Source organism: Actinoallomurus sp. CA-150999, from assembly GCF_050942425.1.
Classification (GTDB): domain Bacteria; phylum Actinomycetota; class Actinomycetes; order Streptosporangiales; family Streptosporangiaceae; genus Actinoallomurus.
In genome coordinates, this window is the sequence record NZ_CP192063.1 from 3599353 (window position 1) to 4060725 (window position 461373).

Genomic DNA, 461373 nt, shown 5'->3' on the forward strand with positions numbered 1-461373 from the left:
TGCGGGACGGCCACCACTGGCTGGATCGGGCGCTGGCGCTCGACCGGGACCCGACGGCCGAGCGGGCCAAGGCGCTCTGGGTGGACGCCTGGCTCATGCTGCTGCGCGGTGAGCCGAAGGGGGCGGAGCCGCTACTGAATGAGTGCCGGGAGCTCGCCGAGCGGCTCGGCGACGTCGAACAGCTCGCCGGGGCCGTCCAGATCAGGGGGTTCGCCGCGCTGCTCGCCGGGGACTTCACCGAAGCCGCCGCCCTGCTGGAGAAGGCGCTGTCGTACCACCGCACCATCGGGAGCCGGGGCCGGTACTGGACCACGCTGTTCCAGCTGGCCATGGCGGCGGTCCTGGACGGCGATCCGCGGGCCGCCGAGCTCTGCGCCGAATGCCGAGCCATGTGCGAGCGGGAGAACGCCCGGTGGTCGATGTCGTTCGCGATCTGGGTCACGGGCCTCGAACGCTGGAGCAAGGGCGACACCCGGGCGGGGACCGACATGATCCGGGACGCGATCCGCATCAAGGTGCCCTTCGGCGATCACCTGGGGATGGCCCAGTGCATCGAGGTGCTCGCCTGGCTCGCCGCCGACGCGGAGGAGCACCGGCGCGCCGCAGAGCTCCTGGGCGCCGCCCAGGCGGTCTGGAGGTCGATCGGCACGTCGCTGTCCGGGCTCGGGCACCTGGCGGATCCGCACCGCCGGTACGAGGACCGCCTGCGAGCCGCCATCGGTGACCGGGAGTTCGCGGCGGCGTACGACCGCGGAGTGCAGCTCGACGTCGACGGCGCCGTCGCCCTGGCGGTCGCCGAACGCGAGGCCGACCTGGAGGCCCCGCAGGCCGAACGCGGTATCGCGGCGGTCCTCACCCGCCGCGAACGCGAGATCGCCGACCTCGTCGCGGAGGGCCTGAGTAACAAGGAGATCGCGGCCGCCCTGGTGATCTCTCAGCGGACCGCGGAGGGGCACGTCGAGCACATCCTGCGCAAACTGGGCTTCACATCGCGGGCCCAGATCGCCGCCGCCTGGACGCCTTCCAGCCGCGAAGATCAACCGGGTTGAACCGTGTTGGACGGCGCTCGCTTCGCGAGCGCGGTTCGCGGCACCCTCCCTCGTCCGGTCACCGCTCCCTGCGCTCCTCAGTCCAGACGACGCGCGCCGCTCTGTTCGATGGCGCTCGCTTCGCGAGCGCGGTTCGCGGCGCCCCACGCGCCGTCTTCCCTCGTCGCTCTGGTCGCTTCGCTCCCGGCGCTCCTCAGTCCAGACGACGCGCGCCGCTCACAGCACGGCGACGGGGGTGACGGGGGAGCCGGTCGCGCCGGGGACGTTCAGCGGGGAGACGACGAGCAGGAACTCGTATCGCCCCGCCGTACCGCACGCGCCGGACAGCCCCTCCAGGTCGAGGTTGTCCAGGAGCGGCACGCCCATCGCCGCGATGGCGAGGGCGTGGACGGGGGAGTGGACGCCCGCCACCGGAGAAGGCCGTACGTCACTGTCGCCGTCTCCGCCGAGGAGCGCGATGCCCCGCTCGGCCAGCAGGGGCACGGCGTCGACGTGGAACCCTGCGCTCGCCGCGGACGGGTCCCACGGCCCGACCGCTGCGCGGCGCCGCAGGTGACCCGAACGCAGCAGCACGGCGTCTCCCTCACCGATCCGGAGGCCGAACGCCGCTTCGGCGGCGAGGACGTCCGCGGCGTGCACGGCCTGCCCGGGTTCGAGCCAGTCGACGCCGCGGACCGCGGGCAGGTCGAGCAGCACTCCGCGGGTGACGAGCGGGCCGAGCCGGTCGACCGACCCGTACCGCGCCCCGGTGGCGTCGATCACCTCGCGGGCGGGCGGCCCGCCGAAGAGCCGCCCCTGGTAGGCGATGTGCGCGAGCGCGTCGAGGTGGCTGACCGACTTTCCGTGGTAGTCGACGCCGATGAAGTCCTTGTGACCGGTGGGTTCGGGCGCCTCGACGTCACCGAGCTCGGTCATGTGGTGCAGCGCGGGCCGGTGGTTGTCCGGTGCGGGAGCCGTGCTCCAGGGCCGGGCCAGCGGGACGACGACGCCCGAGCGTACGAGCGTGGCGGCGGCCAGCACGTCACGCGCGCCGACGAGGTTCCAGGCGCCTCGCTCCGGCTCCGGCCATCGGTCCCAGGCGCGCACCGCCGCGAAGAGACGATCGAATTCGGCGCGTGAGACCGCCGGTCCGTTGTCCGGCGGCCCGTCCGCCCCCGAGCCGTCGCCCATGAGCGTCACGGCGCGCGGACCCGGTCCGGCGACCGGCGACCGCCGCCGTCCTCCCTCCGGCCACTTTACGGCGGGTGGCTCGCCCCGCTGCGACCGATGGCGAGGACTTGACCAGCGCCTTTGTACGATGAAGACAACTGGGCGAGCGCGAGCGGGGGCCCGCCGGGACGGGAGTTCCGCGGAGAAGTCGGTGTACGACACTCCAGTCGATCGTTTCCCGGGTCCGACGGCTGAGGCGGCCGTGGACCCTCTCCTCCGGATCCGCGGGTTGCGCAAGAGGTTCGGAGGCACTGTCGCGCTGGCCGGGGTCGACCTCGACCTCCGCCGCGGCAGCATCCTCGCGCTGCTCGGGGAGAACGGCGCCGGCAAGTCCACGCTGATCAAGATCCTGGCCGGCGTCCACCACGCCGATGAGGGCCAGGTCACCGTCGGGGGGCATCCTCTCGGCACGGAGGCCGCCTCCCGCGCGATGTCCTTCATCCACCAGGACCTGGGCCTCGTCGAGTGGATGACCGTCGCCGAGAACATCGCCCTGGGCGCCGGCTACGCGCTCCGCCGCGGGATCATCTCCTGGCGCCGGACCCGTGATCGATCGGTCGCGGCCCTGCGGGTCGTCGCCGCCGACCTCGACCCCGACCGCCCCGTCACCGGCCTCACCCGCACCGAGCGGTCCCTCGTCGCCATCGCCCGCGCCCTGGCGACCGACGCCCAGGCGGTGATCCTCGACGAGCCGACGGCGAGCCTGCCGGCGACCGACTGCGCCCGCCTCTTCACGGTGCTGCGGACGCTGCGCGACCAGGGGCACGGGATCATGTACGTCACCCACCGGCTCGCCGAGGTCGCCGAGGTCGCCGACACCGTGGCGGTCCTCCGCGACGGGCACCTCGTCCGGTACGGGCCGGTCCCCGACGACACCGACGGCCTGGTGCGCGACGTCGTGGGACGGGACCCCGGGCGTCATCGCCGTCGCGCCTCCCGGACCGGCGAGGTCGTGCTGGCGCTCGCGGGCGTACGCACGGAGCGGGCCGGGCCGGTGAGCCTCGAGCTGCGCGCCGGGGAGGTGCTCGGACTGGTGGGCCTGACCGGCGCCGGCCACATCGATGTCGGCCGCGCGGCGGCCGGCCTGCGCCCGATCCTGAGCGGGGACGTCCTCCTCGACGGCCGGGCCGTCGCGATCAGGTCGGCGTACGCCGCCGTCACCGCGGGCATCGGCCTGGTGACCAGCGACAGAGCCGGGGCGGCCCCCCGCCTGAGCGTCGGGGAGAACCTCCTGGCCAACCCCCGCGCCCGGGGGCTGTCCCCGGTGAGCCTGGTCGGGACCGGCAGAGAGCGCACCGGCGCGAGCCATCTGCTGGCGCGGTTCGGCGTACGCCCGCCGGACCCCGAGGCGCCGTTCGCGGCCCTGTCGGGCGGCAACCAGCAGAAGACCCTGATCGGGCGGTGGCTCGGGGTGCGCCGGCGCGTCCTGGTGCTCGAGGAGCCGACCGCCGGCGTCGACGTGGCCGCCCGCGCGGAGATCTACCGGCTGCTGGACGACGCCCTGGAACGGGGCCTGGCCGTCCTCCTCGTCTCGAGCGACGTCGACGAGGTCGTACGCCTGTGCGACCGGGTCCTGGTGTTCACCCGCGGCGTGGTGAGCGCCGAGCTGTCCGGTGAGGCTCTCACGGCCGCCACGGTCGTCCGTGCCGCGTCCGGGCCCCTGTCGGGGAGGGCGGGGCGTTGACGGCCCCTCCGCGCCGTTCCCGTCGCCGGTCCGTCGCGCACGGGATCGGCAGCTACGGACTGCTCGCCCTGGGCGTCGTGCTGTTCGCCGTGTTCTCGGTGACCCTGCCGGAGACCTTCCCGACGATGGCCACGATCACCTCGGTGCTGTCCAGCCACGCGATCCCCGCGGTGCTCGCCCTGGGCGCGACGATCCCCATCGTCGCCGGGAGGTTCGACCTGTCCATCGGCTACGGCCTGGGGCTGTGGCACGTGCTCATCCTCCAGCTTATGATCGTCGACGGCTGGCCGTGGACGGCGGCGTGCGCCGCCGCGCTCGCCGGGGGCACGCTCATCGGCGCGATCAACGGGTTCCTCGTCGAGTTCGCGCAGATCGACTCGTTCATCGCCACCCTCGGCACCGGCAGCGTCATGTACGCCATCAGCGGGTGGACGACCCACGGGGGTCGGATCCTGCCCGGCTCGAGCGGCCTTCCCCCGGCGTTCACCGACCTGTACGACATGACGTTCCTCGGCGTGCCCCTGCCGGCCTTCTACGTGCTGCTGCTCGCCGCCGTGCTCTGGCTGGTCCTGGAGCGCCTTCCCCTCGGCCGGTACCTGTACGTCATCGGAGACAATCCGCAGGCGGCCGAACTCGTGGGCATCCCGACCCGCCGGTACATCGTCTACGCCTTCGCCGCGTCCGGGGTGATCACCGCGGCCGCCGGCGTCCTGCTCGCCGCGCAGCAGGAGATCGGCGATCCGAGCGTCGGGCTCGGGTACCTGGTGCCCGCCTTCGTCGCCGCTCTGCTGGGTTCCACCACGATCAGGCCGGGGCGGCCCAACGCCCTCGGCACTCTCGTGGCGGTCGCGGTCCTGGCGATCGGTCTGGCGGGGATCGGCCAGTTCGGCGCGGAGTTCTGGGTGACGCCGCTGTTCAACGGCGTGACGCTCCTGATCGCGGTGGGGCTGGCCGGCTACTCCGCGCGGCGCCGGGAGCGCGCGCACGTACGGCCGCGCGCGGCACCGGCGCGTCCCTCCAGGCGAAAGGGCGGATCGGCCGCGAGCGCACCGCCGGAGGGGAGGGCACCGCCTGAGGGGAGTGCGTCGCCGGAGGGGAAGGCGTCTCCGAAGGGGAAGGCATCGCCTGAGGGGAGTGCGTCGCCGGAGGGGAAGGCGTCTCCGAAGGGGAAGGCATCGCCTGAGGGGAGAGCGTCGCCGGAGGGGAAGACGTCGCCTGAGAGGGGAGCGTCGCCGGAGGGAAAGGCGTCTCCGAAGGGGAAGGCGTCGCCCGCGCCGCCGTCCGGGGAGGGGAGCGCACGTGAACCGCGTACCTGAGCGCGTTCGGCGCGCGCCGGCGGCGGTCTTCGTGCTGATCCTGCTCGTCCTGCTCGGCTGCGGATGCGTGCGGCGGCCGACCGGTCCGGGGAGCGGCTCATCGGCCGGGTGCCCCCGGGTGCTCCAGGTAGCGAGACAGGCCGTCGCGCGCGCCGAGGCGGCGGGGGCGGTGTGGGACGGTCCCACCACCGGTCCCCGGGCGGTCCCCGGCAAGCGCATCGTCGTGATCGCCGAGTCCATGACCAATCCGGGCGTGGCCGGGGTCGCCCAGGGCGCCCAGGGGGCCGGGCGCTCGATCGGCTGGGACGTCCGGATCCTCGACGGGCAGGGCGGCCCCGCGGGCATCAAGGCGGCGTTCGGGCAGGCGATCGCCCTTCGGCCGTCCGGGATCGTGATCGCCGGTTTCGACCCCGCCTCGGTGGCTCAGGAGGTCGGCCGGGCCAACGCGGCGCGCATCCCGCTCATCGGCTGGCACGCGCTCGCCGCGCCGGGTCCGAGCGCCGCGCCCCGGCTCTTCACCAACGTCACGACCCGGGTCGAGGACGTCGCCCGCATCAGCGCCGACTGGGTCATCGCCCACTCGAACGGCCGGGCCGGCGTCGTGATCTTCACCGACTCCTCGATCCCGTTCGCGGAGCGGAAGTCCCAGCTGATCAAGCAGCGGGTGCTGACCTGCGCCGACGTGAGGCTACTCGCCTACGAGAACATCCCGATCCCGGACGCCACCAGCCGTACCCCCCAGGAGGTGGCCTCGCTCCTGGCCCGCTTCGGCGACCGCTGGACCCATTCCATCGCGATCAACGACCTCTATCTCGCCGACGCGGCGCCGGCCCTGCGGGCGGGGGGCAGGAGGCGCGACGGCCCGCCGTACTCGGTCGGCGCGGGTGACGGCGATCCCTCGGCGTTCGCGCGGATCCGGAACCGGCACTTCCAGGCGGCGACCGTGCCGGAACCGCTCGATCAGCAGGGCACCCAGATCATCGACGAGTTCAACCGCGCGTTCGCCGGCCGGCCCCCGAGCGGCTACGTCGCGCCGGTGCACCTGGCCACCGTCCGCAACATCGACGAAAGAACCTCCTGGAACCCGAAGGGCTACCAGGAGGCGTACCGGCGGATCTGGGGCACGTGACCGCCGCGCGTACGGCCCGGTCGGCCCGATCTCCGGAATCGATACGCTGGTACCCCAATCGGGAGGTGAGACCCATCGGCGCACTTCGGCGGATCGTCGTCATCGGCACCGGACTGATCGGCACGTCCGTGGCCCTCGCGCTGCGCGAGCGCGGCGTCGAGGTGTCGCTCGCGGACCGCGACCCGGCGTCCGTGCGCCTGGCGGCCGGGCTCGGCGCGGGCACGCCGCTGCACGCCGGGGACGAGCCGGCCGACGTGGCGGTGGTCGCGGTTCCGCCGGCGGCGGTCGCGGCGACCCTGCTGGACGCGCAGAAGCGCGGCCTGGCCCGCGTCTACACCGACGTCGCGAGCGTGAAGGCCCGGCCCCTGCGGGAGGCCGCCGAGCTGGGCTGCGACCTGACCTGTTTCGTCGCCGGGCATCCGCTCGCCGGCAGTGAGCGGTCCGGGCCCGCCGCCGCCCGCGGCGACCTGTTCCTCGGCCGGCCCTGGGCGCTGTGCCCGACGGCCGACACCGACCCAGCCGCGCTCGAGACCGTGACGGCCCTGGCCCGCGAGTGCGGAGCCCAGACCGTCGTCGTGGACGCCGAGGAGCACGACCAGGCCGTCGCGCTGGTCTCCCACGCGCCGCACGTCGTCGCCGCAGCCGTCGCCGCCCGCCTGGAGCAGGCCCCGAAGGTCGCGCTGGGCCTCGCCGGCCAGGGCGTGCGCGACGTCACGCGCATCGCGGCCGGCGACCCGGAGCTGTGGATCGGCATCCTCGGCTCGAACGCCCTCCCGGTGGCCGAGGTGATCGAAGAGGTCGCCGCCGATCTGACCTCCACCGCCGCCGCGCTGCGCGAGGGCGCCGGACCGGGCGTCTCCGACCTCCTGACACGCGGTGGCACGGGCCGCCGCCGGCTGCCCGGCAAGCACGGCGGGCGGCCGGGGGCCTACACCGTCGTGTCCGTGCTCATCCCCGACCGGCCCGGCGAGCTCGCGCTGCTGTTCCAGGCGGCGGGCGTCGCCGGGGTCAACATCGAGGACGTCACGATCGAGCACTCGCCCGGCCGGCCGGTCGGTGTGGTCGAGCTCAGCGTCGATCCATCGGCAGCGGAGCGGCTGGCGGAGGAACTGCGGGCCCGGGGCTGGTCCGTCCCCGGCTGACCTGATCGCGCCCGCCGTCGGCGGGCCGGCGGCGCAGCAGCAGCGCGACCCGTACGGCGCCGATGACGACCATGGCGGTGATCGGGAGGAAGGCGACCTGGAAGGCGCCCGCGTTGTAGTGACCGCCGGTGGCGTCGAGGAGCATGCCGGCGCTGAGCGATCCGGTCACGGCGGCCGAGAAGCCTCCGACGTTGACGAGTCCCGAGGCGATTCCGCCGCGGTGCGGGGGGTTGGCGTCGCGGGCGAAGTCGAAGGCGAGCATGGACGCGGCGCTGCCGACGGCGCTGATCAGCACGAGTCCCCCTGCCAGCGGCCCGGGCAGGTGGCCGCCGGGCCAGGTGATCGCGATGAGCCAGGCGACGGCGAGGACGCCGGTGACGCCGATGATCAGCCGGCCGCGCAGGTCGGGGCGGCGGCCGCCCAGCCAGCCGATCAGGGGCGAGGCGACCATGGGCGTCGCCGCGCCTGCCGTCAGGACGAGCCGGGCCGTCCCGGGCGCCATCCCGAGCCCCTCGACCAGGTACGGGTAGCCCCACAGCGTGGCGAGCACCATGAAGGACGCCATCGTGGCGAAGTGCGTCCACAGCCCGGCGCGGGTGCCGCGTGCCGCGAACACGGCCCGGAGGTCGGTCAGGACGGAGGTACGGGCGATGGAACGTTCCATGGGTCCGCCCGGGTGGTCGCGCACCCACCACCACACGACGATCGACAGCAGGCCGCTCACCAGCCCCACCCCGAGGAAGGTCGGGGTCCAGCCGAACGCCCGCAGCGCGGCGGACAGCGGCGCGGTGCCGACGATCTGCCCCAGCGCGCCCGTCATCCCGGTCAGCGCGATGAGCAGCGCGAACCTCCGGCGGGGGAACCATGAGGCGATCAGGCGGATCACGTTGATGAACGTGAGGGCGTCACCCAGCCCGACCAGCGCCCGGCCGAGGACCGCCAGCGGCATCGTGGTCGCGAACGCGAAGAGCGCCTCGCCGAGCGCCATGATGAGGAGGGCGATACCGAGCATCCGCCGGGGCCCGAACCGGTCGGCCATGACCCCGCTCGGGATCTGCATGGCCATGTAGACGCCGAGCTGCAGGATCGCGAACGTCGACAGGGCGGTCGCGTCGATGCCGAAGCGCTGCTGGGCGGCGAGCGAGGCGACGCCCAGGCTGGTCCGGTGGAAGAAGGCCGTGAGGTAGACCGTCGCGGCGACGGCCCAGACGCTCCAGGCCCGGCGTCCGCCGAGCGGGTGTCCGGTGGCCTTCGGCGCGGAGGTGATCGTACGGGGGGCGGTGAGAACCGCGGGATTCAACGGGGGCCTTCCTGGGGTTTCGATGGTGGTGCGCGGTCAGGTGTGTCCGCGCAGGGCCGTCACCGCGGTCTGCAGGTGACGGTGGATCGCGCCGCGGATCCGCCGGCGGTCGCCCGACCGTACGGCCTCGAGGATCTCGCCGTGTTCGTGGATCGCGGCCGCTGTACGGTCCGGGTCGTCCGCGGTGAGCCGGGCCATGCGCAACTGGCGGTCGCGCAGGGCGTCGTACAGCTGGATGATGATCTCGTTGCCCGCCGCCGCGACGACCGCCCGGTGGAAGCAGCGGTCGGCGCGGGCGAACTCCTGGGCGTTCCCGGCCGCGGCGTGCTCGCGCATCGCCTCGAGGAGCTCCGTGAGCTCGGTGATCAGCGCCGGGTCGAGCGACGCCTTGCCGGCGGCGAAGGTCTCCACGAGCTCCCGCGTCTCGAGCACGTCGGAGATCTCCTTGGGGGAGACCGGCAGCACCAGCGCGCCCCGCTTGGGATAGAGGCGCACCAGCCCCTCGGCCTCCAGGCGGAGGAGGGCCTCGCGGACGGGGGTACGGGACACCCCGACGGCAGTGGCGATCTCACCCTCGCTGAGCAGCGCGCCGCCCGGGTAGGCGCGATCGAGGATGGCCTGCTTGACATGGTCGTACGCCCGGGAGGTGGCTGAGGTCATCTTGTATCTATGTTACATACAAGTCGTATGCGATCTCCTCCGGGGGCCGGACCGCCCCTCCGGTTGCTCGGCCACAGCGGGACCCCGGTACCGGTAGCCTCATTCGTTGGCCGGTCGGTATGTAGATAAGGAAGCGAACGTGACGCTCGTCATCGCCATGGACGGTCCATCCGGGTCGGGTAAGTCCAGCGTCTCCAAAGGCGTGGCGCGCGCCCTCGGGCTGCGCTATCTCGACACGGGTGCGATGTACCGCGCCATGACCTGGTGGATGCTCCGCGAGGACGTTCCGCTCGACGATCCGGCCGCGATCGCCGCCCGGGCGGGCGAGCCCGTCCTGGTCTCCGGCACCGACCCGGCCGCACCGACGATCATGGTCGACGACGTCGACGTGTCCGGCCCGATCCGCGGGCCGGAGGTCACCGGCGCGGTGAGCGCCGTCGCCGCCGTCCCGGCCGTCCGCGAGCGCCTGGTCGCCCTGCAGCGCGAGATCATCGGCACGGGCGGCATCGTCGTCGAGGGCCGCGACATCGGCACCGCCGTCGCGCCGGACGCCCAGGTCAAGATCTACCTCACGGCGAGCGCCGAGGCGCGTGCCCAGCGCCGCAACGCCGAGGTCACCGGGGCCACGATCGCCGCGACCCAGGCCGACCTGGCCCGCCGTGACCACCTCGACTCCACGCGCAAGACCGACCCGCTCGCGCGGGCGGCCGACGCGATCGAGCTCGACACGACCAGCCTCGGCCTCGGTGAGGTCATCGAGGAGGTCCTGCGCATCGCGCGCAAGCACACCGCCGACGCCGACGGCGATTCGGCACGACAGGCGCGCTCCCGGGCCGGCGAGCCGCCCACGAGGAGCGAGACCAGTGAGTGAATTCCAGCATGCCGAGGCGATCGACGTCGCGGTCGAGCACGACGTCGCGCCGCCACCGGTCGTGGCCGTCGTAGGGCGGCCGAACGTCGGCAAGTCCACGCTGGTCAACCGCATCCTCGGCCGCCGCGAAGCGGTCGTCGAGGACGTCCCCGGCGTGACCCGCGACCGGGTCGCCTACGACGCCACCTGGAGCGGACGGCGATTCACCGTCGTCGACACCGGCGGTTGGCTGCCGAACGCCGAGGGCCTCGCGGCCGCCGTCGCCGACCAGGCGCGGCTCGCCGTCGACGCCGCCGACGTCGTGCTGTTCGTGGTGGACGCCACCGTCGGCTCGACCGACACCGACGAGGCGGTCGCCGACATCCTGCGGCGCGCCAAGAAGCCGGTCGTGCTGGCCGCCAACAAGGTCGACGACCCCCGGACCGAGGCGGACGCGACCACACTGTGGTCGCTCGGCGTCGGCGAGCCGCTGGCCGTCTCGGCCCTGCACGGGCGGGGCAGCGGTGACCTGCTGGACGCCGTCCTGGAGGCCCTGCCCGAGGAGGCGCCGCCGGAGATGTTCGGCGCCGCGGGCGGCCCGCGCCGGATCGCGCTGCTCGGCCGGCCTAACGTCGGCAAGTCCAGCCTGCTCAACAAGCTGGCGGGGGAAAACCGGGTGGTCGTCGACGCGGTCGCCGGCACCACCCGCGACCCGGTCGACGAGCTGATCGAGCTGGGCGGCCAGACCTGGCGGTTCATCGACACCGCCGGCATCCGCAGGCGCGCCCGCGAGAACCAGGGCGCCGACTTCTACGCGACGCTGCGCACCCGCTCGGCCCTGGAGCGGTCCGAGGTCGCGGTCGTGCTCGTGGACGCCAGCGAGCCCCTCGCCGAGCAGGACCTGCGGATCATCTCCATGGTGATCGAGTCCGGCCGCGCGCTCGTCCTCGCGTTCAACAAGTGGGACCTCGTGGACGAGGAGCGCCGGCACTACCTCGACCGGGAGATCGACCGGCAGCTCCACCACGCCCGCTGGGCCCCGCGTGTCAACATCTCGGCCCGTACGGGACGGCACGTGGAGAAGCTCGTCCCGGCCATCGAGACGGCCCTGGCCGGCTGGGGGGAGCGGGTGCCGACGGCGCGGCTCAACTCCTTCATGAGCGACCTGGTCGCAGCCAAGCCGCACCCGGTGCGGGGCGGCAAGCAGCCGAAGGTCCTCTTCGCGACCCAGGCGGGCGTGCAGCCGCCGAAGTTCGTCCTGTTCACGTCGGGCTTCCTGGAGGCCGGATACCGCCGCTTCGTCGAGCGCCGCCTCCGCGAGGACTTCGGCTTCGAGGGCACCCCGATCGACATCGGCATGAAGATCAGGGAGAAGCGCCAGCGCAAGTGACCGGCGTCGGGATCATCCGGCAGCGGACACGGCGGTGATCCCGGCGTCACCGGACGCGGTGCGGGCGGATCACCGCCGTGGCTTGCGGCCGGGTCTTCGGGTGCCGGCGGTCGAGCAGGACAGCGACGGCGCCGGTGCGGCGGGCCGGGGGCCCGGCAGGCCGATGGTGGTCGGAACGAGCCGGGCCATCGCCGTGAGGTCGAAGACCCGGCGCACCGCGCCCTCGGCCGGGATTGCCGCCGACAGGGGGATCGACAGGGCGGTGCTGCGGCCATGGGCGCGCACGATGATGTGGAGGCCGGCCGAGTCGAGGAAGCGGGTGCCGGTCAGGTCGAGGATCATCTCCGAGACCCCGCTGTTCAGCAGGCGGAGCACCCGCTCCCGGATGGCCGGAGCGTTGACCACGTCGACCTCTTCCGGGAAGTGCACGATGGTGACGCCGGAGCTCTGCTCCACCTTCAGATCGACCGTGGACAGATGACGCATCGCAGATTCCACCTCACGGCTGGCCGGGATCGGGGGGCGATCACGTGACCGACTGGTTGACCAACAGTCAGGAACGCTGTGTCGCAATCGGAGCTGTACCCGTATAGCGCCGGGAGAATCCAAAAAAGTCCCTGACCTGAGCCTTTCGTCCGATGTGTCGTGCGAGGGCCCGGACGGCCCCGGGTACGCAGCCGCTGGCCGTGGCCGGGGTGGACATGCGTACGATCGGCGGACAGCCCCGAGCCGCCCGGCAAACGCCGCGGCCCGAGATCGGAAGGACGTCACGCATGGCGCAGGAAGTACGCGGAGTCATCGCCCGGGCCAAAGGCGCGCCAGTGGAGATGACCACCATCCTCGTCCCGGACCCCGGTCCCGGTGAGGCGGTCGTGAAGGTGCAGGCCTGCGGCGTCTGTCACACGGACCTGCACTACCGCGAGGGCGGCATCAACGACGAGTTCCCCTTCCTGCTCGGCCATGAGGCGGCGGGCGTCGTGGAGTCGGTCGGCGACGGCGTCACCGACGTCGCCCCGGGCGACTTCGTGATCCTCAACTGGCGGGCGGTCTGCGGCCGGTGCCGCGCCTGCCTGCGCGGCCGCCCCTGGTACTGCTTCGACACGCACAACGCCACGCAGAAGATGACCCTCACCGACGGGACCGAGCTGTCGCCCGCCCTGGGCATCGGCGCGTTCGCCGACAAGACCCTGGTGGCCGCGGGCCAGTGCACCAAGGTCGACCCGGCCGCCTCACCGGCCGCCGCGGGGCTGCTCGGCTGCGGCGTGATGGCGGGCCTCGGCGCCGCGATCAACACGGGCGGGGTCGGCCGCGGCGACTCGGTGGCCGTGATCGGCTGCGGCGGCGTCGGCAACGCGGCCATCGCCGGAGCGCGACTCGCCGGCGCAGCGAAGATCATCGCCGTCGACATCGACGACCGGAAGCTCGACCAGGCGAAGAAGCTGGGCGCCACCCACGCGGTCAACTCCGCCCACGAGGACGCCGGCGCCGCGATCCGCGACCTGACCGGCGGCTTCGGCGCGGACGTCGTGATCGACGCCGTCGGCCGCCCGCAGACGTACGAACAGGCCTTCTACGCGCGCGACCTCGCCGGTACGGTCGTCCTCGTCGGCGTCCCCACCCCGGACATGCGCCTCGAGCTGCCGCTGCTGGACGTCTTCGGGCGCGGTGGCGCGCTGAAGTCCTCCTGGTACGGCGACTGCCTGCCCTCGCGGGACTTCCCGATGCTGATCGACCTGTACCTCCAGGGCCGGCTCGACCTGGACGCCTTCGTCTCCGAGACGATCCCGCTCGACGACGTCGAGGGCGCCTTCGAGCGCATGGGACGGGGCGAGGTCCTGCGGTCGGTGGTGACCCTGTGACCGCCCGCCTCGACCACATCGTCACCTCCGGGACCTTCTCCCTCGACGGCGGCACCTGGGACGTCGACAACAACGTCTGGATCCTCGGCGACGACGCCGAGGCCCTGGTGATCGACGCGGCGCACGACGCCGACGCGATCGCCGAGGCGGTGGGCGACCGCCGGCTGGTCGCCATCGTCTGCACCCACGCCCACGACGACCACATCGACGCGGCCCCGGCTCTGGCCGCCCGCACGGGCGCGCCGATCCTGCTGCACCCGGCCGACCGGCCGCTGTGGGATCTCACCCACCCGGGCCGCGCCCCGGACGCGGAACTCGCCGACGGGCAGCCGCTCCGCGTCGCGGGTACCGAGCTGACGGTGCTCCACACGCCGGGCCACAGCCCCGGCGCCGTCTGCCTGCACGCACCAGAGCTGGGTGCGGTGTTCTCCGGCGACACCCTCTTCCAGGGCGGGCCCGGGGCCACCGGGCGGTCGTTCTCCGACTTCCCGACGATCATCGCCTCGATTCGCGACCGCCTCCTGACCCTGCCGCCGGACACGGTCGTCCACACCGGCCATGGCGACGACACGGCGATCGGCACGGAGGCCCCGCACCTCGACGAGTGGATCGCCCGCGGCCACTGAGCCGCCGCCGATCTCGACGAGAGTCGGAAAATCGATCGGACGACCTGCTCGCGTCACGCCCGAGTGGCGCGAGCAGGCCGTCGAGAGCTCCGATGACCACGCCGGCGGCCGTGAGGTCCGCCGGCGCTGAAGGACCCATCGGCGGTGGCCGTCCGGGCGGAGTCCTCGGGCACGGTGGACCGGCCCCGGAACCCCTCCGCGGAAGGCGGAGAGCCCGTCGGGCTTCCCGAGCCCGGTCCACCCCACGTCCGCCGTGATCGGCGGCGTCCGGACGACCATCGCCGGACATCACCCCTCCGAGGTCTGCCTTCCCCAGCGCCGCCCGGAGCGGACGGGCGACCGAGTCCCGGACCGGCGGCCGCATCCTGTCGCCGAATCCCCGGCGGGTGAGCGCATCCCGTCGTCGATCCACGTCTTCGCTGCTGACAGTCGTTTGTCACAGATCCATAACGTCGCCACCGGCCCATTGACGGCGCACGGTCGGAGAAAAGAGACTCTGCCCTCAACTGAGAAAACATTCCATATTGAGGACGGAATCTTGATGCCTCCAATCGATCGCGACCACATCCGCGCCATTCCGGACCTACCGCGCGCGTCGGCGGATCGGATCGCGGGCTTCGCCGGCGTTCCGGTCGCGGTCATCGGGGACGCGATGGAGCGACTCGGCATGTGCGACGCCGGGATCGGGACGATCACTCCCGGCCGGACGGCGGTCGGCTCGGTGCTCCCCGTCCTGGTGCGCGGCGGCGACAACGCGGGCGTCCACGCCTGCCTGGAGTACGTACGCCCCGGGGACGTCATCGTCATCAGCGGGCAGGCCGACATGTCGCGCGCGCTCGTCGGCGCGCTGCTGGCCCGTAAGTTCGCCGCCGCCGGGGCCGCCGGGGTGGTGATCGACGGATGCGTACGCGACCAGGCGGAACTTCGTGAGCTGGGCTTCCCGGTATGGGCTCGGGGGGTCACGCCCGCCGGGCCGTACAAGCACGGGCCCGCGATCATCGGCGAACCCGTCGCCGTCGGGGGTGTCGTGGCGGCCGCCGGTGACCTGGTGGCCGCCGACGACGACGGCGTGATCGTCGTTCCCGCCGCGCGGGCGGCGGAGGTCCGCGCGGCCGTCGACCTCGTCCTGGAGAAGGAGGCGGCGATGCTCGCCGCCATCAACGATCAGGCCTCCGACCATTAGCGGCTCCGGCCTCCCGTTTCCGAAAGGCACCCCCATGCGTCTGCGCATCGTCACGGCGGCCACCGCGCTGGCCGCCACCGCGTCCACGGCCCTCGTCGCCGGCTGCTCGTCCGACACCGGTGTGGCCCCTGGCGCGGCATCGGCCGGGTCGGGCGGTCACCAGGGCCTCGCGGCGTCCTCGGCCGTCGGCGACCTGAAGGTCGACACGGCGGCACGGAACCTCCTCCCCGCGGAGACCCGCAAGTCGAACGTCGTGAAGGTGGGCGGCTCGACGGACATCGCGCCGTACCTGAGCGTCAACGGCAAGAACCTCGTCGGCGTCGAGGCCGACTTCATGACCGCGCTGGGCCGCACCCTGGGCGTGAAGTTCGAGGTCACCAACACGAAGTTCGCCGCGATGGTGCCCGGCCTGCAGTCGCGGCGGATCGACGTCGCGATGGCCGACTTCAGCGACACGCCGGAACGGCAGAAGCAGGTGACGTTCGTCGACTACACGCGCGCCGGGCAGATCCTGGTCGTGCCGAAGGGCAACCCGCTGAAGCTCAAGTCGCTCGCGGACCTGTGCGGGCATTCCGCCGGCGGGCCCACCGGGAGCCTCTCCGTGGACCTCGCGATGGCGCAGTCGAAGAGTTGCACGAGTTCCGGAAAGGCCGCCGTGAAGGTGCAGCGGTACCCGACCGCCGCGGAGTCCTCGCTGGCGCTGCAGAGCGGGCGGATCGACACGCTGGCCATCGACTACGGCATCGGGACGTCGCTGGTCAAGCAGTCGCAGGGGAAGCTGCAACTGGTCGGCGAACTGTTCGGTAAGGGCCTGCACGGCGCGGCGTTCCGCAAGGACGACCAGGACCTCCAGAAGGCGTTCGCCGCGGCGTTCACCGCCATCATGAAGAACGGCACGTACGCGAAGATCCTCAACCAGTGGACGCTGCCGCAGATGTCGCTGGACAAGGTCCTCACGAACGGCTCGGCCGCATGACCGCGCTCCCGACCCGCGCCTCCGGACGGCCGAGGATCGAGCGGCGCAAGCACTACGGGCAGTACGTCGCGGCGGCCGTGCTCATCGGCGCGGCGCTGTTCCTCGCGAAGTCGCTGGCCGTCAACCCCCGGATGCAGTGGCCGGTCATCTGGCACTACCTGTGGAACACGCACGTCCTGTCGGGCCTGGTCGTCACGCTCGTCCTGACGGTCGTGTGCCAGACGGTCGGCACCGCGCTCGGCTGCCAGCTCGCGGTGATGAGACTGTCGCGCAACCGGGTGCTCCGGTCGGCGGCGGGCGTGTACATCTCGTTCTTCCGCGGCACGCCGCTGCTGGTCCAGCTGATCTTCTGGTACAACCTCGCCGCGCTCTTCCCGACGCTCGGCGTGGGAATCCCGTTCACCGGAATCGGCGTCAGCGTCGCCACGAACACGCTCATCAGCGGGCTGGTCGCCGGATTCCTCGGGTTCACGCTCAACGAGGCCGCGTACATGGCGGAGATCGTGCGAAGCGGCATCCTGGCGGTCGACCCCGGCCAGCGCGAGGCGGCGCTGTCGGCGGGCATGACCGAGGCGCAGTGCATGCGGCGGATCGTGCTGCCGCAGGCCATGCGAGTGATCGTGCCGCCGACGGCCAACCAGGCGATCAACCTGCTCAAGGCGACGAGCCTGGTGGCCTTCATCTCCGGCGGCGACCTGCTCACCAACGTCCAGGACATCTACGCGAACAACTTCGCGGTCATCCCGCTGCTCGTCACCGCGAGCCTCTGGTACCTGGTCGTCGTCGGCGTCGCGTCGATCGGCCAGCGGTACCTGGAACGGCACGTCGGGCGCGGGTTCACCACGTTCAACGACGCCCCCGAACCGGGGCCGGACGTCCGGGAGGTCGCCGCATGACGCCCATCGTCGAGATCCGTCACGTGTCGAAGTCGTTCGGCCGCCTTCAGGTGCTGCGCGACGTGAGCCTGTCCGTGCCGTCCGGGTCGGTGACCGCCGTGCTCGGGCCGTCCGGGTCGGGCAAGTCCACCCTGCTGCGCTGCGTCAACCACCTGGAGACGGTCGACGACGGCGAGATCGTCGTCGACGGCGAGCACATCGGGTACGCGCGCCACGGCGACGTCCTGAAGGAGCTGTCCGGCCGCGCGCTGGCCCGGCAGCGGGCGTCGATCGGCATGGTCTTCCAGCGGTTCAACCTCTACGCGCACAAGACGGCGCTGGAGAACGTGATGGAGGCGCCCGTCCACGTGCTCCGTACCCCGGCGGCCGAGGCGCGGGAACGCGCGATCGCGCTGCTCGACCGGGTCGGCCTGGCCGACAAGGCGCACGCCCACCCCGCGCAACTGTCCGGCGGGCAGCAGCAGCGGGTGGCGATCGCCCGCGCGCTGGCCATGCGCCCGAAGGTCATGCTCTTCGACGAGCCCACATCGGCGCTGGACCCCGAGCTGGTCGGCGACGTGCTGGCCGTGATGCGCGAGGTCGCCGAGACCGGGATGACGATGATCGTGGTCACCCACGAGATCGGCTTCGCCCGCGAAGTCTCCGACCAGGCCGTCTTCATGGCCGACGGCGTCGTCGTGGAGGCCGGCACCCCCGACGAGGTGCTCCGCAACCCCCGGCAGGCCCGCACCCGCGACTTCCTGAACCGCGTCCTCTGACGGCACACCGTACGGAAAGAAGCCCCGTGGCAGCACAGAACGACCTGGTGGCGCGCATCCGCGCGACCAGCCTGCGAACCCCCATGTCACCCGCGACCGGTGACGTGGTCTCCCTGGCGATCGGCGAACCCGACTTCGCCACCCCGCCCGGCATCGTCGCCGCCATGAAGCGGGCGCTGGACGCCGGGCACACCCACTACACCAGCCCGCTCGGCCTGCCCGAGCTGCGATCGGCGATCAGCGGACGTGTCGGACGCGGCTACGACCCGGACGGCGTCACCATCACGCACGGCGGGTCGGCGGGGCTCGCGGCCGTCATCATGTCGGCCGTGAACCCCGGCGACACCGTGGTGATCGACGACCCGACGTACTCCCTGTACGCGGACATCGTCGCCGCCGCCGGGGGCACCACCGTACGGGTGGCGCGGCGGGCGGACGGGCGGATCGACCAGGAACGGCTGCGTGCGGTACTGGCCGGCGCCGCCCTGCTGATCGTCTGCCAGCCGGGCAACCCCACCGGCCGGATCCTGACCGCGGAGGAGTGGCGGTCGATCGCCGAGGCCACCCGCGGCACCGGCACGCTCGTGCTGTCCGACGAGGCGTACGGCGGCATCCTGTACGGCGACGGTTTCGTCTCCGTCCTCGACGTCGCGGACCTGCGCGACCGGGCGGTGCTGTGCCAGACGTTCTCCAAGACGTACGCCATGACCGGCTGGCGGCTCGGCTACCTGGTCGGTCCCGCGTCCGTCATCGCGGACGCGGCGCTGGTCCACCGCACGGTCAACGGCGCGATCAACACGGCCGCGCAGCACGCCGCGCTCGCCGCCTTCGACGCCGCGGTCGAACGCGATCTGAAAGCGATGGTCGACCAGTATCGTGAACGCCGTGACGTCATGGGCGCGGAACTCCTGGCCATCCCCCGGCTCACCTTCGAGCCGCCCGACGGGGGGTTCTACTTCTTCTGCGCGTACGACGACCCGCGCACGTCACTGGAGATCCGCGACGCGGCGCGGCGATGCGGCGTGCTGATCCGGCCCGGCCGGGAGTTCGGCCCCGCCGGGGAGGGGCACATCCGGCTGTCCTTCGCCACCTCGGTCGCCGACATCGTGTGCGGGGTGCGGCGGCTGGCCGAGGTCTTCGACCGCCCGGAGCCGCCTGGTGCGTAGCGACACCGAGCGCAACTACCGCACGCTGCTGAGGGTGGCGGAGGAGATGTTCGCGGATGCCGACGAGACGGTCACGCTCACGCAGATCGCCAAGAAGGCGAACATCGCCCCCGCCACGGCGTACCGCTATTTCGGCTCGCTCGACGGGCTGGTGACCGCGTTCCGCGTGGAGGTCAACCGGGATCTGGTGGCGTTCAGCGAGGACTGCGACGCGGAGGGCCTGGACCTGCTGGCGGCGGTGTGCCGCCGGTGGGTCGACCTGGTCGACCGGCACGGCCACGCGATGGCTCAGGTCCGCTCCCGCGAGGGCTACCTCTCCCGGCTTCGCGCCGCCGCGCCCGACATCGTCTCCCATGCCGCCGCCATGCGCCGCCCCCTCACGGAGGCGTGCCGCGCCCTCGGCATCCCCGACTCCGGCGACGAGGCCCTCCACCTCTGGAACGCCCTGTACGACCCTCGCGACATCCTCGACCTTCGCGCCACCCTCGAGCTGTCGGTCGACGACCTCGCGGCGCGCCTGTTCGCCGCCCTCTGCGCGGCCCTCACCGCCTGGAGCACGCACCGTACGTAGCCGGGGCGATGGTCCCCCCGGCTGCCCAAGATCGGCATATTCCCAGGTCAGAGGGGTTATCGCGATGGCATACCTCACACGTGCACAAGTTGAACTTTAAACTTATGCACGAGTAACGTCTTCCATGTCCCACCACCCAGGGACGCGCTCCCGGCGCCCTTCACCCATGAGGGCGCCGGGCCGACACAAGGAGATGACCATGAATCGGACCTTGGGACGGCATGTCGCCACCGCGGCCGCCACACTCGCCGTGGCCGGCGGCGCCGCACTCGCACTCGGCGGGACCGCCTCCGCGGCGCCCGTCCAGGACGCGCACCGCACGACCGTCACCGCCCACGTCGCCGTACACGGCGACAACCGCGACGACGACCGTTACCGCGACCATGGCGACGGCCGTCGCCGGGACGGTGGCCGCGCCTGGGAGGGCCACGGCCGGTACTGGTACGGCAGTGAGAGCCGGCGGTACCGCGTCATCGACCACCGGCTCTACTACTGGAGCCACGGCGCGTGGAGGCTCGTGACCTGGCACACGCACGGTCACGACTTCCGCTGATCCCCGACCAGACGGGAGCCCGCTCCGGACGACGCGCGACGCGCCGCCCGGAGCGGTAGGCGGGGAGTAGAGGAAGTCCAGTCAGACCCGGCACGGGAATCGCTCGGCGGTGGCGCCAAGGGGGGCGCCACCGCCGAGCGGGACGTGCCGCACATCGCCGCTTCGACCCGCGGTGCCGGGGAGACGGAGCCGAGCCGGGCCCTCCATAGGGGAGAGGGCCTGAGGGTGCGGTCATCGACCGGCCGCCGGCTCCGGGAATCACCGCTCAGGGCCGCGGCGGCCGCCGCCGGTCCGGGACCGGTCACGGCATGGGGGTGCCGGACCGGAACCGGGCCGGCGTTGCACTCTGCTCGCGCTCGGGCGTCCGTGCCCGCGGGGATCGGTCAGCGCCAGACGACGGAGAGGGCGGGGGAGGCCGTGGCGGTCTCGATGGCGGCGCGGACCTCCTGGAGAGCGGCGATGACGTCGCTCTCCAGTTCCGGCGTGAGGCGTGACTTGGGGATCGAGCAGCTGAGCGCGTCGGTGACGGCGGCGTCGTAGCGCAGGGCGATGCCGATGCAGTACAGGCCGACGGTGTTCTCGCCGTCGTCGACGGCGTAGCCGCGCCGCCGGGTCTCGGCGAGGTCGGCGTGCAGGGCGTCTCGGTCGCAGAGGGTGCGCGGGGTCAGCCGCTCCGGCGCGGCCGGGATCAGGGTGTCGATCTCATCGTCGGTGCGCTCGGCGAGGACCGCCTTGCCCAGGGACGTGGTGTGCACCGGCAGCCGCCGGCCGACGCGGCTGAACCGGCGGCGGTAGTGGTGGGACTCGCGAGTGGCGAGATAGACCATGTCCGTGCCGTCGAGCCGGGCGAAGTGCAGCGTCTCGCCGAGTTCGGTCGCGAGCGCGTCCAGGTGCGGCTTGAGCATGGCGAGCCGGGGGTCGTCGTCGAGGTAGGCGGTGCCGACGAGCAGCGCGCGGATGCCGATGGAGTACAGCGACCCCGTGGCGTCGGTGCGCACCCAGCCGCGGCCCACGAGGGTCTGCAGCAGGGCGTAGAGGCTGCTGCGGGGGATGTCGATCCGCTCGGCGAGGTCCCGGAGCGTCACCGCCCTGCCCTGGAGCGCGGCGAGAGTCTCGAGAACCTCGACCGTCCGCCCGGCCGACTTCACATCGCGAACACCCCGCGGTTGCTCTGTGCTCACTGATCGCCTCCCCGCCCGTTCTGCCCGTCATCCTGCCACGCCCATGTCGCGGGTGGATTGCGGCTTCTTGACGGACTTGCACGTTTACGTGCATAGTCTCCCATTATAGATGCTGTCTACATATGGAGATGACGTGCACGATACGGACTCGGCCGTCGCAGCGCGCACGGCTGCGCTCCGCGCGGGGATGGACCGCGCGGTGCTGTCCTTTCCGCTGACGGCGTTCTCCGCGAGCGGCGATCTGGACCTCGGCGCGTACCGGGCTCTCCTGGAGCACCAGCTCGCCGCGTCGCCCGGCGCGCTGTTCGTCTGCTGTGGCACGGGCGAGTACTTCAGCCTCGATCTGGAGGAGTACGCCGCCTGTGTGCGCGCCGCGGTCGAGCTGGCCCCGCCGGAGGTTCCCGTCGTCGCGGGGGCCGGACACGGCGTCGCGCTGGCGACCCGGTACGTCAGGGCCGCCGAAGAGGCCGGGGCCGGCGCGGTCCTCCTCCTGCCGCACTACCTGACCGAGGCCCCGCAGGCGGGCCTCGCCGAGCACGTACGGCGGGTCGCCGCCGCGACCACCCTGCCGGTGATCATCTATCACCGGGGACAGGCCCGGTACGCTGTGGACACCGTGACCGCCCTGGTGGCGGAGGTCCCGAACCTCGCCGGGCTCAAGGACGGCACGGGCGACATCGAGCACTTCCAGGCGCTGCGGCTGGCGACCCCGCCGGAGTTCCTGTTCTTCAACGGTGTGCCGACCGCCGAGCTACAGGCCCGCGCCTACGCGGCGATCGGGATCCCCGCGTACTCCTCGGCCGTGCACGCCTTCGCGCCGGAGATCGCCGGGGCGTTCCACGCCGCGCTGCGCAGCGGGGACGAGGCGACCGCCGACCGGCTGCTCTCCGGCTTCTACCTGCCGCTGGCCCGGATCCGCGACCGGACGGCAGGGTACGCGGTGTCGCTCGTCAAGGCCGGGGCGCGGCTGCGCGGCCTGCCGGCCGGCCCCGTACGCCCGCCGCTCGCCGACCCCGGCCCCGAAGATCTGGCCGACCTCGAGCGCGTCCTCGCCGCCGGCCTCGAGCTGATCTGAGTCAGGAGCACTCATGAGCGACCTGCGCATCGCCGACGTGCGCGTCACCCCCGTCCTCGTCGAGGACCCGCCGCTGCTGAACCTGCAGGGCGTCCACCAGCCGTACACCCCGCGGGTGATCGTCGAGGTGGAGACCGAGGACGGTGTCGTGGGCCTGGGGGAGACCTACGGCGACGACGAGTACCTCGAACCCCTGCGGACGGTGGCCGCGCTGCTGCCCGGCCGTTCGGCCGCGTCCTCCGAGAGCCTGTGGGAGATCGTGGCCGGCGCGCTCGACGCGAGCGCGGTGACCGGTTCGCTCACCGACGACCTGCAGGCCCGGCGGCTGTTCGGCCGGCAGAACCTCACCAAGCTGCACGCGATCGTCGTGTCGGCGTTCGAGGTCGCCTTCCTGGACGCCATGGGCCGGTCCCTCGGGCTGCCCGTGCACCAGCTGCTCGGCGGCAAGGTGCGCGACCGCGTCGACTTCGCCGGCTACCTCTTCTACAAGTGGGAGAAGCACCCGGTCGCCGGCGCGCCCGTCGACGACTGGGGCCTGGCCCTCGACCCGGAGGGCGTCGTCGCCCAGGCCCAGCGGATGATCGACCGGTACGGCTTCGGCTCGCTGAAACTCAAGGGCGGGGTCTTCCCGCCCGACGAGGAGATCGCCGCGACCCGGGCGCTGCACGACGCGTTCCCCGGTGTTCCGGTGCGTCTCGACCCGAACGGCGCCTGGTCCGTGGACACCGGTACCCGCGTCGCCGAGGCCCTCCGCGACACCGTCGAGTACCTCGAGGACCCCTGCACGGGCGTCGAGGCCATGGCCGAGGTCCACCGCCGCACCGAAGTGCCGCTCGCCACCAACATGTGCGTCACCTCGATGCGGGAGATCCCCGAGGCGTTCCGCGCCGACGCGGTGCAGGTCGTCCTGTGCGACCACCACTTCTGGGGCGGTCTGCGCGCCACCCAGGCCCTCGCACGGATCTGCGAGACGTTCGGCGTCGGCCTGTCCATGCACTCCAACACCCACCTGGGCATCAGCCTGGCCGCGATGACGCAGGCGGCCGCCTGCGCGCCCGGCCACCTCCACGCCTGCGACACGCACCGGCCGTGGCAGACCGACGACGTCATCACCGAGCCGCACGTGTTCCGCGACGGCGCGCTGACCGTCTCGGACGCGCCCGGCCTGGGCGTCGAGCTCGACCGCGCCGCGCTCGCCCGCTACCACGAGCGCTGGCGTACCAGCGACGTGCGATCCCGCGACGACGTCGCCGCGATGCGCGTCGTCGACCCCGGCTGGAACGCCCCGTCGATCCCGCGCTGGTAGCACCCACCGTCTCCCGGCCGGCGGCATCCGCCGGCCGGGTGGGCCCGTCCCGGGCCGCTCGTTCCCTTTCCCTTCTCACCTCCTCCTGGCGTTAACGGGCGTGCCGATCGACGGCATGCCCGCTCTCCCTACCCCCCGGGAGTGCCGATGCACATCACCACCCACCTGCCGGACTGGGGCCTCGCCCTGCTCGCCCTGGCCGGCATCGCCGCCCTACTTCTCCTCGTCATCAAGATCCGTCTACACGCGGTCCTCGCCCTGCTCATCGTCAGCGTCGGTGTGGCGATCGCGGCGGGGCTGCCGGTCAAGGACATCCCCGACGTCCTCGCCGGCGGCTTCGGCGACACGCTCGGCTCCGTCGCCATCATCATCACCCTCGGCGCGATGCTCGGCCGGATGCTGGAGATGGCCAACGGCGCAGAAGTGCTGTCCCGCGCCATGATCCGCCGCTTCGGCGAGGACCGCGCGCCGCTCGCCATGGGCGTGACCGCCCTCATCTTCGGCATCCCGATGTTCGTCGACGCGGCATGGATCGTGCTGCTGCCGCTGATGTTCGCCGTCACCCGTACCTCGCGCAAACCGCTGATCGCCATCGCGCTGCCCGCCGTCGGCGCCCTGGCGATGACCAACGCGGTACTGCCTCCGCACCCCGGCCCGGTGACCGCCGCCGGCCTGCTGCACGTGAGCCTCGGCTGGGTGACCGTCTTCGGCATCATCTGCGGCCTGCCCGCCTGGCTGCTGGGCAGCTACGCGTACGGCGTGTGGATCGGCCCGCGCATGAGCGAGGTGAAGGTCCCCGAGGACCTGTCCGTCGCCGGTGAGGGCGGTACCACCTCGGACGAGAAGAACGACGGACCCGGCTCCGGGGACGGCGAAGCCGCCGACGGCGGGGTCGCCGTGGCCGACCGGCAGACGACGGCGGTGGCCTCACGGGCCGTCGAGAACCCGCCGTCGCTGGGCAGCGTGCTCGCGGTCATCCTGCTGCCGATGGTGTTGATCATGCTCAACACCTTCTCCACCGTGCTCCTGAAAGAGGGGTCCACGGCGCAGAACATCCTGGAGTTCGTCGGGGACCCGATCATCGCACTGGCGATCACGGTGCTCGGCGCGCTCTACATCTTCGGCGTACGGCGCGGGCTGAGCGGAAAGCACCTCGAACAGGCAGCGAACGCCTGCCTCGGGCCGATCGCCTCGGTGACGCTCGTCATCGGCGCGGGCGGGATGTTCGCGGCGGTGCTGAAGAAGACCGGCGTGGGCAGTGCCCTGGCGCACCTGCTGGGCAACGCCGGAGTGCCGACGCTCGTCCTGGCGTTCGTGCTCGCCACCGCGCTGCGGGTGGCTCTCGGGTCCAAGACGGTCGCGATCGTCACCACCGCGCCCATCGTCGCGCCGCTCGCCGCCCAGTCGCACTTCGGTCAGGCGCAGCTGGCCCTCGTCGTCATCGCGATCGCCGCCGGGGGAACGGTGCTGTCGCACGTCAACGACGCCGGGTTCTGGCTGATGAACCGCTACTTCCGGCTGACCATCCCGCAGACGCTGAAGTCGTGGACGGTGATGGAGACGCTGATGGGCGTGACCGCCTTCCTGATCGCCCTGGTCATCAGCCTGTTCCTGTGACGGCACGCGCGGGGGCCGTTCGCCGGCCCCCGCGCGTCCACCGCACGAGCCGTCGTGGTCCGCCGACCTGCGGACCACGACGGCTCGTGCGGTGTGACGTCAGTCGAGCTGGATGTAGTCCAGTTCCGCGTAGCCCGTACCGCCGGTGAAGTACGGAGCGCCCTTCGCCAGCCGGATGGTGTTGTATCCGGCGTGCAGGTCGACCGTGGTGGCGACGGTGGAGCCGAACTGGCCCCATCCCGCGGTCGGCGGATAACTGACGGTGTGCCAGGCGCCGCCGTCGTAGGCCAGCCCCTGCGTCGACGTCGCGCCGGTGCCGTTGGCGTACCCGATCGTCATCGTGTACGTACGGGCGGTCGGCACGTTGACGACGAAGTCCACGTAACTGTCGGTGCGCGGGTCGCCCATGTTGTCGATCCGGCCGACGTAGCCGCCGGCCGAGGCGGTGCCGGCGGTGAGCCGCTGCGCCCGGAAGACCGAGGCGTTCTCGGCCTCGTAACGGTGCTGGTAGGCGGGCACCCCGCTGGTGGGCTCGACGACCAGGTGGTAGGCGCTGCCCGCGTCCATGTTCGGCACCGGCACGGTGATGGCGCCATTGGTGACCGTGTACGTCGCCGTCGAGATGTCGGTGGGCGCGGACACGGCGGTGAACCGCCCGGAGGCCGGTGTGGACTCCAGATGCACCCGGACGGTCTGGCCGAGCGAGGACAGGCCCGAGACGCGCACGTCATTGGTGCCCGACGCGTTGCCGAAGGCCACATTGACGATCTTGCGGGTGGGATCGAAGGCGGCGAATCCGTCCAGGCCGGTCTGGTCGGCCGGGGTGGTGGTGACCATGGTGCCGGCCATGTCGCCGTACCACTTGTACAGCCACCAGCTGCCGGTCGGCTGGTTGTTCGTCACGAGGCCGTTGACGGTGCCGTACTCGTACCAGAAGGCGCGGTCGGCCGACTCGACGCCGGCCCGCTCGAACTTCGCGATGTAGCTGGACACGCGGCCGGCCACGTCGACCTCGTTCGTCCACGCGTATTCGTTGATGGAGATGCGCCGCGGGCTGACGCCGAGCGACGATTCCAGCGCGCGGTAGGCCGTGACCTCCGACGCGATGTTCGCGGCGTTCCATTCGTGCCAGGAGACGACGTCGGGAAGGGCGTTGTGGTCCTTGGCATAACTGAGGAAGGACTGCATGGAGGAGGCCTTCCAGGAGGACAGGCTCGGGCCGACGATCGGGGTCAGCGAGTCGAGCGAGCGCACCTCCTGGTAAGTGCGCACCCAGCCGGCGTTGAAGTCTCCGGCGCTCGCGGTGTTCCACGTCCCGTCGGGCTCGTTCCAGAGCTCCCACCCGGCGATGTTGCTGACCGAGGTGGCCGCCAGCCGTTTCTTGACCATGGTGTCTACTTTGGACAGCCAGTCCGACCAGCTCACCCACTTGTACGGGAAGTCGGGGTAGATGTCGGGCATCCGGATGAACTCGGCGGTGCCGACCCGGTCGGCCTGCGGCGCGACGAGCAGCGAGTCGCCGCCCGGTGGCTGACCGTTGGGCTTCTGGCCGACGCCGGGAGCGGGCTGGGTGAGGGTGTTCATCGCGATGGGCAGCAGCGTCGAGTCGGCCGGCCGGTTGTTCTCGGCGAGAGCGTAGAGGCCGCCCGACGCGACATGCGTGACGGGCCGGTACGGTGCCGCGGCGTTCACCACCAAGGTCGCTCCCGCCGCGTGCGCGGGCGTGACCGGGCCGGCCACCGCCAGGGCGGCGGCCACCAGCGCCGCCGTCACGGCGGCGCGGAGTGTTCGCTGGTACATCGGATCCTCGCTTACTTCGGATGGCGGCGTGGCGATTCCGGCCGTCGCGTCCGCCGCGGAGCCGGAACGTCCCCGCCGCCTGACGGGGGAGAGGAGGAAGGATGGAGGAAACCTCGGAAATCGATTGCCCCAGAGGCTAAAACGCTGGGTATTAGGCGTCAAGGGTGCGTTTCCGCCTGACTCCGCGTCCTTCGTCGGCCCACCTGTCACGTACTGAGAGAGCGCCAGAAAGGAAAAATCAGCGAGGAAAATTTCGGAAAACAGGAAAATCGGTGCTACCGGCGGCGGTCAGGCCGTGATGGGCGCGGCCAGATTCTGCTTGACGCCCCGGCTGAGATCGTCGGCGATGATCTCAGCGGTGTCCGTAGCGAGTCCGTCGAGCGCGATCTTGGCGATCACCGCCGGATCGGACTTGTCGGCCGTGATGCCGGACGTCATGTCGGTCTCCATGTAGCCGACGTGCAGTCCGGCGACCTGGATCCCCTTCGGGGCGAGTTCCTGGCGTACGGCGTTGGTCATCGCCCATTCGGCGGCCTTGGCCGCGGAGTACGCGCCGGAGGCCGGAATGTGCACCCAGGAGAGCACGGACAGGACGTTCAGGACGGCGCCGCCGCCGTTGGCCTCGATGACCGGCGCGAACGTGCGGATCACGTCCAGCGTGCCGAGGTAGTGCGTGTCCATCTCACGCCTGATGTCCGCGAGATCGCCGTCGATCAGGGACGACCTGGTGGAGATGCCGGCGTTGTTGATCAGGAGCGTCGTGTCCGTGGCCACCCCGGCCGCCTCGCGTACCGACGCCGGATCGGTGAGGTCCAGCCGCAGCGGTACGGCACCGGGCACGTCCACCGTCTCGGGCCGTCGGGCGGCGGCGTACACCTTGGCTCCACGGTCGAGGAGCTGGGCGACGAGATGCCGGCCGAACCCCCGGTTGCCACCGGTCACGACCGCCACCGAATTTTCGATCTTCATGACTTCCCTCTTCCGTATGCGGCGGCTCAGGCCGCCGCGCTCGCTTAAATATGACCGGTCGTCTTAGACGATGTCAAGCGGCCCCACCTCGGTTGACAGCGGTGAGACGACCGGCCATATTGGGTGCGGAGGTGGGTCGTCATGGGCAGGCGTGGCGTACGCGAGGAGATCGTCGAAGCGGCACTGGAGCAGTTCCACGTCCAGGGGTACAACGCGGCCGGCGTGAAAGTGATCACCGATGCGGCGGGCGTGCCGAAGGGGTCGTTCTACAACCACTTCGACAGCAAAGAGGCGCTCGCCGTCGTGGCCCTGGAGCGGTACGGCGCCGGGCGGCCCCTGCGCGAGCTGGCCGAGGGAGAGGGTCAGCCGCTGGCCCGGCTACGCGCGCATTTCGAGGCGCTCCGCGAAGCCGTCGTGCGCTACGACTTCACGCGTGGGTGCCTCATCGGCAACTTCGGCACGGAGATCGCCGATCACAGCGACGTCATCCGTGAGGCCGTCCGTCAGGGCCTCGCCGAGTGGACGGCTGCGATCGCCGCGGTGCTCACCGAGGCCCGAGACGCCGGCGCCCTCCGTGCCGGACTGGATCCGCGGGCCACGGCCGGCTTCCTCGTCAACGCCTGGGAGGGCTCCCTCATCAGGGCCCGCGCCGACCGCTCCACCGACGCCCTCGAGTCCTTCTTCGTCCTGATCTTCGACACCCTCCTGAGCCGAGAGGTCAGCGCTCGACGAGGGTGAGGGCGAAGGTGTAGCGGCTGGCGCGGTAGACGTGGGTGCCGTACTCCACCGGGCGGCCCTTGTCGTCGTACGCGATGCGGGTCATGGTCAGCAGGGGGACGCCGCGGCGTTCGTCCAGCAGTCGCGCCTCGGGGGCGGTGGCCCCACGCGCGCCGATCGTCTGGTTGGCGATGCGGAGGTTGACCCCTGCCGCGCGCAGCAACTCGTACAGCCCGCGGGCGCCCAGGTCCTCCGCCGTCAGCGTGACGAGGCCGACGGGGAGGTAGTTGGTGAGCAGGGCGAGCGGCTCGTCGCCGGTGAGCCGGAGCCGGCTCAGGCGCAGGACCTCCGTACCGGGGGCGATGTCGAGCTTCCCGGCCACCTCGTCGTCGGCGGGCAGGGTGCCGAGCTCCAGCACGCGGGTCGAGGGGCTGCGGCCGGAGGCGAGAAGGTCGTCGTAGAGGCTGGTCAGCTCGATCGAGCGCCGCACCTGGGCCTGCACGACCTGGGTGCCGACGCCGCGCTTGCGGACGAGCAGGCCCTTGTCGACGAGGTGCTGGATCGCCTGCCGGATCGTCGGCCGGGACAGCCCGTACCGGTCGGCGAGCAGGATCTCGTTCTCCAGGCGGCTTCCGGGGGGAAGGCGACCGTCGCGGATGGCCGCCTCGAGCTGCTGCGCCACCTGGAAGTACAGGGGGACGGGGCTGCTGCGGTCGACCGAGACCGCCGGCCGGTGCACGGCCATTCTGTCCATGTGCGCCTCCGGAATCCCCTGGAAAGCCCGCTCACCGGCAGCGCCGCAAGCTGTGACATCACGATGTCCGGACAAGGTAGCCGTCACGCGGGCTCCGTCGCACATCGCCCCGCCTGGCGGCCATCCTCTGGTAAAAGCTATTACCTCCTAATGTCAGGACAAACTCTTGACATGGGATGAATTCCTGCGGAGGCTGGATGCCACGACGGTGAACGAACGGCAACGTCGTCGTCACGCCGGGGTCACCCGGCGCGGTTCCCGAGGAACCGATGTCCCGGAGGTGCATCCGCTCGGTGAGTCCGCACGATCTGATCACCATGGGACGGGTCAGCGTGGACGTTTACCCGCTCCAGGTGGGCGTACACCTGGAGGACGTCGAGACGTTCGGCAAGTACCTCGGTGGCAGTCCGACGAACGTCGCGGTCGCGGCCGCGCGGCACGGTCACCGTACGGCGGTGATCACCCGGACCGGGGAGGACCCGTTCGGCCGGTACATCCACAGCGCGCTGCGGGGGTACGGCGTCGACGACCGCTTCGTCACCGCCGTCCCCGGGCTGCCGACGCCGTTGGCGTTCTGTGAGATCTTCCCGCCGGACGACTTCCCGCTGTACTTCTACCGCTACCCGAAGGCCCCCGACCTGGAGATCCACCCCGAGGAGCTGGACCTGCCGGCCATTCGCGCGGCGCGCGTGTTCTGGGCCACCGTCACCGGCCTGTGCGAGGAACCGAGCCGTACGGCGACGCTCGCGGCGCTGGCCGCCCGGTCCCGGCAGCGGGACACCGTGCTCGACCTGGACTACCGGCCCATGTTCTGGTCGTCGCCGGAGGAGGCGAGCGGCTGGGTCGGCCAGGCTCTGGAGCACGTCACGGTCGCCGTCGGCAACGTCGAGGAGTGCGAGGTCGCCGTGGGGGAGCGCGAGCCGTACGCGGCGGCGGAGGCGCTGCTGGACCGCGGCGTCCGCCTGGCCATCGTCAAGCGCGGCCCCAAGGGCGTGCTGGCCGCGAGCCGCACGGGCTCCGGCGGAACGGACGTGGTCGAGGTGCCGCCGGTCGAGGTGGAGGTCGTGAACGGGCTGGGCGCCGGCGACGCGTTCGGCGGGGCGCTGTGCCACGGTCTGCTCGCGGACTGGGACGTCGAACGGACCGTACGGTTCGCGAACGCCGCGGGCGCGATCGTCGCCTCCCGCCTCGCCTGCTCCCCGGCGATGCCCACCACCCCCGAGGTCGACCAACTCGTCGCCGGCGGCCCTGTGCCGAGCGCCTCGGAACCGGGCGGACCGGTGGCGCGCGTTTCGGAGACCGGTGGCCCTGTGCCGAGTGCCTCGGAACCGGGCGGGTCGGTGGCGCGCGTTTCGGAGACCGGTGACCCCCTGCCGAGCGCCCCGGAGCCCGGCGGACCCGCAGGGCGCGTCTCGGAAACCGGTGGCCCGGTGCCGCCGCAGGCCCCGGAAGGGGCGGCGGATGATCATTGAAGCGTTCGCCGACCGGGTCGCGGCGCTGGCCGAGGTTCGGGCCTCTCGGCCGGAGGCGGTCGCCGAGGCAGCCGCGCGGCGGGTACGGTGCGGGTCGCTCCTCGGCCCGAACGGCCGCCTCATGATCCTGGCCGCCGACCATCCGGCGCGTGGGTCCCTCGGCGCGGGTGACCGCCCGCTGGCCATGGCCGACCGGCGGGACCTCCTCGAACGGCTCTGCCTCGCCCTCAGCCGTCCCGGGGTCGACGGCGTGCTCGGTACCCCGGACGTCGTCGAGGACCTGCTGCTGCTCGGCGCGCTCGACGAGAAGGTCGTGATCGGCTCGATGAACCGCGGCGGCCTGGCCGGGTCGGCGTTCGAGATCGACGACCGGTTCACCGCCTACGACGCGCCGGCCATCGCCGGTCAGCGACTCGACGGCGGCAAGATGCTGCTGCGCATCGACGACGCCGACCCCGCGACCGCCCGCACGCTGGAGTCCTGCGCCCGCGCCGTCTCGGAGCTGGCCGCCGGCCGGCTGATGGCCATGGTCGAGCCGTTCATCTCCCGCCGCGCCGACGGCCGGGTGCGCAACGTCCTCACCCCCGAAGCCATGACGCGCGCCCTCGCGATCGCCTCCGGACTCGGGGCGACCTCGGCGTACACCTGGCTGAAGGTCCCGGTCGTCGAGGACATGGAACGCGTGATGGCCGCCTCGACGCTGCCGGCCCTGCTGCTCGGCGGCGAGGTGCCCGCCGACCCCGACGCCGCGTTGGCCGGCTGGCAGCGCGCACTGCGGCTGCCGACCGTCAAGGGCCTGGTCGTCGGCCGCAGCCTTCTCTATCCACCGGACGACGACGTCGCCCGCGCCGTCGACGCCGCCGTGGAGGTCCTGGGATGAAGCACTACCTGCCCGCGGGCAGCACCGGTACGCGGCCGTACACGCTGGAGGTCACCCCGGAGACCGCCGGCTGGACGTACTCGGCGCTGCGGGTCCTCGAGCTCGACGGCTCGCACACGTTCGACACCGGCCCGTACGAGACGCTGGTGCTGCCGCTGTCCGGGTCGTGCCGGGTGGCCTGCGACGGCGAGACGTTCGAGCTGCGCGGGCGCCGCGGTGTCTTCTCCCGCGTCACCGACTTCGCCTATGTTCCGCGCGACGCGTCGGTCACGGTCACCGGCCGCGGGCGGTTCACGCTGCCCGCCGCCCGGTGCGAGAACCGGCTCCGTGCCCGGTACGGCCCGGCCGAGGACGTCCCCGTCGAGCTGCGCGGGGCGGGCCAGGCGTCGCGGCAGGTCAACAACTTCTGCACGCCGGAGGCGTTCGAGGCCGACAAGCTGATCGCCTGCGAGGTCATCACGCCCGGCGGCAACTGGTCGTCCTACCCGCCGCACAAGCACGACGAGGACCGCCCCGGCGAGAGCGTCCTGGAGGAGATCTACTACTTCGAGGTCGGCAGCGGAGCGGAGGCCATGGCGTACCAGCGGGTGTACGGCACCGCGGACCGGCCCATCGACGTGCTGGAGGAGGTGCGCAGCGGCGACACCGTGCTGATCCCGCACGGCTGGCACGGCCCGTCGATGGCGGTGCCCGGGTACGACCTGTACTACCTCAACGTGATGGCCGGGCCCTCGCCGGAGCGCGCGTGGCTGATCTGCGACGACCCGGCGCACGCCTGGGTGCGCGGCACCTGGGAAGGACAGGAGACCGACCCCCGGCTGCCCCTCACCTCGACCACCGAGAGGGAGACATGAGGCTGACCGTAGGACAGGCGATCGTCCGGTTCCTCGCCGCGCAGTGGTCGGAGCGGGACGGCGTGGAGCAGCGGTTCTTCGCGGGCTGCTTCGGGATCTTCGGGCACGGCAACGTCGCCGGCGTCGGGCAGGCCCTGCTGGAGGCACAGCGGACGGGCGGTCCCGAGCTGCCGTACTACATGGCCCGCAACGAGCAGGCCATGGTGCACGCCTCGGTCGGCTTCGCGCGGATGAAGGACCGGCTCCAGACCTTCGCGTGCACGTCCTCCATCGGCCCGGGCGCGACCAACATGGTGACCGGCGCCGCGCTGGCCACCATCAACCGGATCCCCGTCCTGCTGCTGCCCGGCGACATCTTCGCCACCCGCGCCGCCGACCCGGTGCTGCAGCAACTGGAGGATCCCCGGTCCTCGGACGTGTCGGTCAACGACGCGTTCAAGCCGGTGTCCCGGTACTGGGACCGGATCAACCGGCCCGAGCAGCTCCCGTCCGCGCTGCTCGCCGCGATGCGGGTGCTCACCGACCCCGCCGAGACCGGCGCGGTCACGCTCGCCCTGCCTCAGGACGTCCAGGCCGAGGCGTACGACTGGCCGGAGGAGCTGTTCGCCCGGCGGGTGTGGCACGTCCCGAGGCCGGTCCCCGAGCCCGCCGAGTTGGAGCGCGCGGTGGCGGCGCTGCGCGCGGCCGAGCGGCCGCTGATCGTCGCGGGCGGCGGCGTCACCTACTCCGACGCGGCGGATGACCTGCTGGCCTTCGCCGACGCCACCGGCATCCCGGTCGCCGAGACGCAGGCGGGCAAGGGCTCCGTGCCGTGGGACCACCCCTGCGCGGTGGGCGGCGTCGGGGCCACGGGCACGCCGGCCGCGAACGCCCTCGCCCGGGAGGCCGACGTCGTCCTGGGCGTCGGCACCCGCTACAGCGACTTCACGACCGCGTCCCGTACCGTCTTCGCCCACCCGGACGTACGGTTCGTCAACCTCAACGTCGCGCGGTTCGACGCCGTGAAGCACTCCGCCGTCCCCCTGGTCGCCGACGCGCGGGCGGGGCTGCGCGCGCTCACCGAGGCCCTCGCCGGCCACCGCGTCGACGCGGCGTACGCCGAGCGCGTGCGGCGGCTCGCCGAGGACTGGGCGCGGGTCGTTGACCGGGCCTACCACCGCGGGCACCGGCCGCTGCCCGCGCAGACCGAGATCCTCGGTGCCCTGGGCGAGATCGCCGGTCCCCGCGACGTCGTCGTGAACGCCGCCGGCAGCATGCCCGGCGACCTGCAGATGCTCTGGCGGGCGCGCGACCCGCGCCAGTACCACGTCGAGTACGGCTACTCCTGCATGGGCTACGAGATCGCCGGCGGCCTGGGGATCAAGATGGCCGACCCCGACCGGGAGGTGTTCGTCCTCGTCGGCGACGGGTCGTACCTGATGATGGCCCAGGAGATCGTGACAGCGGTCTCCGAAGGGATCAAGCTGACGATCGTGCTCGTGCAGAACCACGGTTTCGCGTCGATCGGCGCGCTGTCGGAGTCGCTGGGATCCCAGCGGTTCGGCACGAGCTACCGCTACCGCAACCCGGAGACGGGCCTGCTCGACGGCGAACTGCTCCCGGTGGACCTGGCGGCGAACGCCGCGAGCCTCGGCGCGGACGTGCTGCGTGCCACGACCGTCGAGGAGTTCCGTACCGCACTCGAACGCGCGAAGGAGGCGAAGGTCACGACCGTGGTGCACGTCGAGACCGATCCACTGGCGCCGGCGCCCGACTCGGACGCCTGGTGGGACGTCCCGGTGGCGGAGGTCTCGGCCCTGGAGAGCACCCGGAAGGCGCGGGCCGACTACGAGGCGGCCAAGGCCGCGCAGCGTCACCATCTCGGAGACAACGCCGCCCCGACTGAGTGAAGACGGAGAGACGCGATGTTCAGACCAGACAGGCGGGCGGGCATTCTCGTCGCGGGGCTCGTCCTCGCCTTGAGCGCGTGCAGCAGCCACGGCGGCAAGAAGGCCCAGGATACGGCGGAGAACCCCGCCGCCGGTCACGCGAGCACCCCCCGGATGAAGATCGCCCTCGTCACGCACCAGGCGCCCGGTGACACGTTCTGGGACATCGTCCGCAAGGGCGCGCTGGCCGCCGCCGCCAAGGACAACGTGCAGCTCATCTACTCGAACGACCCGGACGGCGACAAGCAGGCCACCCTGGTGCAGAACGCCATCGACAGCAAGGTCGACGGCATCGCCGTCACCCTCGCGCACCCGGACCCGATGGCCGGTGTCGTCAAGAAGGCCGTCGCCGGCGGGATCCCGACCGTCGCGATCAACGCGGGCCTGGACCAGTGGCAGAAGATGGGGATCCTCCAGTACTTCGGCTCCGACGAGAGCATCGCCGGGGAGAGCGCGGGCAAGCGGCTGAGCGGCGAAGGGGCCAAACACGTCCTGTGCGTCCTGCACGAGCAGGGCCAGGTGTCCCTGGAGGCGCGCTGCGGCGGCCTGACCAAGGGTTTCTCCGGCAAGACCGACAAGGTGTACGTCACGGGGACGAACATGCCGTCCGTGCGGTCCACCATCGCCGCCAAGCTCAAGCAGGACAAGAGCATCGACCGGGTCGTGGCCCTCAGCGCCCCGATCGCGCTGACCACGCTGCAGTCGGTCAAGGACGCCGGGAGCTCGGCCAAGGTCGCCACGTTCGACATGAACCCGGCCATGGTCAAGTCCGTCCAGGACGGCCAGATCGAGTGGGCCGTCGACCAGCAGCCCTACCTCCAGGGCTACCTGGCGGTCGACTCGCTGTGGCTCTACAAGACGAACGGCAACGTCATCGGCGGCGGTAAGGCGACGCTGACCGGGCCGTACTTCGTCGACAAGACCAACGTCGCCGCGGTCGCCAAGTTCGCCTCGCGCGGTACGCGGTAGCGACGGCGCCGGGGACCGGCCGTCGCCGGTCCCCAGCGCCTCCGAGCCCTGGAGGTTCTCATGAGTCACGCAGTGCACGCCGGCGAGGCCCCGCCGTCCGTGCCGGACGAGCGGCTCGCCCGGCAGTCGCCGCTCGCCCGCCTGCTGGCGCGGCCTGAGACCGGTTCGCTGGCGGGTGCGGTCGTCATCTACGTGTTCTTCTACGTCGTCGCCGAGCCGTTCCGCGGGCTCGACTCCCTCGCGACGATCCTCTACGCGAGCTCCACGCTCGGCATCCCGGCGGTCGGGGTCGCCCTGCTGATGATCGGCGGTGAGTTCGACCTGTCGGCGGGCGTCGCCGTGACGACCTCGTCGCTGGTCGCCTCGATGCTGAGCTTCCAGCTGACGCTGAACGTCTGGGTCGGGATCGCCGTGGCGCTGCTGCTGGCGCTGGGCGTCGGCGCGCTCAACGGCTACCTCGTCATGAAGACCGGGATCCCCAGCTTCCTCGTGACGCTGGCGACGTTCCTGATGCTGCAGGGCCTGAACCTCGCCATCACGAAGCTGATCACCGGCAACGTCGCCAGCCCGGACATCTCGAACATGGACGGCTTCGGGTCCGCCCAGAAGATCTTCGCCGAGGAGTGGAACGTCGGCGGGCTGTCTCTGCGGATCAGCGTCCTGTGGTGGCTGCTGTTCGCCGCGATCGCCACGTGGGTGCTCCTGCGGACGCGCGTCGGCAACTGGATCTTCGCCGTCGGGGGAGCGCAGTCGAGCGCGCGGGCCGTCGGCGTCCCGGTGCGGGGGGTCAAGATCGGCCTGTTCATGACGGTCGGCTTCCTGTGCTGGTTCACCGGCATGAACCTGCTGTTCTCGTTCAACACTGTGCAGTCGGGCGAGGGCGTCGGCAACGAGTTCCTGTACATCATCGCGGCCGTCATCGGCGGCTGCCTGCTGACCGGCGGGTACGGCTCCGCCGTCGGCGCCGCGACCGGCGCGTTCATCTTCGGGATGACGACCCAGGGCATCGTGTACGCGGGCTGGAACCCCGACTGGTTCAAGTTCTTCCTCGGCGCGATGCTGCTCGGCGCCACCCTCCTCAATCTCTGGGTCCGCCGGCGAACGGAGGCCTCGCGATGACCGACACCATGACCGAGACGCCCTTGGTGCGTCTCACGGACTGCGAGAAGCGCTACGGCAACATCATCGCCCTGACCGGCGTGTCGCTGGAGGTCCACGCCGGTGAGGTGACCTGCGTGCTCGGCGACAACGGCGCGGGCAAGTCCACCCTGATCAAGATCATCGCCGGGATGCACCAGAACGACGCCGGCACGTACGAGGTCGAGGGCGAGCGGGTGCGCTTCGCCTCCCCGCGCGAGGCGCTCGAACGCGGCATCGCGACGGTGTACCAGGATCTGGCGGTCGTGTCGCTGATGCCGGTCTGGCGCAACTTCTTCCTCGGTTCGGAGGTGCGTAAGGGCGCGGGCCCGCTCAGCCGGCTCGACATCGGCTTCATGCGGCGCACCACCAAGACCGAGCTGGCCAACATGGGCATCGACCTGCGCGACGTCGACCAGCCGATCGGGACGCTGTCCGGCGGCGAGCGTCAGTGCGTGGCGATCGCGCGGGCGGTCTACTTCGGCGCGAAGGTCCTGATCCTTGACGAGCCCACCGCCGCACTCGGCGTGAAACAGGCCGGCGTCGTACTCCGCTACATCGTGCGCGCCAAGGAACGCGGACTCGGCGTCATCTTCATCACCCACAACCCGCACCACGCCTACCCGGTCGGCGACAGCTTCCTCATCCTGAACCGCGGCCGTCCGCTCGGCGACTACACCAAGGACGAGATCACCCGCGAGCAGCTCACCGCGCTCATGGCCGGCGGCGAGGAGCTCGAGCAGCTCAGCCACGAACTCGAAGGCGCCGCCGCCACGGACGCCGAGCTCGGCAAGGTCGCGCAGGAACTCGAGCACGAGATCGCCGAACTGTCGGGCCGTCCGACGCCACCCGAGCGGGACAGGCCCTAGACCCCGCTGGGAGCGTCGCCGTTTCCGTCCGCCCGGAAACGGCGATCTTCCCGCGATCAACGGAGGAGGAACAGTGGAGGCCGGTCCACGGGAACGGGTGCTCGGTGTCGGGGTGATCGGCGCCGGCTGGATGGGGCACGCGCACGCCCGCGCGTACGCCCGGCTGCCCCACCACTATCCCGAGCTGCCCGTACGGCCGCGCCTGGTGGCGGTGGCCGAGACCGTGCCCGCCCAGCTGGCGGACTTCGCGTCCCGGTACGGCCCCGACCGCCGCTACACCGACTGGCGGGACCTCCTCGCGGATCCCGAGGTCGAGGCGGTCAGCGTCACCGCCCCGAACGCCCTGCACCGCGAGATCGGCGTGGCGGTCGCCGAGACGGGCCGTCACCTGTGGATCGAGAAGCCGGTCGGCCTCACCGCCGGGGACGCCCGTGCGGTGGCCGAGGCCGTGGCCAAGGCGGGGGTCCGGTCGGCCGTCGGATTCAACTACCGCAACGTCCCCGCCGTCGCCCGCGCCCGCCGCCTCATCGCCGAGGGCGCCATCGGCACGCCCACCCACGCCCGCGTCCACCTGCTCACCGACTACGCCGCGCATCCCGCCGGCGCGCTGACCTGGCGGTTCCTGCGGGAACACGGCGGCTCGGGCGTGCTCGGCGACCTGGCCTCCCACGGCGTCGACCTCGTCCGCTTCCTCCTCGGCGACCTCGAGCGGCTGGTCGCCGACACCGCCGTCTTCGTGCCCGAGCGGCCGCTCGCCGCCCCCGGCGGCAGCCACTACGCGATCGCCGACGCGGGCGGGCCCGTCGGCGTGGTGGAGAACGAGGACTACGTCTGCGCCCTGCTGCGGACCCGCGACGGGGTCCGGGTGACCTTCGAGGCGGGCCGCACCGAGGTGGGGGAGCAGAACACCTACGGCTTCGTCGTCCACGGCACCACGGGGCTGGTCGGCTGGGACTTCCGGCGCGCGGGTGAGCTGGTGGTCTCCGCCGGCGGGGACTACCAGAACGAGCCGGCGACCACGGTGTTCGCGGGCCCGGGCGACGGCGAGTACGCGCGGTTCCAGCCCGGAGCCGGGATCGCGATGAGCTACGACGACACGAAGGTGGTCGAGGCCGCCGGCTTCCTGCGCAGCGTGGCCGAGGGCGTCCCGCACGGCGCGACGATCGAGGACGCCGTCCGCAGCGCCGAGGCCCTGGAGGCCATGGAGCGCTCGGCCGCCACCGCCGCGTGGATCACCCTGTTATCGCCGGAGGCCGACCGGCGGGTGATGCCACCGATCACACGTGCCCCCGGGAACGCCGACGTCCTGGGAGCCGACACTGTCGGTGGGCGTGGCTACCATGCCCGTCATGATCTTGGTGACGGGAGCAAGCGGCACCGTGGGCTCGGCGCTTCTGGAGACACTGCGCGCCGCCGGGCATCCGGTCCGGGCCGCGTACCACGCGCAGCGCGACGTCGACCGTGCGATCACCGCCGGTCGCGACGCCGTCCGGATCGACCTGGGCGAGCCCGCGACGCTCCCGCCGGCGCTGCACGACGTCGAGGCGGTGTTCCTGGTCGGCGCGATGGGCCGTGACCAGACCCGCCAGGAGCTCAACCTGGTCGAGGCCGCGACCGTCGCGGGCACTCCCCGCGTCGTCAAGCTGTCGGTCTGGCGGGCCGACGAGGAGCTGACGCCGATCGCCCGCCTCCACCGGCCCGCGGAGCTGGCGCTCCAGGCCTCCGGCCTGGGCTGCACGTTCCTGCGGCCGAACTTCTACATGCAGAATTTCACCCGGCAGTTCGCCGCTTCGATCCGGACGACCGGCGCGTTCGCCCAGCCCCGCGCCGATGCCCCCATCAGCTTCGTCGATGCCCGCGATATCGCCCGGGTCGCCGCGCGCCTGCTCACCACCGACGGCCACGAGGGCCGCGTCTACGCCGTCACGGGCCCCGAGGCGCTGACCTATGACACCGCCGCCGAGGTGCTCTCACAGGTCCTGGACCGGCCGATCCACTTCGCCGGGCTTTCCGATGCCGACGCCCGAGCCGCCATGCTCGAGCGTGGCCTGCCCGCGGACTACGCCGACGCCTTGATCGAGGTGAGCCGCGCGTACCGGGACGGCGGCGCGGAGACCGTCACCACGACGGTCCGCGATCTCACCGGCCGCGAGCCGACGACCTTCGAGCAGTTCGTCCGCGACCATCGCCCCGCATTCACCTGAGCCGCGGACCCATGGTGCGTGCGGCATTTCGCGCCAGCCTGAAACGTCCAGGACCGGTCATTTCACCGTCATCACTTGCGCCGGCGAGCCGAAGGTGCCGAATGGCCGTTATGTCGCAAACGCACTGCGTAATTGCCGCTGATAGGCCGCGACGGTTTCGACGCGGACGACGAAGACGGCGCCGGCGGTGTGGTCGGATCGCCGAATGCCCGGTAGCAACAAAACGGGCGACAGCTCCGCGGAAAGTCTTTACTCTCTCTAGGCAACCTAGCCGGGCCTCGCAATAGAGCCCGATTTCTGCGGAGCGTGTATGGACTTTCGCAAGAAGGCATCGGCCGTCGCGGCGGCCGGTGCACTGGCCACCATCACCACTCTCGCCGCGGGCGGTCCGCCCGCCGTGGCCCAGGCCGCGCCGGGGTCGACGGCATCCGACACCCCGATCACCCACGAGCAGAATCCACGGGTTCCCGAGGGCGCGGCGTGGACGCAGGCGTACTTCCCGTCCTCCGACGGCAGCGGTGTCGTGCTGCACGCCGACGTGCTCCGCCCGGCGAACCTGCCGGCCGGGGCGAAGACGCCGGTGATCCTCTCGGTGGGCCCCTACTTCGCGCACGCGGGGCAGACCGGTCCTGAAGGGTGGGACCGGGCCGGACCGTCGGCGCGCTTTCAGGACTTCATCAACGGCGCCGGCCTGATGGCACGCGGCTACACCTTCGTAATGGTCGACCTGCGCGGCTTCGGCGGGAGCACCGGGTGCCTGGACTGGGTCGGCCCGGGGGAGCAGGCCGACGTCCGGGCCGCCATCACGTGGTCGGCGAGCCAGGCCTGGTCGACCGGCAAGGTGGGCATGTACGGCAAGTCCTACGACGCCGTCACCGGATTGGTGGGCAACGACCTCAAGCTGCGAAGCCTGAAGGCGGTCGTCGCGCAAGAGCCGGTCTGGAACATGTACAACTACTTGTTCAGCAACAAGGTGCCGCGCCCGAACGTCACCGGCACGCCGATGGCGTACAACTCGATCGCGACGATGCCGCCGATGGCCGACGACAGCGACCGGTACAAGGCGAACGCGGAGTACGAGAAGAGCCATCCGCAGTGCCTGAGCGACAACATCACCAACAACAACAATCCCGATCCGCATTCGGCGTACTGGAACGCCCGCGACCTGGCCGCTCACGCGGTCGGCACCAGCACGCCGTTGTTCGTGACCCAGGGCTTCATCGAGCCCAACACCAAGCCCGAGGACATCGCGGAGTACCTGGGTAACCACCGGGGCCGGGAACGCGGTTGGCTCGGCCAGTGGGAGCACGTCCGGGGTAACGACACCGACGCGAGCGGCCGACTGTCGCAGGGGCGTGCCGGCTGGTTCAACGAGGTGATGCGGTTCTACGACCAGTACCTCCGCGGCACCAAGCCGCCGGTGACCGACCCGGCGTACGCCATCGAGGACAGCCGCGGCCACTGGCGCGCCCAGCCGACCTGGCCCGTGACCACGACGTCCTACCAGGCGCAGCTCTCCTCCGGCCGGTACGTCGACAGCGGCGGCGGTGCCTCGGCGGCCGCCGGCACGGCGGACCGTGGCCGCTGGGACATGGAACGGGCGCCGCGGATCCAGGCGCTGTCTCCCGCCGAGAAGAACGCCGCCCGGCGAAGCGCCGCCGCCGACTCCAGCTACTGGACCTGGTCCACGCCCGCCTCCGAACCGCTCCGGCTCACCGCCACACCGCGGATCACCCTCAACGCGGGCGCGAGCGGGAACGTGATGGTGCGCCTGTGGGACGTCGCTCCGGACGGCACGGCGACGATGTTCGACGAGAACGTCGCCCTGCTGCAACGCAGCGGACGGATCTCATTCGACCTGAAGGCGACCGACTGGACCTTCGAACGAGGACATCGGCTGGGAGTCCAGATCGGCACCATCGGCTCGACCGACTGGCTGGACGTACCCTCGGGTCACACGATCGCGGTGTCCGGCGCGCGGCTCGCCATGGCCATGCAGAACCCGCGGTCGGACGCACCGACCCAGGGTGACCGCTCGCCGTACCTGGACCAGTACCTCACGGCGAACACCACCACACTCGGCAACGTCGGCGAGGGCACCTTCCCGCTGAAGCTCGCGTGGGGCCGCTGACCACCCGGCCACCGGCACACACCGGCCGCCCGGCACGCCTCAGCGCGTGCCGGGCGGCCGGCCGTCGATCTGTACGAACTCCTCGGCGCCGGCCGTGACTACTAATTGCAATGCAAAACCCCCCGACCCCGTAGGTTCGGAGGGTTTGAGATCACGTGGTCGGGACGGCGGTGTCCAGGCTCAGGACATCGGAATGGGATGGCGACACGATTGCCTGGCACCTGCAACACCACCACCAGATCCGGCTCTCACGGGCGACGATCAGCCGCTACCTGATGCGCCATGGTCTGGTCACATCCGCGCCGAAGAAGCGCACCAGCGGGGTTGTCGTTGCCGGGCGATAATCAAGAGAACCGCTGCCCTTTGGAGAGTGCATGGGACGTCCGACGACGGAGGGGGCCGAGGCCTCTTCCCGCTTGGCATCCATCCTCGTGGTGGACATGGTGGCGTTCAGCCGGTTGAGCACGGTCGAGCAGTTGGCCCTCCGGTCTGGAATGTTCGAGGCCCTTCGCGAGGCGCTGGATTCCACAGGGATCCCCTTTGACGAGTGCTACAGGGAAGACCGCGGGGACGGCGTACTGGTGATCGCACCGGCACGGTTCAGGGGCGAGGTGCTTCTCGGACGACTGCCCGAAGAGCTTCAAGCCAGCATCAAGGGCTACAACTTTCGCGCTTCCTCACGGGCAAACCTGCAGCTGCGGGCGGCCGTGGGCAGAGGACAAGTGATACACGACCAGCACGGCGTGGTCGGAACACTCGTGAACTCGGTCTTCCGGATGGTGGACGCCGCGCCGGTCAAAACTGCGGCACGGAACCGCGGGGCAGATCTGGTGTTGGTCGCTTCCGATGCTCTTTTCCGCGAGGCGAAGGAGAGTATCGACGCTGGCGGCTTCGAGGAAGTCGCGGTCCGGGTGAAGGAGACCAACAGCACCGCGTGGATGCGCGTCTACGGAGGGCGGTCCGACGAAGTCGCCAGCAATGTGGTGACGGCTGGTGTCGTTCACGGTGACATCCATTTCTACACGCCAACGGTCAGTCCCCAGTTGCCCGTGCCGTTCCAACTGCCAGCCCCGACGCCTGACTTCGTGGGACGCGAGCGCGCTCTGGCCGACCTGGACGCGGCGCTCGCACGGGTGAAGGACGGGCAGCCGGTGACCGTGATGGTCGAGGGAATGGCCGGAGTCGGTAAGACGGCGCTGGCACTTCGGTGGGCCTACCAGGTGCGGGACCGGTTCCCTGATGGCCAGCTGTGGGCTGACCTTGGCGGTGCTGCGTCGGACTCTGAGGCCGTGGACTCCGCTGAGATCCTTGCAGACTTTCTGATGGCCTTGGGCGCCCCGAGAGAGAGGATCCCCGAGGGTCTCGACGCACGGGCTCGGCTGTATCGCACGATGTTGCATCGCAAGCGCGTGCTGGTCATTCTCGATAACGCCCACAGCGACGCGCAGGTCCGTGCACTGATTCCGGGAGAATCGTCGTCGGTCACCATCGTGACCACCCGAAACCGACTGCGCGGGTTGGTCGTGTGGAGCGGGGCCCAGGTGATGCGGCTGGGCCAACTCAGCCTCGATGAGGGTGTGGCGTTGCTGGAGTCGATCCTGGGGCGGCGTCGGGTGGAGGCCGATCCCGATGCCGCAGCGGCGCTCGTACACCAGTGCGGACATCTGCCGCTGGCGCTCCGCATTGCCGCCGCCAACCTGCAGCTCTATCCGGGCGACCGGATCTCCGACGCCGTTCGCGAGCTTGTAGAGGCCGGGGAGGCCGGCGACCGTGGTGACACGGTACGAGCCGCCTTCGGAGTCTCGTACCGCAGTCTTGACGACGATGTTCGCCGGGCCTTCCGATTGCTCAGCCTTGTCGAGGGACTCGACTTCACACGTGAAGCCACCGCCGCGTTGCTGGGAACCGGAGTCGAGGAGTCGGAGCGGCTGCTGGACGACCTGGTCAAATCCAACCTCATCGAGTCGGTCAACCCTGGGCACTTTCGGATGCACCCGCTCCTGTTGGACTACGCCAAAGACCAGGTGCAAAGCGAGGAGGACGAGGCGACGCGGCGTGCGGCCGTCAACCGGTATGTGGAGTCCGTCCGCCGGGAGGCCATGCCGGAGGCGTTCGTCACCCGGGACTTCTGGACCACGGACGACCGGCTCGCTTACCGCCCGTACGCGGATGCGATCACCGCCTTCATCCGGCACGCCGACACCCACCCGCCGCTGACGATCGGTGTCAAGGCCCCGTGGGGCGCGGGCAAGACCTCGCTGATGAGGATGGTCCAACAGAGCCTTGATCCTGGGGCCGATACAAATCCGATCAAGATCCGGCTCACCCCAGAGTCGCAGCGCATGGTCGGGATCTTCCGGCGGGGCAGGCGAAAGGGAGCCGCAGAGGCGTCCGAGACGCGGGTGACCAACCGCGAAGTGCTCGAGCAGGCGGCTACCACGGCCGATGACGAGCCATCATCCGAAAAACGGCGGCCGGCAACGCGGCGGGCCGAAGCGGACGGGCGGGTCTCGACCGCTCTGCGGGCCGAGCCGGCACCAAACGAACGGATCTTCGAGCGGCAATGGCGGCCCACCGTCTGGTTCAACCCGTGGATCTACCAGAACGGCGAGCAGGTCTGGGCCGGCCTGGCGCACGAGATCATCACGCAGGTCAGCTCCCGAATGGCCATCGGCGATCGAGAGCGATTCTGGCTGCGGCTCAATCTCCGCCGCGTGGATCGTGAGGCCGTGCGCCGCAGGTGCCACCGCGTGCTGTTCGAGCGGCTTCGCCCTCTGCTTGTCGCGTGGGCGATCGGTGTGGCGGTCGCGGTGTGCGGGCTGCTTCTGGCGCCGATCCTGCCGACCGGCGAGGATGTGATGCGGTTCGTGTCCGGGAGCGTGCTCGGCGGGGGCACTCTCGTGATCGTCGGCATGGTCGCCAGTCGCGTGATCGGATTCCTGCGGGGCGCGGTGGCGGGGCCGACGGCCAAGCTCGTTAAGGAGCCCGATCTACTGGGCGGTGGCCACCGGCTGCTGTCGGCTCAGCTCAACGGTTCGTTCGACAAGCTCGTCCCCGATCCCGGTTATGCGTCCAAGCTAGGTTTCCTGCATTTGGTCCAGACGGACATGAAGCGGGTGCTCGACCTGGTAGCCAGTCCGCAGCGCCCGCTGGTCGTCTTCGTCGACGACCTGGATCGCTGCTCTCCGGGCACGGTCGCCCAGGTCATCGAGGCCATCAACCTCTTCCTTGCGGGCGAGTTCCCCAACTGCGTCTTCGTGCTCGGGATGGAGCCCGGAGCCGTGGCCGCCCATGTCGAGGTCGCCTACAAGGACCTGTCCAGCGCGCATCAGCAAGGTCGGCTTCCCGGCGACTGGTCCACGCTCGGCTGGCGGTTCCTGGAGAAGATCGTCCAACTGTCAGTCAGCCTCCCGCCTCCCCGCGAGGACGTGGAGCTTCCGCACTTTGTACGTACGCTGCTGAAACTCGGCGCCAAGGGCTCTTCGCCACCCAGGATCGCCGCAGGGTCAGGCTTCGCACCGTCCGGGACGGTCAACAACCCGCCAGCCACGGATATACGTTCCGGCGCGGGACGGACGGCCGACGAGCCGGCCAGCACCGAGCCGACCGGAACCGGTGTCGAGCACATGGCGACATCGGACACGGACGTTGACAATCGCGGAGCCCGCCCCCGAACACCGTCGCGTTCAGAGGACGGGCCAACTCTGACGAGCGCGGACCGCGCGCGGCTGGGCCAGGCGATACGCGATCGGGCACCGACTCCCAGTACGTTGCGGGAAGCCGCCATCGAGGCGCAACGTCAGGTCATCGGTGTGGGTGAGCCGCTGCTGCCAGCCACACTCTCCACCGCCGAGGAGATCTTCGCCGAGCTCTACAGCGATGCGGCCGCGCACGAGGCGATCACTTCTGCACTATCGGTCCTCGCCACACGGAACCCCCGTGAGATCAAGCGATTCATCAACCTCTTCCGCTTCTACACCTTCATCAACCAGCTTCGCCGCCTGCACGGAGAACCGGCGGCCTCCGGCGAGCAGGTGGCGAAGCTTGCCGCGTTCGCGATCCGCTGGCCTCACCTAATCGCCCTGCTGGGCAACGCTGACCCGGCGCATCGTCCGCACCCGTTGGCCGAGTTGGAAAGCAGCGCTCGCAAACAGGACCAGATGGACTGGACCGCGACATTGCGCCGCCTGCTGCCGACCATCGTCCCTACCAACCCCGCCCCCTCCTGGTGCCATGACCTCCAGGCCTTCCTCGTCACCGGCCCCGAAATCGGTGAGGTGGCCGCCCCACTGCTGTGACCGTCGGGTACGGCCCGACGGGGCGTGAGCGCCTACCGGCTAACACGAAGCTCGGCCGTAGCTATCGCGTCTCGACCGCCGACCTGCATCATGCTCTGAACATCGATAGCGATGACGCTCACTGCGTCAGCGCTCCTCAAGATCTTTTGCGGCCGGATCGTGCCCCATAGAGACGTTCAATCCCACGGACAAATAATCAAGGGCCGGTCTCCGCTGAGCGGAAACTGGCCCTCGACCTTGCTTTTTATGTCGGGACGGCGGGATTTGAACCCACGACCCCTTGACCCCCAGCCACGAATAGCGTTCAAATTCGTTCCAGCTCGTGGCGATTCTCCACGGTATATTCCCAGGTAGATGACGTGATCGCCGTGTTCGCTGGTGCTTCTCTGTATCCCTCTAGAGCGTCTCGTCCGCGGACAAATCACGGACGGATCGCACTGGGGAGATCATCGCTGTGGGGTACGCGAAGAAGCGCAAGAGCAAGGACGGCAAGTTCCGCTACACGGCCTGCTACTTGGACGCGAGCGGCCGGCTGCGATCCGCGGGCACCTTCTCGAACAAGAAGGATGCCGACAAGGCGTGGCAGCGGGCCGAGGTGAAGCTGTCCGAGGGGCGGGTCGGTGACCCGGCGCGAGGCCGTCAGCGGTTCAAGCGGTACGTCGAGGAGACGTGGCTGCCCAACCACGAGATGGAGGCCAGCACCCGGGAGAGCTACACCTACTGCATCGACAAGCGCATCGTTCCCGAGTTCGGCGCCATGCGGATGATGGACATCCTTCCCGAGCATGTACGCGCCTGGATCGCCAAACTCAAAGGGCAGGGCGTCACGCCGGTGACGATCCGCTACTACAAGATCATCCTGAGCGCGATCTTCACGACCGCCTTCGACGATCAGGTGACGTTTCTCAATCCGTGCCGGGGCGTCCGGACGCCGCCGGTGGCGCGTAAACCGTTGCAGATCGTCACGCCTGAGCAGTTCGACGAGATCTATCACGCGCTCCCGAGCGACGCTTTCCGGCTGCTGGCCGAGACCGAGATCGAAAGCGGCCTGCGCTGGGGCGAGCTGACCGAGCTACGCGTCAAGGATCTGAACACTCGCACGAGGCTCCTTACGGTCAGCCGCGCCGTCGTGGAGCTCAACCCCAAATTCCATCCTGAGGGCAAGCGTTTCCTGGTCAAGGACTACCCGAAGAACAGGAAGTAGCGGCGGTTCAAGCTCAGCGCCCAGATCACCGACAAGCTCGCCGAACACATCAGGACCCACCGCCTCGGGCTTGATGACCTGCTGTTCGGCATGGGGCCGCAGGACACGCCGAACACACGGCTGCGTGTGGTGCCCGACCCGGAAGCTCTCGGCTGGACCGATCCGAACAGAAAAGGCGGCCGATACAAGCACGGCACCCTGTCCGCGTACACCGCGGGGAAGTGCCGGTGCGAGTACTGCCGCGCCGCGTTCGCGATTTACCGTGCTGAGCGGCGCGGTGCCGGCAAGGACAACCCCCGAACACCGCGCGTACGCGACAGTGATGGGCACATCTCTCGCGACTGGTTTCGTCGCCAGATCTGGAAGCGCGCGGTCAAGGCGGCCCGCCTGGACTTCATGCCCACCATGCGGGACCTACGCCACGCGCACGCCTCGTGGCTGCTGGCTGGCGGCGCCGACCTGCAGGTGGTGAAAGAACGACTCGGGCACGGCTCCATCGCCACCACCGAGCGGTACCTGCACACCCTTCCCGACGCGGATGAGACCGCGCTGGACGCTCTCGCCAAGACGCGCCGCCGCGCCACTTCGTAGCCGCACCACGAGCATCCGGGACACCTCGGGATGAGTGAAGCCACCGACAACAACGAACCGTCCACCAGCCTCGGATACAGCCCGGGGCACCGCATCGACGGCGCCGACCGTGCGATCCGGGTCTCCACGGTGGCCGTCGTGGTCGGCGTAGCCGGGGTCGCTGCGTTCGTGTCATGTCGCCACGCTTACGAACTCGTCACCACACACGGAGAAGACGGCACGACCGCAGCCGTGATGCCGCTGACCGTCGACGGCCTCATCTTCGCGGCCAGTATGACCATGCTGGATGCGGCCCGACGTGGGCACCGCTCACCAGCCCTTGCCCGGTGGACGCTCGGGCTCGGCATCACCGCCAGCGTCCTCGCCAACGTTGCACATGGGCTTACCCATGGCGTCGTCGGCGCGGTCATCGTCGGGTGGCCCGCCCTCGCGCTCGTGCTTGTCTATGAGTTGTTGATGACAATCGTGCGTGGCGAACGCGGAACACGGACCGAAGCGGCGGAAAGCGCTGCACCTGAAACCGAGCAAGCCGTACCCGCCGTATCCGAGGTACCGGATCCGCTCAAGGTACAAGCCCGCCAGGTCTTCGCCGCAGACCTCGGGCTGGCCGCTGCCCCAGCATCCGTGCTATCCGCTCTGAATTGAAAATCGGTCAGCCTCGCGCCCAGCAGGTGCAGGCGTATCTGACCGCTGGTCGAGAGTAGGACTCCCACCTCCGAGCAAGGCGACGACAGGCTCTCCCCGGATCGGCGTATCGGCCGTCGGGTGACTGCACCGGGCGTCCGTGAGCTCTGGCTCCTGATCGGTCGGTACCGCGTTCTCTCGGGAGGTCTGGTCTGTGGTGTGACGTTGCGCTGATTCTGGAGAGCGCCCGTCTCGCCTGGGGGCCAGTTTTCACGTGTCGCCGACGCACCCGCGCGACCGGGCATTGAGCGACAGAAGATCAGCCCAAACTATGACAAACCGCAAGTTTTCAAAGATGCGGTATGGACCGCCAGGTAACACACCCCCAGAATCAGAAGTCATGGATTCGAGCCTCCTTGCAGCGTTGATCGCTGCGATGGCCACTGCTGCCGGATGGATCGTCAATAGTGCACTGGGAAGCCGGGCCGAGCTGCGGCGGAGACGGGCCGAGGCACGGCTCACACATGTAGAACAGCAGCTGGAGCAACTCTACGGACCGCTTCTGTTCTTGGTGAAGGAGGGGCGGTCAGCGTGGGAGGATTTCTGCGACACACTCGGGCGCAACGTCGTGCTCCTGAATGGCAAGCCGCTCAGCGAGGAGGAGAAGGCTCTCTGGCTGTTCTGGGTCGACCATGAGTTCATGCCACGTAATGAGGCGATCCAGAGTCTCTTGTCGTCGAAGACGCATCTCATTGCGGGCGACCAGATGCCAGACTCATTCATGGAATTCATCGAGCACCACAACGCCTGGCGCGTGACGCATCTGCGATGGAAGGAGGATGGGGTGCCATATTCATGGCACTCCAAGGTGAACTGGCCGATGAAGTTCGAGACGGACGTGATCGAATCCTATGAACGGCTCAAGAATTTGCAAATCCAGATGGCGGGCTTGGTGAGAGGCATGGAGACCTGACTGCTACGACACCGTCCTGGTCTCATCGGTCGGCCCGTACTTCGCGCAGGCCCGTGCCCCGGATGGCGTCGGCGGTCATAAGTCCCGACAGGCGACATCCGGCCAGCGTATATTTAGCCGTCAATCGCCACATGAAGCTATTTCGTCAAGGATCGGCTCGACCTAGCACTGAGTGTTGCCCGATCTGCTCACGGTCCTGCCGTGCCTGCTCTGTCGCTAGCAATTGCGTTATTGTACTAGTCATCTGCCCTCCGGTCACGTTCACGCTTTTACGGGCAGCTTCGTAGAAATGGTCCCGTGCTTCGTTGGCATTCCTCACGGCGGCTATCCAGTCATCTGACCCGGCATCATTGGGTCGACTTCTAACGAACTCTGCTTCAATCTTTACCACGTCATGCCAGCGCAGAGCAGCGTATGCAGTCGGTTGGTCTGCTAGAAGTAGCATCGTCTCCCATGCTTCGGCCCGATGGGCTTCCGCCTGCGCGATCATTTCGAGTCCAGCTTCGCGATTGATCGGCTCGGCCAGGTTGTGGACGAGAGAGGGCTCGACCATCGCCAAGACGGTCATGTGGATCTTCTTGATTGCCTTGGCATACTCAACGTAGGCGTCAATACGTCGCTCATCCCACCGAATTGCTTGGCTGCGTCTCCAGTGGGTTCTTTCGACCCACCCAGTGGCAATAACGCCGATCACTACACCGATGAGCGCTGGTATCGCACTGAGGAAGCTGCTCATGGCTCTAGGCTCTCAGGTGCGCGCTAGATGTTTCAAGGGTCAGTTTCGGACCGTCAACGATACAGGTGCGAACAGTCAGGAATTTGTGAAGGGCAGAATGCATGGTGGCTGCATCCGTATTAAGCGTCGGTGCCCAGGTGGCAGTCCGGCTTCGGCGCCCTGGTGACGGTGTTTGCCAGGGAGACAGAGTAGGGTGGGGTGGGGTGGATGTTATGCGGCAGGCGGCTTGCTCGACAGTGAGCCCTCCGCGTGCTCCCACGTTGAGCGCGACAAATCGACCGCCACACGATAGAACAGCATCCGAAGCCCTTGGTCCGGTCGGTGATCTTTGGCTAGAAGTTGATCTACCAGAGGCTTCGCCATGTCCAGGCGTAGACGGCCAACTCGCGATCAAGTGATCAAGACGCCTCCGATCGAGGCTGAAAAAGCTCACTGTCGATCCGATTGCGCCTTTCAACGGAGCAGGATCCGAACTATTTCTTCTCTGTCTTCCTTTGGAAGCGCTGCAAATGTGGAGATGATGTGGCGGGTGGCCATGGCTGGCGGGATCGCTTTGGCGTAGGTGTCGCGAAGGAGAACTGCGCAGGCAGGCAAGGGGTCCGGGCCTGGTGGCAGGTCTGAGTCGCCTATCTCGACCAGCGCGTCGCGGGTAACGGTCACGAGGTCTGCAGCGGATTGCGCTTGTGCCTTGGCGGCGTGGATGGCGAACGCGAGGAGTCGAGCGGCGATGTCGACGGCGCCTGCAGGTCCACCCGGGTTGGCTGCGGCGGCGCCTCTCACAGCGAGATACAGCCAGGACGGAACGGCCATCGGCTGGTGGGATCGAACCTGAACGATCAGCTTGCCGAATAGGCTTGCAGCGCGGGGTGCGTTGGCCCAAGCGGCGGGGCGGCTAAGGGCAACAGCAACGCTGCGAGGGGCCCAGCCTTCGTCTTCGGCGAGTTCAAGCAGTCGCTGCTCGTTGAAGGGCATGTCACTGACACGCGTCTTGATCAGTGTTCGGATGGCGTTCTCGTATTGTTCGGCTGTGATGGTGCGGTGGTGGGCCAGGTGGTCGAGGACTGCGGGCGTCGAGGTCGCTCGTAGGCCGCTCTCACGGACGATTGCTCGCAGAATCGGATCGTCGCTCCATACTGCGATCTTTCGGTCGATGGCGAGATCGACAATGGAGGCCCAGGCGATCAGAGCTGGAGCATCGAGGTCGTCGAACAATCGGGTAGCAGGTCGGGGGTAGCGGGCAAGCGCTTCGATGGCTGTGAGCAGGGACTCCGCCTCTTCGGCAAGGCGGTCGGCTTCAGCTTGGGGTATTGCGTCGAATCGTCCAACGTCGCGTCCTTCGTCATAGGCCCAGGTGTCGGTGCTACGCAGGGCCAAGCTGTCCTTACCAGCCAAGGCGTCGCGCAGGGCGTCGTCAGTGGTAACCACCCGAGCGAAGATGCCTATAGCGGTCTGTCGTACATCGAGGGGGAGGGTGAGCAGGACGGCGACTGCAGCGGTGTCAATTACGACGTCTTCATCCGCATCCGTGCGCGCAGTTTCCGCGCAGGCGGCAATCTCAGCAGGATCGGAGTAGCGGGCTGGAATGACAGCACCACTGCGGCGAATCAGGATCTCGGCGTAACTTCGTCCGGTGGCTGCGGCGAGCAGGCTCAGCGGCAGTTTACCGAGGATGAGCCCGCGGGCCAGGTGGTGGCGGTGGAGTTGTTCCTCGTGGCTGGGGCGCACCATGTCGCTCATCTCGACGAGGAGTTGCGCCATGTCCGCTGTTCGCAGCCGTCGCAGGTGGGGGCTAGCGGGCCAGCGATCGAAGAACCGTTCCATCTCTAGGCGGGCATCGGCTCGCAGGTCGTCGGGAAGTTCGCCACGCGCGGTGTTGGGGATCATTAGGTTAGTGACGACGAATGCGCTGAACTGCTCCGAGTCGCCAAACCGGCGTAGCAGCCGTAGGCAGCCAGCCACGGTCTCCTCCAGCCGGCCATATCGGCGGTAGAGCTGGATCCAGCGTTGTGCGTCGGCAACGTCGGGTGGTTCGAGCGGTTGAGGCGCAGTTGATAGCACGCGCCATGCGGTGCCGAGGTCACCGCGATGGATTAGGACACGGATCAGCGCCCAACGTGTGCCGGTGTGGTCGGGTTCGATCCGCATTGCCGTTTGCAGCAGTTCACACGCACGTTCGTAACGGCGATCGTTGTACGCCAGTTGTGCGGCCAGCCGCAGCGCATCCGAGCGTCCATTCCAGTCCGGAGCGGTCGAGGCGAGCAGCGCCTCCAGTTCGCGCTCGGCGTCGCTAGCGCGGCCGGCTCGGGTCAGCGCTTCGGCTGCGCCGTAACGCAGCGACGGGTCGTGGAAATCCTCGGCAGCGTCGCGGAGCGTACGGACCTGATCATCAACGTTCCCGACCGCCTGGTATGCCTGCGCGAGGTGGAGCGCGGCGGTCACCGAAGCGCGCCGTAGTGCCCGTAGGCGGGTAATCGCCGCTCCGGGTTTGCCTGCTGCCAGTTCGGACAAGGCACGGATCTCGACCGCCGCCTCGGGGTGGCGCGCCTGGAATTCCTCGAACCGAGGGAGCTCCTCAGCCCCTGATCCGGCCAGGCCAACCAACGCCTGCGCCAGGTGTTCGTCGTTGTCGCCGGCCAACTCGATTGCTCGCTGCCAATGGGGTCCCGGGTCTAGGCCATCGGCTTCGGCCAGGAGGGCCTCCAAACGCGCCCGTGCCGCCTGATCTGTGACGTGACGGGCGCGATCACGGGCCAGATCCAGATTGCCCAGTTGCATGGCTGCCATGGCGACGTACTCATGCACCAGAGGCGAGGCGGCCTCGTCCGCGGTCGCGCCGTCATCGCTAACGGTTCCCAATGTGATGGCGTCGCCCGGGTCCATCGTCAAGACCGCTACTTGGCAGGCCAGCTCCGCTGCTTCTGCGCTATTGCCCCGAAAAGCTCGTTGTTCATTGCGGGCTCGCAGGGCCAAGTCGCCGGCCTCCCTCAAATCGGCATCCCAGTTCGGCGATTCACCACGTCGGGCGCGGATGACCAAAAGCCGGGCGCGGATGATCGCAAAGCCAGCAGACCAATGCTGGCGCAGCACCTCAGCCAACACTTGGAGGCTGCGGTCGAGCGTGGGGCGGGTAAGGATCTCGCCGCCCTCGGTGATCGCTAGCCGTAGTCGTAGCCCACCGCTTAGGAGGTGGTTCAGCATGTCGTCAGGCGACCATCCGGCAAGTTCGCGGGACGCAGTTTCAGTATCCGCTGCCAGCAGAGCAGCGACGGCGCGGGCGTACGGTTCGGTGTCCGTGGCGGCCCGCCCAAGAGCGTCGAGTGCCTCTGACCGGCCTACTGTGTAATCATTTTCGTCGTAGAGAATCGCGGCACGGGCCAACCAGAAACCGCGCCGAGACGCGCCCTGCGCCGCTGCAGCCATAAACAGGTCCGCTGCCAAGCGGACTGCGCCGTACCCAGCGGCAAGTTCTGCCGCAGCCACCTGGACCTGCCATGCCGCCTGGACCAGCCACGTAGGCCAATGCTGTTCCCACTCCGCCACGACAGCGGTCGGACGGACATCCATGCTGGTTAGCGCCGTGACCAATCGCCACGTCTGGGTTGGCTCGTCGCGCCACGCAGCGAGGATCCGCGGGGCACAAACAGGTGGGAGCTGTGCGAGCCGTTCATGCAACGCCTGTTCATTAGCAGGGTCAGTCGCCGACGATACCGACTGCTCCTGTGGCCACAGTTTAGCGACGGCGCGGTCGATATCGGCCAACCGAAGATTCCTGTGCCCGTCCCGCACCTGACGGGCAACCCAATCCGCCCCGGCTGCGATGGCCTCCTCGTCGTTGCGTAGGCCGATATCACGCATCTGAGAAGCCACCGCTTCGTGAAGACGCAGAGGAGTAAGAGCGGTATCAAACCGGAGCACGGAGAGCATGTCCAGCAGTTCGGCCTCGGTCAGGTTGACTGCGGCGGCCCAACGAGCCCTGGCTTTGCCTCGCGCGGAGCGAGGTCCCCCCCAACGCGGCATGGGGCATGAGAAAAGACGTCCGCGTGTCACACTTCGATGTCAGAGGATCTTCTGGATCTAGCGCACGAGTGGTAACAAGCGCCAAGTCGGCCGTCGCGCCGTCTGCTGTCAGTCTTCGCCACTCCGCTGCGATCTTGGCCAAAATCGAGGGACCGCCAGCACGACTCGGAGCAAGCAAATAATCCGTACCCACCAATGTCGTGGCGTCAACCGCATATTTTACCTGCGAGTAGCTGTGGGGGGGCTCCGTCCTGTACAGCACGACGTCGTCAAGGTTCCCGGCGTCATCAACCTCCACCCCCACTCCGATTACAGGATTTGGCTCCTGCTGGGCACGGTCCTGTAGAGCACCGACACAACCCCTCCATGCCACGAGCCACTGATACATATCACCGGCCACGCGAACGCCGGTCCTGCTCGGTGCTGGTAGCGGATCCATGCACATATTCTCCGACACAATGACCGGCTCAGCGGGGTGTTGTCCCATCCGGGCCAACATCCCGCAGCCCTGCCCGGATTTTGCTCACCCCGTGCTCGTGATCGTGCGGAATTGCTCACCCATGCTCGGAACTCGCTGCCTGCCAGCTGCTGCGCTGAAGGATCCGCAGGATCATGAGCACTCGCAGGCTCATGACCTGCGGCGTTGTTGGGCGTGGCAACGCTGTCTCGCCAGTTTCGGGTGATCATGAGCAGTTCGTCTGCTGGCCCCGCGGCTTGTTCCTGTCGGAAGGTCATCTTGCCGCTCGATCCTGCCGCCGGTGGGTAAGAATGATCAACATGGCGGCCCCGGCGGTGTCCCAGATAGCGCGGTGAGGCTGGCTGTTGGGAGCCAGCCCGGTTACTTGTTCCGTTAGCTGGTAGTGGCCGAGGCGAAGTGGACGTCACCGGCACTCCTCACCCCCAAGGCACTACCGCAACTTCGCGAGGACGTGCCTCTGGTCGGGTCCACCCGGGCCCTTGACGCTCTTCCCGCTATGAGCCAGGGTCATGTGGTGATGCGCACATGCGTGCACAGTCCCCACACCGGAGGCCCTCCATGCGGCTAAGTTTCGTGGGTATCACCCCGAGCACTCCTGACAACAACTGTCCGGCCGTGTTCGTGGACGAGGACACCGGAGACATCTGGTTCCAGGGCGAGCAGGTCCGAGACGCGGCGGCGCTGGAAGAGGTGAACGGGCATAGCCCCGTCGGCGCGAACGAGGCGGTAGTGAAGCTCCCGCCGATCATGAAGGCGATCATCCTGGAGGCGGTCAATGGCACCTACGAGCACGGCAGGAGAGGGCCCGGACAGCACCCGGCGCGTACCTGACGAGCGCGTCCCGTTCGAGGACGTGCTGAAGGGCTGCCAGCACTCGGCCGTCCACCTGGAGATGCGCGACGCCTACACCCCGGTCGACCCGTGGTACCAGGCGTGGCTGACCGGCGATACGGAGGAGTTCGAGCGCCGGCTGACGCGGCCGTGGCTGGACCTCATCCGAGAGGTGACGGCTAAGGGCGTCCAGGTTCGCCGTGCCCGGATCGTTTCCGAACCGGTCAGTGACTACATCCGGTTCGAGCATGCGACCACCGCGTCGAACGTGGCGGCAGGCGAACAGGTGCGCTGGCTGCCTCGCCGGAACGCGTCGGAGCTGTGCCTGCCGGGCAACGACTTCTGGGTATTCGATGGTGAGTGGGTGCAGTTCAACCACTTCACCGGCGATGGCGCGGTGGCCGGCCCGGAGAACCGTGGCGACACGGCCGTGGTTGAGTTGTGCGCTGCGGCGTTCGATGCCGTGTGGGAACGGGCCATCCCACACGAGGAGTATCGGCTCAAGTAGACCGCGCCAGTCGCTCATCCCGTGCCTACATCACCGTCGTCGTCAGCGCAGGCCGCTCGACAACTGCTCGCCGATCAGCTCCGCGAACTCCGCGTCGATGCGGGACTGACCGGTCCTGCGCTGGCGAAGGCGGCGGGGTGGCATCACGCCAAGGTCTACCGGATCGAGAACGCCCGTACGCCGCCCTCGGCTGACGACATCCGCACGTGGTGCCGCATCACCGACGCCAACGGTCGCGCCGACGATCTCATCGCCTCGCTGCGGGCCGCCGAAGGCATGTGGGTCGAGTGGCGCCGGATGGAGCGCTCTGGCCTCAAACGTGCTCAGCAGGCACGGCTGCCGCTGTATGAGCGGACTCGGCAGTTTCGTGCCTACTCGTGCTGGACAGTGCCCGGCCTCATCCAGTCGGAGGGCTACACCCGTGCCGTGCTGCGCGCTGTGCAACAGCAGCGAGAGCTGCACGACGATGTGGAGGAAGCCGTCGCCGTGCGCATGGAGCGGCAACGCGTCCTCAGCCGAGGCGGACGGATGTTCGCTTTCTTGGTGGAAGAGTCGGTGCTCCGTAATGGGATGGGTGGACGCGAGGTCATGGCGGCCCAGCTTGCGCACTTGGCCGAGGTCTCCTCCATGCCATCGGTGTCGCTCGGCGTCGTGCCGGCCGGTCCGTATCGTGAGGTGGCCCGCCCGGTCGAAGACTTCTGGATCTTCGACTCTGCCCAGGTCAACGTCGAACTGGTCTCTGGCTACCTGACCGTTACCGGACCGAGCGAAATCGCGATGTACGCCCGGACCTTTGCTCGACTTGCCGAGATCGCCGTCTACGGCCGGACGGCTCGCGACCTCATCTCCAAAGCTCACGACGAGCTCTAGCCACGACAGTGTGCACATCGGTGCACATTCATGGACCCGACAGCCTTCCGCTTCCTACCGTCCTGACCATGGACGTGACGAGCTTTCAAGGACAGCACGACACTCCCCAGCCGCGTTCGGATCCACCGGTCTTCTACGAGTGGGTCATCGAGGACGACAGTTGTTCGGGCATCTCACTCGACGCCGTCCGAGCCAAGGTGGCCCTGGCACAGACGCTGCTGGAGGCCGGTGCAGGCTGCGGCTACATGCGGCCGGTCGCGCTTCGGCGCGACGGTGACGACTGGGCATACGCGCGGTTCGAGATCGCCTGCTGGGCCACCTGTTCGAACGGCGCGGTGACATGGCAGCCCTCGTAGACCGGCCAGCGCTGGCAACGCCGGCCCAGCACGCGCCCGTGATTCATGAGTGGCTGGTAGAAGACGTCAGGCAATCCGGCACCTGTCAGACGGGGCATGCGGCCATGTACGCCTTGTCGCAGGCACTCTTCCACCTCGGCGGCGGGTTCGGCGTGGTACGTCCGCTCGAATGGCTCCACCTCGGTCAGCTCGGCGAGCGCTACCTCCTCTGTAATCCGCTGTACCGGGCGAAGTGCGAGCACGGGGTGATCTGGTGGTGCTGAAGGTGCCCCACGTCCCGCTTGACGATCGGCCAGTTGCGAAACCACCAACCTCATCCAAAGGCGTCCGCATCATGAGTGATGGCATCGTTTCTCTGGCAACCGAGATCGACGTCACCCAGCCATCGGTCGCCCGGGTCTATGACTACTGGCTCGGGGGTAAAGACAACTTCGCCGGCGACCGGATGCTGGCCGAAGAAGTCATCCGCCGGTTCCCCCAGATCCGCGCCGTCGTACGGGAAAACCGCGCCTTTCTCCAGCGGGTGGTGCGCTACTTGGTCGACGACTGTGGCATCCGGCAGTTCATCGACATCGGCACCGGCCTGCCGACGCAGGAAAACGTCCACCAGGTGGCGCAGCGATGCAATCCGGCCGTGCGGGTGGTGTATGTCGACAACGACCCGATCGTGCTGACTCACGCCGAGGCGCTGCTGGCGACCAACGGCCACACCACAGTGATCGAGGGCGACGTACGCGAGCCGGCCATCATCCTTGATCGGGCGATGGGCAGCGGCCTAATCGACCTCGCCGAACCCGCCGCGGTGCTCATGATCGCGCTACTGCACTTCGTGACTGACGAAGACGACCCGCAGGGCATCGTCAACACCTTCGCCGATGCCGTGGCGCCTGGGAGCTATCTGGCGATTTCGCACGCGCAGTGGCGGGCGGACGCCGCCGATGCTGCCCAACTGTACGACCGCGCCAGCGCACCCATGGTCTTGCGGCACGCCGCAGCGATCGAGCGACTGTTCGGCCGCTTTGACGTCGTTTCGCCCGGCGTGGTGAACATCCCGGCCTGGCGGCCCTGCCGGGCAAGCACGACCGGCGACCAGACCGCCTTGCCGGCCGTGGGCGGCGTCGGACGCCTGGGCTGAACTCCCTGCCGCTACGAAGAATGAACCTGGTAATGCACCGGAACGCTGACGGCATCACGCCCACGCGTTGGGATTGGATCGCGGTGGCTTGTGGGCTGGCGAGCGGCGAGTGGCTGCGCCCCGGCGAGGCCGCGCACCTGGCCCGTACGGACACTGCCACGTTGCGGCATTGGGCCGAACGCGGCCTGATCAGCGCCACCCAGGACGCCGCACACGGCCATCACCGGTACCTCAAGGCCGAAATCGAAGAGATCGCCGAGCGCACGGACTACGTATCGCGGCCGAGCATGAAGCTGCTCTGCCAACTGCTGAGCGACGCACTACCGACCTGATCAGGGGAACGACCCGTGATTCGCGAAATCGCACACGTCCGCCATATACGCATGCTGTACCTACAGCTCCTCTACCACTGCAACTTCGCCTGCCAGCACTGCTTTCACGGAGAACTACTCAAGGCCGAAGACAGCTACAGCGAGCAGGAAGTCGGCGCCATGCTCCGCTACTTCCGCACCAACTACGGGCTCGCCGCCGTCACCCTCCTTGGCGGCGAACCCCTGCTGCACCCAGGGATCGTCGAGGTCTGCCGTGAGGCCAAGGCGCTGGGTCTGGCGGTCGAGATTTGCACCAACGGCCACTTCGGCTTCCAGCACCAGGTCGAGAAGCTAGCCCCATACCTCGACAAGCTGCGGATCTCGCTGGAAGGACTCCAGCCGGCCAACGACCGCATCCGCCACCCCGGCAGCTTCGTCGCGGCGATGCGGACGATCGAGGCGGCACACCGACTCGACATCCCGCTCGGCGCGACGATGACCGTCACGGCCACCAATCTTCACGACGTCGTCCCACTCGCCCGGCTCCTGGAGCAACGAGGCGTCCAGGAACTCAAACTGCACTGCCTCCGACCGGTCGGCAACGCCACCCAACATCCAGAACTCTTCATCACGGATACCGCGCGCTACACCGCGTTGCATGAAGCGATCCGCCACGCCAACCTCGGTATCGAACTGCGCTACGACGCTGACCTCGCGCCGCATCCGCACTCTGACGCCTGCGCCACCAACGGCAATCGCGCCGGCCAGGACCTCGACCGTATTGAGGCCGACCCGCGCGGCGGCCTCACCATGTCCTGCAAAGCGGTCGGCCGCCACGCCCACGCCTTCCGCTGGGACAGCAGCCAGGAGACCGTCGTCTACGAACCGCACGCCCACGATGAACTGATCCAGCACATCCCCGACGTGGTGTACCGATCGACGTGACGAAGCCGTTGTTCATTGCCATCGAGGGCCTAAGCTGCACCGGCAAGAGCACCGCAGCGCACGGACTGAGTACGGCACTCGGCGCCGCCTTACTGCCGACCGTGCCAGAGGAGTACGGGCTGCTCCGGCAGCGTCTCCATCGGCCCGAAGAACTGGACGCCCGCTTCCTGCTCTTCATGTCCGCCATCAGCCTGGCCAGCCTCGACATCGGGCGTCACGTCCATGCCGGCCGGTCCGTCGTGGTCGAGAGCTATGTCGCCCGGACGGTGGCCTTCCACCGCGGCATGGGAGCCTCGGCACGAATCGTCTTGCCGGAGCTGCTACGGCCGGACGTCACCTTCGAGCTGACCTGCGAGGCGGCCGAGCGTTGCTGGCGATGGCAGCAGCGCGGTGGCCACCGCCACTCCTGGGATCTACAAGCGGAGAGATGCGAGGCGGCCATCCTGCGCGAATATCGACACTTTGCCATGCATCGTATCGACACCACGCATCTATCACCGCCCGAGGTAGTAGCGGCGATCTCGTGCCACCCACTGGATGGGAGTTGTAGCTGTGAAAACACGCAGCCTTTGGCAGGACACCAAAACCTTCTTCCCGCTCTTCTCCGCAGAGCTAGAGAGACGCCGAGTCAAAACCGTCTGCGTAGTCGGTGCCTCGGACGGTAAATTCGTCATACCACTGGCCGAACACGGCTACCGCGTGCTGGCAATCGAACGTGACCCCCAGGCCGTGCACGGCGGGCCGGTCACGCTGCCAGGACACGTACCTGGCGACATGCTGGGGCTTCGGCGGCGACTCGACATCGAGAGGGTGGCTGCGAACGTCGACATCATCGAAGCGGACCTGCTGGAACAGGACGTGTTGCCAACCTGCGACGCCGTATGGACAAGCTGCTCATGGCACTACTCGGTCAACCACCGCCGACCACTCGCAGACTTCATCGGACGCCTGCACGCCTTGTGCGCGCCAACCGGCATCCTCGGCGCCGAGTACATGATGCCGGTACGGACCCGCCATACCACGATCGAGCACTACCTGGAGAAGGGCGAAATCCGGCGTTATTTCGAGAGATGGCGTTTGCTCTGGGAGGCCTACACGCCAACCTTCGTAGAGGATCCTCATGTGGAAAAACTCAAGCCACATATACATCGCATGGGCTTCGTTGTCGCCGAGCGAGCATGAAGCTCGGGCTGCGACTAAGGCTTATGAGTGAGAGCTAGTAACTGCCCAAACGGAAGGCAGACAATGGAAACCTATCGATTCCTGGCGCGAGACCTCGAGGCTCTCAAGACCCGGATCGCGCGATACGAGGAGCAGTGGCGGGAAGCGCTGAGCGGTATCCACGACTCGACCACGCAATCCAGTGAAACCTGGCACGACAATCCGCAGTTCGACGAAGTGCAGCAACGCGCCAAGATGCTCAAAACCGAACGCGACAAGTTGGCCGCCATCCTGCACAACAGTGAACTCGTGACGCCAGCGGCGCCAAACGGCCGCGTGGACGTCGGCAGCGTGGTGCAAGTTCGCTACGCGAAGACCGGCCGTGAGGAGCAGTTCGTCATCGGCAGCTACATGGTGCTTGACGATGACGACGACAGCCGGATCTCCTATGCCGCGCCGTTGGCGAAGCTGCTCCTAGGACATCGGAAGGGAGATGCGGTCGCAGGGAAAATTGGTGCGAAGAAGATCGAGATGGAAGTTCTTGGGGTGGGGCAGTTAGAGGAGAGTAGGTAAGTAGGACGGTGACGCCGCGCAGCGGCGAATCGCCTGATGATACGCCGATGTCGCCCCCTCGCAGCAGGATCTTTCGATCCGTGAGGTCGGCGGCCATCTCTTGGGGGATCGCCGGCGGGGTGGTCGAATACGTGGGCCGCCACGCACCAGGAGGTTCAGGCGATGGCTACGGCGGAATCTCGTGCTGTTTCGCGTAATCCGTGAACGGCTGTGCGACGGTGAGCCGCTTCCACGCGACGTACGGCGCAGGACCGAGGTCTTCGAGCAACTCGCGGCAGAGTCGGACGCTGTGCTCGGCAAACTCCATCCGGACCACCGACACGTCGTCGAACAACCGCGGTGTCATCCACATCAGCTATCAACCTGGGTGTACGAGGCTGACTCCAAGAACAAGCACGTTTCGGTCATGACTGGACCGACCATGAAGTCGGCCAGGGGCCAAGCTGTGCCAGGCCAGATGTGGCCTTAGCCCGCGAAATCGCAGAAGGGGGCATTGTTGCCCGCCTTATCCTGTCAAGCTAGAGATATACGTTAGACCCGGCCTACAACGTCGCAACCTGGAGGTGGTGCGAGCATGGATGAATCGCCGTCGACGAATCGGACATGTGGACACGCGACAAAGTCCGGCAAGCCATGCAAGCAAGTCCTCTATGGTCACGACGTAGCCTGCAAGCTTCATGCCACTAAACACGACCATGCCTTGGCCGCTGCTCGTAAAGAAGGCTGGGAGGACGGGTTCGCCCGCGGTAGCGAGCTAGGTGCTGGGGCTGCACGAATCGAACGGCAGGAGCTGGAGCGACTTCGGGAGAAGGTCAAAGATCTAGAGCGACGGCTTGAAGACGCATCCCGCTACTACGAGATCGACGGAGATCAGGTCGTCGAGGTCGAGGGTTACGGCTATCGGTGGAGTGGGGCGGATCAGTTGAAGGTCGGCGACCGTGTACTACTACCCGAAAACTATGTCAGCGTTCTCAAGCGTGGACGGGGGCCGATCGAGGGTACGGTGACCAAGCTCGGTTCGACCTATCGAGGTGGCGACCTATCCCGCATCATCCGACGGATCCATTCGTAACCGCGACCCAAGAGCCGGCGGAATCTCCGCCTTCCTCATCTTGGCCTGTTAGGAGACAATAGAGTAGCCATAAGGACCGGCGTTTCCCATTCCTGATACCTTGTCTCCCGCGCGAGCTTCCCCCATCAGGCTGAGTTTACGATCACGTATTTGATCCGGCACAGAAGGTTGTCTCCAGGTCGTTAAGGACCGCACGGACGGGGCCCCAGCACAGCATTACGGTGTCTTGGTCTGGCGCGAGGTCCCGCTGTCGTTGTAGGCGTAGGTGCACAAAGTTGCGATAGTCGCGCACCTTGTCCATGAAGTCCTTGGCGTCCAGCTGAATCCAGCCTTTGGAGTGGGCAGTCTGAATGAGTAGGTCGAGTGAGGCGCGCTCAGCGCGGACTCGGTTGCCGTTACCTGCGACAAGGCCTTGAGCCGCGATTTGTGCGTCGTGTTCGGTCAGGACACACAGTAGGAGATGCTCCACGAAGCTACCGATTCCTACCAAGGCGAAGACGTAGGCTCCATTCTGCTCGCAGATCTGTGTCTCGGCAGCCCGAGCGACCAGCCAGGTGACAGCGTCGGCGTCACTGATCAGACGGCGAAGGCGAGCTTCAAGATCCGCGGGCGCGGAGAAGACGATCCTGTCCTCGTCGGCTATCAGCTCGCCGAGTATCGGATGGCTACGGTTAGACGTGATGACAAGGCCCTCTGGTTCAAGCACCTTGTTGACCTCTTCGCGTACGAGCTCGGCAGATTGCGCACCATCGTCGTATTCGATAGGGCTACAGATCCTACGAAGAAGACTCTCGATGAGTGATTGATCGGTGTCCTCGTCCTGAAGTGTTTCGAGTAGCCACTGGATACGAGGTGTTCCATCATATTCGGGAGGCTCACTCCAGCCGGCCCGATGGAGCAGTTGCTCCAACTCCCGACCAGTCCGCTCGTATGGGCCGCCCAAATCACAGATGATCTTCGTAAGGCGTTCGATAGTCTTTGGGTCCAGAGGGAACATCAGTGGCCGCGCCTTCCGATGTGTTGTTGCCGAGCCTCATCGAACGCTGCATTCAAGCGTTCGACAATTATCTTTCCGCGACGGGAGAAGCCGAGCTCCTGGATGGCTTCGCTGATTCTGTCTTCGCGAGGGAGGAGTAGGCCGTCACTCAATAGCCACGAGCAGATCTCCACGAGCTGGTCTTTGCTGTAGTCGATGATCTTCGGATGTCGGGCAATGAGTGGCCGGGGACCCCGACTCGGCGCCACCATTTCGGGTACTACCAGAGATGGTGGTTGGCTCTCAGACTGTTGAGTATCGTCCGCTCGGCCTTCTTGTGCAGAGACCTCGTGGCGCCATCGTTCAATGATCCGGGCGGTCTCGGTCGCGGGATCCTGGAACCATGCGATTGACCAAATCCGGTGGAATCGCCACCCGAGTCGCTCGAGGTGTTCCTGGCGTAGGCGGTCGCGATCGCGTGCACTCGGGGCTGAGTGGTAACGCTCACCGTCAGCCTCGACCGCCAGCACCATCTGGCCTGGCCGATCGGGATGAGCCAGCGCAAAGTCGAGCCGATAATCGCCGACGCCCCACTGGGGGTGGACGGGAACCCCTTCATGCTCGAGTGCCTCCAGGACACTTCGCTCGAAGCCGTTGAGGTTGGTTGCAGCATGCGGACTCCCCAGGACGGTACCTCCCGTACTGGCGAATTCGAGGAAGCGACGGATGAGTTCAGGACCCTGATTCCTGGCAGATTTGGTCTGGCGTGGGTCCATGTCGAGGTGAGAGAAAGAGCTGACGACTGTCATACGCTGGCGTGCACGGGTCACGGCCACGTTGAGGCGTCGCTCACCGCCGGCCTCGTTCACGGGACCGAAACGCAGCGGTACTCGGCCGTCCGGTCTTTTCGGATAGCCGATGCTGAGGATGATGGCGTCTCTCTCGTCGCCTTGGACGCTCTCGAGGTTCTTGATGAAGAACCTGCGGCCTGGACCGTGCTCCTGGGAGAAGAAGTCGTCTAGCTCGGGATGTGTAGCGCGTGCGTCGTTGAGTGCGATCTCGATCCGGTCGGCGTGTCGACGTCCCATAGTGATCACGCCGAGGGTCTCTTTTGGCCGCAGTCGTGCATGCTGCAGTGCCAGTGCAACGACACGCTGAACTTCCTGCGGCGATGATCCGTCCTGTCCTGGGGCCGCGACCGCGTCGACCAGGTCCAGCGTGAGTGGACTATCGCTGAGGGTCCCGGGAAATGTGACCAGGTCACGGTTGTAGATATGGAGGTTGGAGAAGGCGATGAGACGTTCATCGCTGCTGCGGTAGTGCCAGCGCAACCTGCAACGATGAGGTAGGAGGCTCGACAGACGGTCGAGAATTGACTCGTAGACGGCGAGGTCGTCGTCTGCGTCCTCGCCATTCTCGTCCCTGGTGTCGGCGGCTCCGCCCAAGAGCTGACGGAAGAATCGCGACGGCGGCAGCTGCTTTGGATCGCCAGCGACTACGAGCTGGTGGCCGCGCATGATCGAGGTGATCGCGTCCTGAGGTTCGACCTGACTAGCCTCATCGAAGATGACCACGTCGAAGAGCCGCTCGGCTGGAAGCATCCGGCTGACCACTACTGGAGACATTGCCCAGCACGGTCGCGCCGCCAGAAGTACGTCGGGCGCGCGGGAGATTAGTCGGCGGATAGCCATATGCCGGGTCTTGCGAGAAGCCTGCCCTCGGACCAGCGCACTCTGCTCCGGGTGGTTGTCGCGTGCCTGTCGGAGGTTCTCGGCGACGGCCCTTCGCACCCGATGCGCGTTGGTATCGCGATGTGCGAGGTCGGCCCGTTGGAACTCATCTATTTGGCGCTGATGGCCACTGAAAGTGAAGTCCCGCAAGTGGGGCACTCGGAGCCGGAACTCATCCAACACGGAGGAGAGCCACGCACAGTGGAACGCGTCGGCCGCCTGCTCAGCGGAAGCGTCATGGGCGGCGAGTTCGTCCAATAGGGCATCCAACCCGTATTGGCTGAACCGATCGGCGAGCCCGTTGAGTTTGGGCATGCGCAACAAGGTGTCGCGGTCACCGTTCAGCGCCTCGAGCGCGGCCTCGATCTCTTGCGCAGGTTTCTGTTCGAGTGGTTCGACGTCTGCGCTTAGCGAGATGGCGGCGAGTTGGTCACGCAGATGCTGGTAGCTCCGGGTGATCTCTTCGAGTCCTGAAACGGCGGAGGGTCCGCTGCCGTTAACGGCGAGTGAACGCCAGCGATCGCGTTGTGCGGCTGCGTTTGCCAGCACAGAATTCAGGTCGGCCCGGTTCCGCAGTCCATTCTTGGCTAGGGCGCGGGCCTGCTTGATCAGAACGCGGCGCCTCCAGAATCCGATCCGTTGGTGATGACGTCGCTGAGCACGGCTGGAGGTCGCGTGCAGCAGGACATCGAGGCTCTCGCCGAAGACTTGCTCGTTGAGAATAGCTAGGGTTTGTCCCACCCCACTCAACAGATCAAGCGTCTCTTGCCATCCAGCGAGCGTCACTGGTGCTCTAAGCCCGACTGTTGCGACCAGATGCTCCATCTCAGTACGGGTCGATCTCAGCGCCGAGCCGGCCACCTCATCAAGCTGGAGGATCACCTTCTCGAGGTCGCTTTCAGTGCGGATATTCGCGCGTGACCACGGAGACTCTTCTCGCCGCACGCGTAGCCCGCCCGTATCGATGTAGTCCTTGAGATCCGTCGTCACCACGGCGATGGCCTCTGCGTCGAGCTTGCGGAGCCGGGCGCCGCGGAAGCGGATGTGGGTTTGGCTTTCTTGCGGAAGCGCAGCCAGGCGAGCCTGCGCCTCGAAGTAGCTGATGTCCCACGGATCCCTGGTCCTATGTAGCTCGACCGCGTGAGCGACCGCGCGAGCGCGGCGTTCAGTGAGCGTCCGATGGAGATCTTCGAGCCGGTGTGGAAGCTCGCGACCGGCTCGCTCTAGGCTTTCAGCTAGCTGCTGGGCGACATGACGGCGGTTAGCCCTCTTGTCATGCAGATCAAAGACGAGGTGGTCTAGGTCTACCCGCGCGAGCCGATCGGTGACGGCCTCGATCGCGGCGCGCTTTTCCGTGACGAAAAGTACGCGCTTTCCCCGAGCAGCAAGTTCCGCGATGATGTTCGCGATCGTCTGGCTCTTCCCTGTGCCGGGAGGTCCTTCGATGAGTAGATGCCTGCCAGCGAGTACGTGCCCGATGGCCGTGTACTGCGACGAGTCGGCATCCAGTACCAGGTATTCGTTGCTCGGGGTGACCTCGTCACTGGGGACTATCTGGTGTGGGCCCCCCGCTTGCAGCAGCGCCTGCAGCGACGGCTGATGGCCTGCGAGGGCCGTGATGATCTCATGTTGTGCCAGCAGATCAGCTGAGGTTTGTAGATCTTTCACCATCGGCAGCTTCTCGTAGCTGAAGACACCTACAACGGCGCGATCTTCCAACTCAGCCGAAACGCGCGTCGATGCCAGAATCGCAGCTAGGTGCTGGAACGCCTGCTGAACCTGGTCGGCCGGGTCAGTTACCTCCGCAAACAACGCGTCGAGCTTGTCGTTGAAGGCATCGGCATCGATTTCGGCGCCGTACTGCCGCGAGAGGGCGTAAACAAGGACGGGATTCACCGCCGCCTCGTCTGTCACCTCGAGGGTGAAGTCGTTCTCCGTGGCTGTGCGGGACCGCAGGCTGACTGGTTGGAGCAACAGCGGAGCACGAAGAGGTAGGACGGGAGCAGCGCCACGAGTGCTCGGTGGATCTACTCGGAGCATGCCGCGGGCGAGGTGGCCGGCTTCAACGCCCTGCTCCTCGTCAAGCTCCAAGATCTTCTTGTGGAGATTCCGGGCTCGCGTACAGGCGGTCTTGTGCTCAGCAGGCTCGGTGATCAGCGCATTTAGCCGGACCTTGTTCCCTGCGAGGAGGGCCGCCAGCGCCTCTGGCCGTGCGGCGGTTAGGTCCAAAGTAGCGGTCTTGGTGTCCTTGTAATGCAGCAGCGTGTTGCGATGACCGAGATCAATTAGTTCGTCCGCCCACCTTCCAGCAGCCGTCCGGACGGCCACCAAACGATCACGTTCGACTCCGAACGACATTCTGCCTCCCCGTTTTCATGGCGAGCCGCGGGCTGGTGTAGGCGGCTGCGCATGTTGGCGAACAGAGAAACATCTCAATTCCGTCGTTGGATGTCCAGCGCTTCTAAAGATAGAATTGAGAAACCTCAAAATTGGACACCTGAAACTACCAAAAGTGCATGTCCGGATCTAAATGATCTAAGGTTCGAACGTTTGTCCGATCAGTGTCAGGTCGCCTATCCAGGGCCGCTCCGTGCGCTGATCCGAAAGCGTCGGACATGGCCATGCTTTCGTTCACTTTCTTGCTGATGGGGTACGTGCTGCGAAATCCGCGCAGATCTCACCTTTGCCTGCTGTGTCGTGGCCTCTGAGGGAACTTAAAACAACTTGGCGATTCATAGGCCCAACCTGCAGTCCGGTGGAAACTCGAGATAGCTAGATCGTCAGACGGCGAGCGATCACGCACTCCTGACGTTATCTACCAATCGATCAGACTAGGCTGGCTGCCCTTCGCCATGCGCCGTGAACGCTCGCCGCGCTAGCTCGCCGAGCTGTTGATCTCCTTGAATTTCGTCCTGGAACCGCCTCTCAATCAGCGCGAGCCAGTTGCGCGGCAATCGCTCAGCGTCCAGCGCAAGCTGTCGAAAGATCATCCTTAGGTAGAGAGGGGAGTCCGGGTCATCGATTGTGATGGCATCGAGGCATGCGTCGTAGTGCGCTGTGAGCGACTCGGGGGCCTCATCTTCGACGGTGACCCGGATGAGTTCCGTTAGCTCGTGGGCTGCCGACGCGTACGACCCATCCGGACGGCGGTGGAACACCTCCGTAAGATTCTCAAGCGGCTCGGATGCGTGAAGGAGGAGGTCAGTCAGCTCGTCGCAAAGGAGCGCGGTATCCGCGTAAGCGCCTACGTTGGCCATGCGGAACGTGTCGAGGGTCGGCAGGTCATCGTACGCCCACGTCGGGTCGATACGGGCGAACGGCTGTACCGGGCTGAGTATTAGGTCGCGTGAGGCTCCGCGCTTCACACGGCGTGGTATGAAACAGAGGGTGAGGCTACGGAATTCGTCGTCTGAGAGCTGCGAGCGCCACAGGAGGGTATGGCGGCGCCAGTCGTTGACTGGATCTGGTGAACCAGGGAACAGGTCGCTGGCTCGAAGCGGACCAAGGAGGGCAATGAGTAGCACGAGGTTGACTGAGTAGGCGGCGTATCGCGCTGGCATCGGGGACTGGGCCGGGGCATAGCTCCCATAAGCGCTCTCGCGTTGGGGTGCGAGGGCGGCGCCGAAGTGCTCCTGCAGCAGTTGACGGATGAGGCCTCGTTTGGGCAACTCATGACACAGCGCGGCGATGAAGTAGGTAATTGAGCTGCGGGCTGAGATTGGAACGAACGATAGCAACACACGCAGGAAGCCGTCGTCGGAGTTGGCTTGACGGGTGCGCCGTGCTGCGTGCTCCGCATCCCGGGCGAGTTCGGCTAGTTCACGGACGACCAGCCGCGCCACAAGGAACTCCCCGAACGTCGCGTGGAGGAACTCACAGGTAGTGAGCCTCGTTTCGGCACGCACAGCCTGGGATTGGTGAACGAAAAAGAACTTTCCTACCACTCGCTGCGCCGGGCTAAGCGGTGAGTGTATACCGGACACTGGGCCAGCTTCCTTCAGAAGTGACGCCAGGTCAGTGTTCAGCTCGTCTTCGGTGATCCATTGGCGGCGTCGGTTGAACATAGAGAACGCGGTGAGCGACAGGTGCAATAGATCCTCTTCGACCGCCCGAGCGAAATCTTGGCTGTCGAGATTCGCGCTGGACTTGGCGACTTCTCGCTCGGCGAACCGGTTCAGCAGCCGCTCATAGAGTTGGGCCTGGTCGAGGTTGTCATCATCTCGCTGAAGGGCGTTGTCGTCGGCGTCATAGAGCGCAAGCATCATCAAAAGCAAAGGCTGCTCGGCCAAAGTTGCATGCGCCAGAGCGCTCGTCACCGGCAACGGCAAAAGCCCACGAGTCTCGAAGAATGGTTCGTTAGCCTCGTTCCAGACCTTCAGCCAGCGCTCTACCTGGCCGGGGTGGAACGGTTCTAGATGTAGGACAACCACACCGTCGGGCGGCACGCGCACCCGGTCGGCGACCGTCGTTCGACTGGTTACCACAACGGCGACAGGCCGTCCCTGGTCGGCCTCTCGCTCTTGGAACTGCACGATCCGTTCCAGGTAGTCCGACTGACTGACGCCGGTGGCCTGAAGGAGCTCGTCGTATCCGTCCAGCAGCACGACGGGCAGGGCACCGTCGGCCGTCCGGGCCAAAGCAGGCCAGGACAGCGTCTCTCCAGTCGCGTCCCGGATGGCGTACTCGATTTGGCCCTGGAGATCGCTGTCGGCGGGCGTCTCGCGTAGCGACACGCGGACGACGAGGAAGTCGGAGGCCGGCAGCCGCGCGGCGAGGACCTTGGTGAGCACCGACTTACCCGAGCCCGGTTGGCCGAGCAACAGCAGCGGGCCTCTTACGGCCTTCAGAGAGGTCAGGTATCCGAGCAGATACCCGTACAGGTCGTCCCGGACCGGGATGTCTGCCCACCAGTCCTGGTGATCAGGTCGGCTGAATGGGCTCAGGTCGGCAGCGCGGAATTGGTGATCGATGTACGCGTCTTCGAGCGCCGGGATAATCAGCCCCGGAGGCACGTCGCCGGTGCGAAGCACGCCGCGACTGAGCTCAGCGCGGTACCGGCAAGCGAGTTCCTCCCGCCGCCCGTCAGGCGCCCGGTCCGAGGCGATTCTGGCGAGGACGTGCTCCAGCTCGGTCAGGCCCGATCGGAGCGTCGCCCGGGTTACCGAGTGCTCGCCCAGGTTGATCCAGAAAGCGACCTCCGGAAAGTCGGCCGCGAGGCGGCGGAGCATCTCATCGTGCCGCCGTATAGCGTGTGCCGGAACATCCTCGCGGAGGGCGCGAACGATACGAGCCTGGCGGGTTCCGTCGAGGTCATCCCATATCGCTAGGCCGGTCACAAACTGACCGAGGGACTCAGACAGTGCCAGGTAGTAAGCCTCCAACTCTCGCTCATCCGGCCGATGCGGTCCGACTGACGGAACCTGGGTGCGAAGCAGGTGTCGGGTGACGCTACTGAGCCGAGGATTGGATCCGGCGGATCCTCGGGTGGCGACCGCGAGCTGCTCGGCTCTGTCGAGGTCGAGATCGGGCAAGCCACACTCGGCGATAGCCTCGAAGTACGCAGTGAGGACGATGACCGCGTGGGCCGCCTCTAGCCGCTGGGTACGGTCAAACCGCCCGAGGCCGGAAATCTTCTCAGCCAGGCCAGCGACGAGTTCGCCGCCGACCTTAGCCATCTCGGCCTTGGCATCGAACAGGCTGAGCACGAACTGTGTGCCGCCGGCCGTTGCCGCCAGAAGGGCCCCTCCAGTGAGCGTATCGAGGGCCTTGACGGCCTTGCCTCGGCCGCCGAGCAGCTTGACAGCGTCGGAGTAAGAGAGCGACCGGGCCATGGGTCCTCCAAGCGGAAGCCAGGGTTACGGGTACAGCATCCCCGGGATACGGCGCGATTGTGGGGAGTTGACGGTAGGAGGCCACAACGCGTCGCTCGCTTGGACGGGCCGGAATTATGAGATTACCTGCCGGTCACGTCTCGCAGGCGTTAGAGGTTGCGCTGGGTACTCCGTTGGATTTCTTGGACGGGCGGCTGGTAGCGGATGCGACTGGGCCGTTGGTCGCGGCGCTGTGCGGTTTTGGCTTGTCTGTGAGCAGTGCGTTCGGTGGCTTCAAAGGTGAGCGCTTCAGGCTCGAGCCTGCTGCGGAGCCGTTGTCCAGCGTGCACGGCGGCGAGGTGATCGAGGTCGGTGCTGGTGTGGGCGTCATAGGGATGACGTTGGCAACGCGGCGGGCGGTGGGTACGGACCTCGTCGGCGATCGGTCGGGTTCGCGACTGAGCTCGGTGAGTATGAGGGTGTCGGCGCGCTTACCGCTGGCGGTGGCGGCGTAGGCGTCGATGGCGCGGTGGAGTTCTTCAGCCGGGTTGCGTGCCTGGCCGTGGCGTGCCCGATCGGTGTCGTCTTCAAGGAGATTGCGGGGGAGGTAGAGGCGGGCGGTGTGTCGGTCTCGGGACATGGCGGCGTACAGGGTGTTGGGGTCGAGGCCGAGCCCGTAGATGAGTGTGTGGTCGCAGGTGAGTCCTTGGGCTGCGGCGACCGTCAGCGCGGTTCCGTGGTCGAGGCCGCCGTGTGCGATGAAGGCCGGTGACAGCCACTCCCGCACGATGTGGGGGCCGTCCGGACCGTGGTGTTGCCATTCGACTTGGACGTTGCGGTGCGAGTCGATGGAGGTGATGAGACCGCGGTAGCCGTTGAGTACGTCGGTGTGGCGTGGATCGGTTCGGGACCGGTAGTCGTTGATACGGATCCTCACGTGGTCACCGACCGCTAGTCGCAGGGTGGTGCCGCCGTTGCGGCGGTAGGTGTGATCGGGGCCGGACAGTTCTTGGTTGACGCGGCGGATGGTGCGGGCGGCGTGGTTGAGGGCGTCGACGTCGTTGTTAGTGCCGGCAAGGATGAGTACTTGGGCGAGTTCGTCGTGGAGGTCGGTGGCTCCTCGCCGCACGGTCGTCCAGTCGGCGAGCAGGGCGGCCAGGGTGTCGTCACGGTCGGCGCCAGCATGCACCTTTCCACCTGCGCCCCATGTGCGGAGCGCGTGGCCTCGGCGGTTGTCGCGCCATAGTTGCAGGGCGCGGCGTTCGAGGCGGTCATGTTGGCGTCGGTTCTCGGTCAGGGTGGGTCCGTCGACTTGGCGGTGGATGGCTGCGAATGCGCCACCGACGCCCACGGCGCGCAGCTGCATCGGGTCTCCGATCAGCACGACCTTCGTGCCGGAGGCGGCGGCGGACTGCAGTATCTGGGCCAGGTCCCGGTCGTCGACCATGGCGGCTTCATCGACGACGAGGACATCGACGCCGGCCAAGCCGACATCCTTTCTGCCGCTGCGGATGCGGTTGAGCCAGGAGGCGATCGTCGCGGCGGGGATGTCCGTGCTTGCCTGCAGGTTCGCTGCCGCGACCGCAGCGGTGGCTGCGCCGGCGACAGTGAGCCCTTCGGCGTGCCAGGCGGCGCGGGCGGCGGACATGAGCGCGGTTTTGCCGGATCCGGGTACTCCGATCACCGCGTCGACGCCGTGCCCGTCGACGGTGAGTCGTTCGACCACGGCGCGCTGTTCGGCCGATAGTGGAAAGCTCTTGCTGGCCTCGTACGCCTCGATGGCCAGCTCGGTGGTTGGCGCCGGAACCTTGGCCAAGCCGGCACCGTACCCGGCACGGGCTGCCTCCAGCGCCGCGGTCTCGGCAGCAAGGATGTCGCGAGTCGTGTAGCGGCTGGGGTGTGTCAGATGGGCGATCCGGCCGGGCAGCGGAACGGCAGGTCCGCCCTCCAGCGACAGGACCGCTTCGGTGAGCGCTTCGGCCTCGGCCAGATCTGCTACCCCGGCTGGGAGCGCGTCGCACACGGCGGCGAAGACGGCTGCACGGCGGACCTTCTTGGTGTGTGCACACACCCCGGTCTCGGGATCGAAGACCTGCGCGGCGATCGCCTCCACGCTCGGTACCGCCTGGACAGAGCCGCCCGGCATTGCAGACAGCTTGAGATTGAGGCCGGACAGGTCGTCAGAGGCGAACCCTGCCTCGTTCGCCTGGCGGTCCCATGACGATCGGAGCGCCTCGCTGTCAGTGCCGCACGGTTTGTGCTCACGAGTCGTGGCTGCTGCGGTCCTGGCCTGCGCCGTCGAGGCGTACTCGGGATCGACGCCGGCCGCCAGCAGGAGGTCCCGGATCTGGCTATGGCGTTTGGAGAACACCGCCCGTAGGTGATCGGGAATCACTGCGATCTCCCAAACCCCCGTATGGGGATCCCGACGCCAGGTGAGGCCGTAACGGCGGGTCAGTTCGTGGCGCATGCGTGCTTGGGTGAACGCTCCGAGCGCGCCGACGTTGTGGTGGAACTCACTCCCACCCGCCCCCGGGCAGCTCCATACCCCGTCGGTTCGGCGGATCAGGTTGGCGATCACCACATGTGCGTACAGGTGCGGGTCGGGAGTAGCGCCTTCGACGGGCCGGGCCACCGAATGCCACATCACCCATCCCAACAGCCCGGTCGAGCTGACCCGCTCCGCGGTCTTGCTATCACCGTGGTGGCCCTTCATCCCGTACCCGCACCAGACCTCCAGTGCGGCCACGGCCTCGTCCACCACGTCGGCGAACATGTCCTCGATCTCGGCTGCGGTTCCCGTGTCGGTCAATCCGTACAGGACACTGATCGACTTCGGCAGGTCCAGGGTCACGTCATAGCCGCGGTTGCCGATGCGTACCCGGCGGTGCGCGTGCGCCTGTGCATGCTCCACCTCGGCGGCCGGATACACCTCATCGAGATCGATTCCGGCGGCTTCGGCCAGCCGGGAAAGATCGGCGTACGGGGCCCGGTGGGCTTCCCCGTGGCGGTTCACCATTCGCACCAGGCGCTGCAACCGCTTCGCCGCCCACCGGCCCGCCATGGACTCCTCCAGGTCGACGTCGCGTTCGGTGATCGCCGCCACCAGAGGCGCTGCGGACAGCGTCCCGGACGGGTCGGTTGCCATCTTCGGCTTCACCAGGACCTGTCCGGAACGTGGATCAAGCCCGGCCATCAACGCTCGCGCAGCGTCCTTCTGCGCCTCGGTCAGTGCGCTGCCCGGGGTGATGCCAACCTCTGCCAAGCCCCGCCCGATCCACGTCAGCGAGCGCTCGGCTGCCTTCATCCGGTACCGAAGTTGATGATCAGCTTGTCGCCCGACGAGTGCCTGCGCTTGGCCCTGGGCCGGGGGCGCGAGTCCGCAGCCGGCGCCTTCCGATAGGCGGTACTCCACCTGGGCTGGCGCTGGCCCAGCTTCGTCACCCACGCCACCGATCTCACCCCCTTGGCCCTGGCTCCTCGGCCGGGGCGACGGACCGTCCGCCGTATCGCGATACCTGGGTCCAACCCCGTTTGATGTTGCTTGTTGTAGATGATGAGTTGTATGTGGATTGATAGTCAATAAGTTTGTATGTTCTATTTTAGGATTTAGGTGTTGATGGTTCTATATGAGTTGTTCAGTTATTTGCAGTTGTATTTAGTGTTCGTTGTTCGGAGTGATCGGCGAGCGCAACAGCCCTGTACAGGCCGGAGATCCGGCCGAGCGCTGATGCCATGACCGACCGCCCATGGGCATGAGCCAAGACGGTTCCACGCTCTCGAACCAGATGCGATCAATCGACCCACAAAGACACGGCCGGCCGAGGGATGACTCCGCTGACCCTGCGCTAACGGCCCCCTGATTTCCGCCCTCTACTGTCTGGGCGCTATGAGAGGCCAGATGTATGACGCAGTTGTTTCTCGTCGCTTCTGCTCGGCGTGCGGCACGTGAGCAGGCAATGGTGGCGAGATCCGGACAGGACCGCTGCGTAGGCCATCGCACGGGCGGCTGAGCACGCGCGAATCCTCATCGAGTACCGCACCGAGATCGAGCTGATCGACGAGAGTGGTCACGCCGTCGACGTCCCCGTGGTCCTGGTAGACGTTCATGGCAGCCCGTGGATCATCCATCCGGACCCCGAAGGCATCCTCGGCTGGCTGACCGCGCAGATCGACCTCCACGAGGACGGCGACTTCGCCATCTTGACGGTCACCTACGGATGGCTCGGCGCCGGCGACCTGGAGCCCGACCGCCTCATCGCCAACCTGATCGAGGCCGACTGGCTCCCGACCAACATCTGGATGACCGAGCACGTATCCACCCGACGCCGCACGATCGGCGGACAGTCCGCGGACACCAACGGTCAGCGCGCCCAAGCGCCGTACCGCTCCCCAGACAACCCCACGCCGGGGCTCAACGAAGGAAGGAAGCACAGATGGAACCCATGAGTATCGAGGAAGTACGCCGCCTGCCCGCGACGGTCGACGTCCCGACCGCCGGGCGCGCGTTCGGCTTCGGGCGGGCCAAGGCGTACCGCCTCGCCCGCGAGGGCAACTTCCCCTGCAAGGTCACAAAGATCGGTCGCAGCTACCGCGTCTCGACCGCCGACCTTCGGCGCGCTTTGAACATCGACAGCGACGACCCCCACCGCGTCAGCGCTCCGCAAGATTCTTTGAGGCCGGATCGTGCCCCCTAGGGACGTTCAATCCCACGGACGAACCACGGACAAATAATCAAGGGCCGGTCTCCGCTGAGCGGAAACCGGCCCTCGACCTTGCTCTTTATGTCGGGACGGCGGGATTTGAACCCACGACCCCTTGACCCCCAGTCAAGTGCGCTACCAAACTGCGCCACGTCCCGTGAACATCGCCAAGGCTAGCACAGGCGCAGCCTGGTCGGCGCACGTCGGCCGACCCGTAGCGATCATGCTGCGGCCTCCGGGATCTCGCCGAACTGCTCGCCGCCGCCGCGCCCCGGAAGCCGTCATCTCCCGGCCATATGGACCATTGCCGTCAATAGTGCACTTGTGATGTCTCGGGGGCATTGGAATGACCCCGAACCCGATGCGGGTTCGGGGTCTGCCGCGTTTCCGGCCGGGCCGGAGGTCGGCCCGGTCGCCGGCTAAGTGACCTTGTGCGGGGAGCTGTACCGCCAGACCGGGGTCCAGTAGTTGGCCAGGAGGTCGGCCACGGCGGGGCCCTCGACGAGGTAGCCGAACTCGGCGAGGTCGTGCGGGTACAGGTTGTCGCTGCCGATGTAGAAGCAGGCGTCGTCGACGATGTAGACCTTGGCGTGGTTGCCGGGAGCCGGGTTGTACGTTCCCGACGGCTTCAGGGCGCCCTTCTCGAAGCGGCCGATGACGGCCGTGTCCGGTGGGTCGGGCCAGAGGTAGTCCTCACCCTCCTTGGCGAACTGCACCTGGGTGAAGCAGAACGGGGCCACCTGGAGGCGGGCGAGGATGCGCTGGAGGGCGGCCTCGTCGCGGAGCTTGGCAGGGAACTTGCTCTCGATGATGCTCTTGACGAGGGCGTAGGTGCCGGAGGCGCCGAAGCCCCAGGAGTACTGGGCGCCGTGGGTCGCGCCGCCGATCGGGGAGACGACGATGTCGACCTTGAGGAGCTGGTTCTGGATGAGCGCCTCGGCGATCCAGTGACAGACCTTGTGGTCTTTCTCGGCGGTGAAGCTGGTGAACACGAGGTCCTGCTGGCAGATCTTTAAAGTGCGCTGGGCGCCTTTGATGATCGCCTCTTTGGCGACGTCGCTGGCGTTGCAGCCGAGTAGGCCGCCTCGTCCGAGCGACAGCATCTTGCCCGTCGTCCAGCGCCGGCCCTCGCCCGGGACCGGCTGGTAGTGCTGGTCGCTGATGTCGATGACGCACATCTGGTTGCGCTGCAGTCCGGGGGCGATCGTGTCCGTGCCCCACTTGGCGTTGATCTTTCGGACGGTGAGGTTGTCGCCGCCGACGTTCCAGCACCAGTTCGCGAACTCCTGGGCGTGCATGGCCGCGGTGCCGATGACCTGGAGGGATATGTCGTGGACCGGCGGATAGGTCCCGTAGGACTCCGCCCACAGGTTGTGCCCGCCGACGAGTGCGACCGCGCCGTCCACCGCCACGATCTTGGCGTGGTTCCAGAAGAACGCCGTCAGCTTGTACAGCTCGCCGACGAGGATGGTCATCCGCGTGGTGTCGAGTTTGTTCTGCCGGCAGAAGTCCTTGAGGTCGCGGACGAATGCCTCGACCGTGCCCTCCACCGGGACGTACCCGTACAGGAACCGGACGGTCACCTGACGCCCGTTGAGTGCCAGGAGACCTCGCTGGATCGCGGTCAGGAACGACCCGCTGGGCGGGTTCAGCGACACGATGTCGATGACCTGCCGCCCCCCGATCAGCATCGACTCGACCGTGTCGGCCATGTCGCGAAGTGCCTCGATCGCGCAGGCCGTCGCGCTGCTCTGGTTCATCGGCTTCCCCCACATGCAGGGCGTGTCGATGATTCTGATCCGATTCTCCGTGCTGACCGCGTGGACCCGTAGATCCAGATCGCCGAGCTTCTGCTCGATCCGGTCGATCCAGCTGGGTGGGTAAGGTTCCATGCGCCTGCCCCCTTCGCGTGCGCTGCGAAACCGCAACGTAACTCTCCGGAGAATCGCGAACCACAGCCCTCGTCGCCACGGAACTCTGGCACGAGGTCACATGTGTCTATAGGTGGCAGAACGCGCTTTTGCCGCCGTACGGGTCTGAATTCAGCGGGCGCTGTCGGAGGGCGGTGCGGTGCTCTGGCGGACGACCAGCCGGGTGGGGACGAGCGTGGTGCCCGGAGCCGAATGCCGGCCACCGCGGATCTGGTCGAGAACGCCCTGGACGCAGCGGCGGCCGACCTCGGCGAAGTCCTGATGCACCGTGGTCAGCGGCGGGGCGAACCAGTCGGCGGTGCCCGGAACGTCGTCGAAGCCCACCACGCTGACGTCGGCGGGTACGCGCCGTCCCTTCTCGCCGAAGGCGCGCAGCAGGCCGAGGGCCATCTGGTCGTTGGCCGCGAACACCGCGGTGCAGGCCGGCTCCTCCGCGAGTTCCAGCCCGGCGCGGTATCCCGACTCCGTGGACCAGTCGCCGTGCCGTACCGGGGGCACCTCCCTCCCGGCGGCCTCCAGGGCCTTCCGCCAGGCCGCGGCGCGGCGCTCGGCGGCGAACGACTCCGCCGGGCCGGCGACGTGCCATACCGTACGGTGCCCGAGACTCAGCAGGTGCTCGACCGCCTGGCGGGCACCGTCGGCCTGGTCGGTGTCCACCACGCTGTACCTGTCGTCGGCGTCGGAGTCGACCATGACGACGTGGACGCCCGGGGGGAGGGTGAACGACACGCTGTCGAGCAGGTGCGCCTCCATGATGACGATCACCGCGTCGACGGCGAGCTCGCCCAGGCGGGTGAAGGCTCCCATGACGTGATCCTGGGTCCGGGCCGCGACCGGGATCAGCGTGATCGCGTATCCCTCCGCGGCCGCGTGCGCGGCGATGGCCTCCAGGGTCCGCGAGTTGCCGGTCGAGCTGAGGTCGAAGAGGATCACGCCGATCGTGCGGAACTCGCCGTACCGCAGCGCCCGCGCCGCGCTGTTGGGCCGGTAGCCCAGCTCGCGCATGGCCGCCAGGACCTGGTCCCGCGTCGACCCGACGACGCTCGGGTGGCCGTTGGAGACCCGGGAGACCGTCTGGGAGGAGACGCCCGCGAGGCGCGCCACGTCGGCCATGGACACGCGCTGCTTGCGTCGCCCGCCGACGGGCGCCACCGGAGGGGTCTCCTGCCGGTCGCCGGAAGCCGATGAAACCATCGTCGGCCGCTCCTTCTGGACCGCTTCGGCGCCGCCGAAGCCAAGGGTGCGGGAGTCGGGACGGCCCTCTCGGACCCTTGACGACCGCTGTGACGGCTGCCACGATACCGCGATAAGTTTACGTAAACATCGTATCTTCGTCGTTACCTCTCCCCACTACGATCGCTGCTCATAGTCGCAGGTGATCGCGGATGTTAACGCAAACATTCAACGGTTGGGCAGAGCCCGGCGCAGGAGGTTCACCATGGCGGAGGCGCGAGCGGTGGTGACGCCCCGGGTCCGGCGACCCGGCGGCCGTCGCTCCTGGCGCGGATGGCAGTTCGTCGGGCCGTTCATGGCCATGTTCACTCTGGTCTTCCTGGCTCCGATCGCTTACTCGATCTATCTGAGCCTCTTTCAGACGAAGCTGATCGGGGGGACGACGTTCGTCGGGATCGACAACTACCGGACCGCGCTGTCGGACCCGCAGTTCTGGTCCTCGTTCGGCCGGGTGGCGGTCTTCCTGGCCGTGCAGGTGCCGATCATGTTGTTCATCGCCCTGCTCCTCGCGCTGGCCGTCGACAGCGGACGCCTGTACGGCAAGGCGTTCTTCCGGGTCTCGGTGTTCCTGCCGTACGCCGTGCCCGCCGTGGTCGCCACGCTGATGTGGAGCTTCATGTACGGCTCCGAGTTCGGGTTGATCAACGACCTGAACGACGCCTTCGGCCTCTCCCTGCCGAACCCACTGTCCGCGCACCTGCTCCTGGCGTCGATCGGCAACATCGTCACCTGGGAGTTCGTGGGCTACAACATGCTGATCTTCTACTCGGCGCTCAAGGTCGTACCGGCCTCGCTCTATGAGGCGGCCGAGATCGACGGGGCGGGTCAGCTGCGGATCGTGTGGGCCATCAAGATCCCCGCACTGCGGGGCGCGCTGCTCATCGCCACGATCTTCTCGATCATCGGCAGCTTCCAGCTGTTCAACGAGCCGGCGATCCTCAAACACCTGGCGCCGAACGTGATCACGAGTTCCTACACCCCCAACTACTACGCCTACACGCTGTCGTTCGCGGGACAGCAGCAGAACTACTCGGCGACCGTGGCCATCGTGATGGGCGTGATCACCGTGATCATCGCCTATCTGGTGCAGGTGCGCGGCATGCGGAAGGCGGTCTGACCGATGGCCACCACCGGAACCACGACTCCACCGGCCCCGCGGACCCCCGGCCGGAACGGCGGTCGACGGCCGCTGATCGTCCGGCGCAGGACCTCGCTCCGCGACCGGCGCAGCCCTCTGCTGACCGCGCTGACCTCGATCGCGGCGATCTACAGCCTGGTCCCGCTCATCTGGCTGGTGATCAACGCCACCAAGAGCCAGGAGGGCCTGTTCCATTCGTTCGGCCTGTGGTTCTCCGGCGACTTCGCGCTGTGGAGCAACATCCGGGAGACCTTCACGTACGACGGAGGGATCTTCACCCGGTGGGTGCTCAACACCCTGCTGTACGTGGTGGTCGGCGCCGGAGGCTCGACCCTCCTGGCCACGCTGGGCGGCTACGGCCTGGCCAAGTTCACCTTCCCCGGCAAGCGGCTGGTGTTCGTCCTCGTGCTCGGCGCGGTCGCGGTGCCCAGCACCGCGCTGGCGGTGCCGACCTTCCTGATGTTCGCCAAGCTGGGCCTGACCGACACGCCGTGGTCGATCATCATCCCGTCGCTGGTCTCGCCGTTCGGCCTGTACCTGATGTGGACGTTCGCCACCGAGGCGATCCCGCGTGAGCTGCTGGAGTCGGCACGGGTGGACGGCGCCGGTGAGTTCCGCACGTTCTTCTCCGTCGGCCTGCCGCTGCTGCGCCCGGGGATCGTCACCGTCCTGCTGTTCACCGTGGTCGCGACCTGGAACAACTACTTCCTGCCGCTGGTCATGCTCAAGAACCCCCACTGGTATCCGCTCACCCTCGGCCTGGACCGGTGGAACGCGCAGGCCCACACCGCGGGCGCGCAAGCCGTCTTCAACCTCGTCATCACGGGGTCGCTGCTCATGATCCTGCCGCTGATCGCCGCATTCCTGCTGCTCCAGCGGTACTGGCAGTCCGGTCTCGCGGCGGGCAGCGTCAAGGGCTGACCGACCGCCATGCTCCCCCTCCTCGCCCTCATCGAAAGGTAGGACCCCTCCATGACATTCGGTCGCCGTCGTTTGCTCCTGTCCGGAATCGCGATGGCCGCCAGTCTGGCGCTCGGCGCGTCGGGCTGCGGCTCCTCCGGAAGTGATTCAAAGTCCGGTTCGTCCGGCAAGTCGGCCGCCGTCTCCGACGCCGACGTCCAGGCCGCGCTGACCGCCGGCGGTTCCATCACGGTGTGGGCGTGGGAGCCGACACTCAAGCAGGTCGTCACCGCGTTCCAGACCAAGTACCCCAAGGTAAAGGTCAACCTGGTCAACGCCGGCACCAGCAAGGACCAGTACACCGCGCTGCAGAACGCCATCAGCGCCGGGAAGGGTATTCCGGACGTCGCGCAGATCGAGTACTTCGCGGTGCCGCAGTTCGCGCTCGGCAAGTCGCTGGCGGACCTGACCGGCTTCGGCGCCGACAAGCTGAGCGGGACCTTCTCGCCCGGACCGTGGGGCTCCGTGCACCAGGGCAAGGGCATCTACGGCCTGCCGATGGACTCCGGGCCGATGGCGCTGTTCTACAACAAGGAGGTCTTCGACAAGTACAAGATCAACGTGCCGACGACGTGGGACGAGTACGCGCAGGCGGCCGAGAAACTGCACGCCGCCGACCCCAAGGCGTACATCACCAACGACGTCGGTGACGCCGGGTTCACCACCAGCATGATCTGGCAGGCGGGCGGCAAGCCGTACAAGGTCGACGGCACCAACGTCAGCGTCAACTTCTCCGACGCCGGCTCCCAGAAGTTCGCCACGACCTGGCAGCAGCTCGTCACCAAGAAGCTGGTCGCGCCGGTCGAGGGGTGGAGCGACGCCTGGTTCAAGGGCCTCGGTGACGGGACCATCGCCAGCCTGACCACCGGGGCCTGGATGCCGGCGAACTTCGAGACCGGCGTGAAGGCCGGGAAGGGCAAGTGGCGGGTCGCCCCCATGCCGCAGTGGCAGGCCGGCGGAACGGCCACCGCCGAGAACGGCGGCAGCTCGCTGGCCGTCACCACCGCCAGCAAGCAGCAGAAACTGGCCTACGGCTTCCTGAAGTTCGCGAACGTCGACGACGGGGTGAAGCTGCGGGTGGACGCCGGAGCCTTCCCCGCCACCACCGCCACGCTTCAGTCCCCGGAGTTCCTGAACGCGACCCCGCCCTACTTCGGCGGCCAGAAGATCAACGAGATTCTGGCGCAGTCCGCGAAGAACGTCGTCCCCGGCTGGTCCTACCTGCCGTTCCAGACCTACGCCAACAGCGTCTTCAACGACACCGTCGGCAAGGCCTACATCAGCGGCACCACCCTCCAGCAGGGCCTCCAGGCGTGGCAGGCCGCGTCGATCAAGTACGGGCAGCAGCAGGGCTTCACCATGAAATGAGGCACCGGCCGTGAGGCGCCCCGTACCCGCCGGCTCGTCGGCGGGTACGGGGGCCGGTCTCATCGGGGACGGCGCAGGACGCGGACGCCGTGGGGGCCCAGCACCCCATCGCCTGCTCCGCCGTACAGGACCTGCCCGTCGATCCCGCCGAGTTCGACGGGCTCTCCGGTGTGGTTGATCAGGAACCAGAACTCGGCGTCGCCGGTGGCGCGCACCGCCAGTTCGACTCGTCCCCGGGCCTGCTCGGGCAGTTCGCCGTCCACCCCGCTGACGCGCAGGAGCTCGGCGAGCACCGGCTGTAGGCCCTGGGGGCCGAGCCTGGTCGAGACGTACGCCGCCGAGCCCGCGCCCGTACGCCGGAGCGTGACGGCGGGCCGCCCCGCCTGCTCGCCGGACTTGTACGTGGCCAGGACCTGGACGGCGGGGTCGGTGAGGTCGATGCGGTCGGTCCAGAGTGTGCCGGCGGACCCGTTGTCGAGCTCGACGCTCTGGTCGGCCGGCAGCGGCCCGAACTCCTCGATCCGGATTCCCAGCAGATCGCGCAGCGCACCCGGATAGCCGCCCAGCCACACCCGGTCGTTCTCGTCCACGATGCCGGAGAAGTAGGTGGTCACCAGGTGCCCGCCGCCCGTGACGTACGCGCGCAGCCGCTCCGCCAGGGCCGTGGGCACCACGTGGAGGATCGGTGCCACCACGAGGTCGTAGCCGTCGAGTGCGTGCTCGACCGGGACGACGTCGGCGCGTACCCCTTCGGCCAGGAACGCGGAGTACCAGTCCAGCGCCTCCTGGTGGTAGCGCAGGAGCGATGACGGGTGGGAGTCCAGCTCGGCGGTCCACCAGGACTGCCAGTCGAACAGGATCGCCGCGCGCGCCGGCTTGCGCGGGGCGCCCGCCACCGGGGCGAGGTCCCGCAGCGCGGCGCCCAGGTCGCGGACCGCGCGGAACACCGCGCTGTCCTCCCCGGCGTGCGGCAGCATCGCCGAGTGGTACTTCTCCGCGCCACCTGCGGACTGCCGCCACTGGAAGAAGCAGACCGCGTCCGCGCCGTGGGCGACGTGCGTCAGGGAGTCGCGCGCCATCGCGCCGTCCGGCTTGGGTTGGTTGACCGGCTGCCAGTTCACCGCGCTGGTGGAGTGCTCCATCAGGTACCAGGGGCGGTCCGGCGTCAGGTTGCCGGTGAGATTCGCCGAGAACGACAGCTCGTCCTGCCCCTGCGGACCGGGTATCACGTAGTGGTCGTTGGACACGAAGTCGATCTCGGCGGCCCAGTCGGCGTAGTTCATGCCGGTGATGCCGCTCATGACCATGAAGTTCGTCGTCACCGGGACGTCGGGCGTGAGCTCGCGCAGGAGGTCCCGTTCCACCCGCAGGTACTCCTTCAGCGCGTCGGAGGAGAACCGCTTGAAATCCAGCTGCTGGGCCGGGTTGGGGAAGGACGAGGGAGCCGCCAGGCGGGGTGGGAGGAGCTCTTCCCAGTCGCCGTAGTGCTGCGACCAGAAGCTCGTCGACCAGGCGGCGTTCAGCGCGTCGACGGTCCTGTACCGCTGCCGCAGCCACGCGCGGAAGGCCCGCGCCGCGTCGTCGGAGTAGTCGTAGATGTTGTGGCAGCCCAGCTCGTTCGACACGTGCCAGGCGGCCAGGGCCGGGTGATCCTTGTACCGTTCGGCCATCGCGCGTACGAGCACGAGCGCGTGCTCGCGGAAGACCGGGGACGTCGGCCGCCAGTGCTGGCGCGCCCCCGGCCACCGGGTGCGTCCCTCCTGGTCGACCGGGAGGATCTCGGGGTGGGCCGTGGTCAGCCACGGCGGCGGTGAGGCCGTGGCGGTGGCCAGGTTCACCGCGATGCCGTGCTCGTGCAGCAGGTCCATGACCTCGTCGAGCCAGGCGAAGTCCCACCGATCCTCGGCGGGCTGGAGGCGGGCCCACGAGAAGATCGCCAGCGCGACGACGGTCACGCCGGCGGCGTTCATCGCCCGCACGTCCTCCCGCCAGATCTCCCGGGGCCACTGCTCGGGGTTGTAGTCGGCGCCGAACGCGAGCCCGGGACGGGCGCCGTCGACGGGCCACCGCAGCCACCGGGGCGATGGGTTGTTGACCACCTGCACTCCTCGAACCGGGAGCGGGTACCCGCTCGACCGGCGACAGAACGAATGTTTACGTAAACATCCGCATGTTCGCAGGTCGTCCGAACGCCGTCAAGATCTGGCGTTGTCGGCCGGCGGCGCCTCCCGAGGGACCCTGCGGAAACGCGGAGGTCGGCGACGCCGTCCCCGGCCGTCAGATCGTCGCGGTGGAGTCCTGGCTCGGCGGGCGGTGACCGAGCCGCAGCGAGAGCGTGGCTGCGCCACCGCGGACCAGGCCGCTCCACACCTCGCGCCGCCGGTCGTCCCAGCGGATGCTCGGCACCGAGATGCTCATCCCGGCGACCATGTCGCCCGTGTGGTCGTAGACGGGGGCGGCGACGCAGAACACCGCGTCGTTCGACTCGCACTCGTCGTAGGACAGCCCGTCCCGCCGGATCTCCTCCAGGTGCGTCCGCAGCCGTACGGGCGAGGTGATGCTGCGGACGGTCATCCCGGCCAGGTCCCCGTCGAGCGGGTAGGCGGCGTTCAGGCGCTCGGCCGGCAGCCCGGACAGCAGCATCTTGCCGACGCCGGTGCAGTGCGCGGGCAGGCGGCGCCCCACGGCGGAGACCATGCGGACGGGGTGGGTGCTGTCGACCTTGGCGATGTAGACGACGTCGGTGCCGTCGAGGACCGCGACGTGGACCGTCTCGGCGCACTCGGCGGCGACCCGCTGGGCGGCCTCCCGGGCCTCGTGGGCCAGATCCAGCTGGTCGGCGAAGACACTGCCGAGCTGGAACAGCCGCATGCCGAGCCGGTAGCGCGTCGGCTGGCCGGACACCGGGATGAGGTACGCGCGTTCGGCAAGCGTGGTGACCAGCTCGTGGACCGTCGTGCGGGGGAGCCCGAGGCGCTCGGTGATCTCCGGTGCGGACAGGGTGGGGCGTTCGAGGAACAGCTCCAGGATGTCCAGGGCGCGAGTCACCGCCGGCACCGCACGCCCCATCACCGCCGCCTTTCAGACCTCGTACGAAATTTCGAACAGCCTAGGAAGCGGTGCCATGTGGTGTCAACGACCCGCCTGCCGCCCGACGGACGTGACCGGACGATCTAACGACGGACGGTACCCGCGGGGAAGCTTTCGGTGAATCTGGCCTGATGAGGTCATTGTCGTGCCGAGTGGTGCTTCGCTTGATATTACGAAAAGTATCCAATCGAAAGCGGAGCGTCGCCATGGGACGAGATGACGGGATCAAACCGCACGACGAGATGCTCCATCTGGCGGCCGGGCTGGCCGATCTCGTCACGGAAGGGCTGCGAGGCGCGGCCCGCCGCCTCCCCGGCCTCGCGGAGGTGCGGGAAGAACTACGGGCGCGAGGCGAGCTGGCCCTCAAGCGCACCGGCCCCGGGTCGGAGGCGCATCTGGAGCTGCTGGCCCGGCGGGCCGCCGAGCGGGGCGGGAATGGGTGACCTTCGGGTCCGGGTCGACCGGGCACTGACGGAGTTCGTCGACGCGGAACTCGCCGAGCTGCTCTCGCTCGCCGGGGAGCTGGCCCCCGTCGCCGAGCAGACGCGCGTCTCGATCTCCGGAGGCAAGAGAATTCGGCCGGCGTTCTGCTACTGGGGATGGCGGGCGGCCGGGCAGCCCGACACCGACGCGGTGGTCCGTGCGGCGGCGGCGCTGGAGTTGGTGCACGCCGCGGCCATCGTCCACGATGACATCATCGACGGCAGTCCGCTGCGGCGGGGCCGGGCCACCGCGCATGAGCGCCTCGGGAAAGGCCTGGCCATCGTGATCGGCGACCTGCTGATGACCTGGGCGGGGCAGCTCTTCCACGCCTCGGGACTGCCGCGGACCTTCTTGGCCCGGGCACTGCCGGTGTGGGCGACGATGGGTCGCGAGCTGGTGGCCGGCGAATGCCTGGAGATCCTCCGCACCGGAGGTGACCCCGATCTGGCCCGATCCCTGGCGATCGTGCGGTTCAAGACCGGCTCGTACACCGTCGAGCGGCCCCTGCAGATCGGCGCGGTGCTCGGTGGCGCGGACCAGGGCACGCTGAGTGCACTGGCCGCGTACGGGCGCCCGCTCGGCGAGGCCTTCCAGTTGCGCGACGATCTGTGGGGCGTGTTCGGCGACCCGGCCCGGACCGGCAAGTCGGCACTGGACGACCTGGCGGGCCGCAAGCCGACCGCGCTGCTGGCCGTCACCCTAGCCGGGGCCGCCGGGCCCGAACGGCGGCGCCTGCACCATCTCCTCGACGGCCCGGTTACCCCGGACGACGCGGAGGAGATCCGGCAGATCATGCGGCGGTCGGGCGCGCCCAACGAGGTGCGCCACATGATCGATGATCGCGCCGAGGCCGCACGGGCGGCCCTGCGGGATACCCGCCTCGCCCCCGAGACCGCTGAGGCCCTGACCCGACTCATCTATGAGGCGACCGCTGATGCATGAGTACACCGACGAGCACATGGACGCTCTGCGGCTCAGGGGCGACGAGTTCGCCGACGCGACCGTCGAGGCCCTCTTCACCGGGGCGGAGGTGGCCAGATTCAACACGGTCATGCGCTGGTTCACCGTCTCCGGCCAGGCCCTGCCTGATGAGCTCCCGGACCCCGCCCGCGACTACCTGGAGGCGACGGCGACGCCACCGGACTGGGTCGACTGGGCGGTCATGGAGCGGGCCCGGCAGTTCTTCATCGACAACGACGTGCACATCTCCACTGCCCTGTCCTTCGCGGCGATGCCGGCCTGCTACGTCGTCCCGCACATCGCCCGGCTGCTGTCCGCGACGCACTCGCTGGCCTATCCCTCCCGCCGAATGGCCGAGACCGGCCAGTTCACGGTGTACCTCATGCGGCCCGACGCCTTCGAGGCCGGCGGTCGGTTCCTTCCGGCGGCGCAGAAGGTGCGGCTGCTGCACGCCTCCATCCGTCACCACCTGAAGCGGGAGGGCCGGTGGCCGGAGCCAGTCCCGATCTGTCAGGAGGACATGCTCGGCGGGCTGATGATGTTCAGCCTCCAGGTGCTGGACGCGCTGCATCGCATGGGCGTCCACATCACCTCCGACGGCGCCGAGGCGTACTACTACGCCTGGCGGGTCGTGGGCACGATCCTCGGCTGCGACCCGGCGACCATCCCCGCCGACCTCCAGGCGGCCCGCAGGTTCTCCGACCGGTACATGATCCGGCACATGGGGCCGTCCCCCGAAGGGGTGCACCTGACCCGGCAGCTGATCACGATGTACGAGGAGGTCGTGCCCGGCACGCTCCTCGATCCGGTCGTGCCCGCGCTCATCCGTTTCTTGATCGGCGACACCGCCGCGGACTGGCTGGAGGTCCCGCGATCACGCTGGGACTCCCTGATCAAGGTCGCCCCGGCGCTGCTGGGGGCGCTCGAGCGGTTCGAGGACCGCGGGCCATGGGCATCGCAGTTGTCCGATCGGCTCGGCCGTCTGACCACGGCACTCGAGCTGTCCTCCCTAACCCGGGGGCGCGTCATGCACTATGCCATTCCCCACGAGCTCAAGGCCGACTACGGCCTGCCCACGTCGGTGCCACGCTGGGCCCCGCCCCCGGCCGACCTGGGCTGATGCTCCCATCTCCGCCCCTGCCCGCACGGTCGCGGCAGGGGCGGTGCACGTCCGGGGGCATCCAACCGGGCGACTCGACGGCCGAGCGCGCGATCCGCGCTTTTCCCGTAAGCGTCCTTGACAGCACATCGCACCGGAATTTAGCGTCTGCCCGCAGGCCTCGAACGACGTTCGAAATGTCGAACAGGGTGGTACGGTCTGCGCGCGGGGCAGGCCGACGGCCTTCTCGCGGCCTCCGTGACAACAGCACATCGAAGACCGCCTGATCGGGGGCGGGCGGCGGATGCGCATTCCGGCCCCAGGGCCGAAGAAAGGAGCACTCGTGCCCCTCCGCCCAACGAAATCCCGCCTCATCGGCATGGCCGCGCTGGCCGCGCTGGTGACCGGCGTCCTCCCGGCGGCGAACGTCCAGGCGGCGTCGAAGCCGACGATCTCCAAGGACCTGTTCGGCACCCTTTCCGACGGCACGAAGGTCTGGCGCTACACCCTCAGCAGCAACGCCATCAGCGTCAAGATCATTACGTACGGCGGGATCGTCCAGCGGGTGGACGCCCCCGACCGGCACGGACACCGCACCAACGTCGTCCTCGGCTTCCCCAAGCTCGACGACTACGTCGCCAAGAACAACCCGGGACCGTACTTCGGGGCGCTCATCGGCCGGTACGCCAACCGCATCGCCAAGGGCACCTTCACGCTCGACGGCAAGACCTACCACCTGCCGATCAACAACGGCCAGAACAGCCTGCACGGCGGCCCGAAGGGCTTCGACACCAAGGTCTGGACCGCCACGCCGGGTACGGGCAAGGACTCCGTCTCGCTGCGGCTCGACTACACCAGCCCGGACGGCGAGATGAACTACCCGGGCACGCTCAAGGCCAGCGCGACGTACACCCTCAGCGGGCACAACCTGCGCATCGACTACCGGGCCACCACCGACAAGGCCACGATCGTCAACCTGACCAACCACTCGTACTTCAACCTGGCGGGTGAGGGGTCCGGCGGCATCTACGACCACCGGCTGATGCTCAACGCGAGCCGCTACACGCCGGTCGACTCGACGCTCATCCCCACCGGGAAGCTCGACCCGGTCGCCGGCACGCCGATGGACTTCACCAAGCCGACGCCCATCGGCGCGCGCATCCGCAACAACTTCCAGCAGCTCGCCTACGGCCAGGGCTACGACCACAACTGGGTGCTGGGCGGCTCGGGCTTCCGTCTCGCCGCGGAGGTCAGCGAGCCGACCAGCGGCCGGGTGCTGAAGTTGTACACCGACCAGCCCGGCATCCAGTTCTACTCGGGCAACTTCCTCGACGGCACGCTGTACGGCACGAGCGGCCGGCAGTACCGGCAGGGAGACGGCTTCGCGCTGGAGACCCAGCACTTCCCCGACTCGCCGAACCACGCGAACTTCCCCTCCGCGGTGCTGCGCCCCGGACAGACGTACCGGACGGCGACGGTCTGGTCGTTCTCGGCCAACTGACCCCGCTCGACACCGGGCCGCCCGCGTCGAGCGGCGGCCCGGTGCCGCCGTCCAGGGCCGGTCTCGACGTCGCCGCGCAGAAGGACGGCGGGGCTTTGAGACAGGCCCTAACCGAGGCTCCAGAGGCGTACGGTCGCGTCGTCGCCGCCGGTCGCGAGTGTCCTGCCGTCGGGGGAGAAGGCGACGGCGTCGACGACGCCCGCCTGCGGGGTCAGCGTGGTGATGGGCCTCCCGGTCAGGGCGTTCCACAGCAGGACGGCGTCGCCTCCGGCGCAGGCGAGGATCCGGCCGTCCGGGCTGAACGCCACGCCGTTGACGCGACCGGGGAGGCTGGGCAGGGACGCGACGAGCCGGTGGGTCACGACGTCCCACAGCCGGACGCGGCCGTCATAGCCGCCGGCCGCGAGGATCCGGCCGTCGGGGCTGAACGCCATCCCGACGACGAGTGACGTCAGCCGGGTCACGATGACGGGGTGGTCGGGCCGCGCGGTGTCCCACAGCCGGATGGCCCAGGTGCCGGCCGTGGCCAGGGTGTTCCCGTGCGGGGCGAAGGCTGCGGTGAACATGCTCTCGTCCCGGGTGGGCAGCGTGCCGGCCGAGCGGTGGTCCGGGACGTTCCAGAGACGGACGGCGTCGCCCGCGCTCGCGAGGAGCCCGCCGTCCGGGCTGAAGGTCAGCGCACCGACGCTGTTGCCGTGCGTGTCCATGGTCGCGACGCGCGTGCGCTCGGCGGTGTTCCACAGGAGCACCTTGCCGTCGTACCCCGCGGTGGCCAGCGTGCGCCCGTCCGGGCTGAACGCCGCGGCGAACACGTCGTACGCGTGGCCGGTGAGGGTCGCCACCTGGCGCCGGTCGGGCAGATTCCACAGCCGTACGGAGTGATCCGCGCCGCCGGTGGCGAGGGTGCGCCCGTCCGGGCTGAAGGCCACCGTGTAGATCTCGCCCGGGCCCGCGGTCAGCGCGGCGTCGAGACGCGGGACCGTGCTCGCGGGACGCGGCGGCCGGGAACGCCGCGCGACGTCGTGCGTCTGGCCGGGCACCGTCAGCAGGGTGAGCGCGAGGACGGCCACCGGGGCGGCCACCAGCAGCGTGAGGTGGCGTCCGTGCCACGTCCGCTGCCCGTGAAGTCGGCCATGAGGTCGGCCGGGAGGTCGGTCGGGGTCGGTTGGTCGGGGAGAATAGGGGTCGGTTGGTCGGGGAGAGTAGGGGTCGGTCCGCCGGGGAGACACGCGCACGCCGCGCTGCGGACGAGTCGTCTCGGGGAGGGCCGCCCAGGATCGGCGACGGCCCCGGCCTATATGCGAACGGCGACCCTCAGCCTCCCGGGTCGGCATCGGCAGGGCGCGCGGCCCATCGGCGTACGCCCCGCCGAGGAGGGGCCACGCGGGGTCGGCGATCGCGGCCAGGAGCTCCGCCGCCGCATCCGCGCCGATGCGGCCGACGATGTCCTTGCGGAGCAGGCCGTCCAGGACCGGGGCGAGCGGGCCCGCGTGCGGCGCGGGCGCCGGCTCCTCGGTGACGATCGAGTGCAGCACCGCGTTGGTGTTCGGCCCGGTGAACGGCCGGCACCCCTCCACGGCGTAGAAGAGCGTGGCGCCGAGCGACCACAGGTCCGACGCCGGGACGGCGGGCTCGCCGCGGGCCCGTTCGGGCGCCAGGTAGGCGGGGGCGCCCATGACGATGCCGGACTGGGTGAGTCCGGGGTCGCCCTCCACGGTCGCCAGCCCGAAGTCCCCGAGCACCACCCGGCGCCCGGCGACGAGGACGTTGCCGGGCTTGACGTCGCGGTGCAGGACGCCGGCCCGATGCGCGGCGCGCAGGGCGTCGACTAACTGAAGCCCGATTTCGGCGACCCGCTCCGGGGGGAGCGGGCCGTCCTCTCGGATGAGCTCCCCGAGCGACCGCCCCTCGACGAACTCCATGATGATCCACGGATCGTCCCCGTCCTCGACGACGTCGTGGACGGTGACGACGCCGGGGTGGTCGAGCCGGGCCGCCGAGCGGGCCTCCTGGAGTGTGCGCCGACGCTGCTCCGCACGCTGCTCTTCGGTGAAATACGAGGGGAGGAACAGCCGTTTGGCAGCGACGTCGCGGTCCAGGCGCTCGTCGCGCGCCCGCCACACCACCGCGAAGCCGCCACGGCCGACCTGCTCGATGAGACGGTACTGCCCGGCGATCAGCCGCCCTCGGCCTTCCGGCATGGAAGGACGATAACCGTCGTCGAGGCCCGGGAGATAGGGGCTTTGGGCCGGTCTTCTCCGGCGGGCCGCCGACCGCCGCAGCCGCGACGGCCGGCGGTCAGGCGTCACGGGGCGAGACTCGCGTACACGACCACGTCGCGCCGGTAGTGTCCCGACGCCGGGTCGAACGCACCGCCGCAGGTGATGAGGCGCAACTGCGGGTCGGGGGTCGCCCCGTAGACGTCCTCCGTCGGGAACTCCGTCTTCGGGTACGACCCCACACGGTCGACCGTGAAGGCCACGACCCGGCCCGTCGCGTCGGTGACCTGGATCCGGTCGCCCGGCCGCAGGGACCCCAGCCCGGTGAAGACGGCCGGGCCGGTGCGGGAGTCGACGTGTCCCGCGATCACGGCGGGCCCCGGGGCACCCGGACGGATGCCGTCACCGAACCATCCGGCCCGCGCGGGATCCCGAGGCGGTTGGAGGCGGCCGTCCCGGTCCGTCGGCAACCGCTCCAGGATGGTCCGCACACCGAGGGCGGGGATCCGCAACATGACCGGCTCGGCGTACGCGCCCGCCCGGCCACCCGGCTCACCGGCGGCCGTCCGTCCCCCGGCCGGAGGGGCGACGGGCGAGAGGGCCGCGGGCGGTTCCCCGGCGGCCGGCCGGACGGCGGCCGGCGGAGTCTCGGCCCGCGGCGCGGCGGGCGGCAGGACCCCGGGCAACGGAACCTGGGACGACGGGACTTGGGACGACGAGACTCCGGGTGACGGGACTCCGGGCGACGGGACTCGGGGCAACCGAACCCTGGGCGACGGGACTCCGGTCGGCGGGCCGTCGGGCGACGCGACTTCGGTCGGCGGGGCGGCGGCGGGCGCCGGAGCCTCGGCCGGTGGACCGCCGGGCAGCGGGATCAGCCGGGCGGAGGCCGCCCACGGCGGCGGTGCGACCGCGCCGGCGAGGCCGCCGAGGCCCGTTTCGACGCTGCCGCGCGGCGTCCGGCGCGGCGCCGTGGCGTCGCGCAGGTCGAGTAGCCGGGGCGCCGATGGCCCGTCGAGCACCACGAGCGTGTGGATGGAACCGGGGCGCAGCGACAGCCGTGCCGTCAGCGGATCCCCGGACGCGCTCGCGACGCGAACGGTCGTCGTGCCCGCCCGCATCGAGCGGTACGCGGTGACGGAGGGGAACCGGAGGCCGTCGGCGAGCGGCCGGTCATCGGCGGTGACGGTCACCGCCGGCCGTTTGAGCGAGGCCTCGATGACGCGCAGCGCCGAGCGTCCGGGCGGCACGGCGAGTGCGTCGTCCAGGACCTTGAGGCGGATTCCCTTGTACGGGCCGAGGCCGGCGACGGTGTAGGCCTCCCGCGCACGGACGCGGACGCGGGCCGACAGGACCGGCGGGCTGGACGCAGCCGCGTCGGCGGGCCGCATCGCGACGGTGTAGGCGCCGCCGCTGAGCCGCTGGTACGGCGAGAGGTCGCCGTAACCCACGTGTTTCAGGACCAGCCGCGGTGTGGTCCGTCCCGCGGCGTACAGGTAGACATCGACGGCGGGCGTGTCCGGCGACAGGTGCGCGAGCCGGAGGTAGCCGTCGCCCGGGGCGGCGAGAGCGGAGGACGACCCCGGCAGCACGACACCTAAGACGGTGACGGCGACGAGGACGGAGCCACGCCTGATGAGGCTCCGGCCGGACGGCTGCGGGGGGCGGGTGGTCATGGACGGTCTCCTGACAGGCTCGCGCCCACGACCGGCGCGGGCTGATGACATCGACGAGAGAGCGGACGCGACCGGGATGACGGGTCGGTTCGGCTCTGCGTGAAGTCTTCCTCACGGATTGCCGTCATGTCCCGTGATCGGGCTGATGCCCCCCTCCCGCGCTGGCCGCACCCGGCCGCGATCGGGCCGGTGTCCCCACCCCCCGGGTCGGCGACCGGTGGCGGGCATGCGCCGCGGCCGGTCGCCGGAGTCCTGCCGTCGTTCAGCCGCCGTTGATGAGCTTCATGGCGAGGTCCGGGCTGAACTGGCCGGCCGGGATGCCCTTGCCGACGCCGCAGGGTCCGTCGGAGTCGCCGGGGACCTTGACCCACAACAGCATCTCCGCGCCGCCGCCGGTGCGGGACGGCGTGCCGAGCTTGCGGCCCGCCGGGTTGCACCACTCGCCGTTCTTGGAGCCCTTGCCGTTCCGGCTGGTGTCGACGACGAAGTGGCGCGTGTAGCCGTACTTCGACTTGAGCGCCGCGTTGACGGCCTTCGCGTACGAGGCCGACTGGGCGGTCGTGTAGTAGTTGGAGACGTTGACGGCGAAGCCGCGGACGCTGCCGACACCCGCGGACCGCAGCCGCTGCGCCATTGTGGCGGCCGGGATCCACTTGGCGTTTCCGGCGTCGAGATAGGCCCAGGTATTGGGCGCCTTGGCCTTGAACTGGGCGGCCGCATAGCTCAGCAGCGACAGGCGTGTCTTGCGCTCGCCGTCGTTCGGCAGGCAGTCCACCTGGGCCACGGCGTCCGGTTCGATGACGACGACGGCGGGCCGGCTGCCGATTCCCGCGGCGAACTTCGCGATCCACGTCCGGTACGCCGCGGCGCTCCCGGCGCCGCCCGAGGACGCTCCGCCGCAGTCCCGGCCCGGGATGTTGTAGGCGACGAGGATCGGCAGCTTCTTCTTGGCCTTGGCCGCGGCCGTGTAGCCGGAGACGGCCTTGGTGATGTCGCCGCTCCAGTTGCCGAACCAGCGAGCCATCGGCTTGGTGGCGATGGAGGCGTTGATGCGCTTCGCCCGTGAGTCCCCGCGGTGGTTCTTGACCCAGGTGGCGGGGTTGGAACCCGGGTCGACGTAGAAGCCCCTGGTCGACGTGAGGGGGCTCCCGGCGGCCGTGACCCCTTCGGCCGGGTCGGCGGCCCGTTCGTGTCCGGCGGTCGCGCCGGCCGGATGACCGGACGAACAGGACGTCGCGAGTGCGGCCAGGGCCGCGAGCGCGACGATGCCGTCGCGGCGCAACGCGCGTGTCATGCGTTTCCTCCTCAGCGGATGCCCCCGAGACAGCGTTTTTGATCTTGAGGGACCCTAGCGGCCGTGTCGGCCGGATTCCGAGATATCGCCCAAAAGACCGCCCGCCCCTCGGGGCCGGGCGGTGACGGAGCGTGGCCGCCGGGCCGGGCGGCGACCTCGGCGGCCACGCTCCGCCCTTCCAGTCGCCTGGGGGCGTGAGAAGGTTGCCGCGAATTTTTCTTGCGTCACAGAAACGGTCATACGTCTCATTAATCACGCACCGTGACGAATGAGTGAGTACCGGGATGGCCCAGGGGGGCTATTGCCACGAACGCGGCATCTGTGGTGCCATTTGAGCCGGTTAGGGATCTTGAATCTGATTCATGTAATGCCCGCGGATACCGGTGAGGCCCTTCATGCGTTCCCCCAAGCGTTCCGGCAGGTGGTCCCTGCGGACGAGGCTGCTGGTGATGGTCCTCGTGCCCCTCGTCTGTCTGGCCGGGCTGTGGGCGTTCGCCGCGTTCCTCACGTCGCGTGACGCTCTGAACAAGTACGAGGCGTCGACCGCGTACAACAAGGTCGCGCTGCCCGGCGCCGCCCTGTCGGCGATGCTGCAGCGTGAGCGCGTGGCCTCCGCCGTCCTGCTGAGCACCCACGGCCGGCAGGGACGGGACGAGGTCAACGAGGGCCGGGCCGCCGCCGACGCCGCGCAGGCGGCCCTCCGCAAGTCGGTGCTCTCGGAGAGCGCCCGGCGCTCCATCAGCCCCACGACCGAACAGCGGCTGAGTGACCTGTGGACGCAGCTCGACGGGCTGTCCGGCCTGCGCGGTCAGGTCGACTCCGGGTCGCTGGACAGCCTGCGGATGATCGGTGACTACAACACGCTGATCGAGTCCGTGATCCGGGTGTTCAGCACCATGATCGTCATCAACGACTCCGAGATCTACCAGCAGGGCACGGCGCTGGTCTCCTCGACCATGGCGCGCGAGCTGGTGATGCGCGAGGACGCCATCGTGACCTCGGCGCTCGTGGGCAGGCACAAGCTCACCGCCCCCGCGTACGCGATGTTCACACAGAGCGCGTACAACGAGCGCTACCTCTTCGACGCGGCGCGCGCGGAACTGAAGCCCTCGCTGCGTACGCCGTGGGACGAGGTCGCCGACTCCGAGGCCTTCACGACGTTCCGCGCGCTGGAACAGGCGATCATCGACTCGCACGGCGGGCGGCTGCCGGCGCAGACGGCGGCCGGGTGGCAGCCCACGGTGACCCCGCTGATGACCTCGTGGGCGAAGGCGACCATCGACGCCGGTACCGCGCTGACCAACGAGGCCAAGCCGATCGGTGACCGGATCGTCCTGCTCCTCTACCTCGCCGCGGGCATCGGTCTCTTCGCCATGGCGATCTCGATCCTGGTGTCCGTGTTGTTCGGCCGTGCGCTCACGCGGGAGATGTCCGGCCTGCAGCGCGCGGCCCTGAACCTCGCCGAGGAACGGATGCCGAAGGTCATCAAGCGGCTGCGCGCCGGCGAGGAGGTGGACGTCGCCGCCGAGAGCCCGCCGGTGGAGGCCGGCAGCAGCAAGGAGGGCTCCCGGGTCGCGGACGCCCTGACCACCCTGCAGCGGACCGCCGTCGAGGCGGCCGTGGGCGAGGCGCGCCTGCGCAAGGGGATCAACCAGGTCTTCCTCAACCTCGCGTGGCGGAACCAGTCGCTGCTCCACCGCCAGCTCGCCATGCTCGACACGATGGAGAAGCAGGCGCGCGACCCGGACGTCCTCGACGACCTGTTCGCCCTCGACCACCTCACCACCCGGATGCGGCGCCACGCCGAAGGCCTGGCGATCCTGTCGGGAGCAGCGCCCGCCCGCGGCTGGCACAACCCCGTGGGGATCCGCGACATCCTGCGGGCGGCGGTCGCCGAGGTCGAGGACTACACGCGGGTGGACGTCGAGGCCGCCACGCCGGCCGCGCTCGACGGCGCCATCGTCGCCGACGTGACGCACCTGCTGGCCGAACTGCTGGAGAACGCCACGGCGTTCTCCCCGCCGACCACGCAGGTGCAGGTCCGGGGTGAGCTCGTCGCCCACGGCTACGCCGTCGAGATCGAGGACCGGGGCATCGGCCTGAACGACGAGGAGCTCGCCGAGGCCAACGGGCGCCTGTCGAACCCTCCGGAGTTCGACCTGCTCGACAGCGACCGGCTCGGCCTGTTCATCATCGGCCGGCTCGCCGAACGGCACGGGATCCGCGTCACCCTCGGCCGGTCCCCGTACGGGGGCGTCCGGGCGGTCGTGCTGATCCCGCCGGAGCTGGTGGCCGGTGACGACGACGGCGACTACGAGCAGACCTGGGCCGACGAGTCGCCCATCGACGCGGCCTGGCATTCCGTCGTGCAGGTCGAGCCGCCCGTCGAACCGCCGCCCTCGCTGACCGCGCCGCTTGAGCTCGCGGCCCCGGCGATCGACCACTGGGCCGACGGCCCCGTGTGGTCCGGCGGGGGTGCCTGGGGGGCCCCGGACTTCGCCGCGCCCGGCTGGGCGGGTGAGGACATCCAGACGCCGCACGAAGGCTGGACCGACGACGATGCGCCCGAACTGCCGAAGCGTGTCCGCCAGACCAATCTGGCGCCCCAGCTACGCGACGAGTCGACCTGGTCCGCGCCGCCGGCCGGCGGCGCCGCCACGACCCGTCCGCCGGAGGAGACCCGGTCGCTGATGTCATCCCTGCAGCAGGGGTGGCAGCGCGGCCGCGAGGCTCCGGACCTGGACGAATGACCGGCGAAGGGGGAGTGGGCGAATGCTGGATACGACCGGTGAGCTGAACTGGTTGCTCGACGATCTGGTGGGACGCGTCGCGCGTGTGCGGCAGGCGATGATCCTCACCGGGGACGGGCTGCCCATGGGCATGTCCCGCGGGCTGGACTCGGCGGAGGCCGAGCGGTTCGCCGCGCTGGCGGCCGGACTCCACGGGCTGGCGCGTACGGTCAGCGAGCGCGTCGAGGGCGGAGGCATCCGCCAGACGGTCATCGAGCTGGAGAAGGCGTTCCTGTTCGTGGTCACGGCGGGAGACGGCACGTGCCTGGCGGTCGTCAGTGAAGGCGACGCGAACATCGGGCTGATCGCGTACGAGATGGCGCGGCTGGTCAAACGGGTGCGGCGTCACCTGGCCACCACCGCGCGGTCGACGGCCGGCAGACCGGACGGAATGCCGGGGGGAGCGTGATCCCCGTTGACCGCGCCCAAGCGGCGGTGGTTCGACGACGCGGCGGGCCCGATCGTCCGACCCTACGCGGTGAGCCGGGGCCGGACCCGGGAGTACGGGGAGACGCTGGACCTGCTGGCCGTCATCGTCGGCCGGGCGCCGGCGCGGGAGGACCGGCGGTGGCTGGATCCGGAGCACCTGCGGCTGCTCGGCCTGTGCCGGCGGCCGGTGACGGTGGCCGATCTCTCCTCCGACCTCGGACTGCCCCTCGGCGTCGTCCGGGTCCTGCTGGGAGATCTTCACTACTGGGGCTTGATCAGCGTGCGGCCTCCGCAGGCGCACGTCTACGCGCACGACGAACGGATACTCAGGGCAGTGCTCAATGAGCTATACACACTTTGAACCGGCCGTCGCCACGCCGGAGTCGCCGGTGGCCATCAAGATCCTCGTCGCCGGAGGGTTCGGAGCGGGCAAGACGACACTGGTCGGCACGGTCAGCGAGATCCGGCCGCTGCGCACCGAAGAGGCCCTCACGAGCGCCGGGGTCGGCGTCGACGACACCTTCGGGGTCGCGGGCAAGGAGACCACGACGGTCGCCATGGACTTCGGGCGCATCACGTTCCGGAACAACGTGGCGCTCTACCTGTTCGGCACCCCCGGGCAGCAGCGCTTCTGGTTCATGTGGGACGAGCTCGCCAAGGGCGCGGTCGGCGCGGTGGTCGTCGCCGACACCCGGCGGCTCGCCGACAGCTTCGCGGCGATCGACTACTTCGAGCAGCGCGGGACGCCGTTCGTGGTGGCCGTCAACTGCTTCGACGCCGCTCCGCGGTACGACGTGCACCGGGTCCGCGCGGCCCTCGACGTCGACCCCAGCGTGCCGATCATCCTGTGCGACGTACGGCGCCGCGAGTCGGCCAAGCTGGTGCTGGTCTCGATCGTCGAGCACGCGCTGCGGCTCGCCGGCCGACGAGCCCCGGTGAGGTGACGGCGCGCCGACCGGCGCCGCGGGGACCAGACGGACGATTCACTATGTCGCCTTCTCGGCCGTGAGCGGCCGGGCCTTGGAGGCCCGGTGGTCACGCCTCGTCGCGCTCCCCGTCGCGGCTGGCTGTCGTGTCGGGGGCGCATCACCCCGGTCCCTGCTGGAAGGCTTGGGATCGGGGTCGGGCATGGTGACAAATGCCCACGCCGTGCGCGCCCGCTGGCGGACGTTCACGGCGGCGATGTCGTCGGCCAGGCCAGCGAGCCCGCACGCGACGCACAAGAATCGGCCCCGGGTGGGGCGGTTTTTGCGGGAGACGTGCCCGCACCACGAGTTAGGGCACGTCTGGGAGGTGTAATGCGGGTCCACCTCGAGGTACGGCACCCCGGCGCGGCGGGCCTTGTAGTGCAGGAAGGTGCCGAGCTGATGGAACGACCAGGACGAGAGCGTGGCCCGCTGGTGCCGCTTGAGCCGGACCCGGTCGCGGATCCCGTCCAGGTGCTCGACGGCGATACCGCGTCCGGTGCGTTGGGCATCGGCCACGATCTGCTTGCTGATCTTGTGGTTCTCGCCTGTGGCGTGCCGACTCTCCCGCTGCCGGCGTTTGGCCAGCCGCCGCGCGGCCGACCTGGATCCAGCCGCCTTCTTGGCCTGCAGCTCGGCCCGCCGCCGCGCTTGGGCCCGCCGGTACCGCTTCAGCGCCTGGCCCTGATGGTTGTCCCCATCACTGGTGGTGGCCAGGTTCTCGATCCCCCGGTCCACACCGATCCAATCGACCGGTTCGCACTGGGTGGCCTCTGCGATCTCACACGTGGCGTACAGGAACCACGTACCGTCCCGCAGCACCAGGTCGGTTTCGCCCTTGCGGTGCTCGGCCAGGGTCTTCAGATGGGACGGCTTACCGGTGAAGCCGATGCCCTGCAGCCGGCCCGCCGTGGTCCAGATCGACACCGTCCGGGCATCGTATTGCCAGCTGAGGCAGCGGTCATCGAACGGGTGGGCGGCGTCTGCGCGGAACGCGATCGGCTCGGAAGTGGCCTTGCGCCGCCGTTTGCACCCTTCCGGGCCGAGCCACCCGGCCTTGATCAGGGCGTGCAGCGCGGTGTAGGCGTCGGCGGTCTTACGGATCACATGCAACGCAGGCTGCGCAGACAGCCCGCATGCCTTCAGCTCGGCGTACAGGAGTTTTTGCAGCCCGGCCCGGGAGAACACCCTCTGCTCGAACGCCGTGACCGACACCCGATTCGCAGCCGCGTTGCAGGCGTGCAAGGTCGCCGCCAGCGCCGCCGCCTGCTCAGGCGTCGGCAGCAGCTTCACCTGCACCACCAACTTCACAGTCAGTGACAATACAAGTGCATACCGACGTCGGTGTGTGACTCCACGAATTCAACAGCGGGCGTCTCCACCCGTCGCCTCCGCCAGGAGTTCCCCGCCCACATCCGCAAGTACCTGTGGGGCGATCACTTCTGGTCCCGTCCTACTTCGCCGCCTCCTGCGGCGGCACCCACTACCGATCATCAAGGAGTGCATCGACCAGTAGAAACGCCCCGGCTAGCGCACGCCTAGCGCCGGCCCCGCCCGGCGTTGCTAACGCGCCGTGACACACCGGAAACGATTCCTCCGGGCCCTGAAGCCTGAAGGACCGGGATCCCTCGCTAGACGCCTGTTGAACATCGTCTCGGTAACGATCAGAAATTGTTTGATCGATTTCCATGGCCGAGCTGGATTCGGTACTGTTCTACCGTTTTATGGCCCGCATGCATGATCGCTTGCGCCCCCCGACAGCGACTCATGAAAGGACGCCACCCTTGGGTACCGCAGTGCTTCCCCTCGCATTGCCGCCCTGCCGCGTGATCGCTGCCTTGAGTGCCTCCGCGGATGTGGGAATGTGAACATCTTCCTATGGATCACCCTGCTCGCCCCTGTGTCCCTGGTACTCGCCGTCCGGGGCCGTCGCCGGTTCGTGGCGTCCGCCCCTGAGCCGGAGGACGGGTACCCCGAGTCGATGACCGCCGTCCTGCCCCCCGGCGACGAGGAATACCTCGCCTGGCTGGCTGATCATTCTTGGCCCGCCGACGAATACCTTGATCTTGAACGTGACTGGCGTTCCGAACTCGCGTCGATCGCCGTTCATGCCGATCAAGATGGCCCCGTTTGTCCCGGTTGTGAGCATCCGGGCGACGACGTGTGGCCGTGCCCGAATTGTGGTCTTCTGGTGCATTCGACGTGTGGCCACGGAATGCGCCGCAGAAAGATCGCCAAGCCCTACCGTACGCGTGACATGGACTCCGAGTCGGTCGTCGCCGAATGGGTCTGCTGCCGGTGCGCCTCGATCGTCGGGCTCGACGTGGACCGCGGCGACGAGGAGACCGGGCACGGCCTCCACCAGTGAGCCCGGCCTCTACCGGTGAGCCCGGCCTCCATCAGTGAGCACGGCCTCCACCGGTGAGCATGCCGCTCACGCCATGCGGCGCGACAGCGCGGCCAGGACGTGGGCCGCGCCGCGCGTCGCCGGGTAGAGGTCGCGGTACAGGCCGTACAACTCGTCGTACGTCTCCCCGGCCGCCGGGTCGGGGGTGACGACGCCGGCGGGTGGGTTCCACTCGCCGGCGGACAGGCCCGCGGCCCGCCCGGCCAGCAGGGCGTCGCCGTAACACGCGCCGATCGTCACGGACGGCAGGACCTGCGGCTGTCCGAGCACGTCCGAGACGATCTGCGTCCACAGTCCGCCCTGAGTGCCGCCGCCCACCGCCACCAGGCGCTTGGCCGCGCCGCCCGCGGAGCGCATCGTCTCCAGGTTGTGACGCACGCCGAAGGCCGTGGCCTCCAGGGCCGCGCGGTACAGGTGCCCGCGCCGGTGACGCAGGGTCAGGCCCAGGATGAGCCCGCGCGCGTCCGGGTCGAACAGCGGCGTCCGCTCGCCGGCGAAGTACGGCAGCATCAGCAGACCGCCCGCCCCGGTGCCGGCCGCGCGCGCCTCCTCCGTCAGCTCGGCGTACGACCCTCCGGTCAGGTCCCGCAGCCAGCCGGTGACCGCTCCGGACGTGGCCATCCCGGCCGCCAGGTCGTAGGTGCCCGGCGTGACGCCGACCGTTCCCCACAGCTCCGGCCAGGCGCGCCGCTGCGCCAGGACCTCGATGAGGAACATCGTCGTGCCGTACATCACCATGACGTCGCCGGGGTCGGTCACCCCGACGCTGACCGCTTCGGCCCAGGCGTCGATGGTCCCCGTGACGACCGGCGTGCCCGGCCGCAGGCCGGTCCGCTCCGCCGCCGACGCGGTGACCGTGCCCGCGATCTCCCCGGGCCAGCGGAGCGGCGGCAGCTCCAGGCCGGGCGCGATCTCCGCCGCCCAGCCGTCGATCCAGGCGTGCTCCCGGCCGTCGTACAGCGGTGTGCATTGGCTCGCGGAGTGGTGGTCGAGGACGTACGCGCCGGTGAGCTCGTGCACGAGAAAGGAGCTGGCCATGAAGAGCCGGCGCGTCCGCTCCCAGAGGCCGGGCTCGTGCCGCCGGAGCCAGGCCAGTTTCGGGCCGACGGCCTGGGTGGTCAGCGGGGATCCGCCGCGTTCGACGATCGCCTCGGCGCCGTACCGGCGGGTGAGCTCGTCGATCTCGGCGACGGCGCGCGTGTCGACGCCGTACAGGATCGCCGGCCGCAGCGGGTCGCCGGCGGCGGAGGCCGGCAGCGCGCACGGCCCGATCCCGCTGACGCCCACCGCCGCCACCCGCGCCGCGTCGTGCGAGGCGAGGAGTTCCCGAGTGACCTCCCGGAACCCGGACCACCACACGTCGCGGGCGTCGTGCTCGGCCCAGCCCGGCTGTGGGCTCGACACGGTGTGCTCACGGACCGCGGTCGCGACGACCGTCCCGTCGGGAGTGGCGAGCACCCCTTTGGTGCTCGACGTGCCGACGTCCACTCCGAGCAGAAGCTCCATCCCGTTCCCCTTCGCGTGAATCGGCGGGGCTCGCCGGTTCCCTGAACCGGCGAGCCCCGGTGCGGCCGGCCGTACGACCGGCCGCGTTGTCAGTGCTGTCCTCCGTCAGCCGTCAGCCGTCAGCCGTACGACCGGCCGCGCCGTCGGTGGCGCTCCGCGTCAGCCGCCGTCCGTACGACCGGACGCGTGGTCAGTGGCGCTCCGCGTCAGCCGCCGGCCTTCCCGGACATGTCGTACTGCTTGTACAGATCCGCCGCGTTGTCCTTCGTCACCTGCGTCGTGTGCAGGACCTGCTTCTTGGGGACCGGCCTGCCGTGGGCGATGGCGTCGGCGGTCTCGGCGGCCTCCTTCGCGGCGGTCGGGTAGACGAACGTGCTGGACAGCTCGCCCAGCTGGACGGCCCGGATTCCGCCGTCCGGGATCGCCAGGCCGTCGATGCCGATGAACTTGATCTGGCCCTCGCGGTGCTGGGCCTTGGCGGCGAGGTACGCGCCGAGCGCCATCGGGTCGTTGTGCCCGTACACCAGGTCGATCTTGGGGTACCTCGAGAGCCACTGCTGCATGACCGGCACGGCGTCGTCCTTGAGCCACTTGGCCTCGCGGTCCGCGATGATCTTGATCTTGGGGTTCGCCGCGATGGCGTCGCGGAAGCCCTTGTCGCGGTCGATCTGCGGCTGGTCGGACAGGATGCCGCGCAGCTCCACGACGTTGCCGCCGTTCGGCAGTTCTTTGGCCGCCTCCTCGCCGGCCTTCTTGCCGATCTCGTAGTTGTCGCCGCCGATGAAGGACGTGTAGCAGTCGGTGTTGACGCTGCGGTCGAGGATGATGACGGGGATCTTCGCCTGGCACGCCTGCTGCACGGCCGCGGTCAGCGGCGCGGGCTCGTTCGGCGAGACGATGAGCACGTCCACCTTCTGCTGGATGAAGCTCTGTACCTGGCTGACCTGCGTCGCGCTCGACTGGTGCGCGTCGGAGATCGGCAGCAGCTTCAGTCCGGGGTGCTGTTTCACGAAGTACTTCAGCTGCAGGTTCAGCTGGGCGCGGTACGGCTCGGCGTTGTTGGACTGCGCGTAGCCGATGACGAATTCCTTCTTCCCGCCGGAGGTGGTGCCGCCGCTCGACGGGGCCTTCGACGCGCAGCCCGCGCCGACCACCGCCAGCGCCGCGGCCGCGGCGGCGTACCGAAGAACTGATCTCACTGTTCGTCTCCTTCTCGGGATGAGGAACCTTGGGGTGAGGAACCTCGGGATGAGGAACCGACCAGGCGCCTGATCGGGGTGATGAGAGCGGTGAAGAAGCCGGGCCGCTGCAGCACGACCGCCACGACGACGATCAGGCCCTTGATCACGAGCTGCCAGTTGTCGCTGACCGCGTTGAGCCCCAGGACGTTGTCCAGCAGCGTGAGGATCAGGGCGCCCACGAACGTGCCGGCGATCGTGCCCCTGCCGCCCGCCAGGCTCGTGCCGCCGATGACGGCCGCCGCGATGGCGTCCAGCTCATAGGACTGGCCGGCCAGGGGGTCGGCCGAGGCGCTGTACGCGGCGTCGATCGGGCCCGCGAAGCCGGCCAGCATGCCGGACAGCACGAACACCGTGATCGTCACGGCCGTGACGTTGACGCCCGACAGGCGGGCGGCGGTCGCGTTGCCGCCCACCGCGTACACGTGACGCCCGAAGCGCGTCCTGGAGAGGATCAGCTGGAAGACGACGCACACGACGACCAGCGCGAGCACCGGATAGTAGATCCCCTGCCCGAGGACGCCGGTCAGCACGTTGTGCCCCGGTGTGCCGAGGCCCTGGAACGCCGCCGCGTGCGGGGTGAGATGGCCCTGGTCGTTCACCACCTGGGTGCCGACGCTGACGTTGTCGCTGTACTGGCGGTCGAGGCCACGGACGACCGACAGCATCGCGAGCGTCATCACGAACGACTGGATGCGGAACCACGTCGAGCCGATGCCGTTGCACAGCCCGAAGAACGCGCCGACCAGCATGCAGATCGGCACGATCTCCCACGGCGTCAGGTTGTGATGGACGAGCATCATCGCCGAGACCATCGAGCCCATGCCGAGGATCGAGCCCACCGACAGGTCGATGCCGCCGGTAAGGATCACGAGGGTCACCCCGACCGCGAGGATGCCTCGCGAGGCGAACGCCCCGACCGCGTTGGTGAGGTTCGTCTGGTTCCAGAAGACCTCGCCCTTCGTGGCGAGCCCGAGTGCGATCACCAGCACGAGCCCGATGTAGCCCTGCAGCGAGCCGAGTATCGGCAGGAGCCGGCCGAGTCGTGTCGTCAGGTCCGGCCGGGCTCCTCCGATCGCGGTCCCGGCCGCGCCGTCCTCGCTCATCGGGCGCGCCCCCTTGTCCGTCGTCTCAGTCATCGATCACTCCGGTGAGCACGGCCTGACGCGCCATGGCGGCGGCGAGGATGTCCTCCTGCGTCGCCTTCGGCCCGTCGGCCGGGTCGCGGTGGAATTCCCCGGTGATCCGTCCCTCGCAGAGCACGAGGATCCGGTCGCACATGGCGAGCAGTTCCGGGAGCTCGGAGGAGACCACCAGGAGCGCGGTCCCCGTTGCGGCGAGCCGGCTCATCAGGGCGTGGATCTCCGCCTTCGCCCCGACGTCGATGCCGCGTGTCGGCTCGTCCAGCAGCAGCATCTTCGGCTCGGTCAGGAGGCACTTGGCGAGCACCACCTTCTGCTGGTTGCCGCCGGAGAGGTTGTTCACGATCGTGTTCGGGCCCGGCGTCTTGACCCGGAGCTCGCGGATCTTCTCGGCCACGGCCGCGCGTTCGCGCCGCCGGTTCACGAACAGCCGGGTGAACCTGCCGAGCGCCGCGAGGCTCGTGTTGAACGCCACCGTGTTGGTCAGGACGAGGCTCTGCGCCTTGCGGTCCTCGGCGATCAGCGCCAGGCCACGCCGGATGGCGTACTGCGGCGAGCGCGGGCGGTAGGGCCGGCCGCCCAGCTCGATCCGTCCCCGGACCCTTCCGTACGCGCCGAACAGCGCCTCGAGGATCTCGCTGCGGCCCGCCCCCATCAGCCCCGCCAGCCCGACGATCTCTCCCGGGCGTACGGCCAGGTCGATGTCGTGCAGGGCCGTACGGCCACCGTCGGGGGAGAGGCCGAGCCCCGCGACCCTGAGCCGGACGCCGTCGTGGCGCCCGTCGGGACGGGGGTCGCCCGCCGAGGGTTCGGCGGGGTCGCGCGGGAACAGGTCGCCGAGCGGGCGGCCGACCATCATCTGGATCAGTTCGGGCCGGGTCGTCTCCGCCATGGCACGGCGCCCGATGTACGCGCCGTCGCGCAGCACGGTCACCGAATCGGCGATCTCCTCCAGCTCCTCGAGCCGGTGCGAGATGTAGATGACGCCGACGCCCCGGCCGGTGAGGTCGCGGATCACCTGGAACAGCCGGTGTACCTCGGCGTCCGCCAGCGCGGAGGTGGGTTCGTCCATGACGAGGATCCGCACGTTCAGGCTGAGCGCCTTGGCCACCTCGATGAGCTGCTGCTCGGCGATGCGGCACCGGCCGACCTGCCGTCGCGGGCTCAGCCGCAGGCCCAGTCCCTCGAGCAGCTCGGCGGTCCGGGCGTGCAGGGCCTTGCGATCACGGGTGCCCCAGGGCGTGCGGGGTTCGCGGCCGAGGAAGATGTTGTCCGCGATGGACAGCTCCGGGACCAGGTTCAGCTCCTGATGGATCATCCCGATGCCGTGCCGCTGCGCGTCTTTGGGGGAGTGGATCGTCACCGGCTCGCCGCCCACCTCGATGACGCCCTCGTAGTCGGCGTGCACTCCGGCGAGGACGTTCATCAGCGTCGACTTGCCGGCGCCGTTCTCGCCGAGCAGCGCCGCCACCTCGCCGGCGCGCACCGACAGCTCGACGCCGGACAGCGCTCGTACTCCGGGAAAGCTCTTGGCGATGCCGCGCATCCGCAGCACGACGTCGTCGCTCATCGGATGCTCCATGCGCCGTAGGAGGCCGCGGACCACGCCGAGCCGACCGGGGTGAGGGTCACCGTGATGACACGCCGTCCGGCGGTGACGCTCGCCGGCAGTTGGTAGGCGTCGTCGAGCCAGCGGTGCGTGGTGTTGCCGAGCGGCTGCAGCCAGTCCGGGAGCGGGTGGCCGTCGACGCTGACCCGGGCACGCTGGTACGCGGTGCTCTGATCACCGGTGCGCCGCAGGACGACGCCCTTGTTCGCCGGGTCGACCGCGAGCCGGAAGGTCACGGGTGCCGTGGTGGCCCGGGTGGCCGCGGTGAGCGCCGTACCGGTCCCCTCGAACGTCGAGCTCAGGTCCGCCACCGGGCCGGGGTCGGCGGAGGTGTAACCGTGCGCCTTCTCACTGGCCGGATCGCCCAGGGTGAGCGTGTCGGTGCTCCGGGTCGACGGCGTCGCGGCGCCGTACCAGAACGCGGTGGTGGAGTAGTTCGCCGCGACGTCGTCGACCGGCCCGTGCTCGATGCCGAAGGTGATCGCGGAACCGAACGGCACCGCGTCCCCGATCATCAGCCGGTACGCGCCGGTGCAGTCGGAGTCCGCCGCGCAGCCGGTCGTGGCGGTCAGGTGGGCCGGGTCGCCGTTGAACGGCTCGGTGTAGGTGTCGCGGTTGAAGTACCAGCCGCTCTGGTAGAAGTCCTCCGTTCCGGTGCCGTGGATCTGCGGACTGCGCGCGCCGTCCGTGTAGACGCGCTCGTCGCCTTCGAGGAAGCCGCGGTTGGCCGGGCCCTGCATGCTCGCGCTGACCCCGACGAACTTGCCCTGCCCGGTCGCCTGGAGGTACGGCCAGTCCGCGCCCTGCCGGGTGGCGCCCGAGCGCGACTGGGCGCCGAAGTAGCCGTCCCCGGTCACGGCCCGATGGGCCGAGGTCACGCGGGCCTCACCCGCGGTGACGGCGAGCGGCGAGCCGTTGTACAGCTCGACGGTCGCGCCCTTCCGGTAGGGCATCGGCCACCAGGCGGTGTAGGCGTGCCCGGCCGGATCGATGCCGGTGAACAGGGAGCGCACCGGCGCGACCGCGAAGCCGGAGCCGAAGAACTCCCCGAGAGGAGAGTCGACCGTCCGCCGGCCGTCGAAGGTGATCCGCAGCCGCAGTCCCTGCAGCAGCTGCCGGGCGGTGCGTGCCCTGGCCGCCTGATCGGCGTCGAACGGGTAGGCGAATGTGCGGTCGCCCTGCCAGGTCTGGCCGGCGATGGCGTAGTGGTGCGCGGCCTCGTCGGAGGCGTTGCCGACGTCGACGGTGTCGGTGCGCTTCAGGCCGCCGCCGACATGGCCGTCGGCCCAGTAGGTGAACTCGTTGTAGTCCAGGTCGGAGGAGACGAACGTGTTGGTGATGGTGAGCCGCGACTTTCCGGCGGTGACGCTCGCCGGCAGTTCGACCGACTCCTCGGCCCACTGCCCGGCACCGCGAGGCTCGGTCGGGCTCCACCGGCCGACCTCCTGCCCGTCGACCGACACCGTGGCGACCTGGTGTCCGATCTCCGGGTCGTAGCGGCGGGTGAGCCGGACACCGTCGTTGGCCGGGTCCACCGCGACCGTGAAGGTGCTGGAGCCGTTCCGGCCGAAGGCGCGGCCGTCGTCCCGCACCATCTTCGGGGTCACCTGCTCGGCCTGCGGAAGCGTCAGCCCCAGCGCGGTCAGCTCGCCCGAACCGGTCGTGCGCGCCAGGCGCGCCGTGGCACCGGGGGCGAGGTCCAGCGGCGTGCGCCGCGTGACGGCATGGGGCGACGCCGGCTTCGGATCCCGGGTCCCGGCGGCCCGCAGGGTCGCGATCACGTCCGCCGCCTTGTCGGACGGGTCGAAGGTGCTCACGCCGCGGTCGTCGGCGAACGTGCGGTACGTGACGTGGTAGAAGATCGGGTTGTGCTGGGTGGTGATCCGCATCGACCGGCGGAACGCCATCGGCACCTCGACGTAGACGCCGCCCGAACTCTGGTCGGCGTTGGCGACCAGCGGGTGGACGAACGGCGCGCCGAGTTTGCCGTCGACGAGGTCCTGCAGGGGAGCGTGCACGACGTCGTGCCCGTCCAGCGTGATGGTGATGTCCCCGGTGGCCCGTACGTCGCCGTTGTCGCGGGTGAACCAGATCGCGTCCACCTCGCCGGGCCCGGAGTGCTCGGCGATCACGCATCCGTCGGCGGCGGTGCGCAGGCAGGAGTACCGGCCGTCGAAGCCGTCGTCGTTCCCGCCGGTCCGGTCGAAGCTGGAGAACTGCTGGGTCCGCACCCCGCCGGTGAGTTCGGGGAGCCGGTCCAGGTGCCGGTAGACGTCCCAGCCGACCGGCCCCTTGGCGTCGGCCGAGGCCGGCGAGGAGGCGGCGCCGGCGGGGCCGGTGACGCCGACCAGCAGGCCGGCGACCAGCGCGCCGGCGGCCGGCAGGAGAATCGAGGGCCCTCTCATGACGCGTCTCCGAAACCGTCGAAGTCGACGTCGAGCAGCGCGCACACCGTACGCAGCTCGGCGACGTACTCACCGGGCACGGCGTGGATGTGGTTGGCCCCGAAACGGGACAGGAACTCGTCGGCGCCGACGCGCAGCCGGGCGAACGCGTGCGGCCACTCGTAGGTCGACTGCCGCATCATCGCCTCGTTCGTCGCCTCGTCGTACTGCTCGAACGCGCCGCGCATGACGTGCATCCGGTACCGCCCGTCGTGGCGGGTCAGCCGCGCGAAGGTCGCCTCGCCCGGTGCGGCGAGGTGGTGCACCGACGCGCCGCCGGCCGGGAAGTAGAAGACCTCCGGGTGGAAGTGGGTGCGGGCCAGGTTCTCCGCCGGGTCGGCGGAACGCGCGGCGTACCAGGTCGCGTGCTGGCCGGAGTTGCACAGGTCCCAGACGTCCTTGTCGGCGTGGTAGTGCCGGACGTCGGCGAACAGCACCGGATCGCCGGAGAGCAGCTTCAGGATCTGCATCGTCAGCGCGCCGTCCATGTCGGCCTCGGTGGCGGTGACGTGCGTCTCCTTCGCGCCCTCCCAGTCGTACGGGTCGTTGAGGAACGCCTCGGTGACGTCCATGGTCGTGAAGTGGGTGGTCAGCTCCGGCTGGCCCTTGATGCCGGAGAAGTCGAGGTTCCACTCCTCGATCAGCTCGCGCATCGCGTAGTAGGAGCGGATCTGGCGTTCGAGGAGCTCGGGGGTCAGCCGGTCACCGTCGTAGTGGACGTTGCCGTGCTTCTCCAGCCAGGCCCGCCCGGCGGCGACCCGGGAGGCGTCGGCCTTCTCGGCGCGCCGGACGATCTCCCACTGGTCGATCTCCTCGACGTCCACGCCGAACTGCCGCATCCACTGGTCGGTGTTGCCGACCGCCGTGTACATGCCCATCGGGCGGCCGCCGATCCGGCCGAACGTCGAGCCTCGCAGCCGGCGTACGGCCGTGGCGGCGCGGACCTGCGTGAGGATGCGGTCCTTGATCTCGGCGGGGTCGCCCCAGACCCGGGCGTGCACGCGGCCGACCTGGTCGAGGGCGCCGCCGCCGGCCAGCATGCCGACCATTCCGGGGTACTGCGGATCGATGTTGCCGACGAGCAGCAGCGGGCCCGGGGTGGCGTCCGCGGCGAGCATCGTGAAGTGCGGGAACGCCCAGACCGAGTAGTTGAAGATCGTCAGATCGGGCTGGTGGGAGGCGACCCACCGCGCCTCGGCCGTCGCGAGCTCGTTGGTCCAGACCGTCTCCCGCGCGACGACGACCTCGTGACCCTCCGCGCGCAGGACCTCGGCGAGGACACGTGTGGACTGGCCGACATGGTCGGCGACGTCGCGGGCGACGAAGTCACGCCCGTCGGACATGCTGAGTAGACCGATTCGCGCCACGTCTTGACCTCCGAAAATCGTTCCGGCCCTGTGGGGGGCCGGTTCACGGCCGGGTGCTGTAGAGTGCGAGAAATCGATTTCTGAAATCGATTTCTCGGAACGTAGAACCTCGTGCAGGGTCTGTCAACCCCCGCCGAGCGGTCGTGGACAATGAACCGGGACACGGAGTAGGGGCTGATCAATGGGTCACGTGACGATTCGCGACGTCGCTCGGGCGGCGAAGGTCTCGCCTGCGACCGTGTCGCGTGTACTGAACACGTCGGAGACCGTCGCGCCGGAGCTGAAGGATCGCGTGCTGGCGGCGGTGAAGGCGCTGGACTACCGGCCGAACAGCCAGGCGCGCAGCCTCCGCACCCGGGCGACCACGGTGCTCGGCCTGATCATCTCCGACATCACGAACCCGTTCTTCACGGGGATGGTCCGCGCGGTCGAGGACCGGGCCAACGAGGCCGGCTACTCGGTCGTGCTGGCCAACGCCGACGAGGATCTGCGCAAGGAGCAGCGCTACCTCGAGGTGGCCGCCGCCGAGCGGATGGCCGGGGTCCTCCTCTCACCGGCCTCGGTGACCGACACCCGGATCGACGTGCTCGTCGAACGCGGCATCCCCGTGGTGACGATCGACCGCCGGCTCCGGACGGCCGCCGTCGACCGGGTCGTGGTCGACAACCGGCGAGCGGCCATGGAGGCGACCCGGCATCTGATCGAGCAGGGCTGCCGCCGGATCGGCTTCGTCGCCGGGCGGCCCGGGACGACGACCGGCGAGGGCCGGCTCGCCGGGTACAAGACGGCGCTCAAGGAGGCGGGGCTCCCGGTAGAGCGGGAGCTCATCGTCGGCGGTGACTTCCGCATCGAGGGTGGACGGGAGGCCACCGAGCGCCTGCTGGCGCTGAAGGACGCCCCGGACGGCCTGTTCGTCGCCAACAACCTCATGACCATCGGCGCGGTCAACGCGCTCGACCAGGCCGGGGTGCGCTGCCCCGACGACCTCGCGCTGGTGGGGTTCGACGACATGACCCCGGCGCTCGACATGCGCTCCCGGCTCACCGTCGTCAGCCAGCCGACGTACGAGATCGGCCGCCAGGCCACCGAACTGCTGTTGCGCCGGATCGTCGGCGAGACCTTCCCCGTCCGCCACATCGTGCTGTCCGCGGACCTGAAGATCCGTGAGAGTTCGCTGCGCGGACGGGCATGAACGCGCGGGCAGGGCGGAGCGAGCGTTGACGCGGCCCGGCCGTACTGCTTACGGTCGTCATACCGACCAGTCGGTATGGCCCTGCCCGACGACGGCCGGGCACGGCGACCGGGCTCGCGAAGGGACGGCACATGGACTTCGGATTCGACCAGACGACCAACGAGTACCGTGATCGGCTGCTCGACTTCATGGACTCCCACGTCCATCCCGCCGAGCCCGTCTTCGCCGCGCAGGCCGCCGAGCGCGCCGGCACCTGGACGACGCCGCCGGTCATCGAGGGTCTCAAGGCCGAGGCGCGCAAGCGCGGCCTGTGGAACCTCTTCCTGCCGCACAAGGAGCACGGCGCCGGGCTGACCAACCTGCAGTACGCCCCGCTCGCCGAGATCACCGGCCGGTCCCCGCACATCGCCCCGGTCGCCCTCAACTGCGCTGCCCCCGACACCGGGAACATGGAGATCCTCTCCCTGTTCGGCACCCCGGAGCAGAAGGAGCGGTGGCTGGCGCCGCTGCTGGACGGCGCGATCCGGTCGGCGTTCTGCATGACCGAGCCGGCCGTCGCGTCCTCCGACGCCACCAACATCTCCCTGCGCATCGAGCGGGACGGCGACACGTACGTCCTGAACGGCCGCAAGTGGTGGTCGTCGGGCGCCATGAGCCCGGCCTGCGAGATCCTCATCGTGATGGGCGTGACCGACCCGGACGCCCCGCCGTACCGCCGGCAGAGCATGGTGCTCGTGCCGAAGGACACGCCCGGCGTCACGATCAAGCGGGGCATGACCGTCTTCGGGTACGACGACGGCACCCACGGCGGCCACGCCGAGATCGACTTCGAGGACGTCCGCGTCCCTGTTTCCGGGGTCCTGCTCGGCGAGGGCGAGGGGTTCCGCATCGCGCAGGAGCGTCTGGGCCCCGGGCGGATCCACCACTGCATGCGCGCCATCGGCATGGCCGAGCGGGCCCTGGAGCTCATGTGCGAGCGGGTCGTGTCCCGGACCGCCTTCGGCGGCCCGATCGCCGACCAGGGCGTCGTGCAGGACTGGATCGCCGAGGCGCGCATCCGCATCGAGCAGGCCCGCCTGCTGGTCCTCAAGACCGCCTGGCTGATGGACACCGTCGGCAACAAGGGCGCCCGCGTGGAGATCTCGGCGATCAAGGCGGCCGTGCCGGAGATGGCGGGCTGGGTGATCGACCGGGCCATCCAGGCGCACGGCGGCGCCGGCGTCTCGCAGGACTACCCGCTCGCGGACCTGTGGGCCGGAGTGCGCACCCTGCACTTGGCGGACGGGCCCGACGAAGTGCACAAGCGGTCGATCGCCCGCCGCGAGCTGGCTCCCTACCGGGGGAGATGATGGCCTCCGGCGACGACCGCCCGCTGCCGGAGCGGCTGCTGGCGGTGGCCACCCGGCTGTTCGCCGAGAACGGCTACGAAGGCACCTCCGTGCAGGAGATCGTCGGGGCCGCCGGCGTGACCAAGGGGGCGATGTACCACTATTTCGCCGCCAAGGACGACCTCCTGTACGAGATCTACCATCGGCTGCTGGCGCTGCAGACGGAGCGGTTGCAGCGGTTCGCGAGCGGTCGGGGTCCGGCCGAGGAGCGGCTGCGCGCCGCCGCCGTCGACGTGATCGAGACGAGCCTCGCTCACCTGGACGAGGTGACCGTCTTCTTCCGCTCGATGCACCTGCTGCCGGCCGAGAAGCAGAAGGCGGTGCGCGCGGAGCGGCGCCGCTACCACGAATGCGTCCGCGCGCTGGTCGAGGAGGGGCAGCGGGAGGGGACGTTCCAGGCCGGGGTCCCGGCGGACCTGGCGGTCAACTTCTTCTTCGGCGCGGTCCACCAGATCAGCACGTGGTGGCACCCCGACGGGCCGCTCGACGCCGTTGCCCTGGGCGACTACTACGTGGGTCTCTTCCTCAACGGACTGCGGACCGGGAGCGGCGTGTCCGAAAGCCGATGAATCTTTCGCCGCCACTGCGGTAGATGGAGGACATGCGGAAACTCTCATTGGACGCGGTGAGCCGGGAACAGCTCGAACGCGCCGGCGCAGGGGCGGCGGGCCGGAGCGCCACGACCGTGTACGGAGGCCATGAGCACGCGCTGAGGCAGACCGTCGTCGCGCTCACGGCCGGTTCGACGATGGACGAGCACGCGAGCCCGGGGGAGGCGACGGTGCACGTGCTGCGCGGCCGGGTACGGCTCGTCGCCGGAGGCGATCATTGGGAGGGCCGGACGGGCGACCTGATCGCCGTGCCCGACGCCCGGCACAGCCTCGAGGCGCTCGAGGACTCGGCCGTCCTCCTCACCGTCGTCAAGCTGCCGAACGGAACCTGAGCGGGGCCGCCCGCCCGGGTACGGACACCCGTCAGTCGCCGGTGTGCGGAGAGCTCCGGCTGAAAGCGCGCCGGTACTGGCCGGGGGACACTCCGACCACGCGGGTGAAGTGGTGGCGCAGATTCGCCTCGGCGCCCAGGCCGCTGCGCTCGGCGACGCGGCTCAGGGGCTCGGACGTGGACTCGAGCAGTTCACGCGCTCGCTGCACACGCTGGGCCAGCAGCCATCGCAGCGGTGACGTCCCGGTCGCCGCGTGGAAGCGGCGGATGAGCGTACGGGGGGTGACGTGCTGCCGGCGTGCCAGGTCGGCGATGGTGAGGGGCCGGTCGAGGTGCTCGACGGCCCAGTGGAGCAACGGGGCCAGGCCGTCGTCGTCCTGCCGGGCCAGGGGGGTCTCCACGTACTGGGCCTGGCCGCCCGCGCGGTGCGGGGGCACCACGAGCCGCCTGGCGAGCAGGTTGGCGATCCGGGCGCCGAAGTCCAGGCGGACCAGGTGCAGGCAGAGGTCGATACCCGCGGCGGTGCCCGCGCTGGTCAGCACGTCGCCGTCGTCGACGTAGAGGACGCCGGGATCGACGGTGACCTTCGGGAATCGCTGCGCCAGGAGGTCGGCGTACATCCAGTGGACGGTGGCGCGCCGGCCGTCGAGCAGCCCGGCGGCGGCGAGAACGAACGCGCCCGAGCAGAGCGAGACGACACGCGCTCCGGACCGGTGGGCCGCACGGACCGCCTCCACCAGGTCGGGAGGCTGGGCGTCATGGACGTCGGCGCAGGCCGGCACGATCACGGTGTCGGCGTCGGCCAGCCGATCCAGGCCGTGCGTCGTGCCCGCCACGAAGCCGGCCCCGAGCGTGGTGCGGCCCGGCTCGGCGGCGCATATCCGGAAGTCGTAGAGCCAGGGGTCGGCCAGATCGGGGCGGGCGCGTCCGAACACCTCACACGGGATGGCGGCCTCGAAGATCGGCACATCCTCGGTCACGGCCAATGCCACGGTTCTAGCGGCCATGTCAATATTTTAGCGGTTATCGTCATTCTTGCCACTGGCCCTGGTGGCTCCGGCCCTTGCAGCCTGTGATGTATGACCGAACCCGTGAACGTCCAGCGGCGGGCGGGCGCCGTACTGGCGGTCGTGTGCGCGGCCCAGTTCCTCACGATCCTGGATCTGTGGGTGGCGAACATCGCGCTTCCGGTACTGCGGCGCGACTTCTCCCCGGCGACGCTGCCGGAGGTCTCCTGGATCCTGGACGCCTACGCCATCGTCGTCACGGCTCTGCTCGTCCCGGCCGGGCGCGCGGCCGACATCGTCGGCCGCCGCGCGAGTTTCCTGGCCGGTCTGATCCTGTTCGGCATCGCGTCCCTCGGCTGCGCGCTGGCCCCGAACCTGCCGGCCCTGATCGCCTTCCGGGCGCTGCAGGCGACCGGGGCCGCCGTGCTCATGCCCACCTCGCTCGGGCTCGCGCTGTCGGCCTTCCCCGAGCACCGGCGGGCCACGGCGGTGGGGATATGGGCCGCCGTGGGAGCGGTGGCGGCCGGCGGCGGTCCGGTGCTCGGCGGGCTGCTCGTCGAGTGGGACTGGCGCTGGATCTTCCTCATCAACGTGCCCCTCGTCCTCGCCACCCTGGTGGCAGGCGTCGTCGTCCTGCCCCGTGGCGGCGGTCAGGGAGCCGGTCGGCACGTCGACCATCGGGGAATGCTCCTCGCGCTCGGGGCCATCGGCCTCGTCTGCACCGCGCTGACCGAGATCCAGGATTGGCCCGCGGTGTGGACCTGGGCGATGCTGACGACGGGGCTCGTTCTGGCGGCGGCGTTCGTCGCGCACATCCGTCGCCATCCCGATCCCGTGGTGAAGCCACGGCTGTTCTCCGTACGGGCGTTCAGCGCCGGCGCCGCCGGGCTGGTCACGTACTACGTGGGCTTCGCCGCCATGCTCCTCGGCACCACTCTGCTGCTGACCGAGCAGTGGCACTTCTCGGTCGTCCGGGCCGCGCTCGGCATCGCACCCGGTCCACTCGCGGCCGGCGTCGTGTCACCCTTCTCCGGCCGGCTGTCGGCGCGTTTCGGGAAGCGGACCACCATCCTGGCGGGCGCGCTCCTCTTCGCGATGGCCGGGGCCTGGCCGCTGCTCACCGCCGAGGCGGCCCCTGCCTACCGGGGTGTGGTCCTGCCCGGCATGCTGCTCTGGGGTCTGGCGAACGCGCTCATCCAGCCGTCGTTGTTCGCCTGTGCCGACACGGTCCCGCGTGCCGATCTGGCGTCGGGGTCCGCGGTGCTGTCGATGGCGCGCCAGTTGGGCTCCGCCCTCGGCGTGGCCGTGCTGGTCGCCGTGCTCGGCGCGGACCGGACGACCGGCCTGGCCGGTTTCCACCGCGCCTGGCTCGTGGTCCTCATCACCGCCGGCCTGACGGCCGTCGCCGCTCTCGGCATCGCCGGGCGGGCCGACGGCGCCGAGCTCGCGGAACTCGAGCGAGAGACCGGTCGAGCGATCCAGGAAGCCGATCGCTGAGATAGCAAACGTTTTCTATGTTGGAAAATGTGCGAATCATGTTCGTATGTCTTCCTTATTGACAGTTTGAGTGCATTCGGGCATTAATTATCGCCATCTGAACCGGGTGCCTCCGGGAGCGGCAGGCGTGACCAGGGAGTTGGCGTCATGAGGGCGGATTCGGATACGGGCTCGACCATGCCCGGTGGCGGGATCACGAGACGCGCGCTGCTGGCCGGCGCGCTCGCCACGGGAGCCGGCGCCGCCGGGATCGCGACGGCGAGGACGGCCACGGCCGAGGAGACGGATCCCCCCGGACGGTCGTGGTCCGTGATCTCACCGGGTGGGCGACTGCACGCCCGGCTGGCGTGGGGACCGGCCGGCCTGACCTGGGCGGTGAACCTGCACAGGCGGCCCGTGCTGCTGCCGTCGACGCTCGGGCTGCGGCTGGACTCGGGCGCCGTGCTCGGGCCCGGCGCGACGCTCACCGGGTTCCGCCGCGACCGGATCCACGGGCACTGGACGCCGGCGTACGGGCGGCGGGAACGGCTCACCGAGGAATGCGCCGAACTCCAGGTCGACCTGGTCGATCCGGCGACGAACACGGCGTTCAGCGTCATCCTGCGCGCCTACGACGACGGTGTCGCGCTGCGCTACCTCCTGCGGAACGCTCCCGGAGACGCCGTCACCATCGCCGGCGAACAGACCCGCTTCCGCTTCCCCACCGGAGCCGTACTGTGGGCGAGCCGCGACGAATCGGACTACAGCGCGGTGTCCCCGGGCGCGATCCCGGTCTCGAGCAACGGAGCCGGCGACAACGGTTCCCTCGCCGACATCCCCGTCACCGTGCGACTGGCCGACGGCGGCACCGCGTGCATCGCCGAGTCGGCGCGCGAGCACTACCCGCGGCTGCTGCTCGCCTCGGTGCCGGACGACGCCGACGCCGTCGTGTCGTACCTGGCCACCTCCGCGCAGCGCGGCGGCGGGCCGATCCAGTCGTCGTTCTCGGTCGCCACGCCGTTCGCCACCCCGTGGCGGACCCTCATCGTGGGCGGCAGCGCCGCCGACCTGGTCGACCGCGGTGACCTCGTGACCACCCTCGCGCGGCCCAGCGTGCTGGCCGACACGTCCTGGATCAAACCCGGCAAGGCGTTCCGCTGCAACCTCACCACGGCCGAAGGGCTGGCCGGCGTGGACTTCGCCGCGGCACGAGGCCTGCAGTACGTCGAGTTCGACGCCGGCTGGTACGGCCCGGAGAACAGCCCGAGCTCGGACGCGACCAAGCCCATACCCGCACTGGATCTCGGGCAGATCATCGAGTACGGCCGCAGCCACGGCATCGGCGTGATCCTCTACGTCAACCGCATCGCGGCCGAGCGCCAACTCGACCAGATCGCGCCGCTCTATCAGCAGTGGGGCGTGGCCGGCGTGAAGTTCGGGTTCCTCCTCGAGGGCACGCAGGCGCAGAACGACTGGATCCTCAACTCCATCCGGACGTTCGGCGAACACAAGCTGCTGGTCAACACCCACGATGACCTGCGACCGGCCGGCCTCGAACGCACGCTGCCCAACTACATCACGATGGAAGGCGTCCGCGGCAACGAGCACTTCCCGACCGCCACGCACAACGTGACGCTGCCGTTCACCCGGAACGTGGCCGGCCCGATGGACTACACGATCTGCTACGCCCAGTCGCGTGACCAGACGACCAACGCCCACCAGCTGGCCATGGCGGCCGTCTACTACAGCGCGCTGGAGTGGATCTACTGGTACGCCAAGCCGAGCCAGTTCGCCACCGGGTATCCGGAGCTGTCCTGGTTCGACGCGGTCCCCACCACCTGGCAGGAGAGCCGGACCCTCAGCGGCGAGATCGGCGAGCACGTCGTCGTCGCCCGCCGGAACGGCGGCACGTGGTTCCTGGGCGCGATGACGAACGAACAGGCCCGCACCGTCGAGGTCGGCACCGACTTCCTGGAGCACGGCGAGTGGCAGGCGCACGTGTACGCCGACGGCGCGCCTGGGAGCGCTCCCCGCGGCACGCCGGTGGTGCTGTCGGAGCGCACCGTACGGGCCGGCGACGCGCTGCGGCTCGACCTGGCGCCGTCGGGCGGGCAGGCCATCCGCTTCGAACGCCGCTGACGCCCCGCCCCGGCTGAGCGGCCTACGCGACACCGGTCCGGGCGCCCCGGCCCGGACCGGATTCCTCCCCCTGGACCGGGGACCCCTGAAGGAGTGACATGCGCGGACTCATCCCCCGTGTCGTGGCGGTACTGCTCGCCATGACGACCACGCTGGCCGGCGCGGCCGGCGCGTCCGCCGAGAACGGCGACGACCCGCCCGGCCGGCCGGCGGCGCCGGGCACGGTCGCCATCGTGCCGGGCGCCGCCTGGAACGACCAGAACGGTGAGCTGGCGCAACTGCACGGCGCCGGCATCCTCAAGGTCGGCCACACCTACTACGCGTTCGGCGAGGACAAGGTGGCGGGCAGCGCGTTCACCGCCGTGGCCTGTTACTCCTCCACCGACCTGGTGTCCTGGACCCGGCACGCCGACGCGCTGTCCCGGCAGGCGAGCGGCGACCTGGGCCCGAACCGCGTGGTCGAGCGCCCGAAGGTCATCTACAACGCGACCACCCACCAGTACGTGATGTACATGCACATCGACTCGCCCAACTACGGCGACGCCCGGGCCGGGGTCGCGACGAGCGCCACCCCGTGCGGGCCGTACGACTATCGGGGGAGCGCCCGGCCACTCGGCCAGCTCAGCCGGGACCTCGGCCTGTTCCAGGACGACGACGGCACCGCCTACCTGCTGTCGGAGGACCGCAACAACGGGCTGCGCGTCGACAAGCTGTCGGCCGACTACCTGACCGTGGAGTCACCGGCGGCCGTGCTGCCCGACCGGGAGTCGCCGGCCATGGTGAAGGTCGACGGCACCTACTACCTGTTCGGGTCGAAGCTGACCGGGTGGAACACCAACGACAACGACTACGCCACGGCCGCCTCGCCGAGCGGGCCGTGGTCGGACTGGAAGCCGTTCGCGCCGGCCGGCAGCAAGACGTTCAACTCGCAGACCAGCTTCGTCCTGCCGGTCAAGGGGCGGCACGGCACCAGCTACGTCTTCATGGGCGACCGCTGGTACGCCAGCCACCTGCACGACTCGGCGCCGATCTGGCTGCCGATGTCGATCGGCGGTGGAAAGGCGTCGCTGAACTGGCAGTCCTCCTGGTCGCTCGACGTCGCCGACGGCACCTGGGAGCCCCAGCGTACGGACACCGTCTATGACGCCGCCGCCGACGGCGCCTTCTCCAACGGAGCCCAGGTCGTCACCTGCTCCGCCTGCTCGGGCGGTACGGCGGTGGGCGGAATCGGCGTCGGCGGCGGCCAGACCTCCTACACCTACGACGACGTCGATCCGGCGCTGCACTACAGCGGCGCGTGGACCCACGCCGCCAACCAGGGGTGGACCGACGGCGACTACGGCAACAACGAGTCCTTCAGCGTCCAGGCCGGCGACAGCGTAACGGTCGGATTCAAGGGCACGGCGGTGCGGTGGATCGGCGCGAAGAACACCAACGGCGGCATCGCCGACGTCTACCTCGACGACGCGAAGGTCGCCACGGTGGACACCTACGTCGCCGGCGGGAAGAGCTTCCAGCAGGCCCTGTACGCCAAGTCCGGGCTCGCCGACGGAGATCACACCCTGAAGATCGTGGTCACCGGCCAGAAGAACGCGGCCTCCACCGCGGCGACGGTGGTCGTCGACGCCATCGACCTGCCCAGCGGGAACGCTCCGCCTCCCGCCGGCGTGCTGCGGCTCGACCACGTCATCGCGCCCAGGTACGGGGACTACACGATCAAGATCGGTTACGTCGATTCGGACCCGGCCAACCGGTACGCCTACCTGACGGTCAACGACGACGTGCCCATCAAGCTGGCGTTCCCGACGACCGGCTCCAACGGGATCAACGTCGCGGTCGCCCGCGTGCGTCTGAAGCCGGGCAGCGGCGGCAACGTCCTGCGCTTCTCGAACGACGATGGCCCGGCACCGGTGATCGACACCATCGCGGTGCCGCAGCCGCAGCCGCAGCCGTTCGGCTGAAGGCGATGGCCCGCCCTCCTCGCGCATCCTCAAGGCGTCGAGGAGGGTGGGCCGTTTCAGTGATGACGTACGTTTCCTTCGGCGTCATCGATTACCCGTGACGTCCCGACTTGGCGCCTCTGGCGGAGTCAGATATCAGACTTCTCCGCATGCCCCGGGTTCGGCGGCGACCAGATGATCGACACGATCTGGAGTGCCGCTGTTGCGAGGTGCTGGTCGCCGTCGATGCGGGCGTGCTCGGCCGCCTGTTCAGGCGTGATGCCGCGGGTACACAGACGCCAGGTGGTGTCGGTGTCGAGTTCGAGGCTAGCGCTGGGCTGGGGCTGCGGTTGATCGTGCAGCCGCCAGCGGTCGGGGCCGCGGGTGCAGGTCCAGTCTCCGCCGCCGGGTCCGGTGACGCTCAGCTGGAGGGCGGTGCCTTGTGGGGCGGTCACATCGCGCAGCGTGTGCGGCAGGCCCCGCATGAAGGTGTCGATGACCGGGCCGAGGTAACGCGGGTCGGTTAGGCCGGTCCGGCCAGTGACGTCGCAGATCTGTTGCTGGTGGGTCCAGTACTCGGTGTATTCGCGGGCGACGTCCAGCCAGTACGGATGCGGGCCGGGGCCGGCCCAGCGCACCGGCCCGCCGAGTGCGTCCAGGTCGACGGTCTGCCAGAACTCCACGATCTGGTCCCCGATGTCCGACAGGAGCTGGATGAGCATCGGCGGGCTGATACGGCGGGCCGCAGTCACCCACTCTTCGTTGATGCGGTCGAGGAAGGCGGGGAACGCCTCGTCGTCGCGCGGATGCAGCACATGGAAGCCGTCGCGGTGGATGGACAGGCGCCCGATGTGGTCGCCGAGCACGTGCGCGGCGACATCCTTGACGCTCCATCCGGGGCAGACCGTCGGCTTGGCCCACTCGTCGCCGTCGAGCCGGTGCAGCAGATCGATGAACGCGGCCTGTTGCTCGGCGAGCACGGGCCGGACGTCGATGGGCGGTCCCAACCAGGAGGTGTCGGTCATCGCGTCCTCTCAGTGTTCTGCGCTGCTCGCGTGCCGGGCGACGGCGGCGGTGTAGCTGGTCCAGGGCATTCCGGAGCGTATCCAGCAGCTGCGCACCGCGTCCGGTCAACGGATCCGGGGGCATCCTCGATCACCCGACCCAGCCGTTGCAGCCCGGCGGGCCTGGGGTCCGGCCGCCACTCGCGCCCGCGTCAGCACAAGGTGCTGGCCGCTTGCACTTCGCCGAGTGCTCGCCGCGCGAGTTCGCCGAAGTCGTCGCCGTTCGCCGTGTCGCTCCAGCGCTCATAGGCGATCTTCATGGCGAGCGCGCCCAGCTCCGCGGCCACGCACGACGCCACGTCGGGAACGCCGCGCCGCTTGAGTGCGTCGGTCATCGACGCGGTGAGCGCGAGGCCCTTCAGCGCTTCGCGCTCGCGCAGCTCCGGGCTGGCAGCGATCACTGCCCGCCTGCGGGTGCTGAACTCGCGACGAGCGGGTGTGAAGGCCTCCCTCCCGACCGCGTCCAGGGCATGAGCCACCGCTTCGAGCGGGGTGGCGGTTGCCGGCGCTGCGGCTATCGCCTCGACGAGCAGTCTGTTCATCGTGTCGTGGCCGAAGAGCACTTCCCGCTTGTCCTGGAAGTGCCGGAAGAAGGTGCTCTTCGTCAGCCCCGCGCGCTGCGCGATGTCGATCACCGTCGTGTTCTCGTAGCCCCGCTCCGCGAACAGTTCGAGGGCGGCCAGGGCCAGCCGCTCTGATGCGTTCGGTTGCCAGCGAGCCATGGGAAGAGTGTACGGCACTTGGTCCCATCACTCTGTTATGGTGATGGCACCAAGTCCCATCACCTTGCCTGCTGGAGGTCCCCTATGAGCCGAGCCGTCAGCTACGAGACGTTCGGAGGTCCCGAGGTCCTGGAGTTGCGAGACGTTCCGGAGCCGCACGCCGGCCCGGGTGAGGTTCGCGTCCGCGTGACGACCGCCGGGCTGAACCCGATGGACTGGATCATCGCCTCACGGCCTGAGGCGGCGGCGCAGTTCGGCATCACCGTGCCGTCCGGCTTCGGATACGACTTCGCCGGCGTTGTCGACGAGGTCGGCGACGGCGCCACGGGTTTCGCCGTGGGTGACCGTGTCCACGGCGGCGCGCTGGGGAGAGCCGTCGCCGACTTCGTGGTGGTCAAGATCCCCACCGATGCGTCCGAGGCGCTTTTTCCCACGCCGGATGGCATCAGCGACGAGGTGGCGAGCACGCTTCCAGTGGCCGGCCTCACCGCCGCCGCGGCTCTGGCGGCGATCGACCTGCGGTCCGGCGACACCGTCCTGATCGGCGGCGCCGCCGGCGGCGTAGGCGTGTTCGCCGTACAGCTCGCGAAGCTCGCCGGCGCCACCGTGATCGGCACTGCCTCGGAGGGCACCTTCGAGTTCCTGCGGAAGCTCGGCGCCGAGCCCCTGGCGTACGGCCACGGACTGGCGGACCGGGTCCGGACACTGGCTTCCGGCGGAGTGACCGCGGCGACGGACCTGTTCGGCACGGAGACGGCCGAGACCGCGCTGGCGCTCGGCGTACCGCCCGAGCGGATCTCCACGATCGCCGCGGGCCCCAACCCTCCCGGTGGCGTACGCGCCACCGGCGGCTTCGACGCGGGGCCGGACGCCATGGAGCGGATCACCGAGGCGATCCTCGCCGGCAAGCTCACCGTGCCCGTCGCCGCGACCTTTCCGATCGAGCAGATCCGCGACGCCGTCGCGCTGCAGGCCGGACGCCACGTCCACGGCAAGATCGTGGTCACGCTGTGACAGCACCCCGGCGCAGAACGGCGAGCGCGCAGGACCGCACCGTACGCGGTGTTGCGCCGGGACGCCTGCCAGAGAGCATCACACCGGAATGGTCGATGCCGTACACATGACCTGCGCCGCCCGCGAGGCGATGTCCGTGCAGTCGCGGCGTCAGGTGGCCTTGCCGCGGGCGATGTAGAGGTTCATGTCGGTGAAGTCGAGGGTGAGGTTGTAGGGCTTGTAGAAGCAGTGGGCGAGGTGGGCCCACACGTCGAACCCCCAGGGCTGGGTGAGTGTCATGTCCGGGGTCGTTTCGCAGTAGGCCGCCTTGGCGACGGCGTCGCCGAGGCGGATCTCCTTCGGGTAGCAGGGGTAGGCGACGACCGGGTGGCTGTGGGCGGCGGTCTCGAGCGGGCGGTCGTAGTCGGTGCGGATCTGCAACTGCGTGGCCGCTTCCCCGGACATGCTCGCGGCGGTCTCGCCGATTCCACCGAGGTTCACGGCCATCACCCGTGGGCCGGAGCCGGCGATGCTGCCCTTGCTGTGCACCATGTGATCAAAGGCCAGCCACAGCGGCAGGGGCTCCGCGCCCGCCCGTTTGGCGGCGGCGCGTGCCTTCCTGGCCGTTTCGGGCGTCCGGCGGCGCAGGATCAGCGATCGGCCCGCGTAGTCGAAAGTGGTCAGCAGGTGGTAGAAGATCCACGTGCCGATGATGCCGTCGCCACCGGGCGTATCTGTATCCGACCACTCCACGGGGATGTTGCGCAGTTCGATGTCGCCCAGCTTGAAGGAGTCCAGCACCCCGAAGTACTGCCACGCGGTGCCGCCCAAGTAATCGATCTTCTGACTGGCGACGGCGCTCAGCCCGGCTTCCTTGGCCACCGCCGCGGACAAGCCCAGCCACGAGGCGCCGGTGTAGAACATGAAGCGCTTCGTCGGTCCGCCGTTGACCGAGCCCTCTACCAGCGGCGTCGGGTCCATCTGCTGCCATGGCAGCCGCGCGGTGTCGCCGTGGATCTGATACGCCTCGCCGCTGAGTGCCCCGAACCATTTGGCGTAGACGTCGTTGCCGATCGCTTGCGCGCGTTGTACGGCGAGGGAGAATTTGTCCTGCCGGATGTAGCAGTCGCCCAGGAGCCTGTTGGTGTCCTTGTCATCCGGTGCCAGTTTGAGGGCCGTCGTGAGATACTTCTCGGCCTCGGGGAACCGGTTGGACAGTAGCCCGACATAGCCGCGCTGGCGGGCCGCCTGCACATTCGTGGGGTCTTTTTTCAGGATCTCCTCATACGCGCGGCCGGCCCGCTCGAACTCCCCGGCTTTGAACAACGCGTCCGCGTCACTGCTGTCGGCGTGCGCCGTGGCCGCCTTGCCCAGCAGCGGCGCGGTCGCGGCGGCACCGGCCACCACGGCGGCGCCCCGGAGCAGCGAACGCCGGTCCCATTCTCCGCCATTGGCCACGGCTTTCTCCTTCGTGATCACCTTCCGAAGCCGGGGCGCAATGCCCTCGGCACGGGCCGCAGTGGTCCGTGCGTCTACTGAAAACGGAGGAGTGTTGCGCTGGCGTATGCGTTTTTCGATACGCCCGCGATACACGTGATCCCCGCATCCCCGGAATCAACTCAAGCGGTCGGTCAGGAAGGTGAGGATCTCGTCCCTGGCCTTCAGCGTGGGATGACCGTCCTCGTCGACGAGGTGGGCGGTGACGACGCTGTGGGGGGTCTCGACCACGTCGCGAAAGAACGGGGGCGGTTCGGTGTTGGCAGAACCGCCCGCAAGGACGCGGCCGTCGAAGGCGTCGCCGAGGAGTGCCTGGTAGGCGGCGAAGCGCCGGCCGGTGCACCAGCGGTCGTCGTCGAAGCGGTAGGCGAGAACCTTCAGTCCATCGCGCGCGACGCGTTCTTGGATCGCGCGCGCGTCCTCGTCGCTGATCTCCAGTCCGGCGGGGTCGTCCAGTGGCAATGACGGGTGGTTGACCACTGGCGCGATGACGGCCGGCTCCAGCGCCATGGTGAGGGCGAAGTTGCCGGTGAAACACAGTCCGATCGCGCCGACCCCCGGACCGCCGTGTTCGGCGTGGGCCTGGCGCGCGAGTCCACGCAGCCACGCCGTGACAGGGCTGGTGCCGCCTCCGGCGAACGCTCGGAACTCGGCACTGACACACGCACGGCGGACGACCTCCTTGCCGCTCTCGGCCGTCGGATAGGCGCCGTCGACCCCGAAGAGTGAGGGGACATAGACGGCGAAGCCCGCATCCCGCACCCACCGCGCCAGCCGAAGGACGTCAGGGCTGATGCCAGGCATCTCCGGCATCAGCACGACGGCCGGCCCGCGTCCTGCGACGTAGACGGTCTTCACCACGCCGTCCACCTCCACGAGCCGGCGGGAGAAGTCCGTGATCGCGTCGTCAAGGCGTTCGTTCGCAGCGCTCATGGTGACAGCGTGGACTGATGTGCGCGCGCAGGGCGATAGGCCAGATCGCCATGTATGGGGGTAATCTCGCCAAAGGTGGGGAGGTGGGCGTGAGTGCACTGCGGGTCGGTGTTCTGGCCTATCCGGGCTGCTTCGCGTCCGAGGTGTTCGGCGTGCCCGATCTGTTGACGATGGCCACGCGCGTGGCCGGCCCGGACCGCGCCGGATACGAGGTGTCGATCGTTTCGCCTCGTCGTCGCGTCGCCGCATCGGGGGGTTCGGCGCTGGCCGTCTGTCCGCCGCGCGAGGTCGACGTCCTTGTCGTGCCCGGGTTCGAGCTCGCGCCGGGTCTCGACGTGGACGCCAAGCTCGCCGCCCTCGCCCCTGAAGTCGCCGTGATCCGCTCACACGCGGCCACGGGCAACGTCGTCGTCTCGATCTGTGTCGGTGCGTTCCTGCTCGCCGAGGCCGGACTGCTCAACCGGCGTCAGGCCACCACGGCATGGCTTTTCGCGGACGAACTGGCTCGACGCTGCCCGGACGCCGATGTCCGACCCGAACGCCTGGTCGTCACCGACAAGGGTGTGACGACGACGGCGGCCTTCAGCGCCATGTACGACTTCGCGCTGGAACTGATCCGCGAGCACAGCGGTGCCGGCGTGGCACGGACGACCGCGCGGGTGGCGCTCGTCGACGACGCGCGGTCATCCCAGACTCCCTACGTCGACGCACGACTTCTTCCGTCACCCGGAAACGAGTTCTCCCGCAGGGTCATGCGCCGGCTCGACCAGAACCTCGCCGCCCGATACGACCTGGCCGCGTTGGCGGACACGTTCAATGTCAGCACCCGGACACTGCTACGGCGCTTCGCCGACGAGACCGGCCAGACCCCGCTGGACTACCTGCAGTCGTCGCGGGTTCGTCGAGCCCGCCACCTCCTTGAGACCACCGACCGAACCGTCGCGAGCATCTGCGCCGCGGTCGGGTACAAGGACTCCGGAACCTTCGCCGCTCTCTTCGCGAAGCACACCGGACGACGCCCAAGCGACTACCGCGCGACCTTCCGGCGCGGCACCAACCGATGAGCGGCCTTCCCCTTGGTCTGAGCGAACGGGAGAGGCTAAGGAACGGCGCCGGCCGTCGCGGTCGACTCCGTCGTTGAAAAGCCTCGCCGCCGATCGCCCCCTGGTGTCGCCATCGACGGTCTCCAACGTCGAAGCGGGACGAAGAAAGATCGACGAGAGGCAAGCAAAGATCATCGATCGTCACTTCCGGACCGGCGGCCTCTTCGAGCTCCTGCTCTGGTACGCCCAGAACGGCCACAACCCCGACTGGGCCCAGTCGGTCACCGCGTACGAGACCATCGCCCAGATAATCCGTATCTACCACGGGCAATACACTCCGCCCCCGTTCCAGACTGAGGACTACGCGCGAGCCCTCCTGCTGGCCAGGAGCAACGTCGGGGATCTCGAGGGGACACTCAAGGCCAGGATGGATCGGCAGGCCGCGATTCTGGACAGGCCAGATCCGCCCTACGTGTGGGCGCTGCTAGACGAGGACATCCTGGACGACTGCATCGGCGGCGTCGAGGTCATGCAGGCGCAGCTCCGGCACCTCCTCGCACTGATGCAGCGGCCGCACATCACCATTCGCATCATCCCGCGCTCGACGGGTGCGCATATCTGGAAGGACGGCCCGTTCCGCATCATCAGCGTCGATTCCCGCGATATTGCCTACGCTGGAGCAGCGCGAGGCGGTCGGCTGATCGAGATGTGCGGCGAGGTCGAAGAGTTCCGGCTGGACTTCGACCGGATCGGGCATAAGGCAGCGTCCGACGACGCCTCGCGCGCCCTGATCGAGCGGCGATTGGAGTCCACCGAATGGCGATGCAGTGGCGCAAGAGCTCCCGCAGCGGGGGCGTCAACGATGAGGCGTGCGTCGAGGTGGCGCCGCTGACCTCCCAGGAGGCCGCCGGCCTGACGGCGCGATTCACGACTGACGTTCCGCCTGTAGGCTGACCCCCTTCGTGATCTTGAGAGGGGACGGCGGATGGGCGGGGCCGCACGGCGATTCGGGCGTATGGCGCGCGTGTGGCTCGTCTCGGGTGCGGTCGTGGCGACCCTGGCGGCCGCCGTCTCCTCCGACGCCGCGACGCCCGCGCCTTCCGTCCTCTCCCTTCCGAAGTACGTCGTGTCGGTGACGACGGGCGGCCAGGCCTGGGCCCAGGTGCTCAGGGGAAAGACCTTCCGGGCGTTCGACGCGGTACCGGCCCCGTCGCCGGGCGCCGGCCGGGCGACGGCGGTCGTGGCCGCCATCGCGGATCGTACGTTCGTCGTGGCCGCCTTCGACCCCAAGTCCTGCGTCTCGCGGTTGTACCGTCTGCGCCTCACCGAACAGGGGCGCCCGGAGGTTCCGCGGCCGATCCCCGGCGGCCCGATCCACGCGGCCGTGGCGGGCCTGGCGGTCGGCCCGGACGACTCGAAGATCGCTTTCACGACGGCGTCGTGCGCCGACACGGTCGTACCCCGTGCCTCGGTCACGGTGTTGAACGTCGTCACCCGGGAGCGGCGCACCTGGTCGCTCGGCGCCCCTTCCGTCGTCGGCGACCTGACGTGGGGCTCCGACGGTCGTACGCTCGGCTACGCGCTCGGGGAGGGCGTCCCGGACCGGGCCGAGGGCTTCGCCCTGACGTCCGGAACCCTGCGGTCCCTCGACACGACGGCAGGGGAGACGTCGTTGCTCGCCGGACGAGTGGTGTTCCGGCCGGCCGACGGCGTCCTGGAGTCGGCGACCCTGGACAGCGGTCTGCGCACGGGCACCGCTTTCGTCCGCGACACGCGGTCGGGGGCCCGGAAGTGGTTCTCGTTCGGCCACGGCCGTTCTCCCCGTCTGATCGAGGTGATCCCGGCCAACACCCTGGTCGCGGTGGCCACGCGCGGTGCCGGACGCCGGCATGAGTGCGGCGGCGACATCGACGCGTTCGGCCGGCTCATCGACGGGCATTTCACCCCGCGCGTGCTGGACATGCAACTCGAGTGCGGCACGGCGTCGTGATGGGGATCGGCTCACCCTCTTGACCGTAACCGCTCACTTACATGAACATGAAGGTCGATCCGGAAGGCGGTGTGTCATGACGATTCGGTCCGGTCCGGCGCCATCACAGATCGATCTCGCGGCGCTGGAGTTCTGGGCGCGACCCGTCGAAGAGCGTGAGGCCGCCTTCGCGGCCCTGCGGGCGCGGGAGCATCCGGCGTTCTTCAGCGAGATCCCCGTCCCGTTCGTACGGCCGGGCAAGGGCTTCTACGCGCTGGTCCGGCACGCGGACGTCAGCGAGGCGAGCCGCCACCCGGACGTCTTCAGCAGTGAGCCGAGCGCGACCAGCATCCCGGACTTCCCCGCGTACATGGAGCGGTTCTTCGGCTCGCTGATCAACCTGGACGACCCGCGGCACGCCAAGATCCGCCGCATCGTGTCGCGTGCCTTCACGCCGAAGATGCTCGCCAAGACCGAGGACGACATCCGGCGGCGCGCCGCGCGGATCGTCGACGAGCTGATCGAGACCGGTCCGGACGACTTCGTCTCCAAGGTCGCCGTCCGCCTGCCGGTCGAGGTCATCTGCGACATGCTCGGCATCCCCGAGCACTACCACGCCCAGGTGGTCCGGCGGACCAACGTGATCCTCGGCAACTCCGACCCGGAGTACACCGGCGTCACGCCGGGACCAGAGATGAGCCGGGTCGCCGCCGGCCGCGCGCTGCTCAAGATCATTTGGGCGGCCCGCGACCTGCACCGGCTCGCCGCCCGCCTCGGGCGCGAGCGCATGAAGAACCCGACCGGTGACCTGACCTCGGCCCTGGTGACCGCGAACGTCGACGGCGAACGCCTGACGACCCGCGAGCTCGGGTCGTTCTTCTTGCTGCTCGTCGTCGCGGGAAACGAGACGACGCGGACGGCCTTGAGCCACGCGCTGAAGCTGTTCACCGACTTCCCCGACCAGCGGGCCCTGCTGCTGGAGGACTTCGAGGGCCGGATCGGCGGCGCCGTCGAGGAGATCGTGCGCTACTCCACGCCGGTGATCTTCATGCGGCGCAACCTCACCCGCGACCACGAGATGAACGGCCACACCTACAAGGCCGGCGACAAGGTGCTGCTGTTCTACAACTCCGCCAACCGCGACGAGACGGTGTTCGACCACCCGGAGGTCTTCGACATCACCCGGGATTCCAACCCGCACGTCGGCTTCGGCGGCCCCGGGCCCCACTTCTGCCTCGGCGCGAACCTGGCCCGCCGGGAGATCACCGTCATGCTCCGGGAGCTGTTCACCCGCCTGCCGGACATCCGCGCCGACGGCGAGCCCGACCGTCTGCTGTCCGGCTTCATCAACGGCTACAAGCGCCTGCCCTGCACCTTCACCAAGCCCTAGACCCCACCGTCGAAGCGGGCGCGAGCCGCCCGGATGTCGGCCTCGTGGTCCACGGCCCACCGGCCCAGCATGAGCAGCGGCTCGCGCAAAGATCGTCCGAGGTCGGTGAGGGCGTACTCCACTCTCGGGGGCCTGCCCGGGTGGACGGTCCGACTGATCAGGCCGTCGCGTTCGAGCGTGCGCAGGGTGCGGGTGAGCACGCGGCGGCTGAGTCCCTGGACCGCCCGGTCCAGCTCGTTGAAGCCGTACGGTCGCGTGGCCAGGAGCGACAGCACCAGGACGCCCCACTTCTCGCCGACGCGGCGTAGCACCCCGGTCGCCGGGCACGCTTCGTGCTCCTCGACGGTCACGGGTGTGGGCAGGGCGACGGCGAGGTCACCAGTGGACATGAAAGTGCCTTCTTTCGGGGCCGTTCCGACCGACACAAGATCAGCGTACGGAATCGATCGGAACCAAGGAGCCTTGCCATGCTTGCTGTCTGCGGAGCCTCCGGAAACCTGGGCGGCCGCACTCTGCGGCACCTCGTGGGGCGCGTCGACGCCTCCCGGGTGGTCGCCCTCTCCCGTACGCCGGACCGGATCCCCGAGGTCGGGGTGGAGACCCGCGTCGCCGACTTCTCCGACCCCGACGGGCTCCTACGGGCGTTCGACGGGGTCGAACGGCTGCTGATCATTAGCCTTGACGCCATCGCGGGCCGGGTGCCGAAACACGCCAACGCGCTCGACGCGGCGGCGAAGGCCCGTGTGGGACACGTCGTCTACACCTCGGTGGCGCGCGCGGGTGAACCGGGGAACCCGGTGCGGGTCGTCCCGGACCATCGAGACACCGAACGCCTGCTGGCCTCGTCCGGGCCGGCGTTCACCGCACTGCGTTTCAACGTGTGGCCCGAGATGTTGACGTACCTCGGGATCGCGCAGCGGGCGGTGGCCGCCGGGCGGCTGCCCGGCAACGCCGGTGACGGGCGCGTCGGCTACATCACCCGGGACGACAGCGCCGCCGTGGCCGCCGCGGTCCTGGCCGACGGCGGCTGCGAGGGGCAGCTCCTCGAGGTCACCGGACCGGCGGCCGTCAGAGACGCGGACATCGCGGAGGCGCTGACCGAGGCGACCGGACGCCTCGTACGACATGAGCCGGTGACGGACGAGGAGATGCCGGTGCGTCTCACCGCGTTGGGGATGCCGGCGCCGCTCGCCGAGGCGTGGACGGAAGCGGGCATCGCGCGCCGGGAGGGCTGGTTCGACGTCATGACTCACGCGGCCGAACGGCTCACCGGTCGCAGGCCGACGTCGATCGCCGAGTTCTTCGCGGCCGAACGCGCGACCCTGCTGGCCACGTGACCGCCGAGACGTCCTGCGCGCCATCGCCGTGGACGTGCAGCGTCATGGGCGTACGAAAGGTGTGGCCGACGCCGGTACGGCGGCCACACCTTCTGTCCCGATCTAGGGGAGCTTGACGTACCGGGCGAGGAAGTCGCGGGCCGGGCCGGCGTCCAGGCGGTAGTCGTAGTTGGTCGCCTTGCAGGAGTCGTCGTCCCCGCTGATGGTCGTGGCCACCAGGAGGTCGGAGTCGCCGAGGAAGTTGGGGCCGCCGGAGTCGCCGTAGCAGGTGCCTCCGTCGCCCTCCTCCAGGTCGAGCTTCAGCCACACGCGGGTGAGGTCGTCAAAGGAGATCGACGTCCGGCTGCGCGTGTCGGTGTAGACCAGCTTCGTCTTGCGCGAAGCCGCCTTCTTCTGGTTGATCGACCCGTATCCGACCGGGGTGAACTTGGCGTCCTGCAGCGATCCGTCGACGCGCATCCGGGACAGCAGGCCCGCAGGCGGCAGCTTGGCCGGCTTGATGCCGGCGATCGGCTTGTCGAACACCACGACGGCGATGTCGTGGAGGTCGCCCTTGGGGTTGTACCGCTCGTCCGGGATGTAGCGGCCGGAGTAGACGGTCTCCCCCTGCTGGTAGTGGCTGGCGAAGGTGACGCGCGCGGTCCGCTGGTTCTTGTGACCGCAGTGCGCGGCGGTCACGAGGACCGTCGGGGAGACGAGCGTGCCGGTGCAGTAGGCCCAGGTGCCGTCGGGGTACGGCTTGTCGGCGAGGAGAGCGCCGACCGACGGGTGCTCGTTGCCGTCCGCAGATCCATTGGTGATCGCGAGGGCGGGAGAAGCGAGGCTAACCACGAAAGCAGCGCAAACGAGGGGGGCGGCAAAACGCATGAAGGAGACTTTAAGTGGATATCTCACGCTTTCGCAAAAGGATCAGGCAAAGATCTACCTAGGCATCTACCTGCGGATACGTGATCAGGGAAGTGATCGGAATTCGCCGGAAAGGGCTCTCGTGATCACATCGAAGATCGGAATGTGCCTCCCGGGGCGGCGAGGCGAACCGGGCCCGCGGCGGTGCCGCGGACCCGGAAATTCGGGCACTTACGAGAGGCCGATCCGGCCCGCGGCGCGGTCCCAGGCGGCGTCGTCACCGCTCGGCCGGTAGACGGTCAGCTCCTGCGTCCGGCGTACGAGCCCGCGCGGGTCGGCGGTCAGCCCGTGCGCGCGGGCCTGCGCCAGCGCGTTGCCGATCGCCGTCGCCTCCACCGGGCCGGCGACGACCGGCAGGCCGCAGGCGTCTGCGGTCAACTGGCACAGCAGCGTGTTGCGCGCCCCGCCGCCGACGACGTGCACGACCTCGACGGACCGTCCGGACAGGCGCGCCGCGTCCCGGATCGCGGCGCGGTGCCCGAGGGCGAGGCTCTCCAGGATGCAACGGACGATCTCGGCCCGTCCCTCCGGAGGACGCTGGCCGGTCCGCGCGCAGTACGCGGCGATCCGCGCGGGCATGTCGCCCGGCGGGATGAACGCCTGGTCGCCCGGGTCGACGAGCGCGGCGAACGGCGGGGCGTCCGCGGCGGCGGCCAGCAGCTCGGGCAGCGACTCCTCGGCCCGCCACGTCCGCAGCGACTCCTGCAGCAGCCACAACCCCATGACGTTGCGCAGGTAGCGGATGGTGCCGCCGACCCCGACCTCGTTGGTGAACCCGGCGACCCGGCTCTCCTCGGTCAGCACCGGCGCGTCGAGCTCGACGCCCGCCAGCGACCAGGTGCCGCAGGACACGTAGCCGAACCGGTCGTGCTCGGCGGGCACGGCCAGGACGGCGGAGGCCGTGTCGTGCGAGCCGACCGCGGTGACCGGCAGCGACTCCGGCAGCCCGGTCTCGGCCGCGACGTCCGGCCGCAGCGTGCCGATGACGTCGCCCGGCCGGCGCAGCGGCGGGAAGATCCCCGCCGGCAGCCCGAGCCGCTCGATGAAGGCGTACGCCCAGTCGCCCGTCCGCACGTCGTACAGCCCGGTCGTCGAGGCGTTGGTCTGCTCCGCGCCGACCTCGCCGGTCAGCCAGTACGCCAGCAGGTCCGGGATCATCAGCAGCGTGCGCGCCGCCTCCGGGACCGGCGCCGACAGCAGCTGGTACACCGTGTTGAACGGGAGGAACTGCAGCCCGCCGACGTCGTACAGCGTCTGCGCGCCCACCTCGGCGATCAGCTTGTCCATGACGCCGTCGGTGCGGCCGTCCCGGTAGTGGACGGGGTTGCCGAGGAGCCTGCCGGTCCGGTCGAGCAGACCGTAGTCGACGGCCCAGGAGTCCACGCCGATCGAGGTGACGCCCTCGGCGGCTCGTAGTCCCTCGAGGACCTCTCCGTACAGCCCGAGGACGTCCCAGTGGAGGGTGCCCGCCGCCCGGACCGGGCGGTTCCGGAAGCGGTGCGCCTCACGCAACGTCAGCTCGTCGTCGCCGACGCGGGCGATCATGACGCGCCCACTGGAGGCGCCCAGATCCACGGCGGCGAACGAACGCGGGGGCATGGCTGCTCCTCCTCAGTCGATGATCACGATGGTGAGCCGACGCGGCCCGTGCACGCCCTCGACGCGGGACAGCTCGATGTCGCTGGTGGCCGAGGGGCCGGACACGAACGTCAGCGGCCGGTCGGGGGAGAGGCGTTCGAGGGCCTCGGGCACGTCCGCCGCGATCCGCGCCGCCTCGACCACGACGACGTGGTGATCGGGGACGAGCGTGACCGCGCGGCGGCCCTGGCCGGGGCCGTGGTCGAGCACGACCGTGCCGGTCTCGGCGATCGCGACCGCGCAGCCGGTGATCACACCGTCCAGGGCGTCCAACTCGGCGATCGACACCGGCGGATCGTCCCGCACGATCTCGAGCCCACCGCTCGGGACCTGCGCGTTGTCCCGTACGCCGTCGAGCCCGCCGCTCGAGACCTGCGGAGCGGCCCCTGCGACGTCGAGCCCGTCGGCCGAGGCCTGCGGGTCGTCCCGTACGGCGTCGGGCCGGTCGGCCGGGGCCTGCGGGTCGTCCCTTGCGGCATCGAGCCCGGCCGTCCACGGCGCGGGCAGGCCGTTCGGGGCGAGGTAGCGGCCGCGTAGTGCGCCGAGGACGCCCGGCAGGTCGGCGTGGGCGATCCGGCGGACCTCCGCGCGGTAGTCGGCGGCGCGTTCGGCGAACAGGCCGACGACGTCGCCGTCGTGGTGACGGCGGAGGTACGGCCGGGGGATCACGTCGTACGCGGCGGCGTCCGGCGGCGCGTCGCCGAGCCGGCGCAGGATCTCGTCGCGGGCGTTCACGAGCGTTTCTCCCACCAGTCGCGGAAGGTCTCGGTCGCGGGGACGGGCGCGTCACGGGTGTCGGTCCAGCGCGAGAGCGGGCCCGGCAGCCGCCGGATGCCGCCCTTGCGGCTGAGGGCCCGTCCGGCCGTGCCGGCCAGACGCTGCCCGAAGGCGAGCCGGGCGGGGGAGCGCAGCGTCCAGGCGGCGAACCGCATGGCCGCCCGCTCGGCGCGGCCGTGAACGGCACGCGACCGCAGGTGCACGAGCACCTCCGGGATGTCGATCGCGACCGGGCAGACCTCGTAGCAGGCGCCGCACAGCGTCGAGGCGTACGGCAGCGAGTCGTCCACCGGCGAGCCGCCGCCGCGGAGCTGCGGCGACAGGATCGCGCCGATCGGCCCGGGGTACGGCGACCCGTACGCGTGCCCGCCCGCCCGCTGGTAGACGGGGCACACGTTGAGGCAGGCCGAGCAGCGGATGCAGCGCAGCGCCTGCCGGCCGACCTCGTCGTCGCGCGTGTCCGTCCGGCCGTTGTCGACCAGCACCAGGTGGAACGTCTGGCCTTCGGTGGCGCCCGACCAGATCGAGGTGTAGGGGTTCATCCGCTCGGCGGTCGACGAGCGCGGCAGCAGCTGGAGGAACACCTCCAGGTCCCGCCAGGCGGGCACCACCTTCTCGACACCCATCACCGAGATCAGCGTCTCGGGGAGCGTCAGGCACATCCGGCCGTTGCCCTCGGACTCGACCACGACGAGCGAGCCGGTCTCGGCCACCGCGAAGTTCACGCCCGACACGGCGACCTTCGCCGCCAGGAACCGCTCCCGCAGGTGGGCGCGGGCCGCATCCGCGAGCCGGGCGGGCTCGTCGGTGAGGTCGCCGGGCGCGCCGGGCATCTCCCGGCGGAAGATCTCCCGGATCTCCGCGCGGTTGCGGTGGATCGCCGGTACGAGGATGTGGGACGGGCGGTCGTCCCCGAGCTGGACGATCAGCTCGGCCAGGTCCGTCTCGTGCGCGCGGATGCCCTCGGCGGCTAGCGCCTCGTTCAGGCCGATCTCCTGGGTGGCCATCGACTTGACCTTGACGACGTCGGTCTCGCCGGTGGCCTTGATCAGGTCGGTGATGATCCGGTTCGCCTCGGCGGCGTCCCGCGCCCAGTGCACCGTGCCGCCCCGGGCCGTCACCTGCTCCTCCAGGAGCCGCAGGTAGTGGCCGAGGTGCTCGATCGTGTGGTCCTTGATGCGCTTGCCCGCCTCCCGAAGCTCCGCCCAGTCCGGCAGTTCGGCCACGGCTGCGGCTCGCTTGGCGCGGATCGTGGTGGTGGCGTGCGCGAGGTTCCGGCGCAGCTGCGTGTCGCGTACGGCGTCCCGCGCGGCGTCCGGGAAGGCGGGCATCCCGACATACGTCGGCATCCGAGCCCCGGCGCTTCCATCGTGCGTGGGCATGGGTGCCTCCCGTCCGGCGGTGCGGTCATTCATTCGGTGGCCGCCAGGATCTCGGCCAGGTGCACGGTCCGTACGCCGGTCCGGAGCCGGGACAGCAGGCCGCCGATGTGGGCGAGGCAGGAGTTGTCCGCCGCGCACACCACTTCGGCTCCGGTCTGCCGGATCCGGGCGACCTTGTCCGCGCCCATCGCGGCCGACACGTCGGGGTTCTTCAGCGCGAAGGTGCCGCCGAAGCCGCAGCACTCGGCCGCGTCGGGCAGCTCGACGAGGTCGATGCCGCGCACCGCGCGCAGCAGCCGCAGCGGCCGTTCCCCGAGGCCGAGGGCGCGCAGGGAGTGGCAGGTCGGGTGGTAGGTCACGCGGTGCGGGAAGTACGCGCCGACGTCCTCGACGCCGAGCACGTCGATGAGCAGCTCGGACAGCTCGTGGACGCGCGGCGCGGTCCGACCGGCCTCCTCGGCCAGCGCGTCGTCGCCGACGGTGCGGGCCACCCGTGCGTGGTTCTCGCGGATCATCCCCGCGCAGGACGCCGACGGGACGACGATCGCGTCGTACGGTTGGAACGTTTTAACGAAATCTCTGACCAGCGGTCCGCACTCCCGGTCGTACCCGGTGTTGTAGTGCATCTGACCGCAGCAGGTCTGCGCGGCGGGGAAGACCACCTCGTGCCCCAGCCGCTCGAGCAGGGTCACGACCGCCTTGCCGGTGCCGGGGTACAGCGTGTCGTTGAAGCAGGTGACGAAGAGGGCGACGCGCATGTCAGCGGCTCGATTCGCGGACGACGAGCTCGGGCTGGAACATGATCTGCTGGTGCGCGTGGCCCGCCGGGGCGTCGCACTCGTCCAGCAGGAGCTCGGTGGCGATCTTGCCGAGCTGGTAGGTCGGCTGGCGGATCGAGCTCAGCGGCACCGCCGCCGCCGAGGAGAACTCGATGTCGTCGTAGCCGATGAGGGCGACGTCGTCCGGCACCCGCACCCCCGCCTGCGACAGCGCGCGCAGCACGCCCAGCGCGAGCAGGTCGTTCGCGCAGAAGATCGCGTCGGGGAGGTCGCCGGCCAGGAGCTTCTCGGCGGCGAGCGCGCCGCCGCTCGCGTTCATCTCCGGCACGACCACGTCCTCCAGGGCGCGGGCGGGCAGCCCCGCCGTACGCAGTGCGCGCCGGGCGCCCTTGCGTCGGTCGGCGCACTGCCGGATCGCCAGCGGACCGGTGACGTACGCGAGCCGCCGTGCGCCCCGGTCGAGGAGGTGGGCGACGGCCAGGTCCCCGCCGGCGACGTCGTCGACGGACACCGAGCACACGTCCCCGGTCGCCGGGTGGTCGACCAGGACGACGGCGACTCCGCGCTGCCGCAGCAGGTCCACGCGGGAGAGATCCTCTTCGGTCGGCGTGATCAGGACGCCGCGGACCCGCTGCTCGGCCAGGACCCGCAGGTTGCGGGCCTCCCGCTCGGGCGACTCGCCGGAGTTGCACAGGATGACCGCGTGGTCCCGGTCGCTGACGACGTCCTCGACGCCGCGCGCGACCGCGACGAAGAAGGGGTTGCCGACGTCGAGCACGACCAGGCCGATGGCCCGGCTCTGCCCGGCCCGCAGGGTCGCGGCCGAGCCGTTGCGAACGAAGCCCAGCTCACGGATGGCCTGCTCGACGCGGGCGCGCGTCGCCGCGGCGACGCGTTCGGGCCGGTTCAGCACGTTCGAGACCGTGCCCGGCGACACGCCCGCGCGCTGCGCGACCTCCCTGATCCCCACGGTCCCCAAAGCCTTGTACCTCTTCTCCGAATGTGATGGCGTTCACTGTGACGACTGAATTAAAACGTGTCAACACGTCCTGTGAGGGCCGTTCGACGAGACCGGGCGGTGACCGGCTCGTTATCTCGGCGATATTTTCCCAGCTCAGACGGCATAACGATCTCCCTTGGCGAGGCCGCACGGGAAACTCACTCTTGACGTGACCGCGCTCACAGACCTAGCGTCCCGGGTCAATCGCGTTAAAACGTTTTTATTCCGTTCACTTCCGGAGGAAGCATGACCGAGTCGCCTCCGATCCTCGCCTTGGCGAGCGTCAGTAAGGCGTTCGGCGCGGTGCGGGCTCTGCAGGACGTCTCCCTGGAGCTGTGGGGCGGAGAGATCCATGCGCTCGCCGGCGAGAACGGGGCGGGCAAGTCCACCCTCGTCAAGATCCTGGCGGGGGTGCACCGTCCCGACGAGGGGCAGGTGCTGCTGGACGGCCGCCCGCACGAGTTCCATGGTCCCGGCGACGCCCAGCACGCGGGTGTCGCCGTGATCTACCAGGAGCCCACGCTGTTCCCCGACCTGTCGGTCGCGGAGAACATCTTCATGGGCCGCCAGCCGCGCGCCCGTTTCGGCCGCATCGACCGCCGCGCCCTCCGGACCGAGACCGCGAAGCTGTTCGAGCGGCTGGGCGTCGCGCTCGACCCGGACCGGCCCGCACGCGGTCTGTCCATCGCCGACCAGCAGATCGTGGAGATCGCCAAGGCGATCTCCCGCGACGCCCGCGTACTGATCATGGACGAGCCGACCGCGGCGCTGTCCGGCAATGAGGTCGCGCGGCTGTTCGCGGTCGCCCGCACCCTCCAGGAGCAGGGCTGCGCGCTGCTGTTCATCTCCCACCGGCTGGAGGAGATCTTCGACCTCTGCCAGCGGGTGACGACGCTGCGCGACGGCCGCTACATCTCCACCGAGACGCTCGACGGGCTCACCCCCGACGACCTCGTGCAGCGGATGGTCGGCCGCGAGCTGGACACGCTCTATCCCAAGCAGGAGACGACGCCCGGCGAGACGGTGCTGACGGTCTCCCGGCTGACCCGCGAGGGCGTCTTCACCGACGTCTCCTTCGAGGTGCGCGCCGGGGAGATCGTCGCGCTGGCCGGCCTCGTCGGCGCCGGGCGTAGCGAGGTCGCCCGCGCGATCTTCGGGGTCGACCGCTACGACGCGGGCGGCGTCCAGGTCGGGACGACGAAACTGCCGGCCGGCAGCCCCACCGCCGCGATGTCCGCCGGGATCGCCCTGGTCCCCGAGGACCGGCGCCAGCAGGGCCTGGTCATGGACGGCTCGATCGAGCGGAACATCGGCCTCACCCAGCTGCGCACGCTGCGCCGCGGCCCGATCATCTCCCGGAAGGCCGAACGCGACCGGGCCGCCGACTGGGCGATCCGGCTGCAGCTGAAGTACGCGCGGCTCAGCGACGTCGTCGGCGTGCTGTCCGGCGGCAACCAGCAGAAGGTCGTCCTCGCCAAGTGGCTGTCGACCGAGCCGTCCGTGCTGATCGTCGACGAGCCCACGCGCGGCATCGACGTCGGCACCAAGGCCGAGGTGCACCGCCTGCTGTCGGAGCTGGCCGGCCAGGGCCTCGCCGTCCTGATGATCTCCTCCGACCTGCCCGAGGTGCTCGGCATGGCCGACCGCGTCCTGGTCATGCACGAGGGCCGGCTCGCCGCCGAGATCCCCCGCGAAGAGGCCACCGAGGAGACCGTCATGGCCGCCGCCACCGGCCGTACCCGAGAGGAGGCCGCGTAAATGGCAGCCGTAACCGCCGACGCCGGCGGGCGCAGGCTCGTCGACACCGTCCTGCGGGCGCGGGAGCTGAGCATCCTCGCCGCGCTGATCGTCCTCGTCGTCGTGACGACGGCGGTGAACTCCTCGTTCCTGTCGACGCAGGGTGTCAAGGACATCTTCCTCAACGCCTCGATCCTGGCGTTGCTGGCCGTCGGGCAGACGATGGTGGTCGTCACCCGCAACATCGACCTGTCCGTCGGGTCGGTGGTCGGCCTGGTGGCGTTCGCGTCCGGGAAGTTCGTCGCGGGGCACGACCGCAACGTGCTGCTGGTCCTCCTCATCGGGATGGCCATCGGAGCGGTCTGCGGACTGGTCAACGGCGTGCTCGTCAGCTTCTTCAAGGTCCCGGCGCTCGTGGTGACGCTCGGCACGCTGTACGTCATCCAGGGCCTGGACTACTACTGGGCGCACGGCCAGCAGATCAACGCCGCCGACGTGCCCTCGTCCCTGCTCGACCTGGGCAACGGCAGCGTGCTCGGCGTGCCGTACCTGCCGCTCATCACGGTGGTCGTGATGCTCGCGGTCGGGCACTACCTGCGGGCCTACCCGTCGGGCCGGGAGTTCTACGCGATCGGCTCGAACCCGGACGCCGCGCGGCTCGCGGGCATCGCGATCCGCAAGCGGATCCTCACGGCCTACCTCGTCAGCGGCATCCTCGCCGGACTCGCCGGGGTGTTGTGGCTCGCCCGGTTCGGCACGGTCGTCGCGGACGCCGCGCACGGCTGGGAGCTGCGGGTGGTCGCCGCCGTCGTCGTCGGCGGCGTGGCCATCGTCGGTGGCCTCGGCAGCGTGTACGGCGCCGCGCTCGGCGCGCTCCTGCTCACCACGATCGGCAGCGTCCTGGTGGTGCTGAAGGTGAACTCCTTCTGGCAGGACGCCATCGCCGGTCTGCTGCTGCTCCTCGCGATCAGCGTCGACCGCCTGCTCGGCCTGCGCGTCACCCGCGCCCTGCGAAAGAGGAATGCCCGTCATGGCGCCTGAAGCCCCCGCCGCCGAGGCCCGCCCCGTGCAGGCGCGCGCCGAGGCTCCCCGCCCGCTGACCCGGTTCATCCGCTGGGACGTCATCGTCACGGCCCTGCTGATCGTCGTGTTCGCCGGCGGCGCGTTCGGCACGTCGGACTTCGCCACGAGCGACAACCTGTCCTTCGCCCTGGACGACCTCAGCGAGATCGCGCTGATCGCGCTGCCCATGACGCTGCTGGTCGTGGCCGCGGAGGTCGACCTGTCCGTGGCCTCGGTGCTGGGCCTGTGCAGCGCGCTGTTCGGCGCGCTGTGGGACGCCGGGTGGGCGATCGAGATGATCATCCCGCTGCTCTTGGTGGTCGGCGCGGTGGCCGGCCTGGTCAACGGCCTGCTCGTCACCCGGCTGGGACTGCCGTCCCTGGCCGTCACGATCGGCACGCTCACCCTCTACCGGGGCCTCGCGTACGTCGTGCTCGGCACCAAGGCGGTCGCGCAGTTCCCGCAGAACTACGCCGACCTGGCCACCAAGACCGTGCCCGGCACGCCCATCCCGTACCCCTTCGCGCTGTTCATCCTGCTCGCCATCGTGACCGCGGTCGTGCTGCACGCCACCGGCCTCGGCCGCGCGCTGTTCGCGATCGGCGCGCAGGAGGAGGCGGCGTTCTTCGCCGGGATCCGGGTCAAGCGCATCAAGCTGCTGCTGTTCGTGGTCTCCGGGATCGTGTCGGCGTTCGCCGGCGCCGTCTACACACTGCGGTACGGCAGCGCCCGCGCCGACAACGGCCTCGGCCTGGAGCTGGCCGTCATCGCCTCGGTGCTGCTCGGCGGCGTCGACTTCGACGGCGGCAAGGGCACGCTCGGCGGTGTCGTCGCCGGCGTGCTGCTGATCGGCCTGCTCCGCAACCTGCTCATGCTCCGTGACGTCGCGACCGAGATCCAGTCGATCGTCACCGGCGTCCTCCTCATCGTCTCCGTGCTCACGCCGCGGATCGCGGCCGCCGTACGCGAGGCACGACGACATCACCGCAGCTCGAGCTAGCCCCGACCAACCAACCCCGTCCGACCTCCCGGCTCCGCCGCCTCCTCCTAACCGGAAAAGGAACCCCTCATGATCATGCGTCCCCTGGCGGCCGTGGCCATCGCCACCGCCCTCGCCGTCGGTGCCGCCGCCTGCGGTGGTACGACGAAGAACTCCTCGGAATCCAAGGACGGCAACGGCGCCGCGACGACCGGCGCGAAGGCGGACCCGAACGCGCCGCTCAAGAAGGGCCTGAAGCTGGCCTTCCTTCCCAAGCAGGTCAACAACCCGTACGAGACGATCGTCGACAACGCGGGCATCGCCGGGGCCAAGGAGTACGGGGGCGACGCGAAGGAGGTCGGCCCGTCCGACGCGTCCGCGTCCTCGCAGATCTCCTACATCAACACGCTGATCCAGCAGCGGATGGACGCGATCCTCATCGCGGCCAACGACCCGAACGCCGTCTGCGGTCCGCTCAAGCAGGCGATGTCCCGCAAGATCAAGGTCGTGTCGTACGACTCGGACGCGTCCAAGGACTGCCGCGACGTCTTCATCAACCAGGCCAGCTCCGAGGAGATCGGCCGCAGCGAGATCAAGGTCATGTCCGACCTGATCGGCGGCAAGGGCAAGATCGCGATCCTGTCGGCGACCGCGAACGCCACGAACCAGAACACCTGGATCGGGTTCATGAAGGACGAGCTGAAGAAGCCGGAGTACTCCGGCATCCAGCTGGTCAAGGTCGCCTACGGTGACGACGACGACCAGAAGTCCTTCCAGCAGACGCAGGGTCTGCTGCAGGCGTACCCGGACCTGAAGGGCATCATCGCCCCGACCACGGTCGGCATCGCCGCCGCGGCCCGCTACATCTCCGGCTCGAAGTACAAGGGCAAGGTCGCCGTCTCCGGCCTCGGCACGCCGAACCAGATGCGCAAGTTCGTCAAGGACGGCACGGTCGGCAAGTTCGAGCTGTGGGACCCGAAGAACCTCGGCTACCTCGCGTCGTACGCCGCCGCCGCCCTCGCCTCCGGCCAGATCACCGGCGCGGAGGGCGAGAAGTTCAAGGCCGGCAAGCTCGGCGAGCGCACCATCGGCAAGGACGGCGAGGTCATCCTCGGCCCGCCGACGGTCTTCGACAAGAGCAACATCGACAACTACAACTTCTAGGCGGCCGGTGGCGGGGCCGCCTTGTGCGGCCCCGCGCCGTCGCGGGAGGAGCCCCCGTGCAGCGCGTCTGTTTCCTGCTGAAGGTCAGGCAGGACCGGCTGGATGAGTACCGCGAACGGCATCAGGCGGTGTGGCCGGACATGCTCACCGCCCTGCGCGCGGCCGGCTGGCGCAACTACAGCCTCTTCCTGCGCGACGACGGGCTGCTCGTCGGCTACCTGGAGACCGACGACTTCGACGCGGCGCGCGCGGCCATGGAGAACACCGAGGTGAACGCCCGCTGGCAGGCGGAGATGGCGCCGTTCTTCGAAGACCTCGAAGGACAGCGCCCGGATGAGGGCCTGCTGCGGCTCGACGAAGTCTTCCATCTCGACTGACGATCGGGGATCACGAACAATGACAACGGACAGCGCCCAGGTCAAGGCGGCACTGCGGACCCAGCGCATCGAGACGCCGTCGTGGGCGTACGGCAACTCCGGCACCCGGTTCAAGGTCTTCGCCCAGCAGGGCGTGCCGCGCACGCCGCAGGAGAAGATCGACGACGCGGCGCAGGTTCACAAGTACACCGGCATCGCGCCGACCGTCGCGCTGCACATCCCCTGGGACAAGGTGGACGACTACGCCGCGCTGGCGCAGCACGCCCGCGACCGGGGCGTCCAGGTCGGCGCGATCAACTCGAACGTCTTCCAGGACGACGACTACATGCTGGGCAGCGTCACCCACCCCGACCCGAAGGTGCGCGAGAAGGCGCTGAACCACCTGCTCGAGTGCGTCGACATCATGGACGAGACGGGCTCGCGCGACCTGAAGCTGTGGTTCTCCGACGGCACGAACTACCCGGGCCAGGACGACATCCGCGCCCGGCAGGACCGCCTCGCCGAGGCCCTGGCCGCGGTGTACGAGCGGCTCGGCGACGACCAGCGGTTCCTGCTGGAGTACAAGCTGTTCGAGCCGGCGTTCTACACCACCGACCTGCCGGACTGGGGCACGTCGTACGCGCACTGCCTCAAGCTCGGTCCGAAGGCGCAGGTGGTGGTCGACACCGGGCACCACGCGCCGGGCACGAACATCGAGTTCATCGTGGCGTTCCTGCTGCGCGAGGGGAAGCTCGGCGGCTTCGACTTCAACTCCCGCTTCTACGCCGACGACGACCTGATGGTCGGCGCCGCCGACCCGTTCCAGCTGTACCGGATCATGGACCAGGTGATCCAGGGCGGCGGGTACACCGACGAGATCGCGTTCATGCTCGACCAGTGCCACAACATCGAGCCGAAGATCCCCGGCCAGATCCGCTCGGTGCTGAACGTGCAGGAGGCCACCGCCAAGGCGCTCCTGATCGACATCGAGGCGCTGCGGGCGGCCCAGCAGGCGGGTGACGTGCTCGGCGCGAACGCCGTGTTCATGGACGCCTACAACACCGACGTCCGGCCGCTGCTCGCCGAGCTGCGCGCGGAGATGGGCCTGGACCCGGACCCGATGGCGGCCTACGCCCGGTCCGGGTACTTCGAGAAGATCCGCGACGGCCGCAAGGACGGCCAGGCGGCCGGCTGGGGAGCGTGACCTGATGTTCCGCAGAGCGCTGGCCGTGGCCGCCGTCGCGGCGCTCGCCGGCGGCCTGGTCGACGCCGCGCCGGCGGTGTCGGCCACCCGATCGGGGCCCTCGGCGCGGGTGCTGCGCGACACGCTGCTGGACCCGTCCGGCATCTACTTCGTCTCCTACGACGGGCTGGTCAACCAGGACCCGTTCCAGCTGAGCGGCATCCTCACGTACGGCGGCTACCAGTACGTCGCCTGGTATCACGCGGACCGCTACGTCAAGATCGCCCGGCGGCGCGCGCCGGAGGGCGCGTGGCAGACCATCACGCTGCCGCACCAGCTCACGACCGACGACTCCCACAACGTCATCTCGATGGGGATCTCGCCGCGCGACGGCCGCATCCACATCGCGATGGACACCCACAACACGCCCGTCTTCTACGTGCAGTCCGTCGCGGGGCTGGCGAACCATCCGGCGAAGTGGGACGCGAGCGACTTCGGGCCGGTGCGGCAGACCCTCGGCGGCCTCGACCTCGGCAACATCACCTATCCGCAGTTCATCGTCACGCCGGAGAAGAAGCTGCAGTTCGTCTACCGGACGGGCCAGGGCTCCGGCAACGGCGTCAACCAGCTGGCCGAGTACGACGGCGGCACGTGGCGGCAGGTCGGCACATGGTCGAGCGCGACCGGGAACTACACCGCGAACGGCGTGACCAGCACGACCCGCAACATGTACATCCACGGCCTGGACTACGGCCCGGACGGCCGCCTGTCCGTCGCGTTCACCTGGCGGGAGGGCGACCAGAAGGTCCTGTGCGCCCCGGGCGGGCTGGACAACCACGACATCGGCTACATCTACAGCGACGACCGCGGCCGTACCTGGCGCAACAGCGCCGGCCGGGCCGTCGGCGCGACCGGCACCGCGCCGGTGTCGATCGACGCGCCGGGGCTCACGGTCGACCCGATCGGCGTCGACCGCGGACTCATCAACCAGGAGGGCCAGGCCGTCGACTCCGCCGGCCGTCCGCACGTGATCGAGAGTTACGTGCCCGAAGAGTCCAAGTCCTGCGTGACGAACTACGTCGCCGACCGTACGGCCTACGGGCGGGACTACCACCTGTGGCGGGACTCCTCCGGGACCTGGCACAAGACGCAGATCCCCGTGCCGCTGAACGCCACCGGCCGGTCGAAGATCGTCTTCGACCGGGGCGACAACGCGTACGTGATCATGCCGTTCGGCCGGATCGTCGCGGCGAGCAAGGCGAGCGGCTGGACGGACTGGAAGCAGCTGTACGACGCGAAGGACCTGAACGCCTTCGGCGAGGTCGACGTCGACGCCTCGCGGCTCCGCTCCCAGGGCGTCCTGTCCTTCATGTACCAGCAGAAATCGACCGGGACGACGCCGTCGGCCGTCCGGGTCATCGACTTCCGGATCGGCGCACGCCGGTGACCACCGGCCGCACCCCGACCGGCCCTCGCACCACGAACACCCAAGGAGTGACTCGAATGACGGGCAACCAGCCCGAGGTGGACCAGCTGCTCGAGCGTGCGCACGCGCTCGGCTCGGACCCGCGCAACACGAACTACGCCGGCGGCAACGCCTCCGCCAAGGGCGTCACCGCCGATCCCGTGACCGGCGGCGATGTCGAGCTGATGTGGGTGAAGGGCTCCGGCGGCGACCTCGGCACGCTCAAGGAGTCGGGCCTGGCGGTGCTGCGCCTGGACCGGCTGCGCGCGATGGTGAACGTCTACCCGGGCGTCGAGCGCGAGGACGAGATGGTCGCCGCGTTCGACTTCTGCCTGCACGGCAAGGGCGGCGCGGCGCCGTCGATCGACACGGCCATGCACGGCCTGGTCGACGCCGTCCACGTGGACCACCTGCACCCGGACTCCGGCATCGCCATCGCGACCGCCGCCGACGGCGAGGAACTGACCCGCCGCATCTTCGGCGACCGGATCGCGTGGGTGCCCTGGCGGCGGCCCGGCTTCCAGCTCGGCCTCGACATCGCGGCGATCAAGAAGGACAACCCGCAGGCCATCGGCGTGATCCTCGGCGGCCACGGCATCACCGCGTGGGGCGACACCAGCGAGGAGTGCCAGGCCAACTCCCTGGAGATCATCCGTACGGCCGAGGCGTACATCGCCGAGCACGGCCGGCCCGACCCGTTCGGCGCGGTGATCAACGAGGCGCTTCCGGAGGCCGAGCGGCGCGAGCGGGCCGCCGCGCTGTTCCCGCTGATCCGGGGGCTCGCCTCGACCGACCGGCCGCAGGTCGGCCACTACACCGACTCCCCGGAGGTCCTGGACTTCCTGGCGCGGGCCGAGCACCCGCGGCTCGCCGCGCTCGGCACCTCCTGCCCGGACCACTTCCTGCGCACCAAGGTCCGCCCGCTCGTGCTGGACCTGCCGCCGACCGCCCCGCTGGACGACATCCGGGACCGGCTGCACGAGCTGCACGGGGCGTACCGGGAGGAGTACCGCGCCTACTACGAGCGGTACGCCGACGAGAACAGCCCGGCCATGCGCGGCGCGGACCCCGCGATCGTCCTCGTGCCCGGCGTCGGCATGTTCAGCTTCGGCAAGGACAAGCAGACCGCCCGGGTCGCCGGCGAGTTCTACGTCAACGCGATCAACGTGATGCGCGGTGCGGAGGCCCTGTCCTCCTACGCCCCGATCGCGGAGTCGGAGAAGTTCCGCATCGAGTACTGGGAGCTGGAGGAGGCCAAGCTGCGGCGCATGCCGAAGCCCAAGCCCCTCGCCACCCGCGTCGCCTTCGTGACCGGCGGCGGCTCTGGCATCGGCGCGGCCACCGCCCGCCGGCTGGCCGCCGAGGGCGCCTGCGTCGTCGTCGCCGACCGCGACGCCGGCGCGGCCGAGAAGGTCGCCGCCGAGCTCGGCGCGAACGCGCTGCGGGCCGCGGACGTCGCGGTCGCCGTGGCCGTGGACGTCACCGACGAGGCCCAGATCACCGCCGCCCTCCGCGAGGCGGTGCTCGCCTTCGGCGGCGTCGACCTGGTCGTCAACAACGCCGGGCTGTCGCTGTCCAAGCCGCTGCTCGAGACGACCGTCGCCGACTGGGACCTGCAGCACGACGTCATGGCCCGCGGCTCGTTCCTCGTCTCCCGCGAGGCCGCCCGCGTCATGATGGAGCAGGTCATGGGCGGCGACATCGTCTACATCTCCTCGAAGAACTCCGTGTTCGCCGGTCCGAACAACATCGCCTACAGCGCGGCGAAGGCCGACCAGGCGCACCAGGTCCGGCTGCTGGCCGCCGAGCTCGGCAAGCACGGCATCCGCGTCAACGGCGTCAACCCCGACGGCGTCGTCCGCGGCTCCGGCATCTTCGCCGGCGGCTGGGGCGCCAAGCGCGCCGCCGTGTACGGCGTCCCGGAGGAGAAGCTCGGCGAGTACTACGCCCAGCGCACCCTCCTCAAGCGCGAGGTGCTGCCCGAGCACGTCGCGAACGCCGTCTTCGCCCTCACCGGCGGGGACCTGACTCACACCACCGGGCTGCACGTCCCGGTCGACGCGGGGGTGGCAGCCGCCTTCCTCCGCTGAACCGCCACGGGGCGGCGCGCCGCCACGCGCCGCCCCACGGCCGCACACATCGGGGTTGCTCAATCCGCCGGATCCCAGAGAGGGAGAGCCCAGGGATGCGACTGGCTTCGAATGTTCAACGACGACCCTTGCACGTCCTCGCCTGCCTCGCGCTCGGCGCCACCACCACGCTCGTCGCCACGTCGCCCGCGCGGGCCGACGGAGACTCGCGGGCCGCGAACGCGCTCGCCCAGCTGCCGGCGCCGAACTGGCGCCACTATGTCCAGGGGACCTCCCACCGCGAGGTGTCGCCGGTCCGGGTCGCCTCCACCGCCGGCGACGTGACCAACCCGAAGGGTCTGCTCGGCGCGGGGACGACCACCCTGCACCGCGAGGCCCCGAAGCCCAAGCCGGTCTGGCCGTCCGGCACCACGGCCTCGGCCTCCTCGTACCACGACCCGAACGGCGGCAACAACGGCACGCCCACCTCGTACGAGCCCGCCCACGCCGTCGACGGGGACCCGAAGACGTTCTGGAACGACGCGAACTCCGACACGTATCCGGCCTGGCTGGAGATCACCAGCCCCACCCCGGTGAAGCTGCCGGGGATCACCGTGCTGTCCAACAGCGACGGCGTCCCGATGGACTTCACCGTCTCCACCTGGAACGGCGCGGACTGGGTCACCCAGGCGACGGTGACCGGCAACACCGACGTGCAGCGGGCCGTGACCTTCCCGCAGGAGGTCACCGCCGACCGGGTGCGGATCACCGTCACCAAGGACCAGCCCAGCTCCCGGGGGGACTTCACCCGCATCAACGAGGTCTGGCCCGGCGTCGTCACCGACCCGCCGCAGGCGAGCGTCACCCTGGACTTCGGCAAGGTCGTCGTCGGCTACCCGAAGATCCGGTTCGGCGGGGCCTCGGCCGACCACCCCGGCGTACGGCTGGCCTTCTCCGAGACCCTGCAGTACCTCACCGACCGTTCCGACTTCACCCGCTCCGACTTCGCCGGCGGCCCGGGCACCGACCAGTACGCCCCACCGGAGACGTCCACCACCTGGACCGACACCAAGGGCTGCCAGAGCGGTACGAAGGTCTGCGCGGACGGCCTGCACGGCTTCCGGTACGTCAAGATCAGCCTCGACGCCCTGGAGAGCGACGCCCCGGTCGCGGAGCCGTACGGCACGGTCAAGCTCGAGGACGTCACCGTCGAGTCGACCGCGCTCCCGGGCGCGCCCGGCACGTACAAGGGCTGGTTCGAGTCCTCGGACCCGGCCCTCAACCAGTACTGGTACAACGCGTCCTACACCAACGAGCTGGTCACCGACACGTTCCGCCCGACCGACGTCGAGCCGCGGAACGCCGACAGCCCGTCCCTGGACGGCAAGCTGGTGCTGCACGACGGCGCCAAGCGCGACCGCGACCCGTACGTCGGCGACGTCGCCGTGTCGGGCCGCACCGACTACCTCACCCACGCGGTGCCCGAGGCCGCCCGCAATGTCCTCGCCGACCTGGCCGACCACCAGCGCGCCGACGGCTGGATCCCGCCGGCGTCGATCAGCAACTACACGCTCCCGCTGTTCGACTACCCGCTGTGGTGGGTGACCTCCAGCTCGGACTACGTGCTCTATTCGGGCGACACCGGCTACGCCGCGAAGTACTACCCGAACCTCGTCAAGACCCTCGACACCTGGTACCCGTCGGTCACCGACTCGCGCGGTCTGCTGTCGAAGGGCCTGAACGGCACCGGCGGTTACGGCGACTATGCGTTCCTGCCCCGCACCGGCGAGGTCACCTACTACAACGCCCTCTACGTGCAGGCGCTGGGCGACGCGGCCGGCCTGGCCCGCGCTCTCGGCCACCCCGCCGACGCCGACCGCTGGCAGCAGCGCGCGCAGACCGTCGCGAAGGCGGTCAACACCTATCTGTGGGACGCCACGACCGGTGCCTACCTGGACTCCGGCACGGGCGCGGTCCGCCATGGCCAGGACGGCAACGGCCTCGCGATCGTCGCCGGAGTCGCCTCCCCGGAGCAGGCGGCGTCGGCGCTCGGCCACCTCGCCAAGACGACGGCCCAGCCGTACGGCAACGCCTTCATGGACAACGACACGCTCGTCTCGGACGGCAGCAAGCGGGTCTACGCCTTCACCTCCTACCCGGAGATCCAGGCGCGTTTCCGGTCCGGTCAGGCCGACTCCGCGATCGAGGAGATCAAGCGGCTGTACGGCTGGATGACGAACCACGACCCCGGCATCACCGACTGGGAGGGCATCGGCGAGAACGGCTCCCTGTACGAGGGCGCCTACACCTCCATGGCACACGGCTGGTCCACCGGCGTCGTGCCGGCGCTCAGCAACGAGCTGCTCGGCGCCGTGCCGACCGGTCCCGGGTTCGCCACCTGGGCGGTGCGGCCGAACCCCGGCTCGGTGACGTGGGCCCGCGGCCAGTTGCCCACCCCGCACGGCCCGCTGCGGGTGACCTGGACGCAGGGTCACGGCGCCGTCCTCACCCTCGCCGTCACGGCCCCGGCCGGCACCTCCGGCGACATCGCGGTGCCGACCGGCGGAAAGCGGGTCACCGTACGCGTCGACGGCAAGGTCGCCTGGAACGGTGCCGCCCTCGCCTACCAGGCGACGAACGACGGCGGCCACATCACGTTGCACGGGATTCGTGCCGGTTCGCACACGGTCCAGGTGACCGACGGATGACGGGAGACGCCAGCGCCTGAGTGACCGATGGCGGGCGGCGGCCCCGGCCGCCCGCCTCATCGGGGGTTTTCCTTCCGCCGGATCCCAGAAAGGGAGCCCGAGAATGCACCTGCTACCGAGGTTCCGCCGACGATCGCTGTCCGTCCTGACCGTGACTCTCATGACCACCGGCGTGGCCGGCGCCGTGCCGGCGTTCGCGTCGTCGTCCCCGCCCGTACGGGTGACGGCGACGACGACCGAGCGTGAGACGAACCCGATCGGCATCGACGCCGCCAAACCCCGCCTCGGCTGGCGGCTGGACTCCGCCGCGCGCGGGCAGTCCCAGACCGCGTACGAGGTGGCCGTCGGCACCAAGGCACGCGCGGCCGACGTCTGGGACAGCGGCCGCGTCGCGAGCCCCCAGTCCGTCGACGTGTCCTACGGCGGCCCCGCGCTGCGGTCCGGCCACCGGTACTACTGGCGCGTCCGCGTCTGGGACGCCCAGGGCAGGCCCTCGGACTGGAGCAGGACGTCGTTCTTCGAGACCGGCCTGGCCCAGCAGGACTGGACGGCCAAATGGGTCGGCAGTCCCGACACGACGCCGAGCCTGACCGGCGCCGACTGGATCTGGTACCCGGAGGGCGACCCGACCTCCAGCGAGCCCGCCTCGACCCGGTACTTCCGCCGTACCGTCGACCTGGGCTCCGCCTCGATCAGCAAGGCGTTGTTCACCCTGACCGCGGACGACGGCTTCGTCCTGTACGTCAACGGCGCGCGTGTCGCGTCGTCGCCGCAGGTCACGGACAGCTGGAAGCAGGGACAGCTCGCGGACCTCACCTCCGTCCTGCATCCCGGCGCCAACACCATCGCGATCCAGGCGGTGAACACCTCGGTGAGCCCCGCGGGCATCGTCGGGCGGCTGCACGTCGAACGCTCCGGCGCGGATCCGATCGACATCGTCACCGACGGCTCGTTCAAGGCCGCGCAGACCGTGCCGGACGGCTGGGAGAAGCCGGGCTTCGACGACTCCTCCTGGCCCGCGGCCAAGGACGCCGCCGCGTACGGCTCGGGCCCATGGGGGAGCCAGGTCGTCCAGCCGTCGCCGCCGGTGCCGTACCTACGGCACGGGTTCCAGCTCGCCAAGCCGGTCGCGGCGGCCCGCCTGTACGTCACCTCGCTCGGGCTGTACGAGGCGCACGTCAACGGCCGCCGGGTCGGAGACGACGACTTCACCCCCGGCTGGACGGACTACAACAAGCGCGTCCAGTACCAGGCCTACGACGTGACCACGATGCTGCACCGCGGGGACAACGCGATCGGGGCGCTGCTGGCGCCCGGCTGGTACTCCGGGAACATCGGTTTCGCCGGTTCGCACATCTACGGGCAGCAGCCGTGGTTCCTCGCCCAGCTCCGCGTGGACTTCACCGACGGCACCTCGCAGACCATCGGGACCGACGACTCCTGGAAGGCGGCCGCCAGTCCGCTGACCTCGTCCGACATCTACGCCGGCGAGACCTATGACGCCCGGAACGAGCAGGGCGGCTGGGACGGCGCCGGATTCGACGACCACGCCTGGCAGCCGGTCAAGGTGAACACCACCGTACGGCCGAACCTCGTCGCCCAGGCCGGTCCGCCGGTGCGGCAGGACACGGTGCTGCACCCGGTGAAGCGGACCGAACCCAAGCCGGGCGTGTTCATCTTCGACCTCGGCCAGAACATGGTCGGCTGGAACCGCCTGACGGTCTCCGGCTCGGCCGGTACCACCGTGACCCTGCGGAACGGCGAGGTGCTGAACCCGGACGGCACGCTCTACACCACGAACCTGCGCGGCGCCGTCGACACCGACCGCTACACGCTCAAGGGCAACGGCACCGAGACGTACGAGCCGCGCTTCACCTACCGCGGCTACCGGTACGTCGAGGTCACCGGCTATCCGGGCACGCCGGGCCTGGACGCCGTCGCCGGCGTCGTCGCGCACGCCGACGCTCCCGCCAACGGCACGCTGACCACCTCCGACCCGCTGGTGAACCAGATCCAGCACAACATCGTGTGGGGTCAGAAGGGCAACTTCTTCAGCGTCCCGACCGACTGCCCACAGCGCGACGAGCGGCTCGGCTGGACGGGTGACATCGCCGCGTTCGCGCCGACCTCGACGTTCAACATGGACGCCGACGGCTTCCTCGCCAAGTTCACCACCGACCTGGCCGACGACCAGACCGCCGACGGCGCGTTCACCGACGTGGCCCCGGCCGTCGCGGGGGGCTCGGGCACGGCGGGCTGGGGCGACGCGGGCGTGGTCATTCCGTACACGCTCTGGCAGCGCTACGGCGACCTGCAGGTCGTGCGCGACCGCTATCCGGCGATGAACAAGTGGATCGACTACCTGAAGGCGCACAGCACCGGGTTGATCAGGCCGGCGGAGGGCTACGGCGACTGGCTGAACGTGAACGACGACACCCCGAAGGACCTGATCGGCACCGCGTACTTCGCGCACTCGACCGACCTGGTCGCGCAGATGGCGGACGCGATCGGCGACCACGCCGCGGCGGCCTCCTACCGCACGCTGTGGGGGCAGATCCGGGACGCGTTCGACGCGAAGTACGTCACGTCCGACGGCACCGTCGGCGGCGGCAGCCAGACCGCCTACGTCCTGGCGCTCGCCGGCAACCTTCTGCCGGACGGCCAGGTCAAGCCCGCCGCCGACAAGCTGGTCGCGAACATCGACGCCCACGGCGGGCACCTCACGACCGGGTTCCTCGGCACCGGTGAGCTGCTGCCGACGCTGACCCGCACCGGGCACACCGACGTGGCGTACCGGCTGCTGGAGCAGAAGACGTTCCCGTCGTGGGGCTACGAGATCGACAAGGGCGCGACCACCATCTGGGAGCGCTGGGACGGCATCAAGCCGGACGGCACGTTCAACGACCCCGGCATGAACTCCTTCAACCACTACGGGCTCGGCTCGGTCGGCGACTGGATGTACCAGAACGTCGGCGGCATCGCCCCGGCGTCGCCCGGTTACCGGAGCGTCGTCATCCACCCGAGGCCCGGCGGATCCCTGACCAGGGCGTCGGCGACCTACCGGTCCGACTACGGCGAGATCGCGAGCCGCTGGTCGGTCTCCGGAGGCCGTTTCACCCTCGACGCCACCGTTCCGGTCAACACGACCGCGGAGGTGTGGGTGCCCGCCGGAAGCGCGAATCAGGTCACCCAGGACGGCGCACGCTTCGTGCGCATGCAGGACGGCAACGCCGTGTTCACCATTGGCTCGGGACGCTGGCACTTCAGCACCCGCGCCTGAAAGACCGACGGCGGGCTCGCGGCACCGGCCGCCGCGGGCCCGCCGTCTCCAAAGGAGGTTAGAAGATGACCGTCGACACGAAAATCCGGGTGGGTCTCGTCGCGGGTGGGCTCGGCGCGTACTGGCCGCAGTTCCCCGACCTGCTGCCGCAGCTCAAGCGGTCCGCCGAACGCGTGTCCGAGCGGATGCGCGGGCTCGGGGCGGAGGTCGTCGACGTCGGCTTCATCTCCGACGCCCAGGAGGGCGCCGCCGCCGCGGAGAAGCTGCGGGTCGCGGGCTGCGACCTCATCGTCGGATTCCTCACCACGTACATGACCGCGACGATGCTGGTGCCGATCGCCCAGCGCAGCGGCGCCCCCGTGCTGCTGATCAACCTGCAGCCGACCGAGTCGATGGACCACGCGACCTTCGACACCGGCCAGTGGCTGGCCTACTGCGGCGCCTGCCCGCTGCCGGAGATGGCCAACGCGTTCCAGCGCTGCGGCATCCCGTTCCGCTCGGTGTCGGGCTACGTCGAGGACGAGCGGGCCTGGGCGAAGATCGGCCGCTGGGTGCGGGCGGCGGGCGTACGGGCGGCGCTGCGCCGGGGGCGGCACGGCCTCATGGGCCACCTGTACCCGGGCATGCTCGACGTCTCCACCGACCTGACCCTCGTGCCGGCGAACTTCGGCGGCCACATGGAGGTGCTGGAGTTCGACGACCTGCGGGTCCGCGTGGAGAAGGTCACCGACGCCGAGGCCGAGGCCAAGAAGAAGGAGGCCGCGGAGATCTTCGAGCTGGCCGACTCGGTCAACGACGAGGACTTCTCCTGGGCCGCGCGCGTCGCCGCCGGCCTCGACCGGCTCGTCGAGGACTTCGAGCTGGACAGCCTCGCCTACTACCACCGGGGCCTGGACGGCGAGATCCACGAACGTCTCGGCGCGGGCATGATCCTCGGTTCGTCGCTGCTGACCGCGCGCGGCGTTCCGGCCGCGGGCGAGTACGAGCTGCGGACCTCCCTCGCCATGCTGATCATGGACCGGCTCGGCGCGGGCGGCTCCTTCACCGAGCTGCAGGCGCTGGACTTCCAGCGGGGCCACGTCGAGATGGGCCACGACGGCCCGGCCCACCTGGCCATCAGCGATTCCAAGCCGCTGCTGCGCGGCCTGGGCGTCTACCACGGCAAGCGCGGCTGGGGCGTGTCGGTGGAGTTCGACGTCAAGCACGGGCCGGTGACGGCGTTCGGCATCCGCCAGGGACGGGACGGCCGGTTCGCGTTCGTCGCCTCCGAGGGCGAGGTCGTCGACGGGCCGCTGCTGCAGATCGGCAACACCACCTCGCGCGTCGACTTCGGCTGCGACCCGGGGGACTGGACCGACGCCTGGAGCGCCACCGGCATCTCCCACCACTGGGCCCTCGGCACCGGCCACCGGATCGCCGACCTGCGCGCCCTCGCGGACCTCCTGGAGGTGGAACTGATCGACGTACGCGCCTGATACCAGTTCTTTTCCGGGTCGGGGGACTCACGCATAGGAGACGGTGTGGCGAGTTTCTTCGGCATGCGCGGAATCCGCTTCGTACTCGCGCTGACCATGGCGCTGGGCGGGCTGCTCGTCGTCACGGCGCCCGCCCGGGCCGCGGTCGACACGGACCTGGCGAACTTCGACGCGGCCGGGAACCAAGTGGTGCGGTTCGACACCGACGGCAACGCGGTGGACGCGCACGACGGAGCGATCGCGCGGTTCGGCGGGACCTACTACCTGTACGGCACCAGCTACGACTGCGGCTACCAGTGGCAGAACAACGACACGTTCTGCGGTTTCAAGGTCTACTCGTCGCCCGACCTGGCGCACTGGACCGACCGCGGGCACGTCGTGGCGCCCCGCTCGTGCCGGTACTGCTTCCGCCCGCACGTCGTCTACAACAGGGCGACCAGTAGGTACGTCATGTGGGTCAACGACCAGGACGCCGCCGACAAGTTCCGGGTCTACACGAGCCGCACGCCGACCGGGCCCTTCACCGAGCAGCCCGTCCCGGACCTACCGGACCAGACGCACTGCACCGCCGACCTGGCCGTGTTCGTCGATGATGACGGGAAGGCCTATCTCACCTGCAGCAACGCGGGCTGGCACATCGCGGTCATCGAGCTCACCGCCGACTACCTGCGCGCCGCCGGACCGTACGACATCACCGGCGTCACCCGCGTGGAGGCGCCGTCGATCTTCAAGCGGGACGGCACGTACTACCTGACGATGTCGGACCCGAACTGCGGGTACTGCACCGGCACCGGCACCGCCTACCTGACCGCGAAGAGCCCGCTCGGCCCGTGGCGCGGGCGGGACGCGTGGACGGCCGAGGACGGCGCGCTGACCGCGCGCGGCGGGCTGTACGGGCTGTCCCAGCAGGGCGAGGACTGGAGCGACTACACCTTCTCCTTCGACGTCGCGCCGCTGCCCACCACCTCGGGGACGTCGGCGCAGGCCGGGTTCTCGGTGCGGATGAACCGCGACGACTACGGCTACCTGTTCCTGCTGACCGGCTCCGGGTCGGCGAACGGCAAGCTGAGCGTGCTGCGCCGGGCCGGGGCCACCCAGGCGAGCCATGTCGTGCCGCTGGACAAGCCCATCGTCGCGGGGGAGTGGCATCACGTCGCGGTCACGGCGTCCGGCGCGACGCTGACGACGTCGATCGACGGAGTCCGGGTGGACACCTACACCGACACGACGTACGCCACCGGCAAGGTCGGCTTCCGGGAGTGGAACGGCGCCAACCTGGAGTCCGCCCGGTTCGACAACGTCAACGTCACCTCGGCCGACGGCCGGACGCTGCTGTCCGACGACTTCTCCGGGGACTTCTCCCGGTGGGTGGTCCCGACCAGCGGCATCAAGATCAGCGATGACTCCTGCGGCGGGCAACCGGCGCAGGTCGCGACGCTGCCGTCCCGGCACGGCGCGCCGACGTACCTCTACTTCAGCGACCTGTGGGACTTCCACACCAACGAGGCGCTGGCCAACTACTACTGGCAGCCGCTCGCGTTCGGCTCGGACGGCGCCATCCAGCCACTGACCTGCGCGAACTCGCGAATCCACCTCGACCCGGGCCACCCCGGCCACCAGCGGCCCATCCGGGCCGTCGACCAGACCAGCGGCGTGACCGGATTCCGCACCACGTGCGACATCGCCGGGGCCACCTGGCGCGAGCAGGGCTTCACGGCCGGGCGCACGGGCCGGCTCACCTCGCTCGCCGTGACCGTCTTCAAGGACGGCACGGAGACCGGCCGGGTCCTTCGGACCCCGCCGTCCGACCCCCTCGACGTGCGGCTCGTCGACCGGCACACCGGGACGACGGTGTGGTCGGCGTCCGTTCCGGCGAGCACGATCGGCTGGTCCGCCCGCGACCTGACCCTGCGACCCGGCGTACCGGTGCGGCGCGGCACCGAGTACGCCCTGCGCCTCGGCACGTCGGCCGCCACCGGCTGCTACGGCGTCGCTTTCAACGACCAGGACCCCTACTCCGGCGGTACCTCCGCCATCAGCACCGACGGCGGTGCGGGATTCACCTCCGAACCCGCGCGTGACCTGAAGTTCCACACGTCCGTCGAGCGCTGACATCACCAGGAGACGAGGAGCCCCCATGAGGTTCATCCCGGCCTGCGCGACCGCGGTCGCGCTGGCCCTGACACCGGGTCTGCCCGCGCACGCGGACAGCGGGCGGCTCGGCGTCGCCGGGTTGCGCACCGACGCGCTCGAGACGGCACTCGGCGTCGACGACACGACGCCGACGCTGAGCTGGAAGCCCACGGCGACCGGCCGGAACGAGGCCCAGGCCGCCTACCAGGTGCAGGCCGCCACCGCCCCGGACCGCCTCGACCACCCCGACCTGTGGGACTCCGGCAAGGTCGCCGCCACGGCCGTGAGCGCCGTCTACAAGGGCGCTGCACTGAAGTCCCGGCAGCGGGTGTGGTGGCGCGTGCGCGTCTGGGACGGCGCGGGCCGCGCGTCGTCGTGGAGCCGCACCGCCTGGTGGGAGATGGGCCTGCTCGCCAAGACGGACTGGTCGGCCAAGTGGATCGGCGACGACCGGTGGGTGAACCGGAAACCGGCCCCGGTCACGGTCAAGGTCCCGGCGCAGGACGCCCGCTACGTCCGGGTCGACGTGGCGAAGCTCGGGCTGCCCATCACCGAGGGGAGTTCGCTCGTCTCCCGGCTGCAGCTCGCCGAGATCGTCGTCGCCGACTCCGCGCACCCGGACGAGGACCTGGCCAAGGGCGCCGCCGTCACCGCCTCCGAGATCGGCAACTACCCGGGCAAGTGGCAGCCGGCGTACGTCACCGACGGGTCGCTCACCAGCGAGCAGGCGCCGTACGGCTACACCAGCCCCTCCTACAAGTCCCAAGATCCAGGCCACCACATCTGGCTGCAGCTCGACCTCGGGCAGAGCCGGCACTTCGACCAGGTCGTGCTCTACCCGCGCACCGACGTGATGACCGACGACGAGAAGACCCCGAACTTCCCCGTCGACTTCACCCTGCAGACCGGGAACGACGCCGTGAACCTCGCCACCGCCGCGACGGTCACCGGCCAGGAGCCGCCACCGGCATACCACACGACCTTCCCGCCGCTGCCGCTGCTGGCCCGGCAGTTCGACCTGGCGAAGGGCGTGCGCAACGCCCGCCTCTACGTCACCGCGCTCGGCATCTACGACGCCACCGTCAACGGACGGCCGGTCAGCGACGCGGTGCTCGAGCCGCCGAACACCGACTACCGCAAGCGCGTCGTCTACTCCACCTACGACGTCACGAAGCTGCTCCGCAAGGGCGGCAACGCCATCGGCGTGCGGCTCGGCAACGGCACCTACAACGTGGCACCGACCGCCGACCGGTACACCAAGTACGTCGGTGCGCAGGGCCCGCCGCGCCTGCTCGCCCAGCTCGAGGTCACGCTGAAGGACGGCACGACGCAACGGATCGCCACCGACGGCTCCTGGCGCACCGACCTGGGCCCGACGACGTTCTCGCAGTGGTACGGCGGCGAGGACGAGGACGCGCGGCGCGACCAGCCGGGCTGGGACCGGCCCGGTGCGGACCTGAGCGGCTGGAAGGCCGCCGCGGAGACCGCCGACCCGGGCATCGCCGTGGCGGCGCGGATGTCCCCGCCGATCGTCCCGGTCGGCCGGGAGCACACCGTACGGATCACGCACCCGGAGTCCGGGACGTACGTCTTCGACCTGGGCGCGAACGTCTCCGGCTGGCCGGTCCTGCACGTCAGCGGCCCGCGCGGCACGACCATCACCGTCAAGCCGGGGGAGCGGCTCGGCGACGACGGCCTCGTCGACCAGGGCACCATGATCGCCGGTGGCAGTCGGCAGCCGCCGGTCGAGGACCGCTACACCTTCGCCGGGAACGGCGACGAGACCTGGCGTCCGCGGTTCGTGTACCACGGATTCCGGTACCTCCAGGTGACCGGCCTGCCGTCGGCGCCGGACAAGGACACGGCCGAGGCGACCGTCCTGCGGGCCGGCAACGCGACCGCGGGCACGTTCGCCAGCTCCGACCTGCTGCTGAACGACATCCACAAGATCGTCGAGGCGTCGATCGCGGGCAACATGTTCAGCATCCTCACCGACTGTCCGGACCGGGAGAAGCTCGGCTGGCTGGAGCAGACGCACCTGGTGCAGGGCTCCGTCGCCCGCGACTTCGACGTCGAGGCGTACTACCGCGACTTCCTCCAGAACGTCGCCGAGGCACAGCTGCCCGACGGGCACGTGCCCGACATCGCGCCCGAGTACGTCGTCTTCAGCGGCGCGGCCCGCGACGACCCGAACTGGGGCAGCGCGATCATCCTGTCGGCCTGGCAGCACTACCAGTCGTACGGCGACGCCGGGACGCTGCGCACCTACTTCCCGGCCATGCGGAAGTACTTCGACTACCTGACGTCGAAGGCGAGCGGGAACCTGCTCGACTACGGCTACGGCGACTGGGCCACCACCGACTCCTCCACTCCCGTCGGGCTCGCGGCGAGCTACGGCTACTACCGCGACGCCGTCGCCCTCGCGAAGATCGCCAAGCTGCTCGGCGAGGACGCCTCCGGGTACGAGAGCGCGGCGCAGAAGATCGGCGCGGCGTTCAACGCGAAGTACCTCAAGGACGGCGCGTACGGCTCGGGCAGCCAGGCGAGTGACGCGTTCGCCCTCGACATGGGCGTGGTGCCCGCCGACCAGCGGCAGGCCGTCACCGACCACCTCGTCAAGGGCATCGAGGCCAAGGGCTACCACCTCACCGTCGGGGAGATCGCGCTGCCCTCGGTGTTCCGGGTGCTGTCGGCGGCCGGCCGGGACGACGTGCTGCTCAAGGTCGCGCAGCAGGTCACCGCGCCGAGCTACGGCTACCAGGTCGTGCACGGCGCGACCACGCTCACGGAGTACTGGGACGGCCCGACCGGCTACGGCTCGCAGGATCACTTCATGCTCGGCGCGATCGACGAGTGGTTCAACGCCGGCCTGGCCGGCATCCGGCAGGCCGACGGCGGCGCCGGCTACACCAACCTCGTGATCCGCCCGGCGGTCGTCGGCGACCTCACCCGCGCGAGCGGGACGTACGAGACGCCGCGCGGTGAGGTCGCCAGCTCCTGGCGGCGCGACGGCCGGACGCTGCGGCTCGACGTGACGGTGCCGCCGGGCGCCCCGGCGCGCGTCGAGGTGCCGCTGCTCGGCGGCGACCGGGTGGCCGCGCCCGCCGGTGCGACGTCGATCGGCGCGCAGAACGGCTACGGCGTCTACGAGGTCGGCTCCGGGCACTGGTCGTTCACGGTGACGACCGCGTCCGCGGTCGCTCCGGACCGGACACAGCTCGCCGTGGAGCCGCCCTTCGGCGTGAACGTCCCGGTCGTGGCCGGTCACCCGGCGTCCGCGCGGTTCCGGGTGACCAACCTGGAGGACGACGCGGTCACCGTACGGCCGCGCGCCACGGCGTCGTCCGGCTTCGCGGCGACGGTGTCCGGCGCGCCGGTACGCGTCCCGGCGCACGGCTCGGCCGAGATCCCGGTCGCGCTGAAACAGGAGGACAGCGGGGTCACGTCGGGGACGGTGACGCTCACGGCCGGCGACGACAGCGCGTCCGCGCCGGTCGCGGTGACCGGGAACCTCGTCCGCCTCGCGACCATGTCGGCCTCGAGCACCCACAGCGGCTCCGACCCGGCCTGGACCAATGACGGCGGGACGGACTCGGAGGTCTGGCTGAACGGCGTCGGCGGCTGGAACGACGACACCTCCGCCGAGTGGCCCGACACGCTCACCGCCACCTGGGACGCCCCGGTCACGCTCGGCCGGGTACGCGTCTTCACGCTGAACAGCACCAAATCGTCCGCGGCGAAGTCCGGAATCCGGGACTTCGACCTCGAGGCGCGGGTCGACGGCACCTGGCAGCCGCTCGCGACCGTGCGCGGGAACACCGCCGGCGTCGTCGAGCGGACCGTCGATCCGGTCCAGGCGTCCGCGTTGCGCGTCGTCGTCCGTGACTCCAACGACCACAAGTACAGCCGGGTGATCGAGCTGGAGGGCTATCCCTCCTGAGGTCTCCCGTAAGAACCACGGCCGGTGTCAGCCGGTCGCCGGTGGGGAGGGCGGCGTCCGCCCAGGCGGCGTCGCCCTCCCCATCGGATCCCCTGAATGCGAGGAACGATGTCAGTCAGCGATGTGGGCGGAGCGGGCTTCACGCGCCGCGGCTTCCTGTTGACGGCCGGGACGGCCGCGGCGGGAGCGGCGGTCGTCTCGGGTACGCCCTTCGGGGCCGTCGCCCAGGCCGGGACGGCCGGCCGATTCGCCCGGCCCGACGCGGCCGTGGCACCGAAGTTCCGCTGGTGGTGGCCTGACGGCAACGTCGACCCCGCCGAGATCCGGCGCGAGGTCGACCAGATCGCCGACGCCGGCTTCGGCGGCGCGGAGATCGCCGCCGTGCACCACAGCATCGCCGACAAGTCGGTGCTGGATCCCGCCGGCCACGGCTGGGGAAGCCCCGCGTGGGTCGACGCCGTCGAGGCCGCCCTCGACCAGGCCCGCCGGCGCGGCGTGACCATCGACCTGACGATCGGCCCGGCCTGGCCCGCCGCCGTCCCGACCATCACGCCGGACGGCCCGGCGGCGGTCAAGGAACTGGCGTACGGCTCGGCGACCGTCGCCGCCGACGCGACGTACGACGGACCGGTGCCCGCGCCCGCGATCGCGCCCGCCGCGACGGTGACCGCCCAGAGACTCCTGCTCGTGCAGGCCGCACGCGTCAACACCGCCAACTCCACGCGCAAGGAGACCGGCCTGGACCTCGCGTCCGTGCAGGACCTGACCGGCAGGGTCGCCGACGGGCGGCTGAGCTGGACCGCTCCGTCCGACGGCTCCTGGGTGGTCATCGCCCACTGGGAGCGCGGCTCCGGCCAGACCCCCGAGTCCGGCCCGCACACGAGCCCGGCGGCGTACGTCGTCGACCACTTCAGCGCGGCCGGCACCCGGGCGGTGACCGACTACTGGGAGTCCCACATCCTCACCCAGGACGTGCGGCGCCTGATCCGCCGGGCGGGCGCCACGCTGTTCGAGGACTCCATCGAGATCGAGACCAAGGCGCTGCAGTGGACGCCGGACCTGCCCGCGGAGTTCGCCCGGCGCAAGGGCTACGCGCTGGCGCCGTACCTGCCGGCGATCGTCCAGAAGAGCGGCAACCAGGTCTTCGCCTACGAGGCCGCGCTGACCCGGCACGTCCGCCACGACTTCTGGGACGTCGTGTCCCAGCTGTTCAACGAGCACCACGTCACCGCGCTGAAGAAGTGGGCGCACTCCATCGGCCTGGACCTGCGCGCTCAGCCGTACGGCCTGCAGACCGACGCGATCGCCTCCGCCGCGATCCTCGACGTCCCCGAGGGGGAGTCGATCGGGTTCAAGAACCTCGACGACTGGCGCTGTCTCGCGGGCGGCCGGGACATGGCCGGGAAGACCGTGCTGTCCGGGGAGATCGGCGCGTACAACGGGGGCGCGTACAACACGACGTGGAAGCGCTTCCTGCTGACGGTCGGCGGGGCGTATGCTGCCGGGCTGAACCGCGCGGTCATCCACGGCTTCTCCTACGCCACGGCGCCGGGGGTGAAGTGGCCCGGCTTCGCGGCCTTCACGCCGTACAACGGCACCATCGGCTACAGCGAGTCCTGGGGGCCGCGCCAGCCCACCTGGGTGCACGCCGAGGACATCTCCGGCTACCTGAGCCGCGTCCACGAGGTGCTGCAGTCCGGCACGGCCCGCGCCGACGTCGCGATCTTCCGGCAGACCGGATATACGGCGACCGGCATCGGCGCGTCCTGGTTCACCGCGAGCGGCGTCCCGCTGGGCTGGACCCACCAGTTCGTCAGCGAGCCGCTGCTGGCCCTCCCCAACGCCACGGTCTCCGGCGGCCGGTTCGCCCCGGACGGGCCGCGCTACAAGGCGATCTTCGTGGAGGGCGACTTCTTCGCGGGCTCGGAGTGCACGCTGACGGTGTTCGCCGCCGAGCGGCTGCTGCGGTACGCGAGGGCGGGCCTGCCGATCGTGCTGCTCGGCGACTGGTCCGCGCCGACCGTGCCGGGCCTCGGGTCCGACACCGAGAACGGTCGCCTGCGCGCGGTCGTCGCCGACCTGGTCAAGGAGCCGAAGGTCCGGGTCGTCGCCGACAAGGCGAACGTCCCGGCCGCGCTCGCCGACCTCGGCGTCGCGCCGGAGGTGACGTACGCGCAGAGCTCCACCCTGCTGAACGCCCGCCGCCACGACGACGGCGTCGACTACTACTACCTGTGCAACGGGCGGCACGCCGAGTCGGTGAAGCCACCCGTGGCCGCGATCGACCACGCCGTGTCGTTCACGCGCACGGTCAAGGACGCCGTGCCGTACGCGCTCGACCCGTGGACCGGCGAGGCCGAGCGGATCGCGACCTACACCGAGGACGGCGACCGGGTCACCGTCCGCGTGGCGCTGCAGCCGGGTCAGGCGACCGTCGTCGCGCTGGCCCGGCCGGGCCGGTTCGGCTCCGGCGGCGGCCGGACGCACGTCACGAGCACCGAGGCCGCCGAGGCCCGCTTCGCCGACGGCGACCTGGTGATCCGCGCGACGGCGGCCGGGACGTACGCCACGACGCTGTCCACCGGCCGGATCGTACGGACGACGGTCGCGGACGTCCCCGCGCCGATCACCCCGGGGACCTGGCAACTCGAGGTGGAGAGCCGGGAGCCGGGCGCGTCCGCCACCGAGACGGCCACGGTCACCCACCGGCTGACGCTCGACGCGCTCAAGGCCTGGCCCGACATCCCGGAGCTCGCGGACGTCTCGGGCATCGGCCGGTACACCACGACGGTCGACCTGCCCGCCTCCTGGACCCGCGCGCACGGCGCGTACCTGCAGCTGGGCCAGGTGTTCGACACCTGCCGGGTCACGGTCAACGGGCGGCGCCTGCCGGCGGTCGACCAGATCAACCCGGTCGTCGACGCCGGGCCGTACCTGCGGCGCGGCGCCAACACGATCGAGGTCGAGGTCGCGACAACCCTGAACAACCGCCTGCGCGTGTCCGACCCCTCGGTCTACGGCGGCGCGCCCCGGCAGGCGTACGGCCTGATCGGCCCCGTTCGCCTCGTGCCGTACGTGCAGGCGGCGATCGCCGGATGACGCCCCCGACAGAGACGAGGTACCCCATGAGAACGACGCTTCTCCACTGCCTGAGCGGCGGCGCCCGGCCCGCCGCGCACGGCGCCGACTGCACCTCCACCTCCGCCTCCTGACCGGCCGGGCCGGTCGCGGGGATCCTCCGTCTCCTCGCGCCCGGCCCGGCCCCGAACCCTCGTTTCCTCCTGACCCTGAGAGATCGCATGAGCCCCTGGAAGCGACGCCTGCCCCTGACCGCCGTGGGACTGGCCGCCCTCGTCGCGCCGGTCCTGTCCGTCCCGCCCGCCACCGCGGGTCCCGCGCCGTCCCGGTCCGCGGCCCGGCCGTGGGACGCCTACAACCTCTCGCCCCGGACCCGGACCGTACGGCCCGTCGCCATCTACAACACGAACGGCACCGTGACCGACCCGTCCGCCGTGCTCACGGGCCGGCGGACCCGCCTGACCGGCACGGGCTCGTACGTCACGCTGGACTTCGGCAAGGACGTCAGCGGCCTGGTCACGCTGCACTTCGCCGCCTCGGACGGCCCGCAGCGGGTCGGCCTGGCGTTCAACGAGTCCCCGGACTACGTCGGGACCAACTCCGACACCTCCACCGGCGGCCCGCGCAGCCGCGACGGCGTCCTGTACGCCGACGTCGACGGCGCGACCACCTACACGATGCCCGCCCAGAACCTGCGCGGCGGCTTCCGCTACCTGACCGTCTTCCTGGACTCCGCCGGCAGCGTCGACCTCGACCGCGCGTCGCTGCACTTCACGGCCGCGCCGACGATGAAGCACCCGGCCGACTACGCGAACCACTTCTACTCCAGCGACCCGCTGCTCAACCGCATCTGGTACGCGGGCGTGTACACGATGCAGCTCAACACGATCGACCCCAAGACCGGCAGGGTCTGGGAGCCGCCCGCGGCGCTGTGGGACAACACCGGCGACGTCGGTGTGGGCGACACGATCCTCGTGGACGGCGCCAAGCGCGACCGGACCGTGTGGCCGGGCGATCTGGGCATCGAGATCCCCGCCGCGTACGCCGCCTTCGGCGACACGGTGTCGGCGCGCAACGCGCTCACGACGGTGTACCAGCACCAGAAGGACACCGGCGAGCTGCCGTACTCCGGGCCGATGATGAACAAGTACGGCTCCGACACCTACCACCTGTGGACCCTGTCGGCGAGCTACGACTACTACCGCTACACCGGCGACACGGCGTGGCTGGCGAGCGTGTGGGACGCCTACAAGCACGGCGTCGACTACAGCACCGCGAAGGTCGACGCGAACGGGCTGCTGTCCATCACCGGCACCGGCGACTCGGTGCGCATCCTCGCCAAGGGCGAGAACCTCATCGCCAACGTCCTGCTGTGGCGCGTGCTGAGCACCGGTTCGGAGCTGGCCACCGTGCGCGGGGACACGGCCCTCGCCGCGTCGTACGCGAGCCGGGCCGCCGCGCTGCGCACCGCCATCGACGCGAACTTCTGGGACGACGCCGCCGGGGCGTACAAGTTCTACCCGAACTCCACCATCCACCCGCAGGACGGCAACGCGCTCGCGGTCTGGTACGGCCTGGCGGACCAGGACAAGGCCCGGCGGATCAGCACGACGCTCACGGGCAACTGGAACGACGTCGGCTCGACCGCGCCGGAGAACAAGGGCAACCCGGGCGTGTTCTCCGGGTCCATGGAGGTCAACGCGCACTTCGCGGCGGGCGGCCAGACCGCCGACCAGGCCGGCGTGGACCTGATCCGCCGCCAGTGGGGCTACATGCTGACCAGCCCGCACGGCACGCAGAGCACCTTCTGGGAGTCCTACCGGGCGGGGGAGTCGTGCGTGTTCTGCAGCACGTACGTCAGCCTCGCGCACGGCTGGGCGACCGGCCCGACGCCCGCGTTGAGCTTCTACGTCCTCGGCGTCGCACCCGACTCGCCGGGCGGGCGCACCTTCCACTTCGTCCCGCACCCGGCTGACCTGACCTTCACCGAGGGCCGGATCACCACCGAGTACGGCCCGGTCGACGCCTCCTGGCGGGTCGACCACGGGGCGTTCCGGGCGCGGCTGACCGCGCCGCGCGGCACGACCGGCCGGGCGGGCGTGCCGACCTTCGGCGGCAAGGTCCGGGTCTTCGTCAACGGGCGGCTCGCCTGGACCGGCACGCGGGCCACGGCGTACGGCGCGCACACCGACGGCGAGTACGTCTACCTCGAGGGCCTGCGCGCGGGCCACTACACGATCACGAGCGAGCGAGTGGGGGAGCGATGAGTACACCGTTCAGCCGGCGCGGGTTCCTCGGCGTCGCGGGCGGCGCGGTGGCCGCCGCCGGCCTGCTGGATCTGCCGGGGCGGGCGGCCGTCGCGGCGACCGGCGGGGACCCGGCCGTGACGCCGTTCCCGCTGCGCGGCGTCACGCTGTTGGAGAGCCGGTTCCGCGACAACATGGCGCGGACCTGCTCCTACCTGACGTTCGTCGACGCGGACCGGCTGCTGCACACGTTCCGGCTCACCGCCGGGCTGCCGTCGGCGGCGCAGCCCTGCGGCGGCTGGGAGGCCCCGAACGTCCAGTTGCGCGGCCACTCCACCGGGCACCTGCTGTCCGCCCTCGCCCAGGCGCACGCGAACACCGGCGACGACGCCTACGCCGCCAAGGCCCGGTACATCGTCGGCGAGCTCGCCAAGTGCCAGGCCGCGGGGCCGGGAGCGGGCTACACGACCGGGTATCTGTCGGCCTTCGAGGAAAAGGTTTTCGACCAGCTCGAGGCGGGCGGCCATCCGTGGGCGCCGTACTACACCCTCCACAAGATCATGGCGGGGCTGCTCGACCAGTACCAGCTCAGCGGGAACCGCCAGGCCCTCGACGTGCTGCTCGGCATGGCCGCCTGGGCCGACGCGCGCACCGCGAAGCTGACGAGCGAGCAGATGCAGTCGCTGCTGAACGTGGAGTTCGGCGGCATGAACGACGTGCTCGCCGCCCTCTACCTGCAGACCCGCGACCCCGCGCACCTGCGCACCGCCCGCCGCTTCGACCACGAGGCCGTCTTCGGCCCGCTCGCCGACCGGCAGGACCAGCTGGCCGGCCTGCACGCCAACACCCAGATCCCCAAGATCGTCGGTGCGGTGCGGGAGTACGAGGCCACCGGGGACCCGCGCTACCTCGACATCGCGGCGTACTTCTGGGAGACGGTCGTCCGCCACCACACCTACGTCATCGGCGGCAACAGCAACGCCGAGATGTTCTGCCCACCGGACCAGATCATCTCCCAGCTCGGCGAGAACACCTGCGAGAACTGCAACAGCTACAACATGCTCAAGCTGTCGCGGCTGCTGTTCTTCCACCGCCCGAGCCCGGCGTACATGGACTACTACGAGTGGACCCTGTACAACCAGCTGCTCGGCGAGCAGGACCCCGACTCCGCGCACGGGTTCTGCACGTACTACACCGGCCTGTGGCCCGGCACACAGCGGCAGGTCAAGGGCGGTCTCGGCGCCGACCCGGGCAGCTACAGCAGCGACTACACCAACTTCTCCTGCGACCACGGCACGGGCATGGAGACGCACACGAAGTTCGCCGACTCCATCTACTTCCACACCGGCGGCACGCTGTACGTCAACCTGTTCATCCCCTCGGAGGTGACCTGGGCCGAGCGCGGGGTCCACGTCCGCCAGGAGACCCGCTACCCGCAGGAGGACACGACCCGGCTGACCGTGCGCGGCGACGCGCGGTTCACGATGAAGATCCGTATCCCCGGCTGGACCCGTCATCCCCGGGTCCGGATCAACGGCCACGAGGCGGGCCGGGCCCGGCCCGGCACGTACGTGACGATCGAGCGGCGCTGGCGCGACGGCGACACCGTCGAGGTCACCCTGCCCATGGCGCTGACCTGGCGGAAGGCCCCCGACAACCCGAAGGTCCAGGCGGTCAGCTACGGTCCGGTCGTGCTGGCCGGCGGGTACGGTGCCCAGCAGCTGAAGACGATCCCGGCGATCGAGCCGCGCTCCGTGCGCGCCGCCGAGGACTCCCTGCGCTTCACCGCGACGGCGGACGGCGCCGACGTCACGCTCATGCCGTTCTCGGAGATCCAGCACCAGCGGTACACGGTGTACTGGGCGACCCCGCCGGACCGGTCCCGGCCGCGCCTGATCGCCCGCTACTCCTTCGGGGAGGGCAGCGGCACGACGACGGCGGACGCGACCAGGACCTGGCCCGCCGCGACGCTCGCCGGCGGCGCGACCTGGACCGGCGACGGCGCGGTCGCGCTCGACGGCAAGGACGGCCACGTCGCCCTGCCGCCCGGGCTGATCAGCGGGCTCGACGCCCTGACCATCGCGGCCTGGGTACGGCCGGAGGAGCTCGCCAACTCCGCCCGCGTCTTCGACCTGGGCTTCCACAAGATGACCTACCTGTTCCTCGCCGTACGGACCGGCACGGGCAAGGCGCGCTTCGCCATGAAGATCGCCGGAATGGACGGGGAGGACTTCATCGACGCCGCCGGCCCGATCCCGGCGGGCACCTGGAGCCACGTCGCGGTGACCATCGCCGACGGCAAGGGCGTGCTGTACGTCGACGGCGCCGAGTCCGGCCGCAACGACGCGCTCGTGATGAGCCCGCTGCTGCTCGGCGCGACCACGCAGAACTACCTCGGCCGTTCCCAGAACCCCACCCACCCGTACCTGCACGGCCAGGTCGACGACTTCCGGATCTACAACCACGCCCTCACCGCCGCCGACGTCGCGGCCCTCCACGCTCAAGGACGGAACGCATGAGCACGTTGCGACGGGCCGCCGCCTCGGCTGCCGCGCTGGCGGTGGTGTTCGGCACCGCCGTGCCCGCGTACGCCGGTGAACGCCCTGGCGTCACCGGCCTGCGCGCCGCCGACCTCACCGAACCGCTCGGCATCGAGGACACGACCCCGCCGCTGACCTGGCGCCTGACCTCGGCTGCGCAGACGGCATATCAGATTCAGGCCGCGACCAGCCCCGACGGGTTCGGCCGGCCCGACCTGTGGGACACCGGCCGGGTCGCCTCCGCCGGCCAGCGCGTCGACTACGCCGGGAAGGCGCTCGCCAGCCGTACCCGCGTCTACTGGCGGGTGCGCGTGTGGACCGGCTCGGGCGGCGCGTCGGCGTGGAGCGAACCGGCCTGGTTCGAGGCCGGCCTGACGTCGGCGTCCGACTGGTCCGGCCAGTGGATCACCCACCCGGACTGGCGGTTCAAGGAGAAGCAGCCGACCCCGATCGTGGTGAAGCTGCCCGAGACGACCGCCCGCTATGTCCGGCTCAACGTGACCCGGCTCGGCCTGCCGCTCGTGGAGAACCTCCCGGACAAGACCTGGCGGCTGCAGCTCGCCGAGCTCGAGGTCCGCGACTCCTCCGGGACGAACCTGGCCGCGAACACGACGGTCACGAGCTCCGACACCGGCAACCAGGTCAACCACAAGTGGCTCCCGCGCTACCTGACCGACGGGACCGAGACGACGAACCAGGAGCTCGCCGGCTGGTCCAGCTCCGCGTACCCCTCCGACGACGTCTCCGCCAAGCCGATCACGCTCACCGTCGACCTGAAGTCCGCGAAGACGTTCGACCAGGTGCTGCTGTTCCCGCGCACCGACGTCCCGGCGGCCGGCGACAAGGTCCCGTACGCGCCCGTCGACTACTCCGTCTCGACGGGCGACGATGCCGCCGGGCCGTTCACCGCCGTGCGGACGGTCGCCGGTCAGGAGCCACCGCGATCACCGGTCCCGGAGGCGATGCCGATCTTCGCCAAGGACTTCGCGCTGCCCTCCAGGATCCGCTCCGCCCGCCTGTACGTCAGCGGCGTCGGCGTCTACGAGGCCGGGCTGAACGGCCGCAGGCTCGGGGACGCCGTGCTCGAACCGGGCAACACCGACGTCACCGACCAGGTCCCGTACGCGACGTACGACGTCACGCGGCTGCTGCGGCCCGGGCGGAACTCGATCGGCGTCCGGCTCGGCAACGGCACCGCCAACGTCATCTCCACCGCCGACCGGTACCGCAAGTTCGGCGGCACGCAGAGCGACCCGGAGCTGATCGCCCAGCTCGAGGTCACCCTCGCCGACGGCAGCGTCCGCCGCGTCGTCAGCGGAACCGACTGGCAGACCACCCTCGGCGGCACCACCTTCTCCAACTGGTACGGCGGGGAGGACTTCGACGCCCGTCGTGAGCCAACCGGCTGGGACCGGCCCGGCGCGAAGCGGCCGGGCTGGCAGCAGCCGGTCGCCGTAACCGGCCCCGGCGGCAGGCTGACGGGCCGCATCGAGGAGCCGGTCCGCGTCCAGGACACCCTCCAGGGGACCCAGGTCGGCTCCGGCGACGGCTACCAGGTCTTCGACCTCGGCCGGAACATCGCCGGCTGGCCCGAGCTGACCATCACGGCCCCCGCCGGAACGACGGTGCGCATGTACCCGGCCGAGAGCCTCAACAACGGCCGCGCGTACCAGCTGACCAGCAACGTCGGCGCGCCGATCTGGGACCAGTACACGACGCGCACCGACGGCGCCGAGACCTGGCACCCGCACTTCTCCTACCACGCCCTCCGCTACGTCGAGCTCCGCGGCGTGCCCGCCGGCGCGACCGTCTCCGTCCGAGGCCTGGCACTGCACGCCGACAACCCCTCGGCCGGTTCGTTCTCCTCGTCCAACGACCTCCTCGACGGGATCCACACCCTGATCCGCCGGGCGATCGAGAACAACATGCAGAGCATCCTCACCGACTGCCCGAGCCGGGAGAAGCTCGGCTGGCTCGAACAGGACCACCTCGTCTTCGGCGGTCTGGCCTTCAACTACGACATGGCGGCCCAGCTCCGCAAGGTCGTCCGGGACATGGCCGAGGCGCAGACCGACACCGGTCTGATCCCGTCCACGGTGCCGGACTACACGGTGCTGGCCGGGGCGTACCGCGACGACCCGAACTGGGGCGGCGCGTTCGTCGTCGTGCCGTGGGACCTGTACCTGACCTACGGCGACGCCGACACCATGCGCGCCTACTACCCGGCGATGCAGAAGTACGCCTCCTACCTGGAGGCCCGGGCGGTGAACGGGCTGACCGACTACAGCCTGGGCGACTGGATCACGCCGGACCGGACGTTCCCGAAGTTCGTCTCCGGGACGTACGGCTACTGGCGGGTCCTCGACACCATGTCCAAGATCGCCGGCGCGCTCGGGAAGACGGACGAGGCAGCGGCGTACCGGGCCAAGGCGGACGCCAGCGCGAAGGCCCTGTCCGACAAGTACTACGACACCGCGAGCGGTACCTTCGCCGGCGGCGGCCAGGGCGCCGAGGCGCTCGCCCTCGACATGGGCGCCGTTCCGGCCGACCAGCGGCAGCGCCTGCTCGACCACCTGGTCGGCAGCGTCACGGCGGCCGGGTACCACCTGCAGCTCGGCGAGATCTCGCTGCCCAGCGCGTTCCGCGTGCTGCCCGACGACGTCATCTACAAGATCGCCACTCAGACGGACAGCCCCAGCTACGGCTACCAGGTCGTACACGGCAACACCACGCTCGGCGAGGGCTGGGACGGCGGCAGCGGCCAGTCGCAGGACCACTTCATGCTCGGCTCGATCGACTCGTGGTTCACCGGGCGGCTGGCCGGCATCCAGCAGGCCCCCGGCTCGGTCGGCTACCGCAAGCTCCTCATCGCCCCGGCCGTCGTCGGCGACCTGACCCGGGCTTCGGCCACCTACCGCACCCCGTACGGCGAGGCCCGTACGTCCTGGACCAAGACGGACGACGGCATCCGGCTGACGGTCACCGTGCCGCCGGGCAGCACCGCCGAGGTGCACGTCCCCGGCTCCGGCGAGGTGCGCCAGGTCGGCTCCGGGACGTGGACGTTCCGGTCGAAGTGACCCGCGCGTGCTCCCGCCTCACCCGGGGCGGGAGCACGCGGAATCGCACGGCGCCGGGGGCGCCGAGCGGAAGAGCACGGCGGCCGACCCGGCCGTGATCGCAGAGGAGGAGTCAGTAATGAGGAACCGTCTCCCCGCGGCCTTGACGGCCGCCGGAGCCGCGGCCGTCCTGCTGGCCGCGCTGAGCGCGCCGGGGACCGCCCCGGCGTGGGCAGGGGTGGACCACGCCCCCCTCGCGCCGTCGGGCCTGACCATCGGCGACCAGACCCGGCCGCTGAACGTCGAAGGCCGTCCGGCCTTCGGCTGGCTGCCCCGCGACGTCGACCCGGGCGAGGTCCAGACCGCGTACCAGATCAAGATCTCCGACGGCCGCAAGACGGTCTGGGACAGCGGGAAGGTCACCTCGTCCCAGGAGTCGTACGTCGCCGGGCCGGACGGTCTGGCGCGCGGCGCGAGCTACACCTGGACCGTCCGCACCTGGGACCGCGCGGGCAAGACGTCGCCGTGGGCCAGGCCGGCCGCCTTCGACACCGGCCTCGCGGACGCCGACTGGCAGGCGAACTGGATCCGCCGCACGACGGCGGAGAAGGACGACTACACCTACGCCCGCAAGGAGTTCGCGGTCGGCCGCAGCCCGGTGGTCCGCGCCCGCGTCTACGTCGCCGCGAGCCAGCAGTACGACCTGCACGTCAACGGGCGGCTTGTCGACCGGGGCGCGGCGTTCTCCTACCCCGGCGAGGGTTACTACAAGACGGTCGACGTCACCCGCCTGCTCAGGCCGGGCGGGACGGCCGCCGTCGGCGCGCTCTACCACTGGTACGGCCCCGGCCAGGGACGCCCGTCGGGCGAACCGGGCCTGCTGATGCGCGTCGTCGTCGACCACGCCGACGGCACCCGCCAGGTCGTCGTAACCGACGGCTCCTGGAAGGTCGCCCGCGCGCAGTGGAAGGCCACGTCGTACCGCAACGGCGACGGCCGCGACTACATCGAGGACATCGACGGCACCGCCGAACCGCTCGGCTGGGACCGCCCCGGCTTCAACGACGCGTCGTGGACGGCGCCGCAGGTGGTCGGCGCCCACCCGGCGGGTGTCTTCACGCACCTCCAGGGCCAGGAGTCCGGGCTCGCCTATGAGACGGTGCACCCGGTCAAGGTCACCAAGGTCGCCGGCGGGGTCGTCGCCGACTTCGGGAAAATCATCCCGGCCGTGCCGGTCGTCCGGTTCCGTGACGGCGTCAAGGACACGGCGGTGACGATGACCGCCGGCTACCTGCTGGCCGGCGACGGCACGGTCTCCAACTCCAAGCACGACAACCAGACCACCGACCTGACCTACCGCTACACCGAGCGGGCCGGCGACCAGACGGTCCGCTACTACACCTACGAAGGCTTCCGCTACCTGCAGATCAACGCCGATGTCGCCGCGGACGACATCAGCGCGATCGTCCAGCACACCGACGTGCCGTCCCGGGCCCGGCTGCACACGTCCAACAGTGGCGTCGACGCCGCGTACGACCTGATGCAGCGGTCGGCGCTGTACGACTCGCAGGAGCAGTTCCTCGACACGCCGACCCGGGAGAAGGGTCAGTTCCTCGGCGACTCCGTCGACGTGTCCCTGGCCACGATGTCCGGCTGGGGCGAACGCCGCCTCACCCGTAAGGCGATCCGCGAGTTCATCGCCTCCCAGGCACGCTACTGGCCGGACGGCCGGCTCAACGCCGTCTACCCGAACGGCGACGGCAAGCGCGACATCCCGGACTACACCGAGATGTTCCCGGGCTGGGTGTGGGAGTACTACCTGCAGTCCGGCGACGCCGCCACCCTGAACGACGCCTACCCGGTCATGACGGCCGTCGCCGACTACGTCCGCCGCTACATCGACCCCTCCACCGGCCTGGTCACCAAGCTCGCCGGCGGGTCCGGCGCGTACCAGTACGGCATCATCGACTGGCCGAACCGCTACGGCTACGACACCGACACCGTGGCCCGGACCGCCGTCAACATCCTCGCGGTCGACGTCCTGAACGCCACCGCCCGCGCCGCCCAGACCCTCGGCAAGGACCCGAGCGCATTCCAGCGCGACGCGGCCGGTCTGAGCAGCGCGATCAACAACAAGCTGCGCCGCGCGGACGGCGTCTACATCGACGGCCTGGAGGCCGACGGCTCGCAGAGCACCCACGCCTCCCAGCTCGCCAACGCCTTCGCGGTCGCGTACGGGCTCACGTCGGATGCCGCGGTGCTCGACCACGTGGCGAGCCTCGGCCTGCAGATGAGCCCGATGACCGTCCACTGGCTGATGACCGCCCTGGCCACCCGCCCGAACGCCTTCGTCACCCGCCTCACCGACCCGAACAGCATCGGCTGGGCGAAGATCCTCGCCTCGGGCGGCACGTTCACGTGGGAGTCCTGGGAGGCCCCGGAGACCGGCGACAGCCTGTCGCACGGCTGGGGCGCGTCCCCGGTCATCGACGTCCAGCAGACCCTGCTCGGCGTGACGGTCACCGCTCCCGGCGCGGCCCAGATCCGCGTACGCCCACCGGCGTCCGGCCTCACCTCGGCGTCCGGCACGGTCCCGACCCAGCGCGGCGACGTCCGGGTGTCCTGGCACAAGACCGGCGGTCGTATGACGCTGTCCGTCGACGTCCCGGTCAACGTGAAGGCCGAGATCGACCTCCCCACCACCGGCCAGGTGGAGGTGAAGGGCGACGCGACGTACGCGGGTCGCCGAGACGGCGGAACGGTGTACGAAGCGGGCTCCGGCCGAGTCACCTTCAGCTCATAGAGCTGAGCTCGCCCTGACCGCAGACCGCCCGCCTCTCCAGATCGCGAGAGGCGGGCGGTCTTTTCGATCGGTCGTTGCCGTCGGTATTGACGGTGCGAACAACGCGATTGGGACCGGACAGGGTCCGCAGCGGCGACAGGGTGACAACGACGGCGGCAATGCGGGCACCGCCGGACTTACTCCGTTGCGTCGTTCCCGGCCGTCGTGAGAATGTTGGCGCGCTCCACGGCACGTACACACACGGCAAAGGACTGAAGCCATTGATCCCGGCGTCCCTCAGCGGCCGCCGTCGGCACTGAGCCCGTCTGCTCTTCTCGCGGCATCAGTGCCACGCCATCCCGCGGCGGCCCCACGATCCGGTGCCTGACGCACCGCCCCATGCGCTGCTCACCCGCCTGCGCGGGGTGAGCGCTCCACTGATTACGTGAGGTCGACATCACCGTGGACACCAACGTTCAGAGTTTCGCCGTCGCCAACCTGCGCCGCCGGCCCGTCGTCGTTGAGACGGGCGGCTTCGTCGCGGGCTTTGACCCCGGCACCACCAGCCCGTACGTCAACTATGCGACGCCGCTGCCCGGCGCCGAGCCGACCCGTCAGGACGTCGCCGCACTGATCGGGGCGTTCCGTACGCGACGCCTCAAACCCCGCCTCGAGTTCGCGCCCGACGCCGCGCCCGCCGTAGAGGCCGCGCTGCGTACGGCCGGCTTCAGCACTGAGGCGGTGCACGAATACCTGGTCTGCACCCCGGAAACGCTGACGATGCCGCGAAATGACGGTGCGGACGCCATTCTCGTGGAGAGCCCGTGCTCGGACGAGGACTACGCCGCGGTCGACGCGGCCTTGTCGGAGGCGTTCAGCGGCGAGTTCGAGCCATCCTCGGAAGGCGCGGCCCGGCTTCGCCGCACCCAGGAGAACGGCGGAGCCGTCCGTTTCGTCCGCGCCCCCGATGGCGGCTGCGCCGGCGGGGCCACCTGCTCCCCACCCGCCGTCGGAACGGCGGAACTGGCGGGCGTCGGCACCCGGCCCGCCTTCCGCGGCCGCGGCGTCGCCGCCGCGGTCACGGCGGCGTTGACCGAGGCCATGTTCGCCAGGAGAGCGCGGTCGGTGTGGCTGGAGTACTCGGGAGAGGGATCCCGACGCGTCTATGAACGCATCGGCTACCGACCGCGAGGCACCCGCCGGTACATGTCGCTCGAAGCAGCGGCCTGCAAAACCTCCTGATGCGATCACGCTTCCAGCGGAAGTCTGACAGGGCGTAGCATAGATGTTACGCTCGAGCTGTGGGGGTGAGTGCGATGACGAGTCTGTTCTGGAAGGATCTGGCAACCGACCTGGAGGACCCGGAGTTCCTCCGGGAGTACATTCGCGAGTCGGTCCGCATCGCGACTGTCGATGCGATCATGAATGCGCTGGACCGGGCGCGGCTTGCCGAGAACCTGTCCAAGGCCGAGGTGGCCAGGGCCATCGGAGCGGAGCCTGCGGTCGTTCGTCGCTTGTTCGCGGCGGGCAATACGAACCCCAATCCAACACTGGGGACCCTCGTCGACGTGGCCGCGGCCCTTGGGTTGCGCATAAAGGTCGAGCCGCTGCCTGACGAGGAGCGGGAAGCGGTAACCGATCCGTTGCGGAATGGCACGGCCAGCCAGGCAGCGATCGAGAGGCTCGTGACGTTGCGGTCCCAGTACGAGTCGACGCAACCTGCCTGAGCGCCGAATCAGCCGAGCGAACGAGGATTGCGCGCCAGATACTCGTCGCCCAGCCGACGCACCCTGGCGTACTCGGCCGCGTTTACCGTTGTCCGGAAGGGCTTATGTAGCCCGGCGACGATGACCAGCAGCGGCTTCTCGGCGTCTTTGGCCTCGTAATCCAGCAGACAGTAGAGGCGATAGTGGTGGCGGCCCTTGCCACCACCCGGCTTGACCCCGTCCAGACGGACCTCGAACCAGCCCGACATGTCTCCGTGCATCGCCTCCCAGTAGCCGCCACCTGCGAACCTGTACGGCGGGGCGGCGGCCACGGCCGTCAACACCGCGGCGAACTTCGCGCGCACGGTGGGGGGACAGGACCGCAAGAAGTCACGCCCGGGGATCGACTCGCCGGGGTCGTCGTCGACGTGGCGTTTGAAGAAGGCGACGGCATGTGGGTGCTCGCGTCGAGGGCGGTTAGCAGCGGCCGGGGGAGTCACGCATCGTGATTGTAGTGAAACTCATTGTTGTCGGTGTGGTGTCCGAGCAGCTTGTGCGAGGGGACGCTTGGCGAATCCATCGCAGCAGGGACCGCCGAGGAGTACCAGCCGGTGATGACATGGCCGTCCCTGTGCAACGCGGCCCGGTCGATGGGCAGGGATAGGACGCGCGGAGTCTCATCGAGAGGTCGAGCTCACCCGCTGGCCGTAGAGGTGGGCGGTCTGGCCGCGGTATTGGATGTCGCGCAGGTGGCGGTGGCCGATCCGTTCCGCGACGGCTATGGAGCGGGAGTTGCTCGGCAGGATGACGGAGATGACTTCCTGTGCGCCCAGCTCCTTGAGGCAGTAGTTCAGGGAGGCGCGGGCCGCCTCCGTGGCGTAGCCCTTTCCCCAGTGTTCTCGGGCCAGGCACCAGCCGACTCCCAGCCCCGGAAACCCGTGCGGCTGCCAGGGCCCGGCGCGCCCGACGAACCGGCCGGTGGCTTTCTCCACCAGCGCCCAGTGGGAGTAGCCGCGGATCTCCCGGTGCCCGATGAACATGGCGAGACTTCGCCAAGCATCCGCGGGTGAGGTACCGATACTCTCCGCCAGCCCTCCTGCGACCTGCGGGTCGGCCAGCATCGCAGCGTAATCGTCGAAGTCATCGCCCGTCAGCGGCCGCATCATGAGCCGGTCCGTCTCCAGCACAGTCATGATCGAAGTATCTGGCAGCAGAGATCGGCTTCTCAAGCGGTCACTCAAATGCCGGACCGGTTCAGGATCGATGACGGGGAGATTTAAGGTCCCAGCAGGACGGGGAGGGCATCGGTGCCGTGCTGTACGAAGCCGCGCGCGCCGTAGTAGAAGCTCGGCGGCGAACCCGGGTCCAGGCGGATGTCCGGGCGGGCGGCGAACAGCGCGGTCAACACGGCGTGCTCCTGGATGCAAGGGGCGCGGCGCATGCGCGCGGTGCGGGAACGGGATCTGCGGCTAACACACTGGCCCCGACGGCCGGGCAGGACTCGCGACGTTTGACGACCTGGGGGCGATTGCACGTGAGGGGACGGCCGGCTCGTCAGGGCTGCGCCGGGTCGAGCGGCAGAACGCGGTGGAAGACGACTCTGGCCTGGCCGGGGCCGCTGTAGTTATTGACGACCTCCGCGTCGAAGCCGAGGCTGCGATGGAATGCGATCGAGGTGGTGTTTCCGGGGGACGTGATCGCCTTCAGTCGCCGTGCGCCCTGGCGATACGCGGCGTCGGCGAACGCCGTGTACAGGCGGCGCCCGAGGCCGGTGCCGCGGGTGTCGTCTCGAGTGGCGATGAGGTGAACGTACCCGGTACCCGTTGGGGTGACGAACCCGATGACGTACCCGTGGATTTCGTCCTCGGCTCGGGCGACAAGGCACGTTTCACCGAACTCGCGCACCAACGTTAGAAGGTGCTGGTGCCGAAGGTCTCGGTCTCCCCAGTACCGGTGGTGATCAGCAAGTACCTGGTGGATGTCGGTCACCTCGGCCGGTGTGATCCGTGCGTGCATGACAGGAATCATCGCAGGTGCTGCCTTCATCCCCTGAGAAGGGAAGTGAGCCTCAGACTCGGGTGCGGCCGACGTAGAGGTTGCGGGCCCGGTAGTAGGTGTCGGTGGTCGGGCCGGGGGATCCTGAGGACCCTTCCATCTGCAGGTTGATGATGATCCACATCGGCTGGCCGACGAAACCGGCGCCCCGGTGCTGTCCGACCCAGGTGCCGTCGAGGTAGTAGTGGATGTCGACGTCGGTGGCGTTCACCTTCGTGATCCAGGCTCGGTAGCCGTGCCAGGAGCCCGGGTTGGAGACACCGACGATCGTGTTCGACCACCCGCCGGAGGCGTTCCGGTAGGTGTTGAACCAGTTTCGCGCGTCGCCCTTGTACTCCAGGATGTCGCTCTCCGGCGGCCAGGTATTCGCGCCGGTCAGCCAGAATGCCGGCCACGTGCCGCGCGCGGAAGGTGCCTGGAACTCACCCTTCACCTCCCAATTGGGGAACTGGTCGTTGACCAGCACCTGCGTTTTCGCGTGAACGGCGCCCGAATGATAGTGGATCGGCAGGTACGGGCTGGCGGAGCTCTTTCCCTCATCCCACGTGATATGCGCGGCCTTGAGTTCGAGTACGCCGGAGGACGCGAGATAGACGTGATTGTGGTCGCTCGCGGAGCCGTACATCCGGGCGCTGCCGTTGTGGTCCGAACCCCACGGATAGCGGTAGTTCCACGCCGCCTCCAGGGTCGAATAACTCGCGAAGGAGCCGTCGACGACCCGGCCACGCCGACGGATCCGGCTGCGAGAAAACGTCGTCGGGTGTAGGTCATCGTCGCACCCTCCCTGATGCGGACGATCGCCATGCCCTGGTCGACGGGCGCAGGAAATGGCGCTGGACAACGCGCGGCATAAGCCTGGCGCGACGTTATCCAGACGCTTCGAACGCGTCAAGAAGGCTTTCACGCATTTTCAGCCGGGATAAACAACCCGTGACGGCTTCCGCGCGGACGTCAGGATTCGCTGTCGGCGGCGAGCCGTTCCTGGATGACGGCGGCGTGCGCTGAAACGGGATCCGCCGCGCGCAGGGCCGCCGCGGAGATGAGGGCGGTCGAGCCCGGCGCCGTACAGGCGTGGGCGCCCGCCACCGTGCCGAGGCGGGCGCAGTCACGTACGTCCCGGCCGGTGAGCCTGCCGTACAGGAAACCGCAGACGAAGGCGTCACCTGCTCCGTTGGAGTCCACCGCCGGTGCGGGTGGGACGGCGGCCGGGACGTGCAGAGGCGTCGTGTCGCCGTCGCGGGTGAGCAGGTAGGCCCCGTCCGCGCCGGCCGTGGCGACGACGATCTCCGCGCGGCCTTCCCGGAGGATCTCGCGCATCAGCGTGGGGGCGCGGTCGCCCGTTTTCGCGGCGCTGAAGAAGACGAGGTCGGAGCGGAGGGCGAACTCCCGGTGGTGGTCGGCGACTCCGTCCCAGTCGTGCAGGTCCGTGGAGACCGGGATGCCGAGCGCCTCGATGTCGTCGTAGAGGAAGCGCGTGAAGTTCATGATGGACAGGTGGACGTGCCGTGCCCGGCGGAGCCAGGGCAGGTAGTGGTCCCGGGGCATCCGCAGGTCGGCGGGGTCGCGGCCGTCGTAGAAGGACATCCGGCGGCCGGTCGCGTCCACCAGGTTGACCGCGCGGCGCGTGCCGGCGGGGGAGATCAGCGGGGCGAACTCCACGTCGCCTCCGGCCAGTCGTTCGCGTACCTGTGCGCCGATCCAGTCGTCGCCTATGTAGTCGAGCAGCGCGACGTTCAGGCCGAGTGCGCGGGCGCCGAGGGCGACGTTGCCGCCGGTGTGGCCCGGCCACTCCTCGATCGGGCCGACGGGGACCGAGTCGGCGAGTGGGACCGGCAGTGAGCCGACGCGGACGATGGTGTCCACGCCGCTGCCTCCGACCACTACGACGTCGTACGCCGCCTGCCGTGGGTCCACCCGCTCCTCCTCGGTTCGCCGGGCGCCAGTATGACGTCCTGCCTGGTGTACGGCTACCGGTGCGCTGATGACCTGGAACGTCCCCGTATGATCGCGGATGTTTCGGCCTCGCTTTTATGGAGTTTTAGTGCGATACGGGATTGTCCTCGCAACCGTCGCCGTCGGTTCGCTCGTCGCCGGGTGCGGTGGTGGCGGAACCGAGCAACCCGCGGCGCACTCGTCGTCGCCGAGCGCGTCGAAGGCGGCCGCCGCCTTGACCGAGGCGCAGGCACGGGCGGTCTTCACCAACTACGAACGGGTCAACAACGAGGCGAACGCGAAGGTCTCCGACGCGCTGCTGCGCGAGAACGAGACCGGGCCGATGCTCGAGGTCGACCTGGTCGGCAACAAGCGCATCCGGGCCAAGCAGGAAACGAAGATCAAGGCGTTCCACTACAAGAGTCCGCAGTTCTTCATCCCGCACGGCGTGAGCCCCGCCTGGTTCGCGGTCTTCGCGGCGGTGGGCAGCAGCGAGAAGGAGTACGTCGTCTTCGCCGACACCGGCGGCGGCAAGTACAAGGCGGCCATGGGATCGTGGCTCGCGAAGGGGCAGAAGTTCCCGTCGATCGCGCGGGGTGCGGACGGCTCGGCGACGGCCGTGACGACCGGACCGGCCCTCGACGTCGGCACTCGGCTCTCCTCGTACCTGTCGTACGTCGCGGCCCGCCGGAAGGCTCCGGAGGGGTTCGCCCCCGGCCCGCTGACCTTGAAGCTCGGTCAGCGCTGGGCCAAGGACGTTTACAAGATCAACAGCGGTAACCGGTGGCAGGGCCGTTCCGAGTGGGCGCCCCGTACGCAGCCCGTCTACGCGCTGAAGACCACCGACGGTGGCGCGCTGGTCCTGAGCCCTGCGGAGCAGGCGCTGAGCTACACGGCGACACAGCCGAACGTGTGGTACCAGCCTCCCTCGGACTTCAACGGACTGGGCCCGAAGCGCTACTACCACCGCTTCAGGGGCGAGTGGCTGTGGACGTTCGCGACCCATGTTCCGCCCCAGGGCCCGGCATCCGTCGTGGCCAGCGGCGTACACGCGATCAACACGACCGGCAGCTGACGCCGCACGACGACCTCGGTCGCCGAGGACGGGCCGCCGGGGGCGTCCGAGGACGCCCCCGGCGGACTCAGGCCCGCTGCGGGAGCGGCGCGTCGAGGAACGGGACCACGGCGGCCGGCAGCGCCGGGGACGTGGAGATGTCGTAGTGGGTGGTGCCGGGCAGGATCGCGAGCCGCGCGGCGGGGCGGGCCGAGCCGTCCCAGCCGGCGTCGCGGAGGCCGCCGCCGAGCAGGGCGAAGAACTCCACGATGTGCGCGGGCCGTACGGAGTCCGCGTCGGCGAAGACCAGCATGGTGGGTGCGGTGAGCGCCGCGACCTCCGCCGACCAGTCGAAGTCACGCTTCAACTGGTCGCTCGTCTTGCCGAGAAGGGCCGGAAAGTCCTCCACCCGCGGTGCGAGGCGGGCGTACAGCTCGTAGACGGGGGACTGTTTCATCGGCTCGGCCAGATGCGGGCCCATCTGGTCCATCGTCGCCAGGACCTCCGGGAACCATCCGTCCCGCTTACAGGGGATGGAGACCAGGACCAGGCGGCGTACGCGCTGCGGATGCTGGATCGCGGTGCGCAGGGCGACCTTGGCGCCGAGGGAGTAGCCCATCACGTCGGCGTCCGCCAGGCCCAGGTGAGCGATGAGCGCGGCGACGTCGTCGGCCATCGTCTCGGTGTGCAGCGGCCGGTCGATGTCGGCCGTGCGGCCGTGGGCCTGGAGGTCGACCGTGATCACCCGCCGGTGTTCGGTGAGCGCCGGCAGGATCGGGCCGAACAGCTCGCCCGCGCCGAGTCCTCCGTGCAGGAGGACGAGCGGCTCGCCGGCGCCCTGCTCCTCGAAGTACAGCGACAGCCCGTTCACGTCCGCGTAGCCCATCACGTCATCCTTCCACCTGGTCCATCGGCCGGCGGTGTTCCGCCGATCGATAGGTAGAACGGCGGTGGGCCGCGGAACTCATCGGTCCACCGGTGATGAATTTCCACGGCGGCGACGAGTGTCGTGACCGCGCCGTCGCCGTCAGCGGACCAGCCGGAAGAAGGCCCGCAGCTCCTCGACGAACAGCCCGGGCTGCTCGAACGCGGCGAAATGACCGCCCTTGTCCGGCTCGCTCCAGTACCGGATGTCGGTGAAGCGCTTCTCGGCCCACCGCCGGGACGGCCGGGGGTTCTCCTTGGGGAAGACCGAGCATCCGGCCGGGATCGTCACCACGTCCGTCGTCTCACCGGTGAAGAGCCGCTGGACCTGTTTGAAGCTTTCCCAGTAGAGCCGGGCGGCGGACGCGCCGGTCCCGGGCAGCCAGTAGAACATGAGGTTGTCGAGGAGCTCGTCGCGGGTGAGGGCGTTCTCGGGGTGACCGTCGCAGTCGGTCCAGGAGCGGAATTTCTCGATGATCCAGGCGCACAGCAGCACGGGGGAGTCGACGAGCCCGTAGCCGATGGTCTGCGGCCGGGTGGACTGCTCCAGCGAGTATCCGTCCTCGGTCTCCTGGGCCCGCTCGAGGGCGGTGAGCGCGGCGGCCTCCGCGTCGGTGAGGTCGTCGAACGTGGCCGGGTCCGGGGCCGCCAGGGGCGGGACGAGGTGGATGCCCGCCACGTGGTCCGGATCCTGCCGGCCGATGAGCGTGGTGATGGTCGTGCCCCAGTCGGAGCCCTGCGCCCCGTACCGGTCGTAGCCGAGGCGGGCCATCAGCCGGATCCAGGCGTCGGCGATCCGCTCGACGCCCCAGCCGCGGCGGCCCGGCTTGTCGCTGAAGCCGTAGCCGGGCAGCGACGGGCACACGACGTGGAACGCGTCGCGGGCGTCGCCGCCGTACGCTGTCGGGTCGGTGAGCGGCCCGATCACCTTGAGGAACTCCACGACCGATCCCGGCCAGCCGTGGGTGAGGATGAGCGGCAGCGCGTCCTCGTACGGCGAACGGACGTGGAGAAAGTGGATCCCCAGCCCGTCGATGGAGGTCCGGAATTGCGGCAGGGCGTTCAGGCGGCCCTCGGTGGCCCGCCAGTCGTACTCCTCGGCCCAGTACCGGCACAGTTCGCGCAGGTAGTCCAGGGGCACGCCCTGGGACCAGTCGTCGACCGTCTCCTCCTCCGGCCACCGCGTGCGCCTGAGGCGTTCCCGCAGGTCGCCCAGTACGAGCTCGGGGACGTCGAGATGGAACGGGATCACATCGTCGGTCATGCCGCCCTCCTCATCGGAGCGCCGGTGGTGAGCATGGTCGGGTCGCCCCCATTCGGCGTGCGCGTCGTCATGCCGGTCATCCTTCGGCCAGGAGGAGCGCCTGCTGGGGAGCGAGCCGGACGCGGCCGGTCTTGGGCCGGCCGGGCGTGACGGAGGGGTCGTCCGTGTCGAACACCGCCGGCGCGGGCAGGTCCACATCGGCCACGGGGGTGTCCCGCAGGTTCACCACGGACCAGAGAGCTCCCCGGCGGTAGGCGGTCACCGGTGCGGCGAGCACGGCCCTGGTCACGTCGTCGGTGGCGGCCAGCAGGTGGGTCAGCCGGCGTCTGGTGGTCAGCAGCCGGCCGACGGTGTTCAGGTGGGACGCCGGGTCGTCGTGCTGCGTCGCCACGGTGTCGTCGTCACCGCGTGCGCCGTCGGGCAGCCACGGATGCCCCGTGGTGAAACCCAGACCTGGGCCGGGCCGCCACGGCATGGGAGTGCGCGCGGCGTCGCGGCTCTCCTCCGGCTGGGCGGCGCCCAGCGGGTCGGCGCCATGGCCGGGCGGCACGTGCCCGTCGCCCAGGCCGAGCTCCTCGCCCTGGTAGAGCCAGAAGGTTCCCGGCAGCAATGCCATCAGAACGTGCAGCGCGAGTGAGCGGCGCCGTCCTCGGAGCCCGTCCCCGAACCGGGTGACGGCACGGGAACGATCGTGGTTGCCCTGGACCCAGGAGAGTCGTGGCGACGCCATCGCGGCGGCCTCGATCATGGCGTCGATCCGGTCGGCGTCCCAGCCGGTCTCCACCAACCCGAACCAGAACGACGAGTGCAGGCGCTCGCCCTCGACGAATCGCGTCAGCGCCCGAGGATCGAGTTCGTAGACCTCGCCGACGAGGAAGGCGTCGTGCCGGTCGGCGATCCGCCGCCACCGCTCGTGGACGGTGTGCACATCGGGCTGGTGGATGTCGTGACGATGGTCCTGGCGGCGCCAGTCCATCGTCACCCCGCGCACCGGGAGGATCCGGCCGGCGGGCAGCGGCGGGTTGTCCCGCAGGTCCGCGTCCTTGACGAGGTAGGCGGCGGTGTCGATGCGGAAGCCGTCCAGCCCCCGCGCGAGCCAGTGCTCGACGATCGCGTCGATCTCGGCCGCGAGTGCGGGATTGCGCCAGTTCAGGTCGGGCTGTTCCGGGCGGAACAAGTGGAGGTAGTACTGACCGGTCGCCGGGCTGAACGTCCAAGCGGGCCCGCCGAAATGGGACAGCCAGTTGTTGGGCGGGCCGCCGTCCGGGCCCGGATCCCGCCAGATGTAATAGTCGCGGTGCGGGTCCGTCCGCGAGGAGGCGGCGGCGACGAACCAGGGGTGGGCGTCGCTGGTGTGGTTGACGACCAGATCGCCGATCACCCGCATCCCGTGGCGGTGCGCCTCCGCCAGCAGCCCGTCGAGGGCGGCCTCCCCGCCGAACGAGGGATCGACGGCTCGGTAGTCGGCGACGTCGTAGCCGTGGTCGCGCATCGGCGAGCGGAAGAAGGGGGTCAGCCACACCACGTCCACCCCGAGCCTCGCCAGGTGATCCAGGTGCGTGCTCGCCCCCGTCAGGTCGCCCCAGCCGTCACCGGTGCCGTCCGCGAACGACGGAAGGTACACCTGGTAGCCGACGGCGTCGCGCCACCACGGCCGAATCCGCGACCGCTCCAGCAGATGGGCCAGCCGGCCGAGGTCGGGCAGGGAGAGATCGCCGGACAGCCCCCGGAGCGCCACGGTCGACATGCCCGCCGCCCGGCCGGCGGCCAGGCCTGGCTCGGAGTCCTCCACCACGAGGCAGGCGGATGGAGGAACCCCCAGGCGAGCCGCGGCCTTCAGGTAGCCCTCGGGATCGGGCTTGCCCGCGCCCACGTCGTCGATCGTGAGGAGAAGAGGCGGATCGATCCCCGCCGCGTGGAGGCACACCTTGGCCAGCCGTCCGTCGGCGCTGGTCACCACGGCCCACGGCAGTCCGAGCCGGTCGAGCGTGGCGATCAGGAGATCCGCGCCGCGCGCCGCGGTGACGTCCGCCAGGTCCTCGTACTGCAGGGCGTGCAGCCGCCGCACCGCCGCCGTGACCGCGTCCTCGTCGAGCTCAGGAAGCAGCCGCCGGACCGTACGTGCCGCCGGGCTCCCGTGGGCGATAGAGAGCACCGCGTCGACGTCGACGCCGTACTCCGTCGCCCAGATCGACCAGGCACGCTCGACCGAAGCGTCGGAGTCGACGAGAGTGCCGTCCATGTCCAGGAGAACCGCTTCGATCGCTCCGAGATCCGTTCGTTGTCTCCGCACAGCGTCCCCTTAGAATAAACTCGTGACTCGAGCATAAACGAGGGGAACGTACGCATGGCAAGCCCCCGATCGCGGTCCGCGCGTGCCAGGGATGTCCGCTGGCGCGGCCCGCTCGCCGTACTCGACGAGATGCGCCGCGAGCCGGGCGTGACCCGGGCGGCCGTCGCGCGCCGACTCGGTCTCAGCACCGGCTCGGCCACCGAGATCACCGCCCGATTGCGTGACCTGTCCCTTCTCGCCGAGACGCCTGCCGCCACGGCGGCCCGAGGCCGTCCGACGACCGTGCTCACCCCCCATCCGGACGGGCCCGTGGTGATCGCCGTAGACCTCCGGCAGGAGGACTGGCGGTGCGCGGTCGCGCCGCTCGACGGAAGGCCCGAGATCGCGGAGACCGGCACTCACCGGAGCCGTGACCCCGAGCATGTGATCGACGCGGTCGCGCAGGTGGTCAGGCGTCTCCACCGCCGTCATGGAGAACGCGTTCGGGCGGTCTCCGTGGCGATCGCCGCGACCGTGCAGCGCGGCAGGGTCGTCCAGTCCGCAGTGCTCGGCTGGGACGCGGTGGACCTGGCGGCGCTGGCGGTCGATCCGCGTGTGCCGCTGCTGATCGGCAACGACGCGACCCTCGCGGGCCTCGCCGAGGCCCGGCAGGGCGTCGCCGCCGGAGCCACGACCGTCCTGCACATCACCGTGGAGGTCGGCGTCGGCGGCACCCTGGTCGTCGACGGCCGGCCGGTGGACGGCGCGACGGGCGCCGGCGGGGAGTTCGGTCACCTTCCGTTCGGCGATCCTGACCTGCGCTGCCCATGCGGTGCCCGGGGCTGCTGGGACCTGGTGGTCGACGGCCGAGCCATCGCCCGCCATCTCGGCGACCCCCCACCCCGCGACCCCCGAACTTACGCGGAGCAGGCCCTCGCCCGCGCCTCGGCGGACCCGGCCGTCCGGACCGCCATCGGCCGCACCGCGAGCGGACTGGCCGGTGGCCTCGCCGGATTGATCAATGCAATGGACCCCGCCGTTGTCACCCTGGGCGGCCTCGCGGAGTCACTCCGGGCGGCGGCCGAGCCGGAGTTCACCGCTGCCCTGGCCGGCGGCCTTATGCGCTTCCGCCGCCTGGACCCGCCTCCTGTGGTCGACGCAGCCCTCGGCGGTGACGGGGCACTACACGGGGCGGTGGTGATCGCGCTCGACCACGTCCTCACCGAAGACGGCCTCGCCACCTGGATGGCCCTCCGATCCTGAGGGGCCTCGGCCGTCGCCGAGGCGGTCGGCGTAGGCGTACCGGATCCGGCAGAGGCCGACTTCAAACGCCGGCCGCCGCTTCGGGTCGTCAGTCGATGTGGCGGTTGATCTCCTCCGTCACGACCTTGCGGAGCAGTTCGGCAGCCTCGGTGAGCGTTGCGACCTGCGCGCGGGCTAGGGCCTGTCTCGAAGTCCGCTGTCCTACTGCGCGGCGTCCAGGCGGCGACTTCGAGACAGGCCCTAGCCGCCTACCTGGTCGCTGTCCTTGAAGCCGCCCCAGCCGTGCCAGCGATCGATCTCGATCCAGGCGCTGACCCGGCCGCGGTCCCGCTGCGGGTACGGCCGGCCCCCGTAGTGCCGGGACAGCCGGTCGATGTCGGCGAGATCCTTGTCGTCGCGCATCTCGGCGACGTGCCCGATGAGCGTGACGTGGGAGTACCAGTTGCCGTCGAGCACCGTCAGCGTGACCCTGGGGTCGTTGCGCAGGTGGTCGAGCCGCTTGCGGCCCTCGTCCATGTTGACCAGCACCCGGCCGTCGTCCCAGAGATACCAGGTGGCCGTTGACACCGGCTGCCCGTCGGATCGCAGGGTGGCGATGACGGCAGGGTTGGGCTTCTCCAGCATGGCGACCACGGTCTCGGGGAGCGGTGGCTTCGACATGACGTCTCCTCCTACGGCGATGGACCACGCCCGGGGGCGTCCCGGGACGCTTATCCACGCTGCCATATCCCGGCGAGGGGCGTCCGCGCCGCCCCTGTCAGCGGCGGGCGGTGACCTTGGTCGGCAGGGCGGCGAAGCCGCGGTTGTTGGTGGAGTGGATCCGCCGCAGGCCGTCGGTGTCGATGTCGTAGTCGGCGACGACCTTGACGACCTCCTCCAGGGCGATACGGGTCTCGAGCCGGCCCAGGTTGGCGCCCAGGCAGTGGTGGCGGCCGCTGCCGAAGGCCAGCGATGAGCCGGTGTCCCGGTCCAGGTCGAAGCGGTCCGGGTCGGGGAAGGCGCGCGGGTCGCGGTTGGCCGAGCCGATGAGCAGCAGGACCCGCGACCGCGCCGGGACGGTCGTCCCGTGCAGGGCCACCTCGGTGGTCGTCGTACGGGCCAGGGCCTGGGGTGGCGGGTCGTAGCGCAGGGTCTCCTCGATCCAGTCCGCCACCCGGCCGCCCAACGCCCTGGCGCGCTCGTCCGGGTGCCGCCAGGCGGCGTACCAGGCGTTGCCGAGGGTCAGCATGTTGGTCTCGATGCCCGCGCCGACCAGCAGGATCGCCACGCCGACGATCTCCTCGGGGGTCAGCCGGTCGTCCCCCTCGGCCGCGTCCAGGAGCCCGGACAGCAGATCGTCCCGGCGTCTGCGGGCGCGCTCCTCGGTCAGCTCGACGTAGTAGCCGACCAGCGCGCCGATCGCCTGGAGCGCCTCGGGAGGCAGGTCGGTGGTCTCCTCGTCGCGGTACATGATGGCGGCGCCCAGGCGGCGCAGCTCACCGCGATCGGCCTCGGGGACGCCGACCAGCTCGGAGATCACGTCCGCGGGGAACGGGCCGGCGAAGTCGGCCATGAGATCGAACGTCTCGCCGTCGAGCAGCGGTTCGAGGTACGAGCGGGCGAGCTCCCGCAGCCGTGGCTCCAGCTCCTGGACGCGGCGCTGGGTGAACGCCCGCGACACCAGTCCGCGCATGCGCGTGTGCTTGGGCGGGTCCATGGCGACGAAGGAGAAGAACCGCTCGGCGTCCGGCCCCCAGAACGCCGGCTCGATGCGCAGGCCGTTGACGCTGGAGAACGTCGCGGAGTCGCGCAGCGCCGCCTGGACGTCGGCGTGCCGGGACAGCGCCCAGATGTCGTCCGTCTCGTTGCGGAAGACCGGCGCCTCCTCCCGCAGCCGCGCATAGACCGGATAAGGGTCATTATGAATGCCGAAATCGTACGGGCTGTAATTCAGATCCATTCTGCGCCGTCCTCGTCACCGTAATTCCCTCGAGGCGAGCATTTCGCGGAAACGATCGCGCCGCCACCGTACGGATCGGGCTCGCCGAGGATCGCCGAGGTCATGGGCACGACGATCCTCGGCGACATGCCGCAGACGGAGGCGAAAAGCAGGTGCGGCCGAGGGACACGGCCTTCCACAATCCTGAACATGGCATCGTCGCACTGGCCTCTGTTCGATCTGCGGTTGAGCACTCCGCGGCTGCGGCTCCGGCTGCCGACTCTGGAGGACCTGGACGCGTTGGCCGACGTCGCGGCCGGCCGCATCCACGACCCGGGCGTGCAGCCGTTCGTCATGGAGTGGACCGAGGCACCGCCCGTCGAGCGGGCGCGCGGGACCCTGCAAGCTCACTGGTCGCAGTGGGCGGCCTGGAAGCCGTCGTCGTGGGGGCTCAACCTGGTGGTCGAGTTCGACGGCACGATCGTGGGGAGCCAGGCGATGTCGGGGAGGGACTTCGCGGTCCTGCGCGAGGTGTCGACGGGGTCGTGGCTGGGGCAGCCGTACCAGGGGCAGGGGATCGGCACGGAGATGCGCGCCGCGGTGCTGCACCTGGCCTTCGCGGGGCTGGGCGCGGAGTACGCCGTCTCCGCCGCCTTCGCCGACAACGCGGCATCCTGGGCGGTCTCCCGCAAGCTCGGCTACCAGGAGGACGGGATCGACCGCTACGTCGTCCGCGGTCGGCCCGTGGTGTCGCGGCGGCTGCGTCTCGACCGCGCCGGCTGGCAGGCCCGGCAGTCCGTGCCGGTCACGATCGACGGTCTGGACCCCTGCCTGCCCCTGTTCGGCTTGGACGGCTCAGGGTCGCCATGATCCGCGCGAGGTCGTTCACCGTCCGGCGTCCAGCGCCGGAACGGTCGCGGTGAGCACCTGCGCCACGGCCTCAGGCTGGGCCGCGATCTGGTCGTCCAGTGCGAATCTCATGGTCGGACCGTAGGTCCTGAAGCGGTACGGCCGACAGATCCACTTATGCGCCCTGAGACGGTCCACTATGGGGCTCGGCACCCTCCCGCGGCCCCTCGGAGGTCGAACGGCCGAGTCCGTCTGCGTGCGATCGGTCCGAGGACCCGGAGGCCGCGTTCTCGATGCTGTCCAGCAGCCGTTCCAGGGCGTACTCCCAGCGCTCGTCGAAGCCGGTCAGGGCGCGGCCGGCCTCGACGGTCATCCGGGCGAACATCGGGTGGTCACCGCTGGCGATGACCGACTGGATGTAGGGAGTCTGCTGTCGCATCCACTGCTCGAGGTCCAAGCCCGTACGGCGCTGGGCCTCCTGGTCCGCGACTTCCATCTGCAGGAAGCCGTGAACGTGCACGAAGATCATGCCCATCGTCGTGAGCATTTCGTCCATGGACAGGCGCAGGCCGTCCAGAACCTCGAGGACCTGCTCGAACAACCGGATCCGGTTGGGGCTTGCGGCCTGGCGCAGTAGCCCGAGCTCGGTGAGCCAAGGGTGGCGGCGCATCGCCGACCGCATGCGGTCGGTCAGGGCGCGTACCTCGGCTCTCCAGCCGCCGAGCGCCGTGTCGTCGGGCCGCAGGAACTCGGCCGTCGCGGCGTCCACCATCAGCTCGATGAGCTCGTCCTTGCCGGTGACGTAGGAGTACGGCGACATCGGGTTCGCGTCCAGCTCGGCCGCCAGCCGCCGCATCGACAGCGCGGCCAGCCCCTCCGTGTCCGCGATGGCGATCGCCGCCCGCGTCATCTGGTCTCGGCTGAAGCGCAGCCGTGGTCCACGCGCCGGCCGGCCGGACCGCAGCCACAGGTTCTCACGCTGCTTCACCCGACCTAGCTTCCCACCCACAAAACTCGATACGCTGTCTTGAGTTAACTCGATACAGTGTCTTGAGTTTTGGGGGGCGGATGTTCGATCCACCGGGCCTGGGATTGTTCGAATGGAGGCCGCTGTTCCACGTCGGACCCGTCGCGGTCCACAAGCCGATGGTGCTGTGCCTGCTGACGACGGCCGTGGTCGTGGGGCTGTTCTGGGCCGCGTTCGCCCGGCCCGCCGTGGTCCCGGGCCGGATGCAGAGTCTCGGTGAGTACGCGTACGGCTTCGTCCGGGATCAGATCGCCCGGCCGATGATGGGCGAGCGAGGCGACCGGTGGATGGGACTGCTGCTGTCGCTGTTCTTCTTCATCTGGACGGCGAACCTGATGGCGGTCGTGCCGCTGGCCCAGTTCCCCGTGACCGGACATATCGCGGTGCCCGCCGTGCTCGCCGGCCTGGTCTACCTGATCATGTGGGTGGTCGGCGTCCGGACCCACGGTCTGATCGGCTTCGTCCGGCACGCGACCTGCCCGCCGGGTCTGTCCAGGGCTGAGACCGCGCTCGTCGCCCCGCTGGAGTTCCTGTCCGTCTTCATCCTGCGGCCGTTCACCCACGCGGTGCGGCTGTTCGCCACCATGTTCGCCGGCCACCTGCTCGTGGCGCTCTTCGCCACGGTCGGCCATCACTTCCTCATCGAGAAACCCACTCCGCTCGGGGTCCCGGTCGGGATCACCGGGGTGGCCTTCACCATCGTCGTCACCGCACTGGAGCTCTTCGTCCAGGCGGTGCAGGCCTACGTCTTCACCCTGATCGCCGCCTACTCCATCGGCGACGCACTGGACCCGGCGCACTGATCCCGGCGCGCTAAGGCGGCTGCGCGACTGGCACCAGGTCTCAGCCCGTCGTCCAGTGGTGGAGTTTCTCGGGGTTGCGTACTACCCAGATGTGCTTGATCCGGTCGCCCGCGACCTCGAACGCGTACACCGACACGGTGACGCCGTCCTGCTGAGCCACCAGACCGGGCTGGCCGTTGACCGTACGCTCCAGGAACGTCATGTTGCCGGGCCTCCGGTCGGCGATCTCGATCCAGGCGTGCGCGATCTGCTCGCCGCCTTCGATGGGGCGCAGGAAGGTGACGGCGAGGCCGCCGCCGTCGGCGATCGCCGTGGCGTCGGGGTCGAGCAGGCCGATCAGGGCGTCGATGTCCTTGGCCTCCCATGCCTCCTTGAAGTCCCTGACGATGCCGGCCTGCTGGGCTGTCGGACTCGCGGGGCCCTGCGATTCGCGAATGCGGCGGCGGGCCGAGGAGGCCAGCTGGCGGCATGCCGCCGGCGTACGGCCGACGATCTCGGCGACTTCGGCGAAGGGATAGCGGAAGACGTCGTGCAGGATGAACGCGACGCGTTCGGCCGGGGTCATCGACTCGAGCACGACCAGGAAGGCCATGTTGACCGACTCGTCCAGGGTGACCCGGTCGGCCGGGTCGACGGTCGCACCGCCCGGCCGCCCGCTGATCCACTCCGTACGCTCGGGCAGCGGCTCGGGAATCCACTCGCCCACATACCGCTCCCGCCTCGCGCGCGCCGAGCCGAGCACGTCCAGGCAGATGCGACTGGCGACCCTCGTCAGCCAGGCACCGGGGGCCTCGATGGCCTCCTGCTGCTGCCCGGACATGGCGTACCAGCGGGCGTAGGTCTCCTGTACGACATCCTCGGCCTCGGCCAGCGAGCCGAGGAGCCGGTACGCGAGATTGATCAGCTGACGCCGCTCGCTCACGATCGCGTCCAGGCCCGCATCGGGCCGGCCCTCTCCTGGCCCGTATTCGGTGGTCATGGCGTCGCCCTCCCGGTCACATCCGCTCTCACCGGTTCGACGGGACAGCCCCCCGGAATGTGAGGTCACGCGTCGCCTCACATTTCGGGGGGCTGCGTCGTCGTGCTGGCGAGACGAACACATCATCCAGCGGGCGGGAAGCCCGGGAGACACCAGGACCCGTTCCTCCGTCCCCCCCGTGATCGCGCTGACCGCCGCACACGACCAGCCAGGAGACACCATGACGACTTCGGTTCCAGCAGCATCGTTCACCGATCCGGCGCCCGCGGAGACCCTTGAGCGGGTGGCCGCCGCGTTGCGGGAGCACAATTTCGCCGTCGAAATCCTCGATGACGCCGCCGCCGCGCGTACCCGCGTCAAAGACCTGGTTCCCGAGGGCGCCAGCGTGTTCACCGGAGCCAGCGAGACCCTCCGCCTGTCCGGCATCGACGAGGACCTCAACGGCAGCGGGCGATACGACTCCGCCAAGGCACGCAGCAAGACCATGGACCGCGCCACCCAATCGGCCGAGATGTGGCGGATGATCGCCTGCCCCGACGTCATCGTGGGCAGCGTCGCCGCGGTCACCGAGACCGGCTCCCTTGTGGCCGCCTCGGCCAGCGGAAGCCAGCTGGCCGGCTACTCCGGCGCCGCATCCCGCGTGATCTGGATCGTCGGAGCGCAGAAGGTGGTGCCCGACCTGAGCACCGCGCTGCGCCGCATCGAGAACCACTGCGTCCCGCTGGAGAACGAACGCGCCATGGAAGCCTACGGGGTGCCCACCGCGCTCAACCGCCTTCTCATCCTCAACGCGGAACTCCACCCCGGGCGCGGCACCGTCCTGCTGCTCCGCGAGGCCATCGGATTCTGAACCACCGTCGGGGCGGATCCTCCGGCTTGAAGCCGAGATGGCAGCACAGGCACGGACATCCTCGTTCTCGATCACAGGGGGTGAGCACTCGAGTGATCTTGAGGCTCCGTGCCTGCGTTGCTTCTGGACCCTGCCCCGCTCACCGAATCTGCGCGCGCACTGATGCGAGTCAGCGGCGTTCGGGGGCGGCGGGGGTGAAGTCGTCGTGGCCCAGGACGCGCAGCAGGCTCAGATTATCGGTGGTGGACGTGCCGGGCGGCGGTGTGAAGATGGTCAGGCGCTGGTCCTCGGCCGGGCTGAGCAGCGTCTCGCACTCCAGGTCGATGGGCCCGATCGCCGGATGGTCGACGCGCACCCGGCTGGCGCGCCGCACGGCGACCTCGTGCAGTTCCCACAGGGCGGCGAATTCGGTGCTGACCTCGCGCAGCCGGGTGACCAGGCGGGTGGAGGCGGCGTCGCTGCCGCGCCGGGCGACGGAGGCCCGCAGGTCGGCGACGTGGTCGCGGCCCTGCCGCTCGCGCTCCTCCGCCGAGTAGATCCGGCGGATCGTCGGATCGGTGAACCACCGCCAGATGAAGTTGCGGTCCTGCTCACGGACCGAGCAGATGCAGCCGAGGAGCGCCTCGGCCATGGTGTTGCGGGCGAGCAGGTCACCGAGGTCGTTGGTGATGTGCGCCGGGGTCTCCTTGAGCTGGTCGAGCAGGTACAGCAGGCTCGGCCGCACGTGGTCGCCCGCCAGCCGGCCCGCGGGCGGCCGGTGCCCCGCCAGCAGGTAGAGGTGGTCGCGCTCGTCGTCGGTCAGGCGCAGCGCGTGGGCCAGCGAGCTCAGGATCTGCGGAGACGGCTGAGGGCTTCTGGCCTGCTCGAGTCGCATGTAGTAGTCGGCGGACATCCCCGCGAGCTGGGAGAGCTCCTCGCGCCGCAGCCCGGGCGTGCGGCGGCGGGGTCCGGCCGGCAGGCCGACCTCCTGGGGGCGCAGCCGCTCCCTGGAGCGACGGAGGAAATCGGCGAGCTCGCGGCGGTCCATCTCCATAACGCCATCATCGCCGAGGTTCCCCGCAGGTCCGGACGCTCAGCCAGGGATCACGGATCCTAGGGAGAACGGTCCGCTCGTCCCCGCCGCAGGTTCTTGGCAACGTTGTCGGTGTTCGGCCGGATCGGCCGGACGCAGACCGTTGAGGGAGTACGTCATGGCGAAGGCAGTGCGGTTCGAGCAGTACGGCGGGATTGAGGTCCTGCAGGTCGTCGAGGTCGACCGGCCGGTGCCCGGACCCGGACAGGTCCTCGTCCGGGTGAAGACCACGTCGATCAACCCGGGGGAGGTGCACATCCGCACGGGGGCGCTGCACGAGCGGTGGCCCGCGACGTTCCCCTCGGGGCAGGGTAGCGACCTGGCCGGGTTCGTCGAGGAGATCGGCGAGGGCGTCACCGGGTTCTCGGCCGGTGACGAGGTGATCGGCTTCACCGACAACCGGGCGAGCCACGCGGAGTTCGTGCTCGTCGAGGCCGCGAACCTCATTCACCGGCCGGCGGGTGTCTCCTGGGAGCAGGCCGGGACGCTGTACATCGCGGGCACCACGGCGTACGCGGCGGTGCGCGCCGTGGCGGCGGGGCCCGGCGACACGGTCGTGATCTCCGGCGCCGCCGGGGGAGTGGGGGCGATCGCCGTCCAGCTCGCCGGCAACGCGGGCGCCCGGGTGATCGGCCTGGCGAGTGAGGCCAACCACCAGTGGCTCGCGGACCACGGGGCGATCCCGGTCTCGTACGGCGACGGCGTCGGCGACCGGATCAAGGCCGCCGCGCCCGACGGGAAGGTCGACGCGTTCATCGACACCTTCGGTTCCGGCTACATCGAGCTCGCGCTCGACCTGGGGGTGGCTCCCGAGCGGATCGACACCATCACCGACTGGACGGCCGCCGAGAAGTACGGGGTCAAGACCGACGGGAACGCGGAGGCGGCCAACGCCGAGGTGCTCGCCGAGCTGGCCGCGCTGATCGAGAAGGGGCAGCTGGAGATCCCGATCGCCCGCACCTACCCCCTCGACCAGATCCGGGACGCCTACCGCGAGCTGGAGCGGCGCCACACCCGCGGCAAGATCGTGCTCGAACCGTGAGGTGCGGGACGCGGTCATACGCAGCCGGCCCGAGCCCCGTACAGGGGCCGGGCCGGTCGGCCGAAGCGCTCAGCGAGGCGGGTAGGGCGTGGTCTGGAAGCGCGCGCGGAACTCGGCGAGGAGCTCCTCGGTGACCTCCGCGCCGGCCGCCACCTCCGCGTGCACCTGCCGGAAGTAGTCCTCATAGCCCGCCGGTGTGTACAGGCACAGGCCGCGTACCGGCACCTCACCGGCGTTACGGAATCCGTGGGGGGTCCCGCGTACGGCCGCCAGCAGGTGGCCGGGCCCCGCGGTGATCTCGCCGTCGCCGTCATGCAGCGTCAGTTCGCCGTCGAGGACGTAGAAGTACTCGTCGTGGCCGTGGTGCACATGCGGCCGTGCGCCCAGCACGCCGGGGTCCAGCGTGAACTCTTCGAAGGCGAACCGGCCTCCGGTATGCGTCGCGGTGAGCCGGAACAGGTGGTCGACGCCGGCCACCTCGATGAGTTCGCCGTCACCCGGCCTGCGCAGGAGCGGACGACCCTTCGCGGAATCGGTCATGATCGCATCCTGCCCGATCACCGCCCGGGCCGCGTCGCTACATGCCGTAGCCGAGTTCTTCGGCGGCGACGGACCACACCTGGTTCTCGTCCCGTACCGCGTCCGGGTCGATCTCGGCGAACGCGGCGAGGGTACGGGCGGCGATCGCCTCCAGCTCCTCGTCGTCGTCCTCGGCCCGCTTCGCCTCGCGGCACGACTTACGGAACACCTCGGCACAGGCGACCAGCCGCGCCGCCGACCGGTTGACCGGCTGCGCTCCCTCGTCCGCGTCGACGATCAGGACCTCGCCGCCGTCCCGGTCGACGCCGAGCAGCGCGATGCCGGGATCCTCGCAGACCACGGCCATCGTCCTGCCGTCGAGGACGTGGTCGGGGAACGGCGGCTTGCGCCACCGTCCCTCGACCGGGACCTTCTGGTAGGTGATCGGGCGTAGCGGGGCGAGGGCCCGCTCGATCGCGTCGTCGGATTCCACGAGCGAAGTCTGCCACCGGAGGGCGTCAGTCGACCTCCGCGACGGCCTGGGCGAACTGCGCCTGGTAGAGCCGGGCGTAGGCCCCTTCGGCCTTGAGGAGTTCGTCGTGGGTGCCGTGTTCGACGATGGCGCCGGATTCCATGACGAGGATGAGGTCGGCGTCGCGGATGGTGGACAGGCGGTGGGCGATGACGAAGCTGGTCCGTCCCTTGCGCAGCGAGTTCATCGCGCGCTGGATGAGCACCTCGGTGCGGGTGTCGACGGAGCTGGTGGCCTCGTCCAGGATGAGGATCGTCGGGCGGGCGAGGAAGGCCCGGGCGATGGTGATCAGCTGCTTCTCACCGGCGCTGACGTTGGTGCCTTCGTCGTCGATGACGCTTTCGTAGCCGTCGGGCAGCGTACGGACGAATCGGTCGACGTAGGTGGCGCGTGCCGCCTCCACGACCTGGTCGTGTGTGGCGTCGGCGGCGCCGTAGGCGATGTTGTCGGCGATGGTGCCGCCGAACAGCCAGGCGTCCTGGAGGACCATGCCGGTTCTGGCGCGCAGGTCCTCGCGGGTCATCTCGGCGATGTCGACCCCATCCAGAGTGATCCGGCCGCCGGTGACCTCGTAGAACCGCATGAGCAGGTTGACCAGGGTGGTCTTGCCCGCACCCGTCGGGCCCACGATGGCGACCGTCTGGCCCGGTTCGACGGTCAGGGACAGGTCCTCGATCAGCGGCGTGTCGGGCGCGTACCGGAACGACACGTGCTCGAACACCACCCGGCCGCGTACTTCCTCCGGCCGCAGGGGCGTCTCCGGGTCGGGCTCCTGCTCCTCGGCGTCCAGCAGCGCGAAGACGCGTTCGGCCGAGGCCACACCGGACTGCAGCAGGTTCGCCATGCTCGCGACCTGGGTGATGGGCTGGGTGAACTGCCGGGAGTACTGCACGAACGCCTGCACGTCTCCCAGCGACAGTGAGCCCGACGCCACCCGGAGGCCGCCGACGACCGCGACGAGGACGTAGTTGAGGTTGCCGATGAACATCATCGCCGGCTGGATCAGGCCGGAGATGAACTGCGCCTTGAAACTCGACGTGTACAGCGTGTCGTTGTGCTTCCGGAAGGTCTCCAGCGACTCCTTCTGGCGTCCGAACACCTTGACCAGCGAGTGGCCCGTGTACATCTCCTCGATGTGCCCGTTCAGCCGGCCCGTGGTGGCCCACTGCTTGATGAACTGAGGCTGCGCCTTCTTGCCGATCCGGGAGGCGACCACCATCGCGACCGGCACGGTGACCAGCGCGATCAGTGCCAGGAGGGGGGAGATGAGGATCATCATCGTGAGCACGCCGACGATGGTGAGCAGGGAGGTCAGCATCTGGCTGAGGGTCTGCTGCAGCGTCTGGGCGAGGTTGTCGATGTCGTTGGTGACCCGGCTGAGCACCTCACCGTGCGGCTGACGATCGAAGTAACTCAGCGGCAGCCGGGACAGCTTCAGCTCCGCCTGCTCACGCAACCGGAACATCGACCGTTGCACGATCGTGGTCGTGAGCCGGCCCTGGATCAGGCCGAAGACCGCGGCCACCGCGAACAGCGCCAGCACGGCCAGCAGCACCATGCCGACCTTGCCGAAGTCGATGCCGTGCCCGGGCACGACGTCCATCGAGCTCAGCATGTCCGCGAGCGTGCCCTGGCCGGTGCTCCGCAGATGCGCGACCACCTCGGCCTTGGAATGGCCGGCGGGCAGCTGGCGGCCGATGACGCCGGCGAAGATCAGGTCGGTGGCGCGGCCGAGGATCTTCGGGCCGACCACCGTCGTCGTGACGCTCGCCGTGGCCAGGAGCAGGGTGGCGACGATGAGCGGCCGCTCGGGCCGCAGCATGCGCAGCAGCCGCCGGCTCGACCCGCCGAAGTCCAGGGACTTCTCCATCGACCGCCCGGCCATGAACGCCGCCGGCCCACGGGCCATGCCCGCCCCGCCGGCCGGCCCCGGCCCCCGGCTGGGCACCGCCCGCTCGCCATTGCCCGAGGACGCAGGCCCGCTTCCGTTCGGTCCCCCAGTCATGCCATTTCCCCCGCTACTCATGCCGCCTCCTGCTCGGTGAGCTGGGAGAGCACGATCTCCCGGTAGGTGGCGTTGGTGTCCATCAGCTCGTGGTGGGTGCCGGTGCCGACGACCTGGCCCTCGTCGAGGACGATGATGCGGTCGGCGTGCCGGATGGTGGAGACCCGCTGCGCCACGATGACGACGGTCGCGTCGGCGGTCTCGTTTGCCAGCGCCGCGCGCAGGGCGGCGTCGGTCGCGTAGTCCAGGGCGGAGAACGAGTCGTCGAACAGGTAGATCTCGGGCCGGCGGACGAGCGCGCGGGCGATGGCCAGGCGCTGGCGCTGGCCGCCCGAGACGTTCGTGCCGCCCTGGTCGATCTTGGCGTCCAGGCCGTCTTCCATGCGTTCCACGAAGTCCTTGGCCTGGGCGATCTCGAGGGCGCGCCAGAGCTCTTCGTCGGTGGCGTCCGGTTTTCCGTACCGCAGGTTGGAGGCGACCGTGCCGGTGAAGAGGTACGGCTTCTGCGGGACCAGCGCGACCGCGTCGGACAGCGTCACCGGGTCCAGGTCACGGACGTCGACGCCGTCGACGAGCACGGCGCCGCCGGTGGCGTCCATGAGCCGCGGGATGAGGTTCAGCAGCGTGGTCTTGCCGCTGCCGGTCGAGCCGATGATCGCGGTGATCTCACCGGGCCGCGCGGCCAGGCCGACGCCGGACAGTACGGGCTCCTCGGCGCCCGGGAACCGGAACTCGACGTCCTGCAGCTCCAGGTGGCCGTGCACGTTCAGGGTCCGCACCGGGTCCGCCGGCGGGACGACGCTCGACTCGGTCTCCAGGACCTCCTGGATGCGCTCGGCGCACACCTCCGCGCGCGGCACCATCATGAACATGAAGGTCGCCATCATGACCGACATCAGGATCTGCATGAGGTAGCTCAGGAACGCCGTGAGCGCCCCGACCTTCATCGACCCGTCACTGATCAGGTGACCGCCGAACCACAGGACGGCGACGCTGGAGACGTTGACCACCAGCATCACCAGCGGGAACATCAGGGCCATCAGCCGGCCGGTCCCCAGCGACACGTCGAGCAGCTCGGTGTTGGACGTGGCGAACCGCCGCTGCTCGGGGGCGTCGCGGACGAACGCCCGGATGACCCGGACGCCGGTGATCTGCTCGCGCAGGATCCGGTTGATGGTGTCGATGCGTTCCTGCATCAGCCGGAACAGGGACCGCATCCGCGTGATGATCAGCCCGATCACCACGCCGAGGATGGGGACGATGATGAGCAGCAGTGAGGACAGCGTCACGTTCTGGTTCAGCGCCAGCACGATGCCGCCGACGCCCATGATCGGAGCCGCCACCATCATGGTGAAGGTCATCAGGGCGAGCATCTGGACCTGCTGCACGTCGTTCGTGGTCCGCGTGATCAGCGACGGCGTGCCGAACCTGCCCACCTCACGGGCCGAGAAGGCCTGGACGCGGGTGAAGATGGCGGCCCGGATGTCGCGGCCGACGGCCATCGAGGTACGGGCGCCGAAGTAGACGGCGCCCACCGAGCAGACGATCTGCACGAGGGAGATGGCGAGCATGACGCCACCGGTCCGCATGATGTAGCCGGTGTCGCCCTTGACCACCCCCTTGTCGATGATGTCGGCGTTCAGGGTCGGCAGGTAGAGCGTGGCGAGCGTCTGCACGAACTGCAGCGCGACGACGAGCGCCAACGGCCGGCGATAGGGGCGCAGATGGACGCGCAGGAGTCGGATCAGCACACGACACTCTCTCGGGGGGGACGGCAACGGAGGGCGAACCGGCTCTCCGCGGGGAAATCACACTCAGCAGGTGCAAACAGAAAAATACCGCCAAGAGACGGTACTGGCGGTTCGATTATTTTCGCCCTCCGCGATCGTCACGCTCCCGGCCGGAGATCGGCCAGCGGGCCGGTCGGGAGCGCGATCCATCCCTCGGACCTCGCGGTCGCGAGCTCGTCCGTCCTCGGGGCGGCGGTGCGGCAGCCCCCACAGCCGGAGGGACGCGGCCGGGTAGACCTCGACGACGACGCCGGTCCCGGAGCGGTCCACCGGGCGGCCGGCCCGCGCGAGGCGGGCCAGCAGCGCGGCCAAGCGCAGGGCCGCGTGGCCGATCCGATCGGCGGAGACGCTCAGCGGGGTCAGGCCGGTCCGGTCGTGGACGACCCGGTCGGTCAGCCGCAGCGCCAGGTTCCTGCGCCAGTCGCGGCCGCGCCCTTCTGACGGCCGGCCGCCGTACGGGAGAAACCACTCGCCCTTAAGACGTTGGGCTTCACGAGGGGCGCCGCCGCCGGTGTGATCGACCACGCCGCGGGGACGCTCTGCCGTCGAGGACGATCGGCCAAGGAGGCGCCGTGAGGTTTGTGCTGCGTGAGCGGGTGTTCGGGATCGGTGAGGATTTCTGGGTCGAGGACGAGGCGGGAGAGCGCGTCTTCCTCGTCGACGGCAAGGCGTTGCGGCTGCGTCAGACCTTCGAGCTCAAGGGGCCCGGAGGGGAGGTGCTCGCCGTCATCCGCAAGAAGATGGTCGCCATCCGCGACACGATGGTCGTCGAACGCGACGGCGAGACGGTGGCCAAGGTGCACCGGAAGCTGTTCAGCCCGCTCCGGCACAAGATGCTGATCGAGCTCGCCGACGGGCAGGAGTGGACGGCGAGCGGTGACCTCATCGAGAAGAACTACGAGATCGAGGGCGACGAGGGCGTCGTCGCCCAGACGTCCCGCAAGTGGTTCCGGATCCGCGACACGTACGGCGTCGAGGTTCACCACCCCGACGTTCCGCTGGTCCTCGCCGTCGCCGTCGCGGTCGACGAACTCGCCGCGGACGAGCGGCGCGAGGACGACTGACGGCCGCGTATCCCAGAGTCGCCGGAGAACCGTCCGAGCCGCGTGGTAGTTCTTTGCGAACTCCATGATCGACTTATCGGGCGGTGAGTACGTGACGAAGATCGAGAAGGCCCGTGGTGCGGCCGCGCGGCTGGTCGAGAGCCCTCCGGGCTGGCTCGAGCGGCTGCGCGCCGACGAGGGGCCGGTCGCGCTCGGGGTCACCTGGCTGGATGCCGCCGCCATCAGCGATGAGGAGGACGGCGTCTTCGACGGCATCATGCACACGGAGGCGACGGCGGAGTACGTCCGCGAACACCGTCCTCATATGGTGCGCGTCGCGTCGGGGCCGCAGTACGCCGGTATGAACGGCCTGGAAGGGGAGGCGGCCTGGTACGTCGACATGCGCCGGCCCGAACGGCTTCTGCTGGCGCCGTCGTCCTCGTATCCTCCCTTCCTCTGGATCCCGGCCGGCGACACCGTCGACGGCATGCGCGGGGCTCTCGGCGGCCTGTTCCCGTCGCCGAAGCCGACCCGCGTCACGCTGCCGAAGACGGCCCGGGGCTTCATGGGGTACGCCGGCCAGATCGGCGTACCCAACGTCTACAGCGGTGAGTTCGTGCCGATCGACGGCCTGGAGCTCGACCGGTACTACACGATGAACACCTTCACCGAGCTGTCGTCGTGGGGCAGCGCGATCATCGACGATCCGTACCCCGACGAGTTCGTCCCGCCGATCCAGATGATGGCGGCGGCCCGGGACTTCAAGAAACAGAGCCCCGGTGTCCCGGCGATGACCTGGCGGACCGCCGCGTCCGGTTCGTACCTGAGCATCGAGGCGCACCAGGGGCGGCTCTTCGTCGCCGAGGCGCGCTACCGGCCCAGCCCGAATCCCCAGGTGATCGAGGAGATGAACGCCGAGTTCGGCTCGACGTTCCCCACGGACCTGCCGGTCGACGTGGTCGGCGCGCTGATCGGGTTCGACTTCCGTCCCCTGGACCTCTGGGAACGGGAACTGGCCGTCGAAGAGGAGCCGGGCCACATCCTCGGCAAGATGGAGATCGCCGTCGCCCTCGCCCACGGTGACCTCGACGCCGTCGATCGGCTCCGGCCGTACTTCCGGCACGACGCGCCGGGCGTACGGGCGGCCCTCATGAACTTCGCGCTGGCCTACAACCTGGACTCCCTCCTGGAGGAGCTCGTGCTCACCGAGACCGAGGAGGAGATCGCCGAGCAGCTCCACCGGATCCTCGACGAAGGCACCGGCAACTCGCACCCGGACATCTTCGAAGAGGGTGCGGCCTGGGACGAGGACGACGAGTTCGAGGAGGATGACGAGGATGAGTGACCGGCCGGCCGCCTGGACGGGAGGGACCCTTCCCGCCGGTGCGACATCCGCGAGCGCCCACCGGCTCGCCGTCGCCGAGGGCTGGGTCCTCGAAACGGACGTGCCGCGCACCATCGACCGGTCGCGTACGTGGAGGTGGCGAGCCCCCGAGGGTGAGGTGAGCCTCGTCGAGGACCACCGCACCGGGCTCCGCCACATGGAGGCACGGCCGGCGGCGTTCGCCGAGCGCCTGGCCGCCGCGCTGGCCTGGGAATCCGCCGCGGACCTGTTCGAACGGGCCCGCACCGCGTCCGGCACGCTGGAGCGGATGCGGGCGGTGCACGCTCTGGGCTTTCTCCAGTACGGCGCGGCCATCGCGGCGGCGGCGACCGCGCCCGAGGATCCGGACGAGCCCGGATACGCGTTGCTGCCGGACGACGTCCGTTACCTGGAGGCGTTCGAGCGCGCGCTGGACGACCCCGAGCCGAGCGTATGCCGGGCCGGGGTGCAGGGCCTCGCGTTCGGCCCCTGGCCCGGCGCCCGCGAGATCCTGCGCCGCCGCCGCGCGGAGCTGCCACAGTTCGCCGGGCTCATCGACGAGCGGCTGAACAGCGCGCCGCCCCGGTTCCGCAGGCCCGCCACCGAAGACAACACGGCGTCCTGAAGGGACGAGGAGCACCGGGCCGGGAGGACTCCGGCGCTCACCGGTCCTCAGGGCGGCGCAGCACGCGGCGCTGTGCGAAGGATCCGTTCCGGGCCGCCTTGGCGGCCCGGAGGCGGTCGAGCTCATCGGGCTCGACGCCGTTCGCAGCGGCGAGGGCGTAGACCACTTCGAGGATGTCGGCGAGCTCCTCCACCGCGCCGGACTCGGCGAACTCCCCGACCTCCTCGTACAGCTTGGCGCGCAGCAGCACGAGGTACTCGCCGTCACCGGCGACCCGGACCTCGGGGACGCGGCCGGCGGCGCGGATGAGCTCGGGCACGCGGTCGCGTACGAGCTTCTCCAGCCGTCCGGGACCGGTCTTGGTGCGGTGCGTCAGGTCGCCCTCGCGGCGGTCGAGCGCCTGGACCCACTTGACCGCGACGGCGGCGGTCTGGACGAGCTCGGTCCGCAGGGCCTGCGGGTCGGTCTCGGCCAGCGACTCGTGGAACTCCTCCGCGAGAATGTGTCGCCAGGTGAGCCTGGCCCCCTCCCACGCCTCCTTGCAGTCGCGTTTGGCCGCGTCGGCCGCTGCCGCGTGCTCGGGCCCGGTGCCGTCGGGGAGATCCTGGACGCCCCACATCGTGTCCTGCGCGGCGCGTTCCGCGGCGACGTCGGCCAGGACGCGAGCGAGCGCGCCGGGCGTGCCGGAGTCACCTGCGGCCGGGGCGCCGTACGGGTTGAGCGCACTGGGCGTGCCGGAGTCACCTGCGGCCGGGGCGCCGTACGGGTTGTCGGCTGGGTTCATGCCGTCAGTCTGGCCGGTCCGGCACCCCCGGAGGCGGGAATCCCGACGTCGCCGAGATGATCACGCCGTCAGTCTGGCCGGTCCAGCACTCCTGAAGGCGGGAATCCGGACCCGGCCGAGACGGTCATTCGGCCTCGCGGCGTGCCCGGGCCCGTCGTTTGCCCTCGTGCATCGCCTGCACGCGGGCGACGGGGATCGTGCGGCCCTCCTCGATCAGGCCGGGGTCCAGCCGTTGCGGCTCCGGCATCCGGTCGGCCCACGGATCGCTCCCGGCGAGGAGGCCGGGGACGGTGCGGACGGTGAAGTCGGCCGGCGTGACCCGGTCCAGGTCCTCCCAGGAGACCGGGAAGGAGACGGGCACGCCGGGGCGTACACGCGGGCTGTACGCGGCGACGACCGTCGCCCCGCCGGCGCGCGTCGAATCGAGGAACACCTTGCCTCCCCGGTCCTCCCGGATGAAGGCCGTGGTGGCGAGGGCCGGGTCCAGGCGTTCGGCGCGCGCGGCGATCGCCCGGGTCGCCGCGGCCACCTCCTCGATCGTCGCCTGTGCCTCGATCGGCACGAACACGTGCACGCCCTTCGCCCCGCTGGTCTTGACGACGCCGACCAGCCGAGACTCGGAGAGGACCTGGCGGACCAGATGGGCCGTACGGACGGCGAGGCCGAACGCGTCGCCCTCCGGCGGATCGATGTCCAGGACGAGGTGGGTGGCCGGGTCCGCGCGGTCGGCGCGGACCAGCGTCGGGTGGTACTCCACGGCACGCTGGTTGGCGAACCAGAGGAGGGTGCGGCGGTCGTCGCACAGCGCGTACGTCACCTGGCGTCGGGACGTCTCCGCCCACATCCCGACCCTCGGCACCCACGGCGGAGCGTACTTCGGGAGGTTCTTCTGCATGAACGGCGCCTGGCCGCGGAGGACGCGGATCACCGACAGCGGCCGGTCCCGCAGCGCCCGGACGATCGGGTCGGCGACCGCGTCCAGGTAGTCGACCAGGTCCCGCTTCGTCGCGTCCGCCCCGTCGAACAGTGGCTGGTCGAGGTTGGTCAGCGGCACGCCGTGCCGCTCCTCGTCTGTGCCGCTCATCAGGCCACTTTCCCGGCGCCGGCACGACAGGTCAAGCGGTTCAGAGCAGTGGTGAAGGGTGCTCGGCGATCACGGGCGCTCTTCAGGATGGTCCTCGACACCCCGGCGCTCGTCGGTATGCCCTGCCCAGTGCGGGGCCGGCGTCCGGGTGACGCGCGGGCGCGTTCCGTACGTCTGAAGGGGGAGCCGTAGCTCCCCCTTGACCTCAGTCTCTAATGGCGGTTGTCAGCGGCGGTGTACGCAGCCCCGGGGCAGCCAGAAGCCGCGCATGAATACTCTTCCTCGGCGGGTGTGCACCCAGTGCCCGCGTACGAATTTGCGGCAGCGGGGACGGCTGTCGCGAATCGCGGTGCCGGTCGCCACGTGTGCCGCGCCTTGCGCGGAGACGGTGACCTTCCCCTGACCGGTGGCCGCGTTCGCCGGTGTGGCCGCGAGGCCTATGCCACCTGCGAGGACCAGGCCTGACACGACAAGTCCCTTGGGCACCTTCATCGACGTGACCTCCTCAGGGATTCGGGGCCGGACTTCTGGGAACGACGCGTTTCCGGCCCGGCCGGCGCGCATTACGGCGCACTCACGGTGTTCCCGTTACAAATCACCGCAATTCGTCGGTCACTAGACTTGACTCACTCTTCGGATTCTCATGGTGTCCCATTTCGGTGGTCTCCGGACGGGCATTACCTTCGGCGGTATCCGCCGGTGAAACATCCTGGGAGGGCCGAGGATCACCGCGCAGGCCGGGGGCCAGCAGGACGGTGACCGTGACCGAGGCCACCGCCATCGCGGCCATGGCCAGGGCCGGGGACGTGCGCTGGGCGATCGCTCCGGCGAGGGCGGCGCCGACGCCCTGCATGGTGAGCATGCCCGCCGCGTGCAGCCCCAGCGCCTGCCCGTGCACGTCCTCGGGGGTGAGCGCCATCAGGCGTTCCTGGAGCAGCAGCGTGGCCGAGTATCCGATGGAGGCGAGCGTGACGGCTGCCAGGGCGACCGGCAGCGCCGGGTGCGACGCGAAGACCAGGTACGGTGCCGCGAGCAGCAGGCGCAGCGGGGCGTCGAGTCGCCGCCTCCATCGCCCGGGGAGGAACCGGCCGGCCACCGTGTCCCCGATCAGCATCCCGCCGGCCGCGAACGCGAACAGCAGACCCGCGTGCCGGGGCTCGTACGCGACGAACAGGGACTCACAGCCGACGATCAGCCCGTTCGGCAGCCAGAGCGCGAGGTAGACGTAGCGGCGGGGCGGCGATGACCAGAGCCGTGCGTTGGTCCGCCAGGTCACCGCGATCGACGGCCGCCCGGCGGCGCGTGGCGGGCGCGGGGTCAGGCCGAACCACGCGACGGCCGCCGTGGCCAGGTAGAGGGCGGCCCCCGCCAGCAACGTGCCGCGCGGGGACAGGACCGTCAGGAGCGCGCCCCCGGCCGCGAAGCCGAAGATCTGCATGGTGCCGACGGCCATGTTGAGCACCGATCGGCCGAGCAGGTAGGCCTCGCCGGGAAGGATCTCGCTGAGCAGCCCGTACCGCACGCCACCGCCCACGGAACCGGCCAGCCCGACCGTCATGATCACCGTGAACAGGAGCCAGATCGGGAGCCCGGGGATGGCCAGCACGGCGGTGCCGAGGCCGAAGAGCAGGGCCAGCGCCGCCGTGGCCGCGCGCGGCGGCAGCCGGTCGGCCGCCGACAGCAGCGTCGCCGCCCCGATCACCTGGACGAGCGACGGGCCGAACATGCTGAGCGCGGACAGCAGCGGCGAGCGGGTGTCCGCGTAGACGAGCGTGCCCAGCGCGAGCGAGCTCAGGGTGGACGCGCCGATACTCGCCGACGTACCGGCGAACATCGGCGCGAACTCCGGTGTGCGGAAGAGTCCGCGATAGGTGAGGGGCATGATCGGGAGTGTCACGGTGGAGTTCGCGGGCCCGTTAATGTTTCGCGAGGAGGCGAAACATGGGCTGGTGGCGGATCAGCACGGACACCCTTGCCGGGAGCCGGTTCGTGGTCTCGGCCCTGGCCGAGACCAGCGCGTGCCTGGGCGCGCTGGCGAAGGAGCGGACCGTGCACCCCGGCGACCGGGCGTGGCTCGACGCCCGCCTGCCCGCCTACCGGGCGCGGCTGGCGGGGGACCCGATCACCGCGCTCCTGCTGTGGGCGACGCTGCGTCCGCGCTACATCGCCGACTTCGCCACGCCGACGCCGACCGGTGAGCCGGACCTCGACTTCCATCAGGAGCTGGCCCGGATCCGGGAGACGCCCGCCGACCGGGTCCACGCGAACCTGGAGACCGCGCTGGGCGGCCCGGTCCCGCGCGAACTGCACCGGTCCGACCTCGCCGAACGCTTCGCCGACCTGCTGGAGTGGATCTGGACGGAGATGATCCGGCCGGACTGGGCCCGCCGCCGGCGCATCATCGAGGCCGACGTCGTCGCGCGGACCGACCAGTTGACGCATGGCGGGTGGGCCGCCGCGCTGGACGCGATGCGCCCGGGAATGCGCTGGCTCGGGGAGGGACGGCTGCAGGTCAACCCTTATGACTACCCGCCCCGCGACCTGTCCAGCGTGCGGTTGCTGTTCGTGCCGGTCACGGCCGGTTTCGGGTGGGTGTCCTGGGAGGCCGGCCGGTACGCCGTGGTCTACCCGTGCTCCGGCGTGCTGGCCGCGCCGGACCCCGCCCCGGTGCCGGACGCGCTCGGCGCGCTGCTCGGGCACGCGCGGGCGAAGGTCCTCATGCTCCTGGACGCGCCCAAGAGCACCACGCAGCTCGTGGCCCTGACCGGCCAGGGCCTCGGCTCCGTGGGCCGTCACCTGAAGGTGCTGCTCGACGCCGGGCTGGTCCGGCGGCGCCGCGCCGGACGGTCCGTGCTGTACTACCGCACCGCGGCCGGGGACGTCCTGGTGACCGCGCAGGCCCGGTGACACGCACGGGTCCCTCGCGGCGGCGCACCGCCGCGAGGGACCCGGACCTCAGCGCAGCGGCCCGAAGAACGCGCGCAGGTCGGTGACCACCTGCTCGGGCTCCTCATGCGCCATGAAGTGCCCGCCGTGCTCCGGCCGGTGCCAGTGGCGCAGGTCCGCGTAGATTCGCTCGGCGAGGCTCTTGGGGAAGGTGCGGAACGCCGGCTCGTTGCTCAGGGTGACCGCCCCGGGGACGGTGATCCTCGGGACCGGCCGGTTCATCGGGTAGTCGTAGTACTGCCGGAAGGACGAGCCGATCGTGCCGGTCGCCCAGTACAGGGTCGCGATCGTGCACAGCGTGTCCTTGTCCCAGCTCTCCAGGGTCCCGCCGCCGTCGGTCCAGTCGCGGTACTTGTCGACGATCCAGGCGGCGAGCCCGGCGGGGGAGTCCATCAGGGCGGCGGCGATCGTGTCCGGCCGGGTCAGCATGATCTCGCTGTAGCCCCCGTCCATCTCGTCGTACGCGTCCAGCTCGTCGAGGAACTTCTGCTCCTCGGCGGTCGGGGGCCGGTCGGCGAAGTCGGTCGTGACGACCGCCGTGGTCACGTGGACGCCCGCGACCTCACCGGGGTACAGCGCGCCGAGCCACTGGGTGATCCCGCCCCCGATGTCGCCGCCGAACGCCCCGAACCTCTCGTAGCCGAGGGTCTCGGTCATCAGCGTGTGCCAGATCTCCGCGACGCCCCTGCGCGTCCACGGCCCGGCGGGCAGCTCGGAGAACAGGAAGCCGGGCAGCGACGGGATGACGATGTCGAACGCGTCGGCGGGGTCGCCGCCGTGACTCGCCGGGTCGGCGAGCCGCCGGGCGACCTGCAGCATCTCCACGAAGCTGCTCGGCCAGCCGTGCGTGAGGATCAGCGGCAGCGGCGCGGGCGCCCCTTCGGCGCGGACGCCCCGGATGTGGACGTAGTGCACCCGGCGGCCGGCGACCTCGGCGACGAAGTGCGGGTAGGTGTTGAGCGCCGCCTCGGCGGCACGCCAGTCGAACTCGTCCGCCCAGTAGGCGACGAGTTCGCCGAGGTAGCCGGGATCGGTGCCGGCCGCCCAGAAGGTGGAGTCGGACGCCGTCGTGAAGCGCGTACGGGCCAGGCGCGTGCGCAGGTCGTCGAGGACGTCGTCGGAAACGGCGATCTGAAAAGGCGTTACTGTCATGTTTCCTTCACCGAGGAGTGTCTACGGACGGACACTCCTCGGCGCGGATCAGGCAGCCGCGGTGGCGAAGAGTGCCCGGAAAGAACTGGTCATCGTCATCGGGCTCACCTCCTCGCGTCGCCCTGGTTGCGAGGACTGTACACGACATTCGTCGCATCGGCACCCACCTGATCACACCACGGCCGAACGGTCCGCCGGCAGGTCGGGCAGCGGCAGGGCGGCCCTGTCAGGAGAGCCGGCGGAAGAATTCGCCGGGACGCTCGGCTGGAGGCGTGACCTGCCGGCGAGCGATCACCGTCGGCGTATCACGAGGACGGCGGAGTCGACCTTCGGCGGTGGCCGGAAGGCGCGGCGGGGCAGCGAGCGCCCGGCCCGTACGGTCCACCGGCCGGGCACGCGCGCGGCCGACCGGCCTTCGGCGTAGCGCCGGACGACGGCGCGCTGGAGCACCAGGTCGGCGGCGACGAGCCGGGACCGGGGCGCCAGCAGCGTGCGGAGCAGTGCGCTGGAGATGCCGTACGGCGGACTGGCCACCACGCGGAAGGGCCGGTCCGGCAGGCGCAGCAACCCGGCGTCGGCCTCGACGACGGTGACCCGCGCCCCGGCGAAGCGCTCCCGCAGACGCCGGGCCCGGCCGGGGTGCAGCTCGACCGCGATCACCCGGGCGCCCGCCTCGAGGAGATGCGCCGTCAGCGCGCCCTCGCCGGCGCCGATGTCGAGCACCAGGTTTCCGGGGCGCACGCCGGCGTCCGCGACGACGCGCGCCGCCCATTCGTCAGTGAGCGGGTGCCAGCCCCAGGCCCGCCGCGAGTTCCCGGCGGCGGACACGGCGCATCACGTTCATGAACATCGGCATGGACGCCACCGTAGAGAGCCGGAGGGCGCGGCGAAACCGAATTTCGCCTGCCGGGCGCCGGTCGGCCGGGCCCCTGCGGCGGGGCGGCCCGAGGACGTGGCCCGCCCCGTCCGGTGGTCGGCCTCCGGCGAGGGAACCGGGACCATCGGCCAGGTCATCGACTCCGAAGGCGGCTTCCGCCGCTGGGTCGTGTGACCCCGCCGTCACGTTCAGAGATAGTTAAGTAAACATCCCATGGTGTGATTTCCCGGCGTCCGGCCGCTGGCCGGGTGTCGGGCGCGTTCCTTGCGCTCTTCGTGCGTCAGCGTCCCACCTGCGGTGTTACGAATTGGTCGCATCCCCTTGACGCGGGAAACGTGGATGTTACAAGCTCTGTGATCTGCGGCGCGGATTCATGCGAACAGTGCGGCGATCAGTGTTATGTCTCTGTCGTCCCCCTAGCGATGGAGGATCAGGTGACCGAGGGCGGTTCCTCACGCCACTCCCAACGATCCCACGGGCTCCGGCCGTACGCACTGTGCTGCGACCACCGGACGACTCCACTGGGGATCGGCGAGCCGACGCCACTGCTGTCGTGGCGGCTCGCCGCGGGCGATGCGTCGCCGCGCGGCGACGCGCCCGTCGCCTACCGGGTCGACGTCGCGGAGTCCCTGGACGGGCCCTCCCACTGGGACACCGGGCGGGTCGAGGACGCCGGCGCGACCGGGGCCGTCTACGCCGGCCCGCCCCTGCGGCCGAGGACGCGGTATCACTGGCGCGTCACGGTGTGGGCGGCGAGCGGCGGTGCCGAGAGCGCCGAGTCGTGGTTCGAGACGGGGCTCGGCGAGGGCGAGTGGCGGGCGTCCTGGATCGCCCGCGACTGGACCGCCGTGGACGTCGTCGACCCGCCGGAGGAGGGCGAGCGCGCGCTCGAATCCCACGGTCTGTCGCCGTGCCCGCTCCTGCGGCGCGAGTTCACCGCGTCCGCGGTCCCGGTCCGGGCCCGGCTGTACGTCAGCGCGCGAGGGCTGTACGAGCTCCGCGTCAACGGCGAGCGGGCCGGCGACGCCGAGCTGGCCCCCGGCTGGACCGACTACCGCCACCGCATCCAGTACCAGGCGTACGACGTCACCGCGTTCGTCCGGGAGGGCGCGAACGCCGTGGCGGCCACGCTCGCCGACGGCTGGTGGAGCGGGTACGTCGGGTTCGACCCGCGGCGGGCCGGCGCGCATTACGGAACGTTCCCACAGCTGATCGCGCAGCTGCACCTCGACTATCCGGACGGCTCCACCGAGGTCGTCGGCACGGACGAGACCTGGCGCGCCGCCCAGGGAGCGCTCCGCTACGCGGACCTGCTCATGGGCGAGTGCCACGACGCGCGGCAGGCCGTCGACGGCTGGGACGGGCCGGGCTTCGACGACGGCGCGTGGTCGGCCGCCCGGGTGGCCGACACGGACACGAGCCTCCTCGTGGCGTCCGTAGACGAGCCGGTGCGCGCGCTCGGCGAGCTGGTCCCCACGGAGATCCGGAGGGTCGGCCCGGAGACACACCTCGTCGACTTCGGGCAGAACTTCGCGGGCCGGGTGCGGCTGACCGTACGCGGCCTCGCGCCCGGCGGCCGCGTCGTCCTCCGGCACGCGGAGGCCCTCGACGAGGACGGCGCGCCGTACGTCGCCAACCTGCGCACGGCCGCGGCGACGGACGTCCTCATTGGACGCGGCGACGACACGGTCGTGTTCGAACCCCGCTTCACCTACCACGGCTTCCGGTACGCCGAGGTGACCGGGCTGCCCGAGCTGGACGCGGCCGACGTCACGGGCGTCGTCCTGCACAGTGACACGCCCTGGGTGGGCGCGTTCGACTGCTCGGACCCCGGCGTACGGCGGCTGCACCACAACATCACGTGGGGGCAGCGCTCCAACTTCGTCAGCGTGCCGACCGACTGCCCGCAGCGGGACGAGCGCCTGGGGTGGATGGCCGACGCGCAGGTGTTCCTGCCGACCGCGTGCCTCAACGCGGACGTCGCGGCGTTCTTCGCCAAGTGGACGCAGGACGTGCTGGACGCGCAGTCGCCCGACGGCGGATTCCCGAACGTCGCGCCGCGGCTGGCGGGCGTCGCCGACGAGGGCGCCCCGGGCTGGGCGGACGCCGGCGTGCTGATCCCCTGGCACCTGTACCGCGTGTACGGCGACGAGCGGTTCCTCGCGCGCAACCTGGACGCGATGGCCGCCTGGGTCGACCTGATCCATCGGCACAACCCCGACCTGATCTGGCGGACCAAGGTCGGCCCGCACTTCGCCGACTGGCTGTCGCTGGGCCGGCCGACCTCCCGTGAGGTGGTCGCCACGGCGTACTTCGCGCACAGTATCGAGCTGACCGCCCGCGCCGCCCGCGTCCTCGGCGACGGGCGCGCGGACCGGTACGCCGCCCTGGCCGCGGACGTCCGGCGGGCCTTCATCGAGGAGTTCGTCTCCGCCGACGGGCGGATCGAGGGCGACACGCAGACGGCGTACCTGCTCGCGCTGGCCTTCGAACTGCTCCCCGAAGAGCTCGCCGACCCGGCCGGGAAGCGGCTCGCCGCCCTGGTGGAGGAGAGCGGGCCCCGCCTGTCCACGGGATTCCTCGGCGTCGGCCTCGTCGCGCCGGTGCTCGACGGGCTGGACCGCCCCGACCTCGTGCACGCGCTGCTGCGCCGAACGGAGCAGCCGTCCTGGCTGTACCCCCTGCGGCACGGCGCCACCACCATCTGGGAGCGCTGGGACGGCTACACCGACGAGGACGGTTTCCAGGCCCCGGCGATGAACTCCTTCAACCACTACGCGCTCGGCTCGGTGGGGGAGTGGCTTTACCGCGGCCTGGCAGGGCTCGACCAGGCACCGGACTCGGTCGCCTACGGCGACCTGGTGATCCGGCCCCGCCCGTTCACGCCGCCCGGGGTCCCGGGCGCGGAACCGAGCTGGGCGGAGGCGGCCTACGAGTCGCCGCGGGGCCGGATCCAGGTCCGGTGGGAGCACGCGGACGGCCGGTTCCTGCTGGACCTGACCGTGCCGCCGGGCGCGACGGCGACGGTGCACCTGCCCGTGCCCCGTACATGGGACGTGCGGGAGGGAGACGACCCGGTCGGCGATGCCCCCGGGGTGGAGATCGTCGGCAGCGAGCCGACCGCGGAAGGGCGGTCGTTCGTATGCCGCGTGAGCTCGGGGGACTACCGATTCTTGGCAAGGAGGACGGAATGACATCGCGATTCGAGCGGATCGACCGCAGAGGGTTCCTGCGCGCGGCCGGTGGGCTGGCGGCCGTGGCGGCGCTGCCCGTCGGGCTGGCGGCCTGCGGCGGATCCTCCGGCGCCGGCGGTTCCGGCGGCGGGAAGACGCTGCGCCTGGTCGGCGTCGCGGACCAGCAGAAGGCCCTCGACGAGCTGACCAAGCTCTACACGCAGGCGAAGTTCAGCACCTCGTACGCGCCGACCGACCAGGTGGAGACGTCGCTGCGCACGCAGCTGGGCGCGGGCAACGCGCCCGACGTGCACGTCGTCTACCCGGGCAACGGCAGCGCCATGGCGATGGCGCAGATCGCGCAGGCGGGCCTGCTCGCCGACCTCAGCTCCCAGTCGTGGACGCAGCTGATCCCGGCCAACTTCAAGCCGGCGTTCCAGCTGCAGGGCAAGACGTTCATCTACTCGGCCGGGTCCAGCGTCATCGGCGCGATCTACAACAAGAAGGTCTTCCAGAAGGCCGGCGTGCAGCCGCCGAAGACCTGGACCGAGCTGCTCGACGTCTGCGGGAAGCTCAAGAAGGCCGGCGTGACGCCGATCGCGCTCGGCGCGCAGACGCCCTGGATCACCCAGCTCATCACGTACGCGCTGGTCCCATCGACGGTCTACGCGAAGAACCCGCAGTTCGACAGCCAGATGCAGGCGGGGTCGACGAGCTTCGCCCAGTCGGGCTGGCGTGACGCGTTCACGATGTACCTGGACCTGCAGAAGCGCGGGTTCTTCAACGACAACCCCAACGGCACGACGTTCGAACAGCAGACCTCGATGGTCGCCACCGGCAAGGCGGCGATGGCCGTGCAGGTCTCGGCGGTGCTGCCGGACTTCCGCAAGGCCGCCTCGAGCCCCGACGACCTCGGGATGTTCCCGTTCCCGGGCGCGGACAACGCGGACGGCGTGTGGATCCCGGCGGGCGTCGTCGTCGGCCTCGGCGTGAGCGCGCGCAGCCGCAACGCAGGCGCGGCCAAGGCGTTCATCGAGTTCCTCGGGAAACAGGAGAACATCAACCGCTGGGCCGAGGCCGTCGCCTGCATCCCGCTCCACCGCGACGCGTCCTCCAAGATCGACCCGGTGCTCGAGCCCTTCCTGCCGCTCATCGAGGGCAACAAGGCCGTACCGTTCATGGACCAGGCGTGGCCGAACGCCGAGGTCCAGCCCACCCACTTCGCCGTCGTCCAGGAACTGCTGGCCGGCAAGACGACGATCGACAAGGGCCTGGCCAAGATGGACCAGGTCTACCGGAAGAAGTCCTGACTCCATGACAGTGACCACCCCCCGAAGGGCCCGTCCGGCGACCGCGCTTCCTCCCGTGCGCGGTCGCCGGAGGGGCTTCCTCACGCCGCCGTGGTGGTTCGTGGCCCCGGCGCTGCTCGTGTACGCGCTCGTGGTGCTCTACCCGAGCATCTCGGGCGTGCTGTACGCCTTCACGAACTGGAGCGGCATCGGCGACAAGTCGTTCAACGGCCTGGACAACTTCAGCACGCTCTTCCACGACGAGCGGGCCGTCGGCGCGCTGAAGAACACGCTGCTGCTCACCGTCGCGATCGTCGTCGTGCAGAACGGCATCGGGCTGCTGCTCGCGCTCGGCGTGCACGCCCGGATCAAGTCGCGCACCGCCCTGCGGGTGATCTTCTTCGCGCCCGCCGTGGTCAGCCCGGTGATGATCGCCTTCCTCTGGAAGTACGTCTACAACCCCGACCCGCACGCGGGCCTGAACGGCCTGCTCGGCGCGTTCGGGCTCGGCGGGCTGCGGCAGGACTGGCTGGGCAACCCGTCGCTGGCGCTGTGGTCGGTCGCGGGGATGGTCGTGTGGCAGTACGCCGGCTACTCCATGGTCATCTTCCTGGCCGGGCTGGAGGGCGTCCCGGCCGACCTGCACGAGGCGGCGATGATCGACGGCGCCGGGCGTTTCCAGCGGTTCCGGTACGTCACCTGGCCGCTGCTGGCGCCCGCGCTGACCATCAACGTGATGCTGTCGACGATCGGCGGCCTCAAGCTGTTCGACCAGGTGTACGCCGCGACGGGCGGCGGCCCCGGCTACTCCAGCGAGACGCTGTCGACCGTGCTCTACAAGCAGGCGTTCGTCTACGGCAAGTTCGGTTACAGCACCGCGATCGCGCTCGTCCTCGCGCTGTTCGTCGCGGCCGTGTCGATGATCCAGATCGCGTACCTGCGCGGCAGGGAGGTCCAGGCATGACACACCTGCGGTACGGCTTCCGTACGTTCCTGCTCGAGCTGCTCATGGTCGCGGCCGGCCTCGCGTTCCTGTTCCCGGTGTACGCGCTCGTCACCCTGTCGCTGAAGAGCAGCAAGCAGATCGCGAGCGCGCCGCTGTCGCCGCCGACGTCGCCCACGATGGGCAACTTCTCGCGGGCCTGGTCGGCGGCGGGCCTCGGCTCCGCGCTCGTGAACAGCACCGTCATCACGATCGCGAGCCTGATCTGCCTCATCGCGATCGGTTCGTTCGCGGCGTACTTCCTGGCCCGCTGCGCCTCGCGGCTGGGGTTCACGCTGTACGTGCTGTTCCTGCTCGGCATCGTGCTGCCGTTCCAGCTCGGGATGATCCCGCTGTTCAAGCTGGTCGACCAGCTGGGGCTGCTCGGGACGTACCAGGGGATGATCGTCTTCTACACCGGCATCCAGCTGCCCTTCACGATCTTCCTCTACACCGGGTTCATCCGGGCGCTGCCCCGCGACTACGCCAACGCCGCGCTGATCGACGGCGCGACGCACCTGCAGGCGTTCACGCGCGTGGTGTTCCCGCTGCTGCGGCCGATCACCGGCACCGTGCTGATCCTCAACGCGGTGTTCATCTGGAACGACTTCTTCACGCCGCTGCTCTACCTCGGCGGCTCGGCCCGCGAGACCGTGCCGGTCCGCGTGTTCGCCTTCGTCGGCCAGTACGTCTCCGACTACGGCCTCGTCTTCGCCGGCCTGGTCCTGGCGGCGCTGCCGATCCTCGCGGTCTTCCTCGTGCTGCAGCGTTACGTCATCCGCGGGTTCGCCAGCGGACTCAAGGGATGACCACAGCGCACGGGATGGGGGCGGCTCACGGGATGGGGGCGGCTCACGGGATGACCGGGCTGCCGGCCCGGCTGGCGGAGGTCCTGGAACGTCCGCCGGCCGGGTTCTCGCCCGCCGCGATCTGGTGGTGGAGCGGCGAGCCGCTCGACCGGGCCCGGCTGCGGTGGCAGCTGGAGCGGTTCGTCGCCGGCGGCGTGCGTAACCTCATCATCTTGAACCTCGCGCCGTCCGGGCCGATGTTCGGCTCCGACGCCGACGAGCCGGCGTTCTTCTCCGAACCCTGGTGGGAACTGCTCGACGGCGTCTGCGCCGACGCGAAGGAACTCGGCGCGTACCTGTGGTTCTACGACCAGCTCGGCTTCTCCGGCGCCGACCTGCAGGCCCGCCTCGTCCAGGAGACGCCGTCGTACGCCGGGCGGTGGCTGGAGCGCCGGGACGGCGACGTCACGGTCGTCACCCGGGGCTTCGACTACCTGTCCCCGGACGCGTGCGCCACCCTCATCGACCGCGTACACGGGGAGTTCGAGCGGCGCCTGCCGCACTGGCTGGGCACCGTCCTCGTCGGCTCCTTCCAAGACGAGCTGCCCGCCCTGCCGACCTGGTCTCCGGTGTTCGCCGAGGAGTTCGAGCGGCGGCGCGGCTACGACCTGACGCCTCATCTGCGCCTGCTGTGGGTGGGGGAGGAGGACCCGGACGGCCCGCGGGTCCGCCGCGACTACCACCGCACCCGCGCCGAACTGGCCGAAGAGGCATTCTTCCGCCCGCTCGCCGCCTGGCACGACCGGCACGGCCTGGTGCACGGCTGCGACCAGCAGGACCCCGCCCGCGCCGGGCACCCGGTCGACGGCGTCCGGCTGTACGCCGACTACGCGCGCACGCACCGGTGGTTCGGCGCCCCAGGCTCGGACCACCACGGCGACGCGCGGATCCACTCCTCTCTGGCGCACCTGTACGGGCGGCCGCGCACGTGGATCGAGGCGTTCCACTCCAGCGGCTGGGGCGGCACGCTGGAGGAGACGTTCGACTGGCTGCTGCCGTGGCTACGGTCCGGCGCGACCCTCTACAACCCGCACGCGGTCTACTACACGACCAAGGGCGGCTGGTGGGAGTGGGCGCCGCCGTCGACGGACTGGCGCCAGCCGTACTGGCGGCACCACGGCGTCTTCGCCGACGCCGTCACCCGGCTCTGCGCCGCGCTGTCCCTGGGCCACCACGTCTGCGACGTCGCGGTGCTGCTGCCGACCGCGACCGCCCAGGCGGGCACCCGGCTCGACGGCGTCGACGAGGACGCCGAACGGGCCCAGCGGATCTACCGCGAGCTCATCGGCGACATGGCCTGGTTCCGTACGGTCCCCGGCGTGCTCGACCGCCTGAACCTGGACGCCGACGTCATCGACGACGACTCGGTCGCGCGGGCCACGGTGGCAGGAGGACGGCTACGGGTCGCCGGCGAGGCGTACGCCACGGTCATCCTGCCCGGCTGCACCGTGCTGGAGGACGCCACCGAACGGCGCCTGGCGGAGTTCGCCGCCGCAGGCGGCCGCGTGATCGCCATCGGCCCCGGTGCCGGTCGGCCCGGCGGACCGTACGAGTTCGTCGGCTCGCCGGACGAGCTGACCACCGCGCTGACCGGAGCGCCGCGCGTGGACGCGCCGGTGCCCGTCCTCGTCCGCGAGGTGGGCGGCGCGACGCTGGTGTTCCTCACCGCCGCCTTCCCGCGCGCCAGCGAGGTGTCCGTGGGCCGTCCGGACGAGCGCGGCATCGAACTGGGCTGGCTCGACGCCGTCTGCGACTTCGACCCCGGCCGGTACGCGGCCGAGATGCGCGTGCGCGTCCGCGGCACCGCAGGCCGTCCGCTGCTCGTGAGCCCGTTCGGCGGCCCGCCCCGGCCGCTGCCGTACGAGCGGGACGGTGACGTCACCGAGGTCATGGTCCCGTTCGACGACGGCCCGGCCGCCCTCCTCGTCTTCCCCGGCGCTTCGGATGCCAGCGGCCTTCCCGGAGCCGGTGAGCCGGACCCCTACGGCTCTCCCGGCGAGGAGAAGCCGGACGTCGGCGGCGAGGGACCGAATGCCGGCGTCGAGAAGCCGAATGCCGCCGTCGAGGGGTCGGATGTCGGCGGCTCTCCTGCTTGGACGTCCGAAGGCACCTCGATCGAGCTGGGGTCCACGTGGGAGATGGGGCTCGTCCCCACGCTCGAAGACACCTGGGGTGACTTCGCCCGTCCCAGCGGGTCAGGGTCGCCGGTGGAGCGGTGGGAGTTCCGGCACCGGGTCGAGACCGACGGCGACGACGGTCTGAGCGACGGCTGGGCGGCACCCGGGCACGACGACGCGGCATGGGAGGCCGCGTACGCGACGTTCGGGCCGCACACGCTCGCCACCGGTCCCGAGCATCCCGGCGAGCTTCCCGGCGCCTGGCCAGAGGACGGCGCGGACTGGAGGGCGGTGACGTACTCCTCGTCGCGGGGCATCCACAAGGACCCGATCCACCGCGAGACGCTTGGTCCCAAGGGACATGTGCCGGAGGAGTTCATGGACCTCGGCGACGTACCGGCGGGCCAGGCCGTGCATGTCCGTACCGAGCTGACGGTCCCGGAGACGGTCGCGGCGACACTCGCCGTCGGAGCGGCCGCGGCCAAGACCGCCTGGCTCGACGGCACGCGGGTACCCCTGGACGACGGCGGCCACCTCGCGATGGCGCCGGTCCGGCTGGAGGCGGGGACGCACGTCCTCGACCTGTGCCTGACGCCCGACGAGGACGTACGGCTGCGAGCGCACGTCGCGTTCGTCCGGGACCCGGACCGGTATCGGCGGCCCGAATGGATCGCCGCCGCAGGGCCCGCGCGGCCTGGTGCCCGTGTCGCCCTCACCACGACCGTCCACCTGGACGCCGTCCCCGAGCGGGCCGTCCTCCAGGTCGCCGCGATCGAACCCTGCCGGGTGCTCGTCAACGGGGTGGAGGCCGGGCGGCAGGGCGGGTTCGACCCTTACGCCGAGCACGACGCCCCGCGCGTACGGCGGTACGACATCGCCGAGGTACTGCGCGCCGGCGCGAACGATCTCACCCTCGAACTCACCGAGCGCGATGCCCCTGCGGCCGTTCTCGCCGACGGCGACGTCACCGTGACGGCGGCGTCGGGGTGGCGGGCGACCAGGGACGGCGAGCCGGTTCCGGTGACCGTGTGTCGTCGCCCGTACGGTGATCCTGCGGCGCTGCACCTGCGACGCCGGCCGCATCCGCTGCCCGGAGCGGCCTGGCTCGAGGACGCGCCCGCCGACGGCTGCGTCCTGCCGGTCGCGTTCGCCGTCCCGCGCGCCGGCGCCGAGCGGACCGAATGGTTCCGCTTCGGCATCCCGCCCGGCGCAACCCGCATGGACCTCCTGATTCACGGCGAGCCGCAGGTCTTCGTCGACGGTGCCCGTGTGCCTCTCGCCAGCGGGAGCCAGGCAGAGGACGGGGAGCGGCCCGCACGGATCTCCGTGGAGCTGCCGCCCGGGGGAGGCGTACGCGCCGGGGCGGTGCGGATCCGGACGCGGCCAGGCTTCGAGGGCGGTGCCGCGTTCGCCGCGCCGATCCGGTTCGAGGTCGGCAGCGGGCGGATCGAGCAGGGCGACTGGGAGTCCGTCGGCCTGGCGGAGTACAGCGGGGGAGTCCGCTACCGTACGCGCGTCGACCTCACGGTCGGCGGCCGTATGGTCCTCGACCTGGGGCGGGTGCGCGGGACCGCCGAGGTCTTCGTGAACGGGCGGAGCACGGGCGTACGGGTCTGCTCGCCGTACCGCTTCGACCTGACCGACGCGGTACGGGAGGGCGCGAACGACCTCGAGGTCCTCGTCTTCGGCACGCTGGCGCCCTATCTCGACGCGGTGAGCCCGACGCACTTCGTGTTCCCCGGTCAACGGGCGTCGGGGCTGTTCGGCCCGGTCCGCCTGCTCCGCGCCTCCGGCGGCTGAGCGCACGGCGCTGCGCCTGGGCCTCGTGCGTCTGCACCCGTTGCGTCCGGACCGGCGCGGCCGGGTCTGGTGCGTCCGGACCGGGTGCGTCCGGGGCTGCCTCCGGATCGGATGCGTCCGAGGCGGCCTCCGGTCCGCTGTGTCCGGGTCCGCCCCCGGATCGGGTGCGTCCGGGGCTGCCCCTGGATCCGATGCGTCCGGGTCTGGTGCACCGGAGCCGATGGGGCCGGATCAGTGGGCCAGGGTGTACTCGGGGAGTGCCGGGGTGCTCTTGGTCAGGCGTTCGACGGCGCCGAGTAGGCGCGTCAGCGGCAGTCGGGCGACGGTGTCGCGGAGGCACTGGCCTCCGGCGGTCTTGGGCACCATGAGGCGGACGTTGGGGCCGATCTGCTGCTTCTTGTCGACCAACGGGCGGTGGGCGTCGTCGTAGCGGGGGAAGGCGATGAGGTGATCTCCGCCGGCGGCGGCGAGTTCGCCGGCGAGCCGGTAGGCGCCGACCAGGGCCAGTTCCGCGCCTGCGCCGGAGGCCGGGGAGGCGCACCAGGCGGCGTCGCCCACCAGCGCCACCCGGCCCGCCGACCATGAGTCCATCCGCACCTGGCTCAAGGCGTCGAAGTAGAACTCCGGGTCGGCGAGCGCGGAGGCGAGCAGTTCCTCGGTCCGCCACGACGACTCGCCCGCGAACGCCTCGCCGACCAGGCGCTTGTGCTGCTCGATGTCGCGGTGGTCGTAGGCCAGCGGCTCGGAGCGGAAGATGAAGTACGCCTTGGCCTGGGCGTGGTTGCCGGAGCGGTAGACGCCGGTCATCTTGCCGGGCACCGGGTTGTGCAGGGTCACCCAGCGGTTCTCGCCGAGCGACGCGTCGGCGTTGGCGAAGGCGAAGTAGTGGTCCCGGTGCCGGACGAACCGCTCTTCCGGGCCGAAGGCCAGCCGGCGGACCGTGGAGTGCATGCCGTCGGCGCCGATGACCAGGTCGAAGCGGCGGGTGTCCGCGTGGTCGAAGGCGACCGTCACGCCGTCATCGTCCTGTTCGAGGTGGCGGATGGAGTCGCCGTAGAGGTATTCGGCGTCGGTCTTCTCGTGCAGGAGCGCCACCAGGTCGCCGCGCATGATCTCGATGGCGTCGGCGTCCCGGGTGTCGATGCGCGCGATGGCCCGGTCGTCGGCGTCGACGAACTTCATGCCGTGAACGTCGGCGGCCGCCGCCCGCACGTCCGGCATGAGCCCCATGCGCTCGACCACGTCGACGGCCTGGCCGCGCACGTCAACGCCGTTGCCGCCGGCGCGCAGCCCGGGGGCGCGCTCGATCACGGTGGGCCGGAAGCCGTACCGGGCCAGCCAGTGCGCCAGCGTCAGCCCGGCGATGCTCGCCCCCGAGATCAGGATGCGCTCGTTCATGGTGGTCCTCTCGCAGTAGAGTAAGTGAAATACGCATTCCAGTTAGATTATGTGGAAGGGGCATTCCAGATGTCAACGGGTGGCGGGAGCGGGCGCAGGGCCGACGCCGTACGTAACCGGCGGCTCGCCCTTGAAGCGGCCACGGCGCTGCTGGCCGAGCCGGGCACGCGCCTCACCGTGGAGGCCATCGCCAAGAAGGCCGGCCTGGGCGCGGCGACCGTCGTGCGCGCCTTCGGCGGCAAGGACGCCCTCCTCGACGCCGCCGTGTCCGGCCTGCTCGAACCGGTGATCCGGCGCGCCCGGGAGCTGCTGGATCAGATCGCTCCGGAACAGGCGCTGCGCGCCTTCCTCGCCGAGCTGATCGACTTCCAGTCCACTCACCACGCCATCAGCGACGAACTGGACGGCCTGGACGTGCCGGCCACCGTGGCGCTGCGAGGTGAGCTGGTACGGGTCGTGGAGGAGATGGTCGACGGGGCGCGACGGGACGGCGCGATCCGCACCGACCTCGATCCGGCCGTCGCCACCGTCCTGATCGGTCAGACCGCCTACGCGATCGCGCGGACCCGACCGGCCTCCCCGGAGCTCACCGCCGCGTTCATCACGGTGCTCATGGACGGCCTGCGCCCGCGCTAGTCCACCCCCGGCGACGAGGTGTCGTGACCCCACGATGCGTCCATGTGCCTTAGCGCTGGTTCCCGTTCATCGGTGGCGCCATGAAAGGGACTCCGGCCTGGAATACGGAACGCGTCTCGAGCACGCCATCACGGAGCTGGAACGTTGCGATCTGGTGCCGGTCAGCGGGCGACGCGGCAGCCGGTGTGGTGGGCCGCGGCCTCGGCGGCGGCCGTGTCCGCGTCCCCGGCGCGGACGGCGTCGAGCAGGCGCGCGTGGTCCATGTACTCGCCGGGGGACAGTTCGGCCCCGAAGTGCTCGCGGAGCGAGTCGCGGATCACCTGCCCGAGGTCGGCGTACAGCTCGGACAGGACCTCGTTGTGCGAGGCGGCGACCACCGCCAGGTGGAAGGCCGCGTCCGCGTCGACGAAGACGTCCCGGTCGCCGGACTCCCAGGCCTCCTCCCGTCGCTTCAGGAGCGCGTCGAGTCGCCGTAGGTCGTCGTCCGTCCGGCGCTCGGCCGCGAGCCTCGCCGCCGAGGCCTCCAGAGTGCCCCGTACCTCGGCCACGTCGCGCTGCTCGACAGCGGCGAAGCGGCGCTGCATTACGCCGGCCAGCTCGCTGGTCGCCACGACGTAGGTGCCCGAACCCTGGCGGATGTCGAGCATCCCGTTGTGCGCGAGCGCGCGTACGGCCTCGCGCACGGTGTTGCGGGCGACGCCCAGCTGCTCGACCAGCTCTGGTTCGGTCGGGATGCGTGACCCGACCGGCCAGGCACCCGAGGTGATCTGCTGTCGCAGCCGGGCGATCACCTGGTCGGACAGAACCGCCCGGCGGGGAACTGGACCGAGATTCATCCCATCATTCTACGATTAGCGTTATGTCGAACAATGAGGCGGTTCGTCCGCACTGTGCCGAACCGCCGGCGGACCAGATCCGGCCCGCTTTCGGGAAGCGTCACCTGGCTGCGGCCGCCCTCGTCCTGGCCGCGCTCAACCTGCGTCCCGCCGTGACGAGCGTCGGCCCGGTGCTCGAAGAGGTACGCGCCGCGCTGGGGATGAGCGCCACCGTCGCCGGGCTGCTCACCTCGCTCCCGGCGCTGTGCTTCGCGCTCGTCGGCTTCGCCGCGCCCCGCCTCGCCCACCGCTACGGCGCCGAGGGCGTCATCGCCACCGGCGCCGTCGTGATGGCGATCGGCCTGGCGACGCGTCCCTTCGCGTCGGGCACGTCCGTGTTCGTCGCGCTGAGCGCCGTCGCCCTCGCCGGGATCGCGGTCATCAACGTGCTGCTGCCGGTGGTCGTCAAGCAGCGGTTCCCCGACCGGGTCGGCGCGATGACCGGCCTGTACTCCATGGCCCTCAACGTCGGCGCCTCGACCGCCGCCGCGGTGACCGTTCCGCTGGCCCGGGGGTTCGGCGGTGACTGGCGTGCGGGGCTGGGAGCCTGGGCGGTCCTCGCGGCCGTGGCCGTGCCCGCGTGGTTCCTCCTCGCCCGCCGCCGTACCGCGGCCGCACCGGGCACTGGCGTGCCCGTCCCCGCCCGCGATACCCCCGCGACCTCGGAGCCGGACGTGGACATCCCCGCGTCCGATGCCCCGGTGCCCGATGCCCCCGCGTCCGGTGTCCGCGTCACCCGGAACGCCACCGCCTGGGCGCTCGCGGTGTTCTTCGGCCTGCAGGCCGGCGCCGCGTACGTCATCATCGGCTGGCTGCCGCAGATGTTCCGCGACGCCGGGCTGTCGGCGGAGACCGCCGGTCTGCTGTTCGCCGTCACGTCGCTGCTCGGCGTGCCCCTGTCCTTCGCGCTGTCCGCCGTCGCGGGCCGCCTGCGGAACCAGAGCGGTCTGGCGGCCGCCCTGGCAGTGTGCGGCCTGGCCGGATACGCCGGGCTGTGGTTCGCGCCGGCCGCCGGGGCATGGCTGTGGGCCGTGCTCCTCGGCCTCTCGAACTGCGCCTTCCCCCTGGTCCTGACGATGATCGGGATGCGCGGCCGGGACGGCGCGACGGTGACGCGGCTTTCCGCCTTTTCGCAGAGCACCGGCTACCTGCTGTCGATGCCCGTGCCGATCCTCGTCGGGACGCTCTACCAGCACAGCGGCGGCTGGCGGACTCCGCTCACCCTGATGGCGGTGCTCATGCTGCTGCAACTGGTGGCCGGCCTCGTCGCGGGCCGCGATCGCCGGATCGGCTAGGGCCTGTCTCGAAGTCCCCGTCCGTAGCGAGCGGCGTCCAGGTGGTGCCTCGCAAGGCGGAGGAGGGAATCAGCCCGGTGTTGGCTGGCGACCGACGACAACGCGGCGAGGCGCCGCCTGGACGCCGCGCAGTAGGACAGCGGGACTTCGAGACAGGCCCTAGCCCCGCTACGATCGCCGCATGTCCGCGGGCACGGTCGTCTTGGTGGCCGCTTCGTCCCCATCCAGAGGCAGGAAAGGCGTGGGATCGCGATGGCCGACGGTGCTGAGGCGCGACTGACCGAGGTTGCTCCGGGGGTTTTCGCCTGGCGGCAACCGGATGGTTCCTGGTGGATCAACAATGCCGGGGCCGTGCACGGCGCCGACGGCGTCATCCTCATCGACACCTGCGCGACCGCCGCGCGGACCCGCCGGTTCCTCGCCGCGGTGGACCTGGCGACCGGTGGCGGCCCGGTGCGGATGGCGGTCAACACCCACTTCCACGGCGACCACGCGTACGGCAACGCGCTCCTTCCCGACTCCACCGTCGTGGTCGGGCACCGGGTCACCCGCGAGCAGTTGCTGGGGGACTTCATCCTGAAGTCAACCCCGCCGGTCTGGTCGCCGTCGCCCGACTGGGGCATCTCGCAGGTGCGGCCGCCGACCGTCGTCCTGGACGACGAGCTGACGCTGTTCACCGGGGAGCGGCGGATCGAGCTGCGGCATCCCGGGCACCGCGCTCACACGGGTGGCGACGTCGTCGCCTGGCTGCCGGAGGAGCAGGTGCTGTTCACCGGCGACCTGATCTTCCACGAGGTGACGCCGCTGGTGTTCATGGGCTCCGTCGAGGGGGCGCTGCGCTCGCTCGACTGGCTGGCCGGCTTCGGCGCGCGTACCGTCGTCCCCGGCCACGGCGCGCTCATCACCGGAGATCTCTCGCCGGTCCTCGCGGCGCACGAGGCGTACTACCGCTTCATCCTCGACACCGCGCGGAACGGCAGGGCGGCGGGGCTCACTCCTCTGGAGGCGGCGCGGGAGTGCGATCTCGGACCCTTCGCCGAATGGCCGGACCGTGAGCGCGTCGTCCTCAACCTGCACCGCGCGTACGCGGACGCCGAAGGCGGCGAGCTCGACCTGCTCGCCGCCTTCACCGACGCCATCGACTACAACGGCGGCCCGCTGCGCTGCGCCGTCTGAGGGCTCAACGCCGCCCGGCCAGCGAGCCGTGCGAGACCGGGAAGTCGAAGTAGGTGTTCGGGAACGGCTCGGGCTGGTACGTGAAGTGCCACCACTCCTCGGCGAGGTTGACGAAGCCGGCGGCCTCCATGCTCTTCTTCAGCATGAGCCGGTTCGCGTGCTGCACGCCCTTGATCCGCGGGTCGAGGGTGTGCGCGAGCGTGTCGAAGCAGTCGAACCCGGTGCCCATGTCGATCGAGTTGTCGGGGAACCGCTGCGCCTGCGGTGCGTAGCAGGGGACCAGGCGCTGTCCCGGCCGGTACGGCGGCGTCGGCCGGGCGGGCAGCTTCACGATGGTCAGGTCCATCGTGCTGCCCCGGCTGTGCCCGGACTTCTCGGCGATGTAGCCGTCCGCGAACAGCCGCGACTTGTCGACGCGCGGATAGAACTCGGCCTTCATCGAGGTGGCCTTCGGGTCCTTCGCCCACCGTACGAAGTTGTTCACGGCGCGCTGTGGGCGGTAGCAGTCGTACACCTTCAGCGAGTAGCCCTGGCGCAGCAGTTTCCCCTGGACCTTGTGCAGGGCCTCGGCGGCGGGCCGGGTCAGGATGCAGATCGGCTGCCGGTATCCGTCGATGCGCGCGCCCACGAAATCGTGCACCGTGTAGTAGCGCATCTCCTGGATGATCGTCGGGTCGACGTCGCTCAGCGCGACGAACTCCTTGGGGGCCTTCGGCTCCGTACGCGCCTGCGCCGCGGGGGACGCGGCGGTGACGGCGAGGAGCGCCGCGATCGAGACGGCGAGGCGGCGGAGTGCGGTGGCGGGTTTCTGCATTCTTCTGGCCTATCAGGTCGCCCCGCTTCCGGGAAGCCCGGGCGAATCGGCGGCCCGCCCGGCCGCTTGCCCGTCGGGGGCGGGACGGCTTGGCTGTCCGTCAGGACGCGGAACGGCCGCCGTTCGGTCAGCCGAACCGGCCGCTGAGAGCGCGGAAGACGCCCGGCGCCGCGCCCCTGAGCCGGGACGGCAGCCGGAGCCAGCCCGGCACATAGCACTCCGCGCGGCCCTGTTCGATCGCGGACACGATCGTCCGCGCCACTCGCTCCGGTGGGATCGGCCGTGGCCGGCGGCGCGCGTACGGGGTCCCTCGCCGGTCGAAGAAGGGCGTGTCGACGACGCCGGGCAGGACCACCGACACGCCGACGTCACGCAGTTCATGGCGCAGCCCCTCGGCGAAGACGATCAGTCCGCCCTTGGTCGCGGAGTACACCGCCTCCTCCCGTACCCCGACCGCCCCGGCGATGGAGGCGACGAACACCACGTGGCCGGCGCCGCGCTCGATCATGCCGGGCAGCAGCAGTCGGGTCAGCAGGATCGGGGCGGTGAGGTTCACCGCGGCCAGCCGTTCGATGGCCTCGCCCGGCATCCGCGCGAGCGGTCCCGCCCAGCCCGCCCCGGCGTTGTTCACCAGCACGTCCACCGGCCCGGTGCGTGAGACCAGGGAGGCGGCGTCCGCGGTCAGATCGCCCACGACGGCCCGGCCCCCGGTCTCGGCGGCGACGGCGTCGAGCCGGGGCCGGTCACGCCCTACCAGGACGAGACGCGCCCCGGCCCTCGCCATCTCCCGCGCGGTCGCCGCCCCGATGCCGGAGGACGCCCCGGTGACCAGTACCCGAGCACCGCTGAGCCGCATGCTCCATGACTTCCCCCGGGCCGCCTCGGCAACCGGTGACGTACGCCGCCTGCCTCAAGGGCCTTTCTCGAAGGCGCCGCGCAGTAGGACAGCGGGTCTTCGAGGCAGGCCCTAACGCACCGGCCCGAGGTCGTCGGAGCGTCCGGCTTCCAAGCGGGGCCACTGGGCGCTGGGACGTCCGTTGGTCCGGGCGATGTCGTCGGCCTGCGGCCAGCCGGCGGGCGAGTCCTCCCACGCCTCCTGCCGCCCGTACGCGGTCCTGTCCAGGAGGCCGTAGGTGACGTCCATCACCTCGACGCCACGGCCGGTGGTCCAGTACGTCTCGAACACCCGGTCGCCCTGGCGCAGGTAGCTCGCCAGCATGAACGGGCCGCGGCCCGCCATCAGGACGTCGATGGACTCCGCCGCGGAGTACCAGGGCACGTCCCAGCCCATGAAGTCGCGGTAGCGGACGCTCTCCTCGTACGGGCCCTGGCAGAAGGTCGCGTACGTGATGTCGCGTACGTGCAGGTAGGACAGCTCGCGGACCTGGCTGTTGAAGAACGTGCAGCCCTCGCACTGCTCGGTGGCCGGGTGGCCGGTGTTCCACATCTGGTAGTAGGCGATCAGCTGGCGGCGGCCCTCGAACGTCTCCAGCAACGTGACCGGTCCGGCCGGGCCGACCAGTGTGGCGCCGGCGTCGACCTCCACCATCGGCAGCCGGCGCCGAGCGGCCGCGATCGCGTCGCCTTCGTGGGTGTGCGCCTTCTCCCGGATCCGCAGCACGTCCAGTTCGGCCTGGTAGCCGGCCCGGTCCGCGATCTTGGGCGCCGGTGCGGTGATGTCGGTGTTCATGAGATCTCCGTTCGTCCCTGGTGGACTTTCGCCCAACCGACGAAGGCGGCCGGCTCACATCGACATCGCCCGGCGAAAAACCTCAGAGATCTTCGAGTGACCGAGCGTGCCGCTCCGAGCATGAGCCTCAACCAACGCGGTCAGCGAGCCGGCCAGGCCCATCCTCTGGGTCCTAGTGTTGGTGGGTGCCGTATCCGCATGCATCGCAGAATCGGTCTCCATGAGATAGGGCCTGCCCGCAGGATGAGCAGAAACTCGCCGGGATGCCGGTGGACTTCCATTCAGTGCGGGGGCGTAGGCCCGCCTCGATCGCGGCTGCCAACTCGGCCTGGCCGGTGTAGTGCGCGACCTGTGCATTGACGCGGGTATGGGCTTCGTCGTCGGTCCAGCATGCGGGGATCAGGGCCTGCGCGACGACCTCTTCCCCGGCTTCGGAAGAGCCTTCAGGGGTGTCGGTGCTGATGATGCTCACCTGGGCTGCGAGCACTTCGATTCTGGTCTTTCGCGGGGGGATTTTAATGGTGAGGTGGTAGTCGCGTGATTCTCTGCCCCAGACGCCGAGCGGGTAGTCACGGGTGTCCCGGGCTGACGTGGCGAAGGACGTGGTGAGATCCTCGGTTGTCGGTGAGACTTGTCTGAGGACCTTCACATGGGGACCATCGGGCGTCTGAATTCGCAGGAACGGGTTGAGCGTGGTCTTGCCCATCCAGGACGAGACCATGTTCCGGAATTCCGTGGTCAAGTCGGTCGGGTGCGCGACCACGTCGACGCTCCCGTTCAGCTTTGTGGCGATCTCGCGGAGTTCGTCCACGCGCCAGTCGGTGCCCAGCCCCCGGCAGTCACAGCTGAACTTCCCCCGGCACGCGTCCAACGCGGCCTTCAGTTCCGCATCGGTCTCAGCGTCGTCGACCGAGTCGGTGAGGAGGATCGCGTGCGCGAGATCGACGTCGGCGAGGAGCTCGGCGGCCGCGGTCAGCCACCGGCCGAACGCGACTCCCGAACCCGTGCGCAGGCCGTCGACGGCGGTCTTCGCCTCGCCACGTGTCGCGCGCGACGCGGTCGCCAGCGCCTTATCGGCGGGTGGATAGACGACGGTGGCCGCGCCGGTGCCGGCGATCACCGCGAAGCGTGTTCCGTCCGCCAGCATCTCGATCGCCGCGATCACCGCTTGTTTCGCCGCGGACAGCCGGCCCGAATCCATGGATGGCGCGCATCCCAGCAGGAACACGACGGCCCTGCGTTCCGGAGCGACGGCCGTCGCGCCGATGCCCACGCCGCCAGGAGTCTCAGCGGTCACGGTGATGATGGCGTTGACCTCATCCCCGCCCGGCGGCAGGTACTCGTTGTGGAAGACCTCGATACGAAAGTCGAGGGGCTCCAGCGACACCGATCGCGACCTGAGTTCGGCCCGGTGGGCGCGGTTCCGCACCAGCGGGATCCGTCCACCGAGGCTGGTATTACGTTGCTGAGGCTCGGGATAGGACTTGCTCGAACACCGGCGGCGGATCTGCTCATAGAGTGGCTGACACTCGAGAACCGATCCGGCATCGGGGATTCCTTCCCCGAGTACCGCTATCAGCTCGCCGGTAAAGGCGGTGAATTCGGCTCCCTGCGGAGCGAGCGCCGTCCTCGTCGACGCGGTCGACGTCAATACGTAGGTGCCCTCGATCAGGGCACGATCGGCGACCTGGGCGCCGGAGACGCCCATGTCCGCGCCGATCGCGCGACCGCTGAAACAGCAGTCGAGAATGAGTACCTTCCGAGCGGCGCGCGTACGGCGGAACGCCAAGCGGACCTGTTCGAACTCCAGCGCCGTCCACAGGTGCTCCTGGCTGGTGCCCGGCGTGGCGAGGAACAGAGCACCGTCATGTTCGGCGCACAGCCCATGCCCGGCGTAGTACACCAGGAACAGATCCTGCGCGGCCTGGGCGGCCGCATCGAGCGCACCGGCGATCACCTCCCGCCCGGCATCGAGGATGACCGCGCAGTTGTCCTCACCCAGCCCCCACAGTTCGGGATCGGTGAGAAGCGTCCTGAGGCGGTCGAGATTGCGCGTGACCCCGGGCAGCTGTTCCAGATGCTCGTAGCCGGCGGTGCCGACCAAGACGGCACGCGAGAGTTCGGGACTTGCAGGCATGACGAGCCCGCGCCTCACTCGTTCTCGGACAACGCATCGATCACTCGCTGCCGGCTGTCGTCCGACCCGTCGGAGTCCTCGACGCGGCGGCCATCCCGTTCGAACTCGGCTTTGGGTTTGCTCGTCCGCGTGGTGCGCCAGGCGCCGTACGCGATGAGCACATTCGCCAGGCTGACGAGATCGGTGAAGACCAGTTGAATGGCATCGAAAGCGCCGCCCTGGTCCTCCGGCCCGGCAGGTGCGCCGAGCAGCCTCACGGTCACCTCACGCGAGACGTCCGGATCCCGCCGAAGCCACTCGCACAAAGACCGGATCGTGGCGTCGTCGTCCTCCTCCGGGAATCGGATCGCGACATCCACCGAATCCTCCCTGCCACCAAAGAAAGTCAACGACCGCCAGTGTCTCAGGTCTTCGATTCGGCGGGGGCTACCTCCACCTCGGATGAGAGGGGTGACTCCAATGTGTCCGGCCGCGCCGCTTCACTAGCTTCGCCATCATGAAGATCTCAAAGCACGCGTCCGCCGTCGTCGCCGGATCCGTACTTGCGGGTGTAGCGCTGCCCATCGCACCGACCGCCGCATCAGTGGTTCCGCCGCCGTCTCGGCAGACGTTGGTGCGACAGGCGGGCAGGGTCGTCGCGGCCGGCGTACCGGGCGTCAACATCGAGACGCGCGATGAGCATGGCACCCGCTCCGTCGTGGCCGGTGTAGGAAATCTCCGCACCCACGAGCCGCCGCGGCCTTCCGGACAGTTCCGCATCGGCAGCGTCACCAAGTCGTTCACGGCGACCCTGGTGCTCAGCCTCGTCGCGGATGGGCGGATCGACCTCGATGCCCCGATCGACCGCTACCTGCCGGGGGTGCTGCCGTACTCCGAGCCGATCACCGTCCGTCAGTTGCTGCAGCACCGAAGCGGTCTGTTCGACTACGGGAGCGTCCTGTGGCCGGACCCGAAGACCGTGGCCCGGTCGCGATACCGGGACTACGCCCCGGCCGATCTCGTGCGCATCGCCACGCGGGAGCCGCTGCAGTTCACCCCCGGCAGACAGTTCCTGTACTCCAATACCGACTACGTCCTGCTCGGCATGCTCGTGGAGAAGGTCACCGGCGACAGTTACGCACACCAGTTGTCCCGGCGCGTGCTGGACCCGGCCGGGTTGCGGCACACCTACCCCGCCGGACACGGTCCGCGGCTGCGGCAGCCGTCGGCGCGTGGGTACGAGGCCGTGTATTCGTCGACCCGGTTGACGGATCTCACCACCTTCAACATGTCCGCCGCGTGGGCGAGCGGCGACATCGTCTCCACCACCCACGACGTGAACCTCTTCTACTCGGCGCTGCTCGGCGGGCGACTGGTGCCGCCCGCCCTGCTGCGCCAGATGCAGCAGACCCAACCCGCCTTCCCCGGATTCACGTACGGACTGGGCCTCGGGCACACCGAGATGTGCGGTCGGCAGGTCTGGGGCCACCAGGGAGGCGTGCCCGGGTACGGCACCTACAGCTTCACCAGCCCTCAGGGCCCACGCCAGATCACGATCTCGGTGAACCGAAGCCTCAGGCTGAGCCCGGCCGCCGGAAAGGAGATCAACGCGCTCATCGCCGACGAGTTCTGCGGCGACCCGGCCCAGAGATGAGGCCGCCGCAGCGTCGCGCGCCGACCCGAGGAGGTCAACCGGTCAGGGTGCCGTAGCCGTCGTTGCCGAGGCCGGTCGCGGTCTGACTGGTCCAGAGGTCTCCCTTCGCACCCAGGGAGGTGACGTCGCCGATCACCTGGGTGTCCACCTGGTCGCGGGGGAGGGCGCCGGCCTGCGCGACGTCGTGGGCGTACGCGGAGGCGGCGCTACCCGCCGAGGAGACCAGGCCCGGGGTCAGCGAGGACCATGGGGAGCTCAGCGCGGCGCTGCCGCCGCCGAGTGCGAGGGAGGAGCCGTTCAGCGAGCCGTCACGGTTGGAATCGAGCACGTTGCCGCTGTTGTAGGTCGACTGGTTGGAGCCCATCTGGTAGTAGGCGTTCGAGGCGTTGGTGGTCCTCGGGCCGGTGATGAAGTAGTTGTCCACGACGTCGTGGGTGAACTTGCCGCCGGAGTTCCCGGCGGTGTAGCCGGCCTGGTAGTCGTAGACGACGTTGCCGATGTACTGAGTATTGGCCTTCGCCAGCGGGTTGCGGTTATGGGAGTTGGCGAAGATGTCGTGGTACCAGGTGAAGGGGCCGCCTTCGGTGTGGGCGCCGAACTGCTGGCCGATCGGGTCGGCGATGATGGAGTCCTGAATGGTGATGTTGGAGGCGCCGACGGCGTCGACGTCGTCCCACTTGGCGAACTCGACCGAGACGTGGTCGAAGATCATGTTGCTGCTCTGGTAGAGCGACAGGCTGGCCTTGCCGCTGGCCGGGTCGAGGGTGCCTTCGCGGAACCGGACGTTGCGGACGATGTCGTTGGAGGAATTCGCGAACGACACCTCCCGGGCCATGAAGCCGACACCCTGGCCGGGAGCGGTCGTGCCGTCGATCGTGATGTCGCTCGTGACCGAGACGGCGGAGGACAACTTGATGTAGCCGGCGACGTCGAACACCACGATGCGGTGGGAGGCACTGACCGCGTCGCGGAACGAGCCGCTGCCCGAGTCGTTCAGGTTGGTCACGTGGTACGTCGTGCCGCCCGCGCCGCCGGTCGCGCCGGCGCCGTAGCCCACGGCCCCCGGGAAGGCGGACGCGGAGGCGGCGGGGGCCTGGGCCGTCCATGCGGCGCAGACGAGGCCGGTGACGGCCGCGCCGAACAGGAGCGCACCGCCCCGCGGTGAGGTACGACGGCGTTTGAAGACGGACATGTGACCTCCGGATGAGCGGGCTTCGTGACGGTAAATACCGGACCGCGAATCGTCAAGGCGAGGTGATGATCGAGGGTGCGGATCCGTCGTCGGCCACTTCCGTGTGGCATCGATGTCGCCGGGTCGACGTGGGCCTTCATCAGCGGATTCGGAGGCTGGCGACTGGTCGAATTTCGGAGATCAGAGGCGCATGAGGCCGGTCCCTTGCCGGTGAGTTTTTCACGCCGCTTTCAAAGGGTGTGGCTGTCAGTACCTGCGGGGCGGATTCGGTCCGTTGGGAGGCTGGGGCGGGCTGGGCGGATACGGCTGGTTGGGGTAGGGCGTGGCCGCGGGGTAGGGACTGTTCGGCGGTCCGCCGGCTGCGGGTGGCTGCTGTCCGTACGGCCCGTGCTGGGGGTAGGGGCCGCCGGCCGGCCCCGACGGCGGCGCACCGTACGCTGGTGCGGCTGCGGCAGGGGAGCGTCGCCGGGCCACCATGAAGACGACGGTGAGGACCATGAACAAGGCGCCGACGCCGATGAGCGTGTAGCCCTCGTCGTGGGTCTTGGACAGTTGCTGGGCGGAGTCCCGGGCGACCCTGGAAAAGCCATGGTGGGAGATGGTGATGCACCGGTCGTCCGGTCCCATCGACCTGCCGTTGCAGGTGGCGGTCGTTTTCGTGCTGAGGAACGCGCCGTAGGCGATCGCGGCGACGCCGATGCACAACGTCACGATCAGTCGGCCTGGCTTCACGAGCTCTGCTCCTGTTGGTGATGGCTGCGATACGTGAGGGCGCCGGTTGCCACGGCGGGCCTCTGCTCTGACGCGGTTACCGGCGCGATCGTGGCGCCGCCGGGCTTTTCTGGTGGGGGCGTCTGCCGGGTGCGCGGGTCAGGACTTGAGCGGTAGCCGCTTGGCGAGTCGTGTGGCCAGCGGTTTGAGAGCGGGCATCGGGCCGGATTGGCTGTCGGCGTCCATCGCCATGATGACGTTGCCGGAGCGTACGAGGATGATCTCGTCGGCGACGTAGGGGCCGGTGGGGGTGACCTTGACGTCCAGTGCCTGGTCACCAAGGTGCGCGAGGGCCGTTGACTTGGTGGTCATCTTGACGGTCTTGCCGCCGAGGGCCTGAGTGGTGAAGTGCGCGCAGCGTTTGGCCAGGGCGCTGACCTCGGTCATCTGCTTGACGGCATCTCCGGGCTGGTAGCCGTTGAAGACCAGGTCGGAACTGGTGTCGTTGGGGGTCTTGAGCCCTTGCTCCGCATAGGAGGCCTGGTAGTCGTCGGTCAGGGTCTTGGCGCCGCCGTTGGTCATCGCCTTGGCGCAGCTCTCGCCGGGCAGCAGTGGGGCACTGGGGGTCTTGACGGTGGCTCCGGTGTCGAAGTTGCCGGCGTTGTCCAGCTTCCAGCCGTGGGGCAGGTCCTTGGCGGTGGGCGCCAGCGTCTTCAGCTTCGTGCCGGTCGGGACGTTGCCGGACCCCCCGGCCGGGCTGCTCGGGCTGCTGGAGGCGGCGGGCTGCTTGGCGGTGGCCGGGGGTTGTTGGGTGATGCCGGGAGAGGACGGTTTCGACGATGAACATCCGGTCACCATGATTGCGAAAGCCACGGCTGTACCGGCTCCGGTGAGCAACCTATGCATGGGCATGACGATTCTCCCCCAATGAAGATTATGAAGCCGGCTTGATATGACTCAAGTCCGGCAAGTCGGTGACTTTAGCCAACATCTGGACGATCAGGCAACCGAAAATTTGTGGGCTCCGTCACGTGAGTTTCAGAACATCAAAAGCCGATGTTATCTTTACCAACATTTTGCCGGATCGGCTCGACTTGTGGCCTGGAAAGCGCGTAGCGGGAATTTTAGGAGCAATTGCGACCGCCCTGAGGGATGCACACGAAGGCGCTCTCTTTTCTCAGGTGTGCAGAGCGTGCCGGTCGACGAGGTCTGCTGATGTGGTGGTCCTCCCGTCTGGGAGGACCACCATTAAGCGGGTCGATTACCGGTAGCTCATGAAGGACATCAGGTAGCCGTAGTTGGGGCTACCGACGCCGGTGGCTGCGTCGTAGCCGGGCGTGGCGGCCAGAAGTGCGGGGCCCGCGCCGTCGGTGCCGGTGGTGGCGAGGTAGGTGAGGATCGGACCGCTGGCGGTGCTGGGGTTGGTGTACCAATTCAGTGCGAAGTCCAGCGGATTCCCAGGGTTCTGGGCTGTGATATCCGTGAAGAGGTGTCCACGGTAGCCGTGGTAGATCGCGCCGTTGGCGAATCCGATGGGCTCTCCCTTCGCCTGTTCGGCGAGAGCCTGCATGCCGGCGAACAGTGGGGCGGCCAGGCTGGTACCGCCCCAGCGAGCGGTGGAGTAGGCCGTGGAGCCGTCGGGCTGTGTTGCGGTCAGGCCGATGATCATCCCGGTGTTGGGGTCGGCGTCCATGGCCACGTCGGGCGTGACACGCATGGGCGGGGCCGAAGTGCCGTTGGGCAGGGTCTCGCTCAGGCTGTTCGGCACGATCCCCGCCTGGTAGGACGGCTGTGAATAGGCGTAGCTGGTGCCACCGCCGCCGCCTTGGTAGAAGTCCGCGGGATAGGTTCCGGGCAGCGGATCGGCCCAGCTGGTCCCCGCCGAGGTGAGCGGGTCGCGGAAGATGCCGTAGTCGGCCTCGTACTCGTAGTTGCCGCGTGACCCGATGGCGAGCGCGGTTCCGCCCACACCGGTCGCATACGGACTTGAAGCGGGGTACGACGCTTGAAGCTTGTCGGAACCTTCTCCAGCGCCACGAGCCGTGGCGGGGTCGTTGTAGCCCGCGTCGCCCGACGAGAAGTACATTCCTATGCCTTCGGCGTTGCCCTGTTGGAGGATGGAGTCATACGTCGCCCGGAGGGCGGGGGTCTCCTGGTCCTCGGGCGCGGTCCAGGAATTGCTGACGATGCTGGCGAGGTGGTTGTCGACGACTCGCGCCAGCGCGTCCTGGAAGTCGTTGTCATTGCAGCTTGAGGCGCCCACGTACACGATGTTCGCGTCCGGCGCCATGGCGTGTGCGGCCTCGACGTCGATGTGTTCCTCGGTAAACCAGTTGCCGCAGGCCGACACCGAGTTCCACGAGGTCGGCAGGTTCTGCGTGAACTGTCCGGTGGCGAAGCCCGCGTCGCCGTGGCTGGCGAAATAGGTGTTGGCGTCGGAGAGGATCGTAGGTGAGGCGTAGGCGTCGACGACGGCCACCGTCACGCCTTTCCCGGTTAGGCCGCTGCGAGTGGCGCCATAAGCGGACCTGAGTTGATCGGGCGTGTATCCGCAGACATTCCACGGCGCGCTGGCGCCATATGCGGTCGGGAGGTTCGTGGCCTTCGTCTCACCGTAATAGCGGGCGCACGGCCCAGGCGCCCAACGGTTGCTCGGCGGAGGTGGAAGCGAGTCCGCCGGTTTCATTTCATGAGGTGCCGAATCCAGGCCGGTGATGGTCATCACGTTGGGCGCCAAGGCCGCCGGCACCCGCGGCGTGCTTTCGGGCGCGATCTGGAGTTGGTTCTTGACCAGGAATTTGTGGAGCTGTACCGAGAACGCCCGCTGCGCCTGGGCCACGCTACCCTTTACGGCAACGTAGTGGTTGGTGACCGCGGTTACCGCAAGGCCCGTCGACCTCGCCCAGGATGCGACCGCCCGCTGCTGGGCGCGTGTTGGGCCAAAGTGCGCCCGAAACTGAGCGGGAGTCAGGTAGTGCCCGTACGCCGCGTTGCCGGGAGTCGAGACCTCCTGGTCGAAACGCGCCAGCCCGGCGGGGTCTTGGTAGGCGAGCCAGATCCGCCCGTTGATCGGCGTCGAGGCCGCTGCCGGGCCGCGATCCGCGGAGGTCACCGCCCACGACGGCTGGGCACCTGCTACCGGCGTCGTCCCGCTGGCCGCCTGTCCAGGGTCGGCGAACACCACCATCGCAGGTAGCGTCAGCGCCACGGCCCCAGTGGCCAAGCGCCACAGTGCACCGAATGCCATTGGCAAGTCCTTTCATAATCCAAACGATCATCGACGCCGCCATGACCAAGCTGAATGCCGCTGCGCTCCCACGGCGGTCCCAACACTGCCTTCATGCGGTGACCCGAAGCCGTCAGTCCTGCCGTCGTCGACTCCCGCTCTTTCAGGGCTTTGCGTTGTAGACCTCTTGGGATTGACCGTCCTGGCGCGCCGGGAGACGGCAACTCCTGCGTCGGTGCTTCTGCTGGAAGTCACGGGCTTGTCGGGTCGGCGTCGGCGCCACCTGGGCCTTCATCCCGTCGGTTTCGCCGGACCGTGCCCGGCCGCCTCGGCGGCCAGGAGTTGACGGTGCGTGCGCCGGCGAGGCGGAGTCGCGTGACCTGGCCGATGTGCGCGCCGCGCTGCCGCCCGATCAGGCGCGTGCCGCGCTGCAGGCGTGCCTGCCTCGGGGCGGCAGGCTGCGGTTCGCCATCGACGGGACGCCGTATCCACGCCCGATGCCGAGTGCTCGCCGGGCCGGGGACATGTGCATCATGACGCGTGCCGGACGCCGCCACCCGACACCTTCGTGCGCTTTCTCAGGGCTGGGGCCTGTCGCCTCGTCACGGTCGCAGGCTCCGAGGTCGGCGCGGGCGATGCAGGTTGTCATGCATGGCCGCTGGTCGAGGACCGCTCCGCGCGTCACTCACCTGCCGTGGGCGTGCCCGTTCCATGGGCAGACCGCTCGGCGGGTTCGCTCTGATAACTGAAGGTTCGCGTCCCCTGCCAGGTTCTCCGAGTTATGCGGTATCTGTGTGCTTTTTCGGCGGCGAGGTGGTTCGGTCCGATGTCGACCACATCAGCCTGGCGCCAGCTGCCATCGAGCTTTTGATCGACGAAGTAGGTGAACTCATTGAAGTCCTTTGACGAGGATTCGAATGTGTTCCTGATGGTGAGGGTTATTTTGCCGTTCGTGAGGGATGCCGGAAGCTCAACGGTCTGATCCATCCAGATGGTAAGGGCTCCGGCCAAAGGTGCCCACCTACCGGCGTGAATGCCGTTCACCGAGATTGCTGCGCTCTGGCCGGAGACACTCGAATCGAGGCGGCGTGTCAGTCGCACGCCGGTGTTGGCCGGATCGACCACCACAGTGAACTGGCTCCATCCGCCCGCCCCGAATGCCCTGCCATCGTCGGTGACGATGCGACCGGGGGGTGTCGACGGCTTGGCGGGTGTCGATGGTCGCTCGCGATCTGAGGGGATGAGGAGAAGCGCCAGGGCCACGGCGGCGACCACCGAAGCCACGAGCCCGGCGAGCGCGACGGCACGGCGCGGAACCTTTTTCCGCTCGCGAACGGGGCCCACCGCGAGCGACCGGTCAGGCCCCATCAGGTGGGCGGCGGACACCTCGGTCAGCTCGTGGAACCGGTGGTCTGATACGCAGACCGCCGGGTTCAAGACATCAGCGGACTCGGACTCCCTGAAGCTGATCATGTCTCTGACGGTGCGAGGTAGCCAATCGCCGCTCGGCCAGGGCGAGGCCAACCGGGCGAGGATGTCGGTGAGAGGAGGCCGGCCGGCAGGGTCCTTGGCCAGGCACGCGGCGAACAAATCGCGAAGCCCCCCCTCCACCGGGATATCGAGTAGATCGACTGGCTCCTTGGCGATGCGGTGAAGGATGGCGGCGGTCGTTTCGCCGCCGAAGAGGTTACGGCCGGCGGCGGCGAAGCCCAAGACCGACCCGAGGGAGAACACATCACTGGCGGGTCCAGCCCGATCCCCGCTCACCTGCTCGGGGGACATATAGGCACAGGTTCCGAGAACAGTACCGATCGCGGTCATCTCGCTGGCATCCTGCGTGCGGGCGATGCCGAAGTCGATGATTCTGGGCCCGTCGGCGGCGAGGATCACGTTGCCGGGCTTGAGGTCTCGATGCACCAGGCCGCATGCATGGATGGCGGCCAGCCCCTCGGCGAGCCCGGCACCCAGGGTTCGCACGGCCTGCATGCCGAGGGGACCGTGTTGGGTAACGGCGTCGTACAGGGACGGGCCGGGGATGTAGGCGGTGACCATCCACGGCGGATCGGCATCAGGATCGGCATCGACGACCAATGCGGTATGGAAACCACCGACCCTACGGGCGGCCTCAACCTCGCGGGCGAATCGGGCGCGGAATTGCCGACTATGAGCGTATTCATCCCGAATTAGTTTTACCGCGACCGGACGGCCTCCAGGGGAACTACCGAAAAACACTTGCCCCATGCCGCCTTCGCCAAGCCGCCCCAGCAAGCGGTACCTACCGACCTGTCGCGGGTCACCGGGCCGCAAAGGATCCACCCACGCCCCCTATCGATGCGAGGACCGCAAATGATCAAACCTCCTCACGGAAGGCTATAGCGAATCGCTCCAGAAAATGACCCTTTCATGAACCAGGTTGACCGACCTGCGGCGAGTTGTGAGGGGGCCGGCCGACGCACTGATCTCCGAGCTGGAGCCGCAGGTGTGGGGTGCGGTGGAGTTCGTTGCCGTGTAATGCAAGAACTTCAGAGTTCTTCGAGGCGGCCGGTCAGGTAGTGGCGCTCGGCCTCGGTGGGCGCCAGCTTCAGCGCTGCCTCGTACTCCGCCTTCGCCTCGGCGGTACGGCCGGCCCGGCGGAGCAGGTCGGCCCGGGTGGCGGGCAGCAGGTGGTACCCCTCGAGCCGGCCGGACGCGGCGAGTTCGTCGACCAGGGCCAGTCCGGCGGGGATGCCGTCCGCCATCGCGACCGCCACGGCGCGGTTGAGGTCCACGACCGGCGACGGCGCCAGCGTCGCCAGGTCGGCGTACAGGCCCGCGATCTGCGGCCAGTCCGTGCTCGCCGCGTCGGGCGCGGTGGCGTGGCAGGCGGCGATCGCGGCCTGCAGCTGGTACGGCCCGGCGCGCCGCATCGCCAGCGCCTCGTCGAGTGCCGCCACGCCCTCGGTGATCAGCGCCCGGTCCCACCGCGAGCGGTCCTGCTTCTCCAGCGTGACCAGCACACCGTCGTCCGTGCGCGTCGCGCGCCGGGCCTCGTGCAGCAGCATCAGCGCGAGCAGCCCGCGGGGTTCGGGCTCGTGCGGCATCAGGCGGACCAGGACCCGCGCCAGGCGGATGGCCTCGGCCGTCAGGTCGCGGCGGGCGCCCTGAGGGTCGTACTCCTCGTCGTAGCCCTGGTTGAAGATCAGATAGAGCACCGCGAAGACGGCGGCCAGTCGCTGCGGGAGGAGTCCGGCGGGTGGCACGCGGTACGGGATGCCGGCCTCCCGGATCTTGCGCTTGGCGCGGACCAGCCGTTGCGCCATCGCGGGCTCGGCGGTGAGGAACGCCCGGGCGATCTCGGCGGTGCTCAGTCCGGCGAGCGTACGCAGGGTCAGGGCGACCCGGGCCGGGAACGGCAGCGCCGGATGGCAGCACGTGAAGATCAGCCGCAACCGCTCGTCCGGGATCTCGTCCACGGGCGGCGTGCCGGGATCGCGGGCCAGCACGGCGAGTTGGCGTAGCTTGGCCGCCCCGGCGGCGTCGCGGCGCAGCCGGTCGGTCGCGCGGTTTCGGGCGGTGGTGGTGAGCCAGGCGCCCGGGCGGCGCGGGATGCCGTCGCGCGGCCAGGTCTCCAGCGCGGTGGCGAACGCGTCCTGCGCGCACTCCTCGGCCAGGTCCCAGTCGCCGGTCGATCCGATCAGGGTCGCGACCACCTGGCCCCACTCGTCCCGGTAGGCGGCGTCGACCGCGGCCCGTACCTGGTCGTCGGGCGCGGTCATTCCCACACGGGACGGATCTCGACGCCGCCCCAGCGCGCGTACGGATGGCCGGCGGCGATCTCGATCGCCTCGTCCAGGTTCGCGCACTCGACGATCACGAAGCCGCCGACGAAGTCCTTGGTCTCGGCGAACGGCCCGTCCGAGATCAGCGTCTCGCCCTCGCGTACGCGGACCGTGGTCGCGTCCACGACCGGGCGCAGCCGTGCGCCGACGAGCCTGCCGCCGCGCCGATCCAGGTCCGCGAGCCAGGCCTGGTGCACTGGATCCGCCGCGAGTTCTTCGTTGGTCGGCGAGACCGTCTCGTCATCGCAGATCAGCAGCACGTACTTCATACGACGAATTCTGCCCGACCGGATCCCCGGTGCCCTACTTGCGCCATGCGAACGCGCGGCCCGGGTTGACGGCCAGGATCGTGTGCATGGCGTCCTCGCCGACGCGGCGGGCCAGCGCGGCGGCCGTATCGTTGAGCAGGGCCGCCGGGCCGGGGCTGCCGTTGGAGGCGAGGCGGTCGGCGGTGGGGGTGTCGGCACCGAGCAGGACACGGTCGCCGTATCCGGCCTCGAGCATCGCGCAGATCAGATCACCGAGCCGCCAGTCGGTGGCGTGGGTGTCGCGACGAGGGCCGTCGTAGGCGAGGTAGGCGCCGGAGGCGGCCAGCTCGGCGTGCAGGCGGTGGTCCGGGTTGCGGGCGAGGTGGCCCAGCACCACGTGCCTGGGCGGCACGCCGGCGGCGTCCAGCGCCGCGAGCACCGCCTGGCCGTGGGTGCCCAGCTCGAGGTGCACGCAGACCGGCGCGCCGGTGGCCTGGTGAGCGGCGCCGGCCGCGGCCAGCGCCCGGCGTTCGTGCTCGTCCGTGCCGTGGTAGCCGGCCGCCACCTTGATCACACCTGCGCACGCCGGGCCGGCCGGGTCCGGCACGCCGTCGTCGCCGCGCATGCCGATGGTGAGTTCCTCGGTGAACAGGGCGGCGAGCTCCGCCGCACCGAGAGTCGCTGGCCAGCGCGGCGGGCCTCCGCCGGTGCTGTAGTGGCGTGCCTGGTGCAGGCCGGTGGCGGCGATGATGTGGATGCCGGTCCGCTCGGCGATGCCGGGCAACCATTCGGCGCGGCGGCCCATTCCCGGCGGCGTCCACTGCACGAGAGCCCGGCCGCCGGCTGCCCTGAAGTCCTGTGCCATGGCCGACGCTACGGACCGCGAGCTGAGCGGGCTGCCGGGGATCACCGGGGACTCGAGCAGCAGGTGGTCATGGGCGTCGGTCACTCCCAGCTCGCCGAGTGGCACGTCACCGCGCACGGTGCGGACGAGGCCCGTCACGCGGTCGCCTCGTCGCCGGCGCGAAGGTGTCTTCCGATCGCGGCGACGGTCAGGCACCACGCCGAGATCCCGGTCATCTCCGGCCGGGCGTGCTCGGTGAAACCCGATGTCGCGTCCTCGGCGAGCACCAGCCGGTAGTCATGGGCGCTGGCGTCGTAGATCGTCGCCCGCGGGCAGTTGGGGTAGTTGCATCCCGCGACGACCAGCGTGTTCACACCGAGATCATCGAGATGCCGCCGCAGCGGGGTGTGGTGGAAGGCGCTCCACCTCGGCTTGTAGATGACGTGCTCCCCGTCGGCGAGCGGCTGGGCCGCACCCGACAGCAGCCGGCCGGGGTCCAGGGGCGCGGCGCCGTCCGGGGCCAGGCCGTCGGCCAGGCGAGATCCCGGCGAGTGCGGGGCGACCAGGCCGGCGCCGGCGGCGATGAGCGACCGGCGGCAGCTGTCGGAATTGCTCCCATCGGGCAGATACAGCCGGACCACGTGCACGATGGGCCGACCGGCGTCCCGGAACGTGCGCGCCAGCCTGGCCACCGCCGGGACGATCCGTTCGGTGCCGGGCACCGCGTGCGGGCCGGAGACGAAGTCGGCCTGCATGTCGATCGTCAGCAGGGCGGCACGGGCGAACTGCGGCCGCGTGTACTCATCACCGGGCACCGGGTCCTGGGAAAGAGCGTTCTCGATCACCCTGCGCACGCTACGACTCGGCGGCGGGGCCGCCTTGTACGTCGTTGCACGCCCGTCCGGCACGGGCGAACTCCCCGGGGGTGGCGGCGAACGTCCGGCGGAAGTGGCGGTGCAGGTGAGACTGGTCGTAGAAGCCGCTGTCGGCGGCCGCACGGGCGACGCTGTGGCCGGCGGTCAGCAACTGCTGGGCATGCCGCAGCCGCAACGCCAGCAGGTACCCGTGCGGGGTCACCCCCGTCTCGGCGCGGAACGCGCGAAGCAGCACGAAGCGCGGCATCCCGGCGAGCTCGGCCAGTTCGGCCAGGCTCGGTGTGCGCCCGATGTCGGCGGCCAGATAGCCCTTGATCCGGCCGATCGAGGCCGGCCAGGAGGCCCTGGACGGCTGGACCGGCCCGCACGCCGCATGCCGGGCCAGCACCAGCGTCAGCACCTGATGAAGCTGCTCGCAGGCCGGCAACGGCGCGGTGCCCGGCTCGCCCAGCAGCCGATGCACCCGAACCAGGCGGGCGGCCAACTCCGGATCCCGCGGGGTCGCGGCCGGGAACGTCGGCCGCCGCCCTGCGATCTCGGCCAGCAGGTCGGGAGGCACATAGAAGACCCGGTAATCCCAGCCCTCTGGCGCGGCAGGCCGCCCGGCATGGATGACCTCGGCGTCCAGCAGCAGCAACCCGCCGGCGCCGACGCGCTCGTCCGCACCCCGGTACCGCACTGCCTCCGCGCCACGGTCGATGACCGCGATGGCGTACTCGCTGTGCGCGTGCGGCACGAAATGGTGCGTCCGGAACGACGCCGTCACCAACCGCACCTCATCGGCGCCCGGCGCGTACCGATGCCGGACACGGTCCGCTCCGGCCTGCTCACCCTTCACGCCTTTCTCGACCTCCTCCGCCATTGTCGGCCCACCGCCCGCGCACGGGCCGGAACGCCGGCGACTCCTACCCTCGACCGCAATCGTCATCGTCGGCAGCGCGTTATACGCCATTTCGACCGCACTTATGGGTAATGAAGGCTTGATCACGATTTGCGGGTAATCTGTGGAATCGCTCCCATACCGGGCAGTATGAGGCCGTGGGGTGGGTAATCACTGGGGACATCGCGGAATTCGACCTGGCCGCGGGTGGCTTCCTCCGCTCTCGGCCGATCGAGAACACCGTGCTGATCACGGTGGTCGAGTCGCTGCGGGCACGGGGGCCGGCGGCGTACGGGGACGCGCCCGCCGTGATGGGAGCCTGGTCGACCGTCTCCGGTTGCGTGGCCGGCGCGTTCGTCCACACGCCGCCCTTTCCGCTGCTGCTCAGCGCGATGCCGGGACAGGCCGTCAAGGAGCTCGCCGGGGCCCTCGCGGATGACGGGCGGCGGCTGCCGGGAGTGACCGGGCGCCACGAGCCGGCCCAGGAGTTCGCCATCTGCTGGCGGATCGAGACCGGAGCCGACCACAAGATCTGGGAGCGCCGCCGCCTCTACCGGCTCGTCGAGGTCCAGCGGCCGGACGTGCCCGGCAGCGCGCGCCTCGCCCGGCCCGCCGACCGGGACCTGCTCCTCGGCTGGTACCGCGACGCCGAGCGGGAGATCCGGGAGCGTCCCGGCGACCACGGCGCCGCGGTCGACGACCGGATCTCCTACGGCGGCCTGACGATCTGGGAGCGGGACGGAGTCCCCGTCGCTCTCGCGGGCCGGACCCGGATGGTCGCCGGCATGACGCGGATCGCGCCCGTCTACACGCCGCCCGAGCACCGGCGGCACGGGTACGGCGCCGCCGCGACGGCGGCCGTGAGCCGGGCCGCCGTCGACGCCGGAGCCGAGGAGGTCGTGGTCTTCGCCGACCTGGCCAACCCGGGGGTCAACGCGATCCACCGGCGCATCGGCTACCAGCCGCTGGACGACTACCTCGTCATATCGTTCCGGGCAGGGCGGCGCGGCGACTGACGCCGCCGACCGATCGACCATCGCCGAGGAGCGTGCAGATGAGGGCGGGAATCGTCATCCTTCCGGAGTACCGCTGGCCGGAGGCCGAGCCGAAGTGGCGGCGGGCCGAGGAGTACGGGTTCGACCATGCGTGGACGTTCGACCACCTGGGCTGGCGGTCGCTGGTGGACGGGCCGTGGTTCGGCGCGGTTCCGACGCTGGCGCTGGCCGCGCGGGCGACCGAGCGGATCGAGCTGGGCACGCTCGTGGCCTCGCCGAACTTCCGGCATCCGGTGCCGTTCACGCGGGAGATCCTCGCCTTGGACGACGTATCGGGAGGCAGGTTCACGCTCGGCGTCGGCGCGGGCAGCTCCGACGACTATGACTCGACCGTGTTCGGCGAGGCCGGCCGGGTGGCCAGCCGGTCTCGGCGGTTCGCGGAGTTCGTGGAGTTCCTGGACGCCCTGCTGACCACGGAGAAGACCACCCTCACCGGGGAGTACTACGCCGCCGTGGACGCCCGTAACGCGCCCGGACCGGTGCAGTCGCCCCGCCCGCCGTTCGTCGTGGCCGCCAACGGGCCGAAGGCGATGCGGGTCGCCGCCCGGTTCGGGCAGGGCTGGATCACCACGGGGGCCAAGACCGACGACCTCGAGTCCTGGTGGCGGAGCATCGGCGAAGCCGCGGCCCGGTTCGACGAGGCCCTGGAGGAGACCGGACGGGACCGTGGCGAGGTCCGCCGGTTCGTGCAGACCGACGCCGCGCAGGTGTTCGCCCTGTCCTCGGTGGAGATCTACCGCGAGTTCCTCGGCCGGGCCGACGAACTCGGGTTCACCGACGTGGTGGCGCCCTGGCCGCGGCGCGAGGGTATCTTCGCCGGCTCGGAGGATGTTCTGGAGGCGGTGGCCGCCGAGGTCCTGCCCGGCCTGCGAACCTGACCGGTGGGTGGTCGTGACGCGGGCTGCTGTAGTGGCCGCGGCGTCCGGGGACGGCCGGGCCGCTGCAGCATGGCCCCTGTCACGACCACATCCGGCCGTGAGCGGGCCAGGCATTCCGAACCGGGATGAAACCGGCGGCCCGTACGTTCGAAGATCGACATGTTCCCCCGTGATTCCGAGGCCCCGGTGAGCGAACAGAAGATCAACAAGGACGTGCCGCAGTCCGCGCGTGTATGGAACTACCTGCTCGGTGGCAAGGACAATTATCCCGTCGACCGGGAGGCGGGCGATCAGGCCCTGGAGGTGCTGCCGGAGGTTGCCCGGCTGGCCCGCGAGTCGCGCCAGTACCTCAACCGAGCCGTGTCCCATCTGGTGGAGGAGGCCGGGGTCCGGCAGTTCCTGGACATCGGCACCGGGCTGCCGACGGCCGACAACACCCATGAGGTCGCCCAGCGGTCCGCGCCCGAGGCCCGGATCGTCTACGTCGACAACGATCCTCTGGTGTTGACGTACGCGCGGGCGCTGCTGACCTCCGCCAAGGAGGGCGCCACCGCCTTCATCCACGCGGACCTGCGGGAACCGGACACGATCCTGCGGGAGGCCGCGCACACGCTGGACTTCGAGCGGCCGATCGCGCTCATGCTCATGGGCATCACCGAGTTCATCCCCGACCACGAGCAGGCGTTCGGCATCGTCGATCGCCTGGTCGCGGCGCTGCCGTCCGGGTCGTACCTGGCGCTGTACGCCACGACGAACGTGGTGCACGGCGAGCGCACCGACCGGGCCATAGAGATGTGGAACCAGGCCGAGGGCACCACCCCCATGACGGCCCGGTCGGTGGAGCAGATCGCCCGGTTCTTCCGCGGGCTGGAGCCGGTGGATCCGGGCCTCGTCGAGATCACCCGGTGGCGGCCCGTGCACCCCGACCTGACCGGCGAGCCCGTCGACGGCTACGCGGGGGTGGGGCGCAAGCCATGATCGGGCCGATCCCGGCCGCCCCTGCGGGCCGGGATCCCCGCTACGACCCGTTGGTGACGCGGCTGCCGTCGCCGACGGGCTCGTCGGCCGGGCTCTCCTCCGGCGTCGGCGCCGGACCCGAGACGAAGACGGCCGACAGCGAGAGCAGCAGGGCCCACACCCCGAAGAAGGTGAACGCCAAGGCGGCGTACGGGCCGGTGATCCAGTCGATGAACAGACCCGCGCCGATGATTCCGATCCCCGTTAACGCGATGCGCATACGTTCTACTGTGCGGCGATCAGGACCATTTGTCGAGTGAATAATCCTGTTCTTTAGGCCGTCCGAAGCCGGTCGCGTCAGTGCAGCGCGCTCGAAGAGCCGCAGGTCAACGCCGATACAAGCCGTGACGTACGGGTACGACCCGTAGGGTGATTTCGGCGGGCGGCCGATGAAGACGTTCCTCGCCCTCGCGGCGGCCTGCTTCCTCGGCATCGGATTCGTCGCCCAGCAGCACGTGGCCTACCGCGAGCCGCTGGACGAGATGCTGCGGATGCGGCTGCTCGCCCACCTCATCCGCCAGCCGGTGTGGCTGCTCGGCATCGCCGCGATGGTCTTCGGGCAGGTGCTCGGCGCGTTGGCGCTCGACGAGGCCGATCTCGGCAGGGTCGAGCCACTGCTGGCGACCAATCTGATATTCGCGCTCGTCATCGCGCACCTCGTCTACCAGGAGCCGCTCAGCCGGGAGGTCCTGGGGGGCGGGTTGCTCGTGACCATAGGCGTGGTGATCTTCCTGGTCGTCGGGCAGCCGCACGGCGGGCGGACGACGGACCCCTGGTCCGTCCGCTGGATCGGCGCCGGTGTGGTGCTGGCGGTCGCGGCCATGCTCGTGCTCGCCGCCGCCCCGCGGTCGCTGCGGACCAAGGCGATGCTGTTCGCGGCCGCCGCCGGGATGCTGTTCGGGGTCCAGGACGCGTTGACGCGGAGCTCGCTGCTCATGCTGAGCGAAGGGCTGGCGGTCGGCCTGCGCAGCTGGCAGCCGTACGCCCTGGTCGTGATCGCCGTGCTGTCCCTGCTGCTCGCGCAGAGCGCGTTCGACGCCGCGCCGATCGGCATCTCGCTGCCGGCGATGACGGCGGTCGAGCCGGTGATCGGGATCGTTCTGGGGATCCTCGTCTTCGCCGAACATCTCCGGCTGACGGGGACCGCGCTCGCGGCCGAGGTCATCGGTCTGATGATGATCGTGGCGGGTATCGCGGTGCTCGGGCGCTCCTCGTTCCTCGGCAAACCCGGGCAGGACGTGGGCGCGGGCGTGAAAGGCGGACCGGGATGATCGCCGTCCTGTTCGCGGTCCTCGCCGCGGCGAGCAACGCCCTCGCGTCGGTGCTGCAGCGGCGCGCGGCCCGGTCGGCGCCACCCGACGAGGCCTTCCGGCTCGCGCTCATCTGGGACCTCGTGCGCCGCCCGGAATGGCTCGGCGGCATCGTCGCGCTCATCGCCGGCTTCCTGTTCCAGGCGGCCGCGCTGACGACGGGCGGTCTGGCCCTGGTCCAGCCGCTCCTCGTGACCGAACTGCCGATCACGATGCTGCTCATCTCCTGGATGTTCCGGATCCGGCTGGGGTCGGAGTCCTGGCTGGCCGTCGGAGCGCTGACCATCGGGCTGGCCGTCCTCCTCGCCGCCGCCTCCCCGTCTCCGGGAAGCCGGCACCCGGGCCGGATCGACTGGGCGATCGCCACCCTGGTCACGGCCGGGGTGATCACCTACCTGGTCTCGATGGCCAGGGTCACCAGCGGCTCCGCCCGCGCCACCCTGCTCGGGGTCGCCTCCGGCCTGGGGTTCGCCTTCACCGCCGCGCTGATGAAGGAGGCGACGGAGATCCTTCCCGAGGGCACGGTCGCCCTGCTGACCTCCTGGTCGGTGTGGGCCATGGTGGCGGCCGGGCTCGGCAGCCTGTTCCTCCTCCAGAACGCCCTGCACAGCGGCACGCTCGTGGCCGTGCAACCGGCGCTCAACGTCTCCGACCCCGTCGCCAGCATCGCGTACGGCGTCGGGTTGTTCGGTGAGGAGATCCGGCTGGGCGGTTGGGCGGTCGCGGAGGTCCTGGGCATCGGCCTGATCCTCTACGGGAGCGCGCGGCTGGCGCAGTCGCCGCCGATCCGCCGCCACGCCCAGGTCAAACCGGCCGACCCGGGGAGCGAGCCCCGTCCGGACCCCTGACCGGTGGTTCGGGCGGCGGGTGCTCCGAGTCGGGCCCGTATGGGCCGAAGAGGAGGTCCTCGGCGGCAGGCGTGTCGAACAGCGCCGACGCGCGGGCGACCAGGCGACTCCGCCCGGCCGAGTCCCCGAGCCGGTCGAGTTCGGCGATCAGCCGCGCGGCGTCGTCCGCGTGGACGCTCAGCCCCGCGCGGGCCATCGCGAGGACGCCGTCGCGGCCGTGCCCCGGAATCGGCCGGTACGACACGACCGGAAGCCGGGCCGCGAACGCCTCCCGGCACGTCAGCCCCGCCGCGTTGTCCACCAGGGCGTACGCGGCCCCCATCAGCTCGGGAAGGTCGTCACGCCAGCCGAGCGCCACGAGCCCCCCGATGCGGCCGAGCCGGTCGCGCAGCGCCCGGTTCCGGCCGCAGAGCACGACGGGCACGTACCGTCCTGAGCGCGCCAGCACCCGGGCGGCCTCCTCGACCTCGCCCACGCCCCACGAGCCCGCCGAGACCAGGACCGTACGGTCGTCCGGCCCCAGGCCGATCCGGGCGTGGACGGCCGCCGTGCCGGCCGGGGGACGCCGGAAGGCGGGGCGGGTGAGCGGGGCGTGGCAGTCGGCCGGGCGGCCGGTCGCGGCGGTCACGTCGTGAGCCGTCTCCGGGCAGGGGCACAGGTACCGGTCCGTGCCCGGATGGAGCCAGAGGCGATGCGCCGCGAAGTCGGTCAGCAGCACCGTGCCGGGCACGGTCAGCCGGCCTGTGCGGCGCAGGTGCCCGGCCGCCTGCGCGGCCAGGTGGAACGTCGAGACGACCAGGTCAGGGGACCGGCGGCGGACGAGACGGTCCAGGCGCGCGGCCAGCAGCACGGTCAGCGGCGAGGCCGCCCACGCCGGGCGGGGAGAGATGAAGAACGCCCGGTAGATCAGGGCGTACACCCACGGCGCCCTCCGCATCATCCAGCCGTACCACCGCCGCAGGGCGTGCCCCAGGCGCAGGGGGAGCAGCTCCAGCACGTCGACGACCTCGGCCTCGTGACCGGCGGCGGTCAGCCGCCGGGCCAGCTCGACGGCGACGGCGTCGTGACCCGCGCCCATGCTCGCACTGAGGATCAGCAGCCGATGTCTTGCCGGTGCCATGACCGCGCCTCCCGCAGACTTGGACCGATGTGCCGGACCGCGCTGACCCTGGGGCTGACCGGCCTGGCTCTCCTGCACGCCGGGCCGGCCGCGACCTGGCTGCCGGCCGTACGCCGCCGGCTGCCGGGCCTGGCGGGGGTGGGCGACGCCGGCCATGTCGCCCTGACGTTCGACGACGGCCCCGACCCCGGGTCCACGCCGCGCTTCCTCGCCGAACTGGACCGGCTCGGCTGCCGGGCCACCTTCTTCGTTGTCGGGGCGACCCTCGCCCGCCACCCGGATCTCGGGCGCCGCATCGTGGCGGAGGGCCACGAGGTCGCCGTGCACGGCTGGCGGCACCGCAACGCGTTGCTGACCCGGCCCGGCCGGGTGACCGGTGAGATCGCCAGGGCGGCGGACCTCGTGGCCGCCGTCACCGGAGCCGAGCCGGTCTGGTACCGGCCGCCGTACGGCGTGCTCAGCGCGGAGACCCTGACGGCCGCCCGCCGGCGCGGGCTGCGGCCGGTGCTGTGGACGACATGGGGGAAGGACTGGACCCGCTCGGCCGACCCCGTCTCGGTGCTGGCCACGCTGGCCCCCGGCCTTCGCGGCGGAGCCACCGTGCTGCTCCACGACTGCGACCACACCTCGGCCCCCGGCGCCTGGCGCTCGGCCCTCGGCGCGCTGCCGGGGCTGGTGGCCCGATGCCGCGACCTCGGCCTGCGCGTGGGACCGCTGGCCGAGCACGGGGTGCGCTGAGCCGCTCCAAAGCAATTTTCGATAAGGCTATCGCGGTCTTTTGTTGTGCTTTTCATTGCGGTTCGTTGGCCTGTATTGGCGGGTGGTTTCCTCGTCGAGTGGCGAGGGTCTCAGTATGCATTTGCCCTGGTCAACGCAACCGACGACTCGTCTGAGAGTCAAATCATGGTCGATATCGAGCCAACGTAACGATTGTCCGCCGCGCGATTGTTTACGGCGTCTCTCCAGGGAAATCGTGAACCCGTGTCATCGGCAGAGGGCGTCATATACAAGGCGCGCCGGGAGAATTTTCCCGTCGCATCACGGCTGTTGCCGCGCGGATACCGCCGCCACCTCATGGCGATCTACGGCTTCGCCCGGTTCATCGACGACGTCGGCGACGAGGCCCCGCCCGCGGATTGCCCCCGTCTGCTGGACATCGTGGAGAACGACCTGGGACGCCTGTACGCGGGGCGCACGCCGAAGGTGCCGGCGGTCGGCGCGCTGGAGCGCACCGTCACCGCGTTCGGGATTCCAGTGGAGCCGTTCCGGCAGCTGGTGCGGGCCGGGCGGCGCGACCAGGCGGTCACCCGGTACGAGAGTTTCGAGGAGCTGCTCGCCTACTGCGAGCTGTCCGCGAACCCGGTCGGGCACATCGTGCTGCACGTCTTCGGCGCCGCCGACGCGCGGCGGTACGCGCTGTCGGACCAGGTCTGCTCGGCGCTGCAGGTGATCGAGCACTGCCAGGACGTGGGCGAGGACTACGCCCGGGGCCGCGTCTACCTGCCGGGCGCGGACCTGCGCCGGTTCGGCTGCACCGACGACGACTTCGTCCGCACGACGACCTCTGACGGGCTGCGCCGCGTCGTCGCCCTGCAGACGACGCGGGCCACCGGGCTCCTGGACGCCGGGACCTCCCTCGTCGCGATGCTGAGAGGACCCGCACGGGTCGCGGTGGCGGGCTACATCGCGGGCGGCCGGGCGACGATCAACGCGCTCCAGGCCGCGGACCACGACGTCCTCGGCCAGGCGGTCCGCCCTCGGCGGTCCCGGCTGATGACCACGTGGCTGCGCGTCCTCGCGACAGGAAGGTGAGCCGGTGAGCGCATCCGAGGCCTATCGACACTGTGAGCAGATCGTCCGCACGCAGGCGCGGAACTTCTCCTACGGCATCCGCCTGCTGCCGGGGCCCAAGCGCCGCGCGCTGAGCGCCGTGTACGCCTTCGCCCGCCGGATCGACGACATCGGAGACGGGGACGGGCCCGCCGACAAGCGCCTGGAGCGTCTCGAGGAGGAGCGCGTAGCGCTGCACCGCCCGGTGCCCGACCCGGGGGACCACGTGCTCGTCGCCCTGAAGGACGCGGCCCGCCGTCTCCCCATCCCGCTCATGGCGTTCGACGAGCTCATCGACGGATGCACGGCCGACGTGCGCGGCACGACGTACACCCGGGTCGAGGACGCGGTGGCGTACTGCCGCAGCGTCGCCGGGTCGGTGGGGCGTCTCTCCCTCGGCGTCTTCGGCACCGACGACGTCGAGACGGCCGAGCCGCTGGCGGACGCCCTCGGCATCGCGCTGCAGCTCACCAACATCCTGCGGGACGTCCGCGAGGACCGGCTGATCGGACGCGTCTACCTGCCGGCCGAGGACCTCGCCCGCTTCGGCTGCACGCTGGGCGTCGACGCCGACGGCGCCTTCACGGACCCGCCGGAGCGGCTCGCCGCGCTGATCCGGTTCGAGGCGGACCGGGCCCGCGGCTGGTACGTCCGTGGCCTGCGGCTGCTGCCCCTGCTGGACCGGCGCAGCGCGGCCTGCACGGCGGCGATGGCCGGCATCTACCAGTCCCTGCTCGAGCGGATCGCCACCGATCCGATGGCCGCGCTCGCCGCCCGCTCGGCCCTCCCGACCTGGGAGAAGGCCATGGTCGCGGCGCGCGCCCTCGTCGGAGCCGGCCGGTGACCGCGTCCGGCCCGGGCGCGCCGGTCGCGGTGGTGGGCGGTGGGCTGGCGGGGATCGCCGCCGCGCTCGCGCTGGGCGAGGCCGGTCTCCCGGTGACCCTTTACGAGGCGCGCCCCCGGCTGGGCGGCGCCACGCACTCCTTCGCCCGCGACGGCCTGGTGGTGGACAACGGCCAGCACGTGTTCCTGCGCTGCTGCACGGCCTACCAGGGCCTTCTGAAACGGATCGGCGGCACGACGCGCGTCCGCCTCCAGGACCGCTTCGACCTGCGGGTGCTCACGCCGGCCGGGCGGTCCGGGCGGCTGCGTCGCGCGGTGCTGCCCGGGCCGCTGCACCTGATGCCGGCCCTGGCGTCGTACGCGCTGCTCCGGCCGGCCGACCGGCTGCGGGCCGTACGGTGTGCGCTCGCCCTGCGCGGCCTGGACCCCGGCGACCCGGCTCTGGACCGGCTCGCCCTGGGGGAGTGGCTGGCCGCCCAGGGGCAGGGCGACGTCGCGCGGCGCGCGCTGTGGGAGCTGTTCGCGGTCGCCGCCCTGAACATCGGCGTCGAGGACGCGGCCCTCGGCCCGGCGGCCATGGTGTTCCGGACCGCGCTGCTGGGCCGGGCGGACGCCGCGGACATCGGTGTCCCGGCCGTGCCCCTCGGCGACCTGCACGGCACCGCAGCGCATGCGGCGATCGAGCGACAGGGCGGGTCCGTACGGCCGGTGGCCAAGGTCACCGCCATCGAGCCGGGACCGGTGGTCGTGGTGGACGGCGAGCGGATCGACGCGTCCGCCGTCATCGTCGCGACCCCGCATCGGCAGGCCGCGCACCTGGTGCCGTGGGACGCCGCGCCCGACCGGAGCGACTGGGCGGGGCTGGGCGAGAGCCCGATCGTCAACGTGCACCTGCACTACGACCGTCCGGTCAGCGACCTGCCGTTCGCCGCAGTCGTCGACTCGCCCGTGCAGTGGGTCTTCGACCGGACCCGGGCCGCCGGCGTCCGAAGCGGTCAGTACCTCGCCGTCTCGGTGTCGGCGGCGGACCGCTGGATCGACGAGCCGACCGCCAAGCTCCGCGCGGAGTTCGTCCCGGCGATGGAGCAGTTGTTCCCCGCGACGCGTCGGGCGCGGCTCGTCGACTTCTTCGTCACGCGCGAACGCCGCGCCACCTTCCGCCAGGCACCCGGCAGCGGGGCGCTCCGTCCCGCCGCCACCACCCGGTGGCCGGGGTTGTACCTCGCCGGCTCGTGGACCGACACGGGCTGGCCCGACACGATGGAGGGAGCCGTGCGCAGCGGACTCACCGCGGCCCGTCTGGTCCGGAAGAGGCTGACGGGGGCCGCCTCATGACGGCGACCCCCCCATCGTCGGTCGCCGGCGCGCGCCCGCTCGTCGAACCGGTCCTTCGCACGGCCGTCGCGCGGCTCGATCCGATGACGGCCCAGGTCGCGGGCTACCACCTGGGCTGGAACGACGCGTACGGCCGGCCCGCGACACCGGGCGGCAAGGTGCTGCGGCCCGCGCTGGCCATCCTGTCGGCCCGGGCGGCGGGCGCGGACGTCGAGGACTGCCTGCCGGCCGCCGCGGCGGTGGAGCTCGTGCACGCGTTCTCCCTGCTGCACGACGACATCATGGACGGAGACCGGACCCGCAGGCACCGGCCCGCCGCCTGGACCGTCTTCGGCCGGTCGGCCGCCATGCTCGCCGGCGACGCGCTGCTCGTCCTGGCCGGGGAACTCCTGCTGGAGCTGGGCACCCGGGGCGGGGTGTGGGCGGCGCGCGGCCTCGCCGCCGCGGTCCAGCGGCTGATCGCCGGGCAGGCGTCGGACCTGGAGTTCGAGGGGCGGGACGACGTGAGCCTGGAGGAGTGCCGGCGGATGTCGGCGGACAAGACCGGCTCGCTGCTGGCCTGCTCCTGCTCGATCGGCGCGATGGTCGCCGAGGGGCCCGCGCACCTCGTGGCGGCGCTGGCGGCGTTCGGCGCGCAGGCGGGCCTGGCGTTCCAGCTCGCCGACGACCTGCTCGGCATCTGGGGCAGCCCGGAGATCACCGGCAAGCCGGTCCTGGCCGACCTGCGGGCCCGCAAGAAGAGCCTGCCGATCGTCGCGGCCATCACCAGCGGCACGACGGCGGGCGAGCGCCTCGCCAAGCTCCTGGCCCACCCGGACCCGCTGTCCGAGACCGAGCTGGGCGAGGCCGCCCGGCTGGTCGAGGAGGCGGGCGGCCGGGTGTGGGCCGAGGCCGAGACCGAGCACCGGCTCGACGCGGCCGAGCGCCAGCTGGCGACCCTGGACCTGCCTCCAGGCGTCCGCCAGGAGTTCGGGCAGATCATCCGTTTCATCGCATCCCGGGATCACTAGTGACCACAGAGCCCCGCCCGGTCGCCACCGGCGCCGACGTCGCCCTCAAGGCGGCCTGCGACCACCTCCTCGGCCTGCAGTCCGCCGAAGGATGGTGGAAGGCCGAGCTGCAGACCAACGTGACGATGGACGCCGAGGACCTGCTGCTCCGCGAGTTCCTCGGCGTCCGTACGCCGGAGGACACCGCCGAGGCCGCCCGCTGGATCCGCTCCGAGCAGCGCGAGGACGGGTCCTGGGCGAACTTCCACGAGGGGCCCGGCGACCTGTCCACCACGATCGAGGCGTACGCGGCGCTGCGCCTGGCGGGGGACTCCGCCGACGCGCGGCACATGCGTACCGCCGCCGCCTTCGTGCGCCGGAACGGCGGGATCGAGGGCAGCCGGGTGTTCACCCGGATCTGGCTGGCGCTGTTCGGGCAGTGGCCGTGGACGGACCTGCCGGTCATGCCGCCGGAGCTGGTGTTCCTGCCGCCGTGGTTCCCCCTCAACGTCTACGACTGGGCGTGCTGGGCGCGGCAGACGGTCGTGCCGCTGACGATCGTGAGCGCGCGGCGTCCGGTCCGGCCCCTGCCGTTCGACCTGGACGAACTGCGCACCGGTCGCATGCCGCGCCGCCGGCCGAGCCTCGGCTGGGACGGCTTCTTCGGGGCCCTCGACCGCGTCCTGCACCGGTACGAGCGGCGGCCCGTGCCGGGCCTGCGCCGCGCGGCCCTGCGGCGCGCGGCCGAGTGGATCGTCGCCCGGCAGGAGCCGGACGGCTCCTGGGGCGGCATCCAGCCGCCGTGGGTGTACTCGCTGATCGCCCTCCACCTGTCCGGCTACGGCCTCGACCACCCCGTCATGCGTCGCGGCCTGGCCGGGCTCGACCGGTTCACGATCCGCGACGAGCGGGGCCGCCGCCTGGAGGCCTGCCAGTCGCCGGTCTGGGACACCGCCCTCGCCGTGAACGCCCTGCGCGACGCGGGCGTGCCCGGCGACCATCCCGCCCTCGTCGGCGCCGCCGGGTGGCTGCTCGACGAGGAGGTCACGGGGCCCGGCGACTGGGCCGTACGGCGGCCGTCGCTGCCGCCGGGCGGCTGGGCGTTCGAGTTCGACAACGACGGCTACCCGGACACCGACGACACCGCCGAGGTCATCCTCGCCCTGCGCCGGGTCGCCCATCCGGGCGTGCGGCCGGCGATCGACCGCGGGCTGCGCTGGATGGCGGGCATGGTCTCGCGCGACGGCGGGTTCGCCGCGTTCGACGCCGACAACACCCGCGAACTGTGCCTGCGCCTGCCGTTCTGTGACTTCGGCGCGGTGATCGACCCGCCGTCCGCCGACGTCACCGCGCACGTCGTCGAGGCGCTGGCGCACGAGCTCCCGCCCGGATCGGACGACGTGCTGCGCCGCGCCGTCGTCTGGCTGCTCAAGGCCCAGGAGCCGGACGGCTCGTGGTTCGGCCGCTGGGGCGCCAACCACGTCTACGGCACCGGCGCCGTGCTCCCCGCGCTCGTCGCCGCCGGCGTACGCCCGCACCGGCCGTGCGTCCGGCAGGCCGTCGCCTGGCTCGAACGCCACCAGAACGACGACGGCGGCTGGGGCGAGGACCTGCGGTCGTACCGCGATCCCGCCTGGATCGGGCGCGGCCACTCGACGCCCTCCCAGACCGCATGGGCGCTCATCGGGCTGCTCGCCGCCGGCGAGCGCTCGGCGGCGGTCGAGCGCGGCGTGGAGTGGCTGGTCGGCGCCCAGCGCGCGGACGGCACCTGGGACGAGCCCTATTTCACCGGCACTGGCTTCCCCGGCGACTTCTACATCAACTACCACCTCTACCGGCTGGTCTTCCCGATCAGCGCGCTCGGCCGCTACCTGGGTTCGGTGACCCCATGACCAGGCTGGTCATCTGCACCGCCCTGCGAATCGAGGCCAGGGCCGTCCGCCGCGGGCTGCCGACGTCCGCCCGGACCGGCGGTCCCGGGCCGTCTCCGTCCGCGCGGTCCGGTGGTCCCGGAATGCCGCCGTCCGCGCGGTCCGGAATGCCGCCGTCCGCCCGGGCGGGTGGTCCCGGGATGCCGCTGTCCGCGCCGGACGTCCGCGTCATCCGGACCGGCCTCGGGCCGCGCCGCGCCGCCCGCGCCGCGAGGCGACTACCGGAGCACGAGGCACTCGCCGTGACGGGGTTCGGCGGCGCGCTCGACGTCGGGCTGCGTCCCGGCGACGTGCTCGTGGCGACGGAGGTGCGCTTCGGCGAGCGGGTGTTCCCCTGCTCCTCGGCGGCGCGGATCGCCGAGGAACTGGCGCTCGCCGGCCTGTACGCGCGGACCGGACCGCTGTTCACCTCACCGCACCTCGTCACGGGCGCGGAGCGGCTGCGGCTCGCCGCCGCCGGCGTACGCGCCGTCGACATGGAGACCGGGCCGCTCGCCGAGGTCGCGACCGGCACGCCGTTCGCCGCCGTACGCGTCATCGTCGACACCCCGGCCGTCCCGCTGCTGCGGGTCGGCACGGTCCGCCGCGTCCTGATCGCCCGGAGCAGACTGCGCCGCGTCGCCCCGGTCCTCGTCGAATGGGCGCGCATCGCCGGTCCCCGCCCCACGACCCGGGCCCAGGACCAACGGCGCAGGAGAGCCGGGTCAACGCCTCCGGAGGTCGAGTCATGACGATGCCGCTTCGCCAGAGCCTGCGCATCGGCGCCTACATCCTGGGCCGGAAGCTGCGGCGCACCCGGAGGTTCCCGCTGCTGGTGGAGCTGGAACCGCTGTTCGCCTGCAACCTCGCGTGCGCCGGCTGCGGGAAGATCCAGCACCCCGCGAACGTCCTGCGGCAGCGCATGCCGGTCGAGCAGGCGGTGGCCGCGGTCGAGGAGTGCGGCGCGCCCATGGTCTCGATCGCGGGCGGCGAACCGCTCATGCATCCGCAGATCGGGCGGCTGGTCCGCGAACTCGTCGCGCGCAAGAAGTACGTCTTCCTGTGCACCAACGCGCTGCTCATCCCCAAGAAGATCGACCAGTTCGAGCCCTCGCCGTACTTCGCCTGGACCGTGCACATCGACGGCCTGCGCGAACGCCACGACGCCTCGGTGTGCAAACCGGGCGTCTTCGACGAGGCCGTCGCCGCCGTACGCGAGTGCAAGCGCCGGGGGTTCCGCGTCACCACCAACACGACGGTGTTCAGCACCGACAGCCCGAAGACGGTCGTCGACGTGCTGAACTACCTGAACAACGACCTGGCCGTCGACCAGATGATGGTCTCCCCGGCGTACGCCTACGACAAGGCGCCGGACCAGGACCACTTCCTCGGCGTCGAGGACACCCGGCGGCTCTTCAGAGAAGTGTTCGCGGGCGGCGACCGTCGGCGGTGGAGGTTCAACCACTCACCGCTGTTCCTGGACTTCCTGGAAGGGAAGATCGACTTTCCGTGTACGGCGTGGGCGATCCCGTCGTACTCGCTGTTCGGGTGGCAACGGCCCTGCTACCTGATGGCCGACGGGTACGCCCGGACGTACAAGGAACTCATCGAGGAGACCGACTGGGACGCCTACGGCCGCGGCCGCGACCCCCGCTGCGCCAACTGCATGGCGCACTGCGGCTACGAGCCCACGGCCGTGTTCGCCACACTCGGCTCGCTGAAGGAGACCCTGCGCGCCGCACGGAACGGCTGAGCCGCGACCCGGTCCCTGCGCGCCGTACGGAGCGGTCGAGCTTGATCAACGATACCGCTTGAGGCCCTATTGGCTAACCGGTATCCGTTAGCTAGCGGTTAGGTATTAGGCTGCCCGCACGATGAACGACACCGCCACTCGTACGACGGCGCACGCCACGCCCCCGCGTACGGCTCACTCCTCCCGACGCCGCCACGGCGGCGCACTCGCCGTCCTGCTGAGCGTCATGGCCTTGCTGTTCGCCATAAGCCCCTTGGCCGAGGCGGACTCCACCGCCGGCGGCGACGTGCAGGTCGCCCAGACGCTCGGCGACCGGGAGCTGACCGTCATCCTGCGCCGGGTCACCGGTGTGCCCGGACCTCTGCACGTGGACGTGATCACCCACACGGGTACGTCGGCCGGCCGCCTCAAGCTGGCGGTGCTACCCACCGGGGTCTCCACGTCCGCGTCCGCCGCCTCGGCGTCGGGTACGGACGTCGACACCGCTGTGGTCGCACTGGGTAGCCGACCGGGGTCCTACTCCGGCGTGCTGGACGTCACCCAAGTCGGCCCGTGGGAGCTGTCGCTCAGCGATGGAACGCGGACCGCGACGATTCCCTTCGTCGTGTCGAAGCAGACCACCTCGCCGGCGGAGACCGCGGTCTACGTGGGCTTCAGCGGTGCCGGGGTTCTTCTCCTGGTCACCGTCCTGGTCGCCGTACGTGTGCGCCGCGGCTGGTGGACGCTGGTGCCGGCCGGCGGGCTGGTCGCCTGTCTGGCCGTGGCGGTCACCGGCGCACTGCTGTCGTCCGGGCTGCCGCTGCCGCCGTCCCAGGGCGGCCAGGTCGACGCCACCATCGACGGCGTCGGCGACCCCTACGCCTACGTCGGGCAGCGGACAAGCGACTACTCGCGCCCGCCGGCCACGCTGCTGCTGTGGTCTTCAACGGTCCGCGCGGGCAAGGTCGACGATCTGCGGCTGACCCTGTCCGACGCGTCCACCGGCCTGCCCGTGGACGACGTCGTCGCGCACGACGGAGCGCTGCTGCACCTGCTGGTCATCGGACCCTCGGGGCAGCTGTGGCACCTGCACCCCATAAGGATCAGCGCCGGCGAATTCAAGGTCCCGTTGTCCCTGCCCGAGGCCGGCCATTACGCGGTCTCCGCCGAGTTCGAACGCCGGGGCGGCGGCGTCCAGCAGCTCCGTTCAGCCACCGGGATCGACGCGGTGTCCGCCTCCGGCGCTGCCGCGCGGACCACGTCCGGTGACGCTCCGACGCACGCGGGGACCGGTTCGCGGACTGTGGCCGGCGTCCGGGTACGGCTGACCGCGTCCTCGCTGGTGGCGGACAAGGCCGCCGTCCTCACCGCCCGCGTGGGGGACACCGCGACCCTGCAGCCCTGGCTCGGCATGCTCGGACACCTGATCGTCGTCGGCCCGGTCTCGCCCGCGGCAGCGGTGGGGACGGAGACGCAAGGCGCCCAGGTGTGGGCCCACTCCCACTCCATGGGCGCGGTGTCGGGCGGCACCGACGACATGAGCGGCATGAAAAGAACGGCAGGCATGAAGGGGATGAAAGGGATGGAGAGGGACTCGTCGTCGGCATCCTCCTCCTCGGACATGACCTCGATGAGCGGTCTGACCTCCGTCAACGGCGACAGTACCGCCGACGAGACCGTCGCCGCCTACGGCCCCGAGGTCTCCTTCGTCTACACCTTCCCGGCCGTCGGCCATTACCGGATCTGGATCCAGGCCGAGCGTGACAACACGATCCTGACCGTCCCCTACCTGCTTTACGTCACCGGTACTTCGGAGAAGACCCCATGAGCGGGCAGAGCGAGCGAATCGAAAACACGCGCGCCTGGATCACTCCTCCGACGCAGGAGGACGCATGAGCGGGTGTAAATCGCCGTCCGGTCGGCGGCTCCTGGTAGCCGGGGTGGTCCTGACAGCAGCTCTGTTGACCGCGCTGGCGGTCCATTCCCTGTGGGCGTCTCTGCGGGCGCCGTCGTCGGGCATGACACAGCCCGCGTCCGACTACACCCCGCAAGGCGCGGCGACGCTCACTAGCGGCACCGCCCACGATGTGGTGATCCTGACGATTTCCGCGCCCGTCACCGGCACCACCGCGGTCGACGTCCGGCTCGTACCGCGACACGGTGCCGCGACCAGCGGGTCATCACCGGTCGTCACGGTCTCCGCGGTGCTGCCCACCGCGGGCCACGCGGTACCCGACTTCACCGCCGTACGGACCCCGGACGACCACTACCACCTGACCGGCCTCCCGCTGATGATGCCCGGCAGCTGGGAGTTCCTCGTCGCCATCGACGGCAACGGCCGCCACGACCGGCTCGTCTTCCCGCTCACCGTCTCCTACTGATCGCGCCGCACCCTTCAGCGCGCCGTCCTGGCACATCCACGTAGAAAGGCATGCCCGATGGATTCCGTCCCCGCGCCCACGCTGACCAGCCCAGGCCGACCGTCTCCGCCCGACCGCCCGCCGCGACCCCAGGCGGCCGGCGCGTACACCGTGCTGGCCGGCACCCTGATGTCGCTGGTCGGCATCAGCTGGGACGTGCAGTGGCACGTCGACGTCGGCCCGGACACCTTCTTCACCCTCTCCCACCTGATGCTGTACTCCGGTAGTGCCATCGCCGGGATCGCCAGCCTGGTGATGGTGCTGCGCGCCACCTTCGCCGAGCGAGCCGGACGTCCCGCCGACCCCGCCGTCGGCGGCAGTCCGGTCCGGGTCTTCAGTGGCACGTTCACCGCGCCCCTGGGGTACCTCGTCGCCGGAACCGGCGCCGCGCTGTTCCTGCTGTACGGCCTGATGGACCTGTGGTGGCACTCCCTGTACGGCTTCGACGCGGTACTGAACTCCCCGCCGCACGTTGCCCTGTTCATCTCCATAAGCCTGACCATGGTCGGCAGCGTCATCATCTTCGCCGCCGCCCGCGCACAGAACTGGGGCCGGATCGGGCTCGTCGTCAGCATCCCCGTGCTGATGACGTTCACCCCCATCACCACCAACGCCTTCGACGGACTGTTCCTGCCCATCGACCCCCGGCTCGCGGGCACCGTCCTCTTCGCCGTCTGCTTCGTTCTCATGGGAGCGATCACCCTGCGCCGCCGGGGAACGGCTCTGTCCATCGCGACCGTCCTCGGCGTCATACAGCTCTTTCTCTGGTGGTTCTCGCCGTGGGCCACGAAGGCCTACGCGGCCCACGTCGGGCTGCCCCTGCGGGACAACCTACGGCAGATGCCCCCTGAACTTCCCTCCGGCATACCGATGTTCATGCTCGCTGCGGCTCTGGTGATCGAGGTGCTGCTCCGGCTGGGGCGTAGGCGGGGCTGGTCGGTCCGCTGGCTGCCCCAGCTCACCGGCGCCGTCGGCGGCGTGGTGCTGAGCTCCTCCATGCTCATGCAGACGTCGATCCTCCGCGGAGGGCCGGGCGCAGGGCCGATGGGTCCGTCCACCACATCCGCGACCGCGGTCCTGACCGACGCGATCCTCGGGCTGGCGTTCGGTGCCCTGGCCGGCTACCTCGCCGCCCGCTTCGCCGCCCTGCTGCACCTCAACATCCCCGCCGTCGACCAGAAGGGCCGCTGACCCGATGCACCTCCGAACGCCCCTCCCGCCACGGCCGCGACCGGCCCGCACCACGCGCCGGCCGGTGAAGCACCGTGCCCGCGCTCTGCTCCTCGCCCTGTGCACCATGGGCGCCGCGATCCTGGTCTCGGCCCCGTCCGCACATGCCTACGCCCCGGTCGAGATCGTCCACACGGAGCAGGTGCAGGCCGGCCCGTACCACCTGACCGTGGGCCTCTCCAAGTGGCCGCTGCGCGCCATGCAGTCGCTGGACTTCACCTTCGCCCCCGACGGGGGACTGACCGGCAAGTCCGGCACCCTCAGCATGATCGGCCCCGGCATGAAGGGGGGAATGCACATGGGGGGCCCGCTGTCCCGTCATCCGCGCAAACGGGACGTCTGGGGCCTCGACGTTCGGTCGCTGTCCACGGCTGGCCAGTGGACTTTCACCTTCACCATCAACGGTCCTGAGGGTCAGGGAACGGGCACTCTCGACGACATCACCGTCCTCGGCCAGCCCGGCCCGCCGCTGGCACTGAGCTGGGCCCTTTGCGCCCTGCCCGTCGTCGGACTGATCGCCTTTCTGGTCGTCGCCTGGCGACGTCACCGTCCTTCCCGCCACCTCGCGGTGGTGGGCATCTGAGACACCGTGCGGTGACCCGCTGCTCGACCGGCCGGAGACGCCCTCGCCGGACGTGTCAGGGCGGTCACCGCGTACGGGCCTGGGCCAGCGCGCCGACGCCGTCCAGGGCGGCCGGGCGCCGCCACAGGGGCAGGAACGCACCGCGCCCGGCGCCGTCGTCAGCAGCACGCCCCAGCTCAGGCGCGCGGTCGGCGGTCCCCTCACCGGTCCGTTCCCAGCACGCACCGGCTGCGCGTGCCGGGGCAGCTTGCTCTCCACCCGGTCGAACCGCGGGGTGTTCACCGCGGGCATGTGCACCATGGTCACCTTGACGTTGCTGTGCCGGTGCAACAGCCCGGTGCGCAACGACTCGTGGAAGCCCTGGATCGCGTGCTTGGCGCCGCCGGGTCAGCCCAGTTTCTTGGCCTTGAGCGCCTTCATCATCAGCGGCCACGCGGTGTGCATCTCCGGCTGCCACGTCGACCAGTCGTGGTAGCCCTTCTGGTAGATGTGCGCGGTGACGGGGATGTGCAGTTTACGAAGGCGGTTCACGAGCGAGACCGTCGTCGCCCCGCAGACGACCTCCTGGAGCTCCACCGGTTCCTTGCCGCCGGCCGGGTCGTGCGGGCCGGCCAGTCCGGTGAGGCCGCTGGCGAGGTAGAGCCCGGTCCCTTTGAGCTTCGCCGCGAGGACGTACGGGTCGTTCGCCTTCCAGTTCTTGTCGTCGATGCCGGGGATGCCCCAGATCCGGAACGGGTCGTACTTCTCGCTTGCCTCGAACATGACGAGGGCGGGCACGCCGGTCTGTGTGAGGTGCAGGACGCCGCTGAGCGAGACGGCGTACTTGAACATGCCCGGGTGGCGCGCGGCGTACTTGACCGCTCCGTATCCGCTGGACGAAACGCCCATCGTGGCGCGCCGCGTGCCCGCGTGGTAGTTGCGCTGCATCAGTTGGAGGAGTTCGGAGGTGTGGAAGGTCTCCCACTTCGGCGTGCCGCGCTTGCCGCCGTTCCACCAGTCGGTGAACCAGCCCGCCCACCCGGTGTCGGGCATCACGACCATCACGTCCCACGAGGCGGCGACCTTCTCGATGTCGGTGCTCCGGGTCCACGACACGTACGTGTCCCGGCCTCCGTGGTAGGCGTACACGACCGGCCAGGACTTCTTGGCCGAGCGGGACCAGCTTCGCGGCACCAGGACACGGACCGGCACCGACGCCCCCAGCGCGGGGGAGGAGACCGTGAGGTCGACCGTACGGGCGTCGATCCAGTGCTCGGCGGTGATCTTCGCGCCGTCGTCGGCGGTGACCCGTTTCACGGCCGCGTCGGCCGTATCGGCCAGGACGCCCGCCGAGGCGACCACCATCAGGAGGACACCGGTGAATCCGCGCGTGAAACCGCCACCGACCATGCGATGCTCCACCGCTCTCCGCACCCGCCCATGTCACCGGACGTAGTGATCAACTCGAGGAGTCATCACCTTGGCGGAATCGGGGGTCGTTCGCTGCGCATGGAACGCACGAAAACGGCGCGGCGATTGGCACCGGCGCACAAAACGCGGAACGGTCAGGGCGCGGTGGTGGCGAGGTGGACCGAATACTCCCCGGACCGGGCGAGCCGGCGCGCGGGGCAGCGGTGGAACAGCCGGGACCATCGACCGGGCCGGAGGGACTGCCCGACGAACAGCGCGTCGCCGTGCCGGGCGATCATCACCTCGCGCAGGCGCTTGTCGGGCCGGCCGCTGAGGACGGCGAACTCCCAGGGCAGGCCGGTCGGATCGAGGATCTGGACGGAGTCGAGCCAGGCCTGCATCTCCATGAGGTCCCGGCAGTCACGGCTGATCAGCGCCGCGCCCGGGGCGACGAGCGCCGTGAGCTCGCAGAGACTCGGTTGCGGGCGAACGTGCACGCAGAGGATCTGCGCGTCGGTGCCGGCGGCCTCGTCCGCGGCCTGGGAGAGCGCGGCGCGTCCGGAGTCCGATCCGTCCACGCCCACGACGAACAGGGGCCGTTGTGCGTCCCGGGCGGAGCCGTCAGAGCCCGGGGTGAATGACTCGTCCATGTGGCCTGCTCCTCACTCGGACTCCATAGTACGCTATATAGATGACCGATCGGGGCGATGTCGCGACCAGAAGTGACGAATCGGTGGACCTTTTCGACGACTTCGTCGACGCGGTGCTGGATCTGCTGCGCGCGGCCCGGCGTACGGGCGGCGCCGCGAACAACGTCCCGGGAGACGCCATCTCCGTGCCGCAACTGGTCGTTCTGGGGGCGATCTCCGTCGTGGGGGACCGCGGGGTGTCGGCGGTCGCGGAGCAGGCCGGGCTGGCCCAGCCGACGGTCACCCGCGCCCTGACGGCGCTCGAGCGCAGGGGAATGGTCGCGCGGGCCCCGCACGCCCGCGACGGCCGGAGCATGTGCCTCACTCTGACCGCCGCGGGGCGGGCCGTGCTGGAGGAGAAGCGGCGGGACCTCGTCGGCCGCTTCGCCGAGATCTGGGAGTCCCTCGGCGCCGACGAACGCGAACACGCCGTGTCCCTCGTCCGCCGGCTGTCGGCCGTCACCGACCGGCTCGTCTGAACCCGATCCCGCCGGCCTTCACCGGGACCGGCTCGTCTGAACCCGGTCCCCGGCTGTCACCGACCGGCTCGTGCGAACCCGATCCGACCGGCTCGTGCGAACCCGATCCGACCGGTTCGCGTGAACCCGATCCGACCGGTTCGCGTGAACCCGATCCGACCGGTTCGCGTGAACCCGATCCGGCCGGACCGTCTGGAGCCGATTGCGCCGGGCGTCACCGGCAGGTTCGTCCGAACCCGGTTCCCGGCCGCCTCGCCGTCAGCGGGCCGAGCCGGCGCCTGCGAGGATGAGGCTGCCCTGGGGGAACGGGATGTCGATCCCCTCGCTGCGGTACCTGCGGTGCAGCCGCTTGATGAACTCGTGGACGACGATGTACTGGTCGGTGAACTCCCGGGTCCGCAGGTTGACCGAGAACCCGATGCTCGACTCGCCCATCGTGTTGAACCGGACGGAGGGCTCGTACTCCGTCATTCCGCCGTCCACGGTGGCCATCACCTCCTGGGCGACGTCGAGAGTGACCTTCTCGACGTGCTCCAGGTCGCTGTGGTAGCCGATGACCACCTTCACGGAGATCGACATGTCCTGCGCCGGCCGGTGGTAGTTCGTCACGATCGCGTCGGCGAACCGTGAGTTCGGGACCACGACCAGGTTGTCGGGCACCTGGCGGATCGTCGTGTTCCGCCAGTTGATGTCGATGATGTAGCCCTCCTGGCCGCTGTCCAGCCGTACGAAGTCGCCGGGCTGGACCTTCCTCGACGCCAGGATGTGCACCCCGGCGAAGAGGTTGGCGAGCGTGTCCTGCAGGGCCAGCGCGACCGCCAGGCCGCCGACGCCCAGCGCGGTGAGCAGCGGGGTGATGGAGATCCCGAGGCTCTGCAGCAGGATGAGGGCGCCGATCCCGACGACCACGACCCGGACGATGTTGACGAAGATCGTCGCCGACTGTGCGACGCCCGACCGGGCCAGCGCGATCGAGGAGACGACGCCGGCGGCGAAACGCGCGATCGCGATGGAGATCGTCAGGATGAGGACGGCCACGAGGACGCGGCCCGTCGTCGTCCGGATGCCCGGTTTGAGGTGCAGGATCAGCACCGAGATCCACAGGCCGAGTACGGTGCAGGGCACCACCGCGAGGTCGCGCAGCAGCCTGAAGAACAGGTCGTCCCAGGTCCAGCGGGTCTTCACCGCCCGGCGGGTGAGCCAGCCCAGGAGAGTGCGCAGGCCGAAGCCCGCCGTTACCGCGGCGATGGTCACGGCCACCGCCACGACGAGTCGCTGCCAGTCCAACGGCTCGGTCACCGGCGGCCTCCCGCCGGGAGCCGGTCGTGTGATCTCGTGGAAAGGCACCAGTCGGCGGCCGGGCGACCGCCGTACTCTGTCGCCGGCCGAACGCAGCCGGACGTCATCATTCGAATTCCTCCTTCTTCAGGCGAGCGACCGAGCGTAGCCAGACCGGCGTCGGCGCGCGGGGACATTGCGGCTTTTCTGAGGAAAAGCCTGGTAGGCGGCTTTTATGCGGAATGTCGCACTTGGACGATCACGCAGCGCTCATCCGAGCAGCGGTTGGCCAGGTACGGCCAAGATCACTACTGGCCGGTTGACCTGGTGGGGTTCGCCGTTTTAGATCTTGGTCACCGGTTCGACCGGGGGTTCGTCCGGCCGGCGGATCCCCGCGCCGGAGCCCCGACGACCTGCGCCGTGCACAGTAAGACCCCGCTCGGCGACCGCCTTCACCGAGGGCGGTGGCGCATCTCGACCGTGGCTGCACCACGCCACCACCTGAGAGGTATCTGGATGAAGTCGATCACGCGCCGCATCCTCGCCACGGCCACCGCCGCCCCCATCGCGCTCGCCCTGACCGCCCCCGCCGCCCACGCCGACCCCTCCCCGGTCAAGGTCGACTTCACCTCGTGCCCCGACCGGCTTCCGGTCGGCGCCGACCCGGCCCAGTGGTGGTGCAACATCTTCGTCGTCGGCGGCGGATCCATGAAGCTCGGCGGCATCACCCAGCCGCTCACCGAGCACATGACGATCAGCGTGGCCGGCGGCCCCGACCGTGCCGGCAAGCAGGTCCAGATCGTCACCGTCACCGCCAAGGCGATGACGGTGCCCGGCGGGGCGCTCGGCATCCCCGGCACCGAGAACACGCCCGGCCTCAAGCTGCAGGCCCTGCCGAAGTACGTCGGGAACTTCGGGCTGTCCGTCGACGACAGCGGCAACCTGCACTCCACCATCGACCTGCGCATCAAGCTGATCAACACGCTGCTGGGCAGCACGTGCTACATCGGCACGAAGAAGACGCCGATCAAGCTGAATACGACGGTGGACCCGACGAGCCTCACCCCGTACGACGGCGACATCGTCGGCCTGACCCTGAACGACAATTCCTACAGCGTCCCGGGAGCGAGCGGCTGCGGCCTCCTCACCCCGGTCGTGAACTTCCGCGGAAGCCTGCCCGCCGCCTCCGGCCAGAACACGGCGAGCATGCGCACCTACCTCGCGAGCAAGGTCTACACCGACCTGTACCCCGCCCTGCGCAAGAAGGCGCGGTCCAAGCCCGCCAAGAACCGGCTGCCCTTCAACCTGCCGAAGACGATCCTGCGGCACAGGTAGCCGGGCACGGCCCGCCCCACGCGGCGGGCCCTCGATACCGCCCGGGGCGGGCTTGCCGGACCAAGTTCGTCCCGGGCACCGGCTTTTCCTCGACCACATACACCGCGCGCGCCGACTCCGTCCCGCTCAGGTCGTCGCGACCAGATCGGCGAGGACCTGGGCGGCGTGGAGGGCGTCGGCGTGGGTGACGTAGAGCGGCGCGAAGCCGAAGCGGAGGACGTCGGGGGCGCGGAAGTCGCCGATGACCTCGCGCTTGATCAGCTCCGTCATGACGGTTTCGGCGGACTCGTGGCGGAGGGACACCTGGTGGCCGCGCCGCTCGTCGCGAGGCGTCAGCACCTCCACCGTGCCGGACGGGAGCAACTCGTCGACGCATTCGATGAAGAAGCCCGTCAGGGACAGGCCCTTCGCGCGGACGTCGGCGAGCGCCACGCCGTCCCAGACCTCCAGGGCCGACTCCAGCGTGAGCAGGGACAGGATGTCGGGGGTGCCGCAGCGGGCCCGCTCGACGCCCTCGGCGGGGACGTAGTCCGGGGCCATGGCGAACGGCTCGCGGTGGCCGCCCCAGCCGGACAGCGGCTGGTCGAACGTCTCCTGCAGGTCACGGCGTACGTAGATGAACGCGGGGGCGCCGGGGCCGCCGTTCAGGAACTTGTACGTGCAGCCGACCGCGAGGTCGACGCCGAGCGTGTCCAGCGCGATCGGGAGCACGCCGACGCTGTGGCACAGGTCCCAGACGACGCGCGCGCCGGCCGCGTGGACCAGCTCCGTCACGGCCGCCATGTCGTGCAGCCGGCCCGTCCGGTAGTCCACGTGGTTGAGCAGCGCCACGGCGGTGCGCTCGCCGAGTGCCGCCGGCAGGTCGTCGACGCGCACCGCCCGCAGCACCGTGCCGGTGAGCTCGGCGACCGACGCCGCGATGTACCCGTCGGTGGGGAACGTCGCGGCGTCGACGAGGATCTCCCGCCGCCCGGGGGCGAGCCGTACGGCGGCGACGAGGGCCTTGAAGATGTTCACGCTCGTCGAGTCGGCGACGACGACCTGGCCGGGCGCGGCCCCGACCAGCGGGGCGATCCGCTCGCCGACCCGCTGGGGCGCCTCCCACCAGCCCTCCGACCACGACCGGATCAGCCGGCCGCCCCACTGCTCGCGGACGACCCTCCCCACGTGGTCCGCGACCCGCCGGAGCGGGGCGCCGAGGGAGTTGCCGTCGAGGTAGACGGTGCCGGGCGGCAGGTCGAACTCGGCGCGCAGACGCGCCAGGGGATCAGCGGCGTCGAGCTCGGCGGCGCGTACGGTCAGGTCCATCAGTGGCGATCCTCACACGTGGGAACGGGCGGTCCACAGCTCCGGGAAGACGTCCCGGCGCGCTCGCTTCTCCAGCCAGGCCACCCCGGCGGAGCCTCCGGTGCCCGTCTTGGCGCCCATCGCCCGGCGGGTGGCCATGAGATGGTCGTGCCGCCAGCCGGTGAACTCCTCGGCGACGTCGGTCAGCGCCTCGCCGAGCCTGGCGGCCTCGCCGGCGTCGGTGGCGTAGATCTTGGTCCAGACCTCTTCCACGGCGGCGTGGGGAGTGTAGGCCTGGGTGAGGTCGCGCTCGAGCACCTCGTCCGGTACGGAGTGGCCCCGGCGCGCGAGCAGCGCGAGGGCCGCGTCGTAGACGCCCTGCTCGCCGAGCGCCTGGGTCAGCTCGGCGTGCTGGGCGGGGACCGACCGGTGCGGCACGAGCATCGACGCGGACTTCTCGCCGAGCAGGAACTCCACGTGCCGGTACGCCGCCGACTGGAACCCGGATCCCTCGCCGAGGGCGTCGCGGAACGCGTTGAACTCCCGCGGAGTCATCCGTGCGATCGGCAGCCAGGCGGCGCGCAGCGCCTTCAGGTGCGTGGTGCAGCGGCGCAGCGCGGCGACGCCCCCACGGACGTCGTCGGCCCGCAGCCGGTCGCGGGCGTTCCTCAGGTCGAAGACGAGCAGGCCGAAGTACAGCTCCATCACCTGGGTGACCACGAGGAACGACATCTCGAGAGGCTCGTCGGTGACCGGCCTCTGGAGCGTGTGCAGGGTGGACGCGTGCACATAGTCTTCGTACGGCGTGGTGCCGCCGAAGTCGAGCTTCGGCTCATCGGCGGAGTGCATCATGGGGCAGCCGGACGATGCTTCGGACGTCACCTTTGACCTCCTTCATCACGTTGTGGACGAAAACCATTCTGCGCGGCTCGATCCCGAGGCCACAGGGGCGATGGGGAACGCTGAGCCGGCGATCTTTTACGATCGTCACTGAATTCGGCGGTTAGGCTTACGAGCGTGAAACCCGACCTCGACGCCGTCGACTGGGCCCTTCTCGGGGCGCTCCAGGAGGACGCACGGCTGTCCTTCAACGAGCTCGCCCGCAGGGTCCACCTGTCCGCCCCGACGGTCGCCCAGCGGGTGCGCCGGCTGGAGGAGACCGGCGTGATCACCGGCTATCACGCCCGGGTCGATCCGGGGGCGGCCGGGTTCGCCGTCGTCGCCCAGGTCCGGATGAAGTGTTACGGCGCCCGCTGCATCACCGTCCACCCGGAGCTGCTCGACGACATTCCCGAGGTCCTCGAGGTGTCCCGGCTCACCGGGGACGTGTGCTCCATGGTCCTGGTCGCCACCACCTCGGTCGCCGAGCTCGAGCGCATCCTGGTGCGCCTCGCGTCCCACGGCGAGACGAGCTCGGCGATGGTCCTGTCCACCCCGATTCCGTGGCGACCGCTCACTCCCGCCTGACGGTGGTACGGGAACTCGGCGCCCTGCTGCGGGAGGCTCCGCCGCGAGCCGGCGGTACCCGCGTCATCGCGATCGACGGGCGGTCCGGCTCGGGCAAGTCGACCATGGCCGCCCTGCTCCGGGAGGAACTGGACGCCCCCGTGGTCGCCCTCGAGGGCCTCTACGGCGGCTGGGACGGTCTGGAGCACGGCGTGGACCTGCTGGTCTCGGAGGTACTCGAGCCGCTCGCCGCCGGGCGCGCCGCACGCGTCCCGCACTATGACTGGATCGACCAGACGTGGGGCGACCCGATCGAGCTGCCGCCGCCCGGGTTGCTCATCGTGGAGGGCGTCGGCGCCGGGGCACGCCGCGCCGCCCGCCACGTGAGCGTGCTGGTGTGGCTGGAGGCGGCGGACCGGACCCGCCGGCGACGCGCGCTGGACCGCGACGGCGACACGTACCGGCCGCACTGGGAACGCTGGGCGGCGCAGGAGGCCGCGATGCTCGAACGCGAGGCGACGCGCGACCGCGCCGACGCCGTCGTTCGAACCGACGCGACGCCGGACCCGTCAGGGCCGACGGGTCCCGGCGCGCTGCGGTTCGAACAGGCCCGCGAGGAGGATCGGACCGGATTTCGGCGGTAGTCCGGCCGATGCCGCCGCCGGCCTTCCTCCGATCCTCCGTACGGGCCTTGTCGGTTGCTCGGTTGCTCGGGCGAAATCAGTCGGCGGGCCTGCCGAACCAGCGGGAGAGGTGGTCGTCCAGGTCCTGCTGATCGTCGCCGATCCAGGCGACGTGGCCGTCGGGGCGCAGCAGGACGCACGGAACGTCCAGCGCCGCGGTGGGGTCCGCGAGGTGATCGACCCGGTCCGACCAGCCGCCGACGCTCAGGCGTTCGGTGCGGTCGAGCAGCAGGCCGCGGCCGCGATGCAGCAGACCGTAGAGGCGGCCCTGTTTCACGTCGATGTCGCGCAGGCGGCGGCCGAGCAGGTCGGGGCCTTCACCGAAGTCGTAGCGGATGCCGATCGCGGTGATCTTCTCGATGAGATAGCGGTTCACCTCGTCGAAGTCCATCAGTTCGGTGAGCAGCCTGCGCACGGCCTGCGGGCCCGGTTCGGTGGAGTGCAGTTCCATCTGGGCGCGGGTGTTGTCCAGCACGTCCTCGGCGACCGGATGGCGTTCGGCGTGGTAGGTGTCCAGCAGTGTCTCCGGCGCCCAGCCGCGGACCTGTGCGGCCAGTTTCCAGCCGAGGTTGAATGCGTCCTGAACACCCAGGTTGAGGCCCTGACCGCCGGTGGGTGGATGGATGTGCGCCGCATCGCCGGCCAGCAGCACCCGGCCGACCCGATAGCGCTCGGCCAGCCGGGTGGCATCCCCGAAGCGGGACAACCAGCGCGGGGAGTGCACGCCGAAATCGGTTCCGGCGATGGCGCGCAGCTGTTGTTTGAAATCCTCGAGGGTGGGTGGTTCCGCGCGATCGCCGACTCCCGCGGCGGGGACTACGACGCTGTATGCCCCTTTGCCGACGGGCTTGAGCCAGAATCGCTTCTCGGTCTCCTGGATTTCGGCCACCTTGGCGGCGATCTCCTCCTGCGGCACACCCACTTCCATCTCGCCCATCAGCGTCTCGGTCCGCGAGGGCTCGCCGGGGAAGCCGACGCCGAGCAGTTTGCGCACCGTGCTGCGTCCGCCGTCACAGCCGACGAGATAGCGCGTGCGCAGCTGGTCGCCGTCGGCCAGTTCGACGGTCACACCCTCGTCGTCCTGCGCGAAATCGGCCACCGTACAACCGCGCCGGACCTGCGCACCCAGTTGGGTCGCATGTTCTTCGAGCAGGCGCTCGATGACCGGCTGCGGGATGCCCAGCAGATAGGCGTGCGCGGAATCCAGGCCCTGGGGCGCGGGTTTGTTGATGGCGGCGAAGAATCCGCCGGCCGGACGCTGTCTTCCGTGTTCGCGAATGCGGTCCAGCAGTCCGCGCATCGCCATCAGCTCGAGACTGCGAATGTGCAGACCGACGATGCGGACGAACGACACGGGCTCGGTTTCCTTTTCCAGAACGAGTACCCGCACATCGTGCAGCCGTAGTTCGGCGGCCAGCATCGCACCGGTCGGCCCGCATCCGGCGATGATCACGTCGAACTTGAGGGGCGCGCGGTCGGCGCCGGAGGCCGGTGAGGGGAGTCCGGTGACGTCGCGCTCGGCCGTATCGTTCGACGACGGCTCGGCGGTGAACTGCGAAGAGTTCATAGGTGTTGCCTTTCGGGAGTGCCTTGTTGTGGAGGCGCTCCCGGCGACACCTACGTCAATCGCCGGCCGTGACGGTAAGGGGGAGCACCCACGTCGATACAGCGTTCATGGGTCTCACCTCCTCGGGCGGTGTCACGGACGACTGCAAGTTACAAGCCCGAGCATCACCCCGTCCAATCATTTCCCAGCCACGTGATCACGGCTCCGAACGGGCCCATGCGGTTGACGACCCGAATGAATCGACCTCCGCGTGCTGACGGCGGCGTGTCACCAGTCGTCCGCGCGCTCCTCGACCAGCTTGACGAGGCCGCCGTCGACGAGGTCGTAGCGGTTCATCGTGGTGAGCCGGGGCGAGTACACGTGGACGCTGATCGCCGGGGCGGTCGAGACGTTGGTCACCGAATGGATGTAGTCCGGCCCGAACTCCCGGAAGTCGCCGGGCGCGAGGTCGCGTTCGACGGCCAGGTCGTGTTCGCGCAGGCTCCCGAGGGCGACGGCGAAGGCCCCGCGGGACCCTCCGTGGTCGTGGAAGCCGGTCGACTGGCCCGGCATCCAGCTGAGCAGCCAGATCTCGTGATCGTCGTCCTGGTGGAGGCGCTCGTACCAGCGTTCCTCGGTGCTCAGGCGGACGCGGTGGATCCATTCGTCGGGGGCGGTCGCCAACCGCTGGGCGATGTCGGCCAGACGGGTCTGGGCGGGCGCGGAAGTGCTCGCGGCCATGTACTTCTGCTCCTGTTCACTCTGAGGCCGTTCGGTTCACGCGGGTACGGGCGTGGTACACAGCGCGCTCGCCTGCCGTCGCAGATCGACAGGCAGGTTCAGCCACAGGGGAACCTCGGAGTGCATGGGTCGAGCATGGCGGCAATTCCCTAGTAAGTCAATCTGGATGGTTCGGAAGCCTCCGTCGCGGGCGTCAGAGCCGCTCGATCGTGACCTCGTCGGCGCGGTAGCGGGCCCGCAGCGGCTTCTTGTCGAACTTGCCGACCGTCGTCTTGGGGATCTCCTCGACGAACGCCCAGTTCTCCGGGACCTGCCAGCGGGCGACCTTGCCGGCCAGGAACCCGGCGAGTTCGGCCGCGGTCACCGTGCGGCCGTCGCGGGTGACGACGAAGGCGAGCGGGCGCTCGTCCCAGCGCGGATCCGGGATGCCGATCACCGCGGCCTCGAGGACCGCGGGGTGGGAGACCAGGTGGTTCTCCAGCTCGACGGAGGAGATCCACTCGCCGCCGGACTTGATGACGTCCTTGGCCCGGTCGGTGATCTGGAAGAAGCCCCGGTCGTCGATCGTGCCGATGTCGCCGGTCCGCAGCCAGCCGTCGTGGAACTTCTCCGGGGCGGGATCGCGGTGGTACGCGCCGGTGATCCACGGCCCGCGCACCTCGATCTCGCCGACGGACGTGCCGTCCCAGGGCAGCTCCTCACCCAGCGCGTCGACGATCCGCATCTCCACGCCGGCCGCGACGCGGCCCGACTTCAGGCGCCAGTCGACGTCCTCCGGGGTGCCCGGCTCCACGCCGGGCGGGGGGAAGGCCATGCCGCCGATCGGGCTGGTCTCGGTCATGCCCCAGCCCTGGATGATCCGCAGGCCGTACCGCTCCTCGAAGGCCTCCAGCAGCGCGCGGGGCGCGGCGGCGCCGCCGGAGGTGCCCGTCCGTAGCGACGACAGGTCGATCTCGTGGGCGGCGCCGTGGTTGAGGATGGCGCTCCAGATCGTCGGCACCGCCGAGGAGACGGTGCTGCGCTCGGCCGCGATGAAGGCGGTCAGGTGCTCGGGCTGCAGGAACGGCCCGGGCATGTGGAGCGTCGCCCCGGACAGGAACGCGGCGTACGGCAGGCCCCACGCGTTGACGTGGAACATCGGGACGATCGCGAGCACGCGGTCCGTCTCGGTGATGCCCACCATCGACGCCGACGTCGCCGCCATGGCGTGCAGGAAGGTCGAGCGGTGGGAGTAGACGACGCCCTTCGGATCGCCCGTCGTGCCGCTGGTGTAGCACATCGACGCGGCGGCGCGCTCGTCGAGCTCCGGCCAGTCGACCCCGGGCTCCTCGGCCGCCAGCAGCTCGTGGTAGCGCAGCACGCGCGCCTCGCCGAGGGCGGACGCGTCGCCGTCGCCGACGACGATGAACGTCTCCACGGTGGGCAGCCGGCCGGCCACGCGGGCGAGCAGCGGCACCAGGGAGTCGTCGACGATGATGATCCGGTCCTCGGCGTGCCCGACGATGTGGGCGAGCTGGTCGGGGAACAGTCGGATGTTCAGCGTGTGCAGCACCGCGCCCATCCCCGGGACGGCGAAGTACGCCTCGAGGTGCTCCTGGTTGTTCCAGCAGAAGGTCGCCACCCGGTCGCCCGCGGCGACGCCCAGCCGGGAGAGGGCGGCGGCGAGCCGTTCGGCGTTCTCGGCGATCTGCCGGTACGACGCCCGGCGCGGCTCGCCGCCGGTCCAGGTCACGCACTCGCTGCCGCCGTACACGCGGGCCCCGTGCCGCAGGATCGCGGAGACCGTGAGGGGGAATTCCTGCATCGTGCTGGCGATCATCGCGGCCCTTCCGACGTACATACCGACCGGTCGGTAGCAGAGTAGAAGTCCCGCCTTCGACCCGTCAACGATGTCCCGGCGAGGACGGTCCACGAAGCGCGCCGAACGGCCGCGCGGTGAGCCGGTGGCCGGGGTCGGCGCACCGCGCGGCGGTCAGGAGCGCTGGGCGAGGACGGCCGCGGGCGCCGCTCGTAGCGCGGCCCGGGCCGGGAGTTCGGTGGCGAGCCAGGCGATCGCCACGACGAGGCCGGAGATCGCCGGCAGGAGCCAGACCGGTCCCGCGGCCCACGGGCGGCCGAGGAAGCCGGTGCCCAGCAGGGCCAGCGGCACCGCCGACAGCGCGATCCCGGCGCCGACGGCGGCGACGGACATCAGCGCGGCCTCGCGGCGCACCATCGCGACGATCTGCCGTGGGGTGGCCCCGACGAGCCGGAGCGAGGTGAACTCGTCGCGCCGCTGCGAGGCCGAGGCCGCCAGCCGGTTGGCGACCGCCAGCAGGACGTAGCCGAGCAGGACGGCGAGCACCACGACGTTCACCCAGACCTCCGGCGGCGTCGGCGTCTTCCCGACGCCGTCGGGGTCCTCGGCCCGCACGCCCGGCTCGTGCGCGGTGAGCGCGGCGACCGCGCGCCGTATCTCCGGCCCCCGGCCCGGGGCGGCGCGGACGAGCACCTTGTCGGCCAGGCCGGTCGTGGTGTGACCGGCGACCAGGTCGCGCGAGGCGACGACGTCCCCGAAGCCCAGGCTCCGGTCGTACGTGGCGACGACCCGTACGGCCGCCGTGGTCCCGTCGCCCAGGATCACGGAGACGTGGTCGCCGACGTGGGCACCGCGGGCGAAGGCGGTGCTCCTGCTGATCGCGATGGCGGGGCCGGTGAGGTCGCTCAGGGCGCCGGCGCGGAGCCCGAGGTCCAGGACGCCCGCCGCGTCGGACCCGGTGACGAGCGTCCGGTACGACGCGACCATCGTGGAACCGTCCTCGCGGTACGGCCACAGCACGGTCGTCGCGGCCACCGGCACGGCGGCGGCGACGCCGGGCGTCGTACGGACCTCGTCGGCCAGCCGCGCGGGGACACCGCCGAGGCCGGGCGCGGTGACCGTGACGTCGGCGCGCGTGGCCTCCTTGGCCTGGTGGGTGGTGGCGGCCATCAGCGTGGTCTGGGTGAGCGCGTAGCTCAGTGTGAAGGCGACGGCCATGCCGAGCGCCGTGACCGCCCCGCCGACCCGGACCGCGTAGCCGTGGCCGTTGCTGACGGCCAGCCAGGTCGTCGGCGACGTGCGGCGCGGCAGCCGCCCCAGCAGCGCGCCGCTGCCGTTCCGGACGAGGTACGGACCGGCGAGGCCGAGGCCGATGACCGCCAGGATGCTCGCCGAGCCGGTGGCGACGGTGGCCTCGGCGGTCCGGAGAAACAAGGGCACGGACGAGGCCACCATCGCGCCGACGATGAGCAGCAGCCCGATCCGGGTCCGTACGACCGACGGCGTCCGCGGGTCGGTCCGCGACTCGGCGACGGCCTCGGTCGCCGACATCCGCGAGGTACGGAACGCGGCGCTCAGCGCCGAGACGCGGACCGCGGCCGACAGGAGCAGGGCCGCCGCGAGGGCCGGCAGGGGACTCCAGGCGAGCGGCAGGCGGTCCGGCAGGACGCCGTGTGCGGTCAGCAGGTCACTGAACCGGCCGGCGAGGAGATAGCCGAGCGCCGCCCCGAAGGGGAGGGGGAGCAGCGCGACGGCACCGGTCTGGTCGGCGATGAGGCGGCGGACCTGGCGCGGCGTGGCGCCCACGGCCCGCATGAGGGCGAGGTCGCGGCGCTGCCCGGCGATCGATATGGACAGCGCGCCGGCGACGACGAACCCCACGATCATCAGGACGACCCCGCCGATCGAACCCGCGAGCATGAACAACAGCGTGCGGGCCGTCGCCGCGCCGGGCTCCTCGACGTCACCGCGCGCGGCACCCGTCGCCACCGTCAGGTCGCCCCGGCCGTCGGTCCGCAGGGCCTGGCGGACGCGCGCGGCCAGCCCACCGACGTCGGTGCCGGGGGCGGCGCGGAGCGCCACGAGATCGACCGTCGCGCGCTTCGGCCCGGCGTCCCGGCCGGCCAGGTGGGCCGCCGTGGCGTCGGCGAAGTAGACCCCGGGCCGTCCGCCGACGACGGCCGACACCCGGTACTCGTCCCGCAGGCCGGCGGCCACGACCGTCACCCGGTCACCGGGGGAGACGCCGGCCCGCGCGGCGGTGGCGGTGTCGAGCGCCACCTCACCGGAGCCGGCCGGAGGAGCCCCGCGGACGGCGCCGGGACCCGGTAGCGTCCGCGACGACCAGCCGTGCCCCGCCGTACGCGGGTCGGCGTCCGGGCCGACGACGGCGCCCCCGCGCCCGACGACGGCGGCGGGCAGGCTCACGTCCCCGACGGAGGAGGCGACCCCGGGCAGCCCGGCCAGCAGACCGACGAGCCCCGCGGGGATCGCCGCACGCTCCGGCAGCGGCTCGGCCAGGTCCTCGCTCTGGCCGACCGACTGCCGGCCGGAGACGACGACGTCCGCTCCGGCGAGGCGCTCGACCGGGATGTGGGAGCGCAGCCCCGACTCCGCCAGCACGCCGGTGGCCGTGAGGAAGGCGGACCCGCCCAGGACCGCGCAGACGATCGCGACGAGCGCCCCGACCCGGCCGCGGGCGAGCAGGAGCGAGATCCGGAACATCAGCGGCCTCCCAGCGAGCTCAGCCGGCCCGCGAGCAGCTGGGCCGTGGGGTCGCCGATCACGTCGACGATCCGCCCGTCGGCCATGATCAGGGCTTCGTGGGCGCGGGCCGCGGCGGCCGGGTCGTGCGTCACCATCACGATGGTCTGGCCGAGCTCGTCCACGATCTGGCGCAGGAGCGTGAGGACGTGCCCGGAGCTGCGGACGTCCAGCGCCCCGGTCGGCTCGTCGGCGAACACGATGTCGGGCCGGGCGGCCAGCGCCCGGACGATCGCCACCCGCTGCTGCTGCCCGCCGGACATCTCGGCGGGGCGGCGGTGCAGCGTGCCGTCCAGGCCGGTGCGGTCGACCAGCGCGCGGATCCACTCCTGGTCCGGGGAGCGGCCGGCGAGCCGCAGCGGAAGGGTGATGTTCTGCTCGACCGTCAGCGAGGGGAGCAGGTTGTAGCCCTGGAACACGAAGCCGATCCGGTCCCGGCGCAGCACCGTGCGGCGGGCCTCGTTGAGGCGGCCGAGGTCCGTGTCCCCGATCACCACGGTTCCCGACGTCGGGGTGTCCAGCCCCGCCGCGATCTGCAGCAGCGTGCTCTTGCCCGACCCGGACGGTCCCATCACCGCGAGGAACCTGCCTCGGGGGACGGTGAGCGACACGTCGTCGAGCGCCGTCACCTCCACGGTGCCCGTACGGTACACCTTGGTGACCTGGTCGAGGCCGATCACCTGTCCCGGCGGCGCGGGACGCGTGTCGGCGGATCCGCGGCGCCTCATGCCCGGCCCCGGCGGAACCGGTCCGCGATCAGCCAGGTGACGCACAGGATGGTGACGACGCCGAACGCCAGGCTCACCGGAATGGGAAGCCCGGCCATCGAGGTCACCGCGTTCCCGGCGGCGCTGATCACCAGGACGGTCCAGAGGGCCGTGCGCTTTGCGCCGATGCCGTGCCGTTCCGGGGCGGCGGCACCGCGCTGGTCGATGCGATAAGGGTCGTTCGTCATGAGTCCTCCTCGGTAGGACCACGACGCTACGGACCGCGCCGACCTGCGACGATCCCGCGCACTACCCGACCGTGGTACAGCAGGCACCACTTCCCGGATTCCACCGCGAACCGCCGCGATCATCCATAAGGTGGACCACTGATCGCGGGGAGGACGTGGAGATGCCAGGCTGGAAGGACGGCGCGGTCGGCCGTGCGCTCCGCGGCTCGCTTGAGGCGTACCAGCGGCTCGCCGGTGGCCTGGGCACCGCGTCCCTCGCCCTGTGCACCGTGGGCGGGTTGCTCGTCGTCGCCGTCCTCTGCCTGATCGGCGTCGGACTGCCGCTGCTCCCCGGCGCGCTGTCGGTCGTGCGCACGGTGGCCGGCTGGGAGCGCGAGCGGCTGAGCCGGTGGGGCGACGAGGTCATCAGCCCGTACCCCGTTTGGCCGAATGGCTGGTCCGCCCGGCTCCGCGCCGCCGCCGCGGATCCGGCCACCGGGCGTGACCTGCGGTGGCTGTTCACCCATGCCATATTCGGATTCGTCCTGGGCTTGATCGGCGTGCTGCTGCCGCTGCTCGCGATCCGCGACCTGACCTTTCCCCTGTACGGGTGGATGTTGCCGCACGGCACGGCCACCACCTCCGTGGGCATCCCCGTCGACGGGTGGGCGGGGATGGTGTCCAGCGTTCTCCTGGGCGTCGGGTGGACGGCGATCCTCATCGGCCTGACCCCGGCGATGGCACGGCTGCAGGCCCGGCCGGGGCTGCGCCTGCTCGAACCGCACCCGGGCGTCGACCTGTCCGCGCGCGTCGCGGAGCTGACCGCGACCCGGGCCGCCGCCCTGGACGCCCACACCGCGGAGTTGCGGCGGATCGAGAGATCCCTGCACGACGGCACGCAGAACCGGCTCGTCGGCGTGACGGTCCTGCTGGGCGCCGCGCGGCGGGCGCTGAAGAAGGACCTCGCCACCGCCGACCAGGCGATCGAGCAGGCCCAGTCCGCGGCCGAGCAGGCCCTCGCCGAGCTGCGCGCGGTGGTCCGCGCCATCCTGCCGCCCGTCCTCGAACAGCGTGGGCTCGGCGGTGCGCTGGCAGCGCTGGCGGCCGGGTGCGCCGTGCCCTGCCGGGTGTCGGTCGACGTGCCGGGCTCCCGCCCCGCGTCGGTCGACGCGACCGCCTACTTCGTGGTCGCCGAGGCCCTCACCAACATCTCCAAGCACAGTCACGCCCGGCACGCGGCCGTCGACGTGCGCCAGACCAGGGACCGGCTCCACCTGCGCGTCGAGGACGACGGGCGCGGGGGCGCCGACGACAGGTCCGGAAGCGGCATCGTCGGCATCCGCCGCCGGGTCGAGGCGCACGACGGACGCGTGACCTTCTCGAGCCCACCGGGCGGACCGACCATTCTCGACGTGGAGTTGCCGTGCGTGTTGTGATCGCCGAAGACGACGCCCTGCTGCGCGCGGGTCTCGAACTGCTGCTGCGCGGCGAGGGGTTCGAGGTGGTGGCCGCCGTCGAGACGCCGGACGCCTTCCTCGCCGCCGTCGACGCGGACCCGCCCGACATCGCCATCGTCGACGTGCGCATGCCGCCCACCCACACCGACGAGGGCATCAAGGCGGCGGTGGCCGCCCGGGCACGCCATCCGAAACTCGCCGTGCTCGTGCTGTCGGCGTACGTCGAGGAGTCCTTCGCGACGGACCTGCTCGCCGGCGGTACGGCCGGCATCGGCTACCTGCTCAAGGAGCGCGTCGGGCGGGTCGAACGGTTTCTTGAAGCCCTGAACCGCGTCGTCGCCGGGGGTACCGCGATCGACCCGGAGATCGTCGCCCAGCTGTTCGCCCACCGGCGCGCCGACGACCCGCTGGACCGGCTGACACCACGGGAACACGACGTGCTGGCGCTCATGGCCGAGGGCCTCGGCAACGTCGCCATCGCCCAGCGCCTGGTCGTCACCGAGGGCGCCGTCCACAAGCACATCCGCAGCATCTTCGCCAAGCTCGACCTGCCGCCGACCGAGCACACGGATCGCCGCGTCGCCGCCGTCCTGCGCTACCTCGAGAGTGCGGGAAAGTAACGCGATACATCCGATGAATTCGGCACTTCGAGTTCATCGTCCGCCGATCCACGCTTGCTCGACTGAGGTAACGCGCTGACGTCAGGCCGTTCGGTGAGCCTCACAAGGCGTCACAGAACACCCTTGACTCCTCCGATGTCTGATGTTTTCGTGTGTCACAGCCCCTGACCTCTCGAGTACCTCCGGCGGACCCGGCGCGCCGACCACGCGCCCTCGCCGTGGCTCTCGGCAGACCCTCCGAGGAGCAGCATGAGACGCCTGCCCACCGCCATCGCGGCGGCCGTGGCCCTGATCGGGCCGCTCGCCGTCGCACCGGCCGCCGTGGCCGGACGGGCACCCACGCCCGAGCAACGCGCCGCCGCCCTCGTCGCGCAGATGACGCTCGACGAGAAGATCACCCAGACGCACACCACCGGCAAGGGCGCCGGCGGCATCTCCCGGCTCGTGCCCGGCATCCCCCGGCTCGGCATCCCCGACTTCCTCATCAGCAACGGTCCGGCCGGCGTCGGCACCGGCGCGGTCCCCACGCAGCCCGACGCCACGGCGCTGCCCGCACCCGTCGCCCTCGCCGCCGGATTCGACCCCGGGCTGGCCCGGCAGTACGGCGTCGTCGAGGGCCGGGAGACGGGGAACGTCGGCCACAGCCTGCTCGAGGCCCCGGACGTCAACATGGTGCGCGTCTACCAGAACGGCCGCGCCTTCGAGAACTACGGCGAGGATCCCTACCTCGCCTCCCGGCTCGCGGTGGCCAACATCCAGGGCATCCAGAGCCAGGGCGTGCTGGCCGAGGTGAAGCACTACGCCGCCAACGACCAGGAGACGAACCGCAAGACCATCAACGAGCAGATCGACGACCGCACCCTCCACGAGATCCACCTGCCGGCCTTCGAGGCGGCGGTGAAGGAAGGGCACGTCGCCTCGGTGATGTGCGCCTACCCGTCCATCAACGGCTCGTTCGCCTGCGAGAACAAGCACCTGCTGGCCGACGTGCTGCGCGGCCAGTGGGGCTTCCGGGGCTTCGTCCAGTCCGACGCCAGCGCCACCCACACCGCCGTCGGCTCGGCCGACGCCGGTCAGGACCTCGAGTTGCGGGACAACGGCCCGTACGACGAGGAGCTCAAGCAGGCCGTCCTCGACGGCAAGGTCAGCATGCAGCAGCTGGACACGATGATCGTGCGCCGGCTCGCCATCGAGATCCGCGCCGGGCTGTTCGACCACCCGAGGACGGTCACGCCCATCGACGCGGCCGCCGGGGGAGCGGTGGCGCGGTCGGTCGCCGAGCAGACCGCCGTGCTGCTGAAGAACACCGGCTCGGCCCTGCCGCTGAACGCGAAAGGCCTGAAGTCGATCGCGGTGGTCGGCCCGTACGCGCAGGCCGCGCACCCGGGCGGCGGCGGCAGCTCGCACGTCAAGCCGCTGTACACGGTCAGCCCCGTCGAGGGCATCCAGAAGCGCGTCGGCGCGGGCGTGACCGTCCAGAGCGCCGACGGATCCGACGCGGCCGCGGCGGCGAAGCTCGCCGCCTCCTCGGACGTGGCCGTGGTCGTCGTCGGCGACGTCGAGAAGGAGGGGGCGGACCGGGCGAACCTGTCGCTGTCCGCCGACCAGGACCAGCTGGTCCGCTCGGTGGTCGCGGCCAACCCGCACACGATCGTCGTCCTCAACAGCGGCGCGCCCGTCCTGCTGCCCTGGATCGACAGCGTCCCCGCCGTCCTGGAGACCTGGTACCCGGGTGAGGAGGACGGCAACGCGCTCGCGGGGCTGCTGTTCGGCGACGTGAACCCCTCCGGCAAGCTGCCGGTAACCTTCCCGCGCAGCGAGACCCAGACGCCGGTGAGCACGCCCGAGCGGTACCCCGGCGTGAACGGCACGGCGACCTACTCCGAGAAGCTCGAGGTCGGGTACCGCTGGTACGACGCGCAGGGCGAGCAGCCGCTGTTCCCCTTCGGGTACGGCCTGTCGTACACGAGCTTCCGGTTCGGCCACCTGACGGTCTCGCCGCGAGCGGACTCGCACGGGCACGTGACGGTGGGCGTCGACGTCAGCAACACCGGGTCCCGTACGGGCGCGGAGGTCGCCCAGGTCTACGTGACGGCGCCGGCGTCGGCCGGAGAGCCCCCGAAGCAGCTCAAGGGCTTCGCCAAGGTGACGCTGCGCCCGGGCCAGACGAAGCATGTGACGTTGCGGCTCGACGCGCGGGCGTTCTCGATCTGGGACACCGCGTCGCAGCGGTGGACGGTCGTCGGCGGCCGCCACGTCATCGCGGTCGGCGACTCCTCGCGGAACCTGCCGGTGTCGGCGCCGGTCCGCATCCGCTGAGGGCGCTGGAGGCCCGGCCGGCGGCGTCCGGCCGGGCCTCCCCGCGTTCGGCGGGTTCGCAGCGCGTACGGCTCAGCGGTGCTGCAGGGCGTCGAGCGCGACCGCCTGGGCGATGACCAGCCGGCGGTCGAGTCGCGAGTCCTTGATGTCGACGACGTACCGGTCCCGGAGGCCGAACTTCTTGTCCACGGAGAACGTCTCCTGCTCGTTCGCGGTGAAGTCGAAGTGGTACGGCCAGGCGAACGGCAGGCTGTCGACGTAGGGGATGAAGTCCCAGACCCGGCGCAGGATGGCGACGGTCTTGTTGCGCTCGGAGCCGGTGGTCACACCGAGGCCCGGCTGCTCGAGGTGCCAGGTGGAGGCGAGCAGTGACGCCTTGAAGTCCTTGCGGAAGTTGCCGATCGGCTGCCCGCCCGGGTCGGTCACGTCGTACGTCGCGGCCAGGTCGAGCCGCTGGCGCGCCTTGAACCCGAAGAGCGGCTGCTCCTTGCGGTCGTCGGCGTAGAAGGTCACCTGCTCCTTGAACGCCATGCGCTTCTGCTGGGCGAAGGCGACGAGTTCGCCCTCGGAGCCGTCCGGGTTCTCGGCGTGCACCTCGTACTGGTTCACCATCAGCCGTACGCGCTGGCGGACGAGCAGCCGTCGCTGCGCCTGGAAGGTGGAGAAGTCCATTGTTTACCCCGTTCTGTACGCAAAGCTGAGGACCAGCAAAGGTACAGAAACGGTAAAGCGCCCGGCGTGGGGCGGCGATGATCGTGCCGGAAACGTCACATCACGGCGCCGAGCTGCCAGGGCACGAACTCCTCGTCGCCGAAGCCGAGCTCCTCGCTGCGCGTCCGGCGGCCGGACGCGGTGGCCAGCACCAGGTCGAAGATCCGCCGGCCCATCTCGGCGACGTCGCACTCGCCGTCGGCGATCAGACCGCAGTTGATGTCCATGTCGTCGGTCATCCGCTCGTACAGCGGCGTGTTGGTGGCGAGCTTGAGGCTGGGCGTCGGCTTGCAGCCGAAGACCGATCCGCGGCCGGTCGTGAAGCACAGCACGTGCGCGCCGCCGGCGACCATGCCGGTCGCGTTGACCGGGTCGTAGCCCGGGGTGTCCATGAACACCAGCCCCTTGGCGGTGATCGGCTCGGCGTACTGCACCACGTCGGCGAGGTTGGACTGGCCGCCCTTCGCGGCGGCGCCCAGGGACTTCTCCAGGATCGTGGTCAGGCCGCCGGCCTTGTTGCCGGGGGAGGGGTTGTTGTCCATCGAGCCGCCGTGCCGGGCGGTGTACTCCTCCCACCAGTGGATCCGGCGGACCAGCCTCTCGCCCACCTCGCGGTTGACCGCGCGCCGGACGAGCAGGTGCTCGGCGCCGTAGATCTCCGGGGTCTCGCCGAACACGGCGGTCCCGCCGTGCCGAATGAGCAGGTCGGCGGCCGCGCCGAGCGCCGGATTGGCGGTGATTCCGGAGTAGCCGTCCGAGCCGCCGCACTCCATCGCGAGGACCAGCTCGGAGGCGGGCACGGGCCGCCGCCGCACGGCGTTCGCCGCGGGCAGCATGTCCTTGATCCGGGCGACCCCCTCGGCCACCGTCGCGCGGGTGCCGCCGAGCTCCTGGATCGTCATCGGCACCACCGGCGTGTCCCGGCCGACCCCCCATTCCTCGACGAGGGAGCGGACCTCGTTCACCTCGCAGCCGAGGCCGAGCACGAGGAAGCCCGCGAAGTTCGGGTGGTTCGCGTATCCCGTGAGGGTGCGCCGCAGCACGGCGAACTCCTCGCTGCCCTCGCCGGCCATTCCGCAGCCCAGGGTGTGCGTCAGCGCGACCACACCGTCCACCATGGGGTACTCGTCCAGCGGACCGGGCATACCCTCCTGGCGCCGGAACCGCTCGGCGATGCGGCGGGCGGTGGTCGCCGAGCAGTTCACCGTGGTGAGGACGCCGATGAAGTTGCGGGTGGCGACCCGGCCGTCGGGCCGGACGATCCCGTCGAACGTCGTCCGCTCCGCGACGGGCACGGGGTCCTCGGGACGGACGTCGACGCCGTACTCGTACTCCCGGTCGAACATCTGGAACCCGAGGTTGTGGGTGTGCACGTGCTCACCGGCCGCCACGGGCCGCGTGGTGAAGCCGATCACCTGGCCGTACTTGCGCACCGGGGCGTCGGCCGGCAGGTCGCGCAGGGCGATCTTGTGTCCGCGCGGCACGTCGTTCCGGGCGACGAGCCCCTCGCGGACCGCCTCGCCGGCTGCGAGATCCTCGGTGGCCAGGGCCACGTCGTCGTCCGGATGCAGGATCAGCAGGGCGGTCATCCGTCACTCCGTCCGAAATAGCGAACACTGTCCGATATCTTCCCCCGGCTTCGCGTCGGTTTCCAGCGTGATGCATACGGTGGTTCAGCGGGCGCGCACCCGGAGAGCGCGGCGGAGGTCGTCGAGCTCGTCGGCCAGCGCGCGGCGTAGCGGGATCGTCAGGTCCTCCCGCGCCAGGCACTTCTCGGCGGCCCGTACGGTGGCCGGGGTGGCGGCGTGCGAGGGGAAAAGATCACGGCCGAGCGCGCGGGCGACCGCCGGGCCGCGCTCGCCCGCGGCCGGGAGTTCGGCGAAGTAGCGCTCGATGAACCCGGCCGTGAGCTCCGCCCGGGCCGGCTGCCAGAAGCCCTGAGCGGTCGCGGTCAGCAGGTGGTTGGACAGGGCGCCATCCGTGAACAGCCGCTGCCACGCCTCCTCCTTGGCCGTCGGGTCGGGGAGGGCGGCCCGGCACCGGGCGGCGCCTTCCCGCCCGCGGGCGCTGGGGTCGCGCTCGACCTCGGCGGCGATGTCGGGCTCACCGGCCCCGCCGTGGGCGGACAGCTGCAGCAGCACCCTCCAGCGCAGGTCCGGGTCGAGGTCCGGACCGTCCGGCACCCGCTGCGCACACGACCACTCCCGCAGCTCGCCCAATGCGTCCGAGGTCTCGGAGCAGCGGATCAGCTCCCGTACGGCCGCCAGGCGCAGCGCCGGCGCGGAGCCGTCCGCGGTCCGGCGGAGGATCTCCCGGCAGACGTCGGCGAGCGCGGCCACGGCGGCCGGACGCTCGGCGGGCGGCGTGAACCGGTCGGCGACGTGCTGCCGCCCGAAGGCGAGCATGGCCTCCACGACGCTGACGTCCGGCTCGGCGGGCAGGTGCGCGCCGACCAGGGCCAGGAACTCGGTGGTGGACAGCTCGCCGTCGCGGACCATGTCGCGGGCGGAGTTCCACAGCAGGGCGCGGGTCAGGCCGTCCTCGATCGTCGACAGCGCCTCGGCCATCACCGGCCGGCACGGCTCGGCCAGCCGGATCTTGGCGTAGCTGAGGTCGCCGTCGTTGAGCACCACGAGGGCGGGGCGGGGGATCCCGGTCAGATCCGCCGGCCGAACCCGGGCGGCGCCGTCCGGGCCGGCGTCCGCCGGGAGGTCGACGGGGAAGCGCTCGCGCAGTACCAGCCGGCGGCCGCCCTCGGCGCCGTCGGCCAGGTCGTAGGCCGCAGCCTTGATCCGGTGCGGCCGGAGCACCGACGGCTCGTCCGCCGCGCCGGTGTGCACGACGGTCGCGGACACCCGCGCGCCGTCGTCCTCGGCGGCGATCTCCAGGCGCAGCGTGTCGACCCCGCTCGTGCGCAGCCAGCGCTCGGCCCAGCCGTGCACGTCCCGGCCGCTCGCGGCGGCGAGGGCGTCCAGCAGGTCGGCCATGGTGGCGTTGCCGAACCGGTGCCGGGCGAAATAGGCGTTGATGCCGGTGAAGAAGGACTCCGCGCCGAGCCAGGCGACCAGCTGCCGCAGGACCGACGCGCCCTTGGCGTAGGAGATGCCGTCGAAGCTCATCAGCGCGGCGGCGGTGTCGTCGATGCCGTCGGCCGCGACGGGATGGGTGGAGCAGCGCTGGTCCGCGTCGTACCCCCAGGGCTTGCGCGCGATCGCGAAGCCGGTCCAGGCGGTGGTGAAGCGGGTGGTCTCCGAGACGACCTGATAGCCCATGTACTCGGCGAACGACTCATTCAGCCACAGGTCGTCCCACCAGCGCATCGTGACGAGGTCGCCGAACCACATGTGCGCCATCTCGTGCGCGATGACGATCGCGCGCGTCTCGCGCTCGGCCTCCGTGACCGCCGAGCGGAAGATGAACTCGTCGCGGAAGGTGACGCAGCCGGGGTTCTCCATCGCGCCCCAGTTGAGCTCGGCCACGAAGGCCTGGTCGTACTTGACGAACGGGTACGGCTCGTCGAACAGCTCGTGGTACCGGTCCAGGCTGCGCCGCGTGATGTCGAAGATCTCATCGGCGTCCAGGTGCGGGGCGAGGGAACGCCGGCAGTGGAGGCCGAGCGGGATCCCGCCGTGCTCCGCGTGGACCGAGTGCAGGGGACCGGCGACGACGGCGGCGAGGTAGGTGCTGATCGGCGCGGTCGGGTCGAAGCTCCAGTGGCCGTCGGCCTCCTTCCGCCCGGGAGCGTTGCTCACGACGGTCCAGTGCGGCGGGGCGGTCACCGAGAACTCGATCGGGGCCTTGAGATCCGGCTGGTCGAAGCACGCGAACACCCGCGGGGCCTCGTCCGGGCCGCACTGCGTCGAGAGGTACGCCTCACCGTCGGCCGGGTCGATGAACCGGTGCATGCCCTCCCCGGTACGGGAGTAGCGCATGTCGGCCTCGACGCGCAGTTCGTTGTCGGCCGCCAGGTCCGGCAGCGGCAGGCGGCCGTCCCGCAGGGACGCCGGGTCGAGCACGCGCCCGTTGAGCACCGCCCGCCGCAGGCTCGCGGGCCGGACCTCCACGAAGGTGTCCGTCCCCGGCCGGGCGCCGAACCGGGTGAGGGAGGTGGCGTGGAACACCTCGTCGCCGCGCGTGAGATCCAGGTGCACGGAGTAGGAACGGACGTCCAGCAGACGGGCGCGGGTCTGCGCCTCCGCGCGGGTAAGAGCCGACATGCGGTAATACTGCCGTATCGCTGCCGCCCGAGCAGGGCAAGGGCGCGTCTCACGGCGGGGACGCCGTGATTCTGGCGAGGAGTGCGGCTCGTTCGGTGGGCCCGGTCGGCGACGGCGATCGCTCCGTCTCATGGCGGGGACGCCGTGATTCCGGCGAGGAGTGCGGCTCGTTCGGTGGGCCCGGTCGGCGACGGCGATCGCTCCGTCTCACGGCGGGGAGGCCATGATTCCGGCGAGGAGCGCGGCTCGTTCGGCGAGGCCGGTCACCCGGATGGCCTCGTCGGCGGCGTGCGCGCCTCGCCCACGGGGGCCGAAGCCGTCGAGGGTGGGCAGGCCGAGCGAACCCGGCAGGTTCGTGTCGCCCGCCCCGGCCGCGGGCCGGCCGGTGACGTCCTGCCCCAGGAGCCCGCCGACGCGGGCCACGTGGTCGAGCAACGGGTCGGGCGAGCGTTCCGGCCAGGTCGGCCGCGCGGACAGCACGGTGGCCTCCACGGCGGCGCCGGGACGCACCGGCCGCAGGTCCGCGAAGGCGTCCAGCACCGTGCGCTCGGCCGCCGCGGAGGCGAACCGCAGGCCGATCTCGGCGGAGGCCTCGCCGGCGACGACGTTGGCGCGGCGGCCGCCCTCGATCCGGCCGACGTTGAACAGCGTCGTGCCGTCGTCGGGCACCACGCCGCGTACCGCCGCGATCTGGTCGATGAGCTCGTCGATGGCGGACACACCTTTGCCCGGGTCCAGCGCGGCGTGCGCCTCGCGGCCCTGGACGCCGAGCCGGACGCGGACGCTGCCTCGGCGGGCGTTCTTCAGCGCGCCGTCCGGATGCGGCGACTCCAGGCCGAGCACGGCCGTCGCGCCGTCGAGGTGACGCTCCACGACGGTGCCTCCGGTCGGGCTGCCGACCTCCTCGTCGGCGACGACGACCAGGCGGACCTGCCGGGCCGGCGCGGCCCCGGCCGCCGACAGGGCGCGCAGCGCCATCTCGACGGCGACCAGGCCACCCTTCATGTCGTACGTGCCGGGGCCCGTGATGATCGTGCCGTCGTCGGTGTACGGCATGGTGGCCAAGCGCCCGACGGGCCAGACGGTGTCGTAGTGGCCGACGAGGAGCAGGTGCGGGCCGTCCTGCGGGCCGAACCGCGACACGAGGTGCTCGCCGTCGCGGGCCACGGCGCCACCGGCCTCCCGGTGACCGGCCTCGATCAGCGCGGCGCAGCGGGCCAGCGCGGCGGTGTCCCCGGACGGCGATTCGGCGAGGGCGTACTCCCGCAGCCGGTCCCGGCCGAATCCGAGCAGCCGGGCGGTCGCGTCGGTCAAGGCGGTGGCGAGCTCGGGGGTCATGTCCCCTCCCTGGTCCGCGGCGCGCCGAACGTGGGAGAATCTGCAGGTAGAAGCCTTACCTGTGATCGTACCGTGAGCAGAATTCCGTCGCCGCAGCTGACCGTGCGGCCGCTCACCACCTCCGCCGAGATGCGAGCCGGGGTGGAGGTGTACCGCGCCGCGTTCGCCTTGGCCGCCACCGACCCGGCGGTCAGCCCGCGTCTGCTGGCCGCGCTGCAGCGCAACGCCGGCTCGGTCATCGGAGCGTTCGCCGGGGACGAGCTCGTCGGCTTCACGTACGGCTTCCTCGGCTCGGACTCCGGCACCGTGTACCACTACTCCCAGGTGGCGGCGGTCCATCCGGACTGGCAGGGACGCGGCGTCGGACGGGCGCTCAAGCTCAGCCAGCGCGACTACGTCCTGTCGACCGGCGTGCGACTGATGCGCTGGGCGTTCGACCCGCTGCGCACCCGCAACGCCCACTTCAACCTCGACGTCCTGGGCGCCACCGGCCGCTGGTTCCTCCGCGACTTCTACGGCGTGGAGGACATCGGCCGGGACCCGGGCATGCGCACCGACCGGTTGATCGTCGAGTGGGACCTGCTCCGCCCGCCCGGATCGGCCGCCCCGCCCCCGCCGTACACCGGCTGGGGGGAGACGCGGCCCGAGGGAGACGACGTCCTGCTGGGGGCGCCTCGCGACTGGGACGCCGTCGTCGCGCGTGACCGTACGGCGGCGTCCCGGCTGCGCGACGACCTCGCGGCCGAGCTGAGACGCCTGATCGACGAGGGGTACGTCGCGACCTCGTGCCTGACGTGCGGGACGGACACGGCGGTCTACCGGTTCCGGCCCGCACCCGGTACACCAGCGCATGAGAAGGGATGAGACACGTGCCGAGAGTGTCCAAGTTCGAGGCGTTCCAGGTGAGCCTGCCGCTCGTCCGCGCCTTCCAGACGAGCTCCCACCGCAAGGCGCACCTGGAGCACATCCTCATCCGCGTCGAGGACGGCGACGGCGCGGTCGGCTGGGGGGAGATCGCCTCGCCCAGCGACCCGTACTACTCCGCCGAGACCGTGGACGACTGCCGGCTCATGATCGAGGGGTACCTCGCGCCCGTGCTCCTCGAGGCGGAGTGGGAGCATCCCGGCGACGTCGGCGAGTTCTGGGCGCGCATCCGCGGCCACAACTTCGCGAAGGCGGGAGTGGAGATGGCCTGCTGGGACCTGTGGTCCCGGTCGGCCGGGCTGCCACTGGCCCGGGCGCTCGGCGGCACCCGTACGGCCATCGCCGCGGGCGTCAGCCTCGGCATCGAGCCGACGGTGGCCGACCTGCTCGCCCAGGTCGACCGGTACGCCAACGAGGGGTACCGCAGGATCAAGCTGAAGATCGCGCCGGGGTGGGACGTCGAGCCGGTGCGCGCGGTCCGCGCGGCGCGCCCCGACCTGCCCCTGCACGTCGACGCCAACGGCGCGTACACCGAGGACGAGAGGGCGGTCTTCACCGCGCTGGACGACTGCGGCCTCACGATGATCGAGCAGCCGTACGCCCCGGGCGCGCTCGCCGCGCACGCGCGGCTGCAGGCGCGGATCGTCACCCCGCTGTGCCTCGACGAGTCCGTCGACGACCTGGACCAGCTCGACACCGCGATCACGCTCGGCGCCGCCCGCATCCTCAACATCAAGGTCTCGCGGATGGGCGGGCTGGCGGCGGCCCGCGCCGCGCACGACCGGGCGGTCACGGCCGGCTGGCAGGTCTGGTGCGGCGGCATGCACGAGTTCGGCGTCGGGCGGGCCGCGAACGTCGCGATCGCCGCGCTGCCCGGCTTCACCCTGCCCAGCGACGTGTCCGGCTCGGACAAGTACTACGAGCGGGACGTCGTCGAGCCGCCGATCCGGGCGGCCGACGGACTCGTCCCGGTGCCGTCCGGCCCCGGGCTGGGCCACGAGGTCGACGAGGACCTGGTGCGCGGCCTGGCCTCCGCCGTCCTGGCCCGGTGAGCCGTCGGGCGCCGTCGTACGGTCAAGCCTTGTTAAATTCCGTCTCCACGGGGCATCGACCAGGTCCCGGGCAGGGGCCGTACCGAGGTTCAGGACGGCGTGTGGGAGGCTTCGGCGGTGGAGGCGAACCAGGTCAAGGTCCTGCGAAACGAACGTCTGGCATTGTTGCGCAAGCGGCGGCGCGTCCAGGACCGGGTCGCCGATCAGATCACCGCGTTCTCGGGCTCGATGCCCTTCGTGTACATCCACATGGTGTGGTTCACCGGCTGGATCCTCGTCAACAGCGTCGGTTCCGCGCGGTTCGACCCGTACCCGTACGGCCTGCTGACCTTGATCGTGTCGCTCGAGGCGATCTTCCTGTCGACGTTCGTGATGCTCAGCCAGAACCGCGAGGCGCTGCGGTCCGACCTGCGATCCGAGATCGACTTCGAGACGAACGTCCTGTCGGAGGTGTGGCTGGAGGCCGTCGCCGAGAAGCTGGGCATCGAAGTGGAGCAGGTCCATGCCAGCGCCCGCGAGCGGATCGCCGAGGCGAAGGCCCGCCAGGAGCAGGCCGCCGGCCGGTCCGGCTGACCGGCGATGATGATGATAGAGAGGGGATAACGACCTCCGAGAGGAGCGTCCACGTGCCGCAGGGATCGCTTGGAGACGACCACGCTCGTCTGTCGCTTCCGCAGTTGCGCCTGGACGATCTGCTCGGCGAGCTGCAGACGCGGCTGGACGCCGTCCTCGCCACCCGTGACCGGGTGCACGCGCTGCTCGAGGCGGTCGTGTCGATCGGCAGCGACCTGGATCTGCGGACCGTCCTGCGCCGCATCGTCGAGGCCGCCACCACGCTCGTCGACGCCCGGTACGGCGCGCTCGGCGTGATCGGCGACGGCGGGCGGCTCGTGCAGTTCATCACCGTCGGGGTCGGCGAAGAGGAGATCGCCGAGATCGGGCACTGGCCCCACGGGCACGGCATCCTCGGCCTGCTGATCAAGGAGCCGCATCCACTGCGGCTGCCGGACCTGAGCGCGCACCCGGAGTCGTACGGCTTCCCGGAGAACCACCCGCCGATGCGCCGCTTCCTGGGCGTGCCGATCCGCGTCCGGGACGAGGTCTTCGGCAACCTGTACCTCACCGAGAAGGCCGGCGGCGGGGAGTTCGACGAGGACGACGAGAGCGTGGTCGCCGCGCTCGCCACCGCGGCCGGCGTGGCGGTCGAGAACGCCCGGCTCTACCAGGAGGCCCGGCGCCGCGAGCGATGGCTGCAGGCGTCGGCCGAGGTGTCGACGACGCTGCTGTCCGGCACGGAGTCCCACGACGTGATCGAGCTCGTCGCCGCTCGCGCCCGGGAGATCTGTGACGCGGACATGGGCGCGGTGGCGCTCGTCGACGGCGCCGATCTGGTCGTCGAGACGGTCGCCGGCGAGCACGCCGAGGAGGTGCGCGGGCTGCGGATCCCCGTCGACGGGACGCCGGCCGGCGGGGTGTTCCGTAGCGGCGAGGCGCTGGCGATCACCGACGTCGAGGCGTTCGCGAGACGCCTCGGCGTGCCCGAGGGGGTGCCGACCGGCCCGGCGCTGATCGTCCCGCTGGGAGTGGGCGAGGACGCTCGCGGTGTTCTCTGGGTCGTGAACGCCTCCGGAGGGCAGGTCTTCGGAGAGCCGGTCCGACGGCTGCTCGAGCCGTTCGCGGCGCAGGCGGCCGTCGGGCTGGAGCTCGCCGGGCGCCGCCGGGACGCCGAGCGCCTCACCCTCCTGGAGGACCGTGACCGGATCGCCAAGGACCTGCACGACACGGTCATCCAGCGGCTGTTCGCCACCGCCATGACGCTCATGAGCGCCATCAAGATCGCTGAGAAGCGGGACGTCGCGGTGCGCGTCCAGCGGGCGGTCGACGACCTCGACGACACCATCCGGCGGATCCGCTCGACGATCTTCGCGTTGCAGAGCACGACGGAACAGACGCTCCGCACGCGCGTGCACGGCGTCATCGACAGCGCCGCCGAGACCCTGGGCTTCGCGCCGTCCGTCCGTCTGGACGGCCCGCTGGACATCGCGGTCGACGACGCGATCGGCGCGCAGGCGGTCGCCGTCCTGCAGGAGGCCCTGTCCAACGCCGCCCGGCATTCGCGTGCCCGGCGCGTCGCCGTCTCCCTCATGGTCGGGGACGAGCTGATCCTGCGGGTCGAGGACGACGGCGTCGGCATCCCCGATGGCGGCCGTCGCAGCGGGCTGCGCAACATGGCCGAGCGCGCCCGTGTCCTCGGTGGCACCTTCGAGATCCACCGGCGCGAGGGCGGCGGCACCGTCCTGGACTGGCGCGTCCCCCCGACCATCGGCGGCGGGTCCGCCGCCGGAGGCCCTGGACCGGTGTAACGATCTGCGATCGGGGCAGCCCACGGTTCATGGCCGAAGTCGACGCGGTGGTGGTGGGCGCCGGGCCGAACGGACTGACGGCGGCGGTGACGCTCGCCCGTGCCGGGCTGGCGGTGCGGGTGTACGAGGCGGCGGCGGACGTGGGCGGCGGCACGCGCACCGAGGAGTTGACCCTGCCGGGCTTCCGGCACGACGTGTGCTCCGCCGTGCATCCACTCGGCGTCGGATCGCCGGCGTTCCGCGCGCTGCCGCTGGAACGGCACGGCGTGACCTGGGTCGAGCCGCCGATCCCGCTCGCTCATCCCTTCCCCGACGGGTCGGCCGCGATCCTGGCCCGGTCCGCCGAGGAGACCGCGGCGGTGCTCGGCCGCGACGGCGCGACGTACCGCCGCCTGATCAGGCCGTTCCTGGGCCGCTGGGAGGATCTCGCACCCGACGTGCTGCGCGCCCCGCTCGCCGGCCTGCCGCGGGATCCGCTGCTGCTCGCGCGCTTCGGCGCGCGGGCCGCCGCGCCGGCCGCGCTGCTCGCCCGGCTCTTCCGGGAGGAACGCGCCCGCGGGCTGCTCGCCGGGCTGGCGGCGCACGCGATGGCACCGCTCGGGTCGCCCGCGACCGGGGGAGTCGCGCTGCTGTTCGCGCTCGCGGCCCACGAGGTGGGCTGGCCGTTCCCCGCGGGCGGCTCGCAGGCCCTCGCCGACGCCCTGGCCGACCACCTGCGCTCCTTGGGCGGCCGGATCGAGACCGGGCATCCCGTACGCTCCCTCGACGAGCTGCCGCCCGCCCGGGCGTACCTCCTCGACGTGATGCCCGAGCACCTGGCCGCCCTGGCCGGCCGGCGGCTGCCGGACCGGTTCGCCGACCGGATGCGCCGCTACCGGCACGGCCCGGCCGCCTTCAAGATCGACTACGCGCTGTCCGGCCCGGTGCCCTGGCGGGCCGAACCCTGCACGCGGGCGGGCACCGTCCACCTCGGCCCGACGATCGGGGAGATCGGCACGGCGCTGCGCGCGGCGTACGACGGCGCGGCGCCGCACACGCCGTTCCTCATCGTGGCCCAGCCGAGCCTGTTCGACCCGTCCCGGGCGCCCGACGGGTCCCACGTCCTGTGGGTTTACGGGCACGTGCCCCGGGGCTGGACGGGCGACCTCACCGGGGCGATGGAGCGGCAGATCGAGCGGTTCGCCCCGGGCTTCGGCGACCTGGTCGTCCGGCGGTCCGTGGCCGGGCCGCACACGGTCGAGGCCCGCGACCCGAACAACATCGGCGGTGACATCGCGGGCGGGGCCTGCGACCGCCTGCGGCTGCTGTTCCGGCCGACCCTGGCCCGGGTCCCGTACGCCACGCCGGACCCGAGCGTCTACCTCTGCTCGTCCGCCACGCCGCCGGGTCCGGGCGTGCACGGCATGTGCGGCCACCACGCGGCCCTCGTCGCCCTGCGCCGTGTCTTCGGGGAGGAGGTGCGACGGGCATGCGATGGCTCACGGACCCCGGATACGGGCCCGGTCGGCTGATCTTCCAGCACGGGATCGCCGCGATCTACCTGGCGGGCTTCCTCTGCGCGGTGAACCAGTTTCGCGCGCTGGCCGGGGAGAGGGGCCTCACCCCGGTGCCCGCGTACCTGCGCAGGGTGTCGTTCCGGCGGGCGCCGAGCATCTTCCAGTTCCACTACTCGGACCGGTTCTTCGCGGTCGTCGCGTGGAGCGGCGTGGGCCTGTCCGCCGCCGTCCTGGCGGGGCTCGCCGACGTGATGCCGCTGTGGGCGACGATGCTGCTGTGGGCGGTGCTGTGGGTGCTGTACCTGTCCATCGTCAACGTCGGGCAGGTCTGGTACGGCTTCGGCTGGGAGTCGCTGCTCTGCGAGGCGGGCTTCCTCGCGATCTTCCTCGGCAACGCGCGCACCGCCCCGCCCGTCCTCATTCTGTGGCTGCTGCGCTGGCTGCTGTTCCGCCTGGAGTTCGGCGCCGGACTGATCAAGATGCGCGGCGACCGGTGCTGGCGCGACCTGACCTGCCTGTACTACCACCACGAGACCCAGCCGATGCCGAACCCGCTCAGCTGGTACTTCCACCGGCTGCCCAAGCCGCTGCACCGCGTCGAGGTGGCGGCCAACCACGTCACCCAGCTGATCGTCCCGTTCGGACTGTTCGCGCCGCAGCCGTACGCCACGGTGGCGGCCGCCATCGTCATCGTCACCCAGTTCTGGCTGATCCTCTCGGGCAACTTCGCCTGGCTGAACTGGATCACCGCGATCCTGGCGACCTCCGTGGTGGACTGGCGGGCGCTGGGGTTGCCGGGACTTCCGCAGCCCACCGCCGAGCCGGTCTGGCACCAGGCGCTGGTCATCGCGGTCACGGCGCTGGTCGTCGTGCTCAGCTACTGGCCCGCCCGGAACCTGATCTCACGGCGGCAACGGATGAACGCCAGCTTCAACCCGCTGCACCTGGTCAACTCGTACGGCGCGTTCGGGAGCATCACCAAGACCCGCTACGAGGTCGTGATCCAGGGCACCGAGGATCCCGAGCCGGGCCCGGACAGCGAGTGGCGGGAGTACGAGTTCAACGGTAAGCCGGGCGACCCGCGGCGACGGCCCCGCCAGTTCGCGCCCTACCACCTCCGCCTGGACTGGATGATGTGGTTCGCCGGGCTGTCCTCCCTGTACGCCGAGCCGTGGATCGTCCCGCTCGCCGAGAAACTGCTGGAGAACGACCCGGCGACGCTCCGGCTCCTACGGCTCAACCCCTTCCCGGACACCCCGCCCGCCGTCGTCCGCGCCCGGCTCTACCGGTACCGCTTCACCACCTGGCGCGAACGACGGGAGACCGGCGCGTGGTGGGACCGCCGCCTCGTCCGGGAGTACCTGCCGCCGATCGGCCTGCGCCCCACCGCCCAGGTCCGCTGATCAGGCGTCAGCGAGCCGGCGCCGGGGGCGGGCCGGCTCGCGGGGAAACGGTCCGGTCGAGGTCAGGCCGAGATCAGGGCTTCGCTGAGTTCCCGGGTACCAGGGAGGTCGGGCCAGCTGCTGAGCAGTTGAGACTGAAGTGCCCGTACTTCGCGGTGGATCCGAGCCGATCCCGTCTGCTTCGCGGCCCCGAGTGCGGACAGGCCGAGTTCTGCGGCACGGTCGGGTGCAGGTTCCTTGCCGTGGACCATCGCGACTGCCAGCTTCGCGGTGAGGTGGCCGCGGTCTCGCAGCATGGTCGATGGCATCTTGTCGATTTTGCTTTGCAGGATGGTGATGGCTTTGTCGCCCTGGCCGGAGGCTCTATAGCAGACAGCGCTCTGTTCTTCGAGGGTGTCGGTGTCGTAGTGGTGCAGGTAGACCGGGACATTCGGATGACTCACCTGGGGGTGCTCACGAAGGAGGCCGGCGGCCGTTTCAAGGCGGGCGAAGCAGGGACCGAAATCGCCGAGCAGGGCGTGCCCGCGGGCCTCCTGCTGGCTCGCCAGTGCGGTCAGCTTCGGGTCGGTACCGCCCACCTTCTGGGCGGCGGTGGCCAGTTGTACAACGGCGGTGTGGTCCTCGGTCAGGCAGGCGATGTTGCTCTGGCGGATGAGCATGTACGCCACCATCTGCTGGTCGCCGGCGCAATGTGCCCATTCCGTGGCTCGGCGGGACCACTGGGCGGCGGCGTCAAGGTTGCCCGCGTCTTGATGCAGCCATCCGGCCATTTCGGCGTATTGGGCGAGTACCTGCATCAACGGCTCAACATGTGGTGCCCGAGCGGATTTGCGGAGATCGTCCATGACCTCGATCTGGGCCAAGACAGGCCGTAGGAGACGGTGCGGACCGAGCATCTTGTCAGCGGTGTAATGCTCGGCGAGCATGCGGCGGAAGTAGCCGAGCACATCGTCATCCAGACGCGCCGGCTGATCGATGGCACGGATCAGGCGCTGAGCATTCTCAGGATCGGTGGTGCCGGGCAGTAGCGAGGCAAGAGCACCACTGGTCAGCAGTTGGGTGAACTGTCGCCGGGAAATGGTCACGGGCAGGCCCCCTCCGTCGGGCATCCGTAGTTCCAGGATGACGGGCTCGCTGTCGAGGTCACCGCCGACCGCCGCTAAGCCAAGGGCGGGTGTGTACCGCTGCGGCTCCGCCGCCTGGCGGAGCGCGACCAGCAACCCGTCGGCACTCAAGAGTTCGTCGAGTACACGGACTTGCTCGACCGGGATCAAGATCTCGCCGTTCTCGGCGCGCGAAATGCGCGAGTAGTCATACAGCGCCAGCTTGCCGAGCTCGCGCAGAGATCGCCCGGCCCGGTTGCGGAAGTAGCGAAGGACCAGCCCGAGCATTCGTACGGCGGCGTCAGCAGGCTCACGACTCATGGCGGGCCCCTCGGTGTTGCGGCAACGTGACGGCAACGCCTACTCCCTGTGCATCGCCGACTACAGCAGCGATGGTGAGTCAAGTCGCGGTTGTCCGAAGCGTAAGCGCAACGACCGCGCCATGCCCACCACTTCAAACGACTCAGCTGGAGGAACGCCGTGGATTTCATCGAGATCAACGCGCTGCGGTTGCGCTGCGTGATCGGCTGTCGAGACGAGGAGCGCCGGGGTCGCTCGGACGTAGTCATCGACCTGCGGATCGGGGCCGACGCCCGAGCCGCTGGCGTCAGCGATGACCTGGCCGACACCTGGAACTACCGCACTGCAACGAAGGCGATCATCGACCACGTCGAAGGCTCCGCGCACCGAACGGTCGAAGCCATGGCCACCGCGGTCGCCCGGCTCCTGGTCATCGACCACGACGCCAGGTGGGTGAGGGTGCGGGTGCACAAGCCGGGTGCGCTGCGCTTCGCCGACACGGTGGGCATCGAGATCGAGCGCACTGTGGCCGACTTCCTGAAGTCGGCCACCGACACCATGAGGGGATCGGCACTATGACCGCGACGGAGATGCTCGGAACGCTCTCGGTGCAGCACCAGTCGCCCGCCCGCAACCTCGAAGCCGCCGAGCGGGCCGCCGCCGCGCTGCTCACCGCGCTCGGCGTCGATCTGCGCGGCGAGCGGCGCCAAGCGCTACAGCCTGCCCAGCAGTGACGTGGCGCTGCTGCCGCTGGTGAACACCACCACCGAAGCGATCGCCGCCTACCTTCTGGACGAACTCCGGCCCTGTCTTTGGGATCTGCCAGGTGTGCAACTGGTCGAACTGCATCTGGCTGAGGCACCGGACACCGCGGTCACCGTCTCCGTCGACCTGGCCGCCGTCCGCACGGGAAGCATCGATCTGGAGATCAAGGAATGACGGCACGGCGATTGCCGGCCAAGCACCTGCCCAAGGCGTTGCTTGGCCTCGTCATGGAACGGCGGCTGACCGAACGTCACTCACCAGAGACGGTCTCGGTTTCCAGCGCGTGGGACGTCTGGTGGGCCTGCTACCGGGCGGCCCTGTCAGTCGACCAACTCGGCGTACAGGTGACCCGGCCCGGCATCGGCTGCGCCGATTGCGATCGCGATGCGGTCGCGCTGGCCACGGAGTCGCCCCCACGCCACCCCGACGCCGTCGGCTGTCGACCCTGTAACTGCCTGTTGGCATGGGCCATACGGATGCGCGGGCCCGCCGCTCCCGCGCAGTGGCCGTCGACGCGGCTAACGCTGGCACTGCTCAAGCCCGGCGCACCTCACACGCGAATCCGCGCAGAGCTGGAACGGACGCATGAGGTCCTAACGGTCATCGATACGGTGCTGACCACCGACGACACCCGTCGGCTGTACCCCGAGGCGTACGGTGCCGACTACGTCGGCGCCCGCGACGCTTACCTGACCGGCAGCCCTGTGCAGAGCTTTGTTCTGCACGCGCGGTGGGAGCGCTCAGCCCCGGCCAAGCAGATCAAGGCGACCATCCGTCAAATCCTGGGCGCCGATGAGCTCCGCAACCACCTGCACATGCCGGACAACCCCGGCGAGGCGTTCGCCGACATCGCGCATTTCGCCGGGCCCGACACCCTCACCGACCTGTATGGAAGGTACGAGCATGACCGATCAGCCGAGCGCATGGCGTTCTACCGGACTGCACTGGGAATCAGCCGTCCCGACGCTCACCGCAGCAGCGCATAAAGCCAACGGCTTGGTCCTGGCCGACCGCGTGTACGCACGGCCGGTCACGGTCGGCCAGCGCATCGGATGGGCGCTGACCGGCCCACGCCGCTGCATCGGCGTCTGGAACGGCACCCGCCGCATCGCCTGTCCCACGGCCACTCCGGTGCCCGACAACGGGACCGACGCGCAATGCCCGGCCTGCGCGGCCGGTGACCGCGGCCGCGCGCTCGCCAGAGACGCCACCCTCGGCGACGACCATCGCACTTATGTTCTCTATCTCGCCTGGTTCGGAACCAAGCTGCTGAAGGTCGGGCTAACGGCCGCTGATCGCGGGCGGGACCGACTCCTCGAACAAGGTGCCATCACCGCGACCCTGCTCGGCACAGGTCCCTACACCGCCGTCCGGCGGGCCGAGCGCGCTATCGCCGCCAGCGGTCTGGCTGCCGAACGGATCAGCGGGCGCGCCAAGGCTGATGCCTGGTGGGCGCTCCCGGCCGGCGAGGAACGCGCTCGGCAGGTGCGCCACGCCCGCACCGCCGTCCTGACCGCTCCACTGCCCCCCGACATCGCGTCCTGCGATCCGCAGATCCTGGACCAGGCCACCGACTTCGGACTCACCGAGCCCGTGCCGGATTCCTACGCCGAGCTCAAGGCGGTCATCGGTTCAGCGGTTCTGGCCGGGACCGTCCGGGCGGTCATCGGCCGCCGGCTGGTCCTGCAGACCCCGACCGGAGCGATCCTCGCGGACATGCGGCGCATCGCCGGATGGCAGCTGACCCCGACCACCACAGACCTGTCCACAGGGCTGGACCTGGCCCCACGGAACCGACCGCGAGACACCGATGAAGACCAGCCGTCCCTGTTCTGAACACCGTGGTGGCCGCCTCGTTGTCCTGGAAGGAATGCCCGGCGCCGGCAAGACCACCACCGCACGCGCCTTAGCAGACGCGGGCCTGTACGTACTGGGCGAATACACCTCCTCCACAGCCGCCACCGTCCCGCTGTACGAGCATCCGGCCGTCGACGATGACGACGCGCACCAGGACAACTGGCTCCGCAAAGCCGCGCAGGCAACCCAGGCACTCGCCACCGGACGTCCCCGCCCAGTGGTGTTCGCCGACCGCGACTGGCTCAGCTCCCTCGCCTACGTCTACTCGATCGCCCACACCGACCACGGCGTACTCCTGACCGAGCGGACCCACTGGGCCGACAAGCACCTCACTACCGGCAGTCTGCTCCTCGCCGACGCGTACGCCATCTTCGACCTGGACGCCACAACAAGCCTGCGCCGTCGTGCCGAGACACTCCGGCACGCCCACCCCTGGACCCGCCTCGAGGTGCTGCGCCGGCTCCGCACCTTCTACCGCGACCCCAGCGCCGTCGTACGGCCGGTGTGCCCAACGCTCGCCGAGCGTCTACGCGCATCCAGCGGATCGACGTGGCCGGGACCGATCACCCCACCCGCCTGCTCACCATCGTCCGCTCCCTCGGAGACGCTCCCTGATGCAACGGTCCACCACACCCACGGTCGCCGTCGCGCTGCAGGACGGCTTCTACTCCTGCGGCACCGGCGCCGGCCGCTCGAACCGGGCGTTCCTGCAGACCCTCATTCCGAAGCTGCTCCCGGCCGTACGGCTGGTGGTCCTGCCCATCCGCCTGGTGCAGGCCGGCAGCGAATACAACTCGGGATGGCATTACCAAATGCACGACCTCATCCACCGGGCCGGAGGCCAGGTCCTGCCTATCGACAACGGCACCGCGGGCCACCGGCGATTCGGCGGACTCAAGGCCTTCCGGCATGCCTGCGCGTCAGCGGCCAACGCGATCCACCGGCATCTGCTCCCGTCGGCCGGCCCACTACTGCTCATCACGTTCGACTGCCCGTTCTACGGCCTGGCCGACGCTCTAACCGCGAACGCCCGGTCCAGCCTCGTCGCCGTCGCTCGCTCGACCGCCGCCCTGCACGACCCGGGCGACACTCCGCGCATCGAATGGGAACGCAAAGGCATGCACCAGCTCGTGGCGGCGGGCGGCCGGATCGCTGCCATCTCCACCCACATGCGAACCCATCTGAGCACCGAATACCGCATCCCTGAAACCGCCATCCTGGACCTGCCCAACGGGCTGACCGCCGAGGACTGGCAGCACATCCCCGCACCCGACACCCGGCTTCTGCCACCCGCCGCCCGCTCAGGCTTCATCCTGTCGATGGGCCGTGCCGTGCCCTACAAAGGCTTCGACGACCTGCTCGACGCGCTCACGCTCCTGCGAACCCGCGGGACTCACCTGCCGCATACCGTGCTCGCAGCCGTCACCGACGATCCCGCGCTCAGCCCTTACCAGCAGCATCTCGCCCAGCAGATCAACGTCCGAAAGCTGAACGCCACCTTCCTGCCCCGCTTCAACCCAGCACTTCGCAGCGTGCTCACCCATCCGGCACTCGCCGCAGTCGTCGTGCCATCGCGTGTCGAGCCGTTCGGACGTATCCCGCTGGAAGCCTTCGTCGCTGGTGCCGCTCCTGTCGTGGCCACCACCGCCGGCGGACTCGCTGAACTCGTCACCGAGCGCACCGGCTACACCGCCACGCCAGGCGACCCGGCATCTTTGGCCACCGCGATCGCACGCGCGTTGGCCGCCGATACCACCCAGCGGGCCCGGCTCCGCGCGGCGGGCCGTCACTTGGCGATCACCCGCTACAACTACGACACCACCGTCCGGCGCTTTCTGCACCAGATGGCCCCGTGGGCGACCAGCCCGGTCGCCGCAGCGGCTGAACAACCCATACTCCGCGCGGCGACCCCACCGGGACGGTGAGGCCGGTCAGTCGACATAGCCAGGCGGCTCAGGTGAGCCAACCGGCAGATCCCACCTCTGCTCGGCGACACGAGCCGCCGCCTTGACCTGGGCGACAGCGGGCTCACCCCAGCCCAGCACCTCGGGTGCGGCCGTCAGCGACATCATCACCCGACGGTAGATCCTCCCGCCATCCGGATCGGGCCGGCGTCCTTCGAACGAGCCGATCAGGCCGACCATCCGGACCTGAGCGTAGGGCTCCCGGTGCGGCCGGTGGACCTCCTGGTACCCGAGGTACACGGCGTTCACAATGATCAACGCCAGGATTCGGGGAACACCAGCATGTCGCTCACGTCACGTCCGCAGACGACAGCCGAGCTGTTGATGGAGCTCGAGCCCGTCGTTGCGGTAGAGCTCGATCGTCACCTGGCCACGGCCAAGGAGTGGTTCCCGCATCAGTACGTGCCGTGGAGCCAGGGCCGCGACTTCGAGGGCCCGTTCAACGGTGAGGCATGGTCACCTGAGGACACGAACATCTCGCCCGCCGCGAGAGAGGCACTGATCGTCAACCTTCTCACCGAGGACAACCTGCCCGGTTACCACCGGGAGATCGCGACCATCTTCGGCCGGGACGGCGCGTGGGGTACCTGGGTCGAACGCTGGACGGCCGAGGAGAACCGGCACGGCATCGTCATCCGCGACTACCTCACCGTCACCCGGGCCGTCGACCCGGTCGCGCTCGAACGTGCGCGCATGCGGCACATGGAGGGCGGCTACCAGGCCGACCACGGCGACAAGATGCTCCATGGCATCGCGTACGTCTCCTTCCAGGAGCTGGCGACGCGCATCTCTCACCGCAACACCGGAAAGGCCTCGAACGATCCGGCGTGCGAACGCCTGCTGGCGCGGGTGGCCGCCGACGAGAACCTGCACATGCTCTTCTACCGCAATCTGCTCGCGGCGGCCTTCGAACTGTCCCCCGACGAGACGATGCGTGCCGTCACCGATGTGGTGACCGGCTTCCAGATGCCCGGCCACACCATCGACGGCTTCCTGCGCAAGTCGGTCGCCATCGCCAACGCCGGCATCTACGACCTGCGAGTCCACCTCGACGACGTGCTCTCCCCGGTCCTGCGGCAGTGGCAGGTCTTCGACCTCGAAGGTCTGAACGCCGACGGGGACAAGGCCCGCCAGGAACTATCGGAGTTCCTGGAAGGGCTCGAGACGGCGGCGGCACGATTCACCGACCGCCGTGCCGAACGCCAGGCCCGGGCGGCCGCGGCGGGCGCCGAGACGCGGTGACGCTCACCGGGGCACTCTTCTCATGCTGTACCGGAGGACTGCCCAGCCCCGGACGTCGCCGACGGAACGGGCGGCCCGGCCGCCCAAAGAGACGCGGCATGACGGGAGGTAAAACTTTAACCGTCGCCGACGGTCGGGCATATGGGGTGTGGTAATGTCAGAGGAAATTGCAGTTGTGGTTCCCACAGACTTATGTGCGCCTGCTGGTTCCAACCTCAGGCGCATTTTTTGTTGTAACCGGACTTCGTCCGGGAGGGGTCATTTCGGCGATGCAGGAGTCACACGGTGTGAGTCCTATCAGCACCCCAGAAGGATATGGATCATGAGTACAGGTACCGTTAAGTGGTTCAACGCGGAAAAGGGCTTCGGCTTCATTGAGCAGGACGGCGGCGGCCCCGACGTCTTCGCTCACTACTCCAACATCGCTGCTCAGGGCTTCCGTGAGCTCCAGGAGGGCCAGAAGGTGCAGTTCGACATCACGCAGGGCCAGAAGGGCCTGCAGGCGGAGAACATCATTCCTGTTTGAGCTCTCCGCATGTATCGCGGGGCCCGTACCTGAAGGTACGGGCCCGGCGGCCGTTCCCCGGCCTGCCGCCGACTCCGCCTCGGCGTTTTGATCAACGCTAATGAGGCGCGCAGAGGCGGCCGCACGACAACCCGCGAGTCCGCTGCCCTGACCTTTGTCAACGAGAGCCAGCCATGTCAGGCGACGCCACGGGCAGCCCAGGCGGCCAGCACGGTACGCGCGCGATTCGGCGGGTCACGTACGCGTCTGAGCCCTGGGAGCCGGAGGAGGTCTCCCAACGCCCTTGCCGAGGCCTACGCGCGCGGACTCCCCGGCTTCAGGACGATGCGCTCGCCGAGCGCCCGCTCGATCGCCTCGCGGGTGTAGAGCAGCGGGAACGCCTCGTCGGCTGCCCAGGCGTCGAACAGGTCGTGGTGGTGCGGGCTGCCGGGGACGCCGGACTGGCCCGGGGAGTTCATCGCGACCGACTCGTCCCACGCGCCGACGTCCACGACCAGCCGGAACGTCGCGCCGCCGGTCTGGCGGAAGTCCGGTGTGTACGCGGTGCTGCCGACGGTGTCGCCGCTGCCGCCACGTGGTGCCGGGCCGGCGGAGGTCCAGTCGCGGTCGCCGAGGCGCGCGGCGAGGGGGTGGCGCGGCTCGGCCTGGTGCAGTCGGCCCCACGCCCAGGCGGCGGTGTCCTCGCCGAGCAGGCCGCCGGACTCGGCCATCGCCGCGGCGAGGGTCGTCCGCAGGATCCGCCGCCGGGTACCGGCGGTGTCGTGGCCGAGGCGATCGCCGGGTGAGGCCAGCAGGTCCAGGTCGACGCGCGCGTCGGTGGACTCGTCCTCGATCGGGAGGAGCCGGGCGAGCGCCCGGGCGCGCTCGTCCGGTGGGATCAGCGTGGCCAGCGCCGCGTCGCGGAGGGCGGGCCGCAGGTGGCGGCGGTACCAGATCTCGAACAGCGCAGCCGCGGCCGAGTCCGGCGTGAGCCGCGCGTCCCAGCCGCGCAGAAGTTCCAGCGCCGCCGCGACCCGTACGTCGCCCTGCGGCTCGACGTCCGCCAGCAGCGGCAGGACGCGACGGGCGGGCACGCTGAGGTAGTCGGTCTGCAGGCGCACGCAGTCGGCGACGGTCCAGCCGGTGCGCGACCCGAGCTCCTCGGCGATCCGCTCGTAGCGGTACGGGGGGTACCAGTCGTAGGTGACCGGCGGCAGCGGGTGGCCGTCGGGCAGGTTCAGCTGGTTGGCGGTGGCGAACCAGCCCTGCTCGGGGTTCCGTACGGACGGCAGCTCGTCCATGTCGCGGAAGCCGTCCCACTCGTACCGGCCGTCGCCGGGCACCGGCAGCGTGCCGTCCCAGTTCGGGCGCTTCGGCACGAGACCGGCGGGGCGCCAGCCGATCGTGCCGTCCGGGGCGGCGTAGATCTGGTTCTCTCCGGGCGCGCCCCAGCGGTTCATCGCGGCGACGAACGCGTCCGGCCCGTCCGCGTTCATGTAGTCCATGCTGCCGAGGTAGGGGGCCATACCCGGCTCCAGCCACGCGGCGCGTACGGCGAAGGCGGCGTTCCGGTCCGGGCGCTCGTCGATCACCGGGCCGTGGCGGGTGAACCACAGGTCGACCTCGACGGCCTCGCCGTCGCGTACGGGGATCGTCTCGCGGACGCACTCCATCGGCTCCCACCTGCCGCGGTAGTCGTAATCGTGCGGGTCGGCCGGGTTGGTGCGGTAGACGTACAGGTCCTCCTGGTCGATCGGGAAGATCGTCAGCCCGAACGCGATCTTGCCGTTGTGGCCGATGGAGACGCCGGGCAGCGCGGGCTCGCCGGCGCCGATGACGTCCAGGCCGGGCGCGGACAGGTGCGCGATGTAGCGCAGCGCGGGCAGGGTCACGGCACGGTGCGGATCGTTGGCGAGCAGCGGGCGGCCCGTGGCCGTACGGGACGGGGCGATCACCCAGTTGTTGCTGCCGTCGAGGCCGCCGCGGCGGCCGAGGTCGGGTGGCGCGGTGGCGAGGCGGTAGACGCGCAGAACGTCGTCGGGGATGAGGCCGAGGTCGAGTCCCTCGGGTACGCGCGGCTCGTGCGGGCCGGGTTCGCGTACGCGGCGCAGGTCCTCGACGCCGGGCCCGTGGTCCCGCAACGTGAGGGCGCGCGCGACCTCCTGTTCCAGGTTGTAGAAGAGGCCATGGCCGCGGATCCGCGCGACGTCGGAGGGCTCCCAGAAGGCGGGGAGGTGGCCGAGTTCGCCGAACTCCGGCGGGAGGTGCTCCTCCTGCTCGCGGCACAGCGCGACGAAGGCGTTGACGCCACGGACGAACGCGCCGGTCACGCGCTTGGTGTCCGAGCCGTACGCCGGCCACTCCGCGTGCATGTCGCCCCGGTAGAGGAACAGCCGCGCGGCGCGGTCGTGCTCGACGTACCCGGCGCCGAAGACCTCCGACAGCAGACCCAGACCGCGCCGGCGCCAGAAGTCGATCTGGAACAGCCGATCGCGCGCGGCGTTGAACCCCTGCGCGACGAACAGGTCGTCGCGCGACTCCGCGTACACGTGCGGTACGCCCCAGCGGTCGATCAGGATCTCCACCGGTTCCGACAGGCCGGGGACGATATAGGTCCTGGTCACTTGACCTGACTATCCGATGCCGTCTCTCCGCCGCAACGGATGTTCACCGTGTTACGCCGCAAATCGGGCGATCCTGGGGTGATAAGTGCGTATCGTGCGGACGACCACAGTGGCGGATCGATAACGGAAGGTGGCTCCGGTCGTGACTTACCGCGACGGCGATCTGGGTGGGCGCCCGGTACGCGCACTCGGCGACGGCAAGGGCGAGCGCACCGCGGTGTGCCTGATCGGCGCCGCGATGCTCGCGCTGGCACTGATCGGCATGTACGTGTCGTTCCAGACGGTGTACGAGTACGTGCACCCATGGTTCCGGGGCACGGCCTGGGCCGTACCGGTCGCCATCGACGTCGCGATCCTCGTCTTCTCCGCGGCCGACCTGCTGCTGTCGTACTGGCGGATGGCCAAGCCGTCGATGCGGCTGATCCCGTGGGCCTTCACGGCGGCGACGATCTGGCTGAACTGGCAGGCCGGCGGCCCGATCCCGATCCGCGTCGCGCACGCCGCGATGCCGGCGCTGTGGGTACTGTTCTGCGAGTACGCCCGCCACGTCCTGGCCGCGCGCGTGGGCCTGGTGAACGGCGGCCGCATGGAGAAGGTCCGGCGCTCACGGTGGCTGCTGGCACCGCTGTCCACGGCCCGGCTGCGCCGCCAGATGATCCTCTGGGAGATCACGTCGTACCGGCGGGCGCTGCAGCTGGAGGCCGAGCGCCGGGCGAAGATCGCGCGTCTGGAGATGGCCCACGGACGCAAATGGCACCGCCACGCCTCGGCCGACGAACGACTGGCGATCAAGCTCTCCCGGGTGGCCCCGGCGGAGCTCCTCCCGTCTCTGACCGCGACCATCACGTCTGGCGAGCAACCCGAGCCCGCCGTACGGCCTGGGCCCGCGGTACAGCCCGAGCCGGCCGTGCAGCCCGGGCCCGCGGCACAGTCCGGGCCCGCCGTCCAGACCGGGCCCGCGGTACAAACTGAGCACGCCGTACGGGCCGAGCCCCCGGTACAGGCTCAACCCGCCGTACGGCCCAGGCCCCGGGCACAGGCCGAGCCCGAGACGGCGCCCGCCCCGGTAGCGGTCACGCCGCCGGAGCCGGAGCCCGCCCTCCCCGAACCGCCACCCGAACTGCCGGCCGTGGAGCCGAAGATCGGGCAGATCCCCGACCCACCCGTGGGCGCGTCCATCCCAACGGAGGGCAGCGCCCGGCAGCGCGCGGCGGCCCTCCTGGCCACCGAGCCGGACATCCCGGGCACGGAACTGGCCCGTCGCCTGGGCGTGACGACGGGCTACGGCCGCCGCCTGCGCTCGGAACTCCTCAACGCCGCCAACGGCTACCGCTGAGCCGGACCAACGGGCCTGGCCACTGGGAAGGCCAGGCCCGTCGAGCACGGGAGATCAGCAGAACGGTCTCCTCGCTGAGCGGCTGTCCGGCCAGGTCGGGCACGTCGGCGCGGATGACCGCCGGCCGTCGCCCGTACGGCAGGTCCGCGCCGCTGCCGCTGCACCTGGTGGCCGGCAACCACGATGATCCCGAAGCGCTGCTGGACGAGTTCGGCGGCACGCGCTTCGTCGGCGATGGGGCGACGATGCACTACGCGGTGGAGCATCCTGCGTTCACCGTCATCAGTCTGGATTCCGCGGTGCCCTGCTCGCCCGGCGGCCACCTGGGGACCGCGCAGTTGGAGTGGCTCGACGAGGTCCTCGCCCGCAGACCGAGCACGCCGGCGATCGTCTGCCTGCACCATCCTCCGATCGCGATCGGCATCCCGTTCCTGGATGGGATGCGGCTTGACGATGGCGAGGAGCTGGCCGATGTGGTCGCACGGCACCGCAATGTCGTGCGTGTCCTGGCGGGCCACGTGCACCGGCCCATCACCGCCGCGTTCGCGGGTAGCACCCTGGCGATCGCCCCCAGCACCCATCTTCAAAGCGGCCTGGCGCTGGACGACGGCGTGCCCAACTATCTCCCAGAGCCGACATCCTTCCTGCTTCACCTCAGCGGGCCATCGTGGGTCACCCACACTGTCCCCGTCAGTCACGCCGCAGCACCGATCGCCTGCTTTTAGGGTGACTGTGCTGGTCGCGGCCATTCGTCCGGCGACGGGTTCTCCAGGGTGCCGTCCGGGTGCGTGAGATCACCGTGAGTGCTACGGTCCGCCTCGGTCGGCTCGCCGCGCGCTGACTGACTGTGCGTGCGTTGTCGGGCTACCGTTGACTGACCCGCTACCAGGGAAGATGCGCACATGAGTGAGAAGCCCCCGACCGATCACGCAGCGCAGTATCTGGTCGATGTGATGCGCCGCCAGACTGCGCACCTGGAAAAGGTGCTCCACACCGACGCGCACCTGCCCGACTGCTTCGACGAGGTCAACCTCCCGGCCTGGTTGCGACGCACCGAGGGCGAGCAGCGGCTTCCGGTGACGATCGCCGTCGCCATGGCGATCGTCCTGCAGATCGAGCTTCCGCGCCGGTTCGCCCTGCAGCCGCGCTACCTGCTACCCGGCCTTGAGGCGGCCCTGGCCTGCGGCCTGATCGCGGCCAACCCCCTGCGGATCAACCGGGAGTCCCGGATCCTGCGCATCGCGAGCCTCACACTCATCGCGATCATCACCGTGGCGAACACGTTCTCGGCGTTCATCCTCGTACGCGAGCTGATCAACGGAACGGCCGGCGACAACGCCGGACCGCTGCTGGCCACGGGCGCGGCGATCTGGGGCACCAACATCATCGTGTTCGCCCTCTGGTACTGGGAACTGGACCGCGGTGGACCGGCGGCGCGAGCCCTCGCACACCGGCCGCACCCTGACTTCCTGTTCACCCAGATGCAGGCCCCGGAGATGGCGCCTCCGGACTGGGAGCCCGCCTTCCTGGACTACCTGTACCTGTCGTTCACCAACGCGACCGCGTTCAGCCCCACCGACGTGATGCCACTCACTCGCTGGGCCAAGATGATGATGCTCGTCCAGTCGGCGATATCGATCGTGGCGGTCGCCCTGGTCATCGCCCGAGCGGTGAACATCCTCAAGTGAGTTCGCCGGGCGCGGCCTGGCCGGGGACACCCCGCGGGACGGCGGCGGGCCCGTCGAACTTCGCGTCCCGATCACGGATGGCCGATCCGGCTCAGAAAGACGATCTCGTTTGTTAGGTTGCCGATGTGACGCCAGACGAGAGGTCCCGCCCGGGGTTCGAACAGCACGACCAGGGCGGCATGGCCGAGCGGCGGACGCGCCGCGACGGTTCGGGTGACCGCGGCAGGGGGATGGCCGGTTCCGGGTCCGAGCCCATCGCCTTCGGGCTGTCGGGGTTCGAACGGCTCGATGAAGGTCAGTGGTTCGATCCGCGCGGCGTCGCGGACAAGGGCAACCCGAACGCCATGCACAACCTGACCCATCTGCTGCGGAACGCCGACCGCGAGCACGAGGCCGAGCAGTGGTACCGCCGCGCCGCCGACAAGGGCGTGAGCAAGGCAGCGGACCGGCTGCGCCACCTCACGCGGCGCTGACGGCGTACCGGTCCTGGTCTGGAGGAACAGAGCCATGATGCGACCGCCCGCCGTGACCCTGACCCTGGTGAAGGGACGGCTCGACCGGACCGAGTACGTCTTCGAGGAGCGCACGACCTGCGTACTCGGCCGAGCCGACGACTGCGAGCCGCGGCTGCCCGACGACGCGCACCACCGTACGGTCTCTCGTCATCACTGCCTGCTCGACATCAACCCGCCCGACGTGCGCATCCGCGACTTCGGCAGCCTCAACGGCACGTACGTCAACGGCGAGAAGATCGGCCAGCGCGCGGCGCACCAGACTCCGGAGGAGGCCGCGGCGCTGTCATTTCCCGAGCACGACCTGGCGCACGACGACGAGATCCGGATCGGCGAGACGGTCTTCCGCGTCGGAATCAAGGTCCCGCTCGCCGGAAACGGGCGGACCCTGCCCCTCACCCGGTGTGCGAAGTGCGGACGGGAGGTGGACGACGAGGTCGGCGTACGCTCCGGCGAGTACATCTGCGCCGCCTGCCAGGCCGAGCCGTCCGCCATCCTCCAACTCCTGTTGCACCTCGCGCACAACGGGCGCGAAGACCTCACACCCGTCGCCGGCTACGAACTGCTACGCGAACTCGGGCGCGGCGGAATGGGCGCGGTCTTCCTCGCCCGGCACGAGAGTACGGGCCGGGAGGTGGCGCTGAAGGTGATGCTGCCCAAGGTGGCGGCGAGCCCCGAGGCGCGTGCGCGCTTCCTCCGCGAGGTCGCCGTCACGCGGGCGCTACGACACCCGAACATCGCCACCCTGCACGACGCCGGTTTCGCCGACGGGACGTTCTACTTCACCATCGAATACTGCGCGGGCGGCAGCCTGGACCGGCTCATGCCCCACGCGGGCGGGCGACTCCCGGCCGACGAGGCCCTCCGGCTCGTCCTTCAGGTACTGGACGGCCTGGCGCACGCGCACGATCAGGGCGTGGTCCACCGAGATCTCAGCCCGTCCAACATCCTCCTCGGCGAGGGCCGCGACGGCACCGCGGTCGCCAAGGTCGGCGACTTCGGTCTCGCCAAGTCCTTCGACCAGGCCGGGCTGAGCGGCCTCACCCGGACCGGATCGACCGCGGGCAAGCCCTGGTACATGCCGCGTCAGCAGGTCATCAACTTCCGCAACGCCTCGCCCGCCGTGGACGTCTGGGCGCTCGCCGCCTGCCTCTACCATGCCCTGTGCGGGCGGCACCCCCGCGACTTCCCGCGCGGCAAAGACCCCTGGCAGACCGTCCTGCAGACACCACCGACCCCGATCCGCCGACGCGACCCGAAGATCCCGCCCGCCCTGGCCGAGGTCATCGACCACGCCCTCCAGGAGCGCCCCGCGATCGGCTTCCAGACCGCCCACGAGTTCCGCGCCGCCCTCCGCGCCCTGTAACGACGATCGGCGGTCCGGCGGCGGGCGGTGAAAATACCCGAGCGCGAGAGGCCGGTACGGTGCTACGGTCCGCCGGTGTTCTCGCTGGACGAACCTCCTCTTTTCACCCGGCTACGCGATCGCGAACATGTCCTCGTCGCGGGTGCCGGCGGCGGATTCGACGTCTACGCCGGCCTCCCCATCGCGCTGGCCCTCATGGAGCGGGGCGTCCGGGTCTCGCTCGGGAACCTCTCCTTCACGTCCCTGTACGGGCTCTCCATAGACGTATGGCTGGAACCCAACGTCGCCGCCATCGGCCCGGACACGCGCGGCCCGGACGGCTACTTCCCCGAGCGCACCCTGGCACGGTGGCTCGCCGTCCACCGGTTCCCCTCCACGGTCCACGCCTTCGCCAGCGTCGGCGTCCGGCCGCTGACGGCCGCCTACCGGGCGCTGGTCGAGCGGCTGGGCATCGACGCGGTCGTCCTGGTCGACGGGGGCACGGACATCCTCATGCGCGGAGACGAGGCGGGGCTGGGGACCCCGGAAGAGGACATGGCCAGTCTCGCGGCGGTCCACCAGCTCGACCTCCCGGTGAAGCTCGTCGCCTGCCTCGGCTTCGGCGTGGACGCCTACCACGGCGTCAGTCACTCCCTCGTGCTGGAGAATCTCGCTGCTCTGGACCGGGACGGCTCCTACCTCGGAGCCTTCTCCGTGCCTCGCGAGAGCCGCGAAGGAACTCTCTACCTGGACGCAGTCGCCCACGCCCAAGCGGCAACGCCGGACCGTCCCAGCATCGTGAACGGCTCCATCGCCGCCGCGATCCGCGGAGACTTCGGTGACGTACGGTTCACGAGGCGTACGGCGGGCAGCGAGCTGTTCATCAACCCGCTGATGGCGATCTACTTCACCGTCGACGCCGATGGCCTCGCCCGGCAGAACGTCTACCTCGACCGGCTGAAGGACACCGTCCTCATGCGCCAGATCAGCTCCATCATCGAGGACTTCCGCCATGAGGTCCGCTGGCGCCCGCCACGCGCCATACCGCACTGAGCCTCGCGGCCGACCCGGTTTCGTGGCCTTGGCGTAGCGGGAGAGGACGATGCGGAGGAGACCCGACTCAATCAGTCCCTGAGACGGACGCCGCACCCCAATTAAGCGCTAGTCGCCGCAATATGCCTAAATGTGGCAATCTATTATAAAAGACGCACTAAGTGATAAATCTGACATATGGGGGCATCGTTCAGGCTGCGGTTACCGAAAAAGTCGATAAGGCGACGTCTAGCTGGGGTTTTGTGGCATTCGGAGTGCCTGAATCGCTCCATTGATCCGCCGAGACGATCACACATCGTTACCGTTCGTAACGGGGAAGTCTCAATGTGCGGGCATGAAAGTGTGCATGGCCGTAAAGTCTTGGTTCATGCGCCTTGACAAGTGATCACATGCTGTAGGTACCATCCCGTTAAGGACGTCCGGAATCTGTTCGCCCCGAAGACAGATGCGGAAGGGAATCCGATGCTCGAAGATCTCGCAAACACGGAAATTTCCGAGGCTAACTTCGACGTCGAAGAGCTGTCGCCGGCGCTGAAGAAGGCGTTGGGCGCCAAGGGCCAGCGCGGTTCTCACTATGCGTTCGTGTAAGTCAACACGTCTGCTGTGAGGAGTTAAAGGTGGCGGCCACCTCTGTTCTCGAATCCAATGGGGGTAATTCTCCGGAATGGCCCAACGATCTGCTGGACCTCGCGGAGGTTCGGCGACAGGGGTGGCGGCCACTCCCGTTCGATGAGTTCGTAGTCAAGGTGCACAGTCGGTGCAACCTCTCGTGCGACTACTGCTACATGTACGAGATGGCCGATCAGAGCTGGCGAAGTCGGCCGATCGTCATGAGCCAACAGACTATCGTCCACACATGTCAGCGGATTGCGGAGCACGCACAGACGCACGATCTTCCCTCAGTGCGCGTGGTGCTCCATGGGGGCGAACCGATGTTGGCCGGCGCCGACACTCTTGGGCTTTTCGCGCGAGAGCTGCGTTGCTCGGTCGACGCGAAGACCTCGGTGGAAATCGGCGTCCAGACCAATGGGATTCTGATAGATCAAACGTTTCTTGGGACCTTCCTAGAACACGGAATACGTGTCGGGGTAAGCCTTGACGGAGACTCGATCGGGCATGACCGACACCGGCGATATGTCAACGGTCGGGGCAGTCATGACCAGGTTTCCCAGGGCCTTCGTCTGCTGAAGTCCGATGCTCATCACGAACTCTTCGCAGGACTTCTTTGCACGATCGACCTCGACAATGATCCGATTCGCACGTATAAGGCGCTCGCCGAATGGGAGCCGCCTCGCGTAGATTTTCTGCTCCCGCATGGCACATGGGACGAACCTCCACCGTATCGCAGCAGGGATTCGACGGCTACTCCATACGCCGACTGGCTGATCGCTGTATTCGAACATTGGTACGAGGCGCCACCGGGTGAGCCTTCGATCAGACTCCTCGACGGTATTATGCAACTGATGCTCGGTCGGTCGAGCCCTTTCGAAGGAATTGGGCTCGCTCCCGTCAGGCTGCTCGTCATCGAGACTGACGGCACTCTCGAACAGGTTGACACACTCAAGGCTACTTACGCGGGTGCGCCTAATACTGGCCTGAATGTGGCTGAGCACCCTTTCGATTTGGCCCTCGACCACCCGTCAATCGTGGCAAGACAGCTCGGCGTCGACGCGCTCGCGGAGGACTGTCGATCGTGCCACATCCGGGATGTCTGTGGCGGCGGTTATTATCCGCATCGATATCGCACAGGGACGGGGTTTCTCAATCCTTCAGTCTACTGCCCGGACCTCATGAAACTCATCACGCACGTGCAGCGCCGGGTCCGCGACGACCTTCTCGCTCATGCACGGAATCCCGATCGCGCATGACGGTGATGTGCGTCATCCCCGAGGAACGTTTGTGAGTTCAACCTGGAAGCGGCTAGTAGACGGATCAGACGGCGGCGACGATATCAAGCAGGCGATCGTTGCGCTTTGGGACGGGCTCGCGGGTGACTATGACAGCGCGTGGGCACACGGTCTAAAGACGGGAAGGGAGAAGCGAGCTTGGTCAGATCTGTTGACTCGGCTGCTGCCCCTCGACCCGCCGCTGCGGATCCTGGATGTCGGATGTGGCACCGGGTTCTTGTCGCTTCTGCTTGCAGAGGCCGGGCACGCAGTCGTGGGACTTGACCTGTCGGAACCGATGCTCGAGGTTGCAAGGCGCGCTGCAACCGACCGGTCGCTGCCGGTCGAATTCGTCCAGGGAGATGCCGAAAACCCGACCCGGTCCCTCGGAGGTTTCGACGCCGTCGTGTCCCGGCACCTGCTGTGGACTCTGCCGAGCCCACAGCAGGGCCTACTCGCATGGATAGGGCTGCTTTCCCCGGGTGGACGAGTCCTGGCGATCGACGGGTTCTGGAGCTCCAAGCGGGTCACGGACAAGGCGATGGCGGCCACCGGCCGAGTGCTACGTCGGCTGGCAGATGGGCGGCAACACGGCGACAACGACTACGAGCCGGAAGTCGCCGCCCGACTCCCTCTGCGCGACCTCACGGAACTCGCCCCTGTACGCGAGCTGTTTACCGCCTCTGGCCTGGTCGACGTGGCAACCGAGCCGCTGACCACGATCGATCGGGTCGAGCGGTCCGTGATGCCGGTGAGATACCGGCTTGCGCTTCGCCACCGCCGATATCTCGTGCACGGCCGTCTCCCCGCAGATGGCCCGGAACTCTCGAAACTGCGGCAAGCCCCAAGGTAGGGCTACTCGCGGGCGCGGCCGACCAGATGAATGAGTCCAAGGGATCTTCTGCGGAGATGAGACTTTCCGGAATAGACCGGTATCGGGTTGTCTTGAGAACTCCTGGGATCCGCCCCACGCTGGCGGCCGGATTCATCCTGAAGCTTGCGGTGATCGCGATCCCCATCGTGTTGACCCTGCATGTGGCCTTGGGACTGGGCAAAGGCTTGGGAGCGGCGGGGCTGGTCGTGAGTGGCTGGCTCGTCGGAGTAACTGTCGGTGCACCGCTGCAGGGCGCCGCAATCGACAAATGGGGCCTTCGTCCGGCACTGCTATTCAGTGCCGCTGTACAGGGTGTTTTCTGGGGCATGGCGCCGCTGTTGCCGTTGTCGGCGCTGATGGTCAGTGCGACAGCCTCGGGGGTGCTGCTGATACCGGGCTCCACCCCGGTCAGGCTGGTGATCGCAGCTCTTGTGCCGGAAGGACAACGGCAAACCGGCTTTGCCATCGACTCGATGCTCACCGAACTTTCGTATCTTGTCGGCCCTGCCCTGGGAGCGCTGGTGACCACCGAGGCGTCCAGTACGGCGGCCATGCGCGGGCTCGGATTCGTATCGCTGCTCGGTGGTGTTTCAATAGCGATGCTGCGTCGTCGCCAGGACGCCACGGCGGCTGAGGTCGGCGGCGAGCGGGAAGGAACACGGCCGCCGACTCCATGGAAGAGCCTGATCGCCTTGCTGGCTTGTGTATTCGCTGTGGGCGGGACCACGAGCGGGTTCGAAATCGCGATGGTAGGGCTAATGCGGCACGTGGGGAGTGCCCAGTGGATAGGCGTGCTCCTGTCCGCGTGCGGAGTCTATGCCCTGGTGGGCGGATTTGTCCTCGGGGCCTCACGGCTAACGGTTCGGACCTGGGCCGGTGCGCTGGTCCTCGGAATGGTTGTCATCCCGATCGGTTGGGTTACGGACTGGCGCGTCTTGCTCGCTGTGGTCGCGCCTGCGGCCGTGCTCTCCTCGGTCACCCTCGCTGCTGGCGCGAGCGAGGTCAGCCGCTTTGCGACGGCCGCCACTCAGGGAAGAGTCATGAGTCTCTATGGCGCAGCGCTCGCAGGCGGCAATGCCGTGGGCGCTCCGTTGGTGGGGTTTGCGGTAAGCGCGGGTGGTCCGGTCATCGGCTTCGTCACGGCCGGCGGCGGCGCCATCGTCGTTTCACTTGCAATCAAGCTTATGTTTAGCAGCAGAGACCCACATATACCGGTGGGCTCGACCGCGCGGTTGGTTGACTCAACCGCTGCGCCGACTCCGTTGGGGGATTAGATGCATTCTCCGCCATTCGTTGTCATCGTCGACTCGTATGCGCCGACTCAGATACTTGTCGATCAGTTCCGCAAGGCCGGAGCTCAATTGATACGGGTGCAGAGCACGGTCGACATCCCACGCGTCTACGAGGACTGGTCGGGCCCAACCGGGTACGTGGCGAACATCGTGCACACTGGCGATCTGGCCACAACCATCGCCAAGGTCGCCGAGTACCAGCCGACAGCGGTACTAGCCGGTGGCGAGATCGGAGTGGAGCTCGCTGATGCTCTAGCCGAGGCCCTGGATCTTCCCGGCAATGGAACACGGTTGAGTGCTGCTCGGCGAGACAAGTATGTCATGATTGAGACGGTAAGACAGGCGGGCTTGGCTGCTGCCCGGCAAAAGCGAGTCGAATCCGCAACCGAGTTGATGGACTGGCACACCGCCACTGGTGGTCGTATTGTTGTGAAGCCGATCCGAAGCTCGGGTGGCGACTCGATTTTCGTTTGCGATACCCCAGATCAGTCTGCGGCTGCATTTTCCCGGATTCACGGCGCCAATAATATCTTTTCGACTCGCAATGTCGGTGCCCTCGCGCAAGAATATCTACGCGGAACCGAATATATTGTAAACACTGTGAGTCGCGATGGAAATCATCGTATCTGCGATGTGTGGTGTACGACGCGGATTTCCGTCAATGGTATGCTCGATCTTGTCGACACCGAATACCTGATGCCGCGATCCGGGGCCGTTCAGGACGTATTGGCTGCCTATGCAATCGAGGTGCTCGACGCGCTCGAAATTCGATATGGCGCAGCACATCTGGAGATCAGAGTAACATCTCGTGGGCCGGTTCTCGTCGAGGTGGGCGCCCGGATATGTGGCGCCGGCCTGCCGTACTATGCACAAGTCGCGCAAGGTGAATCGCAACTCGACTGGACCGTCATGGCTTACCTCGACCCGGCTCAATTTCTCGCCACCTACCAGGAAAGCCGGCCAGATCGGAATTTCTGCGCCTTTGTCGGTCTCGTCTCCCCTGCCACGGGGATCCTGCGGCGATATCGAGACCTATCAACACTTCACCGCCTTGAGAGCTTCTATGAGTTGAAAATCGCCGTGCAGCCTGGCCAGCCTATTTATCGAACCGTAGATGATCTCACCTATCCTGGCATTGTCATTCTCATGCATGAAAGCGAAGAAACTATACGGCGCGACGCCAATACCATTCGCTACCTTGATGGACCAAGCTTCTATGACATCTCACCAACGCAGTAGACCCGCGCATCGATCGCCTAAGCCAGCGCCGACGGGACGTCACCCGCTGAAAACCGTCGTTATCAGGCGTCTTCGCCGACGCCCAACTGGTGTCGCATCGCGGCCGAGTCGAGCAGGGCCCAGTGTTCAACGATCTTGCCGTCCCGCACGCGGACCATGTCGATGCCGGTGACCTCATAACGTCGCCCGGACGCCGCGTGAGTGCCGCGAACGGTATAGCGGTTGACGGAGAAATCACCGGAAGCAACGTTGTGCTCGACCGTCGACTGGACGCCGTCATCCATGTGTTCCCACTTTTGTCTCCAGGCGGCCGCGCCCTTGTGATCGCCCAAAGCGCCTCCGCGGTGGTCGATGACGTCAGGATCGATCAGCGCCAGGGCCTCCTCGCGCCGGCCCGCACTGAACAACTCGACGATGCGCCGGTGGACCTCGGCCGCGCTGGCGACCGACGTAGCAGCCTCCGTCTGTTCTGACATGCGATGTCTCCTCCATCAAGCCGAGGCGTAACTGGGGAGCTCCCCGGTTAGTCTGCTCCGGTACTGTAATCGGGGATATCCCCGGTTAGCAAGGAGGGTCATGTCATCGGCCGACGCCGGCTCCGCGGCACGCCAAGGACCGCCGCAGCGACCCCGCCGGGCCGACGCGCAGCGCAACTACGAGCGACTGCTGGCCACCGCCAGGGAGGTCTTCGGCGAGCGTGGTGTCGACGCGCCTCTCGACGACATCGCCCGCCGGGCCGGGATCGGCAACGCCACGATGTACCGGCATTTCCCGACGCGCCGAGAGCTGATCATCGCCGTTTACGCCGACGAGGTGGCTGCGCTCTGCACCCAGGGCGAGGCCCTGCTCGATGATGAGTCGCCCGCTGACGCGCTCTTCGGCTGGCTGCGAGCCTTCATCGCGCACGTGGCCGCAAAACGCGAGCTGGCGCTGGCCATCCCCGACGATCAGGGTGGGCAGCGCTCGGCATTGTTCGACCGCTGGCACAAGTCGATGCGCACGACCGCGTCCACGTTGCTGACACACGCCCAAAGCCGTGGCGCCGTCGATACCGATCTCGACGTCTCCGACCTGCTCACACTGGCCAACGGTATCGCCGTGGCCAGCAGCGACACCGATCAGGCCGAGCGGTGCCTTGGACTCCTTCGCCGCGCTATCGCCACCTAGCCGGACGCCGAACCCGTCGAGGTTCGGCGTCACCTCACACACGTTCGCGCGAACATGTGTGCTTCGCCGAAGGACTCGTTGGTGGCGATCGCCGGGCTGTTCTTCTGATCAGGGGCGTTGCCCGAACTCATCGGCGAACGCTGCCGCTAGACGTCGACAGAACCATTCTCGCGGCGTGCCGCTCCGTCGGCCGTCGAGCGGACCTCGCGGGCGATGTCCGGCCACAGGGCGGCGGGGAGGTCGTGGCCCACGCCGGGGAGGGTCACCAGCCGCGCGTCCTCGATGGCCCGCGCGGTGGCGCGTGCGGCGGCGACCCGCAGGAGCTGGTCCTGCTCGCCGTGCAGGACCAACGTGGGCAGATGGAGCTCGTGAAGCCGCGGCCCGTGCCAGTGGGCGCCGATCTGCCGGCTCTGCGCCTTCTTGTCGCGGGGCCCGCTGTCCACTTCGGCTTCGATCCACGCGCGGGCGGCCGCCTCGTCGAACGGGTAGCCGGGTGAGGCGATGCCGCGCCAGACCGCCAGAGCCGCCTCGATGTCGCCCTCGCGTCCCTCGGGGAACCGCATGCGGGCCAGCTTCGCGAGCAGGCCGAACCGCAGGTAGCGCAGCACGCCCAGCCCGGACACGTCGCTGGGGACCGCCGCGGAGGACGTCAGGCTGAGCACGCGGTCGGGGTGGCGGAGGGCGACGCGCTGCGCGAGCTGTCCTCCCAGGGAGTGCCCGAAGACGTGCGCCCGCTCCCAGCCGAGAGCGTCCAGGACGGCGACCGCGTCGTCGGTCATGTCCTCGGCGGTGTACGGACTTCCGCGCTTGCCGAACAGCGCGGAGAAGGGGTTGCCGGCCGGGGTCGCCGGCATGCGGGTGGACTGGCCGGCGTCGCGCTGGTCGTAGCGGGCGACCTCGAAACCCGCGTCGGCGAAGGCCTCGCACAGGCCGGCCGGCCACCAGAAGCGGGAGACCGCCAGTCCCATGATGAGCAGGAGCGGCTCGCCGCGTGACCCGCGCAGGCGATCGAACGCGATGTCCACCCCGCCGTTGGCCGTGTACCGGGTCGGCGTCCATTCCAGAGCCCGCCCGGTTGCTGATCGGTCGACCATGTCATCTCCCTACTGCGATCGACGTTCGCATAAAGTCGTTCGGCTACGATACTGCAAACGGCGTTCGCAGAAAGGTGAGGGTGTGACCGAGGGGTCCGACCGCAGCATCTGGCTACGACCTGAGCGTGGGGCGCGCGGCCCGGCGCCCGAGTACAGCCGGAGCCGAATCGCCGCAGCGGGCGTCGCGCTCGCCGACGCGGACGGGCTCGGCGCCGTCACCATGCGAGCGGTGGCGGACGCCCTCGGCACCGGACCGGCATCTCTCTACCGCTACGTCGCCACCCGCGACGAGCTGATCGAACTGATGATCAACGAGGTGAACGGAGAGGTCGATCTCGCCGCGCCCGGCACCGGGCACTGGCTCCAGGATCTGCTGGCCCTGGCCCGGCGGAGCCGCGACATCTACCTCCGTCATCCCTGGCTGCTCGACGCGGGCGGCCTGGGCGGCCCGATCGGACCGAACGCGGTCGACTACCTCGAGCACGCGCTGGCCACCCTCTCCGGCATCGGCGTCGACCCCCGTACCAAGCTGGAGGCGATCGGCGTGCTGAACGGCCTGGTCGCGCTCCTGGCGCGCGCGGAGATCGCGCAGGGAACCACCGGCCGTACACTCCCGCAGTGGCAGCGGGACCAGGCGGCCTACCTGAGCGAGGTCGTGACGGCGGGTCGCCACCCTCACCTGGCCGCCGCGCTGGCGGCCCGCCCTCCCGAGGCCGCCGAGCCTCTCTTCGACCGGGTCATCACCCGAGTGCTGACCGGACTTCTCCGGCAGGACCCCCCAAAGGAATGACCCCCTAGGAGACGAAGTCGGGCAGGCGTTCGCGGGCGATGGCGCGCAGCGTTTCGGCGTGTTCGGCGGGCACGCCGGAGTACGGCCAACGCAGCCGTGTGCCGATCGGGCACCAGCCGCCGATCGTCGCCAGCAGTTTGTCGAGCGCGGCGTTGCAGTATTCGCGCTGGAGCGGCTGGATGAACTCGCCGATGAAGGCGTTGAGGCGCGCTTCGGTGGACATCGCGGTGGGGAGGCCGTCGCGGATGGCGTGCCACCAGGCCACGGCGGCGCGGGGATTCAGGCAGGCGACGTTGGAGTACGCGCCGGCCGCGCCGCGACGGTGGCCGGAGGCGAGATGGTGGCCCGGTACGAACACCGAAACACGCTCCATCACCGGGCGCATCGCCTCGTACCAGGCATCGTCCCCGTCGCCGACCTTGAGCCCGATGATCTCCGGGATCTCATCGCACAGGCGTCCAAATTCGTCCGGGGTCAGCACGCGCTTGGAGTGCGGGGGGTTGTACAGGACCAGGGGTACCGGTGTCGCCTCGTCGGCGAGTCGGCGCAGGAAGGCGATCGCCTCGCGGTCGGTGACGGTGAACCAGTCCGGCAGGATCACCTGGATCGCCGCGGGAGCGAGCTCCCGAGCGCGGCGGAGCCGGTGAAGGGCGACCTGCGGGCTGGGATGGGCGCAGCCGATCTGGAACGGCGTCCCCGCCGACGCGCAGCGCTCGGCCACCAGCGAGGTGAGCCGATCGACCTCCGCTTCATCCTGTGTCCAGAACTCGGCCGCCGATCCACCCGTGTACACGCCGTCGACACCGGCGGCGATGAGCCGGTCCACCTGCTCGCCGACATGCTCCCAGCGCAGATCGTCGTCTTCGTCGAGTGGGAGGAGCACCGTCGCCCAGGTGCCCGTCGGGGGGCTCACCGGACACGGACGGTCGTGGCCTCGGGTTCCAGTCATCCGTCCACGCCTCTCGCCGGGGATCTACTCCTTGTGATCTTGCCCCGTTCTGTTCGACCTCGCCATCCGGCAACCGTCATTCCGGGACTCGCCGCTCGTGAGGACGAACGGCGTACGTGCGGGTTTCCGGCTCTTGACATCCCCGAGCGACCCGGCACATAGTGGGCGGACCTAGAGCGCTCTAGCGCTCATTTCCCAAGGTCAGTGAGGTCACCACGTGAGCAGGGTCGAACCGCCACGCGCGGAGGCCGGGGCGCTCGACGCCCTTCCTCGCCGAGTACGAGTCCGGGTGAGGTGACCGATGGCCCGTCATCGCCCCCTGGGCGTGGCCGTGGTGGGGTTCGGCTGGATGGGCCGGGTGCACGCCCAGGCGTACGCCCGGGTGCTGCATCACTTTCCGCAGCTGGACCTGCGCCCGGAGCCGGTCACGGTCGCCGATGAGGTGCCCGGCCGGGCCGAGGAGGCCGCCGCCCGATTCGGCTTCGCCACGGCGACCCGTGACTGGCGTGACGTGGTGGCCGACCCGCGTGTCGCCGCCGTCAGCGTCACCGCCCCGAACTTCCTGCACCGTGAGATCGGCGTGGCGCTGGCGGAGGCCGGCAAGCACCTCTGGATCGAGAAGCCCGTCGGCCTGACCGCCGCGGACGCCCGCGCGGTTGCCGACGCGGCCGGCGAGGCCGGGGTCCAGGGCACCGTCGGGTTCAACTACCGCAACGCCCCGGCCGTCGAGACGGCCCGGGAGATGATCGCCGCGGGGGAGATCGGCGCCGTCACCCACGCCCGCATCCGGCTGTTCAGCGACTACGCGGCGCACCCCGATGGCGCCTTGACCTGGCGGTACGAGCGCGAGCGCGGCGGCAGCGGCGTGCTCGGCGATCTCGCCTCGCACGGCGTGGACCTGGCCCGCTTCCTCCTCGGCGAGATCTCATCACTGGTCGCCGACACCGCCGTGTTCGTACCCGAGCGGGCCCGCCCGGCCGGCGCCACCGCCGGGCACACCCGGTCCGCGGGAGGGGAGCGGGGACGGGTGGAGAACGAGGACCACGTCTCCTGCCTGCTGCGGTTCGCCTCCGGGGCGCGTGGCGTCCTGGAGGCCTGCCGGGTCTCGGTGGGCGAGCAGAACAACTACGGCGTGGAGATCCACGGCACCAGGGGCGCGCTGTTCTGGGACTTCCGCCGGATGGGTGAACTGGGCGTCAGCCGGGGAACGGACTACCAGGATCAGCCGGTCGGCACCGTCCACGTCGGGCCGGGGGACGGCGAGTACGCCGCCTTCCAGCCCGGCGCCGGGATCAGCATGGGCTACGACGATCTGAAAGTCATCGAGGCGTACCGCTTCCTGCGGTCCATCGCCGAGCGGACGCCGTACGGCGCCACACTCGAGGACGCCGTCCGCGCCGCCGTCGTGCTCGACGCCATGACCCGGTCCGCCCGGACGGGGACGTGGGTGAGCCTGCCGTGAGCGAGATCCGCGTCGGTGTCATCGGCACCGGCATCATGGGCGCCGACCACGTGAACACCCTGCACCGCCATGTCTCCGGCGCCGCCGTCACCGCGGTGGCCGACATCGACCCCGCCCGGGCCCGCGCCGTCGCGGCCGGCGTACGGGACGCCCGCACCGTCGACGACGCCTTCGCGCTGATCGCCGATCCCGCCGTCGACGCGGTCGTCATCGCCTCACACGACGCCACCCACGCCGACCTGGCCATCGCCGCGGTACGGGCCGGCAAGCCCGTGCTGTGCGAGAAGCCACTGGCACCGACCCTGGCCGAATGCGTACGCGTCGTACGGGCAGCGGGACGGACAGGACTGATCTCGCTCGGTTTCATGCGTCGTTTCGACCCGGCGTACGTGGAGCTGAAGGCCGCGCTCGCCGCCGGGACCTGCGGGGTGCCGCTGCTGCTGCACTGCGTCAGCCGCGGGGTGGCCTCCGCGCCGGGCGCCACCAGCGAGTCCAGCGTCACCGGCTCGGCGATCCACGAGTTCGACACCGTTCCCTGGCTGCTGGACTCTCCGATCACCGAGGTCGAATGGCACGCCCCGCGCCGCGCTCCGGCGACCGGGCTCCAGGATCCTCAGCTGATCCTGCTCCGCACCGCCGACGGCGCCCTGACCACCGTCGAGGTGTTCCTCAACGCCGGCTACGGCTACGACATCCGCTGTGAGATCGTCGGCGACCGCGGTACGGTCGCGCTCGCCGACCCGGCCCGCATCGTCACCGACGCCGACCGCGGGCGGTCCACCGGCCACCCCGCCGACTGGCGGCCCCGGTTCGCCGACGCGTACCGGCTCGAACTCCAGGCCTGGATCGACGCGATCACCGCGGGCACGCCGTCCCCACTGGCCACGGCCCGCGACGGGCTGACCGCGAGCGCCGTCGCGGCGGCGGTCATCGACTCCATGGGGAACGGCGGCAGAACCGTCCCGGTCCAGGCCCCGGCGCTCTAGAGGAGCCCTCGCGATGCCCGCCTTCCCCGCGGCCCTGCCCGCCGCGCGTACCCCCGACCCGATGACCGCCCCCGCCTTGCGCTGGGGCATCCTCGGAACCGGCTGGATCGCCGAGCGCTTCGCCCGTTCCGTTCGCCGCCACACCCGCCAGAGCCTCACGGCCGTCGCCTCCCGCGACCACGGCCGCGCCGAGCACTTCGCGCGCCGCCACGGCATCCCCCGCGCCCACGGTTCGTACGAGGAGCTGACCGCCGCCTCCGACATCGACGTCGTCTACGTCGCCACCGAGCACACCGCCCACCTGACCTGCGCGCGGCTCGCCCTCGAGCACGGAAAGCACGTCCTGGTCGAGAAGCCCCTCGCGCTGAACGCCGAGGAGGCCATCGAGATCGCCAGGTTCGCGGCCGGGCGGAGGCTCACAGGTTTCCCTGGGGATCTGTGATGTTCCGTAGCCCTCACTCGAGGGCGTCGAGTTGCGGTGGTTGCTCACGATGGCGGAAGCGGTGTGCACACCCGACGGCGTTTCGCCGGTAGGCCGTTGAGGCCCTGGCGGGCTTGCCTCGCTCGGATTTTCGAATCACCGAGCGGATTGCAGATACAGTCCGCTACTGTGCGTACATGTTTGGTCGCGTGTCGTCCGGTCGTGTCGCATGAGCCGTAAGCTTGCGCTGGCCGACGGCCAGGTGGCGCGGACCGCGGCCGCCCGCGGGCTGCTGCGTGGTGGGGTGGATGAGGAGACCGGTGAGGCCTTGACGGCTCGGACGGTGGCTGAGCGGGTGGGCTGGTGCGCGGACCTGGTCGCTGGGATGGCCGCCGGTCTGCTGGCGGAGCGTTGGAACGCCGAGGATGTGGCCGTGCTGGCGGACGGGGTGGATGGCGCGGGCCGTGTCTTGCCGTCGAATGCGTGGATGGCGTTGCGGAGGCTGGGCTGGGGCGTGACCGTTCCCGGCGGGGTCAAGGTCAATGACCGGATCGTGCGGATGGCGCAAGAACAAGCCGGGCGGATCCTGCGCGGTGCGCAGCACCGTGCCGAGAAGGTCACCGGGATCCTGGCGACCTGGCCCGCTGACCCGGCCAAGCGCACGCAGGCCGAATGGCACGCCGTCCGTGAAGCGATCCGGGACGGCAGGGCGCTGTCCGGCAGCGTGATCAAAGCGCGCACAAGGCAGATCACCGCATTCGTCGGCAGGTATGGGCGGCTTCCGGTTGATGTGTTCGAACTGGAGGAGGCGCCGCGCGTGGCGCGGATGCTGGTGCTGGCCGCGGTGGACCGGCAGCAAGCTACCCTGGAACGCGCCGACGATGACCCGGCCAGGGTGCTGTTGCGGCTGCAGTTGCCCGGCCGCCCGGATCCGCGCTCGTACACGGAGTGGTCCTGGGTGGCCTGTCCGGTCACGCTGCCGCCTACAGTCCCGCCCGATGCGGTGCTGCACCTGCCCACACTGCGCCCGCAGGGCCAGAAAGTGCACGCGGATTTGGCGTTCTCCCACCCTGTTCCCAAGGCCGAACGGAAGGGTCACACGACGGCGCTGGGCGTCGACTGGGGCCTGAACACCCTGCTCAGCGCCGGGGCCTGCCGCTTGCATCCCGACGGCACCATCACCGCACTCGGGGCCGGGGCGATGTTCCGGGCCGGTGGGGTGATGGCCCGCCAGCACCGGCTGCGCCGCCACGGCGAACACCTGCACGCCAAAACCGACACCTACGCCCGCCTCATCGCCGACCAGGAGGACCACCACCTGGCCGCCAAACACGCCGTCCTGACGACCGAACACCGGCACGTGGCCGACCGCCGGTCGGGCCTGAACGACGCACTCGCCTGGTCGGCCGCCCGCTGGGCAGTGGACCAGGCGATCGCAGCGGGTGCGAGCGTGATCTATGTGGAGGATCTGCGGTCGATGGAGGCCAAGGGCATGGGCCGCACCCTCAACACCCGTCTGTCCCAGGCCGTGCGGGGGCAGATCGTCGGCAACATGCGGCATCTGGCCGCCGAGACCGGCATCGCCGTCGTCACCGTCCCGCCGAAGAACACCTCCAAGCACTGCCCGCAGTGCCTGGTCCCCTTGCGGCACTGCAAGGCACCCGACCGGCTCACCACTCCCGGGTGGAAGTGGGCGATCTGCCCTAACCTTGACTGTGGCTGGCGAGGCGACCGCGACCACGGCGCGTGGCGGCGCATCGCCGCCCGCGGCCTCACCCACCAGCACACCACCACCGCCGACCGCGCCACCGGCCAGATGGCCATCTCCCGCGTCGTCGACACCCTCGAAGCGGGCGCGGTCATCACCCCGACCGCGCCTTCTCAGGCCAGCGGGGAGGATCGGTCCAAGACCGGCACCACCCCGCGCCGAACCTCACGCCCCGTGCCCAGGCGACGCGGGGCACCCTCCACCCTCGGCCCCCAAGGGGCGGCGGGTCAGCGTCCGGAGGGACGCGCTCACACGGACCACAGACTGCCTCGGGCGGCCTGCGGGTACCAGGGCGCGCGCACGACTATCGTGCACACGATCAGCTCAACCACCCTCACCAGCCGGGGCCGTCCACGGCACCGGCCCAAGGGAGCGGCATTGGGTGCGGGTTTCCACCTGCACGCCCACGCCACCCCGCCCCGGTGGGTAGATCCTCCAGTCACGACGCCCAACATGACTGCGGATCCCTAAGCTGATCAGAGACGCTGTTCTGCGCGGAGGCACTGTGGACTCTCTTCCTGCCCAGATACGACATCGTCCGGCAGGTCCTAACCGTCGGGCAGCCTCACCCGGCGGGCGTCAATGGCCAGATCTCCGCCGTCCTCCGCGACCCGAATGGCAACCAGGCAGTGACACTCCGACCACGGCCACCATCGCCGGATCGCACGGGACCCTCATCCTGCCCGGCCCGTTCAACCAGCCCGGTGACCTCATCCTCACTCCGCACGGCGGCCCGGCACTGACCTTCACCGAACCGCGCACCGCCCACGACGCCCGCTGCATCACCGCCGGACGACCGCAGTCCACGATCCGCCCCCTCGACGACTCGATCACCACGCTCCGCGTCATGGACGAGATCCGCGCCCAGTGCGGCATCGTCTTCCCCACCGAATCGTGACCGCCCGCGGCCGGAGCGGACGCGCCCCGGCCGCTCGGCAGCGACCAAGCCGTTTCAGCGGGGCGGGCGAGCGCCTTGAGGTAAATCGCAACGGCGTAACCGGTCCTGCCGTTACATGCCCGGACCTTGATGTACTTGATTTTGTGCCGGGCCCGGTGACGGACGCGCGCTTCCGCAACGGGAGACGGCGTGCCCGTGGATCACTTCACGCGCTTCTCCGGGCTGCAGGTCGTGCCCGGCTCTACCAGGACCCGGCACTTGCGGACGTAGATCCGCGTCGCCGCCTTGCCGTCCAGCACGAGGGTCTTCCGCACATCCGCCTTGCCGAACGGCTCGACCTTCTTCGTCGCATAATGCCCGGGCGTTCCGATGCGGAGGTAGGCGATCCCGTCGCCGCTGTCCGTCGGGGAGTAGATGTGGACGTGAACCTTGATCGTGAGCTGCTTGTGCTTCTTTTTCAGATCGAGCTTCCAGGTGCCGTCGGTCACCATGTCCTTCGGCTTGATCTTCCTGTCCAGGTTCCACGAGCCGCTCGTCTTGGGCTTGGCGACGGTCGTGGCGGCGGACGCCGTTGACGCTCCCGCGCCGACCACGGCGAGGGCGGCGGCCATGGTGACGGCCAACTTCCGCATTGGCGATTCCTTCGAATATCGACGAGTGCCACCAATGGGCTGACCGGTGAATTCACGGTGCCGTTCATCTGGTGGGCACCTGTTTTCGGTGCACGCCAACTATCGCCTGCTCGGATTTTCGTGGATAGAGGCTCGAAGCCTAACCTCTGGGGTCCTGAATGGACCTCAGGTCCCGGCGTTCGGCAGCGCCAGGACGCGGGCCGCGAGTGCTCGCTCAACGTCAAGGCCGGCCGGGTCGTGTACCGACCCGACCGGCCTGTAAGTCATGTGACCTGGCCGTGCACACCGTGGTCGGTGTGCACGGCCGAACCGCACGGTGCGGCCCGTCGGCGCTGGAAACGCCGACGGGCCGCACCATGCCGGTCAGCGGTAGAAGGTGTCGCTGTGGATGTCCACCGGGTTGCTGGTGTTGCCGGTGGCCACGCCGTACACGGCCAGGAAGGTCGAGCCGGTCGTCCAGACCAGGCCGGTGTAGTCACCGATCATCCGGCCGGAACTCGTCAACGGCACCGTCCGCGCGTCGAACGAACCCTCCACGTGCTGCTCGTTCCACGATCCGGACTCCGTGCAGTCCTCCGCGCAGGTCGTGGCCCAGAAGTCGGTGGGCAGCGTGGCGGCGGACGTGTTGTTCCGGAAGTCGTAGTACGTGATCCCCACGACGCCGGCGGGAGACACGGCGATCGCCGGTACGGCGGCCGAGCCGGTGGGCGTCTTGTCCACGCGAACCGGGGTGGACCAGGTCTGTCCGTTGTCCGTGGACCGCGCGTACGCGACGTGGAAGGTGCCGTCGGCGTTCTGGCTCTGCCAGACCGCGTTCACCACCTTGCTGTTCGGCTGGACCGCCAGCAGCGGGAGCGACGCGTTGCGCACCGGGTCGGTCCCATTGTCGGGGTCCGGGATCTTGGTGCCCACGGTGAACGGCGCCGCCGCGTTCAGCGTCGGTGTCGACCACGTGTCGCCGCCGTCGGTCGAGCGGACGACCTGGGTGGCGGCGGTGGTGTCGGTCTCCACGTGCATGCCGAGCAGCAGCGTCCCGTCGGCCATCGGCTGCACCACGGCACCGATGGCGCCGCTGTTGGTCGGGAAGTCGTAGACCTTCTTCGAAGTCCAGGTCTTCCCGTCGTCGGTCGACTTCGCCATGTAGACCGGCTGGCCCCAGGTGCCGTCCGACTCGCTGAAGGAACGGTCCCACACCGCGTAGACCACGCCCGGGTGGTACGGGTCGGCGGTGATCGCCGGGCGGTCGTTGAAGAACTCCGTGGTGTCGTCCCGCTGGAGGGTCACCGGGGCATCCCAGTGCTCACCGCCGTCGGCGGACCGCGACACCAGCATCGCCGTCACCTGACCGGTACGCGACAGCGAGAACGACGCTGCCACCGCCGCACCGGACGGAGTGATCGTGATCCAGTGGTCCGTCGTGACGTCGTAGTCCCCGCCGTTGGCCGCGGTGCCGCCGTTGCAGTGGGAGAAGGCGGGCTGCGCCGCCGACTTGTGCCAGGTCACGCCGGCGTCGTTGGACACGACGGTGACGGCTCCGTTGCTGCCGTACTTGTTCCACCGGTCCTGCTGGTAAATCGCGACGAGATGCTTCGAATTCTTCGGATCCCGCGCCGCCATGGGCTGAACCTCGGCATTCGGGTTCAGCACGTAACCGTTGCCCTCGGCCAGCCCACAACCCGCCGGCAGCGCGCTGGTGCCCGATATCACTACCAGGCCGGCAGGATCAGAACCATCCGCGAAGGCGGGCTGAGCCGCGATGGTGCAGGCGAACATGGTGGCCGCCGCGGCCACCACTGCCCTGGAACGTTGTTTCAACGTGCCTTCCTATCCTCGATGAGGGTGTCTCCACAGGGGATGCCGCTGCCAAGCCGGGCAGCGTGTTCCCCAGCGGGCGCCAAACGGCAGAGCAGAGGCTACAGCTTCAAGATCGTTTTCGTCTCGCTCTTGATCATCAGCACCGGATCAGGGGTATTCGTCGAGCGACGTGGTGGTCCAAGCGGGGCCCAGGCAGGCCGTGTCCGCCGGCCGGTCGTGCATGGCGAGCACGAGTGCGGCGTTCGGGAGCCATTGGCGGACGGCGGTGAGCACGTGGGTGGCGATCGTTCCGGTGAAAAGGTGGTCATCGGCGAGGACGGCCTTGGCCACACCAGGCGTGGGCCGAGCCCGCAGTGCCGCCGCGATCGCGTTGAGCAGTGTGGGTCAGGCGTCGATCACGGGGGTGTCGGTCGTGGTCCGGTTGAAGCGGGGCAGGGCGGCGGCGCCGACGGCGAGGAGCGCGACGATCGCGATGTGGACGTACTCGGCGGCGGCGAACGCGTGTGGCACGCTGTGCGGGGCCAGGGCCAGGTAGAGCGTGCCGAGCGTGGCGACGCCGAGCGCCAGCCCGCTTTGTTGCAGCGTGATGAGCACGCCGCTGCCGATCCCGCCCAGGTGGGTGGGGACGTCGGCGAGCACGCTGCGGAACAGCCCGGCGAACAACATCGACTGCCCGGCGCCGGCCAGGGCCAGCGGCGCGGCCATGGTCCACAGGCCGACGTGCGGCCAGTCCGTTACCAGGACCGCGACCAGCCAGGCCAGGCCGACCAACTGCACCAGCGCGCCGGCGGACAGTGCGGCCCGGCCGAAGCGGGTGATCAGGCGCGGCGCGAACAGTGACCCGAGGAAGAACAGCAGGGCCATCGGCACGATGGCGAGGCCGCCGTGCAGTGCGTCGGCGTGCAGTCCGTCCTGGACGGTCAAGGCGAAGACGAACATGAATGCGCCGAACCCGATGCTGAAGGCCAGCACCATGATCAGGCCTCGGGACATCGACGGCAGCCGCAGGAGTGACGGCGGCAGCAGCGGCACCTCGCCGCGTGCCTCGGCGCGCTTCTCCACGGTGTGGATGACGAAGCCGAGGACGATCGCCAGGGCGATCAGGAGCCAGGTCCACCACGGCCAGCCCAGCGAGTGCCCTTCGGTCAGGGGGATCAGCAGGGCGACGATGGTGGCGGCGAACAGCGCGGTACCAGGCAGGTCGACGCCGACCGGGTGCGCCGAGCGGGTGGCCGGCACGATACGGGCCGCGACCAGCAGCACGACCAGCCCGATGGGCACGTTGACCAGGAAGATGGGACGCCACCCGGTGCCGGCGATGTCGGCGCTGACCAGTAGACCGCCCACGAGTTGGCCGACGACCGCGGCGATGCCGGAGGTCGCACCGTACAGGGCCAGCGCACGGGCCTTGCGTTCGCCATCCAGGGTGTGGTGGAAGGTGGCCAGCACCTGCGGGATGAGCAGTGCGGCGCAGGCGCCCTGAATGATCCGCGCGGCGATCAGCACCCCGATGGTCGGCGCGATGCCGCAGGCGAGCGAAGCCAGCACGAAGCCTACGAGTGCCCCGAGGAAAAGGCGGTGGCGGCCGTAGCGGTCACCCAGCCGACCGCCCAGGACCAGCAGGGATGCGTACGCCACGCCGTAGCCGGCGATCACCAGTTCCAGCGCGGAGGGCGAGGCGTGCAGCGAGGCCTCGATATCGGGCAGGGCGACGTTGGTGATGAAGAAGTCCATGATCGGCAGGAATGCACCGGCCAGCAGGATGAACACCCCGATCGGGTGCAGCCCGCCCGCGCGGGCGACGGAGCGGGGTGAGGCCGGCCGGGAGTCGGCCGGGGTAATCGTCGATGTCACGGGCAACTCCTCGAGAAGTAGTTATGAGCTCATCACTATATGTCCATAATTATTATGTGTCTATAAGTATGTGACCATAAGTACCTGAGCGGAGGGCCTACCCTGGTGGAGTGGCAGTGACTGAACCTGATCGCAGGCGCGACTCGGCCGACGATCTACGCTGGGCCGAGTTGGCCGACCTGGTGCTCATCATCGCCCGGGAGATCCAGTTCCGCGGCTACGCCGACGAACGGGCCGTCCCGCTGTCGCAGTCCGAAGGCATGGTGATGCGCTACCTGCTCGGCGTTCCGGCCGCGCCGCCCAGCCGGATCGCCGCCGCCACCGGGCTGCAACGCACCAACCTGTCCGCCGTGCTGCGCACGTTGGAGGGCAAGGGCCTGATCGAACGCCAAGCCGACCCCGACGATGGTCGTGGCGTGACCGTACGGGCGACCCAACATGGCAAGACGAACTACGCCCTCGTCCGCCACGAGTGGGCCACAATCCTGTCCGCGGCCGCCGGTGGTGACAGCGCCGACCTGGACGCCGCACTGGGCTTTCTCCGTGCCGTGGAAGCCGCTCTGGTCAGCGCACGACCACAGTCATCAGGCCCCTGACCAGCGATGTGACCACGCCACCCCGCCAGCCCGAGGCCGGTCCCGCCGGGCCCTTCTTCGACCGCGTCATCACCTGGGTGCCGACCGGGCTTCTCCGGCCGGACACTCCCGGCCAACGGCCTGAGCCCCGCTGAGAAACGACGACGCGGCCGCTCTGTGTCAGGGGGCGAAGCGAGCGATGGGGTTGTCCAGGGTGCCGACGAGTTGCAGGGCGCCGGCCGGGTCGGCGAGGTCGACCATCTGCCGGTTGTTCCGTAGTTGCAGCCGGTTGAGGCAGGACAGCGCGAACCGCTCGGCGAACAGGTCGTATCTGGCGAACCGGTCGGCCAGGTGGGGGACCGAGTCCTGGTAGTCCACGACGCAGGCGGCCACCGTCGACCAGAACGTGTCCTCGTCGAGGGTGCCGTCCGCGTCGAGGATCGCGCTGAGGAAGCGGAAGAAGCAGTCGAAGACGTCCGTGAAGATCGACAGGATCTTCATGTCCTCGGGCACGTCCGCGCGGACGCGCTCGATCTCCGGTGGCAGCGGCCGGTCGGCGCTCATCACGCCGATCTCCTCGGCGATGTCCTTGAACATGGCGCGCTGCGGGACGCCTCGCTCGTCGAGCACGAGGATGACGTTCTCGCCGTGCGGCATGAAGACCAGGTCGTGGGCGTAGAAGCAGTGCAGGATCGGCGTCAGGTAGGCGTCGAGGTACCGGCGCAGCCAGGCGACCGGGTCCAGCCCCGACCCGTTGATCAGGGCGCTCGCGAAGGAGTCGCCCGCCCGGTCGACGTGCAGCAGCGAGGCCATGGTCGCGAGCCGCTCGCCCGGTCCGAGCAGCGGCACCGGGCTCTCCCGCCACAGCGCCGCCAGCATCTTCAGGTACGGGGAGCCCTTCGCGGAGGCGGCGGCGTACTGCTCATGGTGGTACCCGACCGCAGCACGCTCCCGCAGCACGGTCAGGCCGGTCCGCTTCAGGACCTCGTCGCCCGCGACCAGGTCGGCGACCCAGTCGTTGATGGCCGGCGTCGCCGCCATGTACTCCGCGGACAGGCCGCGCAGGAAGCCCATGTTCAGCACGGACAGGGCCGTCTTCACGTAGTGCTTCGACGGTGCGCCGACGTTGAAGAAGGTCCGGATCGACTGCTGGGCGAGGTACTCGTCCTCGCTCGGGCCGAGGAGTACGAGACGGCGCCGCGCCACCTCACCGGCGAAGGTCACCGACAGCCGGTTCCGCCACTGCCACGGGTGTACGGGAATGAGGTGGAAGTCGGCGAGGTCCAGCCCGAGGCCGGCCATCGTGGCCGCGAACCGTTCAAGGGTCGCCGTGCCCAGCTCCGCGCGCATCAGCGCGTCGTGGTCGAGGCCCGCGCCGCTCGTGAAGGTGGAGCGGTCCCGGCGCGCGGCCAGCCAGAGCAGCCGGACCGGCCGGGCGGCCTCGGGGGCGTACCACTGGTACTCCTCGGCGTCGAAGCCGAGCCGCCCGTTGTTCGCGACGAAGCAGGGGTGGCCCTCGGTCATGCCGGTCTCGACGGCCTGGAAGCCGGAAGCGACCCCGACGAGCGAGCGGAGTGAGCGGCCGACGAAGGAGGTCGCTCGCGGAGCGAGTGAGGAGCGGTGAGCGACCATGGAGCCCGCCCGCGCCAGGTCGGCCGCGCGGACCGGGGGCCGGGCGAGTTTGTACGCGCTGCTAGCGAGGGTGCTGCTGATCTCCTCCAGGTAGACCGGGAGGACCTCCTCGGTGAGGCCGAGCGTGTGCCGCAGCTCGACAACGAAATCGAGCGCGTCGAGCCGGAGCGCGGCGCCGGAGCGCCACCGGACGATGGAGTGCGCGTCGATGTCCCAGTGGTCCAGCGCGAGCACGCGCGCCGCGAACGAGTACTCCACGGTGCCGTCGTCACTGCGCACGGCGTACCGGCCGTCCGGCAGCCGCTCCGGCACCAGCAGCCGCTCGTGCGCGAACTCGGCGAGGGCCTTGCGCACCAGGAGCCGGTTCGCGTGCGCCCAGCGTCCGGGCGTCAGGTGCGCGACCGCGTCGGGACGGTCGTGCCCGGGCAGCGTCGCGTCGGGACGGTCGTGCCCGGGCAGCGTCGCGTCGGGACGGTCGTGCCCGGGCAGCGTCGCGTCGGGACGGTCGTGCCCGGGCAGCGTCGCGTCGGGACGGTCGTCTCCGCCCGGCGTCGCCTCGTACCGCTCGCGGGGGCAGACGCTCAGCAGGGCCTGCTTGTCCGGCAGGGAGACGGTGCCTACGACCTCGAAGCCCACCGTCGCGTTCAGCGCGTGCACGGCGGTGTTGCGCACGTCGGGTTCCACGATGACACGGCGCGTGCCGGGGTCGGCGAACAGCAACTCCATCACGGTGACGATGACGGCGCGGGTGAAGCCGTGGATCGGTGTGGCGGTCGGCGCGGCGAGGAAGTGCATCCCGACGTCGCCGGGGCGGGCGTCGTACACCTCGCCGAGTTCGCGGCGCGGGTCGTAGCGTTCGACGAGGAAGGCCGGGCGGCCCTCGTGCAGGCCGAGGTACGCGTCGTGGCCCGGCCGGGCGGCGATGGCCTCGAACTCCGCGACGACGCCGGACGGGCTCGCGTCGCCCATCATCCAGAACACCGACTTGGGGTGGGTGACCCATTCGTGCAGCAGCGCGGCGTCGCCGGCCGGGTCGACGGGGCGGAGTGCGAACTCACCGAGCACGTCGTCGGTACGGGAGAACACGATCACGCGGACACGACCTCCCTCGAAACCGCGGCGCCGAACTCCTGGAAGGCGATCGACCGTTCGATCGGGTAGTGCTCGCGGCCCAGCAGGCCGCGGATGACGCAGGAGTTGCGGTACGCGGCCATGCCCAGGTCGGGCGCTGTGAAGCCGTGCGTATGGAACTCGGCGTTCTGCACGTAGACGCCGCGGCCGGTCGCGTCGACGCTGTAGTCGCGCCGGACCGCGAGGCGGCCGGACTCGTCCCACCGCAGGCGGTCCCGGACCGGGGCGAGGAACGCGGGGACCTCGTACCGGTAGCCGGTGGCGAGGATCAGGCCCTCGGTGGCGAGGGTGAAGTCGCGGCCCTGCTCCTCCTGGCGCAGCCCGAGGGCGTACGAACCGGCGTCGTAGCGCGCGTCCCGCAGCGCCGTGTTGGTCATCAGCCGCGTCGGGCACGGCCGGTGCAGGCTCTTGCGGTACAGCAGGTCGAAGATCTCGTCGATGAGGCCGGTGTTGATGCCCTTGTACAGGCCCTTCTGGGCGGCGGAGAGCCGGTCACGGGTCGCGGCGGGCAGCGCGTGGAAGTAGTCGGCGTACTCCGGCGACGTCATCTCGAGCGTCAGCTTGGTGTACTCCAGCGGGAAGAACCGCGGCGATCGCGTCACCCAGTTGAGCTCGTAGCCGTGGTGGTCGATGTCCTGCAGCAGGTCGTGGTAGATCTCCGCCGCGCTCTGGCCGCTGCCGACGACCGTGACGCTGCGCTTCGCCCGCAGCGCGGACCGGTGCCGCAGGTAGTCGGCGGCGTGGATCGCGTCGCCGGGCAGGTCGCGGCAGCAGTCCGGGACGTACGGCGGCGTGCCCGTGCCCAGGACCAGGCTGCGCGCCCGGAACGTCACGCGGCCCTGTGGCTGCTCGGCATGGACGACGTACACCTCCTCGGCCTCGTCGTACTCCACGGCCGTCACGTGATGGCCGAAGCGGATCGTGGCGAGCCGGCCTGCGGCCCAGCGGCAGTAGTCGACGTACTCGGCGCGCAGCGGGAAGAAGCTCTCCCGGATGTAGAAGGAGTACAGGCGCCCGGACTCCTTCAGGTAGTTGAGGAACGAGAACGGCGAGGTCGGGTCGGCCAGCGTGACCAGGTCGGCGAGGAACGGCGTCTGCAGCGTCGTGCCGTCGAGGAGCATCCCCGGATGCCAGTCGAACTCCGGCTTGCTCTCCAGGAACACCCCGTCGAGCTCGTCGATCGGGTCGGTCAGGCAGGCGAGGCCGAGGTTGAAGGGGCCCAGTCCGATGGCGACGAAGTCATGAGGCGTGGGCAAGGTCGTCTCCCAGGTAGGCGCGGGCGTGTCCGGCGAGCAGGTCGAGGACGGCGGCGATGTCGCCTGTCGTGGTGCGCGGGTTGAGGAGCGTGAACTTCAGGTGGTGGCGGCCGTCGACGACCGTCGTGGCGACGGCGGCCGCCCCGGAGGCGGACAGCGCGGCGGCCGCGTGCAGGTTCGCCCGGTCGAGCGCTCCGGCGCTCACGCCGGGCGGCGCGTAGCGGAACACGACGGTGCTCAGCCGGGGCCGTACGACCACCTCGAAGCGCGCGTCGGCGTTCAGCAGCGCCCAGGCCTCGGCGGCCAGGTCGATCACCGCGTCGAACAGCTCGCCGACGCCGCCCGCGCCCATCATCCGCAGCGTCAGCCACAGTTTCAGCGCGTCGAACCGCCGGGTCGTCTGCAGGCTCTTGTCGACCTGGTTCGGGATGCCCCGGGCGGCGCTGCGCGCGGGGTTGAGGTAGTCGGCGTGGTACGTCACGTGCCGCAGCGCCGCCCGGTCCCGTACGAGCACCGCGCTGGAGCTGACCGGCTGGAAGAAGGACTTGTGATAGTCCACGGTGACCGAGTCGGCGCGTTCGATCCCATCGAGGAGGTGGCGCCGGCGGGACACCAGCAGGCCGCAGCCGTACGCCGCGTCGACGTGCAGCCACGCGCCCGCCGCCGCGCACAACTCGGCGATCTCCGGGAGCGGGTCGATGCTGCCGAAGTCGGTGGTCCCGGCGGTGGCGACCACCGCCATCGGCACCAGGCCCTGGCGGCGGCACCGGTCGAGCTCGCGGGCCAGCGCGCTGGGGCGCATCCGCCGGTCCCGGTCGCACGGCACGGCGACCACCGCGTCCTCGCCCAGCCCGAGCAGCCGGGCGGCCTTGACGACGCTGAAGTGCCCGCAGGCGGAGGCGAAGACGCGCAGCCGCGCGGGGTCGGCGCACGCCTCTTCGGGGGCTGGCAGCGGACGGGCGGCCTCGGCGCGCGCCTCCTCGCGGGCCGGCAGCGGAAGCGCGGTCCCGGCGCGCGCCTCTTCAGGGGCCGGCAGCGGAAGGGCGGTCCTGGCGCACGCCTCCTCGCGGGCCAGCAGCAGCGCCTGGAGGTTGGACTGCGTGCCGCCGCTGGTGAACACCCCGTCGGCGGCCGGACCCAGGCCGAGGCGCTGCGCCGTCCACTCGATCAGCCGGCGTTCGATCAGCGTGCCGCCGGCGCTCTGGTCCCAGGTGTCGAGCGAGGAGTTGACCGCCGACAGCACCGCCTCGCCGAGCAGGGCGGGGATCGCCACCGGGCAGTTCAGGTGGGCGAGGTAGCGCGGGTGGTGGAAGTAGACGGCGTCGCGGAGGTAGAGGTGTTCCAGCTCGTCGAGGGCGGCGGTCGCGTCGCCGAGTGGCCGGTCGAGGTCGACGGCGGCGACCTCTTCGGCGAGCCGGTCGGGGGCGATCCCGGTGAACGGCCGGTCCACCGAGGCGATCCGGTCCGCCACACGGCCGACGCCGGCGGTGACGAGGCTGCGGTACAGCTCGGCGGTGTGCGCGTCGAGCAGGGGCGACGTGAAGGTCACAGGTCGTCCTTCCAAGAGTCAGTCGTCGGCGGCGGCGGTGCCGGCCACGGCCTCGGCGAGCAGGTCCTCCTCGGTGGCGCCCCGGCGCCAGTAACCGGTGAAGACGACGGCGCGGCGGTCGAGGCCGCGTTCGCCGACCAGGTGCCGGCGCAGGGCCCGTACGCCGCCGGCCTCGCCTGCGATCCAGGCGTACGGGGTGCCGGCGGGCAGCGTGGCGGCCCGGACCGCGTCCAGGACGAGGCCGGGGGCGGCGCCGTCCCGGACGAGCCAGGTGACCTCGGCGTCGGCCTCCGTCGGCAGGTCCCGCACGTCGGCCGCGTGCGGCACCTCGAGCCACACCTGCGCCCGCGTGCCCGCGGGCAGCCAGGCGAGGATGCCGGCGACGGCGGGCAGCGCGGTCTCGTCCCCGGTGATCAGGACCCAGTCGGTGCCGGGCGGGGGCCGGAAGTCGACGCCGCCGTTGTCGGGGGTCGTCGGGCCGAGCACGACGACGCGGTCGCCGGGGAGGGCCTGGGCCGCCCATCGGGAGGCCGGGCCGCCGTCCCCGTGCAGGGCGAAGTCGACGTCGAGTTCGTCGGGGGCCCGGCGCTGTTCGCGCACGGTGTAGGAGCGCATCACCGCCCGTACGGCCGGGTCCATCTCCCGCCACCGCGCGAACCACTCCTCGCCCGCGTCGACGGGGACGACGGGGGCGTCCTGGTGGGGGTGGGGGAGGAAGAGCTTGAAACGCTGGTCCCGGCCGCCGGCGGCGAGAGCGGTGAGGCGTTCGCCGCCGAACGTGATCCGGACCATGGACGGGCCGAGGCTCCGGGTCCGTACGACGTGCAGGTCGAAGAAGCGGAAGGGGGCCGCGGTCGCGGTCGTGCTCACGATGGTTCTCCTGTCATCGCGGGTCAGCTCGTCGCAGGTCAGTTCGCGGGTCAACTCGTCGCGGGTCAGCGGACCTTCTTGGCCTTCTGGATCGCGGCGGCGAGTGCTTCGATGAGCGGGGCGCAGCCCGCGTGGCTGAACCTCGGCTCGCTCTGCCAGGGAGTGATCTGGCCCGCCTTCACGGCGGGCAGCTTCGCCCAGGTGGGCTTGGCCGCCAGGTCCTTGGGCTGCAGGGCGGACGTACGGGCGTCGAGCAGGATCAGGTCGGCCGGGTACTTGTCGGCGTTCTCCCAGCTGAGGTCCTCGAAGAAGCCCTGGGCGCTGACCTTGTTCGGGGCGATCAGGTCGACGCCGAGGCTGCGGAAGTAGCGCAGGTCGGCGTTGGCGTTCGGGTCGGAGACGTAGAACAGATCGGGGCTCCCGGAGGCGGCCATGACCTTGAGGCCGCCGTTCGCCTTGGCCGCCGCGCGCAGCGTCGCCGACGCCTGTTCGAACCGCGCCTTGGCGTCGGTGACCTGCCGCGCCTTGAGGTCGGCGCCGAGGGCGCCGGCGAGCTCCTCGTATCGCCGGATGGGCTCGGTCAGGAGCACCTTGGCGGCGGTGATGGCGACGCTCGGGGCGAGCGCGGCGATCTTGTCCTTGCTGTTGTCGGGCACGTACCACAGCGCGTTCGGCAGGAACATGTTGGTGACCAGCAGGTCAGGGTGCAGCGCGGCGTACTTCTCGATGTTGAACTCGCCGAAGGTGTTGCCGAGGATCGTGACCTTGTTCACGTCGAGGGTGCCGGCGAGGGGGTCCGGCCGGCCGTCCTTGAGCTTCGTGGGACCGAAGACCCCGACGATCTGATCGCCGACGCCGTAGTCGCGCAGGGCCGCGGCCGTCCCGACGTACGCGACGAGGCGCTTCGGGCGGCCCCGCACGGTGACCTTCCGCCCGCGGTCGTCGGTGAACGCCCAGGACGCGCCGCTCTTCGCCGTGCCCGATCCGCCGCCTCCGCCGCAGGCGGTGACCAGCGCGCCGGCGCCGATTCCGCCGAGCGCGGCCAGGAGGCCGCGGCGAGACAGCTGGGAGGGGGTCCGGGCATGGGGCATGACGGTGCCTTCCTTCATTGGGGGATTGGGGGGAGAGTCGGCCTCGAGCCGTGATCGAAGTTAGGTTAACCTAACCTAAGTCCGTGTTGTCCAGTGTGATCGTGCTCTCGGTCCGTAGCGGAGCTGGTACGTGTCTGTCACCAAGTCATCGAGGCCGCCGGCGGCGCCGCCCCCGGCCGCACCGGTGCGGGGAGGGCCCGCGGCGGGGCTGCTCGCCGCGCTGTTGCTCCTGCTCACCGTCGCCGCCGCCAGCCTGGCCATCGGGGCCCGGCCGTTCTCACTCGGCGAGGTGTGGCACGGGCTCTTCGACCCGCACGCGCCCGCCTACACCGTCGTCCGCGAGACCCGGCTGCCACGCACCCTGCTGGGGCTCCTGGCCGGAATCGGCCTCGGCCTCGCGGGCGGAGTGATGCAGGCGCTGACCCGCAACCCCCTCGCCGACCCCGGGCTGCTCGGCATCAACGCCGGCGCCTCGGCCGCCATCGTCTCCGCGATCACCTTCCTGGGGATCACGTCCGTGACGGGCTACGTGTGGTTCGCCTTTGCCGGGGCGGGCGCGGTCTCGGCCCTCGTCTGGGCCGTCGGCGGCGGACGCGCCGCCACGCCGGCCCGGCTCGCACTGGCCGGGGCGGCCGTCAACGCCGCGCTGTACGCCTACGTCAGCGCGGTCGAACTCCTGGACACCGCCTCGCTCGACGCCATGCGATTCTGGACCGTCGGCTCGCTGGCCACCGCACGGACCGCGACGGTGACGGGCGTCGCCCCGTTCATCGCGGCGGGCGTGCTGCTCACCGCCGTCCTCGCCCGGCCGCTCAACGCGCTGGCCCTGGGCGACGACGCCGCCCGCGCACTCGGCGCCCGCCCCGGCGGCACCCGCGTCGCCGCCATCGTCGCCGTCACCATCCTGTGCGGCGCGGCCACCGCCGCCTGCGGGCCCATCGTGTTCGTCGGCCTGATGGTGCCGCACCTCGTACGCGCGCTCACCGGCCCCGACCTACGCCGGCTCCTGCCGTACTGCGCGGTGCTCGCACCGGTGACACTGCTCGGCGCCGACGTGCTCGGCCGAGTCCTCGGCCGGCCCGCCGAGATCCAGGTGGGGATCGTCACCATGGTCGCAGGCGGCCCGGTCTTCCTGGCCGTCGTCCGGCGCGGACGGGCGGTCGGCGCATGACCCGGGCCACCGTTCTCCGGACCGCCGGCGGGTTCTCCGTACGGCTGCGGCCGCGCCCCGTGGCCGTCGGCGTCGCGTGTGCCCTCGTCGCCTTGGTCGTCGCCGTCTTCGCCATCGGCGGCGGTGACTATCCGATGAGCCCGGCGGCCGTCGTCCGCACCCTCCTCGGTCAGGGGACCCCGGCCGACACCTTCATCGTCGAGCAGGTACGGCTGCCGCGGGTGCTCACGGCGCTGCTGGCCGGCGGGGCGCTGGCGCTGTCCGGCGCAGCGTTCCAGGCCCTCGCCCGCAACCCGCTGGGCAGTCCCGACCTCCTCGGGTTCACCCAGGGCGCGGCGGCCGGGGCCCTGACCGTGATCGTCGTCATCGGTGGCGGCGGGTTCGTCCTGGCGGGCGGGGCGGTGGCCGGGGGACTGGTCACCGGAGCGGTGATCTACCTGCTGGCCTGGCGCGATGGCCTGCACGGCAACCGCCTCATCCTGGTCGGCATCGGCGTCTACGCGATCCTGACCGGTATCAACGGCTACCTGCTGACCCGCGCGAACATCCCCGACGCCGCGCGCGCCATCCTGTGGCTGACCGGCACCCTGGACGGGCGAGGCTGGGGCGACCTCGCCCCGCTGCTGGCGGTGATGGTCGTCGTCGTGCCGGTGGTGCTGCTCGGCTGCGCCCGGGGGCTGCGGATCCTGGAGATGGGCGACGACGCGGCCACGGCGCTCGGCGTCAGAGTGGACGCGGTACGGCTGGCGCTGCTGGCCGCCGCCGTCCTGCTCAGCGCGCTGGCCGCGGCGGCCACCGGCCCGGTGGCGTTCGTCGCCCTGACCTCCCCACAGCTCGCCCGGCGGCTGACCCGCGACCCGGGCCCGAACCTGCTGCCCTCGCTGTGCATGGGCGCGGCCCTCCTGGTCACCGCCGACCTGGCCGCCCAGCGGCTGATCCCCGGCCACCAGTTGCCCGTCGGCGTGGTGACCGGCGTGCTCGGCGGCGCGTACCTGGTCGGACTGCTCGCCGCCCGCCGCCGTGCGGGGCGGCTGTGAAGACCTCGGACACCTCGACGACGGAAGCAGGGAACGTGGGACACGACGGGACGCGTGAACGCGAACACCGCGCGAGCATGACATCCGAACCGGAGGGACCCGGCGCGGACACGGCATTCGAGGCGGGCGAAGACGGTGTGGGCACAGGACCCGGCATGAGGGGGGAGGGTGTTGGTGCGAGCTGCGGAACGGGCCGGGCCGGAGGCGGCGCGCCGAGGTTGCTGGGGCGGGGGCTGACCCTCGCGTACGAGCGCCGGACGGTCGCCGAAGGACTCACCGTGGCCATCCCCGACCGCTCCTTTACCGTCGTCGTGGGGCCGAACGCCTGCGGCAAGTCCACCTTGCTGCGCGCCCTCGCGCGGATGCTCAAGCCCCGCTCGGGCACCGTCCTGCTGGACGGCCAGGACATCCACACTCGGTCCACCCGGGCGGTGGCCCGGACGCTCGGCCTGCTGCCGCAGTCGTCGATCGCCCCGGACGGCATCACGGTCGCCGACCTCGTCGCGCGCGGCCGTCATCCGCACCAGGGACTGTTCCGCCAATGGTCGCGCGACGATGAGCGCGTCGTCCAGGAGTCGATGGCCGCCACCGGCGTGGCCGATCTGGCCGACGCCCACGTGGACGAGCTGTCCGGCGGCCAGCGGCAACGCGTCTGGATCGCGATGGCCTTCGCCCAGGAGACCCCGCTGCTTCTGCTCGATGAGCCGACGACCTACCTCGACATCGCCCACCAGATCGACGTCCTCGACCTGTGCGCACGCCTCCACACGGAACGGGGCCGCACGCTGGTCGCCGTCCTGCACGATCTCAACCACGCGGCACGCTACGCCGACCATCTGATCGCGATGTGCGACGGACGCGTGGTCGCTGAGGGCGACCCCTCGGCGGTGGTCACGGCCGCGATGGTCGAGGACGTCTTCGGCCTCCCCTGCCGAGTCATCGAGGATCCGGAGACCGGCACACCGCTCGTCGTCCCGGCGGCGCGGCGGAGGTGAGGACGGGGCGAGCGACGGCCTCCGCGATGAAGGCCAGGTCAGTGCCTGAGTAGGCTTCTCCCCGTGGGAATCACGCTCGATCTGGGGCACGTGCGGCGGGCCGACGTGCACGTCGGGCGGTCGCCTCTCGCCGAGCTGCTGTCGATGCTTCACATCCTCGCCGAGCCGGACCACCATCCGGAGGCCCGGCACTGGATCCGGCGGCTCGGCTCGTCCATCGACGCGGCGCTCGCCGAGGAGATGGGCGCTTTGTCGCCGCTGTGGGCGCGGCTCCGCTGCCGGCTGCTCTTTCCCCTATCGCCCCCGCTGGACGATTCCTTCGACGCGGAACTGCGGCACATCGACGCCCTCTCCCTGAACGACTTCCTCGACCTGGCCGTGCCGGGCGTGCATGGATTCCTCGAGAGCCTTCCCCCCGCGCGCAGTCTCCTGAGCGATCCGGAGGCCGCGCGCGCCTATGTCGCCCAGTGCGAACGCCGGTCCTTCCGCCGCGGGGCACTGGCCCACGACCTGGTGACATCCCCTGAGCGTGTACGGTCCCGCCTGATCGGCTTCCTGGACGACTGCGGCCGGGCGTTCTTCGGCGCGGAGTGGCGTTCGGTGCGCGATCGGCTCGGCGCGGAGGTGAGCCGGGTGCGCGCCAACGTGCGCACCCGGGATCTGGCGGACGTCCTGGCGGATCTCAGCCCGACCGCCGTGGTGTCCGAGCACAAGGCGAAGGTGAGGTACGACAAGCTCGCCATCGCGGAGATCGAGATCGGACCGCGGCCGTTGTTCCTCATCCCATCGGTGCACGGCTGGCCGCACCTGACGATCAAGCACGAGGTCCCGTACCCGGTCGTCGTCCAGTTCGCCGCTCCGGCCGAGGCGACCGGTGAACAGCTCACCCTGCGGCAGCTGCACGACCGGCTGGCGGCGTTGGCCTCACCCGGGCGGATGGAGCTGTGCCGCCACCTGCTGGGTGAGGCCATTACGACGTCGGAGCTCGCCCGGAGGGTGGGGCTGGCCGACACCCAGGTCTCCCGTACCATTCGTCAACTGCGGGAGGCCGGGCTGATCGAGTCCGAGCGGGACGGCAAGTACATCTACCACCGGCTGTCGACCAAGACGGTGCTCCGGCTGGGCCATGACGTACTGGCGACGATCATGCGCTGACGGCCCCTTCGGCCGCGTGCACGCGTGGGCCTCGGCCGGGGACCGCCGGGCCCTGGACCCGTACCCGGCTCTTCCACGCGCTCTGGCGGCACCACCACCGGGCCGACATCGGGAGCGCCACCGCCTGGAGCTGGTCTGAGACGTGGGGGAGCGGCGATATCAGGGCGTTCCCGCGTTTTCCTCCTCCCGGCGGTACGGGTCGGGTTGGGTCCACAGCACGACGGCGGACGGGCGTGCGGCGTCCATGTACACCCGGTTCACCGCGACGACCTTCCGCCGGGTAAGGGCCTCCGGCTCGCCGGTGTTCGAGTTGACGTCGAAGCGGGGGAAGTCGCTGGAGGAGATGTCCACCCGAATGCGGTGCCCGGCCTCGAAGAGGTTCGCCGTGTCCGGTGCCGGGATCTCGATCTCGTACACCCTGCCCGGGGAGAGCGGCTCGGGATGCTCGAACGACCGGTGGAAACGGCAGCGGAAGATCGCCTCTGTGAGGTTCATCGCGAAGCCGTGCGGATAGTCCTCGTTCGGGGGGTGCACGTCGACCAGCTTGACCGTGAAGTCGGTGTCCGGGGCGCTGGAGGAGACGAAGATCCGCGCGGTGACCGGACCGGTCACCGCGAGCGGCTCGGTCAGCGGCGGAGTGGCCAGCGAGATGACGTCCGGGCGGGCGCTGAGCGGCAGGTACGGCTCGCGGGCCCCGTAGATCCGCTCGTCCGGCACCTGGTCGAAGGCGCCGCCGACCATCACCGGCTCGCCGGACGTCACCTGGCCGCCGATCGTCGGCACCGGGTCGTCCGGGTCGAAGTCGTACTCCACCCACGCCGACTCCTCCTCCGGGCGGGTACGGCTCAGCTCGCCCGAGGAGCGCAGGTAGAAGGTCGTCTCGCGGGCGGCCGCGGGCGGCCACTGCGTGTCGGTCCGCCAGTGGCCGCCGTGGCGCATCCGCCCGGAGGCGTCCCGGCGGCCGTCCCCGCCGCCCATGAGGAAGTACCGAACCGGGGGGATCGCGCCGGCGTCGCCCTCCTCGCCGAGTACCGCGTCGAACCAGTGGCGCCGGAACGCCAGATACGACTCGTCCAGGTTGTCGCTCAGCGTGGCGGCCGGGCCGAAGTCCACGTCCCCGGCGTAGGTCACGCAGCGTTTGCCGTGCGTCCACGGCCCCATCACGAGATACGCGGGCGACCTCTTGAGTTCGCTCATGGCCTGGAAGTTCTCGATCGTGGACCGAACGTACGGGTCGTACCAGCTGGACATGTGCAGGGTGGCCACGTCCGGGAAGCGGTCGTAGTGACCGCGCCCGTAGATCGCCGGCTGCCGCCAGTACGCGCCGAACGCGTCGTTGCGCCACTGGTCCAGCAGGTAGGCCTCGTAGTCGGCGACCTGCCGCAGCGGTGACAGGCCCGGCCGCCAGGGCATCGCGCCGAACCAGGCGCGCAGGTCGGTGGCGGCGAACGCCTGCCGCACCAGCGGGTCGCGTTCGGCCTCCGGGCTCTCCTCGCCGTGGCGGAAGGCCCAGGTGACCTGCTTCAGCTCGAACGCGCCGCCCATGCGCATGCCCGCCTCGTACGCGCTGGCGAACCCGCCGGAGTCCATGAACATCGCCGCCAGGTGCCCGGGCGTCTCGGCCGCCGCGGCCGTCTGCGCGTGCGCGGAGTAGGACACGCCCATCATGGCGACCCGGCCGTCGCACCACGGCTGGGCGGCGATCCACTCGATCGTGTCGGCGCCGTCGGGCCCCTCGCCGAGGTACTTGACGAAGGTGCCCTCCGAGTCGCCGCGTCCCCGGCAGTCCTGCCGGACGACGTGGTATCCGGCCCGGACGAAGTACTCCGAGGTGTCCTCTGGCAGCGGCGTCGGCTCGTCGTGCCGGCTGCGGTCCGAGCCGCGCACCGCACGGCGCCCGTACGGCGTGCGCTCCAGGATGACCGGACGCGGCGGCGGGTCGGGCTCGGCGGTGTACAGGTCGGCGGCGAGCACGATTCCGTCGCGTACGGCGGTGCGCAGCACGCGACGCCAGAGTCGCCGGCCCGGAACGCGCTCGGGGGCCTCGGCCTCGGCTCCTGTGATCACGTGGTCGCTCACTTGGCCTGCGACTGCTTCGAACCGTTGACGACGATCTTCGGCTCGGCGATGGGGGACAGAGGCAGGTTCCACTTGTCAAAGAGCTTCTGGTACGTCCCGGTCTCGTCCAGCTTGTGCATGGCGTCGGCGAAGACCGATGCCAGACCGGAGCCCTTCTTGGACGCGATCCCGTAGATCGCCGTCGCCGCGGGCAGCGACATCGTGTCGTCGAGCTTGACGGTCGCGAAGCGCCCGCCCGAGCTTCCGCTGACGGCGGTGTTGGAGGCGCTTGGGGCCGCGACCGCGTCGATGCGCTTGCTCTGCAGGGCCAGCGCGGCAGAGGCGAGGTCGCCGAAGACCTGCGCGGACACCGCCGGCTTGCCGCCGGCGGTGCACTTGGCGGACAGCGCGGCGACGACGTTCTGCGTGCCCGCGCCCTTCTCGACGCCGACCTTGCGGCCGCACAGCTCCATCCCGGACTTCGGCGTGAAACCGGCGGACGTGTTGATCATGACCGTCACGAAGCTCTGCGCGAAGTCCGTCATGTCCACCTGCTGCTGGCGTTCGACGAAGTCGCCGACGGGCGCCACCAGGTCGATGCGGCCGGCCTTGATGCTGGGAATGGCCGAGTCGAGGGTCGTCTTGGTGACCTTGATCTTGATGCCCAGCATCGAGGACAGCTGCTCGGCCAGGTCGGGCGCCAGCCCGACGATCGTGCCGTCGGGCTGGTAGGTGGCGTACGGGGAGTACTCGGGGAGCCCCAGGACCAGGGTGCCGCGGGACGCGTACTCCTTCGGCACCCTCGCCTTGAGCCCGCTGTCGAGCGGCTGAACGGCGACCTTGACGGTGGCGCTCGGCTGGGGCGTGCCGCTCTTGCCCGAGCCGGCGGTCGAGTCGTTGACCGAGCAGGCGGTGAGGGCGACCGGCAGCAGCGCGGTGGCGAGGGCGGCGCGGGTGGTGATGCGCATGGGGGCGGTTCCGTTCCGTGAGGTACTGCGGGACATGAGGGAGAGCGGGGACGCGCGGCGCGGCCACCGCTCCGGCGGGGCGGTCACGCGCCTGGTGATGGGACCGTCCGGTGCCGCGCGCGGCCGCTCGACGGTGCGGTCACCGGATCCGGCGGCGCGGTCGCCCGCCGGGCGGTGCGTCGTCCGGAGGGGCGGTCATCCGCCCCAGACGGCGGCGGCGACCCTGTGCACGTTGCCGCCCGCGAGCTTGGCCACGTCGTCCTCGGCGTAGCCGCGGTCGAACAGCCACCGGATCATGTTCCGTACGGCCTCGGCCGGGTTCTCACACCCGTGGACGTACTCGACCTTCTCGTGCGGCGGCAGCTCCAGCCCGGGGGCGTCGTCCTTGCCGAACAGCGGGGCGAAGACCTTGTGCCAGGCCGCGTGGTCGCCGAAGTTGGTGTCCGGGCCGAAGGCGACGTGGTCGATGCCGACCAGGTCGACGCAGCGCTCGACGTGCTCCATCACCGAGTCGAGACAGTGCCGGGGATGCGTCTCCGTGATCGTGGTGTGCGGCGCGGCCTCGATCCCGATGAAGCCGCCCGACTCGGCGCAGGCGACGATGACGTCGTCCGGCTTCATACGGGGCGTCGGCCACAGCGCTCGCGACCCGGCGTGCGTGATGACCACGGGCGCCGTGGAGTGGCGCACGGCGTCCAGCGCGGTCGCGTCGCCGGTGTGCGAGACGTCCACGATGATGCCGAGGTCGTTCATCCGGCGCAGCGCGCGCCGGCCGAGCCTGGTCAGCCCGGCGTCACCGGTGTCGGCGAGGCCCGAGCCGAGCTGGTTGCTCTCGCTGTAGACCAGGCCGAGGAGCCGGACGCCCAGCCCGTACAGGATGTCGAGCCGGTCGACGTCGTTGCCGATCGGGCTGGCCGACTCCAGGGTGAGCACGACCCCGACCCTGCCGTCCGCGTGGGCCCGGCGGGCGTCGTCGAGCGTGCGCACGGGGGCCAGGAGGCGCTGATGGGCCCAGTCGGCCTGGCGCATCGCCAGGTCGCTCACCGCGTCGTCCCAGTCGAACGGCGTATGGGAGCGGATCATGCTCACGGCGGCGGGTCCGCCGTCGAAGAAGAGGTCGACGCCCGAGTGCGCGATGCCCTCGTACGGCATGAACTCACGTCCGTGCCGCCGGTACTCGGGGAAGTCGGCCGGGTCGGCGGGGCGCAGCGACAGGTGGTCGTGCGCGGACACGACGATGTGCCGCTCCTCGAAGTCCCGGGCGCGGGCCTCCACGTCGTCGCTCCACTCGATCGAGGCGTCGGGGACGCGCCCGACGGCCGGGACCAGGCCGAAGTCGCGGTAGTCCCGTCCGGCCGTCAGGTACCGGTAGGAGCGGTAGGAGTCCCAGAGTGCCAGCCGTTCGCGGGTCTTACGGGGAAGGGGCCGATCGGTGCTCATGCTGTGACCTTCGAGAGGAACGCGCGGGTACGGTCGTGGACGGGCTCGTGGATGACCTGCTCGGGAGGCCCCTGCTCGACGATGCGGCCTCCGTCCAGGAAGACGACGCGGTCGGCCACGTCGGCGGCGAACCGCATCTCATGGGTGACGATGATCATGGTCATCCCCTCACCGGCGAGGTCGCGCATGACGCCCAGCACCTCCTGGACCATCTCCGGGTCCAGGGCGGAGGTCGGCTCGTCGAAGAGCATCACCTTGGGCCGCATCGCGAGGGCGCGGGCGATGGCCACGCGCTGCTGCTGGCCGCCGGACAGCTTCTCGGGGTAGCTGTCGAGTTTGTGGCTCAGGCCGACGCGGTCCATCAGCCGCTCGGCGCGCTCGTTCGCCTCGGCCTTCGACAGCTTCAGGACACGACAGGGGGCCGCGACGATGTTCTCCCGGGCGGTCAGGTGCGGGAACAGATTGAAGCTCTGGAACACCATGCCCATCGCGGCGCGCTGGACGGCGAGCTCGCGGCTGCCGAGCTCGACCAGGGTGTCGCCCCTCCGCTGGTAGCCGATGATCTCCCCGTCGACGAGGACGACACCGCTGTCCGGCGTCTCAAGGTGGTTGACGCAGCGCAGCAGCGTGCTCTTTCCGGAGCCGGACGGGCCGATGAGGCACACCGTCTCACCGGAACGCACGTCGAGCGATATTCCGCCCAGAACCTCGGTTCCGCGAAAGGCCTTGCGTATCTCGAGGAGAGAGACGATCGGCGGCGCTTCCGATTCCGTCAGGGCCGTCACAGTGAATACTCGATCCTCTTCGAAGTGTCGATCTTCTCGGTATGCGCAGCGGTGTGCCGGGAAAGTCGCCGCTCCAGGCGCTGTTGCGCGAGGGTCAGAATTCCCGTGATGATCGCGTACCAGAGGGCCGCGACGATGAGCAGCGGGACGGTCTGGAAATTCTTCGCGTAGATGAGCTGCACGGAGTACAGCAGATCGGCCAGTGAGATGACGCTGACGAGCGAGGTGGCCTTGAGGAGGGAGATCAGCTCGTTGCCCATCGGCGGCACGATGATGCGCAGCGCCTGCGGCAACGTGATCTTGAAGAACGTCTGGGTGGGTGTCAGCCCGAGCGCCGCCGAGGCCTGTCGCTGGCCGTCCGGCACGGAGAGCAGGCCGGCCCGGATCAACTCGGCGATGTAGGCCGTCTCGTGCAGGGTCAGCCCGATGACCGCCGCGGTCAACGGACTCAGCAGGGAATTGACGCCGAACGTCACGAAACGCGGACCCCAGGGAATGCCGAGCGACAGGGTGGGGAAGAGCGCGGCGAGGTTGTACCAGAACAACAGTTGCACCAGCATCGGAATGCTGCGGAAGATCCAGATGAAGGCCGCGGACGCCATCGCGAGAGGCCGCGACGCGCTCATGCGCATGAGTGCGACGACCGTTCCGCAGACAAGGGACAGCACCATCGTCACGGCGGTCATTCCGATACTGACCCCGATGCCCTGGATGATGCGGATCTCGAAGAAGTAGCGGCCGACCGTTCCCCACTCGAAACGGGGGTTGGTGAATATCGTCGTCACCGCCATGGCGGTGAAGACGAGAACGATGACATTCGCCACCCATCGGGCTCGATGTCGACGTTCGGTGCGCTTGAGTGAAAGCACATCTGAGTGCTTTCCGAGATTCATCTCTTCGATCAATGTGGCCTTCAAATGATGACGGGTCGGGGTGGCGAATGCTGCATTCTAAGACACTGGTCATTGGCTACCGCAAACGATTGACGTGAATGCGTCAATCGTTAACGGCGATTTGTGCTCGCCGGTCGATGCCGGCGCGCGGCGGAGGCGGAGGCGGGTCGATCTGCCCGCTGACCAGCATAGAGACGCGTCCGACGACGCCCAGTCGCCCTCTAAAGATCACCATTCGGTAGTAGGCGGTGCAGTCCTCGGCAAAACCGGCCCTGCGATCCGCGAGCGGGAACGGTGATGGCCTCGTTGTCGAAAAAGATCTCTGCGAAGAGCCACTAGATGATCGACTTTCCGGCGGCCGCCCTCTGGCGGCGGCCACGGCGGTCGCCGTCGGCGGTCTCAGGGCGGTCCTGGGCGCCGGAACCCGCGCTCTCGGCCGTCTCTACACCTGCACGGTTCCCCTGGTCGGGGCCAGGACCGTGGCGGTCGACGGCACCCCGGTCGAGGAGGTCTTCGGGCCGCCGTGCCGGGTGATCGACGATCCGGAGACCGGCACGCCGCTGGTCGTCCCGGCCGCACGGCAGCGGTGGGGGTCGCATGGTCGACGGCGGACAAAGATTCCGTCGAACCGCGTTTCACCGGCCCCGCCCGCCGCTACGCCCGTGGTGATCTCGTCGCCGAGAAGGATCTCTGCGAAGGGGGACCAGATGATCAAGTCGCTCGGCGGGCGTTCGGCGGTCGTGGCCAGGGCCGCCACGGCCGGGACCGCCATTGGCAGGGCCGCGACGGCCGGGATCGCGACGGCCCGGATCTCGGCAGCCGGGATCGCCATGGGCAGGGTCGCTACGGTCGGGGTCGCCGTGGTCGGAGTCGCTACGGTCGGGGTCGCCGTGGTCGGTGTCCCTATGGCCGGGGCCGCCGTGGCCGCCGTGGCCGGGGTCGCCTTGTCGCCGGTGAACGCGCGCGCGGACCGTTTCTCCATGACCTACACGTGCGCGATTCCGCTGCTGGGAACACGGTCCGTGGACCTCGACGGTACGCTCACCGCGGCGCCGAACCGGCTCCCGGCCGATACGGCCACACGGGTCGGCCTGCACATCTCCCGGATGAGCCTTCGGCCTCCGGTCGCCGTCGACTCCTGGACGGCCACGGCCGACATCGACGTCACCGGCGCGGAGTCCGCCGCGTTCCGGGTGACGGGGTCCGGTGGGTCGGTGCCCGCGTACCAGTCGGTCACCGGCGACCTGTCGGGCGGATGGATCCCGAAGGCGGCGGGCGTCGACCGATTGCGGATCGGCAGGGTCGTCGTCACGGCGCGGACCGCGGCCTTCGGCGAGGCCACGGCGTCGTGCACGCCGAAGAAACCGCGGCCGGTCGCCGAGCTCCTGACGGTCCTCGCCCCCGACGACGGGTCCGCGCCGGGATGAGACGCCGCCAGGCATGATCCGGGACGATCCCCGGAGAGCGATTCATGCCTGATCATCCGAAATCCCGTAGATTTATCGAGGGGGAAGGCATGCACTTAGAGAGCATGTGATGGAACGGGACATCGATTATCGGGCCCTGTTCGCCGCGGCGCCCAGCCCATGCCTGGTCCTGACACCTGAGCTGATCATCGTTGACGTCAATCAGGCATACCTGGAAGCGACCCGGTGCGAGCGGGATGACCTACTCGGCCAGTACATCTTCGACGCGTTTCCCGACAATCCGGCGGATCCGACCGCCGACGGGACGCGTAACCTCAGCGCCTCTTTGCGTCGGGCCCTGACGACGGGGCGGCGGGACACCATGGCGACCCAGAAGTATGACATCCCGGTCGCCGGCCGCCCCGGCGTGTTCGAGGAACGCTTCTGGAGCCCGATCAACACGCCGATCCTGGGCCCGGACGGAAAGGTCACGCTGCTGATCCACCGTGTCGAGGACGTGACCGCCTTCGTCCGGGAACGGAACCGGATCCACGGCGGCCGGGTGCGGGACCTGCGCGAGCGCGGAGAGGAGATGGAGGCCGAGCTGTATGCCCGCGCCAAGGAACTGCAGGAGCTCAACGAACAGCTGAGGCAGGCCCACGCCCGGGAGCGCAGGGTGGCGCTGGCGCTCCAGCAGTCCATGCTCCCCGCGATGATCCCGTCCCAGCACCGGGACGCGGCCGTCCGCTACCTGCCCGCCGTCGGCTCGCTGAACGTCTGCGGCGACTGGTACGACCTGGTCGATCTGACCGCGAGCCGCCTCGCGGTGGCCGTCGGGGACGTCGTCGGCCACGGCCTGTCGGCGGCGGGCGTGATGGGCCAGCTGCGCAGCGCCCTGAGCGCGACGATCCGTACCGTGGACGGGCCCGCCGAGGCACTGAACATCCTCGGCCTCTACGCCCGCTACGTCGACGGGGCGCTGGCGACGACCGCCGTTCAGACCGTCATCGACCGGGACGCCCACACGATCGACTACAGCTGCGCGGGGCACCTCCCGCCCATGCTGGCGAGCCCCGGCCGGGGCGTCGAACTCCTCGACCAGGCGACTGATCCCCCGCTGGGCGCGCGCCCCGACCACATCCCGCGGCCCCAGGCCACCCGGGCGTACGAGGAGGGGAGTGTCCTCGCCCTCTACACCGACGGCCTCGTCGAACGCCGTGACGAGGACATCGACGTCGGCCTGGATCGGCTGGCCGACAGCCTCGTCCGTCACCGCACGCTCGCTCCGGAACGGCTGGCCGACGCCGTCCTCGCCGACCTCGAGGTGTCCTGCGGCGCCAGCGACGACATCGCCCTCGTCGTCGTCCGTCTGTGAGGGGGGCCAACAACAGGTGAAGGAGGAGTTTCACCAAGCGCTGGGCGACTCGGAGGAGACGCGGGCCGGCGCCTCGCCGAACGACGTCGGCGCGGTGCGGCCGGATGAGACTGGGCGGCCGGCGATCCCCGGACGAGGACGTCCCTGCCGAGGCCAAGGCGCTGCGCGATGAGCAGAGCCGCCGACCCGTGCCTGGCCGGGCGAGGACGATCCGCATCGGCCTGTTGCGCCGATCGCGCCGTGGCGTACGCCGGAATCCGTATCCTTATCATCATGATGATGTCTTGGGGCATGGACGAGGACGCGGCTCCCCGCAAGCGGATCAAGCGAGGGACCAAGGTCGCCGAGTCGCTGGCCCAGGAGATCGTCCGCGAGATCGTCGCCCGTAAGCTCGAGCCCGGCACCGTCCTGCCGTCCGAGGCCGAGATGATCGAAGAGTACGGCGTCGGGCGCGGTTCGCTGCGCGAGGCGCTGCGCATCCTCGAGGTGCACGGGCTCATCACGATGAAGCCGGGGCGTCACGGCGGCCCGATGCTCATCGAAGTCGGCACCCGCGACTATGGCCGGATGTCGACCCTCTTCTACCACCTGGGCGGGGTCACCTTCGGCGAGCTGATGGACGCGCGGCTCGTCCTGGAGCCGATGATGGCGCGGATCGCGGCCCAGCGGAACGACCCCTCGCTGGAGAAACGGCTCGCCGAGGCGGACGACCCGTCCGTGGTGGACGACGAAGGCGCGTATTTCGCCGCCACTCACGACTTCCACCAGCGGGTCGCCGCGATGTCCGGCAACCCGATCCTCAACCTGGTGACCCTGTCGCTGGAGCACATCTTCCACGACCAGGTCAGCGGGCTGCTGTTCCCCCGGGAGCGGCGCGACGAGGTCATGGCCGCGCACCAGGCGATCGCCCGGGCCATCGCCAAGGGCCGGGCCGCCGAGGCCGAGCGTCTCATGCGCCAGCACATGCAGGAGTACGCCGACTTCGTACGCCGACGCCACCCGCACCTCGTCAATGAGGTTGTCGACTGGCGATAGGCGCGGGCCCGGCACGGCGGCCGGTGCCGGAGATCGCCCGGCGGCCGCGTCACCGCGGAGATCGCCCGGTGGCCGGGGTCCGCGCAGATCGCCCGGCGGCCGCGTCACCGCGGAGATCGCCCGGTGGCCGGGGTCCGCGCAGATCGCCCGGCGGCCGCGTCACCGCGGAGATCGCCCGGTGGCCGGGGTCCGTGCGGATCGCTCCTGGTGGTCGCGTCGCTGAGGGGATCGTCCGGCGGTCGGGGTCCGTGCGGATCGCTCCTGGTGGTCGCGTCGCTGAGGGGATCGTCCGGCGGTCGGGGTCCGTGCGGATCGCCCCCCCGGCAGTCGTGTCACTGAGGAGATCGCGCGGTGCCTCGTCGGGGATCGCTCAGCGGCCGCGCCATACCGGGGAGCGCCTCTCGGTGAACGCGGTCGCGCCCTCGCGGGCGTCCTCCGACGACCGTACGGGCTCGTAGATCTCGTTCTGCCGGGCGAACGCCTCGTCGGCCGGCCACTGGCCGCTCTCGTACAGGACGCGCTTGGTGGCCCGTACGCCCAGCGGGCCGTTGGCGGCGATCCGTGTGGCGAGGGCCTTCGCCTCGGTCAGGGCCTCTCCGTGGGGCGTCAGCCGGTTGACGAGCCCCGCCTCGTGCGCCTCGGCGGCGCTGATTCGATCACCCGTGAGCGCCCATTCGGTGGCCTTTCCGAGGGGCACCTTCCGGGGGAGTCGCAGCAGCCCGCCGCCCCCGGCCATCAGGCCACGGCGTACCTCCGGCAGGCCGAACCACGCGTCGTCGGCGGCGACGATCAGGTCGCAGGCCAGGGCGATCTCGAACCCGCGGGCCAGCGCGTACCCCTCGACGGCGGCGATGAGGGGCTTGGCCGGCGGCGCCTCGACCAGGCCGGCGAAACCGCGGCCCGGCACCGCCGGGCGCTCCCCGGCGAGGAACGCCTTGAGGTCCATTCCGGCGCAGAACGTGCCGCCCGCCCCGGTCAGGACGCCGGCGAAGAGCGAGTCGTCCTCGTCGAGCCGTGCCATCGCGGCCCCGATCGCCTCGGCGGTGGCGGTGTTGATGGCGTTGCGGACGTCCGGCCGGTCGATGGTGACGACGAGGACGGCGTCCTCGCGCTCGGTCCGGACGCTCACCGGGCCTGCATCCGGATCGCGCCGTCCAGCCGGATCGTCTCGCCGTTCAGCATCGGGTTGTCCACGATCTGCAGGGCGAGCCGCGCGTACTCGTCCGGTGCGCCGAGCCGGCGCGGATGCGGCGCCATCGTCGCGAGCGAGTCCCGTACCTTCTCCGGCAGCCGCGCCAGGATGGGGGTGTCGAACAGGCCGGGCGCGATCGTGCAGACGCGGATCAGCTTCGAGGCCAGGTCCCGGGCGGCCACCAGGGTCATCCCGACGATGCCCGCCTTGGCCGAGGCGTAGGGGAGCTGGCCGATCTGCCCCTCCCACGCGGCGACGGAGGCGGTGAGCACGCAGACGCCGCGCTCGTCCTCGACCGGTTCGTTGCGGGCCATCCGCGTCGCTGCGAGCCGCAGGGCGTTGAAGGTGCCGATGAGGTTGACCCGCACGACCGACTCGTACAGTTCGAGCGAGCCGGGTTCACCGGCCGAGTCCACGATCCGCATCGCGCCGCCGCGCCCCGCGCAGTGCACGAGCGTCCGCAGCGGCGCCAGCTCCTCAGCGGCGTCCAGCGCGGCGTTCACGCCGGTGGGGTCGGTGACGTCGGCGGCGACGAAGCGGGTCTTTCCGCCGAGGTCCGCGGCGATCGCCGCGCCGTCGGACCGGGGCAGGTCCAGCAGCACGGTGGGTACTCCCGCGCCCACCAGCCGCCGGGCGGTCGCGAGCCCGAGTCCCGATGCCCCGCCCGTGACGACGGCCGATCCCGATGTGACGTCCATGATGTCCTTCCACGTCCGGGCGCTCAGCGGGCGCCGAGGTTCTCCAGGATCAGGGCGTTGGCCATGCCGCCCGCCTCGCACATGGTCTGCAGGCCGTAGCGCCCGCCGGTGTCCTCGAGGAAGCCGAGGAGCGTGGTCGCCAGCCGGATGCCGGACGCGCCGAGCGGATGTCCGAGCGCGATCGCGCCGCCGCGCGGGTTGAGCCGGTCGTCGTCGAGGCCGAACTCCGTCTGCCAGGCGAGCGGGACGCAGGCGAACGCCTCGTTGACCTCCGCGGCGGCGACGTCGTCGAGCGACAGGCCGCAGCGCCGCAGCAGCGTACGCGTCGCGGGGATGGGGCCGGTGAGCATGAGCACCGGGTCGTCGCCGCGGACGGCCGAGGCGACCACCCGACCCCGCGGCGTGCGACCGAGCGCCGCGGCCCGCTCCTCGCTCATGACGAGCATCGCGGCGGCGCCGTCGGTGAGCTGGGAGGAGTTGCCCGCGGTGATCTTCCAGTCGAGGCGGGGGAAGCGGGCGGCGTGTTCCGAACCGGCGAAGGCGGGCGGCAGGGCGGCGAGCCGCTCGATGGTCGAGCCCGGCCGGACGGTCTCGTCGGCGGACACGACACCGTCCGCCGTCGTGATCGGCACGATCTCGCGGTCGAAGGCGCCCGAGGCAGCGGCCTGCGCGGCGCGTGTGTGGGAGCGCACGGCGTACGCGTCGAGCGCCTCTCGCATCAGCCCCCACTTGTCCGCGACGAGCTCGGCCGCCACACCCTGGGGAACCGGGGCAAATCTCGTCAGGACATCGGGTCCGAAGGGATCCGCGCCCATCCGGGCCGAGCCCATCGGCACCCGGCTCATCGACTCGACGCCCGCGGCGATCACGATGTCGTACGCGCCGGCGGCGACGCCCTGGACGGCGAAGTCGAGCGCCTGCTGGCCCGAGCCGCACTTGCGCTCGATCGTCACCGACGGGACGTGCTCGGGGAAGCCCGCCGCGAGCCACGCCTGCCGGCCGGGGGTGGCCGACTGCTCGCCGGCCTGGCCCACGCAGCCGACGATGACGTCGTCGACGGTGCCCGGGTCCAGGCCGGTCCGCTCGACCAGCGCGGTGAGCACCTGGGCGAGCAGGCCGACGGGATGGACCCCGGCGAGCGCGCCGCCGGGCTTGCCCCGGCCCATGGGCGAGCGCACCGCGTCGACGATGACGGCTGCGGACATGGTGTCGGCCTCCTCAGCCAGTCTTGACGGTCTAACTATGCATACCAATATCATGGAATCTATGGCCGCAGTGATCGACAACCCACAGGACGCCGACCTCTCCGAGCACCAGCGGGAGATCCGCGCGATGGCGCGCGACCTGGCCCGTGAGCACTACGCCCCGCCGGCCGCCGGCTGGGACGCCGAGCGCACGCCGCTCCCGGCCGAGGAGCGCCGCAGGCTCGGTGACCTGGGCCTGCTCGGCATCACGCTGCCCGAGGAGTTCGGCGGGTCCGGCGCTCCGGTCCTCGACGCCCTCGTGGTCATCGAGGAGCTCGCCAAGGAGTGCCGCCCGGCAGCCTTCCAGGTGTTCGAGTGCAACACCGGCCCCGCGACGGTCGTCAACCTGCTCGGCGGCGACGACCTCCGCGCCCGCTACCTTCCCGCGATCATCCGCGGGGACGCGACGATGGCCGTGGCGATCTCCGAGCCGGACGCCGGCTCGGCCGCCACCGACATGACGACCTCGGCGGTCCTCGACGGCGACCACTACCGCGTGAACGGGGCCAAACGCTGGATCTCCGGCGGCGGGCACGCCGACCAGTACCTGCTGTACGCCCGGATGTCGGACGCGCCCGGCGCCCGGGGCATCGGCGCGCTGGTCGTCGACGCCGACACTCCGGGCGTCTCGTACGGTGCGCAGGAGCGGCTGATGGGTTTCCGCGGCATCCCCTCCTGTGACGTGTTCTTCGACGACGTCCGGGTGCCGGCGGCGAACCTGCTCGTTCCCGCCGGGCGGTTCCGCGACCTGTTCACCGGGTTCTCGCTGGAGCGCCTCGGCAACGCCACGATGAGCCTCGCGATCGCGCAGGCGGCGCTCGACCGCACGGTCGCGTACGTGCAGGAGCGGAAGGCGTTCGGCAAGCCGATCATCGAGTTCCAGGCCACCCAGCTGACCGTCGCGGACATGGTCATGCAGGTGGAGGCCGCGCGGCTGCTGGTGTACCGCGCGGCCCGGGGAGCAGGGCGCGGTCTGCCCTCGCCCCTGGAGGTGTCCATCGCCAAGTGCACCGCCAACGAGACCGCCAAGCGGGTGACCGACCTGGCCATCCAGCTGCACGGAGGCAACGGCTACACCGAGGAGTACGGCATCGAGCGGCTGCACCGCGACGCGCACGGCTGGGCGCTGGCCGGCGGCACGCCGACGATGCAGCGCACCCGGATCGTCTCCGAGCTGCTGGGCCGCACCTTCGACCAGCGGCGCTGACGCGCGGCCCGCCGATCCGACCCGAGGAGACGAGATGCCCTTCGAACTGCCACGGCGACACGAGGAGCTGAGCGAACGCGCCGTGAAGCTCGCGGAGTCGGTACGGGACCGGGCCGACGCCGGGACCGGTCTGGACCCCGGCCTGCGCACGGCGCTGCGCGAGAGCGGCCTGGCCGGGCTGACCGTTCCGGCCGCGTACGGAGGCGTGGACGAGACCGTGGACCCCCTCGCCGTCACGGTCGTCCGTGAGGCGCTGATGGCGGTCTCGGGACACCTGGACTCGATGTTCGCGATGCAGGGCATCGGCGGATACGCCCTCGCGACCGGGGGAGACGACGACCTTCGGCGGGAATGGCTGCCGCGGATCGCGGCCCTCGACGCGATCGCGGCCCTGGCCCTGACCGAGCCCGGTGTCGGCTCCGACCTCAGGGCGGTCACCACGCGCGTGGCCGAGCGCGGCGGCGAGCTGGTCGTCACCGGCGTCAAGTCGTGGATCACCAACGCCGGCGCCGCGGACGTCTACACGGTGCTGTGCCGGGAGGGCGACGGCCACAGCCTCGTCCTCGTCCCCGCGGCCACCGGGGGAGTGCGCGTCGAGAGCGGCCCGGACATCATCGCCCCGCACGTACTCGGGACGGTGCGCTTCGAGGACGCCCGGGTCCCGGCGGACCATCGCATCGGTGCGGCCGGGCAGGCGTTCCCGCTGGTCCTGGGGACGCTCGCGACCTTCCGGGTCTCGGTGGCGGGGGCGGCGGTCGGCCTGGCGCAGGCCGCGCTGGACGAGGCGGTGCGGCACACGACCGGGCGCGAGCAGTTCGGCACCACCCTGGCCCGGCTGGGGCCGATCCCGCAGATGCTCGGCACGTCGTGGACCGAGCTGGAGTCCGCACGCCTGCTCACGTACGCGGCGGCGTCCCGGGCCGCCGCCGACCCGCTGGCCAACCTGCACTGGTCGTCGATGGCCAAGGTGGGCGCGACCGAGATGGCGGGCCGGGTGGTCGACCGGTGCGTGCAGATGATGGGCCGGTTCGGCCTGGTGTCGGGCTCGGTGATCGAGCGGCTGTACCGCGACGCCCGGCCGATGCGGATCTACGAGGGCGGCAACGAGGTGCTGACCGGCCAGCTCGCCAAGACCCTGACCCGGTCGTCGACGAGCCGGTGAACTAGCCCTCGCCAAAAAACCATGCGTATGATTATCTTGCTTTGCTTGGCGGTGTGAGCGGCCGGGCGGATTGGGTGATATGCGTACTTACACGGACCTCAGGCCGGTGTTCCCCGACCAGCGCGACTGGACCCTCGCGACCGTGCTGCGGCACCAGGCGCGGCACCGGCCGGACGCGACCTTCCTCGACACCCCCGAGGAGGGGCTGAGCTGGACGTACGCGCAGGCCCTCGAACAGGCCGAGTCGGTCGCCGACGGCCTCGCGCGGGCCGGCGCCGCCGCGGGCGATCGCGTCCTGGTGATGGCCGCCAACTCCTCCCAGTTCGTACGGACCTGGCTGGGCACCGGCGTCGGCGGATACGTCGAGGTACCCGTCAACACCGCCTACGAAGGCGTCTTCCTGGAGCACCAGCTGACGACCGCCGCCCCGCGGTGGGCGGTCGTCGACGACGCCCTGGCCGGCCGCTTCCTCGCCGTCGCCGACGCGGCGCGCGTGATCGAACGGTTCTGGGTGATCGACCACGGCGCGCAGGCCGAGGCCGTACGCGCGCTGCGCGACGCCGGGTGGGACGCCCGTCCGTGGGAGGAACTCGCCGTGGGGGCCCGCCCCGGGTTCGACCCGCCCGCGCCGGAGCCCCGCTCGCTCGCCTCGATCTTCTTCACCTCCGGCACGACCGGCCCGTCGAAGGGCGTGGCCATGCCGCACGCGCAGATGTTCTTCTTCGGCGAAGAGGTCGTCAGCCTGCAGCGCCTCACCGCCGAGGACGTCTACCTCACCTGCACGCCGCTCTTCCACGGCAACGCCCAGTTCATGGCCGCCTATCCGGCGCTGATCGCCGGCGCGCGGCTCGTGGTGCGGTCGCGGTTCAGCGCCAGCCGCTGGGTGGACCAGCTGCGCGAGTCCGGCGCCACCGTCACCAACCTCATCGGCGTGATGATGGACTTCATCTGGAAGCAGCCCGCCCGGCCCGGCGACGCCGACAACCGCCTGCGATCGGTGTTCGCCGCGCCGACCGCGAGCTCCATCCTCGCCGGCTTCCGCGAGAGGTTCGGCATCGAGGCGTTCGTCGAGGTCTTCGGGCTCACCGAGACCAGCGCGCCCATCCTCGCCCCGTACGGCGAGGACCGGCCCGCCGGCGCCGCCGGGCTCGCCGCCGCGGACTGGTTCGACGTGCGGCTGGTCGATCCGGACACCGACGTGGAGGTCCCCGTCGGCGAGATCGGCGAGCTCGTCGTCCGGCCGAAGCACCCGTGGACGTGCAGCCTCGGCTACTACGGCATGCCCGAACGCACCACCGAGGCATGGCGGAACCTGTGGTTCCACACCGGCGACGCACTGCGCAAGGACGCCGACGGCTGGTTCTACTTCGTCGACCGGTACAAGGACGCGCTGCGCCGGCGCGGGGAGAACATCAGCTCCTACGAGGTCGAACAGGCCCTCCTGGGCTATGAGGCGGTGGTCGAGTGCGCGGTGATCGGGGTGGACGCCGGTGTCGAGGCCGGTGAGGACGAGGTGATGGCCTGCGTCGTCGCGTCGCGCGACGTCAAGCCGCAGGAGCTGTGGGACTGGTGCACCGGGCGGGTCCCCGCCTTCGCCGTGCCGCGCTTCATCCGCTTCGTCGACGAGCTGCCGAAGACCCCGTCCGAGCGTGTACGGAAGGCCGCGCTGCGCGCCGAGGGCGTCACACCCGACACCCACGACCGCCTGGCCGGCACGGGAGGCGCCTGATGGTGCCCTACTGCTCGATCCTCCTCGTTCACCCCCTGGCCGGCACGGGAGGCAACTGATGGTGCCCTACCGCTCGATCCTCTTCGTCCCCGCGCACAAACCGTCCTGGGTCGCCAAGGCGCTGGCCGCCGGAGCCGACGCGATCGTGCTCGACCTGGAGGACTCGGTCCCCGGCCACCTGAAGGAACAGGCCCGTACGGCCGTCGCCGAGTCGGTCGCCGACGTGCGGGAACACGACCGCCGGGTCGGCCTGTTCGTACGCCCCAACGCGCTGGACACCCGCCTGACCGGCGCCGACCTGGAGGCGGCGGTGGTGCCGGGCCTCACCGGCGTCTTCGCCCCGAAGATCGACGAACCCGCCGACGTCATCCGCTACGACGCGCTCCTCGACCACTTCGAGCACCGCAACGGCGCCACCGGACTGCGGTACATCGTCCCGGTCGAGACCGTCGGCGCGATCCAGCGCGCCCGGGAGATCGCACTCGCCTCCCCCCGCATCGGAGCGATGATCGGCCCGACCGCAGAGCACGCCGACATCGCACGCGCCGTCGGCTACCAGTGGACCCCGGAGGGGGACGAGACCCTGTACCTCCGCAGCCGCGTCCTGCTGGCCTGCCGGGAGGCCGGCATCCACCCGCTCACCGCCCTGTGGGAACGCCTCGACGACCTCGACGGCCTGCGGGAGTTCGCGCGACAGGGCCGCCGGCTGGGCTTCCGCGGCATGATCGCGATCCATCCGTCGCACGTCGCGACCATCAACGAGGTCTTCTCCGCCTCGCCCGACGAGATCGCCTTCCACGAGGGCCTCGTCGCCGCGTACGAGCGTGCGGCCGCGGAGGGCGACGGCGCGGTCCGGTACCGCGGCCTGCACATCGACAAGGCGCACGCCGACACCGCGCGCGCGTGGCTCGCCCACGTCGCCGCCACGCCCGGGACGCTCCCGGGCACCGTACCGAGCGGAGGCCGCGAATGACCGACAAGGTGAACGGCCGGGCACGACCGGCCGCGGGCGAGCGGACGTCGGCGGACGGGTGCGCGGGGGCCGATGGCCCTCCGCTCGCCGGGGTGACGGTGCTGGAGCTCGGGACGATGTACGCCGCCCCGACGGCCGGCCGGATGCTGCGCGACTTCGGCGCGCGCGTCGTCAAGGTCGAGGATCCGGCGACCGGCGACTACGCCCGGCACTGGACGCCTCAGCACGAGGGCCTCGCCCTCGGCTTCGCCCGGCTCAACGCGGGCAAGGAGTCGGTCGGCATCGACCTGCGGCAACCCGCCGGCCGTGACCTGGTCCGCCGGCTGGCGGCCCGCGTCGACGTCGTGCTGGAGTCGTTCCGGCCCGGCCGGCTGGAGGAGTGGGGCCTCGGCTACGACGTGCTCGCGGCGGACAACCCCGGGCTGGTGCTGACGCGCGTCTCCGGATTCGGGCAGACCGGCCCGTACCGCGAGCGTCCGGGCTTCGGCACGGTGGCCGAGACCGCCAGCGGGTACGCGTTCACGAACGGCTGGCCGGACAGCCCGCCGACCTCGCCGCCGTTCGGGTTCGCCGACTCGATCGCCGGGATCTCCGCGGCGTACGGCACGGTCACGACTCTGCTGGCGCGGTCGCGCACCGGCCTCGGCGACGTCGTCGACGTCGCGCTGTACGAGCCGCTGATGTTCATCCTCGGCGACATGATCCTGCGCTACACGAGCACCGGGGAGGTCCAGCAGCGCGTCGGCAACGGCTCCGGCTCGGCGTCGCCGCGCGGCATCTACCCGGCGGGGGACGGCCGGTGGCTGTCCATCGCCGCCTCGTCGCAGCGGATCGCGCTTCGGCTGTTCGAGGCGATGGGGCACCCGGAGTTCGCCGACGATCCGCGATTCGCCACCAACACGGCGCGGATGGAGCACAACGACGAACTGCAGGGCATCGTCGCAGCCTGGGTGGCCGCCCGGCCGCGCGCGGAGGTGCTCGCCGACCTGGACCGGCACGAGGTCGTCGCGGCTCCGGTCAACGACGCGCGGGATGTCGTCGAGGATCCGCACTTCCGGGAGCGCACGCTCGTCGACCTGGCCGGAACCGTCCTCGGCCCGGCGCTGGTCCCCGGCCCCATCCTGCATCTGGGCGGGTACCCGGGGCCCGTGTACGACGGGGTACCGGAGATCGGGGAGCACACCGAACCGGCCCTGCGCGAGCTGCTCGCCCTGTCGCCCGCGGAACTCGCCGGACTCGGCGCGGAGCGGGTCGTGGGTCCGCTGCGGGCGGGGGTCCGGTGACCGGCGTGTCGGGTGGGTCCGCTGCGGGCGGGGGTCCGGTGACCGGCGTGTCGGGTGGGTCCATTGCGGGCGAGGGCTCGGTGACCGGCGTGCCGGTCGACCTCGGCGGCCGGGTGGCGCTGGTGACCGGCGGCAGCCGCGGGCTCGGCCGGGCGATCGCGCTGGGGCTGGCCGAGGCCGGCGCCGACGTGGTCATCGCCAGCCGCAAGCGCGACGCCTGTGAGCGGGCGGCCGCCGAGATCAGGGCGGCGACCGGCCGGAGGACCCTTCCGTACGCGTGCCACGTCGGGCACTGGGACGAACTCGACGGCCTCGTCGACGCGGCGTACGCGGAGTTCGGCCGGCTCGACGTGCTGGTCAACAACGCCGGCATGTCACCGCGCTACGACACCGTGGCGGACGTCGGCGAGGAGCTGTTCGACAAGATCATCGGGGTCAACCTCAAGGGGCCCTTCCGGCTGGCCGCGCTCGCCGGCACCCGCATGGCCGCCGCCGGGGAGGGTTCGATCATCAACATCAGCAGCACCGGGGCGGCGCGCCCCCGGGCGGACATCGTGCCGTACGCCGCCGCCAAGGCCGGCCTCAACGCGATCACCGTCGGTCTCGCGCACGCGTTCGGGCCGGCCGTACGGGTCAACGCGATCATGGCGGGCACCTTCCTTACCGACGTCAGCGCCTCCTGGGACATGGAGGTGTTCGCCGAGCGCGCGGCCCGTTTCGCGCTCCGCCGGGGCGGCCGGCCCGAGGAGATCGTCGGCACGGCGCTGTACCTGGCGAGCGACCTGTCCTCGTACACGACCGGGTCCATCCTCACCGTCGACGGCGGAGGAGCATGATGATCATCGACGTGCACTGTCACGCGTGGCCGGACGCGCTCGCCGAACGGGCGCTGAGCGGCCGCGTTCCGCAGCTGGAGCGGCACGGCGACGGCCGGATCTCGAGCCTGCGCGACGTGCTGACTCGTTCGGGAGTGGACCGCGGGGTGCTCCTCGGCATCGCGGACACCGCCCGGCACGTGGACGGCGTCAACCGGTTCGTCGCCCGCGAACGCGGCGACCGTCTGCTGGGCTTCGGCACGGTGCATCCGGACCTGCCGGCCGAGGAGAACCTCGCGAGCCTGCGCCGGAACGGAATCACCGGCGTGAAGCTCCACTCGCTGTTTCAGGGAGTCGCCTACGACGATCCGCGGCTGTGGGACGTCCTCGAGGCGTTCGGCTCGGAGATCGCGGTCATCGCCCACGTCGGCGCGGGAGGCGACCGCCGGAGCAACGAACGGGCCACGCCGGCGATGGTCCGCGACATCGCGCGCCGATTCCCGGACCTTCGGCTGATCGCCTGCCACTTCGGCGGCTACCACCGTCTCGACGAGGCCGAGGACGTACTCCTCGGAGAGAACGTCTACCTGGAGACGTCCTGGCCGCCCACGATGGCGGAGGTCGACCCCGACCGGGTCCGGAAGATCATCGGCCGACATGGCGCCGACCGGGTGGTCTTCGGCTCGGACTGGCCGATGGCCGACCCCGCACGGGAGATCGCGGCGATCCGCGCCCTCGGCCTGTCCGACGAGCGGACCGAACGCATTCTCGGCGGCAACTTCGCCCGCCTGATGGGGCTGAACGGCGATGACTGACCGCGCGACCGCCGGGTGTGACGGTGCCGTCCTGGTGGAACGGCGTGGTGACGCCACCTGGATCACCCTCAACCGTCCCGAACGCCGCAACGCCTACGACCCGGGGATGGCCGAGGCGGTCGCGGAGGCCATCGACGCCGCGAACCGCTCACGGGCGGTCGTGCTGACCGGCGCCGGCGGCGCGTTCTGCGCGGGCGGCGCGCTGGCCGGCCTCAGCGAGCCCGACGTCACGCAGATGCGCGGCCTGTACCGCGCGTCGCTGCGCCTCTTCGACGCCGTACGATCCTGCCCCCGGCCGGTCATCGCCGCGGTCAACGGCCCGGCGGCCGGCGGCGGGAACGAACTCGTCGTCGCCTGCGACCTCGCGATCGCGTCCGAGTCGGCGACGTTCGGCCAGACCGGCCCACGAGTGGGAAGCTCGCCGGTCACCGGGGCGACCAACGTGATGGGCGTGCAGATCGGGGAGAAACGGGCCAAGGAGCTCGCCATGCTCTGCCGCCGCTACACCGCGTCCCAGGCCCTGGAGCTCGGCCTGATCAACGCCGTCGTGCCCGATGACGACCTCATCCCGACCGTCGACGCCTGGGTGGCGGAGCTGGCCGTGCTCAGTCCGCGTTACCTGGAGATCACCAAGATCAGCTCCAACGTCTGGTGGAACGCCGCCCGCGACTCCTTCAGCACCGGACTCGGCATGCTCGTCCAGTCGATCGGCAGCCCTGACATGGCCGAAGGAGCGCGGGCGTTCCTGGAGAAGCGCCGTCCTCGGTTCCCCGACCCCGACAGCTGAGGAGCTTCCCGTGCACATCGTCGTGGTCGGCGCGTCGCTGGCCGGCGTCCGCACCGTGCAGGCCCTGCGCCGCAGGGGATCCGACGCCCGCATCACACTGATCGGCGCCGAACCGCGCGTCGCGGCCGACCGGCCCCCGCTGTCCAAGACCTACCTCGCCGACCCCGGAGCCGAGGCGCCGCCCCTACTGTCCACCGACCGGCTCGCCGAACTCCACGTCGACACACGCCTGGGCAGACGGGCGACGGCGCTGGACCTCGGCGACCGGTCCGTCGCCTTGGACGACGGCGACCGGGTCCGCTTCGACGCGCTCGTCGTGGCGACCGGGTCGGCTCCGCGTCTCCTCCCCGGCGTCCGGCCGGGCGGCGGCGTGCACGTACTGCGCACCCCCGAGGACGCCGCCGCCATTCGCGCCGGCTGCCGGCCGGGCACCCGCGTCGTCGTCGTGGGCGGCGGGTTCATCGGCGCCGAGGTCGCCTGGACGGCCCGTGGCCTGGGCTGCGAGGTCACGATCGTCGAGCCGCGGGCCGCCCTGATGGAGCGCGGCCTCGGCCCGCACCTCGGCGCCGCCCTCACCCGGATGCACACCCGCGCCGGGGTGACACCGCGACTCGGCACGGGCATGGCGGCGGTTGAGCGCGGCGGGATCGATGTGGTGGCGGTTGAGCGTGCCGGGATCGATGTGGTGGCGGTTGAGCGTGGCGGGGCCGATGTGGTGGCGGTTGAGCGTGGCGGGGCCGATGTGGTGGCGGTTGAGCGTGGCGGGGCCGACGCGGTGGCGGTCGAGTGCGCCGGGATCGATATGGCGGCGGTTGAGCGCGGCGGGGCCGACGTGGCGATGGTTGAGCGTGGCGGGGCCGCCATGGCGGCGGTTGAGCGCGCCAGGGGTGAGGTGGTGCCGGTTGAGGGTGCCGGGGTCGGTGCCGCCGGTGAGCCGGACCGTCGTGCGGTCACGGCCGTCCGGCTCACCGGGGGCGAGCGCATCCCCGCCGACCTGGTCGTGCTCGGCGTCGGGGCGGTGCCGGAGACCGGCTGGCTGACCGGCTCGGGGCTCACCCTGGACGACGGGGTCGTCTGCGACGAGCACCTGGCCGCGATCGGCGCCCCGGGCGTGTACGCCGCCGGTGACGTCGCCCGCTGGCACCATCCCCGGTACGGGGAGCCGGTCCGCGGCGAGCACTGGACCAACGCCGTCGACCACGCCGCCGTGGTGGCCGCGAACCTCACCGGCGGCCACGTCACCTGCGACGCCGTACCGTACGTCTGGTCCGACCAACTCGGCGGGCGGTTGCAGATCTACGGGCGGTTCCGGCCCGAAGACGAGGTGCGGATCGTGCACGGCGACCCGGAGGACGGGCGCTTCGTCGCCGTCGCCGTCGCCGGTGACGGGGGAGTGTTGCAGGGGGTCGCGGGATTCGGCGTCACCCGAGAGCTCGCCCCCTTCCGCAGGCTCCTCCTGGCGGGAGGAACCTGGCAGGAAGCACTGGACGCGCATGGTGATCTGGCGAAGGGACGACGATGAGGTTTGGTCTGGCCATCATGAACGACTTTCCGCCGGAGGTCGTGCCGGCGGAACGGATCGGCGCGCTGCGCGAGCAGGTCGCCGCCGCCCGGGAGGCGGGTTTCTCCTCGATCTGGATGCTGCAGCACTACCTCGGCACCATGCCGACCCTCCAGCCGCTGCCGACGCTCGCCGCCCTGACCGCCGAGACCGGCGGCATGGACATCGGCACGAACATGCTCATCCTGCCCCTGCATCATCCGGTCGAGGTCGCCGAGCACTTCGCCACGCTCGACCACCTGTCCGGTGGCCGGGTGATCGCCGGGTTCGGCATGGGCTACCGGGAGAACGAGTTCCGTTCCTTCGGCGTCCCCCTGGACGAGCGCAAGACCCGGTACGAGGAGTCCGTGGAGATCATCCGGGCGTTGTGGTCCGGGAAATCGGTCAGCCACCGAGGCGCGCACTTCGCCCTCGACGAGGAGCGGATCAGCCTGCCCCCGGTCCAGCCGGGCGGCCCGCGGATCTGGGTCGGCGCGGGTGCCCACCGCACCGGCGCCCGCCGGGCCGCTCGGCTCGGCGACGGCTGGATCGTGCCGCCGCACGTCTCACCGGACCGCCTGACGACGGTGCTCGGCTGGCACCGGGAGGAGACCGAACAGCTCGGCGACGAGCGCCGGCACGAGTACGTCATCCGCCGCGAACTCGTCCTCGACCACGACGGCGACCGCGCACGCGAGGTCGGCCTGCGCGCCCGCGGCGCCCTGACCCGCGCGTACGCCGCGTTCAACGCGCCGGACCGAACCGCGTCGTACCGTCATCTCCAGAGCGCCGACGCGGCGAAGGAGGTCGCCGACGAGTCGTACATCTTCGGCACGCCGGAGCTGGCGGTCGACCGGCTTCAGGCACTGGAGCGGCTCGGCGTCGGATACGTGATCCTGCGAATGCAGTGGTACGACCTGCCGCAGGAGCAGGTGCTGGCGACCATGCGCCTGTTCCGCGAGGAGGTGAAGCCACACTTCACCTGAGCCCCCGCCGGCGTGATCTATCCGCAGCTACATCGCCTGACGAAACGCCGACGACATCCGGCTACGCCGGGTCGAACGTCGCCTGATCCGAGCCGGTCAGGGCACCAGCGGTCCGGCCAAGGCCCGTAGCCCCGCCTCGCGATCCCCGATCCAGGCCACCGAATCCGTATCCCGCGGTTTCCGGTCCCAAAGCATCAGCAGCAGGTCCTCGGCCCTGCCGGAGACCTGGGCTACCGGCTCGCCGGGCCCGTGGGTCCAGGACCCGCCGGAGTCGGTGGCGGCAATGCGGACGGCCTGCTCGGGCCCGGTGGCGTGCCCTCTGGCGATCATGCGGGGCGCCATGGTGTCGAAGACCTCGGCGACGCCGTCGGTGGCGAGCACCACGTCCATCGGTGTCGCCGAGCCGACCGCGTTCTCGGCGTCCCAGCGATGTATCAGCGTCTCCTGGGCGCGGCGCCGACGCCAGAACCCGACCGTGCGTGGAGGAAAGAACGTCCACGCATCGGTCGAGGGATCAACCGACAGCGCCCGTACGAGTGTGTTCGCCGTTTCGGCGTACCAGGCATTGAGCGCCGTCTGGTCGCGGGGCGCAGCCCCCTCGTCGTAGTCATCGCCGTGCCCCTCTTTCACGGCCGTGACGACCCACAAGTTGCCTGCTCCCATATGAGCGGCCAGGTCGAACAGCGTCCAGTCACCGCAATGCTCGACAGGCGCGGACAGGTCGCCGTCCAGTACGGCGCCGAACGCGTCGAGTTCGCGCCGGAGAGCGGCCAGGTAATCCACAGCGCCAAAATACAGCTCACCTGGGATGGAGGCGGTCTACACCTCACCGAGAAATCCGGGATCGGCCAGGCCCATCTGCCGGGCGAAGTCGGCGGCCACACCGAGAACCTCACGCATCGGCACGGCACGACGGCTCGTGGCCGCGATATCCGCCTGAGCCTCCTTCGACCACAGGAACGGGAACACCGTGATCCCCTGGGAGAAGGTCAGCGCCGCTGCCTCCTCGCGCCAGCCCGGCCAGCGCAGCCCTTCGTAGAACTTCTCGAGCCTGCCCGACACCAGCCAGGAGATCCACGTCGAGTGACCCATCTCCATCGCCTCCCACTCCAACGTGTCGGGGGCGAAGTAGGTCATCTGCCCGGGAACGCCGGGCCGGCCGGCCGCTGCCGGATCGTGACCATTGAGCGCGAACACCCCGCCCAACACGTCCTGGCCGACGACCAGGCCCGACGCCGGCTGCCACGCGGGATCGAACGTGGCAGGGAACCCATTGACCTGGGCAAGGCTCGGCAGGCCACCGTCGCCATGGCTCGCTCCTCCGCCGAACACCCGGACCCAGCCGTCGTCGAGGACCAGTCCGCCGCAGTTCAGCGCCACGGCGCCGAGCACCGATCGGGCGGTGACCTGCAGCTGCACCAGACATCGGCGAGCCTCGTCGTGGTCGACCGGCAGCACCTTCAGCGGAACCGCGCCGGCCGCGAGAACCTCCTGCAGCGGCGGCCAAGCCGGATCGTCCACGTTGACCAGTTCGTTGAGTTCACGCACCCGACGATGATCGCAGCACCCCCGGCGTGGCGGCGCTGACCGGCTCGATCATTGTTCACCGAGGGGAGACCGCGGCGAAGAGCGGGGGCGCCGCGTCGATGATGTGGCGTCGCAGGTCGGCGATCGGCGGCGTCAGCGGCCGATCGCTCCGCCAGATCAGCGAGATCGTCCGCCTCGCTCGGTCGTCGGCGATCGGCCGTTCGACGGTGCCGGGGATCCCGCTCCCCGCCGGAAGCACGGCGACGCCGAGACCGGCACCGACCAGTCCACTGGCGGTCGCGATGTCCTGGCTCTCGACGATGTACGTGGCGGACGTCCGGGCGGCGCTCAGTAGCCGATCGGTGAGCGTCCGGAGGCCGTACGCCGGGCTGAGCGTGATCAGCGCCTCGCCGCCCAGATCACGGAGCCGCACCGGGCCCGCCTCCGCCAGCCGATGGCCGGACGGCACGAGCAGCACCAGGGGCTGCTCCGCGAGCCGGCGCGACCCGAGGTACGGGGGGAGCCGCCGCGTCACCGGCGCCGCGAGACACAGGTCGACACGACCGTCGAGGACCTGGCGGAGCAGCTCATTCGTTCCCTCATGCACGAGCCGGACCACGACCCCGGGCCGCGTCATCCGGAACGCTCTGAGGAGATCCGGAACGATCGACGGGCCCATGCTGTGCAGGAACCCCAGGACGACCGTCCCGGTGTCCGGGTCGGCTTCGGCGCGCACCGCACGCAAAGCGGCGAGCAGGTCGGCGAGGACGCGGTCGCCGTGTTCCGCCAACTGCCTGCCGGGGCGAGTGAGCCTGATACCGCGCCCCTCCCTCTGCACCAGAGGAACGCCCAGGTCCGCCGACAAGCGAGCGATCGCACGGGACAGCGTCGGCTGGGGGACGCCGAGCTGCTCGGCCGCGCGGGTGATGTGCTCGTGGCGGGCCACGGCGAGGAACTCCTCCAAGCCGGGCGCGAGGCCGAAGGTCTCATACCCCATGCACATCGACGATAGCGCGATCGATTCCAGCGGGTATGGGTGGGCCGCGGCGAATCAATACATGAATGCATGAAACAAGGCCGCTTCCGGTATTGGACGCATATATGGACTTCGTCCTATGGTTCAGTCCATGAAGACCATCGGAATCGTTGGCGGTCTCGCGTGGCCGAGTTCGGTCGTGTACTACCGGGTCATCAACGAACTGATCGGTCGGCGTCTGGGCGATGGCGGCCTGCACAGTGCGAACCTTGTCCTGGCGCAGACCGATTTCGCGGAGATCGAGCGCAATCAGCGACTCGGTCGATGGGATATCGTCGGCGAATTGATCGCGGCGCAGGGTAATAAGCTGAAGGCCGCCGGAGCGGATTTCTTCCTGGTGGCGTGCAACACCGTCCACACGGCGGCCGAATACGTTGAAGGCGCCGTCGATCTGCCGTTCATCCACATCGTGGATCCGACCGCTCGCCAGATACTGGAACGCGGCTTCCGCACCGTCGGGCTGCTCGGCAGCCGCTACACGATGACCGGTGGCTATTTCGTGGACCGGCTGCGGCGGCGCTACGGCCTGAGGGTGCTGGTCGCAGAGGGCGAACACCAGGACGACGTGCACAACGCGCTGTACGAGGAACTCGCCAAGGGCATCGTCCGTCCCGCCACCCGCGACAGGTTCAAGGCGGCCATCGCCGACCTGGTCGATCGCGGCGCGGAGGTCGTCATCCTCGGGTGCACCGAGTTCGGCATGCTCGTCGAGCCGGAGGACGGCACGGTGCCCGTCATCGACACGACCCGTGCGCACGCCGAGGCGGCCGTCGACATGGCGCTGGCCGATGTGAGGCTTTGCGCGGGCTGAGGGCGGGTGACGTCAATCGACGAACACGACCGTCTCGTCGAGCGGCGCCCGGCCCGTACGGGCGTAATCCACCGTGACGTCCTCGAACCCGATCGACATGCCGCAGAAGAGGATGAGCTCGGCCGGCGGTGACAGGACCTCTGCGACGTTCGTGTGAAACTTCGCCCATGCCATCTGCGGGCAACTGTGCAGCCCCTCGGCGCGGAGCAGCAGCATGACGGTCTGCAGATACATGCCGACATCGGCCCATTGGGGCGAGCCCATGTCGCGGTCGATGTAGCAGAACAGGGCGGCGGGCGCGCCGAAACACTCCCAGTTCGCGGAAGCGGCCCGCTGGCGCGCCGCCAGGTCGTCGTGCGAAATGCCGAGTGCGCCGTAGCGCTGCGCACCGAAGGCGGATTGGCGCTCGTGGTACGGGGACTTCAGTGCCGGCGGGTACTGCTCGTACTCCGGCTCGTCCCAGGGATCGCCAACGGCCAAGCGCTCGCGGACACGCTTCTTGAGCTCGGCCAGCGGCGCGCCGGTCAGCACGTAGGCGTGCCACGGCTGAATGTTCGATCCGGACGGCGACCAGGCCGCGGCGGACAGCACGCGCTCCAGCGTCTCCCTTGGCACCTGCCGGTCGGTGAACCCACGCACCGCCCGTCGGCTCGTGACCGCCTCATAGACATCCATGATCGTCCAGCTCCCGTCGCTCGACGTGCTCCACCTCCGTTACATTCAAGATAGTATCATCCGATACCTTCTCGGGTGTAACTATCGTCGAGTTACTGATCCACGGCCCTTGGTCCACCGCCTCGGGCACCTGCACTTCGGAGAAAGTCCATGGCCACACTGCTGCACATCGACTCGTCCGTGTTCCCCGGCGAGGCGTCCTCGTCCCGCGCGGTCACGGCCGCCTTCCGCAAGGCCTGGGAGGAGCGGCACCCTGAGGGCACGGTGATCTATCGCGACCTCGCCGCCGACCCCGTCCCGCACATCACCGCCGACGCCTGGTCCGCCGGTTTCACCGCCCCGTCCGAGCGCACTCCGGAGCAGTCCGCCGCGTTCGCCGCGCGCGTGAAGCTCATCGAGGAGTTGGAGCGGGCGGACGCCATCCTGATCGGCGCCCCCATGTACAACTACACGATCCCGTCGCCCCTCAAAGCGTGGCTGGACAGCGTGCTCCTGCCCGGCCGCACCACGGGCGAGACCCCCTCCGCCCAGGGCACCCCGGTCGTCGTCGTCGCCAGCCGCGGCGGCTCCTATGCGCCGGGCACCCCGCGCGAGGGCTACGAGTTCGTACGGAACTACCTCGAGGCCGTCCTCGGGGGCAGCCTCGGCCTGGACCTCGACTTCATCGTCCCGGAACTCACCATGGCCCCCCGCAACCCGGCCATGTCAGAACTGGTCCCCCTCTACGAGGCCTCCCGCAAGCGCGCCTTCGAGGACGCGACCACCAAGGCCAAGGAACTCGCGGACCGCCTCGCCGCATGACCCCCTGACGCCGTGTGATGCCCCGCCCCGGAACGTCACACGGCGTCGTCGCCCGCCTGTCGGCGCGAAGGCCGTTTCACGAAGCGCGCCCACGCGGACCGGTGTGCGGCGCGCTTACGCCTCACCACCCGCGGGATGGGCGATGCGGGTCAGTAGATCGGTCAGCTGCTCGGGCTCGCCGGGTCCCAGCTCGGCGACCAGATGCTCGGCCAGCGGCTCCGCCGCCACGTGGGCTCTGTCGAAGAGTTCGAGTCCCTGAGGCGTGATCTCCACCGCCCGTACCCGCCGGTCGCCCGGAACGGCCTTGCGTACGGCCAGCCCCCTGCGCTCCAGGTCGTCCACGACCCGCATGATCCCCGCCTTGTCCGTCCCCGTCGCCTCCGCCAGGTCCCGCTGCACCGTGGGCCCGCGGTTGACCAGCACGATCAGCACGGCGAAATGCCGCAACTCGATGCCGAGCGGCCGGAGCGCCTCTGTCATCACCGCGGCCGCGTGCCAGTGCGCCCGGCGCAGGAGCAGGCCGAGAGCGAACGGCGATTCATCCCCGGGGCGGTCGGTCGCGCGCGAGGAGGTGGTTCGGTGCGGAACGTCGGCGGTCATGAGGCCACACTACCGCCATATATTTCACTTGATACGGTATCGATTGAAACTAAAGGTGCGCACTGCGTGACCTGAGGAACGTCATTGACAACGTCCATGCGACGGCCTGCCCGGGGAGGGCAGGCCGTCGCCGTACGCGGCGGACCGTCAGCCGATGTCGACGCGGGCGTTCAGGCGCAGGTCGGCCGAGGAGGAGCCGACGGAGACGGTGCGCAGGCCCGTGCCCACGGTCCAGCGGTGACTCGTGCTGTTCCAGTAGCTGAGCCGGCGTTCGCCCACGTCGATCCGGACGCGACGTGACTCACCGGGCCGCAGGGAGATCTTCTGGAAGCCGGCGAGGGACCGTACGGCCTGGGGCTGGGACACACCGGGCGCGGCACCGAGGTAGAGCTGGGCCACCTCCTGTCCCGCGCGCCGCCCCGTGTTCGTGACGGTGAACGTCGCCTCCAGCCCGTTCCGGCCCGGCCGTACCGAAAGCCCGTGGTAGGAGAAGGTCGTGTAGGACAGGCCGTGGCCGAATGGGAACAGCGGCCGGACCTGCTCCTTGTCGTACCAGCGGTAGCCGACGTAGATGCCCTCGGAGTAGTCCTCCTGCAGGTTCACCCCCGGGTAGCGCTTCGGGTCCCCGGCGACCGGCGTGTGGGCTTCGGAGGCGGGGAACGTCTGGGTGAGCTTCCCGGACGGATCGACGTCCCCGAACAGCAGCCGGGCCGTGGCCTCGGCGCCTTCCTGACCCGGGTAGTACATGTCGAGGACGGCGGCGGTGCCGTCCAGCCACGGCATGGTGACCGACGAGCCGGTGTTGAGGACCACGACCGTACGCGGGTTCGCCTTCGCCACCGCGGCGATGAGCGCGTTCTGGTTTCCGGGCAGCGACAGCGATGACCGGTCGGAGCCCTCGGTGCCCTCGTCGTAGGCGAAGACCACCGCGGTCGTGGCCTTCTTCGCCGTGGCGGCCGCCGCGGAGATGTCGGCCTGCACGGTCTGCGGCGTGGACCAGGCGAGCCGTACGCTCTGCGCCGCGTCGGCCTGCGCGGTCGACTTCACGGCGAGCGTGTGCTTGCCGGCGGTGAGCTTCAGCGTGACCGGCGCGTTGGTCAGGCCGTCGGTGGTCGGGATGAGGCTGCCGCTGAAGAACCCGCCCGCGGTGATGACGTCCTTGCCGTCGACGGTCACCGTGCCGCTGCCGCCGGACGTCTGCAGGCCCAGCCGGTAGTCGCCGGTCTCCGGCACGGTCAGGGTCCCGGAGTAGGAGAACGACTGTCCGGCGGGCACCTTGTCGCTTCCAGTGCGGTCGATCGGCGTCGCGGGCGACAGCGCCGACGCGGGGAGCAGCACCCCGTCGAGGTTCTCGCCGACCGAGTAGTCGACCCGGGCACCGCTTCCGGCCCGTGCCTTGATGGCGTCGAGGGGGGCCTTCGCGGACTCCGGGATCACATGGGCGCTGCCACCGCCGCCGACGAGCGGCGTCCGGGCCGTCGGGCCGACGACCGCGATGCTCTTCGCCGCACCGCCGGTGAGGGGCAGCGCGTCGTGCTGGTTGCGCAGCAGGACCGCGCCGGACTCGGCGACGGTCTGCGCCACCCGCGCGCCGCCCGCCGCGTCACGGGACGGCCTCGACTGCTTCGTGAGCAACCCGAACCGCTCCATCTGGCCGAGGATCCGGGCCACCGCCTCGTCGAGGGCGGACACCGGGATCTTCTTGTCCTGAAGCGCGGTGCGCAGCGGCTCCTTGAAGTACGCCGTGAAGATCGGGCCGTACGCGTCGCCCGGCATCTCCTGGTCCAGGCCCTTGGTGATCGCCTCGGGGGAGTGGGTGGCGCCCCAGTCCGACATCACCCAGCCGCGGAACCCCCACTGCTCCTTCAGGATCGAGTTCAGCAGCTGCTCGTTCTCACAGGCGTAGGAGCCGTTGACCTTGTTGTACGAGCACATGACCGCGCCGGCGCCCGCGTCGATCGCCGCGTTGAAGCCCGGCAGCTCGATCTCGTGCAGCGTCTGCTCGTCGACGTTGACGTTCACCGCCGGGCCGAAGACACCGCGGTCGGTCTCCTGGTTGTTCTCGGCGTAGTGCTTGACGGTGGCGATCAGCCCCTGGGACTGGATCCCGCCGACCTCGGCGGAGACGGTCCGGGATGAGACGAGGGGGTCCTCGCTGTACGTCTCGAAGTTCCGGCCCGCGTACGGCACCCGGATGGTGTTGACCATGGGGGCGAGCAGGACGTCCTGACCCAGTGCGCGTCCGTCCCGTCCGATCACCCGCCCGTACGCGCGGGCCAGGCCCTCGTCGAACGACGACGCCAGCGCGACCGGCGCCGGCATCGCCGTGGCGTGGGCGGTCACCCGCACACCGGCCGGGCCGTCGGTCAGCCGTAGCTCGGGGATGCCCAGGCGCTTCACGCCGGGGATGTATCCGGCCTCACCCAGGGCCTTGGGGTCGCTGGTACCGCTGACGAACGTGAGCTTCTCGTCCAGCGTCATGGCGCTGACCAGCGACCGCACCTTCGCCGACCATGCCGACCGCCCTGCCGCTGGGGCGGCGATGGCCGGGACGGCGGTGGCCGAGCCGAGCAGCGTCGTCAGCGCGGCGAGCGTGGTGACGCGGAGCGCTCGGCCCGTTCGTCGCCGGGAGACGGGTCGTCTCATGGAGATCCTTCCTCTTGCTTCTGGCGGGGAGCCGTCATCCGGGCGAATGCCCGGATGACGGCGGCTTGAGCAGGGCGCTGTGGCGGGCCCGGGAACCTCGGGGGTGGTCAGCCGAGAGCCGGTGTTCCGCGGGCGGTCATCAGGCCGGTCGCGCGGGCCGAGGCGCCGGGAGCCGACAAGCCGTCCCAGAAGTCGCAGTTGTGCTCGGCGCGGTACTCGCCGAAGGAGATGCGGGTGCTCTGCCCGCCGGGCCGGAGCGAGAGCACGGCCTTCGCCCTGAGGTCCGGCCAGTACGCCAGGCGGTGGAGCGATGAGTTGGGAGTGCCGGCGCGCGTGAACGAACCCCAGTAGTGGCTCATGTCGTCGGAGAGCCGGCGCTGGGCGGCGGTGAAGTACGGCGTGATCGGCGTGCCGTTGTCGAAGCTCGGGAACAGGTAGGGCAGCTCACCCGCGTGCGGCGCGCCCCACTCGTACCCCTCCGGCTTGCCGGGGGTGAGCCCGGGGAACTTCCGGTCGTCGAACTGGTACTGGTAGGTGCGGGTGTGCCGGGCGATCTGCTGGTCGAGGCTCAGCGCCGGGCATCCCCCGATGCCGGCGACCAGACCGGCGTCGGTCATGATCGCCGCGATGGCGTAGACGGGGGCGTACGGACCGGTGTAGGCGCTGACGGGGTAGCGCTCGAGCACCCCGGAGGCCTTGTCCCCGTACACCGACCTGACCCAGGCCTCGTACTGCGCCGGTGTGTACCCGAGGAACCCGAGGGCGAAGGTCCGGCCCTCGTCGTGGTTGGCGCCGATGAGCACGGGCACGCGGGCGAAGTGGCCGGTGTTCACCGCGTCCGCGGGCGCGGTCGGCAGGGGATCACCGCCGTGTACGAAGGAGGTCTGAATGCGTGTGCTCGCGTCCAGGAGCTCCGCGACGGGCTTGGCGCGGAGGCACGCCACCGCGGTGGCCGCGTCGGAGCAGCCGACCGAGCGTGCGAACGCGGTGCCCTGCGAATCGGCCTGCTCCCGTGGCGTCGACGGGCAGGAGCCGCTCTGGATGATCGCGCGCTCGAAGAGCCCCGCGGAGCCCGGTGCGGCCAGGTGCGCACACACCGACATCCCGCCCGCGGACTCGCCGCCGACGGTCACCGCGCCGGGGTCGCCGCCGAACGCCGCGACGTTCGTCCGCGTCCAGCGCAGCGCGGCCTGCTGGTCGAGCAGCGCGTAGTTCCCGCTGAGCCCGGGGAGCGTGAGCAGGCCGAAGACGTTCAGCCGGTAGTTGGCGGTGACCACGACGACGTTGTTGTCAGCGGCGATCTTCGCCCCGTCGTACTGCTGGGCGCCGCCGTTCTGCAGGCCGCCGCCGTAGATGTAGAACAGCACGGGCAGCCGGCGGTGCGCATTGCGTGCCCCGGCGGGCCGGAAGACGTTGACGTAGAGGCAGTCCTCGGCCTCCGAGCGCGGTCCGTTGCCGCTCGGCAGCTGCGGACATGGCCGGCCGAACTTCGTGGCCTGGCGCACGCCGGACCAGCGCGGCGCGGGCGCGGGTGCGGCGAGGCGGCGGTCCCCGACCGGGGGCGCCGCGAACGGGATGCCGAGGAACTTGTCGACGCCCTGAACCGTGCTGCCCTGGACGAGCCCCTTGTCGGTCCGGACGACGGTCCCGTCGCCGCCGGACGCCGCGGCCTGGGCCGGGGCCGCGTACAGGGCCGGCAGCGCGAGGGCCGTCCCGATGAGGATGGAGTGAATCGATCTTTGGCGCGGTCGTCGGCGGATCATGTGTACCTGCCTCTCAAGCCGCCCTGGGGCCGCGGATTCCGAGGTGTGGCCACCTCTGGAGTTCCGCAGCGGGGCGACATAATCGGCCCCCGATCACGAGTGGTTGCCTTCGGCGCCGGACTCCGGTTCGATCTGCAAGAGGAGACTAGGTACCAGTATCTAACCGGTCAATGAGATTAATTAAGGGCCTATTTTGTCCAATGCTTGACGAAAATCATTAATGTAAAAGTCTGAACATAACAGCCGCGAGATCCCCTGGAGTTTTGCGTATGACCGACTCAGCCTGGGCGAGCCGGAGGCCGACCGCCGTACGCCTGATCCTGGACGAGCTGTGCGGGGAGGTGTTCCTCACCCGGGCGGAGCTGATCGAGCGGACCGGGCTGTCCCGATCGTCGGTGTCCGGCGCGGTGGCGGAGCTGTTGTCGTCCGGGCTGCTGGCCGAGCGCACCGCCGGCCCGGACCCCGGAACCCGCCGGCCGGGCCGTCCCGTCGCCGGGCTGTCGCTCACCTCCGCGGCCGGACTGGTCGCGGCCGTCGACTTCGGGCACAGCCACCTGTCGGTCGCCGTCGCCGACATGTCCCTGCGGGTGCTGAACGAGCACACCATCGACTTCGACGTGGCCGGCAGCAGGGACGCCGCGCTGCGCGTGGCCGAGGAGGAGATCCGCGCCGCGCTCGCGCCGCTGCCGGGCCCCCGGGAACCGGTCGCGGTCGGCATGGGCCTTCCGGCACCGGTCCTGGCCGCCGACCAGAGCGTCGTGACCAGCTCGATTCTGCCCGGCTGGGGCGGCTCCCGCCCGGCCGCCGAACTCGGCGACCGGCTCGGGCTACCCGTCGTCATCGACAACGACGCCAACCTCGGGGCGCTGGCGGAGGCCCGGCTCGGCGCCGGCCGCGGCCTTCAGGACCTGCTCTACCTCAAGGTCTCGTCCGGCATCGGCGCCGCCCTGATCCTCGCCGGACGCGTACACCACGGCTTCCACGGCCTCGCCGGAGAGCTGGGGCACATCCCGGTGGGCGCCGCCGGCGGCGCGGGCCGCGCGTGCCGGTGCGGCGGCCACCGCTGCCTGGAGTCGATGGCGTCGTCGGTCGCGATCCTGGAGGTGCTCCGGCCGTCCTTCGGCACGATCAGCCCAGCCCGGCTGATCGAGCTGGCCGACGCCGATCCGATCGTCCGGCGGGCGCTCACCGACGCGGGCCGGGCCATCGGCACCGTCGTCGGCGACCTCGCGAACATACTCAACCCGGCCGCGGTCGTCCTCGGCGGATTGCTGGCCGACGCCGCCGAGCCGGTGCTCGCCGGACTCCGCGAGTCGCTGGACCGGCGCACCCATCCGGCGGTGGGCGACGGGATGCGCCTCGTGGCCGGTGAACTGGGCGAACGCGGGAGCACCCTGGGCGCCCTCATCCGGGCGACGGAGATCGCCGTCCCCGTCGTCCGGCCGACGTCGCAGGCGCGCGCATGACCGCCGGAGGCAGGTCCCGGCTGCTGGCACTGATCCCGTACGACACCGCCGTGACGATGGCGGACCTCGTCCGGACCAGCGGGCTGAGCCGGCCGACGCTCGCCGACATGCTCCACCGGCTGCAGGCGGAGGGGGCCGTGCTGTGCGAGCCCGCCGTCGCGTCCGGCGGCCGGGGACGGCCCGCGCAGCGCTGGCGCAGGCGGCCACCTCAGGGGATGTTCGCCGCGCTCGCGTTCTCGCGCGACTCCGTCCGGGTCCGGGTCGCGAACGCCGATGACGGGGCGTTGGCAGAGTGTGAGGAGACGCTGGACGTCGCCCTCAACGCCATGGGCGCGCTGGACGCAGGCCACCGCCTCCTGCACGAATGCCTGACGACACTGGACTCGGCCGTGGAGTCGCTGACGAGTCTTACATTGGGCCTGCCCTGTCCCGTCGGCGACGGCGACCAGCCGCAGCCCCGTGGCATCCTGCCGGACTGGGTCGGCTTCCGGCCGGTGGAGTGGCTACGGGACCGGCTGCCCGACGTCCGGATCACCGTGGAGAACGACGCGAACCTGGCCGCCGTCGGCGAGATCACCGAGGGCGCCGGGCGGGGCTGCCGCGATCTGGTGTACGTGAAGCTGGCTCCCGGCATCGGCTCGGCGCTGGTCGTCGGAGGGCGGCTCTACCGCGGTGCCGCGGGCTACGCCGGCGAGATCGGCCACGTCCAGATCAACGAGATGGGCCACCCATGCGTGTGCGGGGCCCGCGGCTGCCTGGCCATGGAGCTGTACATCGCCGCCCGGCACAGCACCGGCGGCAAGGGCGGTCTACTGGCACTGAACGAGCTGTTCCGGCGCTGCGACGCCGGAGACACCGCCGCCGGGCGCGTACTAGGCCGCATCGGAGAACTGCTGGGCGAACAGCTCGGCGCGCTGGCCAACATGATCGACCCCGAACGCGTCGTGGTGAGCACGGCCGACGTACCACCGCACCCCGCCGTGCTGGCCGGAATGCGGGACGGGATACGCCGCACCGCGCTGCCCGCCGTCGGCGACCTCCCGGTGATCCCTTCGCCACTCGGCATCCGAGCGGAGCCACTGGGCGGGATCGCGCTGGCCCGGGGAGCGCTGCGAGGTGTGGTTTGAACGGAGGCGTTGGCATTACAGTTTTATTCCCGGTGGGAGCTGTTGTTTAAAGGCCGGGTTCAGGCGAATCGCCGTCCGTATGAAGGTTCGACCTCGGCTGGTTTTGCCTCGTCTGATGAGTAGCAGGCCAAGGTTGAGATCTGCCGCTGCGTGGCTCGGTTCGACTCGGAGATCCTTTCGGTAATATGAAATCGCTTCGGCCGGCCTGGTCGCGGTCAGCATGACGCCCATATTGTAGAGTGCTCCGCCGAATCGCGGATTGATGGCGAGGGTGTGCTTGTATTCGCTCTCCGCGCCGGCGGTGTTCCCGTTTCCCTGGAAGATGGTGCCCATGTCGAAGTGGGTCAGTGCGTTACCGGGGTCGATTCGCGCCGCGGCGGTGTAATAGATCAGGGCGTCCGTCGTGTCGGCGCCTTGCTGGGCGGAGATCCCCGCTGCGAGCAGTCGATCGGCGGATCCAGGCGGAAGCGTTTTCGGGTTGAGGTCTGCCATCTTCTGGAAGAGGCAGCCGCCGGGCCCAATGTATACCAGGGCATAGTGTGACCAGAAATACGAGTGCAGCCCGACCGTCCAGGGTACGAAGGTCGATTGTACGCCGGACAGAAGGACGTAGTCGGCTTGGCGTATGGCCGTCTCCCAGGTCCGAACAAGCTGCGGCTCGAACGGCCCGATATACGGGGGCGGGTGCGCCGGATTGGCCGCGATCCACTGCCCGTAGACGTCGACCGTCGCGGGACAACGCCGGTCCGCGACGAGACGATCGGCTTCGATCAAGGCTGAGGCGCCATCCGATACCACACATGCGCCTGGGCGGATATAGGAGGAAAGCGTACGCCCAGAGTCGACGTACTTGGAGGTAAAGTTGCGCGTGTATCCGATTTGCGCCAGGACGGCGACGTAGCCGACGATCAAAAGAATCACCGTCGCCGTACGCCTCAGTGCCGTCACGTTAGAATTTGGTCCAAAACGGCCGGCCATCACCGCACGAGCGAATCTGCCGACGACCACGCCGAGCAGCAAGGCGAGGAACACCGCGGGAAGGTAGCCGTAGGTTCTGAAGAACTGACGCGGAACGCACAGCCCGGCCACCGTGACGGTCGCGCCCGCGAACATGAACCAGTCCAGTGCGACGCGGTCGCCGGCCATCGCATGGCTGACGACGACCGCCAACGCCAGCGCCAGCAATGCGCCGATGGCGATAGCGGATGCCGCGTGCAGGCGGGGCAGCGCGTCAAGGCCGGTCATCGACTGAAGCCTGGCGCCGATCGGCAGCTCCTGCCATCCCGAGCCTTTTCTGGTGAGCTGGACGACGACCACATCATGGACGAATGCCGCAGGGGCCAGGGCGAAGAACGGGACGAGAGGAACAGCCGCACCAGCGGTGATGCCGCCGAGCAGCCACCTGCTCCGGCGCCATTGTCTGTGTGCCAAGCAGGAAACCGCGTAGACGGCCAGCAGGGCGACGATCGGCATCAACGCCCAGACTTTGACCGTACCGGCGAAGCCGAATGCTAGACCGGCTACCAACGTTCGACGCCTGCTTGACGTGAAACGACCGGTCGAGCCGAACAGGGCAAGCGTGCCGAGCAGGCAGAATATGAGAAGGTAGGCTTCGAGCTCGACCGTATCGGCGGCATCGACGATTCTCGGGGAGCAGGCCAAGGCCACGCCTGTCGTCATCATGGCGATACGCCCGCGATATCGCACGATCAATATGCCGAGCACGACGACGCCCACGGCGGTCACCGCCGTCAGGAGACGGGCGATCGCCATCGCAACCGGCTCGCCGACGATATGGCTCAACGCGGCTATAGGCGCCAGTATCATCGGCAGGCCCGGCGGGTGCAAGAACGTGAAGTCTCGATAGGGGAGATACCCGTTGGTCAGTCGCAACGCTGCGCCGAAATAGACGCCATCATTATAAGAGTTGAATTCATGCATCCCCACAAGGGCGTGGGGTCGTGAGAGATCTCTGGCGAGCACGGCGGCCGACAAGAGACCCGCGAACCCGATGATCGCCCTGCGCCACCACGCCGACGGTACGCGGAAGACGGACACACTCGAATTGACCGGCGGTGCACCTTCGATCTCCATGCCAACAAGCGTTGAACGTCCTGCTACGCGTCGCGGGGATCGACAGTCGAACGCGTAAGAAACGAGAGGAACTTCACGCCGATCTTTTGCCGAAGGAGCCGTGGCTTTAAGGACTCGCGACTCACGGCGGCAGGCAGGCGAGTCGCGGGAACGCCTGAGGGGGCACCGCCGGGGGCCCCGGGCGGCTACCGGCTCGTGCTGTGCTGGTGTTCCGGGCAGGCATGGTCGGCCGCCTGGTCTAGGCCGGTCGGCGGGGGTGAGGCGGTGCGCGTGGTGACCACCATCACGGCGAGGCCGACCGCCACGACCGTGGCGCCGACGTACAGCGGCGCGGTGTAGCCGAGGCCGGCGCTGATCACGAGGCCGCCGAGCCAGGCGCCCAGGGCGTTGCCGACGTTGGAGGCCGAGACGTTGGCGCTGGCCGCGAGCGGCGCGCCGCCGGCGGCGTCCGTGACACGGGTGATCATGCCCGGGACGCTCGCGAACCCGAAGACGCCCATGAGGAAGACCAGGACCACCGACGCGACTCTCCCGTCGGCCAGCAGCCCGAACGCCACGAGCGTGACGGCGAGTCCTGCCAGGGACGCGATCAGCGTACGGTCGCGATCTCGGTCGGCCGCCCGGCCCCCGGCGATGTTGCCGATCACCAGGCCGCTGCCGTAGACGACGAGCAGCCAGGCGACGTCGGTGCTCGAGAAGCCCGTGACCTCGGTGAAGGTGTACGCGATGTAGCTGAACGCCCCGAACATGCCGCCGTAGCCGAGGGCGGTGGCGGCGAGCGTCAGCCAGACCTGCCAGGAGCGGAAGGCCCGTAGCTGCGGACGCAGGCCGGCCGGCCTGTGGGCCTCGTCCACGGCGCCCGCCCAGGCCGGGACACATACGGCGATGGCGGCCACGGCCAGCACACCGATCCCGGTGATCGCCCAGAACGTGGCGCGCCAGCCGTAACGTTCGCCGACCAGGGCGCCGAAAGGCACGCCCAGCACGTTGGCGACCGTCAGCCCGGCGAACATCACGGCGACCGCGCGCGAGGCCCGCTCCGGCGGGACCATGCGCCGGGCGACGAGCGAGCCGATGCCGAAGAAGGAGCCGTGGCACAGGGCGGCGACGACCCGGCCGAGCAGCGCCACGCCGTAGGTGGGCGCGACCGCGGACAGCAGATTGCCGAGGACGAACAACGCCACCAACCCGACGAGGACGGCCTTGCGGTGGATGCGAGTGGTGGCGGCGGTCAACAGGATCGCGCCGATCGCGACACTCAGGGCGTACCCCGAGATGAGCCACCCGGCCGCGGCAGTGGAGACGCCCAGGTCACGACTCACCTGGGGCAGCAGACCCGCGATCACGAACTCGGTCAGGCCGATCCCGAAGCCGCCGAGCCCGAGCGCGACCAACCCGGCGGGCATCCGCCGCACGTCCCCGCCCTGTCCGATGTTCACGTAAACATCATGGTGATCGGCAGCCGAACTCGACAAGACCCAACTCGTCGCCCGCGAAGGCGACACTCGCCGGACAACAATCGGTGTCGTTGGCCGTTCCCGGAGGGCTGGGCGTGGCTTGTGCAGCCGTGACGATCATTTGCGGACTTTCGCGTGTCCCGACATGATCGGCGTGACCGATCAGGCTTGTGCCGACAACCGGTCTTAAAGCGGTTGCAGGCGAGTGGCACGGCTTCCATGATCGGGGCATGAGGCCACCAGAACGCATCGCGCTCGACGGCATGTTGCTGCGCCGTTGGACGCGGGCAGATGTCTCGGCATTGCACACGGCCGTCCTGGAGTCCTTCGAGATCCTGCATCCGTGGATGCCCTGGGCAGCCGAACGGCCGAAGCCATACGACCAGGAAGCCTTCATCGCATCGGCAGTCAGCCAGTGGGACACGGGTGAGGCCTACATCTACGGCATCTTCGACGCGAATGGCGAGCGGCTGCTCGGCACCGCAGGTCTGCATGCTCGAGTAGGCCCGGGGGCTTTCGACATCGGCTACTGGCTTCATATCGACCACACGGGCAAGGGCTTGGCGACCAGAGCATCCAGGGTCCTCACTGATGCGGGATTCGCGCTGCCTGAGACCGAGCGCATCGAGATCCACTGCGACGAGGCCAACGCTGCCAGCGCGGCGATCCCGAGGCGACTCGGCTATCGCCTGGATCGCATCGACGATCACACGCCGGACGCACCTGCAGAAACCGGCCGCCTGATGATCTGGGCCAAGAGCCGCTCGTGAGATCGACCAAGTAGGGACCCACCGTCCGGGAGATCCACGGCCCACCATGCCAGCCGGGTCGCGGTGGTCGGGCTAGCTCGGCGCGCCGAACTGCAGCCCGACCTGCCAGTAACGACCGATGCATCACCTGACACCCAGGGTCCAGCGTGCGCCCTGGCGCGGCCCGGGCCAGGGCCATAACTGTGCCTTGATCACGGCATGGGTCAGCTGTTCGGGATCGGACGCTTCGACGAGCCGCCATCTGGCAGGCGGTGGGATCACCGCCCACCATGACCCCGTACACGCTCCGAACCAGAACACCAGTCCCGGGAACCGCTGGCGCAGCGTTGTCGCCGGATCCGGCGTCATGACCGCTCGTCCGACCCCGCGTCTCGTTGGCGCAGATACTCGGCGAGGCGCACGGCGGCGCCGGCGGGATCGTCGACCGGGTGATGCTCGTTGTCGTCCCGTCGCCATACGAACGATCCACGGGCAGCATCGATTTCTACCCAGATCTTCCGGTTACTCGGATCGCTCGGAAGCGATATCGCTGGACGCGCGTCACTCAGCCCCGGCTTGACGCCAAGCCGGATTCGCCAAGGCCGAGATCCGCGTTCACGACTGCCCGCCACTGTTCAAGCTCTACATTGTGAACAACGAAGAGGTCTTCTTCGGCTTCTACCCGATCAGGCAACATGACGTGCAAATCCAGGGGATGCCGCATCCCATGTTCGACCTGATGGGGAAGGAAGCAAGCTTGTTCCGACACACCATCCATGACGGCTCAGCCGCCAGAGCGCAGTACGTCGCGCAGGCCCGCCAGTGGTTCAACACCGTCTGGGAGACGATCAGTCGCGAGTTCACCGGATGACCTCACCCACTACTGTCCTAGCCGAGGTCCCGGTCCACAGCAGCCATCTGCTGTTCGACTTCGACGGCCCCATCTGCAGTATCTTCTCCGGCCTCCCAGCCCCTGCCATCGCCGCCCACCTACGCGAATTGGTGACAAGCCAAGGCGTCGACATCATCGGCAACACCGCAGCCTCACGTGATCCATTCGACGTGTTGCGCTTCGCCGCGACCATCAGCCCAGACCTCACCCAGACCGTCGCAGCCGAGCTGCGCATGATGGAGCTACGCGCCGTCGAGGTAGCCGCCGCCACCCCGCACGCGCGAGAGGCCATCGAGGCGGCCCACAACGGCGGACGCGTCATTGCCGCCGTGAGCAACAACTCCCGCGAAGCCGTCGCGCGCTACCTCTCGACCGCCGGCCTCGCACCGATGTTCACCGCCATCATCGGCCGCGCCGATCCAGACCCCCGGCTGCTCAAACCCGACCCCCACCTGATCAGCCAGGCCGTTAAGGAGCTGAACGCGACACCTGCCGACTGTGTCCTGATCGGCGACTCCCTCAGTGACATCGAGGGAGCACGCAACGCCGGAATGCTCAGCATCGGCTACGCCAACAAGCCCGGCAAGCTCGAACGCTTCACCGCAGCCGGAGCCGATGCCGTCATCACCACGATGGCCGAACTCATCCCGAACCTTACCCATCTGGTTTCGTGCCGCGCAGGACGTCATCGACACGCCTCTTGGCCGCCCAGACGTTGAGGTACGTCAGGCACACGAGACGAGCCACTTCCGGACTCGCCTCACGTATACGCGTGACCTCCCGCGCCGAACTCCGCGGCTCGAACCGACCCGGTGCGCTGCCCTCGATCCTGGCCGTCATGCGCAGCCACGCCATCGGCGCGCTACGCCTGGCTTCACCAACATCGCCGAAGGAACCCGCTGGGCACGAGACCACTTCGACCGCCCGCTCATCGTCCTCGGTCTCACGCAATGAGAATGCGGTCAGCCCTGCCAAAAGGGGGCGAGCTTCAAACCGCCGAGAGGACAACTACTGATGATCGAAATCGAGATTCCTGACCTGGGCGGCTACTCGCTCACCGATCTGGCCGCGCGGCTTACTATCAGGCGGGCAGCCATGTTTGCAGCCTCGGACGGCGAAGATGGTCGCTCTATGGTATCTGAGGCTGGTTCGATGATTGCCTTATGTTCCAAGAAGGTAGCTCTGATTTGCCAGTTGTGAGACGATCCTGTCGTCTGTTGTCGGTCAGCTAGTAGCGCGCTGGCCGCTGCTTTCCGGGAGTTTCGGGGTTTCGATCAGTGGAACGGTGGCGTGTTGAGCAGTGTGCGGATCAAGGTCGTCGGCGGTGACGAACCGCGGGAACTTGCTGCGTTGCATAGCTGGCTGCGGGATGACCGTGAACTTCAGGGGTGCGTGAAGCAGGTAAGCAGGTCCCCGGGGCCACAGGAGCTAGGCGGCGTGCTGGAGGCGATCACTGCCGCACTTGGGAGTACCGCTGCGGCGATGGCGCTGGCGGAAAGGCTTGCAGCCTGGATCCGCAGTCGCCGCTCCGCCGTCAAGTTCACCATCACCACCGATGATGGCCGTACGCTGGAGGTGGAAGCGAAGGACTCGGCCGATGCCTCTTCCATGATCATTGAATTGCTTCGTCGCGAGGGCGATGCTGGTGCCTGAGGCACGCGATGATCTCGTCGACTCCCGGGCCATCTTGATCGGGGCCGATCGTTACCGGTCTCAGAGCGTTGAACCGTATCCCGCCGTTCTCAACAGCCTCGATGGCATGCACGCCATGCTTATCGACCCCGCGTTGGGTGGATGGTCGGTTGAGCAGATTACCGAGGTAAAGAACCCCCAGGATGCTACCCAGCTCATTCGGAAGGTCCGGCAGCTGGCCAGGGCCACCACGGGAACCCTGCTGCTCTACTACGTCGGCCACGGTGTCCTCATGGAAACAGGGGAGCTGGCCCTGACCGTCCTTGATACTGACGAGGACGATCCAGACGTGACCGGCATAGAGTACGAAAAGGTCAGACGTGCTCTGCTTGACAGTCCCGCCAAGTCCAAGATCGTGATCTTGGACTGCTGCTACGCCGGCCGGGCCACTCAGGCGCTGTCCGCGAAGGGCATTGCCGATTCCACCACGGTCGAGGGTGCCTACACGCTAACGGCCGCCGATCTTACAGCTCACGTCGTACCCGTGGCCGAGCAGGCCAGCACCGCCACTTCGTTCACCCGAGAACTCCTCGGCCTGCTCCATGAAGGGCTCGACAATGGTCCACCATGGCTCACCCTCGCGGAAATCTACCCGCACCTGCGCCATCGCCTCGCTTCACGTGGACTCCCCAGACCCAACCAGCGCCACAACGACACGGTCGGACATTTTCGTTTCGCCCGCAACCTTGCGCATTCCTCCTGGGGTGCAACGAAAGTCGCCAAGGCCCCGCCCAAACCGGCCTCTGCTAACACTGAGTCTGTAGCCAAACTCCAGCACCAGATCCCTAACGAACCGCAACAGCGGCCCGGGAACCGCCCCCCTCCAGCACGGGTGAGTGATACACCAGAAACTACTGCGGCAGACCCAACACCACCCCTGCGCCTACAATCGAATACGCCGCAAGCAGCACGGACCGCCCCCACGTCGGGGATGACATCCACGCCCGTCCCGCGCCGGATCGAACGTCGCACCGTTGTCCTGAGCAGCCTCGGACTAGCAGCTGTCGCTGGCTTCCTCCCTTTGGTAAAGCTGCTGCGAGACACCGAATCCACCCCCTCCATCACTCTCACCGGCCACAAAAACGGGGTCATGTCGGTGGCGTTCAGCCCGGACGGAAAAACCCTCGCTACCGGCAGCTTCGACGACACCGTTCGGCTGTGGAATGTGGCCACCGGCCACACCACCGCCACCTTCTACTCCGGCCAGTACAACGCGGTCTTGTCGGTGGCGTTCAGCCCGGACGGCAAAACCTTCGCCACCGGCAGCGAGGACAAAACCGTTCGGCTGTGGAATGTGGCCACCGGCCACGCCGCCATCACTTTCTCCAGCGCCGACAGCACGGTCAATTCAGTGGCGTTCAGCCCAAACGGCAAAACCCTCGCCACCGGCAGTGGCGCTGAAACTTACGGCACCGCCAATCTGTGGAATGTGGCCACCGGCCAAATCGCTGCCACCGTCACCGGCGACTACGCCCCGGTCCATTCAGTGGCGTTCAGCCCAAACGGCAAAACCCTCGCCACCGGCAGCGAGGACAAAACCGCCCGGCTGTCGAATGTGGCCACCGGTCGCACTACCGCCACCCTCACGGGTCACAAAGACGCGGTCTCGTCGGTGGCGTTCAGTCCGGACGGAAAGACCCTCGCCACCGGCAGCGTCGACGGCACGGTTCGGCTGTGGAATGTGGCCACTGGTCACACCACCGGCACCCTCACCGGCCACGGAGACTATGCGGTCAGTGCGGTGGCGTTCAGCCCGGACGGAAAAACCCTCGCCACCGGCGGCGGTAAATTCGACGACGCCGTCCGACTGTGGGATGTGGCCACCGGTCACACCACCGCAACCCTCACTGGCCACGACGACACGGTCCTGTCAGTGGCGTTCAGCCCGGATGGCAAAACCCTCGCTACCGGCAGCGCCGACCACACCGCCCGGCTGTGGAAGATCTTGTAACGGGGCTTCCCTGCGTCCTTGGGGTCGTCTCTGCGGGTGCCTTTGTATGTATGACCAGGTAAGGCAGCGGAGAGAACAGAGGTCCAGGGGAGCCAGAGAAGGGAGCCAACCCTAGCAGATTTACCCTGACGGCTCTCCACTCCGTGGGACCGACATCAGACGTTTCACCAGATTCACGCGGCGGGACTGTAAATCCGTCGGCTCGTCTGAGCGGAGCCAATCGCCCGTGTCGGAGAAGCCGGGGTCGCGGCTCCTTGGGCGCGGAGCACGCCGTTCGTGGGTAGCAGGTGGGTACACCCAGCGTTTTGGTCGAAGATTGCGCAGGCCAGAACTATTTCAGCCGTTGCGTTCCTAAACCGTATGCACCCGAAGGAGTTCGGATTTGAGGTCGATCCAAGCCTGTGGTGGACATGCCGGGGCCGGGTGGGTCAGGTCGTGCGGAAGCCGGGGTAGTCACTTGCGGCGATGTCTTCACATTTGCGGCGGTAGACGCCGACGCCGCCGACGTAGGGCATGAAGATCCGGGGCTTGCCCGGCACGTTGGCGCCGACGTACCAGGAGTTCCCCTTGACGAAGAGTGTGCCCGCCGCGACCTCGTTGACGTGGTCCATCCAGGCGTCCTCTGCCGCGGCGTCGGCCTCTGTGACTTCGAGGCCGTTCTTGTTCAGGTAGACGAGGTGGTCGGCGATGAAGTCGACGTGCTGCTCGATCGACACCACCATGTTGCTGATCACCGAGGGGCTGCCCGGGCCGGTGACGAGGAACAGGTTGGGGAAGCCGGCGGTGACCAGCCCCAGGTACGTTCGCGGGCCCGCCGACCACTTGTCGCGCAGGTGGAGTCCGCCCCGGCCGCGAGGGTCGATGGCGAGTACGGCCCCGGTGATGGCGTCGAAGCCGGTGGCGAAGACGATGGCGTCCAGCTCGTACGAGGCGTCAGCGGTTCGGATGCCCGTGGGTGTGATCTCCTCGATGGGCGCCGAGTGGACGTCGACGAGCGTGACGTCGGGGCGGTTGAACGTCGCGTAGTAATCGGTGTCGACCGTCACGCGCTTGGAACCCACCGGGAAGCCGCGCGGGCTCAGTAGGTCGGCCACCCGAGGGTCCCGCACGATCTCCCGGATCTTCGAGCGCAGGAACTCGGCGGCGGTGTCGTTGGCGTCCTGGTTCTTCAGCAGGTCGTTGAAGGCGCCGATGAAACCGCCGCCGCCCTCCTGCCAGCGGGACTCGTACTCGGTCCGGCGTTCCTCCGCCGACGCCTCCAGCGCCGACCGGTCGCTGTTGCGGCGCGCGGTGCCGTTCGGCGTGTAGCGGACGAACTCGCGGTGCTCCTGGTATCGCGCCTTCAGCGCGCGTTCGTACTCGCGGTCCAGCGGCCGGTTCCGGGCCGGCAGGCTGAAGTTGGCCGTGCGCTGGAACACGGTGGTGTGCGCGGCCTGCGCCGCGATCAGCGGGATCGCCTGGGTGCCGGACGAGCCGGTGCCGATGACGCCGACCCGCTTCCCGGTGAAGTCCACGCCCTCGTCGGGCCAGTCCGCGGTGTGGTAGGTCGCTCCCTGGAAGGAGCCGAGTCCCGGGAAGTCCGGGATGCGCGCGGCCGACAGGCATCCGGTGGCGATGACCAGGAATCTGGCCCGCGCCACGTCGCCCTGGCCCGTACGGACCTCCCACCGGCCCGCCGTCTCGTCGTACGACGCGCCGGTGACCCTGGTCTCCAGCTGGATGTCCCGGCGCAGGTCGAAGCGGTCCGCGACGTGGTTCAGGTAGCGCAGGATCTCCGGCTGGGCGGGGTACCTCTCCGTCCAGCTCCATTCCTGCTCGAGTTCGGGTGAGAACGAGTAGGAGTAGTCCATGCTCTCCACGTCGCACCGGGCGCCGGGATAGCGGTTCCAGAACCACGTGCCGCCGACGCCGCTCGCGGCGTCGTAACAGCGGACGGCGAGCCCGAGCTCCCGGAGACGGTGCACCGCGTACAGCCCGGCGAACCCGGCTCCGACGATGACGACGTCGAACTCGGCCGGCTGTTCGGGGCGGGCCGAAATCCCGGAGGGACGGGCCATGGGGGGACTCCTTCCGGTCGATGACCGTGACGCGGGGACGAGTTAACCACAAAACATGCTCATATTTAAGGCCCCGCCGTACGGCTCAGGACGTCAGTGAGCCGCCGGCCTCCGGCCATGGGCCCATGTGGATCACCGTCATCTCCCGCCGGAGGAACAGCCAGTCGCCGCCCTGGCGTACGTATCGGTCGGCGTAGCGGAGGGCGCCGAAGTGTGTCGTGTCGCCGACGCCCATCTCGACGTGGGCGAGGACCGTGCCCGTCGCGTGGTCTTCGCCCAGCTCATGGAGGATGCAGGCGTCGGGTGTGTGCACTGATCCGCCGTTCTGCTCGCGCTTCTCGCGCAGGGCGGCGACCACGGCGGTGCGGCCACGGACCTCCCGGCCGCCGATGGGCATGACCGCCTCGGCGTGGAACAACTCGGTCAGCGCGTCGTAGTCCTGGTCGTCGATGGCGAGGCAGTAGCGGGCCGCGAGTTCCTGCAGGGCCAGGCGGCTCTCGACGCGTCGCAGGCGCTCTTCGATGGTCACGGATCGACCCCTCTCGGGAAGGTCCTCAGGTTGTTGCCGTCGTAACCTTGACGTCACAAAGAAACCAGTCGCATGATATGGCTACTTTATTCGCCATCAACACCTTCCCAGGAGCCTTCGGGGGATCAGGCTCCTCTTTCGCCGCGACGGCCCGAGCCTCCCCGGCGCCGGGTGCACGCGAGCGGACGGCAGACTCCGCTCTCGCCCCTGGAGGATCCCAAATGACCGCCTCAACCGCCCACGTCGCGGCAGCGCCACGACGTCTCTCGGCATCGATCGTCATGGTCGGCGCCATCGCGTACTGCGTGGTGCTGGCCACCCTCTCGGCGATCGTCCCCTTGTCCGTCCTCCCCAACATCGGCGCGTCACTGCACGCGTCCGGTGCCCTGCTGAACTGGACCGTCATCTCCAGCACCGCGGCCAGCGCGGTCGCCACCGGAGTCTTCCCGCCGCTGGCCTCCATCTTCGGCCAGCGCATGATGCTCTCGGTCGCGATGGGCGCGGTGACCGTCGGCGCCGCCCTCGACGCTGTCGCGCCCAGCATGACGGTCCTGCTGATCGGGCGGATCATCAGCGCGTTCGGGCTCGGCGCGATCGCGTTGTCCCTGGCCATCGTGCGTACCAACATGAACGGCCGCGCACTGAGTCTCGCGCTCGGGTGCATCGCCGGCGCCGAGGGGGTCGGCGCGGGTCTCGCCTTCGTGTTCGGCGGGCTGATCACCGAGACCGTGCACGTCGGCTGGCGCGCGGTGTTCTGGTCGCTGGCCGTGCTGGGGCTCGTGGCGACGGCGTGGGCGCTCACGGCAGTGCCCAGGTCGGCGGACCGGGTCGTTCGCCGGGTCGACTGGGTCGGCGGCGGACTGCTCGGTGCTGCGCTGGCGCTCGTCCTCATTCCGCTGAGCATGGGACCGCACTGGGGCTGGACCTCGGCGAAGGTGCTCGGGATGCTGGTCCTCGGCGTGGTGGCCGCGATCGCGTGGTGGATGGTCGAGGACCGGACCGACGAGCCGATGGTCAACACCAGGGCGCTGCGGGACCGGACCTTCCTGCTCGGCGCGGGGGTGTTCCTGCTCACCGCGATGCTGGTGTGGATCATGGACTTCACCATCCCGGCGATGGCGACCGCGCCCAAGTCGACCGGGTTCGGGTTGGGCTACGACGCGCTGCTCGGCGGGATGGTCATGGTGCCGATGTGCGTCGGCATCGCGGCGGGCGGGATCGTGTCCGGCGCCATCGCCCGCTGGGTGCCCGCTCGCGGGCTGGGCCTGGTGTCCTTCATCGTCGCGATCCTCTGCATGGCGCTGCTGGCGGTGGCGCACGGCGCGGCGTGGCAGCTGTGGGTCTGGCCGGCGCTGTTCGGTGTCAGCTACGGAATGGGCGTCGCCTGCGCGTACATGACCTTCATCGGGGCGCTGCGTCCGGAGCAGGTCGCCACCGCGGCGGCGATCGGGCAGACGGCGGGGCCGGTGGGCGCGGCCGTCGCCAGTGCGGGCATCACCGCCGTGCTGACCGCCCATGTGGTCAAGGCCGGGCCGATCGCCGTGCCGACCGAGCACAGCTTCCAGACGGGCTGGTGGATCGGCGCCGGCATCGCGGTGCTCGGTGCCGTCTGCGCGCTGGCGATCCGGGGCCCGCGGACGGAGCCGGCTCACCGGGCCTGACCGTCGACGATCGTGTACGGCCGGCCGCCGGGCGGTCGGCCGTACGGCCGAGGGGAGAACGAATGACGGGCAAGCGATTCCTGGTCACCGGGGCGGCGGCCGGGATGGGGCGGGCCATCGCGATCGAGGCGGCGCGGCAGGGGGCCGCTCACGTGGCCCTCGCCGACCTCGACATGGACGCGGCCGAGAAGGCTGCCGCCGAGGTACGGGGACAGGGCGCCGAAGCGGTGGCGGTCCACGTCGACCTCCGGGACTCCGCGCAGGTCGAGGCCATGGTGGGCGCGGCCGTGGAGGCGATGGGCGGCCTCGACGTACTGGTGAACAACGCGGGCGTGCTGGACACCGCGTTCGCGCCGGGCGCGACGTTCGAGACGCTCCCGGAGGAGGCCTGGGATGCGGTCATGGGGGTGAACCTCAAGGCGATGTGGCTCGCGACGAAGTACGCCGCGCCGCACCTGCGGGCGTCGGATCGCGGCCCGTCCGTGGTGAACGCCTCGTCCGTCGCCGGACTGACGGGATACCCCTTGCCGGCCTACTCGGCGAGCAAGGGCGGCGTCATCCAGCTGACCCGGTCGATGGCGATCGAACTCGCGCCGGACGTACGGTGCAATTGCTACTGCCCCGGGTCGGTCGACACCCCTATGAGCCGCCGCCACCTGGACGCCGCTGTGGACCCGGTGGAACAGGAACGGCAGATGTCCGGCAACCACCTGATCCCCCGCATGGGGCGGCCGGAGGAGGTGGCGGCGCTCGTCTGCTTCCTGGCGTCCGACGCCGCGTCGTTCATCACGGGCGGCGTGTACGCGGTGGACGGCGGCACGACGGCCTGGCGTGGCACGCGCGCCTGAAGCCGAAGGCAAAACCATGCGAATGATTATTGACTTTTATTCGTTGCCGGTGGCAACGTGTCCGAAATAGATGATAAGGAGCCGTGCCGATGTCTGAGCGGATCGGGGCGTGTCCGGTAAGTCACACCGACTACCGGGCGGCGACGGCGCCCACCGGCCACTACGCGCTGCTCGACGAGGAGCGCGAGAAGAGCCGGTTCTTCTGGAACGACCAGACCGAGCGCGGCTTCTGGATGCTGACGCGCTACGACGACGTGCTCGCCGGCTTCCAGGACCCGGAGACCTTCACCAACGAGATCACCAGCGCGCTCAACCCGCAGAAGGGCATCGACCTGCTGCCGCAGCGGCTCGGCGGGCAGGCGCACGCCGACATGCGGCGCGTGATCAACCCGTACTTCTCGCCCGCCGCCGTCCGCCGGATCGAGCCCTTCGCCACCACGCGCTGCGCCGAACTGGTCGAGGAACTCGCCCCGAAGGGCACCTGCGACTTCGTCGCCGACTTCGCCATCCGCTATCCCACCGAGGTGTTCCTGGTCCTGCTCGGGCTGCCCGCCGCCGACGGCGAGTTCTTCGTGCCCTGGGCCGACGACACCTTTCGCGGATTCTTCGGCGGCGACCCGGACAAGGCCCGCGCCGCCTCCGAGCGGATCATGGCGTACTTCGCCGACCTCGTCGCCCTCCGCCGCGTGAAGCCGCTGGATCCCAAGGAGGACCTGGTGTCCCGGCTGGTCGAGGCCCGGGTCGACGAGCGGCCGATGCCGGAGAAGGACATCCTGACGATCTGCATGACGCTGATGCTCGCCGGCCTGGACACCACGCGCAGCGCGCTCGGCTACATGTTCTGGCACCTGGCCCGCAACGAGCCCGACAGGCGGCGTTTGACCGACGAGCCCGATCTCGGGCCGGCCGCGGTGGAGGAGTTCATCCGGCTCTACCCGCTGGTCATCCAGGCCGGCCGGGAGACCGCCCGCCCGGTGGACCTCGACGGCATCGAGGTGGCCCCCGGCGACGTCGTCTGGCTGGGCATCGGCTCGGCCAACCGGGACCCGCGCAAGTTTCCCGACCCGGACCGGTTCATCCTCGGGCGGAAGGGGGTCAACCAGCACCTCGGCTTCGGCGCCGGCCCGCATCGCTGCCTCGGCATGCACCTGGCGCGGCTCGAACTCGCCGTCGTCCTGCGCGAATGGCACGCCCGGATCCCGGACTACCGGATCGATCCCGGCACCGAACTCGTCGAACGCGGCGGCCAACTCACGCTGACCGGCCTTCCCCTGGAGTGGACGCCTTGACCGAACGGATTCGCATCGACGCCGGCCGCTGCACCGGGCACGGCCGCTGCTACACCGTGGCCCCCGACCTGCTGACCGACGACGAGGAGGGTTTCGTCGAGCAGCGGGGCACCGAGTTCGACGTGCCCGCGGGCATGGCGGCGCAGGCCGCCGACGCGGCGGACGCCTGCCCTGAGATGGCGATCAGCCTGGTACGGCCCGTATGACCGAGTCGGAGCGCCGCGCCGCCGCCTGGGCCTCCGAGGTGCCTTCGGACGAGGAGGGACGGCGTCCGAAGGCACCTCGGAGGCGAGCGGGGAGCGGAGCATGAGCGAGCCGGAGCCGGTGCCTTCCGGCGTCCTCGCCGGCCGGGTCGCCGTCGTCACCGGCGGGCTGTCGGGGATCGGCGCGGCCGCGGTCCGGCGCTTCCTGGACGAGGGCGCGTCCGTCGTCGCCGGCGACCTGCGGGCGGACCGGCCGTCCGAGCTCGCCGCCGAACCCGCGGGCCGTCTCATCGTACGGTCCGCCGACGTCGCCGACGAGGCGGACGTACGCGGGCTGGTGGACACGGCCGTCGAGCGGTTCGGCCGCCTCGACGTGATGTTCAACAACGCCGGGGTCCTCGGCGCCATCGGCCCGATCGCGACGGCGGACATGGACGAGGTGGACCGGACCCTCGCGGTGAACCTCCGGGGTGTCTTCCTGGGAATGAAGCACGCCGCCCGCGTCATGCGCCCCCTGCGCTCCGGCTCGATCATCTCCACGTCCAGCCCGGCCGGCCTGGCAGGCGGCCAGGGCCCGCACGCCTACAGCGCCGCGAAGGCCGCGGTGATCGGATTGACCAGGTCCGTCGCCGCCGAACTGCGGGCCGACCGGATCCGGGTGAACACCGTCGTCCCCGGGGCCACGGTGACCGCGATGATGGCCGACGTCGCCACCGGAGACGCCGCCGACCTGGAGGGCGCGGCGGAGAAGATGGCGGCGACCGCGTGGATGGACCGCCCGATCCGCCCGGAGGACGTCGTCGAAGCCGTACTGTTCCTCGCCTCCGATGCCTCCCGGTTCGTGACCGGCGAGACCCTGTCGGTCGACGGCGGCATGACGAGCGCCCCAGGCTCGTCGCCCTTCCTCACCGAGCGGTTCGCCGGCACCTCAGCGATCTTCGAGAACGGCCGGCGGACGGAGCGCCACTGACATGCTCGAACACGTCCGGGTCCTGGACCTCAGCGACGAACGCGGACTGCTGTGCGGCCGCCTGCTGGCCGACCTCGGCGCCGACGTGGTGCAGGTCGAGCCGCCCGGCGGCTCAACCGCCCGCGAGCAGCCACCATCGAGCGAATGCGGGCATGCGCCGTTGACCGTGGGCGGGCCTGCGGGACCGACCGCTGGCGAGCATGCGGTGCCGCGCACGCGCGAGTACGCGGCGCCGGCCGTGAGCGGGAATGCGGTGCCGAGCGCGGGCGAGTATGCGGGGCCGACCGCGGGTGGGTATGCGCCGCCGACCGCTGGCGAGCAGGCGGCGCCGAGCACACGCGAGCATGCGGGGCCGATCGCGGGCGGCCGGTCGTTCTACTGGGACGCTTATGCCGCGAACCGGCGCGGCGTCGCCCTCGATCTCGCGGCGCCGGACGGCCGCGCCGACCTGGACGCGCTGCTGGCCGCGGCCGACATCCTCATCACGTCCTGGCCGCTCGACCGGCTGGTGGAGCACGGGCTGGATCCCGAGCGCGTACGGAGCCGGTTCCCGCACCTGGTCCACACGGCGATCACTCCGTTCGGGCTCAGCGGTCCCAAGGCCGGCTACGCCGACAGCGACCTGGTGCTGTGGGCCGCCGGCGGGCCACTGGACCCGCACCGTGAAGGGGACGGCCCGCCGCTGCGGATCAGCGTTCCGCAGGCCTACCTGCACGCGGCCGCGGACGCCGCCGCCGGAGCGCTCATCGCGTACCTGTCCGGCCGGGGACAACTCGTCGACGTGTCCGTCCAGGCGTCGCTCGGAGTGACCACCCTGGGCCGGGTGCTGGCCGACGCCGTCGGCGACGAGAAGCCCGAATGGCAACGGCAGCCGGTCGCGCGCACCGACCAGAGCGGCAGCGGGGCGGCGACGTCGAGCGCGATGAAGAAGTGGGCCTGCCGGGACGGCGTCATCGAGTTCCACCTCGCCATGGGGCCCGCGTCCGGCGGGTTCACGAACAACTTCTTCGCGTGGCTGCGCGCCGAAGACGCCTGCGACCCGCGCTTCGCGGAGTGGGACTGGCGCCGGGTCCCCGAGCGGATCGAGTCCGGTGAGCTGACCGGCGAGGACATCGCCGCCGCGCGGTCCGACATCCGTGCCTTCTTCGCCGCCAAGACGAAGGCGCAGGTTCTGGACGCGGCCCTGGAGCGCCGGCTGCTGTGCGTCGGCATCGCGGAGATCGACGACATCGCCGCCAGCGCCCAACTGGCGGAGCGGGATTTCTGGTCGAGGGTGGGCGAGGGCGACCGGGCCACGACCCTTCCCGGGAGGTTCGCACACATCACCGGTTCGGTCTTTCCCGCCGTACGACGCCCGGCGCCACTGCCCGGCGAGCACACCGCCGAGGTACGGGCGCAGTGGACGACGACCCCGAGGCCGCGCCCCGCCGACGACCCGCACTCTGCTCACCCACGCCCGGCCGATCTGGGGACCGCCGTTCATCCGTGCTCCGCCGATCCGCGCCCCGCCGACAATCCGCACGCTGCTTACTCGCGCCCGGCCGACCCGGGGATCGCCGCTGATCCGCGCCCCGCCGCCCCGCAGACCGCCGCCCACCCGTACCCCGCTCACTCGCGCCCCGCCGAGCCGGGGACCGCCATTGATCCGGGCCCCGCCGACCCGTCCCCCGCTGATTCGCGGATCGCCGGCGACCCGCACTCCGCTCACTCGCGCCCCGCCCACCCCCGGACCGCCGTTCATCCGCGCCGAGCCGACCCGCGGACCGCCGACGACCCGGGACTCGCCCGCCCGCGTCCCGCGTACCCCCAGACCACCGTCCACCCGCAGACCACCGCTGGGCGGGCGGATGACGCCCTGGCGGGGCTGCGCGTCCTGGACCTGTCCTGGGTCGTTGCCGGACCGCTCGTCGGCCGGGCGCTGGCCGACTTCGGAGCCGAGGTGGTCCGCGTGGAGTCCGCGCGGCGGATCGAGACGTCACGGCTCATGCCGCCCTTCCACGGTGGTGTGCCGGGCCGGGACAACTCGGCGCTGTTCGGCACCGTGAACGCCGGCAAGCACGGCCTCACCCTCGACCTCGGTACGGAGGACGGGCGGGCCGTCGCCCGGGACCTGGCGGACTGGGCCGACGTCGTCATCGAGTCGTTCTCACCCGGCCTGATGCGCCGCTGGGGCCTGGATTACGAGACGCTGCGGGCGCGGGACCCCCGGCTCATCATGCTCAGCTCCTCGCTGATGGGGCAGACCGGCCCGTACGCGATGCTCGCCGGGTACGGCAGCACCGGCGCGTCGCTGAGCGGCTTCCAGAATCTCGTGGGCTTCCCGGACGAACCACCCGTCGGCACGTTCGGGCCCTACACCGACTACGTGGCCCCGAGGCTGGGGCTCGTCGCGTTGCTGGCGGCGCTCGAGCGCCGGGAGCGTACGGGGGAGGGCTGCTACATCGACGTCTCCCAGGTCGAGTCCGGCGTCTACTTCCTGTCTCCGTACTGCGCGCGCTACTTCGCCGACGGCACCGTCGTCAGGCGGAGAGGCAATGCGGACGAGGTCTTCGCGCCGCACGGGGTCTACCCGTGCCTGCCGGAGCACGGCCGGGACCGCTTCGTCGCGCTGACCGTCCGCGACGACGCCGAATGGGCGCGCCTCGCGCACGCGATGGACCGTCCGGATCTCGCGGGCGACCCGGACCTGGCGACCGCCGCCGGCCGGCGCGCCCGGTCGGCCGAGCTCGACCGGCTGGTCGGAGCGTGGACAGCGTCGCGGAAGGCGCGGGAGGTGGAGGAACTGCTGCAGGCGGCCGGCGTTCCGGCGCACCTGTCGGCGAACCCCGCCGACTTCGCGGCCGATCCGGCACTGCGACACCGGGGGCACCTGGTCCGGCTGCCGCACCCCCTGCACGGGGAGACGGTCGTCGAAGGACCGCGCTACGTGCTCTCGGAGACGCCCGGCCGGGTCCGCCGGCCGGCGCCCACGCTCGGCCGGGACAACGAGTTCGTGCTGCGGGAGATCCTCGGGTACCCGGAGGCCCGGGTGCGCGAGCTGACCGAACGAGGGGTGTTGACGTGAGCGACGAACGGCCGGAGCCCGACGACTGGAGGGCGGCCTGGTGGCCGGTGGAAGAGGCGGTCGGCACGGACTTCTCCGACGGCCGGACGGTCTACGGCGCCGACGTGGTCGAGCGCGGCGCGATCCGGCGGTTCCTCGAACCGTTGGAGCTGGACTGCGCGCTGCACACCGACCCGGAGGCCGCGCGAGAGCACGGGTTCGCCGACGTGACCATGCCCTACACCGGTGTGGTCGGGTGGGCGATCCCGCCGATGTGGCGGCCGGGCGAGACACTGTTCGACTCGGCGGACCGGAACGCGCAGCCGGTGCACAGCCCCATCAACAACCAGGACATGCCGATCGGCCCCCGGACCACCGGGTTCTTCGCCACGGACATCGAGTTCGACTTCCTTCGCCCCGTGGTGGCGGGGGAACGGATCGGCCGGCGTGGGCGCAGGCTGGTCCGGTGCGTTCCCAAGGAGACCTCCGTCGGCCGCGGCGCGTTCCTGACCTGGGAGAGCGAGATCGTGACCGAGACCGGGGAGGTCGTCGCGCGGCAGCGCACCGGAACGTACGCCTATGAGCCGAAGGGGGAACGGTCATGACCGGACCGGCCGGGACACGCGGCCCGGCGGCCGAGCCGGACACGTCCACGCGACAGCGGTACTTCGAGGACGTACGCGAGGGCGAGGAAGTGCCGGGCGTCGCGTATCCGCTGACGGTGTACCGGCTCGTGATGGCCGCCGGGTCCAACCGCGACTTCAACTCCATCCATCACAACACCGAGTACGCCCGCGCCACCGGCGCCCCGGAGATGTACGCCAACACCGGCCTGCTACTGGGCATGTGGGAGCGCGCCGTACGCGACTGGATCGGCCCGGCCGGGACCATCCGCGGGATCCGGGGCTTCCGGATGCGGGCCTTCAACGTGGTCGGCGACACGACGTGGGTACGCGGGCGCGTCGCGTCCGTTGGCACCGACGAGAGCCCCGGCGGCGACGAGGGCCCCGGCGTCGTCGATCTCGAACTGTGGTGCGAGAACTCGGCGGGCGTCACCGTCGGCCCCGGAACGGTCCGGGTGACGCTGCCGGCGCGGGCGAACCGGGAGGACTGAAATGAACCGGGCACGTGAACTGTCCGGCCGGATCGCCATCGCCGGTCTCGGCATGACCGAGATGGGCAAGGTGTACGGCCGTACGGCGATGGGGTTCGCGGTCGAGGCCGTCGCTCTCGCCGCCGAGGACGCCGGCGTCGGCCTCGCCGAGATCGACGGCCTGCTCATCAATCCGGGCGTGGGCGGCGACATCGGCCCGCCGCTGCAGGCCGCGCTCGGCCTGCGGGACCTACGGCTGCTCTCGGCGATGCAGGGCTTCGGCTCGTCGGCCGGTGGCATGGTGCAGTACGCCGGTCTCGCGATCGACGCGGGCATGGCCGACGTGGTCGCATGCGTGTACGCCGACGCGCCGCTGCGCAAGGACGCCGGTACGGGCGCCGCCTACAGCGGCGCCGCACGCCCGGGGGCGAGCCTCGACCGGCTGCCGAGCGCGGCCGGGCTGAACACCGCCGCCGCCAAGTACGCGCTGGCCGCCCGGCGGTACATGGAACGGTACGGCACGACCAGCGAGCAACTGGGCGCGGTCGCGGTGGCCGCCCGGCAGTGGGCGGCGCTGAACGACCGGGCCCAGATGAAGGACCGGAAGCTCACCCTCGAAGACCACCAGACGTCCCGGATGATCGCCGACCCGTTGCGCCTGTTCGACTGCTGCCTGGTCAGCAACGGCGGCATCGCCGTCATCGTGACGAGCGACGAGCGGGCCCGCGACCTGCGCCGGCCTCCCGTGTACGTGCTCGGCTGGGGGCAGGGCCACCCCGGCCACCCGATGGGCCGCGGCAGCGAGTTCGGGCTGGTCACCGGTGCCGCGGCGTCCGGAGCGGCAGCCTTCGCCATGGCGGGGCTGGGGCCGGCGGACGTCGACGTCCGGGAGATCTACGACTGCTTCACTTACACGACCGTGGTCTCGTTGGAGGACTACGGATTCTGCGCCAAGGGGGAAGGCGGCGCGTTCGCCGCCTCCGGCGCGCTGGCCCCGGGCGGCGACCACCCCACGAACACCGGCGGCGGCCAGCTCTCCTCTTATTACATGTGGGGGATGACGCCGCTGTCCGAAGGGATCATCCAGGCCCGCGGCGACGGCGGGGTGCGGCAGGTGGACGGGGCCGAGGTCGTCCTGGTCAGCGGCAACGGGGGAGTCGTCGACTACCACTCGACGCTCTTGCTGAGCCCCAGCCCTTCGAGCCGAGGGAGGTGACGGGCGATGACCGTCGCACCGATCAAACGGGACGAGGAGTCCGCCGAGTTCTTCGACGCCGCAGCACAAGGTGTCCTGCTGCTGCGCTGGTCCGCCGCGAGCGGCCGGTATCTCCCGCCCGCCGCGGTGATCGATCCCGTCGCTCCGACGTCACCGCCGACCTGGAGACCCGCCTCCGGGCTCGGCGAGATCGTTACCTGGACCGTCATCCCGGGCCGCGACGCCCCCGCCACCGTCGTCGCGATCGTGGAACTGGAGGAGGGGCCGTGGATCACCGTCCAGGTCCAGGACCTCGATCCGGCCGGGCTGCGGGCGGGCCATCCCGTACGGATCGGATTCGAGACCCCGGAGGACGGCGAGGCCGTGCCGATCGCGCTTCCCCGCGCGTGAGCCGTGCCGGTCGCGGCCTCCCCGCGCGTGAGCGGCGCCGATCGCGCCTCCCGGTACGTGAGCGGCGCCGATCGCGCTTCCCCGTACGTGAGCCGTGCCGGTCGCGGCCTCCCCGCGCGTGAGCGGCGCCGATCGCGCCTCCCGGTACGTGAGCCGCGCCAATCGTGCCTCCCCGTACGTGAGTCGCGTCGCCTGGCCCGACGGGAGGTTCAGCGCCCGCGCGGAATGGAACCCCAGGGCTCGCGACCGGGCTCTCAGGTCGTCGCGCCGGCGGGCGCGGAGCCGGTCTGGAGACCGGCGAGGAGCTCCCGCCAGGGGCCGACCGTCGCGAACACCGCCATCGACGCGAGGGCCGCCTCATAAGCGGCCCCGGGGGCGGAGATGCAGTCGGCGGCCACGGAGACCTCGAAGTCCCGCTGTTCGGCCGAGCGTACGGTCGCCTCGACGCAGGCGTTGGTCACGACGCCGCTCACGAGCAGCCGGCGGACGCCCATCAGCCGCAGGACGAGTTCGAGGTCCGTGTAGAGGAAGGCGTCGTAACGGTTCTTCATGATGACGCGGTCGCCGGGCAGCGGGGCGAGTTCGGCGACGATCTCGGCGTCCCGGCTGCCGCGGACCAGGGGCGTCGTGCCCGGCGGGAGGGCCGCCATCATGCGTGCCGGGACGTCCACCAGGTCGGGGCGGAAGACGTGCCGGGTGAAGACGACCGGCATCCCCGCCGCTCGCACCGCGTCGATCATCGCCGCGTTGTTCCGGATCACCGTGTCGATTCGCGGCAGCCCGAACCCGGCGCGCGGGAGGGATCCGTCGGCGCGGCAGAACCCGTTCTGCATGTCGATGACCAGCGCGGCGGTGACCACGGGCGCTCCCTTCCGACGGGGCCATAGTAGGAATATGATACGCATAGATTTGTGACGGCCTCGACTCGGCGGCCCCTCCGGGCGGTCCGGGAGGGGCGCCTCAACGCCGAGCGAGCGGGCCGCGGAGCATGGAGGGCGCGAAATGACAGTCTCCGGCATTCACCACCGGCCAGGGGTGTTCGTGGGCGGCGTCTGGGACGAGTCCGGCGGTGGGGTGGTCACCCAGGTGCGCAGCCCGGCCACGGGGAAGCCCGTGGGCGAGGTCCGGCCGGCCACCGCCGCCGACGTCGACGCGGCCGTCGCACGGGCCGCCGAGTCGTTCGCCGCCGGTGACTGGCGTCACCGCCCGGTCGCCGAGCGCGCCGCCGTCCTCCGCGCCGCGGCGGATCACATCGAGCGCCTCGGCGACGCCGCGGTCGACCTGCTCACCGGTGAGCTCGGCTGCCCGCGCTGGTTCGCCGAGCGTGCCCACGTGCCGAACCCGATCCGCCACCTGCGCTACTACGCGGACCTCATCGAGCGGGAGCCCCTCGAGGAGATCCGGGAGGACGGCGTCAACCGGAGCCTGGTGATCCAGGAACCGGCCGGCGTGGTCGCCGCCATCACCCCGTGGAACGGCCCGCTGAGCGCCCCCGCGCTGAAGGTCGCCCCGGCGCTGGCGGCCGGCTGCTCGGTGATCCTCAAGCCGGCGCCGGAGACCCCGCTGAGCGCCTACCTGCTCGCCGACGCGCTCACCGCGGCGGGCCTCCCCGAGGGCGCGTTCAGCGTGCTGCCGGCCGGTCGCGAGGTGGGCGAGCACCTCGTCCGGCACCCGCGGGTGGACAAGGTGGCCTTCACCGGCAGCACCGCCGCGGGCCGCCGCATCATGGCGCTCTGCGCGGAGCGCATCGCGCGCGTCACGCTGGAACTCGGCGGCAAGTCCGCCGCCGTCGTGCTCGGCGACGCCGACGTCGCCGCGGTCGTGCGCGGCCTGATGCCGATGGCGATGATGGTCAATGGTCAGGCGTGCATCGCGCAGACCCGGGTGCTCGTGCCGGATCAACGACAAGGAGAGTTCACCGACGCGCTCGCCGCGGCCTTCGCCGGCCTGCGCGTCGGCGACCCGTTCGACCCGGACACCGACATCGGCCCGCTGGTCAGCGAGGCACAGCGGGCGCGCGTCGAGGGGTACGTCGAGACGGGCCGGGCCGAGGGCGCCACGGTCGTGGGCGGCGGGCGTCCGGGCGGCCTGGACGACGGCTGGTACGTCAATCCGACTCTCCTCACCGGCGTCACCAACGCCATGCGCGTCGCGCGAGAGGAGATCTTCGGCCCGGTGGTCGCCGTGATCCCGTACTCCTCCGAGGAGGAGGCCGTCGCCATCGCGAACGACTCGATGTACGGGCTGTCCGGGTCCGTCTGGTCCGCCGACGCGGAGCGGGCGTTGCGCGTCGCCCGGCGGCTGCGGACCGGAATGGTCAGCCTGAACGGTTTCCCGCAGGCGTTCGGCACGCCGTTCGGCGGTTTCAAGCAATCCGGCCTCGGCCGCGAGATGGGGCCGGAGGGCCTGCGCACCTACCTCGAGCCCGTCTCCATCGCGCTCGGACCCTGACGATCCGATCACGATTTCCTGTGAAGAGCATGGAAAGTACCGATTGCGCGGCTAATTGCCGATGATCGATACTATGATGCTCGAATTACCGGGGATCTACGATGCGCGGCGGCGTCTCCTTGGCATGCCCTCCTCAGCCGCGCATCTTCTGCGCGAAGTGGGGTCATCAGTGCGCGTGCAATCGGGTCGATGGATCATGCCGGCGGCGGCCGGAGCGGTTCTCACGCTGGCCGCGGCGTGTTCATCCAGCGGAAGCGCCTCCCCGGCGGGCAAGGAGGCGAAGGCCCCTGACGCGGCGGCCGCGATCACTCCTACCGACGGGGCCAAGAAGGTCCGCCCGGACAAGGGCGTCTCGGTCACGGCGAGCAGCGGCGTCCTGGAGCAGGTGACCGTGCAGGCGGGCCAGAGCACCGTCGACGGCACTCTGTCCGCGGACAAGAAGAGCTGGAACACCAAGTGGACGCTCAAGCCCGGCACCACGTACACCGTGACCGCCACCGCCAAGAACGCCAACGGCAAGGTCGCGACCGCCACGAGTAAGTTCACGACGCTCAAGGCGTCCTCGACGGTGAAGATCAGCGACGTGACGCCGAGCGCGGGGGAGACCGTCGGCGTCGGCATGCCGATCACCGTGAACTTCGACCAGCCGGTCAGCAACCGCGCGGCGGTCGAGAAGGCCCTGGAGGTGCGCTCGACCTCCCCGATGCAGGGCGCGTGGCGCTGGATCACCAGCGAGCAGGCCATCTTCCGGACCCAGTCGTACTGGCCCGCGCACAGCAAGGTCAGCCTCGTCGCGCACCTGGCCGGCGTACGGGCCTCCGCCGGCGTGTACGGCACCAAGGACGTCACCCGCAACTTCTCGATCGGCGCGTCCCACATCGCGAAGGTCAACCTCAAGACCCACAAGAGCAAGGTCTACGTCGACGGCAAGCTCGCCAAGACGATCCCGGTCAGCGGCGGCATGGGCGGCGCCGACTCCCACGGCAACGACTTCCGGACCACGAGCGGCATCCACCTGGCGATGGGCAAGGAGCCCGTCGTGACCATGACCTCGCCGAACATCAAGAAGGGCGAGCCCGGGTACTACCACGAGCTGGTCTACAAGGACGTCCAGATCAGCAGCAGCGGCGAGTACCTCCACGAGAGCCCCGGCGAGTACGGCTGCCTCGGGCACAGCAACTGCAGCCACGGCTGCGTCCGGCAGACGCCCGCCGGCGCCAAGTGGTTCTTCAACCTGAGCAACCGCGGCGACGTCATCGACATCAGCGGCACGTCGCGTGACCTCGAGTGGAACAACGGCTGGGGCTACTGGCAGCTGTCCTTCACCAAGTGGATGAAGGAGAGCGCGACGAAGCAGCCGGTGACGACGACGCCCCTTACGGGCTGACGGACGACGGACGGCGGGGCCGCGACCGCGGCCCCGCCACGTCTATTTCCGATCATGGAACGCGGCCCGTCCTGACCACGTCGAAGGACGGCGAAGAGCACCTTCGGGCATGACGGGAGAGCGATGACGGCCAATCCGGGCCTACTGACACGCGTGGTCGCGGGATTCAAGAAAGAGGTCCCCGCGAACACGATCGAGTCGATCCAGAAGGCCGGGGTCGCGGTCTACCGGGCGCTCGACGAGGCCGAGGCCGTACGCCGTGACCTGACCGCCAAGGAGATCGACCCCTGGGACGCCCCGATCGCGGCGGCCGCCCAGCAGGTGTACGCCTGGAACGCCTACGTCCTGCAGACCCTGGGCGACAAGATGATCGAGGCCGACTACCGGGCCGACACCCGTACCGTCGGGTACCTCCCGAGGGTGACGGCCGAGCAGGTCTGGGCGTTCTTCGGCCAGGTCGAGGGCTGGCTCTCGCTGAGCCGCCAGGCCGCGGCCAACCCGGACTACCGGCCGGACCCCGGCATGACGCTGCCGGCCGACCTGCCCGGCTGGATCGAGATCGAGCCCTGCCCCGCGCCGCACCTGCGGGCCATGATCGCGGCCGGTGAGGCCATCCGGGAGCACACCGAGGTCGCCCTGGGCACCTTCGAGGTCGCGTGCACCCACGACGGCCACCGCGCCGACCTGTCCCGGCTGCGCCAGATCGCCGCCGAGGCGTCGTCCGCCGCCGACTACGCCGCGCACGTCTTCGAACCCGGCGCGAGTCAGCAGCTGCACGAGATCATCGAGCAGCGGCTCCAGCACGCCCTGGGCGCGTACTACCACCTGGGTCAGCTCCTCGCGATGCCCGTCCTGCTCACGTCGTACGGCCGCGGCGTGATGGGCGGGGGCGCGGTGGGCGACCGGCTGCCTCCTCCGGGCGCCCTGGGCTTCGACCCCTGGTGCCTGACCGACCCCGGCTCCCTCCATCGCTGGACGAACGATGCGCAGGCCATCCGGTCGATCGACGAGATGTGGCGGCACGACCCCGACCACGCCAAGACGCTGCGCGTCCAGGAGCAGATCAACGCGGCGCTGTACCGAGGCGACGTCGTACGGACCGGGTCGATGTACTACTGCTCGCCGTGGGCGTCGATCTACCGTGCCGCGCGTTCCGTCGTGATCGGCACTCGCGTGCTGCAGCCTGGTCAGGACTTCACGTACGAGGTCTCCGCCGAGGAGATCCTCAACGGCGGCCGGTTCGTCCGAGAGATCGTCAGCGGCCCGTTCCAGCCCGCCTCGCGGATCGAGTACGACGACCCGGGCGACCGCCACTGAGGTGTCCTCGCCGTCGTGGGAACCTCCGGCTCCCCGGGTGATGATGGAAGCACGCCCCCCATGGAAGCACGCCTCCCATGGGAGCACCGCCCCCATGGGAACACCGCCCCCTCACGCCAGGAGCCTGTGTGGCAGAGTCGCTGACCTACGCCGACGCCCTGAAGATCCTCGGTACCCGGCAGAGCCGCCTGGTCGGCATCGTCGACCGGCTGGCGGCGGCGGGACTCGCGACGTGGACGGTCGCGGCGGCGGCCACCGGACACGACGTGTCGGCACCCCTCAACCTGTTCGACCTGAAAGAGGAGATCGTCAGGTTCGGGCACGAGACCGTGCGCCGGATCTCGGAGCGGCGCAACGGGCTCTCCCGCTTCGACCGGACGCAGCGGCTCGCCGCGGCCCATGCCGTCCTCGTGGTGTCCTCCTACTTCGAGGCTCTCGAGCAGGTGGACCTGCCGATCGCGCTCGACCGGCTGGAGCTGACCGCCGCCGAGCGGGTCGCGACCGCGACCGGCGGCGCTCCGGCGCGAGGAGGCGCCGAACTGCTCGAGGGACTGGTGAACGAGAGGCTCCCGCTGCCCGAGCCGCACGTGCCGTACGAGCGCACCCGGACGGCGATCACGGCGACCTACGAGCTCATGTCGAGGCGGCTCACGACCTTCATCCGCGGCGTCGCCGCCTGGGACGACCTCGCTGGCCCCGAACGCACGCGCCTGACGCGGGCGGTCATGGCCGTACCGCCCGCCGCCCTGAGCGCCTACGAACAGGCGTTCCGCCGCCTGGCCGCCGACAACCGGGAGTTCGAGGTCTGGGCGAACCTCACGCGGGTCGACGCGCTCGGCGCGGGACTGTCCGAGGTGGGCCGGCTCCTCACCGAGATGGCGGCGAGCCGGCCCGGCGACCGGCCGCGACGCCACCTGCTGCGGAGCTACCGCGCGGCACTCGCCGAGCCGATCGTCGCGGCGGGCCGGACGCCCGAAGGGGTCGTCCTGCCCACGCTCGGCGAGGCGTACGTCAATCCACGCTGCAAGGTGGCGGAGGTCCGGCCGGGGGACAGCCCCGCGGGACAGGAGTGGTGGGACCGGCAGGAGCCGACGCCGTACGCCGAGGCGTTCCTCTCCGGCTACCTCACCTCGCCCCGGGCGGTCCAGGCCCCGCTCGTCGTCCTCGGCGAACCGGGGTCGGGCAAGTCCAAACTCACCGAGATCCTCGCCGCGCGGCTCCCGGAGGAGGACTTCCTGCCGATCCGGGTCGAGCTGCGCGACGTCGCCGCCGAGTCCCTGATCCAGGAACAGATCGAGCAGGCGATCCTCCAGCAGTCGGGAGAACGGGTGGCCCTGCCCGACCTCCTCGACGCGGCCGGCGGGGCGCTGCCGGTCGTGATGCTCGACGGTTTCGACGAGATGCTGCAGGCGTCGGGCGTCAACCGGTACGACTATCTGGAGCAGGTACGGGAGCTGCAGCGCCGGCAGCTCGCGATCGGTAATCCGATCGCCGTCATCGTGACGAGCCGCACCGTGGTCGCCGACCGCGTGCGATATCCGGCGGGCTGCATCGCGCTGCAGCTCCAGCCCTTCACCGCCGACCAGGTGCGGTACTGGCTGGACGTCTGGAACCGGCACAACGCGGACCTCCTCCGGGCGCGGGCGCGGCGAACGCTGCCGGCCGAGACCGTACTGGCCCATATCGAGCTCGCCCGACAGCCGCTCCTCCTGCTCCTACTCGCCATCTTCGACGCGAACGACAACGCGCTGCAGCAGGCGGGCGCGACCGCCCTGGGACAGGCGGGGCTGTACGAGGCCCTGCTGATGGACTTCGCGTTCCGCGAGATCCGCAAGTCCCCGCACAACGCGGCACTGCCGTCCGAGGCCCAGCGCAGGCTAGCCGAAGCGGAACTCGAGCGGCTGGCCGTCGCCGCGGCCGCCATGTTCGCCCGGGGCCGGCAGACCGCCTCCGAGGACGACCTGGACCGGGACCTCGCCGTGCTGCTGCCGGAGCGGGCGGCGACCGCCGACGGCGACGCGGCGGCGATCAGCCCGGCGCAGCAGGTCACCAGCCGGTTCTTCTTCATCCACCGGTCCGAGGCCCGGGTACGCGACCAGCGGACCCGCAGCTTCGAGTTCCTGCACCCCACATTCGGGGAGTTCCTCGTCGCCTGGCTGACCGTCCGCGCCCTCGGCGACCTGGTCGCCGTCCGGGAGGTCATGAGCGCGCGTTCGACGGCGGCGGGCGGTCGGCCCGACGACGGCTTCCTCTTCGCGGTCCTGTCCTTCGCGTGCGTGGCCGAGCGCGCGCCGATCGTCGGCTTCCTGGGGGAGCTGCTCCGCCGGACGCCCGCAGGCGATCACGACCCCCGCAGGGCGCTGCTGCGGGAACTCCTCGACGGCGCCCTGTACCCGCACGGCGGCAGGTCGTACACCGGATACGAGCCGGCCGGACACCCGATCACGCGGCGGCTCGCCGCCTACTCGGCCAACCTCACCCTTCTCCTCGTCCTCCTCTCCGACGAGGGGACAACCGTGGCGGAGATGTTCCCCGGTTCCGGCGCCGCCGTGGTGGAGCGCTGGGTCCAGCTGAGTCACCTCTGGCGGGCGCAGCTGTCGTCGTCGGAGTGGGAAGGGATCATGATGACCCTCCGGGTCACGGTGAGCCGGACGGACGACCTCCGGATCCGGCTGAGCCGGGAGGACGGCTCCGCGGTGTCGGTGCTGGACGCCTTCGCCATCTCGGCGCCGGGCTCACGGCCGGAGGCGACCGACTACGACGTGTACCTCTCCGGCGATCCCATCGGCTCCTTCGACCTTCGGGTGCCCGCCACCAGCGACATCGGGTTCCTCGTCCGGAGGATGGCGTTCCTGCCGAACTGGCGCCTCGGGCTGCTCTTCCTCCAGTCCGTGCCCTTCTTCCAGGCTCTGGGCGATCGGCTCCGCCGGCGCGCGGATGACGAGACGACGATCCTGCCCGCCTACCAGCTGGCGCGGCTCGACCACACGCGAGACGTGTCCGACCGGGAACGCGCGGCCGTCTACGGCGAATGCCTCCGTGCCGTCGCCGCCTTCCCGGAGCTGTACCGGCTCGTCCTCCTGCGCCTCCGCGACGACGTCGGCAGGCTGCCGGTCGCGACGGTGGTCGACCTGCTCCGGCAGGCGAACACCGTACGGCCGACCGACCTGTACCTCGAGGCGATCAACGATCTGTGGCGGCGGCTGCCGGGCGACGGCGGACCGGGGCACGGCCTCGACGGCCGGGACCTGGTCGTCGCGCTCGTCAAGGCGATCGAACAGCGGTGGCCGGACGCCGACCTCGGCCGGCTGACCCCAGGGCTCCGCGTCGCGGCCGCGGGAAGGGAGCGCACCGCCGGCACCCGATGACCCCTCGAGAGCGGAGGCCCTCACTCACACGGCGATCAGGGGCACTTTTCGTTCCCCGAGAGGAACTGCACCGTCTGCGGGGCTTGGCCCGGGGTCTTGGCGGGACAGAGCCGGACCACGGCCGGAGCCGAGTCGTCGCGGTTGCCGTTGTTGTCGAAGGTGATGTTCCCGCCGGCCCCGGCGACCGACTGGCCGCCCTTGGAGAATCCGCCGATCGCCGTGTTGACCTCGGTCGGCGTGACCTTCTGGCCGGCGCTGAGTGAGTTCAGGGCCGTGGCGACCGTGAGCATGGCGTCGTACCCGTTGATCGCCCAGCCGCTGTCGAGATGCGCCGCGGCGAAGCCGAGATCGGCGAACTTCTGCCGGAGCCCGGCGAAGGTGGGACTGTTCGACCTGGCGAGCAGATCGGGGTCGGCCAGCGGCGTGTACACCAGACGCACCTTGCCGTTGCGGAACATCGTCGCGTTCAGCGCCGCGTTGCGCTGCTGCTCGACGTCCGTGTCCGTCTCCTGGGACCGCATCCGGGCGGCGTCGGAGGTGCTCATCACGGTGATGCTGGAGAATTGGCACTGCCCGTTCGCGGACAGATCCGCGGTCTTCGTCAGAAACGTCGGCAGGTCGCGGGCGCGGGCCGCGTAGAGGACGTTCACCGTGCCAGGGCTGCTGCAGATCCGCTGCGCGGACTGCCGCACGGTCGTCGGGTCGCTGGGGTCGAACCTCACCTCCTGAACGTTGCCGAACCGGCGGTGCATCAGCGGCAACGCCGTGCAGGTGTACGGGTCGTCCATGGTGACCGGGGTCATGATGAAGTTGACCCTGTTCTTGTTCGGCTTGAAGAACTCGGCCAGCCGGTCGATCTGCACCGCGTTGCGGTACGCGACCCGGTAGAAGAAGCCCTGTCCGACTCCGTTCTTGTACGTGGCGCCGGGGTTGCAGCCTCTGAAGTCCGGCCGATCATCCGCGGACCCGTTCTTGTCGAAGCCCTCGGCCGTGATCACCGGCGCCACCATGGGGATGTGCCGCGCGGCGAGCACCTGGGCGGCGTCGGCCGACTGCTGGAAGCTCAGCCCCATTCCGACCACCCCGACGACACCGTCGTCGGCCAGCAGTCTCGCCACCGAGGCCGCCGCCTGTTCGGACGCTCCCATCTGGCCGACGCGCACCCGGACGGGGTGGCTGCAGTTGGCCTTGTCCTCATTGGCCTTCGCCTGGGCGGCCGCGATGCCTTCGAGCTGATCCACGGCCCTGCCCCCGGCGTCCTTGGACGTCAAGGTGACCAGCGCGCCGACGGTCACCGCCTTGGAGTTCTTCCCGCACGAGCCGTCCCGCGCGTCACGGTTCTGATCGGCGATCTTGCGCATCACCGCGTTCGCCTCGGGGCGGCGGAACGCGTACCGGCCGGTGCTCGTACCGACACACTCGCCGTCCTTCCGCCAGATGTCGGAGCCGAACACGGCGGCATGGCAACTCAGCCGCTCGTACACCGGACCGAGTATCGACGCGACGGCGGCGACGAGCGCCAGAGCGAGGAGGGACGCGATCAGTCGCCGCCAGGCCTTCCACCAGTCGGTCCAAAAGTCGCCCCCGCCCCACCACGCATGCCATCTCGGCCGCTGACGCGGCCAATTCGGGAGGATCCACCATTTGTGACGGGGAGGCTGGTCGTGGCCGTGCACCGTTGTTCGGTTTCCTTTCTCTCCCCGGCGCTCATGAGCGCGGACACCATCGGACGATCAGGCCAGGGCGTTCGCGAGTGCCTCGTAACGCATCGTGCGGTCAAGGAAGCGAAGCTGGATCTGGTCGTCGAGCTGCTGATAACTGCGGCTGACGGTCAGGTAGAGCTCTTTGAGGTCCTCCCGGTTGCTCAGCAACGGGTTCGTGAGCCGATGCAGGTTGGTGACGAGCCGGGAGACGGCGACTTTGGCCAGGGGGTCGCCGGGCGTCCGGCCGCCGGCCGACGGCGCGGGGTCGGTGGCCGATGGCGTGCCAGGCGCCGGGCTACCACCGCACCTGGCCAACGGCGGGGTCGCCACGGCTCCGTCGAGCAGCGCCAGCCATTGGTTCGTCGGCAGCTCGGGCAGGAGATCGAAGAGCTTGCGGACAACGCTGCCGACCTCACCCAGCGCGAGGTCGTGGTGGAGCACGCCGCTCAGATCGTCGTGGTCGTGTGCGTGGTCGCGCAGCTTCTTGAAGACCTCGCACCATCCGGCCCCGTGAGCCGGATCACGGGCGGCGAGCTCGCGTAGGAGCAGGAGGCGGACGAAAGGGGCCATCGCCGGCTTCCCCCTGGGGCCCGGAGCCGACCACAGCGTCGTGGAAGTGAACAGGACCAGTTCGGCGTTCACCCGATCTCCCATCAGCGGTGCCAGGAGTCGCGCCTCCTCGTTGTCCCGTGCGGCCGCCAGCGTGATCAGATCGTTGCTGAGCTGCTTGTCGCGGTGTTGCCGTGGACTCAGACCGGCGGTGATCGAGTCGAGTACGTGCCGCTCCAGCCGATCGTCGAGGTCGATCAGCGGCCTCGACAGCACGGCGTCCAGGTTGTCGATGAGCGCGGGTTCATGATGGAGCTGGTTCAGGACGAGGTCGGTGGCCTTGGCGTGTCCGCCGGTGAACCGGTGGATCGTCGACGCGATGACGCTGGTTCCGAGCGACTCCCACAGCCGCCCGCGCGCCATCTGCTGGACGTCCTTCTCCGTCAGCCCGTCGAGAACGACGCGCAGGAACGAGCCGGGCCGGCCGATCTCCTCGGCGGTCAGGTGCTCCACGGCCGACTCGGACCATCCGGGTGTACGGCCGGTCGGACCCGCGGTGTCGAACCTGGTGAGACCGCCGCTCGTGGTGACCACCACCAGGGGATCCGGTGGCGCCCCCTGAGTCCTCAGCTCGCTTCGCACCCGGTTCAGGGCTCGCACGAATTCCCTCGCCGAGGGAGTGTCGCCGTTGTCCAGGAGGACGACGGCGTTCGACCGGCGGTTGACGGTCCGCGCGAGGCTGTCCCGCAGATCCGCGAGCAGGGCGGCGATCAGCAGGTGGTCGACGTCCTGCCGGACGGAAGCGCTCGCCTGTTGCGCCTGGCGGCTGAGAAGGACGAGCGCCCGTTCCGGGTCGTGGCGGAAGTCCTGGTCCTGATGGCCGAACCACGCCTTCGCGTCATTCCACGCCAGTCTGGCCCGGCGCCGCTCCAGCCTTCGGGTGATCTCCTCGGCCGCAGCCGGTACGAGGTTGTCCGCTCCCGGCGTCTTCAGGTACGCGGAGGCATCGGTGACCAGCGGGACGAGGAGCCTGACCACCGCGCCACGGTCCTGATAGGCGTCGATCCGCTTCCGCAGGGTCCAGACGTCCTTCATCGCGTCGCCACTGTCGATCGGGCCGTCCATGGCGATGTGGGCCAGCACCACCCGGGGGAAGGAGACCTGGTACGTGGGCACCTTCGCGGTCAGCCCGAGCATCACGGCGCGCAGCACGTCGCGCATCGAATCGGCCTGCCCGACGGCCAACGGGTCGACCATCGCCGTGGGCGCCGCCTCGGCGTTCAGTCTCCAGACGTGCCGGAGCACTTCCGATCGGCCCGACCCGCCGATGCCTTCGAGCACCAGAACGGGGCGAACCGTATCCGGCGTCACCTGGTGACCGCCGTTCACTCGAATAAATTGATCTATTAGTGCCAGCAAGCTCGATCGTCCCGAGAAAGCCATGCGAACCTCCGGCCGGCGATACCCTGCGCCCTCGGCCATCCCGCAGCGTATCGAGGTGTCAAAGGACCGTAACAGAGTATTACCGGCGATTTCCGGGACCGGTCCCGGTCTCTGCGTTAAATCCGCATTATGGCCGACCGTAACCACGGCTACCGGATTGGTCTCCTGTCGTTCCGCGATCCCGATCAACGGCAAAAGTGGTATAGGTGGAAAATGGGTTTGATCGACAATTTCCACCCATTGATCACGCTGGTGGTACCGGTGGGGCCGGGCCGACCTCCGCCCGGCCTCGCGGTCGCGCAGGACTCTCAGCCCGGCTCGCGGCGGATGAGCTCCCGGCCGTGGTCGCGGAGTTCTCGGACGGAGGAGACGCCGAGCAGCTGGAGCGTGCGGGTGAACTGCGCGGTCAGCAGCTCCAGGGCGCGGTCGACGCCGCGGATGCCGCCCGCCATCAGGCCGTAGAGGTACGCCCGGCCGATCGCCCCCGCGTCCGCGCCGAGGGCCACGGCGACCGCGAGGTCGGCGCCGTGCCGGATGCCGGAGTCGACGAGGACGCACACGTCGTCGCCGACCGCGGCGCGTACCTCCGCGACGGTGTCGATCGGCGGCATGAGCCGGTCGAGCTGACGGCCGCCGTGGTTGGACAGGTGAAGGCCGTCGACCCCGGCGTCCACGGCGCGGCGGGCGTCGTCCGGGCCGACCGGGCCCTTGACGACGAGCGGGCCGGCCCAGCGCCGCCGCAGCTCGGCGATGTCCTCCCAGGTCACCGGGCCGAACTGGCCGGCCATGTTCTCCATCGTCACCGAGCCGGGCACGCCGTTCGCGCCGGCGAGGTTCGCGAACTCCAGGCCGGGGGAGCGGAGCATCCGGGTCCAGTAGCCGGGGCGGGATCCGAGGTCGAGCAGGGTGCGGACGGTCAGGCTCGGCGGAACGGTCAGCCCGTTGCGCAAGTCGCGGCCGCGGTGCCCGGCCACGGCCGTGTCGACGGTCACCTCCAGCACGCGGTAGCCGGCCGCCGCCGCGCGGTCGACCAGCTCCCAGCTGGTCTTGCGGTCCTTCCACACGTACAGCTGGAACCACAGGTCCGGATGGCCCGCGATGGCCGCCAGGTCCTCCACGGAGGTGGTGCCGACCGTGGACAGCGTGTACGGGACCCCGCGGCGGGCGGTCACGCGGGCCACGGCGGGCTCGCCGACCGGATGCATCATGCGGGTGTAGCCGGTCGGCGCGAGGACGAGCGGCAGCGCGGCCGGCCGGTCGAACAGCCGGGTCGCCGTGTCGACGGAGGACACGTCGGCGAGGGAGCGCGGCGTGAACCGCCACCGCCGCAGCGCGTCGACGTTGGCGGCCATGCTGATCTCGTCGTCCGCGCCGCCGTCGACGTAGTCGAACACCGCCCTCGGCGTGCGGCGCCGGGCGACCCGGCGCAGGTCGTCGATGTCGTGGCAGTGGGCGAGCCGCCGCCGTACCGGGTCGCGCTCGAACGGCTCGAGCCTGATCAGGGACCGGATCTCCCGAAGGTTCACGCTCACGCCTTTCGTCCGTGGACGCGTACAACCTTGAATAGCGGTCATGTTTTCACGGCGATCGGGAGGTGCCGCAGCGGGCGGTGTCGTCCCGAGGGCCGTCATGCCATCGGCCGGGTCCCTTCCGGACGATCCCGGCTGTGAACGCTTCTGTAAGGAATCTTGACGGTTAGCGCGATTGCGATCATGGTATGTCGCATGAAAATGCGCAGACGTGAGTTCCTCGTCGCCGGGCTGGTGTCCGCCGCCGCGCTGGCGGGGGCTCCGGGCGGCCTCGCGGCCGTCCGGACGAGCGCGGCCGGGGCCGCCGCCCTGCCGGCGGGCGTGTACTTCCAGGACACTGGGACCACCGGTGGCTGGGACAAGGCCTACACCCAGAAGCAGGGCGTGATCCGGACGGTGAGCAGTCCCGCCTACAAGGGCTCCACGGCGATCGAGGCGAAACAGACCTACATCGAGGAGACCGGCGGATATCACTCCGAGGTCATCAAGAGCGGCGCGCAGAGCGTCGGCCAGGACCGCTACTACGGCCAGGCGATCTACCTGCCCGCCGGCTGGCAGTTCCACGATCAGAACGTGACGTTCCAGCAGTGGTCTCCGGAGGACCCAGAGGGGCCGTGGCTGCTGATGTTCGTCTACGGAGACGAGTTGCGGTACGGCGGCTCCGGCGGGATCAGCGGCACGATCGGCGCGATCAGCTCGCTCCGCGGAACCTGGATCCGTGTCGTCACGCGCCTGAAATTGGCCTCGGGCACCGGCGCGTTCGAGGTCTGGGTGAACGGCAAGAAGCTGGTGAGCCGTACCGGCATGACCGTGCTCCCGAGCACCTCCCAGACGATCCGGTGGTCCTCCGGCATCTACTGCACCGCCTGGCGGACCGGGAAGCCGGCCGCGCAGTCGGTGTTGTCGATCTTCCACGACCAAGCGCGCATCGCGTCGTCATACACGCTGGCCGAGCCGGCGAACTGGTGAGGTGCGTCAGCGCAGGTCCGTGACGCGCTCACCGCCCCCCCGCTCCTCGGCCCGAGCGGCGCGCGCTCGCTCACCCGGAGTGGTCGGTGACGCGGACGGTCTCGGCCCAGGCCGGCGGGGGCGGGGCGTCCTCGCCGATGAGGGCGGCGATGAGGCGGGCCGACGAAGGCTCCTCGGGCCACGGCGTGTAGCCGTCGGTCAGCACGATCACGACGCCGGGCCGTTCGGGCAGGGCGAGGGCGGCCTTGATGCCGATCCGCATGTCGGTGCCGCCGCCTCCGGCCAGGGTGACCTGCTGCGCGGACGTCACGCGGGACGCGGCGTGGACGTCGGCGTCGCAGGCCAGCACGGTGACCCGGTTCCCGCCGACGCCGACCTCGCGCAGCACGCCGGTCACCTCGCCGAGGGCCGCCGCCAGTTCGTCCTCGCCCATCGACCCGGACGTGTCCACCACGATCGCGACGGCGGGCATCGGGCGGCGCAGGCTCGGCAGGACCACGCCGCGCAGCGCGGCGGTGCGGCGGGACGGGCGCCGGTAGGTGTAGTCGACCGCCCCGGCCGCCCAGGCGACGGCCTCGCGTACGGCGCCCGCGAGCACGCGGCGCCAGTCGACGGTCGGTTCGAGGACCTCGTCGGCCCAGCGCCGCCAGCCCGCCGGGAGGGTGCCCCGGTTGCGCTGGTGCGCGCGCATGGCCTCGGCGGTGTGCCGCCGCAGCGCCTCGGCCTCGACCGAGCTGACCCCGCCGGGGTCGGCGATCTCCCAGTCGCCCGGCGTTCCGTGGGCTCCGGAGCCGCAGTCGGAGCACGTCACCGATCGGGGCAGGTGGGGGAGGTACTCCTCGAACAGCCCGCCCGCGTCGAGGCCGAACGTCCGGGGCTCCACCCGCCCGTCCGGCAGCGCCAGCCCGTCGTCGAGCAGGTCGTCGTTGATCTCGCAGTCCTGGGCCACGTTGACGCGCAGCCGGTCGCCCTGGTCGGTTGCGGGCAGCCGCTCGGCGCGACCGTGATGGTCGCGCAGCAGGTGCGCCACCTCGTGGATCCAGACGCCCGCGAGCTCGGGCACCGGCGTCTCCGCGACGAACGACGGCGACACGTAGCACCGCCAGTGCCGGTCGACGGCCATCGTCGGCACTCGAGTGCTCGGCACGACCGTCAGCGAGTACAGCGCGGACGCGAGGTACGGCCGGTCGGTCGCGGCCCGGTACCGCGCCGCGAGCAGCTTGACGCGGTCGAGCTCGGCCATCGCTCAGCCGCCTCCCGGCAGGGCCCCGGACAGCCGCAGCAGGTCCACGAAGGCGTCGATGCCGCTCGGTACCACCCAGTCGGTGTCGCGCAGCGCGGCCAGGTCGGCGGCGGCCCGGGCCGCGATGTCGGGAACCCCCGCGTCGACCGCCTTGGCCAGCACCGCCCAGCCGGCCTCCCAGCGCCGCCGGGTCAGGTCGCTCTGGACCGCCGAGACGACGGCGGTCAGGAACGCGAGCTGCCGGTCGCCGCGCGTCGGCAGGGCGAAGGCATCGGGATCGGCGAGGACGCGGTTCGGGTCGGGCAGGTCGAGCTGTTCGAGGTAGTTGAGCAGCTCCATCCCGGCGCCGTCGCCGACCGCGCCGATCAGCGCGGCCGCGACCGCCTTGTCGTCGGCCCCGGTGGCGTACCCGGCCGCGAGCAGCCGCAGAGCCATCTCCCAGGTACGCGGCGACGGCCACGCGCCGCCACGGCTCTCCGCGTCACCGGGCAGGCTGTGGGCCAGACCGGGCCGGGCCGTGAGGAACCCGGAGATCACCCCGCGGGCGCGCGCCACCGCGCTGGGCACCCGGGACGGGTCGACGCGCGGCAGGGCCACGGCCGGCCAGGTCCCCGCCATGCCGCGCGCGACCGTACGGGGGTCGTGGGTCCAGCGCAGGTGGACGAACCGGTTGGCCAGGGGCGGGCTGAGGTGCCAGCCGTCGGCGGCGCTCGACGGCGGGTTGGCGGCGGCGACCACGCGGACCGGCTCGGGGAGCGTCAGGCTGCCGACGCGGCGTTCGAGGACGACGCGCAGCAGCGCGGCCTGCACGGCCGGGGGAGCGGAGGACAGCTCGTCGAAGAACACGAGTCCGCGCCCTGCCGTGGCCAGGCGGACCGCCCAGTCCGGCGGGGCCATCGGCACGCCCGTGGCGGCGGGGTCGTCACCGACGATGGGCAGGCCGGCGAAGTCGGACGGCTCGTGCACGCTGGCGATGACCGTCTCCAGCGGGACGCCGAGCGAGTCGGACAGCTGCCGCAGGCCGGCGGACTTGCCGATGCCGGGCTCGCCCCACAGCAGCACGGGCAGGTTCGCCGACACCGCGAGGGCCAGCGCCTCCAGCTGCGGGTTCGCCGCCGGCTCCGTACGCCGCGCGTCGAGGCGGCGGACCAGGTCGTCCGCGGCGGACAGGGCGTCCTGCACGGATGTGTCGGCGGCCCGCGGATCCTTGGCGGGGATGTCGTCGGCGGTCTTCACTCTTCCTCTTCCTCGAAGGGCCACGGCCACCGGCCGCGGCCGAGGCCGGGGTGGTCGCGATCCAGCTCCTTCTTGAGGAAGGCCAGGTCGCGGCGCTTGCACCGATGGATGTGGTCGCGCACCGACAAGCTCCAGCGGTCGGTGACGTCCCGCCGCGCCCCGGCGGCCAGCAGCTGACGGACGACGGAGACCGGGGCGCCCCGGCCCACGGCGACGAGCAGCGGCGTGCTCCCGTCCTGGTTCACGGCCTCCATCGGCGCCCCGGCTGCCAGCAGCGCCCGCACGAGCCCGGCCGACCCGCCACCGCCGACCGCGGCGTGCAGCGGGGTGGACTCCAGGTCGTCCCGGTCGTTCACCTCCAGACCCGCCGCCAGGAGCCGTGGCAGCAGCGCCTCATGGTCGAGCAGGGGGAGCAGGTGCAGGAGCGTGCGCCGCCGGCCGTCGCGGATGAGGGGGTCCATTCCGGCATCGAGGAGCCGCAGCACCCCCGGCGTGTCTCCGTGCTCGACACGGGCGAACAGCTCACGCCGCTGCTCGCGCAGCGCCTTCGGCAGCCGGCCCCGTCCGGACCGCACCACCGGGAGCACGGCGAAGCAGCCGGTGACGGCACCGCCGAGCGCCTCCATGGCGCGTTCCCGCAGCTGCTCGTCCTCGCTGTGCGGCACCCGCAGCGTCCCGTCGCGGAACGCGACGACGTGCCAGTCGCCGCGGCACCGGACCCGTACGGGGGCGGGGAGCTCGGGACCCGGGGGACCGATCGGGCCGCCGGGGCCCGCCCGGCGGGGGAACAGCGCGGCCCGCACCAGCGGGTGCAGGTGTTCCGGGTCCACGTCGCCGTACCGCAGGGCGTCGAGGTCCGGCAGCCGCCGCCAGCACGCCTCGGGCAGCACAGGGGGGCCGGTGTTGACCTGGCGGGCGAGGCTGGCACGCAGGCCACCGCTGTCGAGCCGCTCGAGGAGCACGGCAACCTCCCCGTGGTACAGGGTCGGGATCTGATAGCGGTTCCCGTGGCCGTGGTCCGCCAGTCGCCGGATCTCCGGCTCGAGACGGGTCAGGGCCAGATCCAGCCGCTCCAGGAGGGCCAGGGGCTCCATCCGGTAGGACCGGAGGATGGTGGGCTGGGTGGCGTCCAGCTCGATCCCGGCGGCCGCGAAGGCGGCCTCGACCTCGCCGCGTTCGTGGAGCAGGGTGACCCATTCGGTGTGCGCCGCCGGATCGGCGGGGCCGGGCGCGGTCTCCGGGAGCGCCGTACGAGGGCCGCCGTCGGCCTCGAAGAACGGCGTGCGATCCCCGCCGCCGCAGCGTTCGCGCAGCTCGCCGGCGTGCCGTACGTCCCACAGGTGCCGCCCCCGGGTCCAGTCGTGGACGCGCCACGCGGCCCACTGCGGCCCGTTCCGCTCCTCGACCCGGCCGAAGCGCAGGACGAGGCGCTGCGGCGCGTCGGGCCCCGTGGGCGTCGTCACGTGAAGGCACGGAGTGGCCGCGGACCGGTCCCAGGGACCGGCCGGCCCGGCGCCGGCGGACTCGCGCGCCACGGTCCGTACGGCGCTCAGCACCACCCATTGGTCGACGCGGATCGTCGTCCGGTCGCTCAGGATCCGGGGCACGTGCCAGCGCAGCAGATCGGGTGCGAAGTGGCGCAGGTCGTCCTCGATCGCGGCCGCGACGGTGCCGCCGTGTTCGTGTGCGATGTCGGCGAGGTCGAAGGCGATGTCCACGTTGGCCGCGGCGCAGGCGCCGCGCCAGTCGCCGGCGAGGCGTCGTTCGGTGGCCTGCTCGATCATCCACCGGGGCACGGCATACCGCCGGACCCGCCGCAGGTGCCCCGCCGTGTCCGAGCTGTAGGACTTCGACCGCGTACGGCGGCGCGTGGTGTAGCCGATGGTGTTCACTCTTCCTCGGCCAGCTCCGGGTGCTCGCGTTCGATCCGCTCCGTGATGAAGCCGAGGTCGTCGCGCCCCTGCCACTCGATCAGCCGGTAGAGCGACAGCTCCTCGCCGTGGATCTCGCCGGACACGTCGATCCGCGCCCCGGCGGCCAGCAGGGCCCGGACGAGCGCCGTCGAGCCGTCGCAGCAGATGGCCGTGAACAGCGGCGTGCGCCGCTCCGCGTCCCTGGCCTCGACGTCCAGCCCCGCCGCGAGGAGCCGGGCGAGCAGCCCGTCGTGGTCGAGGAGGCGCAAGGCGTGGGCGACCTCGCGCCGCCGGGCGCCGCGCACGCGCGGATCGGCGCCGCGGTCCAGCAGGTGCAACAGGTGCAGCAGCGAGCGTCCTCGGCCGTCGCGCACCCGGGGGTCGACACCGGCGTCCAGCAGCGCGAGCACACCGGGAGCGTCGCCGTGCTGGACCCGCGCGAACAGCTCGTCCCGCTGGGCGCGCAGGGCCTTCGGCAGCCGCCCGGCCCCCGACGCCCACGTCTCCCGTACGGCGAAGCAACCCGCGATCGCGCCGCCGAACGCCCGGAGCGCGCTCTCCCGCCGCTGCTCCTCCTCGTCGTGCGGGATGTGGAGGGCGCCCTTGCGGGACGCCACCTCGTGCCATTCGCCCTTGCACCGGACGCGGACCGGGGCGGGAGGCCCGGGATCGGGCGGTCCGACCGGGCCGTCGGCGGCCGTCCGGGCGGGGAACAGGGCCTCCCGGACGAGCGGGTGCAACTGCTCGGGAGGCGTGCGCCCGTCCCGGAGCAGGTCCAGGTCGGGCAGCCGGCGCCAGCACGCCTCCGGCAGCACGTCGGCGTCGTCCGGGTCCGTGTACATCTCGAACGGGGCCACCCGCGCACGTACGCCCGCCCCGGATCCGTCGAGCTCGAACAGGATGGCGGCGTACTGCCGGTACGGGATCCAGAACCGGTCCCGCCCCGACCGCGCGACGAGCCGCCGCATCTCGGGCTCCAGCCGGGTGAGGGCCAGCGGCATCCGCGCGAACACGGCGAGCGGGTCGACCTCGGGCACGCTGTAGTAGGAGTCGACCTCGACCGGAGCCGTGTCCAACGCGACGCCCGCGGCGGCGAACGCCGCTTCGACCTCGCCCCTCTCGTGCAGCAGGGTGACCCATTCGGTGTGCGCCGCCGCGTCGCCGGGGCCGGGCGCGCCGTCGGGAAGGCTCGTCCGGGAGGTGCGGCCCGTACGTGCCTCGGGGAGGCTTGTACGGGAGGTGCCGTCGGCGAGGCCCATGCGTGCGTCGGCGAGGTTTGTACGGGAGGTGCCGTCGGCGAGGCCCGTACGTGCGTCGGCGAGGTTCGTGCGGGAGGTGCCGTTGGGGAGGTCCGTACGTGCGTCGGGGAGGTTCGTGCGCGGGGTGCCGTCGGCGTCGAAGAACGGTGCCCGGGTCTCGTCGCCGCCGCAGCGTTCCCGCAGTTCGCCGGCGTGCCGTACGTCCCAGAGGTGCCGCGCGGCGCTCCAGTCCTGGACGACGTTGCGCCAGAACGCGGCGTACGCCACGTCGGTCTCCAGGTAGACGTCCTCTTCGGGCGCGTTCCCGACGCACAGGGTCGGCCGCTGTGGACCGTGGGCCATCCAGCGCGGCGTCCTGACGTACAGCGCCGGCGCGCCCGCCGGACGGTTCAGGATCACCCTCTGGTCCGGGACGAGCGTCGTGTGGCCCCGGTCGAGGCGGGGCAGGTGCCAGCGCAGCAGGTCCGGGGCGAAGTGGAGCAGGTCGTCCTCGATCCCGGCCGCGACGGTGCCGCCGTGTTCGTGTGCGATGTCGGCGAGGTCGAAGGCGATGTCCACGTTGGCCGCGGCGCAGGCGCCGCGCCAGTCGCCGGCGAGGCGTCGTTCGGTGGCCTGCTCGATCATCCACCGGGGCACCGCGTACCGCCGGATCCGCCGCAGCCGCGACGCCTCGTGCGGCGGATGCGACGGGGACGGGACCCTGAGGGGGACGGCGCTCATCGGTAGAGGCTCGCGATGGCGTGCACGTCCGGGTGGGGAGCTGAGGCCGGCCGCAGCCGGGGCGCGAGCGCCCGCTTGACCCGCCGGGGCACGCCGGGGCCGAACCCGACGTACTCCAGTCGGGTGTCCTCGGGTACGGCGGCCAGCACGGCCTTCGCGCCGCGTCCGGTGACGCCCGTACGGCGGAGTTCGAGTCGGCGCAGCGGGCTGCCGGGCAGCGCGGCGGCCAGGGTGGCGGCGCCCGCGTCGCCGGTGACGTTGGCGGGCGCGCCGAGGCTGCGCTCGGAGGGCGGGCGGCCCAGGTCGAGCGCCTCGATGCCGCCGAGGGCGTCGGCCAGCGCGCGGGCGCCTTCCGGGCCGATGCCGTTCCCGCCGAGCCCCAGCCGGACCGGCCGGGCGGGATCGGCCGCCGCCGCGAGCACGGCGGCCCCCGCGTCGCCGAGGTGGTTCGCCGGGACGTACAGCTCGCGGACACCGGCGTCCCGGACGAGCGCGGCCAGCACGTCGGCCGCGTCGGGGCCCAGCCCGTTGCCGCCGAGGAAGACGCGTTCCACCGGAACGGGCCGGTCGGCGAACGCGGTGAGCAGCACCCGCAGTCCGTCGGCGGTCAGGCCGGTGTTCACCAGGTCGAGGGTGCGGATCGTGGTGTTCCGGCGCAGCGCGCCGGCGAGGGCGCGGACTCCGGCGTCGCCGACCGGATTGCGCTTCAGCCAGAGCGCGCGGACGGTGGTGTCCGCGGCCAGGCGGTCGGCGAGCGCCTCCGTACCGGCCGCGCCGATGCGGTTGCAGCCGAGATACACCGTCTCCACACCGTGCCCGGGGACCAGCGCGTCCGCGACCGTCCGGGCCCCGTCGTCCCCGATCGCGTTCGTGCCGAGCAGCAGGTGCGCGGCGTGCGGCGAGGCGACGGCGACGGGCAGCAGCAGGGCGGCGCCCGCCGGGCCCAGCCCCTGTTTGCACAGGTCCACCCGGCCGTCCGGGCGCACGGTGCCGAGCGGGAACGTCTCGTCCGCGCCCACCGGGGCCGGGTCGGCGAGGCGGGCGAGAAGCGGCGCGAGGTCCGCCGGATCGGCCGGCGGAACGTCGGGGTGCTCGATCGCGGGGCAGCGTACGGGCGTCGGCTCGGTCATCACCAATCCACCGGTCGGTAGTCCTTCAGGAACAGGCCGGACAGGCGCTCTCCGCCCACCCCGCGCACGATCGGGTCGTAGACCCGGGCCGCGCCGTCGATGACGTCCAGCGGCGGGCGGAACCCCGCCTCCCGCTGCACGGCCTTGTCCGGGTGCGGGCGCTCGTCGGTCACCCAGCCCGTGTCCACGCTGGTCATGTGGATGCCCGACGCGGCGTAGTCGGCAGCCGAGGTACGGGTCAGCATGTTCAGGGCGGCCTTGGCCATGTTCGTGTGCGGGTGGCGTACGGTCTTGTGGCCGCGGGAGAAGCTGCCCTCCATCGCCGACACCTGCACGACGTACCGGTCCGGCCACGGCGACGCCTCCAGCAGACCGCGCAGCCGCGACGTCAGCAGGAACGGCGCGAACGAGTTGACCAGGTGGACCTCCAGCCACTCGGACGGGTCCACCTCGTGCAGCCGGAGACTCCAGCTGTTGATGTCGCGCAGGTCCAGCGGCTGCCCGGTCTCGTCCGTACGCCCGGCGGGGAACAGGGCCTCGAGGGCGTCGTCCCACGCCGCGACCGCCGTCGTGCCGTCGGGGGAGCGGTCCGGGAGCCCGGCCGCCGGCACAGCCTCGCCGGTCCCGGCCTCGGGAAGCGAGGGCGCGCCCGGTTCGACCGGCGGACGGGGTCGTGGGAACGTGCCGGGCGAGGCAGTCGCATGGGGAAGCGAAGGCGCGCCGGATGCATGGGGAAGCGAAGGCGCGCCGGGTGCGTGGGGTAGCGAGGGCCTGCCGGGTGCGACGTGGGGGAGTGAGGGCGCGTCGGGCGTGGTCGCCGGTCCGAGGAGCATGGAAGCGCCGGTGGCGGGCGTGGGCCCGAAGGGCACCGAAGCGCCGCTGACGGTCGCGGCGTCGGTCACGTCGATTCGGGCGGCGAGGCCGGTGAGGGGGGCGCGCTCGGCCGTGCGCACCTCACGGTGGTACGCGGCGGGGCGGCGGATCGTCTGGGCGGCGTTGTTGACGAGGATGTCCAGGGAGGGGAACTCCCGGTGCGCGGCCTCCAGCAGACCTGCCACGGCGGCCAGGTCGAGCAGGTCGACCCCATGCACGCGGAGCCGGTCCAGCCAGTCACCGGCGTCGGGGACGGCCGCGAACCGGCGTGCGGCGTCGCGCGGGAAACGGGTGGTCACCAGGACCTCCGCGCCGTCGCGCAACAGCTTCAGCGCGAGCTGGAAACCGATCTTCACCCGCCCGCCCGTCACGATCGCGCGGCGACCGCGCAGATCGCACCGGGCGTGCCGGCGGGCCAGGTTCTCCTCGGCACACTCCGGGCAGAGCAGGTGGTACTCCGGATGCAAGAGCCGGTAGTGCGCCTTGCAGACGTAGCAGCGCCGCGCCTTGACCAGCAGCCGCCCGGATCCCGCGGTCCGGTCGCCCGGCGGACCGGGCCGAAAGCCGCTGTCCTGCTCCGGTGAGCGCATGGTCGGTGCGGGCTGGAGGTCCGGCGGTACGGCACGCCGCTCCGGTCGCGCCGACGCGACGGTCCGATTGCTCGGTGGGCCGGGCTGCGGGACGGGCCCTTGCTCCTGGGGGTGTGCCGACGGTCCGGGCGGCGGCGAGGGCTGCCGCTCCGGTCGCTCCGACGTCACGGTCCGGTCGCTCGGTGGGCCGGACTGCGGGACGGGGCCCTGCTCCGGGGGGAGTGCCGACGGCGCGGGCGGGTCGCCTGGCCGACCGGGCTCGGGGTCCTGGTCCCGGTATCGGGTCGCGGCGGCGGTCGCCTCGCGATCGTGCCGTCTGCGGTCGGCGTGCCGGGACGCCTTCCGTGCCTTCTTGCCCGCCCGGAACAGCTGCGCGGCGGCGTCGTGCACGGCCGCCCAGTGGGGGTCGTCCGGATGCGCCGCGCGGGCCCGCGCCATCACGCGCAGGCACGCGTCGATCTCGGCCTGGTCGGGGGCCGTGCCGGATCCGGCCGATCGGCTCCCGGGCCGGTCGGGATCGACGACCACGGACACCCCCACCGATCGGACCACGAAAAAGGGCAAGGCCGACCGGATTCGAACCGGCGTCCTCCAACCTGCTGTAAGGCGCGACGACCTCTGCGCTACGGCCTTGCCGCGAGAGAGCGTAGCGAATAACCCGGACACTTCGGGATTGAACAGGAGGGGTGCGCTTCCTCGGCGCGCCGGCCCGGCCCGTCGGCGGCCGATGCGGACCGCCAAGACGCGCCCGCCCTGTGGCCGGCGCCGACCGCCTGGATCGGCCGGGGTGAGTGACAGGGCCGGCCGGATTCGAACCGGCGTCCTCCTGCTTAGGCGTCAGGCGCGACGACCTCTGCGCTACGACCCTGCCGTCGGTGAGGGTAACGAACGCGGGGCGAGACCGACCGGATTCGAACCGGCGTCCTCCTGATCTGGAGTCAGGCGCGACGACCTCTGCGCTACGGCCTCGCTGCGAGCGAGGATAGCGACACAGGGGGCGAATGATCCATGAGGCCGTCGGCGGCGCGGCGGCCGATAGTGGACCGCCCTATTGCCCCGGTTCGGTCGGCGTTTTACGTTCCACCCGGAAAACGCTTTCCCAAACCGAGGCAGGTGGTTCGATGGTGCGCGCGACGGTGGGGCGAACGAGATGGGGCCGGGTACGGGGACGGGTCCTCGCGGCGGCGGTGCTCCTGGCATGCGGGATGGCGGTCACGCCGACGGCCGAGGCGGCCGCCCGTCCGGCGTCCGGCATGCATCCGGAGCACGGCTGGGTGGGGTCGTGGGAGGCGTCACCGGCCCAGGGTGTGACCGGTCCGGCCGGCACGCTGTCCGGCTCCTCGCTCCGGAACATCGTGCACCTCAGCGCGGGTGGCGCGGCCGTACGGATCCGGCTGTCGAACAGGTTCGGCACCGAGCCGCTGACGCTCGGGCACGCCACCGTCGCCGTACGGGCGGGCGTGGACGGCGCGGCGGCCGTTCCCGGGACCATGCGCGAGGTGACCTTCCACGGGGCGCGATCCGCCTCCGTGCCGGCCGGAGCGGACCTGGTCACGGACCCGACCCCGCTCGCCGTACGGCCGGGGACGGACCTGCTCGTCACCCTCTACCTGCCCGCCGTCGCGGGCCTGGTGACCACGCACTCGCTCGCCCAGCAGATCTCGTACGACGCTCCCGGCGGCGACCACGCGCGGGACGTGTCCGGTGACGCCTACACCGGCACGGTCGGGCAGCGGTACTACCTCACCGGCGTCGACGTGCTGAACCCGCCCGCGCGCGGCAGCCTCGCCGTCCTCGGCGACTCGATCACCGACGGCTACGCGTCGACCGTCGGGGCGAACCACCGCTGGCCGGACTACCTCGCCGACCGCATCCGCGCCCTGCCGCCGGTGCGGCGCCTGGGCGTGCTCAACGCCGGCATCAGCGGGAACCGGCTCCTGCTCGACGGCGGATCCTTCGGCGTCAACGCGCTCGCCCGGTTCGACGAGGACGTCCTGTCACGGACGAACGTCCGTACGCTCATCGTCCTCGAAGGGATCAACGACATCCAGCAGACGCCGCACGAGACCGACCCGAAGAAGCTCGAGGCGGCGTACGAGACCATCGCGGCGCGCGCCCACGCGCGGGGCATCAAGGTGATCGGCGCGACGATCCTGCCGTTCAAGGGCTGGAAGGTGTACGACGACACCCTCGAGGCCACCCGGCAGGCGGTCAACGCGTACATCCGCACCAGCCGTACGTTCGACGGCGTCGTCGACTTCGACGCGGTCACCCGTGACCCGGCGGCTCCGCTCGCGATGCTCCCCGCGTACGACTCCGGCGACCACCTGCACCCGAACGACACCGGCTACCGCGCCATGGCCGACGCGGTGGACCTGGCCGGGCTGTGAGGCCCTGGCGGGCCGCCGGCCTCGCCGAGACCGGCGGCCCGCCGCACGTCTCAGAAGCGGACGGCCGACAGTTTGTCGGGATTCCGGATGACGTCGAGCTCCGTGATCCGGCCGCCGTCGACGGTGAACGCGACGACGCTCAGCACGCCGGTGGCGTCCCGCATGACCAGTCCCGGCGCGCCGTTGATCTCCACGATCCGCACGGCGTCGACCGGAATGCGGGCGTACCCCAGCAGCCTCCGCGCGACGTTCGCCGCGCCACGCTCGACATGGCGCAGCGCCGAGACCTTCCCGCCACCGTCGCCCCGCCACGTGACATCGGGATCGAGCACCGAGACGAGCCCCTCCAGGTCACCGTCCCGGCAGGCCGCCACGAACGCGGCGACCACCCTCTGCTGCTCGGTGTACGTGGGCGGGAACCGCGGCAGGCCCTGGTCGACGTGCTGCCGCGCGCGAGAGGCGAGCTGGCGCACCGCCCCCGGCGAGCGTCCCACGACCTCGGCGACCTCGCCGAAGGACAGCCCGAACACGTCATGGAGCAGGAACGCCGTCCGCTCCGCCGGTGACAGCCGCTCGAGGACGACGAGCAGCGCCATGCTCACCGACTCGTCGAGCGTGACCCGGTCGGCGGGGTCGTCGACCTCCTTGACGAGCGGTTCGGGCAGCCACGGGCCGACGTACCGCTCACGCCGTACGCGCGCGCTGCCCAGCGCGTCGAGCGCCAGCCGGCCGACGGTCGTCGTCAGCCAGGCGCGCAGATCGCGGATCGCGGCCGGATCGTCGAGCCGCCGAAGGCGCAGCCACGCCTCCTGAACGCAGTCCTCCGCCTCGGCCAGGGAGCCGGTCGTCGCGTACGCCACGTTGAGCAGCCGCGGCCGCTCCGCTTCGAACGCCCGCGCGAGCTCGTCCTGATCGGCGGTCTCGTCCCGGTTCGACCGTGCGGCCGTCATCGCGCCTCCAGCCATGACGCGAAGCGCGTCGTTCCGCGCACGTCGGGCCGCTCGGCGGTGAGCGCACCGCCGCGCAGCGCCCGCCCGATCCCGCCGGGCAACGGCAGGGGCAGCGGCAGTACGCGGCGGCCGGTCACCGACCGCCAGGTCCGGGCGAGATCCCGGATGCCGGCGACCTCGGGGCCGGTCACGTCGACGCGCCGCCGGTACGGAGCGCCCTCCGCGGCATCGGCGACGGCCCGCGCCACCTCGGCGACCGCGATGGACTGCAGTCGGCCCCGCGGCACCGGCAGCACCCGCCACCGCGCCGCCGACGCGAACGTGGCGTCGACCAGCTCATGGAACTGTGTCGCACGCACGATCGTCCACGGAACGCGGCCCTCCTCGACGACCCGCTCCTGCTCGGCCTTCACCTGGAAGTAGCCCATCGGAACCCGGTCGCAGCCGACGATCGACACACAGACATGGTGCCCTACGCCCGCTATCTCCTCCGCGGCCAGCAGCCGTCGCGACCCCTCGACGAGGGTGTCCGCCGCCCGCTTCGACGCGTTCGCCGCGTCGACCACGACCTCGCATCCCGCCAGGGCCTCGTCGAGCCCTTCCCCGGTCGTCAGGTCCACCCGGTACTTCTCCGCGCTCCGGCTCAGCACCCGCACGTCATGCCCGCGCGAGCGCAGCTCCTCGACCAGATGCCGGCCGAGCGTCCCCGTTCCTCCAGCGACAGCGATTCTCATGCCCTTGAGACGACATGGCCGCCGAATGTGTTACATGCCCCCTTGCGTACTCGCTCCAGGTCCGCGGTCACGGTTGCCGAGCATTTTGTACGTCCGGACCGGGACCGGCCGACTTCGTAGGCCACGGCCGGTCGTGGAGGCATGCCCGGGAGCGCGACACGGAGATCATCGATCAGGCACTTAATGTGATTGATCGAATACACATAGTAGCGTCGCTCGCGAAGTCGATCTACGAGGGCATCCCTCACGACAGAGCGGGAGTTCAGTGCTGATGTCACAACGATTCAGATCCGCGCTCACCGCGTCGGCCTGCGCCCTGTTGGCGCTGGCGGTCGCGGCTGGAACGCAGGTGGCGGCCGGTAACGGTGCGCACGCCGCCTCCAGAGTGCGGCAGACGCGGACCGTCTACGCGCCCTGTGTCCGGCAGGGGCAGGCGACCTACCCCGTCGACTACTACTGGAAGAACCCCGTCGGCTGGCGGCTGGGCAGCGGGTCGGTGTCGGTGACCACCTCCCCGTCCCTGTGGGGCGGGCAGATCGCACCGGGTAGCACCTTCACCCTCACCCTGACGCACCGCACGGCTCAGTGGCCGTGGGTGGTCTCCCAGTACCGCACCACGTGGGATGTGTCGTCACTGTTGGCCTACGCCGATGTGGTCGGCCAGTCGGGGGCCGGCAGCATCAGCGGCACCACCCTGACGATCCCCTCGCCGGGAGGAAAACGCGACGCGCCCCCGCAGGTCATCACCTTCCGGGTCAGGCAGGGCACCATCGGCGGGAGCATGACCATCCGGCAGGTCGGGATCTGGAGCAACAACTCCGCTCCGGGCCAGCTCGGAAACAACACGCCCGCCCCGCCGATCCAGATCGTGAACGGGCAGTCCATCTCGCCCACCAACGCCGCCGACGACACCGCCACCACCCAGGGCAAACCCGTCAGCGTGCCCGTCCTGGCCAACGACACCGCGACCGCACCGACGATCACCAGCGTCACCCAGCCTAAAGGCGGCACCGCGACGATCTCCGGCGGCAACGTCATCTACACACCCGCTCCGGGCTTCGTCGGCGCCGACACCTTCACCTACACCATCGCCACCGACTGCGGAAGCAGCACCGCCAAGGTCACCGTCGACGTCACCTGCACCGACACGCCGGTCCACCTGGTCAACGGCAGCTTCGAGGCGCCACCCGTGGCCTCGGTCGACTGGAGCATCGACGACGCCTCCATCAATCCCAGCGTCGGCTGGCACACCACCGCCACCGACCACAAACTGGAGTTCTGGCGGGGCGGCGCGTCTGGAGTCCCATCAGCCGACGGCCAGCAGTTCGCCGAACTCAACGCCACCCAGGTCTCCACGCTCTACCAGGACCTGCCGACCGTGCCGGGAACACGGCTGACCTGGTCGCTGTACCACCGAGGCCGCCTGGGCACCGACGTCATGCGGGTGCTCATCGGCGCACCCGGCGCGACCTCGCCGCAACCCCCGACCGGGGCCTCCTCCCCGGACATCTCCGATGGCAACACCGCCTGGGGCCACTACACGGGGGTGTACGTCGTCCCGCCGGGACAGACCGTCACACGATTCGCCTTCGAGTCGGTGTCGGCCGCCGGTGGCAGCCCGACGGCCGGCAACTTCATCGACGGTGTGACCTTCGGAACGCAACCCTGCTCGCCTACGGCCAAAGCCGCGGCGCGCTGATCTGATCGACCATCGCAAACGCTCCTGTGCGGCAAGGGATTGTGGTGATCGCCTTGCTGCACAGGAGCTTCGCTCTCCGTCTTGTTTCAGCCCGCGGCCGCGTCGTTCAGGGGCGCGCGGCGACGCTTTGGCCTCGGCGGCGGGCCGTTCAGCCGGAGAAGCGCCTCCCGTACGGCGACGTGCCCCGCCATCCGGAACGCTCCGTCGTGCGAGTCGACCTCATGCACGCAGATCCTCTGGAGCACGACCGCGACCGCCAGCGGCACATCGGTCACCTGCTCCGCCAGCTCCTCCCGGATGCCCTCGGCCAGCGCGGCCCGGTATCCGGGCAGCTCCGGGCGGAAGTGGTCCTCGACGGTGGCGCTGTCGGCGACCTCGAACGTGAAGCCTTCCTCCCACGGCTCGAAGTCCACGAGGACGATCGCGACGTCACTGGGACAACTCGTCTGACGCACATAGCGCGCCCACACTCCACGGATCGGACACGGCGGAAACGCACCTTCCATGCTCCGAACCTAACTAACCGGGCTTCCGCGCGCCGTTGAGGAACATCGTCGCGGCAGCCTCGGCGGCCTCCTCGGGCGTCATCACATCGCCGACCGTCAACCAGAGCGCACGTTCCACGATCGCGGAGAACATCTGAAATACGACGTCACCGCGCAGGTCGTCGCGAAGCACCTTGTCGCGGACACCGCGGGCCATGACCTCGCGGATGGGCCTGATCGTGCGCTCCATGACGGCAGGGTCGCAGTACTCGTCGGCCTGGCTGATCACCGCCGCGTATTTGGCGCCCTCGCGCAGGAAGACGGCGATGATCCTGGCGATCGCCCGGTCGGCCGGAAGCTCGTCGAGGTTCGCGGCGGCCAACGCCTCCACGAGCTCCGCCATCCCGACCTCCGCCAGACCTCGCAGCAGTGACTCTCTGCCACGCATGCGCCGAATGATGACCGGCATATCCAGCAAGACGCTGGATCGCACTGCTCCATTGATCGACGAACTACGCCGGATCGCCGACGCGCACCAGGCCACGGTCGGTCAGGTCGCGCTGGCGTGGCTGATCACCTACTACGGCGACACCGTCGTCGCCACACCGGGCGCTTCCAAACCGCACCACGCCGAGGAGGCCGCCGGCGCGATGAAGGTCGCGCTGACCAACGAGGAGACCGAACGCCTCGCCGACCTGTCGACCAGAGTCACCCGTTAATCCCATAGCGATGTTGGTGAAATCATTCCGCTCTTGCCTCGACGATGGCGACCTCGACACAGCTACCTTCGTCGGATCCGCTGAAAGTGCTCTTCTGCCAGGGCTCTCGGCCTGGAGCTGAGCTGGTCATCTGCGGGAAACCACGGCGACCTCGACGCAGTCGCTTTCGTTCGAGCCGCTGAAGGTGCTCTTTCTCCACGTCTCTCCGGATGGAGCTGAGCCGGTCATGTGTTGGAGACCACGGTGACCTCGACGCAGTTGCCTTCGTCGGATCCGCTGTGAACGCTCTTGCGCCAGACTGCATCGGCCAGATGAAAGCTGCTCATGTCGCCGACAGTATCTGTTCGATGAGTCGAAGCGAACACCTTTCATCCAGGGAAGCGTCCTTGAAGTAGCCAAATATCCTCTCGAAGGTGGCGACTTCGCTCTCGTTCTCGACGAAGTCGCTCTGCGTGAAGTCTTCCACCAAGCTTACCGTCAGCTCCCCTGGTGGTCGGAGTGTCAAGAGATCGAACGACCCAGCGATGCCGAGATGGGCATCAGCGGAAAACGGAAGTACATAGATTGCGATTCGGCCTGACCCATGCTTCTCGATAAGACGCCCGAGTTGTTTGCGCATGACAGGCGTGCCGCCGACCTGCTGTCTTAAAGCGGCCTCGCCGATGACTGCCTCGAAGCGAGGTGAGTCCGGTCGGGTGAGAACCCGTTGGCGGTCCATCCGGAACCTCACCAGTTCGGAGTTGTTTCTCGCCGGGCTACGTAGGCCCGCCTTCATCAAGGCCCATGCGTACTCCTCGGTCTGAAGAAGACCAGGGATGACGCTTGGTTCGAAGTTGCGGATCAACGCGGAGTCTTCCTCGAGGCTGGCTAGGTCGAGTGCGGCAGCAGAGATCCACCCCTCTCTTGCCCGTCGCCAGTTCTTGCCGGGATCGTGCTTGGCGAGGTGGATGAGGGACTCGCGGAGGGGGCCTTCGGGGACGCCGTAGAAGTCGAGCAGGTCGGCGAGCTCCTGCGGGTCGACGGGGTGCAGGCCGTTCTCGAGCGTGCTGAGCCAGCCCGTGGAACGACCGTAGCGGCGGGAGGCCGTGTCCACGGTCATCCCGTTCTCTTCACGGGCCTTGCGCAGCGCCGATCCGATCCGGCGCAGGCGTACGGAGGGCGCTTTCGCGAAGGGCATCTGCCCAGCATGTCACCGTCCGCGCCGAATCGAATACGGAAAGTCGCGCAGGGTGAACGTTCAGGAGGTGTGGCGTTTCGCCGGGAAGCCGCGGGTGCGGGCCGCGACGACGACCAGCAGGACCGGAGCCAGGAGCAGCAGAAGGCTCCACGGGAACGATCCCGGGCCGAAGTGGTCGAGGAGGATGCCGCCGATGATTCCGCCACCGGCCATGGCGACGTTCCACAGGGTGACGAGCATGGCCTGTGCGGCGTCGCTCTGGTCGCCGCCCGCGTCGCCGACTGCGGTCTGTAGCAGGGTGGGAACGCCTCCCCAGCCGAGCCCCCACAGCGCCGCCGCGCCGTACACGAGTGCGGGGCTTCCGGCGAACAGCGCCAGGACGGCGCCCGCGGCGACGACGAGGAGGGTGGCGGCGATGGTGAGGGTTCGCAACCGGCGGTGGATGTGCGCGCCGACGACCCAGATGCTCACCATGGAGGCGACACCGAACACCAGCAGTACCAGGTCGGTGGAGCCGCCCATGCCGCGCCGGTCGAGGAAGGTCGCGATGTACGCGTAGAGGATCGTGTGGGCGAGCACGAACACCAGCGTGACGAACAGGACCGGTGTCACGCCGGGGACGCGCAGTGCGGCCAGGACGGGGGTCCGGTCGTTCTGCCGGCGGCCCGGGTGGTCGGGGACGGCCGCGACGATCCAGGCGAGGAGGACGACGGTGAGCGCGGTCATGCTCAGGAACGCCGTCTGCCAGTCCAGCGCCTTGCCGAGGAAGGTCCCGGCGGGCACTCCCAGCGACAACGCGATCGGGATGCCTGCCATCGCGATGGCCAGGGCCCTGCCCTGGAGGTGGGCGGGGGCCAGGCGGCGTGCGTATCCGGCCAGCAGCGCCCAGGCCAGGCCCGCAGCCACTCCCGCGACGAACCGGGCCGCCATGGTGAGGGGATAGTTCGCCGAGAGGGCCGTGACCGTGTTGGCGACGCCGAACCCCGCCATCGCGGACAACAGCAGACGCTTGCGCCGCCATCCCGCCGTGGCGGCGGTCAGGGGGATCGCGGTCAGCGCCGTGGCGAGCGCATAGATCGTCACCAGCTGTCCGGTCGCGGACTCGCTGACCTGCAGGTCGGCGCTCATGGCGGGCAGCAGGCCCGCGGGCAGGGTCTCGGTCAGGCTGGTGATGAAGACGGCGGTCGCCAGCGCCAGCAGCGCGGACAGGGGGAGTCGGCGGTCGTCGGCAGGTGAGTGGACAGGTCGCTCTGTGTTGCTCAGGGCCATGCCCGTATGCTCAAACCTTCACATAGATGTGAAGGTCAATCCGGGGCCCTATGAGGTGACGCACATGCGCATCGGCGAGTTGTCAGAGCGCACGGGCACGTCCCGGCGGTTGCTGCGCTACTACGAAGAGCAGGGCCTGATCGTCTCCGAGCGCTGCGCGAACGGCTACCGCGATTATGATCCACGCTTCGTCGACCGGGTCGTCCAGATCAGGGGCCTGCTCGACGCCGGGCTGCCGACCCGGATCATCAAGCAGATCCTGCCGTGCCTCGACAAGCCCCGGTCCATCCACTTCCCGGACGCGACCCCCGAGATGATCGGCACCCTGGAGCGCGAACGCGACCGCATGACCGATCGCATCGAGTGCCTGACCCGCAACCGGGACGCCATCGCCGAATACCTCGAAGCCGTACGAGGCGACGTCCCGTCGGCCGTCGCCGCGACCACCGGCCCACGGCCCGCCGACTGACCGATCGAACGGGCCTTTAGCCCGAGTTGAGGTAATCGCGCCATCGTTCGAGGCATCACGCCTTGATGACGGGACAACTGAGACGCTCACCCGGCGGGCGAATGATCACATTCGCGGCGGCGCTCACCGTGGTCGCCGCGTCGGTGGGGGCGCCGTCGGCGGTCGACGCCCAGGCGGCCACGACGCGGGCCTCGACCCCGCCGCTGCCCTGTCGGCAGCCGGCCCGGTCCAGGCCGACGGTCGTCCTGATCCACGGAGCCTGGGCCGACACCTCGAGTTGGAACGGCGAGGTGGACGCTCTGCGGCGAGCGGGCTATGACGCGCGGGCGATAGCGAATCCGCTGCGGAACCTGACCAGCGACGCCGCGACCGTCGCCTACTTCCTGAAGACCGTCTCCGGCCCGATCGTGCTCGTCGGACACTCCTACGGAGGCTCGGTGATCACGAACGCCGCCGCGGGCGTGCCGAACGTCAAGGCCCTCGTGTACGTCGACGCCGCGGCGCCGGACATCGGGGAGACCACCGGCGGGCTCAGCGGCTCCGACTCCGACCTCAACAAGGACGCGGCCACCCTCTACGACAAGGTGTCCTACCCGGGAGCACCCCAGGGAGCGACCGACCTGTACCTCAAGCAGAACGTCTTCGTCCACTCGTTCGCCCAGGATCTGCCGCAGGACACCGCCGTACGCCTGTGGGCCACCCAGCGAGCCGCGTCGACCAGCGCGTTCACGACGCCGTCCAAGGCCGCGGCGTGGAAGACGATCCCGTCCTGGTACTTCATCAGCACCGGCGACCGGATCATCACTCCGGCCTCGGAGCGGTCCATGGCCCACCGGGCGCACTCGAAGATCACCGAGTTCCACGGCGGCTCTCACCTGACGCTCATCTCGCATCCGGACGCCGTGACGTCCGTGATCGGATCCGCGATCTGCTCCGTGCGTTAGCCGGCCTTCTCCGCACCACGTCAAGCCGCGCGATAAGCGGTTGCGCCGGCGGATCGGTCGGCTAAGGTGCGGCTCGTGACTCGGCAACAAGAGGGAGAGCTGGGCGAGGGGGAGACAGCCCGCGCGCGGTGAGCCCGCGCGTCCACTCTTCTCGATGACAGCGCGGCCGGTGTACCACCGGCCGTTTCGTGCTGCCTGGACGCGGTCCCTGTCCCGCCTCCTTGCTGGAGTCATCCTTGTCGTTTCCTCCTGTCTCGCGTTGCCGCCTGTCCACGCGGCAACGCCATTACCTTCTCGCCGCCGGCCTCTTCCTGGTCCTGGGCTTCCATGTCGGGGTCTGGGCGGTTCAGCTGGCCGAGCTGGCGTCCGCCCTGCGCCTGAAGCCGGGCACTCTGGGCATGGCGGTGACCGCCGCCGCGACCGCCGGGGTCATCACCCTGTTCGGTGGCGGACGTCTCGTCGACCGGGTCGGGCGCCGCCCGATCATCCTCACCGGACTCACCGGAACCGCAGCGGCCTTCGCGCTGCTCGGGTGGGTCGTCTCAGCGGACACCCTGGTCGCGATGTTCGTCCTGTACGGCCTGATGGTGAGCTTTATTGATCTCGGGGCCAACACGGTCGGCGCCGACTACGAGCGGATCTACGGCCGCCAGGTCATGACCGGGCTGCATGCCGGGTTCAGTCTCGGGGCGCTGCTGGGCGCCGCCCTCAGTGCATCGCTGCTCTCGATCGGCGTCGGGTTTCGTGTCGTCTACCTCCTCCTCGCGGGTGTCCTCGCCGCAGCCGGACTGACGGTGCGCAGGGCGTCTCTGCCGCCGTGGCGCGAAGCCGGGCGCGGCGAGGATCCCGGTCACCGGAGGCAGGGCGTATGGCGTATCCCAGCGGTCGGGCTCGCCATCGCCGTGGTGACGGTGACCTTCTTCGGAGACGGCGCGCTGGAGAGCTTCCTGGCGATCTACCTGCGCCAGGCCCGCTCCGCCGGCGTCGCGCTCACCGGAATGGGCATCGGCGGCTACCACCTGGCATCGCTCCTCGGCCGGCTCGTCGCCGCCCGCCTGCTGCGGCGATGGGGAGAACGCCGGGTACTGCTCGCCGCCGGACTCCTCGCCTCCGCGGGAATCGCCTGCGCCGTCGGCGCGCCGGGGGCCGCTCCGGCGATCGCGGGCCTGCTGGTCACGGGCCTGGCCGTCGCCCCGATCGTCCCGACCGCGCTGTCGCTCGCCGGACGCGGCGCACCCGGCCGTGCCGGTGAGGCGGTGGCGACGACCACCGCGGCCGGTTACAGCGCCTTCATCCTCAGCCCCGCCCTCATCGGCGGCCTCGCCGACGCCACCACCTTGCGTACGGCCCTGGCGCTGCTGGTCGGCACCTACCTCGCCGTGGCCCTCCTCTCGGCACGATGGCCTTCCGCGGCGCCGAAGGGAAGCGGTACCGGTCACGGGCGCATGGGCGAGTAGCGCCAGATCGCCCAGGGGCCGTCGGAGGACAGCGCTCATGACGCCTGCTTCGCCGGCCGCCGCGGAGGAGCCGTCGGCATCCCGAGGCAGACCACGGGATGCGGTTGAACCGGATCGTGCAGCGCGACCGGGGAGGCGCCCTTACGCGGCGGAGGAGCCGTCGGCATCCCAAGGTGGACCACGGGCGTGCGGTGGAGGCGGACCGTGCAGCGCAACCGGGGAGGCGCCCTCACGCGTTCGACGCCGGACGAGCGGTCAGTGGGCGAGGGCGGCGAGCTCGCGCCATTCGGGGAGCGGCAGGGCGGTCGGGTCGGCGGTGAGGACCTGCAGGCAGACGTGGTCGGCGCCGGCGTCGAGGTGCTGCCGTACGCGTTCGTGGACCACCTCGACGTCGCCGTACGCGACGATCGCGTCCACCAGGCGGTCGCTCGGACCGCCGGTGATGTCCTCGTCGCCGAAGCCGAGCCGCCGGACGTTCGCCTCCTGGTGGGCGGCCATCGTGACGTAGGCGCCGACGTGGGCCCTCGCCAGCTCGCGGGCCCGGCCGAGGTCGGTGTCCAGCACCACCGCCTGCTCGACTCCGAGGAAGGCGTACGGGCCCATGATCTGCCGGGCCCGTACGGTGTGCTCGACGGGCACGAAGTACGGGTGGGCGCCCCAGGTGCGCTCGCCCGAGAGTGCCAGCATCTTCGGTCCGAGCGCCGCGAGCACCCGGCGCGGCGCCGGGTCCGGGACCGGGCCGTGGTGCGGGACCGCGTCCATGGAGTCGAGGTACGCGTGCATGGTCGCCACCGCCCGGCCGCGCGCGGGCATGGGATAGCCGTCGAGCTTGTGGACCGTGTCGTCGACCCGGTGGCCGCCGAGGCCGAGCAGGTAGCGGCCGGGGAAGGCGTCGCCGAGCGTGCGCTCCGCGGTCGCCATGGCGATCGGGTCGCGGAAGGCGATGTTGGCGATGCCCGACGCGACGGTGATCCGTCGCGTCGAGGACAGCAGCAACCACGCCTGGCCCACGCTGTCGCGGCCGAACGCCTCCCCGTGCCAGATGGCGCCGTAGCCGAGCTCCTCGATCTCGGCGGCGGCCTCCCGCACCCGTCCGGCGGGCTGCCCGTCGAAGGCCATGGTCCACACTCCGACCCGGCCGAGTCCGTGGCGTGCGTCGTCCGTCATCCGTACTCCTCACAGGCTTACCGGAGAACCTCTCCGGTTCATTGCGGGCTAGAATACGGAGAACCTCTCCACTTGGCTACCGGAAAAGGATCAGAGATGGCGACGGGCAACGGCCGGGCGGTCACGGAACGCCCGCTGCGGGCGGACGCGCGCCGCAACCAGGAGCGGATCGTCGCGGCGGCCCGGGAGGCGTTCGCCGAGGCGGGGCCGGAGGCGTCCCTCAACGAGATCGCCCGGCGGGCCGGCGTCGGACCCGGCACGCTCTACCGGCACTTCCCCACGCGCCAGGCGCTGCTGGGGGCGGTCCTCCAGGATCGGATCCGTACGCTGTGCGGGCACGCCGAGCGGCTCATCGCCGCCGACGCCCCGTACGAGGCCCTCACCGAATGGATGGGCTTGTTCCTCGTGCACGCGCGCGTCAACCAGGGGCTCGGCAGCGCCCTGATTCTGGACGGTACGGGCGTCGACTGCCACCGGCGCATCCGCGACGCGGCCGCCGCGCTGCTCGGCAGGGCCCAGGAGTCGGGGACCGCCCGCGCCGACCTGTCGCCGGAGGACCTGATCCAGCTCGTCGTCGGAATAGCCCTGGCGACCGCCCGGAACGACGACGACCCCGAGCAGCCGGACCGGCTGCTCGGGGTCGTGCTCGACGCGGTGCGCGGATGACGGGACGGGGTCAGACCTCGATCAGGCAGCCGTGCGCGTCGGTGCGGTCGGCGGTGTCGTCGTCGAACCACACGCCGCCCGTGGCCAGGTAGCGGAACCGGTGGACGCCGGGGGAGAGGGTCACCGAGACGCTGCGCGTGCCGTTGCGCCGCCGGACGAGCTCGTGACGGCCGGGCTCCCAGCCGTTGAAGTCGCCGACCACGCTGACGACACCGTCGGGAAGGTCGAGGGGGAGACTGAACGTGACGCGGGTCTTGCGACCGAAAAGCCGTGAGCGCCTGAGCATCGGGGCTCCTCGTGGAGGGGGGACCGTGAGATCGGTCCCAGCTTGGGCGCGGCCGGAATCGGGCGGACCGGACGACACGGCGTGTAACCCAGAATTCACGCAGGTCGCGCCGGGCGGGTCAGAAGCGGTATCGCAGGAGCCGTCCCATGTTCCGGATGGCCGGGATGTGGTTCATCGCGCGGCAGGCCAGCCGGACCGGCCGGCCGTACCGGTCGAGTTCGGGGATGTCGAAGAACGTCTGCTCGGCGACGAACGCCAGACCGGGCACGAGGGCCTCCACGTCGTGAGGGTGGTCGATGCCCCATCCGCCCAGTTTCGCCCCGGACGCCTTGATGACCCCCTGGCGGGCGCCGGCCCGCATGCCGAGTGAGTTCCACGCGTCGAACATGAGCACGCCGCCGGGCAGGTGGTGCGTCAGCCGCTCGAAGAGGTCCCTGGTCTCCTCCTGGGTGAGGTACATCGTGAGCCCTTCGGCGATGACCACGGCGAACCCGTCGGCGGGCACCTCCGTCAGCCAGCCCGGATCGGTCACGGAGGACGCGATCAGGTGGTAGCCGGGCCGCTCCGGGTACAGGCGGCGCCGCAGCGCGATCACATCGGGATAGTCGACGTCGTACCAGCGGGCCGTCCGGGGCGGATCCAGCCGGTACACCCGGGAGTCCAGGCCGCAGCCCAGGTGCAGCACGGTCGCGTCGGGCAGTTCCGCCAGGGCGTTCCGTGCCCAGTCGTCGAGGTACCGCGAGCGGACGGTGGCGGAGACGGCGGTGTTCCGGGTCACCTTCAGGCGGGAGAAGTCGTAGTCGATCCGGTCGACCGCCTGCTCGGCCTGTTCGTCGACGAGGATGGGATCGGCGGACCGGCTCTCCATCGCCTTGCCGTACAGCGTCGCCAGCATCGTCTCCTGCACGCCGGACAGGGCGATCTTCTCGGTCGTCACGGCAGGTCCCGTCCCTTCGCCGACCTCGACAGCGGGTACGGTTCAGAACCTACATTGAATTCACAGATTCGTGAAACTTTGGAAGTGTCTCAATGTGCGTTCAGGGGGCGGGCGTGTGCGGCGAACGCGTCGGCCGCGGCGAGATCGAACTCCCCGTGGTCGCTGCCGAGCCCCTGGGCCACCAGCGCCGCCGCCGCGCAGCCGAGCACGGCGGCCTCCCGCAGCGGACGGCCGAGGCCGACACCGCGCAGGAACCCGGCCGAGAACGCGTCGCCGCAGCCGGTGGTGTCGACGACCTCGACGGCGAACGCCGGCACCTCGAACTTCTCGTCGGCGGTCATCACCAGCGCACCGCGCGCTCCCCGGGTGACCGCGACGCAGCCGACGCCCCGGTCCAGCAGCGCGCGAGCGCCGTCCTCGAGCGTGGCCGCGCCGGTGAGGCCGAGGACCTGTTCGTCATTGGGCAGCAGGTGGTCCAGGCCCGGCAGCGCGGGTGCGATCGTGTCGAGGAACCCGGGATCGCCGGGAGCGAGCAGGTCGGCGGAGGTGACCACGCCGGCCGACCGCGCGGCGGCCAGGATCTTCGCCGCGTTCTCGCCGCCCATGAGTTCGGGCGCGCCCAGGTGGAGGTGGGTGGCGGCGGCGATCTCGGCGTACGGGGCGTCGTCGCTGCCGTAGGCGATGTTCGCGCCCAGGACGTGGAAGGCGGGCCTGCTGCCGTCCGGGCGGATCGGCAGCACCGACGCCGAGGTCTGCACGGTGTCGCGGCGCACCACCAGCGACGTGTCGATCCCGTACCGGGCGAGCATGGTCAGCAGCAGGTCGCCGATCGGGTCGGCGCCGACCGCCCCCGCCGTGCGGACCGTCGCACCGAGCTTGGCCAGGGTGACCGCGGTTCCGGCGGCCGTTCCCGCCGGGCTGAAGCGGATCTGATCGACGAGTGCCGCGCCCTGCCCTTCCGGGATGGCCTCGACCGGGCGGACCTGCACGTCGAACACGTGTGCGCCGAGGGTGATGATCGTCTGCGTCATCGGGCGTTCTCCTTGTCGATCCGCCGGGTCTTGCCGTAGCCGCGGTTCAGCGCCGCCGTGATCACGGCGGCCTGCTGGCCGGTGCTCAGTGCCCGGGGCGTGCCGATCGTGGCGGCGCGCAGGTAGACGCCGCACGCCCACTCGAGCAGGAGCGCGTTCTCCACCGCCTTGTCCAGCGTCGGGCCGTGCGCGATCGCACCGTGGTTGGCCATGAGGGCCGCCGACCTGCCCTCCAGCGCCGTCAGCACCAGCTCCGCGAGTTCCGAGGTGCCGAAGACGGCGAACGGCGCCACCCGTACGGATCCGCCGAGCTGCAACTGCTGATAGTGCACGCACGGGAGCTCGTCCAGGACCAGGGACAGCGCGGTGGCCTGCGGCGAGTGCGTGTGCACCACCGCGCCCGCGCCGTACCGCTCGTAGACGCCGAGGTGCAGTTCGAGCTCGGAGGTCGGCTCCAGGTCACCGGCGACCACGCCGCCGTCCGGATCCACCACGGTCACCTGATCCGGCGTGGCATGTCCGAGGACGACGCCGGTCGCGGAGACGGCGATGTGCTCACCCGAACGCACGCTCACATTGCCCGCCGTACCGATGAGCAGCCCTTCGCGGGCGAGGTCGTGACATGCCGCGGCCACCGAGCGTCGCTGCCGTTCCAGGTCCGCCATGGGACCGAAGGCTAATGCCGAACATGAATCAAAGTCACGTTCAGTTTCTGGCGGTGGAGGTCAGAAGGCACAGGGCAGCCGGTTGATCCCGTTCACGAAGCTCGTACGCTGCCGGACCGGCGGGGCGGTCGTGTGGATGCCGGGAAGCCGGGTGAACAGCTCCCGCAGCAGGACCGTGATCTCACGCCGGGCCAGGTGCGCGCCGAGGCAGAAGTGGGGGCCCGGCCCGCCGAACCCGACGTGCGGATTGGGGGTACGGGTGATGTCGAAGACGTCGGGGCGGTCGAAGACGGCCTCGTCCCGGTTGGCCGAGTTGTAGTAGAGGACGACGCGCTCCCCGGCCCGGTAGGTGTGCCCGAGAAGCTCCACGTCGCGGGTGACGGTGCGCCGCATCCAGGTGACCGGGGTGGCGTACCGGACGACCTCCTCGACGGCAGCCGGGAGGCGGGCCTCGAGGTCGTCCAGGAGCAGCGCCCGCTGGTCGGGGTGGTCGGTGAACAGCGTGAGGGCGTGGGACAGCGCGGTGCGGGTCGTCTCGTTGCCGGCGACCACGAGGAGCCCGAAGAACTTCCCCAGCTCGCGCTCGGTGAGGAAGTCTCCGTTGACGTCGGCATGGACGAGCGCGGTGACCAGGTCGTCGGACGGATTCGCGCGCCGGGCCTGGGCGAGCTCGCCCATCAGGGCGTGCAGGAAGGAGAACTTCTCGATGAGCACCGAGACCCGGTCCTGCCCGTCGGGTCCCACGTACTCGGGGTCGCCGATCGCGATGATGACGTTGGTCGCGTCGATGACGTCGCCGTACGCCGACTCCGGGATCCCCATCATCGCGCAGATGATCGTGAGCGGCAGTGGCATCGCCACGTCGGCGACGAAGTCGCAGGGGCCGCGCTCGGCCAAGCCGTCGACGATCTGGGCGGCGATCAGGGAGACGTCGTCCTCGAACTTCTTGACCATCCTGGGCGTGAAGGCGCGCGAGACGATGCGGCGCATCCGCGCGTGCCGCGGATCGTCCAGGCTGATCATGGAGCCGACGTAGTCACGCAGCTCGGACGGCGGGTCGTCGAGACTCGTCGCGGTCGGCTCGGAACTGAAGACCTGAGGGTTCCGGCTGACCTCGAGGATCTCCGCGTGGCGGGTGAGGGCGTAGAAACCGTTCACCGGCTGTCCGGGCAGGGGATATTCGACGAAGACCGGCTCCCCGGCCGCCCGCAGCTTCGCGAACGCCTGATGACGCTCGGCCGGGGGCCGTGCCCAGAAGTCGAGCCGCGCGAGGTCCGCACCGTACGTCATGGCCACCGCCCCGAGATCGACGTCAGCGGATCTACTGACGCCCACGGTAAGTCACGGTCGATGTATCTGTCACCGGAGCCGGAGAGTCGTGTTCCGTCGGGTTTTTCCGCCCGTATACAAAAAGGCGGTTCCGGTTACCGCGGCGTCACAGCGGCGATCACGCGACGCAACGCGGGCTCCGCAGAGTGGTCGCCATGGGACTGAAGCTCAGGAAAGGCCGCTCGATCGACCATCCGGGCGTCGGCGCCCCCCACGGCCACGGCACGCGAGCCTGGCGGCGCGAGGCCGTCGAGTTCGCGGCGCTGTTCGTGGCGGCGGGCATCGCCCACCTGTTCTCCACGGCGCTGGGCCACCGCGAGTCCGGCGCGCTGATGCTGATCGCGCTCGGCGGCGTCCTGTGCGCGATCGTGACGGCGCACATCTGGCTCACCCACCGGCGTCACTCGTCCGGATCCCGACCCGTGCCGGAGACCGTGGTCCCGGCCGCCCGCCTGTGGCGCGTACGGGCGCGGGTGCGGGAGACGCCGGGGCAGCTGGCGGCGCTGGCCGCCGCGACCGCCGCGATCGGCGGCAACATCATGTCGCTCAGCACCCAGCCCGACACCGACGGCACCGTCGACGAACTCCACGTCCAACTGCCCGAGCCCGTACGGGCCGAGACCCTGGTCGAGGCGCTGACCGCGGCGGGCGGCCGGTCGGTACGGGCCCGCCCGGCCACCATGCGCGAACTGGTCGACCCGGTCACCCGCGCCCTCCTGCTGGCGTCGTGGGCCGGCGAGGACCCGGACCGGCTGCCGGTCGCCCTCGCGGCACTGCTGGAGGCGCGCCTCGTCCCCGACGCCGGCGACCACGACGGTCGCGAGACCCTGTCCCTGACCGCACCGTCGGGGGACCGGATCCGGCTGCACCGGCCAGGGCTGCCCTTCACCGCCACCGAGACGGCCCGCGCGCTCGCGCTGCTCGGCCAGGCCCGCCGGACGGCCGAACCCCGGGCGACGTGAGCCGCCCGGAGCGTGCTTCGACCGTGGAAGTCAACTTCTCGGCCGCGAACGACCGAGCTGTTGGCTCAGTCGGCCACACCGATTCATGCTCTCCTGCGCGGCTGGCTGCCGGGCCCGGAGTCACATCCGCCACATGTGTGCAGCGCGGGACCGTTGACAGGGCCCCACGCCGGGGAATCCCCGGCGATATCCGTCCGGTCAGTGCCATCTAAGCCGTATCCCCGGAAGCCGGTTCGTGCCTTACAGAAAGGCTCACGAACGGATATGAGGAGACTACCGGACCGCTACGCGGTCCGGGGCCCAAAATGTGATTCCTCCCGGGCGTGAACACCCAGGGTTCCTTGCAAGAACAAGCTGAAGAATGTGACCATGCGCTGAATGTGACCATGCGCCCGATCGCCGGGCGCGACGAACTCGACCTCTTCTGCCGGCTGCCCTACGTCCTGAACGAGGAACTGCCGGACGACCTCGCCCAAGGCCGCAGACGGGCGGAGTGGATGTGGGTGGCCCTGCACAGGGACCGGCTGCTGGCCAGGATCGCCTGGTGGGCTCGGCCGGGACGCGACACCCCGCACCTGCTGGACATCCTGGACATCGACGACGGCCTCCCCGCTCGTTCCCGTGTCGAGGTCGGTGAGCGGCTCCTGCGTACGGCGACGGCCGCCGTCCTCCCGGACGGGGCACGCCGGCCGGAGTACAGCCGGTTCGTTCCGCCCGACTGGCGCGACGGCGCCGCCACCGGCCGCGCCGTCCAAGACCGCATGACGATCGTGGAGCGCACCGGCGCCCGGCTGTTCGTCGAGCGGCTCCGCCTGGAATGGCGCCCCGGGACCACGCTGCCCGACCCGAGCGGCCGTCTCGCCTTCCGCACCCCTCACGACGGTGCGGAACTCCTCGGTCTCATGGTCTCGGTCCTGGACGGGACGCTGGACGCCCACGGCCGCGACGACCTGACCCGCATGTCGCCTCACCAGGCCGCGACCCGCCACTACGAGGACGAGTTCGCGCGCTACACCAGCCCCCGAGGCTGGTGGCGCGTCGCCATCCTGCCCGGCGGGGAACCCGTCGGCTTCGTGATCCCGGCCCGCAACGCCTACAACCCGATCATCGCCTACATCGCGGTACTGCCCGAACACCGCGGCAACGGCTACATCGACGACATCCTCGCCGAAGGCACCCGCGTCCTCGCCACGGAGAACGTTCCCCGCGTCCGGGCTTCGACGGACCTCGGCAACACGCCGATGGCCGACGCCTTCGAGCGAGCCGGATACGTCAACTTCGAACGCGAGATCAACATGACCTGGGACTGACGCACGACCACAGGGGCGCTGTCCGTTTCCGGGATCGCGGCGAAGGCCAGGAGGGGTGCGGCGGTTCGAAGAATGCTTCCGGCAAGCCGAGAACGAGGCCGGGCCGGCAGCAGGGCGGCGAGTAATCCTCACTCCACCCTGAGGCCGCCTCCTGATGCGGCGGGCGACGGCGGGTAGTCGTCGACGGTCATGGAGTTGTAGAGGCGTGCGCTCTTGGTGGTGAGGCGGACGAGGGCGCGGCTGGGCCGCGCGGGCAGGGCGGAGATCAGGCGGGCGCCCTGGACCAGTCCCGACACGCCGAGGCGGGACGTGGGGATCAGGGTCTTCGCCGCGCTCAGCGCGACCGCGCGGCTGCCGCGCACGTACTCCGCCATCGCGCGCTCGTAGGCGGGGAAGGCGCGCTCGTGGTCGCCGCCCGCCCGCGCCAGCTCCCCGGCGAGGACGTACGCGCCGACGACGGCCAGGCTGGTGCTGCCGCCGACGGCCGGGCCGGGGCAGTAGCCCGCGTCGCCGACGAGCGTCACCCGTCCTCGCGACCAGGTGTCCATGCGGAGCTGGGTGATCGAGTCGAAGTAGAACGCCGGGGTGCGGTCGAGCGCGTCCAGCCAGCCGTCCACGTCGGCGTGCATGCCGTCGAAGGCACCGCGCAGCAGCTCCTTCTGCCGGGCCACGTCCCGGTGGTGGTAGTCGAGCTCGCGCTCGCTCCGGAACAGGAACAACGCCCGCGCGTCGCCGAGGTGCCGCGCGCCGTACATGCCGGCGGTGCGGCCGACGCCGACGTGGATGAGGAGCTCGCCGTCGAGGCCGGCGGTGTTGGGCAGGGTCAGCACCCCGAGGTAGGCCCCGATGAAGGCGCTGAAGCGGGACTCGTCGCCGAAGACGAGGCGGCGCACGGTGGAGTGCAGCCCGTCCGCGCCGACGACGAGGTCGAACCGGCGCGGCGCGGTGTTCTCGAACCGTACCTCGCCGTCGGGCGAGATCGCGGTGATCGAGTCGCCGAAGACGTACTCGACGTCGTCGCGCGTGGCGTCGTAGTAGATCTCGCTCAGGTCGTCGCGCATGATCTCGACGTGCCGGTCGGAGGTGGCGCTGAAGATCTTGGAGAGGTCCGCCCGGACGGGACGCGGTGCGCCCTCCCGGTAGAGGGTCATCCGGTTCGTGCCGGTGGCTCGCTCCTCGACGCGCGGGAGCACGCCCATCTTCTCCGAGATGTTCATCGCGGGCCGGAACAGGTCGACCGCGTGGCCGCCGGTCTTGCGCAGAGCCGGCGCGCGCTCGACGACGGTGACGGAGAAGCCGTGCCTGGTGAGCCAGTACGCCAACACCGGACCGGCGATGCTGGCGCCGGAGATGAGAATCCGCATGAGCATGCCTCCTTACTTAACGATAGGTAAGGATACGCCCATTACTTACCTACCGTTAAGTCAGATAGGCTGACGGCATGCCTCGTCCCTCTGACACCAAGCAGCGGATCCAGGAGGTCGCCCGCGAGCTCTTCGCGCAGCAGGGGGTGCAGCGGACCAGCCTGCAGGAGATCGCCGACCGGCTGGGCATCACCAAGCCGGCGCTCTACTACCACTTCTCCTCACGCGAGGAACTGGTCCGCAGCATCGTGCAGCCGATCATCGACGAGGAAGAGGCGTTCCTGGCGGATCAGGAGGCGCTGGGCGAGGTCGAGCCCCGCGCCCTGCTGGAGGCATACTTCGACTTCCACTACCGCCACCGCAGAGAGATCGTGCTCATGCTCAGCGAGCTGACCACGCTCGCCGACCTAGGCCTGATCGACCTCGTGCTGGACTGGCGCGGGCGGCTGGTGAAGCTGCTGCACGGCCCCGAACCCACGCTGGAGCAGGCCACCCGGGCCGTGATCGCCTTCGGTGGCCTCCAGGACTGCACACTCCAGTTCGCCGACCTGCCGAAGGACGAGCTCTGCCGGGCGGCCGTGGACGGCGCCTGCGCGGCCCTGGGCATCGAGCCGCGGCGCGAAGCCCGGCGAAGGGCGTGATCAGGCTCTTCACCGGGCGGTGGTCTGGCGACTGGTTCGGTAGCGGCCCGGGGTCGTTCCGATGATGTTGGTGAACGCTGCGATGAAGCTGCTGGGGTTGGCCCATCCGCAGGCGTGGGCGGTGTGGACGGTGTCGTGGCCGTCGGCGAGGAGCACGAGCGCGTGGTGGATGCGTAGCTGCGTGCGCCACTCATAGAAGGTCATGCCGAGTTCGTCGCGGAACAGCCGGCTGAGGGTTCGGGTGCTGGCTCCGATCGTCTTCCCGAGTTCGGCCAGCGTGGCGTTGTGCGCCGGCTTCTCGTACAGCATCCGGGCGATGGCCTGCAGTCGGTCGTCCCGTGGCTCCGGCAGGTGCAGTGGCTGTTCGTGTGCTTCGCGGAGTTCATCGACGAGGACTCGAAGGAGGCGAGAGCGCGCGGAGCGGCTGTAGCCAGGCGCGGCGTCGTCGTAGTTGCGGGGGCCGGTCAGGGCGAGCAGGACCTCGCGGGCGAGGTCGGAGACCAGGAACACGGCGGGATGGTCTGGTATGAGCCGGGCGAGGGACGGCGCGAGAAAGACGATCCGCATATCGGTATCGCCGTGGGCGCGGTGATAGTGCGTGAACCGGGCGGGAGTCCAGGCGACCCGGTTGGCGGGAACGATCGACGTGCCGCGCTCGGTGTGAACCGCCAAGACGCCGCTGGCCGCGTATACCAGGTGTCCCCGTGCGTGCGACTGCACCGCGCTTGTTTCGCCGGACGGCCAGAGGTGGCGCCCGCCGGACGGCCACACGTGTGACGTCACACCGGCGATCCGGCGAGGTTGGCGGGGAACGAGCATCGGTTGGCATCCTACCGGTGGCAAGCCACGCCTTGATCTGGCGACACTGCCTCCATGCGAAGTGGTCTTCAGCCGGGTAGAGCGCCCGACCGAACCACATGTCATCGAGGCAGCGTGCCTCGATGCCGCGGCCTGAGAGAGGGAGAAAACGCATGGCGACGTTCGTCCTCGTGCCCGGCGGTTGGCACGGCTCCTGGTCGTTCGAGGCGGTGGTTCCGCTGCTGGAGCGTGCCGGTCATGCCGTTCACGCCCTGACCCTGACCGGTCTGCGGCCGGACGACGACAACGCGACGGTCGCGACCGCCAACCTCGACGCGCACGCCGACGACGTCTTGCGGCTCCTCGATCGCGCCCACATCACCGGCGCGACGCTGGTCGGCCACAGCTACGGCGGGATGGTGATCGCTGCCGCAGCCGACCGCGCCGACGGCCGGATCTCACGACTGGTGCATCTCGACGCCTACGTACCGCGCGATGGCGAGTCGTGTTGGTCTTCGACGACCGAGCGCTACCGACAAGCGTTCGCTGCCGGCGCCGCGACTACCGGATACGCCGTCCGACCGCCGGACGGCGGCGATCCCCGCCGCCGTCCCCACCCCCTCGCCTCGTTCCTGCAGACGATCCGGCTCACAGGCACGCACGCCCAGGTCCCCCGCCGGGAGTTCATCTACTGCTCGGGATGGGAGGACCGGACGCCGTTCGCCGAACTCCGCACCCGACTCCAAGCCGATCCCGAGTGGCAGGTCCACGACCTCCCAACCGGCCACGACGCAATGCATGAGGCCCCGGAGTCGGTCGCCGCACTACTGCTCGGCGAACGCATCGCGGATGCGTCGACGCACGGCCGACAGGCTTGCCATTGAAGGTCACATGGTCGAGGGTTGCTCCGCGGTGGCGGTCTTGAAGCCGGTGAAGCCGTCCATCGCGACGACCTCGAGGCAGTCCGTCGGTGACGCGGAACCGCCCTCGTCGTACGCGGCGGCGAACGCCGCCTCCGGCAGCGCGGCGCGGATCCGGGCCGTGGCGCGGTCGATGTCGTCGCGCTCGACGGGTCCGGCGGCCAGCCCGGACGACCGGCGCACCGCGGCCGCCGCGCCCAGGAGACGGGCGGCCGGCGTGGGGTGACCGGCGAGTCCCAGTGCACCCGCGACGGCCTCGAGGGCGCCTGCCGTGTCGCGGGGAGCCTCCATCCGGAGCGCGGCGACGAGGGCATCGCGGTGGAACGCCAGCGCCGTGGCGGCGTCCCCGCGACGCTCGGCCACGTAGCCGAGGCCCATCTGCAGGAGCGGCAGATGCGGCGGCGGCACCGCCTCGGTGTCCCGGGGCACGGCCCGCAGCAGCGTCTCCAGGTGCTCCTCGGCGACGTCCAGATCACCCTCGCGCAGCGCGGTGAGGCCCACGGTGATCCGGGCGAACACGACGGCCGGCTGATTACCCTGCTCCACGGCGAGCCGCAGCGCCCGCTCGCCGTACTCCCGCGCCGACGGGTACGCGCGGCGCATCATCGCACTCCAGCCCAGCCAGGCCAGCCGCATGGCGACGTCGGGCCAGAGCCGGAGCTCCTCGGCCGCGGCCAGCCCCCGGCGCTGGAGGCGGTCCGCGCGTTCGTGGTCGCCGGTCAACTCCGCCAGGGCACCGAGCCACTCGGCCGCCTGCAACTGCCCCCAGCGGTCGCCGACCTCGGCGAACAGACGCGCCGCCCGCTCGACCTCGCTCTCCAACAGGGCGGGGTCCCCGTGTGCGTGCGCGTACTTGGCCCGGAGGATGAGGACCGCGGCCCGGCCCCACCGGTCGCCGGTCGCGTCGAATCCCTCGAGGGCCTGGTCGAGCAGCGCCGCACCGGCGGCGAGGTCCTCGACCTCGCCCGCGGTGAAGGCCAGGAACCACCGGGCGCGGGCCAGCGCGGCCGGCGCGTCGGCGTCCTCGAACAACCGCAGCGCCTCCTGCCGACGGACGGCCCAGTCGGTACGGTCGCCCTGCAGGAGGGCCATCCCGGCGCGCCAGACCAGCGCCATGGCACGACACCGCGCCTGCTCCGGGACGAGTGCCGGCCCATCGCCGACGACCTGCCCAGGGGCGTACGGCATGGCGCAGCCGACAGCCTGCCCAGGGGCGTACGGCGGGGCGTCGCCGACGGCCTGCTCGGGGGCGAGCTCCGGCCCGCCGCCGAGCGCGCGAACGTGCTCGTAGGGCGCTGGGTCGTCGCTGAGTGTGCGTGCTTGCGTGGGGGTGTTCGGCGGGGTGCCGCTGAGTGTGCGGGCGTGTTCGGAGGGTGCTGGGTCGTCGCTGAGTGTGCGTGCTTGCGTGGGGGCGTCTGGTGGGGTGCCGCTGAGCGTGTGAGCGTGTTCGGAGGGTGCTGGGTCGTCGCTGAGCGCGCGAGCCTGCGTCGGGGCGCCGCTGAGCGCGCGAGCCTGCTCGGAGATGCGCGCCGGGCCGTCGCGGAGTGCGAGGGCGGCCTCGAGGGATCGCCGTGCCTCGGCCAGTCGGCCGCGCAGGAACCAGGACCAGGCCTGGGCGTTCACGAGCCGCAGCGCCGACTCGGCGTCGCCGTTGGCCACCGCGTCGTCGAGCGCCGTCCGCAGGTTGGCGGCCTCGGTGTCCAGGACGCTCAGCCACCGTGCCTGGTCGTGCCCGTACAGGTGCGGCTCGGCGCGCTCGGCCAGCGCCGTGTAGTACCGGCGGTGCCGGCGGCGTACCGGCTCGTGTTCGCCCGCCTCCTCCAGGCGGTCCGCGCAGTAGGCGGCCACCGACTCCAGCAACCGGTAGCGAGGCCCGTCGTCGCCGTGCTCCGTCATCACGACGAGGGAGCGATCGACCAGGCGGACCAGCAGGTCGAGCACCTCCTCCGCCGGCAGGCCGGCTCCGGAGCAGACGGCTTCGGCGGCCTCCAGCGCGCACCCGTCCGCCTGGACGGAGAGCCGGCGCAGGACCGTGCGTTCCGGTTCGGACAGCAGCTCCCAGCTCCAGTCGATCATCGCCATCAGCGTCCGCTGCCGCTGCGGAGCACCCCGATGACCGGTGGCCAGCAACCGGAACCGGTCGTCCAGCCGGGCCACCAGGCCGTGCACCCCGAGGGCACGCATCCGCGTCGCGGCCAGTTCGAGGGCGAGCGGGATGCCGTCCAGCCGCCGGCAGAGCACCGCGACGGCCGGAGCGGTCTCCACGTCGAGCCGGAACCCGCGCGCGGCGGCCGTCGCCCGGTCCACGAAGAGACGGACGGCGCTCGACCGCGCCAGCGCCGCCGGATCCACCTCGTCGGCGCGGGCGGGGATCTCCAGCGGCGGAACGCTCCACACCACCTCGCCGGTCAGCCCGAGCGGCTCCCGGCTCGTCGCGAGCACGCGCAGCCCCGGAGTCGCCCGCAGCAGCCGATCCGCCAGCTCGGCCACCGGCTCGATCAGGTGCTCGCAGTTGTCCAGCACCAGCAGCAGCCGTTGCACCGAAAGGGCGTCGGCGAGGCGGTCGACCGGCGCGACGGGCCCGCCCTCGCCCGCGGCGTCGCGGATGTCGAGGACGCGCATCACCGCGTCGGCCGGCGCGTCCACCGGGGCGGCCGCCGACGCCGACGACCCGGAAAGGCCCGCCAGTTCGACGAGCCAGGCGCCGTCGGGGAAGCCGTCCGCCAGCCGGGCGGCGGCCTCGACCGCCAGCCGCGTCTTCCCGACACCGCCCGGCCCGGTGAGCGTCACCAGCCGGTCGGTCGCCAGCCGGTCGGCGACCGCGGCGAGGGCGTCGTCGCGGCCGATCAGCTCGGTCGTGGGCGCGTGCAGATTCGTCCGTGGCCGGGCGGGAACACCAGGGGCCTGCGGCGCCTCCAGCGCGGGGTCGTGCTCGAGGATCGCCTGGTGCAAGGCGACCAGCTCCGGACCTGGATCCAGCCCGAGCTCGTCGGCCAGTTCGGTGCGCAGCCGGTCGTAGCTGTCGAGGGCCTCGCTCTGCCGCCCGCTGCGGTACAGGGCGCGCATGTGCGCGGCGCGCAGCCGCTCCCGCAGCGGATGCGCGCTCAGCAGGTCGCCGAGTTCGCCGACCAGCGCGCCGTGCTCCCCGACGGCGAGACGGACCTCGGCGTGGTCTTCCAGAGCGGTGAGCCACTGCTCCGTCAGCCGCGCGACGGTCGCCTGCGCGAAGGGCTCATCGGCGAAGTCGGCGAGCGCCGGACCCCGCCACAGGGCCAGGGCGTCCGCCAGGGCCGCCGCCGTCGCGGTCGGCTCGGCGGCCTCGCGTGCCCGGCGAATGAGTGACCGGAACCGGTGCGCGTCCAGCCGGTCATCGTCGACCTGAAGGAGGTATCCGGCCGGCCGGGACACCACCAGCGTCCGCGTGCCCGGCTCGGCGTCCTCCAGAACACGCCGCAGCTGGGAGACCTTGGCCGAGAGCGCTCCGGAGGGATTCCCGGGCAGCCGGTCGCCCCAAAGGTCGTCGATCAGCCGGTCGGCGGGAACCGGACGTCCCGCGTGCACCAGCAGGTCGGCCAGCAGCGCCCGTACCTTCAAACCGGGTACGGGCACGGGGCGGCCGTCGTCGGTCCACACGGAGAGGGGACCGAGCATCCCAAAGCGCATGAGCCGCACGATAACCCCGTACGGCCCCGCCCCGCCTTCCGGCAGAGCCGCGGCGGCGCGCTTGAACGGGAAGCGGTTCGCGTTCGGTCGCGGCGACTCCGTACGGCCCTGTCCCTGCCTTCCGTGAGAGCCGCTGCGGTGGGCCCGTACGGATGCGGCTCCCGTATGGGCGCGGCGTCCGCGTTCGGTCGTGGCGATCCCAGACGGCCCTGTCCCGCCTTCCGCAAGAGCGGCTGCGGCGCGCTCGTACGGGCGCGGCGTGCGCGTTCCGGTCGCGGCGACCCCGTACGGCCGCGTCGCGCCCTCCGCACGAGATGTCAGAGCAGCCGGGCGATCTCGGTGGCGGCGGCGCGGACGCGCGGGGCGATGGCGGACTCCTCCTGCGCGCCGATGGTCACGACGCCGACACTGGCCGCGGCGGGCCGCCCCGTCGGTGTGATCGGCGCGGCGAGGCCCCACGCGCCGGGTTCCAGCTGGCCGGCGGTGACCGAGTAGCCGGCGCGGCGGGCGTTCTCCACCACCGGCGGCTCGTCCGGCACGGGCGGGCGGCCGGCGAGGATGGCGATGCCGGGTGCGCCGTGGTCGATGGCGTGCCGGTTGCCCGGACCGTAGGCGACGTGGAGGTCGGAACCTCGAGGCTTGGCCACGGCGAGCGCGACCACCTCCTCCTCGGTGTCGCGTACGGCGATGAAGGCCGTGGCATGGCAGTCGTTGGCCAGGGACTGGAGTGCGCCGGCGGCGGCGGAGCGGAGCCGCTGCTGCACTGCGGCGCCGAGTTCGACGATGCCCAGTCCCAGCGTGAAGAGGTTGCCGGTCCGGGTGACGAGGCGGTGGTTGCGCAGGGCGGTCAGGTGCCGGGCCACGGCGTTGCGGTGCACGTCGGCGATACGGGCGAGCTCGGAGATGGTCAGCCCACCGGGATGCTCCCGGAGGATCTCGAGAAGGCGCAGGCCCGTGTCGATCGTCTTCGACCCCGCAGTGGCCGGGCCGGGCTCCCCGGTGGCCGGCTCCGGGGACGCCGGCGCCCCTGCGGTCCTCTCCGGCGGTTCGGTGGCGGGCGAACTGGACCCGGCGGCCGGCTCGGCGACGGGAGGGCCGGGTGCCCCGGCGGTCGGTTCGGGGACGGGCGGGCCGGTCCGGTGGGTCGGTTCGGGGACGGGCGGGCCAGGTGCCCCGGCGGTCGGCTCGGCGTCGGGCGGGCCGGGTGCTTCGGTGGTCGGTTCGGGGACGGGCGGCGGGCCGGACCGGCCGGTCGGTTCGGGCACGGGTGTGCCGGTGCGCGGGCGGCCGGGCGGGTCTGGGCGCGGGTGGTCGGGCCGGTCTGGGCGGTGGTGCCATTGGTCGGTCATCGGGCGTCGCTCCGGCTAACGGGAGTGAAGCGGACGGGCAGGTGCTTGATTCCGGCGATGAAGTTGGAGACCAGACGGGCGGGCGGGCCGGCGGTCTCCAGGTCCGGCAGCCGCCAGAGGAACTCCCGGTAGAAGATCCGCAGTTGCAGGCGGGCGAAGTGCGCGCCGAGGCACACGTGCGGGCCGTCGCCGAACGCCACGTGGTCGTTCGGGCGTCGCGCGATGTCGAACCGCGTCGGTTCGGCGAACCTCCGCTCGTCGCGGTTGGCCGAGGCATGGAACACCACCACCTTGTCGCCGGCGGCGATCGGGCGTCCCGCGAGCACGGTGTCCCGCGCGGCGGTGCGCCGGAAGCTGAGCACGGGCGGATGCCAGCGCAGCATCTCCTCGATCGCGGAGTCGAGGAGTTCGGGGTGGCCGAGGAGACGCCGGTGCTGGTCCGGGTGGTCCAGCAGCGCCATGATGCCGCCGGGCAGGCCGGAGCGTACGGTGTCGTTGCCGGCGATCACCAGCAGGAAGAAGAACATCGACAGCTCGGGGTCGGTGAGGCCCCGGCCGTCCACCTCGGCCGTGGCGAGGGCCGTCATCAGGTCGTCCGCCGGGTGCCGGCGCTTGACGGCGGCCAGCGCGTGGGCGTACTCGAACATGTCGCGGAGCGCCGCCGGGGACCGCGGGTTGACCGGCGCGCCATCCGGCCCGCGGGCCGCGCCGCCGTGCTCGGGATCCTGGTAGCCGATGACGCGGTTCGTCCACTCGAGGATCCAGCCGCGATCCTCCTCCGGGATGCCGAGCAGGTCCGCGAGATTCTGGATCGGATAGTCGTCGGTGACGTCGACCGGCAGGTCGCATTCGCCGCGTTCGGCGATGCCGTCAACGAGCAGGCGGGCGCGCCGCTCGACGTCGGCCGCGAACCGCTCGACCCGGCGGGGCGTGAACACCTTGGCGGCGATGCGCCGCAGCCGGCCGTGCTCCGGCGGGTCGAGGTTGAGCATCATCTGCCGGACGAACGGGAGGTCGGCGGGGTCCGGGTCGCGGATCTGCGTCGCCCCGATCCAGGAGCTGTACTCGCCGGGAGTGCGCAGCACGTGGGCCACGTCCGCGTGCCGGGTCACGGCCCAGAAGCCCGGCCCGGCCGGCCAGCCGCCGACCTCGTGCTCCTCCTGCCAGCGCACCGGGTCCTCGTCCCGCAGGCGACGGTACGTCTCGTGCGGGATGCCCCGCGCGTAGATGCGCGGGTCGAACACGTCGAGGTTCATGCGGGCAGGAAGCGCTCGACCGCGGAGACGAGGGCGAGCGGCGTCTCGTCCATGGCGTAGTGGTCGGCGTCGTGCACGGATTCAGACCCCCAGCTCTCATGCCCGGGTAATGGGCACGCCGATTGAAAAACGGGCGTTTGCTAGGGGAGCATCCGTTCTGACAGCGGCACTGTCAACGGCGACGCGGAAACCGGCGGTCCGGACGCCGCCGTCGACCTGCCCGGCCTGCGACCGATCCGATTACAGGAGGGCGGCCTCGGCGAGATACTTGCCGACCACGGCGATCTCCTCGTCGCCCAGGGGGATCTGCGGCAGCGCGGTGGTCGGGTGGTCGATGACACCCCGCAGGTGCAGCGCGGCCTTGAACGCCCCCAGAGCCGAGGAGTTGCGGCCCATGTGCGGACCACCGGCGTTCACCAGCCCGAACAGGCGGAACAACCGCTCCTGCTCGGTACGGGCCGCCGCCCAGTCGCCCGCCGACGCCGCTCGGTACAGCCGTACGTACCCGTGCGGGTCGACGTTGCCCAGCCCGGGGACGACGCCGTCCGCGCCCATCGCCAGCGCCGAGTCGACCGTCAGCTCCGAACCGGTCAGGACCGAGAACGACGACAGGCCGCGGTCCCGGCGGCCGAGGATCACCTCACGCAGCCCGGCGTCGTCGCCGCTGGAGTCCTTGAGCCCGGCGAGCGTGCCTTCGGCTGCCAGCTCCAGCACGAGGTCGGCCCCGAGCTTGCTGTGCACGGACACCGGCAGGTCGTAGGCGTACAGCGGGAGACCGGCCTTGGCGATCATCCGGAAGTGCAGCGCGATCTCGGCGGGGTGGGTGCGGGTGTAGAAGGGCGCGGTGGCGACGAGGGCGTCGGCGCCCGCCTCGACCGCGACCCGCACATGGTCGAGCACGCGCGGCGTGGTCATGTCGATGACGCCGGCCAGCACGGGGACCCGTCCGGCGACGTGGCCGAGCACGGTGTCCAGCACGACCTTCCGGTGCCCGTCGGGCAGGAAGGCCACCTCCGACGACGATCCCAGGACGAACAGGCCGTCGACCCCGCCGTCCAGCAGGTGATCCACCAGCCGCGTCAACGAAGCGGTGTCGACCTCGTACTCGCGGGTCAGCGGGGTGCACACCGGGGGGATGACGCCGGACAGCTTGGTGGCGGTGGTCATCGATTTCCCTTCAGTCTCCGGGTCAATGGACAGGTGCGAGGAACGGCCTCGACTTCGGCCGGTCGGCTCGCGGGGCGCGAGGAACGGCTAGACCTCGCCGATCAGCTCGCGGTCGGTCGCTCCGGCCGGAACCGGGTGGTGGCAGCGGAACAGGTGCTCCCCGCCGTCGATCTCCGCGGCCGGCATCTCGCCGGCGCAGACGTCGTCGGCCCGCCAGCAGCGCGTACGGAACGGGCAGCCGCTCGGCGGCCGGGTCGCCGACGGCACCGGCCCGATCAGCGGGATCGGGTCGATCGGCGAGAGCAGGCCGGGCGTCGCGGAGAACAGCGCGCGGGTGTACGGGTGGCGGGCGCGCCCGGGGACGGCGTCGGCCGGGGTCTGCTCGACGATCCGGCCGAGGTACATCGTCACGACCCGGTCGCTCATCCGCCGTACGGTCTGGATGTCGTGCGAGACGAAGACCATGGCGAGGTCGAACCGCTGCTTCAGGTCGAGCAGCAGGTTGAGGATCTGCGCCCGTACGGAGACGTCCAGTGCGCTGGTCGGCTCGTCGGCGATCAGCAGCTTCGGCCGCAGC

General features: G+C 70.5%; 388 protein-coding genes, 4 tRNA genes and 4 pseudogenes (2 of these 396 cut by a window edge). 224 read left to right on the forward strand and 172 right to left on the reverse strand.

Annotated features, from left to right (window positions below; genetic code table 11):
- Nucleotides 1-1049: the end of an ATP-binding protein gene (locus ACQP2O_RS17070; protein ID WP_433185534.1), read on the forward strand. Its footprint begins 1234 nt before the window's first position; only the last 1049 of its 2283 coding nucleotides appear in the window; the start codon falls outside the window, past its left edge; it ends in the stop codon at nucleotides 1047-1049.
- A 216-nt stretch (nucleotides 1050-1265) separates the two neighbouring features.
- Here the strand turns inward: ACQP2O_RS17070 and ACQP2O_RS17075 are convergent, their stop codons facing one another.
- Entirely contained in the window at nucleotides 1266-2219 is a 954-nt protein-coding gene (locus tag ACQP2O_RS17075) for a cyclase family protein (protein ID WP_433191054.1), read from the reverse strand.
- Nucleotides 2220-2460: 241 nt separating this feature from the next.
- Between ACQP2O_RS17075 and ACQP2O_RS17080 the strand changes: the two genes are divergently transcribed.
- From ACQP2O_RS17080 to ACQP2O_RS17095, 4 genes are all read left to right on the forward strand, one after another.
- A complete protein-coding gene (locus ACQP2O_RS17080; RefSeq protein ID WP_433185537.1) occupies nucleotides 2461-3942 on the forward strand; it encodes a sugar ABC transporter ATP-binding protein in 1482 nt (493 codons plus the stop codon).
- On the forward strand, nucleotides 3939-5258 hold the full coding sequence (locus tag ACQP2O_RS17085) for an ABC transporter permease subunit (protein WP_433185540.1): 1320 nt from the start codon (nucleotides 3939-3941) through the stop codon (nucleotides 5256-5258). The genes ACQP2O_RS17080 and ACQP2O_RS17085 overlap by 4 nt, the downstream gene beginning before the upstream one ends.
- Nucleotides 5242-6387: a substrate-binding domain-containing protein gene (locus ACQP2O_RS17090; RefSeq protein ID WP_433185543.1), complete on the forward strand. Its 1146-nt coding sequence runs from the start codon at nucleotides 5242-5244 to the stop codon at nucleotides 6385-6387. Before ACQP2O_RS17085 ends, ACQP2O_RS17090 begins: the two co-directional genes overlap by 17 nt.
- A 74-nt stretch (nucleotides 6388-6461) precedes the next feature.
- Entirely contained in the window at nucleotides 6462-7529 is a 1068-nt protein-coding gene (locus tag ACQP2O_RS17095; protein ID WP_433191056.1) for a prephenate dehydrogenase, read from the forward strand.
- Here ACQP2O_RS17095 and ACQP2O_RS17100 read toward each other — a convergent pair.
- The gene (locus ACQP2O_RS17100) at nucleotides 7456-8829 is read right to left on the reverse strand and encodes an MFS transporter (RefSeq protein ID WP_433185546.1); all 1374 of its coding nucleotides are present in this window, start codon (nucleotides 8827-8829) and stop codon (nucleotides 7456-7458) included. The two genes, ACQP2O_RS17095 and ACQP2O_RS17100, sit on opposite strands and share 74 nt — an antisense overlap.
- Nucleotides 8830-8865: 36 nt before the next feature.
- Nucleotides 8866-9489 (reverse strand): GntR family transcriptional regulator, encoded by a 624-nt coding sequence (locus ACQP2O_RS17105; RefSeq protein ID WP_433185549.1) that lies wholly within the window; start codon nucleotides 9487-9489, stop codon nucleotides 8866-8868.
- 157 nt (nucleotides 9490-9646) lie between these two features.
- Here ACQP2O_RS17105 and cmk point away from each other — a divergent pair, with 157 nt between their 5' ends.
- Together cmk and der are read left to right on the forward strand one after the other, a co-directional pair.
- On the forward strand, nucleotides 9647-10360 hold the full coding sequence (cmk, locus tag ACQP2O_RS17110; RefSeq protein ID WP_433191058.1) for a (d)CMP kinase: 714 nt from the start codon (nucleotides 9647-9649) through the stop codon (nucleotides 10358-10360).
- A complete protein-coding gene (der, locus tag ACQP2O_RS17115) occupies nucleotides 10353-11729 on the forward strand; it encodes a ribosome biogenesis GTPase Der (RefSeq protein WP_433185551.1) in 1377 nt (458 codons plus the stop codon). The genes cmk and der overlap by 8 nt, the downstream gene beginning before the upstream one ends.
- 69 nt (nucleotides 11730-11798) lie before the next feature.
- On the opposite strand, the gene ACQP2O_RS17120 is transcribed toward der, so the two are convergent.
- A complete protein-coding gene (locus ACQP2O_RS17120; protein WP_433185554.1) occupies nucleotides 11799-12215 on the reverse strand; it encodes an STAS domain-containing protein in 417 nt (138 codons plus the stop codon).
- A gap of 287 nt (nucleotides 12216-12502) precedes the next feature.
- On the opposite strand from ACQP2O_RS17120, the gene ACQP2O_RS17125 reads away from it, so the two are divergent.
- The 9 genes from ACQP2O_RS17125 (at nucleotide 12503) to ACQP2O_RS17165 (ending at nucleotide 20317) form a co-directional block, all read left to right on the forward strand.
- Nucleotides 12503-13588, forward strand: coding sequence for an S-(hydroxymethyl)mycothiol dehydrogenase (locus tag ACQP2O_RS17125; RefSeq protein WP_433185557.1), 1086 nt, complete (start codon nucleotides 12503-12505; stop codon nucleotides 13586-13588).
- Entirely contained in the window at nucleotides 13585-14214 is a 630-nt protein-coding gene (locus ACQP2O_RS17130; RefSeq protein ID WP_433185560.1) for an MBL fold metallo-hydrolase, read from the forward strand. The genes ACQP2O_RS17125 and ACQP2O_RS17130 overlap by 4 nt, the downstream gene beginning before the upstream one ends.
- Nucleotides 14215-14755: 541 nt before the next feature.
- The gene (locus ACQP2O_RS17135) at nucleotides 14756-15397 is read left to right on the forward strand and encodes a methyltransferase (protein WP_433185563.1); all 642 of its coding nucleotides are present in this window, start codon (nucleotides 14756-14758) and stop codon (nucleotides 15395-15397) included.
- A gap of 34 nt (nucleotides 15398-15431) precedes the next feature.
- Nucleotides 15432-16373 (forward strand): ABC transporter substrate-binding protein, encoded by a 942-nt coding sequence (locus tag ACQP2O_RS17140; RefSeq protein WP_433185566.1) that lies wholly within the window; start codon nucleotides 15432-15434, stop codon nucleotides 16371-16373.
- Entirely contained in the window at nucleotides 16370-17269 is a 900-nt protein-coding gene (locus tag ACQP2O_RS17145) for an amino acid ABC transporter permease (protein WP_433185569.1), read from the forward strand. Before ACQP2O_RS17140 ends, ACQP2O_RS17145 begins: the two co-directional genes overlap by 4 nt.
- The gene (locus ACQP2O_RS17150) at nucleotides 17266-18027 is read left to right on the forward strand and encodes an amino acid ABC transporter ATP-binding protein (protein ID WP_433185572.1); all 762 of its coding nucleotides are present in this window, start codon (nucleotides 17266-17268) and stop codon (nucleotides 18025-18027) included. Before ACQP2O_RS17145 ends, ACQP2O_RS17150 begins: the two co-directional genes overlap by 4 nt.
- A 26-nt stretch (nucleotides 18028-18053) precedes the next feature.
- Nucleotides 18054-19193 (forward strand): pyridoxal phosphate-dependent aminotransferase, encoded by a 1140-nt coding sequence (locus ACQP2O_RS17155; protein WP_433185575.1) that lies wholly within the window; start codon nucleotides 18054-18056, stop codon nucleotides 19191-19193.
- The gene (locus tag ACQP2O_RS17160; RefSeq protein WP_433185578.1) at nucleotides 19186-19764 is read left to right on the forward strand and encodes a TetR/AcrR family transcriptional regulator; all 579 of its coding nucleotides are present in this window, start codon (nucleotides 19186-19188) and stop codon (nucleotides 19762-19764) included. The genes ACQP2O_RS17155 and ACQP2O_RS17160 overlap by 8 nt, the downstream gene beginning before the upstream one ends.
- 199 nt (nucleotides 19765-19963) lie before the next feature.
- On the forward strand, nucleotides 19964-20317 hold the full coding sequence (locus tag ACQP2O_RS17165) for a hypothetical protein (protein WP_433185581.1): 354 nt from the start codon (nucleotides 19964-19966) through the stop codon (nucleotides 20315-20317).
- Nucleotides 20318-20700: 383 nt separating this feature from the next.
- Here ACQP2O_RS17165 and ACQP2O_RS17170 read toward each other — a convergent pair whose 3' ends face one another.
- On the reverse strand, nucleotides 20701-21498 hold the full coding sequence (locus tag ACQP2O_RS17170; RefSeq protein ID WP_433185583.1) for an IclR family transcriptional regulator: 798 nt from the start codon (nucleotides 21496-21498) through the stop codon (nucleotides 20701-20703).
- A gap of 133 nt (nucleotides 21499-21631) precedes the next feature.
- Here ACQP2O_RS17170 and ACQP2O_RS17175 point away from each other — a divergent pair, with 133 nt between their 5' ends.
- The 3 genes from ACQP2O_RS17175 to ACQP2O_RS17185 all read left to right on the forward strand — a co-directional run bounded on the left by ACQP2O_RS17175 (nucleotide 21632) and on the right by ACQP2O_RS17185 (nucleotide 25496).
- Nucleotides 21632-22573, forward strand: coding sequence for a 5-dehydro-4-deoxyglucarate dehydratase (locus ACQP2O_RS17175; RefSeq protein ID WP_433185586.1), 942 nt, complete (start codon nucleotides 21632-21634; stop codon nucleotides 22571-22573).
- A gap of 13 nt (nucleotides 22574-22586) precedes the next feature.
- Nucleotides 22587-23879: an enolase C-terminal domain-like protein gene (locus ACQP2O_RS17180; protein ID WP_433185588.1), complete on the forward strand. Its 1293-nt coding sequence runs from the start codon at nucleotides 22587-22589 to the stop codon at nucleotides 23877-23879.
- Between the two features lie 147 nt (nucleotides 23880-24026).
- The gene (locus ACQP2O_RS17185; protein WP_433185591.1) at nucleotides 24027-25496 is read left to right on the forward strand and encodes a GntP family permease; all 1470 of its coding nucleotides are present in this window, start codon (nucleotides 24027-24029) and stop codon (nucleotides 25494-25496) included.
- A gap of 99 nt (nucleotides 25497-25595) precedes the next feature.
- Here ACQP2O_RS17185 and ACQP2O_RS17190 read toward each other — a convergent pair whose 3' ends face one another.
- Nucleotides 25596-27296, reverse strand: coding sequence for a CBM35 domain-containing protein (locus ACQP2O_RS17190; RefSeq protein WP_433185593.1), 1701 nt, complete (start codon nucleotides 27294-27296; stop codon nucleotides 25596-25598).
- Between the two features lie 288 nt (nucleotides 27297-27584).
- The gene (locus ACQP2O_RS17195; RefSeq protein WP_433185596.1) at nucleotides 27585-28265 is read right to left on the reverse strand and encodes an SDR family oxidoreductase; all 681 of its coding nucleotides are present in this window, start codon (nucleotides 28263-28265) and stop codon (nucleotides 27585-27587) included.
- A gap of 141 nt (nucleotides 28266-28406) precedes the next feature.
- On the opposite strand from ACQP2O_RS17195, the gene ACQP2O_RS17200 reads away from it, so the two are divergent.
- Nucleotides 28407-29003, forward strand: a complete 597-nt coding sequence (locus ACQP2O_RS17200) for a TetR family transcriptional regulator C-terminal domain-containing protein (protein ID WP_433185599.1) — start codon at nucleotides 28407-28409, stop codon at nucleotides 29001-29003.
- Here the strand turns inward: ACQP2O_RS17200 and ACQP2O_RS17205 are convergent.
- Nucleotides 28984-29727 carry a GntR family transcriptional regulator gene (locus tag ACQP2O_RS17205; RefSeq protein ID WP_433191060.1) on the reverse strand — a complete coding sequence of 248 codons (744 nt, stop codon included), beginning with the start codon at nucleotides 29725-29727 and terminating at the stop codon, nucleotides 28984-28986. The two genes, ACQP2O_RS17200 and ACQP2O_RS17205, sit on opposite strands and share 20 nt — an antisense overlap.
- A 278-nt stretch (nucleotides 29728-30005) precedes the next feature.
- Between ACQP2O_RS17205 and iolC the strand changes: the two are divergent.
- From iolC to ACQP2O_RS17280, 15 genes and pseudogenes are all read left to right on the forward strand, one after another.
- Nucleotides 30006-30965: pseudogene (gene iolC, locus ACQP2O_RS17210) on the forward strand (5-dehydro-2-deoxygluconokinase); the annotation flags it as partial.
- Between the two features lie 232 nt (nucleotides 30966-31197).
- Nucleotides 31198-32088: a Cgl0159 family (beta/alpha)8-fold protein gene (locus tag ACQP2O_RS17215; RefSeq protein WP_433185602.1), complete on the forward strand. Its 891-nt coding sequence runs from the start codon at nucleotides 31198-31200 to the stop codon at nucleotides 32086-32088.
- A complete protein-coding gene (iolB, locus tag ACQP2O_RS17220) occupies nucleotides 32085-32942 on the forward strand; it encodes a 5-deoxy-glucuronate isomerase (RefSeq protein ID WP_433185604.1) in 858 nt (285 codons plus the stop codon). The genes ACQP2O_RS17215 and iolB overlap by 4 nt, the downstream gene beginning before the upstream one ends.
- Nucleotides 32939-34831: a 3D-(3,5/4)-trihydroxycyclohexane-1,2-dione acylhydrolase (decyclizing) gene (gene iolD / locus ACQP2O_RS17225; RefSeq protein ID WP_433185607.1), complete on the forward strand. Its 1893-nt coding sequence runs from the start codon at nucleotides 32939-32941 to the stop codon at nucleotides 34829-34831. The genes iolB and iolD overlap by 4 nt, the downstream gene beginning before the upstream one ends.
- 15 nt (nucleotides 34832-34846) lie before the next feature.
- Entirely contained in the window at nucleotides 34847-35839 is a 993-nt protein-coding gene (locus tag ACQP2O_RS17230) for a sugar ABC transporter substrate-binding protein (RefSeq protein ID WP_433185610.1), read from the forward strand.
- A gap of 60 nt (nucleotides 35840-35899) precedes the next feature.
- Entirely contained in the window at nucleotides 35900-36958 is a 1059-nt protein-coding gene (locus ACQP2O_RS17235) for an ABC transporter permease (protein WP_433185612.1), read from the forward strand.
- The gene (locus ACQP2O_RS17240) at nucleotides 36955-37845 is read left to right on the forward strand and encodes an ATP-binding cassette domain-containing protein (RefSeq protein ID WP_433185615.1); all 891 of its coding nucleotides are present in this window, start codon (nucleotides 36955-36957) and stop codon (nucleotides 37843-37845) included. The genes ACQP2O_RS17235 and ACQP2O_RS17240 overlap by 4 nt, the downstream gene beginning before the upstream one ends.
- Before the next feature lie 112 nt (nucleotides 37846-37957).
- Nucleotides 37958-39073 (forward strand): annotated as a pseudogene (locus tag ACQP2O_RS17245) (Gfo/Idh/MocA family protein); the annotation flags it as partial.
- 121 nt (nucleotides 39074-39194) lie between these two features.
- A complete protein-coding gene (locus tag ACQP2O_RS17250) occupies nucleotides 39195-40049 on the forward strand; it encodes an SDR family oxidoreductase (protein ID WP_433185618.1) in 855 nt (284 codons plus the stop codon).
- Nucleotides 40050-40359: 310 nt separating this feature from the next.
- Nucleotides 40360-42180, forward strand: a complete 1821-nt coding sequence (locus ACQP2O_RS17255; protein ID WP_433185621.1) for a CocE/NonD family hydrolase — start codon at nucleotides 40360-40362, stop codon at nucleotides 42178-42180.
- A gap of 374 nt (nucleotides 42181-42554) precedes the next feature.
- Nucleotides 42555-46478, forward strand: coding sequence for a P-loop NTPase fold protein (locus tag ACQP2O_RS17260; RefSeq protein WP_433185624.1), 3924 nt, complete (start codon nucleotides 42555-42557; stop codon nucleotides 46476-46478).
- 454 nt (nucleotides 46479-46932) lie between these two features.
- The gene (locus ACQP2O_RS17265) at nucleotides 46933-47682 is read left to right on the forward strand and encodes a tyrosine-type recombinase/integrase (protein ID WP_433185627.1); all 750 of its coding nucleotides are present in this window, start codon (nucleotides 46933-46935) and stop codon (nucleotides 47680-47682) included.
- 90 nt (nucleotides 47683-47772) lie between these two features.
- The gene (locus ACQP2O_RS17270) at nucleotides 47773-48273 is read left to right on the forward strand and encodes a tyrosine-type recombinase/integrase (RefSeq protein WP_433185630.1); all 501 of its coding nucleotides are present in this window, start codon (nucleotides 47773-47775) and stop codon (nucleotides 48271-48273) included.
- Nucleotides 48274-48303: 30 nt separating this feature from the next.
- Nucleotides 48304-48918 (forward strand): DUF2637 domain-containing protein, encoded by a 615-nt coding sequence (locus tag ACQP2O_RS17275; protein WP_433185633.1) that lies wholly within the window; start codon nucleotides 48304-48306, stop codon nucleotides 48916-48918.
- 379 nt (nucleotides 48919-49297) lie between these two features.
- The gene (locus tag ACQP2O_RS17280) at nucleotides 49298-49870 is read left to right on the forward strand and encodes a hypothetical protein (protein ID WP_433185636.1); all 573 of its coding nucleotides are present in this window, start codon (nucleotides 49298-49300) and stop codon (nucleotides 49868-49870) included.
- 145 nt (nucleotides 49871-50015) lie between these two features.
- Here the strand turns inward: ACQP2O_RS17280 and ACQP2O_RS17285 are convergent, their stop codons facing one another.
- Together ACQP2O_RS17285 and ACQP2O_RS17290 are read right to left on the reverse strand one after the other, a co-directional pair.
- A complete protein-coding gene (locus ACQP2O_RS17285) occupies nucleotides 50016-50606 on the reverse strand; it encodes a hypothetical protein (protein ID WP_433185638.1) in 591 nt (196 codons plus the stop codon).
- 453 nt (nucleotides 50607-51059) lie between these two features.
- The gene (locus ACQP2O_RS17290; RefSeq protein WP_433185641.1) at nucleotides 51060-54461 is read right to left on the reverse strand and encodes a PIN domain-containing protein; all 3402 of its coding nucleotides are present in this window, start codon (nucleotides 54459-54461) and stop codon (nucleotides 51060-51062) included.
- 1198 nt (nucleotides 54462-55659) lie between these two features.
- Between ACQP2O_RS17290 and ACQP2O_RS17295 the strand changes: the two genes are divergently transcribed.
- From ACQP2O_RS17295 to ACQP2O_RS17330, 8 genes are all read left to right on the forward strand, one after another.
- Nucleotides 55660-55932 (forward strand): hypothetical protein, encoded by a 273-nt coding sequence (locus tag ACQP2O_RS17295; protein ID WP_433185643.1) that lies wholly within the window; start codon nucleotides 55660-55662, stop codon nucleotides 55930-55932.
- Nucleotides 55877-56440, forward strand: a complete 564-nt coding sequence (locus tag ACQP2O_RS17300; RefSeq protein ID WP_433185646.1) for a DUF6879 family protein — start codon at nucleotides 55877-55879, stop codon at nucleotides 56438-56440. Before ACQP2O_RS17295 ends, ACQP2O_RS17300 begins: the two co-directional genes overlap by 56 nt.
- Before the next feature lie 21 nt (nucleotides 56441-56461).
- On the forward strand, nucleotides 56462-57310 hold the full coding sequence (locus ACQP2O_RS17305; RefSeq protein WP_433185649.1) for a helix-turn-helix domain-containing protein: 849 nt from the start codon (nucleotides 56462-56464) through the stop codon (nucleotides 57308-57310).
- 68 nt (nucleotides 57311-57378) lie between these two features.
- Nucleotides 57379-57666 (forward strand): hypothetical protein, encoded by a 288-nt coding sequence (locus ACQP2O_RS17310; RefSeq protein WP_433185652.1) that lies wholly within the window; start codon nucleotides 57379-57381, stop codon nucleotides 57664-57666.
- A gap of 104 nt (nucleotides 57667-57770) precedes the next feature.
- Nucleotides 57771-57929 carry a hypothetical protein gene (locus ACQP2O_RS17315; protein WP_433185654.1) on the forward strand — a complete coding sequence of 53 codons (159 nt, stop codon included), beginning with the start codon at nucleotides 57771-57773 and terminating at the stop codon, nucleotides 57927-57929.
- A 71-nt stretch (nucleotides 57930-58000) separates the two neighbouring features.
- The gene (locus ACQP2O_RS17320; RefSeq protein WP_433185657.1) at nucleotides 58001-58801 is read left to right on the forward strand and encodes an SAM-dependent methyltransferase; all 801 of its coding nucleotides are present in this window, start codon (nucleotides 58001-58003) and stop codon (nucleotides 58799-58801) included.
- Between the two features lie 32 nt (nucleotides 58802-58833).
- On the forward strand, nucleotides 58834-59133 hold the full coding sequence (locus ACQP2O_RS17325) for a MerR family transcriptional regulator (RefSeq protein ID WP_433185660.1): 300 nt from the start codon (nucleotides 58834-58836) through the stop codon (nucleotides 59131-59133).
- A gap of 15 nt (nucleotides 59134-59148) precedes the next feature.
- The gene (locus ACQP2O_RS17330) at nucleotides 59149-60057 is read left to right on the forward strand and encodes a radical SAM protein (RefSeq protein WP_433185663.1); all 909 of its coding nucleotides are present in this window, start codon (nucleotides 59149-59151) and stop codon (nucleotides 60055-60057) included.
- Between the two features lie 89 nt (nucleotides 60058-60146).
- Here the strand turns inward: ACQP2O_RS17330 and ACQP2O_RS17335 are convergent, their stop codons facing one another.
- Entirely contained in the window at nucleotides 60147-60281 is a 135-nt protein-coding gene (locus ACQP2O_RS17335) for a hypothetical protein (RefSeq protein WP_433185666.1), read from the reverse strand.
- A gap of 328 nt (nucleotides 60282-60609) precedes the next feature.
- Between ACQP2O_RS17335 and ACQP2O_RS17340 the strand changes: the two genes are divergently transcribed.
- On the forward strand, nucleotides 60610-61239 hold the full coding sequence (locus ACQP2O_RS17340; protein ID WP_433185669.1) for a class I SAM-dependent methyltransferase: 630 nt from the start codon (nucleotides 60610-60612) through the stop codon (nucleotides 61237-61239).
- A 63-nt stretch (nucleotides 61240-61302) separates the two neighbouring features.
- A complete protein-coding gene (locus ACQP2O_RS17345; RefSeq protein WP_433185672.1) occupies nucleotides 61303-61791 on the forward strand; it encodes a GreA/GreB family elongation factor in 489 nt (162 codons plus the stop codon).
- Nucleotides 61792-61957: 166 nt separating this feature from the next.
- Here ACQP2O_RS17345 and ACQP2O_RS17350 read toward each other — a convergent pair whose 3' ends face one another.
- On the reverse strand, nucleotides 61958-62125 hold the full coding sequence (locus ACQP2O_RS17350) for a hypothetical protein (protein ID WP_433185675.1): 168 nt from the start codon (nucleotides 62123-62125) through the stop codon (nucleotides 61958-61960).
- Nucleotides 62126-62365: 240 nt separating this feature from the next.
- Between ACQP2O_RS17350 and ACQP2O_RS17355 the strand changes: the two genes are divergently transcribed.
- A complete protein-coding gene (locus ACQP2O_RS17355) occupies nucleotides 62366-62863 on the forward strand; it encodes a hypothetical protein (RefSeq protein ID WP_433185678.1) in 498 nt (165 codons plus the stop codon).
- A 142-nt stretch (nucleotides 62864-63005) separates the two neighbouring features.
- Here ACQP2O_RS17355 and ACQP2O_RS17360 read toward each other — a convergent pair whose 3' ends face one another.
- The 4 genes from ACQP2O_RS17360 to mobF all read right to left on the reverse strand — a co-directional run bounded on the left by ACQP2O_RS17360 (nucleotide 63006) and on the right by mobF (nucleotide 74827).
- On the reverse strand, nucleotides 63006-63860 hold the full coding sequence (locus ACQP2O_RS17360; protein WP_433185681.1) for a hypothetical protein: 855 nt from the start codon (nucleotides 63858-63860) through the stop codon (nucleotides 63006-63008).
- The gene (locus ACQP2O_RS17365; RefSeq protein ID WP_433185684.1) at nucleotides 63860-67927 is read right to left on the reverse strand and encodes an AAA domain-containing protein; all 4068 of its coding nucleotides are present in this window, start codon (nucleotides 67925-67927) and stop codon (nucleotides 63860-63862) included. Before ACQP2O_RS17365 ends, ACQP2O_RS17360 begins: the two co-directional genes overlap by 1 nt.
- Before the next feature lie 473 nt (nucleotides 67928-68400).
- Nucleotides 68401-71400, reverse strand: a complete 3000-nt coding sequence (locus ACQP2O_RS17370) for an NACHT domain-containing protein (protein ID WP_433185687.1) — start codon at nucleotides 71398-71400, stop codon at nucleotides 68401-68403.
- Nucleotides 71401-71533: 133 nt separating this feature from the next.
- On the reverse strand, nucleotides 71534-74827 hold the full coding sequence (mobF, locus tag ACQP2O_RS17375; protein WP_433185690.1) for a MobF family relaxase: 3294 nt from the start codon (nucleotides 74825-74827) through the stop codon (nucleotides 71534-71536).
- 641 nt (nucleotides 74828-75468) lie between these two features.
- On the opposite strand from mobF, the gene ACQP2O_RS17380 reads away from it, so the two are divergent.
- Together ACQP2O_RS17380 and ACQP2O_RS17385 are read left to right on the forward strand one after the other, a co-directional pair.
- Nucleotides 75469-75828: a hypothetical protein gene (locus ACQP2O_RS17380; protein WP_433185693.1), complete on the forward strand. Its 360-nt coding sequence runs from the start codon at nucleotides 75469-75471 to the stop codon at nucleotides 75826-75828.
- The gene (locus tag ACQP2O_RS17385) at nucleotides 75816-76076 is read left to right on the forward strand and encodes a helix-turn-helix domain-containing protein (RefSeq protein WP_433185696.1); all 261 of its coding nucleotides are present in this window, start codon (nucleotides 75816-75818) and stop codon (nucleotides 76074-76076) included. The genes ACQP2O_RS17380 and ACQP2O_RS17385 overlap by 13 nt, the downstream gene beginning before the upstream one ends.
- Nucleotides 76077-76166: 90 nt before the next feature.
- Here ACQP2O_RS17385 and ACQP2O_RS17390 read toward each other — a convergent pair.
- The 3 genes from ACQP2O_RS17390 to ACQP2O_RS17400 form a co-directional block, all read right to left on the reverse strand.
- Nucleotides 76167-76240, reverse strand: a tRNA-Pro gene (locus tag ACQP2O_RS17390).
- Between the two features lie 261 nt (nucleotides 76241-76501).
- Complete coding sequence (locus ACQP2O_RS17395; protein WP_433185699.1) at nucleotides 76502-77974, reverse strand: hypothetical protein; 1473 nt, start codon at nucleotides 77972-77974, stop codon at nucleotides 76502-76504.
- A gap of 150 nt (nucleotides 77975-78124) precedes the next feature.
- On the reverse strand, nucleotides 78125-79207 hold the full coding sequence (locus ACQP2O_RS17400) for a LacI family DNA-binding transcriptional regulator (protein ID WP_433185702.1): 1083 nt from the start codon (nucleotides 79205-79207) through the stop codon (nucleotides 78125-78127).
- 244 nt (nucleotides 79208-79451) lie between these two features.
- Between ACQP2O_RS17400 and ACQP2O_RS17405 the strand changes: the two genes are divergently transcribed.
- The 3 genes from ACQP2O_RS17405 to ACQP2O_RS17415 all read left to right on the forward strand — a co-directional run bounded on the left by ACQP2O_RS17405 (nucleotide 79452) and on the right by ACQP2O_RS17415 (nucleotide 82712).
- A complete protein-coding gene (locus ACQP2O_RS17405) occupies nucleotides 79452-80363 on the forward strand; it encodes a carbohydrate ABC transporter permease (protein WP_433185705.1) in 912 nt (303 codons plus the stop codon).
- Nucleotides 80364-80366: 3 nt separating this feature from the next.
- Nucleotides 80367-81305 carry a carbohydrate ABC transporter permease gene (locus tag ACQP2O_RS17410; protein WP_433185708.1) on the forward strand — a complete coding sequence of 313 codons (939 nt, stop codon included), beginning with the start codon at nucleotides 80367-80369 and terminating at the stop codon, nucleotides 81303-81305.
- A 93-nt stretch (nucleotides 81306-81398) separates the two neighbouring features.
- Nucleotides 81399-82712 carry an ABC transporter substrate-binding protein gene (locus ACQP2O_RS17415; protein WP_433185711.1) on the forward strand — a complete coding sequence of 438 codons (1314 nt, stop codon included), beginning with the start codon at nucleotides 81399-81401 and terminating at the stop codon, nucleotides 82710-82712.
- A 59-nt stretch (nucleotides 82713-82771) separates the two neighbouring features.
- Here ACQP2O_RS17415 and ACQP2O_RS17420 read toward each other — a convergent pair whose 3' ends face one another.
- Nucleotides 82772-84811 (reverse strand): beta-galactosidase, encoded by a 2040-nt coding sequence (locus tag ACQP2O_RS17420; RefSeq protein ID WP_433185714.1) that lies wholly within the window; start codon nucleotides 84809-84811, stop codon nucleotides 82772-82774.
- 178 nt (nucleotides 84812-84989) lie between these two features.
- A complete protein-coding gene (locus ACQP2O_RS17425; RefSeq protein ID WP_433185717.1) occupies nucleotides 84990-85781 on the reverse strand; it encodes an IclR family transcriptional regulator in 792 nt (263 codons plus the stop codon).
- A 227-nt stretch (nucleotides 85782-86008) separates the two neighbouring features.
- Between ACQP2O_RS17425 and ACQP2O_RS17430 the strand changes: the two genes are divergently transcribed.
- From ACQP2O_RS17430 to ACQP2O_RS17445, 4 genes are all read left to right on the forward strand, one after another.
- Nucleotides 86009-86245 (forward strand): hypothetical protein, encoded by a 237-nt coding sequence (locus tag ACQP2O_RS17430; RefSeq protein ID WP_433185720.1) that lies wholly within the window; start codon nucleotides 86009-86011, stop codon nucleotides 86243-86245.
- Complete coding sequence (locus ACQP2O_RS17435) at nucleotides 86238-87227, forward strand: polyprenyl synthetase family protein (RefSeq protein ID WP_433185723.1); 990 nt, start codon at nucleotides 86238-86240, stop codon at nucleotides 87225-87227. The genes ACQP2O_RS17430 and ACQP2O_RS17435 overlap by 8 nt, the downstream gene beginning before the upstream one ends.
- Nucleotides 87220-88365, forward strand: a complete 1146-nt coding sequence (locus ACQP2O_RS17440) for an oxygenase MpaB family protein (protein WP_433185726.1) — start codon at nucleotides 87220-87222, stop codon at nucleotides 88363-88365. Before ACQP2O_RS17435 ends, ACQP2O_RS17440 begins: the two co-directional genes overlap by 8 nt.
- A 322-nt stretch (nucleotides 88366-88687) precedes the next feature.
- On the forward strand, nucleotides 88688-89845 hold the full coding sequence (locus ACQP2O_RS17445) for an aldose epimerase family protein (RefSeq protein ID WP_433185729.1): 1158 nt from the start codon (nucleotides 88688-88690) through the stop codon (nucleotides 89843-89845).
- 107 nt (nucleotides 89846-89952) lie between these two features.
- On the opposite strand, the gene ACQP2O_RS17450 is transcribed toward ACQP2O_RS17445, so the two are convergent.
- From ACQP2O_RS17450 to ACQP2O_RS17460, 3 genes are all read right to left on the reverse strand, one after another.
- Entirely contained in the window at nucleotides 89953-92046 is a 2094-nt protein-coding gene (locus tag ACQP2O_RS17450) for a WD40 repeat domain-containing serine/threonine protein kinase (protein ID WP_433185731.1), read from the reverse strand.
- Nucleotides 92047-92150: 104 nt separating this feature from the next.
- Nucleotides 92151-93740, reverse strand: coding sequence for a class F sortase (locus ACQP2O_RS17455; protein ID WP_433185733.1), 1590 nt, complete (start codon nucleotides 93738-93740; stop codon nucleotides 92151-92153).
- Between the two features lie 262 nt (nucleotides 93741-94002).
- Nucleotides 94003-95034, reverse strand: a complete 1032-nt coding sequence (locus ACQP2O_RS17460) for a glycoside hydrolase family 6 protein (RefSeq protein ID WP_433185736.1) — start codon at nucleotides 95032-95034, stop codon at nucleotides 94003-94005.
- Nucleotides 95035-95429: 395 nt separating this feature from the next.
- On the opposite strand from ACQP2O_RS17460, the gene ACQP2O_RS17465 reads away from it, so the two are divergent.
- The 4 genes from ACQP2O_RS17465 to ACQP2O_RS17480 are packed head-to-tail and all read left to right on the forward strand — an operon-like array spanning nucleotide 95430 to nucleotide 99196.
- The gene (locus ACQP2O_RS17465; protein ID WP_433185739.1) at nucleotides 95430-97784 is read left to right on the forward strand and encodes a sensor histidine kinase; all 2355 of its coding nucleotides are present in this window, start codon (nucleotides 95430-95432) and stop codon (nucleotides 97782-97784) included.
- A 22-nt stretch (nucleotides 97785-97806) separates the two neighbouring features.
- A complete protein-coding gene (locus ACQP2O_RS17470; protein WP_433185742.1) occupies nucleotides 97807-98232 on the forward strand; it encodes a roadblock/LC7 domain-containing protein in 426 nt (141 codons plus the stop codon).
- Nucleotides 98233-98238: 6 nt separating this feature from the next.
- Nucleotides 98239-98613, forward strand: coding sequence for a DUF742 domain-containing protein (locus ACQP2O_RS17475; RefSeq protein ID WP_433185744.1), 375 nt, complete (start codon nucleotides 98239-98241; stop codon nucleotides 98611-98613).
- Nucleotides 98594-99196, forward strand: a complete 603-nt coding sequence (locus tag ACQP2O_RS17480) for a GTP-binding protein (RefSeq protein ID WP_433185747.1) — start codon at nucleotides 98594-98596, stop codon at nucleotides 99194-99196. The genes ACQP2O_RS17475 and ACQP2O_RS17480 overlap by 20 nt, the downstream gene beginning before the upstream one ends.
- Before the next feature lie 42 nt (nucleotides 99197-99238).
- Here the strand turns inward: ACQP2O_RS17480 and ACQP2O_RS17485 are convergent, their stop codons facing one another.
- Nucleotides 99239-100528 (reverse strand): RNA-guided endonuclease InsQ/TnpB family protein, encoded by a 1290-nt coding sequence (locus ACQP2O_RS17485; RefSeq protein WP_433185750.1) that lies wholly within the window; start codon nucleotides 100526-100528, stop codon nucleotides 99239-99241.
- A 670-nt stretch (nucleotides 100529-101198) separates the two neighbouring features.
- On the opposite strand from ACQP2O_RS17485, the gene ACQP2O_RS17490 reads away from it, so the two are divergent.
- A complete protein-coding gene (locus tag ACQP2O_RS17490; protein ID WP_433185753.1) occupies nucleotides 101199-101585 on the forward strand; it encodes a hypothetical protein in 387 nt (128 codons plus the stop codon).
- 66 nt (nucleotides 101586-101651) lie between these two features.
- Here ACQP2O_RS17490 and ACQP2O_RS17495 read toward each other — a convergent pair whose 3' ends face one another.
- The 6 genes from ACQP2O_RS17495 to ACQP2O_RS17520 form a co-directional block, all read right to left on the reverse strand.
- Nucleotides 101652-103130 (reverse strand): FGGY-family carbohydrate kinase, encoded by a 1479-nt coding sequence (locus ACQP2O_RS17495; RefSeq protein WP_433185755.1) that lies wholly within the window; start codon nucleotides 103128-103130, stop codon nucleotides 101652-101654.
- Nucleotides 103131-103336: 206 nt separating this feature from the next.
- A complete protein-coding gene (locus tag ACQP2O_RS17500) occupies nucleotides 103337-104329 on the reverse strand; it encodes a substrate-binding domain-containing protein (RefSeq protein WP_433185758.1) in 993 nt (330 codons plus the stop codon).
- The gene (locus ACQP2O_RS17505; RefSeq protein WP_433185760.1) at nucleotides 104326-105507 is read right to left on the reverse strand and encodes an ABC transporter permease; all 1182 of its coding nucleotides are present in this window, start codon (nucleotides 105505-105507) and stop codon (nucleotides 104326-104328) included. Before ACQP2O_RS17505 ends, ACQP2O_RS17500 begins: the two co-directional genes overlap by 4 nt.
- On the reverse strand, nucleotides 105500-107080 hold the full coding sequence (locus ACQP2O_RS17510) for a sugar ABC transporter ATP-binding protein (protein ID WP_433185763.1): 1581 nt from the start codon (nucleotides 107078-107080) through the stop codon (nucleotides 105500-105502). The genes ACQP2O_RS17505 and ACQP2O_RS17510 overlap by 8 nt, the downstream gene beginning before the upstream one ends.
- A complete protein-coding gene (locus ACQP2O_RS17515; RefSeq protein ID WP_433185766.1) occupies nucleotides 107077-109524 on the reverse strand; it encodes a glycoside hydrolase family 172 protein in 2448 nt (815 codons plus the stop codon). The genes ACQP2O_RS17510 and ACQP2O_RS17515 overlap by 4 nt, the downstream gene beginning before the upstream one ends.
- Nucleotides 109521-110930 (reverse strand): L-fucose/L-arabinose isomerase family protein, encoded by a 1410-nt coding sequence (locus ACQP2O_RS17520; RefSeq protein WP_433185768.1) that lies wholly within the window; start codon nucleotides 110928-110930, stop codon nucleotides 109521-109523. Before ACQP2O_RS17520 ends, ACQP2O_RS17515 begins: the two co-directional genes overlap by 4 nt.
- Before the next feature lie 181 nt (nucleotides 110931-111111).
- Here ACQP2O_RS17520 and ACQP2O_RS17525 point away from each other — a divergent pair, with 181 nt between their 5' ends.
- From ACQP2O_RS17525 to ACQP2O_RS17540, 4 genes are all read left to right on the forward strand, one after another.
- A complete protein-coding gene (locus ACQP2O_RS17525) occupies nucleotides 111112-112122 on the forward strand; it encodes a LacI family DNA-binding transcriptional regulator (protein ID WP_433185771.1) in 1011 nt (336 codons plus the stop codon).
- Nucleotides 112123-112253: 131 nt separating this feature from the next.
- Nucleotides 112254-113471 (forward strand): acyl-CoA dehydrogenase family protein, encoded by a 1218-nt coding sequence (locus ACQP2O_RS17530; protein ID WP_433185774.1) that lies wholly within the window; start codon nucleotides 112254-112256, stop codon nucleotides 113469-113471.
- Entirely contained in the window at nucleotides 113471-114079 is a 609-nt protein-coding gene (locus ACQP2O_RS17535) for a TetR/AcrR family transcriptional regulator (protein WP_433185777.1), read from the forward strand. The genes ACQP2O_RS17530 and ACQP2O_RS17535 overlap by 1 nt, the downstream gene beginning before the upstream one ends.
- A 32-nt stretch (nucleotides 114080-114111) precedes the next feature.
- Nucleotides 114112-114453 (forward strand): cupin domain-containing protein, encoded by a 342-nt coding sequence (locus ACQP2O_RS17540; RefSeq protein WP_360890938.1) that lies wholly within the window; start codon nucleotides 114112-114114, stop codon nucleotides 114451-114453.
- A gap of 31 nt (nucleotides 114454-114484) precedes the next feature.
- Here ACQP2O_RS17540 and ACQP2O_RS17545 read toward each other — a convergent pair whose 3' ends face one another.
- The gene (locus tag ACQP2O_RS17545; protein WP_433185780.1) at nucleotides 114485-115459 is read right to left on the reverse strand and encodes a helix-turn-helix domain-containing protein; all 975 of its coding nucleotides are present in this window, start codon (nucleotides 115457-115459) and stop codon (nucleotides 114485-114487) included.
- A gap of 72 nt (nucleotides 115460-115531) precedes the next feature.
- Between ACQP2O_RS17545 and ACQP2O_RS17550 the strand changes: the two genes are divergently transcribed.
- The 3 genes from ACQP2O_RS17550 to ACQP2O_RS17560 all read left to right on the forward strand — a co-directional run bounded on the left by ACQP2O_RS17550 (nucleotide 115532) and on the right by ACQP2O_RS17560 (nucleotide 121035).
- Entirely contained in the window at nucleotides 115532-116956 is a 1425-nt protein-coding gene (locus tag ACQP2O_RS17550; RefSeq protein ID WP_433185783.1) for an MFS transporter, read from the forward strand.
- Between the two features lie 147 nt (nucleotides 116957-117103).
- Nucleotides 117104-119074, forward strand: a complete 1971-nt coding sequence (locus ACQP2O_RS17555) for a glycoside hydrolase family 97 catalytic domain-containing protein (protein ID WP_433185786.1) — start codon at nucleotides 117104-117106, stop codon at nucleotides 119072-119074.
- 98 nt (nucleotides 119075-119172) lie between these two features.
- A complete protein-coding gene (locus ACQP2O_RS17560; RefSeq protein WP_433185789.1) occupies nucleotides 119173-121035 on the forward strand; it encodes a family 43 glycosylhydrolase in 1863 nt (620 codons plus the stop codon).
- A 128-nt stretch (nucleotides 121036-121163) separates the two neighbouring features.
- Here the strand turns inward: ACQP2O_RS17560 and ACQP2O_RS17565 are convergent, their stop codons facing one another.
- Together ACQP2O_RS17565 and ACQP2O_RS17570 are read right to left on the reverse strand one after the other, a co-directional pair.
- A complete protein-coding gene (locus ACQP2O_RS17565; RefSeq protein ID WP_433185791.1) occupies nucleotides 121164-122039 on the reverse strand; it encodes a maleylpyruvate isomerase family mycothiol-dependent enzyme in 876 nt (291 codons plus the stop codon).
- 191 nt (nucleotides 122040-122230) lie between these two features.
- On the reverse strand, nucleotides 122231-122800 hold the full coding sequence (locus tag ACQP2O_RS17570) for a helix-turn-helix domain-containing protein (protein ID WP_433185794.1): 570 nt from the start codon (nucleotides 122798-122800) through the stop codon (nucleotides 122231-122233).
- 84 nt (nucleotides 122801-122884) lie between these two features.
- Between ACQP2O_RS17570 and ACQP2O_RS17575 the strand changes: the two genes are divergently transcribed.
- On the forward strand, nucleotides 122885-123814 hold the full coding sequence (locus ACQP2O_RS17575) for an NADP-dependent oxidoreductase (RefSeq protein ID WP_433185797.1): 930 nt from the start codon (nucleotides 122885-122887) through the stop codon (nucleotides 123812-123814).
- Between the two features lie 150 nt (nucleotides 123815-123964).
- On the opposite strand, the gene ACQP2O_RS17580 is transcribed toward ACQP2O_RS17575, so the two are convergent.
- On the reverse strand, nucleotides 123965-125386 hold the full coding sequence (locus tag ACQP2O_RS17580) for a tetratricopeptide repeat protein (protein WP_433185799.1): 1422 nt from the start codon (nucleotides 125384-125386) through the stop codon (nucleotides 123965-123967).
- 21 nt (nucleotides 125387-125407) lie between these two features.
- Entirely contained in the window at nucleotides 125408-126223 is an 816-nt protein-coding gene (locus ACQP2O_RS17585; RefSeq protein ID WP_433185802.1) for a dienelactone hydrolase family protein, read from the reverse strand.
- An 89-nt stretch (nucleotides 126224-126312) separates the two neighbouring features.
- Here ACQP2O_RS17585 and ACQP2O_RS17590 point away from each other — a divergent pair, with 89 nt between their 5' ends.
- The 5 genes and pseudogenes from ACQP2O_RS17590 to ACQP2O_RS17610 all read left to right on the forward strand — a co-directional run bounded on the left by ACQP2O_RS17590 (nucleotide 126313) and on the right by ACQP2O_RS17610 (nucleotide 130625).
- Complete coding sequence (locus ACQP2O_RS17590; RefSeq protein WP_433185805.1) at nucleotides 126313-127287, forward strand: GlxA family transcriptional regulator; 975 nt, start codon at nucleotides 126313-126315, stop codon at nucleotides 127285-127287.
- Nucleotides 127288-127390: 103 nt separating this feature from the next.
- Nucleotides 127391-128053 (forward strand): annotated as a pseudogene (locus ACQP2O_RS17595) (DUF5753 domain-containing protein); the annotation flags it as partial.
- Nucleotides 128054-128088: 35 nt separating this feature from the next.
- Nucleotides 128089-128220, forward strand: a complete 132-nt coding sequence (locus ACQP2O_RS17600) for a DUF397 domain-containing protein (protein WP_433185807.1) — start codon at nucleotides 128089-128091, stop codon at nucleotides 128218-128220.
- 61 nt (nucleotides 128221-128281) lie between these two features.
- Nucleotides 128282-129256, forward strand: coding sequence for a hypothetical protein (locus ACQP2O_RS17605; protein ID WP_433185810.1), 975 nt, complete (start codon nucleotides 128282-128284; stop codon nucleotides 129254-129256).
- 76 nt (nucleotides 129257-129332) lie between these two features.
- Entirely contained in the window at nucleotides 129333-130625 is a 1293-nt protein-coding gene (locus ACQP2O_RS17610) for a cytochrome P450 (protein ID WP_433185813.1), read from the forward strand.
- On the opposite strand, the gene ACQP2O_RS17615 is transcribed toward ACQP2O_RS17610, so the two are convergent.
- Nucleotides 130622-131014 (reverse strand): winged helix-turn-helix transcriptional regulator, encoded by a 393-nt coding sequence (locus ACQP2O_RS17615; RefSeq protein ID WP_433185816.1) that lies wholly within the window; start codon nucleotides 131012-131014, stop codon nucleotides 130622-130624. The two genes, ACQP2O_RS17610 and ACQP2O_RS17615, sit on opposite strands and share 4 nt — an antisense overlap.
- A 78-nt stretch (nucleotides 131015-131092) precedes the next feature.
- Here ACQP2O_RS17615 and ACQP2O_RS17620 point away from each other — a divergent pair, with 78 nt between their 5' ends.
- Complete coding sequence (locus ACQP2O_RS17620; RefSeq protein ID WP_433185818.1) at nucleotides 131093-131962, forward strand: NAD(P)H-binding protein; 870 nt, start codon at nucleotides 131093-131095, stop codon at nucleotides 131960-131962.
- A 102-nt stretch (nucleotides 131963-132064) separates the two neighbouring features.
- On the opposite strand, the gene ACQP2O_RS17625 is transcribed toward ACQP2O_RS17620, so the two are convergent.
- The 6 genes from ACQP2O_RS17625 to ACQP2O_RS17650 form a co-directional block, all read right to left on the reverse strand.
- A complete protein-coding gene (locus ACQP2O_RS17625; RefSeq protein ID WP_360890988.1) occupies nucleotides 132065-132793 on the reverse strand; it encodes a S1 family peptidase in 729 nt (242 codons plus the stop codon).
- Nucleotides 132794-133039: 246 nt separating this feature from the next.
- Complete coding sequence (locus tag ACQP2O_RS17630; protein ID WP_433185821.1) at nucleotides 133040-134467, reverse strand: rhamnulokinase; 1428 nt, start codon at nucleotides 134465-134467, stop codon at nucleotides 133040-133042.
- 12 nt (nucleotides 134468-134479) lie between these two features.
- On the reverse strand, nucleotides 134480-135241 hold the full coding sequence (locus ACQP2O_RS17635; protein ID WP_433185823.1) for a LutC/YkgG family protein: 762 nt from the start codon (nucleotides 135239-135241) through the stop codon (nucleotides 134480-134482).
- Nucleotides 135238-136614 carry a lactate utilization protein B gene (locus ACQP2O_RS17640; RefSeq protein ID WP_433191061.1) on the reverse strand — a complete coding sequence of 459 codons (1377 nt, stop codon included), beginning with the start codon at nucleotides 136612-136614 and terminating at the stop codon, nucleotides 135238-135240. The genes ACQP2O_RS17635 and ACQP2O_RS17640 overlap by 4 nt, the downstream gene beginning before the upstream one ends.
- Nucleotides 136615-136694: 80 nt before the next feature.
- Nucleotides 136695-137423: a (Fe-S)-binding protein gene (locus tag ACQP2O_RS17645; protein ID WP_433185826.1), complete on the reverse strand. Its 729-nt coding sequence runs from the start codon at nucleotides 137421-137423 to the stop codon at nucleotides 136695-136697.
- Nucleotide 137424: 1 nt separating this feature from the next.
- Nucleotides 137425-138414, reverse strand: a complete 990-nt coding sequence (locus ACQP2O_RS17650) for a LacI family DNA-binding transcriptional regulator (RefSeq protein ID WP_433185829.1) — start codon at nucleotides 138412-138414, stop codon at nucleotides 137425-137427.
- Nucleotides 138415-138690: 276 nt separating this feature from the next.
- Here ACQP2O_RS17650 and ACQP2O_RS17655 point away from each other — a divergent pair, with 276 nt between their 5' ends.
- The 20 genes from ACQP2O_RS17655 to ACQP2O_RS17750 all read left to right on the forward strand — a co-directional run bounded on the left by ACQP2O_RS17655 (nucleotide 138691) and on the right by ACQP2O_RS17750 (nucleotide 177424).
- Nucleotides 138691-140202 (forward strand): sugar ABC transporter ATP-binding protein, encoded by a 1512-nt coding sequence (locus ACQP2O_RS17655; protein ID WP_433185832.1) that lies wholly within the window; start codon nucleotides 138691-138693, stop codon nucleotides 140200-140202.
- The gene (locus ACQP2O_RS17660) at nucleotides 140203-141222 is read left to right on the forward strand and encodes an ABC transporter permease (RefSeq protein WP_433185835.1); all 1020 of its coding nucleotides are present in this window, start codon (nucleotides 140203-140205) and stop codon (nucleotides 141220-141222) included.
- Nucleotides 141212-142243: an ABC transporter permease gene (locus ACQP2O_RS17665; RefSeq protein WP_433185838.1), complete on the forward strand. Its 1032-nt coding sequence runs from the start codon at nucleotides 141212-141214 to the stop codon at nucleotides 142241-142243. Before ACQP2O_RS17660 ends, ACQP2O_RS17665 begins: the two co-directional genes overlap by 11 nt.
- A gap of 69 nt (nucleotides 142244-142312) precedes the next feature.
- Nucleotides 142313-143386: a rhamnose ABC transporter substrate-binding protein gene (gene rhaS / locus ACQP2O_RS17670; protein ID WP_433185841.1), complete on the forward strand. Its 1074-nt coding sequence runs from the start codon at nucleotides 142313-142315 to the stop codon at nucleotides 143384-143386.
- A 56-nt stretch (nucleotides 143387-143442) separates the two neighbouring features.
- Nucleotides 143443-143763, forward strand: a complete 321-nt coding sequence (locus ACQP2O_RS17675) for an L-rhamnose mutarotase (protein WP_433185844.1) — start codon at nucleotides 143443-143445, stop codon at nucleotides 143761-143763.
- A 19-nt stretch (nucleotides 143764-143782) separates the two neighbouring features.
- The gene (gene rhaI, locus ACQP2O_RS17680) at nucleotides 143783-144946 is read left to right on the forward strand and encodes an L-rhamnose isomerase (RefSeq protein ID WP_433185847.1); all 1164 of its coding nucleotides are present in this window, start codon (nucleotides 143783-143785) and stop codon (nucleotides 144944-144946) included.
- 4 nt (nucleotides 144947-144950) lie between these two features.
- Nucleotides 144951-146372 carry a BNR repeat-containing protein gene (locus tag ACQP2O_RS17685; RefSeq protein WP_433185850.1) on the forward strand — a complete coding sequence of 474 codons (1422 nt, stop codon included), beginning with the start codon at nucleotides 144951-144953 and terminating at the stop codon, nucleotides 146370-146372.
- A 56-nt stretch (nucleotides 146373-146428) separates the two neighbouring features.
- On the forward strand, nucleotides 146429-148480 hold the full coding sequence (locus ACQP2O_RS17690) for a bifunctional aldolase/short-chain dehydrogenase (RefSeq protein WP_433185852.1): 2052 nt from the start codon (nucleotides 146429-146431) through the stop codon (nucleotides 148478-148480).
- Nucleotides 148481-148608: 128 nt separating this feature from the next.
- Entirely contained in the window at nucleotides 148609-151167 is a 2559-nt protein-coding gene (locus ACQP2O_RS17695) for an alpha-L-rhamnosidase C-terminal domain-containing protein (RefSeq protein ID WP_433185855.1), read from the forward strand.
- A gap of 160 nt (nucleotides 151168-151327) precedes the next feature.
- Nucleotides 151328-154447, forward strand: coding sequence for a family 78 glycoside hydrolase catalytic domain (locus ACQP2O_RS17700; RefSeq protein WP_433185858.1), 3120 nt, complete (start codon nucleotides 151328-151330; stop codon nucleotides 154445-154447).
- A 65-nt stretch (nucleotides 154448-154512) separates the two neighbouring features.
- Nucleotides 154513-155922, forward strand: a complete 1410-nt coding sequence (locus tag ACQP2O_RS17705) for an arabinose isomerase (protein WP_433185861.1) — start codon at nucleotides 154513-154515, stop codon at nucleotides 155920-155922.
- Nucleotides 155923-155967: 45 nt separating this feature from the next.
- The gene (locus ACQP2O_RS17710; protein ID WP_433185864.1) at nucleotides 155968-158034 is read left to right on the forward strand and encodes a family 43 glycosylhydrolase; all 2067 of its coding nucleotides are present in this window, start codon (nucleotides 155968-155970) and stop codon (nucleotides 158032-158034) included.
- Nucleotides 158035-158059: 25 nt separating this feature from the next.
- On the forward strand, nucleotides 158060-161995 hold the full coding sequence (locus ACQP2O_RS17715) for a family 78 glycoside hydrolase catalytic domain (RefSeq protein ID WP_433185867.1): 3936 nt from the start codon (nucleotides 158060-158062) through the stop codon (nucleotides 161993-161995).
- A 108-nt stretch (nucleotides 161996-162103) separates the two neighbouring features.
- A complete protein-coding gene (locus tag ACQP2O_RS17720; protein WP_433185870.1) occupies nucleotides 162104-165094 on the forward strand; it encodes a glycosyl hydrolase in 2991 nt (996 codons plus the stop codon).
- Nucleotides 165095-165294: 200 nt separating this feature from the next.
- Complete coding sequence (locus tag ACQP2O_RS17725; RefSeq protein WP_433185873.1) at nucleotides 165295-167340, forward strand: alpha-L-rhamnosidase C-terminal domain-containing protein; 2046 nt, start codon at nucleotides 165295-165297, stop codon at nucleotides 167338-167340.
- Nucleotides 167337-169838 (forward strand): beta-L-arabinofuranosidase domain-containing protein, encoded by a 2502-nt coding sequence (locus ACQP2O_RS17730; RefSeq protein ID WP_433185876.1) that lies wholly within the window; start codon nucleotides 167337-167339, stop codon nucleotides 169836-169838. Before ACQP2O_RS17725 ends, ACQP2O_RS17730 begins: the two co-directional genes overlap by 4 nt.
- Nucleotides 169835-172936 carry a family 78 glycoside hydrolase catalytic domain gene (locus tag ACQP2O_RS17735; protein WP_433185879.1) on the forward strand — a complete coding sequence of 1034 codons (3102 nt, stop codon included), beginning with the start codon at nucleotides 169835-169837 and terminating at the stop codon, nucleotides 172934-172936. Before ACQP2O_RS17730 ends, ACQP2O_RS17735 begins: the two co-directional genes overlap by 4 nt.
- A gap of 118 nt (nucleotides 172937-173054) precedes the next feature.
- Nucleotides 173055-175718, forward strand: a complete 2664-nt coding sequence (locus tag ACQP2O_RS17740; protein WP_433185882.1) for a family 78 glycoside hydrolase catalytic domain — start codon at nucleotides 173055-173057, stop codon at nucleotides 175716-175718.
- A gap of 441 nt (nucleotides 175719-176159) precedes the next feature.
- A complete protein-coding gene (locus ACQP2O_RS17745) occupies nucleotides 176160-176939 on the forward strand; it encodes a GNAT family N-acetyltransferase (RefSeq protein ID WP_433185885.1) in 780 nt (259 codons plus the stop codon).
- 74 nt (nucleotides 176940-177013) lie between these two features.
- Entirely contained in the window at nucleotides 177014-177424 is a 411-nt protein-coding gene (locus ACQP2O_RS17750) for a helix-turn-helix domain-containing protein (RefSeq protein ID WP_433185888.1), read from the forward strand.
- Nucleotides 177425-177432: 8 nt separating this feature from the next.
- Here the strand turns inward: ACQP2O_RS17750 and ACQP2O_RS17755 are convergent, their stop codons facing one another.
- From ACQP2O_RS17755 to ACQP2O_RS17780, 6 genes are all read right to left on the reverse strand, one after another.
- A complete protein-coding gene (locus ACQP2O_RS17755; RefSeq protein WP_433185891.1) occupies nucleotides 177433-177903 on the reverse strand; it encodes a hypothetical protein in 471 nt (156 codons plus the stop codon).
- Nucleotides 177904-178080: 177 nt separating this feature from the next.
- Complete coding sequence (locus ACQP2O_RS17760; RefSeq protein WP_433185893.1) at nucleotides 178081-178596, reverse strand: GNAT family N-acetyltransferase; 516 nt, start codon at nucleotides 178594-178596, stop codon at nucleotides 178081-178083.
- An 83-nt stretch (nucleotides 178597-178679) separates the two neighbouring features.
- Nucleotides 178680-178811, reverse strand: a complete 132-nt coding sequence (locus ACQP2O_RS17765) for a hypothetical protein (RefSeq protein WP_433185896.1) — start codon at nucleotides 178809-178811, stop codon at nucleotides 178680-178682.
- Nucleotides 178812-178957: 146 nt separating this feature from the next.
- Nucleotides 178958-179419: an N-acetyltransferase family protein gene (locus tag ACQP2O_RS17770; RefSeq protein ID WP_433185899.1), complete on the reverse strand. Its 462-nt coding sequence runs from the start codon at nucleotides 179417-179419 to the stop codon at nucleotides 178958-178960.
- A 52-nt stretch (nucleotides 179420-179471) separates the two neighbouring features.
- On the reverse strand, nucleotides 179472-180362 hold the full coding sequence (locus ACQP2O_RS17775; protein WP_433185902.1) for a glycoside hydrolase family 16 protein: 891 nt from the start codon (nucleotides 180360-180362) through the stop codon (nucleotides 179472-179474).
- Between the two features lie 47 nt (nucleotides 180363-180409).
- Nucleotides 180410-181372, reverse strand: coding sequence for a carbohydrate kinase family protein (locus ACQP2O_RS17780; RefSeq protein WP_433185905.1), 963 nt, complete (start codon nucleotides 181370-181372; stop codon nucleotides 180410-180412).
- A gap of 127 nt (nucleotides 181373-181499) precedes the next feature.
- Between ACQP2O_RS17780 and ACQP2O_RS17785 the strand changes: the two genes are divergently transcribed.
- Nucleotides 181500-182465: a hypothetical protein gene (locus ACQP2O_RS17785; RefSeq protein WP_433185908.1), complete on the forward strand. Its 966-nt coding sequence runs from the start codon at nucleotides 181500-181502 to the stop codon at nucleotides 182463-182465.
- Nucleotides 182466-182532: 67 nt separating this feature from the next.
- On the opposite strand, the gene ACQP2O_RS17790 is transcribed toward ACQP2O_RS17785, so the two are convergent.
- The 3 genes from ACQP2O_RS17790 to ACQP2O_RS17800 form a co-directional block, all read right to left on the reverse strand.
- Complete coding sequence (locus tag ACQP2O_RS17790) at nucleotides 182533-183330, reverse strand: alpha/beta fold hydrolase (RefSeq protein ID WP_433185910.1); 798 nt, start codon at nucleotides 183328-183330, stop codon at nucleotides 182533-182535.
- Between the two features lie 141 nt (nucleotides 183331-183471).
- Entirely contained in the window at nucleotides 183472-184632 is a 1161-nt protein-coding gene (locus tag ACQP2O_RS17795; protein WP_433185913.1) for an epoxide hydrolase family protein, read from the reverse strand.
- A gap of 76 nt (nucleotides 184633-184708) precedes the next feature.
- The gene (locus tag ACQP2O_RS17800) at nucleotides 184709-186925 is read right to left on the reverse strand and encodes an HAD-IA family hydrolase (protein ID WP_433185916.1); all 2217 of its coding nucleotides are present in this window, start codon (nucleotides 186923-186925) and stop codon (nucleotides 184709-184711) included.
- Between the two features lie 54 nt (nucleotides 186926-186979).
- Here ACQP2O_RS17800 and ACQP2O_RS17805 point away from each other — a divergent pair, with 54 nt between their 5' ends.
- Nucleotides 186980-188167 carry an ROK family transcriptional regulator gene (locus tag ACQP2O_RS17805; protein WP_433185919.1) on the forward strand — a complete coding sequence of 396 codons (1188 nt, stop codon included), beginning with the start codon at nucleotides 186980-186982 and terminating at the stop codon, nucleotides 188165-188167.
- 240 nt (nucleotides 188168-188407) lie between these two features.
- On the opposite strand, the gene ACQP2O_RS17810 is transcribed toward ACQP2O_RS17805, so the two are convergent.
- Together ACQP2O_RS17810 and ACQP2O_RS17815 are read right to left on the reverse strand one after the other, a co-directional pair.
- Nucleotides 188408-188827, reverse strand: a complete 420-nt coding sequence (locus tag ACQP2O_RS17810) for a PPOX class F420-dependent oxidoreductase (protein ID WP_433185921.1) — start codon at nucleotides 188825-188827, stop codon at nucleotides 188408-188410.
- Between the two features lie 97 nt (nucleotides 188828-188924).
- Nucleotides 188925-190106 (reverse strand): cytochrome P450, encoded by a 1182-nt coding sequence (locus ACQP2O_RS17815; protein WP_433185924.1) that lies wholly within the window; start codon nucleotides 190104-190106, stop codon nucleotides 188925-188927.
- Between the two features lie 189 nt (nucleotides 190107-190295).
- On the opposite strand from ACQP2O_RS17815, the gene ACQP2O_RS17820 reads away from it, so the two are divergent.
- Nucleotides 190296-190955, forward strand: a complete 660-nt coding sequence (locus tag ACQP2O_RS17820; RefSeq protein WP_433185927.1) for a GNAT family N-acetyltransferase — start codon at nucleotides 190296-190298, stop codon at nucleotides 190953-190955.
- Nucleotides 190956-191109: 154 nt separating this feature from the next.
- On the opposite strand, the gene ACQP2O_RS17825 is transcribed toward ACQP2O_RS17820, so the two are convergent.
- A complete protein-coding gene (locus tag ACQP2O_RS17825; RefSeq protein ID WP_433185930.1) occupies nucleotides 191110-191922 on the reverse strand; it encodes a TetR/AcrR family transcriptional regulator in 813 nt (270 codons plus the stop codon).
- 80 nt (nucleotides 191923-192002) lie between these two features.
- Between ACQP2O_RS17825 and atpB the strand changes: the two genes are divergently transcribed.
- On the forward strand, nucleotides 192003-192764 hold the full coding sequence (gene atpB / locus ACQP2O_RS17830) for a F0F1 ATP synthase subunit A (protein WP_433185933.1): 762 nt from the start codon (nucleotides 192003-192005) through the stop codon (nucleotides 192762-192764).
- Nucleotides 192765-192804: 40 nt separating this feature from the next.
- Here atpB and sigJ (ACQP2O_RS17835) read toward each other — a convergent pair whose 3' ends face one another.
- Nucleotides 192805-193743: an RNA polymerase sigma factor SigJ gene (gene sigJ, locus ACQP2O_RS17835; RefSeq protein WP_433185936.1), complete on the reverse strand. Its 939-nt coding sequence runs from the start codon at nucleotides 193741-193743 to the stop codon at nucleotides 192805-192807.
- Between the two features lie 220 nt (nucleotides 193744-193963).
- Between sigJ (ACQP2O_RS17835) and ACQP2O_RS17840 the strand changes: the two genes are divergently transcribed.
- Nucleotides 193964-194593 (forward strand): LUD domain-containing protein, encoded by a 630-nt coding sequence (locus tag ACQP2O_RS17840; RefSeq protein WP_433185938.1) that lies wholly within the window; start codon nucleotides 193964-193966, stop codon nucleotides 194591-194593.
- Between the two features lie 169 nt (nucleotides 194594-194762).
- Here ACQP2O_RS17840 and ACQP2O_RS17845 read toward each other — a convergent pair whose 3' ends face one another.
- Nucleotides 194763-195626, reverse strand: coding sequence for a helix-turn-helix transcriptional regulator (locus ACQP2O_RS17845; RefSeq protein WP_433185941.1), 864 nt, complete (start codon nucleotides 195624-195626; stop codon nucleotides 194763-194765).
- Between the two features lie 157 nt (nucleotides 195627-195783).
- Here ACQP2O_RS17845 and ACQP2O_RS17850 point away from each other — a divergent pair, with 157 nt between their 5' ends.
- Entirely contained in the window at nucleotides 195784-196707 is a 924-nt protein-coding gene (locus ACQP2O_RS17850) for an NADP-dependent oxidoreductase (protein WP_433185944.1), read from the forward strand.
- Nucleotides 196708-196776: 69 nt separating this feature from the next.
- Here ACQP2O_RS17850 and ACQP2O_RS17855 read toward each other — a convergent pair whose 3' ends face one another.
- The 5 genes from ACQP2O_RS17855 to ACQP2O_RS17875 all read right to left on the reverse strand — a co-directional run bounded on the left by ACQP2O_RS17855 (nucleotide 196777) and on the right by ACQP2O_RS17875 (nucleotide 202078).
- Complete coding sequence (locus ACQP2O_RS17855) at nucleotides 196777-197247, reverse strand: cupin domain-containing protein (RefSeq protein WP_433185947.1); 471 nt, start codon at nucleotides 197245-197247, stop codon at nucleotides 196777-196779.
- A gap of 37 nt (nucleotides 197248-197284) precedes the next feature.
- The gene (locus tag ACQP2O_RS17860) at nucleotides 197285-197719 is read right to left on the reverse strand and encodes an SUKH-4 family immunity protein (protein WP_433185950.1); all 435 of its coding nucleotides are present in this window, start codon (nucleotides 197717-197719) and stop codon (nucleotides 197285-197287) included.
- A gap of 25 nt (nucleotides 197720-197744) precedes the next feature.
- Nucleotides 197745-199763, reverse strand: coding sequence for an ABC transporter ATP-binding protein (locus tag ACQP2O_RS17865; protein WP_433185953.1), 2019 nt, complete (start codon nucleotides 199761-199763; stop codon nucleotides 197745-197747).
- 17 nt (nucleotides 199764-199780) lie between these two features.
- Nucleotides 199781-201514 carry an ABC transporter ATP-binding protein gene (locus tag ACQP2O_RS17870; protein WP_433185956.1) on the reverse strand — a complete coding sequence of 578 codons (1734 nt, stop codon included), beginning with the start codon at nucleotides 201512-201514 and terminating at the stop codon, nucleotides 199781-199783.
- Between the two features lie 63 nt (nucleotides 201515-201577).
- Nucleotides 201578-202078, reverse strand: coding sequence for a DUF429 domain-containing protein (locus ACQP2O_RS17875; RefSeq protein WP_433185959.1), 501 nt, complete (start codon nucleotides 202076-202078; stop codon nucleotides 201578-201580).
- Between the two features lie 47 nt (nucleotides 202079-202125).
- Between ACQP2O_RS17875 and ACQP2O_RS17880 the strand changes: the two genes are divergently transcribed.
- From ACQP2O_RS17880 to ACQP2O_RS17890, 3 genes are all read left to right on the forward strand, one after another.
- Nucleotides 202126-202617 carry an LURP-one-related/scramblase family protein gene (locus ACQP2O_RS17880; protein ID WP_360891169.1) on the forward strand — a complete coding sequence of 164 codons (492 nt, stop codon included), beginning with the start codon at nucleotides 202126-202128 and terminating at the stop codon, nucleotides 202615-202617.
- A gap of 91 nt (nucleotides 202618-202708) precedes the next feature.
- Complete coding sequence (locus ACQP2O_RS17885; RefSeq protein ID WP_433185962.1) at nucleotides 202709-203941, forward strand: hypothetical protein; 1233 nt, start codon at nucleotides 202709-202711, stop codon at nucleotides 203939-203941.
- Complete coding sequence (locus tag ACQP2O_RS17890; RefSeq protein ID WP_433185965.1) at nucleotides 203934-204584, forward strand: hypothetical protein; 651 nt, start codon at nucleotides 203934-203936, stop codon at nucleotides 204582-204584. Before ACQP2O_RS17885 ends, ACQP2O_RS17890 begins: the two co-directional genes overlap by 8 nt.
- 37 nt (nucleotides 204585-204621) lie before the next feature.
- Here the strand turns inward: ACQP2O_RS17890 and ACQP2O_RS17895 are convergent, their stop codons facing one another.
- From ACQP2O_RS17895 to ACQP2O_RS17910, 4 genes are all read right to left on the reverse strand, one after another.
- The gene (locus tag ACQP2O_RS17895) at nucleotides 204622-205368 is read right to left on the reverse strand and encodes a hypothetical protein (protein ID WP_433185967.1); all 747 of its coding nucleotides are present in this window, start codon (nucleotides 205366-205368) and stop codon (nucleotides 204622-204624) included.
- A 124-nt stretch (nucleotides 205369-205492) separates the two neighbouring features.
- Nucleotides 205493-206452 (reverse strand): DNA polymerase domain-containing protein, encoded by a 960-nt coding sequence (locus tag ACQP2O_RS17900; RefSeq protein ID WP_433185970.1) that lies wholly within the window; start codon nucleotides 206450-206452, stop codon nucleotides 205493-205495.
- A 225-nt stretch (nucleotides 206453-206677) separates the two neighbouring features.
- Nucleotides 206678-206944: a hypothetical protein gene (locus ACQP2O_RS17905; RefSeq protein ID WP_433185972.1), complete on the reverse strand. Its 267-nt coding sequence runs from the start codon at nucleotides 206942-206944 to the stop codon at nucleotides 206678-206680.
- A gap of 103 nt (nucleotides 206945-207047) precedes the next feature.
- Nucleotides 207048-208334: an MFS transporter gene (locus ACQP2O_RS17910; RefSeq protein WP_433185975.1), complete on the reverse strand. Its 1287-nt coding sequence runs from the start codon at nucleotides 208332-208334 to the stop codon at nucleotides 207048-207050.
- A 59-nt stretch (nucleotides 208335-208393) separates the two neighbouring features.
- Between ACQP2O_RS17910 and ACQP2O_RS17915 the strand changes: the two genes are divergently transcribed.
- Complete coding sequence (locus tag ACQP2O_RS17915; RefSeq protein ID WP_433185978.1) at nucleotides 208394-209359, forward strand: ArsR family transcriptional regulator; 966 nt, start codon at nucleotides 208394-208396, stop codon at nucleotides 209357-209359.
- Nucleotides 209360-209407: 48 nt separating this feature from the next.
- Here ACQP2O_RS17915 and ACQP2O_RS17920 read toward each other — a convergent pair whose 3' ends face one another.
- Together ACQP2O_RS17920 and ACQP2O_RS17925 are read right to left on the reverse strand one after the other, a co-directional pair.
- A complete protein-coding gene (locus ACQP2O_RS17920; RefSeq protein ID WP_433185981.1) occupies nucleotides 209408-210550 on the reverse strand; it encodes an epoxide hydrolase family protein in 1143 nt (380 codons plus the stop codon).
- Nucleotides 210551-210841: 291 nt separating this feature from the next.
- Nucleotides 210842-211378 (reverse strand): rRNA adenine N-6-methyltransferase family protein, encoded by a 537-nt coding sequence (locus tag ACQP2O_RS17925; protein ID WP_433185984.1) that lies wholly within the window; start codon nucleotides 211376-211378, stop codon nucleotides 210842-210844.
- A gap of 483 nt (nucleotides 211379-211861) precedes the next feature.
- Here ACQP2O_RS17925 and ACQP2O_RS17930 point away from each other — a divergent pair, with 483 nt between their 5' ends.
- The 5 genes from ACQP2O_RS17930 to ACQP2O_RS17950 are packed head-to-tail and all read left to right on the forward strand — an operon-like array spanning nucleotide 211862 to nucleotide 221636.
- Nucleotides 211862-214621, forward strand: coding sequence for a family 78 glycoside hydrolase catalytic domain (locus tag ACQP2O_RS17930; protein WP_433185987.1), 2760 nt, complete (start codon nucleotides 211862-211864; stop codon nucleotides 214619-214621).
- Nucleotides 214618-215910 (forward strand): ABC transporter substrate-binding protein, encoded by a 1293-nt coding sequence (locus ACQP2O_RS17935; RefSeq protein WP_433185990.1) that lies wholly within the window; start codon nucleotides 214618-214620, stop codon nucleotides 215908-215910. Before ACQP2O_RS17930 ends, ACQP2O_RS17935 begins: the two co-directional genes overlap by 4 nt.
- A 4-nt stretch (nucleotides 215911-215914) precedes the next feature.
- Nucleotides 215915-216853 carry a carbohydrate ABC transporter permease gene (locus ACQP2O_RS17940; protein ID WP_433185993.1) on the forward strand — a complete coding sequence of 313 codons (939 nt, stop codon included), beginning with the start codon at nucleotides 215915-215917 and terminating at the stop codon, nucleotides 216851-216853.
- A complete protein-coding gene (locus ACQP2O_RS17945) occupies nucleotides 216850-217680 on the forward strand; it encodes a carbohydrate ABC transporter permease (protein WP_433185996.1) in 831 nt (276 codons plus the stop codon). Before ACQP2O_RS17940 ends, ACQP2O_RS17945 begins: the two co-directional genes overlap by 4 nt.
- On the forward strand, nucleotides 217677-221636 hold the full coding sequence (locus ACQP2O_RS17950) for a glycosylhydrolase-like jelly roll fold domain-containing protein (protein WP_433185999.1): 3960 nt from the start codon (nucleotides 217677-217679) through the stop codon (nucleotides 221634-221636). The genes ACQP2O_RS17945 and ACQP2O_RS17950 overlap by 4 nt, the downstream gene beginning before the upstream one ends.
- Before the next feature lie 231 nt (nucleotides 221637-221867).
- Here ACQP2O_RS17950 and ACQP2O_RS17955 read toward each other — a convergent pair whose 3' ends face one another.
- Nucleotides 221868-223034 (reverse strand): FAD-dependent monooxygenase, encoded by a 1167-nt coding sequence (locus ACQP2O_RS17955; protein WP_433186002.1) that lies wholly within the window; start codon nucleotides 223032-223034, stop codon nucleotides 221868-221870.
- A gap of 69 nt (nucleotides 223035-223103) precedes the next feature.
- Between ACQP2O_RS17955 and ACQP2O_RS17960 the strand changes: the two genes are divergently transcribed.
- Complete coding sequence (locus ACQP2O_RS17960) at nucleotides 223104-223670, forward strand: TetR/AcrR family transcriptional regulator (protein WP_433186005.1); 567 nt, start codon at nucleotides 223104-223106, stop codon at nucleotides 223668-223670.
- 161 nt (nucleotides 223671-223831) lie between these two features.
- Here ACQP2O_RS17960 and ACQP2O_RS17965 read toward each other — a convergent pair whose 3' ends face one another.
- The gene (locus tag ACQP2O_RS17965) at nucleotides 223832-224506 is read right to left on the reverse strand and encodes a FadR/GntR family transcriptional regulator (RefSeq protein ID WP_433186008.1); all 675 of its coding nucleotides are present in this window, start codon (nucleotides 224504-224506) and stop codon (nucleotides 223832-223834) included.
- Between the two features lie 23 nt (nucleotides 224507-224529).
- Between ACQP2O_RS17965 and ACQP2O_RS17970 the strand changes: the two genes are divergently transcribed.
- Complete coding sequence (locus ACQP2O_RS17970) at nucleotides 224530-225840, forward strand: CynX/NimT family MFS transporter (protein ID WP_433186011.1); 1311 nt, start codon at nucleotides 224530-224532, stop codon at nucleotides 225838-225840.
- A 252-nt stretch (nucleotides 225841-226092) separates the two neighbouring features.
- Complete coding sequence (locus tag ACQP2O_RS17975; protein WP_433186014.1) at nucleotides 226093-227016, forward strand: MBL fold metallo-hydrolase; 924 nt, start codon at nucleotides 226093-226095, stop codon at nucleotides 227014-227016.
- Between the two features lie 4 nt (nucleotides 227017-227020).
- Here ACQP2O_RS17975 and ACQP2O_RS17980 read toward each other — a convergent pair whose 3' ends face one another.
- The 5 genes from ACQP2O_RS17980 to ACQP2O_RS18000 form a co-directional block, all read right to left on the reverse strand.
- Entirely contained in the window at nucleotides 227021-227830 is an 810-nt protein-coding gene (locus tag ACQP2O_RS17980; protein WP_433186016.1) for a M15 family metallopeptidase, read from the reverse strand.
- A 127-nt stretch (nucleotides 227831-227957) separates the two neighbouring features.
- Nucleotides 227958-228686 carry an SDR family NAD(P)-dependent oxidoreductase gene (locus tag ACQP2O_RS17985; protein ID WP_433186019.1) on the reverse strand — a complete coding sequence of 243 codons (729 nt, stop codon included), beginning with the start codon at nucleotides 228684-228686 and terminating at the stop codon, nucleotides 227958-227960.
- A 111-nt stretch (nucleotides 228687-228797) separates the two neighbouring features.
- The gene (locus tag ACQP2O_RS17990; protein WP_433186021.1) at nucleotides 228798-229520 is read right to left on the reverse strand and encodes a DUF899 family protein; all 723 of its coding nucleotides are present in this window, start codon (nucleotides 229518-229520) and stop codon (nucleotides 228798-228800) included.
- A 172-nt stretch (nucleotides 229521-229692) separates the two neighbouring features.
- Complete coding sequence (locus ACQP2O_RS17995; RefSeq protein WP_433186024.1) at nucleotides 229693-231624, reverse strand: caspase, EACC1-associated type; 1932 nt, start codon at nucleotides 231622-231624, stop codon at nucleotides 229693-229695.
- Nucleotides 231625-231671: 47 nt separating this feature from the next.
- Nucleotides 231672-232016 (reverse strand): effector-associated constant component EACC1, encoded by a 345-nt coding sequence (locus tag ACQP2O_RS18000; protein WP_433186026.1) that lies wholly within the window; start codon nucleotides 232014-232016, stop codon nucleotides 231672-231674.
- A 137-nt stretch (nucleotides 232017-232153) separates the two neighbouring features.
- Between ACQP2O_RS18000 and ACQP2O_RS18005 the strand changes: the two genes are divergently transcribed.
- Entirely contained in the window at nucleotides 232154-233290 is a 1137-nt protein-coding gene (locus ACQP2O_RS18005) for a serine hydrolase domain-containing protein (protein ID WP_433186029.1), read from the forward strand.
- A 34-nt stretch (nucleotides 233291-233324) separates the two neighbouring features.
- On the opposite strand, the gene ACQP2O_RS18010 is transcribed toward ACQP2O_RS18005, so the two are convergent.
- From ACQP2O_RS18010 to ACQP2O_RS18055, 10 genes are all read right to left on the reverse strand, one after another.
- The gene (locus tag ACQP2O_RS18010) at nucleotides 233325-234482 is read right to left on the reverse strand and encodes a hypothetical protein (protein WP_433186032.1); all 1158 of its coding nucleotides are present in this window, start codon (nucleotides 234480-234482) and stop codon (nucleotides 233325-233327) included.
- A gap of 246 nt (nucleotides 234483-234728) precedes the next feature.
- Nucleotides 234729-235214: a hypothetical protein gene (locus ACQP2O_RS18015; RefSeq protein ID WP_433186035.1), complete on the reverse strand. Its 486-nt coding sequence runs from the start codon at nucleotides 235212-235214 to the stop codon at nucleotides 234729-234731.
- 138 nt (nucleotides 235215-235352) lie between these two features.
- Entirely contained in the window at nucleotides 235353-236066 is a 714-nt protein-coding gene (locus tag ACQP2O_RS18020) for a hypothetical protein (RefSeq protein ID WP_433186038.1), read from the reverse strand.
- Between the two features lie 388 nt (nucleotides 236067-236454).
- A complete protein-coding gene (locus ACQP2O_RS18025; RefSeq protein WP_433186040.1) occupies nucleotides 236455-238440 on the reverse strand; it encodes a S53 family peptidase in 1986 nt (661 codons plus the stop codon).
- Between the two features lie 660 nt (nucleotides 238441-239100).
- Nucleotides 239101-240735, reverse strand: coding sequence for a protein kinase domain-containing protein (locus tag ACQP2O_RS18030; RefSeq protein ID WP_433186043.1), 1635 nt, complete (start codon nucleotides 240733-240735; stop codon nucleotides 239101-239103).
- Between the two features lie 206 nt (nucleotides 240736-240941).
- On the reverse strand, nucleotides 240942-242174 hold the full coding sequence (locus ACQP2O_RS18035; protein ID WP_433186046.1) for an RNA polymerase sigma factor: 1233 nt from the start codon (nucleotides 242172-242174) through the stop codon (nucleotides 240942-240944).
- A complete protein-coding gene (locus ACQP2O_RS18040) occupies nucleotides 242171-242506 on the reverse strand; it encodes a YciI family protein (RefSeq protein WP_433186049.1) in 336 nt (111 codons plus the stop codon). Before ACQP2O_RS18040 ends, ACQP2O_RS18035 begins: the two co-directional genes overlap by 4 nt.
- Nucleotides 242507-242540: 34 nt before the next feature.
- Nucleotides 242541-243488, reverse strand: a complete 948-nt coding sequence (locus tag ACQP2O_RS18045; protein ID WP_433186052.1) for a phosphotriesterase family protein — start codon at nucleotides 243486-243488, stop codon at nucleotides 242541-242543.
- Nucleotides 243485-244174 (reverse strand): cysteine hydrolase family protein, encoded by a 690-nt coding sequence (locus ACQP2O_RS18050; protein ID WP_433186055.1) that lies wholly within the window; start codon nucleotides 244172-244174, stop codon nucleotides 243485-243487. Before ACQP2O_RS18050 ends, ACQP2O_RS18045 begins: the two co-directional genes overlap by 4 nt.
- Nucleotides 244175-244184: 10 nt before the next feature.
- Nucleotides 244185-245042: an AraC family transcriptional regulator gene (locus tag ACQP2O_RS18055; RefSeq protein WP_433186057.1), complete on the reverse strand. Its 858-nt coding sequence runs from the start codon at nucleotides 245040-245042 to the stop codon at nucleotides 244185-244187.
- Between the two features lie 200 nt (nucleotides 245043-245242).
- On the opposite strand from ACQP2O_RS18055, the gene ACQP2O_RS18060 reads away from it, so the two are divergent.
- The 3 genes from ACQP2O_RS18060 to ACQP2O_RS18070 all read left to right on the forward strand — a co-directional run bounded on the left by ACQP2O_RS18060 (nucleotide 245243) and on the right by ACQP2O_RS18070 (nucleotide 247995).
- Nucleotides 245243-246100, forward strand: coding sequence for a GNAT family N-acetyltransferase (locus ACQP2O_RS18060; protein WP_433186060.1), 858 nt, complete (start codon nucleotides 245243-245245; stop codon nucleotides 246098-246100).
- Nucleotides 246101-246138: 38 nt separating this feature from the next.
- A complete protein-coding gene (locus ACQP2O_RS18065) occupies nucleotides 246139-247017 on the forward strand; it encodes an LLM class flavin-dependent oxidoreductase (protein WP_433186062.1) in 879 nt (292 codons plus the stop codon).
- A 159-nt stretch (nucleotides 247018-247176) separates the two neighbouring features.
- Nucleotides 247177-247995, forward strand: a complete 819-nt coding sequence (locus ACQP2O_RS18070; protein WP_433186065.1) for an SAM-dependent methyltransferase — start codon at nucleotides 247177-247179, stop codon at nucleotides 247993-247995.
- 40 nt (nucleotides 247996-248035) lie between these two features.
- On the opposite strand, the gene ACQP2O_RS18075 is transcribed toward ACQP2O_RS18070, so the two are convergent.
- Nucleotides 248036-248254, reverse strand: coding sequence for a hypothetical protein (locus ACQP2O_RS18075; protein ID WP_433186068.1), 219 nt, complete (start codon nucleotides 248252-248254; stop codon nucleotides 248036-248038).
- A 169-nt stretch (nucleotides 248255-248423) separates the two neighbouring features.
- On the opposite strand from ACQP2O_RS18075, the gene ACQP2O_RS18080 reads away from it, so the two are divergent.
- Together ACQP2O_RS18080 and ACQP2O_RS18085 are read left to right on the forward strand one after the other, a co-directional pair.
- Entirely contained in the window at nucleotides 248424-249305 is an 882-nt protein-coding gene (locus ACQP2O_RS18080; protein ID WP_433186071.1) for a DMT family transporter, read from the forward strand.
- A complete protein-coding gene (locus ACQP2O_RS18085; RefSeq protein ID WP_433186073.1) occupies nucleotides 249302-250192 on the forward strand; it encodes a DMT family transporter in 891 nt (296 codons plus the stop codon). Before ACQP2O_RS18080 ends, ACQP2O_RS18085 begins: the two co-directional genes overlap by 4 nt.
- Here ACQP2O_RS18085 and ACQP2O_RS18090 read toward each other — a convergent pair.
- Nucleotides 250149-251312, reverse strand: coding sequence for an MGDG synthase family glycosyltransferase (locus tag ACQP2O_RS18090; RefSeq protein ID WP_433186076.1), 1164 nt, complete (start codon nucleotides 251310-251312; stop codon nucleotides 250149-250151). The two genes, ACQP2O_RS18085 and ACQP2O_RS18090, sit on opposite strands and share 44 nt — an antisense overlap.
- 27 nt (nucleotides 251313-251339) lie before the next feature.
- On the opposite strand from ACQP2O_RS18090, the gene ACQP2O_RS18095 reads away from it, so the two are divergent.
- The 12 genes from ACQP2O_RS18095 (at nucleotide 251340) to ACQP2O_RS18150 (ending at nucleotide 264184) form a co-directional block, all read left to right on the forward strand.
- Nucleotides 251340-252050: a polysaccharide deacetylase family protein gene (locus tag ACQP2O_RS18095; protein WP_433186079.1), complete on the forward strand. Its 711-nt coding sequence runs from the start codon at nucleotides 251340-251342 to the stop codon at nucleotides 252048-252050.
- A 243-nt stretch (nucleotides 252051-252293) separates the two neighbouring features.
- Nucleotides 252294-253124, forward strand: coding sequence for a squalene synthase HpnC (gene hpnC / locus ACQP2O_RS18100; protein ID WP_433186081.1), 831 nt, complete (start codon nucleotides 252294-252296; stop codon nucleotides 253122-253124).
- Nucleotides 253125-253128: 4 nt separating this feature from the next.
- Nucleotides 253129-253986: a squalene/phytoene synthase family protein gene (locus ACQP2O_RS18105; RefSeq protein ID WP_433186084.1), complete on the forward strand. Its 858-nt coding sequence runs from the start codon at nucleotides 253129-253131 to the stop codon at nucleotides 253984-253986.
- Nucleotides 253983-255320: a hydroxysqualene dehydroxylase HpnE gene (gene hpnE / locus ACQP2O_RS18110; RefSeq protein WP_433186087.1), complete on the forward strand. Its 1338-nt coding sequence runs from the start codon at nucleotides 253983-253985 to the stop codon at nucleotides 255318-255320. The genes ACQP2O_RS18105 and hpnE overlap by 4 nt, the downstream gene beginning before the upstream one ends.
- Complete coding sequence (locus ACQP2O_RS18115) at nucleotides 255317-256330, forward strand: polyprenyl synthetase family protein (RefSeq protein WP_433186090.1); 1014 nt, start codon at nucleotides 255317-255319, stop codon at nucleotides 256328-256330. The genes hpnE and ACQP2O_RS18115 overlap by 4 nt, the downstream gene beginning before the upstream one ends.
- Nucleotides 256330-258201: a squalene--hopene cyclase gene (shc, locus tag ACQP2O_RS18120; RefSeq protein ID WP_433186093.1), complete on the forward strand. Its 1872-nt coding sequence runs from the start codon at nucleotides 256330-256332 to the stop codon at nucleotides 258199-258201. Before ACQP2O_RS18115 ends, shc begins: the two co-directional genes overlap by 1 nt.
- Complete coding sequence (locus ACQP2O_RS18125) at nucleotides 258198-258971, forward strand: hypothetical protein (RefSeq protein ID WP_433186096.1); 774 nt, start codon at nucleotides 258198-258200, stop codon at nucleotides 258969-258971. The genes shc and ACQP2O_RS18125 overlap by 4 nt, the downstream gene beginning before the upstream one ends.
- Nucleotides 258968-259972, forward strand: coding sequence for an adenosyl-hopene transferase HpnH (gene hpnH, locus ACQP2O_RS18130; RefSeq protein ID WP_433186099.1), 1005 nt, complete (start codon nucleotides 258968-258970; stop codon nucleotides 259970-259972). The genes ACQP2O_RS18125 and hpnH overlap by 4 nt, the downstream gene beginning before the upstream one ends.
- Before the next feature lie 121 nt (nucleotides 259973-260093).
- Complete coding sequence (locus ACQP2O_RS18135; RefSeq protein ID WP_433186102.1) at nucleotides 260094-261779, forward strand: hypothetical protein; 1686 nt, start codon at nucleotides 260094-260096, stop codon at nucleotides 261777-261779.
- 64 nt (nucleotides 261780-261843) lie between these two features.
- Nucleotides 261844-262332, forward strand: a complete 489-nt coding sequence (locus tag ACQP2O_RS18140; protein WP_433186105.1) for a hypothetical protein — start codon at nucleotides 261844-261846, stop codon at nucleotides 262330-262332.
- Between the two features lie 57 nt (nucleotides 262333-262389).
- Nucleotides 262390-263562 (forward strand): hypothetical protein, encoded by a 1173-nt coding sequence (locus tag ACQP2O_RS18145; RefSeq protein WP_433186108.1) that lies wholly within the window; start codon nucleotides 262390-262392, stop codon nucleotides 263560-263562.
- A gap of 64 nt (nucleotides 263563-263626) precedes the next feature.
- On the forward strand, nucleotides 263627-264184 hold the full coding sequence (locus ACQP2O_RS18150; RefSeq protein WP_433186110.1) for a hypothetical protein: 558 nt from the start codon (nucleotides 263627-263629) through the stop codon (nucleotides 264182-264184).
- A 387-nt stretch (nucleotides 264185-264571) separates the two neighbouring features.
- Here the strand turns inward: ACQP2O_RS18150 and ACQP2O_RS18155 are convergent, their stop codons facing one another.
- Both ACQP2O_RS18155 and ACQP2O_RS18160 read right to left on the reverse strand, forming a co-directional pair.
- Complete coding sequence (locus ACQP2O_RS18155) at nucleotides 264572-265573, reverse strand: alpha/beta hydrolase (RefSeq protein WP_433186113.1); 1002 nt, start codon at nucleotides 265571-265573, stop codon at nucleotides 264572-264574.
- A gap of 155 nt (nucleotides 265574-265728) precedes the next feature.
- Nucleotides 265729-266223: a universal stress protein gene (locus ACQP2O_RS18160; RefSeq protein WP_433186116.1), complete on the reverse strand. Its 495-nt coding sequence runs from the start codon at nucleotides 266221-266223 to the stop codon at nucleotides 265729-265731.
- Nucleotides 266224-266264: 41 nt separating this feature from the next.
- Between ACQP2O_RS18160 and ACQP2O_RS18165 the strand changes: the two genes are divergently transcribed.
- Nucleotides 266265-266741 (forward strand): MarR family winged helix-turn-helix transcriptional regulator, encoded by a 477-nt coding sequence (locus tag ACQP2O_RS18165; protein WP_433186118.1) that lies wholly within the window; start codon nucleotides 266265-266267, stop codon nucleotides 266739-266741.
- Between the two features lie 258 nt (nucleotides 266742-266999).
- Here ACQP2O_RS18165 and ACQP2O_RS18170 read toward each other — a convergent pair whose 3' ends face one another.
- The gene (locus ACQP2O_RS18170) at nucleotides 267000-268040 is read right to left on the reverse strand and encodes a mechanosensitive ion channel family protein (protein WP_433186121.1); all 1041 of its coding nucleotides are present in this window, start codon (nucleotides 268038-268040) and stop codon (nucleotides 267000-267002) included.
- A 495-nt stretch (nucleotides 268041-268535) separates the two neighbouring features.
- On the opposite strand from ACQP2O_RS18170, the gene ACQP2O_RS18175 reads away from it, so the two are divergent.
- A complete protein-coding gene (locus ACQP2O_RS18175; protein ID WP_433186123.1) occupies nucleotides 268536-269354 on the forward strand; it encodes a hypothetical protein in 819 nt (272 codons plus the stop codon).
- A gap of 126 nt (nucleotides 269355-269480) precedes the next feature.
- Here the strand turns inward: ACQP2O_RS18175 and kynU are convergent, their stop codons facing one another.
- Both kynU and ACQP2O_RS18185 read right to left on the reverse strand, forming a co-directional pair.
- Nucleotides 269481-270662: a kynureninase gene (kynU, locus tag ACQP2O_RS18180; RefSeq protein WP_433186126.1), complete on the reverse strand. Its 1182-nt coding sequence runs from the start codon at nucleotides 270660-270662 to the stop codon at nucleotides 269481-269483.
- A 12-nt stretch (nucleotides 270663-270674) separates the two neighbouring features.
- The gene (locus ACQP2O_RS18185) at nucleotides 270675-271523 is read right to left on the reverse strand and encodes a tryptophan 2,3-dioxygenase (RefSeq protein ID WP_433186129.1); all 849 of its coding nucleotides are present in this window, start codon (nucleotides 271521-271523) and stop codon (nucleotides 270675-270677) included.
- A gap of 135 nt (nucleotides 271524-271658) precedes the next feature.
- On the opposite strand from ACQP2O_RS18185, the gene ACQP2O_RS18190 reads away from it, so the two are divergent.
- Entirely contained in the window at nucleotides 271659-272108 is a 450-nt protein-coding gene (locus ACQP2O_RS18190; RefSeq protein ID WP_433186131.1) for an Lrp/AsnC family transcriptional regulator, read from the forward strand.
- Nucleotides 272084-272731, forward strand: a complete 648-nt coding sequence (locus ACQP2O_RS18195; RefSeq protein WP_433186134.1) for a hypothetical protein — start codon at nucleotides 272084-272086, stop codon at nucleotides 272729-272731. The genes ACQP2O_RS18190 and ACQP2O_RS18195 overlap by 25 nt, the downstream gene beginning before the upstream one ends.
- A 76-nt stretch (nucleotides 272732-272807) precedes the next feature.
- On the opposite strand, the gene rox is transcribed toward ACQP2O_RS18195, so the two are convergent.
- The 6 genes from rox to ACQP2O_RS18225 all read right to left on the reverse strand — a co-directional run bounded on the left by rox (nucleotide 272808) and on the right by ACQP2O_RS18225 (nucleotide 280573).
- Nucleotides 272808-274337, reverse strand: a complete 1530-nt coding sequence (gene rox / locus ACQP2O_RS18200; RefSeq protein ID WP_433186136.1) for a rifampin monooxygenase — start codon at nucleotides 274335-274337, stop codon at nucleotides 272808-272810.
- A gap of 267 nt (nucleotides 274338-274604) precedes the next feature.
- Nucleotides 274605-275057: a cysteine dioxygenase gene (locus tag ACQP2O_RS18205; RefSeq protein WP_433186139.1), complete on the reverse strand. Its 453-nt coding sequence runs from the start codon at nucleotides 275055-275057 to the stop codon at nucleotides 274605-274607.
- A 193-nt stretch (nucleotides 275058-275250) separates the two neighbouring features.
- Nucleotides 275251-276876 (reverse strand): long-chain fatty acid--CoA ligase, encoded by a 1626-nt coding sequence (locus tag ACQP2O_RS18210; protein WP_433186142.1) that lies wholly within the window; start codon nucleotides 276874-276876, stop codon nucleotides 275251-275253.
- A gap of 153 nt (nucleotides 276877-277029) precedes the next feature.
- The gene (locus tag ACQP2O_RS18215; RefSeq protein WP_433186144.1) at nucleotides 277030-279579 is read right to left on the reverse strand and encodes an FtsX-like permease family protein; all 2550 of its coding nucleotides are present in this window, start codon (nucleotides 279577-279579) and stop codon (nucleotides 277030-277032) included.
- Entirely contained in the window at nucleotides 279579-280346 is a 768-nt protein-coding gene (locus ACQP2O_RS18220) for an ABC transporter ATP-binding protein (protein WP_433186147.1), read from the reverse strand. Before ACQP2O_RS18220 ends, ACQP2O_RS18215 begins: the two co-directional genes overlap by 1 nt.
- A complete protein-coding gene (locus ACQP2O_RS18225) occupies nucleotides 280343-280573 on the reverse strand; it encodes a hypothetical protein (RefSeq protein ID WP_433186150.1) in 231 nt (76 codons plus the stop codon). Before ACQP2O_RS18225 ends, ACQP2O_RS18220 begins: the two co-directional genes overlap by 4 nt.
- A gap of 161 nt (nucleotides 280574-280734) precedes the next feature.
- Between ACQP2O_RS18225 and ACQP2O_RS18230 the strand changes: the two genes are divergently transcribed.
- From ACQP2O_RS18230 to ACQP2O_RS18240, 3 genes are all read left to right on the forward strand, one after another.
- Entirely contained in the window at nucleotides 280735-281988 is a 1254-nt protein-coding gene (locus ACQP2O_RS18230; protein ID WP_433186152.1) for a sensor histidine kinase, read from the forward strand.
- Entirely contained in the window at nucleotides 281976-282629 is a 654-nt protein-coding gene (locus ACQP2O_RS18235) for a response regulator (protein ID WP_433186155.1), read from the forward strand. Before ACQP2O_RS18230 ends, ACQP2O_RS18235 begins: the two co-directional genes overlap by 13 nt.
- A gap of 249 nt (nucleotides 282630-282878) precedes the next feature.
- Nucleotides 282879-284948 (forward strand): glycoside hydrolase family 3 C-terminal domain-containing protein, encoded by a 2070-nt coding sequence (locus ACQP2O_RS18240; RefSeq protein WP_433186158.1) that lies wholly within the window; start codon nucleotides 282879-282881, stop codon nucleotides 284946-284948.
- Nucleotides 284949-285020: 72 nt separating this feature from the next.
- On the opposite strand, the gene ACQP2O_RS18245 is transcribed toward ACQP2O_RS18240, so the two are convergent.
- The 4 genes from ACQP2O_RS18245 to ACQP2O_RS18260 form a co-directional block, all read right to left on the reverse strand.
- Nucleotides 285021-285620, reverse strand: coding sequence for a hypothetical protein (locus ACQP2O_RS18245; protein WP_433186161.1), 600 nt, complete (start codon nucleotides 285618-285620; stop codon nucleotides 285021-285023).
- A gap of 95 nt (nucleotides 285621-285715) precedes the next feature.
- Entirely contained in the window at nucleotides 285716-287248 is a 1533-nt protein-coding gene (locus ACQP2O_RS18250) for a UxaA family hydrolase (RefSeq protein WP_433186163.1), read from the reverse strand.
- Nucleotides 287249-287332: 84 nt separating this feature from the next.
- Complete coding sequence (gene pepN / locus ACQP2O_RS18255) at nucleotides 287333-289876, reverse strand: aminopeptidase N (RefSeq protein ID WP_433186166.1); 2544 nt, start codon at nucleotides 289874-289876, stop codon at nucleotides 287333-287335.
- Between the two features lie 207 nt (nucleotides 289877-290083).
- Nucleotides 290084-291214: a M20/M25/M40 family metallo-hydrolase gene (locus ACQP2O_RS18260; RefSeq protein WP_433186168.1), complete on the reverse strand. Its 1131-nt coding sequence runs from the start codon at nucleotides 291212-291214 to the stop codon at nucleotides 290084-290086.
- A gap of 72 nt (nucleotides 291215-291286) precedes the next feature.
- Here ACQP2O_RS18260 and ACQP2O_RS18265 point away from each other — a divergent pair, with 72 nt between their 5' ends.
- From ACQP2O_RS18265 to ACQP2O_RS18290, 6 genes are all read left to right on the forward strand, one after another.
- A complete protein-coding gene (locus ACQP2O_RS18265) occupies nucleotides 291287-292078 on the forward strand; it encodes a GNAT family N-acetyltransferase (RefSeq protein ID WP_433186171.1) in 792 nt (263 codons plus the stop codon).
- Between the two features lie 5 nt (nucleotides 292079-292083).
- Complete coding sequence (gene menC, locus ACQP2O_RS18270; protein WP_433186174.1) at nucleotides 292084-293190, forward strand: o-succinylbenzoate synthase; 1107 nt, start codon at nucleotides 292084-292086, stop codon at nucleotides 293188-293190.
- Nucleotides 293191-293289: 99 nt separating this feature from the next.
- Nucleotides 293290-293763 carry a DUF1003 domain-containing protein gene (locus ACQP2O_RS18275; protein WP_433186176.1) on the forward strand — a complete coding sequence of 158 codons (474 nt, stop codon included), beginning with the start codon at nucleotides 293290-293292 and terminating at the stop codon, nucleotides 293761-293763.
- A 53-nt stretch (nucleotides 293764-293816) separates the two neighbouring features.
- A complete protein-coding gene (locus tag ACQP2O_RS18280; RefSeq protein ID WP_433186179.1) occupies nucleotides 293817-295553 on the forward strand; it encodes a GAF domain-containing protein in 1737 nt (578 codons plus the stop codon).
- 29 nt (nucleotides 295554-295582) lie between these two features.
- A complete protein-coding gene (locus tag ACQP2O_RS18285; RefSeq protein ID WP_433186182.1) occupies nucleotides 295583-297064 on the forward strand; it encodes a phytoene desaturase family protein in 1482 nt (493 codons plus the stop codon).
- A complete protein-coding gene (locus tag ACQP2O_RS18290) occupies nucleotides 297022-298452 on the forward strand; it encodes a lipase maturation factor family protein (protein WP_433186185.1) in 1431 nt (476 codons plus the stop codon). Before ACQP2O_RS18285 ends, ACQP2O_RS18290 begins: the two co-directional genes overlap by 43 nt.
- Nucleotides 298453-298514: 62 nt before the next feature.
- Here the strand turns inward: ACQP2O_RS18290 and ACQP2O_RS18295 are convergent, their stop codons facing one another.
- Nucleotides 298515-299876 (reverse strand): helix-turn-helix domain-containing protein, encoded by a 1362-nt coding sequence (locus tag ACQP2O_RS18295; protein ID WP_433186188.1) that lies wholly within the window; start codon nucleotides 299874-299876, stop codon nucleotides 298515-298517.
- A 159-nt stretch (nucleotides 299877-300035) separates the two neighbouring features.
- Between ACQP2O_RS18295 and ACQP2O_RS18300 the strand changes: the two genes are divergently transcribed.
- From ACQP2O_RS18300 to ACQP2O_RS18330, 7 genes and pseudogenes are all read left to right on the forward strand, one after another.
- The gene (locus ACQP2O_RS18300; RefSeq protein ID WP_433186190.1) at nucleotides 300036-300434 is read left to right on the forward strand and encodes a dihydroneopterin aldolase; all 399 of its coding nucleotides are present in this window, start codon (nucleotides 300036-300038) and stop codon (nucleotides 300432-300434) included.
- Nucleotides 300431-300589: a hypothetical protein gene (locus ACQP2O_RS18305; RefSeq protein ID WP_433186193.1), complete on the forward strand. Its 159-nt coding sequence runs from the start codon at nucleotides 300431-300433 to the stop codon at nucleotides 300587-300589. Before ACQP2O_RS18300 ends, ACQP2O_RS18305 begins: the two co-directional genes overlap by 4 nt.
- A gap of 1 nt (nucleotide 300590) precedes the next feature.
- Nucleotides 300591-300794, forward strand: a complete 204-nt coding sequence (locus tag ACQP2O_RS18310; RefSeq protein ID WP_433186195.1) for a hypothetical protein — start codon at nucleotides 300591-300593, stop codon at nucleotides 300792-300794.
- Nucleotides 300791-301606 carry a hypothetical protein gene (locus ACQP2O_RS18315; RefSeq protein WP_433186197.1) on the forward strand — a complete coding sequence of 272 codons (816 nt, stop codon included), beginning with the start codon at nucleotides 300791-300793 and terminating at the stop codon, nucleotides 301604-301606. The genes ACQP2O_RS18310 and ACQP2O_RS18315 overlap by 4 nt, the downstream gene beginning before the upstream one ends.
- Entirely contained in the window at nucleotides 301524-302456 is a 933-nt protein-coding gene (locus tag ACQP2O_RS18320) for a DUF2797 domain-containing protein (RefSeq protein ID WP_433186200.1), read from the forward strand. The genes ACQP2O_RS18315 and ACQP2O_RS18320 overlap by 83 nt, the downstream gene beginning before the upstream one ends.
- A pseudogene (locus ACQP2O_RS18325) lies at nucleotides 302431-302820 on the forward strand (AAA family ATPase); the annotation flags it as partial. The gene ACQP2O_RS18320 and the pseudogene ACQP2O_RS18325, both read left to right, overlap by 26 nt.
- 271 nt (nucleotides 302821-303091) lie before the next feature.
- Nucleotides 303092-304402 (forward strand): glycosyltransferase family 4 protein, encoded by a 1311-nt coding sequence (locus tag ACQP2O_RS18330; RefSeq protein ID WP_433186202.1) that lies wholly within the window; start codon nucleotides 303092-303094, stop codon nucleotides 304400-304402.
- Between the two features lie 6 nt (nucleotides 304403-304408).
- On the opposite strand, the gene ACQP2O_RS18335 is transcribed toward ACQP2O_RS18330, so the two are convergent.
- Nucleotides 304409-304621 carry a hypothetical protein gene (locus tag ACQP2O_RS18335; protein ID WP_433186204.1) on the reverse strand — a complete coding sequence of 71 codons (213 nt, stop codon included), beginning with the start codon at nucleotides 304619-304621 and terminating at the stop codon, nucleotides 304409-304411.
- A 102-nt stretch (nucleotides 304622-304723) separates the two neighbouring features.
- On the opposite strand from ACQP2O_RS18335, the gene ACQP2O_RS18340 reads away from it, so the two are divergent.
- Nucleotides 304724-305683 carry an acyl-ACP desaturase gene (locus tag ACQP2O_RS18340; protein WP_433186206.1) on the forward strand — a complete coding sequence of 320 codons (960 nt, stop codon included), beginning with the start codon at nucleotides 304724-304726 and terminating at the stop codon, nucleotides 305681-305683.
- Between the two features lie 322 nt (nucleotides 305684-306005).
- Nucleotides 306006-306209, forward strand: coding sequence for a cold-shock protein (locus ACQP2O_RS18345; RefSeq protein ID WP_433186209.1), 204 nt, complete (start codon nucleotides 306006-306008; stop codon nucleotides 306207-306209).
- Between the two features lie 293 nt (nucleotides 306210-306502).
- Here the strand turns inward: ACQP2O_RS18345 and ACQP2O_RS18350 are convergent, their stop codons facing one another.
- A complete protein-coding gene (locus tag ACQP2O_RS18350) occupies nucleotides 306503-308812 on the reverse strand; it encodes a penicillin acylase family protein (RefSeq protein ID WP_433186212.1) in 2310 nt (769 codons plus the stop codon).
- A gap of 142 nt (nucleotides 308813-308954) precedes the next feature.
- Here ACQP2O_RS18350 and ACQP2O_RS18355 point away from each other — a divergent pair, with 142 nt between their 5' ends.
- From ACQP2O_RS18355 to ACQP2O_RS18405, 11 genes are all read left to right on the forward strand, one after another.
- Nucleotides 308955-310148, forward strand: coding sequence for a DUF2637 domain-containing protein (locus ACQP2O_RS18355; RefSeq protein WP_433186215.1), 1194 nt, complete (start codon nucleotides 308955-308957; stop codon nucleotides 310146-310148).
- 113 nt (nucleotides 310149-310261) lie between these two features.
- Nucleotides 310262-310873, forward strand: a complete 612-nt coding sequence (locus tag ACQP2O_RS18360; protein ID WP_433186217.1) for a metallophosphoesterase — start codon at nucleotides 310262-310264, stop codon at nucleotides 310871-310873.
- A 177-nt stretch (nucleotides 310874-311050) separates the two neighbouring features.
- Nucleotides 311051-311836 carry a hypothetical protein gene (locus tag ACQP2O_RS18365; RefSeq protein ID WP_433186220.1) on the forward strand — a complete coding sequence of 262 codons (786 nt, stop codon included), beginning with the start codon at nucleotides 311051-311053 and terminating at the stop codon, nucleotides 311834-311836.
- A 125-nt stretch (nucleotides 311837-311961) separates the two neighbouring features.
- Entirely contained in the window at nucleotides 311962-312309 is a 348-nt protein-coding gene (locus ACQP2O_RS18370) for a hypothetical protein (RefSeq protein WP_433186222.1), read from the forward strand.
- A gap of 34 nt (nucleotides 312310-312343) precedes the next feature.
- Nucleotides 312344-313714, forward strand: a complete 1371-nt coding sequence (locus tag ACQP2O_RS18375) for a protein kinase domain-containing protein (RefSeq protein ID WP_433186225.1) — start codon at nucleotides 312344-312346, stop codon at nucleotides 313712-313714.
- Nucleotides 313715-313789: 75 nt separating this feature from the next.
- Nucleotides 313790-314746: a DUF1152 domain-containing protein gene (locus ACQP2O_RS18380; RefSeq protein ID WP_433186228.1), complete on the forward strand. Its 957-nt coding sequence runs from the start codon at nucleotides 313790-313792 to the stop codon at nucleotides 314744-314746.
- A gap of 462 nt (nucleotides 314747-315208) precedes the next feature.
- The gene (locus ACQP2O_RS18385; RefSeq protein ID WP_433186232.1) at nucleotides 315209-315334 is read left to right on the forward strand and encodes a hypothetical protein; all 126 of its coding nucleotides are present in this window, start codon (nucleotides 315209-315211) and stop codon (nucleotides 315332-315334) included.
- Between the two features lie 29 nt (nucleotides 315335-315363).
- Complete coding sequence (locus ACQP2O_RS18390; RefSeq protein WP_433186235.1) at nucleotides 315364-316614, forward strand: FxsB family cyclophane-forming radical SAM/SPASM peptide maturase; 1251 nt, start codon at nucleotides 315364-315366, stop codon at nucleotides 316612-316614.
- A 31-nt stretch (nucleotides 316615-316645) separates the two neighbouring features.
- Nucleotides 316646-317485: a class I SAM-dependent methyltransferase gene (locus tag ACQP2O_RS18395; protein ID WP_433186238.1), complete on the forward strand. Its 840-nt coding sequence runs from the start codon at nucleotides 316646-316648 to the stop codon at nucleotides 317483-317485.
- Between the two features lie 56 nt (nucleotides 317486-317541).
- Nucleotides 317542-318780, forward strand: coding sequence for an MFS transporter (locus ACQP2O_RS18400; RefSeq protein ID WP_433186241.1), 1239 nt, complete (start codon nucleotides 317542-317544; stop codon nucleotides 318778-318780).
- Nucleotides 318781-320037, forward strand: a complete 1257-nt coding sequence (locus ACQP2O_RS18405) for an ATP-grasp domain-containing protein (protein ID WP_433186244.1) — start codon at nucleotides 318781-318783, stop codon at nucleotides 320035-320037.
- A gap of 62 nt (nucleotides 320038-320099) precedes the next feature.
- On the opposite strand, the gene ACQP2O_RS18410 is transcribed toward ACQP2O_RS18405, so the two are convergent.
- Nucleotides 320100-320513: an ester cyclase gene (locus ACQP2O_RS18410; protein ID WP_433186247.1), complete on the reverse strand. Its 414-nt coding sequence runs from the start codon at nucleotides 320511-320513 to the stop codon at nucleotides 320100-320102.
- A 100-nt stretch (nucleotides 320514-320613) separates the two neighbouring features.
- On the opposite strand from ACQP2O_RS18410, the gene ACQP2O_RS18415 reads away from it, so the two are divergent.
- A complete protein-coding gene (locus ACQP2O_RS18415) occupies nucleotides 320614-321204 on the forward strand; it encodes a TetR/AcrR family transcriptional regulator (RefSeq protein ID WP_433186250.1) in 591 nt (196 codons plus the stop codon).
- 146 nt (nucleotides 321205-321350) lie between these two features.
- On the opposite strand, the gene ACQP2O_RS18420 is transcribed toward ACQP2O_RS18415, so the two are convergent.
- A complete protein-coding gene (locus tag ACQP2O_RS18420; RefSeq protein WP_433186252.1) occupies nucleotides 321351-322298 on the reverse strand; it encodes an alpha/beta fold hydrolase in 948 nt (315 codons plus the stop codon).
- Nucleotides 322299-322380: 82 nt separating this feature from the next.
- Here ACQP2O_RS18420 and ACQP2O_RS18425 point away from each other — a divergent pair, with 82 nt between their 5' ends.
- Nucleotides 322381-323088, forward strand: coding sequence for a TetR/AcrR family transcriptional regulator (locus tag ACQP2O_RS18425; RefSeq protein WP_433186255.1), 708 nt, complete (start codon nucleotides 322381-322383; stop codon nucleotides 323086-323088).
- Nucleotides 323089-323092: 4 nt separating this feature from the next.
- Here ACQP2O_RS18425 and ACQP2O_RS18430 read toward each other — a convergent pair whose 3' ends face one another.
- Entirely contained in the window at nucleotides 323093-324001 is a 909-nt protein-coding gene (locus ACQP2O_RS18430; RefSeq protein WP_433186258.1) for a dihydrodipicolinate synthase family protein, read from the reverse strand.
- Nucleotides 324002-324338: 337 nt separating this feature from the next.
- Here ACQP2O_RS18430 and ACQP2O_RS18435 point away from each other — a divergent pair, with 337 nt between their 5' ends.
- The 5 genes from ACQP2O_RS18435 (at nucleotide 324339) to ACQP2O_RS18455 (ending at nucleotide 329572) form a co-directional block, all read left to right on the forward strand.
- A complete protein-coding gene (locus ACQP2O_RS18435; protein ID WP_433186261.1) occupies nucleotides 324339-325499 on the forward strand; it encodes a Gfo/Idh/MocA family protein in 1161 nt (386 codons plus the stop codon).
- Complete coding sequence (locus ACQP2O_RS18440; protein WP_433186264.1) at nucleotides 325496-326485, forward strand: Gfo/Idh/MocA family oxidoreductase; 990 nt, start codon at nucleotides 325496-325498, stop codon at nucleotides 326483-326485. The genes ACQP2O_RS18435 and ACQP2O_RS18440 overlap by 4 nt, the downstream gene beginning before the upstream one ends.
- 13 nt (nucleotides 326486-326498) lie before the next feature.
- On the forward strand, nucleotides 326499-326927 hold the full coding sequence (locus ACQP2O_RS18445; RefSeq protein WP_433186267.1) for a Gfo/Idh/MocA family protein: 429 nt from the start codon (nucleotides 326499-326501) through the stop codon (nucleotides 326925-326927).
- Nucleotides 326928-327135: 208 nt separating this feature from the next.
- Nucleotides 327136-329145: a zinc ribbon domain-containing protein gene (locus ACQP2O_RS18450; protein WP_433186270.1), complete on the forward strand. Its 2010-nt coding sequence runs from the start codon at nucleotides 327136-327138 to the stop codon at nucleotides 329143-329145.
- A 34-nt stretch (nucleotides 329146-329179) separates the two neighbouring features.
- Complete coding sequence (locus tag ACQP2O_RS18455; protein WP_433186273.1) at nucleotides 329180-329572, forward strand: hypothetical protein; 393 nt, start codon at nucleotides 329180-329182, stop codon at nucleotides 329570-329572.
- A 200-nt stretch (nucleotides 329573-329772) separates the two neighbouring features.
- Here the strand turns inward: ACQP2O_RS18455 and ACQP2O_RS18460 are convergent, their stop codons facing one another.
- The 4 genes from ACQP2O_RS18460 to ACQP2O_RS18475 form a co-directional block, all read right to left on the reverse strand.
- Nucleotides 329773-330204, reverse strand: a complete 432-nt coding sequence (locus tag ACQP2O_RS18460) for a hypothetical protein (protein WP_433186276.1) — start codon at nucleotides 330202-330204, stop codon at nucleotides 329773-329775.
- A 363-nt stretch (nucleotides 330205-330567) separates the two neighbouring features.
- Nucleotides 330568-332019 carry a hypothetical protein gene (locus tag ACQP2O_RS18465; RefSeq protein ID WP_433186279.1) on the reverse strand — a complete coding sequence of 484 codons (1452 nt, stop codon included), beginning with the start codon at nucleotides 332017-332019 and terminating at the stop codon, nucleotides 330568-330570.
- Between the two features lie 147 nt (nucleotides 332020-332166).
- Nucleotides 332167-332349, reverse strand: a complete 183-nt coding sequence (locus tag ACQP2O_RS18470; RefSeq protein ID WP_433186282.1) for a hypothetical protein — start codon at nucleotides 332347-332349, stop codon at nucleotides 332167-332169.
- 54 nt (nucleotides 332350-332403) lie between these two features.
- The gene (locus ACQP2O_RS18475) at nucleotides 332404-333873 is read right to left on the reverse strand and encodes an MFS transporter (RefSeq protein ID WP_433186285.1); all 1470 of its coding nucleotides are present in this window, start codon (nucleotides 333871-333873) and stop codon (nucleotides 332404-332406) included.
- 116 nt (nucleotides 333874-333989) lie between these two features.
- Here ACQP2O_RS18475 and ACQP2O_RS18480 point away from each other — a divergent pair, with 116 nt between their 5' ends.
- On the forward strand, nucleotides 333990-334469 hold the full coding sequence (locus ACQP2O_RS18480) for a MarR family winged helix-turn-helix transcriptional regulator (RefSeq protein ID WP_433186288.1): 480 nt from the start codon (nucleotides 333990-333992) through the stop codon (nucleotides 334467-334469).
- Between the two features lie 159 nt (nucleotides 334470-334628).
- On the opposite strand, the gene ACQP2O_RS18485 is transcribed toward ACQP2O_RS18480, so the two are convergent.
- The 5 genes from ACQP2O_RS18485 to ACQP2O_RS18505 form a co-directional block, all read right to left on the reverse strand.
- Entirely contained in the window at nucleotides 334629-337172 is a 2544-nt protein-coding gene (locus tag ACQP2O_RS18485; RefSeq protein WP_433186290.1) for a GNAT family N-acetyltransferase, read from the reverse strand.
- Complete coding sequence (locus ACQP2O_RS18490) at nucleotides 337169-338467, reverse strand: lysine N(6)-hydroxylase/L-ornithine N(5)-oxygenase family protein (protein WP_433186293.1); 1299 nt, start codon at nucleotides 338465-338467, stop codon at nucleotides 337169-337171. Before ACQP2O_RS18490 ends, ACQP2O_RS18485 begins: the two co-directional genes overlap by 4 nt.
- Nucleotides 338451-340016: a pyridoxal phosphate-dependent decarboxylase family protein gene (locus ACQP2O_RS18495; protein WP_433186296.1), complete on the reverse strand. Its 1566-nt coding sequence runs from the start codon at nucleotides 340014-340016 to the stop codon at nucleotides 338451-338453. The genes ACQP2O_RS18490 and ACQP2O_RS18495 overlap by 17 nt, the downstream gene beginning before the upstream one ends.
- A gap of 18 nt (nucleotides 340017-340034) precedes the next feature.
- On the reverse strand, nucleotides 340035-340886 hold the full coding sequence (locus ACQP2O_RS18500; RefSeq protein ID WP_433186299.1) for a siderophore-interacting protein: 852 nt from the start codon (nucleotides 340884-340886) through the stop codon (nucleotides 340035-340037).
- 65 nt (nucleotides 340887-340951) lie between these two features.
- Nucleotides 340952-341977 carry an ABC transporter substrate-binding protein gene (locus ACQP2O_RS18505; RefSeq protein WP_433186301.1) on the reverse strand — a complete coding sequence of 342 codons (1026 nt, stop codon included), beginning with the start codon at nucleotides 341975-341977 and terminating at the stop codon, nucleotides 340952-340954.
- Between the two features lie 130 nt (nucleotides 341978-342107).
- On the opposite strand from ACQP2O_RS18505, the gene ACQP2O_RS18510 reads away from it, so the two are divergent.
- The 4 genes from ACQP2O_RS18510 (at nucleotide 342108) to ACQP2O_RS18525 (ending at nucleotide 346335) form a co-directional block, all read left to right on the forward strand.
- Entirely contained in the window at nucleotides 342108-343148 is a 1041-nt protein-coding gene (locus ACQP2O_RS18510) for a FecCD family ABC transporter permease (protein WP_433186304.1), read from the forward strand.
- Nucleotides 343145-344185, forward strand: a complete 1041-nt coding sequence (locus ACQP2O_RS18515) for a FecCD family ABC transporter permease (RefSeq protein WP_433186307.1) — start codon at nucleotides 343145-343147, stop codon at nucleotides 344183-344185. The genes ACQP2O_RS18510 and ACQP2O_RS18515 overlap by 4 nt, the downstream gene beginning before the upstream one ends.
- Before the next feature lie 155 nt (nucleotides 344186-344340).
- The gene (locus tag ACQP2O_RS18520; protein ID WP_433186310.1) at nucleotides 344341-345180 is read left to right on the forward strand and encodes an ABC transporter ATP-binding protein; all 840 of its coding nucleotides are present in this window, start codon (nucleotides 344341-344343) and stop codon (nucleotides 345178-345180) included.
- A 63-nt stretch (nucleotides 345181-345243) separates the two neighbouring features.
- Entirely contained in the window at nucleotides 345244-346335 is a 1092-nt protein-coding gene (locus ACQP2O_RS18525; protein ID WP_433186312.1) for a DUF5937 family protein, read from the forward strand.
- A 159-nt stretch (nucleotides 346336-346494) separates the two neighbouring features.
- Here ACQP2O_RS18525 and ACQP2O_RS18530 read toward each other — a convergent pair whose 3' ends face one another.
- From ACQP2O_RS18530 to ACQP2O_RS18555, 6 genes are all read right to left on the reverse strand, one after another.
- The gene (locus tag ACQP2O_RS18530) at nucleotides 346495-348402 is read right to left on the reverse strand and encodes a CocE/NonD family hydrolase (protein ID WP_433186315.1); all 1908 of its coding nucleotides are present in this window, start codon (nucleotides 348400-348402) and stop codon (nucleotides 346495-346497) included.
- 8 nt (nucleotides 348403-348410) lie between these two features.
- Nucleotides 348411-349361, reverse strand: a complete 951-nt coding sequence (locus ACQP2O_RS18535) for a transporter substrate-binding domain-containing protein (protein ID WP_433186318.1) — start codon at nucleotides 349359-349361, stop codon at nucleotides 348411-348413.
- Between the two features lie 195 nt (nucleotides 349362-349556).
- Nucleotides 349557-350801: a dipeptidase gene (locus ACQP2O_RS18540; RefSeq protein WP_433186321.1), complete on the reverse strand. Its 1245-nt coding sequence runs from the start codon at nucleotides 350799-350801 to the stop codon at nucleotides 349557-349559.
- Nucleotides 350798-351577, reverse strand: a complete 780-nt coding sequence (locus tag ACQP2O_RS18545) for an amino acid ABC transporter ATP-binding protein (RefSeq protein WP_433191063.1) — start codon at nucleotides 351575-351577, stop codon at nucleotides 350798-350800. Before ACQP2O_RS18545 ends, ACQP2O_RS18540 begins: the two co-directional genes overlap by 4 nt.
- A gap of 5 nt (nucleotides 351578-351582) precedes the next feature.
- On the reverse strand, nucleotides 351583-352410 hold the full coding sequence (locus tag ACQP2O_RS18550) for an amino acid ABC transporter permease (protein ID WP_433186323.1): 828 nt from the start codon (nucleotides 352408-352410) through the stop codon (nucleotides 351583-351585).
- 511 nt (nucleotides 352411-352921) lie between these two features.
- The gene (locus tag ACQP2O_RS18555; protein WP_433186326.1) at nucleotides 352922-353461 is read right to left on the reverse strand and encodes a hypothetical protein; all 540 of its coding nucleotides are present in this window, start codon (nucleotides 353459-353461) and stop codon (nucleotides 352922-352924) included.
- On the opposite strand from ACQP2O_RS18555, the gene ACQP2O_RS18560 reads away from it, so the two are divergent.
- The 3 genes from ACQP2O_RS18560 (at nucleotide 353460) to ACQP2O_RS18570 (ending at nucleotide 356295) form a co-directional block, all read left to right on the forward strand.
- Nucleotides 353460-353906 (forward strand): hypothetical protein, encoded by a 447-nt coding sequence (locus tag ACQP2O_RS18560; RefSeq protein ID WP_433186329.1) that lies wholly within the window; start codon nucleotides 353460-353462, stop codon nucleotides 353904-353906. The genes ACQP2O_RS18555 and ACQP2O_RS18560 overlap by 2 nt on opposite strands.
- Before the next feature lie 109 nt (nucleotides 353907-354015).
- Nucleotides 354016-355260 (forward strand): PP2C family protein-serine/threonine phosphatase, encoded by a 1245-nt coding sequence (locus ACQP2O_RS18565; protein WP_433186332.1) that lies wholly within the window; start codon nucleotides 354016-354018, stop codon nucleotides 355258-355260.
- A gap of 273 nt (nucleotides 355261-355533) precedes the next feature.
- A complete protein-coding gene (locus ACQP2O_RS18570; protein ID WP_433186335.1) occupies nucleotides 355534-356295 on the forward strand; it encodes a FadR/GntR family transcriptional regulator in 762 nt (253 codons plus the stop codon).
- 370 nt (nucleotides 356296-356665) lie between these two features.
- Here ACQP2O_RS18570 and ACQP2O_RS18575 read toward each other — a convergent pair whose 3' ends face one another.
- From ACQP2O_RS18575 to ACQP2O_RS18585, 3 genes are read right to left on the reverse strand one after another with little or no spacing between them, the layout of a single operon-like run.
- Nucleotides 356666-357424: a crotonase/enoyl-CoA hydratase family protein gene (locus ACQP2O_RS18575; RefSeq protein WP_433186338.1), complete on the reverse strand. Its 759-nt coding sequence runs from the start codon at nucleotides 357422-357424 to the stop codon at nucleotides 356666-356668.
- Nucleotides 357421-358185 carry an SDR family NAD(P)-dependent oxidoreductase gene (locus tag ACQP2O_RS18580; protein WP_433186340.1) on the reverse strand — a complete coding sequence of 255 codons (765 nt, stop codon included), beginning with the start codon at nucleotides 358183-358185 and terminating at the stop codon, nucleotides 357421-357423. Before ACQP2O_RS18580 ends, ACQP2O_RS18575 begins: the two co-directional genes overlap by 4 nt.
- A 23-nt stretch (nucleotides 358186-358208) precedes the next feature.
- Complete coding sequence (locus tag ACQP2O_RS18585) at nucleotides 358209-359390, reverse strand: thiolase family protein (RefSeq protein WP_433186343.1); 1182 nt, start codon at nucleotides 359388-359390, stop codon at nucleotides 358209-358211.
- Nucleotides 359391-359451: 61 nt separating this feature from the next.
- Here ACQP2O_RS18585 and ACQP2O_RS18590 point away from each other — a divergent pair, with 61 nt between their 5' ends.
- From ACQP2O_RS18590 to ACQP2O_RS18635, 10 genes are all read left to right on the forward strand, one after another.
- On the forward strand, nucleotides 359452-360636 hold the full coding sequence (locus ACQP2O_RS18590; RefSeq protein ID WP_433186346.1) for an acyl-CoA dehydrogenase family protein: 1185 nt from the start codon (nucleotides 359452-359454) through the stop codon (nucleotides 360634-360636).
- Nucleotides 360637-360670: 34 nt separating this feature from the next.
- A complete protein-coding gene (locus tag ACQP2O_RS18595) occupies nucleotides 360671-361798 on the forward strand; it encodes an acyl-CoA dehydrogenase family protein (protein WP_433186349.1) in 1128 nt (375 codons plus the stop codon).
- Nucleotides 361799-361877: 79 nt separating this feature from the next.
- Nucleotides 361878-363527, forward strand: coding sequence for an AMP-binding protein (locus ACQP2O_RS18600; RefSeq protein ID WP_433186352.1), 1650 nt, complete (start codon nucleotides 361878-361880; stop codon nucleotides 363525-363527).
- A 58-nt stretch (nucleotides 363528-363585) separates the two neighbouring features.
- Nucleotides 363586-364500, forward strand: coding sequence for an HpcH/HpaI aldolase/citrate lyase family protein (locus tag ACQP2O_RS18605; RefSeq protein WP_433186355.1), 915 nt, complete (start codon nucleotides 363586-363588; stop codon nucleotides 364498-364500).
- Nucleotides 364497-365783 carry a CaiB/BaiF CoA transferase family protein gene (locus ACQP2O_RS18610; protein ID WP_433186358.1) on the forward strand — a complete coding sequence of 429 codons (1287 nt, stop codon included), beginning with the start codon at nucleotides 364497-364499 and terminating at the stop codon, nucleotides 365781-365783. Before ACQP2O_RS18605 ends, ACQP2O_RS18610 begins: the two co-directional genes overlap by 4 nt.
- 47 nt (nucleotides 365784-365830) lie before the next feature.
- Nucleotides 365831-366619 (forward strand): SDR family NAD(P)-dependent oxidoreductase, encoded by a 789-nt coding sequence (locus ACQP2O_RS18615; protein WP_433186361.1) that lies wholly within the window; start codon nucleotides 365831-365833, stop codon nucleotides 366617-366619.
- A complete protein-coding gene (locus ACQP2O_RS18620; RefSeq protein WP_433186364.1) occupies nucleotides 366616-367413 on the forward strand; it encodes an amidohydrolase family protein in 798 nt (265 codons plus the stop codon). Before ACQP2O_RS18615 ends, ACQP2O_RS18620 begins: the two co-directional genes overlap by 4 nt.
- Nucleotides 367406-368200: an enoyl-CoA hydratase/isomerase family protein gene (locus ACQP2O_RS18625; RefSeq protein WP_433186367.1), complete on the forward strand. Its 795-nt coding sequence runs from the start codon at nucleotides 367406-367408 to the stop codon at nucleotides 368198-368200. Before ACQP2O_RS18620 ends, ACQP2O_RS18625 begins: the two co-directional genes overlap by 8 nt.
- Before the next feature lie 10 nt (nucleotides 368201-368210).
- Nucleotides 368211-369722 (forward strand): NAD(P)/FAD-dependent oxidoreductase, encoded by a 1512-nt coding sequence (locus ACQP2O_RS18630; protein ID WP_433186369.1) that lies wholly within the window; start codon nucleotides 368211-368213, stop codon nucleotides 369720-369722.
- Complete coding sequence (locus ACQP2O_RS18635) at nucleotides 369719-370726, forward strand: LLM class flavin-dependent oxidoreductase (RefSeq protein ID WP_433186372.1); 1008 nt, start codon at nucleotides 369719-369721, stop codon at nucleotides 370724-370726. The genes ACQP2O_RS18630 and ACQP2O_RS18635 overlap by 4 nt, the downstream gene beginning before the upstream one ends.
- Before the next feature lie 96 nt (nucleotides 370727-370822).
- On the opposite strand, the gene ACQP2O_RS18640 is transcribed toward ACQP2O_RS18635, so the two are convergent.
- Genes ACQP2O_RS18640 through ACQP2O_RS18650 form a run of 3 tightly spaced genes read right to left on the reverse strand, consistent with a single transcriptional unit; the run spans nucleotide 370823 to nucleotide 373250 of the window.
- Complete coding sequence (locus ACQP2O_RS18640) at nucleotides 370823-371509, reverse strand: maleylpyruvate isomerase family mycothiol-dependent enzyme (RefSeq protein WP_433186375.1); 687 nt, start codon at nucleotides 371507-371509, stop codon at nucleotides 370823-370825.
- Between the two features lie 36 nt (nucleotides 371510-371545).
- Nucleotides 371546-372274 carry a DUF2625 domain-containing protein gene (locus ACQP2O_RS18645; protein WP_433186378.1) on the reverse strand — a complete coding sequence of 243 codons (729 nt, stop codon included), beginning with the start codon at nucleotides 372272-372274 and terminating at the stop codon, nucleotides 371546-371548.
- 55 nt (nucleotides 372275-372329) lie between these two features.
- On the reverse strand, nucleotides 372330-373250 hold the full coding sequence (locus ACQP2O_RS18650; protein WP_433186381.1) for a LysR family transcriptional regulator: 921 nt from the start codon (nucleotides 373248-373250) through the stop codon (nucleotides 372330-372332).
- A gap of 130 nt (nucleotides 373251-373380) precedes the next feature.
- Here ACQP2O_RS18650 and ACQP2O_RS18655 point away from each other — a divergent pair, with 130 nt between their 5' ends.
- Nucleotides 373381-374100 carry an aspartate/glutamate racemase family protein gene (locus ACQP2O_RS18655; protein WP_433186384.1) on the forward strand — a complete coding sequence of 240 codons (720 nt, stop codon included), beginning with the start codon at nucleotides 373381-373383 and terminating at the stop codon, nucleotides 374098-374100.
- Nucleotides 374101-374112: 12 nt separating this feature from the next.
- On the opposite strand, the gene ACQP2O_RS18660 is transcribed toward ACQP2O_RS18655, so the two are convergent.
- Nucleotides 374113-374775, reverse strand: coding sequence for a nitroreductase (locus tag ACQP2O_RS18660; RefSeq protein ID WP_433186386.1), 663 nt, complete (start codon nucleotides 374773-374775; stop codon nucleotides 374113-374115).
- A 150-nt stretch (nucleotides 374776-374925) separates the two neighbouring features.
- Between ACQP2O_RS18660 and ACQP2O_RS18665 the strand changes: the two genes are divergently transcribed.
- A complete protein-coding gene (locus tag ACQP2O_RS18665; RefSeq protein WP_433186389.1) occupies nucleotides 374926-375576 on the forward strand; it encodes an FMN-dependent NADH-azoreductase in 651 nt (216 codons plus the stop codon).
- 114 nt (nucleotides 375577-375690) lie between these two features.
- Here ACQP2O_RS18665 and ACQP2O_RS18670 read toward each other — a convergent pair whose 3' ends face one another.
- The 3 genes from ACQP2O_RS18670 to ACQP2O_RS18680 all read right to left on the reverse strand — a co-directional run bounded on the left by ACQP2O_RS18670 (nucleotide 375691) and on the right by ACQP2O_RS18680 (nucleotide 380585).
- The gene (locus ACQP2O_RS18670) at nucleotides 375691-376176 is read right to left on the reverse strand and encodes a MarR family winged helix-turn-helix transcriptional regulator (RefSeq protein ID WP_433186392.1); all 486 of its coding nucleotides are present in this window, start codon (nucleotides 376174-376176) and stop codon (nucleotides 375691-375693) included.
- A 147-nt stretch (nucleotides 376177-376323) separates the two neighbouring features.
- On the reverse strand, nucleotides 376324-378822 hold the full coding sequence (locus ACQP2O_RS18675; RefSeq protein WP_433186395.1) for a glycoside hydrolase family 3 C-terminal domain-containing protein: 2499 nt from the start codon (nucleotides 378820-378822) through the stop codon (nucleotides 376324-376326).
- 107 nt (nucleotides 378823-378929) lie between these two features.
- Nucleotides 378930-380585, reverse strand: a complete 1656-nt coding sequence (locus ACQP2O_RS18680) for a carboxylesterase/lipase family protein (RefSeq protein WP_433186398.1) — start codon at nucleotides 380583-380585, stop codon at nucleotides 378930-378932.
- 269 nt (nucleotides 380586-380854) lie between these two features.
- On the opposite strand from ACQP2O_RS18680, the gene ACQP2O_RS18685 reads away from it, so the two are divergent.
- Both ACQP2O_RS18685 and ACQP2O_RS18690 read left to right on the forward strand, forming a co-directional pair.
- On the forward strand, nucleotides 380855-382051 hold the full coding sequence (locus ACQP2O_RS18685; RefSeq protein WP_433186401.1) for an ROK family protein: 1197 nt from the start codon (nucleotides 380855-380857) through the stop codon (nucleotides 382049-382051).
- Nucleotides 382048-383178: an ROK family protein gene (locus ACQP2O_RS18690; protein WP_433186403.1), complete on the forward strand. Its 1131-nt coding sequence runs from the start codon at nucleotides 382048-382050 to the stop codon at nucleotides 383176-383178. Before ACQP2O_RS18685 ends, ACQP2O_RS18690 begins: the two co-directional genes overlap by 4 nt.
- A gap of 15 nt (nucleotides 383179-383193) precedes the next feature.
- On the opposite strand, the gene ACQP2O_RS18695 is transcribed toward ACQP2O_RS18690, so the two are convergent.
- Together ACQP2O_RS18695 and ACQP2O_RS18700 are read right to left on the reverse strand one after the other, a co-directional pair.
- Nucleotides 383194-385272 carry a tetratricopeptide repeat protein gene (locus ACQP2O_RS18695; RefSeq protein WP_433186406.1) on the reverse strand — a complete coding sequence of 693 codons (2079 nt, stop codon included), beginning with the start codon at nucleotides 385270-385272 and terminating at the stop codon, nucleotides 383194-383196.
- A 185-nt stretch (nucleotides 385273-385457) separates the two neighbouring features.
- A complete protein-coding gene (locus ACQP2O_RS18700) occupies nucleotides 385458-386711 on the reverse strand; it encodes an MFS transporter (RefSeq protein WP_433186409.1) in 1254 nt (417 codons plus the stop codon).
- A gap of 248 nt (nucleotides 386712-386959) precedes the next feature.
- Between ACQP2O_RS18700 and ACQP2O_RS18705 the strand changes: the two genes are divergently transcribed.
- The 6 genes from ACQP2O_RS18705 (at nucleotide 386960) to ACQP2O_RS18730 (ending at nucleotide 392013) form a co-directional block, all read left to right on the forward strand.
- The gene (locus ACQP2O_RS18705) at nucleotides 386960-387499 is read left to right on the forward strand and encodes a GNAT family N-acetyltransferase (RefSeq protein ID WP_433186412.1); all 540 of its coding nucleotides are present in this window, start codon (nucleotides 386960-386962) and stop codon (nucleotides 387497-387499) included.
- Between the two features lie 628 nt (nucleotides 387500-388127).
- Nucleotides 388128-388349, forward strand: a complete 222-nt coding sequence (locus ACQP2O_RS18710) for a hypothetical protein (protein ID WP_433186415.1) — start codon at nucleotides 388128-388130, stop codon at nucleotides 388347-388349.
- The gene (locus ACQP2O_RS18715; RefSeq protein WP_433186418.1) at nucleotides 388346-389089 is read left to right on the forward strand and encodes an HAD family hydrolase; all 744 of its coding nucleotides are present in this window, start codon (nucleotides 388346-388348) and stop codon (nucleotides 389087-389089) included. The genes ACQP2O_RS18710 and ACQP2O_RS18715 overlap by 4 nt, the downstream gene beginning before the upstream one ends.
- Nucleotides 389090-389384: 295 nt before the next feature.
- Complete coding sequence (locus ACQP2O_RS18720; RefSeq protein WP_433186420.1) at nucleotides 389385-389570, forward strand: hypothetical protein; 186 nt, start codon at nucleotides 389385-389387, stop codon at nucleotides 389568-389570.
- Nucleotides 389571-389672: 102 nt separating this feature from the next.
- On the forward strand, nucleotides 389673-390023 hold the full coding sequence (locus tag ACQP2O_RS18725; RefSeq protein ID WP_433191064.1) for an effector-associated constant component EACC1: 351 nt from the start codon (nucleotides 389673-389675) through the stop codon (nucleotides 390021-390023).
- Nucleotides 390016-392013, forward strand: coding sequence for a caspase, EACC1-associated type (locus tag ACQP2O_RS18730; RefSeq protein ID WP_433186423.1), 1998 nt, complete (start codon nucleotides 390016-390018; stop codon nucleotides 392011-392013). The genes ACQP2O_RS18725 and ACQP2O_RS18730 overlap by 8 nt, the downstream gene beginning before the upstream one ends.
- Nucleotides 392014-392441: 428 nt before the next feature.
- Here ACQP2O_RS18730 and ACQP2O_RS18735 read toward each other — a convergent pair whose 3' ends face one another.
- Together ACQP2O_RS18735 and ACQP2O_RS18740 are read right to left on the reverse strand one after the other, a co-directional pair.
- Entirely contained in the window at nucleotides 392442-394070 is a 1629-nt protein-coding gene (locus tag ACQP2O_RS18735) for a flavin-containing monooxygenase (protein WP_433186426.1), read from the reverse strand.
- Between the two features lie 85 nt (nucleotides 394071-394155).
- Complete coding sequence (locus ACQP2O_RS18740) at nucleotides 394156-394599, reverse strand: nuclear transport factor 2 family protein (RefSeq protein ID WP_433186429.1); 444 nt, start codon at nucleotides 394597-394599, stop codon at nucleotides 394156-394158.
- A 221-nt stretch (nucleotides 394600-394820) separates the two neighbouring features.
- Between ACQP2O_RS18740 and ACQP2O_RS18745 the strand changes: the two genes are divergently transcribed.
- From ACQP2O_RS18745 to ACQP2O_RS18790, 10 genes are all read left to right on the forward strand, one after another.
- Nucleotides 394821-396260, forward strand: coding sequence for an MFS transporter (locus ACQP2O_RS18745; RefSeq protein ID WP_433186432.1), 1440 nt, complete (start codon nucleotides 394821-394823; stop codon nucleotides 396258-396260).
- Between the two features lie 62 nt (nucleotides 396261-396322).
- On the forward strand, nucleotides 396323-397108 hold the full coding sequence (locus ACQP2O_RS18750) for an SDR family NAD(P)-dependent oxidoreductase (RefSeq protein WP_433186434.1): 786 nt from the start codon (nucleotides 396323-396325) through the stop codon (nucleotides 397106-397108).
- Nucleotides 397109-397197: 89 nt separating this feature from the next.
- Nucleotides 397198-398397 (forward strand): cytochrome P450, encoded by a 1200-nt coding sequence (locus ACQP2O_RS18755; RefSeq protein WP_433186437.1) that lies wholly within the window; start codon nucleotides 397198-397200, stop codon nucleotides 398395-398397.
- The gene (locus ACQP2O_RS18760) at nucleotides 398394-398603 is read left to right on the forward strand and encodes a ferredoxin (protein ID WP_433186439.1); all 210 of its coding nucleotides are present in this window, start codon (nucleotides 398394-398396) and stop codon (nucleotides 398601-398603) included. Before ACQP2O_RS18755 ends, ACQP2O_RS18760 begins: the two co-directional genes overlap by 4 nt.
- A 100-nt stretch (nucleotides 398604-398703) precedes the next feature.
- Nucleotides 398704-399570 (forward strand): SDR family NAD(P)-dependent oxidoreductase, encoded by an 867-nt coding sequence (locus ACQP2O_RS18765; protein ID WP_433186441.1) that lies wholly within the window; start codon nucleotides 398704-398706, stop codon nucleotides 399568-399570.
- 1 nt (nucleotide 399571) lies between these two features.
- Nucleotides 399572-402634, forward strand: a complete 3063-nt coding sequence (locus tag ACQP2O_RS18770; protein WP_433186444.1) for a CoA transferase — start codon at nucleotides 399572-399574, stop codon at nucleotides 402632-402634.
- Nucleotides 402631-403218: an FAS1-like dehydratase domain-containing protein gene (locus tag ACQP2O_RS18775; protein ID WP_433186447.1), complete on the forward strand. Its 588-nt coding sequence runs from the start codon at nucleotides 402631-402633 to the stop codon at nucleotides 403216-403218. The genes ACQP2O_RS18770 and ACQP2O_RS18775 overlap by 4 nt, the downstream gene beginning before the upstream one ends.
- Nucleotides 403215-403727 (forward strand): acyl dehydratase, encoded by a 513-nt coding sequence (locus tag ACQP2O_RS18780; protein WP_433186450.1) that lies wholly within the window; start codon nucleotides 403215-403217, stop codon nucleotides 403725-403727. The genes ACQP2O_RS18775 and ACQP2O_RS18780 overlap by 4 nt, the downstream gene beginning before the upstream one ends.
- A 1-nt stretch (nucleotide 403728) precedes the next feature.
- On the forward strand, nucleotides 403729-404922 hold the full coding sequence (locus ACQP2O_RS18785; RefSeq protein ID WP_433186453.1) for a thiolase C-terminal domain-containing protein: 1194 nt from the start codon (nucleotides 403729-403731) through the stop codon (nucleotides 404920-404922).
- Nucleotides 404923-404928: 6 nt separating this feature from the next.
- Nucleotides 404929-405312 carry a Zn-ribbon domain-containing OB-fold protein gene (locus tag ACQP2O_RS18790; protein ID WP_433186456.1) on the forward strand — a complete coding sequence of 128 codons (384 nt, stop codon included), beginning with the start codon at nucleotides 404929-404931 and terminating at the stop codon, nucleotides 405310-405312.
- 254 nt (nucleotides 405313-405566) lie between these two features.
- On the opposite strand, the gene ACQP2O_RS18795 is transcribed toward ACQP2O_RS18790, so the two are convergent.
- Nucleotides 405567-406172 carry an isochorismatase family cysteine hydrolase gene (locus ACQP2O_RS18795; RefSeq protein WP_433186459.1) on the reverse strand — a complete coding sequence of 202 codons (606 nt, stop codon included), beginning with the start codon at nucleotides 406170-406172 and terminating at the stop codon, nucleotides 405567-405569.
- A 142-nt stretch (nucleotides 406173-406314) separates the two neighbouring features.
- Between ACQP2O_RS18795 and ACQP2O_RS18800 the strand changes: the two genes are divergently transcribed.
- The 4 genes from ACQP2O_RS18800 (at nucleotide 406315) to ACQP2O_RS18815 (ending at nucleotide 413835) form a co-directional block, all read left to right on the forward strand.
- Complete coding sequence (locus ACQP2O_RS18800) at nucleotides 406315-407763, forward strand: aldehyde dehydrogenase (protein WP_433186462.1); 1449 nt, start codon at nucleotides 406315-406317, stop codon at nucleotides 407761-407763.
- A gap of 175 nt (nucleotides 407764-407938) precedes the next feature.
- Nucleotides 407939-409150 (forward strand): Ig-like domain-containing protein, encoded by a 1212-nt coding sequence (locus ACQP2O_RS18805; RefSeq protein ID WP_433186465.1) that lies wholly within the window; start codon nucleotides 407939-407941, stop codon nucleotides 409148-409150.
- Nucleotides 409151-409273: 123 nt separating this feature from the next.
- Nucleotides 409274-410467, forward strand: a complete 1194-nt coding sequence (locus ACQP2O_RS18810) for a hypothetical protein (RefSeq protein WP_433186468.1) — start codon at nucleotides 409274-409276, stop codon at nucleotides 410465-410467.
- A 128-nt stretch (nucleotides 410468-410595) separates the two neighbouring features.
- Nucleotides 410596-413835 (forward strand): NACHT domain-containing protein, encoded by a 3240-nt coding sequence (locus tag ACQP2O_RS18815; protein WP_433186470.1) that lies wholly within the window; start codon nucleotides 410596-410598, stop codon nucleotides 413833-413835.
- A gap of 35 nt (nucleotides 413836-413870) precedes the next feature.
- Here ACQP2O_RS18815 and ACQP2O_RS18820 read toward each other — a convergent pair whose 3' ends face one another.
- The 3 genes from ACQP2O_RS18820 to ACQP2O_RS18830 form a co-directional block, all read right to left on the reverse strand.
- Nucleotides 413871-415319: a hypothetical protein gene (locus tag ACQP2O_RS18820; protein ID WP_433186473.1), complete on the reverse strand. Its 1449-nt coding sequence runs from the start codon at nucleotides 415317-415319 to the stop codon at nucleotides 413871-413873.
- A gap of 249 nt (nucleotides 415320-415568) precedes the next feature.
- Complete coding sequence (locus tag ACQP2O_RS18825) at nucleotides 415569-417428, reverse strand: hypothetical protein (protein WP_433186476.1); 1860 nt, start codon at nucleotides 417426-417428, stop codon at nucleotides 415569-415571.
- A 410-nt stretch (nucleotides 417429-417838) separates the two neighbouring features.
- A complete protein-coding gene (locus ACQP2O_RS18830) occupies nucleotides 417839-419062 on the reverse strand; it encodes an alpha-hydroxy acid oxidase (protein WP_433186479.1) in 1224 nt (407 codons plus the stop codon).
- A 192-nt stretch (nucleotides 419063-419254) separates the two neighbouring features.
- Between ACQP2O_RS18830 and ACQP2O_RS18835 the strand changes: the two genes are divergently transcribed.
- Complete coding sequence (locus tag ACQP2O_RS18835; protein WP_433186482.1) at nucleotides 419255-420028, forward strand: polysaccharide lyase; 774 nt, start codon at nucleotides 419255-419257, stop codon at nucleotides 420026-420028.
- Between the two features lie 70 nt (nucleotides 420029-420098).
- Here the strand turns inward: ACQP2O_RS18835 and ACQP2O_RS18840 are convergent, their stop codons facing one another.
- From ACQP2O_RS18840 to ACQP2O_RS18880, 9 genes are all read right to left on the reverse strand, one after another.
- On the reverse strand, nucleotides 420099-421271 hold the full coding sequence (locus ACQP2O_RS18840; RefSeq protein ID WP_433186485.1) for a vWA domain-containing protein: 1173 nt from the start codon (nucleotides 421269-421271) through the stop codon (nucleotides 420099-420101).
- 3 nt (nucleotides 421272-421274) lie between these two features.
- Entirely contained in the window at nucleotides 421275-422507 is a 1233-nt protein-coding gene (locus ACQP2O_RS18845) for an AAA family ATPase (RefSeq protein WP_433186488.1), read from the reverse strand.
- Nucleotides 422504-424399 (reverse strand): ankyrin repeat domain-containing protein, encoded by a 1896-nt coding sequence (locus ACQP2O_RS18850; RefSeq protein WP_433186491.1) that lies wholly within the window; start codon nucleotides 424397-424399, stop codon nucleotides 422504-422506. The genes ACQP2O_RS18845 and ACQP2O_RS18850 overlap by 4 nt, the downstream gene beginning before the upstream one ends.
- Nucleotides 424396-426399: a hypothetical protein gene (locus tag ACQP2O_RS18855; protein WP_433186494.1), complete on the reverse strand. Its 2004-nt coding sequence runs from the start codon at nucleotides 426397-426399 to the stop codon at nucleotides 424396-424398. The genes ACQP2O_RS18850 and ACQP2O_RS18855 overlap by 4 nt, the downstream gene beginning before the upstream one ends.
- Complete coding sequence (locus tag ACQP2O_RS18860) at nucleotides 426396-427529, reverse strand: gala protein (protein ID WP_433186497.1); 1134 nt, start codon at nucleotides 427527-427529, stop codon at nucleotides 426396-426398. Before ACQP2O_RS18860 ends, ACQP2O_RS18855 begins: the two co-directional genes overlap by 4 nt.
- Nucleotides 427529-429526: an SDR family NAD(P)-dependent oxidoreductase gene (locus ACQP2O_RS18865; RefSeq protein ID WP_433186499.1), complete on the reverse strand. Its 1998-nt coding sequence runs from the start codon at nucleotides 429524-429526 to the stop codon at nucleotides 427529-427531. Before ACQP2O_RS18865 ends, ACQP2O_RS18860 begins: the two co-directional genes overlap by 1 nt.
- 27 nt (nucleotides 429527-429553) lie before the next feature.
- Nucleotides 429554-429625 (reverse strand) — tRNA-OTHER (locus tag ACQP2O_RS18870).
- A gap of 162 nt (nucleotides 429626-429787) precedes the next feature.
- Nucleotides 429788-429860, reverse strand: a tRNA-Arg gene (locus tag ACQP2O_RS18875).
- Between the two features lie 28 nt (nucleotides 429861-429888).
- Nucleotides 429889-429961 (reverse strand) — tRNA-Trp (locus ACQP2O_RS18880).
- A 167-nt stretch (nucleotides 429962-430128) separates the two neighbouring features.
- Between ACQP2O_RS18880 and ACQP2O_RS18885 the strand changes: the two genes are divergently transcribed.
- Entirely contained in the window at nucleotides 430129-431382 is a 1254-nt protein-coding gene (locus tag ACQP2O_RS18885; RefSeq protein ID WP_433186502.1) for an SGNH/GDSL hydrolase family protein, read from the forward strand.
- A gap of 50 nt (nucleotides 431383-431432) precedes the next feature.
- On the opposite strand, the gene sigJ (ACQP2O_RS18890) is transcribed toward ACQP2O_RS18885, so the two are convergent.
- Together sigJ (ACQP2O_RS18890) and ACQP2O_RS18895 are read right to left on the reverse strand one after the other, a co-directional pair.
- The gene (gene sigJ / locus ACQP2O_RS18890) at nucleotides 431433-432332 is read right to left on the reverse strand and encodes an RNA polymerase sigma factor SigJ (RefSeq protein ID WP_433186505.1); all 900 of its coding nucleotides are present in this window, start codon (nucleotides 432330-432332) and stop codon (nucleotides 431433-431435) included.
- Nucleotides 432329-433066, reverse strand: a complete 738-nt coding sequence (locus ACQP2O_RS18895) for an SDR family oxidoreductase (RefSeq protein WP_433186508.1) — start codon at nucleotides 433064-433066, stop codon at nucleotides 432329-432331. The genes sigJ (ACQP2O_RS18890) and ACQP2O_RS18895 overlap by 4 nt, the downstream gene beginning before the upstream one ends.
- Before the next feature lie 271 nt (nucleotides 433067-433337).
- Here ACQP2O_RS18895 and ACQP2O_RS18900 point away from each other — a divergent pair, with 271 nt between their 5' ends.
- Nucleotides 433338-434765, forward strand: a complete 1428-nt coding sequence (locus ACQP2O_RS18900) for an Ig-like domain-containing protein (protein WP_433186511.1) — start codon at nucleotides 433338-433340, stop codon at nucleotides 434763-434765.
- A gap of 86 nt (nucleotides 434766-434851) precedes the next feature.
- Here ACQP2O_RS18900 and ACQP2O_RS18905 read toward each other — a convergent pair whose 3' ends face one another.
- Both ACQP2O_RS18905 and ACQP2O_RS18910 read right to left on the reverse strand, forming a co-directional pair.
- Nucleotides 434852-435220 (reverse strand): hypothetical protein, encoded by a 369-nt coding sequence (locus ACQP2O_RS18905; RefSeq protein WP_433186513.1) that lies wholly within the window; start codon nucleotides 435218-435220, stop codon nucleotides 434852-434854.
- A gap of 64 nt (nucleotides 435221-435284) precedes the next feature.
- Nucleotides 435285-435698, reverse strand: coding sequence for a hypothetical protein (locus ACQP2O_RS18910; protein ID WP_433186516.1), 414 nt, complete (start codon nucleotides 435696-435698; stop codon nucleotides 435285-435287).
- A 10-nt stretch (nucleotides 435699-435708) separates the two neighbouring features.
- On the opposite strand from ACQP2O_RS18910, the gene ACQP2O_RS18915 reads away from it, so the two are divergent.
- The gene (locus ACQP2O_RS18915) at nucleotides 435709-435969 is read left to right on the forward strand and encodes an aldo/keto reductase (protein ID WP_433186519.1); all 261 of its coding nucleotides are present in this window, start codon (nucleotides 435709-435711) and stop codon (nucleotides 435967-435969) included.
- A 22-nt stretch (nucleotides 435970-435991) separates the two neighbouring features.
- On the opposite strand, the gene ACQP2O_RS18920 is transcribed toward ACQP2O_RS18915, so the two are convergent.
- The 5 genes from ACQP2O_RS18920 to ACQP2O_RS18940 are packed head-to-tail and all read right to left on the reverse strand — an operon-like array spanning nucleotide 435992 to nucleotide 438415.
- Nucleotides 435992-436099, reverse strand: coding sequence for a DUF397 domain-containing protein (locus ACQP2O_RS18920; protein ID WP_433186522.1), 108 nt, complete (start codon nucleotides 436097-436099; stop codon nucleotides 435992-435994).
- A complete protein-coding gene (locus ACQP2O_RS18925) occupies nucleotides 436096-436197 on the reverse strand; it encodes a DUF397 domain-containing protein (RefSeq protein WP_433186525.1) in 102 nt (33 codons plus the stop codon). The genes ACQP2O_RS18920 and ACQP2O_RS18925 overlap by 4 nt, the downstream gene beginning before the upstream one ends.
- On the reverse strand, nucleotides 436194-436295 hold the full coding sequence (locus tag ACQP2O_RS18930; RefSeq protein ID WP_433186528.1) for a DUF397 domain-containing protein: 102 nt from the start codon (nucleotides 436293-436295) through the stop codon (nucleotides 436194-436196). Before ACQP2O_RS18930 ends, ACQP2O_RS18925 begins: the two co-directional genes overlap by 4 nt.
- Nucleotides 436292-437146 carry a helix-turn-helix domain-containing protein gene (locus ACQP2O_RS18935; RefSeq protein ID WP_433186531.1) on the reverse strand — a complete coding sequence of 285 codons (855 nt, stop codon included), beginning with the start codon at nucleotides 437144-437146 and terminating at the stop codon, nucleotides 436292-436294. The genes ACQP2O_RS18930 and ACQP2O_RS18935 overlap by 4 nt, the downstream gene beginning before the upstream one ends.
- Nucleotides 437147-437206: 60 nt before the next feature.
- Nucleotides 437207-438415, reverse strand: a complete 1209-nt coding sequence (locus tag ACQP2O_RS18940; RefSeq protein WP_433186533.1) for an MFS transporter — start codon at nucleotides 438413-438415, stop codon at nucleotides 437207-437209.
- Nucleotides 438416-438479: 64 nt separating this feature from the next.
- Here ACQP2O_RS18940 and ACQP2O_RS18945 point away from each other — a divergent pair, with 64 nt between their 5' ends.
- The 3 genes from ACQP2O_RS18945 (at nucleotide 438480) to ACQP2O_RS18955 (ending at nucleotide 441285) form a co-directional block, all read left to right on the forward strand.
- Nucleotides 438480-438884 carry a MerR family transcriptional regulator gene (locus ACQP2O_RS18945; protein ID WP_433186536.1) on the forward strand — a complete coding sequence of 135 codons (405 nt, stop codon included), beginning with the start codon at nucleotides 438480-438482 and terminating at the stop codon, nucleotides 438882-438884.
- Nucleotides 438885-438985: 101 nt separating this feature from the next.
- Entirely contained in the window at nucleotides 438986-439828 is an 843-nt protein-coding gene (locus ACQP2O_RS18950) for an alpha/beta hydrolase (RefSeq protein ID WP_433186538.1), read from the forward strand.
- A 236-nt stretch (nucleotides 439829-440064) separates the two neighbouring features.
- Nucleotides 440065-441285: an MFS transporter gene (locus ACQP2O_RS18955; protein ID WP_433186541.1), complete on the forward strand. Its 1221-nt coding sequence runs from the start codon at nucleotides 440065-440067 to the stop codon at nucleotides 441283-441285.
- A gap of 255 nt (nucleotides 441286-441540) precedes the next feature.
- Here ACQP2O_RS18955 and ACQP2O_RS18960 read toward each other — a convergent pair whose 3' ends face one another.
- The gene (locus tag ACQP2O_RS18960) at nucleotides 441541-442452 is read right to left on the reverse strand and encodes a TIGR03620 family F420-dependent LLM class oxidoreductase (protein WP_433186544.1); all 912 of its coding nucleotides are present in this window, start codon (nucleotides 442450-442452) and stop codon (nucleotides 441541-441543) included.
- A gap of 96 nt (nucleotides 442453-442548) precedes the next feature.
- Between ACQP2O_RS18960 and ACQP2O_RS18965 the strand changes: the two genes are divergently transcribed.
- Nucleotides 442549-443118 (forward strand): TetR/AcrR family transcriptional regulator, encoded by a 570-nt coding sequence (locus ACQP2O_RS18965; RefSeq protein ID WP_433186547.1) that lies wholly within the window; start codon nucleotides 442549-442551, stop codon nucleotides 443116-443118.
- Between the two features lie 10 nt (nucleotides 443119-443128).
- Here the strand turns inward: ACQP2O_RS18965 and ACQP2O_RS18970 are convergent, their stop codons facing one another.
- The 5 genes from ACQP2O_RS18970 to ACQP2O_RS18990 form a co-directional block, all read right to left on the reverse strand.
- A complete protein-coding gene (locus ACQP2O_RS18970; protein ID WP_433186549.1) occupies nucleotides 443129-443404 on the reverse strand; it encodes an isoamylase early set domain-containing protein in 276 nt (91 codons plus the stop codon).
- A 118-nt stretch (nucleotides 443405-443522) separates the two neighbouring features.
- The gene (locus ACQP2O_RS18975; protein ID WP_433186552.1) at nucleotides 443523-444341 is read right to left on the reverse strand and encodes a class I SAM-dependent methyltransferase; all 819 of its coding nucleotides are present in this window, start codon (nucleotides 444339-444341) and stop codon (nucleotides 443523-443525) included.
- An 89-nt stretch (nucleotides 444342-444430) separates the two neighbouring features.
- Nucleotides 444431-445372 carry a carbohydrate kinase family protein gene (locus ACQP2O_RS18980; RefSeq protein ID WP_433186555.1) on the reverse strand — a complete coding sequence of 314 codons (942 nt, stop codon included), beginning with the start codon at nucleotides 445370-445372 and terminating at the stop codon, nucleotides 444431-444433.
- The gene (locus tag ACQP2O_RS18985; RefSeq protein WP_433186558.1) at nucleotides 445369-446037 is read right to left on the reverse strand and encodes a class II aldolase/adducin family protein; all 669 of its coding nucleotides are present in this window, start codon (nucleotides 446035-446037) and stop codon (nucleotides 445369-445371) included. The genes ACQP2O_RS18980 and ACQP2O_RS18985 overlap by 4 nt, the downstream gene beginning before the upstream one ends.
- A gap of 60 nt (nucleotides 446038-446097) precedes the next feature.
- Complete coding sequence (locus ACQP2O_RS18990) at nucleotides 446098-447327, reverse strand: cytochrome P450 (RefSeq protein ID WP_433186560.1); 1230 nt, start codon at nucleotides 447325-447327, stop codon at nucleotides 446098-446100.
- A 194-nt stretch (nucleotides 447328-447521) separates the two neighbouring features.
- On the opposite strand from ACQP2O_RS18990, the gene ACQP2O_RS18995 reads away from it, so the two are divergent.
- On the forward strand, nucleotides 447522-448328 hold the full coding sequence (locus ACQP2O_RS18995; RefSeq protein WP_433186563.1) for a hypothetical protein: 807 nt from the start codon (nucleotides 447522-447524) through the stop codon (nucleotides 448326-448328).
- Between the two features lie 386 nt (nucleotides 448329-448714).
- Nucleotides 448715-449638, forward strand: a complete 924-nt coding sequence (locus ACQP2O_RS19000; RefSeq protein WP_433191066.1) for a GNAT family N-acetyltransferase — start codon at nucleotides 448715-448717, stop codon at nucleotides 449636-449638.
- Nucleotides 449639-449766: 128 nt separating this feature from the next.
- Here ACQP2O_RS19000 and ACQP2O_RS19005 read toward each other — a convergent pair whose 3' ends face one another.
- Nucleotides 449767-451002: an FAD-dependent monooxygenase gene (locus ACQP2O_RS19005; RefSeq protein WP_433186566.1), complete on the reverse strand. Its 1236-nt coding sequence runs from the start codon at nucleotides 451000-451002 to the stop codon at nucleotides 449767-449769.
- A 77-nt stretch (nucleotides 451003-451079) separates the two neighbouring features.
- On the opposite strand from ACQP2O_RS19005, the gene ACQP2O_RS19010 reads away from it, so the two are divergent.
- Entirely contained in the window at nucleotides 451080-451643 is a 564-nt protein-coding gene (locus ACQP2O_RS19010) for a TetR/AcrR family transcriptional regulator (protein WP_433186569.1), read from the forward strand.
- Between the two features lie 9 nt (nucleotides 451644-451652).
- Here the strand turns inward: ACQP2O_RS19010 and ACQP2O_RS19015 are convergent, their stop codons facing one another.
- A complete protein-coding gene (locus ACQP2O_RS19015; protein WP_433186571.1) occupies nucleotides 451653-452462 on the reverse strand; it encodes an AraC family transcriptional regulator in 810 nt (269 codons plus the stop codon).
- 152 nt (nucleotides 452463-452614) lie between these two features.
- Here ACQP2O_RS19015 and ACQP2O_RS19020 point away from each other — a divergent pair, with 152 nt between their 5' ends.
- A complete protein-coding gene (locus ACQP2O_RS19020) occupies nucleotides 452615-453325 on the forward strand; it encodes an alpha/beta fold hydrolase (protein ID WP_433186574.1) in 711 nt (236 codons plus the stop codon).
- A gap of 3 nt (nucleotides 453326-453328) precedes the next feature.
- Here ACQP2O_RS19020 and ACQP2O_RS19025 read toward each other — a convergent pair whose 3' ends face one another.
- The 5 genes from ACQP2O_RS19025 to ACQP2O_RS19045 all read right to left on the reverse strand — a co-directional run.
- Nucleotides 453329-457024, reverse strand: coding sequence for a BTAD domain-containing putative transcriptional regulator (locus tag ACQP2O_RS19025; protein ID WP_433186577.1), 3696 nt, complete (start codon nucleotides 457022-457024; stop codon nucleotides 453329-453331).
- A 317-nt stretch (nucleotides 457025-457341) separates the two neighbouring features.
- Nucleotides 457342-458373: a helix-turn-helix domain-containing protein gene (locus ACQP2O_RS19030; protein WP_433186579.1), complete on the reverse strand. Its 1032-nt coding sequence runs from the start codon at nucleotides 458371-458373 to the stop codon at nucleotides 457342-457344.
- Entirely contained in the window at nucleotides 458370-459629 is a 1260-nt protein-coding gene (locus ACQP2O_RS19035; protein ID WP_433186582.1) for a cytochrome P450, read from the reverse strand. Before ACQP2O_RS19035 ends, ACQP2O_RS19030 begins: the two co-directional genes overlap by 4 nt.
- Before the next feature lie 240 nt (nucleotides 459630-459869).
- Nucleotides 459870-460796, reverse strand: a complete 927-nt coding sequence (locus tag ACQP2O_RS19040) for a dihydrodipicolinate synthase family protein (protein WP_433186584.1) — start codon at nucleotides 460794-460796, stop codon at nucleotides 459870-459872.
- An 87-nt stretch (nucleotides 460797-460883) separates the two neighbouring features.
- Nucleotides 460884-461373 carry the 3' end of an oligopeptide/dipeptide ABC transporter ATP-binding protein gene (locus ACQP2O_RS19045; RefSeq protein ID WP_433186587.1) on the reverse strand. 518 nt of this gene lie beyond the right edge of the window, so 490 of the gene's 1008 nt are visible here — the last part of the coding sequence; its start codon lies off the right edge, out of view — the gene reads right to left on this strand; its stop codon occupies nucleotides 460884-460886.

Bases quoted from the DNA above. Each gene is read 5' to 3' on its own strand.
- ACQP2O_RS18205 (WP_433186139.1), bottom strand. From the start codon at position 275,057: ATGGCCGCGAGCACTTCCGCGCCCGCCCAGACCCGTCTGGCCGACATC.
- ACQP2O_RS18405 (WP_433186244.1), top strand. From the start codon at position 318,781: ATGCATTCTCCGCCATTCGTTGTCATCGTCGACTCGTATGCGCCGACT.
- ACQP2O_RS18680 (WP_433186398.1), bottom strand. From the start codon at position 380,585: ATGATCCGCCGACGACCGCGCCAAAGATCGATTCACTCCATCCTCATC.
- ACQP2O_RS18250 (WP_433186163.1), bottom strand. From the start codon at position 287,248: ATGACCGCCCTGCTGATCCTGCATCCGGACGACGACGTGGCCCTGGCC.
- ACQP2O_RS17665 (WP_433185838.1), top strand. From the start codon at position 141,212: ATGGCGCCTGAAGCCCCCGCCGCCGAGGCCCGCCCCGTGCAGGCGCGC.
- ACQP2O_RS17310 (WP_433185652.1), top strand. From the start codon at position 57,379: ATGGACGTGACGAGCTTTCAAGGACAGCACGACACTCCCCAGCCGCGT.
- ACQP2O_RS18520 (WP_433186310.1), top strand. From the start codon at position 344,341: ATGAGGGGGGAGGGTGTTGGTGCGAGCTGCGGAACGGGCCGGGCCGGA.
- ACQP2O_RS17550 (WP_433185783.1), top strand. From the start codon at position 115,532: ATGACCGAACCCGTGAACGTCCAGCGGCGGGCGGGCGCCGTACTGGCG.
- ACQP2O_RS18860 (WP_433186497.1), bottom strand. From the start codon at position 427,529: ATGACCGAGCCGACGCCCGTACGCTGCCCCGCGATCGAGCACCCCGAC.
- cmk (WP_433191058.1), top strand. From the start codon at position 9,647: ATGGACGGTCCATCCGGGTCGGGTAAGTCCAGCGTCTCCAAAGGCGTG.
- ACQP2O_RS17985 (WP_433186019.1), bottom strand. From the start codon at position 228,686: ATGCGGCTCAGCGGTGCTCGGGTACTGGTCACCGGGGCGTCCTCCGGC.
- ACQP2O_RS18145 (WP_433186108.1), top strand. From the start codon at position 262,390: ATGGATTCCGTCCCCGCGCCCACGCTGACCAGCCCAGGCCGACCGTCT.
- ACQP2O_RS18080 (WP_433186071.1), top strand. From the start codon at position 248,424: ATGAAGACGTTCCTCGCCCTCGCGGCGGCCTGCTTCCTCGGCATCGGA.
- ACQP2O_RS17540 (WP_360890938.1), top strand. From the start codon at position 114,112: ATGCGGAAACTCTCATTGGACGCGGTGAGCCGGGAACAGCTCGAACGC.
- ACQP2O_RS17270 (WP_433185630.1), top strand. From the start codon at position 47,773: ATGGGGCCGCAGGACACGCCGAACACACGGCTGCGTGTGGTGCCCGAC.
- ACQP2O_RS18435 (WP_433186261.1), top strand. From the start codon at position 324,339: ATGGCCCGTCATCGCCCCCTGGGCGTGGCCGTGGTGGGGTTCGGCTGG.
- ACQP2O_RS17850 (WP_433185944.1), top strand. From the start codon at position 195,784: ATGGCGAAGGCAGTGCGGTTCGAGCAGTACGGCGGGATTGAGGTCCTG.
- ACQP2O_RS17920 (WP_433185981.1), bottom strand. From the start codon at position 210,550: ATGACAGTAACGCCTTTTCAGATCGCCGTTTCCGACGACGTCCTCGAC.
- ACQP2O_RS18175 (WP_433186123.1), top strand. From the start codon at position 268,536: ATGAAGTCGATCACGCGCCGCATCCTCGCCACGGCCACCGCCGCCCCC.
- ACQP2O_RS18960 (WP_433186544.1), bottom strand. From the start codon at position 442,452: ATGACGGACGACGCACGCCACGGACTCGGCCGGGTCGGAGTGTGGACC.
- pepN (WP_433186166.1), bottom strand. From the start codon at position 289,876: ATGTCGGCTCTTACCCGCGCGGAGGCGCAGACCCGCGCCCGTCTGCTG.
- ACQP2O_RS17515 (WP_433185766.1), bottom strand. From the start codon at position 109,524: ATGAGAGGGCCCTCGATTCTCCTGCCGGCCGCCGGCGCGCTGGTCGCC.
- ACQP2O_RS18840 (WP_433186485.1), bottom strand. From the start codon at position 421,271: ATGGCCGAGCTCGACCGCGTCAAGCTGCTCGCGGCGCGGTACCGGGCC.
- ACQP2O_RS17620 (WP_433185818.1), top strand. From the start codon at position 131,093: ATGCTTGCTGTCTGCGGAGCCTCCGGAAACCTGGGCGGCCGCACTCTG.
- ACQP2O_RS18790 (WP_433186456.1), top strand. From the start codon at position 404,929: ATGACCGTCGCACCGATCAAACGGGACGAGGAGTCCGCCGAGTTCTTC.
- ACQP2O_RS18360 (WP_433186217.1), top strand. From the start codon at position 310,262: ATGACCGCCGGCCGTCGCCCGTACGGCAGGTCCGCGCCGCTGCCGCTG.
- ACQP2O_RS18590 (WP_433186346.1), top strand. From the start codon at position 359,452: ATGGCCGCAGTGATCGACAACCCACAGGACGCCGACCTCTCCGAGCAC.
- ACQP2O_RS18070 (WP_433186065.1), top strand. From the start codon at position 247,177: ATGTTCCCCCGTGATTCCGAGGCCCCGGTGAGCGAACAGAAGATCAAC.
- ACQP2O_RS18755 (WP_433186437.1), top strand. From the start codon at position 397,198: ATGTCTGAGCGGATCGGGGCGTGTCCGGTAAGTCACACCGACTACCGG.
- ACQP2O_RS17140 (WP_433185566.1), top strand. From the start codon at position 15,432: ATGCGTCTGCGCATCGTCACGGCGGCCACCGCGCTGGCCGCCACCGCG.
- ACQP2O_RS17105 (WP_433185549.1), bottom strand. From the start codon at position 9,489: ATGACCTCAGCCACCTCCCGGGCGTACGACCATGTCAAGCAGGCCATC.
- ACQP2O_RS18125 (WP_433186096.1), top strand. From the start codon at position 258,198: ATGACCAGGCTGGTCATCTGCACCGCCCTGCGAATCGAGGCCAGGGCC.
- hpnH (WP_433186099.1), top strand. From the start codon at position 258,968: ATGACGATGCCGCTTCGCCAGAGCCTGCGCATCGGCGCCTACATCCTG.
- ACQP2O_RS18240 (WP_433186158.1), top strand. From the start codon at position 282,879: ATGAGACGCCTGCCCACCGCCATCGCGGCGGCCGTGGCCCTGATCGGG.
- ACQP2O_RS17610 (WP_433185813.1), top strand. From the start codon at position 129,333: ATGACGATTCGGTCCGGTCCGGCGCCATCACAGATCGATCTCGCGGCG.
- ACQP2O_RS17890 (WP_433185965.1), top strand. From the start codon at position 203,934: ATGAGTGACCGGCCGGCCGCCTGGACGGGAGGGACCCTTCCCGCCGGT.
- ACQP2O_RS18855 (WP_433186494.1), bottom strand. From the start codon at position 426,399: ATGAGCGCCGTCCCCCTCAGGGTCCCGTCCCCGTCGCATCCGCCGCAC.
- ACQP2O_RS18005 (WP_433186029.1), top strand. From the start codon at position 232,154: ATGAAGATCTCAAAGCACGCGTCCGCCGTCGTCGCCGGATCCGTACTT.
- ACQP2O_RS18460 (WP_433186276.1), bottom strand. From the start codon at position 330,204: ATGCGGAAGTTGGCCGTCACCATGGCCGCCGCCCTCGCCGTGGTCGGC.
- ACQP2O_RS18335 (WP_433186204.1), bottom strand. From the start codon at position 304,621: ATGGTCGGCCTGATCGGCTCGTTCGAAGGACGCCGGCCCGATCCGGAT.
- ACQP2O_RS18605 (WP_433186355.1), top strand. From the start codon at position 363,586: ATGGTGCCCTACCGCTCGATCCTCTTCGTCCCCGCGCACAAACCGTCC.
- ACQP2O_RS18985 (WP_433186558.1), bottom strand. From the start codon at position 446,037: ATGGCGGACCTGGAACGGCAGCGACGCTCGGTGGCCGCGGCATGTCAC.
- ACQP2O_RS18810 (WP_433186468.1), top strand. From the start codon at position 409,274: ATGACGGCCAATCCGGGCCTACTGACACGCGTGGTCGCGGGATTCAAG.
- ACQP2O_RS17120 (WP_433185554.1), bottom strand. From the start codon at position 12,215: ATGCGTCATCTGTCCACGGTCGATCTGAAGGTGGAGCAGAGCTCCGGC.
- ACQP2O_RS18505 (WP_433186301.1), bottom strand. From the start codon at position 341,977: ATGCCCCATGCCCGGACCCCCTCCCAGCTGTCTCGCCGCGGCCTCCTG.
- ACQP2O_RS18160 (WP_433186116.1), bottom strand. From the start codon at position 266,223: ATGGACGAGTCATTCACCCCGGGCTCTGACGGCTCCGCCCGGGACGCA.
- ACQP2O_RS17455 (WP_433185733.1), bottom strand. From the start codon at position 93,740: ATGACCACCCGCCCCCCGCAGCCGTCCGGCCGGAGCCTCATCAGGCGT.
- ACQP2O_RS17300 (WP_433185646.1), top strand. From the start codon at position 55,877: ATGGCACCTACGAGCACGGCAGGAGAGGGCCCGGACAGCACCCGGCGC.
- ACQP2O_RS18965 (WP_433186547.1), top strand. From the start codon at position 442,549: ATGGCGACGGGCAACGGCCGGGCGGTCACGGAACGCCCGCTGCGGGCG.
- ACQP2O_RS17150 (WP_433185572.1), top strand. From the start codon at position 17,266: ATGACGCCCATCGTCGAGATCCGTCACGTGTCGAAGTCGTTCGGCCGC.
- ACQP2O_RS17345 (WP_433185672.1), top strand. From the start codon at position 61,303: ATGGAAACCTATCGATTCCTGGCGCGAGACCTCGAGGCTCTCAAGACC.
- ACQP2O_RS18735 (WP_433186426.1), bottom strand. From the start codon at position 394,070: ATGGCCCGTCCCTCCGGGATTTCGGCCCGCCCCGAACAGCCGGCCGAG.
- ACQP2O_RS17430 (WP_433185720.1), top strand. From the start codon at position 86,009: ATGGGACGAGATGACGGGATCAAACCGCACGACGAGATGCTCCATCTG.
- ACQP2O_RS17260 (WP_433185624.1), top strand. From the start codon at position 42,555: ATGGGACGTCCGACGACGGAGGGGGCCGAGGCCTCTTCCCGCTTGGCA.
- ACQP2O_RS17315 (WP_433185654.1), top strand. From the start codon at position 57,771: ATGTACGCCTTGTCGCAGGCACTCTTCCACCTCGGCGGCGGGTTCGGC.
- ACQP2O_RS17950 (WP_433185999.1), top strand. From the start codon at position 217,677: ATGACCACAGCGCACGGGATGGGGGCGGCTCACGGGATGGGGGCGGCT.
- atpB (WP_433185933.1), top strand. From the start codon at position 192,003: ATGTTCGATCCACCGGGCCTGGGATTGTTCGAATGGAGGCCGCTGTTC.
- ACQP2O_RS17705 (WP_433185861.1), top strand. From the start codon at position 154,513: ATGACCGTCGACACGAAAATCCGGGTGGGTCTCGTCGCGGGTGGGCTC.
- ACQP2O_RS18305 (WP_433186193.1), top strand. From the start codon at position 300,431: ATGACCGCGACGGAGATGCTCGGAACGCTCTCGGTGCAGCACCAGTCG.
- ACQP2O_RS17195 (WP_433185596.1), bottom strand. From the start codon at position 28,265: ATGAAGATCGAAAATTCGGTGGCGGTCGTGACCGGTGGCAACCGGGGG.
- ACQP2O_RS17410 (WP_433185708.1), top strand. From the start codon at position 80,367: ATGGCCACCACCGGAACCACGACTCCACCGGCCCCGCGGACCCCCGGC.
- ACQP2O_RS18210 (WP_433186142.1), bottom strand. From the start codon at position 276,876: ATGATCGCCAGCACGATGCAGGAATTCCCCCTCACGGTCTCCGCGATC.
- ACQP2O_RS17125 (WP_433185557.1), top strand. From the start codon at position 12,503: ATGGCGCAGGAAGTACGCGGAGTCATCGCCCGGGCCAAAGGCGCGCCA.
- ACQP2O_RS17855 (WP_433185947.1), bottom strand. From the start codon at position 197,247: ATGACCGATTCCGCGAAGGGTCGTCCGCTCCTGCGCAGGCCGGGTGAC.
- ACQP2O_RS17215 (WP_433185602.1), top strand. From the start codon at position 31,198: ATGATCATTGAAGCGTTCGCCGACCGGGTCGCGGCGCTGGCCGAGGTT.
- rox (WP_433186136.1), bottom strand. From the start codon at position 274,337: ATGAACTCTTCGCAGTTCACCGCCGAGCCGTCGTCGAACGATACGGCC.
- ACQP2O_RS18010 (WP_433186032.1), bottom strand. From the start codon at position 234,482: ATGTCCGTCTTCAAACGCCGTCGTACCTCACCGCGGGGCGGTGCGCTC.
- ACQP2O_RS17730 (WP_433185876.1), top strand. From the start codon at position 167,337: ATGAGTACACCGTTCAGCCGGCGCGGGTTCCTCGGCGTCGCGGGCGGC.
- ACQP2O_RS18895 (WP_433186508.1), bottom strand. From the start codon at position 433,066: ATGAGAATCGCTGTCGCTGGAGGAACGGGGACGCTCGGCCGGCATCTG.
- ACQP2O_RS17965 (WP_433186008.1), bottom strand. From the start codon at position 224,506: ATGAATCTCGGTCCAGTTCCCCGCCGGGCGGTTCTGTCCGACCAGGTG.
- ACQP2O_RS18540 (WP_433186321.1), bottom strand. From the start codon at position 350,801: ATGAGCACCGATCGGCCCCTTCCCCGTAAGACCCGCGAACGGCTGGCA.
- ACQP2O_RS18135 (WP_433186102.1), top strand. From the start codon at position 260,094: ATGAACGACACCGCCACTCGTACGACGGCGCACGCCACGCCCCCGCGT.
- ACQP2O_RS17395 (WP_433185699.1), bottom strand. From the start codon at position 77,974: ATGGAACCTTACCCACCCAGCTGGATCGACCGGATCGAGCAGAAGCTC.
- ACQP2O_RS17910 (WP_433185975.1), bottom strand. From the start codon at position 208,334: ATGCCCCTCACCTATCGCGGACTCTTCCGCACACCGGAGTTCGCGCCG.
- ACQP2O_RS18800 (WP_433186462.1), top strand. From the start codon at position 406,315: ATGACAGTCTCCGGCATTCACCACCGGCCAGGGGTGTTCGTGGGCGGC.
- ACQP2O_RS17400 (WP_433185702.1), bottom strand. From the start codon at position 79,207: ATGGTTTCATCGGCTTCCGGCGACCGGCAGGAGACCCCTCCGGTGGCG.
- ACQP2O_RS18670 (WP_433186392.1), bottom strand. From the start codon at position 376,176: ATGACCGCCGACGTTCCGCACCGAACCACCTCCTCGCGCGCGACCGAC.
- ACQP2O_RS17470 (WP_433185742.1), top strand. From the start codon at position 97,807: ATGCTGGATACGACCGGTGAGCTGAACTGGTTGCTCGACGATCTGGTG.
- ACQP2O_RS18095 (WP_433186079.1), top strand. From the start codon at position 251,340: ATGTGCCGGACCGCGCTGACCCTGGGGCTGACCGGCCTGGCTCTCCTG.
- ACQP2O_RS18215 (WP_433186144.1), bottom strand. From the start codon at position 279,579: ATGTTCCGGATCTCGCTCCTGCTCGCCCGCGGCCGGGTCGGGGCGCTC.
- ACQP2O_RS17180 (WP_433185588.1), top strand. From the start codon at position 22,587: ATGAGCGACCTGCGCATCGCCGACGTGCGCGTCACCCCCGTCCTCGTC.
- ACQP2O_RS17955 (WP_433186002.1), bottom strand. From the start codon at position 223,034: ATGAACGAGCGCATCCTGATCTCGGGGGCGAGCATCGCCGGGCTGACG.
- ACQP2O_RS18620 (WP_433186364.1), top strand. From the start codon at position 366,616: ATGATGATCATCGACGTGCACTGTCACGCGTGGCCGGACGCGCTCGCC.
- ACQP2O_RS18260 (WP_433186168.1), bottom strand. From the start codon at position 291,214: ATGACCCCCGAGCTCGCCACCGCCTTGACCGACGCGACCGCCCGGCTG.
- ACQP2O_RS17725 (WP_433185873.1), top strand. From the start codon at position 165,295: ATGAGCCCCTGGAAGCGACGCCTGCCCCTGACCGCCGTGGGACTGGCC.
- ACQP2O_RS18580 (WP_433186340.1), bottom strand. From the start codon at position 358,185: ATGGACGTCACATCGGGATCGGCCGTCGTCACGGGCGGGGCATCGGGA.
- ACQP2O_RS18715 (WP_433186418.1), top strand. From the start codon at position 388,346: ATGACCTCACCCACTACTGTCCTAGCCGAGGTCCCGGTCCACAGCAGC.
- ACQP2O_RS18365 (WP_433186220.1), top strand. From the start codon at position 311,051: ATGAGTGAGAAGCCCCCGACCGATCACGCAGCGCAGTATCTGGTCGAT.
- ACQP2O_RS18285 (WP_433186182.1), top strand. From the start codon at position 295,583: ATGGCCGAAGTCGACGCGGTGGTGGTGGGCGCCGGGCCGAACGGACTG.
- ACQP2O_RS17325 (WP_433185660.1), top strand. From the start codon at position 58,834: ATGCACCGGAACGCTGACGGCATCACGCCCACGCGTTGGGATTGGATC.
- ACQP2O_RS17205 (WP_433191060.1), bottom strand. From the start codon at position 29,727: ATGGCCGTGCACCGGCCGGCGGTCTCGGTCGACCGCAGCAGCCCCGTC.
- ACQP2O_RS18600 (WP_433186352.1), top strand. From the start codon at position 361,878: ATGCGTACTTACACGGACCTCAGGCCGGTGTTCCCCGACCAGCGCGAC.
- ACQP2O_RS17235 (WP_433185612.1), top strand. From the start codon at position 35,900: ATGAGTCACGCAGTGCACGCCGGCGAGGCCCCGCCGTCCGTGCCGGAC.
- ACQP2O_RS18945 (WP_433186536.1), top strand. From the start codon at position 438,480: ATGCGCATCGGCGAGTTGTCAGAGCGCACGGGCACGTCCCGGCGGTTG.
- ACQP2O_RS17465 (WP_433185739.1), top strand. From the start codon at position 95,430: ATGCGTTCCCCCAAGCGTTCCGGCAGGTGGTCCCTGCGGACGAGGCTG.
- ACQP2O_RS17640 (WP_433191061.1), bottom strand. From the start codon at position 136,614: ATGCCCGCCTTCCCGGACGCCGCGCGGGACGCCGTACGCGACACGCAG.
- ACQP2O_RS18155 (WP_433186113.1), bottom strand. From the start codon at position 265,573: ATGGTCGGTGGCGGTTTCACGCGCGGATTCACCGGTGTCCTCCTGATG.
- ACQP2O_RS17230 (WP_433185610.1), top strand. From the start codon at position 34,847: ATGTTCAGACCAGACAGGCGGGCGGGCATTCTCGTCGCGGGGCTCGTC.
- ACQP2O_RS19005 (WP_433186566.1), bottom strand. From the start codon at position 451,002: ATGCGGATTCTCATCTCCGGCGCCAGCATCGCCGGTCCGGTGTTGGCG.
- ACQP2O_RS17630 (WP_433185821.1), bottom strand. From the start codon at position 134,467: ATGCCCCCGCGTTCGTTCGCCGCCGTGGATCTGGGCGCCTCCAGTGGG.
- ACQP2O_RS17795 (WP_433185913.1), bottom strand. From the start codon at position 184,632: ATGACCGACGATGTGATCCCGTTCCATCTCGACGTCCCCGAGCTCGTA.
- ACQP2O_RS17970 (WP_433186011.1), top strand. From the start codon at position 224,530: ATGTCGAACAATGAGGCGGTTCGTCCGCACTGTGCCGAACCGCCGGCG.
- ACQP2O_RS18705 (WP_433186412.1), top strand. From the start codon at position 386,960: ATGAGGCCACCAGAACGCATCGCGCTCGACGGCATGTTGCTGCGCCGT.
- ACQP2O_RS18950 (WP_433186538.1), top strand. From the start codon at position 438,986: ATGATCACATTCGCGGCGGCGCTCACCGTGGTCGCCGCGTCGGTGGGG.
- ACQP2O_RS17895 (WP_433185967.1), bottom strand. From the start codon at position 205,368: ATGAACCCAGCCGACAACCCGTACGGCGCCCCGGCCGCAGGTGACTCC.
- ACQP2O_RS17275 (WP_433185633.1), top strand. From the start codon at position 48,304: ATGAGTGAAGCCACCGACAACAACGAACCGTCCACCAGCCTCGGATAC.
- ACQP2O_RS17820 (WP_433185927.1), top strand. From the start codon at position 190,296: ATGGCATCGTCGCACTGGCCTCTGTTCGATCTGCGGTTGAGCACTCCG.
- ACQP2O_RS17790 (WP_433185910.1), bottom strand. From the start codon at position 183,330: ATGGGCTACGCGGACGTGAACGGGCTGTCGCTGTACTTCGAGGAGCAG.
- ACQP2O_RS17715 (WP_433185867.1), top strand. From the start codon at position 158,060: ATGAGGTTCATCCCGGCCTGCGCGACCGCGGTCGCGCTGGCCCTGACA.
- ACQP2O_RS19015 (WP_433186571.1), bottom strand. From the start codon at position 452,462: ATGCTCGTTCCCCGCCAACCTCGCCGGATCGCCGGTGTGACGTCACAC.
- ACQP2O_RS17865 (WP_433185953.1), bottom strand. From the start codon at position 199,763: ATGACTGGGGGACCGAACGGAAGCGGGCCTGCGTCCTCGGGCAATGGC.
- ACQP2O_RS18980 (WP_433186555.1), bottom strand. From the start codon at position 445,372: ATGACGCAGACGATCATCACCCTCGGCGCACACGTGTTCGACGTGCAG.
- ACQP2O_RS18320 (WP_433186200.1), top strand. From the start codon at position 301,524: ATGACCGATCAGCCGAGCGCATGGCGTTCTACCGGACTGCACTGGGAA.
- ACQP2O_RS17555 (WP_433185786.1), top strand. From the start codon at position 117,104: ATGAGGGCGGATTCGGATACGGGCTCGACCATGCCCGGTGGCGGGATC.
- ACQP2O_RS17660 (WP_433185835.1), top strand. From the start codon at position 140,203: ATGGCAGCCGTAACCGCCGACGCCGGCGGGCGCAGGCTCGTCGACACC.
- ACQP2O_RS18750 (WP_433186434.1), top strand. From the start codon at position 396,323: ATGACGGGCAAGCGATTCCTGGTCACCGGGGCGGCGGCCGGGATGGGG.
- ACQP2O_RS17495 (WP_433185755.1), bottom strand. From the start codon at position 103,130: ATGGAGCTTCTGCTCGGAGTGGACGTCGGCACGTCGAGCACCAAAGGG.
- ACQP2O_RS17355 (WP_433185678.1), top strand. From the start codon at position 62,366: ATGGATGAATCGCCGTCGACGAATCGGACATGTGGACACGCGACAAAG.
- ACQP2O_RS17940 (WP_433185993.1), top strand. From the start codon at position 215,915: ATGACAGTGACCACCCCCCGAAGGGCCCGTCCGGCGACCGCGCTTCCT.
- ACQP2O_RS19020 (WP_433186574.1), top strand. From the start codon at position 452,615: ATGGCGACGTTCGTCCTCGTGCCCGGCGGTTGGCACGGCTCCTGGTCG.
- ACQP2O_RS19030 (WP_433186579.1), bottom strand. From the start codon at position 458,373: ATGACCGACCAATGGCACCACCGCCCAGACCGGCCCGACCACCCGCGC.
- ACQP2O_RS17905 (WP_433185972.1), bottom strand. From the start codon at position 206,944: ATGAAGGTGCCCAAGGGACTTGTCGTGTCAGGCCTGGTCCTCGCAGGT.
- ACQP2O_RS18220 (WP_433186147.1), bottom strand. From the start codon at position 280,346: ATGAGGCGCCGCGGATCCGCCGACACGCGTCCCGCGCCGCCGGGACAG.
- ACQP2O_RS17290 (WP_433185641.1), bottom strand. From the start codon at position 54,461: ATGCGTGATATCGGCCTACGCAACGACGAGGAGGCCATCGCAGCCGGG.
- ACQP2O_RS18535 (WP_433186318.1), bottom strand. From the start codon at position 349,361: ATGCGCATCACCACCCGCGCCGCCCTCGCCACCGCGCTGCTGCCGGTC.
- ACQP2O_RS18745 (WP_433186432.1), top strand. From the start codon at position 394,821: ATGACCGCCTCAACCGCCCACGTCGCGGCAGCGCCACGACGTCTCTCG.
- ACQP2O_RS18565 (WP_433186332.1), top strand. From the start codon at position 354,016: ATGGAACGGGACATCGATTATCGGGCCCTGTTCGCCGCGGCGCCCAGC.
- ACQP2O_RS18345 (WP_433186209.1), top strand. From the start codon at position 306,006: ATGAGTACAGGTACCGTTAAGTGGTTCAACGCGGAAAAGGGCTTCGGC.
- ACQP2O_RS17720 (WP_433185870.1), top strand. From the start codon at position 162,104: ATGTCAGTCAGCGATGTGGGCGGAGCGGGCTTCACGCGCCGCGGCTTC.
- ACQP2O_RS18785 (WP_433186453.1), top strand. From the start codon at position 403,729: ATGAACCGGGCACGTGAACTGTCCGGCCGGATCGCCATCGCCGGTCTC.
- ACQP2O_RS18035 (WP_433186046.1), bottom strand. From the start codon at position 242,174: ATGACCGCGCCCGACGACCAGGTACGGGCCGCGGTCGACGCCGCCTAC.
- ACQP2O_RS17545 (WP_433185780.1), bottom strand. From the start codon at position 115,459: ATGGCCGCTAGAACCGTGGCATTGGCCGTGACCGAGGATGTGCCGATC.
- ACQP2O_RS18935 (WP_433186531.1), bottom strand. From the start codon at position 437,146: ATGCCCTTCGCGAAAGCGCCCTCCGTACGCCTGCGCCGGATCGGATCG.
- ACQP2O_RS18720 (WP_433186420.1), top strand. From the start codon at position 389,385: ATGATCGAAATCGAGATTCCTGACCTGGGCGGCTACTCGCTCACCGAT.
- ACQP2O_RS18835 (WP_433186482.1), top strand. From the start codon at position 419,255: ATGAAAATGCGCAGACGTGAGTTCCTCGTCGCCGGGCTGGTGTCCGCC.
- ACQP2O_RS17565 (WP_433185791.1), bottom strand. From the start codon at position 122,039: ATGACCGACACCTCCTGGTTGGGACCGCCCATCGACGTCCGGCCCGTG.
- ACQP2O_RS18900 (WP_433186511.1), top strand. From the start codon at position 433,338: ATGTCACAACGATTCAGATCCGCGCTCACCGCGTCGGCCTGCGCCCTG.
- ACQP2O_RS17975 (WP_433186014.1), top strand. From the start codon at position 226,093: ATGGCCGACGGTGCTGAGGCGCGACTGACCGAGGTTGCTCCGGGGGTT.
- ACQP2O_RS18115 (WP_433186090.1), top strand. From the start codon at position 255,317: ATGACGGCGACCCCCCCATCGTCGGTCGCCGGCGCGCGCCCGCTCGTC.
- ACQP2O_RS18375 (WP_433186225.1), top strand. From the start codon at position 312,344: ATGATGCGACCGCCCGCCGTGACCCTGACCCTGGTGAAGGGACGGCTC.
- ACQP2O_RS18315 (WP_433186197.1), top strand. From the start codon at position 300,791: ATGACGGCACGGCGATTGCCGGCCAAGCACCTGCCCAAGGCGTTGCTT.
- ACQP2O_RS18610 (WP_433186358.1), top strand. From the start codon at position 364,497: ATGACCGACAAGGTGAACGGCCGGGCACGACCGGCCGCGGGCGAGCGG.
- ACQP2O_RS18970 (WP_433186549.1), bottom strand. From the start codon at position 443,404: ATGCTCAGGCGCTCACGGCTTTTCGGTCGCAAGACCCGCGTCACGTTC.
- ACQP2O_RS18420 (WP_433186252.1), bottom strand. From the start codon at position 322,298: ATGGTCGACCGATCAGCAACCGGGCGGGCTCTGGAATGGACGCCGACC.
- ACQP2O_RS17600 (WP_433185807.1), top strand. From the start codon at position 128,089: ATGCAGTGGCGCAAGAGCTCCCGCAGCGGGGGCGTCAACGATGAGGCG.
- ACQP2O_RS18585 (WP_433186343.1), bottom strand. From the start codon at position 359,390: ATGTCCGCAGCCGTCATCGTCGACGCGGTGCGCTCGCCCATGGGCCGG.
- ACQP2O_RS17685 (WP_433185850.1), top strand. From the start codon at position 144,951: ATGTTCCGCAGAGCGCTGGCCGTGGCCGCCGTCGCGGCGCTCGCCGGC.
- iolB (WP_433185604.1), top strand. From the start codon at position 32,085: ATGAAGCACTACCTGCCCGCGGGCAGCACCGGTACGCGGCCGTACACG.
- ACQP2O_RS18765 (WP_433186441.1), top strand. From the start codon at position 398,704: ATGAGCGAGCCGGAGCCGGTGCCTTCCGGCGTCCTCGCCGGCCGGGTC.
- ACQP2O_RS17360 (WP_433185681.1), bottom strand. From the start codon at position 63,860: ATGTTCCCTCTGGACCCAAAGACTATCGAACGCCTTACGAAGATCATC.
- ACQP2O_RS17250 (WP_433185618.1), top strand. From the start codon at position 39,195: ATGATCTTGGTGACGGGAGCAAGCGGCACCGTGGGCTCGGCGCTTCTG.
- ACQP2O_RS17415 (WP_433185711.1), top strand. From the start codon at position 81,399: ATGGCCGCCAGTCTGGCGCTCGGCGCGTCGGGCTGCGGCTCCTCCGGA.
- ACQP2O_RS17575 (WP_433185797.1), top strand. From the start codon at position 122,885: ATGAGCCGAGCCGTCAGCTACGAGACGTTCGGAGGTCCCGAGGTCCTG.
- ACQP2O_RS17770 (WP_433185899.1), bottom strand. From the start codon at position 179,419: ATGCACGCACGGATCACACCGGCCGAGGTGACCGACATCCACCAGGTA.
- ACQP2O_RS18675 (WP_433186395.1), bottom strand. From the start codon at position 378,822: ATGAGACGACCCGTCTCCCGGCGACGAACGGGCCGAGCGCTCCGCGTC.
- ACQP2O_RS18695 (WP_433186406.1), bottom strand. From the start codon at position 385,272: ATGGAGATCGAAGGTGCACCGCCGGTCAATTCGAGTGTGTCCGTCTTC.
- ACQP2O_RS17255 (WP_433185621.1), top strand. From the start codon at position 40,360: ATGGACTTTCGCAAGAAGGCATCGGCCGTCGCGGCGGCCGGTGCACTG.
- ACQP2O_RS17320 (WP_433185657.1), top strand. From the start codon at position 58,001: ATGAGTGATGGCATCGTTTCTCTGGCAACCGAGATCGACGTCACCCAG.
- ACQP2O_RS18570 (WP_433186335.1), top strand. From the start codon at position 355,534: ATGATGATGTCTTGGGGCATGGACGAGGACGCGGCTCCCCGCAAGCGG.
- rhaS (WP_433185841.1), top strand. From the start codon at position 142,313: ATGATCATGCGTCCCCTGGCGGCCGTGGCCATCGCCACCGCCCTCGCC.
- ACQP2O_RS17570 (WP_433185794.1), bottom strand. From the start codon at position 122,800: ATGGCTCGCTGGCAACCGAACGCATCAGAGCGGCTGGCCCTGGCCGCC.
- ACQP2O_RS18410 (WP_433186247.1), bottom strand. From the start codon at position 320,513: ATGTCAGAACAGACGGAGGCTGCTACGTCGGTCGCCAGCGCGGCCGAG.
- ACQP2O_RS18770 (WP_433186444.1), top strand. From the start codon at position 399,572: ATGCTCGAACACGTCCGGGTCCTGGACCTCAGCGACGAACGCGGACTG.
- ACQP2O_RS17440 (WP_433185726.1), top strand. From the start codon at position 87,220: ATGCATGAGTACACCGACGAGCACATGGACGCTCTGCGGCTCAGGGGC.
- ACQP2O_RS18915 (WP_433186519.1), top strand. From the start codon at position 435,709: ATGACCGGCATATCCAGCAAGACGCTGGATCGCACTGCTCCATTGATC.
- ACQP2O_RS18090 (WP_433186076.1), bottom strand. From the start codon at position 251,312: ATGGCACCGGCAAGACATCGGCTGCTGATCCTCAGTGCGAGCATGGGC.
- ACQP2O_RS18450 (WP_433186270.1), top strand. From the start codon at position 327,136: ATGAGCCGTAAGCTTGCGCTGGCCGACGGCCAGGTGGCGCGGACCGCG.
- ACQP2O_RS18995 (WP_433186563.1), top strand. From the start codon at position 447,522: ATGGGACTGAAGCTCAGGAAAGGCCGCTCGATCGACCATCCGGGCGTC.
- ACQP2O_RS17915 (WP_433185978.1), top strand. From the start codon at position 208,394: ATGGGCTGGTGGCGGATCAGCACGGACACCCTTGCCGGGAGCCGGTTC.
- ACQP2O_RS17980 (WP_433186016.1), bottom strand. From the start codon at position 227,830: ATGCAGAAACCCGCCACCGCACTCCGCCGCCTCGCCGTCTCGATCGCG.
- ACQP2O_RS18660 (WP_433186386.1), bottom strand. From the start codon at position 374,775: ATGGATGTCTATGAGGCGGTCACGAGCCGACGGGCGGTGCGTGGGTTC.
- ACQP2O_RS18920 (WP_433186522.1), bottom strand. From the start codon at position 436,099: ATGACCAGCTCAGCTCCAGGCCGAGAGCCCTGGCAGAAGAGCACTTTC.
- ACQP2O_RS19025 (WP_433186577.1), bottom strand. From the start codon at position 457,024: ATGCGCTTTGGGATGCTCGGTCCCCTCTCCGTGTGGACCGACGACGGC.
- ACQP2O_RS17760 (WP_433185893.1), bottom strand. From the start codon at position 178,596: ATGACTGTGCTGGAGACGGACCGGCTCATGATGCGGCCGCTGACGGGC.
- ACQP2O_RS17200 (WP_433185599.1), top strand. From the start codon at position 28,407: ATGGGCAGGCGTGGCGTACGCGAGGAGATCGTCGAAGCGGCACTGGAG.
- ACQP2O_RS17190 (WP_433185593.1), bottom strand. From the start codon at position 27,296: ATGTACCAGCGAACACTCCGCGCCGCCGTGACGGCGGCGCTGGTGGCC.
- ACQP2O_RS18990 (WP_433186560.1), bottom strand. From the start codon at position 447,327: ATGACGTACGGTGCGGACCTCGCGCGGCTCGACTTCTGGGCACGGCCC.
- ACQP2O_RS17145 (WP_433185569.1), top strand. From the start codon at position 16,370: ATGACCGCGCTCCCGACCCGCGCCTCCGGACGGCCGAGGATCGAGCGG.
- ACQP2O_RS17900 (WP_433185970.1), bottom strand. From the start codon at position 206,452: ATGAGCGGCACAGACGAGGAGCGGCACGGCGTGCCGCTGACCAACCTC.
- ACQP2O_RS18230 (WP_433186152.1), top strand. From the start codon at position 280,735: ATGCCAGGCTGGAAGGACGGCGCGGTCGGCCGTGCGCTCCGCGGCTCG.
- ACQP2O_RS17530 (WP_433185774.1), top strand. From the start codon at position 112,254: ATGGACTTCGGATTCGACCAGACGACCAACGAGTACCGTGATCGGCTG.
- ACQP2O_RS17960 (WP_433186005.1), top strand. From the start codon at position 223,104: ATGTCAACGGGTGGCGGGAGCGGGCGCAGGGCCGACGCCGTACGTAAC.
- ACQP2O_RS17480 (WP_433185747.1), top strand. From the start codon at position 98,594: ATGAGCTATACACACTTTGAACCGGCCGTCGCCACGCCGGAGTCGCCG.
- ACQP2O_RS17075 (WP_433191054.1), bottom strand. From the start codon at position 2,219: ATGGGCGACGGCTCGGGGGCGGACGGGCCGCCGGACAACGGACCGGCG.
- ACQP2O_RS17535 (WP_433185777.1), top strand. From the start codon at position 113,471: ATGGCCTCCGGCGACGACCGCCCGCTGCCGGAGCGGCTGCTGGCGGTG.
- kynU (WP_433186126.1), bottom strand. From the start codon at position 270,662: ATGGACCTGACCGTACGCGCCGCCGAGCTCGACGCCGCTGATCCCCTG.
- ACQP2O_RS18685 (WP_433186401.1), top strand. From the start codon at position 380,855: ATGACCGACTCAGCCTGGGCGAGCCGGAGGCCGACCGCCGTACGCCTG.
- ACQP2O_RS17510 (WP_433185763.1), bottom strand. From the start codon at position 107,080: ATGAGCGACGACGTCGTGCTGCGGATGCGCGGCATCGCCAAGAGCTTT.
- ACQP2O_RS17295 (WP_433185643.1), top strand. From the start codon at position 55,660: ATGCGGCTAAGTTTCGTGGGTATCACCCCGAGCACTCCTGACAACAAC.
- ACQP2O_RS17435 (WP_433185723.1), top strand. From the start codon at position 86,238: ATGGGTGACCTTCGGGTCCGGGTCGACCGGGCACTGACGGAGTTCGTC.
- ACQP2O_RS18245 (WP_433186161.1), bottom strand. From the start codon at position 285,620: ATGGACTTCTCCACCTTCCAGGCGCAGCGACGGCTGCTCGTCCGCCAG.
- ACQP2O_RS17810 (WP_433185921.1), bottom strand. From the start codon at position 188,827: ATGTCGAAGCCACCGCTCCCCGAGACCGTGGTCGCCATGCTGGAGAAG.
- ACQP2O_RS19000 (WP_433191066.1), top strand. From the start codon at position 448,715: ATGCGCCCGATCGCCGGGCGCGACGAACTCGACCTCTTCTGCCGGCTG.
- ACQP2O_RS17690 (WP_433185852.1), top strand. From the start codon at position 146,429: ATGACGGGCAACCAGCCCGAGGTGGACCAGCTGCTCGAGCGTGCGCAC.
- ACQP2O_RS17840 (WP_433185938.1), top strand. From the start codon at position 193,964: ATGACGACTTCGGTTCCAGCAGCATCGTTCACCGATCCGGCGCCCGCG.
- ACQP2O_RS17135 (WP_433185563.1), top strand. From the start codon at position 14,756: ATGCCTCCAATCGATCGCGACCACATCCGCGCCATTCCGGACCTACCG.
- ACQP2O_RS17740 (WP_433185882.1), top strand. From the start codon at position 173,055: ATGAGGAACCGTCTCCCCGCGGCCTTGACGGCCGCCGGAGCCGCGGCC.
- ACQP2O_RS17405 (WP_433185705.1), top strand. From the start codon at position 79,452: ATGGCGGAGGCGCGAGCGGTGGTGACGCCCCGGGTCCGGCGACCCGGC.
- ACQP2O_RS17815 (WP_433185924.1), bottom strand. From the start codon at position 190,106: ATGGATCTGAATTACAGCCCGTACGATTTCGGCATTCATAATGACCCT.
- ACQP2O_RS18625 (WP_433186367.1), top strand. From the start codon at position 367,406: ATGACTGACCGCGCGACCGCCGGGTGTGACGGTGCCGTCCTGGTGGAA.
- ACQP2O_RS17490 (WP_433185753.1), top strand. From the start codon at position 101,199: ATGACCGCCGTCCTGCCCCCCGGCGACGAGGAATACCTCGCCTGGCTG.
- ACQP2O_RS17425 (WP_433185717.1), bottom strand. From the start codon at position 85,781: ATGGGGCGTGCGGTGCCGGCGGTGACTCGCGCCCTGGACATCCTGGAG.
- ACQP2O_RS18930 (WP_433186528.1), bottom strand. From the start codon at position 436,295: ATGAGCAGCTTTCATCTGGCCGATGCAGTCTGGCGCAAGAGCGTTCAC.
- ACQP2O_RS17990 (WP_433186021.1), bottom strand. From the start codon at position 229,520: ATGAACACCGACATCACCGCACCGGCGCCCAAGATCGCGGACCGGGCC.
- ACQP2O_RS17285 (WP_433185638.1), bottom strand. From the start codon at position 50,606: ATGAGCAGCTTCCTCAGTGCGATACCAGCGCTCATCGGTGTAGTGATC.
- ACQP2O_RS17560 (WP_433185789.1), top strand. From the start codon at position 119,173: ATGCGCGGACTCATCCCCCGTGTCGTGGCGGTACTGCTCGCCATGACG.
- ACQP2O_RS17385 (WP_433185696.1), top strand. From the start codon at position 75,816: ATGGAACCCATGAGTATCGAGGAAGTACGCCGCCTGCCCGCGACGGTC.
- ACQP2O_RS18515 (WP_433186307.1), top strand. From the start codon at position 343,145: ATGACCCGGGCCACCGTTCTCCGGACCGCCGGCGGGTTCTCCGTACGG.
- ACQP2O_RS17700 (WP_433185858.1), top strand. From the start codon at position 151,328: ATGACCACCGGCGTGGCCGGCGCCGTGCCGGCGTTCGCGTCGTCGTCC.
- sigJ (WP_433185936.1), bottom strand. From the start codon at position 193,743: ATGACCACCGAATACGGGCCAGGAGAGGGCCGGCCCGATGCGGGCCTG.
- ACQP2O_RS18655 (WP_433186384.1), top strand. From the start codon at position 373,381: ATGAAGACCATCGGAATCGTTGGCGGTCTCGCGTGGCCGAGTTCGGTC.
- ACQP2O_RS18925 (WP_433186525.1), bottom strand. From the start codon at position 436,197: ATGACCGGCTCAGCTCCATCCGGAGAGACGTGGAGAAAGAGCACCTTC.
- ACQP2O_RS17460 (WP_433185736.1), bottom strand. From the start codon at position 95,034: ATGACACGCGCGTTGCGCCGCGACGGCATCGTCGCGCTCGCGGCCCTG.
- ACQP2O_RS18560 (WP_433186329.1), top strand. From the start codon at position 353,460: ATGACCTACACGTGCGCGATTCCGCTGCTGGGAACACGGTCCGTGGAC.
- ACQP2O_RS18330 (WP_433186202.1), top strand. From the start codon at position 303,092: ATGCAACGGTCCACCACACCCACGGTCGCCGTCGCGCTGCAGGACGGC.
- ACQP2O_RS17585 (WP_433185802.1), bottom strand. From the start codon at position 126,223: ATGAGCGCTGCGAACGAACGCCTTGACGACGCGATCACGGACTTCTCC.
- ACQP2O_RS18690 (WP_433186403.1), top strand. From the start codon at position 382,048: ATGACCGCCGGAGGCAGGTCCCGGCTGCTGGCACTGATCCCGTACGAC.
- ACQP2O_RS18025 (WP_433186040.1), bottom strand. From the start codon at position 238,440: ATGGCATTCGGTGCACTGTGGCGCTTGGCCACTGGGGCCGTGGCGCTG.
- ACQP2O_RS18780 (WP_433186450.1), top strand. From the start codon at position 403,215: ATGACCGGACCGGCCGGGACACGCGGCCCGGCGGCCGAGCCGGACACG.
- ACQP2O_RS17935 (WP_433185990.1), top strand. From the start codon at position 214,618: ATGACATCGCGATTCGAGCGGATCGACCGCAGAGGGTTCCTGCGCGCG.
- ACQP2O_RS17165 (WP_433185581.1), top strand. From the start codon at position 19,964: ATGAATCGGACCTTGGGACGGCATGTCGCCACCGCGGCCGCCACACTC.
- ACQP2O_RS17645 (WP_433185826.1), bottom strand. From the start codon at position 137,423: ATGCGCGTCGCCCTCTTCGTCACCTGCTTCAACGACACGCTGTACCCC.
- ACQP2O_RS18665 (WP_433186389.1), top strand. From the start codon at position 374,926: ATGGCCACACTGCTGCACATCGACTCGTCCGTGTTCCCCGGCGAGGCG.
- ACQP2O_RS18445 (WP_433186267.1), top strand. From the start codon at position 326,499: ATGCCCGCCTTCCCCGCGGCCCTGCCCGCCGCGCGTACCCCCGACCCG.
- ACQP2O_RS19010 (WP_433186569.1), top strand. From the start codon at position 451,080: ATGCCTCGTCCCTCTGACACCAAGCAGCGGATCCAGGAGGTCGCCCGC.
- ACQP2O_RS17805 (WP_433185919.1), top strand. From the start codon at position 186,980: ATGGCAAGCCCCCGATCGCGGTCCGCGCGTGCCAGGGATGTCCGCTGG.
- ACQP2O_RS18635 (WP_433186372.1), top strand. From the start codon at position 369,719: ATGAGGTTTGGTCTGGCCATCATGAACGACTTTCCGCCGGAGGTCGTG.
- ACQP2O_RS18415 (WP_433186250.1), top strand. From the start codon at position 320,614: ATGTCATCGGCCGACGCCGGCTCCGCGGCACGCCAAGGACCGCCGCAG.
- sigJ (WP_433186505.1), bottom strand. From the start codon at position 432,332: ATGACGGCCGCACGGTCGAACCGGGACGAGACCGCCGATCAGGACGAG.
- ACQP2O_RS18225 (WP_433186150.1), bottom strand. From the start codon at position 280,573: ATGACGAACGACCCTTATCGCATCGACCAGCGCGGTGCCGCCGCCCCG.
- ACQP2O_RS17845 (WP_433185941.1), bottom strand. From the start codon at position 195,626: ATGGAGATGGACCGCCGCGAGCTCGCCGATTTCCTCCGTCGCTCCAGG.
- ACQP2O_RS17735 (WP_433185879.1), top strand. From the start codon at position 169,835: ATGAGCACGTTGCGACGGGCCGCCGCCTCGGCTGCCGCGCTGGCGGTG.
- ACQP2O_RS18040 (WP_433186049.1), bottom strand. From the start codon at position 242,506: ATGAAGTACGTGCTGCTGATCTGCGATGACGAGACGGTCTCGCCGACC.
- ACQP2O_RS17750 (WP_433185888.1), top strand. From the start codon at position 177,014: ATGACGAGTCTGTTCTGGAAGGATCTGGCAACCGACCTGGAGGACCCG.
- ACQP2O_RS17450 (WP_433185731.1), bottom strand. From the start codon at position 92,046: ATGCCGGAAGGCCGAGGGCGGCTGATCGCCGGGCAGTACCGTCTCATC.
- ACQP2O_RS17505 (WP_433185760.1), bottom strand. From the start codon at position 105,507: ATGACTGAGACGACGGACAAGGGGGCGCGCCCGATGAGCGAGGACGGC.
- ACQP2O_RS17240 (WP_433185615.1), top strand. From the start codon at position 36,955: ATGACCGACACCATGACCGAGACGCCCTTGGTGCGTCTCACGGACTGC.
- ACQP2O_RS18140 (WP_433186105.1), top strand. From the start codon at position 261,844: ATGAGCGGGTGTAAATCGCCGTCCGGTCGGCGGCTCCTGGTAGCCGGG.
- ACQP2O_RS18295 (WP_433186188.1), bottom strand. From the start codon at position 299,876: ATGAGTCGTGAGCCTGCTGACGCCGCCGTACGAATGCTCGGGCTGGTC.
- ACQP2O_RS17945 (WP_433185996.1), top strand. From the start codon at position 216,850: ATGACACACCTGCGGTACGGCTTCCGTACGTTCCTGCTCGAGCTGCTC.
- ACQP2O_RS18910 (WP_433186516.1), bottom strand. From the start codon at position 435,698: ATGCGTGGCAGAGAGTCACTGCTGCGAGGTCTGGCGGAGGTCGGGATG.
- ACQP2O_RS17615 (WP_433185816.1), bottom strand. From the start codon at position 131,014: ATGTCCACTGGTGACCTCGCCGTCGCCCTGCCCACACCCGTGACCGTC.
- ACQP2O_RS17365 (WP_433185684.1), bottom strand. From the start codon at position 67,927: ATGTCGTTCGGAGTCGAACGTGATCGTTTGGTGGCCGTCCGGACGGCT.
- ACQP2O_RS17335 (WP_433185666.1), bottom strand. From the start codon at position 60,281: ATGGACGTGACGCCCGATGTCGAGGCTGGCCAGGCTGATGGCGGACAT.
- ACQP2O_RS17280 (WP_433185636.1), top strand. From the start codon at position 49,298: ATGGATTCGAGCCTCCTTGCAGCGTTGATCGCTGCGATGGCCACTGCT.
- ACQP2O_RS18400 (WP_433186241.1), top strand. From the start codon at position 317,542: ATGAGACTTTCCGGAATAGACCGGTATCGGGTTGTCTTGAGAACTCCT.
- ACQP2O_RS19040 (WP_433186584.1), bottom strand. From the start codon at position 460,796: ATGACCACCGCCACCAAGCTGTCCGGCGTCATCCCCCCGGTGTGCACC.
- ACQP2O_RS18075 (WP_433186068.1), bottom strand. From the start codon at position 248,254: ATGCGCATCGCGTTAACGGGGATCGGAATCATCGGCGCGGGTCTGTTC.
- iolD (WP_433185607.1), top strand. From the start codon at position 32,939: ATGAGGCTGACCGTAGGACAGGCGATCGTCCGGTTCCTCGCCGCGCAG.
- ACQP2O_RS18290 (WP_433186185.1), top strand. From the start codon at position 297,022: ATGCGATGGCTCACGGACCCCGGATACGGGCCCGGTCGGCTGATCTTC.
- ACQP2O_RS18385 (WP_433186232.1), top strand. From the start codon at position 315,209: ATGCTCGAAGATCTCGCAAACACGGAAATTTCCGAGGCTAACTTCGAC.
- ACQP2O_RS18940 (WP_433186533.1), bottom strand. From the start codon at position 438,415: ATGGCCCTGAGCAACACAGAGCGACCTGTCCACTCACCTGCCGACGAC.
- ACQP2O_RS18165 (WP_433186118.1), top strand. From the start codon at position 266,265: ATGACCGATCGGGGCGATGTCGCGACCAGAAGTGACGAATCGGTGGAC.
- ACQP2O_RS18065 (WP_433186062.1), top strand. From the start codon at position 246,139: ATGAGGGCGGGAATCGTCATCCTTCCGGAGTACCGCTGGCCGGAGGCC.
- ACQP2O_RS18595 (WP_433186349.1), top strand. From the start codon at position 360,671: ATGCCCTTCGAACTGCCACGGCGACACGAGGAGCTGAGCGAACGCGCC.
- ACQP2O_RS17655 (WP_433185832.1), top strand. From the start codon at position 138,691: ATGACCGAGTCGCCTCCGATCCTCGCCTTGGCGAGCGTCAGTAAGGCG.
- ACQP2O_RS18555 (WP_433186326.1), bottom strand. From the start codon at position 353,461: ATGGAGAAACGGTCCGCGCGCGCGTTCACCGGCGACAAGGCGACCCCG.
- ACQP2O_RS17370 (WP_433185687.1), bottom strand. From the start codon at position 71,400: ATGGCCCGGTCGCTCTCTTACTCCGACGCTGTCAAGCTGCTCGGCGGC.
- rhaI (WP_433185847.1), top strand. From the start codon at position 143,783: ATGACAACGGACAGCGCCCAGGTCAAGGCGGCACTGCGGACCCAGCGC.
- ACQP2O_RS18650 (WP_433186381.1), bottom strand. From the start codon at position 373,250: ATGGGGTATGAGACCTTCGGCCTCGCGCCCGGCTTGGAGGAGTTCCTC.
- ACQP2O_RS17605 (WP_433185810.1), top strand. From the start codon at position 128,282: ATGGCGCGCGTGTGGCTCGTCTCGGGTGCGGTCGTGGCGACCCTGGCG.
- ACQP2O_RS17525 (WP_433185771.1), top strand. From the start codon at position 111,112: ATGGGTCACGTGACGATTCGCGACGTCGCTCGGGCGGCGAAGGTCTCG.
- ACQP2O_RS17185 (WP_433185591.1), top strand. From the start codon at position 24,027: ATGCACATCACCACCCACCTGCCGGACTGGGGCCTCGCCCTGCTCGCC.
- ACQP2O_RS18340 (WP_433186206.1), top strand. From the start codon at position 304,724: ATGTCGCTCACGTCACGTCCGCAGACGACAGCCGAGCTGTTGATGGAG.
- ACQP2O_RS18085 (WP_433186073.1), top strand. From the start codon at position 249,302: ATGATCGCCGTCCTGTTCGCGGTCCTCGCCGCGGCGAGCAACGCCCTC.
- ACQP2O_RS19035 (WP_433186582.1), bottom strand. From the start codon at position 459,629: ATGAACCTCGACGTGTTCGACCCGCGCATCTACGCGCGGGGCATCCCG.